This window comes from Solwaraspora sp. WMMD1047 (assembly GCF_029626155.1).
Taxonomy (GTDB): Bacteria; Actinomycetota; Actinomycetes; order Mycobacteriales; family Micromonosporaceae; genus WMMD1047.
This window is the reverse complement of the sequence record NZ_JARUBL010000001.1, coordinates 1,652,261-2,113,633: the sequence shown is the minus strand read 5'-3', so window position 1 is coordinate 2,113,633 and position 461,373 is coordinate 1,652,261. Positions and strand designations below refer to the sequence as shown.

Annotated in this window: 400 protein-coding genes, 5 tRNA genes, 11 pseudogenes and 2 CRISPR repeat arrays (2 of these 418 only partly in view); of the genes and pseudogenes, 178 read left to right on the top strand and 238 right to left on the bottom strand. The window is 71.7% G+C overall.

Going from position 1 to position 461,373, the window contains the following annotated elements; translation table 11 throughout:
- The 6 genes in view from O7627_RS09775 to O7627_RS09750 are tightly spaced (at most 46 nt apart) and all read left to right on the top strand, a layout consistent with a single transcriptional unit that may run on beyond the window.
- Nucleotides 1–607, top strand: partial view of a pyridoxal phosphate-dependent aminotransferase gene (locus tag O7627_RS09775; protein WP_278093172.1) — the 3' portion only. Its footprint begins 1,043 nt before the window's first position; only the last 607 of its 1,650 coding nucleotides appear in the window; its start codon lies beyond the left edge, outside the window; its stop codon occupies nucleotides 605–607.
- Nucleotides 585–1,331: a hypothetical protein gene (locus O7627_RS09770; RefSeq protein ID WP_278093171.1), complete on the top strand. Its 747-nt coding sequence runs from the start codon at nucleotides 585–587 to the stop codon at nucleotides 1,329–1,331. The genes O7627_RS09775 and O7627_RS09770 overlap by 23 nt, the downstream gene beginning before the upstream one ends.
- Before the next feature lie 46 nt (nucleotides 1,332–1,377).
- Nucleotides 1,378–2,631 (top strand): ATP-grasp domain-containing protein, encoded by a 1,254-nt coding sequence (locus O7627_RS09765; protein WP_278093170.1) that lies wholly within the window; start codon nucleotides 1,378–1,380, stop codon nucleotides 2,629–2,631.
- Nucleotides 2,628–3,902 carry an MFS transporter gene (locus O7627_RS09760; RefSeq protein WP_278093169.1) on the top strand — a complete coding sequence of 425 codons (1,275 nt, stop codon included), beginning with the start codon at nucleotides 2,628–2,630 and terminating at the stop codon, nucleotides 3,900–3,902. Before O7627_RS09765 ends, O7627_RS09760 begins: the two co-directional genes overlap by 4 nt.
- Nucleotides 3,895–5,175: an ATP-grasp domain-containing protein gene (locus O7627_RS09755; RefSeq protein ID WP_278093168.1), complete on the top strand. Its 1,281-nt coding sequence runs from the start codon at nucleotides 3,895–3,897 to the stop codon at nucleotides 5,173–5,175. The genes O7627_RS09760 and O7627_RS09755 overlap by 8 nt, the downstream gene beginning before the upstream one ends.
- A gap of 16 nt (nucleotides 5,176–5,191) precedes the next feature.
- On the top strand, nucleotides 5,192–6,079 hold the full coding sequence (locus tag O7627_RS09750) for an NAD(P)-dependent oxidoreductase (protein WP_278093167.1): 888 nt from the start codon (nucleotides 5,192–5,194) through the stop codon (nucleotides 6,077–6,079).
- A gap of 27 nt (nucleotides 6,080–6,106) precedes the next feature.
- Here O7627_RS09750 and O7627_RS09745 read toward each other — a convergent pair whose 3' ends face one another.
- Nucleotides 6,107–6,646, bottom strand: a complete 540-nt coding sequence (locus tag O7627_RS09745) for a GNAT family N-acetyltransferase (protein ID WP_278093166.1) — start codon at nucleotides 6,644–6,646, stop codon at nucleotides 6,107–6,109.
- Nucleotides 6,647–6,682: 36 nt separating this feature from the next.
- Nucleotides 6,683–7,330 carry a Uma2 family endonuclease gene (locus O7627_RS09740; protein ID WP_278093165.1) on the bottom strand — a complete coding sequence of 216 codons (648 nt, stop codon included), beginning with the start codon at nucleotides 7,328–7,330 and terminating at the stop codon, nucleotides 6,683–6,685.
- A 171-nt stretch (nucleotides 7,331–7,501) separates the two neighbouring features.
- On the opposite strand from O7627_RS09740, the gene O7627_RS09735 reads away from it, so the two are divergent.
- Nucleotides 7,502–8,380 (top strand): YhjD/YihY/BrkB family envelope integrity protein, encoded by an 879-nt coding sequence (locus O7627_RS09735; protein WP_278098230.1) that lies wholly within the window; start codon nucleotides 7,502–7,504, stop codon nucleotides 8,378–8,380.
- Here O7627_RS09735 and O7627_RS09730 read toward each other — a convergent pair.
- Both O7627_RS09730 and O7627_RS09725 read right to left on the bottom strand, forming a co-directional pair.
- A complete protein-coding gene (locus O7627_RS09730; protein ID WP_278093164.1) occupies nucleotides 8,346–9,518 on the bottom strand; it encodes an alkaline phosphatase PhoX in 1,173 nt (390 codons plus the stop codon). The genes O7627_RS09735 and O7627_RS09730 overlap by 35 nt on opposite strands.
- Before the next feature lie 108 nt (nucleotides 9,519–9,626).
- A complete protein-coding gene (locus tag O7627_RS09725) occupies nucleotides 9,627–11,885 on the bottom strand; it encodes an MMPL family transporter (RefSeq protein ID WP_278093163.1) in 2,259 nt (752 codons plus the stop codon).
- Between the two features lie 180 nt (nucleotides 11,886–12,065).
- Between O7627_RS09725 and O7627_RS09720 the strand changes: the two genes are divergently transcribed.
- Entirely contained in the window at nucleotides 12,066–13,709 is a 1,644-nt protein-coding gene (locus O7627_RS09720; RefSeq protein WP_278093162.1) for an NAD(P)/FAD-dependent oxidoreductase, read from the top strand.
- A 6-nt stretch (nucleotides 13,710–13,715) separates the two neighbouring features.
- Here the strand turns inward: O7627_RS09720 and O7627_RS09715 are convergent, their stop codons facing one another.
- On the bottom strand, nucleotides 13,716–15,287 hold the full coding sequence (locus O7627_RS09715; protein WP_278093161.1) for a Rieske 2Fe-2S domain-containing protein: 1,572 nt from the start codon (nucleotides 15,285–15,287) through the stop codon (nucleotides 13,716–13,718).
- A gap of 197 nt (nucleotides 15,288–15,484) precedes the next feature.
- Between O7627_RS09715 and O7627_RS09710 the strand changes: the two genes are divergently transcribed.
- On the top strand, nucleotides 15,485–15,706 hold the full coding sequence (locus O7627_RS09710; protein WP_278093160.1) for a DUF2631 domain-containing protein: 222 nt from the start codon (nucleotides 15,485–15,487) through the stop codon (nucleotides 15,704–15,706).
- 22 nt (nucleotides 15,707–15,728) lie between these two features.
- Here the strand turns inward: O7627_RS09710 and O7627_RS09705 are convergent, their stop codons facing one another.
- The 8 genes from O7627_RS09705 to O7627_RS09670 all read right to left on the bottom strand — a co-directional run bounded on the left by O7627_RS09705 (nucleotide 15,729) and on the right by O7627_RS09670 (nucleotide 24,690).
- Nucleotides 15,729–16,847, bottom strand: a complete 1,119-nt coding sequence (locus tag O7627_RS09705; protein ID WP_278093159.1) for a DivIVA domain-containing protein — start codon at nucleotides 16,845–16,847, stop codon at nucleotides 15,729–15,731.
- Between the two features lie 97 nt (nucleotides 16,848–16,944).
- On the bottom strand, nucleotides 16,945–18,111 hold the full coding sequence (gene rlmN, locus O7627_RS09700) for a 23S rRNA (adenine(2503)-C(2))-methyltransferase RlmN (protein ID WP_278093158.1): 1,167 nt from the start codon (nucleotides 18,109–18,111) through the stop codon (nucleotides 16,945–16,947).
- A 106-nt stretch (nucleotides 18,112–18,217) separates the two neighbouring features.
- Nucleotides 18,218–19,684 (bottom strand): phosphatidate cytidylyltransferase, encoded by a 1,467-nt coding sequence (locus O7627_RS09695; RefSeq protein WP_278093157.1) that lies wholly within the window; start codon nucleotides 19,682–19,684, stop codon nucleotides 18,218–18,220.
- Nucleotides 19,685–19,971: 287 nt separating this feature from the next.
- Nucleotides 19,972–20,529, bottom strand: coding sequence for a ribosome recycling factor (frr, locus tag O7627_RS09690; protein ID WP_278093156.1), 558 nt, complete (start codon nucleotides 20,527–20,529; stop codon nucleotides 19,972–19,974).
- Nucleotides 20,530–20,623: 94 nt separating this feature from the next.
- Nucleotides 20,624–21,391: a UMP kinase gene (pyrH, locus tag O7627_RS09685; RefSeq protein ID WP_278093155.1), complete on the bottom strand. Its 768-nt coding sequence runs from the start codon at nucleotides 21,389–21,391 to the stop codon at nucleotides 20,624–20,626.
- 190 nt (nucleotides 21,392–21,581) lie between these two features.
- Nucleotides 21,582–22,412, bottom strand: a complete 831-nt coding sequence (tsf, locus tag O7627_RS09680; RefSeq protein WP_278093154.1) for a translation elongation factor Ts — start codon at nucleotides 22,410–22,412, stop codon at nucleotides 21,582–21,584.
- 82 nt (nucleotides 22,413–22,494) lie between these two features.
- Entirely contained in the window at nucleotides 22,495–23,346 is an 852-nt protein-coding gene (gene rpsB / locus O7627_RS09675) for a 30S ribosomal protein S2 (RefSeq protein WP_278093153.1), read from the bottom strand.
- A 285-nt stretch (nucleotides 23,347–23,631) separates the two neighbouring features.
- Nucleotides 23,632–24,690 carry a hypothetical protein gene (locus tag O7627_RS09670; protein WP_278093152.1) on the bottom strand — a complete coding sequence of 353 codons (1,059 nt, stop codon included), beginning with the start codon at nucleotides 24,688–24,690 and terminating at the stop codon, nucleotides 23,632–23,634.
- A gap of 201 nt (nucleotides 24,691–24,891) precedes the next feature.
- On the opposite strand from O7627_RS09670, the gene O7627_RS09665 reads away from it, so the two are divergent.
- From O7627_RS09665 to O7627_RS09655, 3 genes are read left to right on the top strand one after another with little or no spacing between them, the layout of a single operon-like run.
- On the top strand, nucleotides 24,892–25,251 hold the full coding sequence (locus tag O7627_RS09665; RefSeq protein WP_278093151.1) for a YraN family protein: 360 nt from the start codon (nucleotides 24,892–24,894) through the stop codon (nucleotides 25,249–25,251).
- A 46-nt stretch (nucleotides 25,252–25,297) separates the two neighbouring features.
- The gene (locus tag O7627_RS09660) at nucleotides 25,298–25,873 is read left to right on the top strand and encodes an RNA polymerase sigma factor (protein ID WP_278093150.1); all 576 of its coding nucleotides are present in this window, start codon (nucleotides 25,298–25,300) and stop codon (nucleotides 25,871–25,873) included.
- A 55-nt stretch (nucleotides 25,874–25,928) separates the two neighbouring features.
- Entirely contained in the window at nucleotides 25,929–26,549 is a 621-nt protein-coding gene (locus O7627_RS09655) for a hypothetical protein (protein WP_278093149.1), read from the top strand.
- Between the two features lie 155 nt (nucleotides 26,550–26,704).
- On the opposite strand, the gene O7627_RS09650 is transcribed toward O7627_RS09655, so the two are convergent.
- From O7627_RS09650 to O7627_RS09640, 3 genes are all read right to left on the bottom strand, one after another.
- Nucleotides 26,705–28,090 (bottom strand): serine/threonine-protein kinase, encoded by a 1,386-nt coding sequence (locus tag O7627_RS09650; protein WP_278093148.1) that lies wholly within the window; start codon nucleotides 28,088–28,090, stop codon nucleotides 26,705–26,707.
- A gap of 146 nt (nucleotides 28,091–28,236) precedes the next feature.
- On the bottom strand, nucleotides 28,237–28,500 hold the full coding sequence (locus tag O7627_RS09645; RefSeq protein WP_278093147.1) for a hypothetical protein: 264 nt from the start codon (nucleotides 28,498–28,500) through the stop codon (nucleotides 28,237–28,239).
- Nucleotides 28,501–28,639: 139 nt separating this feature from the next.
- The gene (locus O7627_RS09640; RefSeq protein ID WP_278093146.1) at nucleotides 28,640–28,909 is read right to left on the bottom strand and encodes a hypothetical protein; all 270 of its coding nucleotides are present in this window, start codon (nucleotides 28,907–28,909) and stop codon (nucleotides 28,640–28,642) included.
- 218 nt (nucleotides 28,910–29,127) lie between these two features.
- Here O7627_RS09640 and O7627_RS09635 point away from each other — a divergent pair, with 218 nt between their 5' ends.
- From O7627_RS09635 to O7627_RS09615, 5 genes are all read left to right on the top strand, one after another.
- Nucleotides 29,128–30,648, top strand: a complete 1,521-nt coding sequence (locus O7627_RS09635) for a YifB family Mg chelatase-like AAA ATPase (RefSeq protein ID WP_278093145.1) — start codon at nucleotides 29,128–29,130, stop codon at nucleotides 30,646–30,648.
- Nucleotides 30,645–31,832, top strand: coding sequence for a DNA-processing protein DprA (locus O7627_RS09630; protein WP_278093144.1), 1,188 nt, complete (start codon nucleotides 30,645–30,647; stop codon nucleotides 31,830–31,832). Before O7627_RS09635 ends, O7627_RS09630 begins: the two co-directional genes overlap by 4 nt.
- Before the next feature lie 240 nt (nucleotides 31,833–32,072).
- The gene (locus O7627_RS09625) at nucleotides 32,073–33,047 is read left to right on the top strand and encodes a glutamate cyclase domain-containing protein (protein ID WP_278093143.1); all 975 of its coding nucleotides are present in this window, start codon (nucleotides 32,073–32,075) and stop codon (nucleotides 33,045–33,047) included.
- Nucleotides 33,048–33,108: 61 nt separating this feature from the next.
- The gene (locus O7627_RS09620) at nucleotides 33,109–34,050 is read left to right on the top strand and encodes a tyrosine recombinase XerC (protein WP_278093142.1); all 942 of its coding nucleotides are present in this window, start codon (nucleotides 33,109–33,111) and stop codon (nucleotides 34,048–34,050) included.
- A 37-nt stretch (nucleotides 34,051–34,087) separates the two neighbouring features.
- Nucleotides 34,088–35,293, top strand: a complete 1,206-nt coding sequence (locus O7627_RS09615) for an aminotransferase class V-fold PLP-dependent enzyme (RefSeq protein ID WP_278093141.1) — start codon at nucleotides 34,088–34,090, stop codon at nucleotides 35,291–35,293.
- A gap of 101 nt (nucleotides 35,294–35,394) precedes the next feature.
- Here O7627_RS09615 and O7627_RS09610 read toward each other — a convergent pair.
- Nucleotides 35,395–36,027: pseudogene (locus O7627_RS09610) on the bottom strand (M23 family metallopeptidase); the annotation flags it as partial.
- A 150-nt stretch (nucleotides 36,028–36,177) separates the two neighbouring features.
- Between O7627_RS09610 and O7627_RS09605 the strand changes: the two are divergent.
- Together O7627_RS09605 and O7627_RS09600 are read left to right on the top strand one after the other, a co-directional pair.
- The gene (locus tag O7627_RS09605; protein WP_278093140.1) at nucleotides 36,178–36,891 is read left to right on the top strand and encodes a TIGR03089 family protein; all 714 of its coding nucleotides are present in this window, start codon (nucleotides 36,178–36,180) and stop codon (nucleotides 36,889–36,891) included.
- A gap of 47 nt (nucleotides 36,892–36,938) precedes the next feature.
- Nucleotides 36,939–38,054, top strand: coding sequence for a sulfite oxidase (locus O7627_RS09600; protein WP_278093139.1), 1,116 nt, complete (start codon nucleotides 36,939–36,941; stop codon nucleotides 38,052–38,054).
- A gap of 35 nt (nucleotides 38,055–38,089) precedes the next feature.
- On the opposite strand, the gene O7627_RS09595 is transcribed toward O7627_RS09600, so the two are convergent.
- The 23 genes from O7627_RS09595 to ftsY form a co-directional block, all read right to left on the bottom strand.
- Nucleotides 38,090–38,416: a DUF2469 domain-containing protein gene (locus tag O7627_RS09595; RefSeq protein WP_278093138.1), complete on the bottom strand. Its 327-nt coding sequence runs from the start codon at nucleotides 38,414–38,416 to the stop codon at nucleotides 38,090–38,092.
- On the bottom strand, nucleotides 38,413–39,225 hold the full coding sequence (locus O7627_RS09590; protein ID WP_278093137.1) for a ribonuclease HII: 813 nt from the start codon (nucleotides 39,223–39,225) through the stop codon (nucleotides 38,413–38,415). The genes O7627_RS09595 and O7627_RS09590 overlap by 4 nt, the downstream gene beginning before the upstream one ends.
- Nucleotides 39,219–39,683: an NUDIX domain-containing protein gene (locus O7627_RS09585; protein ID WP_278093136.1), complete on the bottom strand. Its 465-nt coding sequence runs from the start codon at nucleotides 39,681–39,683 to the stop codon at nucleotides 39,219–39,221. Before O7627_RS09585 ends, O7627_RS09590 begins: the two co-directional genes overlap by 7 nt.
- A gap of 137 nt (nucleotides 39,684–39,820) precedes the next feature.
- A complete protein-coding gene (gene lepB / locus O7627_RS09580; protein WP_278093135.1) occupies nucleotides 39,821–40,459 on the bottom strand; it encodes a signal peptidase I in 639 nt (212 codons plus the stop codon).
- The gene (lepB, locus tag O7627_RS09575; RefSeq protein WP_278093134.1) at nucleotides 40,456–41,349 is read right to left on the bottom strand and encodes a signal peptidase I; all 894 of its coding nucleotides are present in this window, start codon (nucleotides 41,347–41,349) and stop codon (nucleotides 40,456–40,458) included. Before lepB (O7627_RS09575) ends, lepB (O7627_RS09580) begins: the two co-directional genes overlap by 4 nt.
- A 206-nt stretch (nucleotides 41,350–41,555) precedes the next feature.
- Nucleotides 41,556–41,912: a 50S ribosomal protein L19 gene (gene rplS, locus O7627_RS09570; protein ID WP_278093133.1), complete on the bottom strand. Its 357-nt coding sequence runs from the start codon at nucleotides 41,910–41,912 to the stop codon at nucleotides 41,556–41,558.
- A gap of 142 nt (nucleotides 41,913–42,054) precedes the next feature.
- Nucleotides 42,055–42,843, bottom strand: a complete 789-nt coding sequence (trmD, locus tag O7627_RS09565) for a tRNA (guanosine(37)-N1)-methyltransferase TrmD (RefSeq protein WP_278093132.1) — start codon at nucleotides 42,841–42,843, stop codon at nucleotides 42,055–42,057.
- On the bottom strand, nucleotides 42,840–43,415 hold the full coding sequence (gene rimM, locus O7627_RS09560) for a ribosome maturation factor RimM (protein WP_278098229.1): 576 nt from the start codon (nucleotides 43,413–43,415) through the stop codon (nucleotides 42,840–42,842). The genes trmD and rimM overlap by 4 nt, the downstream gene beginning before the upstream one ends.
- Before the next feature lie 2 nt (nucleotides 43,416–43,417).
- Nucleotides 43,418–43,651, bottom strand: coding sequence for an RNA-binding protein (locus O7627_RS09555; RefSeq protein WP_117226727.1), 234 nt, complete (start codon nucleotides 43,649–43,651; stop codon nucleotides 43,418–43,420).
- A 1-nt stretch (nucleotide 43,652) separates the two neighbouring features.
- A complete protein-coding gene (gene rpsP, locus O7627_RS09550) occupies nucleotides 43,653–44,168 on the bottom strand; it encodes a 30S ribosomal protein S16 (protein ID WP_278093130.1) in 516 nt (171 codons plus the stop codon).
- 230 nt (nucleotides 44,169–44,398) lie between these two features.
- Entirely contained in the window at nucleotides 44,399–45,049 is a 651-nt protein-coding gene (locus O7627_RS09545; protein ID WP_278093129.1) for a DUF402 domain-containing protein, read from the bottom strand.
- Nucleotides 45,050–45,055: 6 nt separating this feature from the next.
- Entirely contained in the window at nucleotides 45,056–46,462 is a 1,407-nt protein-coding gene (proS, locus tag O7627_RS09540) for a proline--tRNA ligase (RefSeq protein WP_278093128.1), read from the bottom strand.
- Between the two features lie 36 nt (nucleotides 46,463–46,498).
- Complete coding sequence (locus tag O7627_RS09535) at nucleotides 46,499–47,578, bottom strand: amidohydrolase family protein (RefSeq protein WP_278093127.1); 1,080 nt, start codon at nucleotides 47,576–47,578, stop codon at nucleotides 46,499–46,501.
- Nucleotides 47,579–47,637: 59 nt separating this feature from the next.
- Entirely contained in the window at nucleotides 47,638–48,216 is a 579-nt protein-coding gene (locus O7627_RS09530; protein WP_278093126.1) for a Uma2 family endonuclease, read from the bottom strand.
- 68 nt (nucleotides 48,217–48,284) lie between these two features.
- Nucleotides 48,285–49,841 carry a signal recognition particle protein gene (ffh, locus tag O7627_RS09525; protein WP_278093125.1) on the bottom strand — a complete coding sequence of 519 codons (1,557 nt, stop codon included), beginning with the start codon at nucleotides 49,839–49,841 and terminating at the stop codon, nucleotides 48,285–48,287.
- A 142-nt stretch (nucleotides 49,842–49,983) separates the two neighbouring features.
- Nucleotides 49,984–51,609, bottom strand: a complete 1,626-nt coding sequence (locus O7627_RS09520) for a glycosyltransferase family 39 protein (protein ID WP_278093124.1) — start codon at nucleotides 51,607–51,609, stop codon at nucleotides 49,984–49,986.
- Complete coding sequence (locus O7627_RS09515; RefSeq protein WP_278093123.1) at nucleotides 51,606–52,454, bottom strand: glycosyl hydrolase; 849 nt, start codon at nucleotides 52,452–52,454, stop codon at nucleotides 51,606–51,608. Before O7627_RS09515 ends, O7627_RS09520 begins: the two co-directional genes overlap by 4 nt.
- A 149-nt stretch (nucleotides 52,455–52,603) precedes the next feature.
- Entirely contained in the window at nucleotides 52,604–54,421 is a 1,818-nt protein-coding gene (locus O7627_RS09510) for a glycosyltransferase family 2 protein (RefSeq protein ID WP_278093122.1), read from the bottom strand.
- 296 nt (nucleotides 54,422–54,717) lie between these two features.
- The gene (locus tag O7627_RS09505; protein ID WP_278093121.1) at nucleotides 54,718–56,988 is read right to left on the bottom strand and encodes a [protein-PII] uridylyltransferase; all 2,271 of its coding nucleotides are present in this window, start codon (nucleotides 56,986–56,988) and stop codon (nucleotides 54,718–54,720) included.
- A gap of 10 nt (nucleotides 56,989–56,998) precedes the next feature.
- Nucleotides 56,999–57,337: a P-II family nitrogen regulator gene (locus O7627_RS09500; RefSeq protein ID WP_347404705.1), complete on the bottom strand. Its 339-nt coding sequence runs from the start codon at nucleotides 57,335–57,337 to the stop codon at nucleotides 56,999–57,001.
- Between the two features lie 24 nt (nucleotides 57,338–57,361).
- Nucleotides 57,362–58,690 (bottom strand): ammonium transporter, encoded by a 1,329-nt coding sequence (locus O7627_RS09495; RefSeq protein ID WP_278093119.1) that lies wholly within the window; start codon nucleotides 58,688–58,690, stop codon nucleotides 57,362–57,364.
- Between the two features lie 226 nt (nucleotides 58,691–58,916).
- Entirely contained in the window at nucleotides 58,917–59,780 is an 864-nt protein-coding gene (locus O7627_RS09490) for an aminoglycoside phosphotransferase family protein (RefSeq protein ID WP_278093118.1), read from the bottom strand.
- 5 nt (nucleotides 59,781–59,785) lie between these two features.
- Entirely contained in the window at nucleotides 59,786–60,991 is a 1,206-nt protein-coding gene (ftsY, locus tag O7627_RS09485) for a signal recognition particle-docking protein FtsY (protein ID WP_278093117.1), read from the bottom strand.
- A 123-nt stretch (nucleotides 60,992–61,114) separates the two neighbouring features.
- Between ftsY and O7627_RS09480 the strand changes: the two genes are divergently transcribed.
- Both O7627_RS09480 and O7627_RS09475 read left to right on the top strand, forming a co-directional pair.
- Nucleotides 61,115–62,863 (top strand): alkaline phosphatase D family protein, encoded by a 1,749-nt coding sequence (locus tag O7627_RS09480; RefSeq protein WP_278093116.1) that lies wholly within the window; start codon nucleotides 61,115–61,117, stop codon nucleotides 62,861–62,863.
- 53 nt (nucleotides 62,864–62,916) lie between these two features.
- Entirely contained in the window at nucleotides 62,917–63,435 is a 519-nt protein-coding gene (locus O7627_RS09475) for a DinB family protein (RefSeq protein WP_278093115.1), read from the top strand.
- 15 nt (nucleotides 63,436–63,450) lie between these two features.
- Here the strand turns inward: O7627_RS09475 and O7627_RS09470 are convergent, their stop codons facing one another.
- The 3 genes from O7627_RS09470 to O7627_RS09460 all read right to left on the bottom strand — a co-directional run bounded on the left by O7627_RS09470 (nucleotide 63,451) and on the right by O7627_RS09460 (nucleotide 68,181).
- On the bottom strand, nucleotides 63,451–64,089 hold the full coding sequence (locus O7627_RS09470) for an HAD-IA family hydrolase (RefSeq protein ID WP_278093114.1): 639 nt from the start codon (nucleotides 64,087–64,089) through the stop codon (nucleotides 63,451–63,453).
- Nucleotides 64,086–67,667 (bottom strand): chromosome segregation protein SMC, encoded by a 3,582-nt coding sequence (gene smc / locus O7627_RS09465; RefSeq protein ID WP_278093113.1) that lies wholly within the window; start codon nucleotides 67,665–67,667, stop codon nucleotides 64,086–64,088. The genes O7627_RS09470 and smc overlap by 4 nt, the downstream gene beginning before the upstream one ends.
- A 319-nt stretch (nucleotides 67,668–67,986) precedes the next feature.
- Nucleotides 67,987–68,181: a hypothetical protein gene (locus O7627_RS09460; RefSeq protein ID WP_036374707.1), complete on the bottom strand. Its 195-nt coding sequence runs from the start codon at nucleotides 68,179–68,181 to the stop codon at nucleotides 67,987–67,989.
- 375 nt (nucleotides 68,182–68,556) lie between these two features.
- Between O7627_RS09460 and O7627_RS09455 the strand changes: the two genes are divergently transcribed.
- Nucleotides 68,557–69,864, top strand: a complete 1,308-nt coding sequence (locus O7627_RS09455) for a CAP domain-containing protein (protein WP_278093112.1) — start codon at nucleotides 68,557–68,559, stop codon at nucleotides 69,862–69,864.
- Nucleotides 69,865–69,947: 83 nt separating this feature from the next.
- Nucleotides 69,948–70,838: an endo alpha-1,4 polygalactosaminidase gene (locus O7627_RS09450; RefSeq protein WP_278093111.1), complete on the top strand. Its 891-nt coding sequence runs from the start codon at nucleotides 69,948–69,950 to the stop codon at nucleotides 70,836–70,838.
- 7 nt (nucleotides 70,839–70,845) lie between these two features.
- Here O7627_RS09450 and mutM read toward each other — a convergent pair whose 3' ends face one another.
- The 8 genes and pseudogenes from mutM to rsmD all read right to left on the bottom strand — a co-directional run bounded on the left by mutM (nucleotide 70,846) and on the right by rsmD (nucleotide 76,390).
- Nucleotides 70,846–71,697, bottom strand: a complete 852-nt coding sequence (mutM, locus tag O7627_RS09445) for a bifunctional DNA-formamidopyrimidine glycosylase/DNA-(apurinic or apyrimidinic site) lyase (RefSeq protein ID WP_278093110.1) — start codon at nucleotides 71,695–71,697, stop codon at nucleotides 70,846–70,848.
- The gene (gene rnc, locus O7627_RS09440; protein WP_278093109.1) at nucleotides 71,690–72,631 is read right to left on the bottom strand and encodes a ribonuclease III; all 942 of its coding nucleotides are present in this window, start codon (nucleotides 72,629–72,631) and stop codon (nucleotides 71,690–71,692) included. Before rnc ends, mutM begins: the two co-directional genes overlap by 8 nt.
- A gap of 131 nt (nucleotides 72,632–72,762) precedes the next feature.
- Nucleotides 72,763–73,695, bottom strand: a pseudogene (locus O7627_RS09435) (phosphate acyltransferase PlsX); the annotation flags it as partial.
- 130 nt (nucleotides 73,696–73,825) lie between these two features.
- Entirely contained in the window at nucleotides 73,826–73,999 is a 174-nt protein-coding gene (gene rpmF, locus O7627_RS09430; RefSeq protein WP_278093108.1) for a 50S ribosomal protein L32, read from the bottom strand.
- Between the two features lie 5 nt (nucleotides 74,000–74,004).
- Entirely contained in the window at nucleotides 74,005–74,568 is a 564-nt protein-coding gene (locus O7627_RS09425) for a YceD family protein (RefSeq protein WP_278093107.1), read from the bottom strand.
- A 124-nt stretch (nucleotides 74,569–74,692) separates the two neighbouring features.
- Nucleotides 74,693–75,190 (bottom strand): hypothetical protein, encoded by a 498-nt coding sequence (locus tag O7627_RS09420; protein ID WP_278093106.1) that lies wholly within the window; start codon nucleotides 75,188–75,190, stop codon nucleotides 74,693–74,695.
- Between the two features lie 148 nt (nucleotides 75,191–75,338).
- Complete coding sequence (gene coaD, locus O7627_RS09415) at nucleotides 75,339–75,827, bottom strand: pantetheine-phosphate adenylyltransferase (protein WP_278093105.1); 489 nt, start codon at nucleotides 75,825–75,827, stop codon at nucleotides 75,339–75,341.
- The gene (rsmD, locus tag O7627_RS09410) at nucleotides 75,824–76,390 is read right to left on the bottom strand and encodes a 16S rRNA (guanine(966)-N(2))-methyltransferase RsmD (protein ID WP_278093104.1); all 567 of its coding nucleotides are present in this window, start codon (nucleotides 76,388–76,390) and stop codon (nucleotides 75,824–75,826) included. Before rsmD ends, coaD begins: the two co-directional genes overlap by 4 nt.
- 406 nt (nucleotides 76,391–76,796) lie before the next feature.
- Here rsmD and O7627_RS09405 point away from each other — a divergent pair, with 406 nt between their 5' ends.
- On the top strand, nucleotides 76,797–77,882 hold the full coding sequence (locus O7627_RS09405) for a cell wall anchor protein (RefSeq protein ID WP_278098228.1): 1,086 nt from the start codon (nucleotides 76,797–76,799) through the stop codon (nucleotides 77,880–77,882).
- A 265-nt stretch (nucleotides 77,883–78,147) separates the two neighbouring features.
- Nucleotides 78,148–79,398 carry an HNH endonuclease signature motif containing protein gene (locus O7627_RS09400; RefSeq protein ID WP_278093103.1) on the top strand — a complete coding sequence of 417 codons (1,251 nt, stop codon included), beginning with the start codon at nucleotides 78,148–78,150 and terminating at the stop codon, nucleotides 79,396–79,398.
- 338 nt (nucleotides 79,399–79,736) lie between these two features.
- Here O7627_RS09400 and recG read toward each other — a convergent pair whose 3' ends face one another.
- Together recG and O7627_RS09390 are read right to left on the bottom strand one after the other, a co-directional pair.
- Nucleotides 79,737–81,932: an ATP-dependent DNA helicase RecG gene (gene recG / locus O7627_RS09395; RefSeq protein WP_278098227.1), complete on the bottom strand. Its 2,196-nt coding sequence runs from the start codon at nucleotides 81,930–81,932 to the stop codon at nucleotides 79,737–79,739.
- A gap of 14 nt (nucleotides 81,933–81,946) precedes the next feature.
- Nucleotides 81,947–83,854, bottom strand: a complete 1,908-nt coding sequence (locus tag O7627_RS09390; RefSeq protein WP_278093102.1) for a DAK2 domain-containing protein — start codon at nucleotides 83,852–83,854, stop codon at nucleotides 81,947–81,949.
- A gap of 241 nt (nucleotides 83,855–84,095) precedes the next feature.
- Between O7627_RS09390 and rpmB the strand changes: the two genes are divergently transcribed.
- Complete coding sequence (rpmB, locus tag O7627_RS09385; protein WP_203899300.1) at nucleotides 84,096–84,287, top strand: 50S ribosomal protein L28; 192 nt, start codon at nucleotides 84,096–84,098, stop codon at nucleotides 84,285–84,287.
- A 19-nt stretch (nucleotides 84,288–84,306) separates the two neighbouring features.
- Here rpmB and O7627_RS09380 read toward each other — a convergent pair whose 3' ends face one another.
- The 12 genes from O7627_RS09380 to O7627_RS09325 all read right to left on the bottom strand — a co-directional run bounded on the left by O7627_RS09380 (nucleotide 84,307) and on the right by O7627_RS09325 (nucleotide 94,231).
- Nucleotides 84,307–84,774 carry a GNAT family N-acetyltransferase gene (locus O7627_RS09380; RefSeq protein ID WP_278093101.1) on the bottom strand — a complete coding sequence of 156 codons (468 nt, stop codon included), beginning with the start codon at nucleotides 84,772–84,774 and terminating at the stop codon, nucleotides 84,307–84,309.
- Between the two features lie 9 nt (nucleotides 84,775–84,783).
- Nucleotides 84,784–85,302 carry a Rieske (2Fe-2S) protein gene (locus O7627_RS09375; RefSeq protein ID WP_278093100.1) on the bottom strand — a complete coding sequence of 173 codons (519 nt, stop codon included), beginning with the start codon at nucleotides 85,300–85,302 and terminating at the stop codon, nucleotides 84,784–84,786.
- A gap of 28 nt (nucleotides 85,303–85,330) precedes the next feature.
- Complete coding sequence (locus O7627_RS09370) at nucleotides 85,331–85,846, bottom strand: DUF6529 family protein (protein WP_278098226.1); 516 nt, start codon at nucleotides 85,844–85,846, stop codon at nucleotides 85,331–85,333.
- A gap of 127 nt (nucleotides 85,847–85,973) precedes the next feature.
- Nucleotides 85,974–86,651: a hypothetical protein gene (locus O7627_RS09365; protein ID WP_278093099.1), complete on the bottom strand. Its 678-nt coding sequence runs from the start codon at nucleotides 86,649–86,651 to the stop codon at nucleotides 85,974–85,976.
- 163 nt (nucleotides 86,652–86,814) lie between these two features.
- Nucleotides 86,815–87,906, bottom strand: coding sequence for an anti-sigma factor (locus tag O7627_RS09360; protein ID WP_278093098.1), 1,092 nt, complete (start codon nucleotides 87,904–87,906; stop codon nucleotides 86,815–86,817).
- Nucleotides 87,903–88,538: a sigma-70 family RNA polymerase sigma factor gene (locus tag O7627_RS09355; protein ID WP_278093097.1), complete on the bottom strand. Its 636-nt coding sequence runs from the start codon at nucleotides 88,536–88,538 to the stop codon at nucleotides 87,903–87,905. Before O7627_RS09355 ends, O7627_RS09360 begins: the two co-directional genes overlap by 4 nt.
- A 79-nt stretch (nucleotides 88,539–88,617) precedes the next feature.
- Nucleotides 88,618–89,262: a response regulator transcription factor gene (locus tag O7627_RS09350; RefSeq protein ID WP_278093096.1), complete on the bottom strand. Its 645-nt coding sequence runs from the start codon at nucleotides 89,260–89,262 to the stop codon at nucleotides 88,618–88,620.
- A gap of 137 nt (nucleotides 89,263–89,399) precedes the next feature.
- The gene (gene eccB / locus O7627_RS09345; protein WP_278093095.1) at nucleotides 89,400–90,860 is read right to left on the bottom strand and encodes a type VII secretion protein EccB; all 1,461 of its coding nucleotides are present in this window, start codon (nucleotides 90,858–90,860) and stop codon (nucleotides 89,400–89,402) included.
- Nucleotides 90,861–90,949: 89 nt separating this feature from the next.
- The gene (gene eccD / locus O7627_RS09340) at nucleotides 90,950–92,593 is read right to left on the bottom strand and encodes a type VII secretion integral membrane protein EccD (protein WP_278093094.1); all 1,644 of its coding nucleotides are present in this window, start codon (nucleotides 92,591–92,593) and stop codon (nucleotides 90,950–90,952) included.
- An 11-nt stretch (nucleotides 92,594–92,604) separates the two neighbouring features.
- Nucleotides 92,605–92,940 carry a YbaB/EbfC family nucleoid-associated protein gene (locus O7627_RS09335; protein ID WP_278093093.1) on the bottom strand — a complete coding sequence of 112 codons (336 nt, stop codon included), beginning with the start codon at nucleotides 92,938–92,940 and terminating at the stop codon, nucleotides 92,605–92,607.
- A 35-nt stretch (nucleotides 92,941–92,975) separates the two neighbouring features.
- Nucleotides 92,976–93,875, bottom strand: coding sequence for a hypothetical protein (locus O7627_RS09330; protein WP_278093092.1), 900 nt, complete (start codon nucleotides 93,873–93,875; stop codon nucleotides 92,976–92,978).
- Nucleotides 93,876–93,889: 14 nt separating this feature from the next.
- Entirely contained in the window at nucleotides 93,890–94,231 is a 342-nt protein-coding gene (locus O7627_RS09325) for a type VII secretion target (protein ID WP_278093091.1), read from the bottom strand.
- A gap of 174 nt (nucleotides 94,232–94,405) precedes the next feature.
- Here O7627_RS09325 and eccCa point away from each other — a divergent pair, with 174 nt between their 5' ends.
- The 4 genes from eccCa (at nucleotide 94,406) to O7627_RS09305 (ending at nucleotide 101,942) form a co-directional block, all read left to right on the top strand.
- Nucleotides 94,406–98,662 (top strand): type VII secretion protein EccCa, encoded by a 4,257-nt coding sequence (eccCa, locus tag O7627_RS09320; protein ID WP_278093090.1) that lies wholly within the window; start codon nucleotides 94,406–94,408, stop codon nucleotides 98,660–98,662.
- A 209-nt stretch (nucleotides 98,663–98,871) separates the two neighbouring features.
- Nucleotides 98,872–99,570, top strand: a complete 699-nt coding sequence (locus tag O7627_RS09315) for an ATP-binding protein (protein ID WP_278093089.1) — start codon at nucleotides 98,872–98,874, stop codon at nucleotides 99,568–99,570.
- Nucleotides 99,567–100,856, top strand: a complete 1,290-nt coding sequence (locus tag O7627_RS09310; protein ID WP_278093088.1) for a S8 family serine peptidase — start codon at nucleotides 99,567–99,569, stop codon at nucleotides 100,854–100,856. Before O7627_RS09315 ends, O7627_RS09310 begins: the two co-directional genes overlap by 4 nt.
- A gap of 72 nt (nucleotides 100,857–100,928) precedes the next feature.
- A complete protein-coding gene (locus O7627_RS09305) occupies nucleotides 100,929–101,942 on the top strand; it encodes an alcohol dehydrogenase catalytic domain-containing protein (RefSeq protein WP_278093087.1) in 1,014 nt (337 codons plus the stop codon).
- Nucleotides 101,943–102,059: 117 nt separating this feature from the next.
- Here the strand turns inward: O7627_RS09305 and O7627_RS09300 are convergent, their stop codons facing one another.
- The 4 genes from O7627_RS09300 to O7627_RS09285 all read right to left on the bottom strand — a co-directional run bounded on the left by O7627_RS09300 (nucleotide 102,060) and on the right by O7627_RS09285 (nucleotide 104,378).
- Nucleotides 102,060–103,184: a WXG100 family type VII secretion target gene (locus O7627_RS09300; protein WP_278093086.1), complete on the bottom strand. Its 1,125-nt coding sequence runs from the start codon at nucleotides 103,182–103,184 to the stop codon at nucleotides 102,060–102,062.
- 5 nt (nucleotides 103,185–103,189) lie between these two features.
- On the bottom strand, nucleotides 103,190–103,579 hold the full coding sequence (locus tag O7627_RS09295; RefSeq protein ID WP_278093085.1) for a hypothetical protein: 390 nt from the start codon (nucleotides 103,577–103,579) through the stop codon (nucleotides 103,190–103,192).
- 123 nt (nucleotides 103,580–103,702) lie between these two features.
- Nucleotides 103,703–104,008 carry a hypothetical protein gene (locus tag O7627_RS09290; RefSeq protein WP_278093084.1) on the bottom strand — a complete coding sequence of 102 codons (306 nt, stop codon included), beginning with the start codon at nucleotides 104,006–104,008 and terminating at the stop codon, nucleotides 103,703–103,705.
- Nucleotides 104,009–104,027: 19 nt separating this feature from the next.
- A complete protein-coding gene (locus O7627_RS09285; RefSeq protein WP_278093083.1) occupies nucleotides 104,028–104,378 on the bottom strand; it encodes a WXG100 family type VII secretion target in 351 nt (116 codons plus the stop codon).
- 275 nt (nucleotides 104,379–104,653) lie between these two features.
- Between O7627_RS09285 and O7627_RS09280 the strand changes: the two genes are divergently transcribed.
- Nucleotides 104,654–105,574 (top strand): MOSC N-terminal beta barrel domain-containing protein, encoded by a 921-nt coding sequence (locus O7627_RS09280; RefSeq protein WP_278093082.1) that lies wholly within the window; start codon nucleotides 104,654–104,656, stop codon nucleotides 105,572–105,574.
- A gap of 51 nt (nucleotides 105,575–105,625) precedes the next feature.
- Here the strand turns inward: O7627_RS09280 and O7627_RS09275 are convergent, their stop codons facing one another.
- A complete protein-coding gene (locus O7627_RS09275; protein ID WP_278093081.1) occupies nucleotides 105,626–106,582 on the bottom strand; it encodes a thiamine-phosphate kinase in 957 nt (318 codons plus the stop codon).
- Nucleotides 106,583–106,654: 72 nt separating this feature from the next.
- Between O7627_RS09275 and O7627_RS09270 the strand changes: the two genes are divergently transcribed.
- The gene (locus O7627_RS09270) at nucleotides 106,655–106,888 is read left to right on the top strand and encodes an Lrp/AsnC ligand binding domain-containing protein (protein ID WP_278093080.1); all 234 of its coding nucleotides are present in this window, start codon (nucleotides 106,655–106,657) and stop codon (nucleotides 106,886–106,888) included.
- Complete coding sequence (locus O7627_RS09265) at nucleotides 106,889–107,503, top strand: DUF3515 family protein (RefSeq protein WP_278093079.1); 615 nt, start codon at nucleotides 106,889–106,891, stop codon at nucleotides 107,501–107,503.
- A 33-nt stretch (nucleotides 107,504–107,536) separates the two neighbouring features.
- On the opposite strand, the gene O7627_RS09260 is transcribed toward O7627_RS09265, so the two are convergent.
- The 4 genes from O7627_RS09260 to O7627_RS09245 all read right to left on the bottom strand — a co-directional run bounded on the left by O7627_RS09260 (nucleotide 107,537) and on the right by O7627_RS09245 (nucleotide 109,992).
- Nucleotides 107,537–107,854, bottom strand: a complete 318-nt coding sequence (locus tag O7627_RS09260; RefSeq protein WP_278093078.1) for a transcriptional regulator — start codon at nucleotides 107,852–107,854, stop codon at nucleotides 107,537–107,539.
- Complete coding sequence (locus O7627_RS09255; RefSeq protein ID WP_278093077.1) at nucleotides 107,851–108,291, bottom strand: hypothetical protein; 441 nt, start codon at nucleotides 108,289–108,291, stop codon at nucleotides 107,851–107,853. The genes O7627_RS09260 and O7627_RS09255 overlap by 4 nt, the downstream gene beginning before the upstream one ends.
- A 63-nt stretch (nucleotides 108,292–108,354) precedes the next feature.
- A complete protein-coding gene (locus tag O7627_RS09250; RefSeq protein ID WP_278093076.1) occupies nucleotides 108,355–109,527 on the bottom strand; it encodes a D-alanine--D-alanine ligase family protein in 1,173 nt (390 codons plus the stop codon).
- Nucleotides 109,528–109,764: 237 nt separating this feature from the next.
- Entirely contained in the window at nucleotides 109,765–109,992 is a 228-nt protein-coding gene (locus tag O7627_RS09245) for a hypothetical protein (RefSeq protein ID WP_278093075.1), read from the bottom strand.
- 555 nt (nucleotides 109,993–110,547) lie between these two features.
- On the opposite strand from O7627_RS09245, the gene O7627_RS09240 reads away from it, so the two are divergent.
- Nucleotides 110,548–111,393: a helix-turn-helix transcriptional regulator gene (locus O7627_RS09240; RefSeq protein WP_278093074.1), complete on the top strand. Its 846-nt coding sequence runs from the start codon at nucleotides 110,548–110,550 to the stop codon at nucleotides 111,391–111,393.
- A 4-nt stretch (nucleotides 111,394–111,397) separates the two neighbouring features.
- Entirely contained in the window at nucleotides 111,398–111,625 is a 228-nt protein-coding gene (locus O7627_RS09235) for a DUF397 domain-containing protein (protein WP_278093073.1), read from the top strand.
- Nucleotides 111,626–111,702: 77 nt separating this feature from the next.
- Here O7627_RS09235 and O7627_RS09230 read toward each other — a convergent pair whose 3' ends face one another.
- Together O7627_RS09230 and O7627_RS09225 are read right to left on the bottom strand one after the other, a co-directional pair.
- Nucleotides 111,703–111,978 (bottom strand): cell division protein DivIVA, encoded by a 276-nt coding sequence (locus tag O7627_RS09230; protein ID WP_278093072.1) that lies wholly within the window; start codon nucleotides 111,976–111,978, stop codon nucleotides 111,703–111,705.
- Nucleotides 111,971–113,215, bottom strand: a complete 1,245-nt coding sequence (locus O7627_RS09225) for a hypothetical protein (RefSeq protein ID WP_278093071.1) — start codon at nucleotides 113,213–113,215, stop codon at nucleotides 111,971–111,973. The genes O7627_RS09230 and O7627_RS09225 overlap by 8 nt, the downstream gene beginning before the upstream one ends.
- A gap of 286 nt (nucleotides 113,216–113,501) precedes the next feature.
- Here O7627_RS09225 and O7627_RS09220 point away from each other — a divergent pair, with 286 nt between their 5' ends.
- Nucleotides 113,502–113,750: a winged helix-turn-helix domain-containing protein gene (locus O7627_RS09220; protein ID WP_278093070.1), complete on the top strand. Its 249-nt coding sequence runs from the start codon at nucleotides 113,502–113,504 to the stop codon at nucleotides 113,748–113,750.
- Nucleotides 113,751–113,842: 92 nt separating this feature from the next.
- Nucleotides 113,843–114,066: pseudogene (locus O7627_RS09215) on the top strand (GntR family transcriptional regulator).
- 213 nt (nucleotides 114,067–114,279) lie between these two features.
- Nucleotides 114,280–115,304: direct repeats of the CRISPR family, unit length 37 nt; unit sequence GTTGCGATCCTCGCCCGGTCCGGGGACCGGGCGCAGC.
- A gap of 124 nt (nucleotides 115,305–115,428) precedes the next feature.
- Here the strand turns inward: O7627_RS09215 and cas2 are convergent.
- From cas2 to cas4, 3 genes are read right to left on the bottom strand one after another with little or no spacing between them, the layout of a single operon-like run.
- Nucleotides 115,429–115,737 (bottom strand): CRISPR-associated endonuclease Cas2, encoded by a 309-nt coding sequence (gene cas2, locus O7627_RS09210; protein WP_278093068.1) that lies wholly within the window; start codon nucleotides 115,735–115,737, stop codon nucleotides 115,429–115,431.
- Nucleotides 115,722–116,750: a type I-C CRISPR-associated endonuclease Cas1c gene (cas1c, locus tag O7627_RS09205; protein WP_278093067.1), complete on the bottom strand. Its 1,029-nt coding sequence runs from the start codon at nucleotides 116,748–116,750 to the stop codon at nucleotides 115,722–115,724. The genes cas2 and cas1c overlap by 16 nt, the downstream gene beginning before the upstream one ends.
- Nucleotides 116,747–117,385, bottom strand: a complete 639-nt coding sequence (gene cas4 / locus O7627_RS09200) for a CRISPR-associated protein Cas4 (RefSeq protein WP_278093066.1) — start codon at nucleotides 117,383–117,385, stop codon at nucleotides 116,747–116,749. The genes cas1c and cas4 overlap by 4 nt, the downstream gene beginning before the upstream one ends.
- Before the next feature lie 105 nt (nucleotides 117,386–117,490).
- Here cas4 and O7627_RS09195 point away from each other — a divergent pair, with 105 nt between their 5' ends.
- Both O7627_RS09195 and O7627_RS09190 read left to right on the top strand, forming a co-directional pair.
- A complete protein-coding gene (locus tag O7627_RS09195) occupies nucleotides 117,491–117,850 on the top strand; it encodes a type II toxin-antitoxin system RelE/ParE family toxin (protein ID WP_278093065.1) in 360 nt (119 codons plus the stop codon).
- Complete coding sequence (locus O7627_RS09190) at nucleotides 117,847–118,179, top strand: helix-turn-helix transcriptional regulator (RefSeq protein ID WP_278093064.1); 333 nt, start codon at nucleotides 117,847–117,849, stop codon at nucleotides 118,177–118,179. The genes O7627_RS09195 and O7627_RS09190 overlap by 4 nt, the downstream gene beginning before the upstream one ends.
- A 56-nt stretch (nucleotides 118,180–118,235) precedes the next feature.
- Here O7627_RS09190 and cas7c read toward each other — a convergent pair whose 3' ends face one another.
- From cas7c to O7627_RS09160, 6 genes are all read right to left on the bottom strand, one after another.
- Complete coding sequence (gene cas7c / locus O7627_RS09185; RefSeq protein WP_278093063.1) at nucleotides 118,236–119,096, bottom strand: type I-C CRISPR-associated protein Cas7/Csd2; 861 nt, start codon at nucleotides 119,094–119,096, stop codon at nucleotides 118,236–118,238.
- A complete protein-coding gene (cas8c, locus tag O7627_RS09180; RefSeq protein WP_278093062.1) occupies nucleotides 119,093–120,937 on the bottom strand; it encodes a type I-C CRISPR-associated protein Cas8c/Csd1 in 1,845 nt (614 codons plus the stop codon). The genes cas7c and cas8c overlap by 4 nt, the downstream gene beginning before the upstream one ends.
- Nucleotides 120,937–121,626 carry a type I-C CRISPR-associated protein Cas5c gene (gene cas5c / locus O7627_RS09175; RefSeq protein WP_278098225.1) on the bottom strand — a complete coding sequence of 230 codons (690 nt, stop codon included), beginning with the start codon at nucleotides 121,624–121,626 and terminating at the stop codon, nucleotides 120,937–120,939. Before cas5c ends, cas8c begins: the two co-directional genes overlap by 1 nt.
- 8 nt (nucleotides 121,627–121,634) lie before the next feature.
- Complete coding sequence (gene cas3, locus O7627_RS09170) at nucleotides 121,635–123,887, bottom strand: CRISPR-associated helicase Cas3' (protein WP_278093061.1); 2,253 nt, start codon at nucleotides 123,885–123,887, stop codon at nucleotides 121,635–121,637.
- A gap of 840 nt (nucleotides 123,888–124,727) precedes the next feature.
- Entirely contained in the window at nucleotides 124,728–125,054 is a 327-nt protein-coding gene (locus O7627_RS09165) for a ribbon-helix-helix protein, CopG family (protein WP_278093060.1), read from the bottom strand.
- Nucleotides 125,042–125,314 (bottom strand): hypothetical protein, encoded by a 273-nt coding sequence (locus tag O7627_RS09160; RefSeq protein WP_278093059.1) that lies wholly within the window; start codon nucleotides 125,312–125,314, stop codon nucleotides 125,042–125,044. The genes O7627_RS09165 and O7627_RS09160 overlap by 13 nt, the downstream gene beginning before the upstream one ends.
- A gap of 81 nt (nucleotides 125,315–125,395) precedes the next feature.
- Here O7627_RS09160 and O7627_RS09155 point away from each other — a divergent pair, with 81 nt between their 5' ends.
- From O7627_RS09155 to O7627_RS09135, 5 genes are all read left to right on the top strand, one after another.
- A complete protein-coding gene (locus tag O7627_RS09155; RefSeq protein WP_278093058.1) occupies nucleotides 125,396–125,788 on the top strand; it encodes a hypothetical protein in 393 nt (130 codons plus the stop codon).
- 94 nt (nucleotides 125,789–125,882) lie between these two features.
- Nucleotides 125,883–126,806: a CRISPR direct-repeat array (repeat unit 37 nt; unit sequence GTTGCGATCCTCGCCCGGTCCGGAGACCGGGCGCAGC).
- Between the two features lie 439 nt (nucleotides 126,807–127,245).
- Nucleotides 127,246–127,884 (top strand): hypothetical protein, encoded by a 639-nt coding sequence (locus O7627_RS09150; RefSeq protein WP_278093057.1) that lies wholly within the window; start codon nucleotides 127,246–127,248, stop codon nucleotides 127,882–127,884.
- A gap of 367 nt (nucleotides 127,885–128,251) precedes the next feature.
- Entirely contained in the window at nucleotides 128,252–129,928 is a 1,677-nt protein-coding gene (locus O7627_RS09145) for a hypothetical protein (protein ID WP_278093056.1), read from the top strand.
- Entirely contained in the window at nucleotides 129,925–130,563 is a 639-nt protein-coding gene (locus O7627_RS09140) for a hypothetical protein (RefSeq protein ID WP_278093055.1), read from the top strand. Before O7627_RS09145 ends, O7627_RS09140 begins: the two co-directional genes overlap by 4 nt.
- A gap of 35 nt (nucleotides 130,564–130,598) precedes the next feature.
- On the top strand, nucleotides 130,599–131,222 hold the full coding sequence (locus tag O7627_RS09135) for a hypothetical protein (protein WP_278093054.1): 624 nt from the start codon (nucleotides 130,599–130,601) through the stop codon (nucleotides 131,220–131,222).
- Nucleotides 131,223–131,249: 27 nt separating this feature from the next.
- Here O7627_RS09135 and O7627_RS09130 read toward each other — a convergent pair whose 3' ends face one another.
- The 3 genes from O7627_RS09130 to O7627_RS09120 are packed head-to-tail and all read right to left on the bottom strand — an operon-like array spanning nucleotide 131,250 to nucleotide 133,680.
- On the bottom strand, nucleotides 131,250–132,041 hold the full coding sequence (locus O7627_RS09130; protein WP_278093053.1) for an MBL fold metallo-hydrolase: 792 nt from the start codon (nucleotides 132,039–132,041) through the stop codon (nucleotides 131,250–131,252).
- The gene (locus O7627_RS09125; RefSeq protein WP_278093052.1) at nucleotides 132,038–132,838 is read right to left on the bottom strand and encodes an alpha/beta hydrolase; all 801 of its coding nucleotides are present in this window, start codon (nucleotides 132,836–132,838) and stop codon (nucleotides 132,038–132,040) included. The genes O7627_RS09130 and O7627_RS09125 overlap by 4 nt, the downstream gene beginning before the upstream one ends.
- Nucleotides 132,839–132,852: 14 nt before the next feature.
- Nucleotides 132,853–133,680, bottom strand: coding sequence for an alpha/beta hydrolase (locus O7627_RS09120; RefSeq protein ID WP_278093051.1), 828 nt, complete (start codon nucleotides 133,678–133,680; stop codon nucleotides 132,853–132,855).
- Between the two features lie 133 nt (nucleotides 133,681–133,813).
- Here O7627_RS09120 and O7627_RS09115 point away from each other — a divergent pair, with 133 nt between their 5' ends.
- Nucleotides 133,814–134,788: a helix-turn-helix domain-containing protein gene (locus O7627_RS09115; protein ID WP_278093050.1), complete on the top strand. Its 975-nt coding sequence runs from the start codon at nucleotides 133,814–133,816 to the stop codon at nucleotides 134,786–134,788.
- A 76-nt stretch (nucleotides 134,789–134,864) separates the two neighbouring features.
- Here O7627_RS09115 and O7627_RS09110 read toward each other — a convergent pair whose 3' ends face one another.
- The 8 genes and pseudogenes from O7627_RS09110 to O7627_RS09075 form a co-directional block, all read right to left on the bottom strand.
- Complete coding sequence (locus tag O7627_RS09110; RefSeq protein ID WP_278093049.1) at nucleotides 134,865–136,166, bottom strand: hypothetical protein; 1,302 nt, start codon at nucleotides 136,164–136,166, stop codon at nucleotides 134,865–134,867.
- 211 nt (nucleotides 136,167–136,377) lie between these two features.
- Complete coding sequence (locus O7627_RS09105; protein ID WP_278093048.1) at nucleotides 136,378–136,749, bottom strand: hypothetical protein; 372 nt, start codon at nucleotides 136,747–136,749, stop codon at nucleotides 136,378–136,380.
- A gap of 117 nt (nucleotides 136,750–136,866) precedes the next feature.
- Entirely contained in the window at nucleotides 136,867–137,568 is a 702-nt protein-coding gene (locus tag O7627_RS09100; protein ID WP_278093047.1) for a DUF998 domain-containing protein, read from the bottom strand.
- 94 nt (nucleotides 137,569–137,662) lie between these two features.
- Nucleotides 137,663–138,688, bottom strand: coding sequence for an ROK family protein (locus O7627_RS09095; protein ID WP_278093046.1), 1,026 nt, complete (start codon nucleotides 138,686–138,688; stop codon nucleotides 137,663–137,665).
- A gap of 127 nt (nucleotides 138,689–138,815) precedes the next feature.
- Nucleotides 138,816–138,998 carry a hypothetical protein gene (locus tag O7627_RS09090; protein WP_278093045.1) on the bottom strand — a complete coding sequence of 61 codons (183 nt, stop codon included), beginning with the start codon at nucleotides 138,996–138,998 and terminating at the stop codon, nucleotides 138,816–138,818.
- Nucleotides 138,999–139,042: 44 nt separating this feature from the next.
- Nucleotides 139,043–140,200, bottom strand: a complete 1,158-nt coding sequence (locus O7627_RS09085) for a cystathionine gamma-lyase (protein WP_278093044.1) — start codon at nucleotides 140,198–140,200, stop codon at nucleotides 139,043–139,045.
- Nucleotides 140,197–141,192, bottom strand: coding sequence for an NAD(P)H-dependent glycerol-3-phosphate dehydrogenase (locus O7627_RS09080; RefSeq protein WP_278093043.1), 996 nt, complete (start codon nucleotides 141,190–141,192; stop codon nucleotides 140,197–140,199). The genes O7627_RS09085 and O7627_RS09080 overlap by 4 nt, the downstream gene beginning before the upstream one ends.
- 134 nt (nucleotides 141,193–141,326) lie before the next feature.
- Nucleotides 141,327–142,010: pseudogene (locus O7627_RS09075) on the bottom strand (lysophospholipid acyltransferase family protein); the annotation flags it as partial.
- Nucleotides 142,011–142,150: 140 nt separating this feature from the next.
- Between O7627_RS09075 and O7627_RS37150 the strand changes: the two are divergent.
- The 5 genes and pseudogenes from O7627_RS37150 to O7627_RS09050 form a co-directional block, all read left to right on the top strand.
- Nucleotides 142,151–142,876, top strand: a pseudogene (locus tag O7627_RS37150) (NTP transferase domain-containing protein); the annotation flags it as partial.
- A 48-nt stretch (nucleotides 142,877–142,924) separates the two neighbouring features.
- Nucleotides 142,925–143,122: a cold-shock protein gene (locus O7627_RS09065; RefSeq protein ID WP_278098224.1), complete on the top strand. Its 198-nt coding sequence runs from the start codon at nucleotides 142,925–142,927 to the stop codon at nucleotides 143,120–143,122.
- 302 nt (nucleotides 143,123–143,424) lie between these two features.
- On the top strand, nucleotides 143,425–145,623 hold the full coding sequence (locus O7627_RS09060) for an RNA degradosome polyphosphate kinase (RefSeq protein WP_278098223.1): 2,199 nt from the start codon (nucleotides 143,425–143,427) through the stop codon (nucleotides 145,621–145,623).
- 26 nt (nucleotides 145,624–145,649) lie between these two features.
- Nucleotides 145,650–147,182, top strand: a complete 1,533-nt coding sequence (locus O7627_RS09055) for a CYTH and CHAD domain-containing protein (RefSeq protein WP_278093042.1) — start codon at nucleotides 145,650–145,652, stop codon at nucleotides 147,180–147,182.
- Nucleotides 147,179–148,075, top strand: a complete 897-nt coding sequence (locus O7627_RS09050; protein WP_278093041.1) for an NUDIX hydrolase — start codon at nucleotides 147,179–147,181, stop codon at nucleotides 148,073–148,075. The genes O7627_RS09055 and O7627_RS09050 overlap by 4 nt, the downstream gene beginning before the upstream one ends.
- Here O7627_RS09050 and O7627_RS09045 read toward each other — a convergent pair whose 3' ends face one another.
- Complete coding sequence (locus O7627_RS09045; RefSeq protein ID WP_278093040.1) at nucleotides 148,076–149,110, bottom strand: DUF418 domain-containing protein; 1,035 nt, start codon at nucleotides 149,108–149,110, stop codon at nucleotides 148,076–148,078. It lies immediately after the preceding gene.
- 147 nt (nucleotides 149,111–149,257) lie between these two features.
- On the opposite strand from O7627_RS09045, the gene O7627_RS09040 reads away from it, so the two are divergent.
- Together O7627_RS09040 and O7627_RS09035 are read left to right on the top strand one after the other, a co-directional pair.
- Nucleotides 149,258–150,409 carry a histidine kinase gene (locus O7627_RS09040; RefSeq protein ID WP_278093039.1) on the top strand — a complete coding sequence of 384 codons (1,152 nt, stop codon included), beginning with the start codon at nucleotides 149,258–149,260 and terminating at the stop codon, nucleotides 150,407–150,409.
- Nucleotides 150,406–151,086, top strand: a complete 681-nt coding sequence (locus O7627_RS09035) for a response regulator transcription factor (RefSeq protein ID WP_278093038.1) — start codon at nucleotides 150,406–150,408, stop codon at nucleotides 151,084–151,086. The genes O7627_RS09040 and O7627_RS09035 overlap by 4 nt, the downstream gene beginning before the upstream one ends.
- A 24-nt stretch (nucleotides 151,087–151,110) precedes the next feature.
- Here the strand turns inward: O7627_RS09035 and O7627_RS09030 are convergent, their stop codons facing one another.
- The 4 genes from O7627_RS09030 to leuC all read right to left on the bottom strand — a co-directional run bounded on the left by O7627_RS09030 (nucleotide 151,111) and on the right by leuC (nucleotide 156,136).
- The gene (locus O7627_RS09030) at nucleotides 151,111–153,132 is read right to left on the bottom strand and encodes an endonuclease/exonuclease/phosphatase family protein (RefSeq protein WP_278093037.1); all 2,022 of its coding nucleotides are present in this window, start codon (nucleotides 153,130–153,132) and stop codon (nucleotides 151,111–151,113) included.
- Between the two features lie 133 nt (nucleotides 153,133–153,265).
- Nucleotides 153,266–153,862 (bottom strand): HU family DNA-binding protein, encoded by a 597-nt coding sequence (locus O7627_RS09025; protein WP_347404704.1) that lies wholly within the window; start codon nucleotides 153,860–153,862, stop codon nucleotides 153,266–153,268.
- A gap of 217 nt (nucleotides 153,863–154,079) precedes the next feature.
- Nucleotides 154,080–154,667: a 3-isopropylmalate dehydratase small subunit gene (gene leuD / locus O7627_RS09020; RefSeq protein WP_278093035.1), complete on the bottom strand. Its 588-nt coding sequence runs from the start codon at nucleotides 154,665–154,667 to the stop codon at nucleotides 154,080–154,082.
- Nucleotides 154,668–154,681: 14 nt separating this feature from the next.
- Nucleotides 154,682–156,136 (bottom strand): 3-isopropylmalate dehydratase large subunit, encoded by a 1,455-nt coding sequence (gene leuC / locus O7627_RS09015; protein ID WP_278093034.1) that lies wholly within the window; start codon nucleotides 156,134–156,136, stop codon nucleotides 154,682–154,684.
- A 49-nt stretch (nucleotides 156,137–156,185) separates the two neighbouring features.
- Here leuC and O7627_RS09010 point away from each other — a divergent pair, with 49 nt between their 5' ends.
- Nucleotides 156,186–156,872, top strand: coding sequence for an IclR family transcriptional regulator (locus O7627_RS09010; protein ID WP_278093033.1), 687 nt, complete (start codon nucleotides 156,186–156,188; stop codon nucleotides 156,870–156,872).
- A 201-nt stretch (nucleotides 156,873–157,073) separates the two neighbouring features.
- Here the strand turns inward: O7627_RS09010 and O7627_RS09005 are convergent.
- From O7627_RS09005 to O7627_RS08995, 3 genes are all read right to left on the bottom strand, one after another.
- A tRNA-Glu gene (locus O7627_RS09005) sits at nucleotides 157,074–157,146 on the bottom strand.
- A gap of 82 nt (nucleotides 157,147–157,228) precedes the next feature.
- Nucleotides 157,229–157,300, bottom strand: a tRNA-Gln gene (locus O7627_RS09000).
- A 60-nt stretch (nucleotides 157,301–157,360) separates the two neighbouring features.
- On the bottom strand, nucleotides 157,361–158,167 hold the full coding sequence (locus O7627_RS08995; RefSeq protein ID WP_278093032.1) for a fumarylacetoacetate hydrolase family protein: 807 nt from the start codon (nucleotides 158,165–158,167) through the stop codon (nucleotides 157,361–157,363).
- 249 nt (nucleotides 158,168–158,416) lie between these two features.
- On the opposite strand from O7627_RS08995, the gene O7627_RS08990 reads away from it, so the two are divergent.
- Both O7627_RS08990 and O7627_RS08985 read left to right on the top strand, forming a co-directional pair.
- Nucleotides 158,417–159,973, top strand: coding sequence for a hypothetical protein (locus tag O7627_RS08990; RefSeq protein ID WP_278093031.1), 1,557 nt, complete (start codon nucleotides 158,417–158,419; stop codon nucleotides 159,971–159,973).
- 312 nt (nucleotides 159,974–160,285) lie between these two features.
- Nucleotides 160,286–161,146, top strand: coding sequence for a 3-methyladenine DNA glycosylase (locus tag O7627_RS08985; protein ID WP_278098222.1), 861 nt, complete (start codon nucleotides 160,286–160,288; stop codon nucleotides 161,144–161,146).
- 141 nt (nucleotides 161,147–161,287) lie between these two features.
- Here O7627_RS08985 and arfB read toward each other — a convergent pair whose 3' ends face one another.
- The 5 genes from arfB to O7627_RS08960 form a co-directional block, all read right to left on the bottom strand.
- On the bottom strand, nucleotides 161,288–161,713 hold the full coding sequence (gene arfB / locus O7627_RS08980) for an alternative ribosome rescue aminoacyl-tRNA hydrolase ArfB (protein WP_278093030.1): 426 nt from the start codon (nucleotides 161,711–161,713) through the stop codon (nucleotides 161,288–161,290).
- A 62-nt stretch (nucleotides 161,714–161,775) separates the two neighbouring features.
- Nucleotides 161,776–162,645, bottom strand: coding sequence for a trypsin-like peptidase domain-containing protein (locus O7627_RS08975; RefSeq protein WP_278093029.1), 870 nt, complete (start codon nucleotides 162,643–162,645; stop codon nucleotides 161,776–161,778).
- Between the two features lie 78 nt (nucleotides 162,646–162,723).
- Nucleotides 162,724–163,683 (bottom strand): VWA domain-containing protein, encoded by a 960-nt coding sequence (locus O7627_RS08970; protein WP_278093028.1) that lies wholly within the window; start codon nucleotides 163,681–163,683, stop codon nucleotides 162,724–162,726.
- Nucleotides 163,680–164,783, bottom strand: a complete 1,104-nt coding sequence (locus O7627_RS08965) for a DUF58 domain-containing protein (RefSeq protein WP_278093027.1) — start codon at nucleotides 164,781–164,783, stop codon at nucleotides 163,680–163,682. The genes O7627_RS08970 and O7627_RS08965 overlap by 4 nt, the downstream gene beginning before the upstream one ends.
- Nucleotides 164,780–165,829, bottom strand: a complete 1,050-nt coding sequence (locus O7627_RS08960) for a MoxR family ATPase (protein ID WP_278093026.1) — start codon at nucleotides 165,827–165,829, stop codon at nucleotides 164,780–164,782. Before O7627_RS08960 ends, O7627_RS08965 begins: the two co-directional genes overlap by 4 nt.
- Nucleotides 165,830–165,953: 124 nt before the next feature.
- Between O7627_RS08960 and O7627_RS08955 the strand changes: the two genes are divergently transcribed.
- The gene (locus O7627_RS08955) at nucleotides 165,954–166,913 is read left to right on the top strand and encodes an endonuclease/exonuclease/phosphatase family protein (protein WP_278093025.1); all 960 of its coding nucleotides are present in this window, start codon (nucleotides 165,954–165,956) and stop codon (nucleotides 166,911–166,913) included.
- Here the strand turns inward: O7627_RS08955 and cimA are convergent.
- Nucleotides 166,857–168,494 carry a citramalate synthase gene (gene cimA / locus O7627_RS08950; RefSeq protein ID WP_278093024.1) on the bottom strand — a complete coding sequence of 546 codons (1,638 nt, stop codon included), beginning with the start codon at nucleotides 168,492–168,494 and terminating at the stop codon, nucleotides 166,857–166,859. The genes O7627_RS08955 and cimA overlap by 57 nt on opposite strands.
- A 345-nt stretch (nucleotides 168,495–168,839) precedes the next feature.
- Here cimA and O7627_RS08945 point away from each other — a divergent pair, with 345 nt between their 5' ends.
- A complete protein-coding gene (locus tag O7627_RS08945; RefSeq protein ID WP_278093023.1) occupies nucleotides 168,840–169,316 on the top strand; it encodes a PRC-barrel domain containing protein in 477 nt (158 codons plus the stop codon).
- A gap of 338 nt (nucleotides 169,317–169,654) precedes the next feature.
- On the top strand, nucleotides 169,655–170,353 hold the full coding sequence (locus O7627_RS08940; RefSeq protein WP_278098221.1) for a tyrosine-protein phosphatase: 699 nt from the start codon (nucleotides 169,655–169,657) through the stop codon (nucleotides 170,351–170,353).
- Nucleotides 170,354–170,374: 21 nt separating this feature from the next.
- On the opposite strand, the gene O7627_RS08935 is transcribed toward O7627_RS08940, so the two are convergent.
- Together O7627_RS08935 and O7627_RS08930 are read right to left on the bottom strand one after the other, a co-directional pair.
- Nucleotides 170,375–171,472 carry a branched-chain amino acid aminotransferase gene (locus tag O7627_RS08935; protein WP_278093022.1) on the bottom strand — a complete coding sequence of 366 codons (1,098 nt, stop codon included), beginning with the start codon at nucleotides 171,470–171,472 and terminating at the stop codon, nucleotides 170,375–170,377.
- A 175-nt stretch (nucleotides 171,473–171,647) separates the two neighbouring features.
- Nucleotides 171,648–172,679 (bottom strand): 3-isopropylmalate dehydrogenase, encoded by a 1,032-nt coding sequence (locus O7627_RS08930; RefSeq protein WP_278098220.1) that lies wholly within the window; start codon nucleotides 172,677–172,679, stop codon nucleotides 171,648–171,650.
- A 403-nt stretch (nucleotides 172,680–173,082) separates the two neighbouring features.
- Between O7627_RS08930 and O7627_RS08925 the strand changes: the two genes are divergently transcribed.
- Nucleotides 173,083–173,862 (top strand): FAD:protein FMN transferase, encoded by a 780-nt coding sequence (locus O7627_RS08925; RefSeq protein WP_278098219.1) that lies wholly within the window; start codon nucleotides 173,083–173,085, stop codon nucleotides 173,860–173,862.
- 288 nt (nucleotides 173,863–174,150) lie between these two features.
- Nucleotides 174,151–174,507 carry a hypothetical protein gene (locus O7627_RS08920; RefSeq protein WP_278093021.1) on the top strand — a complete coding sequence of 119 codons (357 nt, stop codon included), beginning with the start codon at nucleotides 174,151–174,153 and terminating at the stop codon, nucleotides 174,505–174,507.
- A 95-nt stretch (nucleotides 174,508–174,602) separates the two neighbouring features.
- Here the strand turns inward: O7627_RS08920 and serA are convergent, their stop codons facing one another.
- The 6 genes from serA to O7627_RS08890 form a co-directional block, all read right to left on the bottom strand.
- Nucleotides 174,603–176,204: a phosphoglycerate dehydrogenase gene (gene serA / locus O7627_RS08915; RefSeq protein WP_278093020.1), complete on the bottom strand. Its 1,602-nt coding sequence runs from the start codon at nucleotides 176,202–176,204 to the stop codon at nucleotides 174,603–174,605.
- A 300-nt stretch (nucleotides 176,205–176,504) separates the two neighbouring features.
- Nucleotides 176,505–177,734 carry a mannosyl-3-phosphoglycerate synthase gene (gene mpgS, locus O7627_RS08910; protein ID WP_278093019.1) on the bottom strand — a complete coding sequence of 410 codons (1,230 nt, stop codon included), beginning with the start codon at nucleotides 177,732–177,734 and terminating at the stop codon, nucleotides 176,505–176,507.
- 235 nt (nucleotides 177,735–177,969) lie between these two features.
- Complete coding sequence (ilvC, locus tag O7627_RS08905; RefSeq protein WP_278093018.1) at nucleotides 177,970–178,983, bottom strand: ketol-acid reductoisomerase; 1,014 nt, start codon at nucleotides 178,981–178,983, stop codon at nucleotides 177,970–177,972.
- 94 nt (nucleotides 178,984–179,077) lie between these two features.
- Nucleotides 179,078–179,593 (bottom strand): acetolactate synthase small subunit, encoded by a 516-nt coding sequence (ilvN, locus tag O7627_RS08900; RefSeq protein ID WP_278093017.1) that lies wholly within the window; start codon nucleotides 179,591–179,593, stop codon nucleotides 179,078–179,080.
- Between the two features lie 31 nt (nucleotides 179,594–179,624).
- The gene (locus tag O7627_RS08895) at nucleotides 179,625–181,553 is read right to left on the bottom strand and encodes an acetolactate synthase large subunit (RefSeq protein WP_278093016.1); all 1,929 of its coding nucleotides are present in this window, start codon (nucleotides 181,551–181,553) and stop codon (nucleotides 179,625–179,627) included.
- Between the two features lie 214 nt (nucleotides 181,554–181,767).
- Complete coding sequence (locus O7627_RS08890; protein WP_278098218.1) at nucleotides 181,768–184,071, bottom strand: bifunctional diguanylate cyclase/phosphodiesterase; 2,304 nt, start codon at nucleotides 184,069–184,071, stop codon at nucleotides 181,768–181,770.
- 293 nt (nucleotides 184,072–184,364) lie between these two features.
- On the opposite strand from O7627_RS08890, the gene ilvD reads away from it, so the two are divergent.
- Nucleotides 184,365–186,212, top strand: coding sequence for a dihydroxy-acid dehydratase (gene ilvD / locus O7627_RS08885; protein WP_278093015.1), 1,848 nt, complete (start codon nucleotides 184,365–184,367; stop codon nucleotides 186,210–186,212).
- Between the two features lie 18 nt (nucleotides 186,213–186,230).
- On the opposite strand, the gene O7627_RS08880 is transcribed toward ilvD, so the two are convergent.
- The gene (locus O7627_RS08880) at nucleotides 186,231–186,968 is read right to left on the bottom strand and encodes a hypothetical protein (RefSeq protein ID WP_278093014.1); all 738 of its coding nucleotides are present in this window, start codon (nucleotides 186,966–186,968) and stop codon (nucleotides 186,231–186,233) included.
- 273 nt (nucleotides 186,969–187,241) lie between these two features.
- Here O7627_RS08880 and O7627_RS08875 point away from each other — a divergent pair, with 273 nt between their 5' ends.
- Complete coding sequence (locus O7627_RS08875; protein WP_278093013.1) at nucleotides 187,242–188,147, top strand: arginase family protein; 906 nt, start codon at nucleotides 187,242–187,244, stop codon at nucleotides 188,145–188,147.
- 3 nt (nucleotides 188,148–188,150) lie between these two features.
- Here O7627_RS08875 and O7627_RS08870 read toward each other — a convergent pair whose 3' ends face one another.
- Genes O7627_RS08870 through O7627_RS08850 form a run of 5 tightly spaced genes read right to left on the bottom strand, consistent with a single transcriptional unit; the run spans nucleotide 188,151 to nucleotide 195,933 of the window.
- A complete protein-coding gene (locus O7627_RS08870; protein ID WP_278093012.1) occupies nucleotides 188,151–190,127 on the bottom strand; it encodes a cellulase family glycosylhydrolase in 1,977 nt (658 codons plus the stop codon).
- Nucleotides 190,128–190,174: 47 nt separating this feature from the next.
- A complete protein-coding gene (locus O7627_RS08865) occupies nucleotides 190,175–192,655 on the bottom strand; it encodes a glycoside hydrolase family 2 TIM barrel-domain containing protein (RefSeq protein WP_278093011.1) in 2,481 nt (826 codons plus the stop codon).
- Nucleotides 192,656–192,680: 25 nt separating this feature from the next.
- Nucleotides 192,681–193,619 carry a carbohydrate ABC transporter permease gene (locus O7627_RS08860; RefSeq protein ID WP_278093010.1) on the bottom strand — a complete coding sequence of 313 codons (939 nt, stop codon included), beginning with the start codon at nucleotides 193,617–193,619 and terminating at the stop codon, nucleotides 192,681–192,683.
- Nucleotides 193,616–194,626 carry a sugar ABC transporter permease gene (locus tag O7627_RS08855; protein ID WP_278093009.1) on the bottom strand — a complete coding sequence of 337 codons (1,011 nt, stop codon included), beginning with the start codon at nucleotides 194,624–194,626 and terminating at the stop codon, nucleotides 193,616–193,618. The genes O7627_RS08860 and O7627_RS08855 overlap by 4 nt, the downstream gene beginning before the upstream one ends.
- Nucleotides 194,623–195,933 carry an extracellular solute-binding protein gene (locus O7627_RS08850; protein WP_278093008.1) on the bottom strand — a complete coding sequence of 437 codons (1,311 nt, stop codon included), beginning with the start codon at nucleotides 195,931–195,933 and terminating at the stop codon, nucleotides 194,623–194,625. Before O7627_RS08850 ends, O7627_RS08855 begins: the two co-directional genes overlap by 4 nt.
- 181 nt (nucleotides 195,934–196,114) lie before the next feature.
- On the opposite strand from O7627_RS08850, the gene O7627_RS08845 reads away from it, so the two are divergent.
- Entirely contained in the window at nucleotides 196,115–197,134 is a 1,020-nt protein-coding gene (locus tag O7627_RS08845) for a LacI family DNA-binding transcriptional regulator (protein ID WP_278093007.1), read from the top strand.
- A 37-nt stretch (nucleotides 197,135–197,171) separates the two neighbouring features.
- Here O7627_RS08845 and O7627_RS08840 read toward each other — a convergent pair whose 3' ends face one another.
- Nucleotides 197,172–199,814 (bottom strand): EAL domain-containing protein, encoded by a 2,643-nt coding sequence (locus O7627_RS08840; protein WP_278093006.1) that lies wholly within the window; start codon nucleotides 199,812–199,814, stop codon nucleotides 197,172–197,174.
- Between the two features lie 279 nt (nucleotides 199,815–200,093).
- On the opposite strand from O7627_RS08840, the pseudogene O7627_RS08835 reads away from it, so the two are divergent.
- Nucleotides 200,094–200,480 (top strand): annotated as a pseudogene (locus tag O7627_RS08835) (PH domain-containing protein); the annotation flags it as partial.
- A 155-nt stretch (nucleotides 200,481–200,635) separates the two neighbouring features.
- Here O7627_RS08835 and O7627_RS08830 read toward each other — a convergent pair.
- Nucleotides 200,636–201,562 carry a 2-hydroxyacid dehydrogenase gene (locus O7627_RS08830; RefSeq protein ID WP_278093005.1) on the bottom strand — a complete coding sequence of 309 codons (927 nt, stop codon included), beginning with the start codon at nucleotides 201,560–201,562 and terminating at the stop codon, nucleotides 200,636–200,638.
- A 93-nt stretch (nucleotides 201,563–201,655) separates the two neighbouring features.
- Between O7627_RS08830 and O7627_RS08825 the strand changes: the two genes are divergently transcribed.
- Both O7627_RS08825 and O7627_RS08820 read left to right on the top strand, forming a co-directional pair.
- Complete coding sequence (locus O7627_RS08825; protein ID WP_278093004.1) at nucleotides 201,656–202,840, top strand: PQQ-dependent sugar dehydrogenase; 1,185 nt, start codon at nucleotides 201,656–201,658, stop codon at nucleotides 202,838–202,840.
- A gap of 110 nt (nucleotides 202,841–202,950) precedes the next feature.
- On the top strand, nucleotides 202,951–204,624 hold the full coding sequence (locus tag O7627_RS08820) for a metallophosphoesterase (protein ID WP_347404649.1): 1,674 nt from the start codon (nucleotides 202,951–202,953) through the stop codon (nucleotides 204,622–204,624).
- Between the two features lie 106 nt (nucleotides 204,625–204,730).
- On the opposite strand, the gene gatB is transcribed toward O7627_RS08820, so the two are convergent.
- Nucleotides 204,731–206,251: an Asp-tRNA(Asn)/Glu-tRNA(Gln) amidotransferase subunit GatB gene (gatB, locus tag O7627_RS08815; RefSeq protein WP_278093003.1), complete on the bottom strand. Its 1,521-nt coding sequence runs from the start codon at nucleotides 206,249–206,251 to the stop codon at nucleotides 204,731–204,733.
- Nucleotides 206,252–206,340: 89 nt separating this feature from the next.
- Between gatB and O7627_RS08810 the strand changes: the two genes are divergently transcribed.
- Nucleotides 206,341–206,670, top strand: a complete 330-nt coding sequence (locus tag O7627_RS08810; protein WP_278093002.1) for a hypothetical protein — start codon at nucleotides 206,341–206,343, stop codon at nucleotides 206,668–206,670.
- 60 nt (nucleotides 206,671–206,730) lie between these two features.
- Here the strand turns inward: O7627_RS08810 and O7627_RS08805 are convergent, their stop codons facing one another.
- Entirely contained in the window at nucleotides 206,731–206,952 is a 222-nt protein-coding gene (locus O7627_RS08805; RefSeq protein WP_278093001.1) for a hypothetical protein, read from the bottom strand.
- Nucleotides 206,953–207,016: 64 nt separating this feature from the next.
- Here O7627_RS08805 and O7627_RS08800 point away from each other — a divergent pair, with 64 nt between their 5' ends.
- Nucleotides 207,017–207,220 (top strand): DUF397 domain-containing protein, encoded by a 204-nt coding sequence (locus O7627_RS08800; RefSeq protein WP_278098216.1) that lies wholly within the window; start codon nucleotides 207,017–207,019, stop codon nucleotides 207,218–207,220.
- Between the two features lie 267 nt (nucleotides 207,221–207,487).
- Here O7627_RS08800 and O7627_RS08795 read toward each other — a convergent pair whose 3' ends face one another.
- From O7627_RS08795 to O7627_RS08720, 16 genes are all read right to left on the bottom strand, one after another.
- On the bottom strand, nucleotides 207,488–207,745 hold the full coding sequence (locus O7627_RS08795) for a hypothetical protein (protein ID WP_278093000.1): 258 nt from the start codon (nucleotides 207,743–207,745) through the stop codon (nucleotides 207,488–207,490).
- Between the two features lie 131 nt (nucleotides 207,746–207,876).
- The gene (locus tag O7627_RS08790; protein WP_278092999.1) at nucleotides 207,877–208,572 is read right to left on the bottom strand and encodes a proteasome protein; all 696 of its coding nucleotides are present in this window, start codon (nucleotides 208,570–208,572) and stop codon (nucleotides 207,877–207,879) included.
- Nucleotides 208,573–208,720: 148 nt separating this feature from the next.
- Nucleotides 208,721–209,026 carry a hypothetical protein gene (locus O7627_RS08785; RefSeq protein ID WP_347404648.1) on the bottom strand — a complete coding sequence of 102 codons (306 nt, stop codon included), beginning with the start codon at nucleotides 209,024–209,026 and terminating at the stop codon, nucleotides 208,721–208,723.
- A gap of 36 nt (nucleotides 209,027–209,062) precedes the next feature.
- Nucleotides 209,063–209,350: a hypothetical protein gene (locus O7627_RS08780; protein WP_278092998.1), complete on the bottom strand. Its 288-nt coding sequence runs from the start codon at nucleotides 209,348–209,350 to the stop codon at nucleotides 209,063–209,065.
- Nucleotides 209,350–210,747: an AAA family ATPase gene (locus O7627_RS08775; RefSeq protein ID WP_278092997.1), complete on the bottom strand. Its 1,398-nt coding sequence runs from the start codon at nucleotides 210,745–210,747 to the stop codon at nucleotides 209,350–209,352. The genes O7627_RS08780 and O7627_RS08775 overlap by 1 nt, the downstream gene beginning before the upstream one ends.
- A 7-nt stretch (nucleotides 210,748–210,754) precedes the next feature.
- A complete protein-coding gene (gene gatA / locus O7627_RS08770) occupies nucleotides 210,755–212,236 on the bottom strand; it encodes an Asp-tRNA(Asn)/Glu-tRNA(Gln) amidotransferase subunit GatA (protein WP_278092996.1) in 1,482 nt (493 codons plus the stop codon).
- 4 nt (nucleotides 212,237–212,240) lie between these two features.
- Entirely contained in the window at nucleotides 212,241–212,540 is a 300-nt protein-coding gene (gatC, locus tag O7627_RS08765) for an Asp-tRNA(Asn)/Glu-tRNA(Gln) amidotransferase subunit GatC (RefSeq protein WP_278092995.1), read from the bottom strand.
- A gap of 102 nt (nucleotides 212,541–212,642) precedes the next feature.
- Nucleotides 212,643–215,039: an EAL domain-containing protein gene (locus tag O7627_RS08760; protein ID WP_278092994.1), complete on the bottom strand. Its 2,397-nt coding sequence runs from the start codon at nucleotides 215,037–215,039 to the stop codon at nucleotides 212,643–212,645.
- A gap of 180 nt (nucleotides 215,040–215,219) precedes the next feature.
- Nucleotides 215,220–217,358 carry an NAD-dependent DNA ligase LigA gene (ligA, locus tag O7627_RS08755; protein WP_278092993.1) on the bottom strand — a complete coding sequence of 713 codons (2,139 nt, stop codon included), beginning with the start codon at nucleotides 217,356–217,358 and terminating at the stop codon, nucleotides 215,220–215,222.
- Nucleotides 217,359–217,413: 55 nt separating this feature from the next.
- Nucleotides 217,414–218,382 carry an ADP-ribosylglycohydrolase family protein gene (locus O7627_RS08750; protein WP_278098215.1) on the bottom strand — a complete coding sequence of 323 codons (969 nt, stop codon included), beginning with the start codon at nucleotides 218,380–218,382 and terminating at the stop codon, nucleotides 217,414–217,416.
- A gap of 125 nt (nucleotides 218,383–218,507) precedes the next feature.
- Entirely contained in the window at nucleotides 218,508–218,867 is a 360-nt protein-coding gene (locus O7627_RS08745) for a VOC family protein (protein ID WP_278092992.1), read from the bottom strand.
- Between the two features lie 36 nt (nucleotides 218,868–218,903).
- Entirely contained in the window at nucleotides 218,904–219,917 is a 1,014-nt protein-coding gene (locus O7627_RS08740) for a methionine synthase (protein ID WP_278092991.1), read from the bottom strand.
- A 124-nt stretch (nucleotides 219,918–220,041) separates the two neighbouring features.
- The gene (gene mnmA / locus O7627_RS08735; protein WP_278092990.1) at nucleotides 220,042–221,112 is read right to left on the bottom strand and encodes a tRNA 2-thiouridine(34) synthase MnmA; all 1,071 of its coding nucleotides are present in this window, start codon (nucleotides 221,110–221,112) and stop codon (nucleotides 220,042–220,044) included.
- Nucleotides 221,113–221,176: 64 nt separating this feature from the next.
- Complete coding sequence (locus O7627_RS08730) at nucleotides 221,177–222,355, bottom strand: cysteine desulfurase family protein (RefSeq protein WP_278092989.1); 1,179 nt, start codon at nucleotides 222,353–222,355, stop codon at nucleotides 221,177–221,179.
- A gap of 92 nt (nucleotides 222,356–222,447) precedes the next feature.
- Entirely contained in the window at nucleotides 222,448–223,104 is a 657-nt protein-coding gene (locus tag O7627_RS08725; protein ID WP_278092988.1) for a class F sortase, read from the bottom strand.
- Nucleotides 223,101–223,937 (bottom strand): DUF4397 domain-containing protein, encoded by an 837-nt coding sequence (locus tag O7627_RS08720; RefSeq protein ID WP_278092987.1) that lies wholly within the window; start codon nucleotides 223,935–223,937, stop codon nucleotides 223,101–223,103. The genes O7627_RS08725 and O7627_RS08720 overlap by 4 nt, the downstream gene beginning before the upstream one ends.
- A 303-nt stretch (nucleotides 223,938–224,240) precedes the next feature.
- Here O7627_RS08720 and O7627_RS08715 point away from each other — a divergent pair, with 303 nt between their 5' ends.
- Complete coding sequence (locus O7627_RS08715; RefSeq protein ID WP_278092986.1) at nucleotides 224,241–224,843, top strand: sigma-70 family RNA polymerase sigma factor; 603 nt, start codon at nucleotides 224,241–224,243, stop codon at nucleotides 224,841–224,843.
- Entirely contained in the window at nucleotides 224,797–225,558 is a 762-nt protein-coding gene (locus O7627_RS08710; RefSeq protein WP_278092985.1) for an anti-sigma factor, read from the top strand. Before O7627_RS08715 ends, O7627_RS08710 begins: the two co-directional genes overlap by 47 nt.
- 103 nt (nucleotides 225,559–225,661) lie before the next feature.
- Here the strand turns inward: O7627_RS08710 and O7627_RS08705 are convergent, their stop codons facing one another.
- The 3 genes from O7627_RS08705 to O7627_RS08695 all read right to left on the bottom strand — a co-directional run bounded on the left by O7627_RS08705 (nucleotide 225,662) and on the right by O7627_RS08695 (nucleotide 228,197).
- The gene (locus O7627_RS08705; protein WP_278092984.1) at nucleotides 225,662–226,621 is read right to left on the bottom strand and encodes an electron transfer flavoprotein subunit alpha/FixB family protein; all 960 of its coding nucleotides are present in this window, start codon (nucleotides 226,619–226,621) and stop codon (nucleotides 225,662–225,664) included.
- 22 nt (nucleotides 226,622–226,643) lie between these two features.
- Nucleotides 226,644–227,423 (bottom strand): electron transfer flavoprotein subunit beta/FixA family protein, encoded by a 780-nt coding sequence (locus O7627_RS08700; RefSeq protein WP_278092983.1) that lies wholly within the window; start codon nucleotides 227,421–227,423, stop codon nucleotides 226,644–226,646.
- Between the two features lie 405 nt (nucleotides 227,424–227,828).
- Nucleotides 227,829–228,197 carry a hypothetical protein gene (locus O7627_RS08695; RefSeq protein WP_278098214.1) on the bottom strand — a complete coding sequence of 123 codons (369 nt, stop codon included), beginning with the start codon at nucleotides 228,195–228,197 and terminating at the stop codon, nucleotides 227,829–227,831.
- Nucleotides 228,198–228,257: 60 nt separating this feature from the next.
- Here O7627_RS08695 and O7627_RS08690 point away from each other — a divergent pair, with 60 nt between their 5' ends.
- From O7627_RS08690 to O7627_RS08680, 3 genes and pseudogenes are all read left to right on the top strand, one after another.
- A complete protein-coding gene (locus O7627_RS08690; RefSeq protein WP_278092982.1) occupies nucleotides 228,258–228,650 on the top strand; it encodes a DUF202 domain-containing protein in 393 nt (130 codons plus the stop codon).
- Entirely contained in the window at nucleotides 228,647–228,949 is a 303-nt protein-coding gene (locus O7627_RS08685; RefSeq protein WP_278092981.1) for a DUF202 domain-containing protein, read from the top strand. Before O7627_RS08690 ends, O7627_RS08685 begins: the two co-directional genes overlap by 4 nt.
- Nucleotides 228,950–228,976: 27 nt before the next feature.
- Nucleotides 228,977–229,372: pseudogene (locus O7627_RS08680) on the top strand (PLD nuclease N-terminal domain-containing protein); the annotation flags it as partial.
- A gap of 202 nt (nucleotides 229,373–229,574) precedes the next feature.
- On the opposite strand, the gene O7627_RS08675 reads toward O7627_RS08680, so the two are convergent.
- Together O7627_RS08675 and O7627_RS08670 are read right to left on the bottom strand one after the other, a co-directional pair.
- Entirely contained in the window at nucleotides 229,575–231,197 is a 1,623-nt protein-coding gene (locus O7627_RS08675; protein ID WP_278092980.1) for an acetolactate synthase, read from the bottom strand.
- Between the two features lie 100 nt (nucleotides 231,198–231,297).
- On the bottom strand, nucleotides 231,298–232,071 hold the full coding sequence (locus tag O7627_RS08670) for an enoyl-CoA hydratase-related protein (protein ID WP_278092979.1): 774 nt from the start codon (nucleotides 232,069–232,071) through the stop codon (nucleotides 231,298–231,300).
- A 60-nt stretch (nucleotides 232,072–232,131) separates the two neighbouring features.
- Here O7627_RS08670 and O7627_RS08665 point away from each other — a divergent pair, with 60 nt between their 5' ends.
- The 3 genes from O7627_RS08665 to O7627_RS08655 all read left to right on the top strand — a co-directional run bounded on the left by O7627_RS08665 (nucleotide 232,132) and on the right by O7627_RS08655 (nucleotide 233,947).
- Nucleotides 232,132–232,644: a DUF6232 family protein gene (locus O7627_RS08665; protein ID WP_278092978.1), complete on the top strand. Its 513-nt coding sequence runs from the start codon at nucleotides 232,132–232,134 to the stop codon at nucleotides 232,642–232,644.
- A gap of 63 nt (nucleotides 232,645–232,707) precedes the next feature.
- Entirely contained in the window at nucleotides 232,708–233,187 is a 480-nt protein-coding gene (locus O7627_RS08660; RefSeq protein WP_278092977.1) for a DUF6232 family protein, read from the top strand.
- Between the two features lie 67 nt (nucleotides 233,188–233,254).
- Nucleotides 233,255–233,947: a hypothetical protein gene (locus tag O7627_RS08655; RefSeq protein WP_278092976.1), complete on the top strand. Its 693-nt coding sequence runs from the start codon at nucleotides 233,255–233,257 to the stop codon at nucleotides 233,945–233,947.
- 43 nt (nucleotides 233,948–233,990) lie between these two features.
- Here O7627_RS08655 and O7627_RS08650 read toward each other — a convergent pair whose 3' ends face one another.
- Together O7627_RS08650 and O7627_RS08645 are read right to left on the bottom strand one after the other, a co-directional pair.
- Nucleotides 233,991–234,404, bottom strand: a complete 414-nt coding sequence (locus tag O7627_RS08650) for a YccF domain-containing protein (RefSeq protein WP_278092975.1) — start codon at nucleotides 234,402–234,404, stop codon at nucleotides 233,991–233,993.
- A complete protein-coding gene (locus O7627_RS08645; RefSeq protein WP_278092974.1) occupies nucleotides 234,401–235,384 on the bottom strand; it encodes a ribokinase in 984 nt (327 codons plus the stop codon). Before O7627_RS08645 ends, O7627_RS08650 begins: the two co-directional genes overlap by 4 nt.
- A 77-nt stretch (nucleotides 235,385–235,461) precedes the next feature.
- Here O7627_RS08645 and O7627_RS08640 point away from each other — a divergent pair, with 77 nt between their 5' ends.
- On the top strand, nucleotides 235,462–236,445 hold the full coding sequence (locus O7627_RS08640; RefSeq protein ID WP_278092973.1) for an LLM class flavin-dependent oxidoreductase: 984 nt from the start codon (nucleotides 235,462–235,464) through the stop codon (nucleotides 236,443–236,445).
- A 12-nt stretch (nucleotides 236,446–236,457) separates the two neighbouring features.
- Here O7627_RS08640 and O7627_RS08635 read toward each other — a convergent pair whose 3' ends face one another.
- Nucleotides 236,458–237,309: an ABC transporter ATP-binding protein gene (locus O7627_RS08635; RefSeq protein ID WP_278092972.1), complete on the bottom strand. Its 852-nt coding sequence runs from the start codon at nucleotides 237,307–237,309 to the stop codon at nucleotides 236,458–236,460.
- 131 nt (nucleotides 237,310–237,440) lie between these two features.
- Between O7627_RS08635 and O7627_RS08630 the strand changes: the two genes are divergently transcribed.
- Together O7627_RS08630 and O7627_RS08625 are read left to right on the top strand one after the other, a co-directional pair.
- Nucleotides 237,441–238,415: an ATP-binding cassette domain-containing protein gene (locus tag O7627_RS08630; RefSeq protein WP_278092971.1), complete on the top strand. Its 975-nt coding sequence runs from the start codon at nucleotides 237,441–237,443 to the stop codon at nucleotides 238,413–238,415.
- Nucleotides 238,412–239,410: an ABC transporter permease subunit gene (locus tag O7627_RS08625; protein WP_278092970.1), complete on the top strand. Its 999-nt coding sequence runs from the start codon at nucleotides 238,412–238,414 to the stop codon at nucleotides 239,408–239,410. Before O7627_RS08630 ends, O7627_RS08625 begins: the two co-directional genes overlap by 4 nt.
- A 49-nt stretch (nucleotides 239,411–239,459) precedes the next feature.
- On the opposite strand, the gene O7627_RS08620 is transcribed toward O7627_RS08625, so the two are convergent.
- Nucleotides 239,460–240,635 carry an ROK family transcriptional regulator gene (locus O7627_RS08620; protein WP_278092969.1) on the bottom strand — a complete coding sequence of 392 codons (1,176 nt, stop codon included), beginning with the start codon at nucleotides 240,633–240,635 and terminating at the stop codon, nucleotides 239,460–239,462.
- A 191-nt stretch (nucleotides 240,636–240,826) separates the two neighbouring features.
- On the opposite strand from O7627_RS08620, the gene O7627_RS08615 reads away from it, so the two are divergent.
- On the top strand, nucleotides 240,827–242,329 hold the full coding sequence (locus O7627_RS08615; RefSeq protein ID WP_278092968.1) for a glycoside hydrolase family 3 N-terminal domain-containing protein: 1,503 nt from the start codon (nucleotides 240,827–240,829) through the stop codon (nucleotides 242,327–242,329).
- 15 nt (nucleotides 242,330–242,344) lie between these two features.
- Here O7627_RS08615 and O7627_RS08610 read toward each other — a convergent pair whose 3' ends face one another.
- From O7627_RS08610 to O7627_RS08585, 6 genes are all read right to left on the bottom strand, one after another.
- The gene (locus O7627_RS08610) at nucleotides 242,345–243,016 is read right to left on the bottom strand and encodes a GNAT family N-acetyltransferase (protein WP_278092967.1); all 672 of its coding nucleotides are present in this window, start codon (nucleotides 243,014–243,016) and stop codon (nucleotides 242,345–242,347) included.
- 21 nt (nucleotides 243,017–243,037) lie between these two features.
- Nucleotides 243,038–245,374, bottom strand: coding sequence for a heavy metal translocating P-type ATPase (locus tag O7627_RS08605; protein ID WP_278098213.1), 2,337 nt, complete (start codon nucleotides 245,372–245,374; stop codon nucleotides 243,038–243,040).
- Between the two features lie 111 nt (nucleotides 245,375–245,485).
- Complete coding sequence (locus O7627_RS08600; protein WP_278092966.1) at nucleotides 245,486–246,307, bottom strand: helix-turn-helix domain-containing protein; 822 nt, start codon at nucleotides 246,305–246,307, stop codon at nucleotides 245,486–245,488.
- Nucleotides 246,308–246,658: 351 nt separating this feature from the next.
- The gene (locus O7627_RS08595) at nucleotides 246,659–247,405 is read right to left on the bottom strand and encodes a GntR family transcriptional regulator (RefSeq protein WP_278092965.1); all 747 of its coding nucleotides are present in this window, start codon (nucleotides 247,403–247,405) and stop codon (nucleotides 246,659–246,661) included.
- Nucleotides 247,402–248,403 (bottom strand): proline racemase family protein, encoded by a 1,002-nt coding sequence (locus tag O7627_RS08590; protein WP_278092964.1) that lies wholly within the window; start codon nucleotides 248,401–248,403, stop codon nucleotides 247,402–247,404. Before O7627_RS08590 ends, O7627_RS08595 begins: the two co-directional genes overlap by 4 nt.
- A 1-nt stretch (nucleotide 248,404) precedes the next feature.
- Complete coding sequence (locus O7627_RS08585) at nucleotides 248,405–249,340, bottom strand: dihydrodipicolinate synthase family protein (protein ID WP_278092963.1); 936 nt, start codon at nucleotides 249,338–249,340, stop codon at nucleotides 248,405–248,407.
- Nucleotides 249,341–249,408: 68 nt separating this feature from the next.
- On the opposite strand from O7627_RS08585, the gene O7627_RS08580 reads away from it, so the two are divergent.
- The 6 genes from O7627_RS08580 to O7627_RS08555 all read left to right on the top strand — a co-directional run bounded on the left by O7627_RS08580 (nucleotide 249,409) and on the right by O7627_RS08555 (nucleotide 259,250).
- Nucleotides 249,409–250,641, top strand: a complete 1,233-nt coding sequence (locus O7627_RS08580; protein WP_278092962.1) for an FAD-binding oxidoreductase — start codon at nucleotides 249,409–249,411, stop codon at nucleotides 250,639–250,641.
- Nucleotides 250,638–252,932: an FAD-dependent oxidoreductase gene (locus O7627_RS08575; protein ID WP_278092961.1), complete on the top strand. Its 2,295-nt coding sequence runs from the start codon at nucleotides 250,638–250,640 to the stop codon at nucleotides 252,930–252,932. Before O7627_RS08580 ends, O7627_RS08575 begins: the two co-directional genes overlap by 4 nt.
- Before the next feature lie 2 nt (nucleotides 252,933–252,934).
- Complete coding sequence (locus O7627_RS08570) at nucleotides 252,935–254,464, top strand: aldehyde dehydrogenase (NADP(+)) (RefSeq protein WP_278098212.1); 1,530 nt, start codon at nucleotides 252,935–252,937, stop codon at nucleotides 254,462–254,464.
- Nucleotides 254,465–254,981: 517 nt separating this feature from the next.
- On the top strand, nucleotides 254,982–256,367 hold the full coding sequence (locus O7627_RS08565) for an endo-1,4-beta-xylanase (protein WP_278098211.1): 1,386 nt from the start codon (nucleotides 254,982–254,984) through the stop codon (nucleotides 256,365–256,367).
- Nucleotides 256,368–256,459: 92 nt separating this feature from the next.
- Nucleotides 256,460–257,674, top strand: a complete 1,215-nt coding sequence (locus O7627_RS08560; RefSeq protein ID WP_278092960.1) for an SGNH/GDSL hydrolase family protein — start codon at nucleotides 256,460–256,462, stop codon at nucleotides 257,672–257,674.
- 148 nt (nucleotides 257,675–257,822) lie between these two features.
- Complete coding sequence (locus O7627_RS08555; RefSeq protein WP_278092959.1) at nucleotides 257,823–259,250, top strand: glycoside hydrolase; 1,428 nt, start codon at nucleotides 257,823–257,825, stop codon at nucleotides 259,248–259,250.
- Nucleotides 259,251–259,380: 130 nt separating this feature from the next.
- Here O7627_RS08555 and O7627_RS37145 read toward each other — a convergent pair.
- Nucleotides 259,381–259,557, bottom strand: a pseudogene (locus O7627_RS37145) (GntR family transcriptional regulator); the annotation flags it as partial.
- A gap of 14 nt (nucleotides 259,558–259,571) precedes the next feature.
- Here O7627_RS37145 and O7627_RS08545 point away from each other — a divergent pair.
- Nucleotides 259,572–259,826: a hypothetical protein gene (locus O7627_RS08545; RefSeq protein WP_278098566.1), complete on the top strand. Its 255-nt coding sequence runs from the start codon at nucleotides 259,572–259,574 to the stop codon at nucleotides 259,824–259,826.
- 376 nt (nucleotides 259,827–260,202) lie between these two features.
- On the opposite strand, the gene O7627_RS08540 is transcribed toward O7627_RS08545, so the two are convergent.
- The 4 genes from O7627_RS08540 to O7627_RS08525 form a co-directional block, all read right to left on the bottom strand.
- Nucleotides 260,203–260,577 (bottom strand): DUF5615 family PIN-like protein, encoded by a 375-nt coding sequence (locus O7627_RS08540; RefSeq protein WP_278098209.1) that lies wholly within the window; start codon nucleotides 260,575–260,577, stop codon nucleotides 260,203–260,205.
- Nucleotides 260,578–260,597: 20 nt separating this feature from the next.
- Nucleotides 260,598–261,020 (bottom strand): hypothetical protein, encoded by a 423-nt coding sequence (locus tag O7627_RS08535; RefSeq protein WP_278092958.1) that lies wholly within the window; start codon nucleotides 261,018–261,020, stop codon nucleotides 260,598–260,600.
- A gap of 93 nt (nucleotides 261,021–261,113) precedes the next feature.
- On the bottom strand, nucleotides 261,114–261,722 hold the full coding sequence (locus O7627_RS08530) for a hypothetical protein (protein ID WP_278092957.1): 609 nt from the start codon (nucleotides 261,720–261,722) through the stop codon (nucleotides 261,114–261,116).
- An 87-nt stretch (nucleotides 261,723–261,809) separates the two neighbouring features.
- The gene (locus tag O7627_RS08525) at nucleotides 261,810–264,830 is read right to left on the bottom strand and encodes a BTAD domain-containing putative transcriptional regulator (RefSeq protein ID WP_278092956.1); all 3,021 of its coding nucleotides are present in this window, start codon (nucleotides 264,828–264,830) and stop codon (nucleotides 261,810–261,812) included.
- A gap of 224 nt (nucleotides 264,831–265,054) precedes the next feature.
- On the opposite strand from O7627_RS08525, the gene O7627_RS08520 reads away from it, so the two are divergent.
- Nucleotides 265,055–265,849 carry a serine protease gene (locus tag O7627_RS08520; protein ID WP_278092955.1) on the top strand — a complete coding sequence of 265 codons (795 nt, stop codon included), beginning with the start codon at nucleotides 265,055–265,057 and terminating at the stop codon, nucleotides 265,847–265,849.
- A 142-nt stretch (nucleotides 265,850–265,991) separates the two neighbouring features.
- Entirely contained in the window at nucleotides 265,992–268,166 is a 2,175-nt protein-coding gene (locus O7627_RS08515; RefSeq protein ID WP_278092954.1) for a UvrD-helicase domain-containing protein, read from the top strand.
- Between the two features lie 15 nt (nucleotides 268,167–268,181).
- On the opposite strand, the gene O7627_RS08510 is transcribed toward O7627_RS08515, so the two are convergent.
- Together O7627_RS08510 and O7627_RS08505 are read right to left on the bottom strand one after the other, a co-directional pair.
- The gene (locus tag O7627_RS08510; protein WP_278092953.1) at nucleotides 268,182–270,347 is read right to left on the bottom strand and encodes a hypothetical protein; all 2,166 of its coding nucleotides are present in this window, start codon (nucleotides 270,345–270,347) and stop codon (nucleotides 268,182–268,184) included.
- A gap of 120 nt (nucleotides 270,348–270,467) precedes the next feature.
- Complete coding sequence (locus tag O7627_RS08505) at nucleotides 270,468–270,986, bottom strand: LURP-one-related family protein (protein WP_278092952.1); 519 nt, start codon at nucleotides 270,984–270,986, stop codon at nucleotides 270,468–270,470.
- Between the two features lie 86 nt (nucleotides 270,987–271,072).
- On the opposite strand from O7627_RS08505, the gene O7627_RS08500 reads away from it, so the two are divergent.
- Nucleotides 271,073–273,274: an alpha-galactosidase gene (locus tag O7627_RS08500; RefSeq protein ID WP_278092951.1), complete on the top strand. Its 2,202-nt coding sequence runs from the start codon at nucleotides 271,073–271,075 to the stop codon at nucleotides 273,272–273,274.
- 188 nt (nucleotides 273,275–273,462) lie between these two features.
- On the opposite strand, the gene O7627_RS08495 is transcribed toward O7627_RS08500, so the two are convergent.
- Complete coding sequence (locus O7627_RS08495; protein WP_278092950.1) at nucleotides 273,463–275,364, bottom strand: adenylyl cyclase; 1,902 nt, start codon at nucleotides 275,362–275,364, stop codon at nucleotides 273,463–273,465.
- A gap of 360 nt (nucleotides 275,365–275,724) precedes the next feature.
- Between O7627_RS08495 and O7627_RS08490 the strand changes: the two genes are divergently transcribed.
- The 6 genes and pseudogenes from O7627_RS08490 to O7627_RS08465 all read left to right on the top strand — a co-directional run bounded on the left by O7627_RS08490 (nucleotide 275,725) and on the right by O7627_RS08465 (nucleotide 287,041).
- Entirely contained in the window at nucleotides 275,725–279,111 is a 3,387-nt protein-coding gene (locus O7627_RS08490; protein ID WP_278092949.1) for an endo-1,4-beta-xylanase, read from the top strand.
- A gap of 121 nt (nucleotides 279,112–279,232) precedes the next feature.
- Nucleotides 279,233–281,593, top strand: coding sequence for a tetratricopeptide repeat protein (locus O7627_RS08485; protein WP_278092948.1), 2,361 nt, complete (start codon nucleotides 279,233–279,235; stop codon nucleotides 281,591–281,593).
- A gap of 139 nt (nucleotides 281,594–281,732) precedes the next feature.
- Complete coding sequence (locus O7627_RS08480) at nucleotides 281,733–283,184, top strand: right-handed parallel beta-helix repeat-containing protein (protein ID WP_278092947.1); 1,452 nt, start codon at nucleotides 281,733–281,735, stop codon at nucleotides 283,182–283,184.
- A gap of 441 nt (nucleotides 283,185–283,625) precedes the next feature.
- Nucleotides 283,626–285,695, top strand: coding sequence for an MMPL family transporter (locus tag O7627_RS08475; RefSeq protein WP_278098208.1), 2,070 nt, complete (start codon nucleotides 283,626–283,628; stop codon nucleotides 285,693–285,695).
- A gap of 153 nt (nucleotides 285,696–285,848) precedes the next feature.
- Nucleotides 285,849–286,034: pseudogene (locus tag O7627_RS08470) on the top strand (helix-turn-helix transcriptional regulator); the annotation flags it as partial.
- A 176-nt stretch (nucleotides 286,035–286,210) separates the two neighbouring features.
- A complete protein-coding gene (locus O7627_RS08465; RefSeq protein WP_278092946.1) occupies nucleotides 286,211–287,041 on the top strand; it encodes a tetratricopeptide repeat protein in 831 nt (276 codons plus the stop codon).
- A 38-nt stretch (nucleotides 287,042–287,079) separates the two neighbouring features.
- On the opposite strand, the gene O7627_RS08460 is transcribed toward O7627_RS08465, so the two are convergent.
- The 5 genes from O7627_RS08460 to O7627_RS08440 all read right to left on the bottom strand — a co-directional run bounded on the left by O7627_RS08460 (nucleotide 287,080) and on the right by O7627_RS08440 (nucleotide 295,436).
- A complete protein-coding gene (locus O7627_RS08460; protein WP_278092945.1) occupies nucleotides 287,080–288,312 on the bottom strand; it encodes a hypothetical protein in 1,233 nt (410 codons plus the stop codon).
- A gap of 90 nt (nucleotides 288,313–288,402) precedes the next feature.
- Entirely contained in the window at nucleotides 288,403–290,913 is a 2,511-nt protein-coding gene (locus tag O7627_RS08455) for an AAA domain-containing protein (RefSeq protein ID WP_278092944.1), read from the bottom strand.
- A 435-nt stretch (nucleotides 290,914–291,348) separates the two neighbouring features.
- On the bottom strand, nucleotides 291,349–291,729 hold the full coding sequence (locus O7627_RS08450; RefSeq protein ID WP_278092943.1) for a hypothetical protein: 381 nt from the start codon (nucleotides 291,727–291,729) through the stop codon (nucleotides 291,349–291,351).
- Nucleotides 291,726–294,182, bottom strand: a complete 2,457-nt coding sequence (locus O7627_RS08445; RefSeq protein WP_278092942.1) for an AAA family ATPase — start codon at nucleotides 294,180–294,182, stop codon at nucleotides 291,726–291,728. The genes O7627_RS08450 and O7627_RS08445 overlap by 4 nt, the downstream gene beginning before the upstream one ends.
- 21 nt (nucleotides 294,183–294,203) lie before the next feature.
- Nucleotides 294,204–295,436 (bottom strand): DNA sulfur modification protein DndB, encoded by a 1,233-nt coding sequence (locus O7627_RS08440; RefSeq protein ID WP_278092941.1) that lies wholly within the window; start codon nucleotides 295,434–295,436, stop codon nucleotides 294,204–294,206.
- Between the two features lie 159 nt (nucleotides 295,437–295,595).
- Between O7627_RS08440 and O7627_RS08435 the strand changes: the two genes are divergently transcribed.
- From O7627_RS08435 to O7627_RS08425, 3 genes are all read left to right on the top strand, one after another.
- Complete coding sequence (locus O7627_RS08435) at nucleotides 295,596–297,662, top strand: N-6 DNA methylase (RefSeq protein ID WP_278092940.1); 2,067 nt, start codon at nucleotides 295,596–295,598, stop codon at nucleotides 297,660–297,662.
- Nucleotides 297,659–299,650 (top strand): class I SAM-dependent DNA methyltransferase, encoded by a 1,992-nt coding sequence (locus O7627_RS08430; RefSeq protein ID WP_278092939.1) that lies wholly within the window; start codon nucleotides 297,659–297,661, stop codon nucleotides 299,648–299,650. The genes O7627_RS08435 and O7627_RS08430 overlap by 4 nt, the downstream gene beginning before the upstream one ends.
- A 1,404-nt stretch (nucleotides 299,651–301,054) precedes the next feature.
- The gene (locus O7627_RS08425; protein ID WP_278092938.1) at nucleotides 301,055–303,172 is read left to right on the top strand and encodes an AIPR family protein; all 2,118 of its coding nucleotides are present in this window, start codon (nucleotides 301,055–301,057) and stop codon (nucleotides 303,170–303,172) included.
- A 292-nt stretch (nucleotides 303,173–303,464) separates the two neighbouring features.
- On the opposite strand, the gene O7627_RS08420 is transcribed toward O7627_RS08425, so the two are convergent.
- Nucleotides 303,465–303,650, bottom strand: a complete 186-nt coding sequence (locus tag O7627_RS08420) for a DUF397 domain-containing protein (RefSeq protein WP_278098207.1) — start codon at nucleotides 303,648–303,650, stop codon at nucleotides 303,465–303,467.
- Nucleotides 303,647–304,405 (bottom strand): helix-turn-helix transcriptional regulator, encoded by a 759-nt coding sequence (locus O7627_RS08415; RefSeq protein ID WP_278092937.1) that lies wholly within the window; start codon nucleotides 304,403–304,405, stop codon nucleotides 303,647–303,649. Before O7627_RS08415 ends, O7627_RS08420 begins: the two co-directional genes overlap by 4 nt.
- Before the next feature lie 307 nt (nucleotides 304,406–304,712).
- Here O7627_RS08415 and O7627_RS08410 point away from each other — a divergent pair, with 307 nt between their 5' ends.
- From O7627_RS08410 to O7627_RS08395, 4 genes are all read left to right on the top strand, one after another.
- Nucleotides 304,713–304,847 (top strand): hypothetical protein, encoded by a 135-nt coding sequence (locus O7627_RS08410; protein WP_278092936.1) that lies wholly within the window; start codon nucleotides 304,713–304,715, stop codon nucleotides 304,845–304,847.
- On the top strand, nucleotides 304,844–306,025 hold the full coding sequence (locus O7627_RS08405) for a helix-turn-helix domain-containing protein (protein ID WP_278092935.1): 1,182 nt from the start codon (nucleotides 304,844–304,846) through the stop codon (nucleotides 306,023–306,025). The genes O7627_RS08410 and O7627_RS08405 overlap by 4 nt, the downstream gene beginning before the upstream one ends.
- Nucleotides 306,026–306,087: 62 nt before the next feature.
- A complete protein-coding gene (locus tag O7627_RS08400; RefSeq protein WP_278092934.1) occupies nucleotides 306,088–306,927 on the top strand; it encodes an aminoglycoside phosphotransferase family protein in 840 nt (279 codons plus the stop codon).
- Between the two features lie 421 nt (nucleotides 306,928–307,348).
- Nucleotides 307,349–308,659, top strand: coding sequence for a helix-turn-helix transcriptional regulator (locus tag O7627_RS08395; RefSeq protein WP_278098206.1), 1,311 nt, complete (start codon nucleotides 307,349–307,351; stop codon nucleotides 308,657–308,659).
- Between the two features lie 67 nt (nucleotides 308,660–308,726).
- Here O7627_RS08395 and O7627_RS08390 read toward each other — a convergent pair whose 3' ends face one another.
- From O7627_RS08390 to O7627_RS08370, 5 genes are all read right to left on the bottom strand, one after another.
- Complete coding sequence (locus O7627_RS08390; RefSeq protein WP_278092933.1) at nucleotides 308,727–309,224, bottom strand: hypothetical protein; 498 nt, start codon at nucleotides 309,222–309,224, stop codon at nucleotides 308,727–308,729.
- Nucleotides 309,225–309,303: 79 nt separating this feature from the next.
- Nucleotides 309,304–309,927, bottom strand: a complete 624-nt coding sequence (locus tag O7627_RS08385; protein ID WP_278092932.1) for a class I SAM-dependent methyltransferase — start codon at nucleotides 309,925–309,927, stop codon at nucleotides 309,304–309,306.
- The gene (thiL, locus tag O7627_RS08380) at nucleotides 309,924–311,048 is read right to left on the bottom strand and encodes a thiamine-phosphate kinase (protein ID WP_278092931.1); all 1,125 of its coding nucleotides are present in this window, start codon (nucleotides 311,046–311,048) and stop codon (nucleotides 309,924–309,926) included. The genes O7627_RS08385 and thiL overlap by 4 nt, the downstream gene beginning before the upstream one ends.
- Nucleotides 311,045–311,689 (bottom strand): (d)CMP kinase, encoded by a 645-nt coding sequence (locus O7627_RS08375; protein WP_278092930.1) that lies wholly within the window; start codon nucleotides 311,687–311,689, stop codon nucleotides 311,045–311,047. Before O7627_RS08375 ends, thiL begins: the two co-directional genes overlap by 4 nt.
- Nucleotides 311,682–312,404, bottom strand: a complete 723-nt coding sequence (locus tag O7627_RS08370; protein WP_278092929.1) for a hypothetical protein — start codon at nucleotides 312,402–312,404, stop codon at nucleotides 311,682–311,684. The genes O7627_RS08375 and O7627_RS08370 overlap by 8 nt, the downstream gene beginning before the upstream one ends.
- A gap of 89 nt (nucleotides 312,405–312,493) precedes the next feature.
- Here O7627_RS08370 and O7627_RS08365 point away from each other — a divergent pair, with 89 nt between their 5' ends.
- Entirely contained in the window at nucleotides 312,494–313,291 is a 798-nt protein-coding gene (locus O7627_RS08365; protein WP_278092928.1) for a hypothetical protein, read from the top strand.
- 6 nt (nucleotides 313,292–313,297) lie between these two features.
- Here the strand turns inward: O7627_RS08365 and O7627_RS08360 are convergent, their stop codons facing one another.
- Nucleotides 313,298–313,774, bottom strand: coding sequence for an HIT family protein (locus O7627_RS08360; protein WP_278092927.1), 477 nt, complete (start codon nucleotides 313,772–313,774; stop codon nucleotides 313,298–313,300).
- A gap of 95 nt (nucleotides 313,775–313,869) precedes the next feature.
- On the bottom strand, nucleotides 313,870–316,533 hold the full coding sequence (locus tag O7627_RS08355; protein WP_278092926.1) for a DEAD/DEAH box helicase: 2,664 nt from the start codon (nucleotides 316,531–316,533) through the stop codon (nucleotides 313,870–313,872).
- 222 nt (nucleotides 316,534–316,755) lie between these two features.
- On the opposite strand from O7627_RS08355, the gene O7627_RS08350 reads away from it, so the two are divergent.
- The 8 genes from O7627_RS08350 (at nucleotide 316,756) to O7627_RS08315 (ending at nucleotide 329,541) form a co-directional block, all read left to right on the top strand.
- A complete protein-coding gene (locus tag O7627_RS08350; RefSeq protein WP_278092925.1) occupies nucleotides 316,756–320,166 on the top strand; it encodes a helicase-related protein in 3,411 nt (1,136 codons plus the stop codon).
- Nucleotides 320,167–320,213: 47 nt separating this feature from the next.
- Nucleotides 320,214–323,393, top strand: coding sequence for a type I restriction endonuclease (locus tag O7627_RS08345; protein WP_278092924.1), 3,180 nt, complete (start codon nucleotides 320,214–320,216; stop codon nucleotides 323,391–323,393).
- 8 nt (nucleotides 323,394–323,401) lie between these two features.
- Nucleotides 323,402–324,979, top strand: coding sequence for a serine/threonine-protein kinase (locus O7627_RS08340; protein ID WP_278092923.1), 1,578 nt, complete (start codon nucleotides 323,402–323,404; stop codon nucleotides 324,977–324,979).
- A gap of 76 nt (nucleotides 324,980–325,055) precedes the next feature.
- Complete coding sequence (locus tag O7627_RS08335; protein WP_278098205.1) at nucleotides 325,056–326,594, top strand: phenylacetate--CoA ligase family protein; 1,539 nt, start codon at nucleotides 325,056–325,058, stop codon at nucleotides 326,592–326,594.
- Complete coding sequence (locus tag O7627_RS08330; RefSeq protein ID WP_278092922.1) at nucleotides 326,591–327,037, top strand: DUF4188 domain-containing protein; 447 nt, start codon at nucleotides 326,591–326,593, stop codon at nucleotides 327,035–327,037. Before O7627_RS08335 ends, O7627_RS08330 begins: the two co-directional genes overlap by 4 nt.
- Entirely contained in the window at nucleotides 327,034–328,113 is a 1,080-nt protein-coding gene (locus tag O7627_RS08325; protein ID WP_278092921.1) for a hypothetical protein, read from the top strand. The genes O7627_RS08330 and O7627_RS08325 overlap by 4 nt, the downstream gene beginning before the upstream one ends.
- Nucleotides 328,110–329,057, top strand: coding sequence for a hypothetical protein (locus O7627_RS08320; protein WP_278092920.1), 948 nt, complete (start codon nucleotides 328,110–328,112; stop codon nucleotides 329,055–329,057). The genes O7627_RS08325 and O7627_RS08320 overlap by 4 nt, the downstream gene beginning before the upstream one ends.
- 64 nt (nucleotides 329,058–329,121) lie before the next feature.
- Entirely contained in the window at nucleotides 329,122–329,541 is a 420-nt protein-coding gene (locus tag O7627_RS08315) for a PRC-barrel domain-containing protein (RefSeq protein ID WP_278092919.1), read from the top strand.
- A 77-nt stretch (nucleotides 329,542–329,618) separates the two neighbouring features.
- On the opposite strand, the gene O7627_RS08310 is transcribed toward O7627_RS08315, so the two are convergent.
- Entirely contained in the window at nucleotides 329,619–331,427 is a 1,809-nt protein-coding gene (locus tag O7627_RS08310) for an Hsp70 family protein (protein ID WP_278098204.1), read from the bottom strand.
- Nucleotides 331,428–331,569: 142 nt separating this feature from the next.
- Between O7627_RS08310 and O7627_RS08305 the strand changes: the two genes are divergently transcribed.
- Nucleotides 331,570–332,394 carry a hypothetical protein gene (locus tag O7627_RS08305; protein ID WP_278092918.1) on the top strand — a complete coding sequence of 275 codons (825 nt, stop codon included), beginning with the start codon at nucleotides 331,570–331,572 and terminating at the stop codon, nucleotides 332,392–332,394.
- Between the two features lie 76 nt (nucleotides 332,395–332,470).
- On the opposite strand, the gene katG is transcribed toward O7627_RS08305, so the two are convergent.
- On the bottom strand, nucleotides 332,471–334,723 hold the full coding sequence (katG, locus tag O7627_RS08300; protein ID WP_278092917.1) for a catalase/peroxidase HPI: 2,253 nt from the start codon (nucleotides 334,721–334,723) through the stop codon (nucleotides 332,471–332,473).
- Between the two features lie 16 nt (nucleotides 334,724–334,739).
- Entirely contained in the window at nucleotides 334,740–335,171 is a 432-nt protein-coding gene (locus O7627_RS08295) for a Fur family transcriptional regulator (protein WP_278092916.1), read from the bottom strand.
- 406 nt (nucleotides 335,172–335,577) lie between these two features.
- On the opposite strand from O7627_RS08295, the gene O7627_RS08290 reads away from it, so the two are divergent.
- Nucleotides 335,578–338,271: an RICIN domain-containing protein gene (locus O7627_RS08290; RefSeq protein WP_278092915.1), complete on the top strand. Its 2,694-nt coding sequence runs from the start codon at nucleotides 335,578–335,580 to the stop codon at nucleotides 338,269–338,271.
- 40 nt (nucleotides 338,272–338,311) lie between these two features.
- On the opposite strand, the gene O7627_RS08285 is transcribed toward O7627_RS08290, so the two are convergent.
- Complete coding sequence (locus O7627_RS08285) at nucleotides 338,312–339,967, bottom strand: glycoside hydrolase family 44 protein (protein ID WP_278092914.1); 1,656 nt, start codon at nucleotides 339,965–339,967, stop codon at nucleotides 338,312–338,314.
- 137 nt (nucleotides 339,968–340,104) lie between these two features.
- Between O7627_RS08285 and O7627_RS08280 the strand changes: the two genes are divergently transcribed.
- The 4 genes from O7627_RS08280 (at nucleotide 340,105) to O7627_RS08265 (ending at nucleotide 342,963) form a co-directional block, all read left to right on the top strand.
- Entirely contained in the window at nucleotides 340,105–340,425 is a 321-nt protein-coding gene (locus O7627_RS08280) for a helix-turn-helix transcriptional regulator (protein ID WP_278092913.1), read from the top strand.
- The gene (locus O7627_RS08275; RefSeq protein WP_278092912.1) at nucleotides 340,422–341,177 is read left to right on the top strand and encodes a hypothetical protein; all 756 of its coding nucleotides are present in this window, start codon (nucleotides 340,422–340,424) and stop codon (nucleotides 341,175–341,177) included. The genes O7627_RS08280 and O7627_RS08275 overlap by 4 nt, the downstream gene beginning before the upstream one ends.
- Before the next feature lie 47 nt (nucleotides 341,178–341,224).
- On the top strand, nucleotides 341,225–341,923 hold the full coding sequence (locus O7627_RS08270; protein WP_278092911.1) for a hypothetical protein: 699 nt from the start codon (nucleotides 341,225–341,227) through the stop codon (nucleotides 341,921–341,923).
- A gap of 149 nt (nucleotides 341,924–342,072) precedes the next feature.
- A complete protein-coding gene (locus O7627_RS08265) occupies nucleotides 342,073–342,963 on the top strand; it encodes a hypothetical protein (protein ID WP_347404647.1) in 891 nt (296 codons plus the stop codon).
- Here O7627_RS08265 and O7627_RS08260 read toward each other — a convergent pair.
- Entirely contained in the window at nucleotides 342,953–343,198 is a 246-nt protein-coding gene (locus O7627_RS08260; protein ID WP_278092909.1) for a DUF4326 domain-containing protein, read from the bottom strand. The two genes, O7627_RS08265 and O7627_RS08260, sit on opposite strands and share 11 nt — an antisense overlap.
- 653 nt (nucleotides 343,199–343,851) lie before the next feature.
- Between O7627_RS08260 and O7627_RS08255 the strand changes: the two genes are divergently transcribed.
- Nucleotides 343,852–345,912, top strand: coding sequence for a PhoX family phosphatase (locus O7627_RS08255; RefSeq protein WP_278092908.1), 2,061 nt, complete (start codon nucleotides 343,852–343,854; stop codon nucleotides 345,910–345,912).
- Between the two features lie 54 nt (nucleotides 345,913–345,966).
- On the opposite strand, the gene O7627_RS08250 is transcribed toward O7627_RS08255, so the two are convergent.
- Both O7627_RS08250 and O7627_RS08245 read right to left on the bottom strand, forming a co-directional pair.
- Nucleotides 345,967–346,875 carry a class I SAM-dependent methyltransferase gene (locus O7627_RS08250; RefSeq protein WP_278092907.1) on the bottom strand — a complete coding sequence of 303 codons (909 nt, stop codon included), beginning with the start codon at nucleotides 346,873–346,875 and terminating at the stop codon, nucleotides 345,967–345,969.
- A gap of 181 nt (nucleotides 346,876–347,056) precedes the next feature.
- Nucleotides 347,057–348,067: an aminoglycoside phosphotransferase family protein gene (locus tag O7627_RS08245; protein ID WP_347404646.1), complete on the bottom strand. Its 1,011-nt coding sequence runs from the start codon at nucleotides 348,065–348,067 to the stop codon at nucleotides 347,057–347,059.
- Between the two features lie 65 nt (nucleotides 348,068–348,132).
- Here O7627_RS08245 and O7627_RS08240 point away from each other — a divergent pair, with 65 nt between their 5' ends.
- On the top strand, nucleotides 348,133–348,918 hold the full coding sequence (locus O7627_RS08240) for an inositol monophosphatase family protein (protein WP_278092906.1): 786 nt from the start codon (nucleotides 348,133–348,135) through the stop codon (nucleotides 348,916–348,918).
- Nucleotides 348,919–348,926: 8 nt separating this feature from the next.
- Here the strand turns inward: O7627_RS08240 and O7627_RS08235 are convergent, their stop codons facing one another.
- The 5 genes from O7627_RS08235 to O7627_RS08215 all read right to left on the bottom strand — a co-directional run bounded on the left by O7627_RS08235 (nucleotide 348,927) and on the right by O7627_RS08215 (nucleotide 354,436).
- The gene (locus O7627_RS08235; protein WP_278092905.1) at nucleotides 348,927–349,826 is read right to left on the bottom strand and encodes an aminoglycoside phosphotransferase family protein; all 900 of its coding nucleotides are present in this window, start codon (nucleotides 349,824–349,826) and stop codon (nucleotides 348,927–348,929) included.
- A 39-nt stretch (nucleotides 349,827–349,865) separates the two neighbouring features.
- Nucleotides 349,866–350,753, bottom strand: coding sequence for a TauD/TfdA family dioxygenase (locus O7627_RS08230; protein WP_278092904.1), 888 nt, complete (start codon nucleotides 350,751–350,753; stop codon nucleotides 349,866–349,868).
- A gap of 94 nt (nucleotides 350,754–350,847) precedes the next feature.
- Nucleotides 350,848–352,218, bottom strand: a complete 1,371-nt coding sequence (locus O7627_RS08225; protein ID WP_278092903.1) for a thymidine phosphorylase — start codon at nucleotides 352,216–352,218, stop codon at nucleotides 350,848–350,850.
- The gene (locus O7627_RS08220; RefSeq protein ID WP_278092902.1) at nucleotides 352,211–353,530 is read right to left on the bottom strand and encodes an aminotransferase class III-fold pyridoxal phosphate-dependent enzyme; all 1,320 of its coding nucleotides are present in this window, start codon (nucleotides 353,528–353,530) and stop codon (nucleotides 352,211–352,213) included. Before O7627_RS08220 ends, O7627_RS08225 begins: the two co-directional genes overlap by 8 nt.
- A gap of 159 nt (nucleotides 353,531–353,689) precedes the next feature.
- The gene (locus O7627_RS08215; protein WP_278092901.1) at nucleotides 353,690–354,436 is read right to left on the bottom strand and encodes a class I SAM-dependent methyltransferase; all 747 of its coding nucleotides are present in this window, start codon (nucleotides 354,434–354,436) and stop codon (nucleotides 353,690–353,692) included.
- A 373-nt stretch (nucleotides 354,437–354,809) separates the two neighbouring features.
- Between O7627_RS08215 and O7627_RS08210 the strand changes: the two genes are divergently transcribed.
- From O7627_RS08210 to O7627_RS08200, 3 genes are read left to right on the top strand one after another with little or no spacing between them, the layout of a single operon-like run.
- Nucleotides 354,810–356,015, top strand: a complete 1,206-nt coding sequence (locus O7627_RS08210; protein WP_278092900.1) for an ATP-grasp domain-containing protein — start codon at nucleotides 354,810–354,812, stop codon at nucleotides 356,013–356,015.
- Nucleotides 356,012–357,262, top strand: coding sequence for an ATP-grasp domain-containing protein (locus O7627_RS08205; RefSeq protein WP_278092899.1), 1,251 nt, complete (start codon nucleotides 356,012–356,014; stop codon nucleotides 357,260–357,262). Before O7627_RS08210 ends, O7627_RS08205 begins: the two co-directional genes overlap by 4 nt.
- Complete coding sequence (locus tag O7627_RS08200; RefSeq protein WP_278092898.1) at nucleotides 357,259–358,587, top strand: condensation domain-containing protein; 1,329 nt, start codon at nucleotides 357,259–357,261, stop codon at nucleotides 358,585–358,587. The genes O7627_RS08205 and O7627_RS08200 overlap by 4 nt, the downstream gene beginning before the upstream one ends.
- Nucleotides 358,588–358,632: 45 nt before the next feature.
- On the opposite strand, the gene O7627_RS08195 is transcribed toward O7627_RS08200, so the two are convergent.
- The 3 genes from O7627_RS08195 to O7627_RS08185 form a co-directional block, all read right to left on the bottom strand.
- Nucleotides 358,633–360,327 (bottom strand): ABC transporter ATP-binding protein, encoded by a 1,695-nt coding sequence (locus O7627_RS08195; protein WP_347404645.1) that lies wholly within the window; start codon nucleotides 360,325–360,327, stop codon nucleotides 358,633–358,635.
- A gap of 71 nt (nucleotides 360,328–360,398) precedes the next feature.
- Nucleotides 360,399–362,132 (bottom strand): ABC transporter ATP-binding protein, encoded by a 1,734-nt coding sequence (locus O7627_RS08190; protein ID WP_278092896.1) that lies wholly within the window; start codon nucleotides 362,130–362,132, stop codon nucleotides 360,399–360,401.
- A gap of 265 nt (nucleotides 362,133–362,397) precedes the next feature.
- Complete coding sequence (locus O7627_RS08185) at nucleotides 362,398–363,618, bottom strand: cytochrome P450 (RefSeq protein ID WP_278092895.1); 1,221 nt, start codon at nucleotides 363,616–363,618, stop codon at nucleotides 362,398–362,400.
- Nucleotides 363,619–363,975: 357 nt separating this feature from the next.
- On the opposite strand from O7627_RS08185, the gene O7627_RS08180 reads away from it, so the two are divergent.
- Genes O7627_RS08180 through O7627_RS08150 form a run of 7 tightly spaced genes read left to right on the top strand, consistent with a single transcriptional unit; the run spans nucleotide 363,976 to nucleotide 376,132 of the window.
- On the top strand, nucleotides 363,976–365,730 hold the full coding sequence (locus O7627_RS08180; protein WP_278092894.1) for a prolyl oligopeptidase family serine peptidase: 1,755 nt from the start codon (nucleotides 363,976–363,978) through the stop codon (nucleotides 365,728–365,730).
- Nucleotides 365,731–365,763: 33 nt separating this feature from the next.
- Nucleotides 365,764–368,946: an amino acid adenylation domain-containing protein gene (locus O7627_RS08175; RefSeq protein ID WP_347404644.1), complete on the top strand. Its 3,183-nt coding sequence runs from the start codon at nucleotides 365,764–365,766 to the stop codon at nucleotides 368,944–368,946.
- Entirely contained in the window at nucleotides 368,943–371,864 is a 2,922-nt protein-coding gene (locus O7627_RS08170) for a beta-ketoacyl synthase N-terminal-like domain-containing protein (RefSeq protein WP_278092892.1), read from the top strand. Before O7627_RS08175 ends, O7627_RS08170 begins: the two co-directional genes overlap by 4 nt.
- A complete protein-coding gene (locus tag O7627_RS08165; protein WP_278092891.1) occupies nucleotides 371,864–373,636 on the top strand; it encodes a non-ribosomal peptide synthetase in 1,773 nt (590 codons plus the stop codon). Before O7627_RS08170 ends, O7627_RS08165 begins: the two co-directional genes overlap by 1 nt.
- Nucleotides 373,629–374,477, top strand: a complete 849-nt coding sequence (locus O7627_RS08160; protein WP_278092890.1) for an alpha/beta fold hydrolase — start codon at nucleotides 373,629–373,631, stop codon at nucleotides 374,475–374,477. Before O7627_RS08165 ends, O7627_RS08160 begins: the two co-directional genes overlap by 8 nt.
- Nucleotides 374,478–374,480: 3 nt before the next feature.
- Entirely contained in the window at nucleotides 374,481–375,890 is a 1,410-nt protein-coding gene (locus O7627_RS08155; RefSeq protein ID WP_278092889.1) for an AMP-binding protein, read from the top strand.
- Nucleotides 375,887–376,132, top strand: coding sequence for an acyl carrier protein (locus O7627_RS08150; protein ID WP_278092888.1), 246 nt, complete (start codon nucleotides 375,887–375,889; stop codon nucleotides 376,130–376,132). Before O7627_RS08155 ends, O7627_RS08150 begins: the two co-directional genes overlap by 4 nt.
- A 675-nt stretch (nucleotides 376,133–376,807) precedes the next feature.
- On the opposite strand, the gene O7627_RS08145 is transcribed toward O7627_RS08150, so the two are convergent.
- The 8 genes and pseudogenes from O7627_RS08145 to O7627_RS08110 all read right to left on the bottom strand — a co-directional run bounded on the left by O7627_RS08145 (nucleotide 376,808) and on the right by O7627_RS08110 (nucleotide 386,823).
- The gene (locus O7627_RS08145) at nucleotides 376,808–378,304 is read right to left on the bottom strand and encodes a class I SAM-dependent DNA methyltransferase (RefSeq protein WP_278092887.1); all 1,497 of its coding nucleotides are present in this window, start codon (nucleotides 378,302–378,304) and stop codon (nucleotides 376,808–376,810) included.
- A gap of 16 nt (nucleotides 378,305–378,320) precedes the next feature.
- Nucleotides 378,321–379,145 (bottom strand): hypothetical protein, encoded by an 825-nt coding sequence (locus O7627_RS08140; RefSeq protein WP_278092886.1) that lies wholly within the window; start codon nucleotides 379,143–379,145, stop codon nucleotides 378,321–378,323.
- Nucleotides 379,142–380,683, bottom strand: a complete 1,542-nt coding sequence (locus O7627_RS08135) for an ATP-binding protein (protein ID WP_278092885.1) — start codon at nucleotides 380,681–380,683, stop codon at nucleotides 379,142–379,144. The genes O7627_RS08140 and O7627_RS08135 overlap by 4 nt, the downstream gene beginning before the upstream one ends.
- Nucleotides 380,680–382,425, bottom strand: coding sequence for a restriction endonuclease subunit S (locus tag O7627_RS08130; protein ID WP_278092884.1), 1,746 nt, complete (start codon nucleotides 382,423–382,425; stop codon nucleotides 380,680–380,682). The genes O7627_RS08135 and O7627_RS08130 overlap by 4 nt, the downstream gene beginning before the upstream one ends.
- A 376-nt stretch (nucleotides 382,426–382,801) precedes the next feature.
- Nucleotides 382,802–384,275, bottom strand: a pseudogene (locus tag O7627_RS08125) (tyrosine-type recombinase/integrase).
- Nucleotides 384,272–384,670, bottom strand: a complete 399-nt coding sequence (locus O7627_RS08120) for a hypothetical protein (RefSeq protein WP_278092883.1) — start codon at nucleotides 384,668–384,670, stop codon at nucleotides 384,272–384,274. The pseudogene O7627_RS08125 and the gene O7627_RS08120 overlap by 4 nt, the downstream one beginning before the upstream one ends.
- A complete protein-coding gene (locus O7627_RS08115; RefSeq protein WP_278092882.1) occupies nucleotides 384,667–385,551 on the bottom strand; it encodes a DUF2637 domain-containing protein in 885 nt (294 codons plus the stop codon). Before O7627_RS08115 ends, O7627_RS08120 begins: the two co-directional genes overlap by 4 nt.
- A gap of 381 nt (nucleotides 385,552–385,932) precedes the next feature.
- Complete coding sequence (locus O7627_RS08110; protein ID WP_278092881.1) at nucleotides 385,933–386,823, bottom strand: replication-relaxation family protein; 891 nt, start codon at nucleotides 386,821–386,823, stop codon at nucleotides 385,933–385,935.
- A gap of 1,240 nt (nucleotides 386,824–388,063) precedes the next feature.
- Between O7627_RS08110 and O7627_RS08105 the strand changes: the two genes are divergently transcribed.
- Nucleotides 388,064–389,440 carry a helix-turn-helix transcriptional regulator gene (locus O7627_RS08105; protein WP_278092880.1) on the top strand — a complete coding sequence of 459 codons (1,377 nt, stop codon included), beginning with the start codon at nucleotides 388,064–388,066 and terminating at the stop codon, nucleotides 389,438–389,440.
- Here O7627_RS08105 and O7627_RS08100 read toward each other — a convergent pair whose 3' ends face one another.
- Entirely contained in the window at nucleotides 389,441–390,004 is a 564-nt protein-coding gene (locus O7627_RS08100) for an NUDIX hydrolase (protein ID WP_278092879.1), read from the bottom strand.
- A 457-nt stretch (nucleotides 390,005–390,461) separates the two neighbouring features.
- On the opposite strand from O7627_RS08100, the gene O7627_RS08095 reads away from it, so the two are divergent.
- The 11 genes from O7627_RS08095 (at nucleotide 390,462) to O7627_RS08045 (ending at nucleotide 400,615) form a co-directional block, all read left to right on the top strand.
- Complete coding sequence (locus O7627_RS08095; RefSeq protein ID WP_278092878.1) at nucleotides 390,462–391,433, top strand: NAD-dependent epimerase/dehydratase family protein; 972 nt, start codon at nucleotides 390,462–390,464, stop codon at nucleotides 391,431–391,433.
- A 21-nt stretch (nucleotides 391,434–391,454) separates the two neighbouring features.
- Nucleotides 391,455–392,402, top strand: coding sequence for a thymidylate synthase (locus O7627_RS08090; protein ID WP_278092877.1), 948 nt, complete (start codon nucleotides 391,455–391,457; stop codon nucleotides 392,400–392,402).
- Nucleotides 392,399–394,135 carry a carbamoyltransferase C-terminal domain-containing protein gene (locus tag O7627_RS08085; protein WP_278092876.1) on the top strand — a complete coding sequence of 579 codons (1,737 nt, stop codon included), beginning with the start codon at nucleotides 392,399–392,401 and terminating at the stop codon, nucleotides 394,133–394,135. Before O7627_RS08090 ends, O7627_RS08085 begins: the two co-directional genes overlap by 4 nt.
- Nucleotides 394,129–395,163 (top strand): hypothetical protein, encoded by a 1,035-nt coding sequence (locus O7627_RS08080; protein ID WP_278092875.1) that lies wholly within the window; start codon nucleotides 394,129–394,131, stop codon nucleotides 395,161–395,163. Before O7627_RS08085 ends, O7627_RS08080 begins: the two co-directional genes overlap by 7 nt.
- Nucleotides 395,164–395,214: 51 nt before the next feature.
- On the top strand, nucleotides 395,215–395,736 hold the full coding sequence (locus O7627_RS08075; RefSeq protein ID WP_278092874.1) for a topology modulation protein: 522 nt from the start codon (nucleotides 395,215–395,217) through the stop codon (nucleotides 395,734–395,736).
- A gap of 24 nt (nucleotides 395,737–395,760) precedes the next feature.
- Nucleotides 395,761–396,576, top strand: coding sequence for a class I SAM-dependent methyltransferase (locus tag O7627_RS08070; protein WP_278092873.1), 816 nt, complete (start codon nucleotides 395,761–395,763; stop codon nucleotides 396,574–396,576).
- On the top strand, nucleotides 396,573–397,310 hold the full coding sequence (locus tag O7627_RS08065) for a phosphotransferase (RefSeq protein WP_278092872.1): 738 nt from the start codon (nucleotides 396,573–396,575) through the stop codon (nucleotides 397,308–397,310). The genes O7627_RS08070 and O7627_RS08065 overlap by 4 nt, the downstream gene beginning before the upstream one ends.
- Nucleotides 397,311–397,332: 22 nt before the next feature.
- A complete protein-coding gene (locus O7627_RS08060; protein WP_278092871.1) occupies nucleotides 397,333–397,983 on the top strand; it encodes a histidine phosphatase family protein in 651 nt (216 codons plus the stop codon).
- Nucleotides 397,980–398,795 (top strand): aminoglycoside phosphotransferase family protein, encoded by an 816-nt coding sequence (locus O7627_RS08055; protein WP_278092870.1) that lies wholly within the window; start codon nucleotides 397,980–397,982, stop codon nucleotides 398,793–398,795. Before O7627_RS08060 ends, O7627_RS08055 begins: the two co-directional genes overlap by 4 nt.
- A 45-nt stretch (nucleotides 398,796–398,840) precedes the next feature.
- Nucleotides 398,841–399,281: a hypothetical protein gene (locus O7627_RS08050; protein WP_278092869.1), complete on the top strand. Its 441-nt coding sequence runs from the start codon at nucleotides 398,841–398,843 to the stop codon at nucleotides 399,279–399,281.
- A 443-nt stretch (nucleotides 399,282–399,724) separates the two neighbouring features.
- Nucleotides 399,725–400,615: a hypothetical protein gene (locus O7627_RS08045; RefSeq protein ID WP_278092868.1), complete on the top strand. Its 891-nt coding sequence runs from the start codon at nucleotides 399,725–399,727 to the stop codon at nucleotides 400,613–400,615.
- Nucleotides 400,616–400,850: 235 nt separating this feature from the next.
- On the opposite strand, the gene O7627_RS08040 is transcribed toward O7627_RS08045, so the two are convergent.
- A tRNA-Lys gene (locus O7627_RS08040) sits at nucleotides 400,851–400,926 on the bottom strand.
- Nucleotides 400,927–401,110: 184 nt separating this feature from the next.
- On the opposite strand from O7627_RS08040, the gene O7627_RS08035 reads away from it, so the two are divergent.
- Complete coding sequence (locus O7627_RS08035; protein WP_278092867.1) at nucleotides 401,111–402,331, top strand: Ig-like domain-containing protein; 1,221 nt, start codon at nucleotides 401,111–401,113, stop codon at nucleotides 402,329–402,331.
- Between the two features lie 181 nt (nucleotides 402,332–402,512).
- Nucleotides 402,513–403,781, top strand: coding sequence for an Ig-like domain-containing protein (locus tag O7627_RS08030; RefSeq protein WP_278092866.1), 1,269 nt, complete (start codon nucleotides 402,513–402,515; stop codon nucleotides 403,779–403,781).
- Between the two features lie 69 nt (nucleotides 403,782–403,850).
- On the opposite strand, the gene O7627_RS08025 is transcribed toward O7627_RS08030, so the two are convergent.
- Both O7627_RS08025 and orn read right to left on the bottom strand, forming a co-directional pair.
- Nucleotides 403,851–403,926, bottom strand: a tRNA-His gene (locus O7627_RS08025).
- An 81-nt stretch (nucleotides 403,927–404,007) separates the two neighbouring features.
- Entirely contained in the window at nucleotides 404,008–404,604 is a 597-nt protein-coding gene (gene orn, locus O7627_RS08020; protein ID WP_278092865.1) for an oligoribonuclease, read from the bottom strand.
- Between the two features lie 67 nt (nucleotides 404,605–404,671).
- On the opposite strand from orn, the gene O7627_RS08015 reads away from it, so the two are divergent.
- Nucleotides 404,672–405,955, top strand: coding sequence for a glycosyltransferase family 87 protein (locus O7627_RS08015; RefSeq protein WP_278092864.1), 1,284 nt, complete (start codon nucleotides 404,672–404,674; stop codon nucleotides 405,953–405,955).
- A gap of 153 nt (nucleotides 405,956–406,108) precedes the next feature.
- Here the strand turns inward: O7627_RS08015 and O7627_RS08010 are convergent, their stop codons facing one another.
- From O7627_RS08010 to O7627_RS08000, 3 genes are all read right to left on the bottom strand, one after another.
- Nucleotides 406,109–407,602 (bottom strand): hypothetical protein, encoded by a 1,494-nt coding sequence (locus tag O7627_RS08010; protein WP_278092863.1) that lies wholly within the window; start codon nucleotides 407,600–407,602, stop codon nucleotides 406,109–406,111.
- Nucleotides 407,603–407,739: 137 nt separating this feature from the next.
- Nucleotides 407,740–408,501, bottom strand: a complete 762-nt coding sequence (locus tag O7627_RS08005) for a YcnI family protein (RefSeq protein ID WP_278092862.1) — start codon at nucleotides 408,499–408,501, stop codon at nucleotides 407,740–407,742.
- Between the two features lie 47 nt (nucleotides 408,502–408,548).
- Nucleotides 408,549–410,234, bottom strand: coding sequence for a copper resistance protein CopC (locus O7627_RS08000; RefSeq protein ID WP_278092861.1), 1,686 nt, complete (start codon nucleotides 410,232–410,234; stop codon nucleotides 408,549–408,551).
- A gap of 194 nt (nucleotides 410,235–410,428) precedes the next feature.
- Here O7627_RS08000 and O7627_RS07995 point away from each other — a divergent pair, with 194 nt between their 5' ends.
- From O7627_RS07995 to O7627_RS07985, 3 genes are all read left to right on the top strand, one after another.
- Nucleotides 410,429–410,968, top strand: a complete 540-nt coding sequence (locus O7627_RS07995) for a MauE/DoxX family redox-associated membrane protein (RefSeq protein WP_278098202.1) — start codon at nucleotides 410,429–410,431, stop codon at nucleotides 410,966–410,968.
- Between the two features lie 88 nt (nucleotides 410,969–411,056).
- Nucleotides 411,057–411,731 (top strand): thioredoxin domain-containing protein, encoded by a 675-nt coding sequence (locus tag O7627_RS07990; RefSeq protein ID WP_278098201.1) that lies wholly within the window; start codon nucleotides 411,057–411,059, stop codon nucleotides 411,729–411,731.
- The gene (locus O7627_RS07985) at nucleotides 411,731–413,116 is read left to right on the top strand and encodes a hypothetical protein (protein ID WP_278092860.1); all 1,386 of its coding nucleotides are present in this window, start codon (nucleotides 411,731–411,733) and stop codon (nucleotides 413,114–413,116) included. Before O7627_RS07990 ends, O7627_RS07985 begins: the two co-directional genes overlap by 1 nt.
- Here O7627_RS07985 and O7627_RS07980 read toward each other — a convergent pair.
- From O7627_RS07980 to O7627_RS07965, 4 genes are read right to left on the bottom strand one after another with little or no spacing between them, the layout of a single operon-like run.
- Nucleotides 413,063–413,863, bottom strand: a complete 801-nt coding sequence (locus tag O7627_RS07980; protein ID WP_278092859.1) for an ATP-binding cassette domain-containing protein — start codon at nucleotides 413,861–413,863, stop codon at nucleotides 413,063–413,065. The two genes, O7627_RS07985 and O7627_RS07980, sit on opposite strands and share 54 nt — an antisense overlap.
- Before the next feature lie 7 nt (nucleotides 413,864–413,870).
- Nucleotides 413,871–414,644 (bottom strand): cobalt ECF transporter T component CbiQ, encoded by a 774-nt coding sequence (gene cbiQ / locus O7627_RS07975; RefSeq protein ID WP_278092858.1) that lies wholly within the window; start codon nucleotides 414,642–414,644, stop codon nucleotides 413,871–413,873.
- Nucleotides 414,645–414,649: 5 nt separating this feature from the next.
- Nucleotides 414,650–414,997, bottom strand: coding sequence for a PDGLE domain-containing protein (locus O7627_RS07970; protein WP_278092857.1), 348 nt, complete (start codon nucleotides 414,995–414,997; stop codon nucleotides 414,650–414,652).
- Nucleotides 414,994–415,749 carry an energy-coupling factor ABC transporter permease gene (locus O7627_RS07965; protein ID WP_278092856.1) on the bottom strand — a complete coding sequence of 252 codons (756 nt, stop codon included), beginning with the start codon at nucleotides 415,747–415,749 and terminating at the stop codon, nucleotides 414,994–414,996. Before O7627_RS07965 ends, O7627_RS07970 begins: the two co-directional genes overlap by 4 nt.
- A 153-nt stretch (nucleotides 415,750–415,902) precedes the next feature.
- Here O7627_RS07965 and bcp point away from each other — a divergent pair, with 153 nt between their 5' ends.
- Entirely contained in the window at nucleotides 415,903–416,394 is a 492-nt protein-coding gene (bcp, locus tag O7627_RS07960) for a thioredoxin-dependent thiol peroxidase (protein ID WP_278092855.1), read from the top strand.
- A 71-nt stretch (nucleotides 416,395–416,465) separates the two neighbouring features.
- Nucleotides 416,466–416,543: transfer RNA gene (locus O7627_RS07955), tRNA-Leu, on the top strand.
- Between the two features lie 164 nt (nucleotides 416,544–416,707).
- Here the strand turns inward: O7627_RS07955 and O7627_RS07950 are convergent.
- Nucleotides 416,708–416,962 (bottom strand): Txe/YoeB family addiction module toxin, encoded by a 255-nt coding sequence (locus tag O7627_RS07950; RefSeq protein WP_278092854.1) that lies wholly within the window; start codon nucleotides 416,960–416,962, stop codon nucleotides 416,708–416,710.
- On the bottom strand, nucleotides 416,959–417,243 hold the full coding sequence (locus O7627_RS07945) for a type II toxin-antitoxin system prevent-host-death family antitoxin (RefSeq protein ID WP_278092853.1): 285 nt from the start codon (nucleotides 417,241–417,243) through the stop codon (nucleotides 416,959–416,961). The genes O7627_RS07950 and O7627_RS07945 overlap by 4 nt, the downstream gene beginning before the upstream one ends.
- A gap of 165 nt (nucleotides 417,244–417,408) precedes the next feature.
- Here O7627_RS07945 and O7627_RS07940 point away from each other — a divergent pair, with 165 nt between their 5' ends.
- From O7627_RS07940 to O7627_RS07930, 3 genes are read left to right on the top strand one after another with little or no spacing between them, the layout of a single operon-like run.
- A complete protein-coding gene (locus O7627_RS07940) occupies nucleotides 417,409–419,073 on the top strand; it encodes an SPFH domain-containing protein (RefSeq protein WP_278092852.1) in 1,665 nt (554 codons plus the stop codon).
- Nucleotides 419,070–420,380, top strand: coding sequence for an SPFH domain-containing protein (locus O7627_RS07935; RefSeq protein WP_278092851.1), 1,311 nt, complete (start codon nucleotides 419,070–419,072; stop codon nucleotides 420,378–420,380). The genes O7627_RS07940 and O7627_RS07935 overlap by 4 nt, the downstream gene beginning before the upstream one ends.
- Nucleotides 420,381–420,419: 39 nt before the next feature.
- Nucleotides 420,420–421,334: an aldo/keto reductase gene (locus O7627_RS07930; RefSeq protein ID WP_278092850.1), complete on the top strand. Its 915-nt coding sequence runs from the start codon at nucleotides 420,420–420,422 to the stop codon at nucleotides 421,332–421,334.
- A gap of 7 nt (nucleotides 421,335–421,341) precedes the next feature.
- Here the strand turns inward: O7627_RS07930 and O7627_RS07925 are convergent, their stop codons facing one another.
- Nucleotides 421,342–422,187: a DeoR/GlpR family DNA-binding transcription regulator gene (locus tag O7627_RS07925; protein ID WP_278092849.1), complete on the bottom strand. Its 846-nt coding sequence runs from the start codon at nucleotides 422,185–422,187 to the stop codon at nucleotides 421,342–421,344.
- Between the two features lie 192 nt (nucleotides 422,188–422,379).
- On the opposite strand from O7627_RS07925, the gene O7627_RS07920 reads away from it, so the two are divergent.
- The 7 genes from O7627_RS07920 to O7627_RS07890 all read left to right on the top strand — a co-directional run bounded on the left by O7627_RS07920 (nucleotide 422,380) and on the right by O7627_RS07890 (nucleotide 429,377).
- On the top strand, nucleotides 422,380–423,660 hold the full coding sequence (locus O7627_RS07920; protein WP_278092848.1) for a sugar ABC transporter substrate-binding protein: 1,281 nt from the start codon (nucleotides 422,380–422,382) through the stop codon (nucleotides 423,658–423,660).
- Between the two features lie 53 nt (nucleotides 423,661–423,713).
- Complete coding sequence (locus O7627_RS07915) at nucleotides 423,714–424,658, top strand: sugar ABC transporter permease (protein ID WP_278092847.1); 945 nt, start codon at nucleotides 423,714–423,716, stop codon at nucleotides 424,656–424,658.
- A 5-nt stretch (nucleotides 424,659–424,663) separates the two neighbouring features.
- Complete coding sequence (locus tag O7627_RS07910; protein WP_278092846.1) at nucleotides 424,664–425,506, top strand: carbohydrate ABC transporter permease; 843 nt, start codon at nucleotides 424,664–424,666, stop codon at nucleotides 425,504–425,506.
- A 29-nt stretch (nucleotides 425,507–425,535) separates the two neighbouring features.
- The gene (locus tag O7627_RS07905) at nucleotides 425,536–426,399 is read left to right on the top strand and encodes a ketose-bisphosphate aldolase (protein WP_278092845.1); all 864 of its coding nucleotides are present in this window, start codon (nucleotides 425,536–425,538) and stop codon (nucleotides 426,397–426,399) included.
- A gap of 1 nt (nucleotide 426,400) precedes the next feature.
- Entirely contained in the window at nucleotides 426,401–427,627 is a 1,227-nt protein-coding gene (locus O7627_RS07900; RefSeq protein ID WP_278092844.1) for an ADP-dependent glucokinase/phosphofructokinase, read from the top strand.
- Nucleotides 427,624–428,580, top strand: coding sequence for a class I mannose-6-phosphate isomerase (locus O7627_RS07895; protein WP_278092843.1), 957 nt, complete (start codon nucleotides 427,624–427,626; stop codon nucleotides 428,578–428,580). Before O7627_RS07900 ends, O7627_RS07895 begins: the two co-directional genes overlap by 4 nt.
- A 116-nt stretch (nucleotides 428,581–428,696) precedes the next feature.
- The gene (locus O7627_RS07890; protein WP_278092842.1) at nucleotides 428,697–429,377 is read left to right on the top strand and encodes a hypothetical protein; all 681 of its coding nucleotides are present in this window, start codon (nucleotides 428,697–428,699) and stop codon (nucleotides 429,375–429,377) included.
- A 9-nt stretch (nucleotides 429,378–429,386) separates the two neighbouring features.
- Here O7627_RS07890 and O7627_RS07885 read toward each other — a convergent pair whose 3' ends face one another.
- The 3 genes from O7627_RS07885 to O7627_RS07875 form a co-directional block, all read right to left on the bottom strand.
- Nucleotides 429,387–429,905, bottom strand: coding sequence for a redoxin domain-containing protein (locus O7627_RS07885; protein WP_278092841.1), 519 nt, complete (start codon nucleotides 429,903–429,905; stop codon nucleotides 429,387–429,389).
- A gap of 20 nt (nucleotides 429,906–429,925) precedes the next feature.
- Nucleotides 429,926–430,744, bottom strand: a complete 819-nt coding sequence (locus O7627_RS07880; RefSeq protein ID WP_278092840.1) for a maleylpyruvate isomerase family mycothiol-dependent enzyme — start codon at nucleotides 430,742–430,744, stop codon at nucleotides 429,926–429,928.
- A 172-nt stretch (nucleotides 430,745–430,916) separates the two neighbouring features.
- A complete protein-coding gene (locus O7627_RS07875; protein ID WP_278092839.1) occupies nucleotides 430,917–431,945 on the bottom strand; it encodes an alpha/beta hydrolase in 1,029 nt (342 codons plus the stop codon).
- A 129-nt stretch (nucleotides 431,946–432,074) separates the two neighbouring features.
- Here O7627_RS07875 and O7627_RS07870 point away from each other — a divergent pair, with 129 nt between their 5' ends.
- Complete coding sequence (locus O7627_RS07870; protein ID WP_278092838.1) at nucleotides 432,075–432,683, top strand: TetR/AcrR family transcriptional regulator; 609 nt, start codon at nucleotides 432,075–432,077, stop codon at nucleotides 432,681–432,683.
- A gap of 3 nt (nucleotides 432,684–432,686) precedes the next feature.
- On the opposite strand, the gene O7627_RS07865 is transcribed toward O7627_RS07870, so the two are convergent.
- The 3 genes from O7627_RS07865 to O7627_RS07855 all read right to left on the bottom strand — a co-directional run bounded on the left by O7627_RS07865 (nucleotide 432,687) and on the right by O7627_RS07855 (nucleotide 434,201).
- Entirely contained in the window at nucleotides 432,687–432,977 is a 291-nt protein-coding gene (locus O7627_RS07865) for a DUF427 domain-containing protein (RefSeq protein ID WP_278092837.1), read from the bottom strand.
- 41 nt (nucleotides 432,978–433,018) lie between these two features.
- Complete coding sequence (locus O7627_RS07860; protein WP_278092836.1) at nucleotides 433,019–433,516, bottom strand: metallophosphoesterase; 498 nt, start codon at nucleotides 433,514–433,516, stop codon at nucleotides 433,019–433,021.
- 73 nt (nucleotides 433,517–433,589) lie between these two features.
- Nucleotides 433,590–434,201 (bottom strand): hypothetical protein, encoded by a 612-nt coding sequence (locus O7627_RS07855; protein ID WP_278092835.1) that lies wholly within the window; start codon nucleotides 434,199–434,201, stop codon nucleotides 433,590–433,592.
- A 253-nt stretch (nucleotides 434,202–434,454) separates the two neighbouring features.
- Between O7627_RS07855 and O7627_RS07850 the strand changes: the two genes are divergently transcribed.
- The 6 genes from O7627_RS07850 (at nucleotide 434,455) to O7627_RS07825 (ending at nucleotide 438,746) form a co-directional block, all read left to right on the top strand.
- Nucleotides 434,455–435,108, top strand: a complete 654-nt coding sequence (locus tag O7627_RS07850) for a TetR/AcrR family transcriptional regulator C-terminal domain-containing protein (protein WP_278092834.1) — start codon at nucleotides 434,455–434,457, stop codon at nucleotides 435,106–435,108.
- Complete coding sequence (locus O7627_RS07845) at nucleotides 435,105–436,370, top strand: D-arabinono-1,4-lactone oxidase (RefSeq protein WP_278092833.1); 1,266 nt, start codon at nucleotides 435,105–435,107, stop codon at nucleotides 436,368–436,370. Before O7627_RS07850 ends, O7627_RS07845 begins: the two co-directional genes overlap by 4 nt.
- Nucleotides 436,371–436,479: 109 nt before the next feature.
- Entirely contained in the window at nucleotides 436,480–437,127 is a 648-nt protein-coding gene (locus O7627_RS07840; protein WP_278092832.1) for a LysE family translocator, read from the top strand.
- A 120-nt stretch (nucleotides 437,128–437,247) separates the two neighbouring features.
- The gene (locus O7627_RS07835; protein ID WP_278092831.1) at nucleotides 437,248–437,694 is read left to right on the top strand and encodes a YbaB/EbfC family nucleoid-associated protein; all 447 of its coding nucleotides are present in this window, start codon (nucleotides 437,248–437,250) and stop codon (nucleotides 437,692–437,694) included.
- A gap of 56 nt (nucleotides 437,695–437,750) precedes the next feature.
- Complete coding sequence (locus O7627_RS07830) at nucleotides 437,751–438,008, top strand: hypothetical protein (RefSeq protein WP_278092830.1); 258 nt, start codon at nucleotides 437,751–437,753, stop codon at nucleotides 438,006–438,008.
- Between the two features lie 54 nt (nucleotides 438,009–438,062).
- Nucleotides 438,063–438,746, top strand: coding sequence for a hypothetical protein (locus O7627_RS07825; RefSeq protein WP_278092829.1), 684 nt, complete (start codon nucleotides 438,063–438,065; stop codon nucleotides 438,744–438,746).
- Nucleotides 438,747–438,768: 22 nt separating this feature from the next.
- On the opposite strand, the gene O7627_RS07820 is transcribed toward O7627_RS07825, so the two are convergent.
- From O7627_RS07820 to O7627_RS07810, 3 genes are read right to left on the bottom strand one after another with little or no spacing between them, the layout of a single operon-like run.
- The gene (locus O7627_RS07820) at nucleotides 438,769–439,722 is read right to left on the bottom strand and encodes an expansin EXLX1 family cellulose-binding protein (protein ID WP_278092828.1); all 954 of its coding nucleotides are present in this window, start codon (nucleotides 439,720–439,722) and stop codon (nucleotides 438,769–438,771) included.
- Nucleotides 439,723–439,765: 43 nt separating this feature from the next.
- Nucleotides 439,766–440,602 carry an MOSC N-terminal beta barrel domain-containing protein gene (locus tag O7627_RS07815; protein WP_278092827.1) on the bottom strand — a complete coding sequence of 279 codons (837 nt, stop codon included), beginning with the start codon at nucleotides 440,600–440,602 and terminating at the stop codon, nucleotides 439,766–439,768.
- An 18-nt stretch (nucleotides 440,603–440,620) separates the two neighbouring features.
- Nucleotides 440,621–441,454, bottom strand: a complete 834-nt coding sequence (locus tag O7627_RS07810) for a class I SAM-dependent methyltransferase (RefSeq protein ID WP_278092826.1) — start codon at nucleotides 441,452–441,454, stop codon at nucleotides 440,621–440,623.
- 95 nt (nucleotides 441,455–441,549) lie between these two features.
- Between O7627_RS07810 and O7627_RS07805 the strand changes: the two genes are divergently transcribed.
- The 8 genes and pseudogenes from O7627_RS07805 (at nucleotide 441,550) to O7627_RS07770 (ending at nucleotide 451,356) form a co-directional block, all read left to right on the top strand.
- Nucleotides 441,550–442,431, top strand: coding sequence for a MurR/RpiR family transcriptional regulator (locus O7627_RS07805; RefSeq protein ID WP_278092825.1), 882 nt, complete (start codon nucleotides 441,550–441,552; stop codon nucleotides 442,429–442,431).
- Nucleotides 442,432–442,449: 18 nt separating this feature from the next.
- Nucleotides 442,450–444,231 carry a urocanate hydratase gene (hutU, locus tag O7627_RS07800; protein ID WP_278092824.1) on the top strand — a complete coding sequence of 594 codons (1,782 nt, stop codon included), beginning with the start codon at nucleotides 442,450–442,452 and terminating at the stop codon, nucleotides 444,229–444,231.
- Complete coding sequence (locus tag O7627_RS07795) at nucleotides 444,228–445,496, top strand: allantoate amidohydrolase (RefSeq protein WP_278092823.1); 1,269 nt, start codon at nucleotides 444,228–444,230, stop codon at nucleotides 445,494–445,496. Before hutU ends, O7627_RS07795 begins: the two co-directional genes overlap by 4 nt.
- On the top strand, nucleotides 445,493–446,899 hold the full coding sequence (gene hutF / locus O7627_RS07790) for a formimidoylglutamate deiminase (protein ID WP_278098200.1): 1,407 nt from the start codon (nucleotides 445,493–445,495) through the stop codon (nucleotides 446,897–446,899). The genes O7627_RS07795 and hutF overlap by 4 nt, the downstream gene beginning before the upstream one ends.
- Before the next feature lie 78 nt (nucleotides 446,900–446,977).
- A pseudogene (hutI, locus tag O7627_RS07785) lies at nucleotides 446,978–448,117 on the top strand (imidazolonepropionase); the annotation flags it as partial.
- A gap of 63 nt (nucleotides 448,118–448,180) precedes the next feature.
- Nucleotides 448,181–449,734 (top strand): histidine ammonia-lyase, encoded by a 1,554-nt coding sequence (gene hutH / locus O7627_RS07780; protein ID WP_278098199.1) that lies wholly within the window; start codon nucleotides 448,181–448,183, stop codon nucleotides 449,732–449,734.
- Nucleotides 449,735–449,819: 85 nt separating this feature from the next.
- Nucleotides 449,820–450,302: a hypothetical protein gene (locus O7627_RS07775; RefSeq protein ID WP_278092822.1), complete on the top strand. Its 483-nt coding sequence runs from the start codon at nucleotides 449,820–449,822 to the stop codon at nucleotides 450,300–450,302.
- A gap of 193 nt (nucleotides 450,303–450,495) precedes the next feature.
- Nucleotides 450,496–451,356, top strand: a complete 861-nt coding sequence (locus O7627_RS07770) for a class I SAM-dependent methyltransferase (RefSeq protein ID WP_278092821.1) — start codon at nucleotides 450,496–450,498, stop codon at nucleotides 451,354–451,356.
- Between the two features lie 114 nt (nucleotides 451,357–451,470).
- Here the strand turns inward: O7627_RS07770 and O7627_RS07765 are convergent, their stop codons facing one another.
- Complete coding sequence (locus tag O7627_RS07765; protein WP_278092820.1) at nucleotides 451,471–452,265, bottom strand: isocitrate lyase/phosphoenolpyruvate mutase family protein; 795 nt, start codon at nucleotides 452,263–452,265, stop codon at nucleotides 451,471–451,473.
- A gap of 58 nt (nucleotides 452,266–452,323) precedes the next feature.
- Nucleotides 452,324–452,452 (bottom strand): hypothetical protein, encoded by a 129-nt coding sequence (locus O7627_RS07760; protein ID WP_278092819.1) that lies wholly within the window; start codon nucleotides 452,450–452,452, stop codon nucleotides 452,324–452,326.
- 53 nt (nucleotides 452,453–452,505) lie between these two features.
- On the opposite strand from O7627_RS07760, the gene O7627_RS07755 reads away from it, so the two are divergent.
- Together O7627_RS07755 and O7627_RS07750 are read left to right on the top strand one after the other, a co-directional pair.
- Nucleotides 452,506–453,072, top strand: a complete 567-nt coding sequence (locus O7627_RS07755) for a hypothetical protein (protein ID WP_347404643.1) — start codon at nucleotides 452,506–452,508, stop codon at nucleotides 453,070–453,072.
- 2 nt (nucleotides 453,073–453,074) lie between these two features.
- Nucleotides 453,075–453,722, top strand: a complete 648-nt coding sequence (locus O7627_RS07750) for a nucleotidyl transferase AbiEii/AbiGii toxin family protein (RefSeq protein ID WP_278092817.1) — start codon at nucleotides 453,075–453,077, stop codon at nucleotides 453,720–453,722.
- Nucleotides 453,723–453,800: 78 nt separating this feature from the next.
- Here O7627_RS07750 and O7627_RS07745 read toward each other — a convergent pair whose 3' ends face one another.
- The 5 genes from O7627_RS07745 to O7627_RS07725 form a co-directional block, all read right to left on the bottom strand.
- On the bottom strand, nucleotides 453,801–454,103 hold the full coding sequence (locus O7627_RS07745; protein ID WP_278092816.1) for a hypothetical protein: 303 nt from the start codon (nucleotides 454,101–454,103) through the stop codon (nucleotides 453,801–453,803).
- Nucleotides 454,094–454,546: a hypothetical protein gene (locus O7627_RS07740; RefSeq protein ID WP_278092815.1), complete on the bottom strand. Its 453-nt coding sequence runs from the start codon at nucleotides 454,544–454,546 to the stop codon at nucleotides 454,094–454,096. Before O7627_RS07740 ends, O7627_RS07745 begins: the two co-directional genes overlap by 10 nt.
- A gap of 118 nt (nucleotides 454,547–454,664) precedes the next feature.
- Entirely contained in the window at nucleotides 454,665–454,850 is a 186-nt protein-coding gene (locus tag O7627_RS07735; RefSeq protein WP_278092814.1) for a DUF397 domain-containing protein, read from the bottom strand.
- A 52-nt stretch (nucleotides 454,851–454,902) separates the two neighbouring features.
- Nucleotides 454,903–455,787: a helix-turn-helix transcriptional regulator gene (locus O7627_RS07730; RefSeq protein WP_278092813.1), complete on the bottom strand. Its 885-nt coding sequence runs from the start codon at nucleotides 455,785–455,787 to the stop codon at nucleotides 454,903–454,905.
- A gap of 110 nt (nucleotides 455,788–455,897) precedes the next feature.
- Entirely contained in the window at nucleotides 455,898–457,724 is a 1,827-nt protein-coding gene (locus tag O7627_RS07725) for an ABC transporter ATP-binding protein (protein ID WP_278092812.1), read from the bottom strand.
- Nucleotides 457,725–457,805: 81 nt separating this feature from the next.
- Between O7627_RS07725 and O7627_RS07720 the strand changes: the two genes are divergently transcribed.
- Nucleotides 457,806–458,390, top strand: a complete 585-nt coding sequence (locus O7627_RS07720) for a TetR/AcrR family transcriptional regulator (protein WP_278092811.1) — start codon at nucleotides 457,806–457,808, stop codon at nucleotides 458,388–458,390.
- A gap of 3 nt (nucleotides 458,391–458,393) precedes the next feature.
- Here O7627_RS07720 and rdgB read toward each other — a convergent pair whose 3' ends face one another.
- The 4 genes from rdgB to O7627_RS07700 all read right to left on the bottom strand — a co-directional run.
- Nucleotides 458,394–459,011, bottom strand: a complete 618-nt coding sequence (rdgB, locus tag O7627_RS07715; RefSeq protein ID WP_278092810.1) for an RdgB/HAM1 family non-canonical purine NTP pyrophosphatase — start codon at nucleotides 459,009–459,011, stop codon at nucleotides 458,394–458,396.
- Entirely contained in the window at nucleotides 459,008–459,736 is a 729-nt protein-coding gene (gene rph / locus O7627_RS07710; RefSeq protein ID WP_278092809.1) for a ribonuclease PH, read from the bottom strand. The genes rdgB and rph overlap by 4 nt, the downstream gene beginning before the upstream one ends.
- 184 nt (nucleotides 459,737–459,920) lie before the next feature.
- Nucleotides 459,921–461,072 carry a glycosyltransferase family 1 protein gene (locus tag O7627_RS07705; RefSeq protein ID WP_278092808.1) on the bottom strand — a complete coding sequence of 384 codons (1,152 nt, stop codon included), beginning with the start codon at nucleotides 461,070–461,072 and terminating at the stop codon, nucleotides 459,921–459,923.
- 114 nt (nucleotides 461,073–461,186) lie between these two features.
- A protein-coding gene (locus O7627_RS07700; RefSeq protein WP_278092807.1) for an MBL fold metallo-hydrolase crosses the window boundary here: on the bottom strand, nucleotides 461,187–461,373 show its end. It continues 560 nt past the right edge of the window; 187 of the gene's 747 nt are visible here — the last part of the coding sequence; the start codon falls outside the window, past its right edge; it ends in the stop codon at nucleotides 461,187–461,189.

Sequence of the window (461,373 nt, the reverse complement as noted above, 5' to 3'; positions counted from 1 at the left end):
GGGTCTCAAGGTCGGCTGGCTGGTGGCCAGCCGGGACTTCGTCGACAACTTCTACGAGTACAGCTCGACCACGTTCGGCGGCCCCTCCTCCTTCTTCTACACGATGATCGAGGTCCTGGCCCGGATGGAGAACTGGATGGGCGCCGGGATCGAGCAGGTCGGTCCGGGCCAGCTGGCCGAGTTCGAGACCTCCTACGGCCTGTCGGTGGGCTCCCTCCAGCGCGCCTTCCGCCGCTACGTCGACCAGCGCCGGTCCCGGGCGGCCCACCTGCGGGACCTGCGCTGCGCGAGCGTGGGCATGCTCTGGGAGCGGGGGGTCGACGCCCTCGATCCGGTCTACTCGATAAACCTGGCGGTCAACCTGGGGTCGCCTTCGGACTACACCACGTTCCGGCGGCTCCTCCACGGCCAGGAGATCTCGGTCTTCCCCGGCATCCTGACGATGGTGCTCTCCTCGGACGTCGTACGCGTCACCACCGCTCGTTCGTGGCATGACATCAGGCACGGGGTCACCGCCCTGGCCGATGGCCTCACCAACGGCGCGATCCGCTCACCCCGGGCAAGAAGGGACGGTCTGGTTAGCCATGTCCGACACGACTCGACTTAAGGTCCACGGCGAGGCTGAGAACGAAGTCCACGACCCGTCCAGCTTCACCGATCTCGGTCGCTGCGTGGTCACCCCGATCGCGATCTTTCCCGAGGAGACCGCCCTCGGCGTCGTCTCGACCCTCAGTTCGGTGGTCAGCCAGGGACACGCCCGGCAGGAGAACCATCGCCGGGACTCCGACGGCATCGTCCGCGCCCAGGTGTTCGAGGAGGGCGACGTGTTCATGACGGCCGCACCCTTCGACGGCTTCAGCGCCGACCGCTACCTGATGGACTTCTACGACGTGCAGGAGCGCGACATCTGCTCCCGGATGCACTTCCACACCGGCATGCGGTTCGTCCGGATGATGACCGGCCCCGACACCCAGATCCGGGTCTCCGCCCTGTCGCCGCTGCGCGTCGCCAAGGCTCCCGGCGGGTCGATGGCGCTGCACCAGTTCGAGGACGAACACCCCCGGTCGGACCCGGCCCAGCCGGCCACCACCCGCTACAACCTGGTCGTGCCACCGTGCGCCTGGGTCGACATGCAGATTCCGCGCGGGACCGCGCACCAGTTCAACGCCATGGGCCCCAACGCCGTGATCGACACCATCCACCCCGAGGAGTCCATCGAGATCTTCCGGGAACGGATCGGGAAGATCAACATGATGGCACAGACCGTATTCCTCGAGCAGGAGCAGCCGCCCTCGGAATCGTGTGTCATTCCGGGCCTGGCACGGGCCTAGCCCACCCGCCTCCTGGCCACCGGGCGACCGCGCGGAAAGGATCTCCATGACCACCCTGATGCTGCGCCACTCCGCGTACTGGGGCCGGGAACTGCTGGACAGCGACACCGACGTGGTGCTCATCGATCTGATCGAGGCGGACGTGCCCGCGGCCCTGGCCGGCAGGTACTCCCGGATCTACCGCGTCGAATCCTGGTCGGACATGGCGGGACTGAGCCTGATCGCCGGCGACCTGATCGCCAGCGGGGTGGACGTCCGCATGGTCTACTCGCCGACGGAACTCACCCAGTTCGCCGCCGGTTACCTGCGTACCGCCCTGTCAGCCACGCCGAACCCGCTCTCCGTCGTGCTGGCCACCCGCGACAAGCGGGTGATGAAGAACCTCGCGGCCAAGGCCGGCCTCCGCGTCACCAACTGGGAGACCGTGCACGCCGATCGGGTCGCCGACGACCTCGCCCGGGTCGCCGAGCAGGTGGGTTTTCCACTGGTGGCCAAGCCCGTCAACGGTTTCGGCACCCAGCACACCGACGTCATCGAGTCGCCGGAGCAGCTCGCCGACTACGCCCGACGGGCGTTCGACGGCAAGGTGCCGTCCGCGACGGACATGTTCGTCTGCGAGCGGTTCGTGCCCGGGGCCGAGTACCACGCCGACGCGCTCCTCGACGGCGGCCGGATCGTCTCCATCCTGGTGTCGCGCTACCTGGTCAACCCGCGGGACCTGCGGGCCGGGGCGGGGCCGGACCTCTCCATCGGACTCGACGAGCAGACCCACCCACGGCCGTACGAAGCCGTCCGCGAGGGACTGACCCGCTTCATCCGGGAGGCCGGCCTGACCGACGGGCCGGTTCACTTCGAGTTCTTCGCCGACCCGGCCGAGAGCACCTGGACCCCGGACGGGCTGGTCTTCTCCGAGATCGCCAGCCGCATCGGCGGGGGCAACATCGCCGATCTGGTCGGGGCGTACTGCGGGGTCAACCTGCGGATGCAGACGCTCGCCCAGGGGCTCGGTGACGATCTCGGCAAGCTGCCATGGCGCCGGGTCCCGAGCCCGGTCGTCGGCCTGCTCAACCTGATCCCGACCCGGTCCGGCACCATCACCGGGTTGCCGGTCCCGGACCGGCTCTCGGCCGAGCCCGACGTGCTCTTCGCGTCCGTACCGGCGAAGGTCGGCGCCCACTACGAGGTCGGCGTCTCGACGGCCACCTGGACCGCGGTCGTGGTCTTCGCGGCCCAGTCCGAACAGGCCCTGGTGGAACGCGCGCGGACGCTTGTCGCGCGATACCCGATCCACGTGGAATGAGCGGGACACAACTGCGGCGGCTCACCCTGGTCGAGCGGTACCTCGGTCGCCGTGGCCCGGGCCGGACCATCGCGATGGCCGGATTCGTCGACATGCTCGGCGCCGGCCTGCACCTCAGCGTCCTCCCCCTCTACCTGGTCCGGTTCGCCGGCGTCAGCCCCGGCCAGGTGGGTCTGGTGGTGGGGGCGTCGGGGGTCGCCGCGCTGCTGGCCCCGTACCTGGCCGGGTACCTCGCCGACCGGGCCAGTCCGCTGCCGGTATGGCGGACCACGGTGGCCCTCCGGATGGTCGGCTACGGCGCGTTCGTGCTGGTGGACTCGCTCTGGTCGTACGCCCTCCTGGCGCTCTTCCTCACCCCCCTGGACCGGGCCACCAGCAACGCGCAGCTCTCCTACCTCGTCGCCGGCTTCGAGGCCGACGAACGGAACCGAACGACAGCGGCGGTCCGTACCTGTCGCAACGCCGGCCTCTCCGTCGGTCTGCTGGTCGCGTCCCTGTTCCTCGCCGTCGACACGAAGCCGGCCTACCAGGCCGCCTTCCTGGTCAACGCCGTGAGTTTCCTGCTGCTCCTCGGCGCCCTCGCCCGGCTGCCCGCGATCCGGCGGCCGTTGCCGGCCCCGGCGCCGCAGCCGGCACCGCCGGCCCCGGCACCGCCGGCCCGGCGGGCTGAGCGGCCGGCACCGGCCACGAATCCCTGGACCGACCTGCGCTACCTCAGCCTCACCGCCGGCGACGCGTTGATGTCGGCCCACACCACCGTGCTGTTCGTCGTCTTCCCGCTCTGGGTCGCCACCCATCAGCGGTTCCCCGCCGAGCTGCTCGGCATCCTGCTCGCCCTGAACTCGGTGGCCACGATGGCGCTGCAGCCGCCGCTGTCCGAACTCGGCACCGGCCTGCGCAACGCAGGACGCCTGATCCGCTGGGCGGGGGCGGCGCTGCTCGGCTGCGGCGCCCTGTTCTGGGCGGCGAGCGTCGTCGACACCACGGCCGCCGCCATCGCGCTGGCGGTGGCGGCCATCCTGGCGCTGACCCTCGGGGAGAACCTGCAGGAGGTGGCGGTCTTCGAGGCGTCCCACCGGCTGGCCCCGGCGGCCGCCATCGGCCGCTACCTCGGCGTGTTCAGCCTCGGCGACTCGACCCAGCGGATCGTCGGCCCGTCCGCGCTCACCGCGGTGCTGGTGGCGACGCCCGCGGGATGGGCCATCTTCATGGCCGTGACCGGGCTGGGTGCGCTCGGCGTGCTACGAGCGCTTGGAGACGACAATGACTGAGAAGCGCCACCACGTCCTGCTCGTCGGCGGCGGCAACGGCGCCTTCAGGGCGAACCGACCGGAGACGCGGACGACCTTCCTCACGCTCCGGGCACTGCTGGCCAGATTCCGGGGCCTGGACCATCACGCCCGGGTCATCGCGATCCAGGGTGACGAGCCCGACGAGATGCTGATCGGCCTGGCACGGATGATCCACGCGACCGACCCGTTCGATGCCGTCGCCTGCCTGGGAGAGCCGCTGGCCCTGCTGGCGTCGCGGATCGCCGGGGCGCTCGACCTGCCGGGCGTCCCGACGCCGGAGGTGGCCATCCGCATCGTCGACAAGGAGCGGATGCGCGCCCACCTCGTCCGGGCCGGGCTGGAGGAGGTGCGGGCATATCCGGTCGCCGACGTGGACGAACTCGCCCGCATCGTCACCGGCGGCCCCGAACCGGCGGCCTGGATCGTCAAGCCGGCCGCCGGCTCCGGCAGCCTCGGTGTGTCGAGGGTGACCGCGGCCAGCGACCTGGCCGAGGCGTTCCACCGGGCCGCCCGGCCGGAGTCGCCGTACGATCCCGACCCCGGCGGCCGCGGGGTCATCGTGGAGCCCTTCCTGACCGGGCCGCAGTTCAGCGTCGAGTCGGTCAGTCAGGGCGGGGTCACCTCGGTGCTCGCCATCACCCAGAAGTTCTCCGATCCGGCGACCTTCGTCGAACTCGGTCACGTCGTACCCGCGCCGATCTCCGCGGCCGAGAGCGACACCATCCGCGACTACGTCGTCGCGCTTCTCGACGTGCTCGGGGTCACCGACAGCGTCACCCACACCGAACTGGTCCTCACCCCGCGGGGGCCGCGGATCCTGGAGACACATGCCCGGATGGGCGGGGACGACATCGGCGAGATGGCCTCGATCGTCAGCGGGGTGAACATCTCGGCGGCGGCGGTCGAACTCGTCCTCGGCGAGTCCGTCCAGGACCGGCTGGCGAACAGCCAGCCGAGCGGCACCGCGGAGGCCGTCTGGTTCGTGGCCTCGCCGGAGCCGGGAACGTTCGCGGGACTGGACGGGGTCCGCGACGCCGAGGCCGTGGGCTCCTCGGTCGTCGTCACCGAGTTGCTGAGCCTCGGCGACCCGGTGGAGCCGCTGGCGAGCTCGGACTCCCGGGTGGCACAGGTGCGGGTCAGCGCGGCCAGCGCGAAGGAGGCGGTCGCCCTGGCCCAGGAGGCCGCGAAGCGGCTCAGCCTGCGGATCGCGAAGCGCGTGCCGGCCGACGTCGGCGCTCACGGCACCGTCTGAAAGGTCAGGATCGCAGATGCGCATTCTCTGGATCGGTCTCGGGAAGTTCGGGCGTCCGATGGCCGAGGCACTGCTGAGCCGGGGGCACGACCTGGTCCTGCCGGTGGGCAACCACGCGCGCCAGGCCACCGAGGACCTGCTGGCCCGGGGGGCGACGCCGCTCGGCGACGGCGACGCCGCCCTGGAGGTGTGCGGGGTCTGTCTGCCGACGCCGGCGGACGTCGACGAAGCCGTGGGTGGCCTGACCGCCGGCCGGGTCGCCGACGTCGTCGACTTCACCACCGGCAACCCGGCCGCCGCCCGCGCCACCGCCGAGACGCTGGCCGCCCGAGGCATCCGGTACGTCGACGCGCCGGTCTCCGGATCCATCGACGACGCGGGGCGGGGCGCGCTGACGATCTGGGCCGGCGCCCGGCCCGAACAGGTCAGCCCGCCGGCCCGCGGGTTGCTCGAGGCGCTGGCGGCCGACCTCTACTACCTGGGCGAGGTCGGCCAGGGCGCGGCGATGAAGCTGTGCAACCAGATCGTGCACATCCTGACCATGGCCGCGATCGGCGAGGGTGTCGCGTTCGCGCGGGCGGCCGGGGTGGACCCGATGGTCGCCGTGCGCAGCATGATGACCTCGAGCGCCGACTCGGCCATGCTGCGCCGGTTCGGCGCGTCGCTGGTGGCCGACGACCACGCCCCGAAGTTCGCGCTGGCCCTGGCCGCCAAGGACATCAGATTCGCGGTGGCGCAGGCCGAGGAGCTGGGCCTGAACCTGTCGCACCTGTCGATCCTCCGCGACGATCTGCAGGCCCGCCTCGACCAGGGTTACGGCGCCTGGAACTTCAGCGTCGTCGCCGCGCCACTGGAGCGTCTCGACGGGTCGCGGGCGTCCGCCGGCGACGATCGCCCCGACTGAACGCCGCCCGCTCGCCCCCGACCCGCCTCACCGCCGGTGGGCGGCGAGCCGGAAGGCGGCCACCTCGACGCCGCCGTACCAGTCGGTACGCGGGCCGAGCGGGGTCATGCCGAGTCGTCGGGTCACCGCGATCGACGCCACATTGTCCGGCTTCACCACCGCGTAGACCTCCGCGAGACCGGTCGCGAACGCCCGGTCGACCACCCCCCGGGCCGCCTCGGTGGCGTAGCCGCGCCCCCACGAGTCGGGATGCAGGTGCCAGCCCACCTCGATCTCGTCGGTGGGCTGGTCGTCGCGGCCCGGCAGCGGCTTGAGCAGCACGGTGCCGGCCACCGGGCCACCGTCGCGCGGCCGCACCGCCCAGATGCCGTACCGGTCGTCCGGGTAGAGCCCGTTCCACCGCCGGATCGCCGGCAACGCCTGCGCGGGGTCGGTCAACACGCGGGGCTGCGCCCCGAGCCAGCGGGCCACCTCCCAGCGGGAGTAGATGTCGAAGAACCTGGCCAACTCGGCCGGCTCCTCCGTCCACGGCCCGATCACCAACCGGTCGGTCTCGATCACCACCATGAGATCGATGATCCACCCCCGGTCAACCGGCAACCCTCACCCGCCGCCGGACGACCCGTCCGGATCCTCGCCGTCGAGCAGGTCCGCCGGATCGATGGCGAAGTCGAACGGTTGGGTCATCACGAACCGCCCACCGGCTGCGGCAGCCGCGACCGGGGTGTACTCCCGGTCCACCAGCTCATAGAGAGCCATCGCGGGAACCCGGTTACGCAGGTCGACCCGGAGGAAGAACGGCACGCCGGCGGCGGCGTACTCGCGCGGCCGGTCGATCACGTCCTTGCGGCGGCTGCCCGGCGAGACGATCTCGCCGAGCAGCACCGCCTCGCCGATGTCCATCGACGCCCGGCCGCCGCCGGACGATCGCAGCACCGCGATATCGGGAATGAACAGGTCATCCCCGGAGATGATGTTGACCTCGTGGTAGAGCCAGAGCTTGGCCCGCCGAGCCGACTGCTTGAGCAGGTAGGCGAGATCCAATTCAGCGCTCTGATGGTCGAACCCCGCGTGTGGTGTCACAATCACGCTTCCGCTCAGGACCTCGACCTTGGGGCCGTTGGTCTCCGGCAACAGATCGAGAGCTAGCTGGGCGGTCCAGGGCTCATCGCGCCAGCGGAGTACGTCGAATGACGGCTCGCGCCCCACTGAGGGCTCGGGCATCATCGCCGGCTGGGCCACACGTCTCACCACCTCAACGGACGTCGTGCGGGTTCAGGCTACCCCCTTGCCCGGACCAGTCTGCCTGCTCCACACGCCGCCCGGAGACGTTCCCACCCGTCGATCAACGGCCCCAGGGCGCCGGCCTGCCGAAATGATCTTCATGGAGTAGGCCGGCCGGTGACGGGGAAAGACAGCGGCATGGGTCTGGGCTGGCAGCGGGTGCGGCGGATCTCCCGGGCGGCCTTCCGGCCCGTGCGGGGCCGCGACCTGTCGCTGCACGCGGCGGCGATCACCTTCTACTCCGCGATCGCGGTGGTGCCGGTGGCGCTGCTGGCCATCTGGCTGACCGGGCTGGCCGCCGGCGCCGACCGGGTCCGGCAGCTGACCGCGTACGCCATCGAGACCCTGCCGGACGCGATCGGCGCGGATCGCGCGACGGCCGCCCTGATCGACGCCGGCCTGCACCTGACCCCCGCCTTCGCGCTCGCGGCCCTGCTGCCCGCCTCGCTGTACGGCGAAGGGCTGCGTCGGGCGTTCGTCTCGGTCGCCGACCCGCCCGGCCCGGACGAGTCGCTGGTCGGCTGGCGCGGCCGGCTGCTGCTGCTCCCGCTGCTCGCCCCGGCCCCGGCGCTGCTGCTGTCGATCCTGCTGGCCCTGCCGCTGACCACCCGGCTGTTCCGGCAGGGCGGCTGGCAGGCCGCCCTCGGTGTGGTGCTGTCGTTCCTGGCGGTCTGGCTGGTGCTGACGCCGGTGCTGATCTGGGTGTTCCGGGTGGTCGGGCCGGGGCGGCCGGACTGGCTGAGCACCGTCGGGCTCGGCTCGTTCACCGCGGCGAACCTCTCCGGTTTCCTGCACGGCTTCGTGCTGTTCTGCTCGCTGCCACTGGACCTCGGCCTGCCGTTCGGCGGGTTCGAGGAGGTGGGGGCGGGGGTGGCCGTCCTGCTCTGGCTCTACCTCTTCCACGTGATCGTGCTGGCCGGCTACTCGGCCACCCTCGCCCTGAGCCGGTGGCGGCGGCGCCGCCGACCGGCCGCCCCGATGCTCAACTCCGGAACGGACCCCGCACCTCGTACGTGATGCCGCCGCTGGACTGTCCGGAGGTGCCGCGCTGCGAGGAGAAGTACAGCCGGGAGCCGTCCGGCGAGAACGCCGGCCCGGTGATCTCCGACTCGGACTGGCCGGTGAGCCGCAGGAAGGGCGCCACCACCCCGGCCGGCGTGATCACGTTGATCTCCATGTTGCCGCCGTCCTCGGCCACGAACAGGTCACCGGCCGCCGACCCGGTGATGTTGTCCACCCCGGTCAGCGGGGCCGTGCCCGGCGGCAGCAGCGAATCGTCGTACGCCAGGTCGATCCGCTGGCCGACCGCGTCGTACGCCCAGACCCGGTTGTCGCCCTTGGTGGTGAAATAGCAGATCCCGTCGGTGTAGTAGCAGCCCTCGCCACCGTCGAAGTGTTTCGCCGCGCCGACCTGCCACCGGGTCGGCACCGGGAAGCCGTCCCGGTCCGGGACCGGCCGCCAGCTGACCGGGCCGGCGGTCACGTCGGCGCCCGCGCAGAGCACCTCCAGCCGACCGGCCGACAGGTCGCCCCACCGGTCGGGGACGAAGCGGTAGAAGCAGCCGTCGCCCTCGTCCTCGGTCAGGTAGACCACCTGGCGGTCCGGGTCGCAGGCCGCCGCCTCGTGCTTGAAGCGGCCCATCCGGGTCCGGGCGACCGCGTCCTGCCCGCCCCGGGGGAAGGTCTCGAAGACCCGGCCGAGCGGCACCTCCTCGCAGGAGAGCCAGGTGCCCCACGGGGTCGCGCCACCGGCGCAGTTGACGTTCGTGCCGAACAACACCCGGTACGCGTCGACGATCGCGCCGTCCGCGCCGAACCGGACCGCGCCCACGCCGCCGAGGAAGGGGATCTCCGAGTTGGAGACGTAGATCCAGCCGTCTCCGTCGGGGAAGCAGGCCCCGCCGTCCGGCGCGTCGTGCCAGACGTAGGACGTGCCGGCCACCCGCTGCCGGGACCGGCCGATGACCCGGCTGGTGAACCCGGCCGGCAACGCGACACCGTTGGCGTCGGCGGCCCGCAGGTCCCCGTACGGGCTCGGGCCGGTCTGGGCGGGGCCGGCGAACGCCTGCTGCCACAGTGCCCCGGAGAAGGCCGCGCTACCGGCCCCCACGGTGGCCCCGACGGCGGCCGCCCGCAGTACGGTGCGACGCTCCACGTCTACCTCCAAGCTGGATCGATGTCCCGGCGATCCGTCACCGCCGGGACATCGACTATCTCCAGTTGGTAGTTAACGGCGGGTAACCTGCGGCTGAGCTGGCCGTGATCAGCGGACGGCGACCTCGGTCCGGCCGGCGTCGGGCCCGGCGGCGGCCGGCTCGTGGATGCCGTACCGGCGGTAGAAGCGGGCCAGCGGGCCGGGTGCCCACCAGTTCCAGCGGCCGAGCAGCCGCATGGTGGCCGGCACCAGCAGCGCCCGGACCAGCGTGGCGTCCACCACGATCGCCACGATCATGCCGATCCCGATCAGCTTGATGAAGGTGATCCCGCCGGTCGCGAAGCCGGCCACCACCACGACCAGCAGCAACGCGGCGGCGGTGATGATCCGGCCGGTGTGCTGCAGGCCGGCGGCGACGGCGTATCGGTTGTCGCCGGTGCGGTCCCACTCCTCCCGGACCCGGGAGAGCAGGAACACCTCGTAGTCGGTGGCGAGCCCGAACAGCACGGCCAGCATCAGGATCGGGTTGCTCGGCTCGATGAAGCCGGTGGGGGTGAACCCGAGCCAGTCGGCCAGGTGCCCGTCCTGGAAGATCCAGACCACCACCCCGAACGAGGCACCGATCGACACCAGGTTCATCAGCACCGCCTTCACCGGCAGCACCACCGACCCGAAGGCCAGGAAGAGCAGCACCAGGGTGGCCAACGCCATGATCGCCGCCATCCACGGCAGCCGGTCGCCGAGGCTGGCCAGCAGGTCCAGGTCGGCCGCGGTCCGGCCGCCCACTAGCACCTCGGCCGCGCCGGGTGGCGGCAGGTCGCGGATCAGCCGGACCGCCTCCTGGGCCGTCTCGCCGGTCGACTCGCCCCGGTAGTTCACCGACAGCAGGGTCGAGGTTCCCCGGTTCGCCGCGACCTCGACCCCGGTGACGCCGGGCAGCGCGCCGATCCGCTCGGCGAACTGCTGGGCCTGGCCGGCGTCCACCCCGGAGACCAGGACCTGGATCGGCCCGACGGTCGCGGCCGGGAAGTCGGCGGGGATCCGCTCCGCGACCTCGCGGGCCTCCGTCCCGGCGGGCAGCACCCGCTCGTCGAAGCCGCCGAACTCGACCCGCAGGAACGGCGCGGCGAGCAGGGCCAGCACGGCGACGACGGCGAGCGCGTAGACCACCGGCCGGCGCATCACGCTGCGCGCCAGCCGCGCCCACCCGCCGTCGATCCGACCGACGGCAGCGGTCGGTGCGGCGCCGGCCGGCACCGCCCCGGCCGGGGCGGCGCCGCTCGGGGTGGCGGCCATCGGGGCGGCGGCGCCGGCCGGCTCCTTCCGGCGGCGGCCGGGTACCCGGAGCGCGTTGATCCGGGGGCCGAGCATCGCCAGCAGAGCCGGCAGCACGGTCAGCGCGGCGAGCATGGCGACCAGCACGGCGGCCATCCCGCCGAGCCCCATCGAGCGCAGGAACGCCTGCGGAAAGATCAACAGGCTGGCCAGGGCGGTGGCGATGGTCAGGCCGGAGACCAGCACGGTCCGGCCGGCGGTCGCCATGGTGCGGGCCACCGCCCGCTCCGTCGGATGGCCGGCGGCGAGCTCCTCGCGGAACCGGCTCACCACGAACAGCGCGTAGTCGATGGCCATCCCGAGGCCGATCAGGGTGATGATGTTGATCGCGAAGATCGACACGTCGGTCACCAGGTCGAGCAGCCGGACCGCGACGAACGCTCCGAGGATCGCCAGGCCGCCGACCAGCAGCGGGGTCAGCGCGGCCACCAGCCCGCCGAAGATCACCAGGAGCAGCACCAGCAGGACCGGCAGCGAGAGCAGCTCGGCGCGGTAGATGTCCTTCGTGGTCTGCTCGTTGGCCGCCTGCAGGAACGGCACGGTGCCGCCGACCTCGGTGCGCAGACCGGCCGCGCCGGCCGGGGCGTCGAGCGCCGGGCGCAACGCCTCGAACGCCTCGGCCAGGGCGTCCTCGTCGGTCGCCCGCAGCCGGACGACCGCGTACGTGGCCTGCCGGTCGGCCGACACCAGGGCCGGGGCCGGGGCGTCGTACCAGCTGGTCACGCTCGCCACCTCGGGCCGCTGCCGGACCCGGTCCAGGGTGCCGACCACCGGCTCCCGGAAGGCCGGATCGTCCACGGTGTGGGTCGAGCTGGAGTAGAGCACCAGCAGGTCGGCACCCTGGTCCCCCAGCTGGGCCGCGATCCGCGCGTGCGCCCGGCTCGACTCGCTGGCCGGGTCGTCGAAGCCGCCGCCGGTCAGTGACCCGAACACCCCGGTCCCCCAGCCGACGCCGGCCACCACCACCAGGAGTCCGGCGGCCAGTACCCACCGCCGGAGCCGGACCACCGCCCCGCCCCACCACGCGAACACGAGTCCTCCCCATCGACCCGCCGGGCCGCCAAGCTGTTACCGACCAGTCAACCACCCGCCGGGAACGGCCGCGCACCGCCACCGTCGCCGAAACCGGGGACGGGGTACGGCGGGCCGACCTCGCGGCGTTCATCGGGCAGTTGTCGCCGACCGGCCAGGACCGAACACTAGGCTCCGATCATGGAAGCTGAGCTGCCCGACCGGGCCGACGTCGTGATCATCGGGTCCGGCCACAACGGCCTGGTCGCCGCCATCGGACTGGCCCGCGCCGGCCTCGACGTGCTGGTGCTGGAGGCGGCCGACGTGATCGGCGGCGCAGCCCGGACCGAGAACCCGTTCCCCCGGGTGCCGGGGCTGCGCCACTCCACCGGGTCGTACCTGCTCGGCCTGATGCCGCCCGAGCTGCTGGAACGGCTCGACATCCGGCTCACCGTCGGCACCGCCGGACAGCCCGGCGACGCGACCGCCGACGGGCTGACCGTCTACCGGCGCGACCCGCACTACTTCCTGCCCACGCCGGGCGGGGTCGGCTCGCCGTACCTGCTCTTCGGCACCGACGCGGCCGCCACCCGAGCCCAGCTCGCCGCCCACTTCTCCGCCGCCGACCTGGTCGCCGAGGACGCCCTGCAGTCCGAGCTCGCCGCGCTCCGCGACGACCTGGCCCCGTCCTGGCTCGACGAACCGCTGCCGGTCGAGGAGACCGCCGAACGCTACGTCCGCCCCGCGCTGCGACAGATCTTCGTCGACCTGGTCCGGGGCTCGGTCGCCGACTACCTGGCCCGCTTCGAGTTCGACTCCGAACTGCTGGTCGCCATGTACGCGGTCACCGACGGCATCTCCGGCCTGAACGCCGGCCCGGACGACCCCGGCACCGGGCACAACTTCCTGGTGCACAACATGTGCCGGCTGCCCGGCTCCGACGGCACCTGGATGATCACCCAGGGCGGGATGGGCAGCGTCGCCCGGACCTTCGCCGCCGCCGCCCGCGCCGCCGGCGCCCGGATCGCCACCACCACGCCCGTCGCGGGCGTCACCGTCGACGGGGGTACGACCACCGGAGTCGTCCTGGACAGCGGCCGGCAGATCCGGGCCACCGCGGTGCTCGGCGCCTGTGACCCGTACCGGCTGATGGAGCTGGTGCCCGACGGCGCCCTGCCGGCGTCGCTCACCGCGCGGATGGCGGCGGTCCGCCGCCCCGGCACCACCATGAAGGTCAACCTGGCGCTGGCCGGGCTGCCCCGCTTCTCCTGCCTGCCGCCGGACGCGCCGAGCCCGTTCGGCGCCACCATCCACCTGCTGCCCGGCTCGGAGTCCGCCCTGCACGGCGGGGGCGAGTCCCCGATGGCGGCGCTGCGGGCCATGTGGGCCGACGTGGCCGCCGGCCGGCTACCGGCCGAACCCACGATCGAGTGGTACCTGCACACCACCGTCGACCCGTCCCTGCGCGACGCGGACGGCCACCACTCGTCGGCGCTGTTCGTCCAGTCGGTGCCCCACTCCCCCGCCGGCACCGACTGGGAAACCGCACTACCCGGCTACGTCGACCGGCTGCTGGCGATCTGCGAACGCTACGCCCCGGGTACGACGGGTCTGGTCGCCGACGCGGTGCCGCTCACCCCGCCCGGCATCGAGGCGCACTTCGGCATCACCGGCGGGCACATCCACCACGTCGACAACACGGTCTCGTTCACCGACCGGATGCCCTACGCGACCGGCCTGGCCGGGCTCTACGCCGGCAGCGCCGGCTGCTACCCGGGCGGCAGCGTGATCGGCGCCGCCGGCCACAACGCGGCCCGGCGCATCCTGGCCGACCTCGGCCGCTGACCCGCCTCAGCCGGCCGGCTGCTCGGCCGGGGCGTCGGCGCGGCGGGCCCGCACCTTGTGCCCCACGCTGGTCAGGCAGCGGCCGCTGGCCAGGTCGAACTTCCAGCCGTGCAGCTGGCAGGTGAGCTGGTCGCCCTCGACGATGCCGAACCGGGACAGGTCCGCCTTCAGGTGCGGGCAGCGGCGCTGCACCACCCAGTCGCCGATGGTGATGTCCTCGGCGTCGGTGCTGCGCTCGTGCTCGTCGTACCAGCCCTCGGCGTACTGCAGCCGCTCCTGCGAGAGGCACTTGAAGAAGGCGTAGACGAACTCGTTGTACTGGCCGATCCGGGCCGCCGAGAACCGGCAGGAGAGGAAGAGCGAGTTGACCCAGTCCACCTCGTCGATGTGCAGCAGGTGTTCGACGAGCGCCCGCTCAGTGCGGAACCGGTAGCGCACCTTCTCGTCGGCGTACGGCCGCACCTGCTTGCCGGGGAAGTCCACCACGATCGACTCGACCGACTCGCCGTCGTAGCCGACCAGGTCGAACCGGACCGGCCCGCCGACCCCCTTGGCCAGGTAGATCGACTCCTCCAGCAGCGGCTCGATCCGGCGCTTCATCTCCCGCAGCACGTCGATCTCCGGGTGCCGCCAGGACGCCTTCTCGGCCTCGATGATGGGGCGCTTGCGCTCCCGCATCCGCTCCAGGTACTCCTTCTTGCCGGCGAAGAACTCCGCCACGTCCGGCACCGGGTGGCTGGTCCGGCAGTCGTCGGTGGTGATCTCGGCGACCGAGCCGGGCAGCAGGACCACGCCGTTCTCGCCGCCGACCTTGGCGTACTCGGTCATGAAGACCTGCTGGTCGGGGAAGATGTTGCCCTCGTCGCCGTGGATGTCGTTGAACTGCCACAGCTCGTCGTCGAGGAAGCAGGGCGGCCCGGCGATCGGGAAGACGTGACTGGCCTTCAGGTCTGCGATGTAGCGCCAGGTGCGGTCGAACTGGCGGTCCCGCTTCTGCTTGCCGAACGCGGTCTTGGCGTGCTGCGGCAGCTCGTAGACCATCGGGTACCAGATCGCGCCGGAGAACTGCAGCAGGTGGGCGTGCACGTGCCCCAGCTCGGCGAAGGTGCTCAGGTCGGTCGGGCGGGCGTCGTTCTGGTTGAGCAGCCGGACCCCGTCGTGCTCCACCCAGAGCGACGAGTCCCCGATCGGCCCGTCGGTCGGGCTGGTCAGCGCCTGGATCATCACCTTCAGGCCGCCGTCGAGCTCCACCACCTCGTTGCTGCGGGTCCGCAGGAAGCTGCGGAAGCCGAGCTCACGCAGCTCGTCCTCCAACTCCGACGTCGGGTACTCGGGCAGCAGGACGGTCGCCTGCTTCGAGATGAAACGCTTCAGGTGCGCCGCGTCGAAGTGGTCCCGGTGCAGGTGTGACACGTACAGGTAGTCGACCTGGCCGAGGCTCTCCCAGTCCAGCTCGGAGTTGTCCGGGAAGGGGAACCAGGAGGCGAAGTAGGCGGGGTTCACCCACGGGTCGCAGAGAATGCTGCCCGCGGCCGTGTCGATCCGCATGCTGGCGTGCCCCGTACCCGTCAGTCGCACCGCACCGTCCTCCTCATCCGATACATCCCTTACCTGGCGTACGGCCCAGACGCTACCCGAGCCGACCGGGCCGGCTGCCCGCGACGCCCGGTTTGGATCATCGGAACCGACCTTGCGGCGGCTGCCGCCGCCGGGCGTGCCAAACTAACCGGGGAGACCGAACTCCCCAGGACAGACCGCGCAGGAGAGGACCGATCGTGGCAGGAAGCGAACCGGTAACGTCGCCAGACCAGCGCAAGCCGGGACACCGCAGGGCCGGCCAGATCGGCGCGGTGCTCTCCGCGCTCGCCCTGCTGGCGATGACCCAGGGCAACCACGAGGGCAACACGGAGAACATCTGGCTGATCGCCGGGGCGGTCACGCTGCTGGCCATCGTCGTCGGCGACGTGGTGCTGCGCCGCAACGGGCTGCGGTCCTGACCGTCCGGAACCCGGCCGGCGGTCAGCGACCGCCGCGCAGGATGTCCTGGACCTCCTTGAGCGCGGCGTCGACCTCGGCCTCGAAGTAACCGCCCGGCACCAGACCGAAGGTCATCGTGTCGAGGTCGGCCGGGTTCACCGGCATCGGCCCGCGCCCGGACATGCTGGCGAGAATGTCCTCGAAGAGCCGGTCCACCTGCTGCGGGTCGTACCCGCTGCCGAACCGCCGCACCTGGAACGTGCGGCGGATCTGATCGATCCGGTGCAGGTCGTTGCCGGGGCCGCCGGGACCGCCGCCCATCGGCGGGCCGAAGCTCGGCGGTCCGCCCATCGGTGGGCCGCCCAGGGGAGGACCCCCCAGCGCGGGGCCGCCCATGCCGGGTCCACCCGGACCACGGCCGGGTCCGCGCGGATCCCGATCGGGCATCCGGATCTCGGCCGTCATGTCGGCCCGGGCCCGCCGCCCCGGCTCGAACCCGTCGAACCGGTCGTCCGGGCCGTAGCCGCCGCCGGGTCCGCCCGGGGTCCGGGGGCCGCCCGGACCGGCCGGCCCCCGGGCCGGCTCATAGCCACCCCGGGTCGGCGCATCGTAACCGCCGCCGGGGAACGATCCGGTCGGCTCGTCGTAGCGGCCGTACGGGTCCGGCGGTGGCCCACCGGCGGGCGCCCCCATCGGTCGGGACGGCAGCGGTGGGCCGGGCGGCATCCCACGGTCGTCCCGCATCGGCGGGCCCATCCGGTCCGGCGGACCCATCCGATCAGGGGGACCCATCCGATCGAGGGGACCCATCCGGTCCGGCGGACCCATCCGGTCCGGCGGACCCATCCGGTCGGGGGGACCCATCCGGTCCGGCGGGCCTGGGCGGCGGGCCTGGCCACCCCGGCCGGCCGGCACGCCGCGCTCCTCCAGCTCGGCGACCTGCCGCTCCACCCGGTCGAGGTGGAGATCGACCTGCCATTCGTCGTAGCCGCCGAACCGGACCCGGAAGACGACGTCGTGCACCTCCTGGGAGGCGACCGGGGAACCACCCGCCTCACCGGCGAGTGTGGCCTCGACCCGGTCCAGGAACGCGTCCACCTCTTCGACCTTGTATCCCCGGCGGAGCGCCTTGCGCCGGAAACGCTGTCCCTGACTCGCCACTATGTCTCCTGGTTCGCTCGCTCGTCACGGAACCCGCCCACGCCCGTGGACCGACCCGCGGCCCTCGACCCGACCGCGGTTCCGGCCGCCCGCCCGCTCACTCTGCCACCTCGGCGGCCGCGAGCTGTCCGCAGGCGCCGTCGATCTCCCGACCCCGGGTGTCCCGGACCGTCGTGGAGACACCGGCCGCGCGCAGCCGCCGGACGAACTCCCGCTCCACCGGCTTGGGGCTGGCATCCCACCGGCTGCCCGGCGTCGGGTTGAGCGGGATGAGGTTCACATGGGCCCGCCGGCCGGTCAACAGCCTGCCCAGCAGGTCGGCGCGCCATGGCTGGTCGTTCACGTCCCTAATCATCGCGTACTCGATGGAAACCCGACGGCCCGTGTGTGCGGAGTAGTCCCACGCCGCGTCCAGCACCTCGGCGACCTTCCAGCGCTGGTTCACGGGCACGAGTTCGTCGCGCAGCTCATCATCGGGCGCGTGTAACGACAGCGCAAGGGTCACCGCCAGCTCTTCGCCGGCCAACCGGCGCATCGCCGGGACCAGACCGACCGTGGAGACCGTGATGTGCCGCTGGGACAGGCCGAGCCCCTCGGGAGCCGGGGCGCAGAGCCGGCGGACCGCCTCGATCACCCGCGGGTAGTTCGCCAGCGGTTCGCCCATCCCCATGAAGACCACGTGCGAGAGCCGGGCCGGAGACCCGACCACCGCCCCGGAGGCGGCCACCCCGGCCAGGTAGACCGCCTGATCGACGATCTCGGCGGTGGAGAGGTTGCGGGTCAGGCCGGCCTGGCCGGTGGCGCAGAACGGGCAGGCCATTCCGCAACCCGCCTGGCTGGAGATGCAGACGGTCACCCGGTCCGGGTAGCCCATCAGCACGCTCTCCACCAGCGATCCGTCGTGCAGCCGCCAGAGCGCCTTTCGGGTGGCGCCGTCGTCGCAGGCCATCTCGCGAACCGGGGTGAGCAGCGTCGGCAGCAGCGCACCGGCCAGTCGGTCCCGCGACGCGGCCGGCAGATCGGTCATCGCCGCCGGGTCGCGGACCAACCGGCCGAAGTAGTGCGTGGAGATCTGCCGAGCCCGGAAACTCCGCTCGCCCAGCTCGGTGGCGAGCGCCGCCCGACCGGCCAGGTCGAGGTCGGCCAGGTGCCGGGGCGGCGGTACCACCCGGCCCCGCGGGACCGGGCGCAGCGGAATGCCCGCGCCCGGCTCGGCCGTCGCGGCGGACTCCGGGCGGGACGGGATCATCGGCAGGCTCGTCATGACCCCTCCAGTCTCCCACGACGCCACGCCGGACCGCGCGGCACGCTCGCCACCCCCAGCTCAAGGCGGGGACCGGCTCGGCCGGCCGCGGCGGCCAGGCTCCAGCTCAGCCGGCCGGCGCGAAGAGCGCCAGCAGCAGGTACGCGGTCGGCACCGCGAACAGTACCGAGTCGAGGCGGTCCATCATCCCGCCGTGCCCCGGCAGCAGATTGCTCATGTCCTTGATGCCGATGTCCCGCTTGACCATGGACTCGCCGAGGTCTCCCAGGACCGCGGCCACCGAGACCGCCAGTCCGAACAGCGCCCCCCACCAGGGTGCGACGTCGAGCAGCAGGTAGAGCAGGACGGCGCTGCCGACGGCGGCGGCCAGCACCGAGCCGGCGAATCCCTCCCAGGACTTCTTCGGGCTCACCGACGGGGCCATCGGGTGCCGGCCGAGGGTCACCCCGGCCGCGTAGCCGCCGACGTCGGAGAGAACGACGGCGACCAGGGTCACCAGTACCCGCAGGTGTCCGTCGTCCGGGGTGGCGGCGAGCAGCGCCGCGAATCCGCCCAGGAACGGGACGTACACCACGATCAGCGCGGTGGCGGTCACGTCCCGCTGGAATCCGGCCGGTCCGTCGCCGAGCCGCCACACCATCGCCGCCAGCAGGGTCACCAGCAGTCCGAGGCTGAGCGCGTCCGGTCCGGCCCACCAGGCCAGACCGATCATCAACAGGCCACCGGCGAGCAGCGGGACCAGCGGCGGACGAGCTCCGACCCGCTCGACCGCCCGGACCATCTCCCAGATCCCCACCCCCGCGGCGGCGGCGACCACCAGCAGGAAGGCGGGTCGGTAGACGAAGAGCGGGACCAGGATGAGCGCGCCGAGACCGAGGCCGACCGCGATCGCCATCGGCAGGTTCCGACCGGCCCGGCTGGTCGGTGCCGGGCCGGCACCGGTCGTGGTCTCCGGGCCGACCGTCGTCAGCCCCGGGTCGGATCCGGCTGGCGACGACTCACCGGCCGGGCTCCCCGCGGTGGGCGGCCGCCCGCCTCGGCCCGCCCGGCGGCGACCGGGGCCCCGCCGCCGGGGCGGCTCGGGTTCGGGGTCGGGTTCGGGGTCGCCGGGCAGGGGCTCCCAGCCGGCCGGTCCGGGACCACCGGGCAGCCGCTGCCCGGCGTCGACCGCCGGGTCGGCGGCGACCGGCGGCCAGCCGATCGGATTCGTCTCGGCGTCCGGGTGGCTCGGCCGGTACGCCGGCTCCGGCGCCTCCGGCGGCAGGCCCCACGGGCCGGTCGCGTCATCGCCGTACGGCGACGGGTGGGGGCGGTACGGCGGGACGCCGTTGCCGGGGTGCGGGGAGACGCCGTTCCGCGCCGGCGGGGGTCCGTCCGACCAGTACGGGGCCACCGGCTCGATGCCCGGCTGGCCCGCGTAGGTGTCGGCCTCGGCGCTCTCGCGCCAGCTGCGGACCCGGGGTGCGTCGCCGTCGTCGGGCCAGGTCCGGGCGGGCGGCGGCCCGTACCGGTCGACGCCCGGTGGGTCGGGTTCGCGCGGGTCCACGCCACGGTAGGGGTCGAGGTTCGACATCAGACCTCGAGCACCGCAGTCGCCGGCGTCCGAAGATGACGCAAGATCAAGATCAACCCCTGACCGCGATCGAAGAATCCCGTTCGTTTCCGCACCGTTGACGGACCCACCCCCTCCGCTTCACCACACGTCAAGGGGAATCCTGCCGAGCGTACTGCAAGCGACCGGACCGGTCGGCGGCCGGCGGCCGGCGCTCGCACATGGCGAAGGCCCCGCCCGGGTACGCCCCGGCGCGGGGCCCGTCGTGCCGGCCGCCGGTCGCCGCGCCGCCGGTCGCCGGTCGCCGGTCACACTTCCAGCAGTTCCGTTTCCTTGTGCTTGACCAGCTCGTCGACGTGCGCGACGTACCGGTGGGTCAGGTCGTCGAGTTCCTTCTCGGCCCGACGACCGTCGTCCTCGCCCGCCTCGCCGTCCTTGACGATGCGGTCGAGTTCCTCCTTCGCCCGGCGCCGGACGTTGCGGATGGCCACCTTGGCCTCCTCGCCCTTGTGCCGAGCCACCTTGATCATCTCCCGGCGCCGCTCCTCGGTCATCTGCGGCAGCAGGATGCGCAGCTGGGTGCCCTCGTTGTTCGGGTTGACGCCCAGGTCGGAGTCGCGGATCGCCTTCTCCATGGCGGCCAGCTGCGAGGCGTCGTACGGCTTGATGATGGCCATCCGCGGCTCGGGCACTCCGACGGAGGCCATCTGGGTCAACGGGGTGGGAGAGCCGTAGTAGTCGATGATGACCTTGGAAAACATGGCCGGCGTGGCGCGGCCGGTGCGGATCGCGCCGAACTCTTCCTTGGCGTGCTCGACCGCACGCTCCATCTTCTCCTCGGCTTCGAGGAGGGTGTCGTCGATCACCTGCTCCTTCGCCTCCTTCTGGTGCCTCGTAGTCGGATACCGCTCCGGCTCACGCCGCTTACCTCACCCGGTCCCGGTCTCTTCCGGTCCCGGCTTACGCCGTGATTAAAGTCCCGATCGGCTCGCCGGCCACCGCACGGATGATGGTGTCGTCGCCCTCGGCGCCGAAGACCAGCATCGGCAGCCCGTTCTCCATGCAGAGACTGAAGGCCGCCGCGTCGGCCACCCGCAGGCCGCGCCGCAGCGCCTCCGCGAAGCTGACCGTGTCGAGTTTGCGGGCGTCCGGGTTGGTGCGCGGGTCCGCGGTGTAGACCCCGTCCACGCCGTTCTTGCTCATCAGCACGACGTCGGCCCGGATCTCCAGTGCGCGCTGCGCGGCGACGGTGTCGGTGGAGAAGTAGGGCATACCGGCGCCCGCCCCGAAGATCACCACACGCCCCTTCTCCAGGTGCCGGATCGCCCGCAGCGGGATGTACGGCTCGGCGACCTGGGCCATCGTGATCGCGCTCTGCACGCGGGTCTCGATGCCCTCCTTCTCCAGGAAGTCCTGCAGGGCCAGGCAGTTCATCACGGTGCCGAGCATGCCCATGTAGTCGGCCCGGGCCCGGTCCATCCCGCGCTTCTGCAACTCGGCACCGCGGAAGAAGTTGCCCCCGCCGACCACCACCGAGACCTGTACGCCGCGCCGGGTCACCGTCGCGATCTGGCGCGCGATGGCCTGGACGACATCGGGGTGTACGCCGACGGCACCGCCGCCGAACACCTCGCCGGACAGCTTCAGCACCACCCGGCGGGCCCGTCCCGGCGGTGGCGCGGTCGGGTCGTCCGCCGTTGCTGTCCGCTCGTCCACAACCTGCGTCATCCGCCCGCCCTCTCGTCCACGCGCAGCCGCCGCGCCCTCGTCCAACCTGCCGTGCTGACCCTATGTGACGAGGAGGCCCCGGTGCCTGTCGCGTACACCGTGGCCTCCTCCTCGATCTGCTTTCCCCGCCGGCTGGGACTGCCCGCCGACCGGCCGGTCGGCCGGTGGGACCCCGCCCGCGGGGCCGTGCTCAGGCCTGGCCGACCTCGAAGCGGACGAACCGCTTGACCTCCATGCCGGCCTCGGCGAGGACCTGCTTGACCGACTTCTTGTTGTCGGTCACCGAGGCCTGCTCCAGCAGGACGTAGTCCTTGAAGAAGGCGTTCACCCGACCGTCGACGATCTTGGAGATCGCGGCCTCGGGCTTGCCCTCCTCGCGGGCGGTCTCCTCGGCGATGCGCCGCTCGGACTCGACGGTCTCGGCCGGCACCTCGTCGCGGGTGAGGAACTTCGGCCGCATCGCGGCGATCTGCATGGCGACGCCCCGGGCGTCGGCGTCGCCGGCCTCGTCGGACTTGCCGTCGTACTCCACCAGCACGCCGACCGCGGGCGGCAGGTCCTGGCTCTTGCGGTGCAGGTAGACCGCGACGGTGCCGGTCAGGACCGCGAACCGGTTGAGCACGAGCTTTTCGCCGATCTTGGCCGACTGCTCCTGGACGGTCTCGGCGACGGTCTTGCCCTCGGCGAACGTCGAGGCCAGCAGCCCTTCGGCGTCGGTCGCCCCGATCCGCTCACCGTGCTCGACCAGCTGCTGGGCGAACGCGATGAAGTCGGAGTTCTTGGCGACGAAGTCGGTCTCGCAGTTGAATTCGAGCAGCGCCTTGCCGGAGTGGGCGACCAGGCCGTTGGCGGCGGTGCGGCCGGCCCGCTTGCCGACGTCCTTGGCGCCCTTGACGCGCAGGATCTCGACGGCCCGGTCGAAGTCTCCCTCGGCCTCGGTGAGCGCCTTCTTGCAGTCCATCATGCCGGCGCCGGTGAGGTCCCGGAGCTTCTTGACGTCCGCGGCGGTGAAGTTGGACATGACTCTCTCTTCGATGTGTGACGCGGCTGGTTGGGTGGTCTTGGTGATATGTCCCAGGTCGCGAGCTATCCCGACCGCGAGGTCACTCGGCGGCGGCGGTCGCCGGCTCGGCGGCCTTGGGCTGCTCCGGCTCGGCGGCGGCCTTCTTCTCGGTGTCCTCGATCAGCTCCCGCTCCCACTCGGCCAGCGGCTCGTCGGCGCCGACCACACCCGGCTCGGGCTTCTCGTCGGTGCCCCGACGCTTGCCGGAGCGGGCGATCAGCCCGTCGCCGACCGCCGCCGCGATGACCTTGGTCAGCAGCTCGGCCGAGCGGATCGCGTCGTCGTTGCCGGGGATCGGGAAGTCGACCTCGTCGGGGTCGCAGTTGGTGTCGAGCACGGCGATCACCGGGATGCCCAGCTTGCGGGCCTCGTCGACGGCGATGTGCTCCTTCTTGGTGTCGACGACCCAGATCGCCGCCGGCACCTTCTGCATGTCCCGCAGACCACCCAGCGTGCGGCTGAGCTTGTCCTTCTCCCGCGACAGCTGCAGCGTCTCCTTCTTGGTGTAGCCCGCGGCGGTGCCGGTCAGGTCGAGCGACTCCAGCTCCTTCATCCGCTGCAGCCGCTTGTAGACCGTCTGGAAGTTGGTGAGCATGCCACCCAGCCAGCGGTGGTTCACGTACGGCTGGCCGACCCGGGTCGCCTGCTCGGCGATCGCCTCCTGGGCCTGCTTCTTGGTGCCCACGAAGAGGATGCTGCCGCCCTCGGCGACGGTTCCCCGGACGAACTCGTAGGCCTTCTCGATGTAGTCGAGGGTCTGGCGCAGGTCGATGATGTAGATACCATTGCGCTCGGTGAAGATGAAGCGCTTCATCTTCGGGTTCCAGCGCCGGGTCTGGTGTCCGAAGTGGACGCCACTCTCCAGCAGCTGACGCATGGTCACGACGGCCATGGTTGGGGTGCTCCTTCAGTTGTCCCTGGTTGCCACGGTGGGCCGGCCGGCCCACCGTCCTGGCGCCTGGTCGCCGGCCATGGTGGGCCCGATCAGGATCGGGACCAGGGGACCGTCGCTCCACGGATGCCGTGGAGAGGGCGCGCGAGGTCGACCGCACGAGGCGGTCGCCAGTCGACAAGTGTACGCCCCCGCTCTGATCAGCGGCGCGCAAACCCCACTACCGCCCGCAGCCCGCAATCCCCGACCAACCGGACGCGGCGGGACGCGGCCCCGGCGGTTCCGTCAGGCGGCCAGAGCAGAAGCGACAAACAACACCAAACCCACCATCACGTACGCCATCGGCGGGCGCGACCAGCCGCGGGCCGGCTCGGTCACCGGTGCGGCACCGCTGGCCAACCCGTACAGGCCGACAGCGAAAATCGGCAGACCGAGTACCAGGAGGGTGCCGGCGACCACTCCGGCGGTCACCACCGGCCCGCCCACCGCGGCGTCCAGCAGCACCCGCAGCGCGGGTATCTCGAAGAGCACCACAAGCGCCGCGAGCAGCACCGCGACCGACGGCCGCCGGGACCGGTACACCCCTTCGCCGGCTGCCGAACCCGGTAGCTGCCACGGACGGCGCTCGCCGGCCGGCTCGCCGCCGTCCCGCCCGGACCCGCCCACCGGGGCCAGCGGCCCGGTCGGCGCATCCATCGGCCCCGACCGGGACGGCTGCACGATCGGGTACGCCCCGAGCGGCGGCTGGCCGGGATCAGTGGCCGCCGCGCCGACGCCCCCGACCCGCGGTGTCCCCTGGGCCGGTCCCGCCGGTGGTTCCCCGGAACCAGACAGCCCGGAACCGGCCAGGCCGGAGCCGGACAGCCCGGAGCCGGACAGCCCGGAGCCGGACAGCCCGGAGCCGGACAGGCCGGAGCCCGGCAGGGCGGACGACGAAGCGCCCGGACCAGGCGAGCCAGAACCGGACGGGACGGAATCCGGCGGGTCGAAGCGGTCACTCGGACCAGGCGGGCCGAAGCGGTCGGCCGATCCGGGCGGACCGAAACGGTCGCCGGGTCCGGGCGGGCCGAAGCGGTCACCCGGACCGGGCGGACCGAAACGGTCAGCCGATCCGGGCGGGCCGAAGCGGTCGGTCGGCTCGGGCGCGCTGAACCGCTCACCGGCCAGGTGCCGCTCGCCGAGCGAATAGCCGTTAACGCCGCTGCTCGGCTCCGGCATCCGGTGCCCGCCCTCCGGGGCGTACTGGCCGGTGCCGGCGTCCCGCCATCCGGTGTCGCCGTAACCGCGCTCGCCCGGGTACCAACCGGGGTCCTGGCCTTCGGGGTGGTTGTCTCGTCCGTCCATCACCTCGCACCGTATGCGACCTGGTCATGCCGCCGGAAGCCCTCCCCTCCCCCTCGACCACCCGGTGACCCCATACCACCCGGCGGGCCGATCCGGCGGACATCCACAGGTAGCCGGGTTATCCACAACCGGTGACAACCTGCTGGCGGCACCCACCGATGCGCGGGACCGTGGGAGCTCCCCCGAGGAGTGGAGCTGCCCATGACCAAGGCCCGGCAGGCGGTCGGCGCCTACGGCGAGCGGTGCGCCGCCCGGCATCTGGTCGACAGCGGTCTTCGACTGGTCGCCCGGAACTGGCGCGGCGAACGCGGCGAGATCGACATCATCGCCTGGGACGGCGACGTCCTCGTCTTCTGCGAGGTGAAGACCCGGCGCGGCGACGCGTTCGGCGTACCGGCGGAGGCGGTGACCCGGGTCAAGGTCCGCCGCCTGCGCCGGCTGGCGGCGCAGTGGCTGCGCGGCGCCGGCGAACAGCCGGTGGAGATCCGGTTCGACGTCATCTCGGTGCGGGCCGCCGGCAGCGGCCCGGCCCACGTCGAGCACCTGCGCAACGCGTTCTGATCCGCGCTGGTGGTGGAGTGGGGGCCGACGTCCATAAACTCGAATCGTGCCCATCGAAGGCTCCCATCTGGACGGACCCGCCGAAGGCGCCGACCTGGAAGGACTGGCCCGAGCCGCCGCCGGCGGCGACCGGGCCGCCCTGGACCGGCTGCTGGTCGCGGTCCGGCCGGAGACGATGCGGCTGTGCGCCCGGTTCCTGCCCAACCGGGAGGACGCCGAGGAGGCCTGCCAGGACACTCTGCTGGCGGTGGCGCGGGGCATCACCCGATTCGACGGCCGGTCGGCGTTCCGAACCTGGCTGTACCGGGTGGCGGCGAACCGGTCCCGGTCGACGTACCAGGCGTTGCGTCGCCGGTTCCTGGCGGAGGCGAGCCGGGTGCCGCTGCCGGACCGGCCCGATCCCCGCCGAACCAGCGTGGTGGCCGGGACCCGGCTGGACCTGCTGGATGCCCTGGGGGCGATCGGACCCGAACTCGCCGAGGCGGTGACGTTGCGCGACGTGCTCGGCCTGAGCTACCGGGAGATCGGCGAACTGCTGGAGATCCCGGACGGCACGGTCAAGTCCCGGATCCACGAGGGACGGCACCGGCTGCGCGCCCACCTGACCGACAGCGCGGCCTGACGTGGCCAGAAATGCCGGAACCGACGGCGCCGGACCCCGGCCGCCGGTACGGCGGATGCCCGGCCCGACCCGGCCACCGCCCGCCCAACCCACAGTGCCCGCCAGGTCTCCGCTGCCCACCAGGTCTCCGCTGGGCGCCAGGTCTCCACTGGCCGTGGTCGCGGCGCTGTTCGGCGCCGTCGCGGCGGCCCTGCTCGCCGCCTGCGCACCGGCCCCGGTCGCGCCGCTGCCGGGGCAGTGGCCGACCCGTATGCCGGCTGGCGCGGCGAGTCCGTCGGCGGTCCCCTCCGGTTCGCCCGGCCGGACCTCGGCGGCACCGCCGGCCGCCGCCGACCGGCCACCGGTCTGGCGACCACCCACCCCGACACCCGGCTCGGCCGAGCCCACCCCTGTGCTCTCCCCGGCCTGCCTGCCGCCCGTCATCTACCCGGTGGACGGCTCCGACCCGGCGTTGCTGCCCCGGGCGCTCTGCTTCGAGGTCGCGGGAATCCTGCGGGTGCAGAACGTCGGCCCCGGTCTGCTGACCGCGGAGCCCGACGAGCGGGTCGCCCGAAACTACGCGGCGGGCGTACACGATGTGCGCTTCCTGACCGCCGGCACCGCCACCGTCACCATCATCCGGCAGGACGGCAGCCAGCAGATCACCGTCCTGGTGGTCGAGCCGACCGCCGACTGACCGCGCCACCGACCGCCGCCGCACCGGCCAAGCACCCTTGACCGTGGCGCCTACAGACGTGATTTCCGGCCGATCTGAACGGCCCAGTGCCCCATGGTCATGGAAGAAGGCGGAGCCCGACGGCGGGGGCGAACTGCGTACCTGGGCGTACCCGGCTAACGGCGTACCCGGATGCCGGCCAGGAACCCGTCGACGAACCCGGCGCCGCCGTCGCTCGGCGGGGTGATCTGGGCGTAGACCAGCCCGGCCCGGTCCGGGCCGACGCCGACCGCCTCGACGATCACCGGCTTGCCACCCCGGCAGCCCGTGTAGGCGGCCACCAGCCAGTCCACGCCGGCCAGCCGGACGTTGCGCACCGGCTCGGCGGCGCACTCGGCGTGCGGATGCTCGGCGAGATACTCGGCCGGGGTGTGCGACCCGGCCAGGCTCAGGGAGAGGCCGACGAAGGCGCCGGGCACCGCCGGATCGTCGGCCCACCTGTCCGGATCGGGCGACAGCAGCAGGGCCGGCTCCAGATCGCCGTCCGGCCCGCGCTGGCCGGCCCACCCGGCGCCGGCACTGCGCCACCCCGGTGGACGGGCCACCGTGATCCGGCCGGTCGAGTCCGCGACGGTGCCGGAGTCCTGGTCCGGCCAGCGGTGCACCGCCACCCCCGCCGACACCGCCAATCCGGCGGCCAGCAGCACCCCGAACAGGAACCCGCGGCGGCGTACCAGGAAGGAGCTCGCCCGGGTCGGTGCGCGGGTGGCCCGGGCCAACGCGGCAGCGAACGCCGCCGCGTCCGGGTAGCGGTCGGCCGGCGACCGGGCCGTGGCGGTCCGCAACACCCGGGCCACCAGCGCCGGTACGCCGTCGCGCAGCGCGAAACCGCCCGCCGGTTCGACGCCCGGCTCCGTCGGGTCACCGGCCGACCGGCCCAGCAGGGTCTCGCCGAGCCGGCCGAGGCCGAACACGTCGGCCCGCGCGTCGACGGTGGACAACGGGCCCTCCTGTTCGGGAGCCATGTAGCCCGGGGTGCCCGCGCGGGCGGTCAGGCCGGACGCGACGGCGAGGGCCTTCGCCAAGCCGAGGTCGGCGATCAGCACCTGATCCGGCATCTCCGGCCGCGAATCCGGGCGGAACAGGATGTTCCCCGGCGTCAGGTCGCGGTGCACGATGCCGTCGGCATGCAGGACCGCCACCCCGGCGGCGATCTCCGCCAGCAACCGCAGCGCCTCGGCGACGGGGATCGGGCCGGTCGCCAGCCGGTCCCGCAGGCTGCCCCCCTCGGCACACGCCATCACCAGGTACGGCCGTTCGTCGGGCAACTCGCCGACCGCGTGGACCCGGACCAGGCGCTCGTGGTCGAGCCGCCAGAGCAGCCGCCCCTCGTCCAGGAACCGCTCCCGGACCCGCAGGTCCTGGCACCAGTTCTCGGCCAGCACCTTGATCGCCACCCGGGCACCGAGGGTGGGATCGTGTCCCAGCCAGACGGTCGCGAACGAGCCGTACCCGAGCAGCCGTTCGATCCGGTACGGGCCGATCCGCTCGGGCGCGATCACGGCGGCGGCCGGCCGGGGCGGCTGACAGCCGCCGGTCCGTGCCGCGGTCCGCGCCGGCCCCGGGAGAGCGGCTCGCCGGTCACCGACCCAGGATAGCCGCCGGTCGGCCGACCGGCGGCCAGCAAATCCCGTCGCTGGTCAGCGGTTCAGCACTGGTCGTCCCCGCCGGTGAAGGTGGCCAGCACCCGGTCCCGCTCGCCGACCGCGACCCGGTAGACGGTCGGCCCGTACGGGTCCTCGAAGAACGCGACGACCCGTCCGCCGACCGGCACCAGGTAGGCCCGCAGCCACCACTTGCCGTTCACGATCTCACCGCGCGGGCCGTACCGGCGCTCCAGTTCGTCGAGGGTGAGTCCGACCCGGCCGCCCACCGTCGTTTGGATGGTCGGGTCCTCGGTGGAGACCACCACCAGCCGCGCGTCCTGGAACAGCAGCAGGAGCCGGTCGGCGTAGCGGCGGTGGCCCGGGCGGAATGGAACCCGTTGCAGGTCTGAATCGGCTGGACGTCCGTGACCAGCCCGCGGCCGCCCCTTCGGCAGGAGAACTCTGTCACCTGCTTGGTCCCGGCGCCGGGCTGGTTTGTTCGGGGTTGCGGGCTGCTGTCGGCGACCGGACTGCCGCGCCTACCGGAGGAACTGTGGCCGGTGCCGGCCCGGCTCCGCCGTCCGGGTCGACCACCAGCGAGCAGAGGTCGTAGCCGAGCCGTTCGCACCATTCGACCCCGGCCATCACCCACCGCTGCCCGTCGTCGGCAGGTGGCGCGTAGAGCGCGGCCCGGGGCCGGCGGGCGGGCTGACTCGGATCCGACAGGGTCGGCATTCGACTCCTCAGGGCAGATGGCGGCTTTGACCGGCTCCGACGCTATGAGACCTCGGCGTTCCCGGCCGGACACCGGGTACGTCCCATACCAGAACCGACGGTGATCGTTTGACTGTCCACAGGGCATCCGGTTGTCCACAGTCGATCCTTTGCAGGCCGCGGCTCGGCGCTGTTCCCGGGCAGGCTCGGCGCATGCCCACACCGAGTTCGACAAGCCGATGAGCTACGCCAAGGTGCTCTGCGTCGGTCTGGTCGGGGTGACCGGCCACCTCGTCGAGGTCGAGGCCGACCTCTCCCCCGGGCTGCCCGCGCTCGCCCTGTCCGGGCTGCCCGACACCGCCCTGCACGAGGCCCGCGACCGGGTCCGCGCCGCCATCGTCAATTCTGGCCAGCACTGGCCGAACCGCCGGATCACCATCAACCTGCTCCCGGCCACCCTGCCGAAGTTCGGCTCGGCCTTCGATTTGGCCATCGCCGCCGCGTTGCTGGGCGGCGCCGGGGAGCTGCCGCTCGCGCCGCTGGGCCACACGGCCATCCTCGGCGAGCTGGGCCTCGACGGGACGGTACGCCCGGTGCGCGGCATCCTGCCGATGGTGGCCGCGGCGGCCCGGGCGGGGGTGGGCCGGGTGGTCGTACCGGTGGCGAACGCCGCCGAGGCGGCCGTCATCCCCGGCGTCCGGGTCCGGGCCGTCGACAGCCTGCACCGGCTGGTCGCCTACGTCCGCGACGGCGCGGCGCTGCTGGAACCGCCGGCACCGGAGTCTGCGGAGCCGACCGGCGGACCCGACCTGGCCGACGTGTCCGGCCAGTCGCTCGGCCGACGGGCGCTGGAGGTCGCCGCGGCCGGCGGGCACCATCTCGCCCTGCTCGGTCCGCCGGGGGCGGGCAAGACCATGTTGGCCGAACGGCTGCCCTCCATCCTGCCGCCGCTCGACGACGAGGCCGCGCTGGAGGTGACCGCGTTGCACTCCATCGCCGGCCTGCTGCCGCCGGGTGGGCAACTGATACGGCGACCGCCGTTCCAGGCTCCGCACCACACCGCCACCGTCGCCTCGCTGGTCGGCGGGGGGACCGGGCTGGCCCGACCGGGTGCGGTCTCCCTCGCCCACCGGGGGGTGCTCTTCCTGGACGAGGCGGCCGAACTGAGCCGCGGCGCGTTGGAAGCACTGCGCCAGCCGCTGGAGAGCGGCCGGATCATGCTGGTCCGCGCCCGGGGCGGCACCGAGTACCCGGCCCGCTTCCAGCTCGTGCTGGCCGCGAACCCGTGCGCCTGTGCGAAACCCGCCGGCGACACGCACTGCGAGTGCAGTCCGCTGGCCCGGCGGCGCTACCTCGGCCGGCTCTCCGGTCCACTGCTCGACCGGGTCGACATCCAGGTCGGCCTCCGGCCGCTCGGCGCCGCGGAGCTGATGGAGAACAGCCCGGTCAACGAGTCCTCCGCCCCGGTGGCCGAGCGGGTCGCGGCGGCCCGGGCAGCCGCCGGGCAACGCTGGCGGGCCGCCGGCTGGCGGGCCAACGCCGAGGTGCCCGGGCCGGTGCTGCGACGCCCCCCGTGGGCGCTACCGGCCGCCGCCACCGCCGGCCTGCGCCGCCGACTGGACAGCGGATCGCTGTCGGCCCGCGGCTTCGACCGGATCCTGCGGGTGGCCTGGAGCGTGGCCGATCTCGACGGGCGGGACCGTCCGCACGCCGACGACGTCGCGGAGGCGACGCAGCTGCGTACCGGAGGTGTCGGATGACCGCCGCCGAAGCTGGCGGTCGGCCGGTCCGGCTGGCCCGGGCCGCGCTGACCTGGCTCGCCGAACCCGGCACCCGATCGGTGCACCGGATGGTCGAGCGGGACGGACCGGTGACCGCGTTGCACCGGTTGCTGACCGGCGACATTCCCGACGACCGGCTCCGTGCCGCCGTCACGGCCCGGCTGGCCGCCGGGGACCCCCGTCGCGCCGCCGAGGAGGCGCTGGCTCGGGCCGACCGGCTGGGCGCCCGGCTCGTGACGCCGGAGGACGAGGAGTGGCCCGCCCGGGTCGGCGACCTGCGCCGGTTGGCGTTGGCCGGGGCCGAGCGACGGGTCGACCAGGAGACCGCGCCGCCGCTGTGCCTCTGGGTACGGGGCGTCTGGCCGCTCGCCGAAACGCTCGACAGGTCGGTGGCGGTGGTCGGTTCCCGGGCCGCCACCGACTACGGCGGTCACCTCGGCATCGAGTTCGGGTACGGCCTGGCCAACCGGGACTGGACGGTGGTCTCCGGCGGGGCGTTCGGGGTGGACGCGGCGGCGCACCGGGGGGCGTTGAGCGCCGGTGGCCGGACGGTGGCGGTGCTGGCCTGCGGGGTGGACCGGCCCTACCCGATGGGCAACGCCGCGCTCTTCGAGCGGATCGTCGACACCGGGCTGCTGGTCAGCGAGTGGGCGCCGGGGGCCGAGCCGCTGCGCCCGCGGTTCCTGATCCGTAACCGGCTGATCGCGGCCGCGACCGCCGGCACCGTCCTGGTGGAGGCGGCCGCGCGCAGCGGCGCCATCCAGACCCTGCGCCGGGCGCTGGCGCTGCGCCGACCGGCGATGGTGGTGCCGGGCCCGGTCACCTCCGCGATGTCGGTGGGCGCCCACGCCCTGCTGCGCGAGCATCCCGAGGCCCGGTTGGTCACCGGCGTGCCGCACATCCTGGAGGAGGTGGGGCGGATCGGGGTCGACCTGGCACCGCTGGAGCGCGGCCCCCGGCATCCCCGCGACCTGCTCGACGACGAGGCGCGGCTGATCCTGGAGGCGCTGCCCCGGCGCGGCGCCCTCGGTCCGGACACCCTCGCTGCCCGGACCGGGGTGGCGCTGCGCGCCGCGCTGCGGAAACTGTCCATGCTGGAGGAGCTCGACCTGGTCGTACGCCACGACGACGGATACGCGCTGGCACCCGTGCGCAACCGCTGAGCGGGGACGCGGCAACGCTGAGCGGGAATCGCGACGGACCTGCCCGGCCGGCAGACTGGGCCGCCGGCTGCCTGCGGCGGGCCAATCCGCGGCAGCCGCGGCGGGGCCGATCCAGCGGCAGCCGCGGCGGGGCCGATCCGCGCGGTCCGGCGCCGGGGTCGGCCGATCGCGGGGCACCGGCGGCGGGCCGGTCGCCGTACCCTGAACCGCAGCCTGCCGCACCCCTCCAGGAGGTCCGCGATGACCCCCGCCGACGCCGTCGCGGCGCTGGAACGGGTCGCGGCCCGCGACGTGGGCCGCGGCAGCGCGGCGCTGTCGCGGCGGACCGCGGGTGCGCTGCGCCGGGCCGCGGACTCGCTGCTCGCCGAGCCGACGCCCGAGGTGGCGATCCTGACCGGCTGCTACATCCCGACGGCCCACCCCCCGGCGGCGGAGACCGACGGACCGCTGGGCGCGATCCAGCTCGCGGCCGCGATCGGCCGGCTCGGCGGGGCGGCCCGGCTGGTCACCGACGAACCCTGCGCGCCGGTGGTCGCGGCGGCGATCGACACCGCCGGGCTGACCACCGCCGGGTCGGCCACCGCCGGTCTGGAGGCGGCCGGGCTGATCGCCGCCGGGCCGGAAGCGGCCGGGCTGAAGGTGCCGCTGGACGTGGCGCCGCTGGCCGGGTACGACGGCTGGCAGGCGGCCACCCTGGCCGGCTACCCGGAGCTGACCCACGTGATCTCCTGTGAGCGGGTCGGCCCCGCCGCCGACGGGGTGCCGCACGACATGCGCGGGGTGGACCTCGGTGCGCACAGCGCCCCGCTGGACCGGCTGTACGGCGCCGGCCCGTGGTATCGGATCGGCATCGGCGACGGCGGCAACGAACTCGGCATGGGGGTCCTGGCCACCGGGCTGGTCGCCGCGGCCGTCGACCGCGGCGCCGAGATCCACTGCGTCACCGGTTGCGAGGCGTTGATCGTCGCCGGTACCTCGAACTGGGGAGCGGCCGCGCTGGTCGGTGCGCTGGCGGTGCTGGCCGACGATCGGGAGCCGCTGATCGAGCTGCTGTCGCCCGACTGGTCCCGGGCCGTCCTCGACGGGATCGTCGGCCGGGCCGGCGCGGTCGACGGCGTCCGCCGCACCGCCTCGCCCAGCGTCGACGGCCTGGACTGGCCGGCGTACGCCGAACCGCTGGCGGAGATCGAACGGATCGTCCGACTGACCGGGTGAGGCGCTGAGCACCCGGCCGGGCGACTTGACGCGCGGCGGCGGACGGCAGACAGTCGCGGTGATGAGCCGCGACAGCCGCGACACCCGGGCGACCCACGAGGCGCTGCCGCCCGCCATGCGCGACGCCGCCGACGAGTTCGGCCGCCACCTGGCCACCGTCCGCAACCGGTCGGCGCACACCGTCCGCGCCTACCTGGCCGACGTCGTCTCGCTACTCGACCATGCCGTCCGGATGGGCGGCGACGAACCGGGCGACCTCGACCTCGCGGTACTGCGCAGCTGGCTGGCGCGGCTGCGGACGCTCGGGGCCGCGCGCAGTTCGCTGGCCCGCCGGGCCGCGTCGGCCCGCACCTTCAGTGCCTGGGCACACCGGGCCGGCCTGCTCGACGCCGACATCGGTGCGGCACTGGCCAGCCCGAAGGCCCGCCGTGACCTGCCGACCGTCCTCCGCGCCGACCAGGCCACCGAGCTGGTCACGGCGCCCGGCGAGCAGACCGAACCGGTCCTGCTGCGGGACCGGGTCGTCCTCGAACTGCTCTACGCCACCGGAGTCCGGGTCAGCGAACTCTGTGGCCTGGACGTCGGCGACGTCGACCACGGCCGGCGGGTGATCCGGGTGACCGGCAAGGGAGACAAGGAACGGGCGGTGCCGTACGGGACCCCGGCGCAGCGGGCGGTCGACGACTGGCTGCGAACCGGCCGGCCGGCGCTGACCACGCCGGCCAGCGGATCCGCGCTGCTGCTCGGGGCACGCGGCGGTCGGCTGCAGCCGACAATCGTCCGGCGCCTGGTCAGCGGGTACGCCCGCACCGCCGGCCTACCCCGGACCAGCCCACACGGGCTGCGCCACTCGGCCGCCACCCACCTGTTGGAGGGCGGCGCCGACCTGCGCGCGGTGCAGGAGCTGCTCGGGCACGCGTCGCTCGCCAGCACCCAGATCTACACGCACGTGTCGATGGATCGGCTCCGGGCCGCGTACCGGCAGGCCCATCCCCGGGCGTGACGGGAACCGGCGCCGGTCCGGCCGGTAGGCTCATCAGGTGACCGCCGGAGCGCCACGGCCCCCCGAGCCGATCCCCGGCGCCCGGCTGCTGTTCTCGCTGGACCCTGCCGTGGCCCACCTCAACCACGGGTCGTTCGGCTCGGTCCCGATCGGCGTCCAACGCGCCCAGCAGCGCCTGCGGGACGAGACCGAGGCCAACCCGATGCGCTTCTTCACCCAGGGGTTGTCCGACCGGATCGAGCACACCCGCCGGCACCTGGCCGCGTTCCTCGGCGCCGACGCCGACGGTGCCGCCCTGGTCGACAACGCCACCACCGGTGCGACGCTGGTGCTGCGGTCCCTCGGGCTCCGGCCCGGTGACGAGGTGCTGACGACCGACCACGGGTACGGCTCGGTGCGGCTGGCCACCGACCACGAGTGCCGCCGCGCCGGCGCCACCGGCCGCGCCGTCGACGTCCCGCTGGGCGCCACCGACGCGGAGCTCGTCGAGATCCTCCGCGACGCACTGCGGCCGGGCCGTACCAGGCTGCTGATCGTCGACCAGATCACCTCGCCGACCGCCCGGCTGCTGCCCACCGCGGCGATCGTCGCCGCCGCCCGGGAAGCGGGCGTCCCGGTGCTTGTCGACGCCGCGCACGCGCCGGGCATGCTGGCCACCCCGGTGGCCGACGTCGGTGCCGACTTCTGGGTCGGCAACCTGCACAAGTGGGGCTACGCGCCGCGGGGCACCGCACTGCTGGTGGTGGCGCCCGGCTGGCGCGACCGGATCGAGCCGCCGATCGTCTCCTGGGAGCAGGAGTCCGGCTTCCCGCAGCGGATCGAGTCGCAGGCGACCCGCGACTACACCGCCTGGCTGGCCGCGCCGGTGGGGACCTTCACCCTTCGGACCCTCGGGCTCGACCGGGTCCGGGAGCACAACGCCGCGCTGGCCGCGTACGGGCAGTGGGTGGTCGGCACCGCGCTGGGGGTGGATCCGGCCGCGCTGCCGGACCCGGGCGGACCGGTCGCGATGCGGATCATTCCCCTGCCCGCCGGCCTGGCCGGCAGCCTCTCCGAGGCGAACGAGCTGCGGTTGCGGATCGCCGGCGAGCTGGCCTGCGAGGTGGCGGTGAACGCCTGGGCGGGTCGGGGCTGGCTGCGGCTCTGCGGACAGGTCTACAACCGCCCTGACGAGTACGAGCGGCTCGCCGACCGGTTGCCGGCCCTGCTCGCCGCCCACACCAGCCGGACCGCCGCACCCTGACGGCGACGGCCGCCGCCGGGAGGCAGCCGCGCCGCAGCACCCAGCCGGCGACGGGCAGTCGGGGACAGCCGCACCGCGGCACCCGGACGAGGGTGGGCGGTCGGCAGGAGCCGGACCCGGCCGTGGCCGAGCAGGGCCAGTGGATCGAGGTACTCGTCGCCCCGGCGCAGCCCCCAGTGCAGGCAGGCCGACGCCCCGACGGCGGGCCCGGTGGGGCAGCCGCGGTGGCCGGCCAGCAGGACGCCGATCGGATCACCGGCCGCCACCGGGTCGCCGGTACGCACCGACGGCCGCACCGGTTCGTAGGTCGTCCGCAGCCCGCCGGCGTGTGCCACGCTGATGACCGGCCGGCCGGCGACCCAACCCGCGAAGTGGACCACCCCGCCGCCCGCGGACCGCACGACCGCACCCGGCTCGCCGAGCAGATCGACCCCGCGATGACCGGCCAACCACGGTTCGGGCGGCGGTTCGAACCGCCGCCCCGGCCGGAGCGGCCCGTTCATCGGCCACCGGAACCCCGACCCGGCCGCCACCGGAGCACCAGCCGCAGCCGCACCAGCCCCCGCCGACCGAGCCAACCCGGGCCGGGCCAACGCCGGCCGAGTCGCCCCCGGCGCAACCAACGCCGGCTGCGCCACCGCCTGCGGGGTCACCGCCGGCGCCAGGACCGCGGTCGGGGTCAGGACCAGCAGGGTGACAAGCGACCGCAGGGGCCGCGCTCCGAGGTTGTCCATGGCAGGCAGCGTCACCCAGTCCGCTGCGGGCGGCAACGCCCCGCATCCGATCTGTGGATAACCGGCCCCCCCGTGGGGAAAGGACAGCGGCCGATCGGCTGGTCCGTCGGCAGCGGTGCCGGCCGGGCGCCGTCGCTAGAGTTGTCGGCTATGACGCAGAGCCTCGCGCATCCCGCCGTGGACAGCTTGTTCACCTACTACGACGACGCCACCGGCGAGCGGACCGCGCTGACCGCGGGCGAGCTCGGAAAGTGGGCGGCGGCGACGGCGGCACTGCTCACCGATGGGTGCGGGCTCGGTCCGGGTCGGCAGGCCGGCGTGCTGCTCCCGCCGCACTGGCAGACCGCGGCCGTGCTGCTGGGCGCCTGGGCCGCCGGCTTGCAGGTCTCGTTCCGTGGCTGGTCGACCGCGGGTCTGGCCCCGGCCGGTGATCCGCTCGACGTGACGTTCGTCGACCGGCGGCGGGTCGACAGTTGGCTGGACGAGGTGCCGTCCGGGCGCCATCGGTACGTCCTGGGCCTCGCACCCGGTGCCGCGCCGACGCCCCAGGGCTACCAGGACTACGTCCACGCGGTCCGCCCCTACCTGGGCGCCGCGTCCCCGGACACGCCGCTCGATCTTCGGGGGCGGGCGACGGTTGACGGAACCACCTTCGGCCAGTACGGCGGGCTCGCGGTCGACATCGCGCGGAGCCGCGGTGTCGGTCCCGGCGACCGGGTGCTGGTCGACGCGGCGGCCAGCGAGGAACCGCTGATCTGGCTCGCGCCGCTGTTCGCCGGCGCCTCCGTCGTCCTGTGCGCGAACCTGGACCGCGCGGGGCTCGACGAACGGATCGCCGCCGAACGCGTCACCCGGACACTGTGACATCGTGGCGGGCAGCCCCGCCCTGATCCCGACCCTGGAGGATGCGGATGCCCACGATGGACGAGGTCAGCGGTCCGTCTCGGCTCGCCGAGCCCGGTGAGCGGATCAGCGCCGAGGAGCTGCAGCTCGCCGCCCGCAACCACGGGATCCCGCTGGAGGCGTTGCGCTACGACGTCACGCCGGCCGGTCTGCACTATCTGCTCATTCACTACGATATTCCGGATCTGGATGCCGCCGAGCACCGGCTGACCGTCGATGGCCGGGTCGATCGGCCACTGAGTCTCGACCTCACCGACCTGCGGACGCGGCCCCGGGTCACCCGGCGGGTCACCCTGGAATGCGCCGGCAACGGCCGGGCCCTGCTGGAGCCCCGACCGGTCAGCCAGCCGTGGCTGGTCGAGGCGGTGGGCACCGCGGAGTGGACCGGGACTCCGCTGGCCCCGCTGCTGCGCGAGGCCGGGATCGACCCCGAGGCCGTGGACGTGGTCTTCACCGGCGCCGACCACGGTGTCGAACGCGGCGTCGAACAGGACTACCAGCGCGCCCTACCCGCAGCCGAGGCGCTGCGCGAGGAGCCGCTGCTGGCGTACGAGATGAATGGTTCGCCTCTGCTGCCACAGCACGGCGCGCCGCTGCGGCTGATCGTGCCCGGCTGGTACGGCATGGCCCACGTGAAGTGGCTGAGCCGGATCACCGTGCTCGACCGGCAGTTCGACGGCTTCCAGAACGCGGTGGCCTACCGGCTGCGGCAGCGGGCCGAGGAGGCCGGCGTGCCGGTGACCCGGATCGAACCCCGGGCGCTGGTCCGGCCGCCCGGGTTTCCCGACTTCATGTCCCGGACCCGGGTGTTGCGCCCCGGTCCGTGCCGGCTGGATGGCCGGGCCTGGTCGGGGTACGCACAGCTCACCGGGGTCGAGGTGAGCACTGATGGTGGGGCCACCTGGGCGGCGGCCAGGCTGGCGCCGCCGGAAGCCGGGGGTGGGCCGGACCTGGCCTGGCGGCGCTGGTGGTACGAGTGGTCGGCCACGCCGGGCCGGTACACGCTCAGCGCCCGCGCCACCGACGCGTCCGGTCGCTGCCAGCCCGTCGAGCAGCCGTGGAACCGGGGCGGCTTCGCCAACAATCTGGTGCAGCGGGTGCCGGTGACGGTGCTGGACGAGTGACGAACCGGCCGGTTCGGGATCGGCCCGCGCGGCGGTCAGGAGCCGCCGAAGCCGGAATCCGCGGGTAACGAGATCTCCGGCTTTTCCAACTCTTCCACATTGACGTCCTTAAACGTCATTACTCGGACATTCTTCACGAAGCGCGCTGGGCGGTACATATCCCACACCCAGGCGTCGTGCATCTCGACCTCGAAGTAGACCTCGCCGTCCGAGTTGCGCACGTGCAGGTCCACCTGATTCGCCAGGTAGAAACGGCGCTCGGTCTCGACGACGTAGGAGAACTGGCGGACGATGTCGCGGTACTCCCGGTAGAGCTGCAGCTCCATCTCGGTCTCGTACTTCTCGAGATCTTCCGCACTCATCGCTCTCCGCCTTCCATGGCCACATCTTCCCCCACCGGCACTGGCGGTCGAGGCTGCTCGCCCAACGCCACGCCGACCGTACCCTCTAGCTGCGCCCCGCGCGGCATCGACTCGGTCCGGCCCAGATCCGCCGGACGCCGGGTCCGTGGCGGCCGGCCGGCCCGGCCTGAGGCGGCCGCCACATTGACGTACGAGAAGCGATGTTCAGCGCACGGACCGTGACGTTCCAGAGCGGCGTTGTGATCGGCCGTCACGTACCCCTTGTGATCGGCGAACCCGTAGCCGGGGAACTTCCCGTCCAGTTCGACCATGATCCGGTCCCGGGTCACCTTCGCCAGCACGCTCGCCGCCGCCACACAGGCAGCCACCTGGTCACCCTTCCACACCGCCAGGCCCGGCACCCCGAGCCCGTCGACGCCGAACCCGTCGGTCAGCACGTAGTCCGGCCGGGTCGCCAGCAGCGCCAGCGCGCGACGCATCGCGGCCAGGTTGCAGACGTGCAGCCCGCGGGCGTCCACCTCGGCCGCCGGGATCACCACCACGGCGTGCGCCAGCGCCCGCTCCAGCACCACGTCGTGGATCCGGTCCCGGGTGGCCGGGGTGAGCAGTTTGGAATCGGCGAGTCCGTCGATCTCGCCCCGTCGCCCGGCCGGCAGCACCACCGCCGCGGCGACCAGCGGGCCGGCGCAGGCCCCGCGGCCGGCCTCGTCCGCCCCGGCGACGTGCGGGAAGCCGCGCCGCTGCAACGCCCGTTCCAGGGCGTAGAGGCCACCGTCGCGGCGCACCACCGCCCTCGGTGGGGTCAGCACGGCGCCGCCAGCACCCGGCGGAGCAGTTCGGGCAGCTCGCCCGGGTAGAACCGCTCACCGGTCCCGGCCAGCTCCGGCACCGTCCACCACCGGTGACCGTCGATGCTGCCCCGCTCCACCTCGGTGAACCCCGCCGTGTCCACCTCCCAGGCTGACACCCGCGCCACGAAGTACTCCTGTTCCTGGCGGTACCACCGGCCGTCGAAGGGAAACTCGCTGACCTCCCGCCAGACCGGTTCGCCGAGTTCGGCCGGGGTGACCAGCAGCCCGGTCTCCTCGGCCAGCTCACGGGCGGCGCCGGCGGCCGGGGTCTCACCGGCGTCGAGTCCGCCGCCCGGCGTCAGCCAGTACCGGTGGTCGGGCCGGGCCGGATCGAAGGCGTGGAAGAGCAGCACCCGCTCGGCCTCGTCGAGTACCAGGACGCGGGCGGCCCGGCGCGCGGTGAACTCGTCAGCCACCGGTCCAGCCTAGACAGCCACCCACCGCCGGTCGCGGACAGGTCGTACGCCGTCGAGACCGCTCCCGCGGAGCCCGCGGCCACGGCTCACGGCGCGGCTCGCGCCGGCCCGGTGTCCAGGTCCGGAGACCCGGCCAGTCAGCCCTGCGGTGCGGGAATCCGGTCGAAGCCGTCCGGGACCGTCAGCCACTTCGCCCGGTCGACCGGCCAGAAGACGGTGAAGGCGCGGCCCACCACGGCGTCCTCGGGGATGGTGGCGATGTCCAGGTCCTGGCTGCGCTGCCAGTGCTCCAGCGAGTCGCCCGACGCCGACCGGTGGTCGCCCATCACCCAGAGCCGGTCGGCGGGGATGGTGACGTCGAAGTCCTCGTCGGCCGCGGGGTCGCGGATGCCGTCCTGGGAGTAGATGTACGGCTCGTCCAGCGGCTGCCCGTTGATCACCAGCCGCTCCTGCTCGTCACAGCAGACCACCCGGTCGCCGCCGACTCCGATCACCCGCTTGATGAAGTCCTCGCCGTCCGGGTTGCCGCTCCACTCGGCCGGGGCCCGGAAGACCACGATCTCGCCGCGTTCCGGCGAGCGGAAGTGATAGACGAGCTTGTTGACGAGCACCCGGTCGTCGATGTCCAGGGTGTGTTCCATCGAGGGCGACGGGATGAAGAACGTCTGCAGCACGAAGGCCCGCACCAGGACCGCGACCAGGATGGCCACGCCCAGCAGGATGGGCAGTTCGCGCCAGAAGGAGTTGCGAGGTTTCTCGGTCTGCTCGTCGATCACGGGTGGAGCCTACGGTGCCGAGCTGAGCGCGAGTGACGAGAACGCGCGGTAATGGCCAGAATACCTAGCATCGGCCCGATAATGGCTATACCTCCCGACGTATCCGGGTTTGCTGGAGGGGAACTTTCGGGTGTCGCCGCCGTCGGCGGCGGCAGGTTCTCGAAGGTCGGCGGCACCGGCAGCGAGGTCCACCGGGCCGACGGCCAGACGATGATGAAGGCCCGGCCGATGACGTTGTCGATCGGCACCGGGCCCTGGCAGCGGGCGTCCTGCGAGACGAGCCGGTGGTCCCCCATCACGAAGAGCTGCCCGGACGGGACCACCACCTCCGCGAACCGCCGGGACCGGCACTCCTGCGGATTCGGCGGCACGTCCAGCGGTGAGTCCTCGACGATGTAGCTCTCGTCGAGTGGGGTGCCGTTGACCGTCACCCGACCCTGTTCGTCGCAGCAGGCCACCCGGTCCCCGGGCAACCCGACGACCCGCTTGATGAAGTCCTTCTCACCGGGCCGGGCGACACCGACCAGGTCGCCGACGGTCCGACCCACCTTGTCGGCGAAGCTGAGGTTCGGCTCGTCGGTGAACTCCGGCGCCCAGGCCTCGGTCCCCCGGAACACCACGATCTCGCCCCGGACCGGGTCGCGCATGTCGTAGACGACCTTGTTGACCAGCACCCGGTCGCCGACGAGGAGAGTGTCCTCCATGGAGCCGGACGGGATGTAGAACGCCTGGAGCAGGAAGGTGCGGATCAGGACGGCCAGGCAGAACGCGACGATCAGCAGGAGCGGCAGCTCCTGCCAGAGCGGCATCTGCCGGCGCTGAACCTTGCGGCCGCGCCGGGACGGGGGTCGCCAGGGATCGAGGTCATCCGCTTCGTCCACTCTACGCACTGCGCATCTCCCCGGTCCCGAGATACAGCGCTACCGCCCGGGCTCCGGCGACTGCGCGGGAGCCACGAGCGGTGGCGCGGAAGTCTCCCGCAGTCCCCGGCGGCTGCCGGGGACACAGCGATCGCTCGCACCTGCCCGTGCGGCCAGCGTAGTCGGCGTTGGCCGATCCGACACCTCGCGATCGACCAAACGGTCAACCTTGAGAGTCAGCTGACCTGCTTCTCGCGCTTCTCCTTGATCTTGGCCTTCTTGCCCCGCAGCTCGCGCAGGTAGTACAGCTTGGCCCGGCGCACGGCACCGCGGGTGACCACCTCGACCCGGTCGATCGCCGGGCTGTTGACGGGGTACGTCCGCTCGACACCGACCCCGAAGCTGATCTTGCGGACGGAGAACGTCTCCCGCAGGCCGGATCCCTGGCGACGGATGACCACGCCCTGGAAGATCTGGACCCGGGAGCGGCTGCCCTCGACCACCCGGGCGTGCACCTTCACGGTGTCACCGGCCCGGAAGTCGGGAACGTCGGTCCGCTGCGACTGGGCGTCGAGGGCGTCCAGGGTGTTCATCGCTGCATCCTCTGGAAGTTCACGGCGCGCCGATCGCCGACGCGCGGATGGGTGATTCTGATCTCCGGCGGGCGCGTCCGTGGACGTCCCGGTCCGGTGATCCTCGCAGCCGGTCGCGGCGCGACCGACCACGGCAACCTCTCTACTTTGCCATACCCGCTGCCGGCACCTGAAATCCGGCCCCGTCCAGGGTCGCCAGGTCCCGCTTGTCGAGGGCGCCGGGCGGCAGCGCGGCGATCAGGTCGGGCCGCCGCGCCGCGGTCCGCAGCAGCGCCTGGTCCCGTCGCCACCGGGCGATCCGACCGTGGTCGCCGGAGCGGAGGATCTCCGGTACGTCGTGTCCGCGCCAGGACGGCGGCTTGGTGTAGACCGGCGCCTCCAGCAGGCCGTGCGCGTGCGACTCCTCGGCCAGCGAGTCGGCGTTGCCCAGCACCCCGGGCAGCAGTCGGGTCACCGCCTCCATGATCACGATCACCGCGACCTCGCCGCCGAAGAGCACGTAGTCGCCGAGCGACACCTCGGTCACCGGCATCCTCAGCGCCGCGTCGGCCAGCACCCGTTCGTCGATGCCCTCGTACCGCCCGCAGGCGAAGACCAGTCGCGGCTCGGCCGCCAGCTCGTACGCCAGCGCCTGGCTGAACCGCGTCCCGGCCGGGCTGGGCACCACCAGCCGGGGCGGCGGCGCGTCGGCCGGCGCGAGTGCCGCCAGCGCCGCGCCCCACGGTTCCGGCCGCATCACCATGCCCGGCCCGCCGCCGTAGGGGGTGTCGTCGACGGTGCGGTGCACGTCGTGCGTCCAGGTCCGCAGGTCGTGCACGACCAGATCGAGTACGCCCGCGGCGCGGGCCCGGCCGATCAGCGACAGCTCCAGCGGGGCGAAGTACTCCGGGAAGATCGAGACCACGTCCACCCGGAGCGCGGTGCCGGTCACAGGTCGAGCAGCCCGGCCGGCGGGTCGACCACCACCCGGCCGGCGGCCAGGTCGACCTCGGGCACGATCGCCTTCACGAACGGGATCAGCGCGGTCCGTCCCTCCGGGCGGCGCAGCACCAGCAGGTCGGAGGCGGGTGCGTGGTCGACGCGGGTGACCTCGCCGAGCGGTTCCCCGGCGGGCGTGACGGCGGCCAACCCGACCAGTTGGTGATCGTTGAACTCGTCCGGGTCGGCCGGCGGCCGCACCTCGGTGCTGTCCACGCAGAGCAGCACCCCGCGCAGCACCTCGGCCACGTCGCGGTCCGACACGCCCTCGAAGAAGACCAGCAGCCGGCCCTGGTGCCAGCGGGTGGCCTCGACGGTCAGCCGGTCCGGGACCCGGACCGGGACGCCGAGGTCGGCCGGCGCGGCGCCGGCCCGGCCGGCCACCGGCGGCGCGGGTACCGCCGTCGGGTCGGTGATCAACACCGACCCGACGGCGAACCGGTCCTCCGGTTCGTCCGTGCGAACCTCGACCGAGACCTCGCCACGGATACCGTGCGGCCGACCGATCCGGCCGACGATCAACAGCATCAGTACGAGTCGACGATGTCGACGCGTACGCCGCGCCCGCCGATCGAGCCGATCACCTGGCGCAGCGCCTTCGCGGTACGCCCGGAGCGGCCGATGACCGTGCCCAGGTCCTCGGGGTGCACCCGGACCTCAAGGCGCTTGCCGCGGCGGGAGTCGACCATCCGGACCCGGACGTCCTCCGGGTGGTCGACGATCCCCTTGACCAGGTGCTCCAGGGCGGGCCGGAGCGCCATGTCAGGCCCGCTCGCCGGAGTCGGCACCGGCCTGCTCCTCGGTCTTCACCGGCGCCTCGGCCGCGGGCTCCTTCTTGGCCTCGGCCTTCGGCGCGTCGGCCTTGCCGGCGTCGGCCTTCCCGCCCTCGGTGGCCTTGGCGGCCTTCTTCGCCGGCCGGGTGGTCGGCTCGGCCAGCCCGGCCGCGGCCTTCGCCTCGGCCTCGTAGGCGGCCTTGCGGTCGGCCCGCTCGGCGGGCACCTTCAGCGGCTCGGGGGCGGGCAGGCCCTTGAACTTCTGCCAGTCGCCGGTCTTCTCCAGAATCCGCTGCACGGCCTCGCTCGGCTGGGCGCCGACCGAGAGCCAGTACTGCACCCGGTCCGAGCTGACCTCGATCAGCGACGGGTCGTGCTTGGGCTGGTAGATGCCGACGAACTCGATCGCCCGACCGTCGCGCTTGGTGCGCGAGTCGGCGACGACGATGCGGTATTGCGGGTTGCGGATCTTACCCATCCGCAGGAGCCGGATCTTTACGGCCACAGTCTGTTCGCTCCTGTTGCGATTCTCACCGGCCCGATCGGGCGGTGCGCGGGTGAGAGTCGACCGGCACAGTGGGGTTGGGCCGGAGACTGCTCGATGGACTGGCGACGCGCCCGGGTTAGAGGGCGCCTGACGCGTGCCGGGTACCAGCGACCCATTGTGCCAGACCCGGTACGGATTCCTCCCACCGGACCGGCCGATCGCCCCGACCGCGCCGTCCGGCCGACGGGTCAGCGGGCCGGCGGACGGTCCCAGCCGGGCGGCAGCGCGGCCGGCGGCTGCCAGTCGGGGTCCGGGACGAAGTCGCGCCAGGTTCCGTCGAAGGGGAACTCCCCCGCCTCGGCGAGCTTGATCACCCGCTCGCCCTCGGCCCGCACCGCCGCCTCGTCCGGCACCCAGTAGTGCTCGGGGTGGGCCAGCCGTTCGGCGAACTCGTCCTCGTCCTTCCACCGCCAGCGGCGGTCCGGACCGACCACCACATCCAGATCCTGGTCGACGATGTCGACCCCGGCCACCGGGCCGTCGTCCCAGCGGACGGCGGGTTCCTCCAGGTTCACGTACCAGTGGGCGAATCGGTCGGTCTCCGGGTCGCGGAACCACCAGACCGAGTGCGCCGCCCCGGCCGGCAGGAACTTCAGCAGCGGCGGCCCGAACCAGGTGGCCACCCGCAGCCGGTAGGACAGGGTGATCCACTCCGCGAACGGCATCGACCGGATGCCGCGCCCGTCCGCGGCGACCTCGCTGGCGACCGGGGTGCCGCGGTCGATCCAGACCGCCAGCCCGCGCTCGTCGTCGCTGACCACCCGGGCCGGCCGGACCCAGCCGACCCGGCCCCGGCGCACGTTGCGGTGCATGATCAGCCGACCGCGCTCGAACCTCATGACGGATCAGTACGAGCGGGCCAGGATGGCGACCAGGTCCGGTTCGTCCTCGGAGTCCGGCACCGACCCGTCGGCCCGCACCAGGCAGCGTACGGTGACCGCCTTGCCGTTCGCCTCGGCCTCGCCGGCGGCGCCGACCGCGTCCCACGGCACCCGCGCCCACCCGGTCGCCGCCGCCTCGATCGCCTCGGCCAGCGTCTCCACTCCGACGGTCCGCGACTCCCGCAGCGCCAGCGCCTCGTCGTAGAGGGCCTGCTGGTCGGCCTCCAACGCAGCGAGCACCGCCGCGACCACGTCCGGCACCGGCACCGGCGTCTTCGAACCACCGGTACGCCGGACCAGCACGGCGTTGCCGGCCGCCAGGTCCCGGGGGCCGACCTCGACCCGTACCGGATAGCCCTTGAGCTCGGCGTCGACGGCCCGGCGGCCGAACGGAGTGTCGACCCGGTCGTCGAAGCCGACCCGAACCCCGGCGTCGCGCAGCGCGTCGCGCAGCTTCGCCGCCGCCTCGCCGACCCCGTCGCCCGCCTTGACCACCATCACGTACGCCTGGATGGGCGCCAGCCGGGGCGGGACCCGCAGCCCGTTGTCGTCGCCGTGCGACATGATCAGGCCGCCGAGCATCCGGGTGGAGGTGCCCCACGAGGTGGTCCAGGCGTGCTCGACCCCGCCGCCGGCCGACGAGTAGCTGATGTCGAAGGCGCGGGCGAAGTTCTGCCCCAGCTCGTGGCTGGTGCCCAGTTGCAGGGCCTTGCCGTCGCCCATCATGCCTTCGCAGGTGTAGGTGCGGGTGGCGCCGGCGAACCGCTCCCGGGCGGTCTTGAGGCCGACGACGACCGGGATGGCCAGCGGGCCGACCATGAAGTCCTCGTAGACGTCGTGCAGGATCCGGCGGGCGTAGGCGCGGGCGTCCGCTTCGTCGACGTGCGCGGTGTGTCCCTCCTGCCAGAGGAACTCGCTGGTCCGCAGGAAGACCCGGGGGCGCAGCTCCCAGCGGACCACGTTGGCCCACTGGTTGAGCAGCAGCGGCAGGTCCCGGTAGGAGTCCACCCACTTGGCCATGAACTCGCCGATCACGGTCTCGCTGGTCGGCCGGACCACGACCGGCTCCGCGAGCTGCTTGCCGCCACCGTGGGTGACCACCGCCAGCTCCGGCGAGAAGCCCTCGACGTGCTGGGCCTCCCGGCGCAGGTAGCTCTCCGGGATGAAGAGCGGGAAGTACGCGTTCTCCGCGCCGGCCGCCTTGATCCGGGCGTCCATCTCGGCCTGCATCCGCTCCCAGATGGCGTAGCCGGCCGGCCGGATCACCATCGTGCCGCGCACCGGCCCGTTGTCGGCGAGCTGCGCCTTGGCGATCAGGTCCTGGTACCAGCGGGGAAAGTCCTCCGCACGGGGAGTGAGCACGCGTGCCATGACCGCACATCCTATGCGCCGGGCACGCCGGTTCCGTCAGCGGACCACCCGGCCACGCAGAACGATCCGGCTGGGCTCGCGTACCACCCGCAGGTCGGCCCGGGGGTCGGCGTCGTAGACGACCAGGTCGGCCAGGCCGCCCTCGACCAGGCCGGGAAAGCCGAGCCACTCCCGGGCCCGCCAGGAGGCGGCGGCCAGCACATCCATCGTGGACATTCCGGCCCGCTCGTGCAGCAACAGCATCTCCTCGGCGACCAGCCCGTGGCTGATCCCGCCGCCGGCGTCGGTGCCGAGGTAGATCGGCACCCCTGCCTGGTAGGCCGAGCGGACCACCTCGGGGAAGCCGTCGCGCAGGGCGATCATGTGGTCGGCGTACCGGGGGAACTTCTCCCGGGCCCGGTCGGCGATCGCGCCGAAGGTCTGAATGTTGATCATGGTGGGCACCAGGGCGGTGCCGCGCCGGGCCATCTCGTCGATCAGGTCCAGGCTCAGCCCGGTGCCATGCTCGACCGAGTCCACCCCGGCCCGGACCATGATCTCGACGGCCGCCTCGGAGAAGGTGTGCACGGCCGCGCGTACCCCGGCGGCGTGCGCGGCCTCGACGGCGGCGGTCATCGTCGCGGCGTCCCAGGCCGGCGCCAGGTCCCCGGCGTCGCGCTCGATCCAGTCGCCGACCAGCTTGACCCAGCCGTTGCCGGCCCGCGCCTGCGCGGTCACGGCGGCGCTCACCTCGGCGGCCTCCACCTCGACGCCGATGTCGCGCAGGTACCGCTTCGGCGGGGCGACGTGCCGACCGGCGCGAGCCAGCCGCGGCAGCTCCGGTTCGTCGTCGAATTCCGGGTACGGGAACGGCGAGCCGGCGTCGCGGATCGCCAGCACCCCGGCGTCCCGGTCGGTCAGGGCCAGCTCGCGGGCCTGGTCGTGCGACCGGATCGGCCGCCCGCCGGGGGCGATCCCGAGGTGGCAGTGCGCGTCGACCAGGCCGGGCAGGACGAACCCCCGGTCGGCCACGGTCACCGCCCCGGGCACCGGATCGAAGGTCACCCGGTCCCCGACCAGCCACAGGTCGCGTACCTCGTCTGCGGGCAGCACCACCCCACGCACATGCAACGCCATGCGCACAGTTCTACCTGATCACGCGGCCGGCCGATCGGTACGGCCGCGTCGTTGGGTGGTCAGTCGGTGCCGGGGGTGGCCAGGCCGGCCCGGCGGGTGGTGAGGGCCGGCAGGTCCACCGACACCTTCCACGGCCGCTCGGTGACGAAGACGTCGTCGGTGTGGGCGATGGTCTCGTACTCCCCGTTCGGGCCGAGGTGGTACTCGGTGATCGTCATCTTCCCGTGCAGCGGGTCGACGACCCAGTAGGTCGGCACCCCCGCGTGCGCGTAGACCTTCGCCTTGTCGTACAGGTCGCGGAAGGTGGAGGTGGGTGAGAGCACCTCGACCGCCAGCACGGCGTCGCGCACCGGCACCGGGCTGCGGTCGGCGTGCTCGCGACGGATCGCCACCACGTCCGGCCGGGGTTCGTTGCGCCGGTCGACCCGCATCGACAGGTCGATACTGACGAGGTACTCGGGTGGGCAGTTGACCTCCAGCGCAAGCAGGAGACGCACGCAGAGGTCCTGATGAAGGGCGGTAGGGGAGGGCAAGATCAACCTTCCGTTGACCAGTTCGTACGGAAGGTCCGGCGGGAGGTCGCCGAGATCGTCGACCGTCCACTCCTGCCGCTCGGGCAGGATCGGTGCCGCGGTCATGACATCTCCTTCCTGAGGTTCCCTCACCCTAAGAGATCAATCTATTGCTCGCTGTCATCGACACGCCGTCACTTGTCGCGCTCGTCGCGCTTGCGGAGCTTGTTGAAGTCGATGTTCGGCAGCTTGAAGCCGGGCGGCAGGCCCTGCCCGCCCGCGAGCTGGCTCGGGTCCATCCCCGGCGGCAGCTGCGGCATCCCACCGCCGAACGGAGCCCCACCGGCCGGCGAACCGCTACGCGGCCGCCCCCCGCCACCCTTCGAACCCTTCCTCTTGTTCTTCGGCGACTTGGTCGCCTTGCGGCGGCCGGCGCCGGGCAGGCCCATCATGCCGCCCATCTGCTTCATCATCTTCTGCGCCTCGGTGAAGCGGTTGAGCAGCTGGTTGACGTCCATCACGGTCACCCCGGAGCCGTTGGCGATCCGGGCCCGCCGGGAACCGTTGATGATCTTCGGGTTGGTCCGCTCCCCCGGGGTCATCGACCGGATGATCGCGGTGACCCGGTCGAAGTGCTTGTCGTCGACCTCGGCGAGCTGGTCCTTCATCTGCCCCATGCCCGGCATCATGGCCAGCACGTTGGCGATCGGCCCCATCCGCCGGACGGCGATCAGCTGGTCGAGGAAGTCCTCCAGGGTGAACTGCTCGCCGCCCATCAGCTTGGCGGTCATCTTGTCCTTCTGATCGGCGTCGAAGGCCTGCTCGGCCTGCTCGATCAGAGTGAGCACGTCGCCCATGCCGAGGATCCGGCTGGCCATCCGGTCCGGGTGGAAGACGTCGAAGTCCGCCAGCTTCTCGCCGGTGGAGGCGAACAGGATCGGCTGCCCGGTGACCTGCCGGACCGACAGCGCGGCACCACCACGGGCGTCGCCGTCGAGCTTGGACAGCACCACCCCGCTGATCCCGACCCCGTCGCGGAACGCCTCGGCGGTACGCACCGCGTCCTGGCCGACCATCGCGTCGATGACGAAGATGACCTCGTCCGGGTTCACCGCGTCCCGGATCGCCGCCGCCTGGGCCATCATCTCGGTGTCGATGCCCAGCCGGCCGGCGGTGTCGACGATGACGATGTCCCGGGCGGAGCGCCGGGCGTGTTCGATCGAGGCCCGCGCCACCGCGACCGGGTCACCGACCCCGTTGCCGGGCTCCGGGGCGTACACCTCGACGCCGGCCCGACCACCGAGGACCTGGAGTTGCCCGACGGCGTTGGGGCGCTGCAGGTCGGCGGCGACCAGCATCGGCTGGTGGCCCTGCCCCTTCAGCCAGCGGGCCAGCTTGCCGGCGAGCGTCGTCTTACCCGAGCCCTGCAGGCCGGCGAGCATGATCACCGTCGGTGGCTGCTTGGCGAACTGGAGCCGGCGGCCCTCGCCGCCGAGGACGGCCACCAGCTCCTCGTGCACGATCTTGATGACCTGCTGGGCCGGGTTGAGCGCCTGCGACACCTCGGCGCCCCGGGCCCGCTCCTTGATGTTGGCGATGAAGCCCTTCACCACCGGCAGGGCGACGTCGGCCTCCAACAGCGCCAGCCGGATCTCCCGGGCGGTCGCGTCGATGTCGGCGTCGGTGAGCCGCCCCTTACCCCGGAGCTTGGTGAAGATCCCGGACAGGCGGTCACTCAAGGTGTCAAACACGACGCAACATCCCGTATTCGTAGGTCCGGCCGGCATCTCGAAGCCCGGCGGTCGGAGGTCGGGCCAGGCATGGTGCCCGACCACCGACAGGGTATCCCGCCCGAGACACCGACGCCTCGGCGTGTGTGCCAGGCACCGCCGATCAGCGCCTGGGAACGAGGAGATGGACGTTCACGCGCGGGAAAATCTCCTCCTGCTCGACCTGATAGATCCGGGTCAGCGTGGCCGCCCGCTCCTCGGACATCTCCGAGAACGGCTCCCGGCTGTAGCTCGTGCTCACCAGCCAGATCCGTTCCCGCCCGGCCAGGCAGGGCAGGGTGACCGGGCATTCCTGCACGCCGAAGTCACCGATCTCGGCCGACGACCGGACCAGCAGGACGTCGTCCGGCCGGGGGCCGTCGCGCATCTGGTAGGCCATGCCGAGCCGGGGCGGCCGCGCTCGACCCGCAAAGATGATGCCGTCCCCGGGGCGCACGCCCGCCATGATCACCTCGGCCGCGGCCCGGTAGTCGGGCTCGCCCTCGACCCGCGTACCACGGAGATCCTGATGCGCGGGCACCGCCAGCAGGGCCAGCGCGGGCAGCGCACCGGCCGCGATCACCAACTGCGGCCAGACACGCCGGAACACCACCCGGCTGATCCCGTGCAACGCGCCAGCCGCCAGCAACGCCCAAGCGGGCAGCGTGAACAGCAGGTAGCGGAAGAGGAACAGGTTCAGCAGGGGCGCGGTGGCGAGCGTGAACAGTGGCGGAAACAGTGCCCAGGCGACCAGGGCGGCCGTCACTCCACGGTTGCGTAGGGCGGCGAGCAGCGGCACCCCGAACAGGGCCACCGCGCAGACGGCGGCGGCGACCGGATAGGAGCCGAAGAGCTGCATCGGCAGTTCGACGACGGCTTTCCGGTCTGCCTCGATCCAGTCGATCGCCTGCGACTGTCCGGACCCCGCGTACACCAGCGGCATCACACCGGCGGCGATCACCGCCAACGCCCCCAGGTACTTCCAGAGGCGCACGTCCCGCTCGGACCGCTGGTAACGGAGCCAGGCGAGAAGCGCGTGCGGCACCAGCAGGAGCACGGCGACCACGTGGAAGTAGGCGGCGAGGACCACCACGGCCGCGTAGAGCAGCCAGCGGGGCCAGCGCGGCCGGTCGAGAGCCTGCAGGAGCAGCAGGGTCGCCAGGACCGCGGCGGCCACGGCGAATGCGTAGGGCCGGGCCTCCTGGGCGTAGCGGCTCACGCCGGGGATGACGGTGAAGACCAGGCCCGCCACCAGGCCGGCCGGCGTGCCCAGCAACCGCTGGCCCAGCAGGGCGGTGAGGCCGGCCGCGCAGGCCATCGCGACCAGGGATGGAAGCCGCAGCATGGTCGGCGTGTCCCCCGCGAGCGACACCCAACCGCGCATCAACAGGTAGTAGAGGGCCACCACCCGGTCGAGCCGGTCAAGCAGCCGGGACAGCTCCGCCCAATCCAGGGTCGTGGTGTGCCAGGTCGCGTGCTCGTCGTTCCACAGTTGCCGGTCGCCCAGCCCTTGCCAGCCGATCGCGAACATCGTCGCGGCTGGCAGCAGGAACGCCAGAACCTGCTGCCACCACGGATAGCGACGAACCGTCGACGCCTCGGGTTCGCTCGGCGAATCGTCGTCCGGCTGGGGCTGACGCGACACCCGGGGCATGATCACCGTGCCCGCCAAGGTCCGGGGCAGCAGGGATGTCGGCGCGTCCGGGCTGACCCGGGTCTGCGGCGCGAACGGGGCCTGCTTGTCGTTCAACACTTCAACTCGACCGACGACAGGCCGGACTTGAACGCGGCCAGATTCGCGGGCGTGTCGTCGTAGCGCCAGTCACCCTGCCGAATCACCTGGTACCAGACAAAACCCGCCACCCGTGGGTTGTCCTCCAACCACGGGCCGAAGCCCTTCAACCAACTCTTCTTGTCGGCGCCGGGCTGCACGCCGACCTCCGTCAACAGGATCGGTTTGTCGGTGAGCGCGTAGACGAGCCGGAGCGTCGGCCGGTAGGTCACCTCGGGGCTCTTCTCCCGCACCCCGTATCCCGTCACTCCGACGATGTCCACGTACTGCTCACCCGGCCAGAATTCCTTGATGGTCCGGCTGTCGGCACCACGAATGATGTTGGGTGACCAGACCCAGAGCGCGTTGGTCGCGCCGGCCTGCCGGAAGCGGTCGACCACGTGCCGCCAGGCTCTGACGTACTCGCCCTTGCTGTTTCCGTTGCGGGTGCCCCACGGGTACCAGTGACCGTTCATCTCGTGGCCGAAGCGGATCAGAATCGGCTGGCGGTACCCCACAACCGTCCGGGCCAACGCGTCGTACTCCCGGTCCCATCTGCCGTCGATGGTCGCCGAGAGGGACCAGTCAGGTTGGGCACTGCCGCCACCACTGCGCCATGGTTCGATCGACAGCATCGGGGTAGCGGGCACGGTGCTCAGCGTCTCGACCGAGATCCCGCGCTCGACCGAGGCGAAGACCTGCATCACCGAGGGCCGGCAGGAGATCTGTTCCGCCACGGCCGTCACCGCCGCCTCCGAACGGTCGTGCAGGGTGACCCCGAAGACCCGACCGCCGCCGCCGAGGACGTCATCGACGGTGGCCACCACCGGGCCTGGAGGTGAGACACCGGGCGCCACCCCCGGGCCGCCCGAGGAAGTCGGGTCGGGCGGGTCGGATTCGCCACGACCGCAGCCGGACACGGCGAGAAGGGCCGCCAGGCACATCAAGGCAAGGCGCGGTAGTCGGATGGGGTTCACTGCCACAACTCCGCTGTGTGTCGCGGCTCCTGCCGCATCGGATATGACGTCGACCGGCCCGGTGACCGGCCGGCCTCGCGTTCTGCCCAGGGCATGGCCCGGTTGCTGTCGGCCGGCTGATACCGGTGCGGACCGGCTGGCAGCGTCGACGCGGGGAACGGGTCGGGAACCGGGACCCGTTTCTCGGCCGGCGGAACGCCGGTCCTGATGCCGTAGGTCGGGGTGAGCAGTGGCGCGACGAAGTACAGCTGCACCGCGGCCAACAGGGCGGTGGTCCAGAGCGGGCCGATGCCGTACTCGGGGAAGCGCAGCGCGAGACCGCCCCAGATCAGCACCTGCACGCCCACGATCCAGGTTCGCAGGACCCTTGACACCCGCTCCGGCGCGCCCTTCTTCGCCTTGGGTGCCTTCTTGGTCACCGCCCCGGTCGGTACCCACTCCTGCACCTTCGCCTGCAGGGCATCCCAGATCGCGATGACGTGACAGCCCGAGTTGATCAGGCACAGCCGGAAGATTGAGGGCTTCCAGCCGCGCGCCATCATGGGAAAGATCAGCAGCGTGGCGAGCAGCGCGGGCACCATCGGCAGGTAGTTGTGCGGGAAGACCTGCTCGGGGAAGAACCAGAGCATGGTGATCGTCGGGAACGGCGCCGTGATGAGCAGGCCGGCCGATGCCATGTAGTACAGGAACGCCGCCCAGAATGCCGTCCGTTGTTTCCAGTCGAACCTGGCATCGCGGAAGTGCTTCTCCGTCATCAACAGCATCGAGGATCGGCACCACCGCTGTTGCTGGTTGGTGATCGCCGCCCAAGTGTCCGGGGCGACGCCCTTGGCAAGCGCCAGCGGCAGGTAACGGGTCTCCCACCCACCGGTCCAGAGCTTCACCCCGGAGTTCACGTCCTCGCCGAGCGGCACCCGGGCGAACCCGCCGACCGAGGCGACGGCGTCCTGCCGGTAGACGACGTTGGTGCCGGCGCAGATCGCCGCGCGGAACACGTCGCGGGCCGGCTGAATCCACCGGAAGAAGACCTCCTGGAGGCTGCCGGCACCGCGCTGGACGTAGTTCATCCAGGGGTCGATGTCGAAGTACTGTGCGGTCTGGACGATGCCGACCCTGGGGTGGGCCTGCATGTACGGCACGGTCTCATAGAGGAAGTCGTGGCGTGGCGCGAAGTCCGCGTCGAAAACGACACCGAACCGCCCCATCGAGAACTCGAAGGCGTTGATCATGTTGCCGGCCTTCTTGAGCCAGCCGCGCTCCCCCTCCCGCGGCGGCCGACCCGGCACGGGATCACGCCGGCGCATATAGACGAAGCCGTACCTGATGGCGAGTTGCTCGACCTCGGCGCGGTACTCACCGTCGTCGAGGAGGTACCGCATCACGGGAGCGTGCCACTGGACACCCGCGACCGCCCGGCAGGTGTTGTCCAACACCGCCACCGGCTCACCGCAGATCGGCACCCAGATGTCCACGGTGTCGGCCGGGTCCGGACGGTACCCGGCGATGGTGGCCTTGTGCTCGTCCAGGGTCAGCCGGGGTCGATGGCTGCGGAGCCAGAAGTTGACCAGGACCGGCATCAGCATGATCGGCAGGAACAGCAGCGCCGGCGTCGTCCACGGCGCTTTGATCGCCACCATCACGTAGCCGTAGAGGATGCCGACCGCGCTGATGAAGATCCAGGCGAAGATCCACGGCCGAGGCTTCTGGAAGTAGCTGTACTTCTCCTCATCCGTGGGGGGATGCGGCAGGTAGACGATCTCGCCATCCGTTGCCAGCTCACCACCGGGCGCGATCGAGCCTCGCGATTGAAGCATGAAGGACAGTCCTCTCAGCAGTACCCGTCTCCGCTGAATACGCACGGATCTGCGTACCGGTTCCCGGGTTTTCGCCAGTTCCTCGGCGGTCGATTCGTGCCGGCACCACGAGCGGTTGCGAAGGAGATTCTGATCGTGGCGGAACACCACCGTCAACTGCGAACCTCGGCATTACTCCTGTTTGTCCGGTTGCAAAGTCGTTGTCAGGTGCCAAAAACCCCGAAACTGAGCAACACCCGCCCGTTGGCGTGGGACAGTGGACTGTTCTGGTCGGACAGAGGAGAACGGTGGTGCGTTTACACCGCCGCCAGAACGGCGGCCTCGATCTGCTCCCGAGCGGCGTCATCCGGCCAGCCACCGACGAGGTAGAACGTGTCCACCACGTCACCGCCGAGGGTCGAGATCCGAGCCGCCCGCACCAGCGCCCCGACCCCGTCGAGGGCGCTGGCGATTCGGTACAACAGCCCGGCCGCGTTGGCTGCCCGCAACTCCAGCACCGTCGCGTCGGTGGCGGCCTCCCGATGCCAGACCACCCGTGGCGCGGCACCGGTCGATCGGCCGGCAAGCGCCCGCCCGCGCAGCCGCTGGGTCACCGACACGTCGCCGGTGACGACCCGCCGCAGGTCACCGGCGAGCGCGATCGGATCCGGCGGGGTGCCGTAGCGGGGTTGCACCCGGAACTCGACCAGGGCGCGGCCCTCGATGATCGACGCGTCGGCGGCGAGCACCTCCAGCCGGTGCAGGGCGAGGATCCCGGCCACCGCGGCGAGCAGGCCGCGTCGGTCGGCGGCGGCCACCGCCACCCGGTCCGGCTCCAGGTGTACGGCCGGCAGCGGCCCGGCCACCAGCGCCGGGTCCGGGGTCGGCGGGTCGGGCAGCCGGCCGGTGTCGAGCGCGAAGTGCACCCGCCGGACCAGCTCGGCGATCAGCCGGCCCTTCCAGTCCGACCAGGCGGCCGGGCCGGTGGCCAGGGCGTCCGCGCGGGCCAGCCCGTGCAGCAGGTTGAGGGTGGTGATGTCGCCGACCGCGTCCGCGACGGCCGAGATGGTGACCGGGTCGCCGAGATCCCGGCGGGTCGCCACGTCGGGCAGCAGCAGGTGCAGCCGGACCAGCTTCTCGATCAGCGCGACCTCGGCCGGCGGCAGGCCGATCCGGGCGGCGATCCGGCCCGCGATCGGCGCGCCGACGGTGCTGTGGTCGCCGGGCAGCCCTTTGCCGACATCGTGCAGGAAGGCACCGAGCAGCAGCAGGTCGGGGCGGTCCACCTCGCGCGTGTAGCTGGTCGCCTCGGCGGCGGCCTGCACCAGGTGCCGGTCGAGGGTGAACCGGTGCACCGGGTTGTGCTGCGGCAGGCTGCGCATCCGGGTCCACTCCGGCAGCCAGCCGTCGATCAGCCCGTACCGGTCGCAGGTCTCCCAGATCGGCACCAGGCCCGGGCCGGCCCCGAGCAGGGTGATCAGCGCCTCCCGGGCCGCCGTCGGCCAGGGTGCCGGCAGCGGCGGGCAGTAGGCGGCGAGCCATTCGCAGGTGGCCCGCGCGATCGGCAGCCCGGAGCCGGCCGCGGCGGCGGCCACCCGCAGCGACAGGCTGGGGTCCGGGCGGGCGCCGATCGCGGTCCGGGCCAGCACCAGCTCCCCGTCGTGCTCGACCACGTCCCGGGCCACCGGGCGGCGCACCAGCCGCCCGTCCGGGCCGCGCCGCCGGCCGGAGCGCAGCCGGTCGGCGGCCCGCCACCCGTCGTCCAGCGCGTGGCTGACGGTCCGGGCGTCGCCGGCCACCCGGCGCAGCAGCGCGTCGCCGTCGTCCAGGTCGAGCAGTCCCGCCACCGCCGCCCGCTCCTGGGCCACCAGCCGGTCCACCCGCCGGCCGACCGCCAGATGCAGGGCGTCGCGGGTGTCGAGCAGCCGCAGGTGCGCGGCGCGGACGGCGGGCCGCAGCGCGTCGGTCAGACCGGCGTACGCGATCGCGCGCAGGATGCCGACGTCGCGCAGCCCGCCGGCCGCCTCCTTGAGGTCACCTTCGAGCAGGAAGGCGAGCTCGCCGTGCACCTTCCAGCGGGCCGAGGTGCTCTCCCGCAGGGCCGGCAGTTGCCGGACGGCGGTCCGCCGCCACTGGTCGGCGGCGGCGTTGATCAGCTGGCCGGAGAGTGCCCGGTCGCCGGCGATGTGCCGGGCGTCGAGCAGGCCGAGGGCCACCTTGATGTCGTCGTGGGCGACCGAGAGCGCCTCGGGGATCGTCCGGGTGGAGTGGTCCAGACCGAGCCGGGCGTCCCAGATCGGGTACCAGATGGCGGCCGCCAGCTCGTCCATGCCGGGCACCCCGGAGTGCAGCAGCACCAGGTCCAGGTCGCTGAAGGGGGAACAGTCGCGGCGGCCGAGGCCGCCGACGGCGACCAGCGCCACCCCGGTGGCCGGCGTGCCGGCCGGGATCAGCGTGGTCAGCCAGGCGTCCAGCGCCGCGGCGCGGGCGTGCCGCGCCGCGGCGCCGATCGCGTTCTCGGTCCCGGAGACGGTCAAGGGTTCGACGGCCACGACGCCATCGCGCCGGGCCGCCGAACCCTTGATCATCTGTGTCCTCTCAGAGCGCGTCGAGGCCGCGCTCACCGGTCCGGACGCGGACGACGTCCTCGACGGCCGTCACCCACACCTTCCCGTCCCCGATCTTGCCGGTCCGAGCCCCGGTGACGACGGCGTCGACGACCTTCTCGACGTCGATCTCGTCGGTCAGGATCTCGACCCGGATCTTCGGGAGGAACTCGACCGTGTACTCGGCACCCCGGTAGACCTCGGTGTGCCCCTTCTGCCGCCCGTACCCCTGAACCTCGCTCACGGTCAGCCCCGCCACGCCGAGAGCGTGCAGCGCCTCCTTCACCGCGTCGAGCTGGTAGGGCTTGATGACCGCGGTCACCAGCTTCATGTCCAAACCCTCCATCAGGAAAAGTTAACCGGCGACCTTCTCGGACACGGACGGGGAATCGGTGTTCGGGGCCGCCTTGGTGGCGATCCCGGCCTGGGCGAACGCGCCCCCGCCACCACCGGTGGTGGTGAACTCGTACGCGCTCTCGGCGTGCTCGGCGGTGTCGATGCCCTCGACCTCGACCTCGGGCTTGACCCGGAAGCCGATGGTCTTGTCGAGCGCGAAGCCGAGGATCCAGGCGACCACGAACGAGTAGGCCGCGACGGCCACCACCGCGATGATCTGGTCGAGCAGCAGCGCGGCGCTGCCGCCGTAGAACAGACCCTCGGCACCCTCCTCACCGGTGGCGAGCTGGGTGGCGAGCAGACCGATCAGGACCGAACCGACCGCGCCACCGACCAGGTGCACGCCGACCACGTCGAGCGAGTCGTCGTAGCCGAGCTTGTACTTCAGGCCGACGGCCAGGGCGCAGATCGCACCGCAGATGATGCCGAGCGCGATCGCTCCCATCGGCTCCAGGAAGGCGCAGGCCGGGGTGATACCGACCAGGCCGGCAACGGCGCCGGACGCGGCACCCAGGGTGGTCGGCTTGCCGTCGCGGATCCACTCGACGACCAGCCAGCCCATCACGGCCGCGGCGGTCGCGACCTGGGTGTTGATGAAGGCGATCGCGGCGGTGCCGTTCGCGGCCAGGGCGGAGCCGGCGTTGAAGCCGAACCAGCCGAACCACAGCAGGCCCGCGCCGAGCAGCACCATCGGCAGGTTGTGCGGCTTGAACTTGTCCTTCGGCCAGCCGACCCGCTTGCCCAGCACGAGTGCCAGGGCCAGGGCCGCGGCGCCGGCGTTGACGTGGACGGCGGTGCCGCCGGCGAAGTCCAGGGCGCCGACCTGCTCCATGATCCAGCCGCCACCCCAGACCCAGTGGGCGACCGGGAAGTAGACCAGGGTGGCCCAGAGCACGGCGAAGATCAGCCAGGTGCCGAACCGGGCGCGGTCGGCGATGGCGCCGCTGATCAGGGCGACGGTGATCACGGCGAACATCAGCTGGAACGCGGAGAACGCCAGGTCGGGGATGCCGCCCTCGGTGCCCGAGTCCATCAGGCCGCGGAGACCGGCGACCGAGAAGTCACCGACCACTCCGCCCACGTCCCCGCCGAAGGCGAGGCTGTGTCCGTAGAACACCCACAACAGGCTGATGATCCCGATCGAGCCGAAGCTCATCATCATCATGTTCAGGACGCTCTTGGACCGCGTCATCCCGCCGTAGAACAGGGCCAGGCCAGGCGTCATCAGCAACACCAGGGCGGCGGAAGCAAATACCCAGGCGGTGGCACCAGAATCGAGCTCCGGCACGCTGCCTCCTCTCGGTTGGATTCATTCCTCCCGGCAGGCAGAGCGGCATTGCCCGGTGCCGGTTGGCGGGAAGCTTCCAGCCCGGCTGTTTCACACACGGTCCCCGTGCGGTTTCCAGCGCGTCACAGGTTGTTTCGTACGTGTGAAGAAAGCCTCACGGTCGAGAGAACGGTTAGGGGCATACCAGCCGAATAGCCCACCCAAGGTAAACGGAAAGCGACGGCCGTCACCGCAACGCGTGCTCCAGAATGTGACGTTCGTAGTCCAGCAGCCGAAGGTCGCGCATCGGGCGCCGAAGGTGCCCCTTGTGCACGATCCGGACGAAAGCCGGCTCGCCGGCGGCGGCCATCCGGCGGATGCCCTCGACGTGGTCGACGATCCGCTTGCGGATGGTCCGCACCAGCCGCCGCCGGTCGCGCGGAATCAGACCGTACGCGTCGGCGAAGAGCCGCAGCCGCCGGGGCCGGTCCGGGCGCTTCCACCCCAGCGTGTACGAGTCCCGGTCGGCGAAGAGCGGCACCCAGGTCCAGGCCGCGTACGCCACGTCGTAGATCCGGGCACCCGGCGAGGCCAGGTCGAAGTCGATCAAGGCGAGGGTGCCGTCCGGCCGCCAGATCACGTTGTGCGGCGCGGCGTCGTGGTGACAGATCACCTCGGTGTCCGGCGGCGGCGGCCCGAACGACCGCCAGACCGCGCCCGGCGGCGGGGCGAAGCCGTACTGCGCGTCGTGGAACATCCGCAGCATGGTGGCCACCGTGACCAGCGCCTCGTCGGTGACCCAGTGCGGGGCGAGCGGATACTCACCGCACTCCCCCTCCAGATAGGAGAGCACCTCCCGGTTGCGCTCGTCCATGCCGAGCGCCCGGGGCGAACCGGTGAAGCCGACGTACTCCAGGTGCCGCAGCAGGGCGTGCACGGAGGGGGTCCAGGGGCCGGCGTTGCGCCGCACCGTGTCGCCGACCCGCACGACCGTGCTGACGTTACCGCCGTGCAGCGGGATCTCCTGCGAAGTCACGTACGGTCTCCCGAGGCGCGGGTCCAGCTCGTGGGGATCGCGCCGGACGGCGTCGGCGCGGTCGTCAACAGTCACTGAGGTTACGCGTCCCCGCCAAGCGGCTCGGTACCGAGGAGCGCGTCGACGAACTGGGCGGGGTCGAACGGTGCCAGATCGTCCGGCCCTTCACCCAGGCCGACCAGCTTGACCGGGATGCCGAGCTTGCGCTGCACCGCCAGCACGATGCCGCCCTTGGCGGTGCCGTCCAGCTTGGTCAGCACCACACCCGTGACGTCGACCACCTCGGTGAAGACCCGGGCCTGCTCCAGCCCGTTCTGCCCGGTGGTCGCGTCGAGCACCAGCAGCGTCTCGTCGACCGGACCCTGCTTCTCCACCACCCGCTTGACCTTGCCGAGCTCGTCCATCAGCCCGACCTTGTTCTGCAGCCGGCCGGCGGTGTCGATAAGCACCGCGTCGACCCCGGCCTCGGCGCCGCGGCGGACCGCGTCGAAGGCCACACTCGCCGGGTCGGCCCGCTCCGGACCCCGGACCACCTCGGCACCGACCCGGCTGGCCCAGGTCGCGAGCTGGTCGGCGGCGGCGGCCCGGAAGGTGTCGGCGGCGCCGAGCGTGACGCTGCGCCCGTCGGCCACCAGCACCCGGGCGATCTTGCCGCAGGTGGTGGTCTTCCCGGCGCCGTTCACGCCGACCACCAGCAGCACCGCGGGGCGGTCGCCCTGCCGGGTGGCCCGCAGCGACCGGTCCAGCTGGGGATCGAGGGCGTTGACCAGCTCGGCGGCGAGCAGCGCGCGCAGTTCGGTGGCGGTCCGGGTGCCGAGCACCGTGGTGCGCTCCCGCAGCCGGTCCACGATCTCGCGGGTCGCCTCGATCCCGACGTCGGCGCCGATCAGGGCGTCCTCGATCTCCTCCCAGACGTCCTCGTCGAGGTGGTCGCGGCTGAGCAGCCCGAGCAGCCCCTTGCCGAAGACGGTCTGCGACCGCGACAGCCGCGACCGCAGCCGGACCAGCCGGCCGGCGGTCGGCTCCGGCCGCTCCACCACCGGCGGCTGCGCGACCGGCGGCTGGGCCACCGGCGGCTGGGCCACCGGCGGCACGGCCTCGGGCTCCGCCGGCCGCGGCGGCGCGGTGGTGGTGCCGGCCGGCGGTCGCTCCAACACCTCGGTCCCGGTCGCCGCACCCCCGCCCGCCGGTGGCTCCGGGCGGCGGCGCAGCCGGGGCACCACCAGACCCAGGCCGCCGAGAACCAGCACACCCAGCAGGATCAACGCGACGACGAGGTAGTCCATGGCGAAATCCTGTCAGACGCTCTCCGCCGCCGCCCGGGTAGGCTCGCCGCCACACCATGGGTGGCGCCGCGACCGGCTGGGTAAGCGGGCAGGGTCGCCCACCGTCGCGGAGGTCCACGCCCCATGCCCACTGCTCGGTTGCTGATCGGCCCCGTGCTGCGCCGGGTGGTCGGCCGGCGGGCCACCATCTGGGTGGAGACCAGCGGACCCGCCCTGGTCCGGGTGAGCACCCCGGACGGCGCCGCCGGCGAGGCGGTGACCTTCACCGCGTTCGACCACCACTACGCGCTGGTCGTGGTGAACGGGCTGACCCCCGGCCAGGCCAGCCCGTACCAGGTCTTCATCGACGATGACCTGGCCTGGCCGGAGCCGGGCGCCGCGTACCCACCGAGCATGATCCGGACCCGGGCCGACGACGACGGCGACCAGCCGGTCCGGCTCGTCTTCGGCTCCTGCCGGGAGACCACCCAGCACTCCACCGCGCGCCGGCTACCGCCGGACGCCCTGGACGCGTACGCCCGGCGCCTGATCGCCGCCGGCGGCGCCGACCAGGTGCCGGCCGACTGGCCCGACCTGCTGGTCCTCCTCGGCGACCAGGTGTACGCCGACCAGACGTCGCCGACGGTGCGCAAGCTGCTCAGCCGGCGGCGCCGGCGGACCCCGCACGCGCCGGCCGACCAGGTGGTCAGCTTCGACGAGTACACCAAGCTCTACCTGGAGTCGTGGCGCGATCCGGAGATCCGCTGGCTCCTCTCCACCGTGCCGAGTGTGATGATCTTCGACGACCACGAGATCATCGACGACTGGAACACCTCGACGCCGTGGCGGGCCGACGCCCGCAGCCAGCCGTGGTGGCGGGAGCGGATCGCCAGCGGGCTCGCCTCGTACTGGGTCTACCAGCACCTGGGCAACCTGTCGCCGGACGAGATCGCGGCCGACCCGGTCTACGCCAAGGTGGTCGCCGCCGAGGACGCCACCGAGGTGCTGCGCGAGTTCGGGCAGCGGGTCGACGCCGAGGCGGCCGAGTACGACGCCGCCCTCGGCGCCGGCACCGCCCCGCCGAGCGGCCCCCGCTACCAGTTCAGCTACGCCCTGGATCTGGGGCGCACCCGGCTGGTCGTGCTGGACAACCGGTGCAGCCGGGTACTGGACGCCGCACACCGGGCGATGCTGCCGCCCACGGAGTGGTCCTGGTTCATCGACCGGGCGCACGGCAGCTACGACCACCTGGTGGTCGGCTCGTCGCTGCCCTGGCTGCTGCCGCCGGGCATCCACCACCTGGAGGCGTGGAACGAGCGGCTGGCCGACTCGCCCCGGCCGTGGGTGGCGTCGTTCGCCGAACGGCTGCGCCGCGCCCTCGACCTGGAGCACTGGGCGGCCTTCCAACGCTCCTTCGTGGCCCTGGCCGCCCTCTTCGAACGGCTCGGCACCGGCCGGGCCGCGGCGGAGGGCGACCGGGTGGGGGCCGGTCCGGCGTACCCGGCGCCGGCCTCGATCAGCGTGCTCTCCGGAGACGTGCACCACTCGTACGTGGCCCGGGCCCGGTTTTCGGCCGGGATGACCACGCCGGTGCACCAGCTCACCTGCTCGCCGATCCACAACCAGGTGCCGGCCGCGATGCGCCCGCTGATGCGGCTGGGCTGGTGGCGCGGCCCGGCCACCGCGACCCGGGCGCTGTCCCGGACGGCCGGCCTGCCCCGCGCGCCGATCCGCTGGCGCAAGGTCAGCGGCCCGTACTTCGGTAACGCGGTGAGCGTGCTGACCCACGACGGCCGGTCGGCCGAGGTGACCATCGAGGGCACCGACCGGCAGGGTGCGCTGCGCCTGATCAGCCACCGTTCGCTCACCGACCCGGCGCCGGCCGGGCGCTGACCGAGGCGGTATATCGGCGGCGGCCGGCACCGGGCCGGCGGCATCATGTTCCGATGACCTGGACAGCCCCTGCGGTGACCCGCATCCCCATGCCGACCCTCGGCGACGAGCGCCCGCACCTGCAGGGGTGGCTCGACCACCACCGGCAGACCCTGCTACTCAAGTGCGCCGGCCTCACCGCGGAACAGCTCAAGACCGCCGCCGTCGCACCCTCCAACCTGACCCTGCTCGGCCTGGTCCGGCACATGGCCGAGGTCGAGCGGTGGTGGTTCCGCCGATCCTTCGCCGGGCAGCAGGTGGGCGACCTCTACTGCAGCGAGGCGAGCCCGGACGGCGACTTCGACGACCTGGCCACCGCCGACCCCGAGACCGACCTGGCCACCTTCCACCGCGAGGTCGCGCTGGCCGACCAGGCGGTCGCCGGACGCGACCTGGCCGAGGAGTTCACCAGCTCACGCGGCCGGCAGCTGCACCTGCGCTGGATCTACCTGCACATGATCGAGGAGTACGCCCGGCACAACGGCCACGCCGACCTGATCCGCGAGCGGATCGACGGCACGACAGGGGTCTGACGTCGGCCGTGGCGGTCAGCGGTGCACCGGCAGCAGGGCGGCCCGCAGGTAGCGCAGGTCGGTCGGGCCGGTCCAGCGCAGCGCCGGCAGGCCGGCGGCCCGCGCGCCGCGTACCGCGCGGTCGTCGTCGTCGACGAAGAGCGTGCTGGCCGGCGGGCTGCCGACCGCCTGGCAGGCCCGCTGGAAGTACTCGGCGGCCGGCTTGGCCACCCCGAGCACCGCGGAGCTGACCACGACGTCGGTCTCGCCGGTCAGCTTCAGCAGGTCCAGGTCGGCGTCGAGCAGATCGGTGGCGTTGGTGGCCAGGCCGACCGGCACCCCGGCGGCGCGCAGCTCACGGAGCAGCGCCAGCACCTCCTGGTCGACCTCGCCGCGGTACGCCTGCCACCGGGCCACCGCCTCCCGGGCCGGCCGCTGGCCGCCGGCCGGGCCGGCCAGCTCGGCCGCCACGTCGGCCATCCACTCGGCGTGCCTACGCTGGCCGAGCAGCACGGTCCGCACCAGGTCCGGCCGCATCGCGGTGGCCAGCAGTGCCCCGTCGGGCAGCCCGTAGTCGCGTTCGACCTCGGCGTTGCGGGCCGGGTCGAAGCGCCGCAGCACCCCGTCCAGGTCGATCAGCAGCGCGGTGGGCCGGTCGGTCCGTCGGCCGGTCACTCGTCACCGTCGCCGGTCAGCCGCTGGCTGATCACCTCGGTCACGCCGTTGCGCATGGTCACGCCGTACAAGGCGTCCGCCACCTCCATCGTCCGCTTCTGGTGGGTGATGATGATCAGCTGGCTCTTCTCCCGGAGCTGGGCCATCAGTGTGATCAGCCGGCCGAGGTTGACGTCGTCGAGCGCCGCCTCCACCTCGTCCATGATGTAGAACGGGCTGGGCCGGGCCCGGAAGATCGCCACCAGCATCGCCACCGCGGTCAACGACCGTTCCCCGCCGGACAGCAGCGACAGCCGCTTGATCTTCTTGCCGGGCGGCCGGGCCTCGACCTCGACGCCGGTGGTGAGCAGGTCCTCCGGGTCGGTGAGCACCAGTCGTCCCTCGCCGCCGGGGAAGAGCACGGTGAAGACCTGCTCGAACTCGCGCGCGGTGTCGGCGAACGCGCTGGCGAACACCTCCAGGATCCGGTCGTCGACGTCCTTGACCACGGTGAGCAGGTCCCGCCGGGTGGCCTTGAGGTCCTCCAGCTGCTCGGAGAGGAACTTGAACCGCTCCTCCAGCGCCGCGAACTCCTCCAGGGCGAGCGGGTTGACCTTGCCGAGCAGGGCCAGCTCGCGTTCCGCCTTGGCGGCCCGCTTCTCCTGCACGGGCCGCTCGAACGGGGCCGGTTCGGGGGCCGGTTTGTCGTCCCGCTCGGCCGCCGCCAGCTCGGCCTGGCTGGGCGGGACGAGCTGCTGCGGGCCGTACTCGGCAACCAGCGTTTCGACGTCCAGCGCGAAGTCCTCGGCCGCCTTCGCCTCCAGCTGCTCGATCCGCAGCCGCTGCTCGGCGCGGGCCACCTCGTCCCGGTGCACCTGGCTGGTGAGCCGTTCCAGCTCGGCGCCGAGCCGCTTGCTGGCGCCGCGTACCTGGAGCAGCTCGGCCTCCCGCGCGGACCGGGCGCTGGCGACCTCGTCGCGGGCCCGCTCGGCGGCGGCCAGCGAGACGGCGACCCGGGTCAGTGCCGTGCGGGCCCCGGTCTCGACCGCCCGGGCGATGGCGGCGCCCCGGGTCCGGGCGGCCCGGCGGGCCGCCGCCCGCTCCCGGGCCGCCCGCTCGGAGGCGGCCTGCCGGGCCAGCGAATCGGCCCGACCGGCGATCGACGAGACCCGCTCCTCGGCGGTACGCACCGCGAGCCGGACCTCCATCTCGTTCTGCCGGGCGGTCGGCAGGTAGGCGGCCAGCTCGTCGCGCTCCTCGGTGGACGGTTCGGCGTCCAGCGGGGTCGCCTCGGCCAGCCGCAGCCGCTCCTCCAGCTCGGCCAGGCCGGCCAGGTCGCGGTCGCGGGCCTGCTCGGCGCGGGCCCGGGACTCGGCCAGCCGGGCGGTCTCGGCCTGGGCGGAGCGGGCGGCGGCGCCGAGTTCGGCCAGCCGGCGGGCGGCGGCGTTGCGCTGCCCTTCGGCCTCCTTGCGGACCGCCGCCGCGGCGGCCACCTCGGCCTTGCGCTCGGCCACCTCGGCCTGCGCCTCGGCGAGCTGTCCGCGCAGCTCGAGGCCGGTGGCCTCGGCGGCGGCGCGGTTGGCGCGGGCCTCCTCGACGGCCGCCTGCACCTCGATGTAGCTGGGCGCCTTGGCCGAGCCGCCGGCCGCCGCGTAGGCGCCGACCACGTCCCCGTCCGGGGTGACCGCGCGCAGCTCCGGGTTCGCGGCCGCCAGCCGGGTCGCCGCCTCAAGATCATTCACGAGTACGACGTCACGCAGCGCCCGGTGCACCGCCGGGCGGATGTCGTCCGGGCAGCCGACCAGGTCCGGTGCCCAGCGGGCGCCGTCGGGCAGCTGTGGGCGCAGCGCGTCGGCCGACCCGATCATGCCCGGCCCGGCCACCCCACCGACCAGGATGCTGGCCCGGCCGGCGTCGGCGATCTTGAGCAGCCGCATCGCCTCGGCCGCCTCGTCGACCCCGCTGACCGCGACCGCGTCGGCGAGGGCGCCGAGCGCGGCGGCCAGCGCCGCCTCGTGTCCGGGCGCCACCGTCAGCAGGCCGGCCAGGCCGCCGAGCAGGCCCGGCACCTCGCCGGCGCGGGCCAGCAGCGCACCGGCCCCGTCCTTGCGGCGCAGCCCCATCTCCAGCGCGTCCTGGCGGGCCTTCCAGGTGGCCGCCTCCTTCTCCGCGGCCCGCTCGGCGTCCGACAGCGAGCGGACGGTCGCGGTGGCCGCCTCCTGAGCGGCCAGCGCCTCGGCGTGCCGGGCGTCCAGGTCGGCGTTGTCCCGGTCGGCCTCGGAGGACTGGGCGGCGACCGCGTCGAGGTCGGCCTGGGCCTGCTGCGCCCGGGCCTGGGCGTCGGCGTGCGCGGCGGCCAGCCGGGAGATCTCCTCGGCCGCCGAGCCGGTCCGGGCGCGGGCCGAGTTGACCTGCCCGGTCAGCTTGGCCAGTCCCTCCCGCCGGTCGGCGATCGCCTTGGCCGCGGCGACCAGCGCGCGTTCGGCCTCGGCGAGCTGCCGTTCCAGCTGCTGGCGTCCCTCGACCGCCTCGGCCAGTCGGACCTGGTCCTCGGTCAGGGCGGCCCGCAGCTCCGCCTCCTGGGCCCGGACCCGCTCGGCCTCGGCGGCGAGCTGGTCCGGGTCGCGGCCGGGACGTTCGTCGTCACCGGCGCTGCTCAGATGCCGCAGTCGTTCCCGGGCCAGCTGCTCGGTGGAGCGGAACCGCTCCTGCAGGGCGGAGAGGCGGTACCAGGTGTCCTGGGCCGACGCCAGCAGCGGGGCGTCCTCGGCGAGCGCGGCCTCCAGTTCGGCGAGCCGGTGCTGCAGCTCGGTGTGCTCGGCCTCGACCTGCTCGCGCCGCTGACGCAGCGCGGTCTCGTCGGCGATCTCCTTGTCCAGTGTGGAGCGCAGGGTGGCCAGGTCGTCGGCGAGCAGCCGCAGTCGGGCGTCGCGCAGGTCGGACTGGATGGTGGCGGCCCGCCGGGCCACCTCGGCCTGCCGGCCCAGCGGTTTGAGCTGGCGGCGCAGCTCGGCGGTCAGGTCGGTGAGGCGGTTGAGGTTGGTCTGCATCGCGTCGAGCTTGCGCAGCGCCTTTTCCTTGCGCTTGCGGTGCTTGAGGACACCGGCCGCCTCCTCGATGAACGCCCGCCGGTCCTCCGGCTTGGCGTGCAGGACGGCGTCGAGCTGGCCCTGACCGACGATGACGTGCATCTCCCTGCCGATGCCCGAGTCGGAGAGCAGCTCCTGGATGTCGAGCAGCCGGCAGGAGTCGCCGTTGATCTCGTACGCGCTCTCCCCGGAGCGGAACATCCGCCGGGTGATGGAGACCTCGGTGTAGTCGATCGGCAGCGCGCCGTCGGTGTTGTCGATGGTGAGGGTGACCTCGGCCCGGCCCAGCGGCGCCCGGCCGGCCGTGCCGGCGAAGATGACGTCCTCCATCTTGCCGCCCCGCAGCGCCTTGGCGCTGTGTTCGCCGAGCACCCAGGCGATGGCGTCGACGACGTTGGACTTGCCGGAGCCGTTGGGACCCACCACGCAGGTGATCCCCGGCTCCAGTTTCAACGCCGTGGTGGAGGCGAAGGACTTGAAGCCCTTCACCGTCAGGCTCTTGAGATACACGCTTTCCGATCCTCGTCCGAGGTGACCGCCGGGTGGCTGGACCCCGTCCACCGCCGTCCCGCCGGACCGGTCACCCCGGAGGGTAACCCCGTACCGTGCCGGTCACCTGTCGGCACGCTCTGAGCAGCGTATCCAATGCCCACGGGCGGCCCGCCGGGCGATCCAACTACCACAAAAATGGAAAATCGCCCGGCACTGCCGCAAAAGATGGCCGTCCAGGCACAAAAAATGCGCGCCGCCACGGGTGTGTCGGCGCGCGATCTTGTTGCTGCGATCCAGGTGTCAGGCGGTGGGCGCCGGTCACCCGGCGCCCCGGCGATCAGGTCAGCGCGGGCTCGGCGAGCCGCAGCAGATCGTCTGCCTCGGCCGCCGCAGCAGCGAGCCGATCGTTCTCGGCGCGCAACCGCGTGATCTCGAACTCCAGTGCCTGTACCCGGGAACGCAACCGGGTGACCTCGTCGAGCAGACGCCGATCGGGCGCTGCACCAACGTGGCCGTAGAGGGCCTTCGCCATATCGTCTCCTTGTAATGCGCTGCCGGAAAGGCCGGCCAACGCGCGCCCAACTGTTCGCGACTGCCCACCCACGGAGAACACGCGGGCATGGTCGGGCGCGACTGGCGACACCTATATAATCTGCCGGCGCCCCCGCCACGTCAAGTTTCCTGGGACGTGAATCACCAGCGTGTCGACCACCGTCTTGCCCAAGGGGTCGCCGTGAGGCACGAACAAGATCACTGTTCGGACACCACACAGTGTAGCGCCTGACGCGTTTCCGCAGGTCAACGCCTACCTGTAGACAGCCTTATATCTTCCTTAGCCACGTTGCCCACCCCATCAGGCGCCCGTACCGTCGCAGCAGTCAGACCAGACGACAGCGGAGGCCGGCGCGTGCACGGGTGGACCGATCCGATCGATCAAGACGGTACGCCCTGGCGTACCGAGCCGTCGGCGGATCGCCAGCCGTATCCACCGTCCGGCCAATGGGGCGGCCGGTCCGGCCCCGCCGACGATGCCCGGCCGCACAACGGCCACCTGCCGAACGGCTTCCCCGAGTACAACCCTCCCGGCGAGGGGTATCCGGAATTTCACCGGGAGCCCGCCGGCCGATCAACCGAGCCGGCCTGGGACCGGTCGGCCGCCACCTCGCACGCCCCCGACCCGTACCAGACCGACCCGCCACACCCCGCCGACCGGTACGGGGCCGACGGGTACGGGGCCAACCGGTACGACGCTGACCGGTACCGCGTCGACGACGCTGACCGGTACCGCGTCGACGGCGCTGACCGGTACGGCGACGACCCGTACCGCGCTGACGGGGAACACCCGCTGGATCCGTACGACGACGACGCGGCCACCGGAGACGGGTCCGGCCGGGGACCCGATTCGCGACCGGCTCCGCGGCCGGCCGGCTCCCGCCGGGTCGAGCCGGACCAGACCCGGTCCGGCCGGCACCGCAGCCCGGGCCGTTGGCCGCTGCCGATCGGGCTCGCCGTGCTGGTCGGTGTACTGCTGCTCGGGCTCGGGATCGGCGCGGCGCTGCTGCCGCCGAGCTTCGCCGGTGACGGCGACGACGCCCGACCTGCGAACGCCGCCGGGGATCTGCCGGAACCCGGCGCCGGCGAAGCCGAGTACGGGCTGCTCGGCGAGGAGTCGCCGCCGGCCGCGCCGAGCCCCGACGCCACCCCCACCCCGTCGCCGTCCGCCGCCGCCGCGCCGACCCCCTCGGCCACCCCGTCGAAGGCCCGCCGCAGCAGTCCCACCCCGACCCGTACCCGGTCCCGGGCCGCCGCCCCCGCCGCGGCGCCGACCGCCGACACCCGGGAGGGCCAGGTCATCGAGCTGGTCAACCGGGAGCGGACCGCCAACGGCTGCGGGACGGTGCAGTCCAACAACCAGCTGGCCACCGCCTCCCGGCTGCACAGCGAGGACCAGGCCGAGACCGAGAACATGTCGCACACCGGCAGTGACGGCAGCTCCCCCTGGGACCGCGCGGAACGGGCCGGCTACCGGCGGGCGATCGGCGAGAACGTCGCCGCCGGCTACCGCACCCCCGCGGCGGTGATGGAGGGCTGGATGAACAGCCCTGGCCACCGGGCCAACATCCTCAACTGCGACGCGAAGGCGATCGGGGTGGGGATCGCGGCGGCCGCCGACGGCACCCTCTACTGGACCCAGATGTTCGGCTCGGTCGCCTGAGCCCGCCGTGACCGGGCCGACGGTCCGGTCGTTGTCGGGTCGAGGGGGTGTGCTGCTCTTGACGACCGCGGCCAACTGAGGCGATGCCCGTACGCCGGTTCCGGCCGGTCGGCCGGCTCCCGGCGACGCTGCTCGGCGCCGCGCTGGTCGTCACCGCCCTGACCGCGGCCACGCTGCCCGGCTGCTCCGGCGACCCCGCCCCGCCGGTGGCGCCCCGCCCCTGGCTGACCGCCCCGCAGACCTGGCAGATGCAGCTCACCGGCGAACTCGACCCCGACGTCGACGCCGAGGTGTTCCTGCTCGACGGCTTCGACACCACCGCCGAAGCGGCCCAACTGCTGCGCCAGCGCGGCCGGCGGCTGATCTGCCACGTCCGGGCCGGCCGGTACGAGGCGGGCCGCCCGGACGCCGGCCGGTTCCCGGCGACCGTCCTCGGCCACGCCGCCGGCCAGGCCGACCCCGGCAACTCCACCGGCCAGGCCGACCCCGCCAGCGCCACCGGCCGGGCCGGTGCGGAGCGCTGGCTGGACATCCGGCAGTGGACGGTGCTCGAACCGATCCTGGCCGACCGGTTCCGGCTCTGCCGGGGCAAGGGCTTCGACTCGGTCGCCCCCGACGACGTGCAGGGCTACCAGGTCGACTCCGGCTTTCCGCTCACCTTCGACGACCAACTCACCTTCAACCGGCGATTGGCCCAGCTGGCCCGGTCCCTGGGACTCTCCCCCGGGCTGCGCAACGACGTCGACCAGGCGGTGGCGTTGGAGCCGGAGTTCGACTTCGCCGTCAACGAGGAGTGTGTGCGGGCCGGCAGGTGCGACCGGCTGCTGGCCTTCGTCGACGCCGGCAAGCCGGTCTTCCACGTCGAGTACGAGGGATCCACCGCCGACTTCTGCGTGACCGCCCTCGGCTACGGCTTCGTCTCCATGCGCAAGGCCCGCGAGCTGGGGGCCTGGCGCTCGCCCTGTCTGCGCTGACCGGCGGTCAGAGCGGCACCCGGGGCCGCGGCTGGCAGCGCGGGCAGCTGTACGACGACCGGTTCATGAACGACTCCCGGCGGATCGGCGCCCCGCACCGGTGGCACGGCAACCCCTCCCGCCCGTAGACGTTCAGCGACCGGTCGAAGTAGCCGCTCTCCCCGTTGACGTTGACGTAGAGCGCGTCGAAGCTGGTGCCGCCCTGCTTGATCGCCTCGCCGAGCACGTCCCGGACGTGCCCGAGCAGCCGGTTGACCGCTGCTGCGGTGAGCACGGCGGTGGCCCGTCCACCGTGCAGCCGGGCTCGCCAGAGCGCCTCGTCGGCGTAGATGTTGCCGACCCCGGAGATCAACGTCTGGTCGAGCAGCGCCCGCTTGATCCCGGTACGCCGCCGCTGGACCGCCGCCACGAACCCGGCGTCGGAGAATTCCGGGTCGAGCGGGTCCCGGGCGATGTGGGCGATCTCCGCCGGCAGCTCCGCGCCGCCCGGCGAGAGCGACAGCCCACCGAAGGTGCGCTGGTCCACGAAGCGCAGCTGCGGGCCGCCGTCGTCGAAGTCGAACCGGACCCGCAGGTGTGGGCCGGCCGGGGCGTCCGCCGGCAGCAGCAGCAACTGGCCGGACATGCCGAGGTGGCCGACGATCGCGTCGCCGCTGTCCAACGGCAGCCAGAGATACTTGCCGCGCCGGCGAACGTCCAGGATCGACCGACCGGCCAGCGCGGCGGCGAACTGCGCGCCGCCGGGCGGATAGCGGCGTACGGCACGCGGGTGGTGGACCTCGACGGCGGCGATCCGGCGACCGGTGACCCAGCGGGCCAGGCCCTGCCGGACGGTCTCCACCTCGGGCAGCTCAGGCACGACCGGGTTCCGTCGGCTCGGTGCCGACCTCGGCCCGGGCCGATCCCACGGCCTCGGCCAACGCCGGCGCCTCGGCCGCACCCCGCGCCGACCCGCCCACCCCGGCCAACGCCGGTGGGTCGGTCGACGCGGCCGGTTGCGTCTCGGCCAGCGCCGACGGCTCGGCCGGCACGGCCGGTTCGGCCGGAGCGGTGGCCGCCGCCGGGTCGGCCACCGGGTCGGGGCCCTGCTCGGACAGGGTTCGCCAGGCGGCCTCGGCGGCCCGCTGCTCGGCTTCCTTCTTGCTCCGGCCGTCGGCGCCGCCGTACCGGCGCCCGGCCACCACCACCCAGGCGGTGAAGGTCTTGGCGTGGTCCGGACCAGCCTCGTCGATCTGGTACTCCGGCACCCCGATGCCGAGCGCCGCGGTCAGCTCCTGGAGGCTGGTCTTCCAGTCCAGCGCCGCGCCCCGACCGGCCGACTCGGCCATCAGCGGGTCGAAGAGCCGGTGGATGACGATGGCGGTGGTGTCCAGCCCGTACTGCAGGTAGATCGCCCCGAGCAGCGCCTCCAGCGTGTCGGCCAGGATGCTCGCCTTGTCCCGCCCGCCGGTGGCCTCCTCGCCCTTGCCGAGCAGCAGGTAGGGCCCGAGTCCGGACGGTCCGAGCCGGCGGGCCACGTCAGCCAGCGCCCGCATGTTGACCACGCTGGCCCGCAGCTTGGCGAGTTGCCCCTCGGGCAGGTCCGGGTGGTTGTGGAAGAGCGCCGCGGTGATCACCACGCCGAGCACCGAGTCACCCAGGAACTCCAGGCGTTCGTTGGTCGGCAGCCCACCGTTCTCGTACGCGTACGAGCGATGGGTCAGCGCCCGCTCCAGCAGTTCCGGGTCCAGGGCGACGCCGAACGCCGCCTCCAGATGCCCCACCGGCGCGCGGCGCCGCTTGTCGTTGGTCATGCCCTTACCTCGGTATCGGTGTCGCGGTCGTCCCCGACCGGGATGGCGTTGCGGGCCGGAGCGTCGTTGCGGGCCGAAGCGTCCTCCCGCGTCGGGGAGTCACCCCGAACCGGGGAGTCGCCCAGCGTCGGGGAGTCGGTGCCGGTCGGAGCGAGGAGCCGGGCCATCGACTCGACCGCGCCCTGACGGTGCAGGTGGGCGGCGAGGGCGATCCCGGAGGCGACGTCCTGGTCGCCGGCGGCGCCGTGGCAGACCACCACCGTGCCGGCGACGCCGAGCAGGACGGCGGCCCGGGGCACGTCACCGCCGGCCGGTGGCCCACCGGCCATCGCGTACGCGCCTTCGATGCCTTTGAGCAGGACGTTTCCGGTGAAACCGTCGGTGACGACGACATCGACCCGGCCGCCCACCGCAGCGTCGTGGCCCTCCACCAGGCCGATGTAGCGCGCGCCCCCGGGCAGCGGTTGACCGGCGAGGAGGGGGTCGGCGGCCCGCCGGACCCGGTCGCCCTTGCCGGCCTCGGCTCCGATGGAGAGCAGCCCGACCCGGGGGGCCGGTAGGCCGTGCACGACGTTGGCGTAGCCGGCGCCCAGGACCGCGTGCTGGGCCAGCGTGCCGGCCCGCGCTTCCAGCGAGCCGCCCACGTCGAGCAGCACCACCGGGCCGGCGACGGCGGGTAGGACGGCGGCCAGCGCGGGCCGTCGAACCTCCGGCCACCGGCCGAAGCCGAGCACGGCCGCGGTGACCGTCGCCCCGGTGGCGCCGGCCGAGACCAGCGCGTCGGCGGCGCCCTCGGCCACGGCGGCCACCGCCGCCCGCACGGTGGTGTCGGCCCGGCTGGCTCGGCTGGGCAGATCGGTCATAGCCACGGCGTCGCGGACCGACCGTACGCCGATCCGGCGGTGGTCGGCCGGTTCCACGGCAGCGATCAGCTCGCCGGCGGCCTCGGGAGGGCCGACGAGCAGCAGATGCAGGTCGGGATCGGCACCGAACGCCCGCAGAGCGCCGTCAACCACGACGGCGGGAGCTCCGTCCCCGCCGAGGAGGTCGACGGCGATCCGCACGGTGCCCGACCCCGGTCCGGCGGCGGCCGCGTGATCGCGGCCGGCGCCGGTGGAGTCCGCGGCACCGGGCAGTCGCCAGGGCGCGCGCGCCGCCTGACCGGAGGCCGGCAGCGTCACTCGCGGTCCGTAATCAAACCTCGATGACCTGGCGGCCGTTGTAGGTGCCGCAGACGCCGCAGGCGGCGTGCGGCAGCTTCGGCGACCGGCACTGCGGGCACGCCACGGTGGCGACCACGGTGGCCTTCCACTGCGCCCGGCGCGACCGGGTGTTGCTGCGCGACATCTTGCGCTTGGGGACAGCCACGGTTCCTACTCCTCTTGACGGGTCAGTTTCGACAGACCCGCCCAGCGCGGGTCGATCTGCTGGTGGCTGTGGTCAGCCGGCAGGTCGTCCCAGTGCACCCCACAGTCGGGGCACAACCCTGGGCAGTCGTCCCGGCACACCGGGTTGGTCGGCAGCGCGAGCACCACCGCGTCCCGCAGGGCCGGTTCCAGGTCGAGCAGGTCACCCTGCATCCGCCCCACCTCGTCCTCGTCGGTCGTCTCGTCCGTGGCGCTGTTCGCGTACGCGTACAGCTCCTGGATGTCGACGACCACCGAATCGGTGATCGGGCGCAGACAGCGACCGCACTCGCCCTGGATGGGACCGGTGACGGTCCCCGATACGAGCACCCCCTCGGACACCGACTCCAACCTCAGGTCGAGGTCGAGGTCCGCGCCCTCCGGAACGCCGATCATCTCCAGGCCGAGGTCCGCCGGTGCCGGCACGACCCGCTTCACCGTACGCATCACTCCAGGCCGGCGCGGCAGCTCCCTCGTGTCGAGGACCAGCGGCGACCTGGGGTCAAGGTGGTTAGTCGAGTGCTTGGGCATAGTCAGACTCCGGCCTGTGAGAGGCCGACGAAACAGGTTACCTGGCCGGCGGCCCCGCCGTCGAACCGGCCCTGCTCGTCGGTGCTGCGCCGGCCGCGCCGACGCGGCCGGGAGGTCACGGGGGTCAGAACGGCAGCGGGCGTTCGTTCTCCTCGCCGACGAAGCTGCCGATCTCCCGCAGCGCGTGCATCTTGTCCCGGCCCCGCTCGATGGAGGCCAGTGCCCGGGTCAGGAACTGCTCGAAGTTGGCCAGCGCGGTGTCGACGTAGTCGTCGACCTCCTCCCGCAGCCGCTGCGCCTCGGCGCGGGCCTCGGCGATGATCCTGGCTCCCTCGTGCTCGGCCGAGACGGTGATCTCGTTCACCGACACCAGCCGGGCGTGTTCCGCCTCACCCTCGCTGATGATCCGGTCGGCCTCCCGCTTGCCGGCATCCATGATCTTGTCCCGCTCGTCGAGCAGCGCGGCCGCCCGGCGCAGCTCCACCGGCAGCTCGGCGCGCAGTTCGTCGAGCGCACCGATCATCTCGCCCCGGTCGACCATGACGTTGTTACGCGACATCGGGACGGAGCGGGCCGTCTCCACCATGTTGATGATCTCGTCAATGCGGTCGAGCGGGTCCACCGGTACCTCACTCCTGTCGTTCGTGGCTGACATACATGATGCGGCGTCCGGCCGGATTGCGGTTCAACCAATGATGCGGTCCGCGCGTCGGAACCGGTCATCAGGATGCGTACGCGGTGGCTGATTCTCGGCTGCGGAGCGTGCCGGGTCAATCCCGCGTTGCCGCGTTCAGCCGCTCGTGCAGCAACCGACCGACCACGTCGGGTACGTGCGCCGAGACGTCCCCGCCCCACTTGGCGACGTCCTTGACCAGGCTGGAGGAGAGGAAGGAGTAGAGCGGGTTGGTGGGCATGAACAGCGTCTCGACCCCGGCCAGCCCGATGTTCATCTGCGCCATCTGCAGCTCGTAGTCGAAGTCGCTGACCGCCCGCAGGCCCTTGATCAGGACCGCCGCCTGCTGAGCCCGGCAGAAGTCGACAAGCAGGCCACGGAACGACTCGACCCGGACGTTGTCGTACGAGCCGGTCACCTCGCGCAGCATCGACAGGCGCTCGTCGACGCTGAACAGGCCCCGCTTGGACTGGTTGATCAGCACCCCGACGATGACCTCGTCGAAGAGCCGGCTGGCCCGCCCGATGATGTCGAGATGGCCGTTGGTTACCGGATCGAACGAGCCTGGACAGACCGCGCGCCTCATGATCGCCGACCGTACCAAAGGGTGGTCTCCCCATAACGCCTGCTCCGCCCGGCAGTGACGCCTTCCACCCAGGTCGGGGGCGTGTCGCGGGTGGCCCGCTCCAGCACCAGCACGGCACCGGCGGCGAGCCAGTCCCGGTCGACGAGGGCGGCCAGCATCGCGGTGATCTCCGCACCCGGCACCGCGTACGGCGGGTCCGCGAAGACGACGTCGTAGGGCCGGCCGTCGGGCGGTCCGGCCGCCAGCACCTTGGCGACCCGGCCGGTCACCAGCCGGGCGGCCGGGCTGGCGCCCAGGGCGGCGAGATTCTGCCGGATGGTCCGGGCGGCACGCGGATCGGACTCGACCAGCAGCACGTGTTCGGCCCCGCGCGACAGCGCCTCCAGGCCCACCGCGCCGGAGCCGGCGTACAGGTCGACGAAGCGCGCCCCGACGAGGTCCACGTCCGCTTCGATGGCACTGAACAGCGCCTCGCGTACCCGGTCGGAGGTCGGTCTGGTCCGGCCGCCGGCCGGCGCGGCGATCCGCCGCCCGCCCAGCGTGCCGGCGACGATCCGGCTCACCTGGGCCCGATCCGGGGCGTGCCGTCGGTTGCCATGTCGGAGACGCTACGCGACGCCGCGCGGGTGAACGACCGCCGTCAAGCGGGCGGCGGCCGGGTGTCACCCCAGGAGCCCCAATAGCCACACGCGTTCATACAATCACCCGGCGTACATCAAACATCACGAATGGAGAACATCATCGTTAGTGAACCCTGAAGGCTGTCCCGAAACCACAGGAATCGCTAAGGTCGGGCGCTGTGCCGGCTCCCCTTCCGCCGGCCAACGACGTTGGAGAGAAGTCTTCGCAGGTCGCGCCGCTGATGGCAGCGATCTCGACGTCCCTCCCACGGCGTGCCCTGACGCTCCCACCCTTCAGGAGTACCGCGTGATCCGTCCCAAGCTGTCGCTGCGGCGACCACTCGCCGTCATGGGGGCCGCCTTCCTCGGCCTCACCGCGGCGGTCGCCGTCGCCTCCCCCGCCAGCGCCCACCACAGCGAGGTCAAGGTCGAGGCCGAGTGTGACACGACCACCGGCGAATGGGTCCTGACCTGGACCGTCGACAGCATTGCCCCCCGTAATGTCAAGAACTACAAGCTCGTCGCGGTGGAGGCCAAGAGCTTCGCCGGTCGCGACCGGGTCGACATCACCATCCCGGGCATCGCGGTGACCGAGGGCCAGGTCTACCCGCACTCGGTCGACACGCCGCTGGTCGCCACCCACCGGCTCCCGGGCGAGGCCACCGGGGCCAACCTCAAGGTGAAGGCGAAGTGGGAGAACGGGCACCGCGAGAAGGATTTCGCCGGCGCTGAGATCAAGTTCAGCGACAGCTGCGTCGAGGAAGAGGAGCCGCCGCCGCCGGCCACCCCGAAGCCGTCGGCCACCGTCACCTCCGACTGTGACGGCACCGTAGTGGTCAAGCTGCAGAACGCCGAGGACGCCACCGGGCCGGCCAAGTTCACCGTCACCGGCGAGGGCGACTTCGTCAAGGAGGAGACCGTCGCGCCGGGCGCGGAAGCGTCCGTGACCGTGCCGGCCGAGAACGCCGGCAACATCGTGGTCACCGAGGAGGGCCAGCAGGAGCCGCTCTTCGACGACACCCCGCCGCCGGCCGAGGACTGCGTCGAGCCGGGCGAGCCGACCCTGAGCTACGCCGAGACCTGCGACGAGCTGATCTTCGAGTTCATCAACCCGGAGGACGGCGAGGAGTTCACCATCACGCTGACCCCGAACACGGGTGAGCCGCAGACCGTGACCGTGGCGCCGGGCAGCACCGAGACCGTCAGCTTCCCGGCCGAGGAGGGCCTGGAGGTCGTGCCGAGCGCCGACGGCGAAGAGGGCGACCCGATCGCCTGGCAGCAGCCCGAGGACTGCGACACCGGTGGCGACGGTGGCGGCCTGCCGGTCACCGGCGCCGCCGCGGGCGGCATCGCTGGCGGAGCGGCCCTGCTGCTCGCCGTGGGTGGCGGCCTGTTCTTCCTGGCCCGCCGTCGCCGGGTGACCTTCACCGCCTGATCGACGGTCCCGACGGGACCTGCACCATCCGCCTGAGGGCGCGTCGACCGGAAACGGTCGGCGCGCCCTCAGCCGTTTCCCGCTTCCCGTTCCCGGACCTCGGATCTCTGTTCTCGGGTACTCGGCTCGTTCCTTCGGATCCCGGCCGGCCAGTGAGCCCGCCGACACGATGAAGGTCCGCGGGACCCATGTTGCGGCCGTTTCGTCGGGTGTCTCTGGTCAGCGGTGGCTCATTCTTGTCGTACACCTGTTCTATTCTGTGGTGGTGTTGGAGGCGTTGCGGAGCATCGGTGGCCTGGTGGACGAGGCCGCCCTCCGCGAGGCGTGGGCTCTGCCCGAGGGTGAGTTGATCGCCGCGTTGGAGACGGTGCATGGTGTTGAGCAGCGGTTGGCGGCGTTGCGGTTGGTGTTGGTGCGGGAGGTCGACGGGCGTGGTGTCGCCGCCGCTCACGGTGCCTCGTCCACGGCGGTGTGGCTGCGGGAGCGGCTACGCGTCTCCGGCCGCGTCTCCCGGCGGATGGTGGAGTTGGCCGCCGCGTTGGACACCGCTCCCGCCGTGGTGGGCCAAGCCCTGTCCGTCGGGGCGATCAACGTCGAACAGGCCCGGGTGATCGTCGACATGGTGGCCCACCTACCCGCCACCGTCGGCTCCGAGGTGGTCGACAAAGCGGCGCAGGCGTTGGTGGATCACAGCGGCCGCTTCGAACCGGCGATCCTGCGCGGGTTGGGCCGGCGGATCCTGCACCACGTCGCCCCGCAGGTCGCCGAGCAGGCCGAGGCCGCCGCCCTGCAACGCGAGGAGGAACATGCCCACCCGCGCCGGCACGTCACTCTGTCCTCACCCACGGACGGGCGGGTCCGGCTGACCGGGATCCTGGACGTCGAAACCGCCGGCCTGCTCCACGCCGCTCTCGACCCGCTGTGCACCCCCAGCGGCGACGGCGACGACCGCAGCCCCGGACAACGCCGCCACGACGCGCTGGCCGAGATCTGCCGACTGGCGCTGCGCACCGAGCAACTGCCCGCCTCGGGCGGCGACCGCCCACAACTCGTGGTCACCATCGGCTACGACGCCCTGACCTCCCAGGTCGGCGCCGGGATGCTCGACACCGGCGCCGCTCTCACCCCCGCCGCTGTACGGAGGTTGGCCTGCGACGCGCAGGTCCTGCCCGCCGTCCTCGGCGGCAACGGCCAGGTCCTCGACGTCGGCCGGCAACGACGACTGTTCACCGGACCACTGCGCCGCGCCCTCGTGCTGCGCGATGGCGGATGCGCCTTCCCCGGCTGCGACCGACCACCACGATGGTGCGACGGACACCACATCACCGCCTGGCACGACGGCGGCACCACCACCCTCGACAACGCCGTCCTGATCTGCGGCTACCACCACCGCCTCATCCACACCGGCCAATGGCAAGTCCGCCTCGCGTCAGACGGACGTCCCGAACTCATCCCACCCGCCTGGCTCGACCCCACCCAACTACCCCGCCGCAACCACTACCACCGACGAAACTGAAGAGCACCGCAACAGACCGCCACCCAGCCATGCGTCGCCATTCCCGCCCAGCGCCCTGCGCCCGCGTCGGCCCGGCCCACACTCGCAGGCTCGGCCCACACCCGCCGGCCCCATCGACGCCCCGCATGCTCGGCCCACACCCGCCGGCCCCATCGACGCCCCGCATGCTCGGCCCACACCCGCCGGCCCGATCGACGCCCTGCAGGCTCGGCCCACGCCCTGCCAGCCCGATCGACGCCCCGCATGCTCGGCCCACGCCCTGCCAGCCCGATCAACTCCCTGCCAGCCGATCTACGCCCCGCCGGCCCGATCGTCCGGGAATCTGGGAAGAGGGTGGGTCAGCCCTTCTCCAGGTACTCCGCGCGTTCCTCGTCTACGAGCGCGGCCACCGACGCGGCCAGGGCCGGATGGCGGTCCAGCTCCGGGTCCTCGTCGACCAGGGCGATCGCCTCGGCCCGGGCGTCGCGGATCAGCTCGGTGTCGCGCAGCAGGGAGAGCAGCCGCAGGTGGGAGCGGCGGCCGGACTGGCTGGCGCCGAGCACGTCACCCTCGCGGCGCTGCTCCAGATCAAGCTCGGCCAGGCGGAAACCGTCGGTGGTCGAGGCCACCGCGGCCAGTCGCTCACGGGCCGGCGTACCCTCGGCGGCCTCGGTGACCAGCAGGCAGAGCCCGGCGGCCGCGCCCCGACCGACCCGGCCACGGAGCTGGTGCAGTTGGGATACGCCGAACCGGTCGGCGTCCAGCACGATCATCACGGTGGCGTTCGGCACGTCGACCCCGACCTCGACCACCGTCGTGGCCACCAGCACATCGATGGCGCCGGCCGCGAACGACCGCATCACCCGGTCCTTCTCGTCGGCCGGCAACCGGCCGTGCAGCACCTCGATCCGCAGCCCGTGCAGCGGGCCGTCGACCAGCAGCGGCGCCACCTCGGTCACCGCCAGCGGTGGCCGGCGGCCGTCCTCGCCGGGGCCGCCCGCCTCCTCCCCACCGGCGGTCGAAGCGCCGTCGCCGATCCGCGGGCAGACCACGTACGCCTGATGTCCGGCCTGGACCTCCTCGCGCAGCCGGCGCCAGGCCCGCTCCAGGAATGCCGGCTTCTCCGCCGCCGGCACCACGTGCGAGGCGATCGGGGAGCGCCCGCGCGGCAGCTCGGTCAGGGTGGAGATCTCCAGGTCGCCGTAGACGGTCATCGCCACCGTCCGGGGAATCGGGGTGGCGGTCATCACCAGCACGTGCGGCGGCTGTTCCGCCTTGGCCCGCAGCGCGTCCCGCTGCTCCACCCCGAACCGGTGCTGCTCGTCGACAACCACCAGCCCCAGGTCGGCGAAGTCGACCCCCTCGTACAGCAGGGCGTGCGTGCCCACCACGATGCCGGCGCGCCCGGCCGCCACCTCCGCCAGCGCCGCCCGCCGCGCGGCCGCGCCGAGCGAGCCGGTGACCAGCGCGGTCCGGGTGCCGCCGGCGTCGCCGTCCAGCTCGCCGGCCCGGCCCAGTGGTCCGAGCAGGTCCAGGATGCCGCGGTGGTGCTGGGCGGCGAGCACCTCGGTCGGCGCCAACAACGCCGCCTGCCCGCCCGCATCCACCACCTGCAGCATCGCCCGCAGCGCACAGACCGTCTTGCCGGAACCGACCTCGCCCTGCAGCAGCCGGTGCATCGGGTGCGCGGTGGCCAGGTCGGTGGCCACCTCCTCGCCGACCCTCCGCTGGCCGGCGGTCAGCTCGTACGGCAGCCGGCCGTCGAAGGTCGCCAGCAGCCCGTCGGCACGGCGCGGCCGGGGCCGGGCCGGCCACGACGCCGCCCGCACCTTCCGCTGCACCAGGGTCAGCTGGACGGCGAACGCCTCGTCCCACTTCAGCCGGTGCCGGGCCCGGTACAGGTCCTCCCGGCTGGACGGCCGGTGGATCTCCCGCAGCGCGGTGTCCAGGCCGATGAGCTTCCGCTGGGCCCGCACGGTCGCCGGCAGCGGGTCCTCGGGCGGGGTCAACGTGTCCAGCGCCACCCGTACGCACCGGGCGATCACCCAGGTCGGCACGGCGGCCGCCGCCGGGTAGACCGGGATCAACGCCCCGGCGAACTCCTCGATCTCGCCGTTGGCGGCGGCCTCGCCCGGCGCGTCGTCCGGCCCGCCGCCGAGCAGCACGTACTCCGGGCCGTTGAGCTGGCGCTGGTTGCGGAACTCGGTGACCTTGCCGGCGAACAGCCCCCACCGGCCGGGCCGCAGCTCCTTCTCCCGCCACGCCTGCCGGCCGAAGAAGGTGAGCGTCAACACCCCGCCCGAGCCGTCCTCGACCAGCACCTCCAGTAGGTTGCCCCGGCGCTGCCGCATCGGCCGCAGGTTGGTACGCCGCACCTGACCCAGGACCGTGACCTGCTCCCCCACCGTCAGCGACCGGATGTCGGTGTGCTCGCCGCGTTCGTCGTAGCGTCGTGGGAAGTGGTAGATCAGATCGCCGACCGTGTGCAGGTCGAGATGCCCGGCGAGTGCCTTGGCGGTCTTCTCCCCGACCACCTTCGCCAACGGCGTCTCCATCGTGGACGGTTCGGTCACTCCACACCCACCAGCAACGGATAGTGCGGCTGCCCGCCGGGGTAGTGGTGGGCCTCCACGAACGGCCAGCGGCGGGCCAGGTGGTCCCGGATGGCGTCGCCGAGGCCGGCCGGGGCGTCCGCGCCGACCAGCAGGGTGACCAGCTCACCGCCGCCGCCGAGCATGCCGTCCAGCAGCGACCGGCAGGTCTCGACCAGGTCCGTGCCGATCAGATGAACCTCACCCTCGACCAGGGCCAGCACATCACCCGGCTGGCAGGGTCCGGCCACCGTCAACGCCTCCCGGGAGGCGTAGCAGACCTCGGCGGAGCGGCACGCCCCCGCCGCCTCGGCCATCGCGATCACGTCGTCCTCGAACCCCCGGGCCGGGTCCCGGACCGCGAGCGCGGCGAGCGCCTGCACCGGCGACCTGGTCGGCACGACGCTCACCTGTACGCCGTGGCGCTGCGCCTCGCGGCCCGCCGCCCGCGCCACCGCCTGGGTGTTCACGTCGTTGGGCAGCACCACGACCTGGCCGGCACCGGTCGACCGGATCGCGTCGAGCAGCTCGCCGGTGGACGGGTTGCCGGCCAGCACCGCGGCGCCCTCGGCCGCGAACAACGCGGCCAGCCCGGCACCGGCGGCGACCACGACCGCAGACCGGGACGGAGCTCCGGCCGCGCCGACCCCGACCCCGGCGGGCAGCGCCGAGCCCGTCTCCGGCGCGGCACCGGCCCAGGTCGCGCCCGCGCCCGCGACACCGGCCGAGGCGATGCGTGCCTCCGCCGCACCGGCCGCGCCACCCAACCCGGCCGCGCCACCCAACCCGGCCGCGCCACCCAACCCGGCCGCGCCACCCAACCCGGCCGCGTCACCCAACCCGGCCGCGCCAGCCAGCCCGACCGCGCCACCCTCCCCGGCGGCGCCACCCAGCCCAGCCCCGCCAGCGACGGCGGGCGGCCGATCGTCCTGGTCGGCGAAGCGGGTCACCGAGATCTGGTACGGCTGCCCGGCCTCGACCCCGGCCTCGACGGCCGCGCCGACGTCGTTGACGTGCACATGCACGTTCCAGGTGGCCGGCTCGCCGGGTCTGGCGCCACCACCACCGACCACCACCAGCGAGTCACCCAGCCCACCCAGGGTCTCCCGCAGCCGGTCCACCGCCGCCGGGTCGGCGTCGAGCAGGAACTGCACCTCGTACGCGTACTCGCTGGAGCCGGTCTCCCGGACGGTCGTGACGGGCGGGCGGGCCGACGGTGGCGCGGCGGCCGGCCGGCGGACCACCTCGCCGGTGACCACCTCGGCCAGCGCGTCGATCAGCACGCAGAAGCCGCGCCCCCCGGCGTCGACCACCCCGGCCCGGGCCAGCAGCGGCAACTGCTCGGGGGTACGCGCCAACGCCTCGGTCGCGGCCCGGGCGGCGACCCGGATCACCCTCGCCAGGTCGTCGGTGCCGGCCCGTTCGGCGGCCGCCGCGGCGGCCGAGATCACGGTCAGCACGGTCCCCTCGACCGGCCTGGCGACCGCCGCGTACGCCGCGTCGGTGGCCACCCGCAGCGCGCCGGCCAGCGCCCGTCCGCGCACGGCGGTGGTGCCGGCCAGGCCGTCGGCGAGGCCGCGCAGCACCTGAGAGACGATCACGCCGGAGTTGCCGCGCGCCCCGAGCAGCGCGCCGCGGGCCATCAGCCGCAGCACCCGCCCGTGCGGCGTGACTGTCTCGGTCGGCGAGTCCTCGGGCGAGTTGTCCAGGTCGAGCGCGAGCGCCTGTTGGGCCGAGGTCAGGGTGAGTACCAGATTCGTCCCGGTGTCGCCGTCCGGGACCGGGTACACGTTCAACGCGTCGATCTCGCCCTGGTGCCGCTTCAGCGCCGCGAGCCCGCTCGCGCACCAACGCCGTACGGCGGCGGCGTCGAGGGTCTCCAGCACGGCCAGAAGCCTACTGGCGCCGCCCGACACCCGCTCCCAACGCCACACCACCCGAAGATCACCAGCCGCCGAGCCGGTGCCCCGAACACCCGACGACCGCCGACGCAAGCCCCCGGCGCCGCCCACGCGGGCGGTCGGTGGGAGGCGATTGGCCGGGCGCGGTGCGGATCGGGTAACCTGGCCAGGTTGTCCGGGCGACACCCGCCGGCGACCTCACGATCGATCAATCCAGGAGTATCCCGTGGCTAGCGTGTGCGACGTCTGTGGCAAGGGGCCGGGCTTCGGTCACAACGTGTCCCACTCGCACCGGCGGACCAACCGCCGCTGGAACCCGAACATCCAGTCGGTGCGCACCCCGGCCGGCGGCGGCACGACCCGCAAGCTGAAGGTCTGCACCTCCTGCATCAAGGCTGGCAAGGTCACCCGCGCCTGAGCGGTCCCGCCCGGCCGGCTCAGAGGAGCCGGCCGAAGGAGAGCACTCCGGGCTCGTCCCGGTAGTAGCCGAAGTTCTCGATCAGCTCATAGCCGCAGCTCCGGTAGAGCGCGATGGCCTCGGGCTGCCGGTCGCCGCACTCCAGGATCAGCCGCTTGCGGCCGTGTTCCCGGGCGGACCGCTCGACAGCGCCGAGCAGTCGGCGGGCCACGCCCCGACCGCGAACCGTCGGCGCGGTGTACATCCGCTTGAGTTCGGCCGTCTCGTCGCCATCGCCGTGGCTGCGCCAGCCGGCGCAGCCGACCGCCGCCCCGTCCAGGTACGCCACCAGGAACGCGCCGCTGGGTGGTTGGAACTGGCCGGGGTCCACCGGAGTGTCGTCGCCGCTGCCGCCGTACCGGCGGCCCAGGTCGGCGAGCGCGTCGACCACCAGTTTCCGGGCCACCGGCGAGTCGTAGCCCACCACCCTGATTTCCAGATCCGTCACGGTCCGAGCCTACGGCCCGGCCAGCCGGATCTCCTCGCCGTCGACCGTGATCTGGACCGCTGGCAGCGGCTGGCCGGCCGGTCCACCGGTCACCGAACCGTCACCGACGCTGAAGCTGCTGCCGTGGCAGGTGCAGTTGATGGTGCCGTCGGCGATCTCACTCACCGCGCAGCCCTGGTGGGTGCAGACACTGGAGAAGGCGCGCACGGTGCCGGGCTCCGGCTGGGTGAGCACCACCTTCTGGTCCGCAAAGATCTTGCCGCCACCGACCGGCAGGTCGGCGAGCCGGGCCAGGACCGGCCCGGCCGCGGCGCCGGCCGAGGGAGCGCCGGCCGAGGGAGCGCCCGGTTCGAGCTGTGGGACCGACTCGGGTGGCGGTGCCGCCGGCTGCGGGGTGCCGTACACCTGGCAACCGGCAAGCGCGGCGGTCACCCCGACCGCGCCGGCCGCCGCCAGCACCGTACGCCGGTCAGCGCAGGTCCGCGGGTGGCACTGCGCCGGTACGGCTCGCGTCTGATCGTCGTCCATCGGCCCAACCTTTCGCTCGTCGGAACCATCAGAACTGGAAGCCCGCGGTGCTGAAGAACCACACCGACGAGGTCAGCCAGACGCCCACCAGGGTGGTGAAGACCAGTCCGCCGACCACCGGCAGCACCCAGCCGGCCAGGCCGCGCTTCGGCAGCAGCAGCATCTTCATGGTGAACACCCCGAAGAAGAGGCAGCCGGCCAGCGAGTGCAGCAGGGTGCGGGTGTCGTAGGACTGGAAGCCCAGCGCGTACAGGCAGTGCACGGCGACCGGTACGGCCAGCAGGAAGGCGACCCGGCCCGACCAGCGGTGCAGGGCGGCCGTTCCCTTCCCGGCGGAGAATCCGGGCAGCCGGCCCCACATCGCCAGCGCGGAGAGCAACTGGATCATGGCCAGCACCGCCGACCCGGTGCCCAGCCACACCTTCACGGTCAGCGGGCTGGAGAAGCCGGCGACGTTCACCGCGATGTTCGTCGGCTCGTGCAGCCGGCCGTAGACGCCCAGCCCGACGGCGACCGCCGAGCCGAGCAGGGTCGGCACCAGCAGCGCCCACGTCCCGGCGGTCGCCGCCGGCCGCCGGCCGGCGGGATCGGCACCAGCCGGTTGGTCGGTGCGCTCCTCGACCGGCACGGTGTCGGCCGGATCACCGCCGAGGTTCACCTGGGTTACCACCTCAGAACCGGCCGTCGACCGGCACCCCGGTCACCGGCGTACCGCCGACCTCGGCGCCGCCGGAGGTCGTGTCCAACGTGGACACCGCAGTCACCTTGCCGGCCACGGTGGCGAGTCCGACCTGGGTGCCGTCGGGGAGCACGATCCAGCCGCCCACGATCCGGGCGCCACGGACGTCGGCGGTGGCGCGGTAGAGGCCGGACGGCTTCTTGGTCGCCGCCACGTCGAAGGTGAAGCTCCGGTCGCCGACGCTGACCTCGCCCTCGGCCCGGTCGCCGTCGTAGCTGCCGGTCAGCTCGGCCCCGTCCTTGCCGGTCAGTTCCAGCCGCCCGTCGACCGCGGTGCCCTTGAGCCAGGCCTCGACCTTCTTGCCGTCACAGATGTACGCCACAGCCTGGTCCCCCTTGGCGGAGATGGCGATGGTGGCGCCGCCGCCGTCGACCCGGCCGGCCCAGGTGACGTTCAGCGGCGCGGCCGTGGTGGGGGCGGGGGTCGGTTCGGCGCTGGGCGGGGCGGCCAGGTCGGCGGGCGGCGCGGCCACCTCCGGGGGCGGCGCGGGCGCGGTGGCGCTGGCCTGCGCCGCCGGCTGGTTTGCCGCGGCGTTCGCCACCGGTTCGGTACCCGGTCCGATCCGCATGTTCAACACGATCAGCACCGCCGCGACCGCGAATCCGGTCAAGAGTGTGCCGATGGGTCCCCAGCGTTTCATCGCTTCCTCCCGGTTGGCTCACCGACGGTGGCCCTACCAAGGAATTCGGCTGATCCGGGGATTCGGTTCACGCTCGCGGCGAAATACCGATAACTGGGACCGATCATGGCGGACTTTTGCTGTGATCGATGGACTATTGGGGTGGTATGTCCCCGGCCAGCACCGGTTCGCCCGGCCCGAGTTCGCCGCCGACCTGCTGCACGGTGACGACCACCTGGTCGAAGCCGCGCAGCGGCAGGCCGGACCAGAGCCCGACCGAACCCGGATTGTCCATGTGGAAGGTGCCCAGCGGCACCACCAGGTCCGGCCCGGCCAGCCAACCCTCGTAGTACGTCCCCTCGGCGGCCGGCGGCAGCTGGGAGATGTCCAGGGCCAGCTTCCAACCGGCGCCCTCCTCGGTGGCGACCACGTTCGCGCTCGCCCCGGGCGCCGTACCGGTGCCGGTGAGGGCCAACCGGACCGTGTTCGGTGTCGGGGCCGGCGCCGGGGTCGTCCCGGGCACCAGCCAGATCACCAGCAGGACCGCCGCGGCCATCGCGGTAGCCGCACCCAACGCCCACAGCGGCCGCCGACGCCGCCGTCCGCGCGGCCGGGCCACCGAGACCGGGTGCGGCGCCCGCGCCCCCACCACCCGACCGGGTACGCCCACAGCCGCCCCGCCGGCGTCGCCAACGCCGGCCGCCCCGCCAACGCCGGCCGCTTCGTCCGCGCCGGCTACCCCGTCCGCAGCGGTTACCCCGTCCGCGTCGGCCACCCCATCGACGTCGGCCACTTCGTCCGCGCCGGTCCTCGACTCGGTCCCGCCACCGGTCGCCAGGTCGGCCGAGGCAGGATCGCCCGGCTCGGACACTGCCGCTGTCGGGGTGCCCGACGACGCGTGGCCAGCGAGTTCGTCGCCAGTCGGCTCGGCCGCCGGACCGCCGGTTGCCGGCTCGGATGCCACCGGGTCGGGGATGGCGGGCGTCGCCGGGTCGGGGATGGCTGGCATGGCCAGGTCGGGGATCGCGGGCATCGCCAGGTCGGGCGGGACGGTCCAGGTGGCCGGGTGGGCGAGCATCCGGCGCACCCGCAGCACGGTCTCCCGCTCGGCGGCGGCCAGGTCGGCCTCCGGGTCGCCAGCGGTCGGGTCGCCAGCGGTCGGTTCACCGGCCCGGGGCGCCGGCGCGGCAGGCGTCGGGAACGCGAGCGCGGCCGCTCGCCGTCCCACCACGTCTTCGCTGCTCATCTGCGCCCTCCGGCCGGCTCGGCCGACATCTCGTCAGGATCCTGGGTCTCGCTCCGGCCGGCGGCGGGGTCGCCTCCGCCGGCGTCGGCCGGCGCTGTCGCGCCGGGGTTGTCGAGGAGGTGGCCGAGCGCCTCCGCGAGTCGCCGGTGAGCCCGGTGCGACCGCGACTTGATGGTGCCCACCGGCACCCCGAGGTGGGTGGCCGCCTCGCTGTGCGTCATCTGATAGTAGTGGACCAACCGCATCACATCCGCCTCGTCGGCGGGCAGTGACTCGATCGCCCGGCGGACCTCCCACGCCTCCCAGAGCCGTTCCACCGAGAACGCCTCGACCGCCTGTTCGACGGGTGCGTCCACGGTGGCCGGGGCCCGCCGCTCGCGCCGGAAGATGTCGATCGCGGCCTTGCGGGTGATGCCGAAGATCCAGGCGCTGAGGCTGCGTTCCGGGTCGAACCGCGCCCGGCTGCGCCACACCCCGAGGAACGCCATCTGGACGGCCTCCTCGGCCAGCCCCGGGTCGGCCAGCACGTGCAGCGCGATGCCGAACACCGGTCCCTTGAAGGTCGCGAAGACCGACCGGAAGGCGTCGTCGCCACCGGCGGCGAACCGCGACGCCAGGTCCGAATCATCCATGATATTCGGCATGGTAGATGGCGTCTGCAATGGACACCACCACCTACCGCGGGTCGGCCGGCCGGCGTGGCGTGAATGATCATCGGATGCCGGCCATGACGATCCCCTCCTCGATGGCGAGCCGGGTCAGCTCCGGGCGGCGCCGGCGCCCGGTCTTCTCCCGGATCCGGTCCAGGTGGGAACGGATGGTGCGGACGCTCACCGACAGCGCGCGGGCGATGTCGACATCCCGCTCCCCCGCCGCCAGCAGCGACAACACCTGCCGTTCCCGGGCGGTGAGCGCGAGCCGGGGCCCGGCCTGCCGGCGGCTCGCGGAATCCAGCAGGATCGAGGCCAGGGTCGGCGACACGTACGTGCCACCGGTGCTGACCGTCCGGATCGCCCGGATCACCTCGTCGCCGTCGGCCGCCTTGGTCAGGTAGCCCTTCGCCCCCGCCGCGATGGCCGAGAGCACGTCGTCGCGGCCGGACTGGGCGGAGACCACCAGCACCCGGTGGCCGCGTTCCACGACGGTGAGCACCGCCGCCGCACCGCGTACGCCGGGTAGCGAGAGGTCGAGCAGCACCACCGTGCCGGCCGGCCGGCGGTAGGCCAGGAACTCCTCCACCGACCGGGCGGCGGCGCCGACCCGGACACCGGGCGTCTCCGTGAGTGAGCCGACCAGCGCGGCCCGGTAGAGCGGGTGGTCCTCGACCACCGACACCTCGACCGCGGGGCCGGACATCGGCTGGCCGGACACCGGCCGGGCGGGCATCGGCTGGGCAGACACGGGCTGGGCAGACACCGGCTGGGCGGGCGTCGCGGGCGTGGAAGTCGTCATCTCGGTGGCCTCCGGTGAGGTCGCAGCGGATCGGGTCAGGGTCATGGCGCCACCGCCTGGCGGGCCGAGGCGGCGTCCAGCAGGGTGCCGGTGGGCAGCAGCGCCAGCAGCGCCGCGGCCACCGGTACCGGCTGTTCGCCGTCGTAGCCGAGCGCGGCCACGTCGTCGGGGCCGCCGAGCGGGAACCGCATCCCCTGGTCGGTGACGAGATAGGTGGTGCCGGTCTCGGCGGTGGCCGACTGCCGCTCGGCCACCAGCACCCCGGCGCCGGGCGGCACCTGCACGAAGTCGGCGGTGCGGGCGTCGCGCGTACCGCGGGCGACCGGGACCGGCCGGCCGCCGCCGGCCACCGGCGGCCCGGCGGAGACGCGGACCGAGGTGGTCGCCTCCCGGCGCACCGCGCAGAGCGCCGGCTGACCGGCGGGCAGGGCCACCAGCGCCGGTACGGCCACCGGCAGGCCGTCGCCGGCCCGCGTCGCCCCGGTTGTCCCCACCCCGGCTGCCCCGGTGGCGGCCGGGGGCCCGGCCACGTCCACTCCGGCCACGTCCGCCGCGGCGACCGGGATGGCGGCCGGCGGCCCGTCCGGGTACGCCGCCCGGTTGGCCTTGTTGTTCAGGATCAGCTCGGCCTCGGTGCCGGTGATCGGGGCGAGCCCGTCGGGGCGTACCAGATAGAAACGCTGCTCGTCGCGGACGGTGCTGGCCACCACCAGGACCTGCCCGACGGTGGTCCGCCGGTCGCCGAGCCGGGGTCCCCGCCCGCCGCTGTCGGCGACCTCGATCAGCGCCAGGTCGGGACCGGGCGGGATGGCGTTCACCCAGGATTCGGTCACCGGCACCGGCGCGGCACCGTCGTAGCCGAGTGCAACCGCGACGGCCGCGCCGCGCAGCCGCAACCGCCGGCCGTCGGTGATCGCGTACGAGACGTCGCCGGCCTGGACGAGCACCGCCTGGCCGGGGACGAGGTCGGTGCCGGCGACGGCGGCGCCGACCGTCACGGTGGTGCTGGGTGGGGTCGCCTCGGCGCTGCCGGCCGGCCGGGACGAGCAGACCGACCAGGCGTCGGTGAGCAGCGCGTCGCGGGCCGGCAGCGAGGTGGGCGCGCCCGGGATGCCCAGCGGCAGGCCGCGCGGCGCGCCGGCCAGCGACCGGGCGGAGACCGACACGGTGCGCGCCCCGGCACCGGCGAGCAGCCGCGCCGACGCGTAGTTCAGCACCGGGTGCAGCCGCCCGTCCTCGCCCAGCACGTAGCTGGCGCCGGACTCCTTCTCGATCACCACCCGGCCCGCCTCCCGCCAGCTGTCGTTGTTGCCGGGGCGGAACAGGCCGTAGATCCCGAAGCCGGCGGTGACGAGCAACGCGCAGCCGAGTCCGACGGCCGTGCCGACCAGGACCCGCCGGGCCGGCGCGGCCGGGTGGTTGGCGTCGCCGAACTGCAGCGCCGACACGATCCGCCGCCGGAGGAACTGGTACGCCTGAAGCTGGTCCCGCTGGGTCCACATGGCTCGCTCCACGATGCCGGTGCTGTCTCGTCAGGTACTTCGCGTCCGGCCCCGCGATCGGTTCGCGCCGGCCGGAAAACTTTTGTTGATCAGCCGCCGAGCCCGCGGACCGCCGGGTAGACGCCGAGCACGGCGAGCGCCACCGGGACCAGGGCGGCCAGGCAGCAGAATTCGAGGACGTCGAGCAGCCGCTGCCCGTACGGCGAGCGGGCCGGGCCGACGACCCGGATGGCGTGCACGACCGCCACCACCGCGACCGCGAGCACCGCTGCCAACACCCAGAGCCGGAACGTGCCGCCCTCCGCGGCGAGCAGCCGCAGCCCGGTGCCGGCCAGGGCCAGGGCCGCGCCGGCCAGCACCGCGCAGCGCTGGCCGATGCTCAGGTACGCCCGGGACCGCAGCCACATGCCCAGCCCGCAGCAGCCGACCAGCAGCCAGGCCCAGCGGTTACCGGTGGGCAGCAGCGCCGCGGCGCAGCCGACCACGATCGCGGACATCCCGGCCAGCATCGCGGTCAGCGCGGTCTCGGCGACCCGGGCACGGTCGGCGACCCGGTCCCCCGGGGTCGGCTCCTCGTCGGCCCGGAACGCCGCGACGTCCGCCGGGATCCGCGGCAGCGGCAACCGGGCCAGCCGCAGTGCGAGCTGCGGGAACGCCGGGCTGACGACCAGCACGACGACCACCGCGACGGCGGCGGCGGCCACCGGCGACACCCCGGCAAGCAGCACCGTCACGGCGATCGCGCTGCCGCCGGCGGCGGCACCCGCGGTGGCGGCGAACCAGGCGACCTGATCGGCGACGAGCACGGCGGCCAGCACGGCGTAGCCGGCTGCGACGGCGAGCCCGACCGCGACCGACCCGGCGCTCGGCGCGAGTCCGGGCGCGACAGTCCCGGCGCTGGGCGCGAGGCCCGCGGACCAGCCGCCGAACGCCGCGCCGGCCGAGAACGCCGCCACCAGACCGCCGGACGCGACGGCGGCACCGATCCGCGACTGGCCCCCGGCCCGGGCCAGCGCACCCCCGGCCAGCAGCAGCACCAGGGCCAGCGCGGCGGCGGCGACCGGCGCCACGCCGGTGACCAGCACCCCGGCCGCCGCGAACCCGACCGCCGCGAGGGCGGCGGCGATCCGCCGGGAGACGGCTGCGCTCCACCGCCCGGGCCGGTCCTGTACGGCGCTGGCGAGCGCGTCGACCAGATCGTCGAAGATCGGTCCGCCGCCGGAACCGCCGTCGCTGACGAGCTGCAGCAGCTCGCCGTCGCGGATCTCGGCACCGGCGACCGTGCTCTCCGGTGGTAAGGCCGGCCCGCCGAGCCGGCGCAGCCGCCAGCCCTGACCGGGTGCGGCCGGATCGGCGGCGGCACCGGTCACGCCGACAAGCATCGGCACCAGCTCGGCCACGGTGCACTGGGCCGGCAACGCGACGTCGATCCGGGAGGTCGGGGCGACCACCGTTACCCGCCGGGGCGCGCCGAGCATCGGCATCGGTGCGTTCCCGCCCGCCCGGCCACCCGCCCGGGCCACCGGCACGGCGGTGACAACTGGCCCGGCCGGCACCGGCCCAGGGATGGCCGGCCCGGCGGACACCGCACCAGTGGGCGACGGCGGGGCCGGCAGCTGAGCCACGGGCAGCGGCCCGGCGGGTAGCTGCACGGTGGGGATCTGGCCGATGCGGATCGGCACTGTCGTCGAGTCGTCGGGCACGCCGGCGGGCACGGCCGGTGCGGCAGCCATCCGGGGCACGGTCATCCCTCCCCGGACTCGGCCATCAGCGGCGCGTACGCCGCCTGGTTGGCCTCCTGCATCCGGCGCAGGCCGTCGTTCACCGCTTCCAGCACCAACGCGCCGACGTCCTCGGCGCCGAACCGACGCAGCGCGTCGGGATCGATGACGACCTCGGTGAACCGGCCGTTGCCGAGCAGCCGGACGGTCACCTCACCGTTGCCGGCGTACCCGGTGATCTCGCGGGTGGCCAGCGAGCGGTTCAGCTCGTCGACCCGCTCGGTGCTGGCGCGTACCTGCTCCAGCAGGTCGTTCATGGCGGCTTCGAGCTGCCGGGGGTCGGTGTTCTGCGGTTGCATCACTGATCTCCTCTTCCTGATGCTCGGGGTTCTGGTCACGGGTTGGCCGAGTTGCCGCAGACCCGCAGTCCGGTCCTCGGGTCCACCGCGATCCAGACGTTGGCCCCGGGACCCCGCCCGGGCGCCGTACCGGTCGGCGCCGTACCGGTCGGCGCGGTCCCACCCGGCGCCGGCACAGCAGGCGCGGTGACACCCGGCGCCGCCACCCCAGGCGCCGCCACCCCAGGCGCCGCCACCCCAGGCGCCGTCACGGCAGGCGCCGTCACGGCAGGCGCCGTCACGGCAGGCGCCGTCACCCCAGGCGTCGTCACGGCAGGCGTGGTCGTGCCGGGCGGTGGGGCGGCCGGGGCGGCGGTCGCGGCAGGGGTGCCGGAGAGCAGGCCGTGGATCTCGCGGGCCACGGTCACCAGGGCGGCGATCGCCGCCACCAGCTTGACCAGGCCGATGGTGTCCAGGGCGGTCCGCACGGAGGTCACGAACCCCTTGAGCGCGGCCGTGGTGGACGAGGCCAGGGCACGCGCGGCGCCCTGCGTGTACGGGTTGGACAGCAGCGCCGCGACCACCGGATTCACCATCCGGACCACCGCCTGGTACGCGGCCTGCACGATCTTGATGAGCTCCGCGGAGGAGGTCAGCTCGGTGATCACCTTCTCGACCGCGTCGGAGATCTTCTTGAACGCCTCGGCGCTCTTGACCAGTTTCTCCACCGCGTTGTCGGAGGCGGAGCCGGCCGACCAGACCTTGCGCAGCTCCTGCCGGGCCCGGTCGACGTCCTGGAAGAGCGCGGCCAGCTTCGCCACCTGCTGGGCCAGGTTCGTGGCGTACGTGACGATCGACTGCGGTTGCCCGGTGACGATCGACGGGAGCACCACCGTGCCCGGTCCGCCGCCGGTCGCGGCGGCGTCGATGGCGCTGGAGTTGGGGACCTGGAACACGGTTGCCTCGCTTCCTAGCGCATCCGCTGGGTCAGCCGGTCCGCTGCGGCGAGCACCCCGAGCGTGTCGGCGATGGTCCGGTCGGCCCGGTCGTAGCCGTCGACGGTGGTGGTCAGCCGGCGGTTGAGTTCCTGCAGCGCGGCCACGAGCGCGGCCATGGTGGTCGCGCTGCGGGCCTGCACCGTGGCGTTCGCGGTCGCGACGGAGGTACCCACCCCGCCGAAGCAACCACCCGGAATGGTCAGCGCGCCCAGCTGGCCGACCGTTGTCTCGATCTGGGCCGTGACCTCCATCAGGCCACGGATCACCCCGCGCATCTCCTCGATGCCAACCTGGTAGCCACTACCCGCTGACATGGCAGCCGTCCTCACCCTGTCGGAAACCTTGTGCCGGCAGCGTAGGCAGCGCGGTGCGCCGGGTTGAACGGCAGAAATACCCACGGCCGGCCCGTGCAAGTACCGATGGCGCCGACCCGGCCGACCGGCCACGGTGGGGAGGTCCGTCCACCATGGCCAGCCCGGGGAGGGTCCATGTCCGTCGAAAGTCAGCCCAGATCCCGGACCGGGTACGCCGACCAGCAACCCGCCGAGATCGCCCTGCAGGCACCGCCCGCGCTGCCCCGCGGCTCCGGCAGCGGAACCAGTCAGCTGCTCTTCATGTTGCCGATGATGCTCGGCATGGGCGCCATGTCCTTCGTCTATATAGGACGGTCAGGCGGCGTGATGACGTTCGTCTTCGGCGCCCTCTTCGTCGTCGTGATGGTCGGCATGGTGGTGATGACACTGTCGAGGGGCGGCGCCGCCAAGAAGGCCCAGATCAACGACGAGCGCCGCGACTACCTCCGTTACCTGGCCGGGTTGCGCGGCACCATCCGGCAGGTGGCCGCCCGGCAGCGGGCCGGGCTGCTGCGGGCGCTGCCGGACCCCGCCGACCTGTGGCAGTTCGCCGGCACGGCCCGGATGTTCCAACGCCGCGCCGGTGACGGCGACTTCGGCCGGGTACGGGTGGCACTGGGTCCGCAACGGCTCGGTACCGCCCTGCGTCCACCGCAGACCGCCCCGCTGGAGGACCTGGACCCGGTCGCCTCGACCTCGCTGCGGCACTTCATCCGCGCCCACGCCACGGTGGCCGACCTGCCGGTCGCGGTGTCGCTGCGCGCCTTCGCCCGGGTCACCATCTCCGGTGACCCGGCCACCGGCCGGGACCTGACCCGGGCGATGCTCGCCCAGCTCGCCACCTTCAGCGCCCCGGACGACCTGCGGATCGCCGTCTGCGCCGCCGGCCAGCGGCGCGGCCACTGGGAGTGGGTGAAGTGGCTGCCGCACGCCGGCCACCCGACCGACCGCGACGCCTCGGGACCGCTGCGGCTCTACGCCGCCGACCTGGAATCCCTCGGTGACCTGCTGGCCGACGACCTCGCCGGCCGGCCGCCGTTCCGCCCCGGCGGCCCCTCGACCGGCGGCGGGCTGGCACTCACCGGCGGCGGTGCGGGCGGCTCGGCGTTCAACGCCGGCGGCACGGCGCTCGGCGGCGCGGGTGGTGCAGCGCTCGGCGGCGCAGGCGGCACGGCGTTCGGCGGCTCTGCGCTCGGGGCAGGCTCAGCCCTCGGCGGCGGGGCCACCGGCAAGGGCACGGGAGCCGGCCCGGGCGGCGGCCGACCTCATCTCGTGGTGGTCATCGACGGTCCGGCCGCCGATCCGGTCGGCACCGCCGGCCGGTCCGCCGGCAGCGCCCACGGCAGTTCGGAAAACAGCACCGACGGCCGGGCCGGCAGCCGGGTCGACGAGCGGGTCCGGGCGGCGTTGGCGGGCGGGACGGGGCTGGCCGGTGTGACCGTCATCGAGATCGGCGACCGGCCCGGCCCGGCCGGCCCGACCGAGCTGCGACTCGTCGCCGAACAGGGCCGGCTCGGCATCCGCAAGGCCGGCGGCACCACCCTGGTCGGTGCCGTCGACCGGCTCGACCCGGCCTCGGCGGAGGCGATGGCCCGGCGGCTGACCGCGTACCACGTGCCGGCGCCGCACCGGGACGCGCCCGCGCTCGGCGCGCTCGGCCTCGTCGACCTGCTCGGGGTCGGTGACCCCCGCGCGCTCGACCCGGCGGTCAGTTGGCGGCCCCGGCCGGCCCGCGACCGGCTCCGGATCCCGATCGGCCTGGACCCGCAGGGCCAGCCACTGGAGCTGGACCTCAAGGAGTCGGCCGAGGGCGGGATGGGGCCGCACGGGCTGGTGATCGGGGCGACCGGCTCCGGCAAGAGTGAGCTGCTGCGCACCCTGGTCACCGGGCTGGCCGTCACACATTCCTCGGAGACGCTCAACTTCGCGCTCATCGATTTCAAGGGCGGCGCCACCTTCGCCGGCATGACCGCGCTGCCGCACACCTGCGCGGTGATCACGAACCTGGCCGCCGAGCTGAGCCTGGTGGACCGGATGGGCGACGCGTTGCGCGGCGAGCTGGTCCGCCGCCAGGAGCTGCTCCGGTCGGCCGGCAACTACGCCTCGGTCCGCGACTACGAGCGGGCCCGGCAGGCGGGCGCGAACCTCGACCCGATCCCCTCCCTGCTGGTGATCATCGACGAGTTCAGCGAGCTCCTGTCGAGCCGGCCCGAGTTCGTCGACCTGTTCGTCATGATCGGCCGGCTCGGCCGCAGCCTCGCCGTCCACCTGCTGCTCGCCTCGCAGCGGCTGGAGGAGGGCCGGCTGCGCGGGCTGGACAGCCACCTGAGCTACCGGGTCGGGCTGCGTACCTTCTCCGCCTCGGAGAGCCGGGCGGTGCTCGGCGTGCCCGACGCGTACGAGCTGCCGGCCGAGCCGGGCGGCGGCTACCTGCGCACCGACACCAGCACGCTGCTGCGGTTCAAGGCCGCCTACGTGTCGGGGGCGATGCCGGCGGAGCGGGGCGGGAACCCGGCCACCCCGGGGACGCTGCGGTCGTACCCGGTGATCTTCGGTCTGGGGCCGGCGGCCGGCGGGCCGGCGGCGGACCTCGTCGCCCGGCCGGCCGCCATCCCGCCGCCGGACGCCGCCCCGCGGCCGGACGCGGACGCGGAGGCCGCGTCGGTGATGGAGACGCTGCTCGGTCGGCTCGACGGGCACGGGCCGCCGGCGTACCAGATCTGGCTGCCGCCGCTGGCCGAACCGCCCGCGCTGGACCAGATCCTGCCGCCGCTGACGGTGTCGGCGCGCGGGCTGGGGCCGGACGGCTGGGCCGGCAACGGGCAGCTCACCGTGCCGGTGGCCATTGTGGACAAGCCGTTCGAGCAGCGGCGCGACCTGCTCTGGGCCGACCTGTCCGGGGCGGCCGGCAACGCGGTGGTGGTCGGCGCCCCGCAGAGCGGCAAGACCACCCTGCTGCGTACGCTGGCCGCCGCGCTGGCCGTCACCCACACCCCGCGCGAGGTGCAGTTCTTCGTGCTGGACCTGGCCGGCGGCGGGTGCGCCGCACTGGCCGGGCTGCCACACACCAGCGGGTACGCCACCCGGCTGGACGCCGAACGGTGCCGGCGGATCGTCGCCGAACTGACCGGGCTGCTGGCCGACCGGGAGGAGCTGTTCCAGCGGCTCGGCCTCGACTCCGCGGCGGCGTTCCGGCGCGACCGGCCGGCCGGGCCGGACGGCCGCCCGTTCGGCGACGTCTTCCTGATCATCGACGGCTGGCTGACGCTGCGCCAGGAGTTCGAGGCGCTGGAGGAGGCCGTCAACACCCTCGCGGCGCGCGGCCTCGGGTTCGGCATCCACGTGATCCTGTCGGTGAACCGCTGGATGGAGGTCCGCCCGGCGCTGCGCGACACCCTCGGCACCCAGTTCGAGCTGCGGCTGGGCGACCCGGCCGACTCGGCGATCGACCGGCGGGCCGCGTCCGGGGTGCCGGCCGGCGAACCCGGCCGCGGGATCACCGAGGAGAAGCTGCACTTCCTGACCGCGCTGCCCCGACTCGACGGGGTGGGACGCGCCGACGACCTGGCCGGCGGGGTTACCGACCTGGTGTCCCGGGTGGCGGCGGCCTGGCCGGGCGAGCCGGCCCCACCGGTACGCCTGCTGCCGCGCCTGGTGCCGGCGGCGGACCTGCCGGCGGCCGAACCGGGCGGCACCGCGATCCCGATCGGGATCGCCGAACACGACCTCAAGCCGGTCCGGGTCGACTTCGCCGCCGACCCGCACCTGATCGCGTTCGGCGACACCGAGTCCGGCAAGACCAACCTGCTGCGGCTGCTGGCCCGGGGCATCCAGGACCGCTACTCGCCGGCCGGTGCGGCGATCCTGGTGGTCGACTACCGGCGCGGGCTGCTCGACGTGGTGGGCGGCGACCACCTGCTCGGCTACGCCGGCTCCGAGCCGTCGCTGACCGCCGTCATGCCGGAGATCGCCCAGGGCATGCGGGCCCGGCTGCCCGGACCGGACGTCACCGCCGAACAGCTACGCCGCCGGAGCTGGTGGAGCGGCCCGGAGATGTTCGTCCTGGTCGACGACTACGACCTGGTCGCCACCCAGGGCGGCAACCCGCTGCTGCCGCTGGTGGAGCTGCTGCCGCAGGCCCGCGACATCGGCCTGCACCTGATCGTCGCGCGCCGCAGCGGCGGCGCCGGCCGGGCACTGTACGAGCCGGTGGTCCAGCGGCTGCGGGAACTCGGCTCGCCCGGGCTGGTGCTGTCCGGGTCGCGCGACGAGGGCGCCCTGGTCGCCGACGTGAAGCCGAGCGTCCGCCCACCCGGGCAGGGCCAGTTCGTGAGCCGGCGGACCGGCGCGGCGGTGGTCCAGGTGGCCTGGACACCGCCGCCGCAGGAGTGACCACCGGCTGCTCGGGCGGCCCGGCTCGCTCGGGCCGCTCGGCCAGCTCGGCTCGCTCGGGCGGCTCGCGCGGCTGGGGCCGCCCGAGCGGTGCGCGGGAAATTTGTTCGGCCCGGGCGCGAACCGATCCGACCCGACCGTGCGGAAAGCCTGGCATGAGGGTGCCGCCGGGATCGCAGCGGCACCGGACGCCGATGGGGAGGCGCACGATGCCGTCGTGGAGCACAGCCGAAGTAGCCGTCCAACAACCGACATGGGGCCGGCCCGGATCGCTTGTCACCGGCCTGCTGGCCGGGGGCCGCCGGACCGGACCGGAACCGCAGGCGGACTGGTTGACCGCCGAGCGGGCCCGGATCCTGCGTACCCTGCACGACACCGTGCTGCAGGACCTCGAGGTGATGGCGCGCGACTCCGAACTGGACCGGATCTCGCCCGCCGAGGCCGTGGCGCAACTGCGCGGCACCGCCCGCAGTCAGGCGGTACGGCTGCGGCAGGTGATGGCCGAGCTGCTCGACGGCGACCGGCCCGGCACCCTGGCGGCCGGGTTGACCGATGTGATCGCCGAGTACGCCGCCGCCGGCCTGCGGGTGGAGCCGGTGCTGGCGCAGGACCTGCCGGAGCTCACCGACGCCCGGCGCGAGGCGGTCTGCGCCGCCGTCCGGGCGGCGCTGGGCAACGTGGTCAAGCACGCCGGGGTGGCGCGCGCGGTGGTCCGGGTCGCCGGCGCCGGGCGGGGCGTCGAGGTGGTGGTCCGGGACAACGGCGTCGGCTTCGACTCCGCGCTGCGCCGGCCCGGTTTCGGGGTACGCCAGTCGATCGTCGCCCGGCTGCGCCAGGTCGGCGGCACCGCCACCGTCGAGTCCTCCCCCGGCCTGGGCACCCGGGTCCGACTCTGGGTCCCCCGGTGACCCGGACAGGGCCGCGACCGCCGGCTCCGGCACACCGGCTGCCGTCGGCGGGCGCGACATGGTGCCAGCCGGCCACCGGGCCGGTGTGGCGGGCGCTGGCGGCCGGCGCATTCGCGGTGGCGGCGGTCGTCGCCGTCGGCCCGGCACCGGCCGCGTCGGCGCTGCCGAGGGTGGTACCCGCAGTTGCTGCCCTTCCGGGACAGGGCGGTTCGACCGGGTGCGCCGCTGGCGTTCGCGGCTACGACGAGCAGCCGCCCTGGCCGCAGCGGTTGCTGGCGCCGGACCAGGTCTGGCCGCTGACCACCGGCAACGGGGTACGGGTGGCGGTGGTCGGTACTGGGGTGGACGCCCGGCACCCCCAGTTCGGCGCCGACCAGGTCAGCGCCGGGGTCGATGTGCTGTCGTCCGCCCAGTCACCGCGCCGGGACTGCGACGGCCGGGGCACCTTCGCGGCCGGCGTCATCGCCGCCCGACCGGCCGCCGACACCACCTTCGCGGGGATCGCTCCCGGGGCGCGGATCGTGCCGGTGCGGGTCACCGGAGCACCCGAGCCGGCCGCCGAGCCTGGCGCGCTGGCCGACGCGATCGACGCCGCGGTGGCCGCCGACGCCGAGGTGATCTGCGTGGTGACCCCGGCCGCCGAGGGCAGCGCGGGGCTCACCGCCGCCATCGACCGGGCGGTGGCCGCCGACGCGGTCGTCGTCGCGCCGGTCGCCGCCCCCGATCCGAACCGCGGACCGGCGTCGTTCCCGGCCGCCGACGAGCGGGTGCTGGCGGTCGCGGCGATCGACGCCACCGGCGCACCGACCACCCCCGAAGTGGACCGGGTGGATGTCGCGGCACCCGGTAGGGCGCTTGTCGGCCCGGCTCCCGGGCCGGCGGGCCGGGCCGGGCACCTCTGGCCGGTCGACGACGACGCGATGGCCGCCGCGTACGCGGCCGGAGTGGTCGCGCTGGTGCGGGCGTACCGGCCGGGGCTGTCGGCCCGGCAGGTGCTGGACCGGGTGACCCGGACCGCCGACCGGGCCGCCGGAACGCAGCGGGACCGGCGGCTCGGCTGGGGCGTGGTGGACCTGGCCGCCGCCGTCGCCGCCGAGGGAGTGGACGCCGCCCCGGCGACGTCGGCCGCGAGCCCTCAGGCGGTGCGCCTGGCGACGGCCGACGACGGCGCCGCTGGCCGTGGCACCGCCCTGCTGGCCGTGGCCGCGCTGACGCTCGCCGCGCTGGTGGTGATCGGCACCGACGTGATCCGCCGGGGCCGGGCACGCGGCTGGCGCGGCAACTGACCGCGCCCCGCCCTGCCGGCTCGACGGCCGACGGTGGCGGATACTCGACCCTCCGCGAGTAGGGAGGTTCCGGTGCGCGCGTTCGTCATCCGTGGCCCGAGGGATGCGGCGGTGGTCGAGGTCGACTCGCCGGTGCCCGGGCAGGGCCAGGTCGTGGTGGACGTCGCCCGGGTGGGGCTGTGCGGCACCGACGTGGAGCTGTTCACCGGCTCGATGGCGTACCTGCTCGCCGGGACACAGGTGGTGCCGTTCGTGCCCGGCCACGAGTGGGCGGGCACGGTCTCGGCGGTCGGGGCGGGGGTCGATACGGGTTGGGTGGGCCAGCGGGTCACCGGAGACACGATGCTGGGCTGTGGCCGCTGCCAGATGTGCCGTAGTGGCCGGCACCATGTCTGCCCGGACCGGCACGAGATCGGTATCCGGGGCAACTGGCCGGGGGCGCTGGCCGAGCGGCTGTTGGTGCCGGAGTCCGCGCTGCGGCGGCTGCCGGACGCGCTCGACGACGCGGCCGGTGCGCTGGTCGAGCCCGCCGGCTGCGCGCTGCGGGCCGTCGAGGCGGCCCAACTCACCCCGGGGCAGCGGCTGTGTGTCTTCGGGCCGGGCACCCTGGGGCTGCTCTCGGTGCAGTTCGCGCTCGCCCGCGGCGCCACGGTTGACGTGATCGGGATCGATCCGGCCGGGCTGGCGTTGGCCCGCCAGGTCGGCGCGGCAGCGGTCTGGTCGGCCGACGAGTTGCCGGACCGCCGCTACGACGCGGTCATCAACGCGTCGACCGCGCCCGAGGTCCCACAGTTGGCGCTGCGGCGGGTGCTGCCGACCGGCCGGGTCGTGCTGGTCGGTCTGGCGGACCGGCCGAGCCTGGTCGACACCCGGGAGGCCGTGCTGGCCGACGTCACAATCGTCGGTGTCCTCGCGGCATCGGCCGGGCTGGCCGGGGCGATCGAGGCGATGGCGGCCGGCCAGGTGGCCGTCGACCGGCTGGTGGGCGCGACGGTGGGCCTGGCCGAGGTGGCCGACGTCCTCGCCGGCCACCGCCCGCAAGGAGCCGACAACGGCCCAAAGATCCAGGTCGACCCCCGCCGGTGACCCAGGCCGCATCCCCGCCGACAGCACCGGTTGGGGGCCATGATCGTGGCGCAGCCAGCCGCGAAATTCGGCCGATTCCAACGGCTCGGAGCGCCACGATCATGGCTCCTCGATCGGTTACCGCCACTGGGGTGGGCCGGGGTCGGGGTCTTCGCCGATTACCGGGGCGGTGACGATGGCGGCCTCGCCCCAGATGTCCTCGGTCTCGACCAGCCAGGGCGGGATGCGGCGGCCCGATCCGGCCCCGGCGTCCCCGGCGCCCATCATGCCCATCGGCATCGGCGGGACCATGCCCATTCCGCCGGGTCGCCCGGCTCCACCCGCGCCGGCCGCGGCACCCGCGAACCCGGACGCCGCTTCGGCGCCACCGCCGCTGGCGCCCGCCAACGCGGAGTACGCCGCCGGCGCCGCACCCCCCGCACCCCCGCCGAACGCCATCGACCCACCGCCACCGCCGAGCCCACCGCCACCGAACCCACCACCGCCGATCCCGCCGCCACCAAGCGCGTCGAGATCGGAGCCGGGCACCGGGTCGACCGGTGCCGGGATGGCCGCCGGCGGCTCGTCGGGCGGCGGTCGACCGGTGCCCGGCGCAGGCGGCGGAACGATCGGCCGGGCGGGTACGAACTGCCGGCCCAGCGCGGCCGAGGCGGCGGCGATCCCGGCGGTGAAGACGTGGTTGAACAACTGCGGCGGCCGGCCCGGTTGGCCGACCACATGGCCGAGCCCCGGCTGGCCCAGCCCCGGCGCCGGTCCGCCAGGACCGCTGCCGGGTGGGTAGACCGAGTTCAGCGCCGCCGGCAGCGCCTCGTGGACCTCCTGGTAGCGCCGGGCCAGCTCGGTCATCACCAGCACCGCCTGCTGGCGGGCCGCCTCGCCGCCCTCGGCGGGCATGGTCAGCCAGGCCGCCCGCAGCGCCTCGCCGGCGGTGTAGACCAGATCCCGGATCCGCAGGGCGGCGGCCGCCACCCGTCGGATGCCGCCGGCCAGGTCCACGATCATCGTCCGGTACTGCTCGGCGGCGCCGCCGGACCACATGTCGCTGAACGAGGCGAGCTGGCGGTCCAGGTCGTCGGCGCGGTCGTGCAGCGAACGCCCGACGGCCGCCCAGAGGTCACCGGCGGCGGTGACCCCGTTCGGGTCGCTGTTCGCCAGCATCCGGATCAGGTCCGCGTGCGGGTAGCGGGCGAAGTCCGTCCACGGGACCGGCCGGCCCCGGTCCGCCGTCGTGGTCGCGTCCATGGCCGTCAACCGTTCCGCACGGTCTGCGACACGTAGACCGTGCCACCGGCCGGTGTGGGAACCACGGCCTCGGTGCCGAGGGAACGGAACGAGGCGGCGATCTGCTCGTCGTGGCGGGCGTACTCGGTGGCGATGGTGCGGGTGACCTCCTCCGCGAAGGCGACCGCGTGTCGTACGCCGACCAGCAGGTCCTGCATCTGGTCGGCGGTCGCGACGTGCCGCTGTGCCATCGGGAGCGCCGGCACGAACTGCCCGAGCGCCAGCGGTCGGCCGCCGAGCACCGTCAACCGGTCGGCCGGTCGCCGCAGCGCGTCGAGCTGGTTCTCCAGCTCCCGCGCGAAGTCCACAAGGGATTGGAGATGTACCCGGAACGATCCGGTGTCGGCGGTTGCCATGTCTGCCTCCGGGTCAGCTGACGTCAGATGGCGACGGCTCGTGAGGAGCCAGGGAGTGGGAGGTCGGAGGATGGCGGCGGTGCGTCCGGTACCAGGGACCGGGCGCACCGCCGCCACGACGGTTCACGCGAAGAAGCTGGTGTTCCGGTTCTCCAGGGCCAGCTGCAGGTCGCGCGCCTCGCCGACCTTGACAGAGAACTGGCCGATGATCCCGGTGACGTCGGCGATGGCGGCCCGCAGCCGGGTCTCCGACTGCTCGGCGGCCTGCCCGGCGGAGCTGCCGGAGGCGTACCAGGTCTCCTTGATCGGGGCGAGCTGCTGGCGCAGCTGCTCCAGGTTGCTCTCCAGGGTCTTCGCCTTGGCCAGCAGCGAATCCGCCGCCGCGCCCAGCGCCCCGAACTCGACGTTGATGACATCGGGAGATGACATGCTCGATCAGCCTTTCCTGTCAGGAGCCGGCGAGGCGGGAGAGGATGGAGCCGCTGCCCTCGGCCGAGGAGCTGAGGGTGGTCAGCGACGAGGCGACCTCGGAGTCACCGGTGTTGTAGTTGTCACGGCTCTGGCTGACCAGGCTGGACATGGTGTTCAGCTCCTGGCTGGCGGCCCGCATGCTCTCCTGCAGCCGGGTGTGCAGCTGCCAGAAGGCCTGGGCCTGCGACCCGGAGTACCGGGCCAGGACGCCCATCAGCTCGTTCTCCAGCGTCCGCATCGTCTGCGCCACGTTGGCCGCCGACTCGTCGAACCCGCTGATAGCCCGTGCCATCGCGGCGGCATCGCTCTGGAAGCCCGTACCTGCCACGAGGACACCTCCTTCCGTGTTCGAGTGGAGTGGGTGCCGCCGTTGCGACGCCCTGTGCATTCGAGGCTAGGCAGCGGGAAAGCCCTGCCACACGGCACAATTACCCCTCTTGGCCGCGGAGCGCCGAGCACGCTCGAACGGTGTTGACAGCGGCTGGGCGGACCGGCGAGACTGCCGGAACCGGGGTCGAGAGGCGCTGCGACGGACCTGTCCGCCACGCTCGGCCCGACATCCCACTGGGACAAGGGCGCCTCCGACCACGGAGGTGTCTTCCGATGCCGGATCCGGCCGTTTCCCGACCCACCGGCAGCAGGGTCGCCGCGCTCATCTCGTACCCGGTAAAGGGTTGTGCGGGGGTTTCCACGACGACCGCGACGCTGACCCGGGCCGGCCTCGCCCACGACCGCGGCTTCATGGTCGTCGACCAGGACGGGGTGTTCCGCAGCCAGCGCCGCGATCCGCGGCTGGCGGTGATCCGGCCGGCGATCATCCCCGACGGCACCTGCCTGACGCTCACCGCACCGGGTGCCGGCACCGTCTCGGTGCCGGTGGACAGCTCGGGCCCCCGGCGGGAGGTGCAGCTCTTCGGCGACCGCTACCGGGGCATCGACCAGGGCGACGAGGTCGCCGGCTGGCTGTCCGACGTGCTCGGCGGGCCGAGCCGGCTGGTCCGGGTGCCGCCGGAGCACGACCGCGTCACCAACGGCGAAACCCAAGGCACCACCGGGTACGCGGACGGCTGCGCAGTCCACCTGCTGGCGGTGTCCTCAGTGGACATGCTCAACGAACGGCTCCGGGAACACGGCGCCGAACCGCTGCCGGCGACCCGGTTCCGGCCCAACATCGTGGTCACCGGCTGGTCCGAACCGCACACAGAGGACCGGCTCCGGCGGCTGCGCATCGGCACGGCGGAGCTGGCCTTCGCCAAGGTCGCCATCCGGTGCGTGGTCACCACCGTCGACCAGCGCACCGGCCGGCGCACGGGTCCGGAGCCGCTGCGGACGCTCGCCACCTACCGCCGCGCCCCCGGCGGGGTCTCGTTCGGCGCGAACCTCGCCGTCACCCGACCCGGCGAACTCGCCGTCGGCGACCCGCTCATTGTCGACCAATGGGCTGCCCCGGACCGTCACACCGGCCCGGACCCGGCCGCGCACCCGCCACCCCTGCCGAGCTTCGCGATGCCCCCGCCCGGGTAGCCCCCGGCACCGCGGCCCGCCCGGCCCGCCGACCGGCGAGCCGGGCGCTGTTCAGCGGAAGTGGTCCCAGCCCACCGGTCCCTTGTGCGGGCGGCCGTCGACGGTCAAACCCTCCCCGGGTACGACGTGACCGATCGGCCGCCAGCCGGGCGGCAACTCCGCGTCGGCCGGGAAGGTGGCCGCCAGGGCGTGGTCGTCGCCGCCGGCCAGCACCCAGTTGAATGGGTCGACGCCGAGGGCCTGCGCCGCGTCGCGCATCTGCCGGGGTACGTCGAAGGCGTCGCTGATCAGGTCGATGCCGACCCGGCTGGCGGTGGCGACGTGCCCGAGGTCGGCGAGCAGCCCGTCCGACACGTCGATCATGGCGGTGGCGCCGGCCAGCGCGGCGGCCGGCCCGGCCAGATACGGCACCTCCGGCCGCCGGTACGCCTCGACCAGCAGTTTCGGGGTGCGGAAACCGCGCGACAGCACGGTGTAGCCGGCGGCGGCGTAGCCGAGCCGGCCGGCCAACGCGACCTGGTCGCCGACCCGGGCCCCGCCGCGCAGCACGGGCGCCCGGCCGGCCAGGTCGCCGAGCGCGGTGACGGCGACGGTCAGGGTGGGGCTGGCGGACATGTCCCCGCCGACCACGCTGGCTCCGACGCTCGCCGCCTCGGCGCCGAGCCCGTCGGCCAGCCCCTCGGCCCAGGCGACCTCCAGGTCGGGTGGGGTGCAGAGGGCGACCAGCAGGGCGGTCGGGGTGGCGCCCATGGCGGCGATGTCGGCCAGGTTGGCGGCGGCGGCCCGGTGGCCGACATCGGTGGCGGTGGACCAGTCCCGCCGGAAGTGCCGGCCGTCGACGAGCACGTCGGTCGACGCCACCACCCGCCGGTCGGGGGCGACCACCACTGCCGCGTCGTCGCCGGGTCCGACCAGACAGGTCTCGCCGACCGCCAGGCGCGCGGTGACTCTGGCGATCAGCCCGAACTCTCCGGCCCCGGCGACGCTCATCGTGCCTCCCTCGACCACCGATCGGGGTCCGACCTGCTGCGTACGGTACTTTCACCCTCTAGCCGCTGGGCGGCGGAGCGGAGGTCGGTGGTGGTCCAGGCGTACATCCTCATCCAGACCGAGGTCGGCAGGGCGCGTGACGTGGCCGCCCAGATCGGCGGAATCCCCGGCGTGGTCCGGGTCGATGCCGTCACCGGCCCGTACGACGTGGTGGTGCTCACCGAGGCGCACACCGTCGACGAGTTGGGCAACATGATCGTCAGCAAGGTGCAGCTGGTGCCGGGCATCACCCGCACGCTCACCTGCTCGGTGGTGCGGCTGTAGATGACCACGCTCGCCGACCCGCCGACCGATGACCGCCCGGACCGGGGCACCCGCCAGGCCGCGCTCTGGGCGACGCTCGTCGCCGTACCGCTGACCCTGCTGGTCGGGGCGCTGCTGTTCGCCCAGCTCTCCCCCGGTGCGCCGGAGGACGACGAGCCGGACGCCCCGGTCGCGGCGTCGACCGGGCCGGGCTCGACCGCCGCCGTGGAGCTGCCGGCGCCGACGCTCGCGGAGCGGCCGGCCGTGGTGTGCCGGGCGTTGCTGTCGAAGCTGCCGCCCACGGTCCGCGAGCTGGCCCAGCGGCCGGTGACGGCGGGCGCCGAGCAGAACGCCGCATACGGCGATCCGGCGCTCACGGTGACCTGCGGCGGCCCGCCGGCGACGGCGGCACCGACCGACGACGTCTGGACCGTGAACGCGGTCTGCTGGCACGCCGCGCCGGCCGCCGGTGCGATGGTGCTGACCACGGTCGACCGGGAGGTGCCGGTCCAGGTGACCGTGCCGACCGTGTACGAGCAGCCGTTGCAGTGGTTGGCTCCGGTATCGGACGCGGTGCTGTCGGCCGTCCCATCCGCCTCCCCCTCCGCCATCCCGTCCGGCTGTTCGCCCGGCTAGTTTGTCGCGCCGGAGATCCGGCTACAAGGTCGTTCAGCCGCCGCCCGGACCGACGATCCGGAGCAGTGCGCGCTCGTAGGCGGCGTACGCGGCTTTACCTTCGGCGCTCAGGCTGATCCAGGTGCGGGTTCGTCGACCGACCGCGGTCTTCACCAGGACGATGTACCCGGCGTCGTCAAGAACAGTCAGGTGTTTGGAGAGCAGCGAGTCGCTTATCCCCAGGGCGTCGCCGAGGTAACGGAAGTCGACTTTCACCGTCCTGGCCAGCGCAGCCATGATCGACAGCCGGACCGGGGTGTGGATCAGTGGGTCCAGGTCGTGTCGCGGGTGGCGAGGTCCGTCGTCTGTCACTTGACAAGAATCCGGACGACGGCCGCGAGAACGGGTACGGCCGGGGTCGTCGCGATCCCCAGGGCGAGGGCCGTTCCCGGATCCGACAGCCGGTCCAGCAGCATGCTTGCCGACACGGACAGCGCTATCCCCACCACCATGGCGTACTGCCCGAGGCGGACCTCGGCGCGACCGATGACACGGCGCAGCCATTCGGTGGAGAGGGCGAGCGCGAGCGCCACGGGGACCGCGATCCAGAAGAAGACGGCGACCTGCTCCGGGTAGAAGTGCCGCACGATCGGTGCGGCGACCAGGATCGCCGCGGCGCACGTCAGGTCGGCGGCGTGCCAGCGCAGACCGTGTCGGATGCCGGCCTGGGCCCGCTCGATCTCGGCCAGTGCCGCCTCAGGGTCGAGGGGCCGGTCCGAGGCCGGATGCTCGCCATCGAGGGACGTCATGATGAAAGACTACCGTTCACTTGAACGGCGTTCAAGCGCTTGCAGTGGCGGCAACTGTCGGGGCTAGTGCAGGCCGGTGCCGCGGCGTTGGGCGGTGCGGATCAGGCGGTTTACCAGTTTGGGGTATTCCAGGCCGGTCGCCGCCCACATCTGGGGGAACATCGAGGTGGCGGTGAAGCCCGGCATGGTGTTGATCTCGTTCAGGTAGACGTCCAGCTCCGGGGTGACGAAGAAGTCGACCCGGGCCAGTCCGGCGCAGTCCAGTGCGGTGAAGGTGCGGCAGGCGTAGTCCTGGACCTGGCGGACGACGTGGTCCGGCAGGTCGGCCGGGATGTCGTACTCGCAGCCGTCGAGGTATTTGGCCTCGAAGTCGTAGAACTCGTGGTCGACGACCCGGATCTCGGCCAGCAGGGACGCCTCGGGGCCGCCGCCGGCCTCGCCCTCCAGCACCCCGCACTCGATCTCCCGGCCGACGATGGCGGCCTCGACCAGCACCTTCGGGTCGACCTGCCGAGCGGCGGCGACCGCGGCGTCCAGGTCGGCCCAGTCGGTGACCTTGCTGATCCCGTACGACGAACCGGCGCGGGACGGCTTGACGAAGACCGGCAGGCCGAGGCGTTCCTTGTCGGCGGCCGACAGCGACACCCCGCTGCGCAGCACCGCGTACGGGCCGGTGGGGATGCCCTCGGCGACGGCGAGCTTCTTGGTGAACTCCTTGTCCATGCCGGCGGCGGAGGCGAAAACGTTGGCACCCACGTAGGGGATGCCGGCCATCTCCAGCAGGCCCTGGATGGTGCCGTCCTCGCCGTAGGCGCCGTGCAGGACGGGGAAGACCACGTCGATGCCGGCCAACGCGCGGGGCGCCTCGGCCGGGTCGAGCACGGTCAGGCCGCCGTCGGCGGCGAGGGCCGGATCGCGCAGCGTCAGGCCGCGGTCGGCGGCGTCGGCCGGGTCGAGCACCATCAGGCTGCGGCCGGTCGGGTCGGCCGGCAACACGACGGCCGCGCCGGCCGCCGCGGTGATCTCCGGCAGCTTCCGGTCGGTGATGGCGAGCTGGGCGGGATCACCGTTCGTGAGCACCCACTGGCCGGCACGGGTGATGCCGATCGGGACGACGTCGAACTCGTCGGGGTCGAGGGCGGAGATGATGCTGCCGGCGCTGACGCAGGAGATCGCGTGCTCGGTGCTGCGTCCGCCGAAGACGATGGCCACACGGGTCTTGCCAGGGGTGGTCACGGGGTCACCTTTCGCTCGCGACTGACGACGTCACAGCGACGCGGGCGGATGCCGGCCGCCACGTGAGCTTCTCGCGCATTCACTCGGGGACCCTACTCTGCGCTGACCAGGTCCCAGACCGATGCCCCTTCTACCGGGCTGGAAACCTCCACCCGCCGGGTCGGAAAGTGGCGGGGCGACTGGGCACGAAGTGACGCCCGGCAGCGGGTGTGGCTGCCGGGCTGTGGGCGTACCGGATCAGTTGGCGTTTGTGAGGCGGCGGCCTACGGCCAGGACCTTTACGCGTTGGCGGCCGGCGCGGACCATGCCGAGCGCGGCGAAGGCGCCGGCGATGCGCTCGGCGGCCTCCCGGCTGGAGGCGCCGACGACCTGGCGGCGGCGCTCGGGTTCGCGGCGTTCGTCGCGTTCACCGTTGGTGAGGGGGCGCACGTCGGTGAGGACCACCAGGTAGCGGGTGGCGGTCATGGCGGCCCTCCGCGCGGTGCGCGGTAGCGGCACACCCACCGGTAGCGCGGGATCGCGCAGTAGCTGAGCAGGGACCGGTGACGGCGTCGTCGGCTCGGAGGCAGGGACCGACGACGCCGCACCACCGGCGGGGATTGGTGTTCGCTTCCGCGGTCAGCTGGCACGACTGACCGCCTCGGGCTCGGCGGTGGTGGCGGTAAGGGCGCCCCACCTGTCACGGCAGACGTACGCGAGGTTGGCGTGGATCCAGGCGCCGTCGTTGTCCCGTAGTACCGGCCGCGAACACCATCTGCACCGCGACACCCGAGGCCAAGAGCTGCTTGCAGTCATCCGGGCTCCCCAGGGTCGCGGCGGCGGGAGGCACACGGCGATCGGGTACGGGGGAGATCCGATCGCCGTGCGCCTCATTCCCCTTCGGTCACTCACTGCCACCGTCGACACGACCACTGGCGGTGAGGACGCCACCACAGGCTGGCACCGTGAGCGCGTGAATGCAACTCTCACCGGCATTCTCTCATGCACGGATTCCCAATTGGATGTGTCAGGATCTATGGCATGGCCCCGAAGACCGCACGGTCCCGACGACTCGGGATCGCCCTGCGCCAGTACCGCGAAGCCGCCGGGATGACCCTCGAACGCGCCGCGGACGAGATCAGCAGCACCCGCAGCACGCTGTCGCGCTGGGAGAACGCCAAGAGCCCGGTCAGCCCGGCGATGGTCCGGAGCCTGCTCATGCTCTACGAAGTGGACCCCAAGGAGGTGACGGAACTGGTCCAGCTCGCCAAGGACGCGCGCAAGCCACAGTGGTGGGTGTCGTACTCGTTCCTGCTGGACGAGCGCACCATCAACTTCATCGCGCTGGAGGCCGAGGCGAGCGCGATCGCCAACTTCGAGCCGTCGGTGGTGCCAGGGCTCGTCCAGACCGCCGACTACATCCGGGCCATCATGCTCGGCGGCCCGCACACCCTCACCGACGAGGAGGTCGAGCAGCGGGTACAGCTGCGGCTCGACCGGCAGAAGCGGCTCACCGAGCCGCACCCGCCGATCTTCGACGCGATCATCGACGAGGGCGCGCTGCTGCGCCCGGTCGGCGGCACCGCGATCAACGACGCGCAGCTCAAGCACCTGCTGAAGGTCTCCGAGCTGCCGAACATCACGGTGCAGGTGATCCCGCTGTCCGCCGGCTACCACCGGGGCACCCGGGGCTCGCTGCACCTGCTCGAATTCCCCGACCCCGAAGACCCGCAGATCGCCTCGGTCGAGACCGTCGCCGGGCAGATGATCATCGACCGCCCCGACGAGCTGCGTACCTGCACCAAGATCATGGACAACCTGCGGACCGTCGCCCTGCATCCGGCGGCGAGCCGCGACAAGATCCGCGAACTCCTGAAAGGACGGTAACTCCGTGAACCCCACGACACCCTCGACACAGGCCCTCGACTTCACCGAACCCCTCCCTTGGCGCAAGAGCAGCTACAGCGGCGACCAGGGCGCCTGCGTCGAGTTCGCCCCCCTCACCGACGGCGTCGCGATCCGCGACTCCAAGGACCCCGACGGCCCCCGACTGCGCTTCTCCCCCGCCGCCTGGACGGCGTTCGCCGCCGCCGCACCGCCCCGCCCCGCCGCACACTGAAGGACACCACCGCACCATGCCGCGCCCCCCGGTGCGGCCGGCACCGGACGATCGCGGCCCGGCGCGGGCCGGCAACCTCACCAGCGGACACCTCCCCAGGCCCCCTGGTTCGCCGGCCCGCGCCGGTGGCAGTGCCGATGGTCGCGCTGCCACCGCAGCAGCGCGGCCCGGATCCGATCGTTCTCGTCCCGGGCCGCCGTCAGGTCCCGGCCGAGCCGGTCGACCTCGGCCGCGAGCGCGGCCACGTAGGCGTAGACCTCGTCGGGGTCCAGGCCGCCCCGCCAGCGCGGCGCCCGCGAAAACCCGACGACTCTGAGCTGGTACGCCCCGGCGCGCTTCCCGCCGTCAGCCATCGCAGTCCCGCTCCACCGGCCCGGCCGCCCCCGGCCCCAGGTCGAGGTCCGGCTCAACCGACAGCGCCAGCCCGACCGCCTCGTCCCGGAACCCGCGCCACTGCGCGGCGCTGAGCCGCTCGTCGACAAGCAGGTCAACCAGGATCAGGGTCATGGTGACGGTCAGCCGCACCGCATCGGCCGCCGGCGCCGGCCGCTGCCCCAACGCCGCCTGGATCACTTGCTCGGCGAGCACCCGATCCACCTCCCCCGAGCCGCCGTCGTAGCGCAGGTGCAGCCGTTGCACGACGGTGGCGACGGTCGACCGCTCCGGCGGCGCCGGGGCGAACCGCCGCTCCACCGCGAGCACTGTCGCGGCGGCCAGCGCGTCCGCGTACCCGCAGAGCGCCTCGCCGTGTCGCAGCAGGCCGATGCGGTCGGCGTACCGGAAGGTGTTGCCCTTGCTCAGGTTCTGCAGGGCGTCGAGGCAGTGCGCGTAGAAGGTGCGGTCGCGCCGGCCGCCGCCGAGCAGCCGCCAGCCGACCGCCGGCCCGTACCCCCGCCGGAGCAGCCACCCGACCCGCCGCCGCCACGGCACCCGCAGGTGCGGCGCCCGGTCGCCGGCAACCCGCTCGGCGGCCCGCCGCACCAGCGCCCCGGCCAGCTCCGCGCCGTCCCCGACGCTCGCGCCCGGATGCCGGCTGCGCGCCAACACTGCAAGCACCCGCCGCCCGCGCGCCGGCTGCGGGTCAACCCCCACAATCCCATCCGCGTACGCGGACAGCGCCACCACCCCGAGCTGGACGCGCCCGATCACCTCGTCGAGTACGCCGATCGCGAGCCGCCACCGGCCGAGCGCGGCGCGGACCGCCGGACCGGGTTCGCCGGTCAGGGTGGCGGTGGCCGCCTCGACCCGCTCGCGTACCCGGACCACGCCGGTGGTGGTGCGCCGGACCTGGTCGGCGACGGTGGTGAGCGCGGCGACCAGGTCACCCATGCTGGTCAGCGGCGCGATCCCGGGGAGTGCGCGCAGCTCGTCGATGCCGCCGGCCAGGTGGTTGCCGGCCGGGCCGGTGAGTGCCAGCGCGTCGCCCCAGGTCGCCAGGGCGCGGGCCGGCAGCGGGTGCGTCGAGCCGGCGGCGATCGCCCGCACCCGCTCGACGGCGAGCCCGAGCTGCGCGTACGCCTCCCGCAGTTCGTCGATGCTGTGCTCGACGACCCAGGCGGCGTCGTACGCCTGCGTGGTGGTGCCGGTCATCTGTGCTCCTCTCCCCTGCGCGTGGTCAGCGCCGCCGTGGCCCGATCGGGGGAGATCACGGGCCACGGCGGCCTACTGGGAGCACCGGGACGGCACCACTTCGGGAGAGCAGGATTGGCGGACAGCCACCCTGAGCAGCACCGCCCCGGCTGATCCGGGCACGAACCCGGGGTGAGACACCTTCGTTGCCGACGAGGAGTGCCTCGCGACCAACTTATGATACGTAGCATCATGAGTTCAACCCCTGATTCCAAGAACTTGAAGTCATGAGTGGTTTGGTGATCAGATGGTGGTGCCGACGAGGAGCACCGCTATGCCGATCACTCCGTACTATGAGCGGATCGCCAACGAGATCCGAGCCAAGATCGACTCCGGCGAGTGGCCGCCAGGAACGAAGCTGCCTTCAACTTCCCAGCTCTGCGCCCAGTACGACGTCTCGACCCAGGTGATCCGCTCCGTGATGCTCATCCTGCGCAGCGAGGGCCTCGTCGAGGGCCATCAGGGCAAAGGCGTCTACGTTCGTGAGCGCCCGTAGAACAACGGCTCGTCCGACCAGGCGCTTACCGTCTGGTCGTTCTCCTGTGAGCCCAGCCCACTCGGATGGGCCACCAGCCCGAGGGGACAGCCATGCCCGCGATCCCGCTCACCTACGCCGAGATCGCGCCGCCCGAATCCGGTCCGGCGAGCACCAGCCGGGCGAACGTCTGCCGTCTTACAAGGGAATCAGCGAGTTGTACTCCGTCTCGTTCTCAACCGCCGCCCGATCCGTGGCCCTGCTTCGCGACCGCGGCCTGGTCGTCGGCGCGCCCGGCCGAGGCGTCTTCGTCGCCGATCCCAAGTCAAGCCGGTAGATCTGCCGGTTTGGTTGCGGGCTGCGCCCGGCCCGAGGACCGGGCACAGCGCCGACGCATCCGCCGACGACCGGCCCACCACCTTGATGTTGCGATCCTCGCCCGGTCCGGGGACCGGGCGCAGCTCCGGCCGCGCCCGGTGTACTCGAATAGCGCGGAACAGTCGGTTGCGATCCTCGCCCGGTCCGGGGACCGGGCGCAGCCGGCGAACCCGGCACCACGGCCCGGTCCGGGGACCGGGCGCAGCCCAGGGGGCCGGTATACACCGGGGAATGCTCATCTCTCGTTGCGATCCTCGCCCGGTCCGGGGACCGGGCGCAGCGGCACGTACCACACGATCATGACCGGGGCACCCCCGGGTTGCGATCCTCGCCCGGTCCGGGGACCGGGCGCAGCACCCCGTAGCCGCCGATCCGGCCGATGTGCTGGGTACGGTTGCGATCCTCGCCCGGTCCGGGGACCGGGCGCAGCTCGTGGACGCCGATCGCCGGCAGCCCGGGCGACGTCAACGTTGCGATCCTCGCCCGGTCCGGGGACCGGGCGCAGCCCGCAACCGCGGCATGCCCCGAGGCTTCCGGCACGCCCCGTTGCGATCCTCGCCCGGTCCGGGGACCGGGCGCAGCTCCACATCGCCGACTTCTCGGTGTGGCAGGACGGCGGGTTGCGATCCTCGCCCGGTCCGGGGACCGGGCGCAGCAGGCCGCGCAGCGGCTCGCCGACGCCCAAGACGCGGTGTTGCGATCCTCGCCCGGTCCGGGGACCGGGCGCAGCCGGTACGGTCCTGATCACTAATCACGGTCATACCCCGTTGCGATCCTCGCCCGGTCCGGGGACCGGGCGCAGCCGCCCGGTCCGGGGACCGGGCGCAGCCGGTGACCGGGTCGCCGCCTATCTGCCCAACTGCGTCCCGGGCGCAGCCGCCCGGTCCGGGGACCGGGCGCAGCCATCACGGCGGGCATCATTGCGGCGCTCAAGGGCAACCGGGCGCAGCCGCCCGGTCCGGGGACCGGGCGCAGCAAGCCGCCGCGTCCCGGTGACCGGGCCGCTCACCAGCCCGGGCGCAGCCGCCCGGTCCGGGGACCGGGCGCAGCCCGCGCCCTGCACGCCTGGTCCGTGGCGTCGCCCGGGCCGGGCGCAGCCGCCCGGTCCGGGGACCGGGCGCAGCGTGTTCGGCCAGACCATCCCGCACCGGGTCGGGATGCCGGGCGCAGCCGCCCGGTCCGGGGACCGGGCGCAGCGGTTCGCGAGCAGTGAGAATAGTCGGATCTCGATCTACCCTGGCTGCTCGCAAGTCCGAATGGTTCATTTTATGCCGTTTTTCTGGTTCGGAACCTGCGGCGTTTTCGTGGTCGCCGGAGGTTCCTAGATCACGAACGGGCCGCGTGGGTCGACCTGACGTCCGCGGCCGAGGTGTTCGACGTTGTCGAGTGCGCCGGCCGGCAGGCGGTAGATCCGGATGGAGTCGCGGACCGGGTCGATGACCGCCTGGAGAGCCGCGACGAGGCGTACCTTGTCGGCTTCCCGGCAGACCACCTCGAACACGGACTTCTGCACTCGGTGGCCGTGTGCCTCGCAGATCTTCGCGACCTTCCGGAGCCGCTGCTGGCCCTGCGGGGTCACGGTCTCCACGTCGTAGGTGACGAGCAGGTCCACGATCAGTTCACCGTCCACGGCTGGTAGGTCGCCAGGTCGCCCCGCAGGTGCCGGGCCAGCAGTCTGGCCTGCACCAACGGCAGCAGCGCCCCGGGCACCTCGCGCTTGAGGGCGGCGTGCTGCCAGGTTCGCTGCCGGCTCTGCTGCCAGCCGGCCAGCACGACCTTGCGACCCTTCTCCGTGAGGCGGCAGGCGCCGTTAGGCAGCTCCTCAAAATCGCTGAGCGCCAACTCCTTGCGGTTGAGCAGGGTGAAGGCCAGCCGATCGGCAAGTAGCGGTCGGAACTCCTCCATCAGGTCGAGCGCCAGCGCCGGCTTCGCCGGGCGCACGCCATGCAGGAATCCGATGTACGGATCCAGCCCGACCTGCTCCAACGCACCCTGCACGGACACCCGCAGCATGCCGTACAGGAAGGAGAGCAGGCAGTTGACCGGGTCGGTCGGTGGCCTCTTGTTGCGGCCGGCGGCCCGCCAGTCCTTGCTGTTCGTCACCAGGTAGGGGACGGCTGCGAAGTAGTCGCGGGCGGCGATGCCCTCGATGCCGAGCACCTCGTTCGCGTCCTTCGCCGCGGCGAGCATCGACAGCCGCTCAGCCTGCAGCTCGGCGGTCGCCCGCAGCGCCGTCTGGCGGTGACCCGAGGTGTCCCGAGCCGTCCGCAGCAGCATCTGGCGGGCGTTGTGAATCTTCCCGGCCACCATCGCGACACCGATGGCGAGCCGCCGGTCGGACGACTCCGCGGCCTGATGCTGTGCCCGCCGGAGCAGCGGGTTGCCGGTCGTCGGCCCGCCCAGCCGGGCCCGGAAGCGGCCCATCCCGGTGACCCAACTGATCGAGCGGCCGTCGTCGGCGCAGCGCAGCAGCAGGTCGTCGGTGACCGTGACACCGCCGAAGACGACCAGATGGTCGATCCGAACCAGAGGAAGGAGCATACGGGCGGGCTGCTCGGGGTGGTAGATCCGGACCGTGTCGCCCTCCAGGTGCAGGCTGGTGCCGGGGGTCTGTACGTACAGGGTGTTGAGTAGTTCGGTCACGCCAGCTTTCCCAGCGGTCGAGGGGTGAACAGGTCGCGCGACGCCCAGCCTCGGCCGTCGGTGACCTCGGGCAGGCAGTCGTCGCGCAGCGAACACTTGCGGCAGCGGGAGTCGTTCCGGGCCAGCGGCAGGGTCTGCGTCGTCAGCAGTGCGCGGACCGCCTCAGTCGCCGCCACCACCCGGGCCAGCAGGCCGGGCTCGATCGGGACCGGGTGGCGACGGCGTTCGGCCACCGAGTAGATGTAGCCGGCCGGCACCTCGTACCCGGCTTCGAGCAGGCAGAGCGCCTGACCGCCGAGCTGCAGCTCGGCCGGCCCGCCCGGCTGGTAGCGGCCGACCTTGTACTCGACGGGGGTCGCCGTCCTACCCTCAAACTCGACCACGTCGCAGATGCCCCGGAGTCCATGCTCGTGGCTCCAGACCGGCAGCGACCGGATGACGGTCAGCCCTGCCCGCCGCTGGATGCCCGGCAGATCCACGGCCGCATGACTCAGATCTCCGCGTACGGTCTCCGCGCTCTCCGCCCAGACCCCCTCAACGTGGATCAGCGCCGTCTGCCGGTGGCAGTAGTCGTAGTGCTCCAACGCGGAGAGCGGCACCTCCCAGGCACCGCTCTCCGCCCCGCCATCTGTCACGGCCCTGGCTCGGTCGGCGGGTCGAGGCGGCATGCGAGCTCTGGCATTTGGTCTCCTGACTCCCACATGGATATAAGTTCTGCTTATACTGGCGAGGTGTGGGACGTGAATCTGCACCCAGCCGTCGACGCATGGTTTCTGGATCTCTGCCACAACGATCCGACCAGCGCCGACCTCGTCGGCGACGCCATCGACCTGCTCGCCGAACACGGGCCCGCCCTGGGCAGGCCACTGGTGGACCGACTGAAGGGCAGCAGGTTCCACCACATGAAGGAACTGAGGCCAGGCTCGACAGGCACGAGCGAGATACGCATGATCTTCGCGTTCGATCCTGCACGTGAAGCGGTCTTCCTGGTCGCCGGGGACAAATCTGGCCAATGGCGAGAGTGGTATCGCACTGCGGTACCACTGGCCGACGAACGCTTCGAGGAACACCTGATGAGGCTGAAGGAAACGCAGGCATGAGCGAAATGTCGAACTGGCGAGATGTGAAGGCCAAGGCTCGGGCCATCGACCCAGAGTGGGATAGCGAGGAACGGGTCGCCCGTCGCGCCCGGATGCGGGAACAGATGCTCGCCTCCGTCAGCGGCGCTCAGCTCGCCGATATTCGCAAGAGCCTGGGTATGACCCAGTCCCAGCTCGCTGAGGCCGCCGGACTTACTCAGGCCAGGATCAGCCAGATCGAGAACGGCGAGGTCACCAGCTTGGAGACCCTTCGCTCCTACGTCACCGGGCTCGGCGGTCACTTGGACGTTGTCGCTCGCATCGGCAACATCCACCTCAACGTCGCCTGAGCCTTGGAGAAGGGCGGAACCGTCCCAGATTCCGCCCTCCGCCCACGTCAACTCAGTCACGGCCAGAGGTCGACGACTTTGGTGAGTTCGATGCCGTCCGGTAGCGGTGAGTTGTCGACGGTGCGGGTGTAGTCGGTGTGGCTGCGGGCGGCCTTCTCCGTGTTCGTGCGTACGACCTTGATCCGGCCGGTCAGGGCGGCGGCGGGCTGGACGCCGAGGGCGTCCGGATGGCTGAAGACGTACAGGCCGCAGAGCTTCATCTCGCCCCGGGTGGCGGACCGGTCGTGGTCGAACATCAGGGTGATGGCCTGCCACAGGGCGGCCAGGTCGTCGGACGTCACCCCGGTCTTGGCGGCCCGGGGGGCGGAGAAGTAGGCGTGCGCCCGGTACAGGCCGTAGGGCACTGTCCACTTCGAGCCCATCTCGGTCCGCTCGCCCTTGTCGATGTCCTCCTGGCGGGTCTGGGTGACCCGGGTGATCGCGTGGTCGGTGGGCAGGATCGGGTCGATGCTGCGGCCGAAGGTGAGCTGGAGCGGGCCGCGGACCTGGCCGGCGCCGCCGCCCTTGCCGGTGCTCAGCACGGCGCCGAACATCCGTACATCGAAGTAGTGCTCGCAGAGCCACTGCTGCGCGGCGTCGGCCTTGCCCGGGTTGGCCTTCAGACCCGCCTCGATGCGTGTGTTCAGGGCGTGCCCGGCCTCGACGAAGATGCCGTAGCGGGGGTCGTCTCCCCGCAGCAGCGACACGGTGTCGCGGATCTTGCGCTTGAGGGCGACGTCGGTGACCAGGCCCTGGCTGGTCTCGTCGTCGGTGCGCGGCTGGTTGCCGGCGTCCGGGTCGCCGTTGGGGTTGCCGTCTGAGACGTCGAACAGCAGCACCGCGTCGTGGCGGCGGGTGGGGTCCAGGTGGGCGGTCATTCGGCGTCTCCTTCAGATGCCTCGGCTGCGGGCTGCTGCTCGTCAAGTGGTGGGGGAAGGTCGGTCTTGGCCTTGTTGTTCGCGGCGGCGATCCGCTCGGCGCGCATCGACGCCCGCTGCTGGTGGTAGCCGAGGATGAACTCGGCCTTCTGCGGCAGAACCGCGCCACTGGGAATGTTGGCCTTCGAGTCCAGCCGTGAGTAGAGGTCGTCCAGCCGGTTCTGGTAGGCGGTGGCCCAGCTCGGTCGGCGCAGCGGTCCACGCAACCGGCGCAGCCAGGCGGTCGCCGTCCGCTCCCCGGAGACCAGGACGGCCTGCGGGTTGGTGATCGCCCGGCCGAAGTAGCGCTCCGCGAAGGTGGTGTTCAGCGGCTGCTTGGCGACCTGGAAGACCGTTCGTTGCAGGTCGTCGAGGACCGCGAAGATCCGCCCCGACACATACGCCGGCGCGTTGTTGTCATCGTTCAAGGTCGGCGTCAGCCTCTCTCGTGCGTTGTAGCTTGGGTGTCGGCGCAGGGCCAGCCGGACGAGGGCGACCCTGGCGGTGTCGACCCGGCCATCGGTCCGGATCCGGTTGACCACATGGTTGAGCAGTTTCGGCGGTAGCGGACGGCCGAGCAGGGCAGCGCCGAGCAGGCCCTTGAAGGTGTCCGGCGGCCGGTCCTCGCCGGATGCGCCGAACCTCGCCCAGGTGCCGGCCTCGGCGCCCCGGCCGGACTGCCAGCGGCCCGCCACCCGGACCAGTTGCAGCAGGCGGACCAGGGTCACCTCGCCGGTCCAGCCGTCGACGATCTCGTGGTCGTCGAACCACCGCCCGATGTTCTCCTTGACTCGCGCCAGCGGCATCACCACCCAGTCGCGGACCACCACCCGGGCCACGTTGCCGCCGACCGTCACCGAGCAGTAGGTCGAGAGGTCGTCGACCGCGGGTCTGGCACCGTCGACCGGCGTGCCGAGCATGACCTGGATCCGCTTCTCGTTCGGATCGTCAAGCACCGCCATCGGGTTGAACTGCGAGCCGCCCACCACCCACCAGGCCAGCCGGGCGTTCTGCCCGCTGAACGTGGTGCTGTGCTCAGGGTCGGACAGCAGCGTGACCAGGGCGGACATAAACTTCAGTCCGCAGTCGGAGCAGATCGGCGTGTGGGTGAGGAACTTCTGCAGCTCGTACCCGTGCACCGATTCGTTGATGCTGACCAGCGACGCGCCCTGGGTGGCGCCGGGCAGCCAGCGTTGCGGCACCTGCTGCGGGATCGTCTTCAACAACGGCTGCACCCGCCCGCACACCAGGCAGCGCCCCGACTGGCCGGAGCCCTTGCGCCCCTCGGCGACCGAGGCCCAGTAGCTGGCGGCGGATGGTGTGTCGAAGGCGAACCGGTTGTCGACCCGGAACGCCACCAGGTCACCGCGTGCCCAACCGTCCGGCTCGGCGACCCGCTTGTCGTACTTGCCTTCGTAGAAGGCGACGATCGCCGCTCCGGGCCCGTCCGGATCACGGGTCGCCCAGTCGTGGTGCAGATCCCGGAACGCCTGGTGCTGCTTGGCGACCCGATCCGGTTTGCCACCCTCGTCGAGCCAACCGAAGACGTACTCGATGTTGTCGACGGCGACGGTGGGTGCGATGCCCGCGGTGCGGGTGATGGCCGGCACCGTGCGCCGCACCCCGAACCGGCGCTGCGGGTCGGTCTTGTCGGCCGTGTCCCGCAGCCGCCCGGTGGGCGCCCCGTCGGAACCGATGTCGAGGATCCACCGGACCGGCTTCTCCGCGTAGAACGGCGGCGCCTCGTCACCGTCCTCGGCGCCGCCGCTGTCCGCGAACTCGACCAGGCGTTGCAGGAGCATCAGGCGGCTCCGCTCGCCGGCAGATCAAGTTCAAGACCCCTTTCGGGTACGGCGAGCACGCCGTCGACCACCCGGGCGGCGAACCACTCCATCCTCGGCTTACCCTTGTCGTCCCAGTGGACCGAGTGGAGCATGATGCCGATCTCCTCGTTGAGCCCCTTCTGCCGCTCGACGGACTCGTCCGGCCAGCCGAACTCCGCGCTGAACTCCCGGGTGCCCAGGTACGGCCGCTGGTAGCAGGCACCCCGGCGGACCCGGCGCCGGAACTGGTCCCGGTACGCGGCCACCGGCTTGTCGGCATGCCGTTTCGTCTCGATGTGCGCGTGGATCCGGTACGCCACATCCCGCAGGCAGACCGCGTTGCGCTGGTCGCGGTGGGCGACGGTGTCGACCCGACGGCTCCCCTTGACCGCCTCCGCGAGCGGCGCCACGTCGGAGGTCTCGTTGCGCCGGATCGTGAACTGACGAATCGGCTTCAACACCTCGATCGCCACGATCTGGTACCGGATCTCCGGCTTCCAAAAAATCGCTTCGAGTACGCCGACCGCCGCAGACGGCGTCGGCACCGGATAGCTGACCCGCTCCACCTTCAACTCCGGCCGGGAGAACAGCGCCGCTTCCCCCCACACCTGCACGGCCACCGGCAGGTCACCCGATCGGTTCCGGCGCAGCGTGACCCCGTTGACCACATCCGTAGTCACAGAACAAAATCCTCCAGCTTCGGGTCGATCTCGATTCCGGTGTGCGGGTCGTATCCGCCGACCCATTCGACGAGGCCGCCGACCTTGACCTCCCCGAGGATCGGCCGCATCAGTGCCCGGACCCCGGCGTCACGGAAAGCGCTGACGTGCAGGTTCGTCGTGTACGGCTGGAGCCGGCGCAGATCGGTCAGCTGCGGCACCGGCGCGGTCCGGATCCGCTCGATCAGGTGCTCCAGCTCGCCGCGTTCCTCGGCGGTCTCCGCGCCCTGTGGTGTGACGACCGCGATCCCCTGGTCGTCGATCAGCCGGAACGCCTCCTTGCGGTCGCGGGCCTTCTCCCCCGCGTTGACGATCGGACCGTCGGTCACGGTCTGGAACTGCCAGCGTTGCCGCGCCCGCTGGATCTTCCGCCCCAGGTGTCCCCGGTGCTCCAGGTTCAGCGTGTCGTACAGGTCCCGGTAGTAGCCCGCGAGCGTGGTCAGGTCGTCGAGGTCGGGCTTGCCCGGCCCGAAGGCGCGTTCGGTGCACCCGATCAGCAGCTTGTAGCTGGGTGGATGCCCGCCGTCCTGCGGCGCGAACACGACCAACCGGCCGCCGTCCGGCAGGCTGCCTTCGCGGTTCGCCCGCCCGGCGGCCTGCAGCAGCGAATCGGCCGGCGCCATAGCCCGGAACACGACTGGGAAGTCGATGTCGACCCCAGCCTCGATGAGCTGGGTGGCCGTGAGCAGGACCGGCTCCTCCAGTTTCAACCGGCGGTCTACCTCCGCGAGGACCCGGCGCCGGTGTGCCGGACACATCCTGGTGGACAGGTGGAACGCCGGCCTCTCCCGCCACTCCTGGAAGACCTGCTGCGCGTTGGCCGTGGTGTTCACCACGACCAGGGCGGCCCGTTCCTCGGCGGCCTGACCGGCGATGTCTGCGAGGGTCGGTGCCGGATCGACCTGCCACTCGTACCGCACCCGACGCAGGTCGGTGACGAGTCGGGCCGGATCCCGCACGACGTCGACCGCTTCGACCTCCTTGAACTCCTTGAGCGCCCAGAAGTCAGGCTGCGTCGCGGAGGAGAGCAACACGGTCGAGCCGAAGTGCTCGACCAGGATCTTCAGCCCGTTCAGGATCGGAACCAGCAGGCGGTGCGGCAACGCCTGCACCTCGTCGAGCACGATGACGGCGTTGGCCAGGCGGTGGACCCGCCGCATCGCGGACGGCTTCCGCCCGAATAGCGACTCGAAGAGTCGGACGAAGGTGGTCACGACGAACGGCGCGTCCCAGTTCTCGGCCGCGAGTCGCGCCCACTTCCCGGCCGCCGGATCGTCGAAGTCGACCTGGCTGTGGTGCTCCAGGACGGTCGGCTCCCCGCCCTCCTCGTCAAGCAGGTCGCGGTAGACGGCGGCGTTCTGCTCGGTGATCGTCAGGAACGGCACCGCGACGATCACCCGCCGCATCCCGTGCCGCTCGGCATGCCGCAACGCGAACCCACCGGCCGCTAGTGTCTTGCCCCCACCCGTCGGCACGGGCATCCGGAAGATTCCCGGCGGTAGCTCGGCGGCGGCGAGGCAGTCGGTGTAGATCCGCTCGCGGAGGCTGTTTATCGGCGAGCTGGGCCGCCGTGCCAGGGTTTCGGCACGGCGTTGCTCGAAGCGCTTGTAGAGCCGGCCGAAGTCCGCGTCGTCGCGTACCCGAGGTTGGGTGAGCTGGCCGAAGTGAGCGGCGGTGTCGAGCGAGTCGGCGTCGACCAACGCGCTGTAGCAAAGCCGTAGCGCCATCTCACCGACCAGCGCATCCCGCTGCCACGCCGTCGGAACCGCCCGGCTGAGATCCGCCGGCAGGCCGGGCAGCAGGTCCGGCAGTGCGGCCTCGGCCGACGCGACATCGCCGGCCCGATCCAGGCTGGCCGACAGTTGCTGGGTCAGCGCGTCTGCGTCGATCAGACCGCCGTGATGCCCGTAGATCCCGAGCGCGAAGGACCCGAGCCCGCGCTCCCGCGCGATCCTGGTCCCGAGCCCCTTGTGGTCGATACCGACCGGCCGACCGCTGCCGGCGGCCTTTGCCAGCCCTGACTGCCAGGTACACGAAGCCTTTCCGACATCATGCAGAACGCCCAACGTGTACGCCAGCTCACCACCGCCGAACGCAGCCGCGAACCGCTGGGCGAGCAAACCGGTGCTGAGCAGGTGTTCTCTGAGTCCATGCCAGTTCTCGGTGCCGGGCGCAGGGCTGTGCGCCCACAACACCTTTTCACTAGACACGAATGGCCCTCACATGATCACTTGCCGGGGAGGCGTCCGACCATAGAGGACGCGAACTTAATCCAGTCAACCCCGCAACAGGCAACTGTCAGAAACCCGCCAGAACCGGAGCTGAGGTCATGGCCTCAGCTCCGGTCATTGCTCGCCGTTATGGCCCATCGCGACGCCGCGACTTTGCGATCCTCGGCGCAGAACACGCCGCAGACACCTGAACCGTCAGGTGCAAGGCCGACCGAGGTCGGGTGCCGAACGAGAATATGAATTTCCCTCAACGGGACTTCACTCAAGCGAGAAGAGGCTATCGGAGGGTTTGTAGTTTCGTCGCCGCGCCTCGACTGAGCCATGACATGTCGTTCGTCGCAGCGTCCGATGATCCATCAAAGCAGACACTTGCGTGATCATCGGCCGTATGCCAGCATTGCGATTCGCCGCGGCACGCAAATCAGATCGGACTATCACTCGAATTTAATTCATATCAAGGACCAGAACTTCACCTCAAGGAAGGCGGTCCGCTGCTGTCACAGCGGACCGCCGGTAGCCCCCCACGACGGAAAATGAGGATGCTTGATGAGCCTACAGGCTTCAAAACCAGAGCCGACAGATGCACCGAAGCTCGACAGGGAACCTCCAGACCCCCAGCTGCCAATTCGATGGGCAGTCATCATCTGCATCGGCGGAGCCGTAGGGACAGCCGTCGGCGCCAGGGAGGGCTGGCCCGCAGGAATCCTGTCCTGTCTCGGGACCGTCGGAATTCTTCACAGCATCTTGAGAAGGTAACGCCAGTCCTCCGGAAACGGCCTCCCAGCCGGCCAGCTTGGCGCAAGCCGTCCAGGCACCAGATCAAGCAGCCGGCCGGGCAGCTCGCTGGACAAAATCGAGCAACTCCGTGACAGGCACAACGTCACGAGGGCCAGTAGGAGCGAGCTGCGACGCCACCCATTCCTCAATGACCTTGCGCATGAGAACGCTGGTCCCCATGCCTCGGGACTCTGCGAGATCCTGCAGGTCTTCATACACCGCCGCTGGCAGCCGCACGGTCCGAACCGCCATGATCTCGCGCTCGGTAGCGCGAGGCGCCTCGACAGGCTCCCCCTCACGAATGAGAGCAGAAAGATCATTCTCCTTCACCCAGTTGATCATTTCTTGCTCACTCATTACTTCATCCATCGATTCCACTCCTCGACCTCGGACGGCGTCATTGGCCTCGCGAACGAGATGTTCCAGAGTCCGCTGATCTCTCGGTTGCGAACCAGCAGCACCGCAACATGCAGACCCGAGCCCGCCCTGCCCATGACGATGCGCCCCCCACCCGGAAGCTGACGCGTCGATGTCTCGTCGGGCGGCGCATACAGCACATCGGCGACATCAACCAGCGTGACGCCGTCAAGGTTCCTGCGCGCAGCATCGGTCCAGTTGAACTGCTCCACAGTCCAGGAGCGTAACACGGCGTGTTACGCTCCATGGACGAGCCGCGCCCCCACCCAGCCCTCATGCATTACCGTACAAGCGTGACGGACCATGCTAGGGCGTACGAGCCCTTGACTGTCGAACGCCTGGGTACGTTGCTCGCGGGAGCCGACGAAGCGCGCAGATGGCGTCTCGTCGCGGAATTCCTTGAGGAGTACCGGTGGGAGCAGGCCGCCACACGCGGTAGCCTTCTGGCCATCGAGCCTCAGCCCGTCGGCGACGTGCGCTGGGACGTCTTCCTCGCTGCCTTGGCGGAACACGTCTCGGCCAGGGACGGACGTGGCGCACCGGCCTGGGTCGAGACGAGATCGCTGCGACGATTCTGGTTCCCCTTCAACAGCCGGGCCGCTCGCGTCGACGCTATAGTGCACGCTCCAGCGGCGTTTCGACGTCGCGGCGTGTTCGTCGCCGTCCAGGAGCTGAATGTCGCGTGAGCGCGCCCGAGCTACTTTGAGGCCGCGTACCGATCGAGGATGCCTTCGACGACTGGATGACAGATTGGCCAAGCATCTCCGTAACCTCGCACGAGTTGTGGTCCTCGCCCGGTCGGGAGACCGGGGCGTAGCACCTCTCTCGCGTGCTGCTGCACCAGCTCAGCCGGTGCGTTGCGATCCTCGGCCGGCCCGGAAGCTGGACGCAGCGAGCCGCGACGATCGCCGTCACCGTGGCCGCGTCGATGTTGCGAACCTCGCCCGATCCGGAGACCGGGCGCAGCGCCTCGACGGTGACGCGGCTCATCCGGGCCAGCCAGGCGTTGCGATCCTCGCCCGGTCCGGAGACCGGGCGCAGCGGTGCGCTTGCGGCGGCGCGGCTCCGGCCCGCGCACCGGTTGCGATCCTCGCCCGGTCCGGAGACCGGGCGCAGCCAGAGCGTCATCGGCGAGCACGAGCGCGTACGCCCGGCGTTGCGATCCTCGCCCGGTCCGGAGACCGGGCGCAGCTCAACCTCACCCCCGGCGACAAAACCGTAAAGCTGGAGTTGCGATCCTCGCCCGGTCCGGAGACCGGGCGCAGCAGTCTGGCGGAAACGCGACTGCCACCAATCGCAACACGTTGCGATCCTCGCCCGGTCCGGAGACCGGGCGCAGCCGCGTCGGCGCCCAGGTGCCATGTGCCGTCACCCGTTGCGATCCTCGCCCGGTCCGGAGACCGGGCGCAGCCGGAAATGGGCCGCGTGATGCCGCCCGGCGCCGGGTTGCGATCCTCGCCCGGTCCGGAGACCGGGCGCAGCCGCCCAACCGCAGGATTTTCGAGCCGGCGACCGGGCTGGTTGCGATCCTCGCCCGGTCCGGAGACCGGGCGCAGCAACCGATCGTAGGTGTCATCGTAGAGTTTCGTCCCGAAGTTGCGATCCTCGCCCGGTCCGGAGACCGGGCGCAGCAAGCGGTCCGGCGGCGGCCTGATGTTCGTGAAGACGTTGCGATCCTCGCCCGGTCCGGAGACCGGGCGCAGCGCTTACTGAGCAGCGGACATGCATGGACAGCAATACAGAAACGATGATCTTGCGTCTGTTCTGCAGGCATTTGTTCTGGCTTAGTGGTTCGGTACCCTCAGCGTACGGCGTACTCGCCTGGGGTTCCTAGATCAACTGTCGGGCGTCGGCGGGCCGACGGTCGGCACGCGCACGCAAGCGGGCGAAGTGATTGCCCGCTGTCTCGCGTACTTCTTCATCCTCACGTAGCTGCTGAAGTGCGCAAGTCTGGACCGACCCGTGCGTCGTCCGGCCGACGGGGTCCTACCTCGCAAGAAAGCTACAGAGGTGGGCACGCCGTCATTGCACGAATCCGCAGTGCGTTCCGGCACCGATGACCGCGCCCACCACCGCTCGCTACCGTCAGCATCCGCTTATTGGCTCTGTTCTTGGGACAGCCAGCCGACAGAGGGAGGATCCCATGCCAGATCGAGCGGACAGCGGACCAGGGGTACGGCGGCGCGGGTGGCGGGCGCGGGTGACCGGCCTGGTCATGACCGTCGCGATGATGTCGGGTGCCGCGGTGCTGGCCGTGCCGGGCAGCGCGCAGGCCGGCGTGTTCGGGCCGGACATCGCCTGCCCGACCGACCCCAGCATCGTGTGGACGACAACCGTCGCCGCCCGCAACACCGTCGTGTACCAGGGTCACCTCTTCACGGTGACATCGGCGAACCGTACCTTCATCGCCAGTGACGGGCGGACCGTCGACAACGGACTCAGCTCCCCGATCACCGCGACCTTCACGTCGCAGCAGTCCCGGACCTACACGGTCATTACCAAGGTCGGCACCTCCGCCGAGCTCACCAGCAAGCTCCAGGCCACCGTGAGCGTCGACATCCAGTACTCGCGCACCACGGCCATCGGGGTCAACGCCCAGGTGACCGTGCCCGCGTACAGCCGGGTTCTGGGGCTCTACGGGGTCGAGGTGTACGACGTGGCATACACCGCTCAGAGGGTCTGGATGAACCTGGCCCGCTCGAAGTGCTGGGACCGGGGCACCCAGTCCGACACCACCTCCGCGCCCACCTTGGTCGAGGGTTGGCGGTTCACCGCTGGCTGATCGGCTGTCGATCTCCGATCACATTGCGGACCTAGTGACCTCGACCATCCACAGGACGGACGAACGATGGTCACAGAAAGCTGAGCCACGCCGGGATCCCGTCCCCGAACTGGCATCCCGACCTGGGCTGGAACGGCAACCCGCCTTGAAGTGGCAAGAGGCGCTGGCTTCGGGATGGTATGTCCATCTCGGAGCCGCGCACCGCGGGCTGCCTGGTAGCGGATACGGCATAGACACGCTTGCGGGGGTGGACTACTCTGCGCGGTGAGAAAGTGTCGCGTACGCCTCCCGGATGCTCCTTAATGATCTCAGCCCGCGGGCGGCGCGATCTGACTCGGAGCGGCTCAGAATCCACGGGGGGATCTTGATGTCCGGCGGCATCATCTATGACACGAACTTCTACTCCACCCTCGTCAACGAGGTGAACGCGTTCCGGGACGCCCTGACGAAGCGTTGGCGTGAAGAGGTCGCGGTCGCTGTGCGAGGGCTCGGCACCTTCCGCACCGCCTTCCACCGGGTCCGGGTCCCGGTCGGGGAGGACCTCTGGGACTACTGGGATCCGATCAACCAGGTGCACATCATCTACGGCTCGTGCGAGGTCATCGCCTGGGCGCAGGGCGACCAGCAGGGCGGGATTCCCTCCTGCCCGGGGCGCACTTTCGGCCCGGAGATGGGTTACCCGCCGACGACCACCTTCGACCGCAACGGCAACGAGGTGATCGTGCCGAACGAGATCGTCTGCGGCATGAATTCGATCATGCAGCGGGTCGAGGACTGGGCCTACGGCGAAGGCAGCGCCATCCTCGCCAAGCTGCCGACGTTCGACGCGCATGACCAGCGCGCGATCGAGAGCGCGCAGCAGGCGATCCTCGCGATCGGCAGTGCCGTGGGCATGGAGTCCTCCGGCGGGTCTGGTGCCACCTTTAACCCGTCGAGCAACGCCGACCTGATCAATAAGATCGACAAGCTCATCGGCGCGGACGGTGAGGGTGGGGCTTGGTATACCGTGTGGACCGGGCTGGCCGCCGACAGACTCAAAGACGGCTTCTTCGCCTCGATCGCACCGACCCTCGGTAACCAGGCCCAGATCGCCGCGGGCGTCCACAACCTCTACAGCGCCAGGGGCACGATCATTCAGGAGATCCGCTCCGGCTCACTGAAAATCCTTCGGGATGCCGGCAAGGCACTCGACGAGACCCATACGGTCACCACCGACCTCAACCCGGTGTGGCAAACCTTCCAAGGTATGGGCACGGCGCTCACGATCGGCGGTGGCTGGAACCCGGCCCTCGCGGCCGTCGGCGCGAGTTGCATTCTCACTGGCATCATCGGGCAGAACTTCGCGCCGGAGACCAAGAGCACCGAATACTCCCACGACGTCGAGGCGGTGATAACCGCCCTCTGGGCCCACCTGGATGAGCAGGCCCGCGACCTCTTCTCCCGGGAGAACGACTACAACAACGGCGTCCACAGCCTGCGCGACACCATCTTCGGGATCGACAGCTTCAACCTGGAGCTGTACGACATGACGGAGAACACCGCCACCGGCAACGGCGACCGGACGGGCATCCACATCGACATCCCAACCGCCCTGGAGCTCGCCGACACCTGCTTCGAGTGTGCCAAGATCTATGAGGACCGGCTCATTCCGAGGATCACCGACGTCCAGGCGGCCGACGCGTCGCTGGCCACCGAGGACGGATCCGAGGGCATGGCCGACCCGAAGGTCAAGGCGCTGGTCCTGGAGTACCGAGAGTATTTGAGGACCACATGCGGGCGCCTCTATACTGCGGGCGAGCAGATCAAGGCGGCGGCCGAGGCGTACGCGGCGACAGACGCCGAGCACGCCGCAGCTTTCCGGTCCACCATGGCGGACTGGGACGAGGGTTCCGCTCCGGGCCACGCCTCGGACTGGGCGCGCGCCACCGACCGCAGCGGCTGGCAGGTGCACATCCCGGGTGCTCCCTCCTATGTCTTCGACACGACACCCGGTGGTGAACACGAGGCCGGGCCGGAATATGAGACGGAGGCGACCCCGCGATGAGACGAGTTGTGGTAGTAGCTGCCGCGGGACTACTGCTGGCGGGTTGCAGCACGCCGGCAGACCCCGGTGCTGGCGAGTCAACGCCGCCATCCCCGGTCGAGTCGACCACCCGGGGCGGGGAGGCCGACCTCGGCGCGGTCTGCGAGGCATTGGAAGCCGTGGTGAAGCTGCCGGCCGACGGGACCGTCCAGTACAAGGCCAAGTTCAACAAGCCGACCGGCTGGGCGACCAACGTGCCGCTGTGCGATATCGAGCCGGAGGGCGAGTACTACGACGTCGCCACCAAGGTCCCGACCTTCGGCCGGGCCGAGTTCAACTATGGCGTCCTCACCAAGGAAGAACTCCAGCGATTGGGATACCCGCAGTACTCCCCCGAGCGAGCGCAGGACCTTCTCACCCTCGATCAGGCGGATCCCCTAGGCGACGAGGTACCGTGCGCGAACAAGCCCTGTAAGAACAGCATCAACGGCTACCAGTACAACTTCCGCTTCGAAGCCACGATGGATGACATCGGGGTGTTCGCGAAGTTTGACTACATCACCACCGACGTGAGCGGCGATCAGCTGGCGCAGTACCGGAATCAGGCCATCGCGGCGTACACCGCCTCCATGGACACCATCGCCGCCGGGCTCTGATGCGGGACGGAGGTGACGCCACGATGAGACGGGTTGTGGCTGCCGCCGCCGGACTACTGCTGGCTGGCTGCGACGCTTCGGCGGGTCCCGGAGACCGGCAGTCAATGCGGCCATCCACGGTCGAGTCGACCCGGGATGGCGGGGAGACCGACCTCGGCGCGGTCTGCGAGGAACTGAAGGCCGTGGTGAAGCTGCCAGCCGACGGGACCGTCCAGTACAACGCCAAGTTCAGGAAGCCGACCGGCTGGGCGACAAACGCACCGATCTGCGACATCGAGCCGGACGGCGAGTACCACGACGTCGCCACCCAGACCCCGACCTTCGGTCGGGCCGAATTCAACTACAGCGTCCTCACCGACGCAGAACTCCAGCGACTGGGATATCCGGAGTACTCTCCCGAGCGGGCTCAGGAGCTGCTCACTCTCGATCATCTGGATCCGCTGTCCGACCAGCTACCGTGCGCCGACGCGCCTTGCAAGGATGGCATAACCGGCTACGTGTACAACTTCCGCTTCGAGGCCACGACCGACGACATCGGGGTGTACGCGCAGTTCGACTACATCACCACCGACGTGAGCGGCGAGCAGCAAGCGCAGTACCGGAACCAGGCGATCGCCGCGTACACCGCCTCGATGGACACCATCGCCGCTGGGCTCTAGAACTGCCGCGAGGGACCCGGCGGCCGGTCAGGTTTCCAGGTCGGTGGGGGTGCCGATCGGGAGCCAGCGGATCCGCTGCCGCACGTCGGCCGGCGCGGAGGCGAACTCGCGTTCCATCGCAACACGGGGTTCCTGGAAGTGTTTCCAGCCCTCGTAGTGCACCGGCACGACCGTGTGTGGGCGTACGTCGTCCAGCAGCTTCACAGCGTCGCGGGCGGTCATCGAGTACCGCAGCGGGCCGGTGATCGGGAACCGGACGCCGCCGAGGTGCAGCAGCGCCAGCCCGACCGGCAGCCGGCTCCCGACCTGTCGTACGCCGCCGAACAGCACCGTGTCGCCCGAGATCCACAGGGCACCGTGCGCCTGGCCCGGCCAGCGCAGGGCGAAGCCGACCACGTCGCCGACGATCGGCCGGCTCAGCGGCGGCCCGTGCCGGCAGGGGGTGGCGGTCACCTCGATGGTGGGCCGGCCCTCCCCCGCCAGCGTGGTCGTCGCCCACGGTGCCAGGCCCCGGGCGCCGCCGCCGAGCCGCCGAGCGCCCGGCACGGTGGTGACGACGACACCGGCCGAGGAGAGCAGCTCCCGGCCGGCGCCGTCGAGGTTGTCGCCGTGGTGGTCGTGGGTCAGCAGCACCGCGTCGATGGGGCCGAGCGCGTCGGCGGCGACGGCCGGGTCGGCGAGCTTGCGGGACGAGGTGCCCCAGCCGAACGCGTACCGCCGGCCGGCCGGGTCGAACGTCGGGTCGGTCAGCAGCCGCCAGCCCGCGAACTCGACAAGCGCCGTCGGCCCGCCGATGTGGGTGACCCGGACCGTGGTCATGACCGGGCGTGCCGCAGGGCCCAGTCGAGGGCGTAGTCGGCGATCTCCTCCCAGCCCTGCTGGGCGGGGAGCAGGTGGGCGTACCCGTCGTAGATCTTGTGTTCGGTGACGGTGTTGGACTTGTAGTGCTTGGCGTTGGACTCCTGCACCGACGGCGGCATGATGTGGTCCTCGCTGCCGGAGATGAACAGCAGCGGCGCCCGCTCGTCGTTGTGGTAGTCGACCCAGGTGTCCTGGTGGCCGGGCTGGAAGTTGGCCAGCACGCCGCCCCACACGATGCCGCCGCTGGCGGGGATGTGGTAGCGCTCGTAGAGCGCCTCGGACTCCTCCTCGGTGAAGGTGTTGGTGAAGGCGTAGCGCCACTGCTCCAGCGTCAGGCCGACCGCCTTGTGCCGGTTGGCGGGGCTTTTCAGCACCGGCAGGGTGGACTTCACCTGGGACAGCGGGACCACCCGCACCCCCTCGGTGGGGGCCGAGTTCATCGCCACCCCGGCGGCGCCGAAGCCGTGGTCGAGCAGGATCTGGGTGAACGCGCCGCCGGCCGAGTGGCCGATGATGATGGGCGGGGTGTCCAGCTCGCGGATGATCCCCTCGATCTTCTCGATGATCGCGGGCACGGTGACGTCGGCGATGATCTGCGGGTTGGCCCGCAGGGCCTCGACCTCGACCTCGAAGCCCGGGTACGCCGGGGCGATCACCCGGTAGCCCTTGGCCTCGTAGTGGGTGATCCAGTTCTCCCAGCTTCGCGGTGTGACCCAGAAGCCGTGGACCAGGACGATCGTGTCTGGCGTGGTCATGGGGGTCCCCCTTCTCAGAAGGTACGCAGGAAGGCGAGCAGGTCGTCGGAGAGCTGCTGCTTGTGGGTGTCGGTGATGCCGTGCGGCGCGCCCGCGTACACGGTCAGGGTTGCGTTCTTGATCCGCGCGGCGGACGCCTTGCCGCCCACCTCGAACGGGACGACCTGGTCGTCGTCGCCGTGGATAACGAGCGTGGGTACGTCGAAGGCGTCCAGGTCGGCACGGAAGTCGGTGGCCGAGAAGGCGGCGATGGACTCGTACGCGTTGCGGTGGCCGGCCTGCAGGCCCTGCCGCCAGAAGGCGTCCCGGATGCCCTGCGACACCTGGGCGCCGGGGCGGTTGAGGCCGAAGAACGGGCCGTCGGCGAGATCGCGGTAGAGCTGGGAGCGGTCGGCGAGCGAGCCGGCGCGGATGCCGTCGAAGACCTCGATCGGCAGGCCGTCGGCGTTGTCGTCGGTGCGGAGCATGAGCGGCGGTACGGCCGAGACCAGCACCGCCTGGGCGACGCGGGCGGTGCCGTGCCGGCCGAGGTAGCGGGCCACCTCCCCGCCGCCGGTGGAGAAGCCGACGAGGGTGACGTCACGCAGGTCGAGCGTCTCGATCAGGGTGGCCAGGTCGTCGGCGTAGGTGTCCATCTCGTTGCCGGCCCAGGTCTGGGTGGAGCGGCCGTGTCCGCGCCGGTCGTGGGCGATCGCGCGGTAGCCGTGTTCGGCGAGGTGGAGCTGCTGCGCCTCCCAGCTGTCGGAGTTGAGTGGCCAGCCGTGGCTGAGCACGACGGGTCGCCCCTCGCCCCAGTCCTTGTAGTAGATCTGGGTGCCATCGGCGCTGGTGACGAACGGCATCGGGTGCCCCTTCCTGGCGAGCCGCTGAACACGGTCGCGTAACACTTCGGTGCGAACCTTAGGAGCGGGGCACGTCCCGGGTCCGGCTGTGCGTGCACCGTCGTTGGCTCTGACTGCACATTGGGCGGGGTAGATGGGTTTTGTGCTGGACACGGCGGAGATTGCGCCGGGTGACCGGGTCGAGGCGGTCTACGCGGCCGTCATGCAGGCGTCCGTACCGTCGTACGTGATCCACGAGGACCCGGACGGCGACGTCCGCACCCGGCTGGAGGTGTGGGACCTGGGCAGCGCGAACGTCTTCATCGCCAGGTCCACCGGGTTGCAGCTGCTGCGTACCGCCAAGCAGGCCCGGCAGGACGCGGCGCCGGTGGTCGCGCTCTCGGTGCAGCTGCTCGCCGACGGGCGCCACGAGCAGCTCGGTCACCGGCAGATCGTGCGGCCCGGCTCGCTGATGATGATGGATCTCTCCTCGCCGTACGACTTCTCGTGGTCCGGTGAGGGGGCGGCCGGCTGCCTCCAGATCCCGATCGACCAGGTCGGGCTCCCGGTCGACGTGATCCGCCGGGCGGCGGCGAACCTGCCGGCCAGTCCGCTGTACGAGCTGGTCACCGACCACGTCTCTCATCTGGTGCGGGACGCCGCGCGGCTCGGCACCGACCCGGCCGCGCCGGCGCTCGGCCGGGCCAGCACCGAACTTGCCCGCGCCCTGCTGGTCTCGGCCGCCGCGCACGCCGGGCCGCACACCCGGGAGGTGCTCGCCGAGACCCTGCTGACCCGGATCCGGGCCTATGTCCGGCAGCACCTGACCGACCCCGACCTGCGCCCCGCCGGCATCGCCGCCGCGCACAACATCTCGCTGCGCTACCTCTACAAGATCTGCACCCAGGCCGACCTCAGCCTCGAACAGTGGATCATCGGGGAGCGGTTGCAGGGCGCCCGGGAGGAGCTGATGCGGCCGGAGAGCGGCCGCCTGACGATCGCGGTGGTCGCCCGCCGGTGGGGGTTCGTCGACCCGACGCACTTCACCCGCCGGTTCCGTGGGGCGTACGGCCTCAGTCCGAGCGAGTGGCGCCGGGTGGCCGCGCAGTCGCGGCCCGGTCCGGGCTGAGGTTCGCGGCTGACGCGGCCGCCTGACCGACCCCCGACTCAGCCGGCGCGGCTGAGCCAGGGGTCGGGAGCCCTGGTCAGCCGACGCTGACGCGGGTGGTGGTGTCGGTGATGAGGTTGCGGACGAACACGTCGGGCCGGCTGTTGGTGTCGCCGGCGACGAGGTTCGTGGCGGCGGAGCTGAAGATGACGAACTCGGCGCTGGCGCTGATCCGGGCCTCCCACACGTCGGCGTTGGCCTGGCTGCCGTCGGCGGCGAGGCTGACCCGGGTGGTGGTGCCCGCCGACCGGTCCCGGATGAAGACGTCCATCGCCCCGTTGGTGTCACCCGGAACCAGGTTGGTGGCGGGCGACCGGAACGCCACGTACCGGCCGTTGGCGCTGATCCCCAGCGGCGTCGAGCCCTGGTTGGCCTCGGCTCCGTCGTGGGCCACGCTGACCCGGGTCGTGGTGCCCTGGACGGTGTTGCGGACGAACACGTCGGTGGCGCCGTTGGTGTCGTCGTCGACGAGGTTGGTGGCGCCTGAACTCATCAGCAGCACCCGGCCGTTGCGGCTGACCGCGGCGGTGTAGGTGGGCGCGTTGGCGGGTTGCTCGTCGGAGGAGACACTCGCCGATTCGGTGGTCCCGGTCTGCAGGTCGTGCCGGATGCTTGTCCATTGTGGTCCACCGGCGGGCGCCGGCAGGTTGAAGTCGTACGCGGCGAAACCGCCGTCCGGGCTGAGGAACGGGAACCAGGCGGGCGCGATCGACTGCTGCGGGATCTCGACGACCAGCCCGGTGGTCTGCTGGTGACGGTCGCGCAGGTAGATGTTGCGGACGCCGGGGACGGTGCCGCCCGGGATCAGGTTGGTGGCGGCGGACTGGAACAGCACGTACCGGCCGTCGGCGCTCAACCCCGCCAGACCGCTCCAGTTGTTGGCCTGGGTGCCGTCGGTGGCGACGTTCACCAACTCGGTGGTCTGCGCTTCGATGTCGCGCAGGAAGACGTCGTTGATGCCGTTGGTGTCGTTGGCCACCAGGTTCGTGGCTGTGCTGGTGAACGCCGAGTAGCGGCCGTTGCTCGACAGGTGGACCGGCCCGAGGATCGACCCGTTGGGCGCTCCGGCAACGCCGACGGCGTCGACCAGTTCGGTGACCCCCTGCCCGAGGTCCCGCCGGTAGATGTGGCCGCCGCTGAGGGTGGTGCCGGGCAGCAGGTTCGTCGCGTACGAGGTGAAGAGTGCGTACCGGCCGTTGGCGCTGATGTCCGCGGCCGACGAGGCGTCGTTGGCCTGGATGATCGGGTCGTTCGCGGCGCGGGCCGGCGCGGTGATTCCGAGCGGAACGAACAACGCCGCCGCGAGCAGGGCGGCGGCGGGGCCTCGGCGGCTTGTCATGAGCGGCATGCATCCTCCACAAGGGATGTCATTTCGGAAGGCAGACTGGGAGACCTACCGATATTACTCAAGGTCATCGAGCGATCGCCGTCCGCTCAGCAAGTCCAACCGGAAGTCTATGGGATGGGACCGAGTGAGGCGGCCCGACTCGGCCGGCTGCCGGATGGCAGCGACCGGGCGGGCCGCCCCTTCGATGTGGACGCCGGACGGGTCAGCCGGCCTCGGCGGCGGCGCGCTGCGCGGCCTCCTGCTGGGAGCGGAGCGCGACGGCGCGGGGTGGGGCCTTCATCCCGACGACCACGTCGACGATCTCGATGTAGCGGGCCTTGGCGCCCATCCGGAACTCGGTCGCGGCGTTGTGGATCTCCTCAAGGGAGTCGGCCTCGACCATTGTGACCTGGTCGTACTTGCCGGTGACCCCGGCGCACACGACGTGGGTGAGCTGCTTGGAGAACTTCGCCATGTCCCGGGCGTGCGCCTCGGAGACCTCGTGGATGCCGTCGCGACCCAGCGCGAAATACTCCGGGCTGATCTTCATGAACAGGAAGCCGACGTACTTGTTCTTCTCGGCGAGTGCGTGCATGGTGCCCCTTCCGGCGGAGCGGGACAGCTCCGTGACCTCGAAGATTCACGCTGAGTGTAAGAGTGTGAACAGATGGTCACAAGAACCCGGTCACCGCCTGTCGCTGACAGCTAGCTGTCAGCTTTCCGGCATCCCCGACACCCGGTACAGCCGGGCGGCAAACAGCGCCAACAGGACCACCTCCACAGTGACCAGTAGCCGCTGGACCAGGCCCATCATCATCCGCTCCGCCGGGAACGCCACCCACCACAGCGCCACCAACCCGCCGACGGCGACCCAGGCCAGCGCCCGCAGCCGGTTCAGGCCGGACCGCCAGCGCGGGTCCGCCGCCAGCCGCCGCACCGCCACCAGTACGGCCACCGGCAGACTGACGAACGCGGCCACCGACACGTACCGGTGCACGTACCCCTGGGTGCTCAACTCGGTGACCAACGGGTCCGGATCGGTCGGCACGATGGCCGCCGCCATCAGCCCGAAGCACCAGACCAGCAGCAACAGGATCGGCAGCCGGCCGACCGGCGCCCGGACCGCCCGCAACCCCAGCGGCAGCGCCAGCGAGGTCGCGCCGAGGACGAACATCGCCCGCTCCATCGGTCCACCCCGGTTGGAGACGGCGAAGTCGCTGATGGTCATCGACAGGACGTCCAGATCCGGCGCGGAGCCGACGTGCGCCCAGACGGTCAGGACCGCCGCGAGCACCGCCCCGGCCAGCACCGTGGCCGCGAGCGGCCGGGCCCCCCGCCCGACCACCCGCCCCACGGCCCCCGTACCCACCGTCGAGTCCGCACGCGCTGCCCCGGTCACCGTCGCCTGACTCATACCGTTGAGCGTGCGCCAGCAGGCAGGGTCGGCGGATCCGGTCACAGCCCGGAACGGTCCCTGACTTACGGTTCAGGGAATCCCCGGGTAGGGGTCAGCTGGCGAGGGTCTTCCACGCGGCGATGGCCACGCCCCGGGCGCCGGCCATGTCCAGGTCCGGCACCAGGGCGAAGGTGGCGACCGCCGCCTGCTCGGCGCGGAGCGTGGTGTGCTGGCGGACCCGGTCCAGGAACCACCGCCGGAACTCCGCCGACGCCTCCACCACACCCCCACCCACGAAGTACGCGTGCGGGTCGGTGAAGTTGGCCGCCACCGTGAAGAGCCGCCCCAGCGCCATCGCCTGCTGTTCGAAGATCTGCAGCGCCATCGGGTCGCCGTCGACGCCGTACTGGCGGACCAGCTTGGCGGCCCGGCTGACCGAGCCCACCGTGCCCAGCGGGTGGTTGGCGTACCGGGTCAGCCAGTAGGGCAGCAGGTTGCGTTCGATCCCGACCAGCGACGCGACGCTCTCCGCGTCGGCGACGAACCCGCAACCGCAGTACGGCAGCGGCTGCCCCTCACCGAGCAGGCCGTGCATCGGGATGTGCACGTGGCCCAGTTCGCCGGCCATCCCGGCGGCGCCGGAGACCACCTGGCCGCGCTCCACCACGCCGCCGCCGAGACCGGTGCCGACGATCGCGGCCACCGACGAGCGGGCCATCGCCTCGGCCCCGAAGTGGGCGTGGTGGGCGTAGAGGGCGGCCGCGTTCCCGTCGTTGTGGTAGATCACCGGCAGGCCGATCCGGTCGGCCAGGGCGCCCCGGAAGTCGAAGCCCCACCAGGCGGGCTGGGAGAAGTTGGTGGCCCCCCGGGACGAGATCACCCCGGTCGCGCTGGCCGGGCCGGGGGTGTCCAGCCCGACGGCGCCGACCCGGTCCCGGGGCACCCCGGTGAGGGCGAGCACGTTCTCCATCGCCTCGGCGAGCGCGGCGACCGCCGCCTCCGGCCCCTCCTGCACCCGGCTGGGGGTCTCCACCAGCCGGTCCACCAGGAACTTCCCGTTCGCGTCGAGGACGGTCGCGTTGTTGCTGTTGCCGCCGTTGTCGAGCCCCACGACGACCGGTGCCGCTGTGCCTTCCATCGTTCCCTTCCTCGCGGACCCCGCATGGTCGCACCACTCTGCCCCATGATCGTGGCCCCCCACTACCCCCGGCCGGGCAGGAACAGTCCACGAATCATCGGATGCCGGGCCGGGACCAGCCGCCGGGTCAGCCGCCGGCCCCGGGCACGGCGACGACGAGTGCGCTGCCGGGTTCCGCGGACAGGGTCGCCGTGGCGAGTGGCCGGTCGGCCGGGCCGCCGAACTCGCCGGCGTACTCCCGGTCGACCTTCCTCGGTGGCGACCACCCTGGCCTGCTCCTCGAACGCGGCGGCCACGATCGTAAGGACATCTGGCACGCGATTCAGGCTCCAGGCGTGCTCGATGTCCTGACGATCACGGGCTGTCTGCTCCGGCGCCGGGTGGCGGGGCCGCGGTCAGGGCGGTGGTGAGGTCGGTGAGGAGATCCTGGGGGTCCTCGATGCCGCAGGAGAGGCGGACGAAGCCGTCGGGGGTGTCGTCGCCCCACTGGGCGCGCCGGTCGGCGGTGGTGTGCAGGCCGCCGAAGGAGGTGGCCGCGAAGATCAGCCGGGAGGCCCGCAGGAACCGGGCCACCCGGTCGGCGTCGCCCAGATCGAAGCCGACGATGCCGGGGATGCGGCGCATCTGCGCCGACGCGACCGGGTACGCCGGATCGTCGGGCAGCCCCGGCCAGCGGACCGCGTCCACATCGGAGCGTTCGGCCAGGGCGCGGGCGATCGCCTCGGCGTTGGCGCTCTGCCGGGCCAGCCGCAGATCCAGGGTGGCCAGCGAGCGGTGCGCCAGCCAGGCGTCGAATGCCCCGGGGATGCCGCCGGTGGTGTTGCGCCAGGCCCGCAGCCGGTCCAGCAGCGCCGGGTCGCGGGTCGCGACATAGCCGAGCAGCAGGTCGGAGTGGCCGGTCAGGGCCTTGGTGCCGGAGGCCACCACCAGGTCCGCCCCGAGATCCAACGGGCGCTGGCCGAGCGGGGTGGCGGTGGTGTTGTCGACCGCCACCAGCGCCCCGGCGGCGTGCGCGCGGACCGCCAGGTCGGCCAGGTCGACCACGTCCAGGCCCGGGTTGGCCGGGCTCTCGACCAGGATCAGCCGTACGCCGTCCAGCGGCGGGTACGGGCCGGCGGTCGGCGCGAAGTCGACGGACACCCCCATCGAAGCAAGCGTCGAGGTGGCGAAGCCGCGCACCGGGTAGTAGCCGTCGGCCGGCAGCAGCACCCGGTCGCCGGGGCGCAGCATCGCCAGCAGCGCGCCGGTGATGGCGGCCTGACCGCTGGCGAAGGCGAGACAGTCGCCGCCCTCCAGCTCGCCAATGGCCGCCTCCAGCAGCCGCCGGGTCGGGTTGTCCGGCCGGCCGTAGCCGTTCGGGTGCGCTGCCGGGCCACGCTCCGGGTCCAGGTGGTAGGGGGCGGCGAGGACCGGGCCGGGCAGGAACGGCTCGCCGGGCGCCGGCTCCGGCAACCCGGCGTGTACGCAGCGCGTGCCGTCGCCGTACCCCTGGTTGTGATCTTCGGTGGTCATTCGGGGCGCGGCTTCCGGTTCATCAGCAGGGCCATCGCCGTGCGCGGGTCGACGCCCTCGTGGCAGACCCGCTCGACCTGTTCGGTGATCGGCATCTCCACGCCGTGCGCGCGGGCCAGGTCCCGGATCGCCAGGCAGCTCTTCACTCCCTCGGCGGTCTGCCGGGTCGCGGACTGGGCCTGCTCCAGGGTCTCCCCCCGGCCCAGGTGCTCGCCGAAGGTGCGGTTGCGGGCCAGCGGCGACGAGCAGCTCGCCACCAGGTCGCCGAGTCCGGCCAGGCCGGCGAAGGTGAGCGGGTCGGCGCCGAGCGCCACCCCGAGCCGGGCCGTCTCGGCCAGCCCCCGGGTGATCAGGGTGGCCCGGGTGTTGTCGCCCAGCCCCATCGCGCTGGCCATCCCGTACGCCAGGGCGATCACGTTCTTGACCGCCCCGCCGAGCTCGCAGCCGATCACGTCGTCGTTGGTGTACGGCCGCAGGTAGCTGGTGAAGATGGAGTGCTGCACCTGGGTGGCCCGGTCCATGTCGGTGCAGGCGACCACGGTCGCGGTCGGCTGCTCGGCGGCGATCTCCGGCGCCAGGTTCGGGCCGGAGACCACCGCCACCCGGTCCAGCGGCACCCCGGCGATCTGGACGATCACCTGGCTCATCCGCATCGTGGTGCCCAGCTCGATGCCCTTCATCAGGGAGACCAGGGTGGCGTCGCCGTCGATGAACGGCGCCCACTCGGCGAGGTTGCCGCGCAGCGTCTGGGACGGGACGGCGAGCACCACCAGGTCGGCCCCGGAGATCGCCGCGCGGGCGTCCGGGGTGGCGGTGACCCCGTCCGGCAGCACCAGGCCGGGCAGGTACTCCTCGTTGCTGCGGGTGGTCCGGATCTGCTCGGCGATCCGCTCCCGGCGGGCCCAGATCACCACCTCCCGGCCGGCGTCGGCGAGCACCTTGGCGAACGCCGTGCCCCACGAACCGGCACCGAGTACGGCCACCTGGCTCATGCGGTCGCCCCATTGGTGCCGGGCCGGCCGTTGGCGCGCTGCCCCGGGCCGCGCTGCCCGGTGCCGGGCTGCCCCGGACTGGGCCGCTCTGCGCTGGCCTCACCGTCGGGGCGTTGACGGGCGACCGGGGGTGCCCACAGCGGGGGTGGGGTGCCGCCGCGGATGCCGGCCAGCAGGTCGCGCAGTCGCAGCATGATGGTGTCGGTCATCTCGTCGAGGATGGCCTTGGTGGGGGTCTGGCCGGACCACCGGCTCAGGTCGACAGGTGGACCGGCGGCCACGGTGACCGGCAGCCCTGGCCGCAGGTTGATCCGCTTGGTGCGCGGGTCGAAGTACTGCTCCGGTCCCCACATCGCGACCGGCACCACCGGGGCGCCGGTGGCCAGGGCGAGCCGGGCCGCACCGGTCTTGCCGCGCATCGGCCACAGGTCGGGCTCCCGGGTGGTGGTCCCCTCCGGGTAGATCACCACCGCACCGCCGGCGGCCAGGGCCGCGATCAGCGTCTCCAGCGACTTCGCGGCGTCGATGGAACCCCGCTCGACCGGGATCTGCCACGCCTTGCGGAGCAGCCAGCCGACCACCGGAACCTTGAACACGCTCGCCTTGCCGAGATACTGCGGCCAGCGGCCGGCGTCGTAGATGAAGTGCGCGGAGGCGAGCGGGTCGGCGTGCGAGATGTGGTTGCAGACGATGATGACCGGACCCTCCTGCGGCAGGTGTTCCATGCCGCGCCAGGTACGCCGCATCCAGACCACCAGCGGCGGCTTCACCAGCACCACGGCCAGCCGTCGCCAGAATCCCAGCCTGCGCCGTGCCACTGTGCCTCCTCGTTCCCCAGCTCGGCGCCGGCCCCCGGGCGCCGAGCGGCGCCGCCGCCCGGCGCCCGCAGCGAAATCATGCCTGCTCCGGCCGGGCAGGGCCAGCGAGGGGCAGCCCGCCGGGCTGGCAGGATTGCTCCGTGCCGTCCTCGTCACGCCCCGCCGCCGCCTCCCGCGCCGGGTCCGGCTGGACCGTGGTCGTACCGGTGAAGCGGCTGGACGTGGCGAAGAGCCGCCTCCGCGGCGCCCTGGCCGGGGTGCCGCACGAGCGGCTGGCGCTGGCCCTGGCGCTGGACACCGTCGCCGCCGCCCTGGCCGCGCCGGGCGTCGGGGAGGTGCTGGTGGTCACCGGCGACAGTACCGCCGCCCGCGCGCTGGCCGGCCTCGGCGCGCGGACCGTACCCGATCCGCCCGGCGCCGGGCTCAACCCGGCGCTGCGGCTCGGCGCCGCGCACGGCGGTGGCCGTCGCCCGGTGGCCGCGCTCACCGCGGACCTGCCGGCGCTGCGCCCGGCCGAACTGGCCGCCGCACTGGCCGCCGCGTGGGACGAACGCTCGGCCGCAGGCTCTGGCACGTGGTCGGACGCGGGTCCGGAGCCGGGGTTGGACGCGGGATCGGTCGCGCGGTCGGGTGGGCGGGGCCCTGCCGGGCGGGGTGACCGGTGGTTCGTGCCGGACGCGCCGGGTACCGGGACGGTGCTGTTGACGGCCGGGCCGGGGGTGCCGCTGGACCCCCGGTTCGGGCGCGACTCGGCCGCCGCGCACGCCGGCTCGGGGGCGCTGGCGCTGGCTGGTGAGTGGCCGAGCCTGCGCCGGGACGTGGACACCCCGGCCGACCTGCTCGCCGCCGCCCGGCTGGGGCTGGGCCGGCACACCGGCCCCCTGCTCGCCGCGGCGGCGGGTACGGTGCTGGGCATGCAGGGCACGGTGGCGACCTACGACGAGCGGACCCGGTCCGGCACGCTGCTGCTCGACGACGGCGCCGAGCTGGCCTTCCCCCGGGCCGCGTTCGACGCCTCCGGGTTGCGGCTGCTCCGCCTCGGCCAGCGGGTACGCATCGAGCGCGACGATTCCGGCGAGGTGTCGCGGATCACCCTGCCCACCTTCCCGTGAGGCGGGACTCGGCGGCCGGTGCCAGCAAGTTCATTTTGCGTTAACCGTGTTCGGGTGATGATTGGCGGGTGACCACCCCTCCCGCTCGCCGCCCGTCCCGCGCCCAATCCGACACCCGGGCCGACACCGCCCAAGCCCCCGCCGACCCGCCCCCGCCGGACCGGGCCGATCCGGCCGTGGAGCCCGTCGAGGCCGTGCCCCGGGCCCGGGGCAGCGCCGCCGGCCGGTCGGCCGAGCCGGACCGCCGGCGGGGGGCCGATGGCCGGTTCGTCCCGAACAACGGCGACCGTCCCGATGCCACCCTGAACGGGGCTGATGCGTCCGGAGCCAGCCCGGACGGGGCCAGCCCGGACGGGGCCAGCCCGGACGCGGCCAGCGCGGCCTCCAGCGGGTCCGCCGGGAGCGACGAGCCGCCGGCGCCACCGGAGCCGCTGCCCGCTGACCGGTTCCTCAACCGGGAGCTGTCGTGGCTCGACTTCAACGCCCGGGTGCTGGCGCTGGCCGAGGACCGCGACACCCCGCTGCTGGAGCGGGCGAAGTTCCTGGCGATCTTCGCCAGCAACCTGGACGAGTTCTACATGGTCCGGGTGGCCGGGCTCAAGCGCCGGATGCAGGCCGGCCTACCGGTCCGCGGCGGCGACATGATGCCGACCCGGACCCAGCTGGCACGGATCTCGGAGAAGGCCGCCGACCTGGTCGCCCGGCACGCCGCCTGCTTCGTCGAGGACATCTCGCCCCGGCTGGCCGCCGAGGACATCTCGATCATCCGCTGGGCCGACCTGGCCGCGCCGGAACGGGAGCGGCTGCGCGGCTACTTCCGGGCGCACATCTTCCCGGTGCTCACCCCGCTGGCGGTCGACCCGGCGCACCCCTTCCCGTACATCTCCAGCCGGTCGCTGAACCTGGCGGTGGCGGTCCGCGACCCCGACGGCGGGCCGGAGCTGTTCGCCCGGGTGAAGGTGCCCAACAACGTGCCCCGGTTCGTCCGGGTCGAGCAGGACGCACCCGGCGAGCGGTTCCTGCCGGTGGAGGACCTGATCGCCGCCCACCTCGGACAGCTCTTCTCCGGCATGCAGGTGGTCGAGTGCCACCTGTTCCGGGTCACCCGCAACGCCGAGGTGGAGGTCGACGAGGACCGCGACGAGGACCTGCTGCAGGCCCTGGAACGGGAACTGGCCCGGCGCCGGTTCGGGCCGCCGGTCCGGCTGGAGGTGGCCGCCACCATCTCCGACCACGTGCTGGACCTGCTGGTCCGCGAGCTGGACATGAACACCCAGGACGTGTTGCGGGTGCCCGGCCTGCTCGACCTGTCCAGCCTGTGGCAGGTGTACGAGGAGTGCGACCGGCCCGACCTCAAGGAGCGGCCGTTCGTGCCGGCCACCCACCCGCGCTTCGTCGAGGGCGAGGTGCCGCGCAGCGTCTTCGCCACCCTGCGCGACGGCGACATCCTGGTGCACCACCCGTACCACTCGTTCGCCACCAGCGTGCAACGCTTCATCGAGCAGGCCGCCGCCGACCCGAACGTGCTGGCCATCAAGCAGACCCTCTACCGCACCAGCGGCGACTCGCCGATCGTGGACGCGCTCATCGACGCGGCGGCGGCCGGCAAGCAGGTGGTGGTGCTGGTCGAGATCAAGGCCCGGTTCGACGAGATCGCCAACATCGGCTGGGCCCGGGTGCTGGAGCGGGCCGGCTGCCACGTCGTATACGGGCTGGTCGGGCTCAAGACGCACTGCAAGACCGCGCTGGTGGTCCGCCAGGAGGGCAACCAGATCCGCCGCTACTGCCACATCGGCACCGGCAACTACCACCCGAAGACCGCCCGGCTCTACGAGGACTTCGGCATGCTCACCGCCGACCCGGAGGTCGGGGCCGACCTGACCGACCTGTTCAACGTGCTCACCGGCTACAGCCGGCAGACCGCGTACCGGCGGCTGCTGGTCGCCCCGCAGGGGGTACGCAGCGGGCTGATCGAGCGCATCGAACGGGAGGTCGAACACGTCCGGCTCGGCGTACCGGGGCTGGTCCAGATGAAGGTCAACTCGCTCGTCGACGAGGCGATCGTGGACTCGCTCTACCGGGCCTCGCAGGCCGGCGTCCACGTCGACCTGGTGATCCGGGGCATGTGCACGTTGCGGCCCGGGGTGCCGGGGCTGTCGGAGAACATCCGGGTCCGGTCCATCCTCGGCCGGTTCCTGGAACACTCCCGGATCTTCCGGTTCGGCAACGGCGCCGCAGACGACGCCGCCGAGTTCTGGATCGGCTCGGCCGACCTGATGCACCGCAACCTGGACCGCCGGGTGGAGGCCCTGGTCCGGGTCACCGACCCGATCGCCCGGGCCGAGCTGGACCAGGTGCTCACGATGGCGATGAGCGACGAGGTGGACGCCTTCGACCTGGCCGCCGACGGCACCTGGAGCCGGCGGGCCGCCGAACCCGACACCGAGCTGGTCAACCTGCAGGAAGGGCTGCTGCGCCGGGTCGCCGGCACGGTGAAGTGACCGACATGCGCGGATAGGCTGGCCGGATGCTGGAGGAGGAACGCAAGTACGAGGTGACCGAGTCGTTCGAGCTGCCGGAGCTGACCGGCGCGCTCCCCGAGGGCGGACGGGTGGTGACGCTGCCTCCGGTGACCCTCACCGCGACCTACTACGACACCCCGGACCTGCGGCTGGCCCGGGCCGGGGTGTCGCTGCGGCACCGCAGGGGTGACAAGGCGCCCTGGACGGTGAAGCTGCCGGCCGACTCACCCGGCGTCCGGCACGAGATCTCCCGGACCGGCAAGGCGAAGACGATGCCGGCGGAGCTGGCGGCGCTGGTCACCGCGTACTCGCGGGGGGTGGCGCTGGCCCCGGCCGCGGTGGTCCGCAGCGTGCGGCGCGGGTACGAGCTGCGCGACGCCGACGACCGGCTGCTCGCCGAGATCGCCGACGACGCGGTGTCGGTGCTCGACGAGGGCAAGAAGGTCCGATCCGGGTTCCGGGAGCTGGAGGTGGAGCGCAAGGCCGGCGACCGCGACCTGCTGGACACGGTGCAGGCGCTGCTGACCGACGCCGGGGCGGTCGCCGGCGGGTTCGTCCCCAAGCACGTCCGGGCGCTCGGCGAGGCCGCATCGGCGCCGCCGGACCTGGTCGCCCCCGGCGAGCTGCCGGCCGACCCGACCGCCGGGGACGTGGTCACCGCCGCGATCCGGTTCGGCGCCGGCCGGCTGCTGTCCCACGACCCGCTGGTCCGGCTGCGCGCCCCGGTCGGCGACGACGACACCGCCGTACACCAGATGCGGGTCGGCTGCCGGCGGCTCCGCAGCGACCTGCGTACCTTCCGGTCGCTCGTCGATTCGGACTGGGCCGACCCGCTGCGCGCCGAGTTGAAGTGGCTGGCGGACGTGCTCGGCGGCGCCCGCGACGCCGAGGTGCTGCGGGCCCGACTGCGCCGCACCGCCGCCGCCGACCCACTGGCGCCGCTGGACGACGCGGCCGTCGACCGGATCGACGCGGTGCTGGCCGCCCGGCAGGACGCCGCGCTGGCCGCGGTCGACGAGGCGCTCGCCACCGACCGCTACGCGGCCCTGGTCGAGTCGCTGGTCGCCGCCACCCGGGCCCCGAAGCTGACCGGCCGGGCCGACCGGCCGGCCGGCGAGGTGTTGCCGAAGGTGGTCGCCAAGCCGTGGCACCGCCTCACCGACGGTCGCGACGGGATGGACGGGGCCGGCGACCTGGACCCGGCCGCGCCCGACGAGCGGTGGCACCAGGTCCGGATCAACGGCAAGAAGGCCCGGTACGCGGTGGACGCGGTCGCCCCGGTGCTGGGCGGCGGCGCGGCGAAGCTGGCGAAGGCACTCGGCCGGGTTCAGAATCTGCTCGGGGAGCACCAGGACGCCGCGGTCGCCGCGGAGACCTGGCTGTCGGTCGCGGCCACCGACCCGGCCGACCACGCGATGGCGGTCACCGCCGGGCGGCTGGTCGAGCGGGAACGCGCCGCGATCCACCGCGTCCGGGCCGATTTCCCCGCGGCCTGGCGCCGCGCCGCGAAGGGATCCAGTACCAAGTGGCTGCCATGACCGCACCGGTCCGGGCGGCGGGCGGGGTGGTGTGGCGGCCCGCCGCCGATGGCGACGTGCTGGTCTGCCTGGTGCACCGGCCGCGCTACGACGACTGGTCGCTGCCGAAGGGGAAGCTGGAGCCCGGTGAGCATCCGCTGCTCGCCGCCGTCCGGGAGGTCGCCGAGGAGGCCGGCGTGTACGGCGTACCGCAGGTGCGGCTGCCGGGTACCAGCTACCGGACCCGCGACGGGCAGCCCAAGGTGGTCGACTACTGGTCGATGCGGGTGGCCGGCAACGGCGGGTTCCAGCCCGGCACCGAGGTCGACGGGGTGCGCTGGCTGACCGTGCACGACGCGGTCGAGCTGGTGAACTACCCGCACGACGCGCGGGTACTGCGCGACTTCGCCGCCCTGCCGCCGGTCACCGCCGTGCTCGGACTGGTCCGGCACGCGCACGCCGGCAAGCGGGCCACCTGGTCCGGGCCGGACACCGCCCGCCCGCTGGACGCCGTCGGCTGGGCGCAGGCCCGCTCGCTCGCCCCGGTGCTGGCGGTGCTGCGGCCGGGGCGGCTGCTGTCGGCCTCGGCCCGCCGCTGCGTGCAGACCCTCGATCCGGTCGCCGAGTTGCTGGACCTGCCGATCGAGGTGGACTCCCGGTTGGACGAGCCGGAGCCCGGCCAGCACCCGGACGAGAACGCGCTGGTGGCGGCGGCCCGGCTGGTGGAGCTGGCCGCCGAGCAGGCCACCGCGGTGCTGTGCAGCCAGGGCAAGGTGATCCCGGACGCGTTGGCCCGACTGGTCGGTGACGGCCGGCGCGACCACGCCACCGACAAGGGCACCGGCTGGCTGCTCGCGTTCGCCGGCGACCGCCTGATCGGCGCCGACCGACTGGCCGGCGCCGCCGAAGCCTGACTACCGTCCCACCCCTTCGGCTTGGCGGATCGGCACCCACCGCCACCAGGTCAGGCAACGCCACAGCCACTCCAACGGCCCGTACTGGTACCACCGCAGCCAGATCGGGCTCCAGGCCGCCTGGATCACGGCGATGCCGACGCCGACCGCCACGACCAAGGCGTAGTCGGTCCGTTCGCCGATTCCCAACGCGGCGTCCGCCGCGAGGATCAGCGCGCTGGCCAGGATGTAGTTGGTAAGCGCCAGCTTGCCCATCGGCGCGAACACCGCGTCCAGCGGCCGGCGCAGCGGCGTACGCAGTAGCAGCGTACGCAGTAGCAGGAGGAACCCGGTGACGTAGAGGAACGCCACGGCCAGGCCGGCCTGCAGCGTCACGACCCGCGCCTCGGGTCCGACGCCGTACCGGTACTGCAGTACGGCGGCGACCGTGGCGAGGGGCGCGGCGACCGCGAATGCAACCGCGAGCTGCCGGCCGCGCCGGCCCAGGGTGTCCGGTATCCCGTATCCGGTGAGCGCCATACCGACCAGGAACAACCCGGGGATGGTCGCCACCCCGCCGATCAGCGCACTGCCGGCCAGGGTGAGCACGGCCCCGCCCCAGAGCAGCCAGCGCCGGGACAGGTAGGTCGCCGGCAGGACCAGCAGGCCGGCCACCGCGTAGAACTTGAGCACCTCGCCCGGCTGCAGCAGGCTGTGCAGCGCGCCGAAGACGGCGAGCCAGAGCAGCCGGCGCACCAGCACCAGGCGGGGCCGGTCGGCCCGGCGGGCGGCGGTGCGCAGGAAGATGGCGAAGCTGACGCCGAACAGCAACGAGAAGATCAGGAACGGGCGCTGGAAGAAGAGCAGCTCGAACAGGTAGGCGTCCGGGTGTTCGCGGGCCGGCCCGGCGGCCCAGGGCATGCCGGTCATCTGCACGATATTGACCATGACGATGCCGGCGAGGGCGAAGCCGCGGAGGGCGTCCAGTTCAGCGATCCGCCGGCTGCGGTCCGGCGGCGCGGTGGTGGCGGCATCACGGGCCGGGGTCGACTGCATGCCTCGATGGCATCAGGGCGACCGTGGCCGCCGGTAGCGCGATACGTCGCGTCGGCACCCTACTTTCGTCGCCCGCCCGCCATCGGTAGGTCGCGATCCGGGCCGTCGGCCGGGACGGGAACCGGGACCGGTGACTACCGTGACGGCATGGTGAGCGCACGGCAACGCCGGTTGCGGGCGTACGCGGTCGACGTCGCGGTGGTCGTGGCCGTCGCGGGGGCCGGCGCCACGCGCGAGATCATCGACCCCAACCTGGCCACCAAGCACCTCGCCGCACCGACCTGGGTGTACGCCGCCGCGCAGGTGCTGGCCGCGCTGCTGCTGTTGCGCCGCCGTACCAACCCCGAGGCGGTCGCCCTCGGTGTCGCCGGGCTCAGCCTGTTCGCGCCGGCGGCGGCGGTCTTCTTCGCACCGTACGCGGTCGCCGCGTACGGCCGGCACCGGTGGCGGGCAGGACTGACGATCGCCGTCCTGCTGGGCTGCTGGGCCGTTGGCGCGCACGCCTGGAGCATTGACGATCCGGTCTCCGCGCCGGCTCTGATCCTCGGGTCGGCGGTGCTGGGCCTTTACCTGCGGGCCCGGCGCAACCTGCTGGTCGAGTTGGCTGAGCAGGCCCGCACCGACGAGCGTCTGCGGCTGGCCCGGGAGATGCACGACGTGGTGGCGCACCGGGTCAACCTGATGGTGCTGCAGGCCGGGGCGCTGCGGGTGTCCACCACCGACCCCCGGGTCCGGTCCGCCGCCGAGGAGCTGCGGGCCACCGGCTGCCGGGCGCTGACCGAACTGCGCGAGGTGATCGGCGTGCTGCCCGGCGGCACCGGCGGACCAGACAGCGCCGGTTCGGCCGACAGCGCCGGTTCGGCCGACAGTGCCGGTTCGGCCGGCGTGGACGCGGGCGGTCGGCTCGACGCGTTGGTCGCCGAGTCGCGGTCGGTCGGCCTGCCGGTGCGGCTCGACGTTACCGGTGACCCGTCGCTGGCGGCGGGGACGGTGCGCCGCACTCTGCACCGCCTCGTGCAGGAGTCGCTCACGAACGTACGCAAGCACGCGCCGGGCTCCGACACCACCGTCGCCGTCTCGTACGCCGCCGATGGGGTCCGGGCGTCGGTCCGCAACGCCGCTCCGCCCGACCCGCCCGACGCCGACCTGGTTGGCAGCGGCACCGGCCTGGGGCTGCTCGGGTTGCGGCACCGGATCGAGATGATCGGTGGGACCCTGGCGGCGGAACCGACGTCGGAAGGCGGCTTCGCGGTCCAGGCGACCCTGCCGGTGCTCGGGCCGACGGGTCGGGACCGGTGACGCCCCCGCCGGTGACGTCCGGTCGGGTGATCCGGGTGCTGCTGGTCGACGACGAACGCATCGTCTGCGCGCACCTGCGGACGATCCTCGGTGCGGCGCCGGACCTGGCGGTGGTCGGCGAGGCGTACGACGGCGCCGACGCGGTCGACGCCGTCATCCGGCTGCGGCCCGATGTGGTGCTGATCGACCTGCGGATGCCGGAGGTCGACGGGCTGACCGCGATCGAACGGATCGCCGGGTTCGACTCGCCACCCCGGATGATCGCGCTGACCACGTTCGACGTCGACGCGTACGTGGTGCGGGCGCTGGCCGCCGGGGCCGCCGGATTCCTGCTCAAGTCGACCCCGCCGGAGGACCTGCTCGATCTGGTGCGGGTCGCCGCGGCCGGACATACCGTCCTCTCCCCGGCCGCCGCCGGCCGGCTGGTCGAGGCGGCCGGCGGTCCGGCCGAGTCCCGCCGCCGGGCCCGGGATCTGGTCGCCACGCTGACCGGGCGGGAGACCGAGGTGCTGGCGTTGCTCGGTGCCGGCCGGTCAAACCAGCAGATCGCCCGCCGCCTGCGGCTGTCCGAGGCGACCGTCAAGGGCTACGTCTCCCGGCTGCTGGTCAAACTGGGCTGCGACAACCGCACCCAGGCGGGGCTGCTCGCCCATCAGGCAGGTCTGGCCGAGGGCTGACCGCACCGGGTGGTCGGTGGTCGGTCAGGCCGGCGGCAGGGTGAGGGTGACCGCTACCGCGAGGTGGTCGGAGGCGGTGCCGGCCGGTGCGACCGGGTCGGCTGCCGCGATCCCCGGCGAGGTCAGCACGTGGTCGATCTCCTGCTCCGGTACGTCGGAAGGGCTGGTCGGCAACGGCCGGCCGGCGGCCAGCGCGTCGACCAGGCCGGCACCGCGCAACGCCTCGAAGGCCGGCTCGCCGGGCTCGGTGTTCAGGTCGCCGGCCACCACCAGCGGCCGGCCGGCGGCGAACCCGGTGGCGAACCCGGCCAGTTCGCGGGCCTGCGCCACCGGGCCGTTGCCCGGCGGCGGTTGCAGGTGGGTGGCGACCACCACCAGGTCCCGACCGCCGAGGTCGACCACCACGGCGAGCGCCTGTGCTCCGGTGGGGGCGCCCACCGGATCGAGTCGCCGGGTCCGGGACTCCCGCACCGGCAACCGGGTCAGCACGGCGTCGCCCCAGACCGGGTCGGCCGCGGGCGCGAACCGGTAGGTCATGCCGAGCCGGCGGGCCAGCAGGGTGAGCGTGTCGTGGCCGCCGTTGAGCAGCCAGGCCCGGTCCACCTCGCTGAGCGCCACGATGTCCGGCCGCTGCCCGGCGATGGTCCCGGCCAGCCCGGCCAGATCGAAGCGGCCGTCCAGCCCGAACCCCATCCGGATGTTGTACGCGACCAGCCGCACCGAACCGGCTGCCGGGTCACCGGCCGCCGCCACGGGTTCGCCGGCCCGGCCGGGCGTGACAAGGGCACCGGCGATCGTGAGCACCGCCGCGACGCCCGTCAGGACCATCCTCCGGCCGTCAACGGCCCCGGTGGTGGGGGCGGTGGGCGTGGCGGGCGATCGCAGCGCGAGCGTGGCGATCAGCGCCGCGACGGCGGGCGGCACCCACTGGTTGGGGTAGCCGAGGTCGTAGGCGGCGTAGTGAAGCACCGCCCCGACGGCGAAGACCAGCATCCCGCCCAGCACCGCGTAGCCGCGCCCGGCGGACCGTGCGGATCGTTGCCGCCTGGCACCGACCTGGTCCGCACCGGAGCGACCGGCACGGGTTCCGGCCCCGCCGCCGGCACCGGACATGGCCAGGCAGCCGCCGAGGCCGGCGGCGGTGGTCAGGATCGCCGGGGCGAGCGCGGTCGGCCAGCCGGTGACGAACAGCGCGCTGCCCGCCACCAGCAGCACCGGCGGCAGCCAGCGCCACGGTCCGGGCCGGTTGCGGGCCAGCCCGAGGTGGATCAGCAGGGCGACCGCCGTCGCGCCGAGCAGCCCCGGCAGCAGATCGCCGTGCGGCGGGGGTTGGGCCACCGCCGTGCCGCCGGCCGCCGCACCGCCCGTACCGGCGAGGTAGGACAGCGCCACGTTCGCCAGGCCGGGTGACCCGGCCACCATGCCGACCAGCAACAGGCTCGGGCCGAGCAGAAACCACGACACCCGACCATCCACCTCGGCAACCGGTCCAGCCGCGGCCGGATCGCCGTCGTCGGCCGGATCGGTGAATGCGCGGCCGCCGCTGGTGGCCTGCAGGGCCACCAGGGCAGGTGCGGCGGCGCCGGCCACCAGCCAGGACCACAGCCCGCCGCGCCAGGCCAGGTCGTAGGTGTCCGCGGTGGTGTGCAGGATCACCGGCGCCGCCAGGCCGAGCAGCAGCCCCGGCACCGGGCGCGGCGTGGTGGCGGCGGTGGCCGCCAGCCAACAGAGCCCGGCGAGCAGGCCCACGCTGGCCAGATAGAGCTGGAGTTGGCCGCCGGGCGGACCGGCCAGGGCCAGCCGGCAGCCGGCCAGCAGCACCGCGGCCAGCAGCCCCACGGCTCGGACGCCGGCGACCCGGATCAGCGCGGGCGCCCCGAACGCCACCACGAACCAGGAGAGCGCGAACGCGCCCATCAGCTCGGCGGGGGTGCTGGCGGCCTGCCCGAAGATGGTGATGATGGCGGGTAGCCAGACCCGCAGCACGTCGGTCAGGAGCGTCACGCCGAGGGCGAGCAGGGCAATCGAGAGGTACGAGCGGCGCACCGGCACTCCCCGGGACGAGGGACGTGAGGTGGGTCATTCTCGTGTTCGCCCCGGGGTCCGGACAAGGTCCGGGACGCGGAAAGGGTGCCCCCGAGCCGGGGACACCCTTTCTCGCCTACCGCCAACCGGCGCCTCAGCGTCGGGTGGTGGCCTTCTTCGTCGCGGTCTTCTTGGCGGGCGCCTTCTTGGCCGCCGCCGACCGGGTGGTGGTGGCCTTCGCCGCGGTCTTCTTGGCGGCGGCCGTCTTCTTGGCGGTCGCGGCCGTCTTCTTGGCCGCGGCCTTGGTGGCGGTCGTCTTCTTGGCCGCCGTGGCCTTGCCGGCGGTCTTCGTCGGGGCGGCCTTCTTGGCCGTGGTGGCCTTCTTGGTCGCCGCCGCCTTGGTCGCCGTCGACCTGCTGGCGGTCGACTTCGCCGCCGCCGCCGTCTTCTTCGCCGCCGAGGTGGCCTTCGGCACCTTGCCGCTGGCCACCATCTCCTTGAAGCCAGCGCCCGGCCGGAACGCCGGGACGGATGTCTTCTTCACCTTGACGGCTTCACCGGTACGCGGGTTGCGCGCTGTTCGCGCCCCACGGACACGCTTTTCGAACACTCCGAAGCCAGTGATGGCCACGCGGTCGCCCTTGGTCACCGCCGCCTGAACCTCGGTGAGGACCGCGTCGAGCGCTGACGTCGCCGTCTTCCGGTCCCCCAGGCGAGTGGTGAGCGCCTCGATGAGCTCGGCCTTGTTCACGAGTTCCCTCCCATATGTGCAACTAGACTCATCGCGAGCCATTCTGCGCGCACGGTATGCCCTGTGCCGCCAAGACACAAACATCTGCTCGAAAAAAACCATTGTGTCGTAACGGATTCGCCCCCGCCGGGCGCTCGGAGTAGCCGGGAAGGTGTTGACCGGCAGGCAATCCGGGCGCTGGCGGGGGCGAAACGGGCCCCTGGGGAGGTCCCCCGGGCTATCCGACGACGGGCAGGAAGGGCAGCCGCCGGCCCTCGTAGGAGGTGATGTCGGGCTCGTGGCGGAGGGTCAGTCCTATGTCATCCAAGCCCTCCAGCAGCCGCCAGCGGCTGAAGTCGTCGATCGGGAAGGACCAGGTCGACTCCCCCACCCGGACCTCGCGGGCGGTCAGGTCGATGGTGACCGGGGTGGCCGGCTCGGCCTCCACCCGCTCCCAGATCTCCTCGACGGCCTTCAATTCCAGCTCGACCGGGAGGAGCCCCTCCTTGAGCGAGTTGCCGCGGAAGATGTCCCCGAACCCGGGGGCGATGACGGACCGGAAGCCCCAGTCCCGCAACGCCCACACGGCGTGCTCACGGGATGACCCGGTGCCGAACTCCGGCCCGGCCACCAGAATCGACGCCCCTGAATAGGAGGCATCGTTGAGGACGAATGCGGGATCCTCCCGCCAGGCGCTGAACAGGCCGTCGGCGAAGCCGGATCGCGTTACCCGCTTGAGATACACGGCCGGAATGATCTGGTCGGTATCCACATCGGAGCGTCGGAGTGGCACCGCGGTGCCGGTGTGAACGGTGAACTTTTCCATGTCCGGTCAGCCCTTCACAGATCGGCCGGAGCGGCCAGCCGGCCGATCACGGCGGTGGCCGCGGCGACCGGCGGCGACACCAGATGGGTACGCCCGCCCCGGCCCTGCCGGCCCTCGAAGTTGCGGTTGGAGGTGGAGGCGGCCCGCTCCCCGGGGGAGAGCGTGTCGGGGTTCATCCCCAGGCACATGGAGCAGCCGGCGAACCGCCACTCGGCGCCCGCGTCGGTGAAGATCTTGTCCAGCCCCTCGACCTCGGCCGCCTCGCGTACCTTGGCCGAGCCGGGGACCACGAGCATTCGTACCCCGTCGGCGACCCGGCGGCCGCGCAGCACCTCGGCGGCGGCGCGCAGGTCCTCCAGCCGCCCGTTGGTGCAGGAGCCGACGAAGACCACGTCCACCGGCACCTCGCGCAGCGGCGTGCCGGGGCGCAGGTCCATGTACTCCAGCGCCCGGCGGGCGGCGGCCTGCTCGCCCTCGGTCACGAACTCCTCCGGGTCCGGCACGACCGCGCTGAGCGGGGCGCCCTGGCCGGGGTTGGTGCCCCAGGTGACGAACGGCGAGATCCGGCTGGCGTCCAGGAACACCTCGGTGTCGAAGGTGGCGCCCTCGTCGGTGGGGAGCGTGCGCCAGTACTCCAGCGCGGCGTCCCAGTCGGCACCCTGCGGCGCGTTGGGCCGCCCCTTCAGGTAGGCGAAGGTGGTCTCGTCCGGCGCGATCATGCCGGCCTTGGCGCCCCACTCGATGGACATGTTGGCGATCGTCATCCGGCCCTCCATGGAGAGCGAGCGGATCGCCTCGCCGCGGTACTCCACGATGTGGCCGCGCCCGCCGCCGGTGCCGACCTGGGTGATGAGCGCCAGCACCAGGTCCTTGGCGGTGACGCCGGGAGCCAGTTCGCCGGTGACCGTGACGGCCATCGTCTTCGGGCGACTCTGCGGCAGCGTCTGGGTGGCCAGCACGTGTTCGACCTCACTGGTGCCGATGCCGAACGCCAGCGCGCCGAACGCGCCGTGGGTGGCGGTGTGCGAGTCGCCACAGACGATGGTCAGGCCCGGTTGGGTGAGCCCGAGCTGCGGCCCGATCACGTGCACGATGCCCTGGTTGTCGTCGCCGAGCGGGTGCAACCGGATGCCGAACTCGGCGCAGTTGCGGCGCAGCGTCTCGATCTGGGTCCGCGAGGTCGGGTCGGCGATGGTCAGCAGGTCGCCGCGGCGGGACGAGAACGCCGGGTCCGCGTACCCGGTCGGGGTGTTGTGGTCCTCGGTCGCGATCGTCAGGTCGGTGCGCCGCACGCCGCGGCCGGCCATCCGCAGCCCGTCGAAGGCCTGCGGGCTGGTCACCTCGTGCAGCAGATGCAGGTCGATATAGAGCAGATCCGGCTCGCCCTCGGCGGATCGCACCACGTGAGCGTCCCAGACCTTCTCGGCCAGGGTCCTGGGCGACGTCGGGTCGGGAGTGACTCCCACCATCTGGACATCCTAAATTCTGGGAGGTATGTTTCGGCTTGTGGGACACAGTATGAGCGGTGTCGGCGTTCTCGACAAGGCGGTGGTCATCCTGGCCGCCTGCGTCGACGGCGCCAGCCTCGCCGAACTCGTCGACCGGACCAAGCTGCCCCGGGCCACCGCACACCGGCTCGCCCAGGCCCTGGAGATCCACCGCCTGCTCGTCCGTGACACCCACGGCCGCTGGCGCCCCGGACCGCGACTGGGCGAGTTGGCCAACGCCGCCCCCGACGTGCTGCTGACCGCCGCCGAACCGCTGCTGGCCGCACTGCGCGACGCCACCGGCGAGAGCGCGCAACTCTACCTGCGCCGCGCCGACGAACGGATCTGTGTGGCCGCCGCCGAGCGGGCCAGCGGACTGCGTGACACCGTGCCGGTCGGCTCGGTGCTGCCGATGACGGCGGGCTCGGCGGCCCAGGTGCTGCTCGCCTGGGAGCCGCCGGAGGCGGTGATGCCGCTGCTGCCCCGCTGCAAGTTCACCGGCCGCACCTTGGCCGAGGTACGCCGGCGCGGCTGGGCGCAGAGCGTCGCCGAACGGGAGTCGGGGGTGGCAAGCGTCTCCGCCCCGATCCGCGATCGCACCGGCCGGGTGATCGCCTCGGTGAGCGTCTCCGGCCCGATCGAACGACTCGGTCGCCGCCCCGGCGACCGGCACGCGATGGCCGTCGTCCGCGCCGGCCAACGCCTCAGCGGCCTCTGACCCCGCACCACCGCGGCCGGCGCCTGTTGCCCGCCGGTCGCTTTCCGTGCCCGCGTGGAAGCGGGAATCCGTGAAGTGCCGTGCGGGGGCCGCGGGCGTGGGCATAATCGAGGTGCCGCCCGGTGTGCCCGGGAACAGAACCGGCGGGCCCGGAAAAACAGAAACGGCCCGCGTCACCTGGGTGACACGGGCCGCGACCTGTAGCCCCGACCGGATTCGAACCGGCGCTACCGCCTTGAGAGGGCGGCGTCCTAGGCCGCTAGACGACGGGGCCAGGACTATTGTTGACCTTCCGGACAACGCTGCTGAACTCTACCAGAGATCCAGCAACCGAATCCCTCGCGGGTTTCGGCTTGCTGGGGTACCAGGACTCGAACCTAGACTAACTGAACCAGAATCAGTCGGGCTGCCAATTACCCCATACCCCATCGGTGCTTGTCGCACCGGGCACGAACTTTACCGGACCTCGTGGTGTAGGCCAAATCGGATCAGGATTCCAGCGCCACCACGGGATTCGACAGCTCACCCAGCCCCTCGACACGCACCGACACGGTATCCCCGTCCAGCAGCGGGCTAACCCCGGCCGGCGTGCCGGTTAGCACCACGTCCCCGGGCAGCAGCGTCATCACGTGTGAGATGTAGGACACCAGGGTCGGCACGTCGAAGACCATGTCCTTGGTCCGGCCGAGCTGGCGGACCTCCATCTCGTCCGGCTTCCGGCCGACCTCGCAGCGGACCTCCAGGTCACCGACGTCGATCCCGGTGGTGATCCACGGGCCGATCGGGCAGAACGAGTCGAAACCCTTGGCGCGGGTCCACTGCCCGTCGGAGCGCTGCAGGTCCCGCGCGGTCACGTCGTTCGCGCAGGCGTACCCGAAGATCGCCTGCTGGGCGGCGGCCCGGTCGACCCGCCGCGCCCCCGGCGGTCCGATCACCACCGCCAGCTCCGCCTCGTGCTCCACCTGACGCGACTGGGCCGGCAGCCGGATCGCGTCGCGCGGACCGATCACCGAGGTGGACGGCTTGAGGAAGAGCAACGGCTCGGTCGGCACCTCGGCGGCGTGCTCGGCCGCGTGCTCGGCGTAGTTGCGGCCGACACAGACCACCTTGCTGGGCAGGATCGGAGAGAGCAGCCGGACGTCGGCCAGCGCCCACCGGGTGCCGGTGAGTCTGACCTCACCGAACGGCAGGCCCTCGATCTCGGCCACCGTGAGGCCCTGCGGGCCGGCCGCCAGCTCCCCCTCGACCACGCCGAACGACATTCCCTTGCCATGGGCAAACCGAGCGATACGCACCCGGCCAATCTAGCCCGCACCGCGCCCGCTGGCCCGCAGTGGGGCTCGCGGCGATACACACCCGCCCGGGACCGAGGCGGTCCGACCGCACCGGGACTGACGCGGTCCGACCGCGCGGGTCCCGAAGCGCGATGGCACCCCGCGGACCGGGATGGCGAGTTCATTCCCCCGGCTGCCGGGAACCCGGGTCGCGACCCAGGCGTCGAGTTCGGGAGGTTAACGGTGATGCCAGCATCGGTCCGACCCCGCGTGGTCAGGACAGTTCTGGGGGCTTTTCTCCTGATCGTCGCGACCCCGGCTGCGGCCATCGTCACCACCGTCACCGCCGCTCCCGCCGCCGCGACCGCAGTCACCACACCCGCAGTCGCGACCGCCGTCGGGCCGAACCGTCCGTTGTTCGCACCCAACCCGAACGTCACACCGGCACCGAGCGAAACGGTGCTCCCGAACCCGGCCACCGCGCCGTCGCCGGTCCAGGTCGACGTCGAAAGCTCCGGCACCGTCGCCCCGGCCTACCGGATCGAGGTACGCAACGGCAGCGGCGCCGCGGTGGACGCCACGGTCCGCCAGGAACTGCCGCAGGGTACCGCCCCGACCGAGGTCAGCCCTGGTGGGCAGGTCAGCAGCCCCGGCGGCCAGGCCGGCGGGCTCGAGGTGAGCTGGCGCCTGCAACTGGCGGCCGGCACGGCGGCGACCCTGGCAACCACCCTGAGCCCGCCGGTGCCGGCCACCGACGTGACCGCCCCCACCTGCGTCTTCCCCGGCGACGGCACCGCCGGCACCGTCGCCTACGACTGTGCGACGGCCAATTGGGCGGCACCGGAAACCGAGGTCGAGGCAGCACCGCCGTGGTGGCGGCGGCCGGCGACCATCATCGGAGCGCTGGCAGGGCTGGCACTGATCGTGTTGGCCGTCACCGGCCGCCGGTGGCAGACCGGCCGGCGGTCCGACCACGGCACCGGCCGGCGGTCCGACCACGGCACCGGTCGACCGGGCGGCCCGCCCCCGGCTACCCCGTCACCCCACGGACGCACCGCGACAGCGGGATTCCGGCCCGCCGACCGCGTTCCGGCCACCAGCCCGGCCCAGCTGGCCGGACCCGACTTCGGCGGGGTGAGGCGGCCGAGCCAGGGTGGGGGTGGGGTCTACCGGGGCGGTCGGCGGGGTCGGCCCGCCCTCGTCGGGGATGAGCCGCCGGCCAGCCAGCCGGGCGCCGGCGCGGCCGGCGGTCCGATCCGGACACCCCAGCCGGCCGACGGGCCGGCGCCGCGCCCCGCGCGGGTGCACCGGCGGATCGGCCCACCGGTCTGGGTGATCGTGGGGGCCGCCACGGCGGCGCTGCTGGCCGCGATGGCGGCGGTGGCCGGGACCGCCTCGGCCCGGGTGACCGCCATCAGCGCCGACCGGAGACCGTCCAGCGGCGCCTGGGTGGGCGAGGCCACGAGCGGCCCGGTCGGCGCGACCATGCGCGACTCGGCATTCGAGTTCACCGTCTACCGGATCAGCTGCCCGCCCGACACCGGCCGGTGCGAGGCGACGGTCGGACTGCACAACGTCAGTGGCCACGACCAGCCCTGGCACGGCGCGTTGCAGCGGGCGTATCTGCCGGACGGCAACTGGGTGACCCTCGACGAGACCGCCACGATGGCCGCCAACGCCGGCCGCGACCTGTTCGCCGAACCGGTACCGGCCGACCAGAAGCGGCTCTTCCCGCTCGTCTTCGCGATCCCCGGCGCCGAGCCGCCGACCCGGATCGAGCTGCGCGGCGACGTCTTCTCCGCCGGAGTGAGCGTCGACGTGCCCTGACCCCGACCGGCAGCACCGCGCCCTGACCCGGACCAGCAGCACCGCGCCCTGACCCGGACCGGCATCACCGCGCCGACCCCGCCCGCCCGTCGAACGGGCCCAACGCGGCGTTCGTCAAACTGCTCAGCCCCGGCCGCCGTCAACGTGCCCGAACCCGACCGCGCCGTCAACGTGCCCGAACCCGACCGCGCCGTCAACGTGCCGAACCTGGCCGCGCCGTCACGTGCCCGAACCTGGCCGGTGCGATGGTCGTAGGCTGGATCGGTGACCGCACCGCCGACGGACGCCGCGCGGCGGACGCCGCCGGGAGTACTGGCGGCGCCCGTCTGGCGGGCGCGCAGCCGGGCACACGCCGAGCGGGCCGACGCCCTCACCGCCGGGCACCGTGCCCGCCGGGCGAGCGGCCGGCCGCACGCGATCGAAGACTTCCTCTACACCTACTACGGCACCCGGCCGGCGGTGCTGCGTCGGTGGCACCCGGGCGTCGGGGCCGCGCTGGCGCCGGACGCCGACGGTCCCGCCCCGCACGGGCGCTGGCGCTGGTACGCCACGGACGCCGACGGCGGCGTACGACTCGACGTCGGGCGCTACCTCGCCGACCGGGCGGAGTCGGTCCGCTTCATCCGCGACCTGCTCGCCGCCACCGCGTCCCGGCCGGCGTTCACCGGGTGCTTCGGCCTGCACGAGTGGGCGATGGTCTACCGGCAGGCCGAGCACCGCCATCCGCTACCGCTGCGACTCGGCCAGGCGGGCACCGACGCGGTGGTCGAGGCGCACCCGATCCGCTGCACCCACTTCGACGCGTACCGCTTCTTCACCGCCGAGGCGGTCGGCCTGAACCGGGTCCGGCCGACCCGCGACACCCAGCAGGCGATGGAGCAGCCCGGCTGCCTGCACGCGGCGATGGACTGTCACAAATGGGCCAGCAAGCTCGGACCGGCGGTCCCCGGTGAACTCGCCCTGGACTGCTTCGAGCTGGCCGGCGAGATCCGGCGGCTGGACATGCAGGCGTCACCGTACGACGTCTCCTCCTACGGCGAACCGGCGGTGGCGATCGAGACCCCGGCGGGCCGGGCAACCTACGTGGCCCGCCAGCGCGCCTTCGCCGAACGCGCCGCCGCCCTGCGCACCCACCTGCTCAAGGTGTGCGATCAACTCCTCGACCGGGGATAGCGACGCACCTGCGGCACACGGTTCTCCCCCCGACCCAGGCCACTCGTCGGGCACCCTGTGCGACCCTGCACCATGATCGGATGATGAAAAAGGTCGTGATCGGGGCACTTGAGCGACCTTTTTCGTCAATTGATCATGGGCTCAGTCGGTGTCCGGGCGGCGCAGCCGCTTGATCTGGCCGCGCCGCTTCTTGTCCTGGATCCGGCGCTCCTTGGCGCCTCGGGACGGGCGGGTGGGGCGCCGGCTCGGCGGCGGCGCGGCGACAGCCGCGGCCACCAGCTCGGCGAGCCGGTCCTCGGCGGCCTGCCGGTTGCGCAGCTGGGATCGGTGCTCGGAGGCGGTGACGGTGAGCACCCCGTCGACCAGCCGGCCCGCCAACCGTTGCCGGGCGCGCTCCTTCAGCTCCGGCGGCAGGGCCGCCGACTCCACCAGATTCCAGGACAGCTCGACCCGGGAGTCGGTGGTGTTGACGCCCTGGCCGCCCGGTCCGGACGAGCGGGAGAACCGCTCCCGCAGCTCGCTGCCGGGGATGACCAGGCGGTCGGTGACGCGCAGATCATCGGCCATGGGTCGAGGTTATCGGTCCGGACACCGGCCGGAGCGGCCCGGCGGCCCTTCCCTGGGGTGGGTCAGCCGCCCTTGCCGATGATGGTGTCGGCGACCTGCTGCACCTGTTCGATCGGGATGGCGAAGCCGATTCCGATCGAGCCGTTGCCGTCGATGGTGGCGATCGCGGTGTTCACCCCTACCACCTCGCCCCGGGCGTTCACCAGCGGTCCGCCGGAGTTGCCGGGGTTGATCGAGGCGTCGGTCTGCACCGCGGTGTGCCGGTTGTTGCCGAGCCGGACCTCCCGGTCCACCGCGCTGACGATCCCGGCGGTCACCGTGCCGGGCAGCCCCAGCGGCGAACCGACCGCCAACACCGGCTCGCCGACCCGGGTGGCGCCCGGCTTGGCCAGCGGTAGCGCGGTCAGGCCGGCGTCCGGCGGCACCCGCAGGACGGCGATGTCGCTGGCCGGCTCGCGACCCACCACCTGGGCGTCGAACTGCCGGCCGTCGGCGGTCTCCACCAGCACCAGCAGGTCGCCGCGGTCGGCGCCGGCCGCCTTGGCGACGATGTGGTCGTTGGTGACGACGTGGTGCTGGTCGTCGAGGGCGAACCCGGAGCCGTTCGCCGTGGCGCTGCCGGCGTCCACCGTCACCGACACCACACCGGGCAGCACCTGCGCCGCGGCGGCGACCAGGTCCGCCGGCAGGCTGGCCGAGGCGGCGGTCGACAGCTCGTCGCGGCCGGCGACCCAGCCGCCCGCCAGGCCGCCGGAACCGACCGACAGGGCGACCACGGCCAGCCCGGCCAGCAGCACCCGGTGCCGCCGGCCCGGTGGTCGCGGGTCACCGCCGCCATCGGGTACGACCACCGGCCCGAACCGCTCCGGTCGGAGGTCAGGTGAGATGAACCAGGGGCCCCGGGGCTCGCCCAGGCCGGTCTGCGTCGCCATCGTCCGTTCCTCCTCGGTCACTCACATCCGGCACCGGTCGGCTCGCCCGCGAGCCTGATCAGTTACTTGCGAGCCCGGTCAGGGCAGGCGGGAGAACCACAGCAGCGACCCGCCGGCGGCGGCCATCGCGAACAGCAGGCCCAGCCCGATGAAGCGGGCCGAGATGTCCTGCCGCTCGGTCCGCCAGCCGACGGACGTGCCGATGTCGTCGTAGACGCCGCGCAGTTCGTCGCTGGTGTCGGCCTCGTGGTAGCCGCCGCCGGTCTGCTCGGCCACCGCGCGCAGGGTCTCCCCGTCGACCGGCACCTTGATCGGCCGGCCGCCCCGGTCGACGTACCCGGCCGGGGTGCCGAACGAGATGGTGTGCACCGGCACCCCGGCCTGCACCGCCTCGCCGGCCGACTCGCCCGGGTCCCGGCCCGAGGTGTTGGCGCCGTCGGAGAGCAGCACGATCCGGGCCGGCGGCGGGTCCTTGGCCGCCTCGGTGTCCAGCGACCGAACCGCCTCCAGAGAGGTGCTGATCGCCTCGCCGATCGCGGTGCCCTGCACCCCGGTGCTCCCCTCCGCCAGCCGCTTGATGCCGGTGTGCAGGGCGGACCGGTCGGTGCCCGGCGGGACGAAGACGGCGGCGCTGCCGGCGAAGGCGACCAGGCCGACGTTGAACTCCTTGGGCAGCGAGTCGGCGAACTTGTGCGCCGCCGACTTGGCCGCCGCCAGCCGGTCCGGCTCGACATCGGTGGCGAGCATCGAGGTGGAGACGTCGACCGCCACCATCACGGTAGCCCGTTCCTTGGGCACCCGGACGTCGGCGGCCGGACGGGCGAAGCCGCCCACCAGCAGCGCCAGCATGCTGAGGAACAGCGCGGCGGGCAGGTGCCGCCGCCAGGCCGGCCGGCGGGGCGCGACCCGGTCCAGCAGCCGCAGGTTGGTGAAGCGGACCGCGTACCGGCTGCTGCGCCGCTGCCGTACCAGGTAGCCGACGGCCAGCGCCAGCACCCCGATCAGCAGCCAGAGGCGGTGCGGAGATTCCCAGCTCATCGGATCCCTCCCCCGGCCGGTACCGCGGTCATCGGCAGCCGGGGCGCCCGGGCCTGCCGGCGTTGCCGCTGGACGTGCCGGGCCAGGTCGGCGACCCAGTCCCGGTCGGTACGCAGCACCAGGTGGTCGGCGCCGGCCCGGCGCAGCGCGTCCCGGATCGACTGGCGCTGGGCGGCCGCCGCGGCGGCGAACCGCTCCCGGACCCGCCGGTCGGCGGTGCACACCTCGCGGCGCCACCCGGTCTCCGGGTCGACGAAGGTGACGATCCCGACGTCCGGCAGTTCCAGCTCCCGCGGGTCGGTGATCTCGACGGCGAGCACCTGGTGCCGGGCCCCGAGCCGCCGAAGCGGCCGCTCCCAGTCGGGCGTGGAGTAGCACCCGCCGGCAAGCGCCGCACCCCGTCGCCGAGCCGGACCGTCGGCAGCCAGTCCGGCCAAGGACAGGCCGTCAGCAGGCAGGCCGTCAGCGGGCAGGCCGTCAGCGGGCAGGCCGTCAGCGGGCAGGCCGTCGAGGAAGTCCGAGATGACCACGACCAGGCCGCGCCGGGTCAGTGACCGGTCCAGCAGGCCGATCGCCTCGGCCAGCGCGGGTGGCCGGTCCGCCGGGTCCGGGCGCGGCGCCGTGAGCAGCCCGCGCACCAGGCCGAGCAGGTGGGTACGGCCGGGTCGGGCCGGCACCCGCCGCGCGCCACCGGCCCCCAGCAGGTACCCGCCGAGCCGGTTGCCGGTGCCCGCGGTGAGCAGGCCCACCGCCGCGACGGCGGCCACCGCGAGTTCCCACTTGTCCAGCGTGGCGGTGCCGAAGTCCATGCTCGGCGACCCGTCGACAAGCAGCCAGGTGGAGAGCTCCCGGTCGGCGTCGACCTCCTTGACGTGAGGTACGCCGGTGCGGGCGGTGACCGACCAGTCCATCCGGCGTACCTCGTCCTCGCCGGGGCGGTATTCGCGGCTGCCGCTGAATTCGCTGCCGGGGCCGGGCAGCAGGCCCTGGTACTGGCCGTGCAGCAGTCCGTCCAGCCGGCGGGTCACGGTCAGCTCCAACCGCCGCAGCCGGCGTTCGGGCACCAGCTCTGCGAGGGTGGGATCGGGCGGGCGACTCATGCGACCACCGGGGCGCGCCGGCCGGCGTCCTGGGCGGTGGCGATCCGGGGCGGCGGCACCGCCTCCACCAGCCGGCGCACCACGACATCGGCGGGTACGCCGTCGGCGACCGCGTCGAAGGAGAGCACCATGCGGTGGGCCAGCACGTCGCCGGCCAGTTCCCGGATGTCGTCGGGCAGCACGTAGTCGCGGCCGCGCAGCAGGGCCTGCGCCCGGGCGGCGGCCACCAGGCCGAGGGTGGCTCGCGGGCTGGCCCCGTAGGTGAGCAGCGGGGCGATCTCGGGCATGCCGAACCGGGCCGGGTCCCGGGTCGCCAGCACCAGCCGGACCACGTACTCGGCGATGGCGTGGTGCACGAAGACCCGGCAGGCCCGTTCCTGCAGGGCCCGCAGCCGGACCGGGTCCAGCACCGGCTGGGCGGTCGGCCGGTCGGCGCTCATCCGGTAGAGGATCGCGAGTTCGTCGGTGTCGCTGGGATAGCCGACGGTCACCTTCAGCAGGAACCGGTCGCGTTGCGCCTCGGGCAGCGGGTAGACGCCCTCGGACTCGATCGGGTTCTGGGTGGCCAGCACCAGGAACGGCGACGGCACCGGATAGCTGCGCCCGCCGATCGAGACCTGCCGCTCGGCCATCGCCTCCAACAGCGCCGACTGCACCTTCGCCGGCGCCCGGTTGATCTCGTCGGCCAGCACCAGGTTCGCCATCACCGGCCCGGGTTCGACGTCGAAGGTCTCCTTCGACGTCCGGTAGACCCGGGTGCCGACGATGTCGGAGGGCACCAGGTCGGGGGTGAACTGGATTCGGGAGAAGCTGCCGCCGACGGCGGTGGCCAGGGTCTGCGCGGCGAGGGTCTTCGCCACCCCGGGTACGCCTTCCAGGAGGCAGTGCCCGTCGGCGAGCAGGGCGGTGAGCAGCCGTTCGATGAGCCGGTCCTGCCCGACGATCACGCGTTTGACCTCGGCGAGGGTCTGGTCCAGTTCGGCGCCGGTCAAGGTGCTCTCGACCGGTGTGGACAGGGTGGCCAGGGTGTCCGACATGTCCGTCACGGTGCGTGGTTCCCCGGCCAGCGGGCGGCAAACCTCGGAACTGGCCGGTTGGCTGACCGGTTCTGCACCGAACGGTCACGAGTTCCGCGAAACTCCCCCACCGGGCCTGGATAGCGTTCCGGGCATGACCGACCCCCGACGGTGGATGACCCCGCTCTGCTGGTTGCTTGTCGCGCCCGGCCTCGGCTGGGCGGCCGTCCGGCTGGCCGGGCTGGAGCCCGGCCCGGTGGTGCCGCTGCTGGCCTTCACGCCGTACGTCGCGGCCTGGACGCCGGTGCCGCTGCTGGCCGCGCTCGGGCTGCGGCGCTGGTGGCCGGCGGGCGTCGCGGCCCTGGCCATGCTGGTGCTGGCGGCCGTGGTGCTGCCCCGGGCCGTGCCGGCCGACCCGCCGGCCGACGGGGGTCCGACGCTGCGGGTGCTGACGGCGAACCTGCTGGCCGGCGCGGCCGACCCGGCGGCCCTGCTGGCGTTGGTGCGCGCCGAGCGGATCGACGTGCTGGCGGTGCAGGAGTTCACGCCTGATGCCGAGGTGGCGCTGGACCGGCTCGGGCTCGCCGACCTGCTGCCGTACCGGCAGGTCAACCCCGAGCCGGGCACCACCGGCTCGGGGTTGTTCGCCCGGTTCCCGCTCACCGACGGCGGCACCCGCCGCAACGCCGGCGGCTTCAGCCAGTCGTACGCGGTGCTGACCGCGCCGGGGGTCCGGCCGCTGGCGGTGGAGTCGGTGCACCCGCTGGCGCCGTACGCGCCCGAGGCGCTGGCGGACTGGCGGGCCGGCCTGCGGGCGCAGCCACCGGCCGAGCCGGGCGGGCCGCCCCGGATCCTGGCCGGTGACTTCAACGCCACCCTCGACCACGCGTTGCTGCGCCGGTTGCTGGCCACCGGTTACGTGGACGCCGCCGCCAACACCGGCGCCGGCCTGGTCGGCACCTGGGGTCCCTACGACGGGGACCCGATCCCGCCGGTCACCATCGACCATGTGCTGGTGGACCGGCGGATCGGCGTCCGGGACGCGGCGGTGCGCCCGCTACCCGGCAGTGACCACCGAGCCGTGGTCGCCACCCTCGCGCCCCCCGCGGGCTGACTCCGGGGAGTGGGCCAGGCCGTAGGTCAGGGCGTCGACCAGGGCGTGCCAGCTCGCCTCGACGACGTTGGGGTGTACGCCGACGGTGGTCCAGTCCCGGCCGGCGCCGTTGGCGGTCTCCACCAGCACCCGGGTGACCGCGCCGGTGCCGTGGCTGCCCTCCAGGATGCGGACCTTGTAGTCGGCCAGCTCGAAGCCGCGCAGCTGCGGGTAGTGCCGCAGCAGCCCCACCCGCAGCGCTTCGTCGAGGGCGTTGACCGGGCCGTTGCCCTCGGCGGTGGCGATCACCCGCTCGCCGCGTACCCGGATCTTCACGGTGGCCTCGGAGACGACCGCGCCGTCCTCGCGGTGCTCGACCTGGACCCGGTAGGACTCCAGGGCGAACGGGCGCGGCACGGCCGCCTCCGGCAGCTCGTTCCGGATCAGCAGCTCGAAGGAGGCGTCGGCCGCCTCGAACGACCAGCCGCCGGCCTCCAGGTCCTTGACCCGCTTGGTGACCCGGGACAGCGCCTCCGGGTGGCCGGCCAGGTCGAGGCCGAGCTCGCGGCTCTTGAGCTCGATGCTGGCCCGGCCGGCCATCTCCGTCACCAGGATCCGCATGTCGTTGCCGACGACCGCCGGGTCGATGTGGTTGTAGAGCACCGGATCCACTTTGATCGCGCTCGCGTGCAGCCCCGCCTTGTGGGCGAAGGCGGCGGCCCCGACGTAGGCCTGGTGGGTGTCGGGGGCGATGTTGGCGATCTCGGCGATGGCGTGCGAGACGCGCACCATCTGTTCCAGGCAGCCGTCCGGTAGGACCGGCAGCCCGAGCTTGAGTTGCAGGTTGGCGACCACGGCGAACAGGTCGGCGTTGCCGGGGCGCTCGCCGTAGCCGTTGGCGGTGCACTGGAAGTGCTCGACGCCGGCCTCGACGGCGGCGACGGTGTTGGCGACCGCGCAGGAGGTGTCGTTCTGGCAGTGGATGCCGAGCCGGGTCGGGGCGACGCCGAGCCGGTCGGTCAGCTCGCCGATCGCGGCGGTCACCCGGGACGGCAGCATCCCGCCGTTGGTGTCGCACATGACCACCACCTCCGCGCCGGCGCCGAGTGCCGCGTCGACCACCGAGGCGGTGTACGCCGGGTCGTGGCGGCAGCCGTCGAAGAAGTGTTCGCAGTCGAGGAAGACCCGCCGGCCCTGGCCGACCAGGTGGGCGACGCTCTCGGCGACCATCTTCAGGTTCTCCGCGCCGGTGGTGCGCAGGGCCCGCTCGACGTGCCGGATGTCGGACTTGGCGACCAGGCAGACCGCCGGGGTCTCGGCGTCCAGCAGGGCGCGCAGTTGCGGGTCGGCGTCGACCGCGACGCCGGCCTTGCGGGTGGCGCCGAACGCGACGAGTACCGCGTGTTTCAGGTCGAGCTCGGTGCGGGCGCGCCGGAAGAACTCGGTGTCCTTCGGCATCGCGCCGGGCCAGCCGCCCTCGATGAAGCCGACCCCGAACTCGTCGAGCAGCCGGGCCACCGCCAGCTTGTCGACGACCGAGTAGCTGATCCCCTCGCGCTGCGCCCCGTCGCGCAGCGTCGTGTCGTACACCTGGTAGGTCATCGGAGGTTCCTTTCGAGTGCGACGCGGGGGCCCGGCCGGTTGCCGGCGGGGGGCCGCGTCCCGCACCGGCCGGCAAACAAAATGACCCCCCGCGGATGCGGGAGGTCTGCGCGCTCGGCGTGTGAGGGGATGCCGGCGCGCTAGCTGCCAATAATCAGTACGGTGCGGTTCACGGTGAGTACTCTGCCACCGCCGGTCGACTTTCGGGACCAGCATTCCATGTGCTGGGACAGCCGAATCCGGTACGGATCGACGGGTGTAACGATCTGGCAGCCCGGGTAAGTCTGGTGATGTCAATGAAGACGACGTCGACCAGACGACGTCGACCAGAGGAGTGATGGCCAGATGGACAGGCTCGATCCTCAGACGGCCCCGGACCAGAGTCCGGCACCGCTGCTGCACGGCGGGCAGGGCGCGGTGGCGGGCGTACCGACCACCGACGCCTCCTTCGACCCGTGGAGCTACCGGGACGACGCCGACGTGACCGGCGCCAACCTGGTCGGCTATCACGTCGAGGCGACCGACGGCGGCATCGGCAAGATCGACAGCACCAGCCACGAGGTCAACTCCAGCTGCCTGGTGGTGGACACCGGGCCGTGGATCTTCGGCAAGAAGGTGCTGCTGCCGGCCGGTGTGGTCAACCACGTCGACCACGACGAGCAGAAGGTGTACGTCGATCGGAGCAAGGACCAGATCAAGGACGCCCCCGAGTACGAGGAGGGCGGCCACAGCGATCCGGCGTACCGGGACAAGCTGGGCGGCTACTACGGCGAGACGTACGGCCTGCCGGGGCTGGGCGTACCGCCGGGGCGGCTGATGTAAGTCTCCCTCCCCGCCGGTGCGCTCCGGGCCATGGTCACGGCCCGGAGCGCACCGGCGTTTGCGCTGCTGGCGGGGCTTCGGGCCACGATCTGGCGTTCTCGCGCCGATCACTCAGCACTCACTCACGCGGTTAAATATGGGCATTCATAGAACTTTGCCCTGATTTGCGGCCCTGCTCTGCGTCACCGTGACCTGGCTCACGGCGACTTGGCCCACACCATCTCCGACCAGGTACGGATACCGTGGTAGCCGTGGATGCCTCCCAGGTCAGCGACGCCGCCCCGGTCAGTGCCGCCGCCCCGGCCCGCCCGGTCAGTCGGGCCGCGTCCTTCTCCGCCATGTTCAACTTCCGCGACGTCGGTGGCTACCCGACCGAGGACGGCCGCACCGTCCGCTGGCGCCGGCTCTACCGGTCGGACTCGCTGCACCGCATCGACGAGACCGACCGGGCGGCGTTCGCCGCGCTCGGCGTCCGGACCGTCATCGACCTGCGTCGCCCGCACGAGGTCGCCCGCGACGGCCGGGTACCCGACTACGACGGCCTCGCCTACCGGCACATCCATCCCGAGCACCGGGACTGGGACGAGATCCCGTACGACGAACGACTCGCCCTGGCCGACTGGCTCGCCGACCGCTACCTCGACCTGGCCGAGACCGGCGGCGCGGGGCTGGCCGCCGCGCTGGCCGTCATCGCCGACGCGGACGCCGCCCCCGTGGTGGTGCACTGCGTGGCCGGCAAGGACCGCACCGGTGTGGTCTGCGCGCTGACGCTGTCCCTGCTCGGCGTCGCCGACCAGGACATCGCCGAGGACTACGCGCTGAGCACCGCCGCGTCCCGGCGGTTCAGCGAATGGGTCCGCAGCCAACTGCCGCCCGACGCGCCGATCCCGCAGCCGTACTTCGCCTCCCCGGCCGAGGCGATGCTGCGGTTCCTCACCGACCTGCGCAACCGGCACGGCTCGGTCCGCGGCTACCTGCTCGACGCCGGCCTCACCGACGCGCAGATCACGGCGCTGCGGGGCCACCTGCTGGAGTGAGTGACCCCGCCGCGCCCCGGGTCACCGCAGCCGGTGCACCCAACCGTTGGTGTCCTCGCCCCGGCCGTGCTGGATGTCGACAAGGGTCTGCCGCAGCGACATGGTGATCTCGCCGGGCTCACCACCGGCGATGCTGAACTCGCCGTCGGGGAACCGGACCGTGCCGATCGGGGTGATCACCGCGGCCGTGCCGCAGGCGAAGACCTCCCGCAACCGGCCGCTGGCCGCGTCCTCGCGCCAGTCGTCGAAGCTGACCGGGCGCTCGATGACCTCCCGGCCGGCCTGGCGGGCCAGCGTCATCACCGAGTCCCGGGTGATCCCCGGCAGGATCGCCCCGGTCAGCGGCGGGGTGACGATGGTGCCGTCGTCGTAGCAGAAGAAGACGTTCATCCCGCCCAGCTCGTCGACGTACCGGCGCTGGACCGCGTCGAGGAAGACCACCTGGTCGCAGTCGTGCTCCATCGCCTCGGCCTGGGCCACCAGCGACGCGGCGTAGTTGCCGCCGCACTTGGCCTCGCCGGTGCCGCCGGGCGCGGCCCGGGTGTAGTGCGGCGAGACCCAGACCGACACCGGCTTGACGCCACCGGCGAAGTACGAGCCGACCGGCGACGCGATCAGGACGTAGAGGTACTCCCGGGCCGGCCGGACGCCGAGGAAGACCTCGCTGGCGAACATGAACGGGCGCAGGTAGAGGCTGCCGCCGTCGCTGGTCGGCACCCACTCCCGGTCGATCTCGATCAGGTGCCGCAGCGAGTCGAGGAAGACCGGCTCGGGCAGCTGCGCCATCGCCATCCGCCGGGCCGACTGGGCGAACCGGGCCGCGTTGGCGTCCGGCCGGAACAGCGTCACGCCACCGTCGGCGGCGTGGTACGCCTTCATCCCCTCGAAGATCTCCTGGGCGTAGTGCAGGACCGCCGTGGCCGGGTCCATCGGGATCGGCTCCCGGGCTCCGACCCGGGCGTCGTACCAGCCTTTGCCGTCGGCGTACCGGATGGTCACCATGTGGTCGGTGAAGACCCGGCCGAAACCCGGGTTCGCCAACAGTGCGGCCCGCTCGACGGCGGCTACCGGGCTGGGATTCGGACGGATCTCGAAATCGAGCTTGTCACCACCGCTCATCGCGCTGAACCTCCGCAGAAACGGCATGCGGGCGGGCATGCCGGAAGAATGTGGTGCTGGAAACCTACCCCGAACGGTCGTTAACCGCCGACCCTGCGTCGGGCCTGTCGACGGATGCCGACAAAGACCCGCTCCACCGGCCGCCGGGTCGGCGGGCCGGGGACCGGTGCGGGGCTCAGGACGTCGCGTGCGCCGCGAGCCGGTCACCGATGTCGGCGGTACGCCGCGACGACCCAGAGGTGCGGGACGCGAGTTCGGCGGCGACCGCCCCGGCTACTCGCTGCGCCGCCTCGGGGTGACCGAGGTGGTCGAGGAGCAGGGATGCGGAGAGAACCGCGGCGGCCGGGTCGGCCACCCCCCGGCCGGCGATGTCCGGCGCGGAGCCGTGCACCGGCTCGAACATCGACGGGTAGGCCCGTTCCGGGTTGATGCAGGCGCTGGCGGCCAGGCCGATGCCGCCGGTGACCGCGGCGGCGATGTCGGTGAGGATGTCGCCGAAGAGGTTGTCGGTGACCACGACGTCGTACCGCTGCGGCTGGGTGACCAGGTACATCGCCGCGGCGTCGATGTGCTGGTACTCGGTCTCGATCTCCGGGTGGTCGGCGGCGACCTCGGCGAAGGCGCGCGACCAGAGCGAGCCGGCGTGGGTGAGCACGTTCGTCTTGTGCACCAGGGTCACCTTGCGGCGTTCGCGGCGGGCGGCCCGGGTGAAGGCGTCGCGGATCACCCGCTCGACCCCGTGCCGGGTGTTCAGGCTCTCCTCGGTGGCCACCTCGGCGGGGGTGCCCCGGTGCAGCGAGCCGCCGGCGCCGGCGTACAGGCCCTCGGTGCCCTCGCGGACCACGACCAGGTCGATCTCGCCGGGCTTCACCCCGGCCAGCGGGCCGGTGGTGCCGGGCCAGAGCCGCGACGGGCGCAGGTTGACGTACTGGTCGAAGGCGAACCGCAGCTTGAGCAGCAGTCCCCGCTCCAGCACGCCCGGCGGCACCGTCGGGTCGCCGACCGCGCCGAGCAGGATCGCGTCGTGACCGGCCAGCTCGTCGAGGACGGAGTCGGGCAGCACCTCGCCGGTGCGGTGGTAGCGGGCCGCGCCGAGGTCGTACTCGGTGGCCTCGATCCCGGGCAGCACGGCGTCGATGACCTTGCGGGCCTGGGCGATCACCTCGGGTCCGATCCCGTCCCCGGCCACCACCGCGATCCGCGCCACCGACACGTCCACTCCCCTGCTTCCACGCCTCGAACCGTCTAGGGAACGTTAAGGGAGCGTCCCGTTTTCCGGTACGCCGCTCCCACCATTTGGGAGACTGCCGGCCGACGCCGGCGCGCCCGCGCGAGTGGGCGCGGACACAGCAGGTTCCCAGTCGGTATTCATCAGGCGGTCATTTTCGTCGCTTAGGGTCATCACCATGCGGATCGACCGAGCCGGGCACAGCGGGCAAGCCGACCCGGACCCAGCGTCCGACCGGCGGCGCAACGGCTTCTCCATGCGTACCCGCAGCGGCACCCGGCCGTTGCGTTCGCTCACCCGACTCGGCCGGTTCCGGCCCGACCTGCGGCTCGGCGGCGGACCGTCGCTGTACGATGGGTCGGCCGCCGACGGACCGCCCCGGATGGTCGGCACGCTGGCCGGCGTCGTCGACGAGCCAGCCCCGGGCACCGGCCGACCGGCCGCCGACCGACTGGTGGTCCGGCACACCGTGCGGACCTCCACCAGCGACTACCTGCTGCTGCTCAACGGACCGGGCTGGCTCGGCCACCGCCGACTCGGCGCGGCCCTGCGGGACGCCGTCGCGGAGCTGCGGGCCATCGACCTCACCTACAGTCCGGCCCGGCCGGAGAGCCTGGTCTCCCGGCTGCGCCGGGGCGAGCTCACCGCCGACGCGTACCCGCCGCTGGCCGACATCGTGGCCCGCTGCGACGCGATGCGGGCGGCCACCGACGGCTGGTTCGACGCCTGGGCGGTACCGGGCGGCTTCGACCCCGGCGGCCTGCTCACCGGTTGGGCGATCGAGCGGGCGGCGGCCCGGTTGCGCGCCGCCGGCATCGAGAACTACGCCGTGGTCAGCGGCGCGGACCTGGTGGTACGCGGCCAGGCGCCGCACGGCGGCCCGTGGCGGATCGCGGTGCACCACCCCACCGACGGGCTACGGGCACCGGTGATGCTGGAGCTGACGGCCGGCGCGGTGGGCACCTCGGGCGTCGGCGGCCGGCGGGACCACGTGGTCGACCCGCGCACCGGTCAGCCGGCCCGGCGCCTGCTGGCCGCCACCGTGACCGGTCCCGACCTGGCGGTGGCGGACGGCTACGCGACCGCGCTCTTCGCGGCCGGCCCGACCGGGCTGGCCTGGTTTCCCACCGCCGACGGCTATCAGGCGCTCTTCGCCGACTGACCTTGTCCGGGCCGGTTCGTCGGCGGCAGCGCGACCGGCCCCCACGAGCGCGGCACCGACCGTGGGGGCCGATCAGCGGCGGGTACGCGCCGAGCACGCACCCGGTCGCGGTCACCGATCCCCCGGCGACCGGTCGTCACCCGAAGACGGTGGCGCCCAGGAAACTACGGATAACCGCGCCGATACGCTATCGAATCGACGCAACTCGACGCAAGACTTCGGGCCGCGTACCCGAATCGGGCGGGGTGTCCGCCATGGACCATCGCGGGGATGGCACCCTGTACCACCGTGAGTTTCGATCTGGTCGTGTTCGCCATGGGCCCAGGGGCATCGTCAGCCGACGTACGGGCGGCGCACGAACGGTGCCGGCAGGTTGACGGCGACGACACGGGCATCCCCGAACCGCAGATCGCCTCGTTCTACCTGGCACTCACCGCCGATTTCCCGGACCGGGCGACACCCACCTCGCCGTGGGCCGTCAGTCCGATCCACGTCGGCAGTGACCACGTCGAGATGAACCTCGTCGAGACCTGCCCGGACGCGGTGCTGCTGGCCATCGAACGGCTCGCCGGCGAACACGGTCTGCAACTGCTCGACCTGCAGGACGGCACGGTCTACCCGCCGCCGGCCAGGGTCACCAACTAGCACCGGCCGGGGACCGGCCTGAGCCGGACCCCGGCCGGTACGTCACCGCCGGTCGCCGCGAAGCCCGCCACGGGCCGCGGTCACCTGTCGTCGGGTCACTCCTCGTCGCGCAGGTCCGCCGCGCTCGCCGCGACCGCGCCGATCGAGCCGGCCGCGGAGGTGAGCAGCTCGGCGTCGACCGCCGAGTCCACCGTGAGCGTCATCAGCGCCTCGCCGCCGGCGGACCGCCGGGCCACCTGCATGGCGGCGATGTTCACCCCGGCCTCGCCGAGGATCGACCCGATCGAGCCGACCACGCCCGGCCGGTCGGCGTAGCGGAAGAAGAGCAGGATGCCGTCGGCGCCGAGCTCCAGGTCGAAGCCGTCCACCTCGGTGAGCTTGATGATGTCGCGGGAGCCGCTCACCACCACCGTGCCGGAGACCGAGACCACCCGGCCGTCCGGCAGCGCGCCGCGGAGGGTGACCAGGTTCGGCAGGTCCACCGTGTCCGCCGGGGTGCTCAGGGTGACCTCGACGCCCCGGTCGGCCGCCAGGTACGGCGCGTTGACGTAGGTCACCTGCTCCTCCACCACCGAGGTGAAGAGGCCCTTGGTGGCGGCGAGCTTGAGCACCGAGACGTCGTTGGCGAGGATCTCCCCGCGTACCTCGACGGTGACGCTGGCCGCGACGCCGCCGGCCACGGCCGTGAAGACCTTGCCGAGCTTCTCGGCCAGCGGCAGCAGCGGCCGGACGTCCTCGGCGACGACGCCGCCGGCCTGGACGTTCACCGCGTCCGGCACGAACTCGCCCTGCAGGGCGAGCTTGACGCTGCGGGCCACCGCCAGGCCGGCCTTGTCCTGCGCCTCGGCGGTCGAGGCGCCCAGGTGCGGGGTGGCCACCACGTTGTCGAACGCGAACAGCGGCGAGGCCGTGCAGGGCTCCTTGCTGTAGACGTCCACGCCGGCACCGGCCACCCGGCCCTCGGCGATCGCGTCGGCCAGCGCCTGCTCGTCGATCAGTCCACCGCGGGCGGCGTTGACGATCCGCACCTCCGGCTTGACCAGCCGCAGCTCCTTCTCGCCGATCAGGCCGACGGTCTCCGGCGTCTTGGGCAGGTGGATGGAGATGAAGTCGCTCTCCCGCAGCAGCTCCTCGAGCCCCACCAGCCGGACCCCGAGCTGGGCGGCGCGGGCCGGCTGGATGTACGGGTCGTACGCGATCAGCCGGGTGCCGAACGCCGCGATCCGCTGGGCGAAGAGCACCCCGATGCGGCCCAGACCGACCACGCCGACGGTCTTGCCCTGGATCTCCACCCCGCTGTACTTCGACCGCTTCCACTCGCCGGCCTTGAGCGCGGCACTGGCGCTGGCCGTGTTGCGGGCCACCGCGAGCAGCAGGGCGAGCGCCTGCTCGGCGGCGGAGACGATGTTGGAGGTGGGCGCGTTGACGACCATCACCCCGCGGGCGGTGGCGGCGGGCACCTCGACGTTGTCCAGCCCGACCCCGGCCCGGGCGACGACCTTGAGCCGGCGGGCGGCGGCGATCGCCTCGGCGTCGATCTGGGTGGCGCTGCGGACGATCACCGCGTCCGCCTCGGCCAGGGCGGCGAGCAGGGCGGGACGGTCGGTGCCGTCGACGTGGCGGACGTCGAAGTCGTGCGCCAGCACGTCGATGGCGGCGGGAGCGAGTTCTTCGGCGATCAGTACGACAGGAGTCATTGGTCCTCGTAGCTAGCGTCCGGGCGGTGGGCTGCGGCGACGGGGGCGCCGCTCTGCGCCCTGCGCTCCCGCCGTGCGGGGATCCGTGCGGTCCGGTGCACACCTGGCCGCGATGCTGCCGGCTGGCGCTCACCTACCCGCGATGGTAGGCGCACAGCGGCGCCAGGGCGCTCACGGACCCCCGTGAGCGCCCTCACAAACCCGACCTAACGCACCTTCAGGAGCCGACCGGAGCCCGGCCCGACGCACGACCCAGGAGCCGACCGGAGTCCGGCCCGACGCACGACCCGGGAGCCCGGCTCAGCCGCCGAGCGGCGGGCCGCCGTTCAGGCAGGGGCGCTCGACCAGGGCGCTGGCGCCGAGCTGCCGGAAGGTGGTCGCCTCGGCCGCCAGGGCGTCCCGGAACAGGTCCATCGCCAGCGAGCCGACGGGCGGGTAGATCCGCTCCCGGGGCGGCTCCTCACCCGGCGCCAGCGCGCCCTGGGCGATCATGAATTCCAGGATGGCGGACCGGACCGCCGGCAGCGCCACCGGCGAGTGGTAGAGCACGTTCAGCGCCTGCATCCGCATGCCCTGCACGTGCTCCTCGCCCTTGTTGTCGTGGAAGTGCGGGTTGCGGGTCTCGATCTGCAGGACCGGCACGGAACTGGCCATCACCTCGGGATGTGCCGATTCCAGTACGCCGCCGAACTGCTCGAACAACTCGACGTACTCGAACGGCTCGACCGCGAAGCCGCCGGCCAGTCGCATCCGCAGGCCCAGTTCCAGGCTGAGCGCGTGCTCGCCGGCGTTGCCGGTGGCGATCACCTCGGTACCGAAGCCCGAGTACTCCGCGACCAGCCGGTTCAGGAAGGCGTTGGTGATCTCGGAACTGCGCCCGCGCCGGCTGAAGAAGAGCCGGCCGTCGCGCAGCTTCGGCTTGGAATGCCAGGAGATCCGCACCATCGCGTACGGGTTGGCGGCCAGGTGCAGACCGGCGGCGTAGACCTTGACGTACTCGTGCACGGCGCCCGGCACGTAGTTGTCGGCGTCGATGTAGCCGAGGTACCGGCGCCCGGTCAGGGCGGCCACCGCCATGCCGACCAGCATCGCCTCGCCCTTGCCGGCGCGGACCAGCCCGTCGTCGTCGATCAGCTCGGGCATCCCCGCGGCCTTGAACGCGGCGGCCAGTCCCGGATCGCGTTGATGCACCGTGATCGCCGAGCGCTCGGCCGATCGACAGAACTGCTCGACCGTCTGCGCCTCGATCTCGTAACGGTCGACCGGATGTCGCGCGCTGTTCGAGACGAGCACGACGAGACAGTCATGGGGAATTCCCGAGAGCACTCCCTCGATTACTCTCCGTGTCTCATTCATGCAGGGAATGACGATAACCATTTCGCGTTCGACCGCTCGGATGGCATCGTGTGAAACGACGCCATCACTCACCGTCCCCGTGGCATCCCCCGAGTCCAGCTGGATGACACGCTGAAGCTCATGGATACGTACGGCGCCGAAACGCTCGGTGCGGTGCGATTGCTCCAGTCGCATGCGGCGACATTACCTGAGGACCGTCGATCACCGCCTGTGATCACGGCTCAATTCACCGGCCGCACCGCCCAGCACACGCGACCGACTTCAAATGGCAATCAATCGGTAACGGCCGCGCCGAGCTAACGCCGCCGGTAGGCAACTCGTGGGTGCCCCTACAACGAGACACGGCGCCCCGGTATCAACGGTTCACCGCGATACCGGAAGCGCCGCGCGATCCCGGGCGTGTCGTGTTTCAGGCGGTCTCGGTGATCGGCCGGTCCACCCAGCTCATCATGTCCCGCAGCTTCCGGCCGGTCTCCTCGATCGGGTGCGCCGCCCCCTCCGCCTGCCACTTGGCGAAGTTCGGCCGGCCGGCGTCGTCCTCGGCGATCCACTCGCGGGCGAACTCGCCGGACTGGATCTCGGCCAGGATCTTGCGCATCTCGTCCTTCACCCGGGCGTCCACCACCCGCGGCCCGCGCGAGTAGTCGCCGTACTCGGCGGTGTCGGAGACGCTGTAGCGCATCCGGGCGATGCCGCCTTCGTACATCAGGTCGACGATCAGCTTCAGCTCGTGCAGGCACTCGAAGTAGGCCACCTCCGGGGTGTAGCCGGCCTCGGTGAGCACCTCGAAGCCGGTCTGCACCAGCGCCGAGGCGCCGCCGCAGAGGACCGCCTGCTCGCCGAAGAGATCGGTCTCGGTCTCCTCCTTGAAGGTGGTCTTGATCACACCCGCCCGGGTGCCGCCGATCCCCTTGGCGTAGGACAGGGCGAGCGCGAGGGCGGTGCCGCTGGGGTCCTGCTCCACGGCGACCAGGCAGGGCACGCCCTTGCCGTCGACGTACTGCCGGCGGACCAGGTGGCCCGGCCCCTTCGGGGCGACCATCGCCACGTCCACGTCGGCCGGCGGCTCGATGAAGCCGTACCGGATGTTAAGCCCGTGGCCGAAGAAGAGCGCCTTGCCGGCGGAGAGGTTCGGCGCGATCGCCTGGGCGTAGAGCGACCGCTGGGCGGTGTCCGGCGCCAACACCATGATCACGTCCGCCTCGGCCGCCGCCTCGGCGGGGGTCAGCACCCGCAGCCCCTGCTCCTGCGCCTTGGCGCGGCTCTTCGAGCCCTCCGGCAGGCCGATCACGACGTCGACGCCCGAGTCGCGCAGCGACAGCGCGTGGGCGTGGCCCTGGCTGCCGTAGCCGAGCACCGCGACCTTCTTGCTCTGGATGAGCGCCAGGTCGGCGTCGTCGTCGTAGTACACCTCAGCGGTCATGACTTTCCTTCCTCGCGGCGGCCATGCCGGTCCGCCATTCGTTGACTGTCGGGTCCAGCGTGTCAGGCGGCGCGCAGCGCCGTCGTCCAGCGGGTCAGGCGGCGCGCAGCGCCGGACCGGTGGTGATCGACCGCGATCCGCGGCCGATGGCCACCAGGCCGGACTGCACCATTTCCTTGATTCCGAACGGTTCGAGATCGCGCAGCAGCGCGTCCAGCTTGTCCGCGGTGCCGGTCGCCTCGATGGTCAGCGTGTCCGGTGCCACGTCGATCACCCGGGCCCGGAACAGGTCCACCGTCTCGAGTACCTGGGCCCGCATCGAGCGGTCCGCCCGGACCTTGACCAGCAGCAGTTCCCGGGCCACCGAGACGGCCGGGTCCAGCTCCACGATCTTGAGCACGTTCACCAGCTTGTTGAGCTGCTTGGTGACCTGCTCCAGAGGGGAGGAGTCGGCGTTGACGACGATCGTGATCCGGGAGACGTCCGGGTTCTCGGTCTCCCCGACCGCGAGCGAGTCGATGTTGAAGCCGCGCCGGGAGAACAGCCCGCTGACCCGGGCCAGCACCCCGGGCTTGTTCTCCACCAGCACGGACAGCGTGTGCTTGGTCATCTGTCGTTCTCTCTCAATCCGTCCCGGACGATCACAGGTCGTCGTCGTCGAAGGCCGGGCGGACACCCCGGGCGAACATGATCTCGTCGTTGCTGGTGCCGGCGGCGACCATCGGCCACACCATGGCGTCCTTGCCGACCACGAAGTCGATCACGACGGGCGCGTCGTTTATCGCCATCGCCGCCTCGATCGTGGCGTCCACGTCGGCCGCCGTCTCGCAGCGCAGGCCGATGCAGCCGAGCGCCTCGGCCAGCTTGACGAAGTCGGGAATCCGGTGCTTGTGGGTGCCCAGCTCGGTGTTGGAGTAGCGCTCCCCGTAGAAGAGGGTCTGCCACTGCCGCACCATGCCCAGGTTGCCGTTGTTGATGATGGCGATCTTGACCGGGATGCCCTCCAGCGCGCAGGTGGCCAGCTCCTGGTTGGTCATCTGGAAGCAGCCGTCGCCGTCGATCGCCCAGACCACCGTGTCCGGCCGGCCGACCTTGGCGCCCATCGCCGCCGGCACCGCGTAGCCCATGGTGCCCAGGCCGCCCGAGTTGAGCCAGGTGGCCGGCTTCTCGTACGAGATGAACTGGGCCGCCCACATCTGGTGCTGGCCGACGCCGGCCACGTAGACCGCGTCCGGCCCGGCGATCTCACCCAGCCGCTTGATCACGTACTGCGGGGAGAGCGTGCCGTCGTCCGGCTCGTCGTAGCCCAGCGGGTAGCGCTGCCGCAGGTCGTCCAGCTGTGCCCACCACTCGGTGCGGTCCGCCGGGGCGGTCGCGTCCCGGCCGGCGGCCGGTTTGCCGGCGCCGCCCGGGCCGACCGCCTCGACCAGCTCGTCGATCACGTACCGGGCGTCGCCGACGATCGGCACGTCGGCGGCCCGGTTCTTGCCGATCTCGGCCGGGTCGATGTCGGCGTGCACGATCGCCGCGCCGGGCGCGAACGAGTCGAGCTTGCCGGTCACCCGGTCGTCGAACCGGGCGCCGAGCGCGACGATCAGATCCGCCTTCTGCAGGGCGTAGACCGCCGCCACCGTGCCGTGCATGCCCGGCATGCCGAGGTGCTGCGGGTGCGAGTCCGGGAACGCGCCGCGCGCCATCAGGGTGGTGACCACCGGGATGCCGGTCAGCTCGGCGAGCCGGCGCAGCCCTTCGGTGGCGCCGGCCTTGAGCACGCCGCCGCCGACGTAGAGCACCGGCCGCTTGGCGGTGGCCATCAGCCGGGCCGCCTCGCGGATCTGCTTGCCGTGCGGGTGCAGGGTCGGCCGGTAGCCGGGCAGGTCCAGGGTGGGCGGCCAGCTGAAGGTCGTCTGCGCCTGCAGGACGTCCTTCGGGATGTCGACGAGCACCGGCCCCGGCCGGCCGGTGGCGGCCAGGTGGAACGCCTCGGCCAGCACCCGGGGAATCTCCTCGGCGTCCTGGACCAGGAAGTTGTGTTTGGTGATCGGCAGCGTGATGCCCTGGATGTCGGCCTCCTGGAAGGCGTCCGTGCCGATCGCCGGCCGCGCCACCTGCCCGGTGATCGCCACGATCGGCACCGAATCCATGTACGCGTCGGCGATCGGGGTGACCAGGTTCGTCGCGCCCGGTCCGGAGGTGGCGATGCAGACGCCGACCCGGCCGGTGGCCTGGGCGTACCCGGTGGCGGCGTGGCCGGCGCCCTGTTCGTGGCGGACCAGGATGTGCCGCACCGACGAGTCGTAGAGCGGGTCGTACGCGGGCAGGATGGCGCCGCCCGGGATGCCGAACGCGACATCGACGCCGAGCGCCTCCAGCGACCGCACCAGCGAGGCGGCACCGGAGACCGCGACCGGTGCTACCGCCCGGCCCGGCTGCCCGACGGCGGTGGGGCCGGCGGGGTGGGCCGGGGCGGTGGCGGCGTGCGGACCGGCGGCGAGGGCGGTCCCGTCGACACCACCCGACCGGCTACGTCGCACACTGTGGGCGAGGGTCTCTGGTGTGGGTCTCGTCATGGCGATTCAGGCCTTCTCGGGTCAGTTGATGACTGAACTCTCTGGCGGTTGTCCGGCGGGCCGTCAACCGGCCCGATCCGGGACTTCCTGGCCGATTCCTGACAGGGCCGGCCAATAAAAACGGCCCTCGTGCAGATGCACGGGGCCAGCGCACTCTCGAACAGGAGAGTGCGCTCAGGTAAGTACTCGGAATGACCTGGTCGGCGACATGGGGCTAAGCCTGACGCATCTCACGCGATGAGTCAACTGATCTCACATCTTGGGCGGGGATGGCGCGCTCCGGCTTACCGGCGGCGCGCTCCGGCCGGGTCGGCGGCCGCTCCGCTCCCCGGCCGCCCGGCCGCGCCCGGGTACCGGGCAGCGGCCTGGCCCCGGGCGAGGTCGCCGCGTCCAGCAGCGCCTCCAGGTGCTCGGCCGGCACCCCCCAGCCGAAGAGCTGCCCCTGCCCGAACCGGCAGCCGGCCTCCACCACCGCCGCCAGCTCGGTCTGGTTCGTCACCCCCTCGGCGATCACCTCCAGGCCGAGCTGGTGGCCCAGCCGCATCACCACGTCGACCATCGGCGCGAACGCCCGGCCGCCGCGCTCCGGGGCGTGGATCGTGCCCTGCTCCGCCACCAGGCTGTGGTCGATCTTGAGGATGTCGATCGGCAGCCGGCGCAGCTGGCCGAGCGAGGAGTAGCCGGCGCCGAAGTCGTCGAGCGCGATCCGTACGCCGGTCAGACGCAGCGCGGCCAGCCGGCGGATCAGCTCGTCCAGGTCGGTGGCGACCGCGTGCTCGGTGATCTCCAGGACCAGCCGCTGCGGCGGCACGTGGTGGGCGCGCAGCGCGTCGGCGACCTGGACCACGTACTCCGGGGCGTGCAGTTCGCGGGGTGAGACGTTCACCGACAGCCAGACGTCGTGCCCCTCGGCCAGCCAGTGCGAGAGCTGGTGGCACGCCTCGTGCAGCACCCAGGCGCCGAGCTTGGCGATCATGCCGCACTCCTCGGCCAGCGGGATGAACTCGTCCGGCCGTACGCTGCCCAGCTCGGGGTGGTGCCAGCGCAGCAGCGCCTCCGCGCCGACCGGACGGACCGACGGCACCGCCACCACCGGCTGGAACGCCAACCGCAGTTCGCCGCGCTCCACCGCGCCGCGCATCTCGTGCTCCAGCATGGTCCGCCGGCGCAGCAGCCGGTCGTACGCGACGTCGTACCGTTCGATGCGGTTCTTCCCGCGCTGCTTGGCGTAGCGCAGGGCCAGGTCGGCGTTGCGGAGCATGGCGTCGGTGTCCCCGGCGGTGCACTGGTCGGCCACCCCGATGCTCACCGACAGGAAGACCCGCCCGTCGTCGTGCTCGTACGGGCGGCCCAGGACGCCGAGCAGCCGCTCGGCCACCCGCTGCGCCTCCGGCAGCCGCCCCCACATCAGGACGGCGAACTCGTCGCCGCCGAGCCGGGCCGCCACGTCCCCGGGCCGCAGGTTGGTCCGCAGCCGCTGCCCCACCTCGACCAGCACCGCGTCGCCCACGTCGTGGCCGCGCATGTCGTTGACGTTCTTGAAGCCGTCCAGGTCCAGCCCGAGCAGCACGCACGGGCCGGCGGTGGCGGTCTCCTCCGCCATGGCGCGCAGCAGGCCGCGACGGTTGGCCAGCCCGGTCAGCGGGTCGGTGTGGGCCAGCTCGCGGAAGTACTCCTCCCGTTCGGCCAGCCGGCCGGCGTAGGCCCGGACATCGGCCAGGGCGAGGTACTGCCGGGCCACCAGGGCGAAGCCCTCCACGCTGGCGGCGATGATGCCGAGCCCGTCGAACGTGCCGCCGCGCAGCAGGTGGTAGGTGGCCGAGGCGACCATCGCCAGCATCGGCAGGAAGGCGTAGCCGGTGCCGCGCCGGATCACGTCGGTGTCGGCGCCGCTGGCCCCGTCGGTGGATCGGCTGGCGATGGCGGTCAGGACCAGCCCGACCGGGAGCACGGCCGCGCTGGCCAGCGCCATCCGGGGGCCGGTCTGGCAGACCCCGGTGGCCAGCGCCAGCCCGCACGCGGCGACCAGGCTGACCCCGCCGCCGACCAGCGCCAGGCCGCGCCGGGGACGCGGTGAGCGGGCCCCGACGATGAAGGTGATCCCGATCGCCGCGGCCGTGGTGACGGTCGTCACCAGGACCGCCGGGCAGGCCATCGGGGTGCGGTCGCCGAAGAGCCTGGTCGGCTCGGAGAGCAGCACCCAGCTGACGAACCAGAGCGAGGCCGCGATCACCAGCCCGTCGAGGACGAGCCGCAGCGCGCCGGCCGCGCTGCCGGCGGCGCCCGGCAGCCGGAGCAGGCCGGCGCAGAGCAGCAACCCGCTCAGCGCCATCCCGAGCGCCACCACGGTGGCCAGGGTGATCCGTTCCGGCCGGTGGTGCGACCAGTGATCGGCGTACATCGACACCCCGACCAGCGCGACGACCACGCTCACCGCGGCGACGACCGCGCCGGCGGCCAGCAGCGCGTGCGCCTGGCGGCCCGGGCCGGACCGGCGGCGGGCCGAGAACGCCAGCATCGCCGGGCCGCAGAACACCGTCACTCCGCTCGCCACGGCAGCGGCCTCCACGCCCGACGGGAGTTGCACGCATCCACTGTGCCGGATGCGAGCTGACTCATGGGGAACGGGGGGCGGATTTTCCGTCATCGGGGCACGAACCGCCTGTTCGGTCATCCGGAGCGGAATGTTCCGCCGATGCCGTTCCCGGCGCGGGGCGGCCAGCCGGTCGATCGGAGGTGCCGGATGTCCCGCGTGGTGGACCCGGGTGGCGGCCGGCGGCGGACCGGCGCCGACGGTGCAAGACTGGTGGGATGCCTGAGCTGCGGTCCCGAACCTCCACCCACGGCCGGACGATGGCCGGCGCCCGGGCCCTCTGGCGGGCCACCGGGATGACCGACGACGACTTCGGCAAGCCCATCGTCGCCATCGCCAACAGCTTCACCCAGTTCGTCCCCGGCCACGTACACCTCAAGGACCTGGGCGGCCTGGTCGCCGACGCGGTGGCCGACGCCGGCGGCGTCGGCCGGGAGTTCAACACCATCGCCGTGGACGACGGGATCGCGATGGGCCACGGCGGCATGCTCTACTCGCTGCCCAGCCGGGAGCTGATCGCGGACGCGGTCGAGTACATGGTGAACGCGCACTGCGCCGACGCGCTGGTCTGCATCTCGAACTGCGACAAGATCACTCCGGGCATGCTGCTGGCCGCGCTGCGGCTCAACATCCCCACCGTCTTCGTCTCCGGCGGGCCGATGGAGGCCGGCAAGACGGTCGCCATCGAGGGCATCGTGCACGACAAGATCGACCTGATCGACGCGATGATCGCCTCCTCGAACGACGCCGTCACCGACGACCAGCTCGGCGAGATCGAGCGCTCCGCCTGCCCGACCTGCGGCTCCTGCTCCGGCATGTTCACCGCCAACTCGATGAACTGCCTGACCGAGGCGATCGGGCTGGCGCTGCCCGGCAACGGCTCGACGCTGGCCACCCACGCCGCCCGCAAGGCGCTGTTCGAGCGGGCCGGCCGGGTGGTCGTCGACATCGCCAAGCGCTGGTACGACTCCGACGACGCCTCGGTGCTGCCCCGGGCGGTCGCCTCCCGGCCCGCCTTCGAGAACGCCGTCGCGCTCGACGTCGCGATGGGTGGGTCGACCAACACCGTGCTGCACCTGCTCGCCGCCGCCCGCGAGGCCGAGCTGGACTTCGGGGTCGCCGACATCGACGAGATCTCCCGCCGGGTCCCCTGCCTGGCGAAGGTCGCCCCGAACTCGCCGAAGTACCACATGGAGGACGTGCACCGGGCCGGCGGCATCCCGGCCATCCTCGGCGAGCTGGACCGGGCCGGCCTGCTCCGCCGGGAGGTGCACGCCGTGCACGCCCCCGACCTGGACCGGTGGCTGGCCGACTGGGACATCCGCGGCGGCAGCGCCACCCCGGAGGCGGTCGAGCTCTTCCACGCCGCGCCGGGCGGGGTGCGCACCACCGAGCCGTTCTCCACCACCAACCGCTGGTCCCGGCTCGACACCGACCCGGCCGAGGGCTGCATCCGGGACCGGGCGCACGCGTACAGCGCCGACGGCGGGCTGGCCATCCTGCACGGCAACCTGGCGCCGGACGGGGCGGTGGTCAAGACCGCCGGGGTGCCGGCCGACCGGCTCAGCTTCCGCGGCCCGGCCAAGGTCTTCGAGTCCCAGGAGGCGGCCGTCGACGCCATCCTGAACAAGCGGATCGTCGCCGGCGACGTCGTGGTGATCCGCTACGAGGGCCCGAAGGGCGGGCCGGGCATGCAGGAGATGCTCTACCCGACCTCCTTCCTCAAGGGCCGAGGGCTCGGCCGGGACTGCGCCCTCATCACCGACGGGCGGTTCTCCGGCGGCACCTCCGGGCTCTCCATCGGGCACGTCTCGCCGGAGGCCGCCGGCGGTGGCCTGATCTCGCTGGTCGTCGACGGCGACGAGATCGTCATCGACATCCCGACCCGGCTGATCGAGCTGAACGTCGCCGCGGACGTGCTGGAGGCCCGGCGGATCGCCCAGGAGAAGCGCGACCGGCCGTACACCCCGGTGGACCGGGACCGGCCGGTCTCGGCGGCGCTACGGGCGTACGCGTCGATGGCGACCTCGGCCAGCGACGGCGCCTACCGGCTGGTCCCGGAGTAGGCCCGTCGGGCGCGCCGGTCAGTGGAAGAGGCCGACCAGGGTGCGCTTGAGCTGGCCGTCGTGTCGGGCGTCGGCCCAGACGGCGGTCTCCAGCGGCCGGCCGGCGCGCTGGGCGTCCCGGCAGTAGCGGAGCACCTCGGCCGCCGGCTCGCCGTTGGTCACCGACAGCGCGCCGCTGGCCCGCATCCGGTACGCGGCGTCCTCCGCGTCGCGCACCGCGACGCTGCCGTCGTCGCCGTACCGGGCGGCCACCACGATCCGCCAACCGAGGTTCTGCACCAGGACGATCCCGTCCGGGGTTCCGGGCGGGACGGATACCTCGGCGTTGGCCCGGACCAGCGCCTCGAACACGTCGCGCTGATAGCCGGTCGCCAACGCCGCCCGGGCCTGGCGCGGGTCCATCGCCGCGAGCAGCCCGTCGCGCCGCTCGGGCGGCAGGGTGGCCAGCAGGGCCGGAACCAGACCGTCGGGCACCGCGCCGGCCACCGCGGGCAACCGCCCGGCGGGCAGCTCGGTCAGCAGCGACACCGCCTGGTCGCCCGGCAGGATCCGCAGCATCGCGGCCAGCTGGTCGATCGAGAGCACCGCGAGCACGGCGGCCCGGGTGTCCGGGCGCAGCGCGGGCAGCAGCCGGAGCACGTCGGCGGGGGGCAGCGCACCGACCACCAACGGCAGCCGGTCCGCCGGCATCGCGGTCAGCAGACCGGCCGCACTGCTCGGCGGCGTACTCTTGATCATCGCGACCAGCTGGGTCACGGGCATCATCCCACCCGGCAGCATGAACTCTCCCCACCGTCGCCATGGCCGTCCCTGACCTGAGTAACACCTGGTCAGGGCGGGTGCCATCAGCTGTGGGGCGAATTCGACCGACATTCGGTCAAGATCACAAAATAAGCGGGCGTCGTCCCGGGAACGAGCCCAGACGCATGCGGCCGGGCCGAAACGGGTACGGCCCGGCAGAGAACGTACGTGGGGCGCCCGACCCGGGCCGGGGCCGGGAGCCGCGAGCACGATCGGGGGTTCCGGGTGGTGACGCTTCGCCTGATCGGCGTACCCACCAGCGCCGGTGCGCACGCGCCGGGTCTGGAGCGGGGGCCGGATCACCTTCGCCGGGCCGGCATCCGGGCCGCGTTGGCCGGGGCGGGCGTGGCCGCCGCGGACGGCCCGGACCTGCCGGTCACGCCCTTCGCCACCGGTGCCGCCCCGTCCGGGGCGCGCAATCTGCCGGTGGTGCTGGCCCAGGTGCGTCGGGTCGCCGACGAGGTCGCCGCGGCGCGGGCGGCCGGCGACCTGCCGGTGCTGCTCGGCGGGGACTGCACACTGGTGCTCGGTGCGGTCCTCGGTCTGCGGCTGGCCGGACACCGGCGCGACGAGGTGGGCGTCTTCTATCTCGACGGCGACGCCGATCTGGACACCCCCGGGGAGGGGTGGGGGGTGCTGGACAGCTGCGGCGTCGCCCACCTGCTCGGCGAGGGAGATCCCGAGCTGGCCAACCTGCTCCCGGACGGACCCCTGATCGACGCCGACGGTCTCGTGCTGTTCGGCTTCCACCCGGCGCAGTTGTCCGCCCCCCAGTGGCGTCGGTTCGCCGCCCGCCGGCTGACCGGGGTGCCGGTGACCGACATTCCGGCCGGCCGGGCCGGCCCGCTGGCAGCGGCCAGCCTGGCCGCCCTCACCGGCCGGAACGCGCTGCTGTTGCACCTGGACGTCGACGTGATCGACTATCCGGGTTTCCCGCTGGCCGACTGCCCCCGCTATCACGGCGGTCTGGCGTTTCCCGAGGCGATGGCGGCCGTGGCGGCAGCCGCCGCCCACCCGGGTCTGGCGTGCCTGACCATCACGGAGGCCAATCCCGACCATGATCCGACCGGGGAACTGACCCGGCGGCTGGTCGCCGGCTGGGTCGGGGCGGTCGCCGCCGGGATCGGCTCCTGACAGCTACTCCACCCGGACGTTGTCGATGTGCACCACCCCCGGGTTGACGTAGACGTACAGCTCGCGCACGTCGGCCAGGGCGGTCGCGTCGCAGGACATCGCCGAGGTCAGGTCGATCTCGGCGGTGCCGGTCCAGTTCTGGTTGCGCCAGGTGAAGGTCGACTGGCACCAGGTGTACGACGGGCCGGTCTGCACCGCGATCGCCGTGTTGGTGCCCACCGACGGATCGGTGCGCAGGTCGTACTTGAGCGTGATCCGGGCCGACAGGTCCAGCGGCTCGCTGAACCGGACCCCGAACCAGCCGCCCTCGACCGAGGTGATCCGCAGCCCGGCCGCGCCGTCGGTGGCGAAGTCGCCGGACCGGGCGACCGTGCTTCCGTCGGTCTGCCAGGACGCCGGCGCCCAACCGTACTCGTCGGTCTCGAACGAGGCGAGCACCAGCACGCCGGCCGGGTCCGGCTTCACGGTCACCACCAGGTCGGCGACGTTCGAGCGCCGGCCGGCCTGGTCGACGATGGTGTAGTGGGCCACCGCCCGGCCGGCGAAGCCGGCGGTCGGGGTGAAGGTCACCGTGCCGTCGGCGGCGAGGGCGAACTCGCCACCGGAGACCGCGGCGACCCGCTGCTGCCCGCCGGCGGCCGGGTCGAGGTCGATGCTGGCCGGCCGGACCCGGGTGCGGTAGCCGATGTCGTTGGCGGCCGGGGTGAGGGTCGCCGCCGTGTCGAACTCGACCACTGCGGTGTCGTGGTCGGCGACCGGCGGGCGGGACCGCTGTCCCCGGGCGATCTCCTCGGCCGCGTTGGCCAGGTTGGTGCAGACCGGGCTCGGGCAGTAGACGGTGTAGCCGTCGTAGTCCGGGTACGGGCTGCCGTCATCCTGCACGCCGGAGAGGATCCAGTACAGGAAGCCGGTCGTCCCGCCCCGGATGGCGGCGTCGGTCCAGCGCTGGTACACCGGATTGCGGGTGGCCTTGTCGTGCAGCCCGAACTCGCCGAGCATGACCGGCTTGCCGATCCGCCTGGCCTCCCGGCCGTGCCGCAGAATCCAGTCGGTGCCCCAGGCCGCGTCCTTGCCCCAGTGGTCCGGGTAGAGGTGGTACGAGAGCACGTCCACCGCCGGCAGCCGCCCGAAGGCCAGCGTGTCGACGCCCTCCCCGCAGTTGACCGTCCAGTCGCCGCTGGCCGGGTCGTCGCAGAAGAACCCCTCGTCGCCGACGCTCACCAGGTGCCGGCGGTCGATCGACTTGACGTGCCGGCTCATCTCGTCGGCCCAGGCCACCAGCGTCTCGGTGGTGCAGTCCGGCGACTGCGGGTAGACCCCCGAGCCCTTGCAGCGCGGCTCGTTGCCCAGTTCCCAGGTCAGCACCGTCGGATCGTCGGCGTACCTGACCCCGGTGATGGTGTTGGTCCGGTTCAGCAGGTGCGAGATCCAGTCCCGGTACCAGCCGCGGATGACCGGATCGGTGTAGAAGTCGTCGTGGTGGGAGCCGCCGCGCCAGCGCACGTACTGGTCCATGCCGCCGAAGTCCCGCCAGTTGTTGGTGAGCGGGATGACCAGCCTGATCCCGGCCGCCCGGGCCGCCGCCAGGACGTGGTCGAGGCGCTGAAGGCCGTCCGGGCCGTCGTTGTACGCCGGCTTCGCGCCGTCCCAGTACTGGAAGTAGACACCGTCGGCGGGACCGGCCACCGAGTTCGACCCGTCGGCGTTGCCGATGTCCAGGAAGCCCCAGGTGCGCAGGACCGTGAAGCCGGCCGCCCGGGCGTCGGCGAAGACGTCGTCGACCATCCGCGGCGACTTGTACATCAGGTAGTAGTTGTTGGTGCCGCCGAACCGGAACCGCTTGCCGTCCAGCTTCAGCTCGGCGCCGTGCCGGGTGACGAAGCCGGCGGTGGGACCGGGGGCGGCGGCGGCCGGCACCGCGATCGGGCCGGCCAGCAGTCCGGTGAGTGTCACCAGGACCGCCGCGAGGCGTACGCGCATCTGGGTTCTCCCTGTCACGGGCCGCCGGGACGGGCGGCGGGAATGGGTCAGTCGGTTCCCACGTCGTTGACACAGCGCAGCACCGGCCGCCGGGTCAGCGGCTCGGACGGCAGCGGACCGGCGGCCCGGACGGTGAAGGTCGCCGTCTGGCCCGGCAGCAGGGTCACCATCGCCTCGTCGACCACCGCGGTCGGGTCCAGCCGGTCGGGATACAGGACCAGGTCGCGCAGCACGGACCGGGCGGTGACCCGGACCAACGCGCCGCCCGCGGTCGGCTCCACGGTGGCGTCGAAGTCCGCCGGCGGGTACGCGACGTCGCGGTCCTCGGCGAAGAACCAGCAGCACCGGGTGCCGGTCTCCGCCGGCTCCGCCACGATCAGCTCCCGGCGCGGATCGTCCGGGACGGTGAGGTCGGCGGGCAGCCCGACGGTCCGCACCGAGCCGGGCGGCACGGTCACCGTCAGCACCGTGCTGGCCCGCGGCTCGCCGGCCAGGGTCAGTCGGGCGACCTCCACCCGGGGCGTCCACTCGGCGTCGGTGTCGTTCACCGCGACCAGGGCGAGCCCGTCGTCGGCGGGCGCAATGGTGATCAGCCGGTCGGCGTAGCTGCGGCGCAGCGCGTACCAGAGGGGTTTGCGACGGCCGTCGAAGTCGACCGCGGACCAGGAGGTGACCGGCCAGCAGTCGTTGAGCTGCCAGACGATGGTGCCCATGCAGACCGGGCGCTGCGACCGGAAGTGCTCGACGCCGACGCTTATCGCCCGGGCCTGGTTGAGCTGGGTCAGGTAGTGCCAGTCGTCGAAGTCGCGCGGCGTCGGCAGGTGTGGCGCCAGGCCGCGCAGCAGTTTGCCGCCGCCGTCGGCGGCCTTCTGGTGGTGGGTGATGCCGGGCGAGTCCGGGGTGAGCGGGTCGTCGGTGAGCGCCCGGCGCAGCGTCGGGTACGCCGCCGGCCCCTGGAAGCCGAACTCGGCGACGAACCGGGGTCGGTAGTCGCGGTAACGCAGGTAGTCGTCGGTGTTCCAGACGTCCCAGATGTGCGTGTTGCCGTGCGCCGGGTCGTTCGGGTCCAGGTCGTGCCGGCCGGACCACGGGCTGCCCGGCCAGTAGGGCCGGGTCGGGTCGAGCCGGGCGACGATCGCCGGAAGCAGGTCGAAGTAGTAGCCGGCGCCCCAGGTCCGGTCGCCCAGCTGCTCCCGCCAGCCCCAGCCCTCGAAGCCCCAGATGTTCTCGTTGTTGCCGTTCCAGAGCACCAGGCTCGGGTGTCGGGCGAGCCGGACCACCTGCTCGGCGGCCTCCGCCTCCACCTCGGAACGGAACGGCTCCTCCTCCGGGTACGCCGCGCAGGCGAACAGGAAGTCCTGCTGGACCAGCAGCCCCAGCTCGTCGGCGAGCTCGTAGAAGTCGGCCGACTCGTACCGGCCGCCGCCCCAGATCCGCAGCAGGTTGACGTTGGCGTCGCAGGCCTGGGCGAACCGTTCGGCGAGCCGCCGCCGGGTGATCCGGGTGACGAAGGTGTCGTCGGGGATCCAGTTGACTCCGCGTACGAAGATCGGCTTCTCGTTGACGTGCAGGGTGTAGGCGGTGCCGTGCTCGTCGGGGGCGGTGTCCAGGCGGACCGACCGGAATCCGACGGGTCGCTCCCAGCCGTCGACGACCGTGCCGGCCGGGCCGGCGGGCCCGTCGGCCGTGGTGGCCAGGGTCACCGTCAGCGGATACCGGGCCTGGTCACCGTGGCCGCGCGGCCACCACAACCTCGGTTCGGGTACGACGACGGTCAGCACCGCCGTCCGCTGCCCGGCCTCGATCACCGCCTCGGCGCGGACCCCGGCCACCGTCGCGGTGACCCGCAGCGGCTCGTCGACGGCCCGCTCGACGTCGAGGTGCACCTCGGCCCGGCCGACCCCGTCGACGACGGTGACCAGCGGGCGCACCTCGGCCAGCCGCGCCACCGACCAGGCGTGCAGGCCGATCTCCTGCCAGATGCCGGCGGTGACCAGGGTGGGACCCCAGTCCCAGCCGAAGTGGCAGGCCATCTTCCGGATGAAGTTGAACGGCTGTGGGTAGGTGCTCGGCCGGTCGCCGAGCTGGTCGCGGAGGCGTTCGGCGTACCGGTAGGCGGACTCGAAGCGGACCCGCAGCACGTTGTCGCCGACCCGCAGCAGGTCGCGGACGTCGTACCGGTAGCCCCGGTGCATGTTGGCGGTCCGGCCGACCAGCCGGCCGTTGAGGGTGACGGTGGCGACGGTGTCCAGGCCGGCGCAGACCAGGTCGACCCGGGACGCGTCGGTGCCGTCCCAGCCGAAGCTGGTGGTGTAGACCCAGTCGGTGCGGCCGATCCAGGCCATCGCCAGCTCGTTGTCGTCGAGGTGCGGGTCCGGGATCAGCCCGGCGGCGAGCAGGTCGGTGTGCACGCAACCGGGAACGGTGGCCGGGATCCGGACGCCGGCGACGGCCGGCGGGACCTGCGGACCGGGTACGGCCCACAGCGACCAGCCGTCGTGCAGCGGCCGGTGGTGGGTCGCGGTCACGCGGGCCGTCCCGGGTCGGGACCGTTCATGACTTCACCGCGCCTTCCATGATTCCTCGGACGATCTGCCGGCCACCGATGACGAGCATGACGATCAGTGGGATGGTGGCCACGAAAGCTCCCGCCAGCACCCGGCGGTAGAGCACGTAGTTTCCGCTGGCGAGGTCGGAGAGGGCAACCATCGAGGTGGGATAGTCGGAGCCGCCGAGGGTGATCAGTGGCCACTGGAAGTCGTTCCAGATGGCGACGAAGGTGAGCAGTCCGAGCACGGCCAGCGCCGGCCGGATGGCCGGCAGCACCACGCTCCAGTAGATCCGCATCGTGGTGGCGCCGTCGACCCGGCCGGCCTCGACCAGCTCGTCGGGGACCGCGTCGAGGATGAACTGTCGCATGTAGAAGACGCCGAAGGCGGTGACCAGACCGGGTGCGATCACCGCGAGCAGGGTGCCGTTCCAGCCGCCCTCGCGGCCGGGCAGGTATCCCATCACGATGTAGAGGGCCACCACGCCGAGCTGGTTCGGCACGGTGATGGTGAGGATCACGATGATCATCAGGGCGTTCCGGGCCCGGAACCGCAGCTTGGCGAAGGCGAACCCGGCCAGCGAGCAGAAGAAGAGCACGGACGCGGTGACGATCGTCGAGACGATGGCGCTGTTGGCCAGCGACTGGAGGAAGTACACGTCCTGCAGCCCGAAGACCTCGCGCAGGTTGGTGGCGAGCTGGTCACCGGGGACGATCACCGGCGGGATGTGCGCCAGCGCCGCGTCGGTGCTGGTGGCGATGACGAACATCCAGTAGATCGGGAACGCCGAGAAGAGGATGACGATCGAGAGGAAGAGGTAGTTCCAGACACTGCCCGGGGTGTTCTGCGGGGCGCGGCCGAGCAGCGCCGGCCGGGTCCGGCGGACGGGCGGTCGGGTCGGGGGCGGGTCGCCCGCGGGCGGCTGGGACAGCACGGCGGTCATCTGCGCCCTCCTCCGAGCCGGTTGGTGATCAGGGCGTTGACCGCCGCCACGATCACGATGATCAGGAACAGCGCCCAGGAGAGCGCGGCCGCGTAGCCGAGGTTGAGCTCCTTCCAGCCGACCCGGTAGATGTACTGGGCGATGGTCTGCCACTCGCCGTTGGCGCCGCCGAGGGCCTGTTGGGCGTTGGGTTCGAAGAGCATCGGCTCGGTGAACAGCTGCAGCCCGCCGATGGTGGAGAGCACCACCGTGAAGATCACCACCGGCCGGATCATCGGCACGGTGATCCGCCAGAGCTGTCGCCAGGCGCCGGCGCCGTCGACGGCCGCCGCCTCGTAGATGTCGCGCGGGATCGCCTGCATGGCGGCGAGGTAGAGCAGCGCGTTGTAGCCGATCCACTTCCAGTTGACCATCACCGCGATGGCCAGCCAGGACGACCACTTGGCGCTGCGCCAGTTGAGCGGGTCCTGCTCGTTGATGCCGACCAGGCCGAGCAGCCAGTTGGCGGTGCCGTTCTCGCCGCTGGCGAAGAAGACCGAGAAGAGCAGCGTGGAGGCGGTGATCGGGGTGATGTAGGGCAGCAGCACGCCGACCCGGAACCAGGTCTGTGCCCGCAGCTGCCGGTTGAGCAGGGAGGCGATCACGATCGCCAGGAACAGCTGCGGCACGGTCGAGAGCACGAAGATCCCGAACGTGTTCAGCAACGCGTTCCAGAACCGGTCGTCGGTGAGCAGGCGGTCGAAGTTCTCCAGGCCGGCCCAGCCGTTGGCGTCCTGGTTGTCCAGCCGCCAGGTCCGCAGCGCCACCACGGCGTTGAAGATGATCGGGATCAGCCCGAAGACGGCGAAGAGCAGGAAGAACGGCGCGACCAGCAGGTACGGGGTGTAGCGCAGGTCGAAGCGGTGCAGCCGGTCGCGCCAGCGGTGCGGATTCCGGCCGCCCGGCCGCGGCGAACCACCGGTGGACCCGGCGCCGCGGCTGGGCCGGAGCGCTGTCCCGCCGGTCACGTCTTCGACGCCCGGTCCGCCTCTGCCAGGGCCTCGGCCCAGGCCCGGTTGGGATCGCCTTCGAGATCTCCGTCGGAGAGCCGGTTCAGCACGTTCTCGACCGCCACCCGGGTCGGACCGTTCTTCGGCCCGAGGTACTGCGGGGTCAGGCTGGCCGCGGTCGCGGTGAAGATCTGGCCGACCGGGGCGTTGTTGAAGAACGGGTTGACGAAGTCGCGGATCGCGGGGTCCTCATAGAGGGCCGGCTGGGAGGGCAGGTTGCCGACCTGCTTGAAGATCTCGATCTGCTGTTCGGGCTGGATCAACCACTCCAGCAGCTGGTACGCCTCGTCGACGTGCTTGCCCTGCTTCGGCACGGTCAGGAACGACCCGCCCCAGTTGCCGCCGCCACCGGGGATCGCGGCGACGTCCCACTTGCCCTCGGTGTCGGGCGCGGTGTTCTTGATGTGCCCGAGCATCCACGCCGGGCAGGCGAGCACCGCGAAGTCGCCGCGGACGAAGCCGGCGTTCCAGTCGGTCTGGAAGGCGGTCAGGTTCGCCGACAGGCCGGCCGCGATCGCCTTGGCGGCCACGTCGAAGGCGACCTTCGGTCCGCCGTACATCTGCAGGGTGTTGTTCTCGTCGTAGAAGCCGACCTGCTGCTGGCCGAGGACCGGGTTGAAGATGTTCGTCGCCGCGTCGATGAACCTCTTGTCGGTGGCCGCCACATACCGCTGGCCGGTCTCGATGAACGTGTCCCAGGTCGGCCAGAGGGCCGAGACGGCGTCCCGCTCGGTCGGCAGGCCGGCCGCTTCGAACAGGTCGGTGCGGTAGCACATGGCCAGGCCGCCGACGTCGGTGCCGAGGCCGATCTGAACCCCGTCGGTGGTCAGGCTCTGCTGCCACTTCCAGGGCAGGTAGTTGCCCTGGTAGCTGCCGGCGCCCTTGTCCAGCAGGTTGACGAACTTGTCGCCCTGGCCGCGGAACTGGATGATGAAGCCCTCGTCGATCGCCGCGATGTCCGGCGCCCCGTTTCCGGCGATGAGCTTCTTCTGCAGGTCCTCGTGCTGGGCGTTGTACTCACCGGCGTTCAGGGTGATCTTGACGCCCGGGTTGGCCGCCTCGTACCTGCCCTTCAGCTCGTCCAGGCCGAAGTCGCCCCAGAACCCGATGGTGAGGTTGACCGTGCCGTCGCCGCCACTTCCGCCGCTGCCGCTGCAGCCACCGATCAGAAGCACGCCGGCCGCGCCAGCGGCGGCGAGTCGGACCCACCGGGTCCTCGACCATCCCATGTCGTCCTCCGCGCAGGTGGGAACGCTCCCGAACATCGAGAGACGTTGACTGAACCGGATAAGTGCAACCACCGTACGAAAGGCTTCGACGTGTGTCAATGACGGGTTGGCGCACCGAGGGCCGGACCGGTCCCCGGAACCGGCGCCGACGGAGGTAACCTCGGAATCCCCCGTGAACCGGCGCCCCGAGGCGGGGGTGAACCAGTGAGGATCGCTGTTGAAAAGGCCCACCATCGCGGACGTCGCCCAGCGCGCCGGCGTCTCCAAGGGCGCGGTCTCGTACGCCCTGAACGGCCAGCCCGGCGTCTCGGAGGCGACCCGGCAGCGCATCATCGCGATCGCCCGGGAGATGGGCTTCAACCCCAGCAGCGCCGCCCGGGCGCTCTCCGGCGCCAGCGCCAACGCGGTCGGCCTGGCGCTGTGCCGGCCGGCCCGCACCCTCGGCATCGAGCCGTTCTTCATGGAGCTGATCAGCGGCCTGGAGGGGGAACTCTCCGCCCGGTCGTACGGGCTGATGCTGCAGGTGGTCAGCGACCAGGAGACCGAGATCGCGGTCTACCGGCGGTGGTGGGGCGAGCGGCGGGTGGACGGGGTGTTCGTCTGCGACCTGCGCATCGACGACCGGCGGGTGTCGGCGCTCAAGGAGCTGGCCCTGCCCGCCGTGGTGATCGGCGGTCCCGGGCACACCGGCGGGCTGGCCAGCGTCTGGTCGGACGACGCGGGCGCGATCGTCGAGGTGGTGGAGTACCTCGCCGCGCTGGGCCACCGGCGGATCGCCCGGGTCGGCGGCCTCAACGGCCTGCTGCACACCGAGACCAGGTCCGAGGCGTTCGAGGCGGCCTGCCGGCGGCTGGGGCTCGACCAGTGCGTCACCGTGCCGTCGGACTTCACCGGCGAGGACGGCGCCCGGGCCACCCGGCGCCTGCTCAGCTCCGGCCGGCGGCCGACCGCGGCGATCTACGACAACGACGTGATGGCGATCGCGGGGCTGGCCGTGGCCCAGGAGATGGGCCTCGCCGTGCCGGGCGATCTGTCCATCGTGGCCTGGGACGACTCCCCGCTGTGCAAGCTGGTGCACCCGCCGCTCACCGCCCTCAGCCGCGACATCCCGGCCTACGGCGCGCACGCCGCCCGGCTGCTGCTGGCCGCGATCGAGGGCCAGCCGATCGGGGCGGCCCAGGACCAGACCGCACACCTGACCCCGCGGGGCAGCACCGCGCCGCCCCGCCGGGCCTGACCGCCTGAATCGGTTAAGTGATGCGGACCGGAGCGACTCACCGCGAGGGGGCCGGGAACTCCTCCAGATACGCCTCCACCCGCTCCGCCGGGGCCGGCCGGGACAGCGCGTTGCCCTGGCCGAACCGGCAGCCGGCGGTACGGGCCTGGTCGACCTGCTCGACCGATTCCAGCCCCTCGGCGATGATCTCCACGCCGAGCCGGCGGCCGAGGCTGACCACCACGTCGATGAGCGGTCGGCTCTGTCCCCGCCAGGCGCTCCGATCGACCACCAGTCCACGATCGACCTTCAGGAAGTCCACCGGCATCCGGCGCAGCTGCGCCAGCGACGCCTGACCGGTGCCGAAGTCGTCGAGCGCGGTCCGGACGCCCAACGCGCGCAGCTCGGCGAGCTGGCTGACCACCGGCGGCAGCTCGGCGGCCACCCGCGGCTCGGCGACCTCCACCACCAACCGGTCCGGAGCGAGCTGGTACGCGGTCAGGGCGGCCGAGACGGCCGACAGGAAGTCGTCGGCGCAGAGCTCTCCCGGCGAGACGTTCACCGCCATCCAGAGCCGCCGCCCGCCGTGCGACCAGATCGCGAGCTGCCGGCAGGCCGTCTGGATCACCCAACGACCCAGCTCGTCGAGGAGCCCTAGGTCGTCGGCGACCGGCAGCAGCTCGGCCGGCAGGACCGTGCCGAGCGCCGGGCTGCGCCAGCGCAGGAACGCCTCGGTCCCCACCGGCTGCTGGTCGTGCAGCCCGAGCACCGGCTGGTAGACCAGATCCAGCTCGCCGCGCTTGACCGCGCCGGGCAGCTCGCGTTCCAGATCCATCCGGCGGTCGAGCTGCTCCGCCAGGTAGGCGTCATACCACTCCACCCGATTGCGGCCGAGCTGGCGGGCCCGGCGCCGGGCGAGGTCGGCCCGGCGCAGCACGTCGTCGACGCCGTCGCCACCGGAGAGGTCGGCCAGCCCGATGCTCACCCCCAGCGTCACCACGGCCCCGGGCAGCTGGTACGGCTCGGTGAGCACCGTCAGCAGCCGGGTGCCCAGCCCGTACGCCAGCACCGGACCGTCCACGGTGACCAGTGCGAACTCGTCGCCACCGAGCCGGGCCACCACGTCGTCGCAGCCCGCCACGTCCTGCAACCGCCGGCCGACCTCGATCAGGACGGTGTCGCCGACCTCGCGGCCGTGCACGTCGTTGACCCCGGCCATCCCGTGCAGGTCGACCACGAGCACCGCGCCGGTGTGCCCCGGCACCCCGCGCTGGGTGACGATCGCCCGCATCAGCTCACGCCGGTTGGCCAGCCCGGTGAGCTGGTCGGTGAAGGAGAGGTGGTGCAGGGTGCGTTCCAGCCGGCGGCGTTCGCCGACGTCGCGGACGTGCACCACGAGCGCCCCCACCTCCGGCACCGAACGCTGGTCGCTGACCGTGGACTCGGTCTCCCGCCAGGCGCCGTGGCCGTCCGCGAGCCGCGCGGTGACCAGCGGCGGACGCCCGGTGGACAGCTGCCGGCCGGTGAGCACGTCGGTGAGCACGGCGGTCACGTCGGGTCCGTCGTCGGGGTGCATCAGGTCCGCGAACGGGCGCCCGAGGACCTCGGCGTCGGAGAGTCCGAACAGCCGGGCCGCGGCCGGCGACTGCCAGCGGACCAGCAGGTCGTCGCCGACCACCAGGGTCAGGTCGTTGGCGCCCGAGACCAGCGACCGGAAGTGCGCCTCCTGGCTGACCAACCGGCGGGCGTACCGCCGGATGTCGAAGACGGCGAGCACCTCCCGGACCACCAGGGTCGGGATGACCGCCAGCCCCAGCACGATCGACGTCCGGTCGAACTCCCCGACGGTGACCAGCCGGTAGACCGCGGCCAGCGTCGCCACCACGGCCGGCACGGTGAGCAACGGGTACGCCGACACATGCGTCTCGGGTAGCTCACGGTCCGTCGGCCGGTGCACCGGATCGGCCCGCCGGGCCCCGAACCCGGCCAGCACCGGACCGAGCACCAACGCCCCGGCCGGCAGCAGCACCGCCGCCGGCGGTGCCTGGTAGGCCAGCATCATGGTCAGCACGGCGAGCCCGACCACCCCGGTACCCGCGCCGGCCCCGCAGAACAGCGCCGCCCGGCGGTGCGCGGCCGCCCGCAGGGCGGTGATCGTGATGATCGACAGCGCGCCGGCGGCGAGCAGCCCGGCCACCAGGGCCACCGGTGGCATCCGGCCGGCGGGCGGGATGACCCAGGCGGAGAAGGCCAGGCTGATGCCGAGACTCAGCCCGTCGAAGCCGCGCCGCAGCCGGATCGACACCGTGCTTGCCGTGCCGGGCAGCAACAGCATGCCGAGCAGGAACAGGGCGATGGCGACGACCAGGCCGGTGACCGCCACCTGGGTCCGGGCGGCCGGCGGGGCGAGCGTCACGGCGGTCAGCGTGCCGCCGCTGGCGAGCACCCCCATGGCCAGGAAACCGGCCCCACGACAGGGGCCGAAGCCGTGTCCGGCGTGCAGCCGCAGGGCGAGCCGGACCAGCCGGGTGGTGACCACCGCGGTGGTCAGCCCGACCGCGACGGCCGCCGCGGGGTACGGCGGAAGTCCGCCGCCCGCCGCGCCGAGCAGGATGAGCAGCGCCGTCGAGGCGGCGACGAGTTCCGGTCCGCGGACCTGATGTCGGCGGGTTCCAGCGCGCAGGTGTTGCGCCACGGGCATGTTCTGGTTCGCCTTCGTGAAGGGGGCACGGCGCGTGAGACAGACCTGGGCCGGATGAGGGCCGGACCACGCCTATCAACCCCTAACGAACGGTGGGGGGCATGGGTTACGCGGCAACCCGACTCATTCTGCCCGACCGATACTCAGTTTCGCTGACATCCCTACTACTCAGTTCGGCGGACACGCCCCCGGGCCGGACCGGGCACCGCGCCCGGTTTGGTGCGAAAATCGCCGGGTGACGTGCGAGCATCGCCGGGTGACCGGCACGAGGAGCGCGGGGTGACCGGCCCCGACCCCGACCGGCGGAGCGCCCCGGGCCACCGGGTCCGCTTCCGACACAGCCAGGCGATCTGGGTCGCCGCGCTGATCGCCTTCATCGGCGCCCTCCCGCTGGCGACCGCCCGGTGGTATTTCCTACCGGTGCTGCTGGTCCCGCTCGGCGTCGGGATCTGGGCCTTCCGGGCCGGCACCGACGCCGACCCCGCCGGGGTACGCGTCCGGGCGCTGCTCAGTCAGCGCCTGATCCCGTGGCCCGAGATCAGCGAACTCGCCGCCGGCGCGGACGGCCGGGCGGTCGCCCGGCTGGCCGACGGGCGGGCCACCCCGCTACCCGCGGTCCGCGCCACCGACCTGCCCAGACTCGTCGCCGCCAGCGGGCAACCGCTGATCGGCCACGCCGCTGCCGGCGACCCCGCACCCGGCGGCCCGGAGGACGAGCCCGGCGCCGACCCGGCGGACGGCGGGCAACCCGTCGAAGAGCGCCCGGCCGGCGCCGACGGAGACCGGCGACCGGGCGACAGGTCCGGAGCCGGCGGGTCCGGTCAGTAGCCGTCCACCACCTCGTTGATCAGCGGCTGGCCCGCCGCGTACCGGCGCAGCTGCTCGCCGGCCAGCCGGTAGGCGCGCGGCAGCAGGCCGCGTACCGAGCCGCCGACGTGCGGAGTGAGCAGAAAGTTCGGCAGCTCCCAGAGCGGGTGGCCGGCCGGCAGTGGCTCCGGGTCGGTGACGTCCGCCGCCGCCGAGATCCGGCCGGTGGCCAGCTCGGCGAGCAGGTCGTCGGTGCGCACCACCGGCCCCCGGGCGGCGTTCACCAGCAACGCGCCGTCCGGCATCGCGGCCAGGAACTCGGCGTCGACCATGCCCCGGGTCTGCTCGGTCAGCGGCACCAGCAACACCACGATGTCCGCCGCCGGCAGCAACTCCGGCAACTCCGACACCCCATGTACGCCCTCGGCCGGCCGGGCGGTCCGGGCGGCCATCGTCAACTCGACCTCGAACGGCGCCAGCCGGGACCGCAACGCCGCCCCGATCGAGCCGGCGCCGATGATCAGGATCCGCTTGCCGGCCAGCTCGTCGGTGGGCGCGACCCGGGAGTAGGTCCACTCGTGCCGGGGCTGGGCACGGGCGAAGGTGGGGAACGACCGCAGGTGGGACAGGATCGCCGCGACCACCCACTCCGCGGTCGGCGAATCGTGTACGCCGCGCGCGTCGCAGAGGGTGACCGAGTCGGGCAGCTTCCCCACCCAGGCGTCGGCGCCCGCCGAGAGCAGCTGCACCACCCGCAGATCGGACAGGCGCGCCGCCGCCCGGACCGCGTCCGCCTGGGCCAGGAAGGGCGGCACCCAGAACCGCACCCCGGCCGGGTCGGACGGCAGCTCGTCGGGACCGGGTGCGACCTCGACGACGACCCCGTCCGGGACCGTGCCGATCAGCTCGCGGCCCTGCTCGTGGGGGATCCAGACCTTCACGGGGGCTGACGATAGCGGCCGATCCGACCACCCGCCCGGGCAGGTCGACCGGCACCTCCGCCGAGTCCGCGGCGCCGGACTACGCTGGGCCCGATGAGAGCCCGCCAGCCGTACCCCCGCTCCCGCCGTCGCCGGGCGGCGCTCGCGCTCTGCGGCGCGGCGCTCCTGGTGACCACCGGCTGCAGCTTCGGCGAACCGGAGCCCGACCCCGCCGGCGAGCCACCCACCTTCCCCACCCCCTCCGTCTCCCCCACCCAGGGCGGCGTCGATCAGCAGGTGGCGGTCTCCGTGCTGGCCAAGGGGTTGCGGGTGCCGTGGGGGATCGCGTTCCTGCCGGACGGGGCGGCGCTGGTGACCGAGCGGGACACCGCCCGAATCCTGCGGGTGGGTCCGGAATCCGGGCCCGACGGGCTCACCGTCACCCCGGTGCAGACCCTCGACGAGGTCGACGCGAGCGGCGAGGGTGGCCTGCTGGGCATCGCGGTCTCGCCGGACTACGAGCGGGACGAGACCGTCTTCGTCTACTACTCCACCCGCACCGACAACCGGATCGCCAGGCTCACCCTCGGCGGGGAGCCGACCCCGATCGTCACCGGCATCCCCCGCGCGGGCATCCACAACGGCGGTGGCCTCGCCTTCGGCCCGGACGGGCACCTCTACGCGAGCACCGGCGACGCCTCGCGGGAGGCCAACTCGCAGGACGTCAAGAGTCTGGGCGGCAAGATCCTGCGGATGACCCCCAGCGGCGCACCGACACCGGACAACCCGTTTCCGAAGTCGCTGGTCTGGTCGCTGGGACACCGCAACGTGCAGGGCATCGCCTGGGACGCCAACCAGCGGATGTTCGCCACCGAGTTCGGCCAGAACACCTGGGACGAGGTGAACCTCATCGAGCCCGGCGCCAACTACGGCTGGCCGGAGGTGGAGGGCCGGGCCGAGACCGGCGCCCAGCGGGAGCGGTTCGCCGAGCCCCTGGTGGTCTGGCCGACGAGCGAATCGTCCTGTTCCGGCGCCGCCGTGGTGGACCGGCTGCTGGCCGTGGCCTGCCTACGCGGCGAACGCCTCTGGCTGGTGGAGCCGACCGCGGCCGGCGGAGTGCTCGGCCAACCGCGGGCACTGCTCACCGGCGAGTACGGTCGGTTGCGGGGCGCCACGCTGGCGCCGGACGGCTCACTCTGGGTCTCCACCTCCAACCATGACCAGAGCGGCGACCCCGGTCCGGACGACGACCGGATCATCCGGCTGGTGTTCTCCGGCGGTGGCGCCGGCCGGAGCTGACCCGGACCCGGAACCCGCCGCAACGGTCAGCGTGAATCCCCAGGTCAAAGTCGCGGCGGCGGTCTGCGACGAGGTCGAAGAATCCCTCCCGAACAGGTCATGATTTGAGCATGGACAGGCAGCACGACGGGCGGCCGGACCGCACCACGACCCGGCGGTGGGTGCTCGACCGGCTGCGCCGGCTCGGCGCCCCCGACGGCCCGCTGCGGCGCGACGGTGGCGGCGCGCCGCGGCTCGGCGGCGCGTTGCGGCGCGGTGGTGCCCGGGTGGTGGGTTCGCCCGCCGTCCGACGGCTGGGGCTCGCCCTGGCCGTACTCGTGGTCTCCGTGTCGGGTGTGGTGATCGGTGTCCTGATCGGTGGCCACACCCAGTCCGACATCGGCCCGTTCCGGGCGGAGATGGCGATCACCCCGTCGGTCGCCGGCGGCACGACGGTGAGCATCCCGCCGCTGGGCGCACTCCAACTCGACAGCCACCACGGCCCGGCCCACCTCTCCGTCAAACTGGGCGCGCTCGACCAGCGGCGGACCGAGGCGCTGATCGGCGACCCGGCGAGCATCGCGCGGGCCAGCCAGACGGCGGTCCAGGACGTCACGAACGGGGTGATCCGGCTCGGCATGCGTACGGTGGCCGCCTCGGTGCTGGCCACCCTGCTGCTGGCCGCCCTGACCTTCCGGGACGTCCGCCGGGTGGCCTGGTCGGGCGGGCTGGCGGTGGCGATCACCGCGGGCAGCATCGGGGCGGCCGCGGCGACCATCCGACCGCAGTCGATCCAGGAACCGCGCTACGAGGGGCTGCTGGTCAACGCCCCGGCGATCGTCGGCGACGCCCGGCGCATCGCCAACGACTACAACAAGTACGCCGAGCAGCTCCGGCGGATGGTCGGCAACGTCAGCCAGCTCTACACCACGGTCTCCACGCTACCGGTGTTCGAGCCGGCCGAGGGGACCACCCGGGCGTTGCACGTCTCCGACCTGCACCTGAATCCGACCGCCTGGCAGGTGATGCGGACCGTGGTCGAGCAGTTCGACATCGACGTGGTGATCGACACCGGGGACATGACCGACTGGGGCAGCGAGCCGGAGGCGTCCTTCGTCGGCTCGATCGGGCTGCTGCAGGTGCCCTACGTCTTCATCCGGGGCAACCACGACTCGGCCGCCACCACCGAGGCGGTGGCCGCCCAGCCGAACGCGATCGTGCTGGACAACTCGATCACCACGGCCGGCGGGCTGACCATCGCCGGCATCGCCGACCCGCGGTTCACCCCGGACAAGGCGACCTCCCCGGCCGGCCCTGACGCCACCCAGGAGACCGCAAACCAGTTGCTGCTCACCGGCGCGACCCTGGCCAGCACGATCCGCAACGCGGACCGACCGGTGGACATCGCGCTGGTGCACGATCCCGCCTCCGCGGAACCGCTCACCGGCGCCTGCCCGCTCGTGCTGGCCGGGCACACCCACAACCGGCAGGTCCGCACGCTGCCGGAGCTGCCCGGCGCGATCCCGACCGAACTGATGGTGCAGGGCTCCACCGGCGGCGCCGGGCTGCGCGGCCTGGAGGGCGAGGAACCGCTGCCGCTGGCGCTGTCGGTGCTCTACTTCGACGAGGAGCGCCAACTGCAGGCGTACGACGACATCCAGGTCGGCGGCACCGGGGAGGCCCAGGTCAGCCTGGAGCGGCACCTGGTGCGGCAGCCCGAGCCGGAACCCACCGGCTCGGCCACCCCGTCCGGCAGCCCGGCCGCCACGCCGAACGGCAGTCCAGCCCCGTCGCCGACCGGCTGACCGCAGGTCGCGTACCTGATCGGGCCGGCGCGGCGCAGGCCCCGGCGCGGCGCGGCGCAGGCCCCGGCGCGGCGCGGCGCAGGCCCCGGCGCGGCGCGGCGTTTGGTCAGCCGGTGACGCCGAGGCGGGCCAGGATGAGTTCCCGGACGGCCTTGGCGTCGGCCTGGCCCCGGGTGCTCTTCATGACCGCGCCGACCAGGGCGCCCGCCGCGGCCACCTTGCCGTCGCGGATCTTGTCGGCGATCGCCGGGTTGGCGGCGATCGCCTCGTCCACGGCGGCGGTCAGCGCGCCGGTGTCCGAGACCACCTCCAGGCCCCGGGCGGCCATCACCTCGGCCGGGTCGCCCTCCCCGGCGACCACCCCTTCGAGCACCACCCGGGCGAGCTTGTCGTTGAGCTTGCCCTCGTCGACGAGCCGCTGCAGGGCGGCGACCTGCTCCGGGGTGGCGCCGACGGCGGCCAGCTCGACCCCGGTCTCGTTGGCCCGCCGGGAGAGTTCACCCAGCCACCACTTCCGGGCGGCGGCCGGGGTGGCGCCGGCGGCCACGGTCCGCTCGATCAGCTCGACCGCGCCGGCGTTGAGCACCGACTGCATGTCCAGGTCCGACAGCCCCCACTGCTCCTGCAGCCGGCGGCGGTGGTCCCGGGGCAGCTCCGGCAGGCCGGCCTTCAGCTCGGCCACCCAGGCCGGGTCCGGCGCCAGCGGCACCAGGTCCGGCTCGGGGAAGTAGCGGTAGTCGGTGGCGGTCTCCTTGGACCGGCCCGGCCTGGTGTCGCCGGTGTCCTCCTGGAAGTGCCGGGTCTCCTGGATGATGTGGCCCCCGCCGTAGAGGACGGCGGCCTGCCGCAGCATTTCGGAGCGGACCGCCCGCTCGACCGAGCGCAGCGAGTTGACGTTCTTGGTCTCGGTCCGGGTGCCCCACTCGGTGGCGCCCACCGGCGACAGCGACGTGTTGACGTCGCAGCGCAGCGAGCCCTCCTCCATCCGGACGTCGGAGACGCCGAGCGAGCGGAGCACGTCGCGCAGCTCGGTGACGTAGGCGCGGGCCACCGCCGGGGCGAGCGCGCCGGTGCCGGGCACCGGCTTGGTGACGATCTCCACCAGCGGGATGCCGGCCCGGTTGTAGTCGACGAGTGATTCGGTGGCGCCGTGGATCCGGCCGGTCGCGCCGCCGACGTGCAGCGTCTTGCCGGTGTCCTCCTCCAGGTGCACCCGCTCGATGCCGATCCGCACCAGCTCGGTCTCGCCCGACTCGCCGACCACCTCCACGTCCAGGAAGCCGTCGACGCAGAGCGGCTCGTCGTACTGGCTGATCTGGAAGTTCTTCGGCATGTCGGGGTAGAAGTAGTTCTTCCGCGCGAACCGGCACCATCCGGCGATGGAGCAGTTCAGCGCGAGGCCGATCCGGATGGTCGCCTCGATCGCGGCCCGGTTCGCCACCGGCAGCGTGCCGGGCAGCCCGAGGCAGACCGGGCAGACCCGGGTGTTCGGCTCGCCGCCGAAGTCGGTCGGGCAGCCGCAGAACATCTTCGTGTTCGTGCCCAGTTCGACGTGGGTCTCCAGGCCGATCACCGGCTCGTAGCGCTCGACGACCTCGTCGTACGAGGGAAGGACGATCGTGCTCATCAGAACCTCATCTCCGGTCGGACCGGTCAAGTCTAGGGCGGTGGCGAGTCGCCCCTACACTGCGGTGCCGACGGGAAGGGTGTGGCGCGATGGGCTTCGGCGGCCAGGTGTGGCGGTTGGTTGGCGTAAACGGCGGACACCTCGCCGATCTGGCGGTGACGGACGGGGACTTCCCCTGGCTGAACGCCGAGTTGCGGCCCACCCCGGCGTTCGAGGCGGTGCGGCCGCTCTTCGTCGAGGAGCTGCGCCTGACGACGGCCGAGGACATCCCCGGCTCGGAGGCGGCCTACGACCGGATCCGGGCCGCCGTCCACCTCATCGACCCCGACGGCGTACGGGTGCCAGAGTTCCTCCTGCACATCGACGGCGACGACGCCTGGTGGCGCTGGAGCGACGAACCCTTCGACGATGAGGACTGACCCGCCTACCGAATGATCTTGAAGGATCCGGTGCGCGTCAGCACACCGGATCCTTCGTGATCACGGGCATTCGCCGAGGAGCCGGGTGAGGGCTTTCTGGGCCTGCCGGGCGTAGTGGCACCGGCCGGTCTCCTCGCCGAGCGGCCGGCCGCAGGTGCACCGCCCGTCGGCGGCGGGGACGTGCCGGGCGAGCAGCATCCGGAAGGCGTCGACCTGCACCTCGGCCGGCACGGCGGCCGGGTCGTGGCCACCTGACAGAGTGCCGGTGGGGGTTGGCGGCATCGTGAATCGGTGCGCCTCCTCGGGCGGCACCTCGATTCATGAGAGCAGCGCAGTCATGGACGACATGAGCACCGCCCCGAACTGGCACAAGTCAACCCGGAGCAACGGAACCGGCGGGGGATGTGTGGAGGTGGCCGACAACCTCCTCGACCGCGTGCTGGTCCGTGACACCAAGGACCGCGACGGTGGCACCCTGAGCTTCACCCCGACTGCATGGCAGACCTTCGTGTCCGCCTGCCGCGCCGACGACGACAACGCGACGGCGTAGCTCTCGGCGTTACCCCGGTTGTTCAGGCGGGCGTTGTCGCGGGTTGGAAGGTTGTTGATCTGAGCGCCAGTGCTGTTACCGGTGACGTTTAACAGCAGTGGCGCTCAGATCAACAAGGGAATCGCGGCGCGGGCAGGCGGGTTGGTCGTCGGTCTGCGGCTTCTGAGGTGCTGGGCATCGGCAACCTGGCCGCCTGCGCTGCCCGGCTCCCGGTCGACCAGGCCACCTGGTGGCGGTGGGTGGTGGCGTGGCTGTCGGCGTACCCGGTTATTCGGGGTGGGCGGTGGTCCGGCGGGTGCGTAGGCCGCGGATGCCCAGCCAGGCGACCGCCGTGCCGGTCACCAGCGAGACGGCGATCAACGCGGCGTGCACCCAGAGGAAGCCGGTCGGCGTCCCGTCCCCGACCACCCCGCTCGACCAGGCGCGGGTGTCGTTCCAGATCGCGACCGCGAACCGGGGCCAGATCACCCAGTTCCACACCCCGACCGCGACCAGGAACACCGACCACGCACGCGACAGAACCATGAACAGCGATCATTCCAGGACCTCGCCGCTGTCGCCGCGCGCAAAACGCCGTCGTTGGGACGCCCCGTTGTCGCTGGGCAGCCAGCCGTGCATCGCTCACCGTGCCGGTCGTCGCCGGCCACCCGTCGGGGTCAGTCGAACAGCCGGTCGAGCGCTTTCTGTTCGAGGTCGCGCCAGCGCTGGGCGTCCTTGCGCGCCTTGGTGATCTCCTTCTCGTCGAGGTGGTGGGCGCCCTCCTCGCGGATGCACGCGACGCTGAACGGCCCGCCGACCGACGGCGAGGTCCGATCCAGCGCCTCCAGCACCCGCACCACGCCGACCACGCCGTACTCGACGGTCCGGGTGGTCATCCGGAAGTGGGACAGCAGCGCGCCGGCCTGCTGGGCCATTGGCGCGCCGGAGCCGATGGCGTGGAAGCCCACGTCCTCGTAACGGCCGATGAGCCCGTTGGGGTTGATCTCCACGATCCACGGCGCACCCTGGCTGTAGCCGGCCGCGAGCAGGTACGCCGACACCCCGCCGCCGTCGCCCTCGCCGGGCACCTCCGGGATGTAGTTCTCGTAGTGCTTCTTGAAGATGGGCAGGACGCGTTCCTGCAACTCGTCGCCGATGTCGGGTGCTTCGAGGATGGCCGCGGCCGAGTCGTCAAGGAGGGGGCGCAGGTCGTTGAGTACCCCCCGCGCGCCGCTGCCGCCCCAGGCGGCGCAGGGGCCCAGCGGGTACAGCTTCTGGGCGGGGAAGCTCAGACCGCGGTCGCTCTCGGTGATCTGGGAGTCCGCGCCGATCACCACCCCGTCGCTGCAGACAACGGCGAGCACGACGGTCATGAGGGGGTCCTCCTGGGCAGGACTGCGGGGGTCGGGCGCGAGGTACCCAGCATCCCGCCTGCCTACACCCCGACATCGTGAGTCGACCTGCTCGAACGCGGCGGTGAAGTCGCGGGTGACCAGCGAGCATTCCAGAGCGCCCGAATTGTCAACCCGGCCGGTAGCCGAGAGATTCGAGCGCGTCACGGGTATCGTCCCACCACCGTCGATACGCGGGTACGGAGTCGAGCCGCTGCAGGGAGACCAACTCGCCGAGCTGCCCGAAGTGATCGGTCACCGTGCGACTGACGCGGCCGGTCACGTCGTTGAGCAGCTTCTTGGGGTCGACGATGCGCTCCACCTCGCGCGGGCTGGCGGGTAGGCCCATGTCGACGTCGGACCAGCGCACCCCGAGCGCGTCGCGCAATGCCTGGCCATCGGCCAACAACCAGGCTTCGGTCTCGCGAACCGGCACGACGGCGACGAGTTGTTCGGTGCGTCCGACCCAGCGCTACCGCAGCGGCTCCAGCCACTCCTCGCGTACCCGATGGGGGTTGGCCCCTTGATCGCGATGGAAGAAGACCAGGTTGAAGGCGCCCTTGTTGCGTTCGACGATGTCGAGCAGTTGGCCGATGGAGCTGGGACCGCGGTGGTCCCGCAGCGGCTGCACCTCCGCCACCTCGACGGAGTCGTCGAACTCGGTCAGGCAGAGCTCCGTCAGGGCGCGGCTGAGCAACCGGGGTAGGAACTGGTCGTCGGTGACGCCCTCCGAGACCAGCGCGGTTGAGAGGTAACGCATCAGCGATCCAGCATCTCCAGAACCTCGAACTCCGCGATCTCCGACCTGCTGACCAACCCACCCTGATGCAGGGCGTCCAGGGTGAGCTGATCGCCACCGATGAATCGACGGCGGGTGGCACGGCTACGCGGCTCGCCCTTCCGGACCCGGGTCACCACGTCGAGATAGATCGCGTCCGGACGGCCGGCCTCGCCCTTCGGCGCGAGCGCGCGCAGGATCGCCGGCGAATGGCTGCTCAGGATGAGCTGTGTCAGGCGCCGTTCCCGGCCATTGTCGCCGTTCGTCAGCGCCTGTTCGACGAGTGTTCGCAGATAACGCACGAACTGGGCAAGCCGTTGCGGGAAGATGCCATTCTCGGGCTCCTCGAAACAGATCAGCCCGGCACCGCGCGGGTCATACAGCGCGGTGAGCAGCGCAATCGCCCGCAGGGTGCCGTCGGAGGCCACCCGCGCGGAGAAGGGCGCCTCGTCGCGGGTCACCACCTCGACCTGCCGCTGGCGGCGAGCGTCGTCCTCGGCCAGGCGCACCTTGACAACGCCGGGGATGACGGCAGCCACGTCGGCGGAGAGATCGTTGAGCACGCCATCGGGCCGGTCCTCGGTGGCTGTCTCGTTGGCGAGAAAACGCAACGCGTTGGCCAGGTGGGCGCCGTTGGGGGCCAGCCTGTCCGGATCGTCGTACGCGTCGGGCGTCCGTAGCGCGCTCGGGTCCAGATGCAGCAACCGCCAGGACTGCAACTCCCGCTTCAACGCGTAGAGCAGCGGAAACTCGGTGGCCGTCGTCAGGCTGGACAACACCGTCGCGGTCGCGGCGGTAGCCGGCAGCTTCCGTTTCCGCCCTTGGTTGCCCTGCTGCCGGATGCTGAAGACCGCTCGGCCCTGCTCGTCTTCCTCGGTCTCCAGCAACTCCGCGGCGGCGCTGCTGTAGACAACAACCGATGCCCGCCGGCCCTGCGGGACGTACGTCTTCAACCACTCGTCATCCGCTCGGCGGATTCGCCGCGCCGACTCTCGCACGACGTATGGCCGCAGACCGCCCCCGCCGCCTGAGGGCCGCATCTCGATCGTGAGGTCGTACCGCAGGCGGGAGTGGCTCACCTCGGCGGTGTCGCCGAACGCGTCGGTCACCGAACGGTTCAGCAGCACCTCCACGGCGAAGGTCATCCGCTCGACGCGACTGCCGTCGGTGTGTTGGTGGAACAGGTCGACGGTCTCGCCCCGCATCTGATGTGCGGCCTCCAGCACCGGGTCACCCGCGAGCCCGGCCAGGAACTGGATCGCGTCGAACAGGTTCGACTTCCCCGCCGCGTTCCGCCCGATGATCACGAGAAACGGCGGCACGTCCAACTCGAAGTTCCGGAAGGACTTGAAGCCGTCGATCTCGATGCGGGTGAGCATCCGCGTCTCAGAGCTCCGGTGGGGTGAGGGTGCCAACCGCCGATTCCAGGGCGGCCGCGACGCGGTACATCCGGTCGTCGGCCATCGTCGGGGCCATCACCTGCAAGCCGACCGGCAGCCCCTCGGACAGCCCGCACGGCACCGAGATGCCCGGGCCGCCGTACAGGTTCGACGGGATGGTGTAGAGGTCGGCCAGATACATCTGGTACGGGTCGGCGGTGCGCGCCCCGAACGGGAACGCCACGAACGGCGTGGTCGGCGAGATCAGCACGTCGACCTGCTCGAACGCGGCGGTGAAGTCGCGGGTGATCAGGGTACGCACCTTCTGCGCCTGGCCGTAGTAGGCGTCGTAGTAGCCGGACGAGAGCGCGTAGGTGCCGAGGATGATGCGCCGCTTCACCTCCGGGCCGAAGCCCTGGTCGCGGGTCAGCGACATCACCTCCTCCAGCGACCTGGAGCCGTCGTCGCCAGCCCGCAGCCCGAACCGGACGCCGTCGAAGCGGGCCAGGTTGGACGAGCACTCGCTCGGCGCGATCAGGTAGTACGCCGGCAGCGCGTACTGGAAGTGCGGGCAGGAGACCTCGACCACCTCGGCGCCGAGCTTGGTCAGCGCGTCCACGGCGTCCCGGAAGGCGGCCATCACGCCCGGCTCGGCGCCCTCGCCGGAGAACTCCCGGACCAGGCCCAGCCTGACGCCGGTCAGGTCCCCCTCGGCGCCGGCCCGGGCGGCGGCCACCACGTCCGGCACCGGCTGCGGGATGGAGGTCGAGTCGCGCGGGTCGTGCCCGCCGATCACCGCGTGCAGCAGCGCCGCGTCCAGCACCGTGCGGGCGCACGGGCCGGGGGTGTCCAGTGAGGACGAGAAGGCGACCAGGCCGTACCGGGAGGTGCCGCCGTAAGTGGGCTTGGCGCCGACGGTGCCGGTGACCGCGCCGGGCTGCCGGATCGAGCCGCCGGTGTCGGTGCCGATCGCCAGCGGCGCCTCGTACGCGGCCAGCGACGCCGCGCTGCCGCCGCCGGAGCCGCCCGGGATCCGGCCGGTGTCCCACGGGTTGCGGGTCGGCCCGTAGGCGGAGTATTCGGTGGAGGAGCCCATCGCGAACTCGTCCATGTTGGTCTTGCCGAGCATCACGGTGCCGGCGTCGGCCAGCCGCCGCACGATCGTCGCGTCGTACGGCGGGCGCCACCCTTCGAGGATCTTCGATCCGCAGGTGGTCGGCACCCCGACGGTGGTCAGCACGTCCTTCACCGCGACCGGCACCCCGGCCAGCGGCCCGAGCTGCTCGCCGGCCGCCCGCCGGGCGTCCACTGCGCGGGCCGCCGCAAGGGCGCCGTCGGTGTCGACGTGCAGGAAGGCGTGCACCCGGTCGTCCACGGCCGCGATCCGGTCGAGGTGCGCCTGGGCGACCTCGACGGCCGACGTCTCGCCGGCCGCCACGGCGGCCGCGATCTCGGCGGCGGTCATCCTGGTCAGGTCACTCGCGCTCATCGGCTCAGGCCTCCTCGTCCAGGATCCGCGGTACGCGGAACCGCTGGTCCTCGACGTCCGGGGCGCCGGCGAGCGCCTCCGCCGGGGTCAGCCCGGGCACCACCACGTCGTCGCGCAGCACATTTGTCAGCGGCACCGAGTGTGAGGTGGGCGGGATGTCGGCGGCGGTGACCTCGCCGACCCGCGCGACCGCCTGCAGGATGACGTCGAGCTGACCGGCGAAGGTGGCCAGCTCCTCCTCGGTGACGGCGAGCCGCGACAGTCGCGCCAGGTGCGCGACCTCATCGCGGGAGATGGCGGCCATCGGTGCCCCCTTCGTGCCTAGCGTGCGTTGATCCGGCGAGCCGGTCCGACCCTGGGCGAGTCTATTTGTGAGCCGATTCCCGGCGTCCCCCGCCTCCCCCGGTCACGGCGTACCGACGGTGCCGGTCGACCCGATGGTTCCGGGCGGCCCGGCCGGGCCGGACGCCCCACTGGTCCCGACCGGGCCAGGCGGCCCGGCCGCGCCAGGCGGGTCGGTGGGCAGGTCCGGCGGGTCGGCGGGCTGGTCCGGAGGGCTCGCCGGAACCGGCAGGTCGGCGGGGTGGACGGGTTCGCCCGGTGGCCGGCCGCGGCGGTGCCGGCCGGACGGCTCCCGGGCGGCGCCGGGCCGCAACGGCCGGTACCGGGCCAGCCAGGCGGTCAGGTCCTCGGCCGGCATCGGTCGGGCGTAGAACCAGCCCTGCGCGAACTGGCAGCCGGCGGTGTGCAGCAGCCGCCAGGTGCGCTCGTCCTCCACCCCCTCGGCGACCACCCGCAGCCCGAGCGCGCCGCCCAGCTCGATCACCGACCGGACGATCGCCTCGTCGTCGGGGTCGTCGGCCATTCCGAGCACAAAGGAGCGGTCGACCTTCACCTCGGCCAACGGCAGTCGGCGCAGGTGCTGCATGGACGAGTAGCCGGTGCCGAAGTCGTCGAGGGAGATCCGGACCCCGAGCCGGTCCAGCCGGGACAGGGTGGCCAGCACCCGCCGCGGGTCGGCCATCAGCGCCCCCTCGGTGATCTCCAGCTGCAGCCGGTCCGCGGGCAGCCCGTAGCCGGTGAGCCGCTGCTCGATCTGGTCGACGAGCTCGCCGTGTTGCAGGTCGCGGACGCTGACGTTCACCGAGGCCCGCAGCCGCAGCCCGGCGGCGGACCACTTGGCGAGCTGTTCGAGCACGTCGTCGAGGACCCAGCGGGTGAGCAGCCGCATCACCGAGGACTGCTCGGCGACCCGGATGAACTCCTCCGGGTCGACCATCCCGCGCCGAGGGTGCCGCCACCGCAGGAGCGCCTCGACCCCGACCACCGTGCCGGTGTCGATGGCGATCTGCGGCTGGTAGTACACGCTGATCTCGCCCGCGTCGGCATCGGCGCGCGGGCCGGCGGGATCAGCCGGGTCGGCGGGATCGGCGTATCGGCGCAGCAGGACCCGGCGCAGGTCGGCCAGGAGGCTCAGCCGCTCCGGCGAGTTGCGGTCGGAGTCGGGCGCGTAGAGGGCGACCGTGTCGCCCCGGCTCTTCGCGTCGTACATGGCCACGTCGGCGTGCCGCATCAACATGGAGAAGTCCATCCCGTGCTCGGGGTAGAGCGCGATGCCGATCGAGCCGCCGACGTCCAGCGCCAGTCCGTCGATGGGCACCGGTTCGGCCAGCGCGGCGGCGACCCGGTCGGCCACCGCCCGGGCGTCCCGCACGTCGCGCAGCCGGGTGGCCAGGATCGCGAACTCGTCGCCGCCGAGCCGGGCGACCAGGTCGGCCGGGCGCACCGCCGCGCCGATCCGGTTGCCCACCTCGATCAGCAGCCGGTCCCCGACCTGGTGGCCGAGCGCGTCGTTGACGTGCTTGAACCGGTCGAGGTCGATCAGCAGCAGCGCCAGGAACCGACCGTGCACCCCCTTGGCGGCCTGCTCGGCGTGGAACGGCAGTTCGCGGACCACCGCCGCGACCAGGGCCTTGCGGTTGGCCAGCCCGGTGAGCGGGTCGACCCGGGCCAGCCGTTCCCGCTCCACCGACAGCCAGGCCATCCGGTACACCGCGAAGACCGGCACCACCACCAGCGGCAGGACCGCGGCGCTGACCCGGGAGGCGATCACCAGCAGCGGCGCGAGCAGCAGCAGGGCGGCGGCGAAGAGCAGTTCGGACGACGGGATCCGCCGGACGGCCGACCACCACCGGCCACCGCAGCGGGCCCGGTCGGCCGCGGTGTGCAGGCCGTACCGGACGGTGATCCAGGTCGCGGCGGCGACCGCCGGCACGGCCGCGCCGGCCCAGCCGGCGGGGCTCTCCCGGGGCAGCTCCGCGCCGCCGAACAGGTCCGCCACCCCGAACCCGCCGAGGACGCCGGCGGCGCCGGGCAGGTCACCGGTGGCCAGGGCGGTGACCGCACCGGCGGCGGCCAGCGCGCAGGCGTGCTGGGCGAGGTCGTAGCCGATCCGCCACCAGCGGTGTCGCCGCCAACCGCCGGCGACCAGCACCGCCACCGCCTGCGCGGCCAGCGCCGGGGCGAGGCCCCAGGCCAGCAGGATCGCGAAGGTGGCGCAGATCGAGGGGTGCACGGCCGGGCCGGGCCGGCCGGCGGGCGCCGGGAACGGCCGGGCGTCGGTGGCGACGGCGAGCGCCGCCAACACCCAGAACGCGGCCGGCAACCGGGGCAGCTCGCCGGGGAGGGTGAGCAGCGGCTCCACACAGAGCGCGGCGGCCGCGAGCACGACCGTCCAGAGCAGGCCGAAGTACGCGGGCGCCCGAGAGGGAGGTACGGAGTTGCGCAGCGCCGCGACCTCCATGCGGCCTCCCGGTGCGTCGGGTCGGGGCGGGACCGAGCGTCACGCCGAAGTAACCCATCAAACGCCCTGTGCCGGACGGTGGGTGCGATGACAGCCGCGAATCGGATGAGTCGTGATTAAGTTGAAATACGCGGCATCTGACGCCAACCTCGCCGCCACTCACTGTCCGCTAAGGAGTAATCACTCTTCGCTATCGGCTACGGTGGCCCGGGCTGCCTCTGGACCATCCGCCAGCAGCACCTCGAAGCCCGCCTCGTCGAGCACCGGCACCTTCAGGGTGGCGGCCTTCTCCGCCTTCGAGCCGGGGTTCTCGCCGACCACCACGAAATGCGTCTTCTTCGACACCGAACCGCTGACCTTGCCGCCCAGTTCCTGAATGGCCTCGGCCGCCCGGTCCCGGGAGAAGTTCGCCAGGGTGCCGGTCACCACCACCGTGATCCCCGCCAGCGGTCGCGGGCCGGTGTCGGTGCGCTGCTCGGCCATCCGCACCCCGGCCTCGGTCCACTTGCGCACCACCTCCCGGTGCCAGTCGACCGCGAACCACTCCCGCAGACTGGCCGCGATCGTCGGCCCCACCCCGTCGACGGACGCCAACTCCTCCTCGGTCGCCGCCTCGATCGCGGTGACCGAGCCGAACTCCCGGGCCAACGCCTGGGCGGCGGTCGGCCCGACATGCCGGATGGAGAGTGCGACAAGCACCCGCCACAGCGGCCGCTCGCGGGCCTCGACGAGGTTGTCCAGCAGCTTCACCGCGTTGCTGCCGAGCGTGCCGTCCTTGTTGACGAAGAACGGCACCTCGGCGAGGCGCTCGGCGTCGAGAAAGAACAGGTCACCCTCGTCGCCGATGGCCTGCGAGTCCAGCAGCGCGCCGGCGGCCTTGAAGCCCAGCACCTCGATGTCGAACGCACCCCGGCCGGCCAGGTGGAACACCCGCTCCCGGAGCTGGGCCGGGCAGGTCCGCGCGTTCGGGCAGCGGATGTCGACATCGCCCTCCTTGGCCGGCGCCAGCGCGGTCCCGCAGGCCGGACAGTGGGTCGGCATCTGGAACTCGGACGCGTCCGCCGGCCGCAGGTCGATCACCGGGCCGAGCACCTCGGGGATGACGTCGCCGGCCTTGCGCACCACCACCGTGTCCCCGATCAGCACCCCCTTGCGGGCCACCTCGCGGGCGTTGTGCAGGGTGGCCAGGGCGACCGTCGAGCCGGCCACCCGCACCGGCTCCAGCACCGCGAACGGCGTGACCCGGCCGGTGCGCCCGACGTTGACCTCGATGCCGAGCAGCTTGGTGGTCACCTCCTCGGGCGGGTACTTGACGGCGATCGCCCACCGGGGCGCCCGGCTGGTCGAGCCGAGCCGCCCCTGCAGCGCCACCGGGTCGACCTTCACCACCACCCCGTCGATCTCGTGCTCGACGTCGTGCCGGTGCGCCGCGTAGTAGTCGATGTACTCCTGGATCCCGGCCAGGTCCGACACCACCCGCCAGCGGTCGCTGACCGGCAACCCCCAGGCCCGCAGCGCCGCGTACGCCTCGGACTGGGTCGCGGGCTGGAAACCCTGCCGCGCGCCGATGCCGTGCACCACCAGCCGCAACGGGCGGGAGGCGGTGATCCGCGGGTCCTTCTGGCGCAGGCTGCCGGCGGCGGCGTTGCGCGGGTTGGCGAACGGCGCCTTGCCCTGCTCGACCAGGCTGGCGTTGAGGTCGGCGAAGCCGGCCACCGGGAAGTAGATCTCGCCCCGGACCTCCAGCAGCTCCGGCGGCTCGGGGGCGTCGGCCGCCCCGGCCAGCCGGTCCGGCACGTCCCGGATGCTGCGGACGTTAGGCGTCACGTCCTCCCCGGTGCGCCCGTCGCCCCGGGTCGCGGCGCGGACCAGTCGGCCGCCCCGGTAGGTCAGGTTGATCGCCAGGCCGTCCACCTTCGGCTCGCAGAGGTAGGTCACCGCCGTGCCGGCGTCCCGCTCCACCCGCTCCGCCCAGGCCACCAGCTCGTCGGTGTCGAAGGCGTTGTCCAGCGACATCATCCGCTCGGCGTGCTCCACCGGCGTGAACAGCGTGGAGAAGGTGCCGCCGACCCGCTGGGTCGGCGAGTCCGGGGTACGCAGGGCGGGGAACTGCTCCTCCAGCCCGGTCAACTCACGGAGCATGCCGTCGAACTCGGCGTCGGAGACGATCGGCGAGTCGAGCACGTAGTAGCGGTACTGGTGATCGGTGATCTCCGTGCTCAGGGTGGCGTGCCGGTCCCGCGCCTGCGGCGTCGGCTCCGCCCCGGCAGCGGCCTCCTGCGCCGCGCTGACCTGCTGCGGGATGGCTTCTTCGGACACCTCGACCTCCGTGATCACGTGACTTACGCACCGTACCGGCCGGGCCGGCTGCCGGTCAGTCCCAACCCGCGCCGAGGGTGGCGAGCTGGTCGGCGTACTCGATCCGGTCGGCCCAGGCCGGCGGCCAGGCCGTCATGCCGTCCGCCGCGCCGAGGATCGCCCCGGTCAGGCAGGCGATCGAGTCCGAGTCGCCGCAGGTGGTGGCCGCCCGGCGCAGCGCCGAGACCGGGTCGTCGCGGTGCCGCAGCGCGCAGAGCAGCGCGGTGGCCAGCGACTCCTCCGCGATCCAGCCCTCACCGGTGGCCAGGCACGGGTCGGTGCCGTCGTCCGGCCGGGCCAGCGCGGCGTCGAGCCGGTCCAGCACGGCCAGGCACTCGTCCCAGCCCCGGGCGATGAACCCGGCGGCGTCGTCGACGCCCGGCCGCTGCCACAGGTCACCGAGCCATTCCTCGCGGTAGACCGTGCGCTGCTGCCGGGCGCGGTCGCGCAGCAACCCGGGGAGCGCCGGCAACCCGGCTCCGTCGCGCGCGCACCGCACCGCGTACGCGGTCAGCTCGCTCGCCGCGAGCGCGGTCGGATGGCCGTGGGTCATCCCGGCCTGCAGCTGCGCCACCCCGGCCAGGGTGTCCAGGTCGTAGCCGGGCACCAGGCCGACCGGGGTGACCCGCATGTTGGCCCCGCAGCCCTTCGAGCCGGCCATCGTCGCCTCCTGCCAGCGCACCCCGTTGGCCAACCCTTCGCAGGCCCGCAGGCAGGTCATCCCCGGCGCGCGGTTGTTCTCCGGGCTGGCCGCCCAGGCCACGAACCGGGCCCGCAGCAGCGGCTCCAGCACCTGCGGGGTGGCCGCCGCGGCCTCGCGCAGCGCCCAACCCACCGCCAGACCCATCTGGGTGTCGTCGGTGACCAGCGCCGGATCACCGGTCAGCTCCGCCGGCCCGCCCGGCCCGAACCGCCGCTCGATCTCCGGCACCGACAGGAACTCGGTCTCCTTGCCGAGGGCGTCGCCATAGGCCAGGCCGAACAGCGACCCGGACGCGGCACCGCCACGAGCCGGGTCGGCACCACCCGCGGCCCGGTCAGCACCACGCCGGGCCGGGCCGGCACGGTCGGCACGCCTCGGTGCCTCGGCCGGCCGGGCTTCCGCCACCGTCAGCTCTCCCAGACCAGGCAGAACGGGTGGCCGGTCGGGTCGGCGTAGACCCGGAAGTCGTCCCCCTCGCCGGGCAGCCGGGTCGCCCCGAGCGCCAGCACCTTCGTCTCGGCGGCGTCCACGTCGTCGACCAGCACGTCGAGATGGAACTGCTGCGGGCGCTGCGGGTCCGGCCACTGCGGCTCGCGCAGGTTTGTCGCCTTCTGGAACGCGAACCGGTTCCGCCCGCCGTCGCCCTCGATGGTCGCCCAGCCCTCGTCGTCGCGGACCACCGGCAGGCCGAGCAGCTCGCTGTAGAACCGGGCCAGCGCCCGCGGCTCGGGACAGTCGATGACCACGCTGTGCAATTTTCCGATCATGCCGCCATTCTGCCCGGCGGGTCCGACAGAACCGGCTCAACCGTCCTCGTGCAGCCGACGGGCGGCGTCCCGGCAGGCGGTCAGGACGGCCCGGGCGTAGTCGGGGGTGGCGCCGGCCAGACCGCACGCGGGGGTGAGCACCACCTGCTCGGCCAGCCGGGCGCGCGGGAAGCCGAGCCGGTCCCACAGAACGCGTACCCGATCGGCGACCGCGACCGACCACGGCCCGGCGCCGCCGGGCGGAGCCTGGCCGGTCGACGGGGCCGCGCCGGCCAGCAGCCCCAGCCCCGCGTCGATCGCCTCGCCGAGCGGGTCGAGCCGCTCCACCAGGTCCAGATCGAGCGCCACCGCGACCGCGCCGGCCGAGCGGATCAGCTCCAGCGGCACGTCCGGTGCGCAGCAGTGCACCACCACCGGCACCCCGACCGCCTCCACGACCGCCCGCAACAGGCTCCGCGCGTCCGGCGCCGGCACCGGCCGGTACGCGCCCAACCCGCTGTCGGTGGGAATCCGCCCGGCCAGCACCGCCGGCAACGACGGCTCGTCGAGCTGCAGCAGCACCGTCGCCGCCGGCAGCCGGCGGCGGACCTCGGCGACGTGCCCGCGCAGCCCTTCGGCGAGCGAACCGGTCAGATCCCGCAGCGCGCCCTGATCGCGCAGCAGCCGGCCACCGCCGGGCAGGTCCAGGCCGGCGGCGAGGGTGAACGGGCCGGCCGCCTGGATCTTGAAGGTGCCGGCGTAGCCGTCGGCCTGCTCGGTCATCTGGTCCAGGTCACGGTCCAGCAGGTCGCGGGTGCGGCGCAGGTCCCGACCGGGGCGCGCCACCACCCGCCAGCGGGCCGCGTACAACTCGACCGGCAGCTCCACCAGCAGCCCGGCGCCCCGGCCCAGCAGGTCCGCACCCGGTCCCCGGGCGGGCAGCTCCGGCAGGTGCGGCAGCGCCGGCAGCTCGCCCAGCACGATCCGCTGGGCCTCCGCCACGTCGACGCCGGGCAGCGACCCGATTCCGGTCGCCGCTCCGGCCGGCCAGGGAAACGCCCGCTCGGTCACCCGCAGAGGTTAACCGTTGCCCAGCCGGCGCAGCCGGCCACCGGGACGACTCAGCCGCAGCCGGTACGACTCAGCGGGCGCAGCCGGCCGCCATGGTGACTCAACCGGACGGGGCAGGCTCGGGTCAGGTGATGGTGGCGGAGCCGAGGACGACGTCGCCGGCCGGATCGGTGCGGTAGGCCACGATCGCCTGTCCGGCGGCCACTCCCCGCATCGGCCGGTGCAGGTCGGCCCGGAGCCCGTCGCCGGTCACCCGCACGGTGGCCGGCACCACCTCGCCGTGCGCCCGCAGCTGCACCTGGCAGTCCAGCGGCCCGGCCGGCAGCGGTCCGGAACTCCAGACCGGCCGGCGGGCCGAGACCGTGTCGACCGCCAGCGCCTCGGCCGGGCCGACGGTCACCGTGTTGGTCTTCGGGGTGATCGACAACACGTACCGCGGCCGGCCGTCCGGGGCCGGCACCCCCAGCGCGAGCCCCTTGCGCTGACCGACCGTGTACGCGTACGCGCCGTCGTGCCGGCCGACCACCGCCCCGGTGCGGGCGTCGACCACGTCGCCGGGGGTCTCCCCCAGCCGGTCGGCAAGGAACCTGCGGGTGTCGCCGTCGGCGATGAAGCAGATGTCGTGCGAGTCGGGCTTCTCCGCCACCGCCAGCCCACGGCGGGCCGCCTCCGCCCGCACCTGCGCCTTGGTCGAGTCGCCCAGCGGGAAGACCGACCGGTCGAGCTGCTCGCGGGTCAGCACCGCCAGCACGTACGACTGGTCCTTGGCCACGTCCACGCTGCGCCGCAGCAGGCCGTCCGCGCCGAGCCGGGCGTGGTGACCGGTCACCACCGCGTCGAAGCCGAGCGCCACCGCGCGGTCCAGCACCGCCGCGAACTTGATCTTCTCGTTGCAGCGCAGGCACGGATTGGGGGTACGGCCGGCCGCGTACTCGGCCACGAAGTCGTCGACCACGTCCTCGTGGAACCGGTCGGCCAGGTCCCAGACGTAGAACGGGATACCGATCACATCGGCGGCCCGACGGGCGTCCCGGGAATCCTCCAGGGTGCAGCAGCCGCGCGCCCCGGAGCGGTAGGTCTGCGGATTGCGGGCCAACGCCAGGTGTACGCCGGTCACGTCGTACCCGGCCTCGACGGCGCGCGCGGCGGCGACCGCCGAGTCGACCCCGCCGGACATGGCCGCCAACACCCTCACCGGGACATCCCCTTCACACGTCGAGGGTAGCCGCGCCGGGCGGCAGCGGACCGGGTGCGTCCGGTCAGCCCCGGGCGGATCGGATCGCGCCGGCCCGGCGGGCCCGTTCGACGGCCCCCGGCAGCGCCGCGACCAGCGCGTCCACGTCGGCCGCGGTGGAGCTGTGGCCGAGGGAGAAACGCAGCGACGAGCGGGCCCGGTCGTCGTCGGCGCCCATCGCCAACAGCACATGCGACGGCTGGGCGACCCCGGCCGAGCAGGCCGACCCGGTGGAGCAGGCGATCCCCTGCGCGTCCAGCAGCAGCAGCAGGGCGTCGCCCTCGCAGCCGGGGAAGGAGAAGTGGGCGTTGCCGGGCAGCCGGTCGTCCGGGTCGCCGTTGTAGACCACCTCGGGCACCGCCCGACGGACCCGGTCCACCAGGTCGTCGCGGAGCGCCGCGATCCGGGTCGCGTACTCCTGCTGGGCCTTGACGGCGGTCTCCACGGCGACCGCGAAGGCGACGATGCCGGCGGTGTCCAACGTGCCGGACCGCACGTCGCGCTCCTGGCCGCCGCCGTGCAGCAGCGGCGCGCAGGCCACCTCCCGGGCCAGCAGCAGGGCACCGACGCCGGCCGGTCCGCCGAGTTTGTGGCCGGTCACGGTCAACGCCGCGGCCCCGCTGGCGGCGAAGTCGACCGGCACCTGGCCGACCGCCTGGATGGCGTCGGTGTGCAGCGGTACGCCGTACCCGGCGGCCACCGCGGCCAGCTCCGCGACCGGCTGGATCGTGCCGACCTCGTTGTTGGCCCACATCGCGGTCACCACGGCCACCTCGTCGCCGTGGTCGGCCAGCTCGGAGCGGAGCGCGTCGGCGACCAGCCGGCCGGAGCCGTCGACCGGCAACCAGCTCACCTCGACGCCCTCCTGCCGGGCCAGCCACTCCACCGAGTCGAGCACCGCGTGGTGTTCCACCGCGCTGGCCACCACCCGGCGCCGGACCGGCTCGGCGGCCCGGCGCGCCCACAGGATGCCCTTGACCGCCAGGTTGTCGCTCTCGGTCCCGCCGCCGGTGAAGACCACCTCGGACGGCCGGGCACCGAGCGCGGCGGCGATCCGTTCCCGGGACTCCTCGACCCGCCGGCGGGCCTGCCGGCCGGCGGCGTGCAACGAGGAGGCGTTGCCGACCTCGCGGGCGGTGGCGACGTACGCCTCCAGCGCCTCGTCGAGCATCGGCGTGGTCGCCGCGTGATCCAGGTATGCCATCGCCGTCAAGCCTATCCGCCGGCAAACCGGGCCAGCGGCGGACGCCGCCGCGCTGGCCCGGTCACCGAACCGGCCCAGGCCGGGGGCCGTCGTCACACCGGTACGGCGGTGACGACGATGTTGTCGCGGTAGCGGCGGGTCTCGGCGTCGAACGGACCGCCGCAGGTGATCAAGGTCAGCCGCACCTCGCCGTCGCGGGCGAAGTACCGCTCCAGCGGGATCTTCGTCTTGGCGTACTCCTCCCGGGCCACCACCCGGAACTCGCGCGGGGTGCCGTCGGCGCCGGTGACCGTGAGGCGGTCCCCGTCGGCCAGGTCCCGGAGCCGGAAGAAGGCCCCCCGGCCCTGGCCGGCGCCGTCGACGTGGCCGGCGATCACCACCGAACCGGCGGTGGTCTCCAGGCCCGGCCCGTAGCGGTACCAGCCCACCTGGTCCACGCTGGGCGGCACGTCGAACTCGCCGGTCGCCTCGGTCACCCCGACCGGGTTCACCGACGCGGTCACGTCAAGGTCCGGTATCCGCAGCTCGACCGGGGGCACCCGGTCGTCGCCGGTCGGCAGCTCGCCCCGGGTGACCGGCACCGGGGAGACTCCGGTGCCGGCGCTCGGGCTGGGCTCGGCGAGCCGGCGGGCCTCGTCGGCGCCGACGTCGTCCGGGTTGTCACTGCCGCAGGCCACCAGTCCGGCGACCAGCAGCGCGGCGACGCCGGCGGCCACGGCCGCCAGCGCGCCACGATTGCGTACGGTCACCGGCGGGCCGCCACGGAACGGCTGCCCCGCAACCGGGCCGCGCCGCCGACGACCAGGATCAGGCCCGCGCCGACCAGCAGGTACCACCAGGTCGACAGGCCCTCGTCGGCCAGCCCACCGGTGCCGCTGGGCACCCCGTCCGGCGCCGAGTGCAGGCCGGTGATGGTCTGCGCCACCAGGTCCAGGGTGTCGCCCTCGGCGGAGCCGATGGCGTACACGATGGTCGCGGTGCCCTCCTGCAGGTTGAGGTCGGTCGGGCCGAGTACGACGGTGTCGGTGCCGGCCAGCACCACGTCCGCGGCGACGGTGCCGGCGTCGAGGTCGGCCTTCTCCTCGTTCGGGTTGGTGAGCCCGGAGAAGACCGGGCTGCCGCCGGCCCGCACGTCGACGGCCGGGGCGGCCGCGGTGTGCCGGACGATCAGCCGGGCCTGGCCCGCGGCGGTGTTCGACACGTCGTTGACGAACGGGGTGATCGCCGGTTCCCCGCTGGCGTTGAGGTGGGCCGCGATGCTGATGTTCGCCCCGCCCGGCACCTGGGCGTCCTCGGCGGTCAGGATGGCGCTCTCGATCGGCTCACCGGGGCGGGTGAGCGCCAGGTCGTAGGCGCCCTCCTCCAGGTCGAGCGGCCCGGCGACGTCGCCGGGCTGGAAGTTCTCCAGCGTCCGCTCCCCGTTGACGTAGACGTCCACCGGCTGGCCGGGGATGCCGTGCACGACGGAGACCTTGGACGAGGCCGCGAAGGCGGGGGTCACGGTCATGGCGCTGAGGCCGGCGAAGGCGACCGCCGCCGCCGCGCCTCCCGCGGCGACCCGCTGCAGGTACCTGACTCGCATCTCTTCCTCCCAGTGGAATGGCTGACTGCAACCGCACGGCCCGTGGTGAGAGCCGGCTTGCAAGAGGGGTACGACCTCGACCCGCCGGCCGGATGCAGGTCGGCCACGTCGAGTTGGGTTGCCCACCTCGCGCATCCGGATCGGCGCCCGGCGGCGTAGATCAGGGCAGAAGGGCGGATCGGTGCCGGCGGTGCAGCCGCGGGCCGCGGCGGATTCGGGCGGGGCAGCGGGCGTGACCAGAAGTAGGTGGCGATGGCGGTGGGGGTTACAGTCGGGCATGTCACATGGACGGCGGCGCGCCCGGTGACCGAGGCACGGCATCCACCCGGCCAACTCTCCGACGAGGAACTGGCCAAGCGGTTCGGCGTGGGCGACGAGTCGGCGCTGCGGGATGCCTATGACCGGTACGGCCGGGCCGTCTTCCACCTGGCCGGCAGCACGCTGGCCAACCGGGCGGACGCCGAGGACGTGACCCAGGCCACCTTCGTGGCGGCCTGGCTGGGCCGGGAGACCTTCGACCCGGCGCGGGGCTCGCTGCTCGGCTGGTTGCTCGGCATCGCCCGGCGCAAGGTGGTCGACCGGCTGCGGGTGGTCGCCCGCCAGGACCGGGTGCTCGATTCGGTACGCCAGGAGCCGGAGCCGGCACCGGCGGCGGATCCGGACGCGGTGATCGACCGGCTGGTGATCGCCGACGAGCTGGCCCAGCTCCCCGACGACCAGCGGCGGATGCTGGAACTGGCGTTCTTCGACGATCTGACCCATCAACAGATCGCGGCCGTGACCGGGGTGCCGTTGGGCACGGTGAAGAGTCACATCCGGCGCGGGATGGCGAACCTGAAACGCAGATGGGAGGTGGACGGTGCCGCACCTGGACGACGATCGGCTGGTCTTCCTGGCACTCGGTGAGGCCGCGGCGGAGCCGGCGGAGACCCACCACCTCGACTCCTGTGCGCACTGCCGGGCCGAGTTGGCGAGCCTGCGCCGGGTCACCGAACTCGGCGCCGGCACCCAGCCGCTGCGGGACCTGCCGCCCCCACCCGAGCACGTCTGGCAGGGCATCCTGGCCGAGCTGGCGACCCAGCCCACGGCGGCGGCCCCCACCGCGACGCAGCTCCCCGCGCCGCCGCCGGTGGCCGACCCGTCGGTGTCGCCGCCGGTGGATCTCGCCGAGCGGCGTCGTCGGCGCTGGCCCGGTTGGGCCCGTACGGCGGCCACCGCGGTCGCCGCCGCCGCGATCGGGGTGCTCGGCACGTTGGCCGTGGCCCGTCCGGCCGTCGAGGAGCCGTCGGCTCCGGAGGTGGTGGCCAGCGCACCGTTGGCGGCGTACGGCGACACCCCGCCCGCCGCGAACGGTGCCGCCCGGGTGTTCCGTGACGGCCGGTTGCATCTGCACGTCTCCGGGCTGCCGCAGGTGCCCGGTTACTACGAGGTGTGGTTGATCAACCCGGCCACCATGGAGATGTTCTCGGTGGGGGTGCTCGGCGCCGACCCGGACGCGTTGCTGCCACTGCCGCCGAACGTCGACCTGGCGGCGTACTCGGTGGTCGACGTCTCGGCCGAGGGCTACGACAACGACACCGCCCACTCCGGCGACAGCCTCCTCCGCGGCACCCTCACCTAGTCGGCGCGGCCCCGGGGAACACGAAAGATCCACAGGACATCCCGCACGACTGGGACGCGATTCGCGTGCCGGACGTCCTGTGGATCTTGATGTTTGTGCGGTGTTACTTGCGCTTGCGGATCTCGTCGGCGGCCTGGGGGACGATCTTGAACAGGTCGCCGACCACGCCGAAGTCGGCCAGTTCGAAGATCGGCGCCTCGCCGTCCTTGTTGACCGCGACGATGGTCTTCGAGGTCTGCATGCCGGCCCGGTGCTGGATCGCGCCGGAGATGCCGAGTGCCACGTAGAGCTGCGGCGACACCGTCTTGCCGGTCTGGCCGACCTGGAACTGGTGCGGGTAGAAGCCGGAGTCGACCGCCGCGCGGGACGCGCCGACCGCACCGCCGAGCAGGTCGGCCAGCTCCTCGACCAGCTTGAAGTTGTCGGCGTTGCCGACCCCGCGACCGCCGGAGACGACGACCGACGCCTCGGTCAGCTCCGGGCGGGAGCCCTTCTGCTCGGCAACCCGCTCGACCACCCGGGCGAGCCTGTCGGTGTCGGTGAGCGTCACGTCGAGCTGCTCGACCGTCGGCGTGGCGGCGGCCGGCTCCGGGGTGACCGAGTTGGGCCGCAGCGTCGCCAGCGGCAGACCCCGGCTGACCTTCGACCTGACGATCGTCGAGCCGGCGAAGGCGACCTGGGTGGCGGTGCCGTCGGCGTCCAGGCCGACCACGTCGGTGAGGAGGCCGTTGTCCAGCTTGACCGCGAGTCGGCCGGCGATCTCCTTGCCCTCCTGGGTGGAGGCGAGCAGCACGGCGGCCGGCTGGACCCGCCGGACCAGCTCGGCCAGGACGGTCGCCTTCGGCGCCACCAGGTGGGCATCGATCTCGGCGCTCTCGGCGGCGTAGATCTTCTCGGCGCCGTACTCGGCGAGCTTCGGGCTCAGCGCCTCGGCCGCGCCGGGGCCGCCCAGAACGACCGCGGACGGGCTGCCCAGTTGCCGGGCGAGGGTGAGCAGTTCGAGGGTGACCTTCTTGACGCCGAACTCGGTGGTGGCTTCGACGACGACGAGTACCTCAGTCATGATTGCCTCTCCTGTCCCCGGCTCAGACGAACTTCTCGGCGGCGAGGAACTCGACCAGCTGCACGCCGCCCTCGCCGTCATCGGTGACCGTCTGGCCACCGGAGCGCGGCGGACGCTTGCTGTGCTCCACGACGGTGCTTGTCGCGCCGTCGAAGCCGACCTCGGAGGCGGGCACCCCCAGGTCGGCCAGCGACAGGGTCTGCACCGGCTTCTTCTTGGCCGCCATGATCCCCTTGAAGGACGGGTAGCGCGGCTCGTTGATGGTGTCCCAGACGGAGACGACGGCCGGGGTGGCGGCGGTGAGGACCTCGTACCCCTCCTCGGTCTGCCGCTCGGCGGTGAGCGTCGTGCCGTCCACGGTGAGCTTGCGGGCGCCGGTGAGGGCGGCGACGCCGAGCCGCTCGGCGAGCATGTGCGGCAGCACCTGGACCCGGCCGTCGGTGGACTCCGCGCCGCAGATCACCAGGTCGGCGCCGAGCGTGCCGAGCGCCGCGGCGAGTACCCGGGAGGTGGCCACCGCGCAGGAACCGGCCAGCGCGTCGTCGACGACGTGGACGGCCTTGTCCGGCCCCATCGACAGCGCCTTGCGGATCGCCTCGGTGGCGCGGTCGGGACCCATCGTCAGAATGGTCACCTCGCCGCCGTGCGCCTCCTTGATGCGCAACGCCTCCTCGATGGCGTACTCGTCCATCTCGTTTATGACGTTGTTCGCCGACCCGCGATCGATGGTGTTGTCGTCACTGCGCAGGTTGCGGTCCGCGCCCGAATCGGGCACCTGCTTGACGAGTACGACGATATTCATCGTGCTTCGAAGACCCTCCTGTAGGTGTTGCCCTGCCCGCCGGCACCCCGGGATCTACCCGTTCCCTGGGCCGCAGCCTCTCCCGCGCCGCAATGGCGGGTCAACCTCGCTGTTCTGTGCGGTTGACCACCGGACGACTCTCCATCCGGCAATGTTACCTGTCGGTAGCAAAAGGAAACGCCGCGACTCAGCGTGACACGGCTCACCACAGCGGCCCGCCGGGTACAGTCAGAAAAAAGAGGAGGTGTCACGATATGTCATTACTATCCGCGCCTCCCCCGGCGCCCGCCACCGCACCACCGCTCCGGCACCGCAGCAGCCCGGAGGGCCACCGCTGCAGCTGCGGCCGGCTGCGGCACCACTGCGTCCGGGAGATCATCCGCGACCTCTGGCCGGCCGACCGGTTCAGGCCAGCGAGTTCCTGACCCGGTCGATCATCTCGGCCTCCCGCGGGTGCACCCCCCGGGACGCCTTCGCCACCTCGTCGACCGCGGCCAGCACCACCGACCGGTAGTTCTCCACCTCGTCCGGCGCCCGCTCGCGCAGGATCGCCACCGCCTCCCGCAGCCCGGCCAGCACGGTCCGGGTCACCTCGGCCGACGAGTCCCGGGGCAGGGTGGGCAGCGGCCCGTCGGTGAGCGCGTCGCGGACCAGACCCGTCGAGCCGGCGATCGCGTTCGAGGCGGCGAAGCTCTCCCGGAACAGCGAGACCACCCCCGGGTCGGCGTTCGACACCAGGTAGACCGCCCCGAACGCGGCGGTCTTGAGGGCCATAGTCTGGTCTTCGGTCAGCGGCTCCGGCACGGCTACGGAGTCTAGACGTAGGGAGCTGTCGTGTTCGGCGCGATCAGGCAGTGGTTCGACCCGGCCGAGCTGCGCAACGTGGGGACCACCCCGGACTACCGGTTCTCGCTGGCCAACGAGCGCACCTTCCTGGCCTGGCTGCGGACCGGCCTGGCGCTGATCGCCGGCGGCCTGGCCGTGGTGCAGTTCCTGCCGCCGATGCCGGTCCGCCACCTGCGGGAGGCGATCGCGGTGGCGCTGCTGCTGCTCGGTGGGGCGGTGGCGGTCCGGGCCGTCGACCACTGGGCCCGGACCGAGCGGGCCATCCGGCTCGGCCGGGAACTGCCGGCCTCCCGGTTCCCCGCCGTCCTCGCCCTCACCGTCGGCCTCGGCGCGCTCCTGCTCACCGGGGCCGTGCTGCTCGGCGCGATCGGCGACCGGTGACCGGCCCGGACCCGGCCGGCCGTGACCCCGGGTTGCAGCCCGAGCGGACCCGGTTGGCCTGGCGGCGGACCGCCCTGGCGATAAGCGTGGTCGCCGTACTGGCCGCCCGGCTGGCCCTGCGGCAGGGCGTACCCGGGGTGCTGGCCGCGCTGGTGGGGCTGGCCGGCTGGGCCGCGGCGATGGCGCTGCTGCGGCCCTGGTCCCCGACCCGGCCGGCGACCGCGATACCGGTGTCGGCGCTGGTGGCGGCCGGCTACGCCGGGCTCGGCATCGTGATCGTCTACGCCTCGTTGGGCTGAGTCGACCCGGTAGGCCATTATTGCGGGATGGTCCGCCTGTACGCGCTCCTCTTCGTCGTCCAGATCATCCTCGCCGTGGTCGCCCTGATCAGCTGCCTCTCGGCCGAGCAGGACGAGATCCGCGCGCTGCCCAAGATCGCCTGGGTGATGATCATTCTGTTCTTCCCGCTGGTCGGCTCGATCGCCTGGTTCCTGGCCGGCCGGCCGGCACCCACCGCCACCGCCACCGGCGGTAGTGGTGGCCCCGCGCCGGCCAACCCGTTCCGGCCCCGGGAACGGCCGCGGCAGGTCGCGCCCGACGACGACCCCGAGTTCCTCAAGTCGCTCTCGGCCGAGCAGTCGAAGAAGGACCGGGAGATGTTCGACCGCTGGGAGGAGGACCTGCGCCGCCGCGAGGAGGACCTGCGCCGCCGGGAGACCGACGATCCCGGCCCCACCGACGGCCCCGACCGCCCCGCCGACCAGGACCGCAACCGCACCGGCGGGCAGGACCGCACAAGCGGGCAGGACCGCGAGGAGCGGCACCCGGAGACCTGATCCGGCCTCCCGACCACCGCCCCGACCAGGACCGCAGACCGGTGCCGTCAACCCGGGACCGGAAGGTCCCGGGGTCGGGACCGACGCGTCAGGCCAGGTTCGACGAGCGCGGATAGGCGTCCGCCGGGTCGGTGAGCACGTTGACCAGGTACGGCACCCCCGCGTCGAAGGCCCGGTCCAGCGCCGGCCGCAGGTCCGCCGCCTTCGAGACCGTCTCGCCGGCCCCGCCGAGCGCGGTCACCACGTCGTCGTAGCGCAGCCCCGGCTGCAGGTCGGCGGCCACGTCATAGCCGTACATCGCCTGCATCGGGTGCTTCTCCAGGCCCCAGATGCCGTTGTTGCCGACCACGATCACCACCGGCAGCTGCTGCCGCACCAGCGACTCGACGTCCATCAGCGAGAAGCCCGCCGCGCCATCGCCCATCAGCACGCAGATCTGCCGGTCCGGGTAGCTGACCCGGGCGCCCATCGCGTACCCCATCCCGGTGCCGAGGCAGCCGTACGGACCGGGGTCCAGCCAGGTGCCGGGCATCGCCGGCTCCAGGTAGCGACCGGCGTACGAGACGAAGTCGCCGCCGTCGCCGATGGTCACCGCGTCGGCCGCCAGCACCCGGCGCAGCTCGCCGTAGACCCGGGCCGGGCGGATCGGGTCGGTGTCGGCCGCCATCTCCTCCGCGTCGCGGGCCCGCGCGGCGTCCTCGGCCGTACGCAGGTCGGCGATCCACGACTCGTGGTCCTCCCGGTCACCGGAGTGGTCGGCCAGGGCCGACAGGATCAGCCGCAGGTCACCGGCGGGCGCCACGGCCGGCTCGACGTGCCGGGCCCGCTGGCTCGGCGCGTCCACGATGTGCACCACCTGGGCGTCGCCGAAGTCGCCGAAGCTCAACCGGAAGTCCAGCGGCGTACCGACCACCACGATCACGTCGGCGCCCTTGACCGCCGTCCGGCGGGACTTGGCGAACGCCAGCGGGTGCTCCGGCGGCAGGGCACCCCGACCCATCCCGTTGGTGAAGACCGGCACCCGCAGCGCCTCGGCCGCCTCCCGCAGGGCGCCGACCGCGTCCCCGGCGTAGACGTCGGAGCCGGCAATGATGACCGGCCGGTGCGCGCCGGCGATCAACTGGGCCGCCTTGCGCACCTCCTCGTGATCCGGTTCCAGCGCGGCCACGACCGGCGCGTCCGGCACGGTGGCCGAGGCCACCGAGAAGATGACCTCCAGCGGCAGGTCCAGGAAGACCGGCCCCCGGTGCGGGGTGAGCGCGGCGGTGAGCGCCTCCGACACCGCGCGCGGCACCTCCTCGGTGCCCAGCACGGTCGCCGCCCGCTTGGTCACCGGCGCCACCAGCGGCACGTGGTCGATCTCCTGCAGGCTGCCCGCCCCCCACCGGAAGGCCGGCGCCCGGCCGCCCATCACCAGCACCGGCGACGCGTTGAAGAAGGCGCTGGTCAGCCCGGAGATGCCGTTGGTGACGCCGGGTCCGGCGGTCAACACGGCCAGGCCGGGCCGGCGCTGCAGCTTCGCCACCGCCTCGGCGGCGAAGACGGCCGACTGCTCGTGCCGCACGTCGTAGATCGGGAAGCCGCCGCGGTGCGCGGCGTCGTAGAGCGGGAAGACGTGGCCGCCGGAGAGGGTGAACATCTCCCGTACGCCGTACGCCCGCAGCGCGGCCAGCGCCAGCTCGCCGCCGTGCCCCTCGACCTGCTCCGCCATCGCCGCTCCCGTCCTCGTTACGGCCCGCCATCCCGGCCCGGCGGCGCCGCTCTGGACAGCAGGTTACCGCCCGGTCATATCCGGGCCGGACCCCGACCCGCTAACGCCCGGTGAAGTCCGGCGGGCGCTTGTCGACGAACGCGGCCATCCCCTCCCGGCGGTCGTCGGTGGCGAACAACCCGGCGAAGAGCTGACTCTCCCAGGCCAGCCCGGAGGCCAGATCCATCTCCAGGCCGCCGTCGATCGCCAGCTTCGCCGCCCGCAGCGCCTGGGCCGGCCCGGTCAGGTACGGCCGCACCAGCTCGACCGCCGCCTGGTAGACCTCGCCGGCCGGCACCACCCGGTCGACCAGGCCGATCCGCAGCGCCTCCTGCGCGTCGACCATCCGGCCGGAGAGGACGATGTCCTTCGCCCGCGCCGGGCCGACCAGCCGGGCCAGCCGCTGGGTGCCACCGGCGCCCGGGATGATGCCGAGCTTGATCTCCGGCTGGCCGAGCCGGGCATCCTCGGCGGCCACCCGCCAGTCACAGGCCAGCGCCAGCTCGCAGCCGCCGCCGAGCGCGTACCCGGTGATGGCGGCGACCACCGGCTTGGGGATCCGGGCGATCGCGCCCAGTGCGCTGGACAGCTCGGCGGCCCGGGTCGCCATGTCGACGTACGACATGTCGGCCATCTCCTTGATGTCCGCGCCGGCCGCGAAGACCTTCTCCCCGCCGTACACGATCACCGCGCGGACCCCGGGGTCGTCGGTGGCCGCCTTCGCGGCGGCGCGCAACTCCTCCTGCACCTGGGTGTTGAGCGCGTTCATCGGCGGGCGTTCCAGCCGGATCGTGCCGATGCCGTCGGTGATCTCCACCCGGACGAAGTCGTCCACGCCACACCTCCTGAATCGAAGTCGGGTGCCCAACCCTACGACGGCCTAATCTTCGGTAAGTTGACTGGCATCGACTCACCCGAGCCGGGAGTGGCCACCATGACCATCTTCTACGACGACGGAGCGGTGCGGGTCACCTCCGAGAGCCTCCGGATCGGCCCGCGCACCTACCCGCTCGCGGAGTTCGGCCAGGTGTGGCACCAACGCGGCCGACGCTCCTGGGGAGTGCTCGCCAACCGGAGCGTCCTGCTGATGGCGATCATCGGCCCGCTCGTCGCCGCCGTGCTGGGGATCGTCGTGGCGGTGCGGCTGCACACCTCGCCGACCGTCACGATCGCCATCGTCGGCGTCTCGATCCTGCTCGGCCTGGCCGTCGGGCCGGTCGCCGACCTGCTGCTGGACCACGTCGACTCGACCTACACCAAGGGCTCGCACTCGCTGGAGGTCTGGGCCCAGTGGCGCGGGGCGCCGGTGCGGCTGCTGCACACCCGCGACGCGATGCGGTTCGGCAAGATCTACCGCGCCCTGCAGCGGGCCATGGAGACCTCGCAGGTCCCGACCCGGCGGCACTGATCCGCCCGGCCGCACCGTAGCCGGTGCGGCGCCGGCTGTTGACAGCCGCGCTTTGCTGGAGTGGTGACCCTCTATTACCGGGACGACGCGGTGCAGGTGACCTCCGAGTCGATCCGGGCGGGTGGGCACGCCATCCCGGTCGCGGAGCTGACCTACGTCTGGCACGCCCGGGGCCGCCCGTCGGCCCGGGACCGCTCCCGCCTGCTCGGGCGCGGCGTGCTCATCTTCCTGCTCTCCATCCCGCCGCTGGTCGCCGTGATCTGCGTGGTGTCGCTGGCGTACGCCGCCGAGGACCGCGGCGAGTGGGTGCTGGCGGCCACCATCCTGGCCGTCTTCGTGGTGGGCGCGCTGGCCCTCACCCCGTTCCTGGAGCTGCCGCTGGGCTGGCTGGATCGCTCCTACGACCGGGGCGCGGGGGTACACGAGCTCTGGGTACAACGGCGCGGTCAGGAGATCATGCTGGTCCGCACCTCGGACCAGCTCCGGTTCGGCCAGATCTACCGGGCGGTGCAGCGGGCGGTCGAGCAGCAGAGCGGCAGGTGAGCCGGGCCGGCCGGTGCTCACCCGGCCGGCGGGTGCGGTGGTGGTCACCGGGCCGCACAATGTGGTGATGCCGCTACCCCTGCCCCGCCCGTCCGCCGTGTTCGACCTGACCAGGACCGCCGTCGACCAGGCGGTCGGCTCCGCCGCCTCGTTCGCGGCGATCCCGGCCCGCGCCTTCGGCGTACTCGACGGGGTGGAGGCCCTGCTGGCCCGGATCAACGCCGTGGTGGATCGGGTCGAGGTGGTGCTCGACCGGGCCGAGCAGGCCACCGTCGACGCCGACCGGGCGATCCGCGAGGTCGAGGCGGTCACCGCCGCGGCCGTCGCCCCGATCCGGGAGGCGGAGCGGGTGGCCGGCGCCGCGGCGGTGGTGGTCGGCGAGGCGGAGCTGGTGGCCGGGCAGGCCGCGACGGCGATGGCCCGCGCGGAGCTGACCGCGCGGACCGCCGACGAGCTGCTCGCCGCCTACGAGACGACGTTGCGAAAGGGGGCGCCGATGGCCAGCCGGTTCGTCGAGCAGCTCACCCCCGAGGAGGTGGACGCCGCGATCCGCCTGGTCGACGAGCTGCCCCGGCTGACCGAACACGTCAGCGCGGACATCCTGCCCATCCTGGCCACCCTGGACCGGGTGGGTCCCGACATCCACGACCTGCTTGAGGTGACCCGCGACCTGAAGCTCGCGGTGGCCGGCATTCCGGGGCTGAAGATGCTGCGCCGTCGGGGCGAGGACCGCCTCGCCGACGAGGCCAACGCCGGCTGACGCCGGCTCGACCCAGGCGGTCGGCTCAGGCCGGGAGGTCGGCTCAGGCCGGGACGACCGTGCCCGGGCGGCGCAGGTCGTCGACCTCCATCACCTCGCGGCCGAGCGGCCAGAACGCGGCCGGCACCAGCTTGAAGTTGGCGATCCCGAACGGGATCCCGATGATCGTCAGGCAGAGCGCGACGCCGGCCAGGATGTGGCTGAGCGCCAACCACCAGCCGGCAAGCACCACCCAGAGCACGTTCGCCAGCCCGGACCCGACGCCGGCCCCCGGCTTGGCGACCAGGGTCCGCCCGAACGGCCACAGCGAGTAGTAGGCCAGCCGCAGCGAGGCGACCCCGAACGGGATCGTGATGACCAGCACGAAGCAGATCAGCGCGGCGATCCCGTACCCGACCGCGAGCACGATGCCGCCGCCGAAGAAGAGCCAGAGCAGGTTGAGAATCAGCCGGATCATGTCTCCATCGTGCCCGGGCTTAGCAAGTCCGATGGGCTACCGGGGGGTTGGGGCCAGCCGGCCGCGTAGAGCTGCTCGATCTCGGTCCGCTCCGGCAACGCCACCGAGGCGCCCATCCGCCGGGAGCAGCCGGCCGCCGCCGCGCTCGCCCAGCGGACCGCGTCGACCAGGTCGCGGCCCTCGCCCCAGGCCACGGCCAGCGCCGCCGTGAACGCGTCACCGGCCGCCGTCGAGTCGACCACCTCCACCCGGACCGGCGCGACGTGCACCGGCTCGGGCAGCTCGCGGTCCGCGTACCAGGCACCCTGCGGACCGAGGGTCAACACCACCCGGGGTACGACGCCGAGCAGCCCGGCGAGCAGCTCCGCCGGGAGCCCGTCGGGGGCCGGCCGCCCCGCCCCGTCGAGCACCGCGCGCGCCTCGGGCACGCTGCAGACCAGCAGGTCCACGGCGGCCAGCAGCTCCGCCGGCAGCCGCCGGGCCGGGGTCGCGTTCAGCACCACCCGGGTGCCCGCGTCCCGGGCGGCCAGCGCCGCCTCGGTCACCGTCTGCACCGGGATCTCCAGCTGGGCGACGAGCACCTCGGCGTCGCGGACGGCGGTCAGCTCGTCGGCGGTCAGGCCGGTGAGCGCGGCGTTCGCCCCCGGGGTGACGACGATGGTGTTCTCCCCCGCCGCGTCGACAGTGACCAACGCCACACCCGAGGCTCCGTACACCACCCGCAGCCGACTGACGTCCACTCCGGACGCGGCGATCCGGGCCTTGAGGGTGACGCCCAACGAGTCGGAGCCGATGGCACCGAGCAGCACCGCCTCGGCCCCCGCCCGACTCGCGGCTATCGCCTGGTTGGCGCCCTTTCCGCCGGCGACCTGATGGAACTCCGAGCCGAAGACCGTCTCGCCGGGAGCCGGCAGCACCGGCGTCATCACGACGAGATCCATGTTGGCGCTGCCCACCACGACTACCCGGGGCCGTTGCACGGGCACCTCCAGCTTCAGCGCGGACGAGGCGAGTGTAGAGCCGGCCGGCGCCGGCAAACTCTGGCAGGCTGCCAGACATGACAGACCTGCCGATCGGAGTGATGTACCGCTGCGACAACCAGCCGGAGAACCTGACCGCGTACGCCCGCCTGGTGGAACGGCTCGGGTACGACGAGCTGTGGGTCGTCGAGGACTGCTTCTTCGCCGGCGGGGTCTCCGCCGCGGCGGTCGCCGCGGCCGTCACCGAGCGGCTGTCGGTCGGGATCGGCATCCTGCCGGCCGGGTTCCGCAACCCGGCCCTGGCGGCGATGGAGGTGGCCGGGCTGGCCCGGATGTTCCCCGGCCGGATTCGGGCCGGTTTCGGGCACGGCGTCGCCGAGTGGGTACGCCAGGTCGGCGCCGAGCATCCGTCGCCGCTCGCCGTCCTCGGCGAGACGGTCGGCGCCGTCCGGGCCCTGCTGGCCGGCGAAACGGTGACCGTCGCCGGCCGGCACGCCCGGCTCACCGAGGTCGCGCTGGAGTTCCCGCCCGACCCGCCGCCGCCGGTCTACACCGGGGTCCGGGCCGAGCGGTCGCTGCGGTTGTCCGGCCGGCTCGCCGACGGCACGATCCTCGCCGAGTGCGCCAGCCCCGAGTACGTGCGCTGGGCCCGGCACCTGATCGACCAGGGCCGTGCCGACGCGGGCCGCACCGACGAGCACCGGCTCACCGTCTACGCCCACTTCGACTTCGACGAGACCCTGACCGGGGTCCGCCGGGAGATCGCCACCCGGCTCGCCGACGGCCGCCCGCTCTCGCCGGCCGACGACGATCTGGCCGCCGAGGTGGCCGAGTTGCTCGCCCGGGCCGGTGGCGTGGACGCGCTGGCCGAGGCGCTGCCGGAGCACTACCTGGACCGGTTCGCGGTGGCCGGCGACGCCGACCGGTGCGCGGCCTCGATCGACCGGCTGCGGGCCGCCGGCGCGGACGCGGTGGTGCTGGTGCCGCCCCGCGACGCGCAGCAGGCCGTCGCGCAGCTCACCCTCGCCGCCGACGCCCTGCTCCACCGCCTGCGCGGCTGACCGGACGGCGGCTCAGAGCGCCCGGGCGGCGTAGCGGTCGGCGGAGCGGTCCACCGTCAGCGGCACGCCGAAGGTCTTCGACAGGGTCACCCCGTTCACCGTCGCGGCGAGCGGTCCGCGCGCGACCACGCCGCCGTCGCGCAGCAACAGGGCGTGGGTGAAGCCGGGTGGGATCTCCTCCACATGGTGGGTGACCAGCACCAGCGCCGGGGCGTCCGGATCCTGGGCCAGCCGGGCCAGCCGGGCGACCAGGTCCTCCCGGCCGCCCAGGTCCAGCCCGGCAGCCGGCTCGTCGAGCAGCAGCAACTCGGGGTCGGTCATCAACGCCCGGGCGATCTGCACCCGCTTGCGTTCGCCCTCCGACAGCGTGCCGTACCGCCGGTCGGCCAGCTCCGCCACCCCGAACTGGGCCAGCAGCGCGCGGGCCCGGGACTCGTCGGTCGCGTCGTAGCTCTCCCGCCACCGGCCCACCACCGACCAGGCCGCGGTCAGCACCACGTCACGGACCGGCTCGTCCGCCGGGATCCGCTCGGCGAGCGCGGCCGTGGAGAGCCCGATCCGGGTACGCAGTTCCGCCAGGTCGGTGCGGCCGATCCGCTCGCCGAGCACGTGCACCGTGCCGGTGGTCGGGTGCAGCCGCCCGGCGGCCAGGTTCAGCAGGGTCGTCTTGCCAGCGCCGTTCGGGCCGAGGATCACCCACCGCTCGCCGGGCTGGACCCGCCAGCTCAGGTCGCGCAGCAGGTGGCTGCCGGAGCGGGTGACGGTGACCTGCGCGAGGTCCACCACCGCATCGGCGGCCACCGGATCGACGGCGGGGCGGGCGTCGGCGGCGCCGGCGACGCCAGGGACCAGCTCAGTAGGCACCGGACCATCCAACCACGCAGCCGATGTCAGGTCCCCACGGGCGCCGGGTAGGCCGTAAGGTGGGGCGCCGTGCTGTTGCTCACTACCGCCGATCGGGTGCCGATGAACGCATGCACTGCCGCGAGGCCGGGATGAGCGCGGTCATCGAAATCGACGGGCTTCGCAAGACGTTCCGTAGCCTGCGGCGGGGCGAGCGGGTGGCGCTGGACGGCTTCGACATGGTGGTGGAGGCCGGGCAGGTGCACGGTTTCCTCGGTCCGAACGGGTCGGGCAAGACCACCACCCTGCGTACCCTGCTCGGCCTGGTCCGCCCGGACGGCGGCCGGATGAGCGTGCTCGGGCGGCCGGCGCCGCACCGGCTGGCGGAGGTGGTCGACCGGTTCGGGGCCATCGTGGAGAGTCCACAGTTCTTCGGCAACTTCACCGGCCGCCGGACGCTGCGGCTGCTCGCGGTGGCCGGCGGGCTGCCCCCGGACCGGGTGGAGGAGGTGCTGGTCCGGGTCGGTCTGCGCGACCGCGGTGACGACCGGGTGAAGGGCTACTCGCTCGGTATGAAGCAGCGGTTGGCGGTCGCCTCCGCGTTGCTGAAGCGGCCTGAGCTGCTGATCCTGGACGAGCCGGCGAACGGGCTGGATCCGGCCGGCATCCGCGAGATGCGGGACCTGATGCGCCAGCTCTCCGCCGCCGGGGTGACCGTGCTGGTCTCCAGCCACATCCTCGCCGAGATCCAGCAGATCTGCGACCACGTCACGATCATCTCGCGGGGCCGGCGGGTGGCCGCCGGTCCGGTGGGCGAGGTGCTGGCCGGGTTCGACCGGGGCGAGCACCGGGTCCGGGTGGCCGACCAGGACCGGGCCGCCGAGATCATCCGGGCCGCCGGCCTGCCGGTCGAAAGCCACCCCGACCACCTGGTCGTGGCCGATCTGGCCGACCCGGCCTGGCTCAGTCAGGCGCTCGGCGAGCGGGGCCTGTGGGTCCGCGAGCTGACCCCGCTCACGCCCGATCTGGAGAGCGTCTTTCTGCAGCTCACCGGCTCCGAAACCCCGCGACAGGTGGACGACGCGGGTGGGTCCGCCGAGCCGGCTGCCGAGGGGGACGCCGCATGAACCTGATCCGGGCCGAGGTCGGCCGACTGACCGCGCGCCGGTTCGTCCAGGTGATGGTGCTGCTGCTGATCGGGGCCTTCGGCATCACGATCGCCACCACCATCGCCGGCTCGCACGCGCCGACCGGTCCCGAGTTGGCCCGGGCCGAGGCGCAGGCGGCCGAGACCCGGCTGGACGCCGAACGCTGGTACGCCGACTGCCTGGCCGCCCAGCGCTCCGCCGAGCCGTCCGACCTCCGGGAGAAGTACCCGCGCGACTGCGACGACCTCCGGCCGGCCCGGATCGACGCCGCCGACTTCCTCTACGGGGTCTTCGTCTTCGACCGGCAGATCAGGCCGCTGGTCTACTTCCTGGTGACGTTCCTGGCCCTGTTCGGCTTCCTGGTCGGCGCCTCCTACATCGGCGCCGACCTCAACTCCGGCGGGATGACGAACCTGCTGCTGTGGCGGCCCAGCCGGTTGACGGTGCTCGGCGGCAAGCTCGGCACGCTGCTGGCCGGTGTACTGCTGGTCTCGCTGGTCGCCGCGGTGCTCTACCTCGGTGCCTTCTGGACGATCGCCCAGGTCGGGGGCCTGCCGGGCAACACCGACGGCGAGTTCTGGGGGTGGCTGGCGCTCACCGTCGGGCGGGGCTTCGCGCTGATCCTGATGACCACGGCGGCCGGCTTCGCCATCGCCACCCTGGGCGGGCACACCGCCGCCGCCCTCGGCACCGTCGCCGGGTACGCGGTGCTCTGGGAGGCCGGCGCCCGGATCGTGATGGAGATCGTCGAGGCGGCCCGGCCGGACCAGTGGATGCTCTCCACCTACGTGATCACCTGGATGACCGGCGAGACCTCGCTCTGGGATCAGCGCGCCTGCCGGGGCGCGGTCGACGTCGACTGCACCGGGGCGTACACGATCACCTGGGTGCCGGCGGCGCTGGTGCTGCTGGCGGTGACCGCGGGCGCCGTGGGCACGGCCTTCGCCGTCTTCCGCCGCCGCGACCTGGCCTGACCCCGGCCGCACTGGCCTGACCCCGGCGGCCTGGCCTGACCTCGGCGGCTCAGCCCAGGGTGGAGCCGAAGACCTCGTCGCGGACCGCGTCCAGGGCGGTCCGCAGCGCGCCGCTCAGCACCGGCTCGTCGGTCACCTCGGTGGCCACCACGCGCGGCGTCACCAGCGTGATCGCGGCCACCTCGTGCTGCACCCGGTCGGCCAGCGCGCTGCCGCCGGCCTGGCCGATCTCGCCGGCCAGCACCACCAGCGGCGGGTCCAGCACCACGCAGGTGCTGGCCACGCCGAGCGCCAGCCGGCGGGCCAGTTCGTCGAGCACCGGTCCGCCGGAGGTACCCGCGGCGATGGCGGCGCGGACGGCGTCCGCCGCGTTGGCCGCCCGGAAGCCGTGCTCGCGGGCGACCGCCTTGACCGCGTCGGCGGCGGCCAACTGCTGGAACGCCGGCTTGGCCCGGCGGGAGACGTCGCGCGGGATGGGCGCGCCGGGCACCGGCAGGTAGCCGATCTCGCCGGCGGCGCCGGAGCTGCCGTGGTGCAGCCGGCCGCCGAGCACGATGGCCAGGCCCAGGCCGGCGCCGGCCCAGACCAGCACGAAGTCGTCGACGCCGCGGGCGGCGCCGGACTGCGCCTCGGCGACGGCGGCCAGGTTCACGTCGTTCTCGAAGACGACCGGCGTGTGCAGGTCCTCCCGCAGGGCGGCCAGCAGGCCGCGGTGCCAGCGCGGCAGGTTGAAGGCGAAGGTGATGTCGCCGGTCGCCGGGTCGACCAGGCCCGGCGTGCCGAGCACCACCCGTCGTACGCTGGCGAGCTGGGCGTGCGCGCTGCCGGCGGCCTCGACGACGGCGTCGTGGACCACCCGGACCGGGTCGTCGGTGTCCCGGGTGGACTGTTCGACCCGGCCGGTCACCGCGCCGGTGATGTCGGCGCAGGCGGCCACCACCCGGTCCGGGCCGACGTCGACGCCCACCACGTGCGCGCTGCCCGGCCGGACGGCGTAGAGCTGCGCGTTCGGGCCCCGGCCGCCGGCCTGCTCACCGACCCGGCTGACCAGGCCGCGCTCCTCCAGCCGTTCCACCAGCTGCGACGCGGTCACCTTGGACAGGCCGGTCAGCTCGCCGAGCTGGGCCCGGGTGAGCGGACCGCGGGTCAGCAGCAGCTCCAGCGCGGCCCGGTCGTTGAGCGCGCGGAGCAGGCGGGGGGTGCCGGGTAGCCGGGTGGATGGCATGCGACGTCCTCCGGGGGGTCAGTGTCGACGCTGATCTGTTAGTAAACTTTCCTATTAGCTAAGCTAGCCTTAATGGCGGTAGCCGTAGCGTAATGGGCCGGTGCCGGTTTGGTGGTAGGCCGACCCGGCACCGCTGGCGCCCGGGACGGCCCTCTCCGGTGCGACACTCGGAGGGGGCGGAGGGAGACATCGTGGCAAGCGATCCAGGACTTCGCCGGCTGGCACTGCGTACGCTGCTGGCCGCGTACCCGGGCGACAACCCGCCGGACTGGGCACTGGAGCTGGTCGGCGAAGGGCTGGCCGGACACACCCTGTTCGGCCGCAACATCGACCACCCGGCCCAGGTCGCGGCCAGCACCGCCGCGCTGCGCGCCGCCCGCCCCGACGTGCTGATCGCCATCGACGAGGAGGGCGGCGACGTCACCCGGCTGGCGCACGCCACCGGCAGCCCGTACCCGGGCAACGCCGCCCTCGGCGCGGTCGACGACCCGGCCCTGACCCGCCGGGTCTACCAGGCCATCGGCGGCGAGCTGGCCGGGCTGGGCATCAACGTCAACCTGGCCCCGACGGTCGACGTCAACACCGCCGACGACAACCCGATCATCGGCACCCGCTCGTTCGGCGCCGACCCGCTGCGGGTGGCCGCACACTCCGCGGCGGCCGTCGCCGGCCTGCAGGCCACCGGGGTGGCCGCCTGCGCGAAACACTTCCCCGGCCACGGCGCCACCGTCGCCGACTCGCACTACGAACTGCCCACCGTCGACGTGCCGCTGGACCTGCTGCGCCGCCGCGACCTGCCGCCGTTCGCGGCGGTGGTCGCCGCCGACGTGCGGTCCGTCATGACCGCGCACATCCGGGTCCCGGTCCTGACCGGGACCGGGCCGGCCACCTTCAGCCGTGCCGTCCTGATCGACCTGTTGCGCCACGAGTACGGCTTCACCGGCGCCGTCATCACCGACGCGCTGGAGATGAAGGGCGCCTCGCTCGCCGCCGGCGGTATCGCCCCGGCCGCGGTCCGGGCGCTGGCCGCCGGGGCCGACCTGCTCTGCATCGGTGCCCGGGTCGACGCCGCCCTGGTGGAGCGGGTGGCCGCCGAGATCGTCGCCGCTATCGGCGACGGGCGACTGACCCGGGAGCGGGTCGAGCAGGCCGCCGGGCGGGCCGGCGACCTCGCCGCCTGGACCCGGGCCGCCGCGGTGGCCGAGGCCGTCACGACCAACCTCGGGTACGCCGCCGCCCGCCGCGCCGTCCGGGTCGAGGGCGTCCTCGACGGCCTGGCCGACCCGCTCGTGGTGCAGCTGCTCGCCGCCTCGACCGTCGCCGAGGGCCGGGTCCCCTGGGGCCTGAGCCCGCACCTGGCACCCGAGCCCGACCCGGCCGGGCCGGACGGCGCCACGCCGCCCGATCCGGCCGGCCCCCGGCAGCTTCGGCTGGTGGCCGCCGAGACCGACGCGCAGGCGGTGCGGGAGCTGGCCGGCCGGCGCCCGATCGTGCTGGTGGGGCGGCATGTGCACCGCCTGCCGGGGGCACCCGAGCTGGTCGAGGCGCTGGCCGCCACGCACCGCGTGACGGTGGTCGAGATGGGCTGGCCGTCGCGGTGGCGCCCGGCGGGCGTCCGGGCGTTCGTCACCACCTACGGCGCCAGCCACGCCAACGGCCGCGCCGCCGCCGAGGCACTGGGCCTGGCCCGCTGACCCGGTGCTAGCTGGTCACGGGGTCGACGGGTCGAACATGAGGTACGCCGACCAGCCCCCGTCGACGAAGCCGGCCGCGGCGGCCACCCGGGCCGAGGCGACGTTCTCCCGGGCGTGCAGGTAGGTCGGGACGGCGCCCTCGTCGAGCACCCGCCGGGCGGCCTGGGCGACGAGCCGGCGGGCCAGTCCCCGGCCGGCGGCGGCCGGCTCGGTGACCACCGCCAACTCGTGGCCGTGCCCGTCGTGCCGCTTGACACCGACCGCGGCCAGCGGTCGCCCGTCCGGGTCACGGGCGACCAGCACGTCCCCGCTGAACGGCCGTAGCCAGGTCGGCAGGTCCGGGCCGCCGGCCGCGACCCACTCCCCCGCGTCCGGCAGCGGCGCCGGGTCCAGGGTGTACCGGAAGACCAGCCGCTCGGCCCGCCAACCGTCCTGGCCGAGGGCACCGGGCAGCTTGGTGAGCAGCTCGTCCATCGGCAGGTGGGTCAGCTCCCGGACGGCGGCGGTGCGCGTCGGCGGCACCGAGAGCAGGGCCTTCTTCCCGGTCCCGACCCCGACGACCGGGTACAGCCGGCCGTCCCAGGCGGGTCGGATCCGCCGCTCGGAACCCACCACGTGCAGCGGAAGCCCGGCCGGCCACTGGCCGAGCCAGGTCACCAGGTGGTGGTAGAGGCGCTTGTCGAGCATCTATCTATCCTTGCCGATGAGTCAACCGAGCGGGGTCGCATCACCCAGTGTCCCCGCCGGGCCGACCGGCCGGAAGCTCCGCAGCCGCTGGCTGTTTGAGACGACGAACACCGAGGAGAGTGCCATGGCCGCCCCGGCGATCATCGGATTGAGTAGTCCGGCGGCGGCCAGCGGGAGGGCGGCCACGTTGTAGGCGAACGCCCAGAACAGGTTGCTCTGGATGACCCGCAGCGTACGCCGGGCGAGCCGGATCCCGTCGACGGCGGCCATCAGGTCGCCCCGGACCAGGGTCAGGTCGGCCGCTTCGATGGCGGCGTCGGTGCCGGTCCCCATCGCCAGGCCCAGGTCCGCCCGGGCCAGCGCGGCGGCGTCGTTGACCCCGTCGCCGACCATCGCCACCACGGCGCCGCCCTCCTGTAGCCGGCGCACCACCTCGACCTTGTCGGCCGGCAGCACCTCGGCGTGCACCTGGTCGACGCCGGCCTCGGCGGCCACCTGCCGGGCCACCGCCGCGCTGTCGCCGGTGAGCAGCACCGGGGTCAGGCCGAGGTCGCGCAGCCGCGCCACCGCCGCCCGGCTGGTCGGCCGGACCTGGTCGGCGACGACGAGCACCCCGCGTACCCGGTCGTCCCAGCCGACCGCGACGACGGTGCGGCCGGCGGCGGCCGCGGCGGCGACCGCCTCGGCCAGTTCGTCGGCGGGCGGGGCCGGGGCGACGAAGCTCGGCTTGCCGACGGCGACCCGCCGCCCCTCGACCACCCCCCGAACGCCGGCGCCGGGCTGGTTGGCGAACTCGGTCACCGGCGGCAGGGTGCCCGCGAGCTCGGCCGCGGCGACCACCGCGCGGGCGATCGGATGCTCGGAGCCGGCCTCCAGCGCACCGGCGAGCCGCAGCACCTCGGCGCGGTCCTCGCCGTCGGCGACGGTCAGGTCGACGAGCGCCATCCGGCCGGTGGTGACCGTCCCGGTCTTGTCGAGCACGACGGTGTCGATCCGGCGGGCCCGTTCCAGCGCCTCCGGTCCCCGGATCAGGATGCCGAGCTGGGCGCCCCGGCCCGTACCGACCAGCAGCGCCATCGGGGTGGCCAGGCCGAGGGCGCACGGGCAGGCGATGATCAGTACGGCCACCGCCGCCGTGAACGCGGCGCCCGGTCCCGCCCCGGTGCCCAGCCAGTAGCCGAGCGTCCCGACCGCCAGCGCGATGACGACCGGTACGAAGACCCCGGCGATCCGGTCGGCGAGCCGCTGCGCCCGCGCCTTGCCGCTCTGCGCCTCCTCGACCAGCCGGGCCATCTGGGCGAGCTGGGTCTCGGCCCCGACCCGGGTCGCGGTGACCACCAGCCGGCCGCCGGCGTTCACCGTGCCGCCGGTCACGCTGTCGCCGACGGTGACCTCGACGGGGACCGACTCGCCGGTGAGCAGGCTGGCGTCCACCGCCGAGGCGCCCTCGGAGACCGTGCCGTCGGTGGCGATCTTCTCGCCCGGCCGGACCACGAACCGGTCCCCGACCGCGAGCCGCTCGACCGGGACCCGGACCTCGCGCCCGTCCCGGAGCACTGTGGCGTCCCGGGCGCCGAGCCGCAGCAGCGCCCGCAGCGCGCTGCCGGCCCGCCGCTTGGCGGTGACCTCGAAGTACCGCCCGGCCAGCACGAACGCGGTCACCCCGGCGGCGGCCTCCAGGTAGATGGCGTCGGCGCCCTGGCTCCGGTCGATGCGCAGCGTGAACGGGTGGGTCATGCCGGGCATCCCGGCGTCGCCGAAGAAGAGCGCCCAGAGCGACCAGCCGAGGGCGGCCAGGGTGCCGACCGAGATCAGGGTGTCCATGGTCGCGGCGCCGTGCCGCAGGTTGATCAGGGCGGCCCGGTGGAAGGGCAGGCCGCCCCAGAGCACGACCGGGGCGGCCAGCGTCAGCGACAGCCACTGCCAGTTGGTGAACTGGGCCGGCGGCACCATGGCGAGGAAGACGACCGGCACGGCCAACGCCACCGAAACCCACAACCGGGTACGCAGCTCGCGCTGCCCCGCCGGCGCCGGCTCCGCGGGCTCGGTGCCCGGCGCGGTATCGGCCGGTCCGGCGCCGACCGGTCCGGCGCCACCCTGCTCGGCGACGGCCGACCCGACGGCGGCCGACCCGGGGTCAGCCGGTGCGGACCGGGCCGGCCGGGCGGGCTCCGGCGGTCGGGCGGTGTAGCCGGTGGACCGGACCGTGGCGATCAGGTCCTGCACGGTCACCCCGTCCTGGACCAGCGCGGTCGCCTTCTCGGTCGCGTAGTTGACCGTCGCGCTGACCCCGGGCATCCGGTTCAGCTTCTTCTCCACCCGAGAGGCGCAGGAGGCGCAGGTCATGCCCCCGATCATCAACTCGACCCGATTGGCCTCGGTCACCCGCGTCACCACCCTTCGCCGCCACTGTACCCCTACCCCCCAGAGGTATCGGACGGTGATGACCAACCGCGGCCGGCAGAGCCGTTACGGTTGGCCGCGCTCGGCGGTCCGGGCCGGGTCGGGCAGCTGGTGCGCCCACTCGGGTGGGCCGGGCAGCCACGCCGGGCCGCCCGCCGAGGAGGTCCCACCGGCCACCCCGATCACGCCGTCGAGCCGGAGCGCCCCGTCGAAGAGTCCGGCCGCGGTCAGCGCGGTCACCGCCACCAGCCGACCGCGCCGGGCCCAGGCCGAGGCCCGGGCCATCCGACCCGGCAGGGACGAACGCCGCACCGTCAACCGACGCAGGTGGGCCTGCCAGTGCTCGACGTCCGCCGCGGTGCCGCCGCTGGCGAAGACGATGTTGCCCAGCAGCGACGCGGTGAGCGGCGCGGCCCGGGTGGTCAGCACCTGGGCGATGTCCCGCGGGGAAACGATCTCGATGTCGAGTTTTCCCACCCTGGCGCCGGCACTGGCGAGGAGCCGGCGGCTCAGGGTGGCCGGCTCCAGACCCTGGCCATCGACGAGTTCGACAAGCGCGTCGGTCAGGTCCGCCACGGTAAGCAGGTCGGTCAGCTCGGGCGCGAACACCGCCGCGGCCCGCGCCGCCGCGGCCAGCCGCTCGTCCCAGGCGGCCAGCTCTTGCTCGGACTCGACGCCACAGCCGATGAGATAGCGGCGCAACGCCCGCGGCTTCGGCAGCGCCCGGCCGTTGGCCGCCTGGGACAGGGCCGCCGCGCTGCACCCGACCTTCGCACCCATCGTCGGGTAGGTCTGCCGGGCGCCGTAGCGGACCGCCCGCAACTCGGCCGCGAACCGGGCCACCGGTCCGAAGCCGACGATCGGTTGTTCCGGGCGTCCACGACTCATCGGACCGGCCATCCTGGAGCGAACGCCGGCCGGCCGGACGGGTCCGGACGGCGCGGCTCGCGGTACGCACCGGAGCGACCGGCAACGGTTCGAGGCACGACGGCGGGCCTTTCGATAGGCGGGAGGGGTCGCGCGATCCCGTCCGCCCCGCTTGCGCCGCGGGGGTTCCGGCACCGGCCGCCGGTACCCGACCGGTCCGGCGAGCCGGGGGTCCGGACGGGAAGATCTTCTCATCAGAGGTCCGACCGAATCCAGCCCGAAATGGCAAAGCGACGAACCCGGCGACAATATCGACCGATAGCAATTCATCTGCCATTTACCCGTACCAGCCGATGGCGGCCTGAGCCGTCGCTATTCCGCCGGTCGGCCGGCCCAGATGCCTCTGGTGTGGCCGATGTGGCGTCGCATCAGCGCCTCTGCGGCGACGGCGTCCCGGGCCTCGATCAGGTCAAGCAGCTCCAGATGCTCGGCCGCCGAGGCGGTCAGCCGGCCGGTCTCGGCCAACCGGGTCAGCCCGTAGAGGCGGGTCCGCGCCCGCAGGTCCCGGACGATCTCGACCAGCCGGCGGTTGTCCAGGACGGCCAGCAGTCCCAGGTGGAAGTCGAGGTCGGCCTGCAGGTACCCGGCCAGGTCGCCGGCGGTCGCGGCGGCGACGATGGTCTCGGCCACCGACCGCAGCCGGCGTACCCGGTCCAGGTCGCCGTGCCGGGCGACCTCGCCGATCGTCGGCGCCTCCAGCAGGCAGCGGACCCGGGCGATGTCGTCCATCTCCCGGTCGGAGACGAAGGCGATCCGAAAGCCCTTGTTCGGCAGGGTCTCCAACAGGCCGTCCTTGACCAGCTCCAGCATCGCCTCCCGGACCGGAGTCGCCGACACCCCGAACCGCTCGGCCAGCTTCGGCGCACTGTAGACCTGGCCCGGACGCAACCGGCCGGTGATGATCGCGGTCCGCAGCGCCCGGGTCACGTCCGCCCGCAGGCTCGGCCGGCGCGGCAGCTCCAGCGCCGCCCCGTCGAGATCCCGCGCCGAGATTTCGCGGTCCGGACCCAGCGGGTCGGCAACCGGCGCCAGCGGGTCGAGGTCAGGTGGCGTGGTCACAGCAGGAACCCGGCCGGGAACGGATCGGTCGGATCCAACAGGTACTGGGCGGTGCCGGTGATCCAGGCCCGACCGGTGACGGTGGGCAGCACCGCCGGCCGGCCGCCGACCGTGGTCAACCCGGTCAACCGGCCGATGAACCGGGTGCCGATGAACGACTCGTTGACAAAGTCGGCGCCCGGATCCAGCTCGCCGCGGGCGTGCAGTTGCGCCATCCGGGCGCTGGTCCCGGTCCCGCACGGAGACCGGTCGAACCAGCCGGGCCAGATCGCCATCGCGTGCCGGGAGTGCCGGGCGTCCGAACCGGCGGCGAGGAACTGCACGTGGTGACAGCCGGCGATGTCCGGCCGCTCGGGATGCTCCGGCCGGTCCTGTTCGTTGACGGCCGTCAGCACCGCCAGCCCGGCGGCCAGGATCTGCGGCCCGGCGGCCCGGTCGAACGGCAGCCCGACCCGCTCGATCGGCAGGATCGCGTAGAAGTTCCCCCCGTACGCCAGGTCGTAGCGGACCGGGCCGAAGCCGGGCACCTGGACCTCGGCGTCCAGCCGCTCGCAGTACGACGCGACGTTGCTGATCGTGACCGCGGTGGCGGCTCCGTCGTGGACGGCGACCTCGGCCTCGACCAGCCCGGCCGGGGTGTCCAGCCGGACCGTGGTGACCGGCTCGGTCACCGCCACCATCCCGGTCTCGACCAACACCGTGGCCACCCCGATCGCGCCGTGCCCGCACATCGGCAGGCAGCCGGAGACCTCGATGAAGAGCACCCCGTAGTCGGCGTCCGGCCGGGTGGGCGGCTGCAGGATGGCGCCGCTCATCGCGGCGTGCCCGCGCGGCTCGTACATCAGCAGGGTGCGCAGCTGGTCCCGGTGGGCCATGAAGTGCAACCGTCGCTGCGCCATCGTCTCGCCGGGCAGCACCCCCACTCCGCCGGTGATCACCCGGGTCGGCATTCCCTCGGTGTGCGAGTCGACGGCGTGCAGGACGTGCCGGCTACGCACCTCAGACCACCGGCCGAGAATCCGCTGCCGGTCGGGGCGTCGGCAGGTCGGCCGGCAACCGGTACGCCAGCGCGGTGGCCAGGTCGGCGCGGACCGCGTCGGCCTCGGCGTCGGGAAGTGGCAGCCGGGGCAGCCGGACCGGGCCGCCGTACCGGCCGACGGCGTCCATGGCGAGCTTGATGGCCTGGATGAAGGTGTGCCGGGAGTCCCACCGGAAGATCGGGTGCAGCGCCCGGTAGAGCGGCAGGGCGACGTCGAGCCGACCGGCCCGGCCCAGCTCGTAGAGGGCGACCGACAGCTCCGGCAGGGCGTTCGGGAAGCCGGCGATCCAGCCGACCGCGCCGCCGACCAGCAGCTCCAGCAGCACGTCGTCGGCGCCGGCGAGCACGTCCAGCCGGGGGGCGCGCTCGCGGAGCTGGAAGATCCGGCGTACGTCGCCACTGAACTCCTTGACCGCCACCACCGCCGGCACCTCGTCGGCGATCCGGCCGAGCAGTTCGGGGGTCAGGTCGACCCGGGTGTCGTACGGGTTGTTGTAGGCCACGATCGGCAGCCCGACCCGGCCGACCTCGGCGTAGTGGGCGAGCACCTCGTCGGGGCCGGCCCGGTAGGCGTTCGGGGGCAGCAGCAGCACCGCGGCGGCGCCCGCCTCGGCGGCCTGCTCGGTCCAGCGGCGGGCCTGCGTGGCGCCGTACCCGCTGACGCCCGGCACCACGGCGCAGCCGGGTGGCGCGGCAGCCACCGCGACCCGGACGACGTCCGCGCGCTCGGCGTCGGTCAGCACCTGGTATTCGCCGAGCGAGCCGTTCGGGGTGACCCCGTGACAGCCGGCGGCGGCGAGCCAGGAAACGTGGGCGGCGTACCGGTCGAGGTCGACGGAGAGATCCGCCCGGTACGGCAGCGCGGTCGCCACCACCACCCCGTGCCAGGGCTGCATGCGCACCTCCGGAGCCGCAGGTCAGCGCCCTTGTCGGGGACGCGCCGATCAGTAATATGTCACATGGTATGGCTCTCCTCAAGCGCCCCGCGGCGCTGCGCGCCCCCGCCCCGACCGCCCCGGTCGACGTGGTGGTGGTCGGCGCCGGCATCATCGGGGCGGCCTGCGCGGACCAGCTCGCGGCGGCCGGGCTCGCCGTCACCGTCGTCGAGCGGACGGCCGTCGGCGCCGGCACCACCGGCGCCGGGGAGGGCAACATCCTCGTCTCCGACAAGGAACCGGGGCCGGAACTCGACCTGGCCCTGCTGGCCAACGAGCTCTGGCGGCGGCTCGGCGACGAACTCGGACCGGAGCTGGCGTTGGAGACCAAGAGCGGCCTCGTGGTCGCCACCGGCGACGCCGAGCTGGCCGGGCTGCACCGGCTCGCCGCCGACCAGGCCACGGCCGGGGTACGGGTCGAGCGGCTCGGCGTCGGCCAGGCCCGCTCGCTGGAGCCGTACCTGACCCCGGAGCTGGCCGGCGCCGTGCGGTATCCGCAGGACATGCAGGTGCAGCCGGTGCTCGCCGCCGCCCTGCTGCTGCGCCGGGCCCGCCGGCACGGCGCCACCCTGCGCACCGCGACCACGGTCACCGGGATCGACCTGGACCGGGCCGGCCGGGTCGCCGGCGTCCGCACCGACGCCGGCCCGATCGCCGCCGGCTGGGTGGTGAACGCCGCCGGGCTGGCCGCCGGTGCGGTCGCCGCGCTGGCCGGCGCGCGGCTGCCGATCCAGCCGCGCCGGGGCTACCTCCTGGTCACCGAACCGCTGCCGCCGACGATCCGGGCCAAGGTCTACGACGCCGGGTACGTGTCGAACGTGTCGAGCGACGACGCGCAGCTGCAGACCTCGACGGTGGTGGAGGCGACCGACGGCGGCACCATCCTGATCGGGGCGTCCCGCGAGCGGGTCGGGCTGGACCCCGGTCTGCGGATCGACGTGCTGGCCCGGCTGGCCCGCCAGGCGGTGCGCCTGTTCCCGGTGCTGGCCGGGGTGCAGGCGATCCGCGCCTACCGCGGCTTCCGCCCGTACAGCCCGGACCACCTGCCGGTCATCGGGGTGGACCCGGCGGTGCCCGGTCTGCTGCACGCCGCCGGGCACGAGGGCGCCGGCATCGGCCTGGCCCCGGCGACCGGCCTGCTGGTCCGGCAACTGATCACCGGCGAGGTGCCGGCGCTCGACCCGGCGCCGTTCCGACCGGGCCGCCCCACCCTCACCCCCGAGCCCTCGGATAACGGCGACCCGTCGCGGGCCGCGGCGTGACCGGGTCCGAGCGCGACCTGCCGGGCCGGCTGCGGTCGACCGAGGCCCACCAAAAGGCCGAAACCCACCCGGGTACGCCCTTCGAGTTCACCTTCGGAACCGAGGTGGTGCCGGCGCTGCCCGGCGAGACAATCGGCGCGGCCCTGTTGGCGGCCGGTGTCCGATCCTGGCGGCAGTCCCGGCACGGCCGCCGGCCCCGGACGCTGTTCTGCGGTATCGGCGCCTGTTTCGACTGCCTGGTGACCGTCGACGGTGGACCAGCGGTCCGGGCCTGTCTGACCCCGGCCGAGCCTGCCGCCGTGGTCGCCGCACCCGGCCCGCTGGCCCCGCCGGGCACCCTAGCTGATCCGTCCGAAGTGGGCATCGGGCCGGCCTGCCCGGTCGCCAACCGGGCTGGTCCGGTCGATCTGGGCAGCGGTTCGGTCGGCACGATTGCCGACCGGGCCGGCCCGTCCGAGGTGGCTCGGGTGGCGGCCGGCGGAGTGGCCGGCAGGGTCGGTCCGTCCGGTATGCGCCGTCGGACGGCCGGCACGATGGCCGACGAGCCCGCCGGGTCCGATGTGGATTTCGCGCCGGTCGACGTGGTGGTTGTCGGGGCCGGGCCGGCCGGGTCGGCCGCGGCACTCGCCGCCGCCGACGCCGGCTGCCGGGTGACCGTCATCGACTCCGGTGCCGCCCCGGGCGGGCAGTACCACCGCCAGCCGCCGCGACAGTTCGCCGCCGGCCGACCGGCTGTGCCGCACCCCGGCGACCCGGCCGCCCCGCAACCCAGCGACCCGGCCGCGCCGCACCCCGGCGACGGTGGCCGGGCACGGCTGCGCCGGCAACCCGCCGCCGCGCCGCCCGGGGAGCTGGCCGGGCATCCGCTGATCAGCCTGCGGCCGGGTCGCACCGTCTGGGCCGCGGAGCCAGGCTCCCCGTACCTGCGGTTGCGGCTCACCGGCGGCGGCGTGCTGCGGGCCCGGGCCGTGGTGATCGCCACCGGTGGCCACGACCTGGCGCTGCCGTTCCCGGGCTGGGACCTGCCCGGCGTGCTGACCGCCGGTGGCCTGCAGGCGCTGGTGAAGGGCCAGCTCGTGCTGCCGGGCCGGCGGGTGGTGGTCGCCGGCACCGGCCCGTTCCTGCTGCCGGTGGCGGTCACCCTGGTCGAGGCCGGTGCCCGGGTGCTCGGCGTCTTCGAGGCGAACCATCCGGGAGGCTGGCTCGGCCGGCTGCCGGCCCTCGCCGGCCGGCCCGGCGCGCTGCTTGAGGCGACGCGCTACCTGCGGACGCTGCGCCGGCACCGGGTGCCGGTGCGGCACCGGCACGCGGTGGTCGCGGCGCACGGGCACACCGAGGTGGAGGCGGTCACCGTGGCCCGGCTCGGCCCGGACTGGACCCCGCTGCCCGGCCGGCGGCACCGGCTCGCGGTCGACGCCGTCGGCGTCGGGTTCGGCTTCGTCGCCTCGGTGGAGCTGCCGCTGGCGCTGGGCTGCGCCACCCGGCCCGGACCGGGCGGCCTCCCGGTGGTGCGGACCGACCCGTACCTGCGGACCAGCGTGCCCGGCGTCTACGCGGCCGGCGAGGTGACCGGCGTCGGCGGCGCCCAGCTGGCGGCCGTCGAGGGCCGGCTGGCCGGCCGTACCGCCGCCGCTGACCTGGGCCGCTCCCGGGCCAGCGCCGCCGAGGCGGGAGTGACCGCCGCAACGCGGCCCGCCGGCGACACCGCGGGGGTGTCCGGCGGCGATCCGACGATGCGTGCCGGCCGCGTGGAGGTGGCGGCGCTGCTGCGGAAGCGGGACCGGCTGCAGCGGTTCGCCGACGCGCTGCACGGCGTGTACGCCGTCCGGCCGGGCTGGCGGAGCTGGCTGCGCGACGACACGCTGGTCTGCCGCTGCGAGGAGGTACCGGCGTCCCGGCTCCGACACGCGGCCACCGAACTGGCGGTAACCGAGGCGCGGGCGGCGAAGCTGACCACCCGGGTCGCGATGGGGATGTGCCAGGGCCGGATCTGCGGGCCGGCGGTGGCCGCTCTGCTGGCCGGCCACACCGGCCGGCCGGTGGACCCGACGCCGATGGCGAACCGGCCGATCGGGGTACCCGTCCCTCTCGGTCTCCTCGCCGCCGCCACCGAACCCGCCGACCCCGATACCAGCCCCCCGCCCACCAGCCCCGAACCCACCGCAACCGGCACCGCAGACTCCGGACCGGCCGAGCCCCGACCCGCTGCCGTCGGGTCCGCCGAATTCGAACCCGCCGGGACCGACGGTCCGGACCCGGACCACCCGACCGAGAAGAGGACCACTCCGTGAGCATGGTGCCCAGCATCGACGTCCGGACCGGTGAGACCGTCGCGGAGGTGGCGGCCGAGAGCACGCCGGAGCTGGTCGGCCGGGCCGCCGAGGCGGCCGGGGCGGCGGCCGGGCCGCTCGACGAGCTGGGCCGGTCGGGTCGGGCCGGGCTGTTGCGGGCACTGGCGGCCGCGCTCGCCGACGACGGGGACGCCGTGGTCGCGCTGGCCGACCGGGAGACCGGGCTCGGCGATACCCGGCTGACCGGGGAGCTCACCCGGACCTGCCACCAGTTGCGGCTCTTCGCCGAGGTGCTGGACGAGGGCTCCTACCTGGAGGCGACCATCGACCGCGCCGGGCAGACCCCGATGGGCCCCCGACCGGACCTGCGCCGGATGCTGGTGCCGGTCGGCCCGGTGGCGGTCTTCGGGGCCGGCAACTTCCCGCTGGCGTTCGGGGTGCCGGGCGGGGACACCGCCTCGGCGCTGGCCGCCGGCTGCCCGGTGGTGGCCAAGGCGCATCCGGGCCACCCGGCCACCGCGCTGCGCTGCCACGCCACGATGGCCGAGGTCATCGCCGGGTACGGGCTGCCGGCCGGCACGATCGGCCTGGTACACGGGCGGGCCGCCGGTGCCGACCTGGTCGCCCAGCCGGCCGTCGCCGCGGTCGGCTTCACCGGATCACTCGCTGGTGGCCGGGCGCTGCACGACATCGCCGCGAGCCGACCGGTGCCGATCCCGTTCCATGGCGAGTTGGGCAGCGTCAACCCGGTGATCGTCACCCCCGGTGCGGCGCGGTCGGATGCGGCCGGGATCGCCAGCGGGTTCGTCGCCTCGTTCACCCTCGGCACCGGCCAGTTCTGCACCAAGCCGGGAATCCTCTTCGTCCCCGCCTCGGCCGACGGCGACCGGCTCCGCGATGCGGCCGCGGCCGAGGTCGCCGCCGGTACGCCCGGCACGCTGCTCGGTGCGGCGATCCGGGACGGCTTCCGGGAGCGGATCGACCGGTGGCGGACCGACCCACGGGTCACGGTGCTGGCCGAGGCGGGCAGTGGGCGTACCGGTGCGGGGTTTTCGGCGGCGCCGGTGTTGCTCTCGGTCGCGGCGGTCGACCTGGCCGGTGACCTGCTGGCGGAGTGCTTCGGGCCGGCGGCGCTGGTGGTCGGCTACCAGGAGCTGGACGAGGTGTCGGCCGCGCTGCGCCGGTTGGGTGGCCAGCTCACCGCCACGGTACGGGCCGCCGGGGACGAGCCGGAGGTGACCGGGCGGCTGGCCCGCGAGCTGCGCGGGTTGGCGGGCCGGCTGCTGTTCGACGGCTTCCCCACCGGGGTCGCGGTCAGCTGGGCACAGCAGCACGGCGGGCCGTACCCGGCGACCACCGGTGGGTTGTTCACCTCGGTCGGCGCGTCCGCGATCCGCCGTTGGCTGCGGCCGGTGACCTACCAGCAGGCGCCGGAGGTGGTGCTGCCGGTCGAGCTGCGTGACGGCAACCCGACCGGCATCCCCCGCCGGGTCGACGGCCGGCTCGAACTCGGTGGTGACCGGCCGGCCTGACCGTCGGCCCGGCCCGGCCACGTCGCCGGGCGAACTCCCGGCGCCCCCGAGACCACATGACCGGCGCCCGATCGGCGGAGACGAACTTCCGGAACTTTTCGGCCCCGACGCCACCGCCTTCCGGAGCAGCCTGCCACGCGACCAGCCCACTGGCTAGTGCGCTGAGCATCGCAGCCGATCCATGCACAGCATCCATTGAGCTACCGGAACATTTCAGTTAGCCTGTCGATGATCTGGATTGAGTCGCGTCAATGGGCAGGACGCGTTGGAGACCGCTCCGGATCTGGTCGATCGCGCGCGGCGAGTGGTATCCCGACCGGCATGGTGCCGAGGCACCCCCGGCGGCGGACCGTCACGCGTTGGCCCAGGCATCGCTGGTCCCTCCCGTCGATCCTTCGGCGGGCGGCGGATCGATGACCCACCATCCACATCAGCACCAGAGAGGTAACATCTGATGCGCAGCAACTCCCCCCGGGACGGTAGACGCCCGGTGTCCAGGCAGGTGACCCGCGCGGTGATGGCCATGGCCGCCGCCAGCGCCCTGGCCGTCGGCGCCGCGGTGGTCGTCGCCAACTCCGCCAGTGCCGCCGAGTCGACGCTCGGTGCCGCAGCGGCCCAGTCCGGCCGGTACTTCGGTGCCGCCATCACCGTGGGCAAGCTGAACGACAACACCTACACCACGATCCTCAACCGTGAGTTCAACTCGGTCACGGCCGAGAACGAGATGAAGATCAACGCGACCGAGCCGAACCAGAACCAGTTCAACTTCACCAACGGCGACCGGATCGTCAACTGGGGTCTGAGCCGGGGTTGGAAGGTACGCGGTCACACACTGGCCTGGCACTCCCAGCAGCCGGCCTGGATGGAGCGGATGGAGGGCAGCGCTCTTCGCTCGGCGATGCTCAACCACGTCACCCGGGTCGCCTCCTACTACCGGGGCAAGATCCACTCCTGGGACGTGGTGAACGAGGCGTTCGCCGACGGCAACTCGGGCGGCCGCCGCGACTCGAACCTGCAGCGTACGGGTAACGACTGGATCGAGGCCGCGTTCCGCGCCGCCCGCGCCGCCGACCCGGAGGCCAAGCTCTGCTACAACGACTACAACACCGACAACTGGACCTGGGCCAAGACCCAGGCGGTGTACCGGATGGTGCAGGACTTCAAGCAGCGTGGCGTGCCGATCGACTGCGTCGGGTTCCAGTCGCACTTCAACTCCGGCTCGCCCTACAACAGCAACTACCGCACCACGCTGTCCAGCTTCGCCGCCCTCGGGGTGGACGTGCAGATCACCGAGCTGGACATCGAGGGCTCCGGCGCCACCCAGGCCAACACCTACCGCAACGTCGTCAACGACTGCCTCGCCGTCGCCCGCTGCAACGGCATCACCGTCTGGGGCGTGCGGGACTGCGACTCGTGGCGTAGCGGCGGGACCCCCCTGCTGTTCGAGTGCAACGGCAACAAGAAGCAGGCCTACAACTCGACGCTGGAAGCGCTGAACAGCGCCACCCCGCAGCCGACCACCCCGGGCCCGACCACCCCTGGTCCGACCACCCCGGGGCCGACCACTCCGCCGCCCACCACTCCCCCGCCGACCACTCCTCCGCCGGGCGGGTCGGGCTGCTCGGCCACGGTCTCGCTCAACCAGTGGAACGGCGGCTTCGTGGCCAGCGTCCGGGTGACGGCCGGATCGTCGGCCATCAACTCGTGGGCGGTCACGATGAACATCCCCTCGGGGGCGTCCGTCACCAACACCTGGAACGCGCAGGCCAGCGGCAGTACCGGTTCGGTCCGGTTCGCCAACGTGTCGTACAACGGCCGGGTGAACGCCGGCCAGACGACCGAGTTCGGCTTCCAGGGCACCGGCAGCGGCTCGGGCATGAGCCCGACCTGCACCGCCGGCTGATCAGCCCGCACCACCCGCGGACCGGTTGAGGCGGCCGGCGCGGATCGACCACGGTCGGTTCGCGCCGGCCGCCGCCGGTTAGGATCTCGCAGATGATCGGACGGTGGGTTGGCAGTTGGGCGGCGATGCCGATGCTCACCACGCCGGACAACCTGCCACCCCCGCCGTTCGCCGGGGCCGACCACACCTTCGCCGACACCACGCTGCGGCAGACCCTCCGGGTGACGATCGGCGGCGCACGGGTCCGGCTGCGGTTCTCCAACGCCTTCGGTGACGCCGCCCTGCCGATCACCGGCGCGGCCGTCGCCCTGCCCGCCGGCGGGCGGGCCGGTGGGTCCGGCATCCAACCCGGCACCTCGGTGCCGCTGACCTTCTCGGGTCGGCCGGCCACGGTCGTGCCGCCGGGCGCCCAGGTGGTCACCGATCCGCTCGACCTGGGGCTGGTGCCCCGCGCCAACCTCACCGTCACCGTGTACCTCGCCGACGGCCAGGCCGGCGGGGTCACCTCGCACCCGGGTTCGCGTACCACCTCGTACCTAATCGGGGGTGACCGGCTCGCGGACGACGAGTTGCCGGGGGCGACCGCCGTCGACCACTGGTATCTGCTCAGCGGGGTCGAGGTGTGGGCGCCGGCCGGGTCGGGCGCCGCGGTGCTGGTCGGCGACTCGCTCACCGACGGCCGGGGCAGCACCACGAACGGCAACGACCGCTGGCCGGACCGGCTGGCCGAGCGGCTGCACGACTCCCCCGCCACCGCCGGGGTGGCGCTGCTCAACCAGGCGGCGGGCGGCAACCGGGTGCTCGCCGACGGGCTCGGCCCGAGCGTGCTGGCCCGGCTCGATCGGGACGTGCTGGCGCAGAGCGGGGTCGAGTGGCTGGTCCTCTTCGAGGGCGTCAACGACATCGGCACCGCCGACGCCACCGACGCCGCGCAGCGCGCGGTCGTCGACGATCTGATCGCCGCGTACCGGCAGGTCATCGTCCGCGCGCGGGCGCACGGCCTGCTCGTGTACGGCGGCACGATCGCGCCGTTCGGCGGGCACGACGGTTACGACGACCCGGACGGCCTGCGGGAACGCAGCCGCGCGGCGGTCAACCTGTGGATCGTCAACAGTGGCCGGTTCGACGGGGTCATCGACTTCGACGGGGCCGTCCGTGACCCGGCCGAGCCGCGCCGGCTGCATGCCGTCTACGACGAAGGCGACCACCTGCACCTCAATCCGGCCGGCTACCAGGCCCTCGCCGACGCGGTGCCGGCGGAGCTGTTCGTACGCCGACCGCTGCCGCCGGACCCCGGCTTCGGATAGTCGGCCGCCCCGGCCGTTCTGGTTCCCGGGCGGCTCGCCGGACCTCGCACGGATTTCATCGACGTGCGAGAATGTCTTGCGGCTCGTCCAACCGACACCGGCGTTGCCCGTCACGCGTCAGGGAACGCGCCGGCCGATGCTGCCGCGAATGGAGTACCCCCTCGTGCTTCGGTTCCGCACCGCCCTGGTCACCGCCGTCATCACCGGCACTGTGCTGGCCACCGCACCGGCCCACGCCCACCCCCCGTCCGGCATCGACATCGACCGCCGCGACCGGCACCAGTCGATCGACGGCTTCGGCTACTCGATCGCCTTCCAGCGCGCCTCGCTCGTACACAAGCTCTCCGAGGCCAAGCGGGCGGAGGCCCTGGACCTGCTGCTGGACCGCCGGACCGGCGCGGCGCCGAGCATCCTGCGGCTCGGCATCGGCTCGTCGGCCACCGAACCGTACGACCTGATGCTCTCCATCCAGCCCACCGACCCCGGCGGCCCGACCGCCCCGCCGAACTACGTCTGGAACGGCTGGGACGGCGGGCAGGTGTGGTTCAGCAAGGAGGCGCAGAAGCGCGGCATCGGACGGTTCTACGCCGACGCGTGGAGCGCGCCCGGGTACATGAAGGACAACGGCTCCGACAGCAACGGCGGATCGCTCTGCGGGCTGCAGGGCGTCACCTGCGAAAGCGGCGACTGGCGGGAGGCGTACGCGCGCTACCTGGTGCAGTACACCAAGTTCTACCGGCAGGAGGGCATCAAGATCGACGAACTCGGGTTCACCAACGAACCCGACTGGACCGCCCCGTACGCCTCGATGCGCTTCACCCCCGCGCAGGCCGCCGAGTTCATGAAGGTGATCGGCCCGATCGCCAAGCGGGCCAGGGTCGGCGTGGCCTGCTGCGACTCGTTCGGCTGGACCCAGTCCGACGCGTACGCCCAGGCCATCGAGGCCGACCCCGAGGCCCGCCGGCACCTCGCGGTCTTCACCGGACACGGGTACGCGAGCCCGTCGAACCGGCCGCTGCCGACCACCGCCAAGACGTGGATGGCGGAGTGGGCGCCGTCGAGCGTGGCGGACGGCTGGAACGAGGCGTGGGACAGCGGCAAGGGCACCGACGGGATCGCGGTCGCCGAACGCATCCACGACACCCTGGCCCTCGCCAACAGCAGCGCGTTCATCTTCTGGTTGGGGTCGTCGCGGGGCGGCACGGCGGCGCTGATGCAGGTCGACGACGCGAACGACGCGTACCGGGTGTCGTCGCGGCTCTGGGCGTTCGCGGCGTACAGCCGGTTCATCCGGCCGGGGGCGGTGCGGGTCGGTGTCGGCAGTGAGATCGAGGGTGTGAAGGTGTCGGCCTACCGCAACGCCGACGGCAGCGAGGTGGTCGAGATCCTCAACACCGGCACAACGGAGGTGGCCACGAGCGTCGACATGAAGCGCGCCACGGCCTACCTCACCGACGCCACCCACAACCTGACCAAGGCGCCGGAGCTGGTGTCGAAGCGCGGCCCGCACACCCGCCTCACCCTGCCCCCACGCTCCCTGACCACCCTGGTCACCAACCACCCCGGCCGAGGCTGACCCGTCCGCCTCCCAGGATGCTCAAGATCAGATGTTCAACAGTCACGCCTAACAGGGTTACAACGGGACTATTGAGCATCTGATCTTGAGCGTCCGAGGGGTCGGCGTGCAGGGAGTTCAGCGGCTAGGGTCAGGAATCCCGGCCAGGTTTCTCTGCTACGAACACTCCGATCCCCTGCCTGCCCTCCAGGACTCCGGCTTCGATCAGGAGCTCGACAGCTTTCCGCACCGTCACACCTGAGGTCTCATACTGATCGGCGAGTTCCCTGGTCGTCGGCAGCTTCTCGCCAGGCTTGGTGAGGGAGGACGTGTGGCCAGGCGGTGGAAGTGGTTCCTGCGGGCCGGGAGGTCGCGATCGACCTGACCGGGCAGTCCGAGCCGGACGGGACGGTGCCGGGGCGGTACCGGCGGCGGGCGATGGAGAGCGTCGTACCAGAGCTGCGGGTGACCGCGCGGTGCGACGGCGCGCTGGTCTACGAGCGGTCTGAGGAGCGCCCGGCACCCATCACGACGAACCAACGGGCCGGCCGGTACACCCCACCAGTCCCCCGTCAGCGGATCGAGGAACGGTCGTGAGTGCGTTCGACCTGTCCCCCGCCCAGATCCGCAACCGCCGAATCCTGCTGGCCCGCCGCACCCTACGACGACACTGGCAACGCACCAGCACCTGCTCGATCTGCGGCAGCCGACCGATACCGCTCAGCCAGGCGCTCCGCTACCTACGCCGCCATGATCCAACCGGCGAGCCGATGAACAGCCGAGCACCGGAGGAAGCGCCTGCCGACCCAGGCGGAAGCCGCCGAGCCGTCCCCCGCCAGGAGTGGCAGGTCAACCCACGGTACGAACACCCCGAGGACCGGCACGTTCCTCGGCCAGGTGAAAGTCGTTGACCCACGGCGGCGGACCGGATCGTGATCTCCATCCGAGTTCCGCTTTCCAGTGGGTCGGGCAGTCACCGGGCGGGGCTTCCAGGATCGGGATTGCTGAGCCAGTCCTCGGTGATCGGCGGGGATGGCGGGCCGGTCACCAGCCAGGCGTCGAGCGCATCGATCAGGGTGCCGATCTGTTTTCGGGACCGTGGGACGGTTCGGCTGCTGGTGAAGAGCAGACATGGGGTCGCGGCACCGGCCTGTAGCGCCTGGAGCAGGATCGGTCGGAAGTCCTGGACGTTCTCGGTCAGCAGCCAGGCGCGCTCGGCGGCGGCCAGGGCGAAGACCTCATGGTCGGTCATGGTGCGGAGGTCAAGACGCTCGGCCACTGATATGACGGTATGCCCGCGGTCGCGCAAGGCCACGGCTATCGCGGGAGAGAACATCTCGTCGAGCACCAGGATCGGCGCGGTCGGTGTCACGCGATGAGCCTCTGCTGGACACGCCACGCCCGCTCGGCCCGTTCGGAAGCGTCATCCGCCGCCTCGATCTCGGCGTCGATCTCCTCCCGATAGTCGCCGTAGTAACTGACGGCCGCCGCGACACGGTTGACGTCGATGGCGAGTACCTCGGCCGCGGCGCTGAGTGCTGCGGGGCCCCGCTCATCGATCTCGCGGAGGAACTTGATGATCTCCCAGACGTCCGGCCCGTAGGCGAGTGCCGCGCGCCGTCCGGTAGGCCCGTCCTTGAACAGGATGCCCGGGTGGTCGGCCATTCTGAGCCCTTCATCAACGAGACGTTGAGCCAGGGCGGACATGTTGGCACCGGTGGTCGACTGCGCCCTGCGTCGGAGGCGAGCCAGTAGGACCTCGTCGAACCGGATTGACGTCGGCTTCGTCATGCACTACATCGTGATACACGTAGTGCAGCCAGGAACCGTCAATCGAGCTCTCCGTGATGCCCTGGCCGTCCTTAGGACGGCCAGGGCATCGGGTCAGCTCAGGCGCTGGAAGACGGAGAAGGGGTAGACCCAGGCGGGGTTGAAGATGAGGCCCAGTCGGTGCAGATACCGCTGGCAGCCGCTCGGCTGCGCCGGGTCTGGGCAGAAGGTCACCCACAGCTCGGAGTACCCGTCCTTCTCCGTCGGGGAGTAGTTCACGATCTGGTCGCGCACCACGAACCGCAGCGAGGTGAGCCGGGGGTCCTGCACGCCGTTGGGGAAGGAGAGGAAGGTCTCCAGGTTGTAGAGCACGATCTCGTTGGGGAACAGGCAGACGCTGGCCATGAAGCCCAACTCGTAGATGGTCGTGTAGGTGGCGGTCTCGTAGACCTCCTCGAATACCTCCTCCTGGTAGCAGGGGGTGCCCGGCGGGAACCCCGGCGGCGGGGCCACCGGCACCACATTGATGCCGACGTCACCCAGGGGTCGTCCCGCGTGACCCGCCGAGGCGGCGCGCAGACCGCCGTCGGCGCAGTCGGTCGCCGTCTTGCAGATGCGGCCCTCGGGCGCAGCCGGGGCGGCCGACGCCACACCCGGCGGAGCCAGCCCGGCCGCCACCACCACCAGTACGGCGATCAACTTCCGACCCACGTTCACGTTCATCGGTGCCTCCGGCAGACAGGGAGTGAGCAGGTGGCGACAGCCTAGGAACGCCGACTGGACGAAAAATGGACCGCGGCTGGACCGGGCCTACCGGGTGGCGCGTACCGCGTCCTGCTGGGCGCGGGCGATGCCCTCGTGCGCGCGTTCCTGCTCGTCGCGGTCGCCGGTCGCGGTGGCGATCGACAGCGCGGCGGCGTGCCGGGCCACCGCGTCGGCCGTACGCCCCGCCGCCGTCAGCACGTCGCCGAGGTTGTTCAGCGCGCTCGCCTCCCCGTACGGATGCCCGAGCGAACGCAGGATGCGCAGCGCCTCGGTCAGATCGTCGATCGCCCGGTCGTGGTCGCCACAGAGGCCGCGTACCCGGCCCAGGTTGGCAAGGGTGACGGCCTCGCCGTAGGGGTGCCCGGCCACCGAGAAGATGTCCCGGGCCGCCGCCAGCTGCCGCACCGCCTCGTCGTGCCGCCCGAGACTGGTGCACACGTCGCCGAGGTTCGTCAGCGCCATCGCCTCGCCGAGGGCGGTACCGGCCTCCCGGAACAGCACCGCCGAGCGGCGCAACTGGTCGTACGCCTCGACGAGGTGACCCGGGCGGGTGTTGGCGTTGCCGAGATTCACCAGCGTGGACGCCTCGCCGTACCGGTCGCCGGCCCGGCGGTAGGCGGCGAGCGCGGCCAGCTGGTGCGCGGTGGCGTCGTCGTCGCGGCCGAGCCGTTCGTAGACGATGCCGAGATTGGACAGCGCGCGGGCGGCGCCGAGCTGGTCACCGCAGCGGGCCAGGACCGCGACCGCCTCGGCCAGGTGCGTCTCGGCCAGCTCGTAGCGACCGAGCAGCCGGTGCACGGCACCGACATTCGTCAGCGCCCTGCCGTGCCGGGCCGGGTCGCCGAGATGCCGCGCCGCTTCGAGCGCGCAGCCATGCAGCACCTCGGCGTGGGTGTAGCCGCCGCCTTCGAGATGCCGGTAGAGCGTGGCCGCGACGTCGGTGGCGAACCGGGGCCGATCGTGCTCCAGCCAGGTGGCGGCGGTGGCGACCAGGCCGGGCAGCTCGGCGTCCAGCCAGGCACGCGCCGCGGCCGGGTCCGGGAAGCCCGGCGCGCGGTCCACCGCCGGGCGGTGCGCCCGGTCGGCCGGGTGCAGCCGGTCCATCGCCGCCGCGGCCGTCGCGAGCAGGTGGGCGTGCAGCCGGTCGAGCGCGCCGCCGGCATCGTCGTCCGCGGCCAGCTCGGCGGCGTACGCGCGCAGCAGATCGTGCATGACGTACCGGCCGGCCGGTTCGGCGCGTACCAGGTGCTTGCGGGCCAACAGTTCCAGGTGCGTCGCGGCCTCGGCACGGTCCACGGCGGCCAGGGCCGCGGCGGCGCCGGTGTCGAACGACGGGCCGGGGTGCAGGCCGAGGTGCCGGAACAGCCGGGCTGCCGCCGCCGGAAGCTGCCGGTAGGACCAGGAGAACACCACCCGTACGGCCGCCCGCACGTCCCCGCCCGGGTCCAGTAGCCGCAGTCGCCGCTGCCGGTCGGCGAGCTCGCCCACCAGGCCGGCGAGCGGCTCCGCCGGCCGGAACGCGGCCAGTTCCGCCGCGACCCGCAGGGCCAGCGGCAGCCGGGCGCACTGCCGGGCCAGCGCGGCCGCGGCCTCCGGTTCCCGGTTGACGCGTACCCCGACCAGCGAGCGCAGCAGCGCCAGCGCCTCCGGCTCGGGGAGCAGGTCCAGCATCAGGCGGTGGGCGCCGTGCAGGGCCACCAGACCGGCGAGGCTGTCCCGGCTGGTGATGAGGACGGCACCCGTACCCGGGATCAGTGGCCGGACCTGGTCGACGGAGGCCGCGTTGTCGAGCAGGATGAGCAGCCTCCGGCCCGCGGTCTCGGCCCGGTACCGGGCCGCCCGCCGGTCGAGGTCGTCCGGGATGCCGGTGGCCGGCACGCCGAGCGACTCCAGAAGATGTCCGAGCGCGGCCCAGGCGGAGACCGGGCGGCGCGGGTCGTAGCCGCGCAGGTCCAGATGGAGCTGTCCGTCGGGAAACCGGTCCCGCGCACGGTGTGCCCAGCGCACCGCCAGCGCCGTCTTGCCGACCCCGGCGGTCCCGCAGACCACACCGATCCGCACCGCCACACCGCTGCCGCTGTCGCCGTCGCCGTTGCCGTTGCCGTCGCCGTCGCCGTCGCCGTTGCCGTTGCCGTTGCCGTTGCCGTTGCCGTTGCCGTTGCCGTTGCCGTTGCCGTTGCCGTTGCCGATCAGCTTGTCCAGGGTCGCCAGCTCGGCGGTGCGCCCGGTGAAGCCGGCGACCTGAGCCGGGAGCTGGTTGACCGGCGGCGTGGTGGGGGTCCTGCCGACCCGCGGCTGCACCGGCGGCGCGGGTGTCTCGTCGTCGAGCACGCGCAGGTAGGCCGCGACGAGGTCCGGCCCGGGGCCGACACCCAGCTCCTCGGCGAGGTGCCGCCGGGCGACGTCGTAGGCGGTCAGCGCCTCCGCCCGCCGCCCGCCGGCGTGGTACGCCAGGATCAGCCGCGCGTGCGCCGCCTCGTCCAGCGGGTGCGTGGCCGCTTCCTCACGCAGCAACGGCAGGGTCCGGTCGGCGGCTCCCAGGGCCAGCATCACGTCTGCGTAGCGGGCCACCGCCGCGCGGCGTTCGTCGAGCAGCGAACGGACCATCGGGTGCCCGGCGAGCACCGGTATATCGGCGAACGGCGGCCCGTGCCACATGTCCAGTGCCTCGGCGAGGTGGGTCGCGACGCCGCGCGGATCGCCCTGGCGGTCGGCCGCCGCCGCGGCGGTCAGCAGCTCGCGGAACCGGCCGAGGTCGACCGCGCCGGCCGGCAGCCGCAGCGCGTACCCGCCCCCGGTGGAGGGCAGCACCGCGCTTGGCGTGTGGGTGCGGCGGCCGGGTTCGAGGAGCCGGCGCAGATGCTTCACATGGGTCTGGACGACGTTTGTGGCGCTGGCGGGCGCCTGCTCGCCCCACATCGCCTCGACGATGCGCGACCGCGGCAGCGGGCGGCCGCCGGCGAGCACGAGCAGGCCGAGCACGGCGCGTCGGCCGGCCGGACCGAGGCCGATCTCCGTCCCATCCCGCCAGCACCGGGTGGGACCGAGGACCTGGATGGCGAGCAATCCGCACCCCCTCGCAGCAATGCCCGAGGTTCCCATTCTGGTGCGGCGGCCAGCCCGATTCCAGATCGATCGGACCCGGCTCGGAAAGGATCGGACGGTCCTCAGGGGACAGCCCGGCGTCGTATGACCGGATCGGGATGTTGATTGAGAAACGCGAATCTTTCTACGCTCCCGCCATCGATCGGCGTACCCACAAGGTGCGCCGCATAGCGTGGGAGGCGTCCGTGATCCGTTGGCGCAAACTGGTCGGCCGGCTGGCCGCCGCGATGGTGGCGGTCGCCACCAGCACTCTCGTCCTCGTCGCACCGGCCGCCGCCGATGACGACGTCACCCCGTACGTCGTCGGCGGAACCCGCGCCGCGCAGGGCGAGTTCCCGTTCATGGTGCGGCTCTCGATGGGCTGCGGCGGGGCACTCTACAGCCCGCGACTGGTCCTCACCGCCGCCCACTGCGTCGGGCGGACCGGCAGCAACACCAGCATCACCGCGACCATGGGGGTCGTCGACCTGCAGTCGACGAGCGGCCGGATCCAGGTCCGCTCCAACTACGTCTACCGCGCCCCCGGCTACAACGGTGTGGGCAAGGACTGGGCGCTGATCCGGCTGGCCACCCCGGTCACCACACTGTCCACTCTGCCCATCGCGACGACCACCGCGTACGACAGCGGCACCTTCACCGTCGCCGGTTGGGGCGCCAACCGGGAGGGCGGCTCCCAACAGCGCTACCTGCTCAAGGCCACCGTGCCGTTCGTCAGCGACGCCAGCTGCGACGCATCGTACGGCGGGGATGTCATCGTCGCCGAGGAGATCTGCGCCGGCTACTCGGGCGGCGGCGTCGACACCTGCCAGGGCGACTCCGGCGGGCCGATGTTCCGCCGCAACGCCTCGAACGCCTGGGTCCAGGTCGGCATCGTGAGCTGGGGCAACGGCTGCGCCCGCCCGAACTACCCGGGCGTCTACACCCAGGTCAGCTACTTCGCCTCGGCGATCGCCTCGGCCGCCGCCAGCCTCGGCGGCTGACCTCTGTGCGGTCCGTCCGCGGTCGACTCGTCGACCGCGGACGGACCCTCCGGGACCGGATGTCGTCGCAGGCCAGCAACTGTCGTAACGCCAGGGTCGACTAGGCTTCCACCTCCTGCTGGTTGCCCCGGAAGGTCCGCCTGTGCCGCAGCTCGCGTTCGCCAACAGCTTCTGGCAGAGCTACGAGACTCTGGAGAAGCCGGTGCGGGCGGGTGTGCGCAAGGCGATGGAGAAGTTCCAGCAGCTCAGCATCGCCGAGCTGCACGCCGACAAGGGCCTGCACCTGGAGGCGGTGCACTACGCCCGGGATTCCCGGATGCGGACCATCCGGATCAACATGTCCTGGCGCGGGGTGGTGCTGGCCCCCGACGACGGCGGCGACACGTTCCTGCTGCTCGCCGTCGTCCCGCACGACGAGGCGTACGGCTGGGCGGCGAAGCGGCTCTACACGGTGAACACCGCGACCCGGGCGTTGGAGGTACGCGACGTCGACGCGATCGAGCAGCTCACCCCGGCGCTGGAGCGGGCCGCGGCCGGCGCGTCGGGGCTGCTCTTCGCCGGCCACTCCGACCAGACGCTGCGGCGGCTCGGCATCGACGACCAGGTGCTGCGGGCGGCCCGCACCATCGTCGACAAGCCGCAGCTGGAGGCGTTCGGCGGGCTGCTGCCGGAGGACCAGTTCGAGGTGCTGCAGTACCTGGCCGAGGGGTTCACCCCGGAGGAGGTCTACCGGGACGTGGTCGCCGACCGCCGACCGGCCGACGCCGACGCCCGCCCCACCGAGAGCCTGCACCGGGCGATCACCAACACCCGCAACCGGATCACCCTGGTCACCGGCCTGGACGAGGTGGCCGAGATCCTGGCCAAGCCGTTCGACGCCTGGCGGGTCTTCCTGCACCCGGCACAGCACCGGGTCGCCTACCATCCGGCGTACCCGGGGCCGACGCAGGTCTCCGGCGGACCCGGCACCGGCAAGACGGTGGTCGCGTTGCACCGGGTCAAGCACCTGCTCGACCGCCACCCGGGCGCCCGGGTCCTGCTCACCACGTACACCACCGAGCTGGCCGGGACGCTGCGTGAGCACCTGGAGCTGCTGCTCGACGGCGACCGGGAGCGGCTGGCCCGGGTCGAGGTGACCACCGTGAACGCCCTCGCGGTCCGCGTCGTGCGGGCGGCCACCGGGCGGATGCCGTACCTGCTCGGCGACGCCGCCGAGCGGCAGCTGTGGCGGCAGGTGGCCGATCGGCTGGCGCTGCCGCAGGACGAGCGGTTCCTCGCCCAGGAGTACCGGCAGGTGATCCTCGCCCAGCGGATCGGGGACCGGACCGGCTACCTGCGGGTCGCCCGGCTGGGCCGGGGCACGGCGCTCGGACCGCGCCAGCGCGAGCAGGTCTGGCAGGCGGTCGAGGCGTTCCTGGCCGAGGTGGCCGGCACCGGCGCCCGTACCCACCTGCAGCTCTGCGACGACGCGGCCGGGCTGCTCGCCGACGCCGACCCGGCCGCCGGGTCCGGCTTCGACCACGTGGTGGTGGACGAGGCGCAGGACCTGCACCCGGCACAGTGGCGGCTGCTGCGGGCGGCGGTGCCCCCCGGCCCGGACGACTTCTTCATCACCGGCGACCCGCACCAGCGCATCTACGACTCCCACGTGTCGCTGGACGCGCTCGGCCTGCCCACCACCGGCCGCCGGATCCGGCTGCGGATCAACTACCGGAGTACGGAGGAGATCCTGGCCTGGGCGACCCGGCTGCTGCCCGACACCGGGGTCGCCGACCTGAGCGGCGACGGCACCGACACGCTGACCGGCTACCGGTCGCTGCTGCGGGGCCGGCAGCCGCACGCCGCCGGCCACCCGACCGAGGAGGCCGAGTTCGCCGCCCTGGTCCAGCGGATCAACCACTGGCGGGACCGGGGCGTCCCGACCAGCGAGATCGGGGTCTGCACCCGGTTCCGGACCACCCTGGACCGGGTGTACGCCGCGCTGGTCGCCGCCGGCATCCCGGCCGTCCGGGTCCGCGACCACCCGGCCACCGGCAATTCCGGGGTACGGCTGGCCACCATGCACGCGATGAAGGGTCTGGAGTTCCGGTGCGTCGCGGTGGTCGGGGTGACCGCGGAGGCGGTGCCGTACGCCCGCGAGATCACCCCGGTCGCCGTCGACCGGATCCAGCACGACGGCGACCTGCTCCGGGAGCGCTGCGCCCTCTTCGTCGCCTGCACCCGGGCCCGGGAGGAGCTGCACGTCTCCTGGACCGGAACGCCCAGCCCGTTCCTCCCGCCGACCCCCGCGCCGGCCGCCGGGCCGGCGCAGGGATGAGCCGCGTCCGCTGAGCTACAGCCGGGCGTTGTCGCCGCTCGGCGTCCACGGCTGCGGGTACTGGCGCTGCTCCTGCGGTGGGGTCGGCGGCGGCGGGTACGCGTACGGCGCCGGGCGCGGCGGCGATTCGCGGAACGCGTGGAACTCGCTGGCGGCCGGCTCCGTGCGCCCGCTGTCGGGGACGATCACGGGTACGGTCGCGTCGCCGTCCCCGCGGTTCGCGAAGTCTCCGGCTTCGGCCCGATTCTCCCCGTCACCCCGATGTTCCGGGTCGCCCCGGTGCTCCGCGTCAGCCTGGTGCCCGGCGTCGGCCGGGTCCTGGAACCGGGACTGGTCGTCGGATCGGGACTCGTCGTCGGATCGAGACTGGTCCTCGGCGCCGCTGTGGTTTGCGCTCTCGCCGGGTTCCACGCCGTCGCGCCGGTCCGGGCCGTCGACCGGCGGGACACCGTTGCCGTGCGCGTCACCGTTGCCGTGCGCGTCACCACCAACTTCCGCACTCTCGGCGTGCACCGCACCGTCGACATGGGTCGCACCCTCGACCCGGTCCGCGGCTTCGGCCTGCGTCGCGCCGTTGAGCTGGGCGGCGCTTTCGGGCTGGTGCGGCACGCCGCCGCGGTCCTCGGGCTCGGGCCGCTCCTCGGCATCGCGCTGGTAGGGCGACTCCGCGTGGGCGGCGGCCGGCTCCGACCGGTGGAAGCCCCACTCCGGCTGGCGGGAGCCCCATTCCGGCTGCTGGGAGCCCCACTCCGGCTGCTGGGAGCCGTCGGTCCGGCGCACCGGCTCCGGCTGGTACGCCTCCCGCTCGGACCGGACGGGGAACGACTGGGTCGCCTGCTCGAACCCGTGCCCGGTCGGCGCCGACTGCCCGGCGGCGGGCTCGGCGGGCTGGGCCGGCTGCGGGGTGAACGCGTGCCGGGCGGTCACCTCGGGCTGTTCCATCGTCGGCTGCGCGTGAGCGGACTGCTCCGGCCCGTTGCGCTGCTCGTACCCGCCGGCCGACGGCCCACCGTCGGCAAGGTGCTGGGTGGGCTGCTCGGCCGGCTGCTCGCCGGGCTTCACCGCGACGATCCGGTACTCACCGGTCTCGCCGCTGAGCGCCGCGGCGGCCAGCACGGCGGCGGCGGCCCGGTCGGCGACCCGCTGCGCCTCGCGCTGGACGCGGGCCCGCACCTCGACGGCCTGCCGTTCGGCGGCCTCGGCCGACTGGCGGGCCTCCTCCAGCCGGTTCAGCTCGGCGGTCAGATCCTGGCGCGTCTCGCCGAGCCGCTGCTGCAGCTGGGCCAGCTCGTGCTCGGTGCTGGCCCGCTCCTGGCGGCTCTGGGTCAGCCGCTGCTGCGCCTCCTCCTGGGCGGCCCGGACGTGGGCAAGCGCCTGCTGCCGCGCCTCGATGTCCTTACGCAGCTCGGCCAACTGCTGCTGGTGCGCGGCCGACTGCTCCTCGGCCTGCCGGCGCAGCTCGTCCGCGTGCTGCTCGGCCGCCGCCTCCAGCGCGGCGGTGCGCTGCTCGGCCATCTCCCGGCGACGGACCAGCTCGGCCTCGGCCGCCTCCTGCCGCTCGGCCATCTCCCGCTCGGCCTCGGCCCGCCATCCGGTCAGCTCCTCCTCGGTGCGCGCCCGGGCCGCCTCGGCCTCCTGCTGGAGCTGGGTCCGGGCGGTCTCGATCAGCTCCCGGGCCTCGGCCCGCGCCCGGTCGAGCTGCAGGGCGTTCTCCTGCCGGACCCGGCGCGACTCCTCCTCGATCCGCTCGGCGGCGGCCACGCCTTCGGCGCGCATCTTCTCGGCGCGTTCCCGGGCCGCGCCGAGGACCCGCTCCGCCTCGGCCCGCTGCTCGTTCGCCCGTTGGGTGGCGGCCTCGACGATTGCCGCGGCCTGCTGCTCGCTCATCGCGATGATCTGGTCGGCCATCGGGCCGAGGTCGCGGAACGACGCCCGGTCCAGCTGCGGCGGATTCTCCCGCAGCTCGGCCAGCTCCACCTGCGTCTGCTGCAGGTGCACGGTCAGGTTCTGGATGTGGCTGACCGCCTGACCGCGCTCGGCGGCCAGCTTCGACAGCCGACCCGCCAGCTCCGCGACGTACTGGTCGACCTGCCGTTTGTCGTAGCCACGCAACGCGGATTCGAAGGTCGGCCTGCTGGTCATGCCCTCGCGCTGATCGGTCAGCTCCTGGCCCTGGGACACGCGCTATCCTCCATGCGATCGGGCTCGGCGCCGGCGCCTGAGCCGGCAAGGGTAGGCCCCGATCGGCGGACTATACCGCCACCGGCGGCGCCCGGGAATGGACGCGGTCCCGCGTTCTGGTCAGCCCTCCTTCTCCTTGCGTTCCTTCTCCTCGCGCTCCTGCTCGGCCCGGGACTGGGCCAGGTCCAGGGCCAGCACGCTGGCCAGGATCAGCAGGTGGTCCGCGCCGTCCGCGACCTTGACGGCGTAGGTGTCCCGGATCCGGAACCACTTCTTCGACACCGACGCCACCTCGACGCCGCCCTGCTCGACGGTGTACTCGTGGTCGAGCAGGTCACCGCGCATCTCCAGGTCGTCCGGGCCGGGAATGTCGATGGTGTACCTGTCCCGGAACGGGGTGAACAGGTTCTTGCGCATGGTGGCGGCCTTCTCGCCGCCGATCTCGATGGCGTAGCTGCGCCGCAACGCGATCAGCTTGCGGTGCACCGACGCCACCTCGTTGCCGTCGGGGTCCTCGATGACGAGCCGGTCGCGCAGGGTCAACACCTTGCCGTCGACGTGGTAGACCTTGCGGCCGGACTCGTCAGTGATGTCGAAGTCGTCGCCGATGTCGAAAAGCTTCTCGCGGATGACGTACATCCGGCGATTGTCCGCCCCCGCGCGCCCGGCCGCACCCCGGCAGCCGCCGCGACATCCCCACCCCCGGCCACAGGAGGACGACACCGATGCGCAATCCGCCCCGAACCGGACCGGACGCGACGATCGCCCTGACGGCGGCGGGCGTCACCGTGCTCATCGACGCCACCGCCGGCCGGCTGCCGGCCATCACGCACTGGGGTCCGGAGCTGCCCGACCTCGACGCCGAGCAGGCCGACGCGCTGGTGCGGGCGAGCGTGCCGGTGATCGGTACCAACAACGTCGACGTGCCGCCGCGGCTGGCCGTGCTGCCCGAGCCGCACCGGGGCTGGACCGGCCGGCCCGGCCTGCGCGGCTCGTCGGAAGGCCGGGGCTGGTCCGCCGCGTTCGGCAGCACCTCGGTCACGGTCGCCGGCGAGGCCGTCAGCGGGTTCGTCGCCGCCGACGCGGCGTCGGTGGAGGTGCTGGCCGACGACGACACCGGCCGGTTGCGGCTACGGCTCACCCTGGAACTGCTCCCCAGCGGCCTGCTGCGCGGCCGGGCCGCGGTGACGAACCTGGCCGCCGAGCCGTACACGGTCGACGAGCTGGCGGTGGCGTTCCCGGTGCCGGCTGCCGCGGCCGAGCTGCTCGACTTCACCGGCCGGCACGGCCTGGAGCGGGTGCCGCAGCGGGGGCCGTTCCGGTTCGGCGCGCACGTGCGGGAGAACCGCAAGGGCCGCACCGGCGCCGACAGCGCCTACCTGCTGCACGCCGGCACCCCCGGCTTCGACTTCGGCACCGGGTCGGTGTGGGCGGTGCACACCGCGTGGAGCGGCAACCACCTGCACTACGCCGAGCGGGCCTTCACCGGTGAGCGGCTGCTCGGCGGCGGCGAACTGCTGCTGCCGGGCGAGGTCTCGCTCGGCACCGGCGACACCTACGCCGGCCCGTGGCTCTACGGGTCGTACGGCGTGGGCCTGGACGAGGTGGCACGCCGGTTCCACCGGCACCTGCGGGCCCGCCGGCCGGCGGTCTCCACCGACCGTCCGGTCACCCTGAACGTCTGGGAGGCGGTCTACTTCGACCACGACCTGCCGAAGCTGGTCGCGCTGGCGGAGCGGGCGGCGGCGGTCGGGGTGCGGCGGTACGTGCTCGACGACGGCTGGTTCGGCGCCCGCCGCCACGACCGGGCCGGGCTCGGCGACTGGGTGGTCTCGGCCGACGTCTGGCCGGACGGGCTGCACCCGCTCGTCGACCGGGTCCGGGCGCTGGGCATGCAGTTCGGCCTCTGGGTCGAGCCGGAGATGGTCAACCCGGACTCCGACCTGGCCCGCGCCCACCCCGACTGGGTCATGTCGGCCCGGCCGGAGTGGCCGGTGCCCGCACGCCATCAGCAGGTGCTCAACCTGGGCATCCCCGAGGCGTACGCGCACATCCGGGCCCGGCTGCTCGCGCTGATCGAGGAGTACTCGATCGACTACCTGAAGTGGGACCACAACCGGGACCTGGTCGAGGCGGGCAACCAGCACGACGACGGCCGGCCCGGCGTGCACGCGCAGACCCGGGCGCTGTACCGGCTGCTGGACGAGATCCGGGCGGCGCACCCCGGGCTGGAGATCGAGTCGTGCTCGTCCGGCGGCGGCCGGATCGACCTGGAGCTGCTGGAGCGCACCGACCGGGTCTGGGTATCCGACAACATCGACCCGCACGACCGGCAGCCGATGCTGCGCTGGACCAGCCAGTTGATCCCGCCGGAGTTCATGGGCTCGCACATCGCCTCGGGCCACTCGCACTTCACCGGTCGCCGGCACGACCTCGGCTTCCGGGCCGCCACCGCGGTCTTCGGCCACCTCGGGATCGAGTGGGACCTGACCGCGGCCTCCGCCGACGAGCTGGCCGAGTTGGCCGTCTGGATCGCGTTCCACCGCGACGAACGGGAGCTGCTGCTCGGCGGCGATCTGGTGCGGATGGACCAGGCCGACGGGCACACCGTCTGCCACGGGGTGCTGGCCCCCGACCGGTCCCGGGCGATCTTCGCCGCCGGCTCGACCGGCAGCCTCTACCCGGATCCGCCGGCCCGGCTGACGTTCCGGGGTCTGGACCCGCACCGCCGGTACCTGCTCCGCCCGGTCCTGGTCGGAGCGACCCCGGCCGGGCTGGTGCCGCCCGCCTGGTGGGGCACACCGGCACCGGACGGCACCGGCTACCCGGGCCTCCGGCTGACCGGTGCCGCGCTCGAACACGTGGGGGTGGCCGCGCCGCGCACCTGCCCGGACCAGATGGTGATCTACCGCGTCGACCCGGCCTGATCCGGCGGGCGCGCGACGGCGTACCCGGCCTGATCTGGTGCGCGCGACGGCGTACCCGGCCTGATCGGCGACGCCGCGCAGGCGGGTGCCCAGCCGGATCCGACGGGCGTGTGGCCGCGTACCCCGGGGTTGGTTGGGCGTACCCGATGGTGGGCCGGCGCCGGCGCGCGGCGCCGGCCCACCAGGGGTTACGGGGTCGGGTAGAGCGGGAGGTAGACCGGGGCGCCGACCCGGTCCATGCCGGCCGCCTCGCCGACGCCGTTCACCACGTGGTCGATGGTGCCGGCGCTGAGGTTGACGGTCATGATGTGGTGCAGTCGCACGCCCGGCCGCTGCGGCACCTCGAAGCCGTTCTCGGTGCGGATCGACGGGTTGTTCTGGTTGAACACGTAGACGCCGCCGCCGTGCAGGGTGTGGTTGCGGACCCGGTCGCCGACCTTGTAGCCGGCCCAGCCGGCCACGTTCCCGTTCATCCAGTGGGCCTGCGTCGGCGGGTCGTAGGGCAGCTCGTTCTGGTAGAGGATCGTGGTGCCGTGCTCGCCGTTCCAGACCGTGTTGTAGCGCTGGAAGTGCTCGACGAAGAGCCCGGTGGCGGTGACGTGGTCGCCGTTGATGACGGCGCCGTAGCGGCCGGTGTTGGTACGCCAGCGGTCGGTGTCGCCGTTGACCCCCTCGGTGAAGCCCTCGACGCCGTGGTCGCCGCGCCACACCCAGGTGTGGTCGATCAGGACGTGGTCGGCGTTGACCTCGAGCGCGATGTCGGTCTTGCCGATGTGCGGCCCGCCGACCCGGAAGTACACGTCGGACAGGGTGATCGGGCTGCGCCGGGTGCTGCTGTTGTTGCCGTACCGGCTGCCGACCCGCAGCAGGACCGGTGACTCCTTGCCGCCGGCGTCGATGGTGACGCCGGCCACCACCACCCCGGGTACGCCGGCCACGTCCAGCGGCACCGAGCCGCCCACGGCGGTCAGGGTGGCGTGCCCGATGCCGAGGACCACGGTGTCCGGTCGCTTCACCTCGATGCTGCGGGCGACGTCGTACACGCCGGGAGTGAGCAGCAGGTGCTTGCCACGGGCCAGCGCCCGGTTGATGACGTGCACCGGGTCGCCCGGCCGGGCGACGAAGAAGTCGTCGATCCCGATGGTCCGGCCGGGGGTGAGACCGTCACCCCAGGTGATGCCCCGGGTGTCGCGCCGCACCGCCGGCACCCGGACCTTGTACCGGCCCTTCGCATCGGTGAAGAGGTACGGCTTCTCCCGGCTCAGCGGGGTGGTCGCCAGGGTGGTGTAGGGCGGGTCGGGGAAGGCGGCGTCGTCCGGGGCGCCCTCGACGCCGGCGAAGACCTGGTTCCACACCGCGTTGGACCAGCTCTCCACCTCGCTGTTGCGGGTCAGCCACTGCTGCTGGGAGCCGTTGGTGGTGGCCGGCAGCCGGGAGTCGGCGATGAAGCCGCCGCTGGCGTACTGCGGGCCGGCGGTGCAGTAGTCCATCAGTGACAGGCCACCGCCGGTGATGTTCATCCGGCGCATCGAGACCGCCTGGGAGACGGCCCAGAAGTTGGCCGACGAGCGGCACTCGTCCTGGCCGGCGGCGTTGATGTTGACGGTGAGGTTGGAGAGGGTGCGCCAGAAGTTGACCAGGGCGATGCAGTTGGCGGTCCCGCCCTCGGTCAGGCAGCGGTTGTACGCCTCCACCTTGCCGTTGATCACCACGTCGGTGGGGGACGCGCCGAGGCCGGAGATCTCGGTGTAGTAGCCGACCTTGATCTGCAGCGGCTGTTCGGCCGTGCCGTAGCTGCCGGGCTTGAACAGGTACGCGAACCGCCGGGTGCCCATCTCGTCGCTTACCTGCTGGGCGTGGGTGGCGTCCAGGGTGGCCTGGATCTCGCTGACCGGCATGCTCGGGTCGAAGACGGTGACGTTGGGGCCGAGGTCCGGCGAGCCGGGGGTGGGCGGCTGCGCGCCGGCCGCGCCGCTGGCGAGCGTGGTGGCCGAGGTGAGCGCGAGGCCGAGCACGAGGGCCTGGGCGATGCGCCGCCGGGCCGCCGGCGGTCCGGACCGACGCGGTACGCCGGGGTGGTGCGTCGTCATCAAGTTCTTCCTCTCCGGCGGCGCGTGAGAGAGCGCTCCCTCGGCCGACCGACAGCTTGTATCACGTCATGAAAGAAGGGGTGAGATGTTTCTACCCTGTAAATCGACGGCGCGCCAGGGACCGGTCCCACCGACCCGCGACCCCCGTCGGTCCGGTTACGACCGATCGCGCCGAAAAACCCGGCCCGCCAACCTCCGAAACTTCCGGAGGATGCCGAGGTTGCGTCGATTCCGGCGACAACCTCCCCCGACATGTCTCGACTAGCTCGCTTCACGCGGATAGCATTCGCGCGTCTGGATTTGCTGGCAACGATTCCCAGGCACCGTCCACGCACCGTCCCGCCCGGTTAGGGAGCCTTGATGCGCCTCGGAAATAGATCGACCCGAACATCGCGGCAACTGTCCACAATTCTTACGTTCTGCCTGGTCACCCTGGTTGGCTCGGCCGCCGTCGCCACCCCGGCCCAGGCCCAGGACGCCGTCCTGCTCAGCAACGACTTCGAATCCGACTCGTACGCCCCATGGGGGCCCCGCGGCTCGGTCACCCTCGCGATTGCAACGGAGGGTCATGAGAGCGCTAACAGTCTCTCGGTAACCGGCCGGACCGCCGACTGGCAGGGCGCCGCGACGAGCGCGACCGCCCTCTTCGAGCCCGGAACCACCTACGCTATCAGCGCCTGGGCGAAACTTCCGGCGGGCACGGAGGGCTCCGCCGGGGTCCACTTCACCGTGGAGGCCACCCCGGCCGCCGGCGGCGACAACACCTACACCTGGGTCGGCAGCAACGTCGCCACCACGGCCGACGAGTGGGTACGCATCGGCGGCGAGTACACGATGCCCGCCGACCTGAGCGCCGCCACCCTCTACGTGGAGGCCGAGGGGACCACGCCGTACCTGCTCGACGACGTCAGCATCACCGGCCCGGAGACCGGGCCGGGCGGGCCGGAGCCGGGCACGGTCGTCATCGACACCGACTTCGAGGACGGGCTGGACGGCTGGGGGCCGCGCGACAGCGGCTCGGGCGCCCCGACGGTCGAACTCTCCGACGTGGCCCACGACGGCGCCGCCGCGGCGCTGGTGACCGACCGGTTCGACCAGGGCTCCGGCCTCGGCCGGGACGTCTCCACCCTGTTCGAGGCGGGCGTGACCTACGACGTCAGCGCCTGGCTGCGGTTCGCCGAGGGACAGCCGGCCGACCAGATCTGGTTGAGCCTGGCCAGCACCTCCGGCGACAGCCAGTCGTTCAGCACCCTGGGCCAGTTCGATGGCATCACCAACAGCGGCTGGACCCAGGTGACGGCGAGCTTCACCATGCCGGCCGCCGACAGCGCGCTGCTCTACTTCGAGACCGCCTGGCAGAACGGCGAGACCGGCAACACCAGCGACTTCCTCGTCGACGACATCACCGTCCAGGTGCCGGAGCCGCCGGTCATCGAGGACCTGACCCCGATCCACGAGACCACCGACTTCCCGGTCGGCGTCGCGATCGACAGCCGGGAGACACTCGGCGCCCCCGCCCAGCTGCTGACCCGGCACTTCAACCACATCACGCCGGAGAACCACATGAAGCCGGAGGCGTGGTACGACGCGGACGGCAACTTCCGCCGGCACGAGCAGGCCACCGCGCTGATGGACTTCGCCCAGGCCAACGGGATCGGCCTCTACGGCCACGTGCTGGTCTGGCACAGCCAGACCCCGGCCTGGTTCTTCCAGAACGAGGCCGGCGAGCCGCTCGGCACCTCCGAGGCGGACCAGCAGATCATGCGGGACCGGCTGCGGACCCACATCTTCGCCGTCGCCGAGTCACTCGCCGACGACTACGGCCTGTTCGGCTCCGACACCAACCCGCTCAACTCGTGGGACGTGGTGAACGAGGTGGTCAGCGACAGCGGCGAGTACGCCGACGGGCTGCGCCGCAGCGAGTGGTACCGCATCCTCGGCGAGAACTTCATCGACCTGGCGTTCCAGTACGCCGACGAGGCGTTCAACGACACCTACGCGGTCGCCGGCGCCGACCCGGTCACCCTCTTCATCAACGACTACAACACCGAGCAGAGCGGCAAGCAGGCCCGGTACAAGGCCCTTGTCGACCGGCTGCTCGACCGGGGCGTGCCGATCGACGGCGTGGGCCACCAGTTCCATGTCTCGCTGGCCACCCCGGTCAGCACCCTGGAGCAGGCGCTGGCCACCTTCGCGGACCTGCCGCTGACCCAGGCGGTCACCGAGCTGGACGTCACCACCGGCACGCCGGTGACCCAGGCCAAGCTCATCGAGCAGGGCTACTTCCTGCGGGACGCGTTCCGGATCTTCCGGGCGTACTCGGAGAAGCTGTATGTCGTCACGGTCTGGGGCCTGACCGACGGTCGGTCCTGGCGGTCCGGCAACGGGGCGCCGCTGATCTTCAACGACAGCCTCCGCGCCAAGCCCGCCTACTACGGCGTGGTGGACGGCGAGCTGCCGGCCCGGCTGCGCACCGCGAACGTCTTCGCCGGTGACGTCGCCCTGACCCGCAAGAACATCAGCGCCCTGGAGTGGCGCAAGCTGCCGCTGAACCAGATCGAGGACGTGGCGCAGTTCCAGCTCCGCTGGGCGCCGGACCATCTGACCGTGTACGTGACGGTCGCCGACGACACCCGCGCCCGCAAGGACAGCGTCACCTTCGAGCTGGGCGACCAGACGTACACGGTGGCCCGCAACGGCACCGGCGACGTGCGGGCGGTGGCGGCCAACCACGACGGCGGCTACGCGCTGATCGCGCACCTGCCGCTCACCGACGCCGCCCTGGGCGACACGCTCGCCCTGGACGTGCGGGTCTCCGACCACAACGGTGACACCGTCGGCTGGAACACCCCGGGGGTGCAGGGCACCCTCACCCTGATCGAGCCGCTGTCCTACCTGGAGGTCGTCCAGGCTCGGACGGCTCCCGAGATCGACGGCGCGGTCGACCCGGCCTGGGCCGGCGCGAACGAGGTCCGCACCGAGAAGCAGGTCTCCGGGACCGGCGGCGCGGTGGCCACGGTCCGCACCCTGTGGCGGGGCCAGACGCTGTACGTGCTGGCCGAGGTCGCCGACCCGGTGGTCGACGTCTCCGGCTCGGACCCGTGGATCCAGGACTCGGTGGAGATCTACGTCGACGCCGGCAACTTCAAGAACGGCTCCTACCGGTACGACGACACCCAGATCCGGATCAACGCCGACAACGTCGTGTCGTTCGGCACCGGGGACGAGGGATTCCAGGCGAACCGGCTGGAGAGCGCGGCGGTCCGCACCGACACCGGCTACACCGTCGAGGCGGCGATCAGCCTGCTCGAATACGGCGGCCTGGACACCTTCCACGGCCTAGACTTCCAGGTCAACGACGCGTCCGAGGGTGCCCGCACCTCGATCCGCAACTGGGCCGACCCGACCGGCACCGGCTACCAGACCACCGCCCGCTGGGGAGTGGGCCGGCTGGTCGGCCCGGACCAGGGCAACATCGCGGTGACCGTGCGGCCCACCAAGTGGTGGGAGTCGGACGCCGGGGGCGGCTACTGCGCCACCCTGTTCGCCAAGAACAAGACCGACCAACCCCTCGACTGGTACGCCTACGTCGAGCTGGATGGTGAGATCACCAACGCCTGGGGCTTCGAACGGCAGGCCCAGGACGACGGTACGTACCGGGTGAGCGGGGCCGACTGGAACCGGACCCTGCAGCCCGGCGCCAACACGGTCGCCGTCGGCTACTGCGCCGACACGCCAAACCAGTGAGCCGAAGGGGCCGGCGCACCTGCGCCGGCCCCTTCCCCCGGCCCTCGCCCCGGCCCCGCCGTTAATCCCGTCACGATTGTCGATGCGGTGGATAACATGAGGGTTTGTCCGGGGAGGTGTGATGGTCGTTGCGGCCGCCGGGCCGCCCGATCCGGGGCAGGCCCGCAACCTTGATGAACTTGTCGAGACACTGCGCGCGCTCAAGCTCTGGGCCGGTGACCCCTCGTTCCAGATGATCATGCGGCGGGTCAACGCCCGCTGGACCGCCGCCGGCCGCCCGGCCGATGAGCTGGCCCGGCGCAGCACGATCGTGGACTGCTTCAAGACCGGGCGCCGCCGGATCAACGGCGAACTGCTGGTCGCGGTGGTTCAGGCGCTGCACGACGAGACCGGCTACGTCGCGCACTGGCGGCAGGCGCTGCGGGTCAGTCTCGCCGAGACCACGCCGACCGCCCAGGTGCGGGTCCTCGACCGGCTACCGGCGGACGTCGCCACGTTCAGCGGCCGGCAGCGGGAGCTGGACCGACTGCGACTGACGGCCGGGGCTGACGCCGGCGCCGTAGTGGCGGCGCTCTCCGGGATGGCCGGCGTCGGCAAGACCCAGTTGGCGGTGCACCTCGGCCACCTGCTGGCCGCCGAGGACCGGTTCGACACGACGCTCTTCGTCAACCTGCGCGGCTTCCACCCCGACCCGGGACAGCCGCCGGCCGAACCGGCGGCGGTGCTGGACGGCTTCCTGCGCCTGCTCGGGCTCTCCGGCCACGAGATCCCACCCGGGCTGCCGGCCCGGACGGCGGCGTTGCGGGAGCTGGTCGCCGACCGGCGGATCCTGATCATCCTGGACAATGCGGCCACTGTGGAGCAGGTCTCGCCGCTGCTGCCGCACTCCCCCGGCAGCCTGACCCTGGTGACCTCCCGCCGGCGGCTCGAAGACCTGGCCGCGACGGTCCGCCTCGACGTCGAGGTGTTCAGCCCGGACGAGGCGGAACAGATGCTGGCCGGGGCGGTCGCCGAGGTCCCGATCGGTCCGGACCCGTTCGCGTACCAGCGGGTCGCGCGCCGCTGCGGCCACCTGCCGCTGGCGCTCGGCGTGGTCGCCGGCCAGATGGCGGCCCGGCCGGGCTGGACGGTCACCGACCACGCCGACCGGCTCGACGAACGCCACCAGCACCGCCGGCTGGAAACCGGGGTGGAGCTGGCGCTGCACCTGTCGTACCAGAATCTGCCGGTGCGGCGGCGGACGCTGCTGCGGAGGATGGCCGCCCAGCCCGGCGCGGACCTGGACGACCTCGCCGCCGCCGCACTGCTCGACACGGACGTGGCGACCGCCGCCAGCCACCTGCGGGATCTCGTCGGCGAGTCACTTGTCCAGCAGCCGACCGCCGGCCGTTACGTGCTGCACGACCTGATCCGCGCGTACGCCGAGGAGCGGGCGCACGAGGAGGACCGGCCGGCGGACCGCCGGGCGGCACTGACCCGGCTCTTCGACCACTATCTGTACGGCGCCGGCGCGGCCATGGACGTGCTCTACCCGGCCGAGGGGCACCGCCGGCCGACCCTGCCACCGAGGCTCGCGCCCGGACCGGCGCTGCCCGACCCGAAGGCCGCCCTGGCCTGGCTCGACGCGGAACGCCCGACCCTGGTGGCCAGCTGCCTGTACGCGGCCCGCAACGGCTGGCCCGAACACGCGGTCCGGCTCGCCGGCATCCTCTACTCTTACCTCGACAACGGCGGACACCCGGCCGACGCCGTCGCGGTGCACACCGAGGCGCAGTACGCGGCCCGGCTGCTCGGCGACCGGACCGCCGAGGCCACCGCGCTGACCAACCTCGGCGTGGTCTGCTGGCAACTGGGCCGCCACCCGGAGGCGGTCGACCACCTCGAACACGCGCGGTCGCTGTTCGGGCAGCTCGGAGACCGCCGGGGCGAGGCCCGCACGTTGGGCAACCTGGGTGTCGTGCACAGCACGCTCGGCCAGTGCGAGGTCTCCGCCGGGTACCACGAGCGGGCGCTCGACCGTTTCGTGCAGGTCGGCGACCAGCTCGGCGAGGCCAACACGTTGACGAACCTCGGCTGCGTCTCGGCCCGCCTGAACCGTCCCGCCTCGGCGGTCGAACACCACCACCGGGCGCTGGAGATCTTCCGAGACCTGAACCATCGCGGCGGCGAGGCGACGGCGTTCAACAACCTGGGTGACGCGCATGTCAAGCTGGGCGACTTCGGCAGCGCCACCGGCTACTACGAGCAGGCCCTGGCGATGTTCCGCGAGCTGGGCGAGCGGTACGGCGAGACGTGCGTCCTCAACGGACTGGGTCAGGCACTGGCCGGGCAGGGCCGGCGGGACGAGGCGATCGCCCGGCACACGGAGGCGCTGACCCTGGCGACGGAGATCGGCAAACCCGAGGAGCAGGCCCGCGCCAGCGCCGCCCTCACCGAACTGCGCGAACCGGCCGGCCAGGCGTCCGACGCGGTCCGGACGTGAGGGCGACCATCTCCCGGAGCCGCGCGGACCTGAGCCGACTTCGCCCGATCCTGCGGTGAGGTCCGGCTGCGGCCGGACTGGTTCATGGGCCGCGCCGCCCGCCCCCACGCGCGGCCCGAGTTTCGCTAGCCTGTGCCGCGTGACCGACACCTTCAGCAGACGCGTCGCATTTCGGGCCGCGGTGGTCGGTGGTGCGGCAGCCGCCGGCGCCACGATCGTGGCACAGCCGGCGGCCCATGCGGCGCCGAGCGGCGATGGCTGGATATCGGTCCTCGACCATGGCGCGATCGGCGACGGGGTCACCGACGACACGGCGAAGATCCAGGCGGCGCTGAACGCCGCGACGCTGACGGTGCCGCACAAGAGCGTGCACTTCCCGCCGGGGCGGGTGTTCCGGGTCAGCGAGGAGATCAGCCTCACCGGGTACGCCAATGCGACGATCGCCGGCAACGGGTCGTCGCTCGCGCTCACCGGCGCCAGGCCGACCGCCTCCCACATCAGCACGGTGCTGCGCCTGACCGACGTGCGCGAGGTAACCGTCGAAGACCTGACGATCCGCGACACCGACCGTACCCAGATCTACAATGGCCTGCTGCTGGCCAGGGCGACCCGGTGCGCGATCCGGGGCGTCCGGGTGATCGACGTGCGGTACACCGGAATCTCGGTCTTCGACGACCCGCCGGGCGCCTCCGACGACGTGCTGATCACCGGTTGCGTCACCGAGGGCACGCGGCAGGGCATCTCGGTCAACGGCCGCGACATCCGCATCATCGGCAATCACGTGGCGATGGACTGGTGGTCCACCGACGAGGCCCGGCGCGGACCGTGGCAGCCGAGCTCCGACTACTACGACGGCATCAACGTGCTGGCCGGCTCCGACCGCACCGTGGTCTCCGGCAACACCATCACCGAGTGCGGACAGTCCGGCATCTACACCCAGTCGCTGAAGAACCTCGTCGTCGCCGACAACACCGTCACCGGGTGTGTGCTGCGTGGCATCGAGATCGACGGGCAGCGCAAGCATCTGGAGAAGCCGTCCGACAACGTGCCGGAGGCCCAGAAGCTGCGCGCGTACGGCGTGACGATCACCGGCAACACGCTGCTGGACAACTTCGGCAACATCAACATCCTGTACGCCCTGGACGTGACGATCACGGGCAACCGGGTGCACAACAAGCGCGCGTCGACGTGCATCGCACTCAACCGGGGCACCCACCACGCGGTCGTCGTCGGCAACCACTGTCGCCAGGACGACCCGGACCGGGCGGCGATCTGGGTGAAGCCGGTGGAGACGGTGAACGGCACGGTCATCCCCGGCGCGACAGAGGTCACCGTCGCCTGGAACAACGTCGAGGCCGCGGTCGACTGGTCCGCGCCACCCGACGCGGTCGTCATGCAGCGGACCGGGAACGCGGAGATCTCCGCGACCGGCACGATCAAGACCACCGGCAAGCTGCTCGCCGCCGGCGGCATCGGCGTGGGCAACAGCGTCTCGGCATCCCGCCCGGGCAACGTGGTCCGCAAGATCGAGGTGTTCACCTCCACCGGGGCGAGCCTCGGCTTCATCCCGGTCTACAACTCGATCACCTGACCCGTCGCGGCGTACCTCGACACATCGGCCGTTGGGCCGGAACTGCTTGACGTAAGCCGCCGACCGTCGCGTCAGGACGTCCGCGCAGAAACGACCGGACGGTACGGAAGACGCCGGTGATGGCCTGAGCCCCGCGACTCGTTCAAGATCCTCAGTGCGCTGACCCGCCTTGTCATTGACAGCGCGGTTCGCGAAGTTCTGCTGCAGGGCCAGTAGCAGAACTCTGCCAGCGTGCAGCGCCAACGACCGGGACGGGCCAACACCTGGTTCGGCCAACCGGCCTGAGCGGCATCTTAACGGTCGTCTCAGGTTCGCTCGGTACGAAGTCGGCCTCAGATGAGCGATGTAACCCGCATGTAGGAGGCTTGGATGGCAGTCAACGCAGCGCCGACCGGGGAAGCGCCGCCCGGTCGCTTGGCAGGCCGGTGGGTGCCGTGGTTGGTGATTGGCCTGTGGGTGGCGCTGGCGGCGGTCATGGTGCCGCTGAGCGGGAAGTTGAGCTCGGTCACCACCGACAGAGCCGTGGACCTCCTGCCGGCCGGTGCCGAGTCCACCAAGGTGGCGGCGCTGGAGGACAGTCTCCCCGGCGGTGAGGACAACACGTTCGTCTTCGTGTACCACCGTGCCGGCGGCTTGACCGACGCCGACCGCGCGACGGTCGAGCGCCACTACGACACGCTTGCCAAGCGGTACCCGCCGAAGGCGGCCGACGAGGAGGACGAGGGCTCGCTGACGACGCCGTCCACCGACGGCGAGGCGATGATGTTCACCCTCGACGTGAGCACGACCTACGGCGCACCGGAGGAGCTCGTCGGCCCGTTGCGTGACGCCGCGAAGGACCGCCCCGCCGGCCTGGAACTCGAGGTGACCGGCCCGGCCGCGATCGACGGCGACATGGACGCCGTCTTCGACGGGATCGATCTGCAGGTCTTCCTCACCACCGTCGTCGTCGTCACGCTCCTGCTCATCCTCACCTACCGCAGCCCGGTGTTGTGGTTCATCCCGCTCATGGTCGTTGGCGCGGCCGCACTGACCGCGATGGCCTCGGTCTACCTGCTCGTCAAGGGCTTCGGCATCGTGTTCAACAACCAGAACTCGGCGCTGCTGACGATCCTGGTGTTCGGCGTCGGCACGGACTACGCGCTGCTGCTCATCTCCCGATATCGGGAGGCACTGCACCACCACGAGAACGTCCGGGTCGCGATGGTCCACGCGCTGCGCGGCGCGGCACCGGCGATCGTCGCGTCCGCGGCCACCGTGGTCGCCGGCCTGCTCTGCCTGCTCGCCGCGGACCTGAACAGCACCAACGGGTTGGGCCCGATCGGCGCGGCCGGCATCGTGTGCGCGCTGGTGGCCATGCTGACGCTGTTCCCGGCGGTGCTCGTGGTGCTCGGCAGGCGGATCTTCTGGCCGGCCGTTCCGCGGTTCAGCACGTCCGTGGAGGAGAAGGTGGGGCTGTGGGGACGGCTCGGCGCCGCCATCAGCCGCCGCCGGTGGGTGGCGACGCTCGCCTCGCTCGGAGTCCTCGGCGTGCTCGCCGTCGGGCTGACGGGCAACACCGGTCCGCTGCGGGAGCAGGACCAGTTCCTGTCCCCGCCGGAGTCGGTCACCGGCTTCACCGTTCTCCGTCAGCACTTCCCGGAGCTCGGCGGCATGCCGATGACGGTCTACACGCGGGCGGATTACCAGGTGCGGGTGCTCAACGTCGTCAAGGGCACCCCCGGTGTGGCGCAGGCGTTCCCGGGTGAGGCCAGGGGTGGCTGGGTCGACATCTCCGTGTTCCCCAGGGACGCGCCGGACACCGTCGCAGAGTACGACACGATCAAGCGGGTGCGCGCCGCCGTGCACGCGGTGAGCGGGGCGGAGGCGATCGTCGGCGGGCCGAGTGCGGAGAACCTCGACACCGAGGTGACCACCAGGCGCGACGAGAGGCTGGTGATCCCGCTGGTGCTGGCCGTCGTCCTGATCGTGCTCGGGCTGCTGCTGCGCGCGATCGTGGCCCCGCTGATCCTGATGGCGACAGTGGTTGTCTCGTTCGCCGCGGCCTTCGGCGGCAGCGTGTTCGTCTTCGACACGATCCTCGGATTCAAGGGGATCGACTATTCGGTGCCGCTGCTGGCGTTCCTGTTCCTGGTGGCGCTCGGCGTGGACTACAACATCTTCCTGGTCAGCCGCGCCCGGGAGGAGGCCGTGCGTCTCGGCACCAGAGCGGGCATGCTCAAAGCCCTGTCGGCCACCGGTGGCGTCATCACCTCGGCAGGCGTGGTTCTGGCCGCCACCTTCGCGGTCCTCGTCTCACTTCCGCTGGTGATGCTTGTCGAGGTCGGGTTCCTGGTCGCCTTCGGCGTGCTGCTCGACGCCCTGCTGGTGCGGTCGGTCCTGGTGCCCGCCCTCACCCTGCTGATCGGCCGGCGGATGTGGTGGCCGAGCCGGCTCGACCGCCCCACGGCGGAACCGCCGAACGGGCGACACTCGCTCCCCGACGAGGAGGAGCTCGCGCTGCAACGGTGAGCGCGGCGGCACGGACGAGATCCGGGACGGGAACCCAGGCCCCGTCCCGGATCTTTTCATCGGCACGACGGTCGCCGCCCGTTGGTCCTGCGCCAGCCGCGGTCCGGCCGGTCCACCAGGCCGTCACTCGTACGCGATCGCCAGCAGGACCGCCGGGAGCGCGAGGTCCTCGGCCTGGTCGCGGAGGGCCGGTCGAACGCCGCGATCGCACGGACCCTGTTCATCACGGAGACGGCGGTGGCCAAGCACATCGGCAGCGTGCTGCTCAAACTGGACCTGTACCCGGACGAGGACGACCACCGCCGGGTCCGGGCGGTGCTGGCCTACCTGCGCGGCTGACGGCCGGCGCCCTCGTCGGCCAGCGGAGTCGCCCCCACGAACACCCGGGCCGGGCGCTGGCAACGGGTCGGACCCCGACCAGGTCATGGCAACACTGGCAGGAGCGTGCCACCCTGAGGCGTATGCCGTCGCGGGGGCACCTGGAGTGGGACGACAAGCAGTGGATTCGGTATCGCGTGTCGGAGGAGAGCCGACGACTGGCCGAGGAGGGCAGGATCGACGAGGCGCTCGCGGTGCTGCGGCCCCACGCCGACGCCGGTGACGGCCCCCTGGCGACGGAACTAGCCGACCTGCTGGCCCGACACGACCGCCTGGACGAACTGCGCCAACGGGCCATGGCCGGTAACCACGATGCCGGAATGGCACTGGTGCGGGCGCTGGTCCGGCGGCACGGCGACCCGGAGGCCGCCGCCGTGCTGCAACGTATGGTCGATGCCGGGCACTGGCCCGCGGTGAGCATGATGGTCGACTCGCTGCGGGCGGCCGGCCGCCCCGACGATGCGGTCGCGCTGCTGCGCCGGTTCGCCGAGGCAGGCGAGACGTACGCCTCGGTCAGACTCGCCCGGTGGCTGCGGGACGAGGGGCGGCGCGACGAGGCGCTGGATGTCCTGCGACCGGCCGCGGCGACCGGCAATCGGGACGCCTTGGCTGACCTGGCCTCGTCACTCCAGTCCCATGGCGGCCCGGACGAGGCGATCGCGGCCCTGCGTGAGTATGTCGACCGTGGCGTGGTGCCCGCGGCCATCCAACTGGCGGAGTTGCTCCTCAGGCTGGACCGGATCGATGAAGGGATCGAACTGATGCGCAGCGTCGCGCAGGAGGACGAGGTCGCGGCGTGGCGCTCGGGTGCCCTGTTGGGCGAGCGCGGTCGGTTCGAGGAGGCGGCGGCGGCGATCCGCAGCAGCCCCAAGCCGTTGTCCACGTTGGACGTCGTCTACTGGACTCTCAATAATGACGGGCACGTGTTCGCAGCGGAGGCGATCCGCCTCGCCATCGGGCCGGACTAGGCTCGACGCTGAGGCTCGGGCTGGGTCTCGGCCTGGGGTCAGGGCGCCGACCAGGCAACGGTCAGGTTGTTGTGCCTGCCGGCCCAGTAGAAGACATAGGTGATCTGCGCGACACTGAGCGGGTCGTCGACGACGACCGTGTCGCCGGTGTCCCGGCCGCCGGCGGACTGGACGCTGGTGCCGCGGATCGGGGTCCAGGTCTGATCGGTGCCGCCCTGCCAGATCGGGCCGGCCGCGTCGAGCTGGGCGACGAACACCCGGGGTACGGCCGGTACGATCCGGTTCTCCCGGGCGGCGACCACCCCGACCGGGTCCACCCAACTGGTTCCGGTCACCGTGCCCCGGGGCGTCCACCGGCCGGCGTCGCCGCTCAGCTCGAAGGCGTACACCTGGGCGCCGTAGGCGGTGTAGGCGACGACCTGGTTCGTCAGGTTGGCGGGATCCGGGAGGGCGACCGCGCCGAGTCCGTGCGGCCGGTCCACGAACGGGACCGGCCGGCCGTGGTTGGTCCACCGCCAGGCGCTGCCGTCCCAGCCGTGCCGCCACAGGTCGCCCCGGACGTCCAGCAGAAACGCCTGCGGGTGCTCCGGCCCGCCCGCCGACGGCTGACCGGCCGCCACGCCGACCCGCGCGTAGTACGGGTTGACCACCGACGTCGGCGGTGTGCCCCGGTCGTCCCAGCGCCAACCCCGGCCGGTCCACCAGTTCAGCCACAGGTTGCCGTTCGAATCGGTGACGAAGACGTACGGCCGACCGGCCAGCCCCGGGCCGTCGTGCACGGCGACCACCCCGACGGCGGCGGCGATGTCGCCGCCCGGTGGGGTGCCGAGGTCGGTCCAGAACCAGTCGACTCCGACCAGCGTGCACACCCAGAGGTGACCGTCGGTGCCGCGGACGAAGACGTACGCCCGCTCCGGCTCCCCCGACACCGGCTGGCCGACAACGACACCCACCGGCAGCTCGGCGGCGACCGTCTGCGACGGCGGCCCGGTCTTGGCCCACTGCCACCGCCCGTCGTAGCGGTAGGCCATGAAGACCTGGCCGGCGAGCACGCTGAACAGGTACGGCACCTGGGAGCCGATCCGGTCGGTGGTGACAGCGACGGCGCCGATGGCGGCTGCCGGCGGCGAGCCGTCCACCGGGTTGCCAAGCTCCACCACCTGCCAGTCGGCCTGGTCCGCCGCCCGTACCGGCGCCCCCGGCGCTCCCGTCAGCAGCGCCCCGACCAGCAGACCGGCCGTCCACCGCGATCCCCGTCGTCGTATCGCCACGCCGACCGCCACCCCTCCACCGAATCCACTTCGGCCAACGAATCGACGGTCTCATATGTCCCGGCTCGAAGCCAGCGCGGTGTCTGCTGCCTATGACCGAACCATTCGCCTGGTCGATCGGTCACACGAAGGGCATTCGTAGCGAAGATCGGGGGATCCGCGGTGCAGCAGCTCGAAGCGAACCAACATCCGCTGGCATCGCCCGCAATCGTCCCCCAGTTGACCTGAGCCAGGCACCGCAGCGGACCTTTTCCGACGCTGGGTTCTCCGCACCAGGTCGGCGAACGGGGCGCTCTCGGTACGGAGCACGACCCCGGGGTCGGGGCCGAGAAGTGACGCCCCGGCGGACCAGACCACGTCTCCGACCACTGCGCTGGACTCGAGGATCGGAAGACAGGGGCGGATGTTGACGCCTTCGCGTCGTGCGTGGAGCGCCTCGGCAGGCAGGTACCCGTCTCGATCTGGTTCGATCCAGACCGTCGACGAGTGCACCTCGCCGTTGACCGCCGGCAGAGATCGCAGGGCTGGCAACACCTTCGGCAGGCCGACGAGCGGATCGGCGGGAAGCCACATTTCGACGTTGGCGGCGCGAGCGATGTCCTCGTTGAGCCGAGACCACACCTCGCTGGACGCGATCTGCTCGGTCGATCCGTCGGAGAGGTCAAGCATCTCCTGCCACGGTAGGTGTATCGCCTCGTCGAGCAGATGGGCGAAGAATCGCCAGAGGGGGTCGGCGGACGAACCAGCGCGGTGCAGCTGATCGAAGGCGCCCACCACGACCAGGTGGTCCTTCGCCCGGCTGGCCGCCACGTTCAGCAGGCGGGTGCCGGTGCTCTCCGGATCCTGGTCGGTGAACCAGGGATGGAGCCTGGGCAACCCACGACCGGTGTCCACGGTGTCGTAGATGACGATGTCCCGCTCCCCGCCCTGGAAGCGATGCACCGTTGCTGACGACCACCGGTCCATGCCGAAGTCAACAAGTAGCGACTCCAGGAGCCGCGCCTGCGCCGTGAACGGGCTGATCATCGCCAGGTCACGAGTCTGAGTGGTGGCGGCGCCCAACAAAGCGGTGATCAACTGCGCGTGCATCAGGTTGTACCGCGAGGCAGTTCCCTGCCGGCGCGCGGTCCGGGCAGCGAGTCGTGACGTGTCCAACACCACCAGTTCCCCGCTCGCCCAACGGATTCGGCTACGTCGCTCCCGATCGAGGACAGCGGCGGCGGTGACCAGCGGGCTCTCCCGGTAGAAGGCCGTGCTGACCACCCGACCGATGGTGGGGCGCATCCGGTACTGCGTGGTCAGCGCGGCGAGCCGGTGTACTGCGTTTCCTTCCTTGACCGCGCGTACCAGGCCGGCCTTCTCGAATGGGCTCTTGTGCAGCCACTCTCTGGCCGCGGGAGTGCCGGCAACGGCCACCGGTGGAAGCTGCCGGAAATCTCCGGCTATGACAGTGTGACCACCTCCAGCGCCAGCCACCAGCAGCGCCAGTACGCTGGTGGTCATGCTCGCCTCGTCGAGCACGACCACGTCGAAGGTCAACCCTTTGAGAACGTCGAGGACCGTCTGATGTGCGGTGGCGGCCACGACTCTCGCGTCCCGGCAGATCGCCCGGCGGAACTGCAGCAGAAGGCGATCCAGCCCTTCCGCCACCGCCGCCAGTTCAGCCGCCTCCCACTCCAGCTCGGAACGTCGCTGCTGCTGCTCGTTCGAGAACGGCCCCTTGACCCGCCGCAGTTCGACCAGGGCGTTGCGGACCTCTTGTCGTCGCCGTCCGACCGCCACCCGTTCGGCCGCGAGTGCAGTGCCCCGCTGCGCGGCGACGACGTCAACGAGAACCGCATCACCGGCTGGATGGTTCAGGAGTGTTTCCGTAGGTTGACCCAGTCGGACGAGGGTGCCATCCTGCGCAAGCTGCGGCGCCCGATCAAACAGGGAGGTGACGACGACGTCTAGGGCAGCGTTCGTGGGTGCTGCTACCAGCACCCGCTTTCCCCGTTTCGCCAGCGCCGCGACAAGGGCCGAGATCGTCGTCGTCTTGCCGGTGCCGGGTGGTCCCCAGAGCCACGTCACGCCGGGTGTCAGCCCAAGTTCGACAGCTCGACGCTGGCCATCGTTGAGCCGGTCCGTCTCGCCGGGTTCCAGCCGCTCACCGGTCTCCGGCGCGCTGGACACCATGCCGCTGTCGGGAGGCGTCACCGCCTTCAACGCCGCCTCGGCGTTGAAGCCGGGGCCTCCTTCCTGCAGTTCCCACAGCCGCCTGCTCTGCGCGCTCAACAGCCACGACAGATCGATCCGCAGCGTCGCCTCGCGCATCGACGGCGCGTCCGACGGTACGGACAGGGTGACCACCGCCCCGAAGACGGAGATCACCTCAACCTCCATCTGCAGTTCCTGCACGACCAGCAGGCCCCGTGTCCCCTCAGCACTTCCGATCTCGTTCTGCGCCTCGAAGCGCACCAGACGCCGAGTCGCGGTATGTCCCGCTTCCTGGCCGTCCAAGAGCGGAACATCCGTCTCGGTCCGCCGGCTGGTGACCTTCGCCAGCTCGTCCGCGAGGGCCCGACAGGCACCACGGGCCACCTCGCTCCAGCCGGAAGGCACCGGTCCCACCGGCGGCACGGGTTCCGGTGCGCCAAGCCCCAGCGAGTCCGCGAGCTGCCGGACCTTGGTGTCCGCGTTCCGCGAGGCCCGATCTCGGGCCGACGGTTCCCCTCGCTGCCCCGGTGGGCCGTTCGCTCGCGCGGATGCGAACGTCTCGGTGCCAGAATCAATGCCAGGTTCTGCCCACCCCCTCGGTATCCACAGATCACCTCGGAGATCGGCCAGGCCGTGGGTACGGCAGGTCTCCCACAGCACACCCACGTCGACCCGAACCCCAGCCTGATTGAGGCTCGCGATCAGTGCATCCTGGGAGACCGGTCCCGCAGCGAGCGCCCGCTGGACGGTGGTTACCAGTCTTGTTGGGGATCGTCCGGCCATCGGTGGGTACCTTCCTGAACGAGGGCTCGACAGCTGCTGAGGCGCGTTGCGCTGGTTTCAGGTCCGAATGGATGGACTACCGCCGATCCGGTCCAGTCGGTCGAGCAGGGTGACAACGTCGTCGTGCCAGGAGTGCAGCTCGGCATGGGTCGGCGCCAATTCGTAGGTGTGATGGTGCACCGCCCGGGACAGACCGTGCCATGCTGTCCGCGCGATCCGGGCCGTTTGTGGGTCGGCAAAGGACGGTAGGGCCAGGAGTTGGTGACGTATCGGGCAATGCGCCACCGTCGGGGAGACTCGACTCCAGTAGCGGCGTAGTCCATGTTCGAGGGCGAGTCGGGTGAGGCAGGCGCAACCACGCTGCCAGCAGCGGCGCATGCTGGGGCGAGGGCCTTCGAGCAGGTTCGCCGCCTCGGCGAGGAACTGCTGGGGCGTCATGCCGCGCTCAACTCCTTTACCAACCTGCGGGCGTCGCGGATGAGGGTCGGAAGATCGGTGGCCGCATCGCCGTGCGAGCCGGCATTGACAGTGCGGACCAGCCGCGGGGCCGCACGATCCAGTTTCTCCAGCCTGGCGTTCACCTCGCCCTCCCGGGTGCGGTCCCCGAGCAGCGCCAGAGCGAGGATCTGCCGCAGTCGCACCGCCTCACCGATCGCGTTCTCGGTGTTCACCACAGCGGCGCCCGCCTGGTAGCCACGGATCCTGATCTTCTCCTGACAGGTGTACTCGATGGCGTAGCGGAGCAGGTTGCAGGTGATCGTCCGGCGGACGTCGTCGGCCATTCCGTCGTCCTTGGCGATGGCGCTGGCGTCGGTGAGATAGCGCTCGGCGGGGTCTCCGTCGCCTTTGACGGTGACCTGTGAACGGGCGTGGCGGTCGACGGCCAGAATCCGGGCGTCCAACTCCAGGTGCCGGACGGCGGCGGGGAGCCGGTCGTCGTGGGTAAAGACGATGACCTGCCGGTCCTTGGCGACGTCGGCGAGGACCTGGGCCAGGCCGTAGACCTTGGCCGGGTCCATCGACTGGACAGGATCGTCGATGACGAGGAACCGGAACGGGCTCGCCGGCATCGTGGCCCGCGGGAGGAACAGCGCCAGCGCGAGGGAGTGCAGCTCCCCCTGGCTCATCACGCCGAGGGCGGCACCAGGCACCCCGTCGACCTGCACGTCGAGGTCGACCCGGCGGCTGGTGCCGGTGCCGGCGAGCTTGATCCCGCCGAGGGTCACGTTGCTGTCCTGCCGCAGCGTGTTCCAGATCCCGGTGGCCTCCGCGGCGATCGGCGCCAACTTGTCGTTGCGGATCGTCGCCCCGATCTTCTGCAGCTCGCTGATCGCCGCCTTCAGAGCGGTGAGATTGGTGGCGGCCCGCCGGCTGTCGCGTTCGGTGTCGATCCAGGTCCGCAGGTGGTCGGCGATCGGCTGCCACACCTGCCGGCGGCGGTTCAGGGCGTCCCGGGACGCCGCCTGCACCACCGTCACCTTCCCGAGCAGCGTCTCGAAGCCGCCGACCGCCGACTCCACGACTCGCGCGGAGGCGGGTACGGCAAGCAGTTCGTCCCAGCGCTGCCAGGCCGTCCGGGCCTCGCCGGTGTGAACGTGCTCTGCCGAGAGGTCGGCGGCCAGCGCCTTCGGCTCGGCCGGAACCAGCGCACGCAGGGCGTGGCGGGCTTCGCGTTCCGCGCGGTGGGCGGCGTCGAGGTCCTCCGCGAGCCGGGTCAGGCCGTCCATCCGATCCTGGGCTTCGGCGGCCCATTCCTGGTCCAGGGTGCGACCCCCGCACACCGGACAAGGCTGGTCGGGGTGGTCGGCGCGGTGACGCAACGCGTCGCGCAACAGTGCCGCCAGCGCCCGGGCCTCGCCGGCCGGGGTGCCGGCGAGTTCGTCGATCCGGGCCAGGGCGGCGCGCAGCCGGTCGACCACCTCGGCGACCTCCTCGCGGCCCGGCAGATGCAGGACGTCGAGCTGACGCAGCGGCACGACGGCCGAGTCGTCGTCCGCGTCCTCACTGGTAACAAGGGCGCCCAGCCGCTCCAGGTCGGCGGCCCGGCCGGCGAGGGCCTGCTCGGCGAGGCGGGCTCGGGGGTCGGGGTGCTCGGCGAGCGCGGCCAGCAGGGCCGGACGGCTTTCGGCGGATCGTTTCCGCCGCTGGTCCATCTCCCGGCGGGCCGTCTTGAGCATGGTCTCGACCTCGACGAGCCGCCCGAGGCCGAGGATGAGCTGCAGGGAGTCGTGCATTTCGCTGGGTTTGCCGCCGATCAGCCCGCCCAGTTCCGAGTAGGACAGGAAGGGCCGGTACAGCTCCAGCGGCTGCTTCCAACCGAGGTCCGCCACGGACTGCCGTTGCCCACCGACTGCCTGTAGGTGGGTGATGCCCTCCGACAGGCCCGCTCCGCCGGCCCAGTGGCATTCGACGGTAGCGCCGCCGCGCTGGCCCTCGACGCCGAGCCGGACCTTGATCCGGGAGTCGCCGGTGGTGTGCAGGTTCCGCCAACCGTCCCTCCATACGCTGGTGCGGCCGGTCCAGCGCTTGTTGTCGCCGGTCAGGGCGAACTCGGCGGCCTCGGCGAAGCTGGACTTGCCGGAGCCGTTCCGGCCGGTGACGATCGTCAGTCCCGGCCCCGGGATGAGGCCGAGGGTCGCGGTGGGTCCGATGCCGCGGAACCCGGTCACCTCGATGCCGGCGAGGTAGGTGCCGATCGGCCGGGTCTGCTCCAGCGCGTCGATGGTGGGTTCGGGGCGGCGAGGTGCCGTGCCGCCGAGCATCGCCGCGAAGTCATCGTCGCCGAGCAGGGCGGCGATGATGAGGTTCTCGGCCGTCTCGGGAAGATCGGCGTGGTCCAGGTGTTCCTGGATGAGCTGGTCGACGGTGCTGTTCTGGGGGTCGTCTCTCATGTCACACCTCCTGGAGGGGTGTCACCGGCCGCGGATCTTGCGTCCGCTTTCGGTGTCGGGGTAGAGGATGGCGTCGGCGACCCGGCCGCCGGAGTCCTTGGCGCCGCCGCCGAAGTTGAGGACGCCGCGGGCGTTGGCGCTGGCGGCGACGCCGTCCCAGTAGCGGGCCTCCTTCTCCCACCGGATCTCGTGCAGCAGATCCAGCAGGTCGGTGTCGGTGAGCTCGGCCCCGCCGACGGCCCAGCCGGTGGCCTGGTGGGCGGCGATGCCGATGCCGGCCAGCACCGCCGGCGCGGCGGCCGCGGTGCGGGCCGCGAGCTGCGGGTAGAGCTGGGTCAGCAGGCTGGAGAGCAGCGGTACGACCCGGCGTTCGATCCGCTCGGCGCCGACCGTCTCGGGCAGGTCGCCGCTGCGCACGGTGGTCGATGAGAGGCCGAGCCCGCGGCGGCCGAAGATGGTGGCGATGACCAGGACCCGCAGCGCGGAGAGGGTGATCAGCTCCGGGTCGGTCCTGGTGAGCTGGCGCTTGCGGGCCTGGACGAGCTTGGCGAGCGGGATGATCCGGCCGTCGTGCTCGACCTTCACCGCCTCGGCGATCCGGTGCGCGAGCTGGGTGCCGAGGTCGCGCTGGTCCATGGACATGGCGAGGTTCTTGTCGACTGCGACGCCTTCGACGTTGCGGTCGTAGAAGATCTGCCGGGCGTCCTCGACGCTGAGCCCCCAGTAGAGCTCGAACGGGAGCCGGACGACGTTGAGCTTCTGGTAGGTGGTGCCGTACTGCTCGGGGTCGTCGTAGAGCTCGTGCAGCGCGGTCACCTGCGTCTCGCCGTCGATGGCGACCACCGGCGAGCCGGCCAGCAGGGTGATCCGGCAGATGCCGCTGCCGGGGACGAGTTCGTCGCTGACGGCGCCGGGGTCGTCGGCGAGCCAGAGGGTGATCGGCGGGGTGGACCAGCCGGAGCCGAAGTCGCCGTTGATGCCGGCGGCGATGTAGTGGGCGTAGCCGGCGACGTTGCGCCCCTTCTGGCTGGACTTGAGGGTGCGCTGGACCAGGGAGCGGATCTCGGCGTGCCGGCGTACCGCGCCGGAGGAGACCTTCATCGCCCGCTTGTCCTCCTCCCGCTTGGGTGAGGGGACGAGCTGCAGCAGCGCCGGCAGCGCGATCGTGCCGATCACCGCGTCGGGGCGGAACGGGGTGACGGTGAGCTGGATGCCCTCGACTGCGGCGGTGGGCAGGGGCATGAGCATCGACATGAGAGCTCCTTCGGGGAGGGGACGGAACGGCACAGACGCGCCGCCCGGGTGAAAACAACCCTAGCACACATCAACGTGAAAGCACTGTCAAAAGCGTTTACACGGTCGGGGCTGGTGTAGAGTACGGAACGAAGAGCAGCACAACCGACGGGACAACCCATGGCACAACCCGCCCAGGTGACGGCAGCCGAGATCTCCCGGCTGGCCGGCGTCACGCGCGCCACCGTCAGCAACTGGCGCCGGCGACACCCGGACTTTCCCGCTCCGTCGGGCGGGACGGAGGCGAGCCCGGCGTACGACCTGGTCGAGGTTCGGGCCTGGCTCGACGCGCGCGGACAGCTGCCGGTCGGCTCCCCCGCCGACGACCTGCGCACCGCCCTACGGGCAGCCGCCGTGTCCGACCCCGCCCACCGAAGCAGACTGCTTCCCGCCGTTGTCGCGGCGAGTCACATTGCCGACACCGACCTCGAAAAGGCCACCGAACTTCCCGATGATCGACTGTCCACATGGGTGAGGCGGCAGGCCCGGTCGTACGCCACGGGCATCCCCGGCACCGGCGACCCGGTCTACCATCCGGGTGAGGCGGATCTACTCCGGACACTGCTGCGCTGCGTCGCCGCGGAGGGAGCGGTCCGGACGCTGGAGGTGCTCGCCGAGGGCGACCTCAACGACACAAAGGCCACCAGCGTCTACCAGACCCCGGAGCCGGTGGCCGAGCTGATGGCAGACCTGCTCGCCGGCCGCGACGAGGCGTACCCGAATCGGGTTTTCGATCCGGCGTGCGGCGACGGCAACCTGCTGCTGGCCGCCGCCGCTCGGGGTGCCCGCGAGCTGTCCGGCCAGGACATCGCGCCGCCGCTGGCCGCCCAGGCCGCCGCCCGCCTCGCCATCGCCGCCGAGAACCGCGCTCCCGGAACCCACGCCGCCGAGCAGACCCGGACCGAGATCCGGGTCGGCGACAGCATGCACGCCGACGCCTTCCCGTCGCTTGTCGCCGACGCGGTGCTCTGCGCGCCGCCGTACGGGCAGCGCAACTGGGGACACGACGAGCTGGCGTACGACCCGCGCTGGATCTTCGGTCTGCCACCGAGGAACGAGCCGGAGCTGGCCTGGCTGCAACACTGCCTCGCCCACCTGGACCCGGCCGGTCGGGCCGCCCTGCTGATGCCCCCGGCCGCCGCCGAACGCCCGTCCGGCCGGCGGATCCGGGCCGAGCTGATCCGCTCTGGGGCGCTGCGCGCCGTCGTCGCCCTGCCGGCCGGGGTCGCGCAGCCCTTGCACATCGCCCTGCAGATCTGGCTGCTGCAACGGCCGAATCCGCAGGCGCAACTGCCGCAGAGCGTGCTCTTCGTGGACGCCGCCGACGGCCACCGGGCGGCCGACACCCCGGCCGGCCGGACCGACTGGCCGCAGCTCCGGGAGACGGTGCTCACGGCCTGGCGCGACTTCGACCGGCGCCCCGACAGCTTCGACCCGGTGCCCGGCGCGTCGCGGGCCGTGCCGGTCATCGACCTGCTCGACGAGGCGGTCGACCTCACCCCCGCCCGGCACGTCCGAGCCGTCCCGGTCCCCGCTAAACCCGACGAGCTTGCCGACCTGGCCACCGAGCTGGGCGGCCGGTTGCGAACGGCCGCCGACGAGCTGATCGGCCTGACCGGTGGCCAGAGCTGGCCGCCGGCCGGCGCCACCCCGATCTCCTGGCGTACCGCGACCGTCGCGGACCTGCTGCGCGGCGAGGCCCTGACGCTGCTGCGGGCCCCCCGGCGGCCGGCGGCCGGGGCGGTGGACGGGGAACCGACCGGCGAGGAGATCACCCTCCAGGCCGGTGATGTCATCCTCCCCGAGCTGTTGCAGGGTGCCGCCGGCTCTGCCCGGGTCGCCGAGGCCGGCGACGCCGGCCAGCCGCTCGGCCGGCAGCTCGTGCTGCTGCGGCCCGACCCGACTCGCCTGGACCCGTGGTTCCTCGCCGGTTTCCTGGCCGCCGAGGACAATCTGAGTGCCGCCTCGTTCGGCAGCACCGTGGTCCGGGTCGATCCCCGACGGCTGCGGATCCCGCTGCTCCCCCTCACCGAACAGCGGCACTACGGCCGCGCGTTCCGCCACCTGAATGCGGTCCGCGCGGCGGCCGACAGCACCGCCCGCCTCGCCGAGGAGACTGCCCGTACGCTGTCCGCTGGCCTCACCGGCGGCGCCCTGCTCCCGCCCACCGTGGAAGGAAACCATTGAGCACCAGCAAGCACACCGAGTTGGCGAATCACGCCTGGTCGGTCGCCGACCTGCTCCGCGGCGACTACAAGCAGTCCGACTACGGCAAGGTGATCCTGCCGTTCACGGTGCTTCGCCGCCTGGAGTGCGTGCTGGCGCCGACCCGGGAGGCGGTGCGGGAGACCCGCCAGCGGTTCGAGGGCCAGGACATGGACGTGGCGCGCTTCCTGCGCCGCGCCGCTGGGCACAGCTTCTTCAACACCAGCAGCTACACCCTGAAGTCGATCGCCGCCGACCCGAGCCAGACCGCGAAGCACCTGCTGGCCTACATCGGGGCGTTCTCCGAGAACGCGCAGCAGGTGCTGCACCGCTACGAGTTCCCCCAGCAGGTCCGCCGGCTGGACAGCGCGAACCTGCTCTACAAGGTGGTGGGCCGCTTCGCGGACCTGGACCTTGACCCGGCCACCGTCTCCAACCACCAGATGGGGTACGTCTTCGAGGAGCTGATCCGGCGTTTCGCGGAGCAGTCGAACGAGACCGCCGGTGAGCACTTCACCCCGCGCGAGGTCATCGAGCTGATGGTGAACCTCCTGGTCGCCCCGGACGACGACGCGTTGAGCGTGCCGGGTGTGGTCCGTACCGTGATGGACCCGGCCTGCGGCACCGGCGGCATGTTGAGCGCCGCCGAGGAGCACATCACGAAGCTGAACTCGTCGGCGACGGTCGAGGTCTTCGGGCAGGAGCTGAATCCGGAGTCGTGGGCGATCTGCCGCTCCGACATGATGATCAAGGGCCAGGACCCGGAGAACATCAAGTTCGGCAACTCGTTCAGCGACGACGGCCACCGCAACGCCCGCTTCGACTACCTGCTGGCGAACCCGCCGTTCGGGGTGGAGTGGAAGAAGGTCAAGGACGAGATCGAGGACGAGTACGAGCGGCTCGGCGAGAGCGGCCGGTTCGGCGCCGGCCTGCCCCGGATCAACGACGGCTCGCTGCTCTTCCTCCAGCACATGATCTCGAAGATGAAGCCGGTGACCGCCGAGGGCAAGGGCGGCAGCCGGCTGGCGATCGTCTTCAACGGCTCGCCGCTGTTCACCGGCGCGGCCGACTCGGGCGAGTCGCGGATCCGCCGGTGGATCCTGGAGAACGACTGGCTGGAGGCGATCGTCGCCCTGCCCGACCAGCTCTTCTACAACACCGGCATCTCGACGTACTTCTGGATCCTGACCAACCGCAAGCTGCCCGACCACCGCGGGAAGGTGATCCTGCTGGACGCCCGGGAGTACTTCGCGAAGATGCGCAAGTCGCTCGGCGACAAGCGCAAGTACCTGACCGGGGAGCAGATCGCCGAGATCACCCGCCTCTACGGGGAGGCGCTGCAGGTCGCCGACGACCCGGAGCATCCGCAGCACGCCAAGGTGAAGGTCTTCGCCAACGAGGACTTCGGCTACCGCCGCATCACCGTGGAGCGGCCACTCAAGCTCCGCTTCGAGGTCACCGACGAAACCCTGACCCGGGTACGCGAGTCGAAGCCGATCGCCCGCGCCCTGGATGTCGATGCGTTCGCGACCACCCTGAAGCCGCTGGTCGGGCGCTCGTGGGGCACGAAGCGGGCGGCCTGGGACGCGCTCCGCCAGGCGATGGCCGAGGCCGGGGTGCTCTGGCCGAGCGCCGCCCCGTTCGCCAAGGCGCTGCGCGAGGCCATCGGGGTGCGCGACCCCGAGGGCGAGGTGCAACAGGTCAAGGGCGCCCCGGAGCCGGACCCGGAGCTACGCGACTACGAGAACGTGCCCCTGCACGAGGACGTCGACGAGTACCTACGCCGCGAGGTCCTCCCCCACGTCCCCGACGCCTGGATCGACCACACCAAAACCAAGATCGGGTACGAGATCCCCTTCACCCGCCACTTCTACGTCTACAAGCCCCCACGCCCCCTCGCCGAGATCGACGCCGAACTGAAGGCCCTCGAAGCCGAGATCCAGGTACTTCTCGGCGAGGTGACGAAGTGAACCCGGTACGTCTGCGTCACATCGCACAAATCAATCCACCGTCACCTGCCTTCGACCGACTACCAACGGACAGCGAGCTCACATTCCTACCGATGGAGTCAGTCTGGCCAGGTAGCAGGCTAGACATCTCTCAACGTCGCAGCAAGGCCGTTGTGAGTAGCGGCTACACCAGATTCGAGAACGGCGACGTACTAGTCCCCAAAATTACGCCAACCTTCGAGGCAAGCCGCTCGGTCTTAATTGATGGTCTTCACAACGGCGTGGGGGCAGGCTCGACGGAGCTTCATGTCCTCCGTGCCGGGGCACGACTCGATCCACGATTCCTGCTATACCTGGTCCACACCCACCCCTTCCTGAAGCTTGGCAAGGCTGAGATGTACGGTGTCGCCGGACAGCAGCGTGTGCCCGATGAATTTCTCCGGAATCTCCCAGTTCTACTGCCCGCACTAGAGGAGCAGCGACGCATCGCCGAGTTCCTCGACGCCGAAACCATCCGCATCGACCGCCTCATCAAGGCTCGAGTACGACAACGCACTTTATTGGAGGAGCGGTGGACCTCCCACGTATCCGAAACCCTAGTTCCAGGAATTACATTGAAGCATTGCGGAAGCCAACCTTGGCCGTGGCTACCGCCAGGAGACAATGACCAACCAAGGGTGAGGCTTGGCTATCTATGCAGACTGCAAAGCGGGATCACCGTCGACGGGGGTCGAAAGGCTGGCGATGAGCCGGTAACACGTCCCTACCTGCGTGTCGCCAATGTCCAAGCCGACCACATAGATCTATCGTCGGTAGCAGAGGTCACCATTCCTAGATCAATGGCGGCACGAAGCACCCTTCGGCCCGGAGATGTCCTCATGACCGAAGGTGGAGATCTTGACAAATTGGGCAGAGGAACTGTATGGGGCGGGCAAATCCCAGACTGCTTACATCAGAATCATGTATTTGCGCTCCGACCCAACCCCGATCGACTCGACGCCCACTATCTGGCCTTAATGACTCAGACATCGCATGGCCGCTCCTATTTCGAAAGTACCGGGTCGAAAACAACAAATCTAGCCTCCACAAGCAGCAGCAAGATCTTGAACTTTCCCGTGCCCCTTCCTTCCGTGACTCGCCAACACGAACTGGTTCGAGACCTTCGCCGATACCAGGACACTATCTCACGGGCAGGGAAGGAAATTGACCGACAACTAAAACTGCTCACCGAACGCCGACAGGCGCAAATCACGGCAGTAACGGTGGGACAACTCGGCTTTCCAGAGCCAAGATAATTCATAGTCGGCAGCACTACCCAGAAAGTCGTCCATCTACGCGCCATTAAATAACATATATCAGACGATCAACAGTTAGGCGGTCGGGGTGAATGTAGGACAGGGAGCATCAAGGCAAGGTGCTTTCAAAGTGCAGATCCGACACGTGCGGGACGCGCTCAAGAGGGAATTCGAGAACATAATCGATCTCGACGACCTCCCCAAGAGGTCTGAAGTAGGTCGTGAACAAGCATTCCTGTCCAGGGCACTGGCTGCCCTAGTCGTTCGAGACCTGACAGGATGCGACAATGCCGCAGCGGCTGGCGCAGTCATCGACGGTCGAGACGACATTGGTATCGACGCAGTAGCGACAGACGACAGCGCATCACATTTGTGGTTAATCCAATCCAAGTGGAGCGACCAGGGACGAGCCAGCTTCGGCGTTGCCGAAGCGTTGAAGTTCATCGACGGATTGGTCCAAATTGATACCCGGCGGTTCGATCGCTTCAACGTCAAGTTCCAGAATCTGTCAGACCAGGTGGCTGCCGTTCTGGCCAATCCGCACTCGCGGATCACGATGGTTCCCGCGCTCATGCGGACCGATGTACTGTCCGACGACGTTGTCCGGCGGCTGACCGACGCGCAGGACGAGTTCAACCAGCTTGGCACGATGCTTGACCACCGAATCTATCTCGCATCGGATGTCTGGCAGGTTGTGCGCAACGACTTTTCGGAGCCGCCCATCAAGCTGACAGCGAAGATGGAGGACTGGATCCGAATCACCGAGCCGTACGAGGCTTTTCAGGGCACCATCTCGGTCGCCGAGGTTGCACAGTGGTATGCGACACATGGGGACCGCCTGTTCGATCGTAATATCCGTAAGCCCCTCGGCCTGACTCAGGTGAACCAAGGGCTAACCGACACGCTGACTAGCGAGCCATACAACTTCTGGTACTTCAACAATGGAATCACTGTCCTGTGTGACAAGCTGGATCCAAACTATTTCAGCAGATCCGCAAGGAGCCCCGTCGAACTAAACCTTGATGGCGCCAGTGTGGTGAACGGCGCACAGACCGTGCATGCGATCTACGCAGCTTCACGGAAGGATACTGAGGGGACCGCTGAAGGCTACGTCAGTGTACGAGTCATCTCCCTGCAAAACTGTCAGCCAGGGTTTGCAGATGCGGTGACCACTGCGACAAACACTCAGAACCGGGTTGAACGCCGAGACTTCGTCGCTCTCGATCCAACACAAGCCGCAATCAAGGAGGACTTCGCACTCTCTCTTCAAAAAACCTACATGGTGAAGCGCGGCGAGCCAGAGCCAACACCCGAAAGCGGGTGTTCGGTGCTCAGCGCAGCAATAGCGCTTGCCTGTGCGCATAGAAACCCGGAGCTTGCCATCCGCGCTAAACGCGGCACTGATTTGCTATGGGAGGAGGGCCCGCAGGGGGCGTACCAACTCCTGTTCAATGAGCAGGATCCGCCGGGCGCATATCAAATTTGGCGCACCGTCCTTGTTCTTCGCGAGATTGACGAAACACTTCACCGTACCGCCAAGGGCCACCAAGCACGCTCTGAGGCGATTGCCGAGCGCGGTAACCGTCTCATCGCACACATTGTCTTTCGATATTTGGACCTCGACGGAATTGATGATCCGGATAGCGACTGGAGCCCGATACTTGCCCAGGTACCGGATGCGACTCGCCGTGCCGCAGGGTGGCTCGTCCATCACATCGATGCCAAATTTGGGCCAAACTCAATAGTGGCAAGCACGCTTGCCAATGTGGAACGCTGCCGAGCGTTAATTTCTCTCGTTCTTTCGGACTTGCAACGAAATATTCCGGTACCCGACTTGCCGCCGGACTACCGACCAGAAAAGAAGATTCCTAAGCAACGCAGGCCCAATGCCGTCCCTACCCTGATCGACGCACGGCGGCTTGCTGATGGCACACCTCTAACCTATCGAGCGCCCACTCAACCTGAGCGGGAGGCGATGTCTGGCTGGCTCGCGGACGATCCAAGACGTGGTACAGCAACGTGGGTTAATCAACGCGTACGTCCGCTCTTGTGGGCGGTAGATGGCAAACGATACTCGCCATCGGGACTCGTTCAGCAGATGTGGCAGTTAGCAGGGTGGAGCAAGGCTCCTGTGGCCGCTCAGGGGCCCTCCCGGTGGTACGTCGCCGGTGAAGGATCGCTGTGGAGGCTTGCCCTGGAAACGATGGCGTCCCTTAACGACGCAGATGAGGAGGAGCGCGAAGTATAGAAGCTGCAATGGATGACGGGCAGAGGTGGCCATCTTTGGCTGTCGCAATACCGGCAGCCTATCGGCAATCTTCGTCGCTGTCGCTGTCGCCGGCAACGGCGCAACGATCCTCGGCTCGAGGAGCCTAGCCGTCAGTTGTATCGACGCCTGGAGACGGCAGGTTGAGCTACAACCGCCCTTCGGGCTTCGTTGGATCAGACCGCCAAGGACGGCGGTGCCGGACTCGGGCCACGCGGCGACATCGTGACTGGGAGGACGCTCAGCGCGGCGCTCTGCTGTGGTACCTGGGAGATCAACTGCCGTGCCGGGCCAACACGAGGAATGCCGACCACTGGGACGGGACAAAGGCTAGGACCGGGCCGTCCCGGTCCTTGCTGTCGCGGACCAGGATGCGGCCCGGAAGATTGCTCGCAACCTCCACACAACTGCCGGTTGTGTTTGACCGACTGCTCTTGCGCCAAGTCGGAGGGGGGGTCATGTCCACTGGTCAGCCGCCTTCTTGATCAGCTCGAGACTCGCTTCCTGCGACGGAGTGTAGCGCCGGATCATCTCCCACCGTCGTTCAAGGTCATCGACTCGGTCAACGTCCTCGATCGCGTCGTCTCGCAACGGCCCGTCCGCGAAGCCAACTACCCGGCCGTGTACGGTCGCAAGCGAAATCGAGCCGTCGAGACCGATGTACGCCCCGGCCGTCACTGGCACGACGTACATGCTGACGTTATCGCGCTCGGCGGACTTCATCAGATGCAGCAGCTGTCCACGCATGACGTCAGGTCCACCGATATGGCGGTAGAGGACGCCCTCGTCGAGGATTGCCGTGAGCTGAGCGGGCTTCAGGTCACGAGTCACGATGAGTTCACGGGCCAACCGGGTCGCGATGGCCTCCTCTGCTGCCCTGCCCGACGACGAGGATTCGATCAACGCGCTTGCGTACGCTTCGGTCTGCAGAGGTCCGGGAACCACAGCCAACTCGAAGTACCGCAGCAAGCTCGCCTCGCGCTCACGGTCGAGCCAGGACTTGAGCCAGATGGGCGTCGGCTCGCCGCGTACAAGTTCCTCGTAGAACTTGACGAATGCCGTGCCGAACGTCCGGTCGACCGCCTTCAGGTAGTCGAGCAGGGCGGGACGGTCGCCGCGTTCGATCCCACCGACGTGCTGTGTCGAGTAGTGGATCCGCTCTGCGAACTGCTCCTGGGTCAGCCCCAGAAGTTCTCGCGTGATGCGGAGGTTCATTACCAGAAGATCACTCGCGGGCATAGTCCTTCACATCCTCAGAATCGGCTCGGAAGACTCGGTGTCCCGTGACGCTTCGGGCGGGATACTCACCATCTTCCGCCCCTCGGTGATCCGGGTCCAGTGTGGATGTCAGCGAGGCAACCTTCATTGGTCGCGCCACACCAATCGGCTCGGCAGATTTCGCCATTCGCTCACGAAAGAACCTCCGGACCTCCCTCGACAGGGTGGAGCGGTCGGGGATCGAGAGTGCGGCAACGCTCTCGATCCCCGACCACACCAGAAGGCGAGAAGAATCGTGATCTTCGTGGCTACGTTGATCGTGTTCGGCGGGCTGGTGCCCGGGTTCCTCGTAGGACTCTTCACGTTCCGGGTCAAGTCCCGGTGGTGCCCGCGCTGCGGGGAGTTCACCCACCCGATGCCGCGCGCGGAGTCCCGATGATCGCCCCGGCCCGCCGCACCGCCGGGGACCTGCCGGTCGGGCGGCGGGTGGCGCAGTTGCGGATCCGGCTCGGGATGACCCAGGAGGTCTTCGCCGGCCGGATCGGCAGGTCGAAGAGCTGGGTCGACAAGGTCGAACGTGGACTACGCCGGCTCGACCGCCTCTCGGTGATCGAGACGGTCACCCAGGTCCTCGGCGTCACCCCGGAAGTCCTGCTCGCCAACCCGACCCGACCCGAACCACCCGCCGGACTCGCCGCCGCCGTCGAACGGGTACGCGCCGCACTCGCCTGCTACGACTCCCCCGACCTCCGGCTGGCGCCACCACCGGACGAACTGCACCGCCGCGTCGAACACGCCTGGGTCGCCTACCGGCACGCCCACCACCCGCAACTGCTCAAAATCCTGCCCGACCTGCTCCGCGACGCCCGCCACGCCGCCCCGGGTTCCGTCGTCGACCCCCTGCTACGGACCTACCGCCTCACCGCCCAGGTGCTGATCAAACTCGGCGAACCGCACCTCGCCTGGCTCGCCGCCGACCGCGCCATGGCCACCGCCGCCGGCGACCCCCGCCGTACCGCCATCGCTGCCATCCCCCTCACCCAGGCCCTCCGCGCCCTGCACCGGGGACACCTGGCGATGGCAGCCGCCCTCACCGCCGTACACCATCTGAAGCCGGCGGATTCCCCCCTCGCCGGGATCCTCCTGGTCGAAGCCGCCCTCGCCGCCGCGGCCTGCGGCGACGCGGCCACCGCCCGCGACCTCACCGCCCGCGCCGCAACCCACACCATCGGGTACGCAGACCAGCCCCATCGCGGCGGCACGACAACCTTCGGCCCCACCGTCGTCGACCTGGTCCGCGCACTGGTCGCCGCCGACCTCGGCGACAGCCAGTTGGCCGTCGCCACCCACCTACGCGCCACCGGCACCGACGGCTGGCGCCGGCTGCCCGCCGAACACCGGGCCGCCCACCTGATCGACATCACCCGCGCCCACCTCGACGCCGGCGACCCCGCCGCCGCCGGTCGCGCCCTGGTCACCGCCGACCACATCGCCATCGCCGAGACCCGCGCCCGCCCGGCCGCCCGCACCGCCCTCATCGCCGTCCTCCGCGCCGGCCCCACCGCCGCCGACGTCACCCAGCTCGCCACCGCCATCGGCCTGACCACCCCGCCGTAGCGCAGCTTGCTACGGTGGCCCCGGGTCGAAGGCGGGCGCGCAGGGGTAGGAGCCGGCTGACAATGCAGGCGTCAGAGATTCCGCGTGCGGTGGCGGCTGCCAAGTCGACCGCCTCATCGGTCGGCCTGACCGCTGAGGACGCGATCATTCTTCAGGACTCGAACCGGCTCACGTTGCGGCTGCTGCCCTGTGACGTCCTGGTCCGGGTGGCACCGGTAGCGCACCAGGCCGCACAGTTCGAAATCGACCTCGCGCAGCGGCTCGCCGACTGCGGGAGCCCGGCGGCTGTTGTCGAGCCTCGGGTCGAGCCACGCGTCCACCAGCGGGACGGGTTCGCGGTCACGCTCTGGACCTACTACGAACCCGCGGCACCCCGGGAGATCCCGCCAGCCGACTACGCCAGTGCGCTCGGGCGGCTGCACGCCGGCATGCGCGAGATTGATGTCCCCACCCCACACTTCACGGATCGGGTCGAGCAGGCCCAGCAGATCGTGGCCAGCCGCGACCGCTCTCCGGCACTCACCGACGCAGACCGGGAACTCCTCGCCAACACGCTACGGAACCTGCGCCGGGCGGTCCTCGAACGCGGTGCCGCCGAGCAGCTCCTGCACGGCGAGCCGCACCCCGGCAACGTGCTCGCCACGACCAACGGGCCACTCTTCATCGACCTCGAAACGTGCTGCCGCGGGCCGGTCGAATTCGACCTCGCCCACGCCCCCGAGGAAGTCGGCGACCACTATCCCGGTGCCGACCAAGGATTGCTACGCGACTGCCGAATCCTCGCGTTGGCGATCGCCACAGCGTGGCGCTGGGATCGAGCCGACCTACTCCCGAACGGGCACCAACTCGGCCCGCAGTGGCTCAGCCAGATGAAAACGGCGCTCAACCGCACGACGCCGTAGCCCCATCAGCGGTCGTCACGCGCACGACGGCGGACGTGCCTCGGGTGGCCCGGGCGCCCCGCTCGATGGGGACGGGACGGAGCCGGCCCAGACCGTCGACCGACCCGGGCACGGCGGTCGGATGAGCGCGGCAGCCTGCGCCGATCTCCAGCAGCAGCCAGTCCGGCACGGACCAGGTTCATCGCGGCGGCTAGGCCATTCATGGTGGTGCTGACACGCATCATGTTCACTCCCCTGCGTCACTGAGCGTCGTCGCCCGGCAGTCGGGCTCGGTCCAGTACAGCCGGGGCGACCGGACGGTCAGGAGGTGTCTGCGCATACTGTGCAAGCGGCTTGCAGGATTCGCAATTGATCAGTCACGCTCGAATCGCCCATCGCTTTGGGGAGGTGGGCGTTGATAACCGACCCGGCCTGGACGGCGATGCCCGCCGCCGCAGCGGCAGCCGCTGCTGGCGATGTCGGCACCCTGCTACGCGTCGCTCGGACCGCCGCCGGCCTGACCCTTGAAGAGGCGGGACAACTCGCCGGCTACTCCACTGCGACCATGTCCCGGTGGGAGAGCGGGCGCCGACGGAGGTGGACAGTCGTCGAGCTTCGGCGGCTGGCCGAGGTATATGGAATCCCACCGCATCTGCTTGGCCTCGCCACGTCGTCCCCACCCTCGGCCCCCCGCGCCGCTAGGGTGACCGGATGGACACCGGACGGTGGTGACGATTGGATGCGTAGACGCGACCTGATCGCCGGTACTCTCGGTCTGACCACCGGCGCTGCTCTACTGCCCACCGAGGCCGGGGCGGGCATCACCTCCACGGTCGGAGATGTGGTCTTCGGTCGGGTCACCGCCGTCCCGCTGCCCGCCCAGCAGCTCGCCGCCGCGCTGTCGGCGGCGAGAGCAGACTTTCGCGCATGCCGCTACAACCAGCTCGCCCGCCGCCTGCCCCGGCTGCTCGCCCAGGCCAGCGCCGGCCGGGATCACGCACCGGTCGGCCAGACCGAGCTCGCCTCCGCACGGCTGGCGCAGAGCTACTGCATCGCCACCCAACTGCTGACCAAGCTGCACGACGACGGAATGGCGGCCTGCACCGCGGACCGGGCCCTACAAGCCGCCAACGCCAGCGGGGAGCCGGTGATCGTCGCTGAGGCCACCCGGCTTGCCGCTACCGTGCTGCGTCGGACCCGCCACCGTGACGGCGCCCAGCGGCTCGTGTTACGCGCCGCCCAGCAGCTCGACACCGACACCGGCCTGACCGACCCACGGCACACGGCCATGTATGGACAACTGCTCGCCGTCGCCGCGTACACGGCGGCGATGCGCGACGACCGCGACACGGCGTGGACCCTGCTCCGAGAGGCCGAGGACGCCGCGCGGCGGGCCGGCGCCGCCGACCTGAGCCGGCTCAACCCGGTCGACCTCGCGGTCTACAAGATCAGCATTGCCCGGGTTCTCGGCGACTACGGCAGCGCCGTCGACTACGCGCGCCAGGTCGACCCGGCGCGCATCGATACGCTTGAACGTCGCGCCCGGTACTGGGAGGACACCGCCCTGGCCCTGCACGGACGCGGGCGCCCGGCCGCCGCCTTCCGGGTGCTACTCGCCGCCGAACGCGACACCCCGCAGGAGGTCAGCTACCGACCCTGGGCGCAGACCCTCACCCGCGAACTCCTGTCCGCCGACACCCGCAACAGCCTGCCGGGCATCCGCGCCTTCGCCCAACGCATCGGCGCCGGGTAGCAGCCGGCCTTGCGTCTGTGCTGGCTGCCGCACCGCGTCCTCCCGCATCGCTCGCGGTAGCGCCGTCCTACGCCCGTGGCTGCCGGAAGGTCGGTTGGGCTGAGGTGGGAGTCAACACGAGTTCGTACGCGCCATCATCGGTCCCGTCGGCTTGATCGTGCTCCCGAACCTCGACCTCGTACCAGCCAGGCGGCACTGTCACACGGCGGTGTCCCGGGTGACCCGGCGTCCAACGAATGAGGTGGCCGGCACCGCAGAGCAACAACGAACCAGTCTCCGAACCCAGGACCCAGCCCGGTGAGGAGCGCACGGCAGTGGACCACGGCGAGCGATCCGAGACATGTCGCACCAACACGGTGTAGTACGCGGCATTCACGCCCATCAGCGGCAGCGCGATGCCTTCCCTGGCGACAGCGTCCCCGGCCTCGGTGGTACTGAACAGCTCCAGCAGATTGCGACCCGCGCTGTCCGCACCGAGGTGTTCATCAAGGCGTGCCGGATCGAGCAGCACAAACCCATGAGCCTCGGGAAAGCAACCGGTGAGTCGGACGGCCGGAAAAACCATGTCCGGGACGATAGCCGTCCCCGTCAAGGAGTTTCTGACTCACCGTCGACAGGTTGACGTGCGAGTGTCAGCGGGGGTCCTAGCCTTCGGTCGTGGCGGTGAACCAGTCTTTGCGGGTGCTTCTGTCCAGGCGCGCGACGCGGAGTCCGGCGGCCCGGCAGGCGCTGGCGAACTCCTCCGGCTCGTAGTAGGTGAACCATCGCGGAGCGGGAAAGTCGTCGGTGCTGCGCCAGCCGTCCTTGCCGCCGTGTTTCATACTGATCAACGCCCTGCCGCCGGGTACGAGGACGCGCCGAATGCCTTCCAGCGCCCCTGCTGTGTACGGCTTGGGCAGGTGCAGCAGAACGCCGCTGGCGATGATGCCGGCGAACGCACCGGCCCGGAACGGCAGGGCGAGGGCGTCGCAGCACACGGCGCTGCGGGAGGCGAGACGGGTTGCGGTGGCGGTCAGCAGGGCTGGTGTGACGTCGGCGAGGACGACGGTACGGCCCGTCGCGGCGGCCAGCTGCGCATCCCGGCCGGCGCCGCAGCCGAGGTCCAGGACGGGACCCTCCGGCAGCCCGGCGAGGAATTCCTCCACCTCCTGCCGCAGGGCGGGGAACCGGCTGTAGCTCGCCGTCATCGCGGTGTAGTGCGCAACCAGCGAGGCGTAGGAGCGGCTCACCTGGGCGGTGCCGGGCCAGGTGGCGGTTGCGGTGATCACGGCGCGGCGGTGGTGGGGGTGACGGTGACGCCAGCGACCAGTCCGCTGACGTCGGTCGCCTGGTGTTTCCAGGCGACGCCGGGCAGGGCATGCCGGGTGCCGTCGCGGCCGACGAAGGCGACCCCGGCCTCGGGCGGGGTGGCCCGGCCGATGACGTCGAAGGTCAGGCCGTCGCGGGCGAACGCGTCCCGGCAGCTGTCGAGTCGGTCGGCGGGGACGGTGAAGGCGAGTTGGAAGTCCGACGAGGCGCTCATGGCGAGGGTGATGTCGTCGGAGCCGATGAGCTTCGCGACGGCGCTGACGGCGGGGTGGATGGCGATGTCGTCCTCGGTGACGTCGAAGCCGACCCCGCTGGCGGCGGCGAGCTGCTCGATGGTCGCTCTGAGTCCGTCGGACGTGTCCTGGCAGGCGGTGGCGTAGCCGCCGGTGGACAGCAGCCGTCCCTCGGCCACCCGGGCGTGGGCGCGACGCCAGCCGGCGAGGAGGTCCTGCTCCAGGTTGTCCGGCAGGGTCCATCCGTTGACGCGCCGTTTGGGGAAGTAGGCGACCGCGGCGCCGAGCACCCCGCATGGGCCGGTGACGCAGAGATAGTCGCCTGATCTGGCGCCGCGTCGGGTCAGCGCGGTGCCGGTGCGGCAGATGCCGATGGCTGACGCGGATAGGACGATGCGTTCGGCGTTGCCGATGTCGCCGCCGACGTTGAGGGTGCCGAAGTCGGCGCAGGCCTGGTGGATGCCGGCCATGATGTCGAGGAACGCACCGTCGTCGAGGTCGTTCGGGTAGCGCACGACGGTGAGGACGCCGACGGGCGAGGCGCCCATCGCGGCGATGTCGCTGACATTGGCGGCCACGAGGTAGTAGCCGATGTCGAAGTTCGTCAACAGGCCATGCTCGTAGAGGGCGAACTTGGGACCGCGGACGTAGTCGGATCCCACGACCAGGGTGACCGGGCCGTCGAGGTCGTAGATCGCGCAGTCGTCCCGGGCGTCGGCGCCGGCCGTCAGGGTGGCGTGCGGGCCGTGGCCGCCGCCGAGCACGGACCCGGACTGGCCGGTGAGGAAGGCGCCGACGAGCTTCGCGACCCGGGTCGGTTCGTCGGAGTAGGTGGCTGCGGCGGTCATCGTCGTTCTCCTAGATGGTGAAGGACGGCCCGCGCCGTGGCGTGGGCCGGTAGGAATGTGGTGTCCAGAACCAGGCCGTGCGGGTGGCGACTGATGTGTTCGCGGGTGGTGTCATCCAGACTTGTGGCTGGACCGACGCGTACCGCCCGACCCGGCACGGTTCGATACTGTGCGCGCCGGCGTTCCCGCCGAACCGCGTCGGCGGCGGTGAGGAACACGTGGCAGTCGGCGTACGTCAGGATTGTCGTGGCACAGTCACGCCCGACCGCGATCATCCGCTCTCCACTGCGGACGATCATGCGGTGATACTCGGTGATCTCATGACGCCATTTCCGATCAGCCGACACGGTACGCAGTTGCTGTTCCACTTCGGGTGACCAGATGGCGTCAGTGATGTTCTCCCCCTGATAAACGACTGCGGCGGAAGGCGGTCGCGTCCCCGGTGCCGCGAGGTCATGCCGCAGCACCTCGAACAGGTGACCGCCGGGCGACACCGGGGCGAGTAAGGTCGCATAGGCGACGGCACGATAGGTCAGCCCGGTGTCCAGCACCCGCATTCCCAGCCGCGCCGCGAGCGCGTAGGCAAGAGTGGTCTTGCCGCTCGCGGTCGGACCGTCCACGGAAATTGCGAGTTCAGCCATGAGCACCAGCGCGGACCGCGATGTGGGGTCGGCCCACGCAGCCATCGTCTGCGATCAGCTCTCGCCAGCCCTGCGTGGCGATCATCGTCGCCCGCAGCAGATTCTTGCGGACCACCAGCGACCAGTCCCACTCCGGGTCGGCGATGCCGAGCAGGGCGCCCACCACCGACCGGAGGTACTGCGAGCGGACACGGCGCTGGGCATCGAACGCGACATGGTTGTCGCCGTCGAAGCAGTAGTAGTAGGGCTGGTCAGCCGCCGCGAACCGCCGCAACGCGGTGAAGTCGGGCAGCCGAACGGCCGCCAGCCCGTCGCGGACGATCAATTCGGTCAGGTGCGCTCCGTTGACGGGGAGAAGGTGCCAGTGGGCGTGGGTGATGCACGCCGACGGGATCCGCGAGGAAGACCCGTGTTCCAGGATGGCGAGCTGGCCGAAGGTCCTGACATAGAGCGGCCGGAGCAGGGACAAGATGGCACGTACGCCATCGGCGCGGGCGGCGTCGAGGTGACCGAAGCTGAGGTAATGCTCCTCCGGTAACAGCAACAGATGCCCCACGGTCAGCGGCGACAGGTCAGCGATGAGCCGGAGACCCGGAGTCGAGGCGATCTCCCGGCCGGGCGGATCCCCTCCGTACAAGGTGGTGAAGGTATTGCTGTCGTCGGAGCGGAGTTCGTCGCACAGTTCGGCACCGTCACAGGGTGATATCGCGGTCACGCCCGGCCTCCACACTAGACGGAGAAGCGAACCCGTTCACCGTAGCATTGAAGCGCCAAAAGCCATTTTGCTACTTGCAACTTCCATCAATGCACTTGCTGATGCACCCTAACGTTTGTCGTATGCGGCCTTTCACGGCGAAGATCCTCGATCGTACGATCATGCTCGCCGCGACGTCCGCTCTGGTCGCCGAGCAGTATTCCGTGCCATCGGTCCAGTTCTGGGACGATATCGCTGGTGGCCGCGGCTATCCCGTCGCCATTCTGGTCATCGTCATCGCCACGTTCGGCGCGCTCACCCCCGCCCAGCTCTGGTCGGAACGCTCCCAGGTCGCTCGACGCACCGCCGTCCGCCACCAGATCCTCACCCACTTCGGCCGACTGCTGACGATCGCCTCGCGGGTCGACCCGTTGCCACCCGCGTCCGACCTCGGCCTGCACGTGTGGCGGATCGCCTGGTCGCTGCAGCGCCCTCGCCGCCGGTTGATCCGCATCGCCACCTACCGCCTGGGCAGCACGCCGACGACCCGGGCCTTCGCACCTGGCCGCGGTGTCGGCGTCGTCGGGCTCTGCTGGAAACGCAACGAGGAGGTCGCCATCGACGTCGAGACGCTCGCGCGAAAACTGACCACTCAGGACGCCTACGACGCCTACTCCGCCTCAAACGGCGCGGACGCGGTCATGAACCTCACCTGGCCGGAGTTCCTGCGGGTGCGCCACCGTGGCGCCGTCTTCGCCAGCCCCATCCGCGATGGGCGGGGCGAGTTCGTCGGGTGCATCAGTGTGGACGCGAGCCGCGGATTCGGCACCCTCGCCAGCGACGACCTCTGGCACGAGATCAACTCACTCTGCATGCTGCTCGGCGACGACGGCCTCGCACACGTCTGACCGTTGTCAGCGCAGCAGGTGGTCGCGCTGACCGAGCGCCTGCCTGGTCGCGGCCTCCCAGGCGTCCGGGTCACAGTTGGGAAGGATCTGCCGGATGCCGCCCGCCGGGTCCTCGACATCACCGAACCAGCGCGGAATCACATGGATGTGCAGGTGGTCGACGCTGCGGCCGGCCGCGCGGCCCTCGTTGATCCCGATCGTGTACCCCTGCGGTTGGAACCGTCGGGACAGATCGACCCGCACCGTCAGAATCAACGCGTACGCGTCCCTGAGTTCCTCGGGGGTGAGGTCGAAGAACGACTCGACGTGCCGTTTCGGGACGATCTCGGTATGCCCCTCGGACGCGGGGAAGTTGTCCAGGCGGGCAAAGCAGGTCGCGTTCTGATGGGAGATACGGTTCAGCCGCGCATCGTCCTGCCGGCAGAACAGACAGTCCGCCGAAAGATCCTCAGAAACGTCCATCTCGTGGCCTTCCGGTCCCACGCAGCCCTCCCCCGCAGACTGCCATACGCCACAACGCGTGCGACGCGATCGACGGCGCCATCGTACAAGTGATGGTCCGTGACGGGGCGGCACGATCACGAGTCGGTGGGGCTCCCCGACAAGCGTTGCCGTTCAGCGGCAATGACCTGGCGCACAAGGTCGGCCTCGGAGAGGTCGACCGCGTCGGGCGTGGCGGCGGCCATGTCGCTGACCCGGGCGAAGTCGTCGAAGATCCGCTTCTTGCCGGCCAGCAGCTCGGTGATCCGCTGGTCGACACTGTCCTCGGAGAGCAGCCGGTGGACCTGCACCGACTGCACCTGCCCCATCCGGTGGGCGCGGGCGACGGCCTGCGCCTCGGTGGTCGGCTTGAGCTGCGGCTCGCAGATCACCACGACCGACGCGGATTGGATGTTCAACCCGACACCGCCGGCCACGATCTGGGCGACCAGCACGGCGCCCTTCCTCGCCGCCGAGAATCGGTCGACCATCTCCTGACGCTGCGCCGGGGAGACCGAACCGTTCAGCGGCCCGAAGACCGGCCCCGGCAGGGACCGGGCGACAAGGTCCAGCACCTCCCGGAAGTTGGAGAAGACGATGACCCGCCGTTCGTTCTCCTCCGCCTCGCTGACTATCTCGATCAACCTCTGCAGCTTCGTCGACTGAGCACCCGCCAGCATCGCGGCCTGGCGCATCTGCATGATGTTCCCGTTCTGGACCGCGACCCGGTAGCGGTCCGCATCGGGATCCGAGAGCGGCAGCCACTCCTCGACCTCGATCAGCTCCGGGAGTTCGGTGAGCACGTCCTCCTGATTGCGGCGCAGGTAGGCCGGCGCGATCTGCCACCGGAAGGTCCGCGGCGACAGGTCGCTGGCGCTGACGACCAGGTCCGGGCGTACGTAGGAGGCGAGGTTGCGGAACTCGTCGACCCGGTTCTCCAGCGGGGTGCCGGTGAGCAGGATCGCCCGGTCCGCGCGGGTGATCAGCTCCCTGGTCCGGATCGTCCGCTTGGCCTGCGGATTCTTGATGTAGTGGGCCTCGTCCACCACGACGCACGCCAGCTCCGGAGGGGTCAGCATGGCCGTCTGCCACCAGCCCAGGCTCTCGTACGTGGTGACCGCGACGCCGCCGTCGCGTGCCCACACCCGGGCCGCGTGGGCGCGGTCCGGGCCGTGCAGCCGGTACGGCCGCAGCTTCGACTTGCCGGTCACCTCCCGCATCCAGTTCGTCACCACGGCGGCCGGGCACACCACGAGGAAGTGGTTCGCGCCGCGGCTGCGTAGGTGGGCCAGGACGGCGAGCGCCTCGACGGTCTTCCCGAGCCCCATCTCGTCGCCGATGACGACCTTGTGCTGGACCAGCGCGAAGCGGGCCGCGAAGCTCTGGTAGCCGCGCAGCGACGCGGTCAGATGCTCACCGCTGAGCGCCTGGTCGCGTACCGCCTCGATGATCTCCTCGGGGAGATCTCCGTGCGCCGCCTTCTCGTCCTCGGTGACGAAGCCCAGCTCGGAGAGCATCGCGAAGTAGTCGGCGGGTCGGGCGAGGAAGTCCTCCCAGGGGTCCAGCTTCGCGTCCGACCGGCGGCGGCCCGGCGCCGAGGACATGCCGAGCAGTTCGGCCCGCCGCTTGACGATCTGGATGCTCTCGCGCAGCCCGGCGGCAGGGATCTGCCGGGCCGGGATGACAAGCAGATGGCTGGCGCCCCGGCCGAGGGCCGCCCGCAGCGGCCCGAGTTCGGCGGCGCGCTCCAGGTCGGCGGCCGCGCCCCGGGTCTGCCGGCAGGCGTCCCACTCGGCGAGGCAGCGCAACAGCTCGGTGGTCTCCGGACTGCGGTTCTTGATGTCGATGCGGACGGGCATCTCGTCGTACGTCGTCCTGCGCAGGGTTTCGGCTGCGCCGCGCATGCGCCGGGCGGAGGTCTCCCCGACACCCGGCAGTCCCTGCAGGTAACGCCCGTTGTCCAGTACCGCCTGGACGGTGTCGATCCCCGCCTCGGCCAGCGCTCCCAGTCGGAGACGGTCGCGGGTGGCCTCCCGGAGCCGGTCGACGGGCATCTCCCGCAGGACCCGTCCGACCTCGGCGTGCCTGATCTTCTCGCCCGCGGCCTGTGCCGCCGAACGGTACCCGGCCTCACTGGAAACCACCTTGGCGATGGTGTCCAGCGCCTCGGGCAGGCCGGCGAGGACGGACCGGTCCAGCAGCTCCGGCGCCGGCGCATGCCGGGCGGCGAGGAGGCCGAACCCCAACGTCGGATCGAGCAGGGCCTCCATCCCGAGCCGATGCTTGTCGATCGCGGCGGTGGGTCGGCTGAGCCGGTCCAGCCGCTGGGGTCCGTTGTTGGCCAGGACCGAGGCGTGCTGACGCCGCAGGAACTCGCCCGCCCGGATCGCCAGTTCCCGCTTCTCCGATCCGGTGAAGAAGCGCCGCAGACCGAGCATCGGCTCGGCGCTCTCGATGGCGCGTGGGGCGTCCTCGGTCGTCAGCTTCAACAGGATGCGGTCGTCGGCGTCCGGCGTGGGAAGCGTGGCCCGCTCCCACAGGTGTCCGACCACAGCGGTGTCGGCAGGCCCGAGCGGGAGCGTCCACCAGGCGGGCTGACCGGCCCGGCTGATCACGACGCCGCGTGCGCGCAGCGCCTGTTCGTCAGCCTTGGCCGTTTCCCGGACGCTGCGGTGCCAGTCCCGAACCTCGGCGGCGAGTTGACCCCACTCGTTGAAGTCCGTCACGATGCGACGGATCTGATCCCGCTCTGTCCTGTTCATGATCACCACTGAGGTCGAGGGCCCGCGGAGCGGATGGTAATGCACCGAGGTCGGCAGCAGAGGCCCTTGAGGAGGGTCCTTCTGACATTGGCACCAGGCAACCCGTGACCGCGCCTGGAGCGACCTGTCCGGCGGTCGCCGGCGTCAGTAGTGTCGGTCCCCGTTCGCGCGCTCCGCGGACTGTCGATCTCTTGGGGGTGCCTCGTGCGGCTGGAGGATCTCGTGGCCGGCATCAGGGTGACCGGGGTGCTGCCGGGCGAGACCATCCAGGTCATCGCCGCGCAGCCGCACGGCCCTGACGCGGTGGAGCTCACCTACAAGACCCTCACCGGAGCGTTCGACCAACGCATGCTCTTCCGGACGGACGAGGCCAAGCTGAGCCGCTCCGACGCGGGCAGCCGGCCGTTCGACGCCGACGCCAACGAGTTCCGGCTCGTCGCCGAGACCCAGCGGATCGCCCTGGCCGGGCTCTTCGACCCGATGCTCGCGGTGGCCACCAGCGACGTACGCCCGCTGCCCCACCAGATCCGGGCCGTCTACGGGGAAATGCTCGACCGCACCCCGCTGCGATTCCTGCTGGCCGACGACCCCGGCGCCGGCAAGACCATCATGGCCGGTCTGTACATCAAGGAGCTTCTGCTCCGCGAGGACGTGAAACGCTGCCTGATCGTGGTCCCCGGCGGGCTGGTGGAGCAGTGGCAGGACGAGCTGTTCTTCAAGTTCGGGCTGCGCTTCGACATCCTCACCACCGGCATGGCGGAGGCCGCGTTCGGGTCGACGGCGTTCGAGCAGTACCCGCTGCTCATCGCCAGGATGGACCAACTGTCCCGCAACGCGATGTTGACCATCCAGCTCGCCGACGCCCACTTCGACCTGGTCGTCGTCGACGAGGCCCACCGGATGGGCGTGCACTACTCCGGCGGCAAGGTCGACAAGACCAAGCGCTTCCAACTCGGCGAGCGGCTGCGGGACCGTACCCGCCACCTGCTGCTCATGACGGCCACCCCGCACGCGGGCAAGGAGGAGGATTTCCAGCTCTTCCTCACCCTGCTCGAACGCGATGGCTTCGAGGGCAAGTTCAAGGCCGGCGTGCACGATCCGAACACCAGCGGGTTGATGCGACGCATGGTCAAGGAGGATCTGCTCACCTTCGAGGGAAAGCCGCTCTTCCCGGAACGCATCGCGCAGACCGTGCCGTACCGGTTGACCACGCACGAGCAGGATCTCTACGAGCGCGTCACCACGTACGTACGCGAGGGAATGAACCGGGCCGCCAGGCTGGACGACAACCGCCGCAACACCGTCGGCTTCGCGCTCACCGTGCTCCAGCGCCGGCTGGCCTCCAGCCCGGAGGCGATCCACCAGTCCCTGGTCCGCCGCACCCGACGGCTCCAGCGGCACCGGGACGACCTGATCAACGGCCACGGGGTCGGCGACCAGCCGGCCCCGATCGATCCGAGCGACTGGGACGGCGACGAACGCAGCGCGGCGGAGGTCGAGCAGATCGAGACCGAACTGCTCGACGCGGCCACCGCCGCCCGCACCATCAAGGAACTCGACGCCGAACTGGCCGACCTGGCCGAACTCGTCCAGGTGGCGCACGAGGTCCGCGAACTCGACACCGACCGCAAGTGGGTGGAACTGCGCATGATCCTCAGCAGGGAGGACCTCATCCATCCCGCCGCAGTCAAGCCTCGCAAGCTGATCATCTTCACCGAGCACCGGGACACCCTGGACTACCTCAACCGCAAAATCTGTGCGCTCTACGGCAGGTCCGACGTGGTGCGGGCCATTCACGGCGGTGTCGGGCGGGCCGACCGCCGCGCCATCACCGAGGAATTCACCAAGAGCCCGGCCTGCCAGATCCTGCTGGCCACCGACGCGGCCGGCGAGGGCCTGAACCTCCAGGCCGCCCATCTGGTGGTCAACTACGACCTTCCGTGGAACCCCAACCGCATCGAGCAGCGGTTCGGCCGCGTCCACCGGATCGGGCAGACCGAGGTGTGCCGCCTGTGGAACCTGGTGGCCACCAACACCCGCGAGGGCGAGGTCTTCACCCGGCTGCTGCAGAAGGTCGAAGAGCAGCGCAAGGCGTACGGCGGGAAGGTCTTCGACGTGCTGGGGTCGGCCTTCGACGAGGCGCCGCTGCGCGACCTGCTGATCGAGGCCATCCGCTACGGCGACCGGCCCGAGACGCGGGCGAAGATGCATCGGGTCATCGACGAGAAGGTTGCCCACGGCCTCAAGGAACTCCTGGAGGACCGGGCGCTGACCCACGACGCGATGTCGGACGCCGACCTGGCCGGAATCCGAGGGCAGATGGAGGAGGCCCGGGCCCGCAGGCTGCAACCGCACTACATCGAGTGGGCCTTCCGCAACGCGTTCCAACGGCTCGGCGGCCGGCTCACCAGGCGCGAACGGGGACGCTACGAGATCAGCCACGTCCCCGCCGCCATCCGCGCCGTCACCAGACATGGTCCCGTCGCCACCCGCTATGAGCGGGTCACTTTCGAGCTCGAACGGATCGACGTCGACGGCGGGCCGCGTGCGGATCTCATCGCCCCCGGGCATCCGCTCCACAACTCCGTCGCCGAGATCACCGATGCCCAGCTCCGGCACGCCCTCGAACGCGGCACCGTCCTGGTCTCCCCGGAGATCGACGAGCCCAGCCTGCTGGTCGGCGTCCGGGAGGAGATCGTCGACGGCACCGGAGAGTCGCTCTCCCGCCGGTTCGGCTACGCCTACGTCGATGCCACCGGTCGGGCGAGGCCCGCCGGACCCGCGCCGTACCTCGACTGCGTGGCCGCGCCGCGCACCCCGGCCGTGGCGCAGGCCCTGAAACTGCCCTGGCTCGCCCACGCCGAGGGCAGGGCCCGGACGTGGATCATCGAGCACCAGGTCCAGAGCTACCTCGCCGAGGTCTCACCCCGCCGGCTCGCCGAGATCGCACGGACCCGCGCGCGGGTCGACCAGCGCCTGACCTACGAGTCGAACCGGCTCGCCTACGAGGCTGACCTGGCCCGGGGGAAGGAGCGGCTCGGGATCAAGCCCAAAGAGAGCTCTGACAGCCTGTCACGCAAGGCCCAGGATCTTCAGGTACGCCGGACGAACCGACTGACGCTGCTGGATCAGCAAGCTCAGTTGGCGACCAAGCCGCCGAGCATCACGGCCGCCGCGCTCGTGCTACCCCTGTCGATGGTCGACTCCGAGATCCCGCCCGACGCTCCCATCCGCGCCCGGGAGACAAAAGCCGTCGAGCGGCGCGGCATCGACAAGGTGCTCGCCGCCGAGCGCGCACTCGGCCGGCAACCGCAGGAGCAGGCGTTCAACAACCCCGGCTACGACATTCTCTCCCTGCCCGGCGACGGCGGCCCCTCGATCCGGATCGAGGTCAAGGCCCACGTCGAGGGAGCGGACGACTTCTTCGTCACCCACAACGAGGTCGTCACCGGCCGCAACGCCGTACCGGACTACCGCCTCGCCCTGGTCACCGTCAGCCGGTCCGGCCCCGAGTACGACCAGGTCCGGTACGTCGCCGACCCGTTCGTCGGCATCGACTTCGGGGACCTGGCCGCGACCGGCATCCGCGCCAACTGGCCGAAGACCTGGGCTGCGGGTAGGGCGCCGTTCTGATCGGGAGAGATACGCTCAGCGGTCAGGCCCGCCACCCGGGAGGCGACATGGCGATCCACCACGAACGGGTATTCGGCGACGCGATCGTCGCCGCCCTGCTCGCCGCCGGCTGGGCCGAGGGCGAGCGGACCGACTACCGGCCCGAACTCGGGCTCGACACCCGCCAGCTCTTCACCTTCATCGGCGCCACCCAGCCGGAGGAGTGGGAGGACCTGGTCACCTACTACGGCGGGGACCGGGACGAGGCGCAGCGGGGCTTCGCCAAGCGGCTCGACCAGGCGATCGCCGCCGACGGGCTGCTCGACGTGCTCCGCAAGGGGGTCAAGGACCACGGGGTACGGATCCGGTTGGCCTACTTCCGGCCGTCCTTCGTGGAGTCCGAGTCGATCCTGGCCGACTACCGCCGCAACCGGCTCACCGTGGTCCGGGAGCTGGCGTACGCGACCAAGCAGGCCGACCACGGCAACCGGCTCGACCTGACCCTCTTCCTCAACGGCATCCCGGTCGCCACCGCCGAGCTGAAGAACCCGCTCACCGGCTCCGGCGTCGAACACGCCAAGGAGCAGTACCGCACCGAACGCGACCCGACCGAGCTGATCTTCTCCCGGCGTACCGTGGCGCATTTCGCCGTTGACCCGGACCTGGTCTTCGTCACCACCCAGCTCCGCGGTGCGAAGACCCGGTTCCTGCCCTTCAACACCGGTAGCGAGGGTCCGGGGAGGCCCGGCGGCCGGGGCAACCCGGCCCCCACCGGGTACGGCAGGTACGCGACCTCCTACCTGTGGGAGCAGATCTGGGCCCGGGACACCTGGCTCGACCTGCTGGAACGCTTCGTCCACCTGCACCAGGAGAAGGGCGCTGACGGGCGTACCCGAAAGGTCTTGATTTTTCCCCGGTACCACCAGTGGCACGCGGTGCGGGAGCTGACCGCGCACGCCGCCAGGCACGGCGCCGGGCAGAACTACCTGGTGATGGCCTCGGCCGGCTCCGGCAAGTCGAACACCATCGCCTGGCTGGCGCACCGGCTCTCGTCGCTGCACACCCCGACCGACCCGGCCGCCCTCGACCCGGACGCGCGGGCCGCCGGGCTGCGGGCCGGCAGCCCGGTCTTCGACAAGATTGTCATCATCACCGACCGGCGGAACCTGGACGCCCAGCTCCGCGACACCGTCGGCAGCTTCGAGCAGACCGCCGGACTCGTCGTCAAGATCGACGAGAAGCAGGGCGCCAAGTCCGAGCAGCTCGCCAAGGCGCTCTCCCAGGAGACCGGCAAGATCGTCACGGTCACCCTGCACACCTTCCCGGCCCTGGTCGACTACCTGCGGCGCAGCCCCACCGAGATCCGCGGCAGCCGGTTCGCGGTCATCGTCGATGAGGCGCACTCGTCGCAGTCCGGCGACGCCGCCGCCTCGGTCAAGGGCGTGCTGCGCGACCTCGGCCTGGACGCCGACTCCGACGACGCCGGCGCCACCAGCGCCGCCGGCCCCGACCGCGTCGACAGGAAGCTGGCCGCCAGCGCCCGGCGGCGGCAGCGCAGCGCCGACCTCTCCTACTTCGCCTTCACCGCCACCCCGAAGAGCAAGACCCTCGAACTGTTCGGCACCCTCGGCACCGACGGCAAGTGGCACCCGTTCCACACCTACTCGATGCGGCAGGCCATCGAGGAAGGCTTCATCCTCGATCCGCTGCGGAACTACGTCACCTACGACACCTACTGGAAGCTGGTCAACGCCAACCCGGACGAGCGCGAGGTCGACTCCTCGAAGGCCAACAAGGAACTCGCCCGCTATGCGCTCACCCACGACTCCACCGTGGCCCAGCACGCGCAGATCATCGTCGAACACTTCCGGGCGCACACCGCCGGGCGGCTCGGCGGCCGGGCCAAGGCGATGGTGGTCACCGCCTCCCGGCACAGCGCCGTGCAGATGTGCCGGGCGATCAAGCGGTACCTCGGCGACCGCGGCTACCCCGACCCCGGCGTGCTCGTGGCGTTCTCCGGAACCCTGACCTACGACGGCGAGGAGACTACCGAGCCGAAGGAGAACGGTGGGTTGTCCGAGGGCGCCCTGCCGAAGGCGTTCGGGTACACCCGGGCCGACGACCGGGACGCCCGCGCCGGCACCGCCGCCGGACAGCGCGAGTACCGGATCCTGGTGGTCGCCGAGAAATACCAGACCGGTTTCGACCAGCCGTTGCTCACCACCATGTACGTCAACAAGAAGCTTGCCGGCATCGCCGCCGTGCAGACCCTATCCCGGCTCAACCGCACCGCCGAGCGCAAGAGCCAGGGCGACCTGGCGGTGCTGGACTTCGTCAACGACGCCGAGGAGATCAAGGACGCGTTCCGGCCGTACTTCGAGGAGGCCGAGACGCTGCCCTCGGACCCGAACCTGCTCTACACCGCGCAGAGCCGGGTGATGTCCCCGGCCCTGCTCGTCGAGGCGGAGATGCAGGAGTTCGTCGCCGCCTACCTGGCGGCCGAGGAACAGGCCGCCGGCAACACCGCCACGTGGGCGAGGCTGCACGCCGAGCTGTACCGGCACCTCGCCCCCGCCGTGGTGCGCTTCGCGACGCTGCTGAACAGCGAGGACGCCGAGGACCAGGAGACCGCCGAGGGATTCCGGTCGGACCTGGTCGACTACGTCCGCAAGTACGGCTTCCTCGCCCAGATCGTCCCCTACACCGACATCGAACTCGAACGGCTCTACCTCTACGGCCGGCACCTGCTCAACAAGCTGCCCCGGCGCGGCGACGGCGGCGTCGACATCGGCGAGGTCGACCTCAGCCACCTGCGGGTGGCCAAGACCGGCGAGCACGACGTGAGCCTCAGTCCCGAGGGACCGGCCGAGATGAAGGGCTTCGGGGACGGCTCCGGCGGGCCGAAGGAACCAGAGAAGTCGCTGCTCTCCGAGCTGATCGCCCGGTTCAACGAACGCTTCGGGACCAGCTTCACCGACGAGGACGTGGTCACCCCCTTCAACGAGACGGTCGCCGACCCGAAGGTCCGACTCGCCGCCGTCGCCAACGACGACGAGGAGAACTTCGGCCACGTCTTCGAGCCGGTCTTCGAGGAGAAGATGATGGACCACATCGACACCATCGCCGACCTCGGCCGCAAATACTTCGGACCCGACCGCGACTTCCGCAGCACCCTCAACCGCAGCGCCCGCAGCGCCGCCTGGCGGATCATCCGGGAACAGGAGAACGTGGCCGACGACGCGGCCTGACGAGAGGGGTGACGGTGCGGCCGGAGCCGATCGCGGGTCGGTACGAGCTGGTGGAACAGATCGGACCCGGCGGCATGGGTCAGGTCTGGCGCGGCTACGACGCGGTGCTCGACCGGGAGGTGGCGGTCAAGCTGATCCGCACCGACGTCGTCACCACCGAAGAGGAGGCCGAGGAGTTCGCCAAACGGTTCCGCCGCGAGGCCCGGGTGACGGCGCGGATCGGGCACCACGGCGTGCCGCAGGTCTACGACGCCGTGCTCGACGAGTCCTACGACCGGGTCTACCTGGTCATGGAGTACGTCCGCGGCACCTCGCTGCGGGCCTACCTGCTCCCCGACGGGTCACTGCCGGTCTCCTGGGCCGCCGCGGTCGCCGCCCAGATCTGCACGGTGCTGTCGCACGCGCACGCCATCCCGGTGGTGCATCGCGATCTCAAGCCGGACAACGTGCTGGTAACCGACGCCGGCACGGTAAAGGTGCTCGACTTCGGCATCGCCGCGATCCTGCGTACCGACGTCACCCGCCTCACCGCGACCGGCCAGGCCCTCGGCACCCACCGGTACATGCCTCCCGAGCAGATCCGCGGCGCCCAGATCACCCCACAGAGCGACCTGTACGCCCTCGGCTGCCTGCTGCACGAACTGCTCGTCGGCCGACCGTTGTTCGACGGCGGCAACGAGTTCGAGCTGATGCAGCAGCACGTGTACTCGGCACCGGTGCCGCTGCGCAGGCTCCGCCCCGACGTGCCTGAGGCCGTCGAGCGGCTGGTGCTCGACCTCACCGCCAAAGCCTCGGAGCAGCGACCCACCGACGCCTTTGACGTCTACGAAAGGCTGCTGCCCTTCCTGCCGCCGCCGGGCGCCCCGCCGGCTGTCACTGGCCCGTCCGCCGGGGTGCCGGACCCGACGCTGCTCTACCGCCGGCCGAACTCCCCCCGGCCACGCCCGCAGCCGGGGCCGCTGGTCACCGAGGAAGCGCCTCCGGCCCCACCGCCGCAGACGGCCCCCGCCACGGCGCTACGCGGCGCAATCAACGCCGCCTGGGCGCACGCCAACGACCTGCTCGCCGAGGAGCGCTACGCGCAGGCCGCCGAGTCGCTGCGGGAGATGGTCGAGCCGGCCGCCGCCGCGCTCGGTCCCGAACACCCCCGGGTGCTGCAACTGCGTCAACGTCGGGCGGCGATCCTGGTCATCGGCGGCGACTTCCGCGCGGCGCTGCCCGAGTTCGACCTGCTCGCGGCGGCGTTCGCGCGGACCAGGGGACCGGACAGCGCCGAGGCGATGGCCTGCGTACAGCAGGCCGCACACTGCCGCGCCGGCCTCGGCCAGGCCACCGCCGCGCTCCGCCAGTTCCGCCAGGTCCTCGCGCGCGTCCGGGCGACCGAGGGCGACGCGTCCAGCGCCGCGCTGGAGTTGCGCCGCGACATCGCCATGCTGCTGCTGGCCGAGTGGGACATCGAGCAGTCGATGGCCGAACTCAAACCTCTCTACAACGACCTCTGCGTCCTCTACGGGCCGGACCACGACGAGACCCGCGAGATCGGTGACATCCTCGCGCGGGTCCGGCTGGTTCGCGGTGGGGAGTGAGTTGGATACCCAGGGCGATTGAGTACGGCTACGCAGGCGCGGGCTTGATCACCGGCCCTATGGTGACCGCGTGGTGATGTCCTTCGTACGCCAGTGGACGCTGCGGATCACGAGCTTCGCGCTGACCTGGCTCTACACGCTCTACCGCGCCCACCCGGCGGTGTGGCGGCTGATGGCCCGCAACTACCGTCCGTTCATGGGCCGGTTCGCCCGGCTGCACGCCTGGATGACCTGTCAGTTCGCCGCGATCGACGTGCCCGCGTACGCGGACTTCCTGCGCCGCCACCACTGGCGGTTCCGCTGGTTCGACCTGTCGTCGTACCCGCTCACCGACAAGCAGTCCTACGTCAAGGCGTACCCGGAGGAGCAGCGCTGCTGGGGCGGGGAGATCGAGGTGGCCGGCAGCGTGGTGGACGAGTCGTCGGGCTCGTCGGGGCAGCCGTTCAACTGGATCCGGGGCCGGCGGGAACTGCGCTCGGTGCACAAGAACCTGGCCGGCTACGCCACCCTGGTCTTCCCGTCGCGGCGGCGGTTCGTCATCAACGCGTACTCGATGGGGGCCTGGGCGACCGGGACGAACACCGGCATCGCCATGTCGAAGATCGCGATGGTGAAGAACACCGGGCCGGACCTGCGGAAGATCGCCGACACGCTGCGCTACTTCGGGCCGGGTTTCGAGTACATCGTCACCGCCTATCCCCCGTTCCTGAAGCACCTGCGGGACCTGCTCGACGCGGAGGACTTCCCGTGGGCCGACTACCGGATCAACGGGCTGGTCGGCGGCGAGGGGATGACCGAGGCGCTGCGCGACTACCTGGAGGAGCGGTTCGTCAAGGTGCGCTCCGGCTACGGCGCGAGCGACCTGACCATCGGGGTGGCGGGCGAGACCGACTTCAGTGTCTGGGTACGCCGGCGGCTGCGGACCGACGCCGCGCTGCGGGCCGCGCTGCTCGGCAAGGACGAACACCGGCTGCCGATGATCTTCCAGTACAACCCGCTGGAGACCTACCTGGAGACCACCGCCGACAACGAGGTGGTCTGCACGATCAACTCGACCGCCGTGCTCAACCCGAAGATCCGCTACAACATCGGCGACGAGGGCCGGATCCACTCGTTCCCGGACGTGCTGGCCGCCATCGAAGACCCGGCCGTCCGGGCGCAGGCGGAGGCCGCCTGGGCGGTGGACCGGATGCGGCTGCCGCTGCTGTTCCTGTTCGGCCGCAAGGACAGCACGATCTCCTACATGGGGGCGAACATCTACCCGCAGGACGTCGAGTACGGCCTCTACCAGGACAATCCGCTCGCCCACCTGCTGCAGGGCTTCTGCCTGGAGCTGCGGGAGCGGGCCGATCTGGAAAGCCGCCCGGTGGTGAACCTGCAGTTGCGCGACGGCGTCACCCTCGACCCCGCCGACCGCGCCGAGCTGGCCCGCCGCTGCCGCGAGGGCGTGCTCAGCCACCTGGCCGCCGTCAGCCGCGACTTCGCCGAGTCGCTGGCCGAGGATCCGTCCGCCGGTGAGCTGGCGGTCGAGGTGCACGACTTCGACACCGGCCCGTTCGCCGGCAGCCAATCCAAGATCAAAAACGTCTATCTCGTGACGGGAGCGACCCGGTGAGGACCACCGACTTCTCCGCCACCCCACCGCAGGGCCAGGCGACCGCGATGTTCGTGGGCGCCACCCGCTACCGGGGGCTGCGGTCGATCGTGACGCTGATGCCCCGCTGGTTCCGGATGGTCCGGCAGATGCGCCGGATGTCCGGCTACCGCTGGCACACCCTCTACTGGCAGTTCCCGCTCACGCTGGGCACCATCGCCTTCTTCAGCGACCGCGACGCGATGCTCAAGTTCGCCCGCAGCCGGGAGCACCGGGAGCTGATGTGCTGGCTGGTCGACGAGGGCACCAACCGGGCCACCGCCGGCTTCATCCGGCTCTACACCGCCGACGAGCAGGGCTACGCCAACGGGGTGTGGCGGGCCGAGGATTCCGTGCTGGCGCACGACGAGCGGTTCGCACCGCTCGCCACCGAGACGACCGGCCCACCGGTGCACCGCCGATGAGGGTGGAGCCGGTCACCGACCGCCGGGCGCTGCGGGACTTCCTGGACCTGCCGCTGCGGCTGCACCCGCGCGACCGCTACGTGCCGCTTGTCTCCTCGGTGGTGACCGGCTGGTGGCGCACCGGAAAAACCCAACTTCATCTGGTACGCGACCAGGCGGGCACCGCCGTGGGCCGGCTCTGCCTGCACCGGGACGCCGGCTTCGACGCCAAGCTGGGGCCGCACCAGCTCTTCGGGCTTGCCGAGTTCGTCGACGACGACGCGGTGGCCGGCGCGCTGTTCGATCTGGCCGGCGCCCGGGCCGGCGGGCTGCCGCTGTTCGGCCCGGTCGCCCTGCTGCCCAACCAGACCGGCGGGGTGATCACGTCCGGTTTCGCCGAACGGGGTTTCGTCGACTCGGCCTGGAACCCGGCCTACTACCCCGGCGCCTACGAGCGGCACGGCTTCGCCCGCCGGTTCGAGGCCGACACCTGGCTCTGCGACCTCACCACCGCCGATCCGGAACGGTTCGTCTTCGACGACACCCGGTTCGCCGCCGAGGACCTGGTGATCCGGTACGGCTCCCGCCGCCGCTTCGCCAAGCAGCTACCCATCCTGCGCGGCATGCTCAACGACAGCTTCCGCCAGCTCGGCTACTACACCGAGATCAGCGCGGCCGAACTCGCCGCCCAGACCGACGGCCTGGCGTACCTGCTGGACGAGAAGCTGCTGCTGTGGCTGGAGAAGGCCGGCCGCCCGGTCGCGTTCGTCGTGGTGGTGCCGGACATCTCGGCGTACCTGATGCGGGTCGGCGGGAACCTCGGGCCGGTCAACCAGCTGCGGCTGCTGGCCACCCGGCGCCGCTACCGGCGGGACGCGGTCCTGATCATCAAGGGCACCGTCCCGTCCGAGCAGGGCCGAGGCTATCTGACGCTGCTCGCCCGCGAGCTGCACCGCAACCTGCGCGCCGGTGGTTACCGGACCCTGCGCAGCACCTTCGTCGAGCGGGACAACCCGGCCTCGGCCGCCCAGTACCGCCGCATCGGTGGCCGTCCACTGCACGGTCACACCTTCTACCACCGGGACGGGCACCCGTGAGCTGGGTGCAGCGGCTGTGGGAGCGGGAGGAGCTGTTCCGGCGGGCGCCCAGCGCGCACAACACCCAGCCGTGGACGGTCAGCTACGCGGCCGACCAGGTCGAGATCGGCTGGGATCCGGCCCGTGCGCTGCCGGTGGCCGACCCGACCCGTCGCGACCTGTACCTGGGCATCGGCGCGTTCGTCGAGACGTGCCTGATCGTCGCCGCCGACACCGGCCTCGCCGTCGATGCCGAGATCACCGCCGACCGGGTACGCCTCGTCCCGGCGGCGGTCCCCTACCCCACCGCCTTCACCGCGTCCGACGTCGCCGAACGGCGGGTGGCCCGCGGCCGGTACGCGCCGGGGCAGGTCCCGGCGGCGGTGCTGGCGGAGCTGGAGCCGGGCCTGCGTCACCTGCCGACCCGCGACCTCGCCGCCGACCTCGCCGCCGCCGACCGGTGGATGTTCGGCGAGCCGGCCGTCACCGCCGAGTTACGGGACTGGCTGCGCCTGTCGCCACGCCACCCGCGATATCACCTGGACGGGCTCACCGACCGGGCACTGGCGCTGACCCGGACCGAGGCGGTGCTGCTGGACGGGGTGCTGCGGGCGTACCCGATGGGTCGTCGCCTGGGCCTGCCGGCGCTGCTGGCCGCCGGTGGTCGGGGGCTGCTGCGCCACGACGGCAGCGTGCTGGTGCAGGTGGGTGGGGACCGGGGGCCGGCGGCAACCATCGCCGCCGGCCGGCGGCTGCTGCGGACCTGGTTGAGACTGGCCCGGCACGGGCTGGCCGTACACCCGCTCAGCCAGCTCATCGACTGCCCGGCGACCGCGGCGCGACTCGCCGAGCGGGTCGGCGGCCCGCCGCTGGCGGTGTTCCGGGTCGGCCGACCGCTGATCGAACCGGTCCGCTCGGCCCGGCTCCCCCCGGGCGCGGGATCCGCTCCGGGCCGACGCGCGTGATGACGTTTGGTACCTCCCTGTGGGGTAAGGCAGACAGATAGGCAACCACAGAAAGGAGAAGCCCATGCGGACCCACGGCATCGCCAAACTCAGAAAGCTCAGCGACACCACCGAGGCCCTGGCCGACCCGGCCGAGGACATCCGGGGCAGGAAGGTCCACGACAAGCAGGACAACGACATCGGCAAGGTCGACGACCTGCTGATCGACGAGAATGAGCACAAGGTACGGCTGCTGCGGGTGGAGCACGGTGGCATCCTCGGCTTCGGCGCCACCGCCTCCTTCATTCCGGTCGACGCGGTCACCCGCATCACCGACGAGGTCGTATACGTCGACGTCACCCGCGAACGGGTCTCCGGTGCCCCGCGCTACGACCCGGACATCGTCGATCAGGCCGACGTCTACGAGGACCTCTACGGCTACTACGGCTTCGCCCCGTTCTGGGGTCCGGGGTACATGTACCCGGGGTACCCGTTGTACCGCTAGGTCCAGTTCACCCCAGCCCGTGTGGGCCAGGCGACGGTGGGAACGGGTCGGCCGTGGTTGTTCACCGCCGGCCGGTCTCATCGCGCGGCCCGCCGGGCGAGCCACGCCAGCAACACCACCACGGGGTACCCGAAGAGCGTGTCGATCGCCACCCGGCTGAGCGGCGGCTCGTACGTCCAGTCGAGGACGACGAGAAGCAGCAGGTTCGACAGCGCGCCGGCAGCGGCGGCGATGGCCAGCCGCACGGGGCCGAGCCTGGCGGTCGCCGCGAGCGCCGCCTCGACCGCGAGGCCGGCGACGACAAAGCCGCCGAGCAGCGCCACGAACCAGGCATCCGGATAGTGCTCCCAGTAGTAGATCTCGACCGGGGTGCCCCACGGCATGTCGAAGAAGGTCCGGCCGGCGCGCACCAGCGCGAGGCCGACCAGGCCGGCGGCGACACCCGCCACCACCTGCGCGACCAGGGCGGTCCCCCGCCGGCTGCTCCACAGCCCGGCCAGCAGACCGGCCACCGGCATGAGCTGCCAGGCGTACCGTTCCGTCCACCACGGGAGGGCGCCGTCCTCGGAGGTCACCAGGGGGTAGGCGGTGGTCGCCGCGCCGACCAGCACACCGAGCAGCACCGCTACGGCGAAGTCGACCCTCGACCGGCGCGCCGGCCCGGCCACCGACGGCGGCGCCGCCTCCGTCGGACCTGGTTGATCAGCGGCAGCCGGTGCCTGGTCACCGGCCGCCGGGCCGGGTGACCCGGCCGGCGGGACCGGTGCCGAATCGGCCCTGGCCGCACCGATGCCGATCGGCGACGACCCGCCCGGCGCGGATCCCCCTTCCCTGGGCGGGGCGGCGAGGCTGCCGTGGGCGACCACCAGCTCCGGCTGGTCGATGACCGTCGGCGCTACGCCGAGCGCCCGGTGCAACATGGTGGCGACCAACGGAATCCGGCTGGACCCACCGACCAGGAACACCCCGGCCAGCCGGTCGGCGGCGACGCCGCTGGCGAACAACGTCGACGTGGTGAGGGCCACGGTCCGGTCCAGCAGCGGCCGCGCCAGCCGGTCGAACTCGTCCCGGGTGAGGTAAAGGTCCCGAGCCAGCCAGGGCAGCACGATCGGCGCCGTGACCGCCCGGCTGAGCTGTTCCTTGGCGAGCCGCGCCTCCTGCTGCGCCTGCTGCCGTCGCCGCCGTCCGTCCAGCCCGGCGTCGAACCTCCAGCCGGCTCCGGCTGCGTCCGCCTGGGTGGCCGTCCAGGCCACGATCGCGTCGTCGATGTCGACCCCGCCGACGTCGTCGAGCCCGGCCGCGGCGAGCACCTCCCAGCCGCCGTCGGCCAGCCGGCGGACGGCGCTGATATCGAACGTACCGCCGCCGAGGTCGTACACCACGAGGGTGCCGCCCGGCCCCACCCGGTGCCCGAGCACCTCGGTGAAGTAGAGCGCCGCGGCCACCGGTTCGGCCATCAACCGGACGGCGCCCAGTCCGGCGCCGGCCGCGGCCTCCGCCAGAATCCGGCGGCGGTGCGCGCCCCAGCCGGCCGGGTGGGTCAACACCACCGGCCGGGGTGCGACGCCCAGCGCCCGCTGTCCGGTCTGCGCCACCCGGACGAGTACCGCCTGGAAGACCTCGGACACGGTCGTCTCGACATCACCCAGCAGCAACGTCCCATCGTCGATACGACGCTTGGGATTGGGCTCCAGCCGACCGGGGTCGACCCGGGAGCCGCGCAGGGCGTCGTGGCCCACGAGCAGTTGACCGTCCGGCTGGGCGAAGACCGCAGACGGCAGCAGCGGCGACACGTCGAACAACAGCGACTCGGTCCGGCCGCCCGGCATCCGTAGCGCGGCGACGGTGTGCGAGGTGCCGAAGTCGACGCCGAGGACGGCTGGCATGGCGAACACCCGACGGACGGTACCAACGGTCGTGCTCCTTCGGTCTCCCTGCCGACATCGGATTCGAACCGGCCGGCCGATTGGGATACTGTGTCGCGCGTCTATTCCAGGAGACCTCATCGTCTACGGGGGAGTTACTTACATGTCACTGTGGAAGAGAACCGGCGTGCTGGCGGTTTCCGCGCTCACCGCGCTCGCCGTCACGGCCTGTGGCACCGAATCCGGCTCGTCGGAGACGGCCAGGCAGCAGAGTGTGCTGGAACTGCTCGCCACCGATCTCAAGGCTTCGTTGCAGAAGACGGTCGAGAGCGCCGACAAGGCCGAGTCGGTGACCCTGACCATGCAGGGCACGATGGCGGGCGAGAAGCTCTCCATGCAGGGCACTGTGGATCTGCGTGACCCGGTCAAGGCGGAATTGAAGGCGTCGGACACCGACGGCTCGTCGACGACCATTCGCATGATCGGTACCGCGATCTACGTCGAGATCCCGGAGGAGGACCGCGCTGACACCGGCGGCAAGCGCTGGATGAAGATCGACGTGTCCGCCGCCGGCGGGCAGCAGGGGCAGGACTACAGCCGGCAGCTCGACGAGGTCGACCCGGTTCGGCAGGTCAAGACCCTGCTCGGCATGGAGGGCACCACCGTCGTCGGCGAGGAGACGGTGAACGGGGTCAAGACCGTCCGCTACACCAACACCAGCCCGGTGGCGACCTACCTCGGGCAGCTCGACGCCGAGCAGCGGGCGGACGCCGAGAAGGCCCTGGCCAAGGAGAACGTCACCGAGGTCAAGCTCGATCTCTGGGTCGACGAGCAGTACCAGCCGCGCCGGGCGCACATGGTGATGGGCGCCGCCGGCGACCTGACGGTCGACTACACCGACTACAACAAGCCGGTGACCGTCGAGGCGCCGCCAGCGGCGGAGACCACCGACCTCAACGAGATGCTGGCCGGTCTGACCGACCAGTAACAGCGAACAGCACGACCGAGCCCCGGCCGATCCAGTCGCTGGATCGACCGGGGCTCGTCGTATCGGTGGACCCGGGTCAGCTCAGGTCGAACCGGTCGAGCTCCATCACCTTGGTCCAGGCGGCGACGAAGTCGGCCACGAACTTCTCCCGGGCGTCCTGGCTGGCGTAGACCTCGGACAGGGCCCGCAGCTGGGAGTTCGAGCCGAAGATGAGGTCGACCGCGGTGGCGGTCCACTTCACCTCGTCGGTGGCCAGGTCGCGGATCTCGTACACGTGCTCGTCGGTCTCCGACGCCTTCCACCGGGTGCCCGGCGAGAGCAGGTTGGTGAAGAAGTCGTTGCTGAGCACCCCCGGCCGGTCGGTCAGCACGCCGTGGGAGGCGCCGCCGACGTTGGCCCCGAGCGACCGCAGGCCGCCGACGAGGACGGTCATCTCGGGTGCGGTCAGGTTGAGCATGTACGCGCGGTCGACGAGCAGCACCTCCGGCTGGGTCTTCTCGCCGGGGCGCAGGTAGTTGCGGAAGCCGTCGGCGCGTGGTTCGAGGACCCGGAAGGACTCGACGTCGGTCTGCTCGGCGGTGGCGTCGGTGCGGCCCGGCCGGAACGGCACGGTCACCTCGACTCCCGCGTCGCGGGCCGCCTTCTCGACGGCGGCCGAGCCGGCCAGCACGATCAGGTCGGCGAGCGAGATCTGCGCGCCGCCGGCCGCGTTGAACTCCTGCTGGATGCCTTCGAGGGTGGCCAGCACGGTGGCGAGCTGCTCCGGCTGGTTCACCTCCCAGCTGCGCTGCGGTTCGAGCCGGATCCGCGCGCCGTTGGCGCCGCCGCGCTTGTCGGTGTAGCGGAAGCTGGCCGCCGAGGCCCAGGCGGTGGAGACCAGCTGGGCGATGGTGAGGCCGGACGCCAGGATCTTCGCCTTGAGGGCGGCGATGTCGGCGGCGCCGACGACATCACCGGTGCTGGCCGGCACCGGGTCCTGCCAGAGCTGGGCCTCCGGGACCCACGGGCCGAGGAAGCGGCTGACCGGACCCATGTCACGGTGCAGCAGCTTGTACCAGGCCTTCGCGAACGCCAGCGCGAACTCGTCGGGGTTTTCCAGGAAGCGGCGCGAGATCTGCTCGTAGACCGGGTCGACGCGCAGCGCCAGGTCGGTGGTGAGCATCGTCGGCTTGTGCTTCTTCGCCGGGTCGTGCGCGTCCGGGATGATCGCCTCGGCGTCCTTGGCGACCCACTGCTTCGCGCCGCCCGGGCTGGTGGTCAGCTCCCACTCGTAGCCGAAGAGGATCTCGAAGAAGCGGTTGCTCCACTGGGTCGGCCGGTCGGTCCAGGTCACCTCGAGGCCGCTGGTGATGGTGTCGGCGCCCTTGCCGCTGCCGTGGGTGCTCAGCCAGCCCAGACCCTGCGCCTCCAGCGGGGCGCCCTCGGGCTCCGGACCGACGTGGTCGTCGGCGACGCCGGCGCCGTGGGTCTTGCCGAAGGTGTGGCCGCCGGCGATGAGGGCGACGGTCTCCTCGTCGTTCATCGCCATCCGGGCGAAGGTCTCCCGGATGAAGTACGCCGCCGCGGCGGGGTCCGCGTTGCCGCGCGGGCCCTCCGGATTGACGTATATCAGCCCCATCTCGGTCGCGCCGACGCCGCCGACCATCTCCTGCTCGGAGGCGTAGCGCTCGTCACCGAGCCAGGTGTCCTCCGGCCCCCAGAAGATCTCCTCCGGCTCCCAGACGTCCTCGCGGCCGAAGCCGAAGCCGAAGGTCTTGAAGCCCATCGACTCCAGGGCGACGTTGCCGGCGAGGACGAGCAGGTCGGCCCAGGAGATCTTCTGGCCGTACTTCTGCTTGACCGGCCAGAGCAGCCGGCGGGCCTTGTCGAGGTTGGCGTTGTCCGGCCAGCTGTTCAGCGGGGCGAACCGCTGACCGCCGTCGCCGGCCCCACCGCGGCCGTCCTCGATCCGGTAGGTGCCGGCCGCGTGCCAGCTGAGCCGGATCATCAGGCCGCCGTAGTGGCCGAAGTCGGCCGGCCACCAGTCCTGCGAGGTGGTGAGGACCTGGGTGATGTCCCGCTTGAGGGCCTCGACGTCGAGCTTGGTGAACTCCTCGGCGTAGCTGAAGTGCTCCCCGAGCGGGTTGCCCTTCGACGAGTGGGCGTGCAGCACCGAGAGGTCGAGCTGGTTGGGCCACCAGTCCCGGTTGGTACGCGGCCGGCCGCCGGTCTTCGGCGTCGGCGAGTCGATCGCCGGGTTCTCGCTCTCGCTGCCCTGCGCGGTCACGGAGTCGTGCGCGACCGGGCAGCCGGCCGCCTCCTTCTTGTCGACACCCTGGGGATCGCTCATCTGCTCTTTCCTTCCCTCACTGGCTGATACGTTCCGTCGCGCATTCGGGGCAGGTGCCCCAGTAGACGACCTCCGCCTCGTCGACCACGAAGCCGTGGTCGTCGGAGGCGGTGAGACAGGGGGCGGTGCCGACGGCGCACTCGACGTCGGCGATCGCCCCGCAGGAGCGGCACACGACATGGTGGTGGTTGTCCCCCACCCGCGACTCGTAGCGGGCGGTGGCACCGGCTGGTTGGATGCGCCGGACCAGGCCGGCGTCGGTGAACGCGCGGAGTACGTCGTACACCGCCTGGTGCGAGACCTTGGGGTGGTCGGCCCGGACCAGGGTGATCACGGTCTCGGTGTCGACGTGCGGGTGCTCGCGCAGGGCCGCGAGCACCGCCAACCGGGGCCGGGTCACCCGTAGCGAGACCGCGCGTAGCTGGGTCTCAAGGTCCGACGAGGTCATGCGGCCAACCTAGTGCACTCTTCTGGAATCAATCAAATCTGGCTCGCCGCTCGTGAGCAAAACCGCAGCTCACAGGCATTGTGGCAATCGGCACGCCCCCACCCGACGCGCCACAACCTCCGCGGCCGGGCCCTGGATTCGTCGGACGACGTCGAGACGGCATCGCACCATACTGGGCGTCGTGTGGCGTTCTATACGCTTTCGCGCATTGACGGCCTCCAATTGACGGTTGCATTCATCACATGTGTCACCTACGCTTCGGAGGCAAGACTTTCGTAGCGATTGACAAAAGAGTGCGGTCGCACAACAGAAGTCCCCTCGCCGGTCTTTCGTGGCGTCGCTGTTCCGTACTCGTCGCTCGATAGGCACCTCGGCCCAGGTCGACGACCAGTGAGAGGAACAGTGCGTGAAACCAATCGTGTCCAGCGCCCGCACGGCGTTGTTGGCGTTCGCGGTGCTCGCCGCCGCCACCCTGCCCGCGGTGCTGGCGGGCCCGCTACCCGCCTCCGCCGCGGTCCAGCAGACCTACTACGTCGCCCCCGACGGCAACGACGCCAATCCGGGAACACTCCAGTCCCCGTTCCGGACCCTGCAGCGGGCACGCGACGTGGTCCGGACCGTGAACGCGAACATGACCGGCGACATCAACGTCTTCCTTCGCGGCGGGACCTATCCGGTCAGCAGCACCATCGAGTTCGGCCCGGGCGACTCCGGCACCAACGGGCACCGCATCGTCTACGCCGCCTACTCCGGTGAGCGGCCGGTGCTCGACGGCGGCGTCCAGGTGACCGGGTGGAGCCAGCACAGCGGCAACATCTGGAAGGCGCCGCTCGACCGGGCCAACAAGCTGCGGGCGCTCTACGTCAACGACAAGCGCGCCTACATGGCCTCCAAGACCATCAACTCGGCGGGCTGCCACGGCAGCTACAACATCACCGCCGGGCAGGCCGCGTGGGCCTGGGAGTCGGGGTCGCAGTGCGACGGCATCCGCTACAACTCGGCCGACTTTCCGGCCATCGCGCGCAACGCCGACGACATCGAGATCGAGACGGCGACCACCTGGACCACGGCGATCGTGGGCGTCCGCCAGGTGACCACCGAGGGCGGCAGCCGGGTCGCGCTGCTCCAGCAGCCGGGCGCGGCCATCGCCCAGGGCGCCTTCAACGGCAACGCCCAGGTCAACGGCAGCCACAAGGTCATGAACGCGTACGAGTTCCTGGACGCGCCGGGCGAGTTCTTCTTCGACAAGGGCAGCCGGACGGTCTACTACTACAAGAGCAGCACCGAGAACATGGCCACCGCGACGGTCTACGCGCCGAACAACGTGACCACGCTGCTGCGGGTCGCCGGTACCGCGACGAACAGCCACGCCCGCAACATCACCTTCTCCGGCCTCACCGTGCAGCACTCCGACTGGAACCTGTTCAACGTGGCCGGCTCCTCCTTCAAACAGGCGCAGCAGGGCAACCTGGGCGCGCAGGCGTACGCGAAGGGGAACTTCCACGTCTACTACTACCGCAACGTCGACGTCGTGCCCGGCGCCATCCAGATCCAGAACGCCGACGGCATCCTGCTGGAGCGCAACCGGGTCCAGCACACCGGCGCCGACGGAGTCAGCATGGTCAACGACGTGCAGAACTCGCAGCTGATCGGCAACCACACCAACGACATCGCCGGGTCGGCCTTCTCGGTGGGCCATCCGCAGCACGTCTACATCGGAGACCACACGTCGAGCAACCGGGAGAAGTACTCCCCCCAGGTCGAGGGACTACCGAAGAACATCGACATCAGGAACAACTACCTGTACGACAGCGCGGTGCTCTTCAACGGGCACAGCCCGATCACCGCGTACTTCATCGACACCCTCACCATCCAGCGCAACCGGATCGAGAAGGCCCCGTGGTCGGGCATCACGCTCGGCTGGGGCTGGTGGAACTTCGACGGGTCGTCCGGCTCGATCGTGCCGAACCGCCCCACCACGACGGCGCGGAACAACACGATCAGCCACAACCACATCATCGACACGGTGCAGCGGCTCAGCGACACCGGCCCGATCTACACGCTGGGCAGCCAGCCGGGAACCACGGTCACCAACAACTATCTGCAGGGCGTGCCCGCAGGTCACAAGTACGGGCTGCACCCGGACGAGGGATCGGCGTTCATGACGTTCCGCGACAACGTCCTGAGCATCGACAAGAACGTCACCTGGATGATCAACTCGGACGACTTCGGCCGCAAGCACGACCTGAGCATCACCCAGATCTACGGGCCGATAAACAAGGTCTCCAACAAGAACCTGCCGAACAGCACCATCCACGACATCCTCGTCTCGTCCGACTACGTCTGGCCGGCGGCGGCGTACGCGATCGCCGCCAACTCCGGGCTGGAGGACGCGTACCGGGACATCATTCCGGCGGCCAACCTCTCGCTGCCGGACTACGCCCTGCCGGCCAGCACCTTCGTCACCAGCGCCACGGCGACGATCCCGATCCGCAGCACCGGCGACCCGGCCAGGTCGGTCTGGCTGGCGCCGGCCGGCACCACCAACTTCGCGGCCGGCCCGACGATGACCCGGGCGGCGGGCAACGCCACCTCCATCGCCGTGCCGTCCACCCAGGGTGAGTACCGGCTCTACGTGGTCGACACGCAGGGCAACCGGTCGGCCCAGTCGAACTCGATCGTCCGGCAGCAGGCCGGCGGCACCACCCCGCAGGGCAACCGGCTCGTCGGCGGCCAGTCGGGCCGCTGCGTCGACGTGCCGAACTCGTCCACCAGCAACGGCACCCAGGTGCAGCTCTGGGACTGCGGCGGCGGGACGAACCAGCAGTGGTCGTACACCGCTAACAAGCAGCTGACCGGGATCGGCAACAAGTGCCTGGACGCGAACGGTGCGGGCACCGCCAACGGCACCACGGTCATCATCTGGGACTGCCACGGCGGTCTGAACCAGCAGTGGAACCTCAATGCCAACGGCACCATCACCAACGGCCAGTCCGGGCTCTGCCTCGACGCGAACGGTGCCGCCACCGCCAACGGCACCAGGATCATCCTCTGGTCCTGCAACGGTGGCGCCAACCAGCAGTGGAGCCTGCGCAACTGATTGACGCCCCGGGGCCGGACGTGGCCGGCCCCGGGGTCCCTCAGCGTCGGTGCTTCGGCAGGACCAGCAGCGTGATGGAGTTCGCCGGGTAGGTCGCGCGGACGCCGCCGCGGCTCACTTTGAGATCGTCGCCCCGGGTGATGGAGGTCAGATCGGCCGCGCTGTAGGTGAACCGCTGCGCCTTGCCCCGGCCGTGGAAACCGTCGACCGAGACCCGCGCGGCGAGGTCGCCGCCCGTCTTGTTGATCACCATGACGGTCAGCGCCTTGTCGGACGAGCGTTGCGCGGCGTAGACCGCCAACTGCCCCTGGTCGCCGCTGACCGCCGAGACGCTCACGTCGCCGAACCGGCCGCCGGCTCCGTCGTAGTTGCGGAACATCCGGAACGCGTACGCGCCGGGGTCGGCCGGTTTGGGCTCGCCCCAGATGGTGGCCAGGTCCAGCCCCTCCCGGCCGAAGATGCCGAGCACGTCGGCCTGCGCCAGCGCCCCGTTGATGTGGTCCAGCGCACCCCAGTTGTACTCGGTGATGGCGGTCTTCGTACCGGGGTAGTACTGCGCGATCCACGCCTTCATGGTGCGAATGAACTGCAGCGGCGGCGCGTTCACCCCACCCGGGCCGATCCACGACTCCTCGACGTACGTCGGGTCCCAGAGCGAGCGGGTGGACCGCAACCGCAGCGCGTTGGCCTCCGGGTCCGTGCCCCCGCTGATCTGCGGGTAGTAGTGCTGGTCGAAGTAGTCGAGGAACCGCCGGCCGCCGTTGGCGTCGCTGAAGTCCTTCATGTTCTTCAGGTACCACTGGGACAGGTTCAGCCCGCCGTGCGCGGCCGCGTCCTCGCCGGGCGCGCAGCCGTCCAGCCCGGAGGCGATCCATTCGCAGTAGCCCCAGCCGGATGGGCCGAGCACCGCCGCGCTCGGGTCGGCGGTCTTGATCGCGGCGGCCGTCGCGGTGCCCTTGCCGCCCAGCTCGTCGTAGCTCACCGGTTCGGGGTGCACGTCGCGGTGGGTGTGGCTCCACAGCACCGGCTCGTTGTCGAGCTCGTAGATCGAGACGCCGCCGCGCGATGCCCGACCGAACTGGTCGACCAGGTGCGACACCATTTCGCCCGCGAACGACGCGTCCGCCGGGATCGAGGTGTCCGTGGGGTCGGCCCCGGTGAGTTCCGTGTCGTTGAGCCGGCCGTTGCCGCAGTTGGCGTCCCACGGGTCGAACTGGTCCTGCTCGGGGAAGCGGGTCGCCGGGAAGCCGCAGGCGAACGGGTGTTCCCGGGGCGAGTCCTTCGCCACCCATCCGATCAGCGGGACGGTGACCACCTGCTTGATGCCGAGGTCCCGGTTGCGCTGGACGAACGCCTCAAGGGTGTTCTCCGGCCCGGCCACGATGTTCTCGAAGTACCAGTCGCTGCCGGTGTTGTAGGTGTGGTTCTTGAAGTTGTAGCGGCTGCTCGTGTTGCCGCCCCAGCGCGCGACCGGCATGCCGAGCTCGGCGAGGAGCGCGGGATCGCCGCCGTTCATGCCGTAGATGTCCGGGCTGATCCGATGCCGGGCGGCGGACACGTCCACCGTCAGCGCGAACCCGGCATCGGCGACCGCCGGGCTGGCGACCGTCTGGGCGGCCAGCAGCCCCGCCACCAGAGACCCGGCCGCGCCGAGGGCCGTGGCCGCCCGCAGCCGCCGCCGTCGCTGAACACCCATCAGTGCCTCCTCATCGCCGATCAGCTCGGAACACTCACCGGAAGATATTAGCGACCGTCTATTTAAGGTCAATCAGGCGAACGCCGGGCACCAGCGGGGGCTATGCAGAACTATGACTAGCTATATAGAATACGGGTATGCCCAACCTGAGAATGACGACGCCGCGCCTGCTGGCGTTGCGGACGTTTCTGGCCGAGCCGGAACGCGAGAGGTACGGCCTCGATCTGGCCCTGGAAGCCGGACTCGAGCCGGGCACCGTCTACCCGATCCTCGTGGCGTTCGAGAACGCGGGATGGCTGGTCAGCCGCGAGGAGGACGTGGACCCACACACCGAAGGCCGCCCGCGGCGCCGCTACTACCGGCTGACACCTACCGGTGTCGCTGCGGCCAGGCAGGCTCAGGTGGCCGCGGAGCAACGTCGCCGTCGGGCCGGAGCCAGGGAAGGCTTCGCGTGGTGAGCGCGGAACGTGCGACGACGACGTCTTCTGCCGCAGCCGGGCTGCCCACCGCCCAACGGTGGATGATCGCGGCACTGGCCGCAGCCCTGCCGGCGCACTTCCGGGACCGGCAGCGGGATGAGTGGACAGCCGACCTGCTGGTGCTGTCCGCTTCACCGGGTGGGCCGGCCCGATGGCGGTACCTGCTCGGCGCCGCCTGGACACTGCCATCGTTGCGTCGTCTCGCCAAGGGCGGCCGGACGGCCGACGGCGGCCTGGCCACACCCGCGACTCCGGCCGCCCTCACTGCCGCCCGAGTGCTCATCCCGAGCGTGAGCTGGCCGTTGCTCGGTTGGCTGGGGGCGCTCGCCGTGCCGCACCAGGCGAGAACCGGTGGTCTGTTCACCGTGGTGATGGTGGGCGCGTGGGCGAACATGATAGGTCTACTGGCGGTCGTCGGCATGGCCTTGGTCACGCTGGTGGTCGCACTGCTGGAGTGGCGGCGTACGGCCCGGCACCGGCTGCGTACCGCCGGGATCGGCATGGCGATGTTGTTCGCGGTCGTGGTGTTCCAGTGCCTGGCGTTCCTGCCCGACCGGGGCATCATCGTGGCCATGATGGGGGGCGCGGGGGCGTGGCTCAGCTACACGGCGCCTGCCCTGCCGAGGCATTACCACATCGCGCTGCGCGTTATCGCGGTTGCCGGCCTGGCGGTAGCCGTCATCAACTGGACGCCGCTGGGCGCAGGCCTGGGCAGCGAGTACCTGGACTGACCGGAGCAGCGGGCCAGCCGGAACGATTCGCTACGGCACCATGGTGCATGCCTCGATGGGGTGCGGCTGTCGTCGTCGCCGGTCTGCTCGCGTGGGCTGCGCTGGCGACGCCGCTGAGCGTCACTGTCGGCGAGTACTTCGCCTACTACGACCCACAGTCAGATCCGGAACGGCTGGCGCACCACCGCGACCTGGCGGCGCACGTCTACACGACCGGGCACTGGTTCGGGCAGCTCATCGCGGCGCTTGTCGGCGTCTGGCTGGTCGCCCGTTCGGGGGCGTACCGCCCCGCGACGGTCATCCGGGCAGCTCTGATCGGTGTGCTGCTCGGTCTCGGCACCGGTACGGTGGCGATCGCCGCCGGCATCCCCCGGCTGCGTACCACCGGGTACCCGAGTGTGGCACCCGACCCGACCATGCTGTCCGATCCCGCAGTGCGCTGGTGCCTGTTCGCGAGTCTTACGTGCTTTCCGCTGTGGACGCTGATCGGGGCAGCGATCGCACGGCTGATGCGTAGGCGCGCGATGCTCGCCGCCGTCGTGACGGTTCTTTGCCAACCCGCCACGCTCGTCTTGACAGTGGGAGCGGTCGCGCCGCCGTCGAGCCATCCGGTGGCGGTGGCGGTGATCGCCGACGCCGGCCGGGGCGCGCTGATGATGCCGGCGATCCTGCTCGCTTGGGCCGCGCTGGCTACCGCTGCGGCGATTCTCGTGAGCCGACGGCGGACCGGCAGGTTTCACACCTGACGTTGATCAGCAGGGCCGTACCTGTGCACCCCGACGCGAAGGTCAAGGTGCGCCCAGCCGCGCGGATCGCCTCCGACGGCTAGCGCCTCATCGATTTAGATGCGAAGCTATCCATGTAACGAGAAGTACACCAGAAGCTACGTTAAGCGATGTTGGTGGTTCCGTTGGGACAACTTCCGTTGTGGGGACCAGGCGCGGACGAGAATCCGCCGTCGAAGCCAGTACTGACACGACCAACGACACTCCGACTCCTGATCACCGTGAAGGCGGCCCCCAATCCCTCCGCCCGCTACGGAGAGACAGTCTGCGTCGGCGCGCTCGGCCTGGACACGCCCTGGACCGGCTGGATTCGGCTCTACCCGATCCACTTTCGAGATCTGGCCGACGACAGCAAGTTCCGCAAGTACGACATCGTCCACCTCGATGCGCTGCCGGCCAGGCAGGACCAGCGCCGCGAGAGCTGGAAGCCGATCGTGGACACCATCACCACCGAGCAGCACCTGACCAACCAGCAGTCACGGCGGAATTTTCTCGATCCACTCGTCGAAGACTCCATGTGCCGGCTCAACGAGCAGACCCGCGACGACCCGAGCGCACGATCGATCGCATTGGTTCGCGCCGCCGACATCTCGGCCCTACAGGTCAAGCGCCATCCCGGCTGGTCGGTGGAGGATCGCAAGAAGATAGCTGGCTACCTCCACCAGCTAGACCTACTGGAGCCGTCCAAGCGCAGCCCTCTTCAGGCACCGCGATTCACCGGCGCCTTCCGCTACCGATGCGCAGACCGCCGCTGCCGCGGTCACCAGCAGACCCTCTGGGACTGGGAGTTCGTCGCCCTACAACGTCGTCTGAGCCAGCTCACCGACGCGGAGGCTGCCGAGCAGCTTAGACACAAGTTCCTCACCCAGCTCTGCGCCGCCGACCGCGACGTCGCCTTCTACGTGGGCAATCAAGCGGCAAGACCGCAATCCTTCAGCATCGGCGGCGTCTACGCACCCCGACGGCCCACCGCCCGTTACCGACTACGCGTCAACCGATGATCTCGGCCAGCACATCAGCGTGGCAGGCATCCTCAACGCGGCACCAACACGCCAACTGCTTTCCGGCGAGTTCCCGACGCGCCCGCTCGACAAGCGCTGGCTGCCCCACGAGCCACTGTCTGTACATGCGCAGTGCCTCAGCCCGATCATGACTGCGAAGACCGAACGGATTGGCCCAGGGAGAGCGCCGCAACCCGAACCCCTGCCGCCCGACGTAGACGGCTCCAGGCGGCACCACTGGGTGGTAAAGGTTCCCCTGCACTCGAACCCTCGACTGCGCCCCCACGCGGCCAGCGTAACTGTCCACGACGGGCCGGGAAGGAGGGCTCGCCAGTGCATCGCGTCCCGGCCAGCCAGCCCGTCCAACGGCTCCCGAGCACCCACCGAGCGACCACCCAACGCCCCAGGCACGAAAAGGCCCCAACCCGGCGTGGAACTACAGGTCAGGGCCTTGATCTTGTGGTACGCCGCGTAGGACTCGAACCTACAACCCGCGGATTAAGAGCCGGCGTCAAGCGCTGCTCTACGATCCCTCGAAGGTCCTACCAGTCCACATTCAGGACGATATCACCTGGTTGCCCCGCACGAACATGCCGATCCATCCACGGAGGCGAACCACATCCACCGACGGTCGAGCACCCGTCGAGCACCCCGATATGGCCAAACTTCCGCCTATCTGCCTGGGAACGAGCCGCTGATGCGGTAACGGTGATCGCCGAACGGTCTGAGCTATAGGACAACCTCGAACTCCATCGCCACCGACCGGAATCCGCATCCTCGTCGATCTCGGGCACCACAACATCGCTACCTCCCGTTAATCTGGCGTTTTGCCACAAAGGACCTTGGACAACGATCCACATCGGCACAGAACATGAGGTAGAGACGAAGATGCCAGTGCGACCCACCCTGCTCACCCTGCTACCGGTCCGCGGATCGGGCTCACGCAGCGCGGCGACCTGTCACTACCGTTGTGGCGACGCCTGCAGCAGCCGGGAGCCCAACACCTCCGACAACACGCACTTCTCCGACCTCGTGGAGCGGTCGCTGTCGCGGCGCGCACTGCTGCGCGGTGCCGTGCTCGGTGCCGGAACCCTGGTCCTGGGACACCATGTGGACATCCCCGCGGCGGCCGCAGCCGAGCCGACCGCCGGTCATCCCGCCGGCGGACCGCACGGGATCAGCGTTGCCCGAGGGGCGTGGACGCCGGTCGCCCCGAACATTCGGGACGAGGTCACCGTCGCGCAGGGGTTCCGGTCGCAGGTCGTGATGTCCTGGGGTGATGCCGTGCTTCCGGGCGCGCCCCCGTTCGACGTGCTGCGCCAGACCCCGGAGGCAGCCGCCTTGCAGTTCGGGTACAACTGCGACTACGTGGCCGTCCTGCCCCTGAAGCAGGATCGCTTGCTGTTGGTGTGCAATCACGAGTACACCAACGAGGAGCTGATGTATCCGGCGGGAGTGTACGACGCGGACACCACCAGCAGGATCGCGATCCAGTCGCACGGCATGTCGGTGGTCGAGCTGACACGCGGACGGGACGGATCGTTCGTGCCGGTCGCACCGAGCCGGTCCAAGTTCAACCGCCGGATCACTGGCTACACCGAGTTTCGCATCGACGGGCCGGCCGCCGGCGATCCGCGGCTGAGGACGGCGGCCGACCCGACCGGCACACGGGTGCTCGGAACGCTCCAGAACTGCTCGGGCGGCACGACGCCCTGGGGCACGGTCTTGTCGGGGGAGGAGAACTTCAACGCCTACTTCGACGCCCGTGACGGTGCGACGCTTGACCCGCGCTACACCGAGAGCTACGCCCGCTACGGCGTCGAGGTCGAGGAGTTCCGCGCCTGGCGAAACGTGGATCCGCGGTTCGACCTGGAGACCGAGCCGCACGAGCCGTTCCGGTTCGGGTGGATCGTGGAGATCGACCCCTACGATCCGCGATCGACGCCCCGCAAGCACACCATGCTCGGGCGCTTCAAGCACGAAGGCGCCAACATCGCCGTCTCCGACGCGGGGCACGCTGTCGCCTACATGGGCGACGACCAGCGCGGCGAATACCTGTACAAGTTCGTCTCACGCGACAGGATCGACACCCGCGCGACGCGCAGGGCTCGGCAGCACAACATGGGCCTGCTCACCACGGGCACGCTCTACGCCGCCCGGCTGACCGGCGACGGCCTGCCCGACGGCGAGTATGACGGCTGGGGCGAGTGGATCCCCCTTGCCAGCGACACGACGTCCTTCGTCGAAGGCATGACGGTCGCCGACGTCCTGATCGACACCCGCATCGCGGCCGACCGGGTCGGCGCGACCAAGATGGACCGACCCGAGGACGTCGAGCCGCACCCCACCAGCGGCCGCGTCTACGCCGCGTTGACCAACAACTCCTCCCGCGGCAGCACCGCCTATCCGGTGGACGAGGCCAACCCGCTGGGCCGGTGCCATGTGCGCTCCGAACTCGGCGCTCCGCTGACCGAGACGAGTGGAAACCGGAACGGCTACGTCGTGGAGCTGGAGGAGGCCGGCACCGACCACGGCAGCACGACGTTCTCTTGGCGCCTGCTCCTGGTGTGCGGCGACCCGGAGGCACCCGAGACACACTTCGCCGGATATCCCAAGGACCGCGTCAGCCCGATCAGCTGCCCGGACAACCTGACCTTCGACAGCGTCGGCAACCTGTGGGTGGCGACCGACGGCAACGCCCTCGGCTCGAACGACGGCCTCTTCCGGGTGCCGCTGGCAGGGCCCCGGCGGGGACAGGTGCAGCAGTTCGCGACCGTTCCGGTGGGCGCCGAGCCATGCGGACCGTTCCTCAGCCACGATGACCGGGCCGTGTGGCTGGCTGTGCAGCATCCCGGCGAGACTGACGACTCCACCTTCGAGGCGCCTTCCAGCACGTGGCCGCACACCCACGCGTTCCCGCGGCCCTCGGTCGTCGTGATCACCTCCTGAGTCGATCGGGCCGGGAGGGTCGATCTGGTGAGACCGACCCTCCCGGCCCCGGCCTCAGGCCATCGTCGCGCGGATGACGAGCATCGGCGCGCCGTACACGGTGAACATCGTGAAGCCCCAGTACGTCGACTCGATCGAGGTGGCGCCGAGGGCGGTGAGCAGGGACTCCCACTCGGCCGCCGACCGGTACGACATGGGATAGGCGACCGTCTCGGCCTTCATGAGGCAGGACGAGACGTCGATCAGCGCGAGGGCGGCGACCTTGTCCTCTTCGCTCAGGCTCCGGTACTGCTGGGTCAGGGCGTTGTCGGTCAGGCCGGGCCGGTCGGCCCACGAGTCCTCGACGATGAGGATCTGTCCCCCCGGGCGCACGATGCGACCCGCCTCGGCGAGCAGCGCTTCCTGCACGGGTTTGGTCCAGTGGTGCAGAGCCACGCGGAAGGCCACGGTGTCGGCGCTGTCGTCGTCCAGCGGGACCTTGGTCACGTCGTCCTGCAGGAGGAAGTCGAGGCGCTCGCCGGTGAGGACGTTCGGATCGTTACGGTGATCGACTCCTGCGACGCGCTTGACAGCAGGGTTCACGCGTAGCAGGTAGTCGCCGAACCCGTTGTTGTGGTTGCCCATGTCCACGACGTGGCCGTGCGCCCGGTCGAGGCCGGCGACCAGCAGGCTCCGATGCCAGGCGCCCTCCTTGTCGCTGGTCAGACGCGCACCGAACCCGGCTTCATCCCATTTCGCGCGGCAGTCCGCGAAGACGGCGTCGACTTCCTCGACACTGCCGCACGCCTCTAGCCGGGCCAGGCTGTCGCCGACCAGGCGGCCGGCGTCCGAGCCGGCATGCAGGGCATAGGTCACCGGCACCGCCTCCCGGATCAGGTCGAACGCGGCCGTACGCGCACGGAAGTCGTAGTAGATCCGCTGCGCTTCGACACCGAGGTAGGAATCGACGAGCGTGACAGACACTGCTTGTTCCCTTCTTGACGCGGAATCCGCGTCGCTGAGTGGCGGCCGGTGGCCTTCTGGGCACCAGCGCATGGGGTGATGACCACGCGGAGGCAGGGGTCCGAGCCTTTCAGACCGAAGGCCGCCGCGCCGGCGGCTCGCCTTCCTGTTCCACGGGGCAGAACTCAGGGTGGGCGGAGGGTCAGCGCGCACCGTACTCGGCGAAGATCTCGTCGAGCACCCGACGCGAGTTCACGGCATGGGCGTCCGACGCGCCCACACTGTTGGCGCAGGACACCAGCGTCTTCCACAACGCCCAGCCGCGGCCGCGCGACCACAGCGCGTCGTCGACGGCCAACCGCTCCCGGAAGACCTGGCGACCTTCGGCGGTCAGCAGCGTCCACGCGATCGCCAGGTCACACGCGGGGTCGCCGACGCCGCAGGTGCCGAAGTCGATGACGGCTGACAGCCTGCCCTCCTCGAGCAGCAGGTTGCCCTGCGCCAGGTCGCCGTGGAACCAGACGTCGACGCCGTCCCACTTCGCGTCCAACGCCTGCTGCCAGATCTCGAGTGCCAGCTCGCCGTCGATGTGGCCGCGCAGGTCCGCCAGCGCGTCGCGCGCCGTCTCGTCGTAGGTGAGAAGGGTCGCGCCGCGGAACCAGTTGTGAATTCCCGGCTGCGGTCCTGCGGTCGCGTCGACGCGCTGCAACGCACCGACGAAGTCGGCCAGGTCCTCCGCGAGACCGATCGGATCAGCCACCGTCTCGAAGCTCGCGGGCCGACCCTCGATCCACTCGTAGACCGACCAGGCGAACGGGTAGTCCGCTGCCGGCTCGCCCTTGGCGAGCGGAACGGGGATCGGGCGCGGCAGAGACCGGGCCAGCACCGGGAGCCACCGGTGCTCCTTGTCGACGGCCAGGGCGTACTGCTGCGCGCTGGGCAGCCGAAGCAGCATCGTGTCGCCGAGGTGGAAGGTGAAGTTGTCCCAACCACCGTTCTCCACCGGCACGACGGGGAGGGCGGCCCACTCGGGGAACTGATCGGCAACAAGGCGCTTGACCTGTTCGGCGTCGATCGAGACGCGCTCCGGCCTGGGACCGAGGTCGGGGATGTCGATGTCGTTCAAGAGGAACCCTTGTCTGAGTCGGGGACATGGCCGGGTATACGGACGATAGGCTGCCGCGAGTGAATCCAGATCGGTGCCATCAGGCACCGGCACACGTGGTCCCGCGCCGGCGGTGGAAGCGACATGGCACGCATCGATGAGGAATCCTCCGTATGACCTATCTCAGCTTGCCAGACTTCGACGAATTGCGTGCGCTCGCCGAGGCGGCTGCCGCGTCGGCCGGCAGGGTCATCGGCGAGCACCTCGGCGACCGGCGGACGCTGCATCTGAAGTCCTCTCCGTCCGATCCGGTGACCGAGCTGGACAAACGCAGTGAGGCAGAGATTCTGTGGTTGCTCGACCGCAGCCGGCCGGATGACGGCATCCTGTCTGAGGAGAGTCCGCGCAAGCCGTCGGTGAGCGGGGTCCGCTGGGTTGTCGACGCTCTGGACGGCACCGTGAACCACCTCTACGGGATCGCGCACTGCGCTGTGAGCATCGCGGCCGAGGTCGATGATGGACACGGCTGGACGGCGGTCGCCGGGGTGGTGCACGACCAGATCCGGGCGGAGACCTTCTCCGCGTCCCGTGGTGGCGGTGCCGCGCTCAACGGACGACCACTGCGGGTCAACGAACCGGTGCCGCTCTCGCAGGCTCTCGTCGCCACCGAGTTCTCCTATGCGGCGGCGTCGCGCAGTCGGCAGGTGGAGGTGCTGCGACGGGTGCTTCCAGGCGCACGTGACATCCGGTGCACCGGTAGTTCCGCCCTCGACCTGTGCTGGACGGCGGCCGGCCGCTTCGACGCGTTCTACGAGGACGAGTTGCAGCGGTGGGACTGGGCGGCCGGCCGGTTGATCCTGGAGGAGGCAGGCGGCCGCACGGCCCACCTCGGCACCGGCGTCCTGGGGGCAGGCCCGGCTCTGTACCACGAGCTGGCCCCGATTCTCGGCATCGCCTGACGGCGCTGTCACCCGTTGCGCAGGAAGTCGTCGACGGCGTCCTGCGCCGCACGGCGGCTGAATCCGGCGAGCACGGGATTGCTGTCGTGGTAGTAGGCGGCGGCGATCACGCCGATGCACAGTGCCCAGCCCCGTCCGCGTGCCCACGTGTCGTCATCGACCGTCAGGCAGTGCCGGAAGGTCGCCCGTCCGGCTGCCGTCAACAGCATCCACGCCCCGGACAGGTCCAGTGCGGGGTCGCCCACGCTGAGCATCTCCCAGTCGATAACCGCACTCAGCACGCCGTTGTCCACCAGCACGTTCCCTGGGTGCAGGTCGCCGTGTGACCACACCAACCGACCCGGCCAGTCCGGAGTCTTGACCGCGGCCTCCCATGCCGCGGTGGCGGCCGCGGTGTCGAACGACGTGATGTTCGCCAGCGCCTGCCGGACCACCGGGTCCCGCACCGCCAGCGGCAGGCCCCGCATTCCGCTGTGCTCCCCGGACAGCGGCCCACCGGTGATCGGGATCTGCTGCAGTTCCCCGACGAGCGTCGCCAGTTGGCGTGCCGTCACGTGCTCGTCGGTCGCCGGCGTGCGAACGGCCTCGTCACCATCCAACCAGGTGTAGACCGACCAGTGCCAGGGAAAGTCGTCTCCCGGCCGGCAGGCGTGCACCAGGGTCGGGATACGCAGGGTCAGGTGTTCGCCGAGCGCGGGCAGCCAACGCTGCTCCTTGCGGATGTGGTCGGCGCACCATGCGGTCTGCGGCAGCCGTACGGTGAGCTCGTCGCCGAGCCGGTAGATGGTGTTGTTGACACCCGCGGTCATGAGGCGCTTGAGCGGCAGCTCGGCGAGCTGTGGCGCCTGGGACCGCAGGAGCCGCCGTACCAGCTCGTCGTCCGCCTCGATCCGCAGTTCATCGGACATGCCGAGGTTCTCCCTCCCATGAGGTCCGAGCTGGGCTGGTCATGGGACCGACGGGTGCCGGAGGAACAGGCCCCGGTACATGCAGCGGCGCTGGTCGGGGGCGTCCCGGTAGGCGGTGCGGCCGTGGGAGATCCTGGTGTTGTCGAACATGATCGCCTGCCCGGTCGCCACCTTGAACTCCGTATAGTGGGCACTGCCCGGTGCGCTGGCCTCGGCGAGGAATTTGATTCCGCGCCACAGGTCGTCCTCGTTCACCTCGTCCGGCACGGCCCACGAGTCGGTGTCCGTCACGCTGTACCGGGAGACGAGGGCTCCGTCGACGACGGACACGATCGGGCCGCGGTTCTCATCGGTGCATCCGTTGATGTTGGCCGTGCGGACGAGCGTGCCTGGTGTGGTCATCGCGACGGCCGCAGCCGGGTCCCGCGCCAGGAGTTCCACGAAGGCCGCGGAGGTGTTGAACAGTGTCGTCAGACCACCCTCGGCGGCGGCGCACTCGCAGACGAGCATCCCGGCCTTGACGAATCCGATGTCCTGCAGCGTGCCGTCGGTATGCAGCCGCTGGCAGTCGGCTCGGCCGAAGGAAGGATGGTCGGCGTCGACGGTGCCGGAGTTCTGTGCCGCGGAGATGCGGGAGAACGGGGCGGGCTTGCTGGCGCCCATCGTGTACAGCGGCGGGATGAACGGATCGCCGAGACGCAGCGATGCCCCCAGGGCCACCAGCGTGGCCGGCACCGGTGGGTCGCAGACCAGTTCGACGACACAGAAGCCGTTCTGTTCATAGCGCTGGACGATCTCGCGTGCGGTCGTCGAGTCGAGGTCGGATGCCTGCGCGACGGTGACGGGTCGGTCCGGGATCGCGGCGAAAGACGTGATCACTCCGGCGGCGGCGGTTGACAGTTCTTGCAGGCTCAGGCCAGTCGACATGCTCGGTTCCCCCATTGGTGTGCCTCAGGATGTGGCTGTGGATGCTTCGTCGTGCGCCCTGGTCGTGACGCGCGAGGACGGTTCCGGTCAAGATCTAGTCGACCGGACCGTGTGACGGGTAGATCTGGTGGATCATTTGTGGTGCCTGCACAGGCTCGTCACTGATCGTGAAGGCCCGGGTCAGCAGATCCACGGCCAAATCGTGATCGCCACCGTTGTAGTGCAACTCGGCCAGTGTCTGGCCTGCCTCGACCCGGCTGCCGACGTGCGAGTTCACCCACACGCCAGACCCGTGGTCGAGCGGTGCCCGATGCGCGAGACGACCAGCCCCGACGTGGACGGAGGCCATACCAACGGCGCGCGGGGCGACATCGCTGACCCAGCCCGCGCGGTCGGCGATGATGGGCACCACGTGCTTGGCGCCCGGCAGCAGTTCCGGTCGCTCAAGAACCCGGCGATCGGCGCCCTGCGCCGATGCCCACTCCAGGAATCGCTCGTGAGCCGCGCCGCCGGCGACCGCCTTCGCGATGCGGGCATCCGCGTCCGCGTCGCAGAGCGCGGGATCCGCGCTCTGCAGCAGGAGCCGAGCCAGCACCGAGCAGGCTTCCCACAACCCGGGGACCTGCTCGCCCCGCAAGAAGGACAACGTTTCCTTGATCTCGAGCGCGTTGCCCACCGCCCGCCCCAGCGGCTGGCTCATGTCACTGAGCACCGCCCCGCAGGTCAGCCCGAACTGCCTCGCGAGCCGCAGCATCGTCTCCGCCAACAGCCCGGCTTCGGATCGGTCCGGGATGAGTGCTCCGGCGCCGGTCTTGACATCCAGCACGAGCCCGCTGGCCCCGACGGCCACCTTCTTGCTCACGATGCTCGCGGCGATCAGGGGAATGCTCTCCACGGTGCCGGTGACGTCGCGCAAGGCGTAGGTGGCACCGTCGCCGGGCGCCAGCGCCGGACTCTGGCTGACGATGGTCATCCCCACTCGCTCGACAAGCGCGTAGATGTCGTCCGGTCCCAGGTCCAAGCGGATGCCCGGGATCGCTTCGAGCTTGTCGATCGTGCCGCCGGCGTGACCCAGCCCGCGTCCGCTCATCTTCACCACGGCCACACCGCATGCGGCGACGATCGGCGCCACCACCAGGCTGACCTTGTCACCGACGCCACCGGTGCTGTGCTTGTCGAGGACCACACGGCCCAGCCGGCCGAGGTGCAACCGCTCCCCACCGCTGACATAGGCGTCGGTGAGTTCCGTGAGCTCGGCCAGGTCCAAGCCGCGGCACGCGATGGTGGCCAGCCAGGCCGCCATCTGATGGTCCGGGACCCGGCCGTTGACATAATCGTCCACCACGCCGCGGATGTCCGCGGCCGGCAGTTGTGCGCCCTGCCGCTTGGCGACGATGGAAGCCTGGATCCGGGACGAGGCCCGCGCCTGCTCGGTCCCCGTATGATCGCCGCTCATCTCAGCCATCGACGCCGTCCAGCGCCGAGCGCATACGGCTGACGATGTCGTCGATGACGTCGGCGTCGGCGGTCAGCGGCGGAACGACCATCACGATCGGCCCTTGCTGGCGCACCAACAGTCGCTGCTTTCGGGCGCCCTCCGCCAGCGCGGCCGCGCTGTCGTCGCCGTCCATCTCGAGGATGACAAGCATGCCCAGGCCGCGGACGTCTCGCACGACAGAGCGGTCGATCGACGAGGCAAGCCCGTCCAACAGGCGGGTCCCCATGCGGCGGGCGTTGTCGACCAGACCGTCCTTCTCGATGACGTCCAACACCGCGATACTCGCCGCACACGCCACGGGGTGACCACTCGTCGTGTGTCCGTACCGCACGCCGCCGAAGAAGGGGTCGTCGACGAAAGTCTGGTACACGTAGTCCTGGATCGCCACCGCCGCGATGGGAGCGTAGCCGCCGCTGAGTCCCTTGCTGCTGACCACGATGTCGGGCGTGATCTCCTCGTGCTGGAACCCGAACATGCGCCCGGTGCGGCCGATCCCGGTGAATACCTCGTCGATGATCAGCAGGACGCCGTGCTCGTCGCACAACTTCCGCAAGCCGCGCAGGAAGCCCGGCGGCAGCACCACCCCTCCCCCGACATTGATCAGTGGCTCGACGAGCACGGCCATCGGCGCGTCGGCTGGATCCTGGGTGATGGCCTCGGCGAACGCGGCGAGCAGCAGCGGGCTGGTCGCGGGGTCACGGGCGTCCCGGTCGGTTCCGGGGATGGTCACCGGGGTGACCCGGATCGGGTCGTTGAACCAGTGGGCGGTCGGCCCGAGCTGGGACAGACTGCGCGCCAAGGTGGTGGAGCCGTGGTAGCCACGGGCGAACGTCACCACCCGCGTCCGGGGCCGGCCGAGGTGGGCGTGGTAGGAGGCGGCGACGAAGCAGGCCGCCTCGATGCCCTCACTGCCGCTGTTGGTGAACAGGATGCGCGAGAGTTCGGCCGGCAGGTGTGCCGACAGCCGTCGCGCGAGCCGCGCGGCAACGTCGTGATCGTGCATGGACAGGTCGACGCCCTGCATACGGGCCATCTGGTCGCTGGCGGCTGCGACGATCTCCAACCGCCCGTACCCGCACGCGGCGTTCAGCGAGGACGCGTCGATGTACTCCGTGCCGTCGGCGTCCCACAGGCGCTCGCCGAGGGCCCGGTCGGCCATGACACGGCCCGGTGACTCCACAATGGGCGACCAGGGACGAATGACGGGATGGTCCATCGCGACGGCTCTTGACTGGTCAGCAGCCCTCGCACGATGATCCGACTTGCTCAAGATTCCCATGGCCAGCCTCCCCGCCCCAATGTATGGGTGCCGTCCTCCGTGCCTGTCCAGCTATCTTGGGCACAAGATACAAGCCGGACGACCCATCCGTCAGCCCCGATGCCCGGCCGCTGCCGGCCGCCCGTGGCGTGCCCGCGAGCCCCGGACGACGCTGCCGCGTCACGCCCGGACGGCTCGATAGACCCAGCGTCGGCTGTCGGGGCGCGGAGGTTCGGGGCGGTAGTCGGCGCTCACCTCGATGTCGCCGAAGCCCGCCTCCCGCAGCACCTCGGTGAACTCGTGCACGTTCCAGTGCTGCAGGAAGAACCGGCGCAGTTCCGTCGCGACCAGCGCACCGTCGACCCACTTCTCGTAACGGGTCAGCTTGGTGGAGAAGTTGGCGACCGGGTCGTAGTCGATGCGGACGTCCTGACGAGTCCACGCGATCGACCCCGCGCTCCAGTAGTCCAACGCACCGAGCTCGGTCGCCACGTTGGGCGGGCTGAGGTCGAGCAGGAGGGTGCCCTGCGGAGCCAGCGACCGGTGAAAGCAGCGCAGCGCGTCCAGCGTCGCCTCGCGGCCCTTGACCGCGCGGATCGACCCCCGCGGAACGATGATCGCCGCGTACGCCTCCTCGCGCACGAACTCGGTCATGCTCGCGGTGAACAGCTCCGCCCGCACACCGTGCTCGCGGCAGTTCCGTTCGCAGGCGGCGATCATCGCCGCGGAGTTGTCCACACCGGCCACCGTGTGGCCGGCCGCGGCGAGAGGGATGAGGACGCGGCCGGTGCCGCAGGCCGCCTCCAGGATCGGACCGTCCGCATCGGCCAGGCGAGCGCTGTAGTATTCGACGTCGCCGACGCTGTGACTGATCGGCTGAGAGATTTCATACATCTCGGTGACCAGGTCGGAGTAACTCACGTTCATCTCGGCTCGCTCCGCTGATGAGGGTCCGGGGTGGTCGCGGCCCGAACGCGGGTCCACCTCCAGGAGGGCTCGTGCCCACGCGTCGACCATAGAGCAGCGAGAGCAGGGGCGCGGGGCGGTCGCGGCCCGGCGTCGGCGCACCCGCGGGCTCGCGCCTTCTGGCCTGCCTGGACGCACCGTCGTCCGGGCCCGGAAATCCGCGCCCCCTGCGGAACGCGGGAGAACGGTAGAGTGCGCATGGGCGCCGCCGTGGCGGTGCGTGGCTTGGGTTGCGCGCGAACGAGATCGTGCCGCATCGACGAGGGGGGCCGCCGTTGCCGACGCTGTTGGAGTGCGCCGCGGACATTCGCGGAGCCGAGCAGCTGGAGCGCACGTGACGACATCCGCCGACCAGCCCGCCGCGACACCGCGGATCGCCGTGATCGCGGGCGCGCCCATGTTGGTGGGCGCGGCGCGTGCCCTCGGCATCGAGACGGTGTTCGTCCATGACACGTTCAAGCCGACGCCGTCGGTGGCCGCCGAGGCCGACCTGGCGATCGCGGTGGACCTGGCGGACTTCGACGCGCTGCACGCGGCGCTGGCCCCCCTGCACGCCGAGCGCCCCTTCGCCCGGGTGATGTCGCTGACCGAGCTCGGTCTGCTGCCCGCGGCCGCGGCCGGCGAGCGGCTCCAGGTGCCGGGCAATTCGGTGCACACGGTGGGCCTGTTGCGCGACAAGCGGCGTATGCGAGAGGTCCTGAACGCGCACGGCGTCAGCCCTGTCCGGGTCGCCGCGCCGGCTAACCATGCCGAGCTCGGCTCGTTCTGCCGGATGGTCGGCGGGCCGGTCATCGTGAAACCCGCGGAGGGCACCGGCAGCGATGCGGTGATCCGCGTGGCGACGGCCGACCATGCCGCGGACGCGTGGCGTGCGTTCGAGGCGGCAGGCGGTGTAAACCCGATCGCCGAGGAGTACCTCGACGGGCCTGAGGTAAGCGTCGAGACCTTCTCCCACGAGGGCAGGCACGCCCTGCTCGCCGTGACCGACAAGCTGGTGAGCGCGTCGTTCGTGGAGGTCGGCCACACGCAGCCCAGCGCCCTGCCCGCATCCGTTCTGGCGGAGGTCGACGCGCTCGTGCGCGCGGCCCTCGACGTGATCAAGTTGATCGAGGGACCTGCCCATACGGAGATCAGGATCACCGCTCAGGGTCCACGCATCATCGAGTCGCACAACCGCCTCGGCGGTGACAAGATCAGCGAACTGCTGCGGCGGGTCTACGGACTGGACATGCTGGCGCTCACCGCGGGCTGCCCACTCGGTCTGCTGCCGCCGCCCGACGACGCGCCGGTCGCCCGGGGTGGTGCCGCCATCCGCTTCCTCATGCCGCCGGCCGGAACGGTCCGTCGCATCGTCGTCCCGGACATCGCCGGCACGACGGCGGACATTCACCTCAAGGTCGCGGTCGGCGATGCCGTCAGTCCGGGTCAGACCACGGACGACCGAGCTGGTTACGTCATGGTCGACGGCGTGGACGCCGCCGATGCAGCGGCCGCCTGCGAGGATCTGGCCGCTCGGGTGCTGATCGAGACGGGCCGGTGACGGTGGTGGTGACCAAGAAGCAGGTGCTGCTGCTCAACTCGGATCGACCCGAGGTCCTGCGCGTGCTGCGCGCCCGCACCGATGTGGACCTGCGCGTCATGACACGACCCGCGAATGCCGACGTCTACGACGGCCATCGACTGGCGCTTGTCGACAACTTCGCGGACCTGACACAGGTCCAGGCGGCAGCCTATGAGCTGGCCGCATACGGACCCGTCGACCACGTGATCGCCGCCACGGAGAAGAGCGTGATCGCCGCGGGCCTGGTCCGTTCCCTGCTCGGCGTCCCGGGACCGGGATTCGACCAGTCCCTGTGGAGCGCGCACAAGCGGGCGATGAAGGACAGGCTGCGGGCCGCGGGTCTGCCCGTCACCGCGTACGCCCAGGTCGCCACCCTCGACGAAGTGCCCCGAGCGGCCCTGCGGACCGGATGGCCCGTCGTCGTCAAGCCCGTTCTCGGCACCGGCTCCAACTACACCTACCACATCCACACCCTCGACGAATTCGCCGAGCGGCACCGCGACGGCGCCTTCGCCGATCTCGCGGGACTGCGGCTGCCGATCCAGGTCGAGAAAGCGGTGCGGTTCACCCAGGAGTACCACTGCGACGGTGTCGTGCAGGACGGCGAGGTGACGCTGGCGGCAGTGTCCCGCTACTTCATCCCACCGCTGCAGACCTCGCCCTACGCGGACGCCGGATGCGTCGTGGACCAGACCGAGCCGTTCTCGCTGGAGGTCCTCGACCTGCACCGGCGCGTGGCCGCGGCGCTCGGCATCGAGGCGGGGGTGACGCACCTGGAGGTGTTCCGCACCCCGTCAGGGCCGGTGGTCGGCGAGGTGGCCATCAGGCCCGGCGGCATGGGCATCGCCCGGATGGTGTTGCACGCCCTGGGGGTGGACCTGTGGGAGGAGCTCGTCCGAGTCTCGCTCGGGGAGCCTGCGGCACCGCCGGTCCGACAGCCGCACCCGCAGACGATCGGACGCACCCGGCTACCCGCGCGGGACGGTCTGCTGGAGCGCGTGTCGGTCGTCCCCGGCGTCATCGAGGTCCTGGACCCCGAGGAGTGTGCCAGCCCCGGATGCCTCGAGGTGTACCTCACGGTCGCCGACGAGGCTGCGGCCGATGCGTTCATCGCCAGGTTGCACCGGATGGCGGAGTGGTCCGGCGAGGACGTCGACGCCTCGGCCGATCCAGCTCGCGCCGAGTGCGCGCAACCGCTCGTCTCGGACCGAAGGAGTTCCCGGTGACCGCCGGCTCGGACCTCTGGGGCTTCGCCGAAGCCGACCAGAACGAGGGTGAGACTCGCATTCCGGCGACGACCACCCAGACCAAACGGCTGGCCGTCCTGCGCGGGCCGGACCGCTGGTGGAAGCACCCGATGGTCTACGCATTCGCCTACCCCGGCCGCCTTGACGTGCCCCGGCTCGCCCTGGCGCTCCGCCTCGTCGCCCGCCGGCACAGCAGCCTCCGGACCTACTTCCTCGCCGACGACTCGATCGACACGGTCGGCTGCCTGCTGCCCGACGAGGCGGCCTGGCCGCTGCGTGAGATGGCCGCGGATGCCGACCCCGACGGCGCTGCCGCCGAGGCCTACGCGTGGCTACAGCGGCCGTTCTCACCGGACGAGCGGCCGCTCGTCCGGGCGGTCGTCCTGCACCGTGCCGACGCGGACACGTTCGGATTGTCGATCGAGCACAGCATCATCGATCCCGCCGGTGTCCGGGTCCTGTTCGCCGACCTGACCAGGGTGTACGAGGGATTGCTCGACCAGCCGCCCTCGGCATTCGACGAGCTGGTCAGCAACGCGGCCGGCTTCGCCCGCGCCGAGCGCGCCTGGATCGCCTCCGAGGTGGGCCGACGGGCGCTGTCATGGTGGGACGAGCAGAACGCCGGTCTCGGCGCCTATCCGGGCTTGGACCTGCCCGAGTTGGGGCAGTGCGATTCGCTGGCTCCCTACATCAGTCACCAGGTGGACCTGTCGGTCGACGACGTCGACCGGTTGAAGAAGAGCGCCGCGGCGCTGCGTCTGACGCCTTCCATGCTGGCCTCCGCGGCCACGGCCGTGACGCTGCGATCCCATGGGCACCCCGCCGACGTCCGCTTCCACTTCGCGACCTCGCGACGCCTGTGGCCGCAGACGCAGGAGCTGGTCGCGTACTGCTCGAATCGGATGATGCTGCGCGTCGCGGTGGATGCGCAGGACACCGTCTCGTCGCTCGCGCCGAAGGTCCGCGCCGGAATGCTGGAAGCGGTCCAGCACAGCATGTTCAGCCACGAGGAGTACGTCCGCGCCCGGTTCCCCGACGCCTACGTCAGGAAGCCCAGCACCTACGGCTACCTCAACGTCAACACCCAGGGCCCGGGGATCCAGCTTGACGGTGTGCCGCTCACCAGGGAGTCGCTGCCCATCGTCGCGGGGGACTACCACCAGCCCGGTCTGGCGATGCTGCTCTTCCTCTACAAGGACGGCACCGGCGTGCTCGACTGCTCGTGCGCGCAGGGAATGTACGAGAGTGCCTTCGTCGAGCAGTTCGCCAAAGATCTCGCCCGGTGCTGTGTCGCGGGCTCCTGACGGGCGGCCGCCTCGGTCGGGACGACCCCGCCTCGGGCTGCCGGCTCAGGTGGCCTTGCCGGCTCCCTGCCAGGACTTCCACAGCTCGGCGTACTCGCGCCCCGCCTCGATGAGTTCCTGATGTGAACCCAGCTCGACGATCAGGCCGTCGCGGACGACCGCGATGCGATCCGCGTCCCGGCTCACCTGCAGGCGGTGCGCGACCGACACCACCGTCCTGCCGTCGAGCAGGGCCCTGAGCGACCTCTCCAGGTTCCGCACCGAGCTCGGATCGAGCATCGACGTCGCCTCGTCGAGGACCAAGGTGTGCGGATCGGCGACGATCAGACGGGCGAGCGCGATCTGCTGCGCCTGCGCGCCGGTTATCCGGTGCCGACCCGAGCCGACCATGGTGTCCAGGCCGGCGGGTAACTGCTCGACCCACTTCCACGCGTCGACCGCGACCAGGGCGTCGCGCACCCGGGCGTCGGTGGCTGCCGGATCGGCGAGCACGACGTTCTCCCGCAGCGTGCCCATGAAGACGTGGTGTTCCTGGGTCAGCAGCGCCACGTGGCCCCGCAGGTCCCCGAGCGGCAGGTCGACGAGCGGCACGCCACCGACGGTCACCGACCCGCCGCTCGGCGGGTGGATTCCGGCGAGCAGGCGCGCGAGGGTCGACTTGCCCGCGCCGCTCGGCCCGACGATCGCCAGGGTCTGACCCGGTCGGAGTTCCAGGTCGATCCCGCGCAGCACCTCCGCGGCCGAGTCGTAGGAGTAGCGCAGGGAGCTGGCCACCACCCGCTCGTCCTGCACGGTGGCGGGGCGGATCTCGCGATCGGGTCGCACCTGCGCCACACCGAGCAGCCTGGCCAGGGAACCGGCCGCGACCTGCAACTCGTCGACGTAGCTCAGGATCTGGCCGAGCTGGTGGGACAGCATCTGCGCATAGACGGTCGCGGCCACCAGAGATCCGATGGTGGCCCAACCTCGCAGGACGAACCACCCGCCCAGACCCAGGGTGGCGCTGAGCAGGACCGCGAAGCTTCCGTCGACCTGGGGGAAGAAGAAGGTGCGCAGGCGCAACGTGGCCTTCTCGGCGCGCCACGCCCGACGCAGATCGCCGTCGGTCTGCTCCACCCGCTGTCGCGCCAGGTCGAACGCCTCGATCGTGCGAGCGCCGTCGGCACTCTGGGAGATGCCTTCGGTCAGTTCTCCCCAGGACGCGTTCTCGGCCAGATAGGCGTCACCCGCTCGGCGTAGGTACCAGCGCCCCGCAAAGAGCAGCGTCGGGACGACGATCAGGATCGGCAGGGCGAGCAGCGGCCCGTTCACCACCATGGCGACCACCAGCATCCCCGCGCTCACGATCGCGATGAGCACCTCGGGGACGGCCGACCTGATCGACTTCACCATGGCGTCGACGTCACGCGTGGTCCGCGTCGTGAGATCGCCACTGCCTGCCCGCTCGATGGTCGACAGTGGCAGTCGCAGCACGCTGTCCACGAAGTCCTCGCGGAGTTCGGCCAGCACCAGCTCACCGAGAACCGCCGAGGCTCGTGCCGCGAAGGCCAGGAGCAGCGCCTGCGCGACGGCGAGGCCGGCGATCGCGAGCGCGTACCATGCCACCTGCGCCTGGGTGGCGCGATGGCCTGCCAGATCCTGTGCGACGGAGCCGAGAAGCCGCGGTGGGATCAGCGCCGTGGCCACCGCGGACGCTTGCAGGCCCAGGATAGCGAGAAACCGCCACGGGAAACGCCTCACAAGCGTCCGCAGATATCGGCGAAGGTCGCTTTTTGTCGCGACGGGCAGGATCGGCCGGGTCGGTGCGACGTTCACTGGCCGTCCCTCGCCACGGTGCGCGCATACTCGGGATGTGTGCTCAGCAGCTCGGTGTGGGTGCCTTCGGCGGCCACGCGTCCCGCGCAGACCATGACCACCCGGTCGGCCCGGGCGAGCACGATCGGGCTCGACGTCACTACCATCGTGGTCTTGCCTGCCCGCGCGGGACCGAGGCGCGAGGCGATCTCAGCCTCCGTGTGCGCGTCCACCGCGGTCGTCGGCTCGACGAGCACCAGCACCGGCACCTCGGTGATCAGCGCCCGTGCCAGCAGCAGCCGCTGGAGCTGGCCCCCGGACAGTTCCTGGCCTGCCGCGTGAAGGTAGGAGTCGAGGCCTGCCGGAAGGTCGTCGACGATGTTGGCTGCCGCCGCCACGTCGATGGCGTCGGTGATCGCCGCGTCCCGGGACCTGCCCGCGGTCTGGCGCCTGCCGGCGTGCGGGTCGAGCTGCTCGCGGAGTGTGCCGGAGAACAACCGGTCCTCGGGGGTGGCGACGATGATCGTCTTGCGGAGGACGTCGAGTGGCAGGTCGGTGAGTTTCTGCTCGCCGTACAGCACCCGGCCGTCATCGCTGAGCCGACCGATCCGGTGGGCGATGGCGATGGCGTCCCCGGGATCTGTCGCCGTCACCGCCGTGAACGTTCCGGGCGCGAGGGTCAGACCCGACTCGACATCGACGACCTGCTGTGGTGACCGCCCTCGGAGCTGGACCTGGCCGGCGCCCGCCACGTCGGTTATCTCGGGCTCGATGTTCAGCAGCCGCACCAGTCGTTCGGCGGCGACGTGAGCCTTGGCCCACTTGCCGGCCATCGCGGTCAGCGTGCCGAACGGCGAGAGGAGGTACGCGGTGTAGCCGTAGGCGGCCACCAGCTCCCCCGGCGTGATCGCGCCGCTGATCGCCCGCCGGGCGCCGACCCAGACGACGAGTGCCACGAGGAGTCCCGGCAGCAGTGCCTTGTATCCGACGAGCAGGGCGTCGACCATGGCCACCCTGATCCCGGCTCTCATCGTCGCCTGTGACTGCGCACGGTAGCGGTCGAGGAAAACGTCCTCGCCCCCGATGCCGCGCAACGCTCGCAGGCCGGCGATGATGTCGGAGGCCCGGGTCGCGAGACCGGCCTGCTCCGTCCGCTGGTCCTGCTGTCTGCTGTGCAGCGGCCGGAGGAGCCGGCCGATCCCGAAGGCGGCGAACGGCACCGCTGCCACCGCGACCCACCCCGCCTCGGGAATGGTGGAGATCAGCAGGCTCCCCGCCACGACCAGGCCGGCCAGCGCGCCGACGCCCCTTCCGGTGATCACCATGGCGTCGCCGATGCGGTCTGCATCGGACACCCCTATGCTCAGGACCTCGCCTGATGCCAGCCGCTTGGGAAGGGTGTTTCCGAGCTGGACGATCTTCCGCACGGTCAGGGTCACGGTCGCGAAGGCTCCGGCGAGGTAGTTGCGGGCGACCGCCCGGTGACGCAGCATCGCCGTCGTGGTCTGCACGGCGCCGAGGGCGAGCACCACCCCGGTCCACGCCATCAGCGCGCCCGGGTCACGGGCGTCCAACCCGCTGTCGATCGCCCGGCCGATGGCCGCCGGCACCAGCGCGGTCGCCACCATCGTGGTGACGCCGAACACCGTGGCAGCCAGCAGTCCACGAGCTTGGCCGCGTGCCAGCCACAGCATGAAGCGGGTGGCCGATCTGGTATCGGGGTCACCGACCGGCTCCGGCAGCTCCCGCATCCACAGACACCCCCGAACGAATCCCATGCTCGAAACGGGCGGCACCTCGATCCACAAGCGCCGCCCGGCTCGATCGAATGCTATCGCGTCCGGAGGACTCTCGACGTGCCGTGACAAACCGTCCGTGTCGTCTTCAGACCCGACCGGCGCAGCCGCCACCCGTCCACACCCGCTTCGGGTGTCCGACAACGACAAGCAGCTACACCGGCATGCGACCGTCTGACGTGGACCGGTCGGCCGTGTGAGGCGGGAGGTTCGAGAGCTGTCACCGCCGGGCGGGTAGCGGGATCATCCGGACATCGAGCCGGTCGACCCCGTTCAGGAAGGTGGAGGCACTCCGGGCAGCCTCGCCGCACAGTTCGAGGCGCTCGATCCGGGCGAGCATCACCTGCAGCAGCACACGGATCTCGAGACGGCCCACGGCCGCGCCGATGCAGTAGTGGGCACCGGCACCGAGACTGAGATGCGGGTTCGGCCGTCGTTCGATCCTGAACGAGTCCGGATCGGCGAAAACCGCCTCGTCGCGGTTGCACGAGGGCAGCCAGACCACGACCCGTTCCCCCGCTGCGATCTTCTTGCCCGCCAGCTCGACATCCGTCGTCGCCGTGCGCATCACGTGCATCGGTGGACAGGCCCACCGCAGCACCTCTTCGACCGCGCCGCTCAGGAGGGAGGGGTCCTCGCGGAGCCTCGCCCACTGGTCCGGGTGGCGCGCGAACGCCTCGACGGTGCCCGACACGGCGTGCCGGGAGGTGCCGAGCCCGCCATTTACCAGTCCGTCGCAGTTGAGCAACAGCTCCTGGCTCGTCAGGTGCGTGCCGTCGGCCAGCGGTCTCATGAGCTGACTGACGACGTCATCGCCCGGACTCGTCCGTCGCGCGCGCACCAGCTTGTGGAAGTACCCGAACACCCTGGCGCCGGCGGCGGCGTGTTCGACCGGGTCCTCGGTGTCCGCAGGCCCTGACGACTCTTCGAAGCTGGTGCGCACCTGCCTGCTGAGTTCGCTCGTCTCGGCCAGGTCGGTGCCGAGCATCTCCGCCATCACGTAGGTGGGCACGGCGTCGGCCAACTCCGCGACGATGTCGACCGGCTCCCCCGTGGCCAGCGGTCGCAGCAGGGCGTCCAGTCGGCCGGACAGGGCGTCGCCGACGAGCTTGACGTTCTTGCTGGTGAACCAGGGCGCATGAGCGCCACGGATGCGCGCGTGAGCTTCTCCGTCGGCCACGACCAGCATGCGGTCCGCGGCGGCGGCCACGCCGGCGGGCCGGGCGCCCAACCTCATGCCGCGAGTAGACGTGAAGGTGTTCGGATCGTCCAGGACCCGCGTGGCCAGGGCATGCGTCGTGATGGACCAGAACGGCCCCTGGGTGTCCGACTCGACCCGTTGCAGCGGATGCTCGCGGCGGGCGCGTCGCCACAGTTCAAGATGAGCGCTCTGCGCGTAGAGCCGCGGATCTGCCAGATCAGGCGAGGTCAAGGGCTGCATGCTTGAGCGGCTTCCTCTCCTGGTCCCCTGCGCTGCCCGGCGCGGCGCGTACGCACTCTACTCGACGGCGCGTACAGATTTCGGCCCGTGATATCGGTGGGCATCCATAGCCCGAGATCGTCCATCGGGGTCCGGGCAGCCCGCACGCCGACCGGTTCTGTTAACGTCGGGCGTCTGATGAACTCTCATCCTCCGGCGGCTGAGGCGAGCCGCAAGCCTGTTCCCGCCGTGGACCTGGTCCGTGGCGTGCGTGAGCTGAGCTTCGTGAGCAGGGTCGGACATCGGTCCTACTGGGTGGAGACCGCTCGGGACTCCGGCTCCCCGGGGCGTCTCATGTGCTCCGACGGATCCGCCCAGGTGCGTCCCGCGTTGCCGGGCGACATCAGGGTGGGGTCCGGCGTCTACGGCTACGGGTCTCGTCCCTACGCCGTCTCCGGGCGCACTGTCTTCTTTGTCGACGCGAACGATCAGCTGCTGTACCGCTGTTCGCCGGCGGGTGAGGTCACCCTTCTCGCACCACCGGCCGACGAGCTGACGCGCTACGCCGCCCCGGCGCCCAGCCCTGACGGCAGCCTTGTCTACGCGGTCCGCGAACGGGACCTCGCGACGGGCGTAAGTCACGACATCGTCTCGGTCACGACGGACGGGGGCGGGCGGATCGAGGTGGTCGCATCGGGCCACGACTTCTACGGCGCTCCCGCGGTCAGCCCCGACGGCAGCAGGATCGCCTACGTGGCCTGGGACCACCCGCACATGCCCTGGGACCAGTCGGTGCTCCATGAGCTCGGACCGGCGGGCGACCTCGTCGTCGACGGGCGACCCGGCATCTCCTTCACCCAGCCGCGCTACAGCCCCTCCGGCGTCCTGCACGTGATCCACGACGAGAGCGGTTGGTGGAACCTGTACGCCGCCGACGGGGTCGACGGCAGTCTGCGCCCCCTGGCGCCGATGCCGGCCGAGTTCGGTCGACCCGACTGGTCCTGCGGATTGGCCACCTACGCGTTCGTGGACGGCGGCAGCATCGTCGCCGCCGCTCGCGACGCCGGCGGGGACGTCATCCACAGGATCACGCCCCGTGGACCACTCGAGACCCTGCCGGGCACGGCGTGGGTGGTCGAAGGCGTGGCAGGTTCGGGCGCCGACGTCACGATCCTCGGCGGATCCGCCGTGCAGCCGCTTGAAGTGTCCGAGCTGTCCCGCGGAAGCCTGCGGCTGCTGCGCGACGCCGCGGCACGCCGCCCTGATCGCATCAGCATGCCCGAACGCCTGAGGTTCCCGACCCACGACGGTTCGTTCGCTCACGCCATCCACTACGAGCCCGCGAACAGCGCAGGCCCGCCGCCGCTCATCGTGTCGTGCCACGGGGGGCCGACGGTGGGATTCACGGGTCTGCTCGACAATGGGGTGCAGTTCTGGACCAGCCGAGGGTACGCGGTGGTGGAGGTCAACTATCGAGGCAGTGCGGGGCACGGCCGCGCCTACCGGCAGGCCATCCAGCAGCAGTGGGGTCATCTCGACGTCGCCGACGCGATCAGCGCCGCCCGCCACCTCGTCGCGCAGGGCAGGGTCGATCCCCGTCGGATCGCGATCCGCGGCCTCAGTTCCGGTGGCTTCACGGCTCTGCGCGCGGCCCAGAGCGTGCCCGACTTCGCGGCCGTGACCAGCCTGTGCGGGGTGGTCGATCCCAGTTCGCTGCCGGCGAACACCCACAAGATGGAGTCCCGCTATCTGGATGGGCTGATCGCCCCCTGGCCTGCCGGTCGGGCGGAGTACGAGCGCCGCTCCGTGCTGACAAACGTCGGCAATCTGCGTACCCCCACGCTTCTCATTCACGGACGTGACGACGCGATCGTGCCGCACTCCCAATCGCGCAGGCTGGCCGAGGAGCTCCGGCACGTCGGCACACCCGTCGAACTCGTGACCTACGAGGGCGAAGGGCACGGCCTGCGCAATCCCGACCACGTCGTCGACGCCCTGCTCCGGGAACACCGGTTCGTCGAAAGACACCTCGGGTCGGGCGCGTCCCGCTCGACAGCGCCACCGGCACGAATCGACACTGGTCAACGTGGACTTCGTGAATACGATCTGTACCTTCGGCAGGGCAGCGGCTAGAGTTCGCTCCGCGACCTCACACCGGACGACATCGTGAGTACTCGCGCAAAACGGGGGGTTCGAAAGGTGATCCGGAAGTCTGTCCCTGCCCTGTCGTCAGCACAGAGCCGAATGTGGTTCGCCTACAAGGTCGATCCCGCCAGCGCCGAGTTCACCGTGGTCTGGGCGGCCCGGTTGATCGGCGCCGTCGACCCCGAGCGTCTTGCCGCTGCCTGGCGCGCTGTGTTGAGGACCCATGACGAGTTGCGACTGCGCCTGTCGGACGCGTCCGCCGAGCCGAGTCGCGACTACTGGCCGGTCGAGGACATGGCGATGTCCCTTCGCGCGGTCGCACCCGAGGCACTGCCAGCGGAACTGGAGTCGGCGGTCGGCCGTGTGTTCATGCTGGACAAGGAGCCGCTTGTCGACCTGACGCTCCTGCGGCTCGGTTCCGAGGAACACGTGATGGTGGTCAGCGCCCACCATGCCGTGCTGGACGGCAGGTCGCTGGACATCGTCATCGAGGGCCTGTTCACCGCATACAGCGGCCGCCCCGGCACGCCCGCGGGTGCGTCCTATCGCGACTACATCGAGCAGGAGGCGGCCGGAACTGTCGAGCCCTCCCTTGTCGACCGATGGGTGGCGGAGCTCCGCCTCCGACAGGAGAGCGACTCCACGCCGCTGGGGTTGCCGTTGCACAGCCTGTCACAGGACAAGAGTGCCGGGACCGTGACGCAGCGGCTGTCGCCCGAGACGTGGTCGGCGATCCGCGATCTCGCGCGCGGCAACCGCACCACACCGCACGTGGTCGGCCTGGCGGCATTCGCACTGACCCTGGCCCGTTACCGCGACACCGAAAGCCTTCTGGTGGGCGCGTCGATGGACACCCGCTCCGCTCGTTTCGCGGACACGATCGGCACCTTCGTCAACCCGGTGCCGGTGCGCCTGGGCGATCTCGCGGACGCCTCCGTCACCGACCTCGTGCGGGCAACCCACGCCAGCCTCCTCAGGTCGTACAAGAACCGGTCGATTCCCTTCGACCAGCTCGTACGTCGTGTCCATCGCGGGACCGACACCGGTACGACGCCGGTGTTCCAGGTGCTGTTCAACTTCGAGCCCACCCGGACAGTCCCGGACGTCGCGGGCCTGCGCGTGCAGCCCCTCGACACGCCGGTGCGGGTCTCGCAGTACGAACTCACGTTGACCCTGCGCGAAGACGGCGACGCGGCCGAGCTCGTCGCGGTCTACCGGCGGGAACGCCATGCCGAGCAGGACATCCGTGGTCTGCTGAGTAGCGTGCGATCGGTCCTGCAACGGATCGCCGCGTCGGATGACGCTTCGAACGACCTCGTCGTCTCGGACGAGGAACGCCGCCACCTCCTGGAACTGGGGCGGGGAGTCGAGGTGGTGGGCGACCTCCGACCCGTCCACGAGCAGGTGGTCGACATGGCCGGCCGATGGCCGGACAGGATGGCCGTGGTGGCCGGACCGGACTCGCTCACCTACGCCGAGCTGGAACGGCGTTCCCTGGCCATGGCGCACGTCCTGCACGGGCATGGCGTCGGCCGGCAGACCCGGGTCGGCGTGCACCTGTCGCCGTCGGCGGATGCGGTGGTGGCGGTGCTCGCCGTGCTGCGTGCGGGAGCCACCTACGTGCCACTACAGCCGAGCGATCCGCCGGCGCGCATCCACGCGGTCCTCGCCGACGCCGGGATCGACCTGCTGGTGACCGAGTCGGCGGACTTCCCCGGCGTGAAGACCGTCGGGCCGCACAGCGATGTCGACCACGAGGCGCCCCTCGTGCCGCTGCCCGAGGCCCGGCTCGGCGACTGCGCATATGTGATCTACACGTCGGGGACGACCGGGGAGCCCAAAGGGGTGGTGGTGGAGCACGCCGCACTGGCGAACTCGACGGCGGCACGCCACATGGTCTACCCCGGTACGCACACGTTCCTCCTGCTCTCACCGCTGTCGTTCGACTCCTCGATGGCCGGACTGTGGGGCACGCTGACGGCAGGCGGATGCCTCGTCGTCGCCGACACCGACGAGGTCAGGGATCCACGCCGCATCCTCGAGGCGATCCGGCGCCACTCGGTGACGATCATGCTCAGCGTCCCGGCGCTCTACGCTGCTGTGCTCGACACGGCCGACCGGGACGGCCTGTCCCCCCCGGCGTCGCTGTCGACCGTCATCACCGCCGGCGAGTCGCTGCCCGATGCGACAGCGGCCTGGCACTTCGCCTGGCATCCCGGAGGCGACCTGGTCAACGAGTACGGCCCGACGGAGACGGCCGTCTGGAGCACGTTCCGCCGCCTGCGACCGGGCGAGCGGGTCGACATCGGCGGGGCCGCACCCGGCTCGCACCTCTACGTCCTCGATCGACACGGCAACCTGATGCCGAAGGGCGCCGTGGGCGAGCTGTACATCGGCGGCGAGCGCGTCGCTCGGGGCTACCTGGGCAAGCCGGAACTCACCGATCGGGTGTTCGTCCGCGACCCCTTCAGGGAGCAGCCGTCCCGGATGTATCGGACCGGGGACTGGGTCCGCTGGAACGACGACGGCGGGCTGAGCATCCTCGGACGTCGCGACCAGATCGTCAAGCTGCGGGGACATCGTGTCGACCTCGGCGCGGTCGAGTCGTCGGCACGGTCGCTGGAAGGTGTGGTGGACACCGCGGTGCTCGTCGCGCCGAGCGGCTCCACGCTGGAGGCGTTCGTGGTCGTCGACGGCGATCGCGACGTCGAATCGATCCGTACGCGGCTCGGGGAGCTGCTGCCACCGCCGATGGTGCCGAGCCTCCTCCATCGTGTCGACCGGCTACCGCGAACGTCGCGCGGCAAGGTGGATCGCGACGCCCTCATGGCGCTGCGGAACGGCTCGGCAGACGGGGCCGACCGCATCTTCGCGGCGGCGGAGCTACCTGGCGGCGTACTGGCCGCGATCCATGCCGCGTGGTGCGAGGTGCTGGAGGTCCCGACCGTCGCCCACGACCTGAACTTCTTCGATGCGGGCGGGCACTCGCTGCTGGTGCCGCTGCTCCAGGCGGAGATCGAAGACCGGCTCGACATCACCATCGACATCGTCGATCTGTTCACGGCCACCACGGTCGCGGCGCAGAGTGCGGCGTTCGGGCGCCTCACCGGCGCGGTTGAGGCCGGCCCGGTGGCCGATCCGCGCCAGGCCCGACTCGCCGCCGCCGGACGTGCGCAACGAGGGCGTGGCGAGGGCTCCCGATGAGGGATCGGTCGCTCGACATCGCGGTGACGGGCGTCTGCGCGCGGCTTCCCGGGCCGGAGGACCTCGACGCCTGGTTCGCCGCCGTGTGCCGGGGGGAGGCGCTGACCACTCGGCTCGACCCTGCCCAGCTGCTCGCGGCCGGCGTCACACCGAGCGTCTCGCAGGCCCCTGACTACGTACCCGTGCGCGGGTTGATCGCCGACATCGACCGCTTCGACGCCGAGCGTTTCGGCATGAGCACTCGCGAGGCGCAACTGACCGATCCCCAGCACCGGCTCATGCTGGAGGCGACCTGGTCGGCGCTGGAGGACGCCGGACGCAGTCCGCTGGCGGACCACCTGCGTACCGCGGTCTTCGCCTCGTCGAGTCCGAGCCGCTACGCGGCACAGATGCTGCGCAGGCCGGATCTCGCCCCCGACGTCGTCGAGCGGATCGAGGTCGGCACCGGGCGCGACTTCATGGCCACCCGGATCGCGTACCGGCTCGGTCTCACCGGGCCCGCGTTGGCGGTCTCGACCGCCTGCTCCTCATCGCTGGTGGCAGTGCATCTGGCGATCCAGGCGCTTACCAACGGCGACTGCGATCAGGCGGTGGTGGTGGCCGCGTCCCTGGGGTGGCCGGCAGCGGGCCACCGGTACAGCAGCGGCGGAATCATGTCGAAGGACGGCCTGTGCCGCCCGTTCGACGCGGACGCGACCGGCGTCGTCGGCGGTTCGGGTGTCCTGGCTGTCGTGCTGCGCCGCCTCGCGGACGTCGGCGAAGAGATCGCGTTGCACGGTGTGCTGCTCGGCTCAGCCGTGAACAACGACGGAGCTGCCAAGGCGGGTTTCAGCGCGCCCGCCGCCCGGGGACAGGCGGACGCGATCCGGTCGGCGCTCGCTTCCGCGGATGTGCGGGCGACCAGCCTCGGATACCTGGAAACGCACGGCACAGGGACGCGGGTGGGCGACTCGATCGAGTGGTCGGCCGCGACGGACGTGCTCAGCGAGGCGGGTGTCCCGGACGGGCAGGTCGCGGTGGGCGCGAGCAAAGCCAACATCGGGCATCTCGACGCGGCCGCCGGCCTCGCCGGACTCGTCAAGGCCACGCTGGTGCTCCGCCATGGGCGCATCCCCCCCGTGGCGAACTTCCGCAGCCTCAACCCCCTGCTCGGCACGACGGCCTCACCACTGGACGTCCCCACGCAGGCCCGACCCTGGTCAGGTCCCGAGCCACGCCGCGCGGGTGTCAGCTCGTTCGGCATCGGGGGAACGAACGCGCACGTCGTCGTCGAGCAGCCCCCGCCCGTCCGGCCACGGGCGCGGCGCTCCGGCGATGATCGGCTCAGCGTGATCATCCAGTCGTCGGGGCGTCCGGAAGCGCTCGAGCACGATGCCGAGCGCCTGGCCCGGCATCTGGAGCACAGCGACGACGTGCTGGCCGACGTCGCCTTCACCCTGCGCGTCGGGCGGGCTCCGCAGACCGAGCGGCTCGCCCTGGTCGCGCGCAGCGCGGCGGAGGCCGCTCGGCAGCTTCGCTCCGGTCGCGGGGTCGCGCGAGGACGCTCACGAAGCGGAGCGACGCGTCCGCTGATCTTTCTCTTCCCCGGGCAGGGAAGTCAGCGTCCCGCAATGGCCACGACCTTCCAGCGGTCGCTGCCCGGCTTCGCCGACCACCTCGAACAGTGCCTGCACCACTTCGATGCGACGCTTGCCGACCAGGTCCGTGCGGCCCTGACCGATCAGCACTTCCCCGACGACCGGATCCGGGCGACCGCGCTGGCGCAGCCGTGCCTGTTCGCGATCGAGTACGCCGCGACAAGGGCGTTGGCAGGGTTCGGCCTGCGCCCCGACGCGCTGGCGGGCCACAGTGTGGGTGAGGTGACGGCGGCCTGCGTCGCCGGCATGCTGGATCTGAAGCAGGCGGCAGGCCTGATCGCCCGGCGTGGCCGGTCGATGCAGGACTGTCCACCGGGATCCATGCTGGCAGTCAGGTGTTCGACGGCCGAGGCCAGGGAGCTGATCGAGGCGTCGGGCGGCGGCGTGGAGCTGGCGGCGGCGAACGGCCCGCGCGAACAGGTGTTGAGCGGCACCGACCTGGCGGTGGACGAGGTCGAGCGGCGCCTGGGCCGGCTCACCGGCAGACGCCTGCGGACCTCCCACGCCTTCCACAGCCGGCTGATGGAGCCCGCGGTGAACGATCTCCTCGCGTACGCCGGTGACGAGTGGGGCGACGAGGTCGAGATCCCCTTCCTGAGCTGTGTCGACGGCGTGCTGGTCGAGCGGGGCTCTCGGCGCCGGCTGGACATGTTCGCCAGAAGCGCCAGGGGCACGGTGCGGTTCGGCGACGGCCTGGCCGCGATCGCGCGCACCTTCCCCGACGCGATCGCCGTCGAGATCGGGCCCGGACGCGCCCTGTCCGGGCTGGCCACGGCCGCCGGGATCGAATGTGTGCCCCTGACGGGCGCCGCGCACGAGGACGACGACGCCCCGGCACGGGCGGTGGCGGCACTCTGGGCCCAGGGAATGCCCGTCGACCTCGCCGCGCTCGCTCCACCCGGGCGGCGGGTGCACCTTCCCGGTTCCACCTTCGCGGGCAGCCCGAGACATGTCGCGCCCGAGGCAGAGCTGACCGTCGAGACAGCGGCACCGCAGACCGAACAGCACGAGGTCGTGGGGCACCCCGCCGCGCGTACCCCAGCCGAGGAGGTACGCGCGGCGTGGACCGAGTTCCTCGGCATCCCGTCGCCGCGACCGCGCGATGACTTCACGGCGCAGGGCGGTGACTCGCTGACGCTGATCCGTCTGGCCCGTCGGCTGGAGAAGGTGTTGCCGGTGACCATCGAGCTCGCGGACCTCGTCGAAGCCCAGACCCTCGAAGATCAGATCACGTTGGTCGAGCGGCTGCTCGACCGTCGCCGCAGGGGAGACGACTCGTAGTGGGAGAGCATTTCGAAGGTGTCGCGACGGCGTTCGAACGCCGGGTGCGCCTGCACCCTGACAAGATCGCGATCCGGGACCCGCGGGGCAGCGCGACATTCGACGAGGTCTGGTCCGAGAGCAACCGCGTGGCGGCAGCCCTGCGAGCCCGCGGTGTCGAGCGGGGATCCGCGGTCGGGATACTCGGCGTCGGTTCGCGGGACAGCATCGTCGCGATGCTCGGGTCGTGGATCGTGGGAGCTCACGTGGTGCCGCTGGCCCCCGAGCATCCCGTGGACCGGATCTCGGGGACGGTGTCGGCGGCGTCCGTACGGCTAGTCGTGGAGACCGACGCGTACACCCTCCCCTCCGGCGTCGCCCCGGCCCACGAGCGCCTTCGACAGCTGGTCGAGCAGGGGCAACCCGCGGACCAGGAGACCGTCCCGGCCGACCTGGCCGACGCGACGGCCTATGTGCTGTTCACCTCGGGATCGACCGGGGTCCCCAAGGGGGTGTGCGTCCCCCAGGGCGCGCTGTGCGCCCTGGCTCTGCGGGACAGCCCGACGCGCTTGAGCGCCGACGACACCTTCCTCGTCCACACCACCCTCACCTTCGACCCATCCATGCTGGAGATCTGGTCGGCCCTGCTCGTGGGCGCGGGTGTGCTGTGCGCCCCGGGGAGCGGTCTGTCGCTGCGCTCGACGGCCGACCTGCTCGGCGACGACCGGGTGACGGTGGCGGTGTTGACACCTGCCGTGTTCGCCCTCATGGTCGAGCGGTACCCGCAGGCCATCGCCGGCCTCCGGCGTTTGATCGTCGGGGGCGACATCATGCCCGTGGGGCAGGCACGCGCGGCGAAGTCCCTGTGCCCGGACGTCGACATCGTCAACTGCTACGGGCCGACGGAGAACACCGTCATCAGCACCGCCTTCCGGCTCCAGGAGTGGGACGGAACGGGTGACGCGGTCCCCATCGGGGTTGCCGTCGCCGGTGCCACGGCCCACGTCGTCGATGCCGATTTCCGGCCGACCGCGCCGGGAGTCGTGGGCGAGCTCGTCCTCGGCGGTGACCGGCTGGCCGACGGATATTTGCAGGACCCGGCGACCACCCACGCGCGGTTCATCCCGGACCCTTTCAGCTCCCTTCCGGGAGCGCGCCTCTACCGCACCGGAGACAGGGCGGCACGGCGTGCCGACGGCGTCCTCGAGTTCCACGGTCGTGCCGACCTCGAAGTCAAGGTCAGAGGCGTCCGCGTCAACCTCACCGAGGTGGAATCCGCCGTCGGATCGGACCCCGCGGTCGCCGAGGTGGTCGCGGTCCCCGTCGGCTCAGGACACGAGCGCCGGGTCGTCGCCTTCGTCCGTGCCGCCGACGATGTCGACGGTCCGGACGCCAAAGGCATCCGGACGAGGGTCGCCGAGCGTGTCCCGGCCTATCTGGTGCCCGACCACATCACGTTCGTCGAGGAGTTCCCCCTCACCGGTTCGTCCAAGGTCGACCGTGACGCGCTCGCTGACCGCGTCGGTGTCCTGGAGCACGGCGACGGCACCCCGCAGGAGCCGAGCACGGAGGACCTCGCCGCCTTCTGGCTCCGCCGTACCGGTTCGGACCCCCGCGCGGGCGAGAGCTTCTTCGACGCGGGAGGCAACTCGCTGGACCTGATCCGCTTCATCGACGACGTGGGCGCCACCTACGGCATCGAGCTGGGATTCGAAGACGTGTACGGCGTGGCGAGCTTCGACGAGCTGCGGCAACTGGTGATCGCGGCGGCCGGGGAGCGACGCGATGGGTGACGACCGGTGGCTGCGCACCCTCACGCCGGACCCGGCGGCTCACCGTCGGCTGGTGTGCTTTCCGCACGCCGGCGGATCGGCGAACTTCTTCCGCCCGTGGGTGCCCCTGCTCCCCGCGGACGTGGCGCTGGTCGCCGTGCAGTACCCGGGCCGCGCCGACCGGCTGCGCGAACCGTACGCCGACAGCGTGCTGGAGATGGCCGCCGACATCGGCGAGTCGCTGCGAGCGGCCCCGGCCCGACCCACGACGCTGTTCGGGCACAGCATGGGCGCGATCGTGGCTTACGAGGTCGCGCGCGAGCTGGAGTCGTTCGGACACTCCGTCGAGCGCGTGGTCGCCTCCGCCGCACGAGCGCCGCACGAACTCGACGGTGTCGCCGGCTTCGACGTGTGGGACGACGACGCGGCCCTACGCTCGCTGGTCTCCCTCGGCGGGACGGTGGCCGATTCTGAGCTGCTCGCAGACCCACGGGTACGCGCCCTCGTCCTTCCCTACCTGCGCGCCGACTACACGATGCTCCAGCGTTATCGACACCACCAGGGCACCCGCCTGGAATGCGAACTGCTGGTGGTCGGCGGGGAGTCGGACACCCACGTGACCCCCGAGCACCGCGCCCGGTGGGCGGACCTGACCCACGGCCGGTTCGCGCACGTCGCCCGTCCCGGCGGGCACTTCTACCTGTCGCCCGATCCACCCACCGATCTGTATCTGGGTCCCCTGCCCGGCGGACCGGCCAAGTCCTTGTCGGGGCGACATCCTCACGACGATGCGTCGGGGCGGGTCGCTCCTGCCACCGGCGGCGACGAGATCGACGTCGACGGTCCGCACAGGATTGGCTGAGACGTGCTCACGGAACAGCTGGTGGCACCGGTACGCGCCGTGGCCGAGCGCACTCCCTCAGCGCCGGCCGTCGTCGATCCTTATCGCACGATGTCCTACGGCGACCTCGTGGCGACGATCGACGCGACCGCCGACTCCCTGCGCCGGGCGGGCGTCCGGGCCGGGGACACGCTCTCGTTGCACGCGGAGCGTCATCGGGATCTGCCTGGCATGCTGCTCGCCGCCTGGACGGTCGGAGCGAGCGTGCAACTCGTCGACGCGACGTTGCCTCGCATCCGGATCGAGCAGAACGAGCGAGCCGTCAGGCCGAAGTGGCGGCTGCGGCGTGACGGCCTGTCTCGGCTCGACGACGAGCCTCCCGCCCACCCCGAGTGCAGCCACATCCTGATGACCTCGGGAACCTCCGGTGTCCCGGCAGCGGTCGCCGTGTCGGCCGCGGGTCTGGCCGGTCCGCTGCGGTGGTACCTGTCCGAGTTCACCCCGGGCCCCGGCGACCGGGTCGCACTCGTGTCCGGCCTCGGCCATGATCCGCTGTTGCGGGACATCCTCGTTCCGCTGCACAGCGGCGGAACGCTGGTGATCCCCGCAGCCGACGCGCTGCGCGACCCCAGGGCCGTCGCCGCATTCATGGACTCGACCGGCATCAGCATCCTCCACACCACGCCCGCTCTCCTGGAGGTGGCGCTGGCCGGCCGACCCGGGCGGCTGGACCACCTGCGTCTGGTGGTCTCCGGCGGCGCACCCCTTACCGTCGGACTGGTGCGGCGACTTCGGGCGGTCACGGACTCGGTCGTGGTCAACGCCTATGGTGCCACTGAGACACCGCAGATCGCGGCGTGCTCGATCCTCGGCCGCGCAGTCGCCCCCGATCCGGCGCTGTCCGACGCGACGACGCTCGGCGTAGGTCAGGGCGTCGCCGGCGCCGAACTGCTCCTCATGGCCGGCGAGGTGGTCGTACGCAGCCGGTACCTTGCTCTGGGTTACGTGGATCCGGGTGCCCGCGCGGATCGGTTCATCCACGATCCCCTCGCGGAGCCCGGATATCGCGCGTACCGGACGGGTGACCGCGCTGTCCCGAGCGACCGGGCCGACGGCCCGCGAATCACCGGCCGGCTCGACCGACAGATCTCCGTCAACGGCCTGCGGATAGCACCCGAGGAAGTCGAGGCCGCGGCGCTCGGTCATCCGGCTGTGCAGCAGGCGCACGTCGCCCCGTACGACGGCCCGGCGGGGACCCTGGTCGGCCTGTCGGTGGTGTTGAGCGAGCCGGTCGAGCCGGGGGTGCTGCGCGCGTACCTGAGGGAGCGACTCCCCGGTGGGGCTGTGCCAGTCATGATCTCGATCCTGGAGAGTCTCGCGCTCGACCACAATCACAAGGTTGCCGGAATGCCGAACGCAGGGGTGGCGAAATGAGTATCGAGGTCTCCGATGTCCTGCCGGTCGTCCTCGACGCGTGGGAACGCACCCTGGGCCTCGATGGGATTCGCCGAGACGACAACTTCTTCGAGTTGGGGGGAGACTCGATCACGGCGATCAGGATCGTTCCCCTCGTGAGCGACGCGACCGGCGTCGATCTTGATGCTATGGCCGTGTTCGACCATCCGACGCCGCAGGAGATGGCCGAAGGAGTCGTCAGCCTGCTGAAGTCCGCGTAGCACCCGCCGGTACATCACGGCCACTTGTCCAGCCCCGCCTGGCGCATCTCGTCCGCGCCGGGCGGGAAACGGTGCGCTGGACCGGCCGGCCACGGCCCGGACATGACGAAGGCCCCGATTCGGCGTCAACCGCCAGGTCAGGGCCTTGATCATTGGTACGCCGCGTAGGACTCGAACCTACAACCCGCGGATTAAGAGCCGGCGCTGACCGATGCTTCCTAGTCCCTGCGAGTCCAAAAGGTCCATATTATGCCCGGTCTCATCGCTCGACACTGCACACGTATACAGCAGAAGCCCCCCACGGCCATGTCCGTCCAAGGCGCCCGAGCACCCGCAGAGCACCCGAGCGCATCACGCTCCCTCGATGGCAAGCCCAAACTCAACCACGGCAGACGGGTCTCTCCGCCCGTCTGCTTCTGCGGCTCGGCCACCCGAACCGGATGTGCCGGATCTCGGCACATCCAGCTCTCTCCCGATGCGGTGACCGCTGCTGTCGACAGACGCCGACAGCCGTCGACCTCGAAGACGTCGAGGCACCGACGGCACCCGGTCGGCAAATCAAGTACCGATCGCCCCGATCAGCAGTTGTGAATCCATGGCTACAACAGCCGAGGGATCATCGACTCCCGCGGGCGCCGATCGGCGGTCATACTCAAGGCGAGAGCCGTCGCAGTATTACCGCTCTTCTTTGCGCCTCTCGTCTCCTGGCATGAGCTTCGCAGCCTCGGCCAATGCAAACTGCAAATCAGCCACAATATCGCCTACAATCTCGTCAAAGTTCTGGGACGCCATAGCGTTGCCTTGCGCCGGAAGCCAAAACAGATCCAGGCTACAATCTTCCCGCTTGAGTATGTCATCGACGCTAAAGCTTCGCCATCTACCGCCGACCAGATCCTCCGCCCAGGAGTCCTCCCGCTTCGAGCGATCCGCCGGCTCGTAAAGTTTCGTGAACTCCGTCAGGTCAGTGGCGCTCAGGCGATGACCCACTAGAGTGAACCGCTTGTCTGTGCGCAAATCGTATACCCACAAGCGCCCTCGCCTCGAGCCCTGACCAATCGACTTGTGATCAAAGAAAAGTACATTCGCGTTCACTCCTGCCGCATAGAAAATGCCAGCAGGAAGCCGCAGAAGCGTATGGACGTCGAATGTCTCGAGTAGCCGCCTTCTGATCGCGGAACCCGCTCCAAGGCCCGAGAGAACGCCATCAGGAACAACGATTGCGGCCCGGCCACCCTGCGACAGGCTCACCGCTACATGCTGAAGGAAATTCAGTTCCTTGTTCGAAGTCGAGACCCACAGGTCATCGCGCAGCACACGGCGGCGCTCATCGTCACCTTCTTTAGCCTTCGTGACAAGGGTTACGCTCGAGCGTTTTCCGAAAGGCGGGTTCGTGATGATAACGTCGTACAGTTCCTTCGGCGGGCCTGCAAGGCTATCTTGTGTTGCCACCGGCGGCTCGGCTGTTCCAGCGTTCGGACCGATGCCGTGAAGGAGAAGGTTCATGGCAGCAAGGCGCGTAACCTCACCTACCAGCTCCCCTCCCCGAATAGCGTGCAGACATAGGTGCTCTTCCTCCGCCGGCGTCAAATTCGGGTTGCGCATTCTGACATGACGAGCAGCCGAGATTAGGAAACCCCCGGTTCCGCATGCAGGGTCAAAGATTTTTTCGCCCGGCTTCGGGTCAATGCACTCAACAATAGCATCCACAACGGGTCGTGGCGTGAAGTACTGGCCGGCGCCACTCTTGGTATCTTGGGCGTTTTTTTCAAGCAAGCCCTCGTAAGCATCACCCTTTACATCTACATCAAGCGCACTCCAATGCCTAGCGTCGATAAGGTCCGCAACGAGCAGCCGTAGTTTATGCGGGTCCTTAATCTTATTCCGAGAGTCGCGGAAGATTAAGCCCAGCATCCCATCAGAGGCGCCTAGAGCCTTCAGGATTTCGCCGTAGTGTCGGTGGAGATCATCCCCTCGGCGTTCCACAAGGCTCGGCCAGTCCATACCGTTCGGTACAATATCAGCGCCGCCCGGAGCAGTGGCTGTTTCATGTGCCATCTTGAGAAAGAGCAAATATGTTAGCTGCTCGACGTAGTCAGGATAGGACAGGCCGTCGTCCCGTAGAATACTGCAATAGCTCCAAAGCTTCTGAACGATATCTCGGGCGTTACTCATCTACTCGTTCTTTCTATCAGAAAACTTGGTCGATCCAGGTATGCTCGGAATCTCGATAACCTTTCACCAAGTCCCTGACTGCTGCAGAATACTCGGCCTCTGGGGCACACAGTTTCCTGAGTTGGGCGATGACGGAGTCAAAAGCAGGCTCGTCTGATCCGTCGAGGAGCCAGCTATTATAGTAGCTTCTACCTAGAGAAATCAACTCCCGAACCCGATTCAGCGTTTCAAGACGCGCTTCTACGAGTTCCGTGTGATTAAGGTGGTAAATCTCAATAGACTTGCTCGCTCGCAATCTCTTTTCGCCCGTGAACCTCGGCTCCGGAACGCCATCCTCCCGGAAGTACAGAAGGGTCGGGTCCGTAGCTCGTATGGGGTCTAGCAACACAGGGCGTTCGACCGCAACATCGCCCTCCTCGAAGACACGATCCTCCGGGTTTAGAAGGGGGAAGTGCGTTTGCTTACCGCCTCTACTACCGCCCACACGGTCGACACGGGTTGAGTTACAAAAGGTACAGCAATAACGATAGTTGCGAAAATCGAAGGCAAGCCACCAGTAACCTTCATGTTCCGCGCTTTCCTCGACCTTGCTCTTCGGCCGAAAGTGATCAACTGCAGCATCAGACCGCACGTCGCGAGTTTCGCAATACCAACACTTGCCCGCGCTCGCGCCCGCCAACTGATGTTTTACTTCTGCCCAGAGACTCGCGTGCTTGGCCAGAACCTTCTTGCGATCGTCGCTTGTCGTCGCAGCACGCACGTCAAGAAGCGCCGCCGCAGCCTTTTTCTTCCATGACAGCTCCACCCGCTGCTCAAGCCTGACTAGATCAATGAAGATCACGGCTCTGCCTCCAACCTTTCAAGCAGCGATCGGACCACTTCGTTGGCTAAATCTTGCCGCCGGTCAATTTCCCCCGGCGTTAAAGTGGCCTTCCGCAAGGCAAAGTGATTTTCCAGTACGGTCATAGCCGAGACATAGGGCTTGTAGAGCGGGTCGCGGGTGGTCCTCGAAAAGTCAAGATTAGCCAGATAATCATTCAGTGACGACAACTCGACGCGTTGCTCCGGAGTCAACGTATCGAGCGATGCTAGATCCCGCTTGCGATCTAGCGCGTTGAGCGTCTCTCGATCGAGCTGCGACCTCAACCCGTAAAGCTGGCTAGTCAAGAGGCCAGCCACCCCCATGCCCCTAGGGTCTTCTTCAGGAACCGCGGCATGAATCCTGTCCGCTTCGCCTCGCCTCATTACGCGGACTTCATCGCGGGTAAGTGCCGACACAACCAGCGGGTCGTGCGTGGCCATCACGATATTGGCTGAATCGGGATCAGACACGTGGGTCTTCAGGAGGTAGGTATAGTCCAAGCTCCAAGACGGATTCAGATGCGTGTCAGGCTCATCAAGAAGAATGAGCCCCTCCTGACCCTCTACAAACCGAAGCAAACCCAGCACCGTCAAGAGCTGCTGTTCGCCCTCGCTCAACTCGCGGAACGTAAGAGCATCGTCGCTGCCACTTATCGTGACCCGGGTTCGGACATCCTCAATCAGATCAGAGATGTAAAGGCTTTCAAGTGCCTTGAAGAACTCCGCCTGGTTATCGTAGCCATCCGCAAGGGCAAGCAAGTCCTTTTTGTCTTTCAAATAGAGGTAGAGGCGCTCAGAGCCGCGGCGCCCCCGCATAGGCGCTAATGCAATACGGTACAGGCGAGAGGCAAAGTCACGAACCACGCCACGTGCGCCCCAGATCCGGGGGTCCCCCGGGTTCGCAGGGTCTGAGCCTCTGTTCGGATTAAACCACGACGGCTTTTTCAGGACGAACAAGACCGAGTCAAGGTCCACAATTCGCAGAAAGCGTGTGAGGACTTCACGATCGCCGGATTCGCGAGCGAAGAAGGACAGCAGGACGAACTGGCTGTGAACAAGGCGCGCGTAGAGCAATGGACGGAGAGGCCTGTCTACTCCCTCACGGAGATCGCTCGCGAAACGGACCTGATGGCTTTCGAAGTGCCGTTCCATTCGATTGCTCGGTCCCGAGTAGTAGCCAAAAACAAAACCAGGAAGGTATTCCCCGCCTCCCTTTCGGGAGAACCGATCAGAGCGCCACCGTTCACCGTCGACCTCAATATGCGCGGTGCGGCCACGACGTGCTGGATCGCAATCCACACGGATTGACTTGCCTTTACATCGATAAGCAAGCTTGAACGCAAAGAGCGGAGGCGCTCCAAGGTCGAGATCCCGGAAAATTATGATCAGGGCTTCCAGTACATTTGACTTCCCTGTTCCATTCTGCCCCACCAGAACAGTAGTCGGAACATCCGAGAAATGGATCTCAAAGTCTTGCAGATTCTTCCAAGACGTGATGTACAGACTCTCAAGCCTCATTGCCGCTCCGCGAGATTTAGGAATGGCTCGCCGTGAGCGTCGCGAACCTCCGTTACTCTGCCTGCATAAATTTGTCCGCGCAGGTCCGAATAGAACTCATCAATGAGTTCTTCGGAATATCCGGAGGCGTCCAATAGCTCCTCTGGCCTAAGCGCAGTTTCGGCGTCGGCTAACGCCTTCAGAAGGTCGACTCTTGTCGAATTTCGGCCACCCGCACGTGATCGTCGAGCCATGCGCCGTCCTACAGGAGAAGACTCACCTTGGTCAGTTTCCTCGCCTACGGCGGGAACGACACCATGAACAACTGCCCCAGGAAAAACGACCCTAAGGGAAGCTTGCCTGGCCAATAGCACTCGATCATCGATTGCCGAAAGCACCTGCGAAAGGTTCTCCACAGCATGGAGCCGCCGCGTCGCTTCTTCAACGATTCGCTCTTGTTCCTCTAGCGGAGGGAGAGGAAACGGCAGGGCCGCAAACCGTTGCGTACTAAGATGCGCGATGTTTGTACTCCATCGCGCCGCTTCTCTAAACCGACCAGTGCGCAAGTAGGCACGAAAAACCAAGAGAGCGAACGTCGCGCTCACCCCTGGGTACGCACGGAACCGAAGCAGCGTCATCTGGAAGCACCCGCCCGGCAGCTCCTCCCGATACATGGCGGGCCTTCCTACCAGCTCCGGACTTTGGCCCTCGTTCAAGAGTATGTCGCCATATTCCAGCCGGTACGTCTTGTAGTCCTGCGGGGTGAAGTTCATTTCAAGCACGTCGCTGACGTCGATGCGATCCTCGTACACGTTAGCCACGCGGAGGTAAGGTCTCATATATGGGCCCGAATGAGAGCTGGGTTCCCGCTTCTTGCCTAGTGTCACAAGGCCAACCTCATCCACCCGCGCCTGGGCCCATCCGTCGGGAAGGCCACTCGCATCTGATGTAGATACATCGATGATGCTTCGCTTGTATGAACGCCGCGGCTTTGCATTGAAGAGCGCACCCGCTTGGGCGGCTACTCTATCGTTTATCTTCTTGAGTAGCTCCCTGCCTGAGACATACGTGCCCGACCTCTCCGCTGCCAACTCAGCCTCTGTCGGCACAAGGCGACCAGCGACAGCATCGAGGATGGTCTGGTCTTCGTAACGACCGAGTCTGGATCGCGCACCGTCCACCGCCATGGCGATGGAGTCAAGTACTGACCGGTTCTTTTCTATACGGTCAATCAAATCCTGCTGCTCGGATAGCGGAGCCACCAGTAGCGGCACTCGGCTGGTCAGTGTACTTGTCGAGATGCTCGCTTGATTCACGTGCTGCTTCGCATGGAAGCGGAAGTATCCACACTCCCATAGATAGAGGAGCTGACAAGCTACAAACTGGGGTAGGAGCCCCTGCTGCAAGCGAAGGCGAGTTATGTGGTTGGAGAATCCCCACTCAGCGTCAACCAAGTCGAAGACGGCACTCTTGCCGACATGCTCGCGACTGTTTGTGTTGTTAAAGACGATGTCGCCGCGCTGGAGCCGGAGACTCGATGCATCTGCCGAGACGTACTTAATTTGATTGAGATTTACACTGCCACTGCGGTCAATATTCATCGGACGCAAGTGCGGGATGCCAACCCCATCGCTATTGTGTGAACCGGACGAGAAGCCGCTGCGCGCATCAGTTATCAGTTCACCCAATGGCCTGTACTCCCAGCCCGCTGGCAAGTTCGTCGGCGAGACAGGGTAAAGCTCAGTCAACAGAGCGCTGGCCATTTATGCTGCCACCCTCCCAGCGACGACTTGTTTCCCGCCCGCCTTGAGCCCACAGGGTCGTTGGCTCAAGATCCTGACGGGAAGGCGCATGACGGGTACCCTAGCGCACCTCGCTAGCGAGATTTTGGCCCGTTAAGGTGCGCCGCGAGTCCGAACGGTTGGTTGGCAGTCAGGTAGCTGGAAGACCGGCCTTACCTGGTTGCTTGCGCTGTGGCTGGTGGTTTCGGTTCAGGCTCGATCCAGTTGCCGCTGGGTAAGGCAGAGGTCCCGGAGAAGTTGCGGCCGACGCTGCTATCTGGAGAGGCCGTGCACGAACGTCCCAGGCAGCCCTTTCGGTTCGGAGCCGATGCTGCTGGCTCCCAGAGGCAGCCGCCAGCTACCCAGGCCATGTCACGCCACGTCGAAGCGGGACAGCCGACGCGGTTGCTTCGGCGGCGGCGTGTGAGAGCTCGGGGAGGACGTCGCCGTAGAACTTGGCGGTGAAGTGTGGGCTGGAGTGGCGAAGTCGGTTGGAGATGACCTTCATCTGCACACCGGCGGCGAGGCCCATGGTGGCGGCGCCGTGGCGGAGGTCGTGAAGCCGGATGGGTGGTAGCCCGGCCTGCAGGGCGAGGTGGTGGAAGTGGTCGGTGACGTCGGCGGGATGCAGCCGACCACCAGTCTGCGTGGTGAAGACCAGTCCGGTCTTGGTCCAGGCAGCACCGGCGGCGAGCCGTTCGCGGTGCTGCCGGGTGCGGTGAGCGCGCAGCACCGCGACGGTCTCGGTGTCGAGGGCGACGGCGGCTTCGCTGTCGGTGGTTTTTCGGAGTGTCGATGGCGGTGGCCCAGCCGTGTTGGACGAGTTGCCAGCGGACGGTGAGGGTCCGGGCGTCGAGCTCGAGGTCGTCCCAGTGCAGGCCGCAGGCTTCACCTCGGCGTAGGCCGGTGAAGGTGATGAGGTGGTAGAGGGCGTAGAGCCGGTCGCGGGCGTCGTGGGTGTGGTCGAGGAATCGTCCGGTGTGTTCGGGGGTCCAGATCATGACAGGGCTGGGGGTCTTGCCGGTGTCGCGCCAGGTCTTGACGCGCTGGTCGGTCCAGATGGTCGGCTTCGGTGGCCGGGCCGGGGGTAGTTCGACCATCAGGGCGGGGTTGGTGTCGATGAGCCGGTGGCGGCGCATCGCGTCGTTGAGAGCCTTGCGCAGCGTGGCGTGGATGCGGTGCTGTGTCGCCGGGCCGACGATGCGTTGGTTCTTGACCTGGTCGCGCTTGGTTTGGTCTCGGCTGGCGCGAAGGGTGTTGATGGTGGTGTTGCGTTCGTCGATGGCGTCGTGCATGGCGTCGATGTGGCCAGGGCGGAGCCGGTCGATGCGCAAGTGTCCGAGGTACGGGATCAGGTACAGCCGGACGTGCCCCTCGTACGAACGCAGCGTTCCCTTCTTGATGTTCTTGCGCCCGGCGAGCCAGTCGGTGAGGTAGACGGCCATCGTCGGCAGTTCGGTCGGAGTGATGTCCAGGTGCAGCGCCCGGCGGATCTGGTCCGGGGTGGGGATGGGCGCGCCGGTCTTGACGGCGGTTTCGATGAGGTCGCCGGTCTTGACGGTGACGTGGGGGTCGGTGGGGTCGGGGACGGCGAGCGCGGCCCGGATGCGGTCCAGGACCGCGTCGGCATCGGCCTGGGCGGCGTAGGGGCCGTGGCGGAGCGGGCGTCGGGTGCCGTCGGCACGGGCCGGGACTTCGATCTGCCAGTGCCATTGGCCGTGGTTGCGGGACCAACCGCCGCCGGGCCGGCGAAGCTGAGGACAGGATCGTCCCAGTCGCCGACCCGTGGTGGTGTCGCGGCATCCACAACGTTTGAAGGTGGATCCCTTCACTCATCGTCTCCTGGATGCTCGGCACGGTGCCGCCAGCGGTGACGGTTGTAGTCCGCTGGAGGCGGGGTCGTTGCATCCACGCTCGACTCCGGGACGGGATCAAGTCGCCGGCCGTCGTCGGAGGTCGGGATGGTGCTGTCGAGCAGGAGAAGTCGCAGGAGTCCGGCCACCGGGACGATGATGCGGGTGCCGGCCCGGATCACGGGTGCCGGGAAAGTATCGGCGGCGGCCAGGCGGTATGCCTGAGATCGGCTGATGCCGAGTACCGCCGCGGCGATGGGCAGGGTGGTGGCGGCGCCGAGCGCGCGGATCCGCTCGGCGGTCCACGGCGTACCGGCCGTGGGGTGTGGGCTGGTCGATCGGGTATCGCGGGTTGAAGTGGTGTTGGCGCTCATGGTGTTGGGTCTCCTGACTGCGGTTGAAGCTGTTGAGAAGCGAGTGCGGCAGCGGCGGGTGCCGGCGTTGTCGGTGGTGCGCTGTAACTGACCGGCCACCCGGCGGCCTCGTCACGAGACGAAGACGCCGAGAGCGGTTCAGCTTTGAGGATCTTCAGCAGCTGCGATGCTCTGGTGTTGGACACGGTGTGTCCGGTGGAGCGCAGCGCGGCGGCCAGGGCAGCCCGGGTCAGCGGCCGGCCTTCAGCGGCGAGGTGGTCTTGGAAGCGTCTGGCGATGGCGAGCAACTCCTCGGTGGGGTGGGTGGACGGTCCGCGCCGTCCCGACCGGTGTCGGTGGACCGGTCCACCAGTACGAGGACGGTCCGGGCCTTTGTGATCGTTGTCGTTGCTGGTGTCGTGGACGGTCGGTGCGCGCAGGGCCCGGTCCGCAGCCGGTCGTGGGGACCGGCTGTCGTAGTCCCGGCCAGACTGGGCCGGGTTGGCGGTGGTGGACTGGTCCGCCGGCTGGTCGGTCGGCGCGTCGGCATCTGGTTGCGCGGACGCGGTTGTGGTGTCGGCATAGCCGAGGGCGATCTTGACCATGACAAGGAAGCCGAGCGCGGGCACGGCCGCGGCGATCCAGCCGATCGGTGAGGGTTCGGCCTCCACCACCTGCGCCGCGAGAGACAGCGTCACCGCGCAGGCCAGCACCGTCGCCGGGAACACCGTCGAAACGCGAGCGCGTTTCCGGCGGCGGAGTTCCAATCCGGAGGCGATGGACATCAGCTCCAACACGATCGCGTCCGCCCAGGCCAACCAACCCGGCTGGCCGTGAGCGGCAGCAACGTCGCGGACGTGTGTGAAGCTGGCCGCACCAGCCGCCCCGCCGATAGCGAGCATGATCACGACCTGGACGAAGCCCTCGGTCCGGCTACGTCCCGAGCCGGCACCTGCGTCACCTGATGCTGCCGTGACGGACCACCTCCCCGGACCGGACCACAGACGTCCCCGGTCCGTCCGGCAGGGTGGACCGGGCGAGTGGACGGGTGGTCCCCGCGAGCCGGTCCGGGACCGTGAGCGGACCGGCCCAGACGTGGATCGCGGACCCGCAGGATGAGAGCCGAGACGATACCTCTGCCCTCGCACTGTCAGGGCGTTCCGGATCTGTCACCGGTCTGTCAGCCACCACCGGCGCGACGCTGACAGATCGGCGAGAGGACCACCCCGCTGCGGTCCCGTACGCGGACCGTGTCCAGAAGGCGTCCAGCGCTCTGACAAGGCTCACGCCGCGACCTCCCCGTCCAGGTCACGGTCGTCGACGACCCACACCGCCAGGTCGGCGAGCGTCCGTCGTTGTCCGTCGTCGCCGGCCACCGCCCACACCGCCTCAGCGGGGCACAGACTCGCTGTGGTGGCCTGGTCGCGGGCCCCGGTAGCGACCGGCACCAGCGGCGGCATCTCGGCCAACAGCCGGCGCAGGTTACGTTCCCGGGCGGCGGAGTGCAGCCAGAACAGCACCGGCCACGCCCGCCCCAGCCTGACGAACAACTCCCGGTAGCCGACCAATTTGCGGGTCAGCACCGACAGCTGCTCACCACCGGTGTCGAACTCCACGAGGAACGGCACCTCGACACCCCTGACGGTCCACAGGCCGTAGCCGTCGGGGCGTACCCGGGGCTGATACGCGCGCACCAGACCCGGATCCTCCGGCCGGGTGAACATCCCCGAGCGTTGACACGCCGACTCCGACCACCACTCCCCCAGTCGGGCCTCGGGGTGGGTGCGGGCGTAGCCGGCGAGGTCGGTGAAGAACCCGTTCACGCCGAGCCGGTGCTCCAGGGTGCGGCTCGACGTCCACCGGCGCCGCTCCACCCGGGCATGATCACGACGAGGTGGCCGCTCATCGCGGCCAGCGGCCACCACCTCCGCACCGAGCTGGTCGATCACGTAGTGATACGGGTACGAGCCACCGTCGGCGCGCTGCGGCCGGAACCGCCCCACCAACCGCAACCGGTACAACGTCCGCAACCGGCGCTGACAGAAATCGAGGGACGGGAACAGGGCATGCGCGATCTGGAACGAGGTCAGCACCCCGTGGTCGTAGAGCCAACCCAGCAACACCCGATCCCGGGCGGTCAACTGCGACTGCACCCGCAGAACAGGATCATCCATCTACCGTCACCTCCTCTCCGATACGCATACGGCCTCCCCAGGGGGAGAGACCAGAGACCAGGACGGGTCTGTCGCAGGACAACCAGCCACTACTGACAGACCGGGCGACCTGCGGTGTGAGAACGAACCAGGGGTCCGTCCGGGGGTCCGGCCGAAGACCGACCTCAACCCGGACGGCAAGCCTGACCCCGGAACGGGGGTCAAGCCGGAAACTGTCACCGCCACCGGCCATGGCAGCGGGCGAAAGCTTGGAGAACAACGGAACTCCTTGTCGAGTAAGTCGCCGACGTCAGCGGTCCGGCGTCGGATGAAAGCCACTGACCCCCCTCGGGAGCCAGGCGGCGCCCGAGGGGCAGTGGCAGCAGCGGGATGCCCTCCGGCGAGGGCGGGGGTGGGGGCAGTGCAGACGTCACTGTGGAGTTGTCAACGAACGAGCCGTCGCGAAGCCGGGACGACCATGCAGCCACGTCATCGTGCAGAGCCAACCGCCGAAGACGGTGACCAGCGCGGACGCGCAGAAGAACTACAACGACGAGGAGACCGATCCGGTACGCGACCGGCATTCGGGGCAATCCCCGGTCGAGCGCGACTGAGGGGACAGGGGGACGCCGACGGACTCAGCCGACGACGGCGCGGCATCACACCGGCGGCTCACCCAGCCGGGTAGGAATCCTTCATCACGTTCCCCCTGTCGCTCGTTACCATCGACGGCCTACCCGACTCCAGAGCCCGGAACGATCGGCGACGCTCCCGAAGAAGCGCCACCAGACTGACCGGGCAACCCGGAAGGCAGACCGCCGAGCGGTCGCATAGGTCCCAGTACGCCTCCAACAACAGCACCCTGTCAACCACCTGCATCGGCGCCCGTTCGTGGCGCTCTTGGACGCAGCAGGACGCGTCCGGACTGGCCGACTCGCATCGATACCAGCCCGGACGGACTTCCCACCTGAACAGGTCAAAAGAATCTTGGCGCGTATGGGCTTCTATCTCAGAAGGTGAGACGGCCAGAGGCGCACGGCTGTAGCTGGTTGGCGTACCGCAGCTCGCCGGCGCGGGTGAGCATGTCGCCGATGGCCGGCAACTCACATGCGAAGCGCTTTCATCGGACATCCTCGACCCGAGCGGCACCCGATACGTTTCGTGATCGCGCCGTCGCCCTACAGCGGGTACGGTCGAGCCACGTTGTCGCCACCAAACGGTCGGCAGCCGGACTATCACGACCTCCGATGAGGAGCGTGTCATGCCGCGACAGATCGTCGCCGTCGACCCAACCTTCGGGCAACGCCTGAAGGAGCTACGTGAGCAGCGAGGGCTTTCGCTTCGACGGCTCGGGCAGCGAGTCCATTGTTCACACGGGTATCTATGGGACCTGGAGGCCGGCGGCAAGCGGCCAAGCCTGTCCGTGGTGACGCTGCTCGACGCCGCGCTGGACGCTGGTGGTCAACTGTCGGCCCTTGTCCGGACGGTGTCAGCCGACAGCGGCGGACAGCTCGCACCGTCTGCGGAGCCGGTCGGTGTGCCGGGTGCGGGGCTAGAGTTCGCCTCGGACTGGCGACATGGCGTGGTGGCCGCGACGACGCTCTGGCGGGAAGACATGCAACGGCGAGATCTGCTGGTCGGCACGGGTTTCAACGCGACGCTGTTTCTCACTCCGGCGCTGCGCTGGTTGACCACCCGGCTCGACGAGCGACCGGCCATGGACGGCGATCGTCTCGTGGGCGCACCGGACGTCGAGACGGTACGACAGATCACGAATGTCTACCGGATACTGGACAACCAGTACGGCGGTGCGCACGTTCGTGACGGGCTGGTCCGTTTCCTCAACACCGACGTCGCCCCGATGCTGCAGGGCCGGTACGACGCCCGCACCGGTACTGCCCTCTTCTCCGCCGCAGCGGAGGCTACCCAGCTCGCCGGTTGGGCGTCGTACGACGTCGGCATGCATGGCCTGGCGCAGCGGTACCTGGTCCAGGCACTCCGGCTGGCCGCGGCAGCCGGCGACCAGCCGTTGGGTGCGGAGATCCTCGCGGCGATGAGCCATCAGGCGGCCTACCTGGGCGCCTCGGTGGAAGCAGTCGACCTGGCTCGTGCGGCGGGGCGCACCGCTGCCGAGGCCGGGGTGGGTGCCATCCAGGCCGAGTCCGCCGTCCTGGAGGCGCAGGGCCATGCCGTCGGGGGTGACGAGGCAGCCTGCGCGGACGCGCTTGACCGGGCCGAACGCGCTTTCGACCGCGCTGACCGCACCAGCGCGCCGCAATGGATCGGCTACTTCGACGAGTCGTATCTGGCGGCGAAGTTCGGGCACTGCTTCTCCGCGCTGGGCCGGGGTGAACTTGCCGTGCGGTTCGCGTCGCGGTCGCTTCAGATGGACGGCCGCAGATTCGCTCGGGGCCGGCAGTTCAACCTCGCCCTGTTGGCTGTCGCCCATGCCCAGTCCGGGGAGTTCGAGCAGGCCAGTTCGGTGGGAGTGCAGGCCGTCGAGGCGGCCGAGGGACTGGGATCGGTCCGGTCGCGTGACTATCTCGCGGCCCTCGCGGCTCGGCTTGCACCGCACGTCGGGCTACCTGCGGTGCGGGAGTTCTCTGAACGGGCGCGCCCGGTGCTTCAGGCTGCCTGATCAGAGACGCCCGTTCGCCTTGGCAAGCAGGACCGCGAGCAGGCCGGCGACGGACCCCGCGCCGACGATCTCCCCCGTCTGAATGTGCTGCTCCACCTCGGTCAACGGGATCCACCCGAGCCGCTCGGTCTCGTTGACGTCGGGAGCTGCGCCGGTGGAGTCCGCACCCCGGGACAGGAAGACCAGGTTCTGCTGGTCGATGGTGCCGACCATCGGCTGAAACCCGAGGATCGGCTCCATCGTTCGCGGTCGCCAGCCGGTCTCCTCCTCGACCTCTCGGGCCGCACACGCAGCCGGATCCTCGTCCGGGTCGAGGTAGCCGCCGGGGAGTTCCCAGACCCACCGGCCGATCACGAACCGGTGACGCCACATCATCAGGACGCGGTCATCGTCGTCGAGAACGACGACCATGGCGGCGGGCGGTACCCGGAGTACGTACTGCTCGAACCGGACGCTATTGGGCAGCTCGACGTTGGCGATGCTGAGGACCGCGCGTCTGGTGTCGTCGACCACCCGTTCGCCGTGGATGGTCCACTCACTTGCCCGTCGAGCCTCGGTACTCATGCCCGAACCCTATCGAGGTGTCAGCTGCCCGCATTCGCCCTGCGGTGACACGTCTGCCGACGCCGGCTGACACGCGAGGGCTTCAACCTGGCGTCCGGCGGCGACCAACCTGTCTATCGAGAGATGCGACGGTCCGCGCCGTGACGACCGGGCTGCCGGGTCTCGGGCGCGGCGGTGGACATCGATGTCGGCTGGAGCGAGCTCGCATGACGTGCTGGCCGCCGCTGCGCCCATCACTCGATGACCTTGGAGGACCTGTGGCAACGTACCTGCGGAACGAACGGTTCGAGGACCAGCGGTTCCTGGCCGCGCGCGTTCCCGGCGCTTCACGTCCGGCGACGTTGAGTCGGGTGCCGGCCGCGACCGGGCGGGCACGTGTCCTTCCAGTCGAGCCTCCCCTGCTCACCTTCGTGTGGCAGCGCTTGCTCCGGCAGCCGCCGCGAACTGACGAACGCCGATGATGGCCCAGGTGCTGGTGACGGGCGCGGCCGGATTCATTGGCTCGCATCTGGTGGACGCGCTCTTGGCCAGAGGGGTCAGGATCGTCGGCCTGGACCGTCGTCGGCTCGGCGAGCACGCCCTCGCGGACGAGAACCTCTCGAGGGCGATCGCCAGTCCGCTGTTCACGCCGTACTGCCTGGACCTCGCCGCCGACCAGTTCGACGAGGCGGTGGCTGGCTGCGACACCGTCTTCCACCTCGCCGCTCGGCCTGGCGTGCGGCGATCGTGGGGTCGCGAGTTCCTCGACTACACCCAGGCGAACGTGCTCGGCACCCACCGGCTGCTCGATGCCTGCACCCGTCAGGGCGTACGCCGGCTGGTCGTCGCCTCGTCGTCGAGCGTCTACGGGCCGGCTGACCGGCCCAGCCGTGAGGACGACCCGACCTGCCCGGTCTCCCCGTATGGGGTGAGCAAGCTCGCCGCTGAGCAACTGTGTCTCGCCTATGCGCGGCGAGCCGGCAGCCCGCTCAGCGTCGTCGCCTTGCGCTACTTCACCGTGTACGGGCCACGGCAGCGACCGGACATGGCGATCGGCAGGGTCCTGTTCGCCGCCTACACCGGCTTCCCGATCACCCTGTTCGGCGACGGGAGCCAGCGTCGCGAGTTTACCTACGTCACCGATGTCATCTCCGCCACCGTCGCCGCCGCCCACCTCGACACCCAGGCTGCGCTGGTCAACGTCGGCGGCGGCGCGAGCGTCTCAATGCTCGCGGTGATCGACGAGGCGGCCAAGGTCACCGGCCGCCAGGTGCCCGTGAAGGTCGTGGCCGCCCAACCGGGCGACGTACCCGCGACCGCGGCCGACCTCACCCGCGCCGGTCGGCTGCTCGGCTACTGGCCCACCGTCGGTCTCCGCGAGGGCCTCGCCCGCCAGGCCGCCTGGCTGGTCAACCTCCCCAGCGAACGACTCGCGGCCTTCACCTCCTGACCTCCGCAAAGGAACCAGCTCATGATCGTGTTAACCGCCGGTTCGGCGAGCGAGCTGTTCACCGCCGCCTGCCAGTCCGTACTGCTCAACGGCCGGACCGCCCGTCCCCGGGACCTCGCTACGACCGAGGTCGTGGGGGCGCACCTGTGCCTCACCAACCCACGGCAACGGTTCGTCGACGTGCCTCCCATCCGGATGATCAATCCCGCCTTCGCGGTGGCGGAGGCCCTCTGGATCCTCTCCGGATCCGACGCCCCATGGATCTTCGACTACAACGACAGGCTGCGCGTGTACGCCGACGACGGAGTGCTGCGCGGCGCCTACGGGCCACGGCTGCGCCGGTGGGACCGCCGGATCGACCAGCTCGACGCGGTACGGCGGCAGCTGTACGAGGACCGGGAGTCGCGGCGAGCGGTGATCCAGCTCTACGACCCGTCCCGGGACCATCGCGGCTACCGCGACGTGCCGTGCACCCTCGGCTACCGGTTCTTCATCCGGGACAACCGACTGGTCATGCACACCAGCATGCGCAGCCAGGACCTGTGGCTCGGCTTCCCCTATGACATCTTCACCACCACCCTGCTCCAGGAGCTGATGGCCGGTTGGCTCGGCGTCGAACTGGGCGAGTACCACCACCACGTCGACTCCCTGCACCTATACGCCGAGAACGCGAAGGCAGCAGCCGCCTCCCTGCACGGCATGCCGGGCGCTGCGGAGCTGGATCCGATCGCCGTGCCCTGGCCAGACCTTGACGCCCTCCTCCAACGGGTAATCAACGGCGACACCGGCCCTGGCGACGGTTCGACCTGGGATGCGTTCGGGCGGACCCTCGCCAGTTACCGCTCCTGGAAATCCGGTGAGCGCGATCAGGCACGCAAGCTCGCCGCCGACACCCCAGATCCGCTCGGTGCCGCCCTGTCGAGCTGGTACGGCCACCTCGACCCCACCACACCCGGTGGCCGTTCATGATCGCGAAGCGGGCCGGACGAGCCGCCGACGTGGTGCTCGGACTCTGCGCCTACACCCACGACTCGGCGGCGGCGCTCCTGGTCAACGGCCACCTGATCGGCTTCGCCGAAGAGGAACGCCTCGACGGCGTCAAACACAGCAAGGCCTACCCCGCGAACGCCGTCGCCTGGCTCCTCAACGAAGCCGGTCTGACCGCGAACGACGTCACGGCGGTGGCGTACAACTTCGACGGCCGCCGGTACCTGCCGGCGCTCGGCCAGCTTCCGCGGCATTTGGTACGAGCCGCGACCCGCAGCCGAGCGGTTCCTCGCTCACGCAGCTTCCTGACTGTGCGCCGCCGGTGCCAGGCACGCATGCAGGACCTTAATCGGCGGTTCCCGCTCGCCCGGCTCGTTCCCGTGCTGCACCACCGCGCCCACGCCCTCTACGCCTTCCTGTCGGCCGGCGTGGACGATGCGGCGGTCCTGGTAGTGGACAGTCTCGGCGAGCTGCAGACCACCACGACCTGGCACGCCGTGCACCGCGACGAGCAGGCTCTCGACCTGCGTCTGGTCGCCGCTATCGAGGACCCGGCGTCGCTCGGCTACGCGTACGGCGCCGTGACCGAACACCTCGGCTGGCGACGCGGTGACGAGGAGGGCACCGTCATGGCGCTGGCCGCCCTCGGTGAACCGGCCCGCTTCCGCAGGTTGATGTGTCGCGCGATCCGACTCACCACCGACGGCTTCGCCCTCGACCCGGGGCTGCTGCCGATTCGGGTCCTGTCCAGCCGCTACGGCCGGACCAGCCCGGCGTTCACCGCCGCTGCCTGCCCGCCCCGCCTACCGGACGCGCCGGTCGAACCGGTCCACGCCGACCTCGCCGCCGCCCTGCAGGAACGAACCGAGCAGGTGATGCTGCACCTGGCCCGACGAGCCACCCGCCTGACCGGCTCGGGGCTGCTCTGTCTCGGCGGCGGGGTCGCGATGAACTGCGTCGCCGCCGGGCGGATCACCCGAGCCGGCATCGTCGACGAGGTCCACATCCCGCCCGCGCCTGGCGACTCGGGCACTGCGATCGGTGCCGCCGCAGCCGCCTGGCTCGACGTCACCGGACGCCCGCCCACCGGCATCGGTGGGCGCTGCTATCTCGGCCCGGCGTACCCGGATCTCGCCATTTCCGCGGAACCACGACCCGACCTGGCCGCCGAACGACCCGCCGACCCGGTCCACCGCCTCGCCCGCCAGCTCGCCGACGGGGCCATCGTCGGGCTCTTCGCCGGCCCGCTGGAGTCTGGGCCACGCGCGCTGGGTAACCGGTCCATCCTGGCTTCGCCCTTCGCCAGCGAGGTCGTGGATCGGCTGAACGGGACGGTAAAGTTCCGGGAATCGTTCCGCCCCTTCGCTCCAGTGATCCTCGCTGACAAGGCCGCCGACTACGTCCAGCTCCGCCAGCCCTCGCCGTTCATGTCCATCGCCGCGCCGGTCACCGATCTGACCCGGACGCATCTCCCCGCGATCGTGCATGGCAACGGCACTGCACGGGTCCAGACTGTGACCCGCGCGCAGCATCCGTTCCTAGCGAACGTGCTGGCCGCGTTCGGCGAGATCACCGGACACCCGGTTCTGATCAACACCTCGTTGAACATCAAGGGCAGACCGATCTGCGGCACTCCGGACATGGCCCTGGACTGCCTCGTCGAGACCGGGCTGGATGCCCTGCTCATCGAGGGCTGGTGGGTGACGAAATGCTGATCGGGTACAGCTTCTGGGGATTCCTCGGTCCCGGCGTCATCGACACCCCCGACGGCGGCCGTAGCCACCGCCAGACCCTGGTCGACGGGCTACGCCGGGCCGGTCACGACATCGTGTTCCTCCAGCCCAACCGTGACCTCTGCGACGCCGGCCTCGACCTCACCGACCACTACCGGTGGGACGTCGGCCTACCCGACCTCGACGCGCTGTTCCTCGAATGGCGCTGGCCCATTCCCGGCCGCAACACCAGCCCTTGCGGACGGCCCGGACACACCTGCGACCTGCACCGCCAGGCCAAACTCCTCGACCACTACACCCACCGGCTCGGCACCCCGACAATCCTCTGGGACAAGGACCGGCGGCTCGACCCGGCCGACCCACTCCGCCGGACCAGCAACGTCACCGTCTGCGAACCAGCCCTACACCCCAACCCGGGCGCGACGACCCTGCTGTTCCCCGTCGCCGACACGGTCCTCGACACCGCAGACCCCGACAGGCTCGCTGCCCGGCGCCGCTCGACGCCACTGGTCTACGTCGGCAACCAGTACGACCGCGACGACGCATTCGACACCTTCTTCGCCCCCGCCGCCGCACACCTTCCGCACCTGATCGCCGGCAAGTGGCCCGACACCCGCCGCTGGCCCGGCCTCAGGTTCGTCGGCCGGGTCCCGTTTCCGCGGGTAGCCGAGATCCACGCCGACGCGCTCGCCACCGTGCTGCTCCTTCCCGAGCGCTATGCCCGTGCCGGCCAGCTCACCCAACGGATCTTCGAAGCCACCCTCGCCGGCTGTGTCCCGCTCCTGCCCACCAACGTTCGCGGTGCCGCCGAGTTCGTACCGGCACGCCTATACGTCGGGAACGCCACCGACGTACGGCACCGGGTCTCCTGGCTGGCCGAGATCACCGGCACCAGCGACCACGCCGGCCTGATCGCCGACTGTCTGCGCCGGCTCGACCCGTTCCGGCTCTCCACCCAGCTCGACGTTCTCGATCGTCTCCTACGCCACCCGGATCCGGTGCCGTCATGACCCGCCGTGTCCGCCCGGCCTCGCCCCGCTCCGCCCCTACCCTGGAGGACCATGGACAGGATCGCCATCATCGGCTGCGGCGGCAGCGGCAAGTCGACGATCGCCCGGCAACTCGCCCAGATCCTCGACGCGCCCCTGACCCACCTCGACGCGATCTTCTACGACGAGCAGTGGAACCCGCTCCCCCAGAACGAGTTCGCCGCCAAGCAGGAGAAACTCGTAGCCGGCGAACGCTGGATCATCGAAGGCAACTATGCCGGCACCCTGCCGATCCGGCTGGCCACCGCCGACACCGTGATCTTCCTCGACCTGCCCGCCGCCACCTGCCTCTGGGGCATCGCCCAGCGGCGCCGACGCTACCGGGGCGGCCAGCACCAGGCCGACGGCGTCTACGACCGGATCACCTGGAACTTCATCCGATACATCCTCGGCTACCGACGCGCCATGCGACCCCGGATCCAGAACCTCATCCAGGCCCACGGGCCGCACGTTCGGCTGATCTCGCTCACCAACCGCCGGCAAGCCAACCAACTGGTCAACCGACTACGACAAGGAGCCCAGCCGACGACCTGACCGGCACGGGACGGGAGGCGACCCGTGTCGGCTAACCCGTTCCTTGACCCCGCACTGGTATACGGCGACCTCTACCGAACCGGCAACCGGCTCGCGGAACGCACCCTCGCCCTGCACCAGGCAAAGGTCGCCGGGCAGAACGCCGCCCAAGTCATCGTCGACCTTCTCGCGCGCCGCGTGTCGCCTGGAGCGGTCGTGGTCGACATCGGCTGCGGACGGGGAACCACCACGCTGCGGATCTCCACACGGCTCCGACCTGAGCGTCTCGTCGCTGTTGACTCCTCGGTCGCGCTGCTGCAAACCGTCCATGCTCGGTTGGCCGGGGCCGGTGGCGCCGGCTCGACGATCTGCGCTGACTTCCACCACCTGCCCCTGGCCGACGAGGTGGCTGACGCGGCGGTCGCCGCGTTCTGCCTCTATCACTCCCCCCGACCAGCAGCCGCGGTCGCGGAGATCGCCCGCTGCCTACGGCCCAACGGTGTTGCCGTGCTGGTGACCAAGTCGCTGGACAGCTACACCGAACTCGACCAGCTTGTGCAGGCCGTAGGCCTCGACCCCGATGCCACCCGCCGGCCGAGCCTCTACGAGAGCTTCCACAGCGGCAACCTGCTCGACATCGCAGGCACCCACCTCACCGTGCTCGACGTCCTGCACGAGCAGCACGTCTTCGAGTTCGCCGACGTCACGCGCCTCGCCCGATACCTCGCCACCACCCCGAAGTACCAGATCAGCCTGGCCAACGAAACGGCCGAGCTCGCCGCAGTCCTACGTGAGCAACTGCCGGCACCGCCCTACGTGACCCGATCCACCGTCAGCTACGCCCTGGCGGCCCGGCCGTGACCCGCGAGCTTTTCATCAAGCGGTACGACGACCCGCGACGCTGCTCCGCAGCCGCGACACACCACGACTGGCTCACCGGGCTCGGCTCCGGTGTCCGCCTCCCGCACCTCGTCACGCACACGACTCGTCGCCTCGTCTTCGAACGACTGCCCGGCCGAACACCGGAGGTGCCCGACCTGCCCCGCGTGGCTTCCGCACTCGGCCTGCTGCACGCCGCCGCCTATCGGAGCGAACTGCACTCCGCGCGCCTCGACCAACCGCACACCACGTCGACCCTGCTGTTGATCCCCGACTTCGCCGGCCCACGACGGAATGCGCTGCACCGCGCCGCCCGCGACACGGGCATCAACCTGTCCGCTATCGACGGGCTTCTCGACCAGGCCGACCAGCCGGCGGCCTTCTACAAGGACCCGAACGTCCGCAACTACCTCGTTGGGGAAGAGGACGTCGCCGTCGTCGACTTCGACGAGCTCACCCTCGCCCCGTTCGGCTACGACCTGGCCGGACTCCTCGTCACCGCCTCCATGACGTACGGCCGCCTCCCCGATCGGACCCTCACGGACTGCGTCGACGCGTACGGCACTGCCATCTGGCCGAAGCTCTGCGACGCAGGTGAGGTGCGGCGGTACGCCGAACTGCACCACCTCTTGACCCTCCGATACGTCGGCACCAACGGATACCGATACCCGTGGCCCACCGTCCGGCCCTGGCCCGACCCGCTCACGTCAACCTGACAGCGCCTGAAGGAGCCCGCCGATGTCCCCGACCACCGAACTCGTCATCGCCCGCCACGGTGAGGCCGCCTGCAACGTCGCCGGAACCGTCGGCGGTGAGAACGGCTGCACCGGATTGACCGACCTGGGACGCCACCAGGTTGACCGCCTCGCCGCCCGGCTGGCCGCTGAGCACGCGGCTCGACCGTATGCGGTCTTCTACACCACGCCCCGGCTCCGGGTGGTCCAGACCGCCGAGATCATCACGCACGCTCTCCGCCTGGCTCCCACCGTTGAGCCGGAGCTCCGCGGACCTGACCACGGCGACGCCGACGGCCGCCCATGGGCCGACGTCAAGACCGCCTTTCAAGGCCCGCCTCAACACGCCCCCGACCGCCCATTCGCCAAGGGCTCCGAAAGCTGGAACCAGTACCTCGACCGCGCGACCAAAGCGCTACAGAGGATCCTCGACCAGCACAACGGCCAACGGATCCTCATCGCCGCCCACGGCGAGACCATCGAGGCCGCCAACAACCTGCTCCTCGGACTCCCCCGAACCGCCTGCCTACGGCTCGGCTTCGTCACCGATCACGCCTCGGTCACCCGGTGGCAGCGACCGACCAACCGCTTCGGCCGCACCATCTGGCAGCTCGTCGCGCACAACGACAGCCGACACCTCGAACCCAGGCAATGAGCAACATCGACCTCCTCCAGCTCTGCCGGCGCCTCCTCGACACCAACGCGGTACCCGTGACCTGGCACCCGGGCCACGCCGGCACCCAGGTACTCCGCGCCACAACCGCCGAGCACGGAGAAGTCATCGTCAAACCGCACCGCAGTCGACAACGCCACACGCAGGAGGTTCACGCCTATCAGACCTGGGTTCCGGCCCTCGGCGACCGGGCTCCCCGTATCCTCGCGACCACCGACGACCCGCCCGCGATGGTCATCACCGCCGTACCAGGTGTCCCACTCCAACAGCGAAGGCTCGCTCCCGAGGCCGAGCAGGACGCCTTCCGCCAAGCCGGGCGACTACTCAAGACGCTCCACGCCGCCGGACCACCGAGAATGGAGCCCGACTGGACAACCTGGCTCGCCGAACGCGCCGAGTACTGGGTCCACCAAGCCGGAGACCGCCTCACGCCCAGCCGCCAGGCCGAGGTACGCGCCCACATGCGAGCACTTCAAGATCTCGCACCGCTACCGGCCGTGCCATGCCACCTCGACTTCATGCCCCGCAACATGATCCACGGCGACGACGGCATTGTTCGCCTGATCGACTTCGAGCACAGCCGCTACGACCTACCCGCCCGCGACCTCGTACGCCTCGCCACCCGCATCTGGCCTCTCCGCCCAGACCTCCACGCGAGCTTCCTCGAGGAGTACGGCCAGTTCACCGAAGCCGATCACCAAGTGTTGGAACGCTGCACCCACCTCGACACCCTGACTGCGTTGCGCCCCTCCCTGTCCGGAACGAGGACCACGAGCCCCCACTCTTCCGGCTAGCACAGCTTCTTGCGATCATCGCAATTCTATGCGACGATCGCATACATGAGACGACCAGACATATTCGAAGACGTAGCCGCGATCCTGCATCCCATCCCGCAGCCGATCCATCCCGAGGACGAGCACGATGACGGCTTCCAAGCCGCCACCGCCGAGGCATCCGATGCTCAACAGCGAACCGCCGAAGACCTACGCCTGTCGTGGGAGCACGGCGACCAGGACCCTCTGATCGGGGCACTCAACACCGCGCGCCGCGCCAAGGAGCAGGCTGAAGAGCAGATCCGACAACTGGTTGCCTACGGTCGTGAGTTCGTGCAGCCCCGCCCGTACACACTCGGCGACCTCGCCGCCGCCGCCGGAATGTCGATCTCCGGAACCCGCACTGCGTATGGCCACCGGGACGTCGACGCCGTCGCGGCAACGACTGGCACCAAGCCCCGCGAGTGGCGCACCCCGGTTACTGGGAACGACAAGGCCTCGACATGAACCGACACCCGGCGGGATGCCTATGCCCACGACCCTGGCAGCGACTGTTCACCGTCATAGACGGCATCCGATACGAGGTAGTTCCAGCACTCCCCCTCACACCCACCAGCGCCCTGTTCCGCGCGTGGTGCTCCGACTGCAGCACCGAGTACCCACACCCGTTCCGAGTCGAACTGCCCGAGAACCGCGCGGCGCGAGCAAGGCATACGCAGATCTTGCAGCGATGCTGTCCGCGCAGGCCTTGCCGTCTATCAGCAATCTGACAGGACTGCACCTCGCCGTGAGATATGTGTACGTCTACCAGGCAGGCCAGCCGCGAAGCGCCCGGAATGCCGGAAGTTGAGCCAGCGACTCCGACCAAGCAGCCATTGGCAGTCATCAGAGTGGGACGTATGGTGATCAGACGATTACGTTAGGTGCAACCGACTGGGCGGCGGCTGCGGATGATGACTAACACGCACAGACCCAACTGCGCCAACGCCCAAAAGCCGGGCTGTAAATGCGCTGACTGTGGGGGCTCGCTACACGGCTGGCAAGGATGGACAACTCTCGCCGCCGACCGACAAGGGGAACGCGACGATCGGCGGCGCAAACTTGAGGGCAGCATAGAAACCCGGCGATCCGGGAGTCTAAGATTCAACGCCTGCAACCGGCAGGCCTATTTCGACCTCGCCCGCCTGGACATCGCCGACTACTTGTGGGCCACCGACGACCGACCGAGGCTGAACGGCCGATTGCCACCGGAAGATCTATCGCTCGAGCCATCATCGGCGTCATCCGACTACGGCCGAGTTACCGTCCTCGCCCAACGGGTAATGGAGGAGACGTGGCCCGAAATCTCAGTCGGCATAGACAACCTTGTAAAGAATAAGTCAGACGCCAGGGAAGTAAAGAAACTCCTGGCCGATCACATCTGGTGCAGCCTACTGGTGGCCCTGATCCAGTTGATCGAGAGGTTCAACAAGGCCATCGAATTACTCACCGACGCGGCCAAGCGCTTTATCAAAGAAGCGTTGTCCCACCGGTTCGAGTCGGGGATATCCCCGCTGGTGGCCAACGCCGTCATCAGCCTCGTCGTCGACAAAGCGTGGTCTGCCCTGGCGAGGCTGCTGGAAGCTCACTTTCCCCTCTTGGGAACAGACACCCTGCGCGCCCTCCGGATACTGACCGTCTTTACCTGTCCCTCGGTCGAACATCATCCGGAGGTTTACCAGCACGCCGCCAAGCCGCTCATGGGTGACACGAACGAGATCGTCACGGACGAGATCAAGGCGCAGGTAGTGATCCTCTTCAGCGCATGGTGGCGGCGGCGCGGGCCGGATGCTCTCGCTTGACGCCACGAGTACCGACCGCCCGTCCGGCTCACACTTACCAGCGGCGCCCCAACCGGTCCATCGACCACGTATCAGCCAGTGGCCTGAGCCGCGCGTCCGCGAGGATCGCACTGCGTCCCACCGACGCCAGCCCAGTCCAACGGCTCCCGAGCACCCACCGATCACCCGGGACCCGGTCGGGGGCACGAAAAGGGCCCTGGCAGGCACGGAAGTGCCAGGTCAGGGCCTTGATCGTTGGTACGCCGCGTAGGACTCGAACCTACAACCCGCGGATTAAGAGTCCGCTGCTCTGCCAGTTGAGCTAGCGGCGCTCGCTGACAACGGGAGAAACCCTAACACGCGGGCACGAGTGACCTCCAACGAGATGCCGGCCCTGTCGGCCACCCCACCCAAGGTATATATCACCCGAAACAGTCACTCGACCAGTGTCGGGCACAAAAGTGTGGCCCCCGTACGGCACGATGTCCGGCAGGACGTGAGTGGACCGAGGTGGGGATGGGGAAGTTCACGCGGGCCCGGGCGGTAACGGCTGCCCTGGGTCTGTCAGCAGTGTTGGCCCTGACGGGGTGCGGCGGCGACCAACCGGCGCGGTTCGTGCAGGGTACGGAGGTGCCGCCGGAGAGCTCGGCGAGCCCGACGCCGCCGGCGGTGCCGGTGACGCTCGCGGTCACGCCGGCCGAGGGCGCCAAGAAGCTCCCGGTCAGCACCGAGATCGGGATCGAGCTGGGCGGCGGCGAGATCACCGAGGTCACGCTCACCGCCGAGGGCGGCGGCGCGGTCAAGGGAGCGATGCGCGAGGACGGGTCGTCCTGGGTGCCGAAGGTTCCGTTGAAGTACGCCACCAAGTACACCGCCAGCGTCACCGCGACCGGTCCGACCGGCCAGGTGGAGACCCGGACGACGGCCTTCACCACGATGGGCAAGCCCGGCTCACTGATCGGCTCGGGGCTCTACCTCTTCGACGGCAACACCTACGGGGTGGCCATGCCGGTGGTGGTGGAGTTCTCGCCCGGGATCCCGAAGAAGGACCGGGCGAAGGTGCAGAAGCGGATGTTCGTGGAGACCGTGCCGCCGCAGCCGGGCGCCTGGCACTGGGTGAGCAACGGCACCCAGGCGTACTACCGCGCCCCGGAGTACTGGCAGCCGGGTACGACGCTCAGCGTCCGGATCGCGCTGGAGGGGATCCCGCTGAGCAACGGCCGGTACGGCAACGTGGACCGCACGGCCGAGTCGAAGATCGGCGACAAGCGGGAGCTGAAGGTCGACAACGCGACCAAGAAGATGACGGTCTACGAGAACGACCAGGTCGTGCGCACCATGCCGGTGAGCCTGGGCAAGAAGAGCACCCCGTCGTCCAGCGGCACCATGGTGATCATGGAGAAGAAGGAGGCGACGGTCTTCGACACCTTCGCCGAGTTGGGCCCGGTCGAGGGGTACCGCACCGACATCTCCTTCGCCCAGCGGCTGACCTGGGGTGGCGAGTACATCCACGCGGCGCCGTGGTCGGTGGACGACCAGGGCCGGCGCAACGTCTCACACGGCTGCGTCAACGTCTCGACGGCGAACGCCCGGTGGTTGTTCGAGCGGACCCGGGTCGGCGACCCGATCACGGTGACCGGCACCGAACGGAAGCTGGCGGCCGGCAACGGCTGGACGGCGTGGAACATGTCCTGGGAGGAGTTCGTCAAGGGCAGCGCCCTGCCGGTGACCGCCTGAGTCCACCGAGCAGGTGACCTGGCCCACGGGACAAAACATCACGATAAACCAATAACGCCCCACGAGAGCGGTGTTCCCGGTCATGAAACGCAACCGGGACCCGCTTTCGTGCGTCAGTGGGAGAGGATGGGAAGGACCGAAACCCGTGGGGTACGGGGAACCGGGGGGTAAAGAGGGAGCCATGCGAGCGATCCGAGAGCAGTCCAACCGACCCGGCCACCGGAGGCGAGGCGCCGCGCGGGCCCTGCTGTCCGGCGCGCTGGTCACGGTGGTGCTCCTGGCCGGCGGCTGCACCGGCGACGGGGACGGCCCGTCCTGGCAGGACGGCGACGCCGAGTCCGGCCCGAAGGCCACCGCGTCGATCACCGCGCCCGCGGCCGACGCCACCGACGTGCCGGCCTCCACCGAGATCGCCCTCACCACCACCGACGCGGTCTCCACGACGGTCGAGGTCAAGGACGCGGCCGGCGCCGCCGTCGAGGGCGAGCTGAGCGAGGACGGTACGAGCTGGCTCCCCGCCGGCCAGCTCGACTACGGCACCGCGTACACGGCGACCGTGACGGCGACCGGCGACGACGGTAAGCCGGCGACGGTGAGCAGCACCTTCACCACCATGCCCGAGCCCGCCAACCAGGTCCGGGTGACCAGCTTCCTCGGTGACGGACAGGTGGTCGGGGTCGGAATGCCGCTGATCATCAACTTCGGCCGGGACATCCCGGAGAAGTACCGGGCCGACGTGCAGCGCCGGATGACGGTGACCGCCACCCCGGCCCAGGAGGGCATCTGGCACTGGGTCAGCGGCACCGAGGTGCGCTACCGGCCGAAGGAGTTCTGGCAGCCGAACACCCAGCTCGCGTACAAGATCCAGACCGGTGGTCTGCCGATGGGGGACGGCTGGTACGGCCGCTCCGATCTCACCGTCGACGCCAAGGTCGGCGCGTCGGTGATCATGGAGGTCGACAACCGGACCAAGAAGATGACGGTCCGCAAGAACGGCAAGGTCGTCAGGACCATCCCGGTGAGCCTCGGCAAGCCGAAGACGCCGTCGTCGAGCGGCACGATGGTGGTCATCGAGAAGCTCAAGGAGACCGTCTTCGACACCCGGGACGCGCCCGACCCCGACAACCGCTACGTCATCGACATCGAGTACGCCCAGCGGATCACCTGGGGCGGCGAGTTCATCCACTCCGCCCCCTGGTCGGTGGCGAGCCAGGGCAAGTCCAACGTCTCGCACGGCTGCGTCAACATGTCCGAGGCGAACGCGAAGTGGCTCTTCGGGCAGACCACGATCGGCGACCCGATCACGGTGAAGGGCACCGAGCGCCGGCTGCAGAACGGCAACGGCTGGACCGAGTGGAACATGAGCTGGGACGAGTACGTCAAGGGCAGCGCCATCCCGTACGAGGCGCCGGCCGACGCGGACCTGGCCAGCCCGGCCCCGGGCGCCTGACCACCCCCGTCTGATGCGCAAAAGGCGAGACCCCCTCAACCTGGAGGGGGTCTCGCCTTTCACGTCCGGTGGGGTGACCGAGGGGACTTGAACCCCCGACATCCGGGACCACAACCCGGCGCTCTACCTGCTGAGCTACGGCCACCACGCTGGTCCACCCAGATCGGTGATCCGGGTGTCGCGCCGACCAATGATAGCCCTAGACCCGGCCGGGTCGTCGAGCGGGTTACAACTCCGCGGCGATGGCGCGGGCGGTCTCCACGTCCGGGCCGGGCAGCGGGACGAAGACGGTCCGGCGGTAGTACTCCAACTCCCGGATGCTCTCCCGGACGTCGGCCAGGGCGCGGTGCGCCAGGCCCTTGGCGGGCTGGCCGAAATAGACCCGGGGGTACCAGCGCCGGCACAGCTCCTTGATCGACGAGACGTCGATCATCCGGTAGTGCAGGTGGGCGTCGAGCCGCGGCATGTCCCGGGCCAGGAAGCCCCGGTCGGTCGCGATCGAGTTGCCGCACAGCGGCGCCGTCCGCGGCTCGGGCACCAGGCCGGCGACGTAGTCGAGCACCAGGTCCTCGGCCTCCCGCAGGGTGACCGCCGACCGGCGTACCTCCTCGGTCAGCCCGGACTTCTGGTGCATCGTCCGGACGATCTCCGGCATCCCCGCCAGCGCCTCTTCGTCGGCGTGGATCACCACGTCCACACCGTCACCCAACACATTCAGATCACGATCGGTGACGAGAGCCGCAACCTCGATCAACGCGTCCTTGCCAAGATCGAGTCCGGTCATCTCGCAATCGATCCAGACAAGAAGATCAGCCACCGGCACAGACTACGCGCAGCATGAGACCCCGCGCCTCAGCACAGCGGCCAGAACCGACCGCTAGGGTTTTCCCGTGCCAGCCGATCCCGCCGCACCGCCGATCGCCACCGACGACGATCCCGGCGGCCGACCCGCGCGGCGGTTCGTCTGGGTGGCCCTGCTCGCCGTCCTCACCCCGGTGCTCTACCTCCTCGCCACCCCGCACAACTTCTACGACCTGCGGATCTACATGCGGGCCATGCGGTGGTGGACGGACGGCAACCAGCTCTACGACTACGCCCAGCCCGACCGGGTGCAGGGTGAGCTGTACTTCACCTATCCCCCGTTCGCCGCGCTGCTGCTGCGCCCCTTCGCCGGCCTGCACATCAACGTCACCATCACGATCTTCACGGTGCTGACCGTGGCGGCGGTCGCGGTGACCACCTGGTGGCTGGTGACCCCGGTCGCCGACCGGCACCGCACCTCACGCTGGTTCGCCGTCGCGGTGGCCGTCCCGCTGGTCCTCGTCGCCGAGAGCACCCGGGAGACGATCACCTTCGGGCAGATCAACATGCTGCTGGTGGTGCTGATCCTGGCCGACCTGCTCTTCGCCGTACCCCGGGGGTCGCGCTGGGCCGGCGTGGGCATCGGGATCGCGACGGCGCTCAAGCTCTTCCCGGGCATCTTCATCGTCTACCTGCTCGCCGCCCGGCGGTGGCGGGCGGCGGCCGTGGCCAGCGCGGCGGCGGCCGGGGCGACGCTGCTGGCCGGCGCGGTGGCACCCCGCGACTCGTGGCGGTTCTGGACCCACGAGCTGTGGTCGACCGACCGGGTGGGGCGCACCGACTACAGCGGCAACCAGTCCTTCTTCGGGCTGCTCAGCCGGTTCACCGCGCCGGACAAGCCGAACCAGCTGCTCTGGCTGGCGCTGGTCGCCCTGATCGCCGGGTACGGGCTGTGGCGGGCGGCGCGGGCCATGCGGGCCGGCGACGCCGTCGCCGGGCTGACGTTGACCGGGCTGGTGGGCGCGTTGATCAGCCCGATCAGCTGGACGCATCACGTGTACTGGTTCATGCCGGCCGTGCTGGTGCTCGTCGACGAAGGGCTGCGCCGGCGGACCTGGGCCACGCCGGGAGCCCGTCGACCGGTCGGCCTGCTGGTGCTCGGGGCCGTCGTCTACGTCTGCGTGACCTACGGCGTGGTGTCGTACCACGACTGGGGGGTCGCGCCGGAGCGGACCGACTCGCCCGTCGAGTTCGTCCTGCGCAACGTGTACGTCCTGCTGGCCCTGCTGCTGCTGGCCGTCCTGCCGACCCGGGACCCGCACTGGCAGCCGGGTGGCGCGCCCGCTGTCCGGTTACGACAAAACTTGCACTAAATGGACAGATCTATCGAGTCGCTACCGATGGGTCTATTCTGGGTCTAACACCTGAACTTCCCTTCGGTTACACCGATCCCCCGGTGAAGAGTGGCCCTCCGTGTCGGCAGCGCGGAGGGCCACTCGTTCTCCACCCCGGCGGCGAAGCTGCGGTCACTCCGCGGGCGGCGCGCCGGGTCGTACCCGCCGGGCAGTGGACCGACACCCGTCCGGTGTGGCCGTCGACCCACCCGACGAGCCGGCCGGCACGGGCGGGACCTGACCCGCCGACGCCTCCTGCCGTGGACCGGCCGGCACGGCGGGACGCAGACTCGGCGCGACGACCGGAAACCTCGCCCCCGAGGGCGCAGAGCCGCCGGCCCGGGACCTTGGCGGTGTCGTCGCGGCCCGCCGGTCTCCGAGCGTCGGCCGCTCGAATTCGAGGGTCACCGGAGGTGCCGTCCCCAGCCGCCGATCGGGTACGCCCACCGGCAACCGGACCACCGGCCCGTCCCGGTCCTCGCGCCCGGCCCGGTCCACCCGGGCCTCGCGCTCCGCGTCCGCGAGCGTGGCCGGGCGGGTGGCTGCTGGCGGCGCGGCGGTAGCCGGGGTGGCCGCCGGGTCAGCGGGCGACACCAGCACCTTCGCCGCCCGGGGTCGCTCATACCGCGGGTTGGCCGGCAGCACCCCGGTCGACGGGTGTCCGGTCCATTCGACGGCGTGTTCCCGGGCAGTGGCTGGCCCGGGAACACGCCGGGCAGCGGCCGAGCCGGGACCCGCTCCCGGGTCAGCGCCCGTTCCCAGCCCCACTGCCGGTCCCGGCCCGGTAGTCGGGCGCTGGCCCGGGCGGGCGGAGCGCCGGCCTGCGGGGCGGACACCCCACCGACCGGCTCGCGAGGCCGGTCCGTGGCCGAGGTCGCTGAACGCCGGCACGCCGAGCCGGCCGGCGAGCACGGGCACCTGGCTCGGTTCGACCACGAACACGATCTCCCGGGGCCGGACCGGCCAGGCAAGCGCGGCCATCCCCAGGATCATCAGCAGCGCACCGGCCGCCAGCGCGGCGACCGCGCCCGGGTCGAGCCAGCCGGGGCGCAGTTCGGCACGCAGGTCCGCCGCCAGCCCCGGACCGCCGTCCGGCCGCATCACGACCAGGCTGAGCCCTCGGTCGCGCAGGTCGCTGACGGCAAGGTCGAGGACGCCGTCGCCGTGGCTCACCCAGAACGTGCGATCGCCGGGGGGTGCCAGGCCCACCGCCGGGCCGCCACTGGGCGGCGGGTCGGCCGGTACCTGCTCGATCCGGCTCGGTAGCGCCCCCCGGGTGACCCGGACCCGTTCGATCCGGGCGTGCGGGACCGGCGCCAGGTACCGGGCGACGGCGTCGGCCGGCGCGATCCCGAGGAACGCCAGGCTCTGACCGGTCCGGCCGGTGATCCGCAGCCGGTTCGGTCCGGTCCGGGTGAACGGCGCCTCGCGGCGCAACAGCGCGTCCAGATCGGATACGACGACGGCGTACCCGGGTGAGGAGATCCGCTCCAGGGACGCGCTGAACGAGCCGCCCGCATCCCGGTGCCGGCCAGCCAGCCAGAGCCCGCCGCCGGCCAGCAGCATCGGCAGCCCGATGGTCAGCAGGAGCAGTCCGGCGGTGGCGCGGACGAACCGGCTTCGCATGTGTTTCTTCCCCTCGCGCTGGTGGACGTACCGAAGGGACAATACCGGCCGAAATGCGACGAAAAACGTTTCTAGCCCAGAAACGCACAGGCCCGCCGTACCCCGAGGGGTGCGGCGGGCCTGCGCGGCGGCGTGGGTCAGGTGGTCGACGGCGGGCCGGCGGCCGGGCGCCGGGTCCGGATGAAGGCCAGCCCGCCCAGCAGCAGACCGGCGAGGCCGGCGATCAGGCCGGCGACGGCCAGCCCGAGCAGCACCGGATCGCCGTCGTCGTCATCCCCGACGGCGGCCTGGTCGGTCCCGGCGCCGGTGGCGGGTGACGCGGACGCCGCCGGGGACTCGTCGTCGGTCGCCGCGGTGAGGGTGAGCACCGGGGCCGGCGAGTCCGGCTCCTCCCCACCACCGACCGGCGGCTCCTCGATCCAGCGCACCACGTTGTCGTCGGAGTAGGTCTGCAGCGTCTTGAAGACCATCCGGTCCACCTCGGGCAGCGGACCCATCGAGACCGGGAACTCCTGGAACTCGCCGGGCTTGATCGCCGCGTCCCCGGTCGCCGTCCAGGTGATCTTGGCGACGGCCTCGGTGACCTGGCTGCCGTGCACCTCCAGCGGCGGGTCGACCGTCCGGCGCTCCACCTGCACGGTCCAGCCCGGCACCGGCATCGTCGAGACGGACGCCACCGCCGCGTCCTCCGGGAAGTTGACCTCCACCTTGGTGGTCGACGCGGTGTCGCTCTCGGTCGGCACCCGGAACGCCACCCGCCCGTACCCGCCCTGGGTCGCCTCCCTCGGATTGACCGTGACGTGCGCGGCGGCCGGGGCGGCGAAGCCGAACACCCCGACGAGGACCGCGCCGGTCGCGAGCGCCGCCGCGCTGGCGGCGGTCCGGCGGATTCTTATCATGAGCTGCCTTCCTGGGTTGGGGACACTTCTGGGCTGAGGGGACACCGCTAGCCGATCGGCACCGTGGTGGTCACCGTGGCCTGGTCGATCTCGGAGGTCCGCACGACGAACCGGAACTCCCACTCCCCCGGAGTGGGCAGATTGATCTCGCCCGTCGCGTGGTTGGCGGTCAGCGGCAGCAGCGGCACCTCGATCGGCTCGACGCCGGCCGCCGGCAGCGCCGCCGTGGCCCGCCACTCGACCACCTCCTTCGGCTGCTGGTTGTCCGGGGTGAAGACGTCCAGATGCACCGAGTTGTTGCCGGTCCGGGCCGGGTCCACCACCACCCGCAGGGCGTACACCGGGCTGGTCAGGGTGGCGTTGAAGTAGCCGACCCCGGCGGCGGTGTCGGCGGCGACGGTCCGGGCCGGCGTGGTCTGCACCAGGGTCGCCGAGACCGCCAGCACGACCACCGTGACGACCAGCTCCGCGATCACCGCCTGCCGCATCCGGCCAGGCCGGCCGGCCGCGGTCCGCCGCCGCACCAGCTGCCGGGAGTACGCGGCCACCGCGAGCACCACCGCGAAGAGCCCCACCTTGGTCAGCAACAGTTGGCCGTACGTGGTGGAGAAGAGCGCGTCGAGCGTACCGACCTCGATCAGCGCCTGGGTGGTGCCCGCCAGCAGCAGCGCGGCGACGGCGGTCGCCGCCCACCGGCTCCAGACCGGCAGGATCGCGCCGAGTTCCCGTTCGTCGGCCTGCCGCAGCAGGAAACCGGCGAGCATCAGCAAACCGCCCAGCCAGACCGCCATGCCGGCGAGGTGGACCCCGTCGACCACCACCGAGATCGCCGGCACCGGGGAGGCCGCCGGGTGACCGGCCAACGGCCAGGTCGCCAGGCCGGCGACGCCGAGCGCGGCCAGCAGGATGTGGTCGGTCCGGGTGGCGGGGGCGGCGGGCGTCTCGGCGTCGGGCTCCCGCAGCACCCCGGCCAGCAGGATGGCCGCCGCCGCCAGGATGCCGAGCCGGATCAGGTGCACCGCCCCGAAGGTGCTGCCCAGCACGTCGCCGAGCTGCCCGCCGTCGACCTCGAACGGGCCGCCGCCGGTGGTGTACGGCACCTGGAGCCAGAAGCCGGCCACGGTGGCGACCGCCACCAGACCGACGCCGATCCAGACCAGCCGGGCCGGTATCCGGCGGGACAGCCGCTGCGGCCAGAGCAGCCCGAGCACCAGCACCGGCCCCACGATCAGGACCAGGCCGACGTAGCCGAGGAACTTGGCGACCTTGACCGCGGTCGCGACCACCGGGTTGGAGTCGTCCGCGCCGCTGTCCGTGGGAGGCGCCGACGGCGCCCCGACCGAATAGGTGAACCCGCCGGCCACCGGGTGGCCGTCCGCCGAGATCACCCGGTAGCTGACCAGGTAGGTGCCCTGCGGCCCGGTCTGGTCCACCGGGATCGCGACCGTGTTGCCGTCGAAGGACGGGCCGCCCCGCTCCACCCGGGAGCCGTCCGGACCGAGCACCCTGATCTTGTCGGGCACCTCCCGTACGCTCTCGCTGAAGGTCAGCACCACCTCGGCCGGCGCGCTGGTCAGCACCACCTCGGCGGGCGGGCTGCTGCTCACCAGGACCGCGTGCGCGCTCGCCGGACCGGCCGGCACGAGCAGCACCGTCAGCGCCACCAGGAACAGCCCGACGGTCGCCGCGGTCCGGGAAAACCATCGATGATTCGCAGCAGTCATGTCGGACATGCTCGCCGATCGGCCCGGTCGGGCGCGAGCTGGGCTCACCCCGACACCTCCCGCCGGAACCGCCGGGCCTTCTCACACGTCACAGCCGGGGTAGTCGTCGGAGCCGGCGGGAAAGTTCCCGACGTGGCGCACGACATGTAAGAGGCCAACGCCCTGCCTTCTCACAGCCGGCCGGCGTAGCGTCAATTGCCGTGATCCCGCAGACCCAGGTGAGGGGACGAGACGACAGGTGGCCGGCGCTCCGGCCGTGGCTCGGCACCGCCGTCCGGCTCGGGCTGGCCGCGGTCTGGCTCTACGCGGGCGGCGCCAAGGTCGGCGACCTGGCCGCCTCCGGCCGGGCGGTGAACGCCTACCAGGTCCTGCCGTACGACCTGGCGGTGGTCGTCGGATACGCCCTGCCGTTCGTGGAGATCGCGCTCGGCGTACTGCTGCTGCTCGGCCTCGCCAGCCGACTGGCCGCCGGCATCTCCGCGGCGCTGCTGGTGGTCTTCATCGCCGGGATCGTCTCGGCCTGGGCCCGTGGGCTCGCCATCGACTGCGGATGCTTCGGCAGCGGCGGCGAACTGCCGGCCGGCGAGAAACCCAGCTACGGCCCGGAGCTGCTGCGGGATGCCGGCTTCCTGGCCCTGGCCGGATTCCTAATGGTGTGGCCGCGTACCGCGTTCTCCGTCGACGCCTGGTTGGCGGCGGACCCGGCGCCGGCCGACGACGAGCTGGAGCAACGCGATGAGTAGCCGTGGCGGATCGAAGCGCCCGCCGGCCCGCAAGGGCGGCAAGTCCACCGGTACCCGCACCGCCGGGTCGAAGGCGTCGGCCGCGAAGGTGGTACGCCAGCAGCTCGCCCGGGAACGGCGGCGCAACCGGACCATCTGGACCTCGATAGTCGCCGTCGCGGTGCTGTTGATCGCCGGCCTGATCGGCTGGGGGGTGTACGCCGGTCAGCGCTCCACCGACTACACCGCCCCGGCCGGCGCCAGCTCCGACGGGACCGGCATCGTGGTCGGCTCCGGCCCGGTCACCGTCGACCTGTACGAGGACTTCATCTGCCCGGCCTGCAACCAGTTCGAGCAGCAGGCCGGCGCCGACATCGACCAGCTGGTGGCCGACGGGCGGATCCGGCTCGTCTACCACCCGGTGGCCTACCTGGACCGCTACTCGTCGACCGAGTACTCGACCCGCGCCTCGGCGGCCTCCGGCTGCGCCGCCGACGGCGGAAAATTCCGGGAGTACGCGAAAGCGCTGTTCGAGCGGCAGCCACCGGAGGGCGGCGCCGGGCTCAGCGACGACGAGTTGATCAACATCGGGGCCGGGGTCGGGCTGACCGGCGAGGACTTCGCCTCCTGCGTCCGCGACGGGACGTACCGCCCGTGGACCCGGCACGTCACCGAGGCGGCCAGCCGGGACGGGGTGAGCGGCACCCCGACGGTCCGGGTCAACGGCGAACCGGTGCCGGCCAGCGCCGACGGGATCTCCAGCGCCGTGGCGGCGGCCGGCTGATGCGCCGTCGTAGGGGCGGCCGGCTGACGCGCCGTCCGGGCCGGCCCGGGCACCGGGCGCCGGCCCGGCTCACCGCCCTGCTCGCGGCCCTGACCGGCGCCCTGACGCTCGGCGCCGGGCCAGGACTGGGCGCCCCGGCCCGGGCGCAGGACGCCGCCCCGCCGACGGCCACGACGCGCGACGCCGCTCCGCCGACGGTCCGGGCGCACGGGGCCGACGCGCCGGACGGCACCAACTACCGGACGGTGGTGACGGCGGTGACGCCGGCCGTGCCCGGGTTGACCGTGCGGGCCGTGGAGGCCGGTGCCCGGCTGGAGCTGACCAACCGGACCGGCCGCACCATCGAGGTGCTCGGCTACCAGGGCGAGCCGTACCTGGAGGTCCGCCCGGACGGGGTGTACGAGAACGTCCACTCCCCCGCCACCTACCGCAACCGCACTCTCGCCGGTGACACCGAGCCGCCGGCCAGTGCCGACCCGACCGTTCCGCCGAGCTGGCGGCAGGTCGCCGCCGAGCCGGTGGCCCGCTGGCACGATCAGCGCACCTACTGGCTGGGGACCGATCCGCCGGCCGAGGTGCGGGCCGATCCGGACCGCCCGTACCGGGTCCGCGACTGGGTGGTGCCACTGCGCGACCAGCTCGACCCGATCGAGATCCGGGGCACCCTGGAGTGGCTACCGCCACCGGATCCGCTGCTCTGGTGGGCCGGCATCGTGCTGGCCGCACTCGCGCTTGCCGCGCTCGGTCTGATCCCGCCAAGGCCCCCCACCCGGTCGGCGACGACCTCCGGACCGGCGGCAACAACACCGGGGTCGGCGGCGGCCTCCGAGCCGGCGGGAACGGGCCGGGCTGGGCCGGCCGTGGCGGCGACGGTCGGGCTGGCGGCGTTCGCGGTGCTGGCCGGGGTGGCTGCCATCACCTTCGCGCTGCTGCGCGAGGTCGACGCCGGCGCCACCGGCCTCGGGGTGGTCCGCGGGCTGTTCAGCGGTCAGCTGCTGCCGGTGCTGGCCGGTGCCGGCTCGCTCGTCACCGGGGCGTACGTGCTGGTCCGGCGGCCGGCCGGCGGGGACTTCGGGCTGGCGCTGAGCGGCGCCTGCGTGGCGCTCTTCGCGGGGGTGGTGAACGCCACCGTGCTGGCCCGCTCGGTGGCGCCGATCGGCTGGCCGGCGGGCTGGGCGCGGCTGCTCGTCGCGCTGGTGATCGCCGTCGGGGCCGGGGTCTGCGCGGCCGGGGTGCTGCGGATGTGGGCGGCGGTCCGGGCCGGGCCGGCGTCCGCCGCCGACCCGCCCGGAGCCGACCCGCCCGGAGCCGACCCGTCAGGAGCCGACCCGTCAGGAGCCGGTCCGGCGGGCGGCGGCGACGGCGGGATCGAAGCCGTACGGTAGTTCGAGGCGGTGCCGGGCCAGCAGGGCGGAGTCGGCGAGCAGCTCCGCGGTAGGCCCGTCGGCCACGATCCGGCCCTGGTCGAGGATCACCGACCGGTCACACAGCTCCAACGCGTACGGCAGGTCGTGGGTCACCATCAGCAGGGTGACCGGCAGCCGGCGCAGGATCTCGGCGAGTTCGCGCCGGGCGGCCGGGTCGAGGTTGGAGGAGGGCTCGTCGAGCACCAGGATCTCCGGGTGCATCGCGAGCACGGTGGCCACCGCCACCCGCCGCCGCTGCCCGTACGAGAGGTGGTGCGGGGCGCGGTCGGCGTGCCCGGACATCCCGACGTCGGCCAGCGCCTGGTCGACCCGCGCGGTCAGCTCGGCGCCGCGCAGCCCGAGGTTGGCCGGCCCGAAGGCGACGTCCTCGGCCACGGTGGGCAGGAAGAGCTGGTCGTCGGGGTCCTGGAAGACGATCCCGACCCGGCGCCGGATCTCCGCCAGGGTGGGCCGGTCCCGCCGGACGGTCAACCCACCCACGGTCACCGTGCCGGCGCCGGCGGCCGAGCCGTCCCGGCCGTCGTCGCCGGCGAGGATGCCGTTGAGGTGCAGCACCAGGGTGGTCTTGCCGGCGCCGTTGGGTCCCAGCAGGGCGACCCGCTGACCGCGCGGGACCCTCAGATCCACCCCGCGCAGCGCGACGTGGCCGTCCGGGTAGGCGAAGTGCACGCCCCGGACGTCGAGCGAGGCGGGTACGGGATCCACGTTCCGATCATGGCATCAGCACGGCCGCGACGGCGATGCCGGCCGCGAAGACCGGCACCGTCGCGGCGAGCGTCCACTGCCGGGCACCGGCGGCGCCGGTCGCCTGCCAGGCGGCGGGCATCCGGCCGTCGTACCCCCGGGAGAGCATCGCCAGGTAGACCCGCTCGCCGCGCTCGAACGCCCGCAGGAAGAGCGCGCCCACCCCGGCCGCGAAGCCGCGCAGCTGCCAGAGGAAGCGCGGGTCGTCGCCCCGGGAGATCCGGGCCACCCGCATCCGCTGGGCCTCCCCGGTCAGCACCTCCAGGTAGCGCAGCATGAAGGTGGCGATCTGGGTGAGGATCGTCGGGCAACGCAGCCGGTCCAGCCCGACGATCAGGTCGCGCGCCGAGGTGGTGGCGGCGAGGATCAACGACGCGAGTACGCCGAGCGTCCCCTTGGCCAGGATGTTCCAGGCGCCGTAGAGGCCGTCGACGGAGAGCTGCAGGCCGAGCCAGGCGACCCGGTCGCCGCCGCCGAGGAACGGCAGCGCCAGCGCGAAGATCACGAACGGCACCTCGATCAGCGCCCGCCGGGCCAGCCAGCCGGCCGGGATCCGGGCCAGCGCGGCGACCACCACCACGATCGCGGCGAAGCCGGCGAACGCCCAGAGGGCCTCACGCGGGGTGGCGACCACGACGAGGGTGAAGGCCACCATCGCCGCGATCTTCACCTCCGGCGGGAGCCGGTGCACCGGGCCGGCCCGGTGCAGGTAGAGCAGGTGGGAGTGCCCGCCGCCGGCCACCGGGCCTACTCGCTGCCGACCGGGCGCCGGCTGCGGGCCGCCCAGAAGAGCCCACCGGCCACCGCGAAGGTCAGCAGCACCCCGGCCCCACCGGCCAGCGCGGTGCTGAGGAAGCTGTTGCCCACCCCGGTCAGGCCGTAGTCGGCGAACGGACTGTCGGCCAACTCGTGCTCCTGCGCCGCGGCGCCCATGCAGCTGCCGCCGGTGATCTCCCCGTCGGCGTTCGTGGTGCAGCCCTTGGTGGAGGCGGAGTCCAGGCCGTCGGGCGAGCCGGAGGCGAAGTTGCTGACCACCCCGGCCAGCAGCAGGGCCACCAGCAGGCCGCCGAGGATGAACCAGGTGGTCCGCTTCATGCCGCACCTCCGACGCGGTCGTTTCCGGCGGTCGCCGGGGTGGGCTGGGCCGGGACCTCGGCGCCGCCGGTGGCCGGACGGCGCAGGCCGCGCAGCGCGTACACCAGGTCCGGGCGGGTCTTCGCCACGGTGACCACGGTGGTGGCGGCGATCAGCCCTTCGCCGATGCCGATCAGCAGGTGGGTGCCGGTCATGGTGGCCAGCACCTCGCCCAGCCCGACGCTCTCCAGCCGGGTGGTGCCGCCGATGGCGTACTGCAGAACGAAGCTCAACGCGGCAGCGACCACGCTCACCACCGACGCCACGAAGGCCGTCACCGCCAGCCCGGCCGGGGTGCGGGGCAGCACCCGCAACAGGACGAAGATCAGTCCGTACGCGGCGGCGGTGCCGACCAGGGCCATGTTCGTGACGTTGGGGCCGATGGCGGTGACCCCGCCGTCGGCGAAGACGAGCGCCTGGACGACAAGCACCACGGCGACGCAGAGCGCGCCGACCCAGGGGCCCACCAGCAACGCGGCCAGCGCGCCGCCGAGCAGGTGCCCGCTCACCCCGGGCAGCACCGGGAAGTTCAGCATCTGGACGGCGAAGATGAAGGCGGCGACCAGGCCGGCCATCGGGGCCAGCCGGTCGTCGAGGTCCTGCCGGCCGCGCAGCACGCACCAGGCGAACGCGGCGGCGGCGAGGATGGCGTACGCGGTGGAGACGGGGCCGTTGAGCACCCCGTTCTGGATGTGCAGCGTCAGGACTTCCACTGTTCCTCCCTCGTCCGGCGTGGGTCCCACCCCGGCGAGGCCAGCCTATTTGCCACCCGTCGTTGTTGCATAGCCCTGGCAAGAGCCCTACTCCTCACACCTCGCCGGGCGCCCCGGCGCCGGACCCGGGCCGCCGCCGGTAGGGTCTGGCCCATGACCGAGCAGACCACCTCCGGCGGCGCCCGCCTCGCCCCGGGTGACGTCGCACCCGAGTTCACCCTGCCGACCGACGGCGGTGACACCCTCGCCCTGAAGGAGCTGCGCGGCCGCAAGGTCGTGCTCTACGCCTACCCCGCCGCGATGACCGCCGGCTGCACCAAGCAGGCGTGCGACTTCCGCGACTCGCTCGACTCGCTGCGGTCCGCCGGCTACGAGGTGGTCGGCATCTCCCCGGATGACCCGGCGAAGCTGGCGAAGTTCCGGGACCGGGACTCGATCACGTTCCCGCTGGTCTCCGACGCCGACAAGGCGGTGCTCACCGCGTACGGGGCGTACGGGGAGAAGCAGTCCTACGGCCGGACCGTGACCGGCGTGATCCGGTCGACCTTCGTCATCGACGAGGAGGGCCGGATCGAGCGGGCGCTCTACAACGTCAAGGCCACCGGGCACGTCGCGAAGCTGCGCCGGGACCTCGGTCTGGAATGAGCGAGCGGGTCACCCGGTCGGACCGTCGGTGGACTACGATCGCCAGACGCCACCGTCGAGACCGGTGCGCTGGGGCCGTAGCCCAATTGGCAGGAGGCAAACGGTTTAGGTCCGTTCCAGTGCGGGTTCGAGTCCCGCCGGCCCCACCAGCACTTCCCACCGGTTGATCCCGGGTCGGAGTACCGGGCCGACTGACCTTGATGTCTGGCACAGCGAGCCCGGAGATCGATGAGGGCGAGGTTCCGTGCCCCGTTCAACCGACACCACCACCGACAGCTGTGTCCCTCAGCGGAGACGAGCGGGTTGGGTTACCTCATTCGTAGTGGTAGCGGCACTGCGCGATCTGCACTGTGTCGTCCATGATCCGGTGTACGAGGCGGTGTTCCTGGTCGATGCGCCTGGACCAGAATCCTGCCCAGTTGCCGCGGAGTTGCTCTGGTTTGCCGATACCTTGGTGGCCGTTGCGTCGGATGTCCTCGATCAAGGTGTTCACTCGTTTGAGCATCTGTCGATCGCGTTGCCAGGTCAGGTAGTCCTCCCAGCCTCGGCCAGCGAACTGAACCTTCATGCTGCCGGCGCCTCGCCTGGGCTGGCGTCGGGGTCGATCAGGTCGTGCATCTCCCCACCCCCGTTGCGTAGCTCTTCGACAGCTTCATTCAGCCGGCGCGCGTTCGCGGGGCTGGCCATCAGGTAGGCCGTCTCCTTCAACGACTCGTACTCGCGCAGCGAGATGATGACCGCAGCCTCCCGGCCGGAGCGGGTCACCACCACTTCCTCGGCATCGTCCACGACGTGGTCGAGCATCTTCGCCAGGTTCTGTCGGACTTCTGAGTAGGGAACGGTCCGCATGCTGCCTCCCAACGCTACGTACAAGAATTTGTACAAGCTGGCGGGACTGCTCGTCAGGACGAGGGCGTAACAGCGGCGGTCGATGCCCCGGCCCGCGGGCCGGTGCCCTCGGGCTTGACCCGAGTGGATAGCATCGCGGGTCCTGAGCAGCGCGGAAGGGGAACTGTGGCACGGGTCCAGCAGAATCTACGCAGAGTCGCCGGCGCGATCGCTGAGGGTGTCGACGTGCAGGCGCTGGCGAGGGACGAGCTGCGTCGGCGCGGCGGCACACCGGGCGCGGAGGCCGGTGCCGGCGGCGAGCAGCGGTCGCAGTCGCAGGACGGCGGGATGGATCCCGTCGACTTCCCCGCCGCCCGCGACCTCGGCGGCAGCATCGACACGCTGATGGAGCAGCGGACGGTGCCGCTGGACGACGCGGGTGAGGTGCTCAACCGCAGCGAGCAGCGCCGGGAGGAGCGCGAGCAGGTGCACGTCATCTGCCCGATGGTGATTCCCCGCGGGCGGTCCCTGGTGACCATGCTGCCGGTGTCGCTGCTGCTCGTGCTGGGCGCGGTCGCCGCGGTGGTGATCGGGGTCGCCGGCGGGAACGTGCTGACCAACCCCTTCTTCGGCGTGCACTACTGGGTGCTGTCCGTGCTGGCCGTCGGCTTCGTCTGGTGGCGACAGGGGATGGTCATGGTGCCGGACGGCTGCGCCGCGCTGATCACCCGGTTCGGCAAGCTCGAGCAGGTCGTCGGCCCGGGCCGGGTGATTCTGCTGAACCCGTGGAAGCGGGTGTCGTACATCGTCAACACCACCCGCGAGTACCCGTTCAACGCCCCGGTGCGGGAGGCGCCCACCAAGGGCGGGGTGAAGGCGTCGATCGACCTGTTCATCCAGTTCCGGATCAGCGACCCGGTGGAGTTCGTCTACACCCTCGGCGCGGTGCGCGGGTTCGAGGAGAAGCTCAGCAACGCCGTCAGCGAGACCATCCGCAGCCTGATCTACGAGCAGGAGGCGGCGGAGATCTACAACATGGTCGGCGAGGACACCGGCCGGCTGCTGGAACAGCTCAACCAGCAGTTCCGCCCGGCGGTGGAGCTGACCAACGCCAACATCACCCACGCCGAGCCGTCCGACCGCCGGTACCGGATGGACCTGGCGGCACCGGAGATGGTCCGGGTCGCCAAGGAGGCCTACACCCACGAGTACGCGTTGCAGCTGCGCAAGGAGCAGGACGAGGGCGACCTGACCAAGGAGCTGGCCACCCTGCACGAGATCCTCTCCGGAATCCACGCCGAGATCGCCCAGTACCAGGCGCAGATGGACACCGCCCTCGAGCGGGAAACCAACCGGGCCGAGGCGCTGGCCCGGCAGCGGTACGTGCTGGCCGAGTCCGAGGCGCGGGCCAACGCCGCGCTGCTGGACGCCCAGGCGCTGGACATCCGGGCGGTGACCGCCGCCGAGGCACCCGAGATCCTCGAATACCGCTACCAGCGGGAGGTGCTCGACACCCTCGAGGCGGTCGCCGACCACCTGCCCCGACTGGTGCGCATCGGCGGGTCCACCGACCCGGACGGTGCCGCCGGCGTCGACCTGCTCCGGCTGGCCCGGGAGATGGTCGGCGAGCGCAACGCCGAGCTGTTCACCGAGGCCGACATGGCGGCCATGCGGACCCGGCTGGCCGAGGTCGCGGCCCGGATCGCGGAGCGGGAACCGGAGATCGCGGCGCTCCGCGAGGCCAACCAGCCCACGGTGCTGCCGGCCGTCGCCAACGCCGCCGGCCCGGACGGCCCTGACGACCCAGACCCGGTCTCCGGACCGGCGGATCACCCGGAGGTGCAGCGGTGAGTGCCGCGCGGACCGGCCGTAGCTCGGTCATCTCGGAGGTCGTCGCCCCGTGGAGCGCGATCGCCCAACTGCTGCGCGGCGGCGAGGCGGGCACCCTCGTCCCGGTCGTCATCCCCCGGCACCGCCGCCGGCTCGGCTGGATGGTGCCGCTCTGGCTGGGCCTGCTCGCCCTGCCGACCGGCGTGCTGCTCGCGGTGCGGGGCGACGACGGGCTGCTCGGGTCCGCGTACGAGGCGCTGGCCGGCCTGGCATACGCGGCCGGCGCTCTGCTGCTGCTGATCGGCGCGCTCTGGTGGTGGCGTTCGTCGATCGTGGAGATCGAGCAGGGCACCAACGGCGTGCTGACCCGCTACGGCGCCGTCACCCGCACCCTGGAGCCGGGGCGGCACTACCTGTGGCACCCCTGGTCCCGGGTCGCCTTCGTGGTCGACGTGGCCACCGAGATCCCCTACTCGGCGCCGGTGATGGCCTGCCCGACCCGGGAGAACGTGCCGCTGCGCTCGATCGAGTTCTTCATGAAGTTGCGGATCACCGACGCCGTGTTGTTCGTGCGGACCATCGGTGCCGGCAACTTCGACCTGGTGCTGTCCAGCGCCGTCCAGGACGCGATCCGGCAGCGGGCCCGCCTGGTGCAGACCGAGCGGGCGTACGACCTGCGCGGCTCCGACGTCGCCGACATGCAGGAGCTGCTCAACCGCCAGCTGACCCGCTACGGCGTACGGATCACCGGCTGCAACATCCCCGACGTGCAGCTGCCGGCCCAGTACCAGCAGCACCTGGCCACCCGGGAGCGGGTCGCCAAGGAACACGCCGCCTACGAGCAGGAGTGGGGTCTGATCCGCAAGCGGCGGATCGACAGCCTGCAGATGGACATCGAGCGGGCCAAGAAGATGCGCGACGCCCGGTTCGTCGAGGTGAAGGCGGCGCTGAACAAGGCCCGCGAGCAGGTCGCGCAGTTGCTGGAGGAGCAGGAGACCAACGCCCAGCGGGTTCGCTTCGAGATCGAGACCCGGGGGCGCAGCGGGCTGATCGCGGCCGAGAACGAGGCCAAGGCGCAGCGCCGGCTGGCGCAGGCGTACCGGGACAACCGGGCGGTGTTGCAGTACGAGCTGGCGCTGCGCCGCCTGGAGGTCGGCGCGGAGTTGGCCGGCAAGGCCCCGCAGCTGGTGGTGGTGCGTACCGACGGCGCCGGCGGCACCGACTCGTCCGCGCTGTCCACACTGCTCACCGCCCAGTTGTTGCCGCGCGACGTCGCCCTGCCGAGCCCCGGCCACGCGAACGGGGACGGTGGCGGCTCACCGCGCTGACAAACGCCCGGCCTCGCCCGCGCGGTGGTTGGATGGGTCATGACAATCACCGACCGCCTGGCGGGAGCCGCCAGGATCGGGTTGGGGCTGGCGGCCGTCGGCCGGCCGGGCTACCTCAACCTGGGGCGCGACACGGACCTGCCGGTCGAACGGACGGTCGAGGCACTGCGGGCCCGCGCCCACGAGCTGCTCGACCAGGCGTACGCGGCGGGCGTCAGGTACGTCGACGTGGCCCGCTCGTACGGCCGGGCCGAGGAGTTCCTGGCCCAGTGGTTGCGGGCCCGGCCGGAGATCGACGACGTGGTCGTCGGGAGCAAGTGGGGCTACACCTACACGGCGGGCTGGCGGGTCGAGGCCGACACGCACGAGGTCAAGGACCACAGCCTCGCCACCTTCGACCGCCAGTACGCCGAGACCCGGGCGCTGCTCGGCGACCGCCTCGACCTCTACCAGATCCACTCGGTCACCCCGGACAGTCCCGCCCTGCGTGACGCGGACCTGCACCGTCGACTCGCCGAGCTCGCCGAGCGGGGCGTCGTGGTGGGACTGTCCACCAGCGGGCCGGCGCAGGCCGAGACGATCCGGGACGCGCTGGGCATCCGGGTCGACGGCCGGCCGTTGTTCCGCAGCGTGCAGGCCACCTGGAATCTCCTGGAGCCCAGCGTCGGCCCGGCGCTGGCGCAGGCGTACGACGCGGGGTGTCTGGTCATCGTGAAGGAGGCGCTCGCCAACGGCCGGCTCGCGGTGCGTCCGGGGGTGGGCGACGCGGTCGCGCTCGCGGCGGCGCTGCGTCAGCCGTGGGCGGCGATCGTGCTGTCCGGGGCCGCGACCGGCGACCAGTTGGCCTCGAACCTGCGGGCGGAGCGGCTCGCCGTCGACCCCGCCCGGTGGGCGGACCTGGCCGAGCCGCCCGCCCGGTACTGGCAGCAGCGGTCGCAACTGCCGTGGACGTGAGAACCCGCTAGCTGGTTGCCCGCGCTCCCCGCTGCCGGGGTGAGGCCGCCGGGGTGATGACCCTGACATCGTTGGCGGCGAGGGCGTCGCGCAGTTCGGCCGGCGGCGCGGTGTCGGTGATCAGGTAGTCGGCGCTGCCCAGCTCGGAGACCTGGGCGAAGAGCCGGCGGCCGAACTTGGAGGAGTCGGCGAGGATCGCCACCCGGTCGGCGCGCGAGATCATCTCCTGCATCATCGCGGCCTCGGCGAGGTTGCTCGTCGTGTAGCCGGCGTCGGAGTCCACCGCGCCGACGCCGATCAGCGCCAGGTCGCAGCTGATGTCCAGGTCGGCGCCGCCGGTCGCCCGGAAGCTCACCGGGCCGATCGTGGCGAGCGTGAGGGTGCGTACCGCGCCGCCGAAGACGTAGATGTCGCGGATCGCCGAGGGCGGCAGCGCGCCGGGCACCAGCAGGTTGTTCGTCGCCACCGTGAGGTCCCGGTGCTGGCCGAGGTTGCGGGCGACCGCCAGGGTGGTGGTCCCGCCGTTGATCATGATGGTCGAGCCGTCCTGGACCAGCGCCGCGGCCAGCGCCGCGATCCGCTCCTTCTCCTGCTCCTGCAGGCTGAGCCGCTGGTCGACGGCGCGGTCGGTGCGGAAGACGGTGGAGAGGCTGACGGCACCGCCGTAGGTGCGCACCAGCACCCCGTCGGCGCTGAGCTGGTCGAGATCGCGCCGGATGGTGTCGATGGAGACGCCGAAGCGTTCCGCCAGGTCGCCGACCGTGACCTGGCCGGCGTCGGCGACGTACGCGGCCAGCTGGGCCTTACGTCCGGCGGGCAGGTGCCGCTGTCGTTCGTCCTTGTCGACGCTCATGCTTCCCCCTCGTCAAAGCGGGAGTATGCCACAACCATGCATCGACTGCGCGCATCGGCGCCGTCGGACGCCACCCTATGCCGTAGTCCGCGTTTTTTTGCGGTTCTCCTCTTGTCTTTGCTGGTAACACGTTGCTAACGTGTCGTCAACCTCGCAGAGAATAGAAAGATCTGTATGTAGAAGGAGTTCGTCATGATGTTTCGCGCTACCCGGCTGAGGCGACTGTTTGCAGCGGCGACGGCGGCGACGCTTGTCGCGTTCGTGGCGGCGTGCGGCTCCGACGATGCCGCGTCGGACGGCACCGTGACGCTGGAGTTCGCCCAGTGGTGGGGCGCCGAACTACCGGCCGGGGAGTTCGACAAGATCATCAGTGACTTTACGGCGCAGAACCCGAACATCGAGATCGAGCTGCTGAGCGCGCCGTACGCCTCGACCAAGCAGCAACTGCTCACCGGCGCGGCCTCGAAGACCCTGCCCGACGTGGTGGGGCTCGACGGCGCCTGGGTCAACGACTTCGCCAAGCAGGGCGCGATCACCGACCTGTCCGCCCTGATGGCCGAGGCCAACTACGACGACAGCGAGCTGGCCAGCCAGATCCAGATCGACGGCAGGACGTACATGATCCCGGTGGTCAACTTCGTCTACCCGCTCTTCGTCAACAAGGACCTGCTCACCGAGGCCGGCGTCGAGAACGTGCCCACCACCCGCACCGAGTTCCTCGACGCGGCCACCAAGGTCAGCGCGAGCGGCGGCGACGTCAAGGGCTGGGCACTCCCGCTCGACACCGCCGTGCCCAACGGCATCCAGAACGACGTCATGTCCTGGCTCTGGGCCTCCGGCGGCAGCATGCTGGCCGACGGCAAGCCCAACCTGACCAGCCCGCAGGTCAAGAGCACGGTCGAGTACGTCAAGGGCCTCAACGACGCCGGCGTCATCGCCCCCGGCTCGCTCACCATGAAGGAGCAGGACAAGGTCGAGAAGTTCACCAACGGCCAGGTCGGGATGATGATCGACTCGCTCGCCCACATCAACCTGATCAAGGAGAACGCGCCGGACCTGGAGTTCGAGGTGGCGGCGCTGCCCGCCGAGGACGGCTACTCCGGCGAGCGCGGCATCCCCTACGCCTCCTGGGGCATCGGCATCTCCGAGTCCACCGAGCACAAGGCCGAGGCGTTCAAGTTCGTGTCGTACCTGATGAGCCAGGAGACGAACGCGAACCTGAGCACGATCGCCAACGGCTTCCCCGGCAACAAGACCGCGGAGCCCGACTTCGGCAGCAGCGACCCGATGTTCAAGACCGCCTTCGAGATCTACCAGCAGGGCTACCCGGCCAACGAGTTCGTCGGTCTGCCCAAGTCCGAGGACCTGATGCGCAGCTTCGCCGAGCAGTTGCAGCTGGTGCTGGCCGGCGAGAGCAGCGTCGACGACGCCCTGGCCAAGGCACAGGAGAACTGGTCGTCGGTAATCGGCTAGCCCACTCGGGCGCCGCGCCGCCCTGCGGCGCGGCGCCCGACCTAGGAGACAGCATGACTGTGACAGCACCGCCGACCACGGCGCCGGCCGCGCCGCCCGCGCCGACCGCCGCCGGACGGTCCCGCTCCGCGCTGGCCCGACGCCTGATCCCGTACGGCTATCTCTCCCCGACGGTGTTACTGATCGTGGTCCTGATGGTGGTGCCCATCGTCATGGTGATCGGCTACTCGTTCCGGGACAACGTGATCGTCCAGGAGAACTCGGTGTTCGCCGGGTTCGCCAACTACACGAAGGTGCTCACCGACGCGGACTTCCTGGCCGCGCTGCGCAACACCGCCGTCTTCATCTCGGTCAGCACCGCGGCCCACCTGGTCCTCGGCCTCGCCTTCGCGATGATGCTCAACACCCCGCTGCTGGGCGGGGTCACCAGGGCCATCTTCCGGATCGTCTACATCCTGCCCTGGCTGTTCACGATCGCGGTGATCGCCGTCATCTGGCGGCTGCTGCTCGACCCTGCCGGGGTGGTCAACTACGTCCTGCAGACCGTCGGCCTCATCCAGGAGGGCGTGAACTGGTTCGGCGACCCGGGCAAGGCGCTCTGGGCGGTCACCTTCGTCAACGTCTGGTCCGGCTACCCGTTCTTCATGATCAGCCTGCTCGCCGCTCTGCAGGGCATCCCCGGCGACCTGTACGAGGCCGCCGCCGTGGACGGCACGAACTGGTTCCAGCGGTTCCGCCACGTGACGCTGCCGCAGCTCCGGCCGGTGATCATCAGCATGGCGGTGCTCGACCTGATCTGGACCTCGCACCAGTTCGCGCTGATCTGGATGACCACCGGCGGCGGGCCGCTGAACACCACCGAGATGCTCAGCACCTTCACCTACAAGCAGGCCTTCAGCGAGTACGAGTTCGCGACCGCGTCCGCCGCCGCCGTGATCGTCCTGCTGCTGACGATGGTGCTGGCCTTCTTCTACGTACGCTCGCAAAGGGAGCGGTGAGGCCGATGGCCACTGTCAAGACCAGACGCACCCTCGCGAAGGCCGGCGTCATCACCGGCCTGGTCCTCGGCGGGCTCTTCGCCGGCCTGCCGGTGCTGTGGATGCTCGCCACCTCGTTCAAGGCCAACGGCGAGGTCTTCCAGAGCCCGCCGCGGCTGATCACCGAGGGCTTCTCGTTCGACGCCTACCGCGAGATCCTGGGCAGCGGCGCCCAGTTGCGGTTCTTCCTCAACAGCTACCTGGTGGCCTTCGCGGTGACCGCCCTGACGCTGCTGGTGGCCATCCTCGCCGGGTACGCCTTCAGCCGCTTCACGTTCCCGCTCCAGAAGACCATCAACGCCATGATCGTCAGCGTCCAGGCGGTGCCGCCGATCACCCTCGTCATTCCGTACTTCGGGCTCATCGTCGCGCTCGGCCTCTACGACACCTACGCCGGCCTGATCCTCACGCACATGGTGTTCACCCTCCCGTACGCGATCATCATGATCACCGCGTACCTGAACACGCTGCCCCGCGAACTGGACGAATCCGTCAAGGTCGACGGGGGCAGCGGCTGGACCGCGCTCTGGCGGATCCTGGTGCCGGTCTCGGTGCCCGGTCTGATCGCGGTCGGCGTCTACACGTTCATGATCTCGTGGAACGAGTACCTGTTCGCGCTGACGCTGACCCGCACCAACGAGATGCGCACCGTGCCCATCGGCATCCAGCTGCTCATGGGCCAGCACTCCTACGAGTGGAACCAGATGATGGCGATGAGCATCCTCGGCTCGATTCCCGTCCTGTTCCTCTTCCTCTTCTTCCAGAAGCGGTTCATCGGCGGGCTCACCGCCGGCGCCGTCAAAGCCTGACAGACCAGCAACCAAGGAGAAACTCGAACATGCTGACGACCGGCAAGGCGATCCTCGACGTCGCCAACGCGAACAGCTTCGCCGTGCCCGCCTTCAACATCAGCGACTGGGCGATGTTCCGGGGCATCGTGGAGATCAGCGAGGAGACGGACGCCCCGCTGATCGTCGCCATCCACCCGGACGAGGTCCGGCACATCGGGCGCGAGATGGTCACCGGCATCGTCGAGCGGTCGCACCGCTCGAGCGTGCCGATCGCGATCCACTGGGATCACGGGGCCACCTACGAGCAGACCCTGCAGGCGGTCCAGTTCGGCTTCACCTCCGTGATGATCGACGGCTCGTTGCTGCCGTTCGACGAGAACGTGGCGATCACCCGGAAGGTCACCGACTCCGCGCACGCACTCGGCGTCTCGGTGGAGGGCGAGCTCGGCACGATCGGTGGGAACGACAGCTACGCCGAGGCGGGCGCCGCCACGATCATCTACACCGATCCCGACGACGCGGTCACGTTCGTCGAGCAGACCGGCGTGGACAGCCTCGCCATCGCGATCGGCACCTTCCACGGCATGTACCCGGCCCACCTCAAGCCGGAGCTGAAGCTGGACCTGCTCAAGGAGATCAAGAGTCGGGTCCAGATCCCGCTGGTGCTGCACGGCGGGTCCGGCAACCCGGACGACGAGATCCGCGAGGCCGCCCGGATCGGCATCAACAAGATCAACATCTCGACCGACATCAAGCTCGCCTACCACGCCAAGATGCGCGAGATCCTCGGCAACGACCCGAAGGTCCGCGAGCCGAACGCCATCCAACCCGCCTGCGTCGAGGCCATGAAGGTGGTCGCCGCCCAGAAGATCGAGCTCTTCGGTGCCGCCGGCAAGGCCGCGCGCTACTGACATGGCCGACGCCTCCCGGGTCCTGCTCGGCCTCGGCGGCTGCGTCGACTACGAGCTGAAGCTGACCGCCGACGTGCTGGAACGGCTCATCGCCGAGCACGGCATCACGGCCGGGGAGCTGACGCCGCCGACGACGGTGGCCAGCGAACGGGACCTGGTGGTGTCGATCCTCGGCTACGTCGCCCGGGGCGGGGGCGGCGAGCACTTCGTCGTCTCGGCCCCGGCGCTGGAGACCTTCGCCGGCCGGTTCCCGCACCGGACCGCGCTGGGCGGCACGTCGGTGCGGGCCGGCATCGTGATGAGCCGGCTCGGCGTGCCATCGACGCTGCACCTGGTGAGCGTCGACGACACCGTACGCCGGCTGCTGCCGCCCGACGTCGACCACGTCTCCAGCGGTGTCGAGGACGCCCTCCATCCGCACCTGATCGTCCAATACGACCAGGGCCTGCGGATCCGCTCCCGCGACCTCGACATCACCGCGCCGGCCCCGAACCGGCTGATCTACGTCAACGATCCGGCCAACGGCGCCATGCTGCTCAGCGACGACCTCGGTGACCGGCTGAGCCGGGCGGAGGTGTTCCTGATCTCCGGGTTCAACGCCATGCGCTCGGCGGCGCAACTCGATCACCGGCTGGCCGAGCTGCGCGGGCACATGCGACGGTTGCCGCCCGGGGCGGTCACCTACTTCGAGGACGCGGCGTACCACGAGCCCGCGTTCAGCCGCCGGGTCCGGGACACCCTGCTCGACGTGATCGACGTGTACGGGCTGAACGAGGACGAGCTGCAGTCCTACCTCGGGCACCCGGTCGACCTGCTCTCGGCGGCGGAGGTCGCGGACGCGCTCACGGCCGTGCACGCCCTCATCCCCGTACCCACGCTGGTTCTGCACACCAGGTACTGGGCGCTCGCGCTCGGCGACCGCGCCGCCGACCACGCCGACGCCCTCGACACCGGCACGGTGCTGGCCGCCGCCCGCTACTGCCACGGCGACGACGTCACCGACGCCGAGGTCGACCGCCTGCGGCGGCGACCGCGACGGCCCGAGTCGGTGGCCTTCGCCGCGGCGCTGCGCCAGCGGATGGGCGAGGCGGTCCACTGCGTCCCCGGGTACGCGCTGGACGTCACGAACCCCACCACGGTCGGGCTGGGCGACACGTTCGTCGGCGGTTTTCTCGCCGCGCTCGCGCGGCGCGGGACGTCCGGCCCCGGGGGATCGGACCGCCGATGACCATCGAGGTGCTCGCCGCCAACCAGCCGGCGACCTTCTACCGGGGCGCCGGCCGGATAGCCGGGTTCCGCGGCGTCCCCGCGCTGCCGGACCGCCCCGAGGACTGGGTGGGCTCGGTGACCACCCGGTTCGGGGCCGACTCGGCCGGGCTCTCCACGCTGCCGGACGGGCGGGTGCTGGCGGAGGCGATCGCCGCCGACCCGCGCTGGTGGCTCGGCCCGGAGCGCACCGATCCCGGCGTGCTCGTGAAGCTGCTCGACGCCGGCCAGCGGCTGCCGTTGCACGTCCACCCGGACCGCCGCTTCGCGACCACCCACCTGGCGTCGCCGTACGGAAAGGCCGAGGCCTGGGTGATCGTCTCGGCCCGCCCCGGCGCGTACGTCCATCTCGGCTTCGCCCGGGACGTGCCGGCCGACGAGCTGGCCAGCTGGGTGACCGGGCAGCGGATCGGGCCGATGCTCGACGCCACCAACCGGGTTCCGGTGTCGGCCGGCGACGCGATCTTCTGCCCCGCCGGGCTGCCCCACGCGATCGGCGACGGCATCCTGCTGGTGGAGGTCCAGGAGCCGACCGACTTCTCCGTGCTGCTCGAATACCAGAGCTTCGGCCTGTCCGACGGCCATCTGGGGCTCGGCTACGACCTGGCCCTGCGCTGCGTCGACCGCGGCGGGTGGACCCCGGAGCGGCTCGACCGCCTGCGGGGCGGGCAGCGGCTGCTTCCCGAGGCCGCGGACGAGTTCTTCGACGCCCGCCGACTGCGCGGCGGCGACCGCCTGGAGCGGGGCTTCAGCGTCCTGGTGGTGGTGGCGGGTGCGGGCAGACTGACCGGTGAGTCCGACGACCTGCCGCTGCGGCGGGGGGACACGCTGCTGGTGCCGTACGCGGCCGGTCCGCTCCTCGTGGACGGTCGGATCGAGCTGATCCGCCTCGCGGCGGCCGCCGGAAAGCTCTGAGGAGACCGCCGGTCGCGGCCCGGTAGGTCGGCTACCTGACATCTCCCCTCGCGAACTGGTGGCGAGAACGGCGCATCTCAATCCGGGACAGCTACCCTTAGCGAAGGAAGGTTGGTATGCGTACCAGATTTCTGCTGGGCGTCGTTCTTGCCCTTGCCGTGACTGCCGGGTGCACCTCGACCGAACGACGGCCGGGAGACGCGGGACCCGCCGGTGCGCCCGCGCCGATCGCCAGCGCCACCGCTTCCGCCGTACCGTCGGCGACGCCGGCTGGACCGACCACCCCGGCCACGTCGAGTCCGCCGGCCGGACCGACCCGGGGCGAACGGTTGAGCGAGATCCGCCGGACCGACTGGCCCAATGTCGCCGTGCGAGCGTTGCGGTTCTGCGGGGAGAGCGACGATGTCGTGCAGTTCCGCAACGGTTCCAACGGCTTCGACATCCCCTGCCGGATGCTCCCGGGTGGGGCGCGGCCGGTCTACGGGGAGTTCCTCGTCGAGGAACCCGCGAACGCGCCGCCCCGGGAGGACGCGCTCGTGCTCGTCGAACTCGGCAATCCCGGTGCCGCCCGGCAGCAGGCGCTCGTCCCGGTCCACGTGTCATGGGACGGGAGGACCCGGGAGGCGTGGCCCGTCATCGAGGGCGACCCGCCCACCCCGGCCGGGAACAGGATGACGTTCACCTCGTACCGGATCGAGGGGCAGATCGTCGTGGCCACCGTCAAACGGTTGGACGGGAAGACGGAGACCCGGCGGTACCGGCAGGCCGGCATGTACGGACCGTGGGAACGATTCTGACCGGGCCGGTCAGCCCAGCAGCTCCGCGACCCGGGCGGGAACCTCGTCGGCGTCGAGACGGCCCTGGAAGGTGATCGTCCCCGCGGGGTCGATCAGGACGAAGGTGCTCTGTGAGGTGATGCCGAAGCGCTTCCACACCTCGCCCGTCTCGTCGGACAGGTTGGTTATCGCCTCCACCTTGGCCAGCCGGATGAACTCCGGCATCGCGGCGGCCTCGTCCAGCCCGGCGACCCCGACGATGGCGACCTGATCGCCGTACTGTTCGAACGCCTCGCGGACGCCGGGCGCCTGCTGCAGGCACACCGGGCACCACGGTGCCCAGAACCACAGTACGGCGGGTTTGCCCGCGAGCGAACGCCCGTCGAACGGCTCGCCGTCCACGGTGGTCGCGGTGAACTCCAGTGGCGGACCGGCCGGCGTGCCCGCCGGCCAGTCCGCATCGGTGGACGGGGTCCCGCCGCTGCCGCCGCAGCCGGCCACCGCCAGCACCGCCACGAGGAACAGCCAGCTCAACCGGCGTACGACCATCAGGGGCTCCTTCCGGGCTCTCAGCGTGGCGAGAACGCCCTGCGCAGCATGCCGAGTTGCTCGGCGGCCGGTGACGCCGTGCCGAACACCACCGCCGGGCTCGGCCCCCGCCCGGCCAGGCTGTCCAACAGGGTGGTGACCTCGGCGCGCAGCGGTGTGGCCGCCCCGGGTTCGGCGGTGATCACGATCTCGTCGTCCACACTGGAGATCGTGTAGCCGCCCGACGGGCTACCGTCCAGGACCAGCGACGTGCACAGGTAGCCGCCGGTCCAGCTGGCCGAGGTGGCGGCGGCGAGCAGGCTGTAGAGAACCGCCAGTTGCAGGTCGACGTCGGTCGGCCGGATCTCGCCGCCGAGCGGGAGCACCACGTCCCGCTCGTGCATCCAGGCGTCCCAGAAGACGTGCAGCGACCGAATCGACCAGTGCGCCGGCCGGCCGAACGGGCCGCGCGCCGGGCCGCTGTCGGCGGCCGCCACGCGGGCAGTGAGCAGCGTCGTCTCCTGGTCGGCGAGTTCGGTCAGGTCGCGCAGGGTGTGGGCCGGCGGTTCGCCTGCGGTGCGGGCCAGCCACTGCGACGGGGTCCGCGCCGGGTCGAACCGGCCGCCACCGAACGGGCTGGGGCGGCCGGCGAGCCCGGCGGTGTGTGCCAGTGCCCCGTCGCGGACGTGCCGGGCGACGTCGTGGACCGACCAGTCCGAGCAGCGCGACGGTTGGCGCCAGGCCGGTTCCGGCAGGTCGCGCAGGAACTCGATGAACCGGCGCCGCTGGGCGCCGAACGCCTCGATCACCGGGCCGGGGCCGTCGCCACAACCCGCCCTCTCCGCCAGTCGCTGCGGCACGGAAGACACCCATCTCGCTCGCCAACGCCGCCGACTATACCGGCGGCCCTCCCGATCGGGCCGACGGTCGCACCGCTGGGCCGGACCGCCGAGCCGATCCGGTACGTGACCGATCGGCGGGCTCGGGGGCAGGTGCTGGTAACGATGCCGGGACCGGCGTCCTGACCGGCCGTCATTCGAGCCCGGCCAGGAACGCGGCCACGTCGGCGGCGATCTGGTCGGGGTACTCGCCGTTGATCGCGTGGGACGCGTCGGGATAGACCTTGACCGTCCCGTTGGGGAGGGTGCGGCGGGCCACCTCGGCGGCGGCGGCCGAGTCGTGCATCCGGGACTCCCCGGCGAGCAGCACCAGGGTGGGCGACCGCAGGCCGGCCAGGTCCTGCTCGGAGGGCCTGGTCGGCGGAGAGAGTTTCATCGCGTACGTCTGCATGCCCGCCTCGATCATCCGGGCCACCGGGACGTCCTCGACCGGGGCGCCGTTCGCGGTCCAGCTCGCGAAGTCGTCCCGCCAGGACTTGGGAAGCCAGCGGATGCTGGCCGGGATGGACCGGATGATCACCTCCAACGGCAGGTCCGCGAAGACCAGCACCGGGTCGAGCAGGAGGACGCTGGCGACCTTCTCGGGACGGTGCAGGGCGAGATTCATCGCGGTCCAGCCACCGAACGAGAGTCCGAACAGGTGGATGCGGGGTTCGGGCAGCTCTTCCAGCACCTCGTGCAGCCACTGCGCGTGGTCGGCCGGGGTGTTGATCGGCCGCTGCTGGATGCTCTGTCCGGGCTCGCCGAGCAGATCGACGGTGTAGACGCTGCGCACCCGCAGCAGCGCGGGCAGGTTGTCGGCCCAGACCGGCGACGCGGCGGCCCGGCCCGGCAGCAGCAACAGTGGCGCGGCGGCGGGTGACGCGCCGGTGAAGTGGTAGAGCCGGACCACCCCGTAGCTGGTCCGCACGTCGAGGGTCCGGTCCGGCTCGGGCAGCTCGGCCATCGCCTCGTCGTAGGCGGCGAGGAAGCGGTCGTGCGCCTGGGCCGAGGTGAAGTAGCCCACCGGGGACGGGTCGCGCAGGGCGTACGCGACCAGCATCACCACGGCGAGCAGCCCGGCGGCCACGCCGACCAGCCACCGCCGCCGGCGGCGCAACCACCTGGTGAATCGCCCCCACCTGTCGGAGGGCGACTGGTCCGGGCCGGTTTCCCGCGTCATGCCAGACACCTCGTTTTCTACCATGCGTTCAGATTACTAACCGCGTGGTAGAAAATCTAACCGAGAGGTCACCAAGAGCTGGCCGGGCGGGAGAACCGCCCGGCCGAAACCACCCGGTACGGTGGCGCCATGGCGGTCGACCAGGGACGCGCCGGCCGGCCACTGACCCTCACCGAGCAGGCCCGCCGCGCCCAGCTCATTCGGGTGACAATCGATCTGGTCGCCGCGCACGGCTACGCGGGCACCTCGCTGGCCCGGATCGCCGAGGCGGCGGAGATCTCGAAGGCGGCCGTCCTCTACCACTTCCCGTCCAAGGACGCGGTGGTACGGGCGGCGTACGGGACGGTGATCGAACAACTCACCGCGCGGGTGGGAGGCGCCGTCGAGCCACACACCGGGGCGGCCGCGCTGCGGGCCTACATCCACTCGCTCATCGCGTACCTGCGCGGCAGCCCGGCGCACGCACGGATGATCATCGAGGCGATCAGTGCCGAATCGGGCGTCACCGACAGCCCGAACGCCCCCAGCCGATGGCAGAGCGTCGCCGCGCTCATCGACGGGGCCAAGGCCGCCGGCGACTACCGGGCCGAGCCGGCCTCCCGGATCACCGCGGTCATCATCAACGGCGCGATCGACGCTGTGGTGGCCGAACAGCTCGCCGACCCGGGGTTCGACTCGGCGCGGGCGGCGGCGGCGATCGTCGACCTGGTGGACCGGGCGCTGGCGGTCGGCCGGTGAGGGTCAGTCCTCGGCGACGACCCTGACGTCCTTCCAGAAGGCCACCCGGTCACGGACCATCTCGGCCTCGGGCAACGGCTCCGGGTAGTACCAGACCGCGTCGGCGCTGCTGCGCCCCTGGTGTTCCAGGCTGTAGTAGGAGGCCGTGCCCTTCCACGGGCAGTGGGTATGGGTGTCCGACTCGCGCACCACATCGTCGCGCAGCGCCGACCGGGGGAAGTAGTGGTTGCCCTCGACCAGGACGGTGTCCGGGCTCTCGGCGATGACCAGGTCGTTCCAGATCGCTTTCGGCATACCCACAGCCTATGCCGGCCGCCGCCGCCGACCCGGCGGACTCAACGGGCGACGGTGTGCAGGGTCACGGCCGACAACCGGCCGTCGTCCGCGTCGGCGGTCAGATAGCTGGCGTACGGCTGCCGGCGGCGGTCGGTCGGCGAGCCGGGGTTGAGCAGCCGCAGGCCACCCGGGGCGGTGCTGTCCCAGGGGATGTGGGAGTGCCCGAAGACCAGCAGGTCGCGGTCGGGGAACCGGGCCGCGCAGCGACGGTCCCGCCCGCCCGCCGGCCCGGTCTCGTGCACCACCGCGATCCGCAGGCCGGCCGCCTCGAACCGGGCGATCTCCGGCAGCCGGGCCCGCAGTTCCGGCCCGTCGTTGTTGCCGTACACCCCGACCAGCCGGCGGCTGCGCCGCTCCAGCTCGTCGAGGAGCGCCACACTCACCCAGTCCCCGGCGTGGATGACCAGGTCGGCGCCGTCGACCGCGTCCCACAGCGGAGCCGGCAGGTCGCGGGCCCGCTTCGGCAGGTGGGTGTCCGCCATGATGACCAGCCGCACGCCGGCCAGCCTAGCCCCGCCGACCGGGCGGCCACCCCCGATCGCAGGTGGCCGCCCGGGGTCCGGACTCCGGTCAGGACCACTGCTCCGAGCTGGTCCGGTTGTCCATCGCCGCGCCGATGTGGTTGCGGCTGCCCTGGAAACCGACCGACGCACCACCGAAGTTGGTGTTCTCGTAGTGCTTCGTCCAGCAGTTGCCGAACGTCTGGAACGAGGTGATGCGGTTCACCCAGGCGGGTGCGGAGACGTTGTAGTTCGCGATCGAGTAGTCGACGTCGGTGGTGCGGTTGCTGCACTCCTTGTCGCCGTACCAGATCAGGGTGCCGTCGGTCTCGTCGTGGTTGGCCAGGTCGTACTCGATGCTGATGACGATCCGGGCGGCCAGTGCCGCCCGGCCGTCGGCGTTCGCGGCGGCCACGCCCGCGGCGAACGCCGGGTCCTTGACCGCCTCCGCGCCGGTGCGGGGCGCGTCGGCGAACCGGCCGGCGGTCGCCGTACGCACCGCCTCGGTGAGGGTGTCGAAGCAGACCAGCCCCGCCCGTCCGGTCAGGTCGCCGACGCAGTTGACTCCGGCGGGTGCGGCCTGAGCCGGCGCGGCGCCGAACGCGAGCTGACCGACCAGCAGCGCGGCGCCGGCCAGCGCCGCGCCGACCCGCGCGACCCGTCCTCGATTGATCCTGTCCATGCCAACTCCTCCAGTGTCCGACGGTCACCCGTCGCGCCCCGGACCGAACTGTCCAGCGGCGTCGACACCAGACTCGGCAGCACGATCACAGCCGGCTCAGCGCCGGCTCACGGCGGCTACCGGTCGGCTTACCCCGGCTACCGGGCTGTCGCATCGTCGGCATGTCGCCCACCCCAGTTGGCGCATGGCGCACTCCTGCCCGGTGACGGTACGCGTACGCCGTACGCTGTCAACCCCGTACGCTGTCAGGGCCATGCCACGTCCCCGCTCCCTGACCTCAGGCGCCATCGCGGCGGCCGCCCTGGCGGTCCTCGACCGGCACGGGTCGACCGCGCTGTCGATGCGCGCGGTCGCCGGTGAGCTGGGCGTGGGCACCATGTCGCTCTACCGCTACCTCGACGACCGCGCCGAACTGGAACGGCTCGTCGTCGACCACGTCCTCACCCCGGTCAATCTGGCGACACCACCCACCGACCGGTGGGACCGGCGGCTCGCCGCGCTCTGCCGGCGGATCCGGGACGCGCTGAGCGACCACCCGGCGGTGATTCCGCTGATGCTCGCCCACCGAAACGTCTGCGTCAGCACGGTCCGCTGGGGCGAGGCGATGATGTCCCTGCTGGCCGGCGCCGGCCTCGCCGGGGAGCGCCGGGCGATCGCCTTCCGCACCCTGCTGGCGTACGTCGTCGGCGCCCTGCAGTCCGACCAGCTCGGCTCGCTCTCCGGAGCCGGCACCGCCGCGCTCGCCCGGCTGCCCCGGCACGAGTTCCCGATGCTGGCCGAAACCGCCCGGGCGGCCGCCCGGATCGACCCCGCCGACGAGTTTCGACAGGGCCTGGACCTGGTACTGGCCGGACTGGCCACCGACCTGCACCCCGCCGCCACCGATGCCCCGGAAGGACACCCATGACCGAGACGCGCACCAACTGGGCCGGCAACGTGACCTTCCGCGCCGGCCGGCTGCACCGCCCGGACACCCTCGACGAGCTGCGAAAACTGGTGGCGGGCCGGTCCCGGCTGCGCACGCTCGGCACCGGGCACTCCTTCAACCGGCTGGCCGACACCACCGGCGACCAGGTCTCGGTCGCCGGGCTGCCGGCGGACCTCCGGTTCGACCCGGCCGGCCCGCGGGTGCGGGTCCCGGCCGGGCTCCGCTACGGCGACCTGGTGGCCCGGCTGCACGCCGCCGGCTGGGCGCTGCCCAACCTCGCCTCGCTGCCGCACATCTCGGTCGCCGGTGCCTGCGCCACCGGCACCCACGGCTCCGGCGACCGCAACGGCGGCCTGGCCACCTCGGTCTCGGCGCTCCGGCTGGTCACCGCGGACGGCGACCTGGTCACCCTCGACCGGCGGGCCGACCCCGACCGATTCCCCGGGTCGGTCGTCGCGCTGGGGGCGCTCGGCGTGGTCGTCGACCTCACCCTCGATCTGGTGCCGGCCTTCGACCTGCGGCAGTACGTCTACCAGGACCTGCCGCGCGCCGAGCTCGACGCGCACCAGGCCGAGGTGTTCGGCGCCGGGCACAGCGTCAGCCTCTTCACCGACTGGACCGGGCCGCGGTTCAACCAGGTGTGGATCAAGCGGCGGGTGGACGACCCCGGGCCGTGGCAACCGACGCCGCGCTGGTTCGGCGCGACGCTCGCCGACCGCCCGCTGCACCCGGTGCCCGGGATGTCCGCCGAGAACTGCACCGGGCAGCTCGGCGAACCCGGCCCCTGGTACGCCCGGCTGCCCCATTTCCGGCTCGAGTTCACCCCGAGCAGCGGAGAGGAGCTGCAGTCCGAGTATCTGCTCCCCCGGACCCGGATGACCGAGGCGCTGGACGCAGTGGACCGGGTCCGGCACCTGGTCGCCCCGGTCCTGCAGATCTCCGAGATCCGGACCGTCGCCGCCGACGACCTGTGGCTGAGCCCGAGCTACGGCCGGGACAGCGTGGCGATCCACTTCACCTGGGTGAAGGACCCCGAGGCGGTGGCGCCGGTGCTGGCCGCCGTCGAGCGGGAGCTGGCCGGGCTGGGCGCCCGCCCGCACTGGGGCAAGGTGTTCGCGGTGCCCGCCGCCGAACTGCGTGACCGGTACGACCGGCACGGCGACTTCCTCGACCTGATGCGGCACTTCGATCCGGCCGGCAAGTTCCGCAACGAGCTGCTCGACACCTACTTCCCGCGGTGACCCGGGGGGCCGCGACCGGCGGATTGGATCTGGCCGGTGCGGACCGGGCCGGCCAGGCTCGATCCGGACCGGTGCGGTCGGGCCGGTCGTCAACCACGGGGAGGTCGTCATGGTCGATGCCACGGCTGCACTGGGAATCGCGCTTGTCGCGCTCGGCCTGGTGCTCACCCCCGGCCCGAACATGATCTACCTGATCTCCCGCACCCTGGCCCAGGGCCGGACCGCCGGCCTGGTCTCCCTGCTCGGGGTGGCGGCCGGGTTCCTGGTCTACCTGGTCGGCTCGGCGGCCGGGCTGACCACACTGTTCGCCCTGGTGCCGCCGCTCTACGACCTGATCCGGCTGGCCGGCGCCGGCTATCTGCTCTGGCTGGCCTGGCAGGCGGTGCGGTCCCGCAACGGCGCGCTCTTCGTGGCCCGGCAGCTGCCCCCGGACCCGCCCCGCCGGTTGTTCCTGATGGGCCTGCTCACCAACCTGCTCAACCCGAAGATCGCGGTGCTCTACATCTCCCTGCTGCCCCAGTTCATCGACCCGGCCCGCGGCTCGGTGGCCGGTCAGGGCCTGCTGCTCGGCCTGACCCAGATCGTCGTGGCCGTCACGGTGAACTGCCTGATCGTCGTCGCCGCCGGCCGGATCGCCGGCTGGCTCGCCGGCCGGCCCGGCTGGTTGCGGATCCAGCAGTGGTTCATGGCATCGGTGCTCGGCGCGCTCGCCGTCCGGCTCCTCACCGATCGGGCCCGGCCGGTCCCGGCCGGCTGACGCCGTCGGAGCACCCGGTACGGGAGCTGGTCCGCCCGGAACGCGGACCACCGCACCCGTCGGGCTCTGCGACAATTGCGAGCTCTACCGGCCGCGGCCTGAAGCGGACTGAGGAGGACCATGTCAGACCCCACCAACCCGGGCGCCGGCACCAGCCTGAGTTCGCTGTTGCGGCAGATGCAGGACCAGTTCGACCGCTCCGAGCGGCTCAACTCCCAGCTCTCCGAACTCGTCGGCCGGGCGGTGAGTCCGGACGGCATGGTGCGGGTCGCCTGCACGGCCGACGACCCGACCCACGAGGTCGAGATCGACCCTCGGGCGCTGCGGCGGGGCGCCACCGATCTCGCCGGCAGCCTCCAGGAGGCGGCCCGCGGCGCCCGGGCCGACCTGGCCCGGCAGACCGACGACCTGATCCGGGAGCAGACCGGCGGCGGCGGTCCGCTGGCCCTGCCGCACGACCCGGCCGCCGCCCAGCAGAAGCTGCGGCACCTGAACGACCTCATCAACTCCGGGGCGCGGGACACGAACCTGATGTTCGAGCGGATGCGGCGCCAGTTCGGTCTCTGACCGCAGGCCCGGCCCGGCGCCGCAGGCCCGGCCGGCAGTTCCATGGGAAGGACGGCATGACCGAGTCGAACAGTGCTGGGCGGCCCGCCGACGAGGTGACCGCGCCGAGCCCGCTCGACGCGGCGGATGCGGCGCTGGCCGCGGCGGGTGCGATCGAGGAGAGCAACTACGCCGCGGTCTCCCCGCACCTGGCGGTCGCGTACCGCGCCGCGGCGCAGTTCATGGCCGGCGAACTGGCGGCCCGGCGGGACCAATCCGGTGTCGCCACGCCGCGGCTGGCGGGTGCCGCCGAGGACCCGGACGCCGCCACGTAACGAATCCGGGTGCCGGGGCGCTGGATCAACCGAGGACAACCATCGAGGAGTGGGATGACTCGGAGCAGCGCCGCCGCCGACGCGGCGAGAACGGCGATGGTGGAGATCTCGGTCGCCGCGGCGGTGATCCCGTCCGCGTGGCCGGTCGCCCAGATCGTCTACTTCCACCAGTGTGACCCGCTGGCGATCATCCAGGCCGGCGTCAACTGGCTCGACCTGCACGACCGGCTCGACGACGCCCGGCGCAGCGCCGGACCCGACCGGCCAGGCGTCAGATCGCAGGTGGTCGCGGTGGTGGTGGGGGTGACCCTGCTCTGCGTCGGAACCATGCTGTTCCTGCTGGTCGTCGCCTACGCGGTGGTGTCGACGATCCTGGCCGCCTTCGCGCACCAGATCGCCACCGCGGCGGCCAGCGCCGCGGCCGGTTCGGCCGCCGCCTGCCTGTCGGCCGCGAACTCGTTCGCCGCCTCGGCCCTGACCACGCTGCGCCACCTGGAGTCGATGGCGTCCGCGATCGGCAAGCGCGGCGCCACCGCGATCGCCCGGGCAATGGTGCTGGACCCGGAGCAGGCGCAGGCCACGGTCGAGCGGCCGACCGCGGCCGGGATGGACGCGCTGCGGGAGCTGGCCCGGGCCACCATCGACGATTCCGACCGGGTCGTCACCAACCTGCTCGCCGGCTGGGCCCGCGACCCCGACGAGGCGCCCGGCTGGGGAGCACTGTTCGCCAGCACCTGACCCCGACGGCCGACCACCCGGGTCAGCCGTCGCAACTGGCGGGCACCGACGCGGCCGCCGGCGCCGCGGTGGTCCCGGGAGCAACGGGTACGCCAGCCGCGGCGGTCGGCGTACCGGATGGGCTGCCGGCGGGGGTCGGGGTCGGCGGGCCGGGCGACCGGCGGGTGGGCGACGCGGCGGCCCGACCGGGCGCGGACCCGCCGCCGTACATCCGCACGGTGCTGCGCTGGGTCTGCTCGGGCAGCAGCTTGATGCCCTGGGCGACGGCCCGCTGCCCGCGCACGTCGGTGACGCGGATGCTGTACGGCCCGGCGCCGAGCCCACCGTCGATGACCCAGTAGTTGTAGTCCTGCCGGTCGGCGGGCCGCCAGGCCGAACCGCCCGACCGCGCCTCCACCGAACGCAGGGCGTTGCCGTGCTCGCCGACCAGGACGGCGAACCAGAACTGCGACGTGCCGTCCTTCATCCGGAAGGTCAGCGGCCCGACCCCGGACGGGTTCGCCACCGCCCGGTAGCTGACCGGGACGATCCCCTGTACCGGATCGGCGATCTTCGCGAACGCCTCCTTCGACAGGTCGATGTGCCCGGCGGGACACTCCGGGCAGCGGTCCATCACCAGTACCCGGACCTTGCCCTTGGGACCGGTCACGTCGAGGTACCCGCCGCAGGCGGCCGCGTCGGCGTACTCGGAGGGGCCGAGCGCGACGTACATCCGGTCGGCCGGGGCGCTCGGGTAGGAGCAGTTGCCGCCCGCGCCGCCGGAGTCGTAGAAGGTGGCCTTGCCCTGCCGGGTGCTGCCGTCCGGCGGTGCCGCCAGCCCGGCGGCGCAGGCCGGTGCGCCGGACTGCACGGCGAGGGCGACCCCGACGACGGCGGCCAGCACGGCGACCCCGGTCGCGGCCAACCAGCGCGGCGACAGCCGGGGCGCCCGGCGGTGCCGGCGGGCGGTCGGGCCGTCAGGGCTGGTGTCGGTCACGTGGACCCATGCTGCCCGCCCCCGTCACCAGGCGCAACAGTCCTTAATCTCCGGCTAAGGCAACCTCGTCCCCGATGGTGATCTCCGCGCCGGCGGTGACGCCGTCGGGAATGATGTTCTGGCCGAAGAGCAGCTTCTGGTCGACGGCGTGGATCGCGGCCAGCACCCGCAGCGGCTCCCGCCCCTTCTCCGCGGTCTCCTGATCCACAGTGGTCACCACGCAGCGCGGGCTGGGTCGGGCCACCCGGAACACCGCCGCGCCGATCCGCAGCCGGCGGCCGGTCCACTCCTCCTCCTGCCACGGCCGGCGGCAGCCGCTGACCACCAGGTTCGGGCGGAACCGGGCCATCGGCAGCGGCGCCTCGTGGCTGCCCGACGCCAGCAGCGCGTCGTTCACCGCGTCCAGCGAGGCGGTGGTGGCGAGCAGCAGCGGAAACCCGTCGGCGAAGCTGACCCGGTCGGCCGGCGCGCTGAACGTCGTGTCCGGCACCGACCGGGCGGTCGGGTCGCCCAGCCAGACCAGCCGGACCTTGCGGTCCAGCGCCACGGTCAGCCACTCGGCGGCCCCGGCGTCGGCGACCCGCGCGGCGGCCGGCGCGTGGTGGCGGAACACCCGCACCGGCAGCGCGTCGCCATCGGCCGGCTCCGGCACCGTCAGGTCGGGTCGGCCGGCCGCCCGCAGCAGCACTCCGTCGGGCCGCGGCTCGGGGCGGATCAGCGCCAGCGCCGGCACCTCCCGCTGGGTGACGCCGACCCCGTCTTCGTCGACGACCATCCACCGCCGGTCGCCGCGCAGGCCCCAGGGCTCGACCCGCGCGCCGTCGTGGTCGAGCCGGTGACAACCCTTGACCGGGTACGTGTGGATGGCCGCCAGCCGCATCGGCTCAGGATGTCACAGCTACCAGGCGACGCCGATCCCGTCGCCGGGGAACCAGTGCCGGGCCGGGGTCTCCCGGAAGGCGAGGAACCGCCGGTCGGTCCGTTCGGCGTGCTCGGCGAGCACGTTCGTCACCGTGACGTTGTCGGTGAGCAGCACCGCCCCGGGCGCCAGCTTCGCCTCCACCGCCTCGAACTCGCGCTGCTCGTGGCCGACGCTGTGGTCGCTGTCGTGCAGGAACATGTCGACCGGCCGGTCCAGGTCGTTGATCGACGAGATCGAGTCGCCGATCACCAGGTCGACCACGTCCGACCAGGGCTGCGCCTTGGCCAGGTAGCCGGCCTCCGGGTTGATGTCCAGCGAGGTGACCCGGCCCGGGTCTCCCTCGGCGGCGTTGCGCAGCAGGGCGGCGGCCAGCACGCAGGTGCCCAGCCCTTTGTCCACGCCGGTCTCCACGATGTGCGCCGGGCGCAGCGCGCGGACCATGGCGTACCAGCCGATCCGGCGGGCGTAGCGGACCTGCCGGTCGGCCAGGCCGCGCCGGGCGGAGGCCGCGGTCGCCTGCTCGATGTGACGGCGCAGTTCGTCGTCGCCCTCGATCTCGGCCAGGTACTGCCGGACCTGCTTGACCGGCACCGCGCAGACCACGCTGACGAACCAGGCCAGGTGCTCGCGGCTGAGCCGGGTCAGGTGGTACGTGTAGTTGTGGTGTTCGCGGGAGGTGACCAGCCAGCGGGCCGACACCTTCAGCACCCGCGCGTCGTAGCGGGCGACCTTGAACAGTCGTTGGGGAAATGCCGCCACCGGAGCCAGGCGGGTACGGGCGATCGCGCGCCGAATCTTCGTGCCATCCACGCGGATGGTTCTACCACGCGCCCCGCCGGGCCGGTTCCCGGACGAGCTGTCCGGCGGCATTGCCAGCTGAATGAAGCCATGCATAGAGTCACTACGTGAATGACACCGGCGTCATCGCGGCCCCGCCGACGGACCGCGTGCTCGAACTGTTCCACGGCGTGCGGCTCACGCCAACCCAGCGCCGGATCGCGCACAGCCTGGTGCAGCATGCCGCCTCGGCCGCGTACCTCTCCGCCGCCGAGGTCGCCGAGCTGGCTCAGGTCAGCCAGCCGTCGGTGACCCGGTTCGCGATGGCCCTCGGCTACGACGGCTATCCGGCCCTGCGCCGCCGGCTCCGCGACATCGCCGCCGGCGGACCGGGGCCCGACTCCCCCGGCCACCTGACCGGCCCGCCGCAGAACGAGACCCAACGCGCGGTACGCGCCGAGGTGGAGAACCTGCACCGGCTCGCCGACCAGCTCGCCGACCGGGACCGGGTCACCGCCGCCGGGGCGCTGCTGGCCGCCAGCCGTCCGCTGCCGGTGCTCGGGCTGCGCGCGGCGGCGCCGCTGGCCGCGTACTTCGCCTACTTCGCGGCCAAGATCCACCCGGACGTGCGGGTGCTCGACACCGGCGGCAGCCTGCTCGCCGACCGGTTGGAGCAGGCCCGGGCCGGCGGGGCGACCGCGCTGCTGGCGATCGTGCTGCCCCGCTATCCGCGCGAGTCGCTGGAGGCGCTGCGGGAGGTACGCGAGTCCGGCACCGGGCTCACCGTGGTCACCATCACCGACTCGGCGGTCAGCCCGGCCGCCGAATACTCCGACATCGTGCTGCCCGCCGCCGTCGGCGCCCAGCTCGTCTTCGACCTGCACACCGCCCCGATGGCGCTGTCGATGGTGCTGCTGCAGGCGATCTGCGACGCCGCTCCGGCCGACGCCCAGCGCCGGCTGGAGGAGTTCGAACGCTCCGCCACCCGCCGGCAGGTGTTCCTCAGCTAGCAACGGAAGGTGTCCCGGATGAACGAGCAGGTCCGCGCCGCGCGCGGCGGCAGCCGCACCGCGAAGGGCTGGCCGCAGGAGGCCGCCCTGCGGATGCTGATGAACAACCTGGACCCGGAGGTGGCCGAGCGCCCCGGCGACCTGGTGGTCTACGGCGGCACCGGCCGGGCGGCCCGGGACTGGCCGTCCTACCACGCCCTGGTGCGTACGCTGCGGGAGCTGGCCGACGACGAGACGCTGCTGGTGCAGTCCGGCCGGCCGGTCGGGGTGCTGCGCACCCACGAATGGGCGCCCCGGGTGCTGATCGCCAACTCGAACCTGGTCGGCGACTGGGCCACCTGGCCGGAGTTCCGCCGGCTGGAGAACCTCGGCCTGACCATGTACGGGCAGATGACCGCCGGCTCCTGGATCTACATCGGCACCCAGGGCATCCTGCAGGGCACCTACGAGACGTTCGCGGCGGTCGCCGCGAAGCTGGCCACGGCGGGCACGGCCTCGGCGGGCACGGCCTCGGCGGACCTCGCCGCGGCCGCGGCCGGCGGCGCGAGCCTGGCCGGCACCCTCACGCTCACCGCCGGCTGCGGCGGGATGGGCGGCGCCCAGCCGCTCGCGGTCACCATGAACGGCGGCGCCTGCCTGATCGTGGACGTGGACCCCGGCCGGCTGGCCCGCCGGGTCCGGGACCGTTACCTCGACCAGGTGGCCGACTCGCTGGACGCCGCCGTCGAGCTGGCCACCGCCGCCCGCCGCGACCGCCGGGCGCTCTCGGTCGGGGTGGTCGGCAACGCCGCCACCGTCCTGCCGGAGCTGCTGCGCCGGGGCGTCGAGATCGACATCGTCACTGACCAGACCAGCGCCCACGACCCGCTGTCGTACCTGCCCGAGGGGGTGGAGCTGGCCGAGGCGGCCGGGCTGGCGGCGGCCGACCCGGCCGGGTTCACCGAGCGGGCGCGGGCCTCGATGGCCCGCCACGTCGAGGCGATGGTCGGCTTCCTCGACGCGGGCGCCGAGGTCTTCGACTACGGCAACTCGATCCGGGGCGAGGCGCAACTCGGCGGCTACCGGCGGGCATTCGACTTCCCCGGTTTCGTGCCCGCGTACATCCGGCCGTTGTTCTGCGCCGGCAAGGGTCCGTTCCGGTGGGCGGCGCTGTCGGGCGACCCGGCCGACATCGCCGCCACCGACCGGGCCATCCTGGAGCTGTTCCCCGAGAACGAGTCGCTGGCCCGGTGGATCAGGCTGGCCGGCGAGCGGCTGACCTTCCAGGGCCTGCCGGCGCGGATCTGCTGGCTCGGCTACGGCGAACGCGACCGGGCCGGGGTCCGGTTCAACGAGATGGTCGCCTCGGGTGAGCTCTCCGCCCCGGTGGTGATCGGCCGCGACCACCTGGACGCCGGGTCGGTCGCCTCGCCGTACCGGGAGACCGAGGCGATGGCCGACGGCTCCGACGCGATCGCCGACTGGCCGCTGCTCAACGCGCTCGTCAACACCGCCAGCGGCGCCTCCTGGGTGTCGATCCACCACGGCGGCGGGGTCGGCATCGGGCGGTCGCTGCACGCCGGGCAGGTCTGCGTCGCCGACGGCAGCGCGCTGGCCGGCCAGAAGATCGAACGGGTGCTCACCAACGACCCGGCGACCGGGGTGCTGCGACACGTCGACGCCGGCTATCCGGCGGCGGCCGAGGTGGCCACCGCCACCGGCCTGCCGATCCCGATGCGGGCGCCGGGCGTGTCGCCGACAGCGGTCGCGGCGCAGGCGCCCAGCCCGACCGAGACGCCCAGCCCGACGGAGGCAGCGTGAGTGGCGCGCCGGGCGGCGGCGACACGGGCGGCACGGCCGCCGGGTTCCGGGCCGCGTGGGACGAGATCGCGCCGGTCGGCCGCGACCCGGGCAGCGGCGGCTACCTGCGGTACGGCTTCAGCGAGCCGGTCCGGCGGCTGGAGGAGTGGTTCCGGGACCGGGTCCAGCGCATGGGCGGGCGGCTGGAAACCGACGGCAACGGCAACCTCTTCGCCTGGTGGGGCCCGGACGCTGGCGGCAACGGCCAGCGCGCCGGCCGGAGCGGCGACGCGGCGGGCGGGCTCCTGCTCGGCAGCCACTTCGACTCCGTCCCGCACGGCGGTGGCTACGACGGGCCGCTCGGCATCGTCAGCGCCCTGCTCGCCGTCACCGACCTGCTCGACCGGGGCGGTCCGCCGCGCCGGCCGGTCGGGGTGGCCGCGTTCGCCGAGGAGGAGGGCGCCCGGTTCGGCGTACCGTGCCTCGGGTCGCGGCTGCTGACCGGTGACATCGCGCCGGAGCGGGCGGCGGCTCTCACCGACCCGGACGGCGTCACCTTCGAAGCCGCGCTCGGCGGTCCGCCGGCCGGCGCCCGCCCCGAGCTGCTGGCCGGGCTGGCCGCCTTCGTCGAGTTGCACGTCGAGCAGGGCCGGGCGCTGGCCGAGCTGGCCGCCCCGATCGGGATCGGCAGCGGCATCTGGCCGCACGGCCGGTGGCGGCTGGAGCTGACCGGCGAGGCCAACCACGCCGGCACCACCCGGATGGCCGACCGGCGGGATCCGATGCTGACCTTCGCGTTCGCGGTGCTGGCCGTCAACAAGGAGGCCCGGCTGCGCGGCGCGCACGCCACCGTCGGCCGGGTCCGGGTCGAACCGAACGCCACGAACGCGGTGCCGTCCCGGGTCGCCGGCTGGCTCGACGCCCGGGCCGCCGACCGCCACGTCCTCGACGCACTGGTCGAGACCGTGCACCGTAAGGTCGCCGAGCGGGCCGACCGGGACGGCACCACGGTCACCCTGACCCCCGAGTCGGCCAGCCCGGCCGTCGATTTCGACGCCGACCTGGTCGGCCGGCTACGCCGGGCGCTCGGCGACGACGTTCCGGTGCTGCCGACCGCCGCCGGCCACGACGCCGGGATCCTCGCGGCGCACCTGCCCACCGCGATGCTCTTCGTCCGCAACCCGACCGGGGTCTCCCACTCGCCGGCCGAGTCCGCCGCCGACGCCGACTGCGCGGCCGGCGTGCAGGCGCTCACCGACCTGCTGACGGCGCTGGCATGCGACTGACTCGCTGGCACGCCGAGTTCGGCTGGCCGGCGGGTGCCGCCGAGCCGGTCGCCGACCTGTTGATCGAGGTCGTGGACGGCCGGTTCGGCGCGGTCACCGTCGGGGTCAGCCCGCCGCCGCCGGACGCCGTCCGGCTGCCCGGCCTCACCCTGCCCGGCCTGGCCAACACCCACTCGCACGCCTTCCACCGGGCGCTGCGCGGGCGTACCCAGGGCGGGCCGGGCGACTTCTGGAGCTGGCGGGACCGGATGTACGCGGTCGCCGACCGGCTCGACCCGGACAGCTACCTGGCGCTGGCCCGCGCCACCTACGCCGAGATGGCGTTGGCCGGGATCACCTGCGTGGGCGAGTTCCACTACCTGCACCACGCGCCGGGCGGCACCCGCTACGCCGACCCGAACGCGATGGGCGTCGCGCTGATCGAGGCCGCCGCCCAGGCCGGCATCCGGCTCACCCTGCTCGACACCGCCTACCTGACCGCCACCGTGGACGGCCGGCCGCTGACCGGGCCGCAGCTCCGATTCGGCGACGGCGACGCCGCCGGCTGGGCCAACCGGGCCACGGCACTCGACCGGGCCACCACGCTCCACCCGGCGATGGCGCTCGACCCGGCTGCGGCGCCCGGCCGGGGTACCGCGCCCGGATGGGCCGCCGGGCGGGTCCGGCGCGGTGCGGCCATCCACTCCGTGCGGGCGGTCCCCGCCGACCAGCTCGCCGAGGTGGCCGGCTGGGCCGCCGAGCGGTCCGCACCCCTGCACCTGCACCTATCGGAGCAGCCCGCCGAGAACGACGCCTGTCTGGCGTACCACGGAAAAACGCCGACCGCGTTGCTGGCCGGCGCGGGCGTGCTCGGCCCGGCCACGACGGCGGTCCACGGCACCCACCTGACCGGCGCCGACCTGGCCGCGCTGGGCCGGACCGGCACCGGCGTCTGCCTCTGCCCCACCACCGAACGGGAACTGGCCGACGGGATCGGGCCGGCACGGGCGCTGGCCGACGCCGGCAGCCCGCTGAGCCTCGGCACCGACAGCCACGCGATCATCGACATGTTCGAGGAGGCCCGCGCAGTGGAGTCGCACGAACGGTTGCGCACGACCCGGCGCGGCCACTTCCGCCCGGACGAGCTGCTGCGGACCGCCACCGCCGCCGGGCACGCGGCGCTGGGCTGGCCGGACGCCGGCGCGATCCGCCCCGGCGACCGGGCCGACCTGGTCACCATCGCGTTGGACAGCGCCCGCACCGCCGGCGTCCCGCCGGCGGGCGCGCTCTTCGCAGCCACCGCAGCCGACGTCACCCACGTGCTTGTCGACGGTCGGCCGGTGGTCACCGCCGGGCGGCACCTGTCGATCGACGTGCCGGCCGAGCTGCGGGCGGCGATCGCGGCGGTGACCGATGAGCGGTGATCCGATGAGCGGTTGCCCGGCGAACGGTTGCCCGACAAGCGATGACCCGGCGAGCGGCGGCCGGTGGGCGGTACGCCGATGAGCCTCGGCAGCCTGTTGCTGGACAACATCGGTGAGTTGGTCACCAACGTGGCCGGGACCGGCGACGGTAGTCCGCTCGGCATCCGCCGCAAGGCGGCGCTGCTGGTGGAGGCCGGTGAGGTCGCCTGGATCGGGCCGGCCCGCTACGCGCCCGCCGCCGACCGGCGGATCGACGTGGCCGGCCGGGCGGTGCTGCCCGGCTTCGTCGACAGCCACTCCCACCTGGTCTTCGCCGGGGACCGCGCCGCCGAGTTCGCCGCCCGGATGGCCGGGACGCCGTACACCGGCGGCGGCATCCGCACCACGGTCGCCGCCACCCGCGCCGCCGGGGACGCCGAACTGCGCGACGCGGTGGCCCGGCTGCACGGCGAGGCGCTGCGGCAGGGCACCACCACGATCGAGATCAAGAGCGGGTACGGCCTGACGGTCGCCGACGAGGCCCGGTCGCTGCGGATCGCCCGCGAGTTCACCGACGAGACCACCTTCCTCGGCGCGCACGTCGTCCCGGCCGAGTACGCCGACCGCCCCGACGACTACGTCGGCCTGGTCTGCGGGCCGATGCTGCGCGCCGCGCTGCCGTACGCCCGGTGGATCGACGTTTTCTGCGAGCGGGGCGCCTTCGACGCCGACCACGCCCGCGCCATCCTCACCGTCGGGCAGGCCGCCGGCCTCGGCGTGCGGGTGCACGCCAACCAGCTCGGCCCCGGCCCGGGGGTGCGGCTGGCGGTCGAACTCGGCGCGGCCAGCGCGGACCACTGCACCCACCTGTCCGACGCGGACGTGGCAGCGCTGGCTGACTCGGCGACCAACGCTTCCGGCGACGGCGTCGCCGGCACGGTGGCGACGCTGCTGCCCGGTGCCGAGTTCTCGACCCGGTCGCCGTACCCGGACGCCCGCCGGCTGCTCGACGCGGGGGTGACGGTGGCGCTGGCCACCGACTGCAATCCCGGCTCGTCGTACACGTCGTCGATGCCGTTCTGCGTCGCGCTGGCCGTACGCGAGATGGGGATGACCCCGGCGGAGGCGGTCTGGGCCGCGACGGCCGGCGGGGCGCGGGCGCTGCGCCGCGACGACATCGGGGTGTTGCGGGTCGGCGGCCGCGCCGACCTGGCCGTGTTGGCCGCCCCGTCGCATCTGCACCTGGCCTACCGGCCGGGGGTGCCGCTGATCGAGCAGGTCCTGCACAACGGGAGTACCGCGATGCCTACCCTGACCGGGTCGACCGTCACCGTCCACCCCGACGGCATCTCCCCCGCCGACGTCCTCGCCGTGGCCCGCGGCCCGGCCCGGGTGGTGCTCAGCCCGGCCACGCTTGACGCGATGGCCACCAGCCGGGCGATCGTGGACCGGATCGAGGCCGCCGGCCGCCCGGTCTACGGGGTCTCGACGGGCTTCGGGGCGCTGGCCAACACGTTCGTCGCCCCGGAGCGGCGGGCCGAGCTGCAGCACGCGCTGATCCGCTCGCACGCGGCCGGGATCGGGGCGCCGATGCCGCGCGAGGTGGTCCGGGCGATGCTGCTGCTGCGGGTGCGATCGCTGGCGCTGGGCCATTCGGGCGTCCGCCCGCTTGTCGCGCAGGCCTTGGTGGACCTGCTCAACCACGACCTGACCCCGTGGGTGCCCGAACACGGCTCGCTCGGCGCGTCCGGTGATCTGGCGCCGCTGGCGCACTGCGCGCTGGCGCTGCTCGGCGAGGGTTGGGTGCTCGCCCCGGACGGCGGTCGGCTCGACGCCGCCGAGGCGCTGGCCGCCGCCGGGCTGCGCCCGATCGAGCTGGCCGCCAAGGAGGGGCTGGCGCTGATCAACGGCACCGACGGGATGCTCGGCATGCTGCTGCTGGCGATCGCCGACGCCGGCCACCTGTTCACCATGGCCGACGTGACGGCCGCGCTGGCGATCGAGGCGATGCTCGGCTCGGAGCGGCCGTTCCTGCCGGAGCTGCACGCCATCCGGCCGCACCCGGGGCAGGCGGTGTCGGCGGCGAACATCCACCGGCTGCTGCAGGGCTCGCAGATCATGGACTCGCACCGCGACGACCTGGCGCACGCCGTGCAGGACGCGTACTCGATGCGGTGCGCACCGCAGGTCGCCGGGGCGGCCCGGGACACCCTCGGTTTCGTGGTCGACGTCGCCGGCCGGGAGCTGCGGTCCGTTGTGGACAATCCGGTGGTGCTGCCGGACGGCCGGGTCGAGTCGACCGGGAACTTCCACGGCGCCCCGCTCGGCTTCGCCGCCGACTTCCTGGCCATCGCCGCCGCCGAGGTCGGCGCCATCGCCGAGCGGCGGGTGGACCGGCTGCTGGACGTCACCCGGTCGCGGGAACTGCCGGCGTTCCTCTCCCCCGACCCGGGGGTGAACTCGGGGCTGATGATCGCCCAGTACACGGCGGCCGGGATCGTCGCCGAGAACCGGCGGCTGGCCGCGCCGGCCTCGGTGGACTCGCTGCCCACCAGCGGCATGCAGGAGGACCACGTATCGATGGGCTGGTCGGCCTGCCGCAAGCTGCGTACCGTGCTGGACAACCTGACCAGCCTGCTCGCGGTCGAGTTGCTGGCCGGCGTACGCGGTCTGCAGTTGCGGGCGCCGCTGCGGCCGTCCCCGGCCGGGGCGGCGGCGATGGCGGCGGTCGCCGCGTTCGCCGGTGAGCCCGGACCGGACGTCTTCCTCGCTCCGGTGCTGGAGCGGGCCCGGTCCGCGATCGCCGGCCTCGACCTGCGCGCCGGTGTCGAACGGGCGGTCGGCCCGCTCGGTTGACATGTCCTGAATGGATGATAGACCGCCGCGCGGCGGCCACGATGAGAGGGCCATCAGTTCGATGCCCCCTCGGGAGGTCCGCGTCATGGCCGTCCTTCGATCTCGCCTGTTCCTCTGGCCGGTGCTGAACCTGCTCATCGCGGTCGCGGTGATCGGGCTGCCGCACGGCAGCACCGCCGCGGCCCAGACCACCACGGTGTGCCTGCGCAGTCAGGTCCCGTACGGCTATGTGATCATCGGTGAGACGTACCAGTCGTCCTGCCTGGACGACTCGGCTTACGTCATCACCCTGCCGCCGCGCGACGGCACCACCACCGCGATGTGCAAAGGAAACCTCGCCGGGGTGCCGCGCGGTTTCGTGGTCGTCGGTGAGACCAGTTCCGGGCCCTGCGACGGGTACCTCGCCGGAACCTGGGTCATCCGCACGCCGGCCCCGAGCGGCATCACCGTCATCTGCCGGGTCAACCTGGGCCAGATCCCGGCCGGCTTCCAGGCCGTCGGCGGCAGCACATCCGGCGGCCCCTGCAGCAGCCTCAGAGGCACCTGGCAGATCGCGCCGATCCCCTGACCCCCAGGCGTCGCCCGCCTCAGCCCTCCGGTCTCCGGTGTTCGTGGCGCGCTCAGCCGTCAAAATGAGGTGCTCTATAACGGCTCCGTGCGCCACGATCAGGGGGCGCTCCGCTGATGCGGAGCACCAGCGTGGACGCGGAGCCGGCGCGGACCGGCGGTCGGCCAGGCCACTGCACCTACCGGAGCTGCCGATGACCGACTCGACCGGCGAGATCGTCGACTACTACACCGCCCGGTTCCGGGAGGACACCCGTCTGCAGGCGCGCCCCCAGGGCCGGCTGGAACAGCTGCGGACAATCGAACTGCTGACCGAGCTGCTGCCCGAACCGCCTGCGCGGGTCCTGGACGTCGGCGGTGGACCGGGGGTCTACGCCCGGGTGCTCGCCTCGGCCGGCTACCAGGTCCGCCTGGTCGATCTGGTGCCCAGCCACGTCGCCCAGGCGCTTGCCGGCGACCCCGCCGTCGACGCGGTGGTGGCCGACGCCCGCGCGCTGCCCGAGCCCGACGGCGGGTACGACGCGACCCTGGTCCTTGGCCCCCTCTACCACCTGCTCGAACGCGGGGACCGGGTCCAGGCGATCCGCGAGGCCATCCGGGTCACCCGCCCGGGCGGCCGGGTCGTGGTGGCGGCCATCTCGCGGTTCGCCGGACCGCTCGACTTCGCCGCCACCGGACGGCTGCGCGGCGAGCTGATCGACGAGGCGCGGGCCCTGCTCACCGACGGTGTGAACGACGCGCGTATCGGCTTCACCCGCGCCTACTTCCACCGGTTGCCGGAGCTGGTCGACGAGTGCCGGACGGCCGGCCTGGCCGAGCTGGTCGTACATGGGGTGGAGGGGCCGGCCTGGACGGCGGCCGAGGCCGCGGCGGGTGGGCCGCTGGCGGATGCGGTGTTCTCCGGGGCGCTGGAGCTCGCCCGCCTGTTCAGTAGCGAACCGACGCTTGTCGCCGCCAGCAGCCACCTGCTCGCCACCGGCCTCGTCCGCCGGAGGGCTGCGAACGACCTGGGCGAGCAACAGCCATGGAAACAAAGAAGCGGAGAGCGAATATGACACCGGGTCATGATTATGACTCGGTGGTATATCGCTCTAACGGCATATTGGGTCGAGCGGGGTGTTGCTGACTCATGCGACGGCGCGCGCGGGCGCCAGAGACACTCCCGAGGCTCAGTCGAAAGCCGCGTCGCGTACTGACTGGGGCAGCGCTCGGTCGAGGTAGGTGCTGGTGCCGGCGTCGCGCAGTTCGGTGGCGGCGTGCACCAGCGCGCCGTACGCGGCCCAGGCGAGGCTGCCTCCGGTGGAGACCCGGCGCACCCCCGCCTCGGCCAGTTGCGGCACGGTCGGGCCGTCGGGCAGCGCGAGCACGTTGACCGGGGCGCCGACCTCGCCGACCAGGCGGGCGATGTCGTCGAGGTCGCGGAGCCCGGGTGCGTACAGACAGCCGGCGCCGGCGTCCCGGTAGGCGATGAGACGGGCGATCGTGTCGGCCAGGTCCGCGACGCCGTAGAGGTGGTTCTCCGCCCGGCCGGTCAGCACCATGCCGTGGTCGGCGCAGACGCTCGCGGCAGCGGCGATCCGCTCGGCGGCGACCTCGACCGGGTCGACGCGGCCGGCGACCGGGTCGTAGTCCTCGATCGACACGCCGCTGGCGCCGGCCTCGGCGAGCATCCGCACCGTCTCGGCGACGCCGGCCGGGTCGTCGGCGTAGCCACGCTCGGCGTCGACCGACAACGGCACCCGGACGGCGGCGGTCAGGGTGGCGACGTGGGTGACCAGTTCGTCGCGGGTGACGCGCTGGTCGGCGCGGCCGAGGGTGGCGGCGAATCCGGAACTCGTGGTGGCCAACGCCGGGAAGCCGAGGTGTGCCAGCAGCCGCGCCGAGGGCACGTCCCACGGGTTCGGCAGCACGAACGTGCCGCCGGTGTGCAGCCGCCGGAATGCCTCGCGTACGTCCTCGGTCACGGCGCCCGATCCTACCGGTGCCGGCAGCGGCAACCCCGATGCTGACCGGGTCGCCGGATCAGATCCGCCAGTGCAGCCGGACGTCGTCGACGCCGGGTCCGACCACCACCGTGACCAGCAGTTGCCGCAACGCGGACGCCCGGCAGCCGGGCGCGATGGCGTCGATCGCCGTACGCCGGGCCGCCACGAGCGGACAGGAAACCGCCTAGCAGGCTTGGCCTATCCTGGTAGGCTCACCATGTGAGTCAGCACTCCGAAGACGAGCTGCGCGCGGTCGTCGCCAGGTATGAGGCGACCAAGGCAGCCGCGTTGACCGAACGGGATGAGCAACTGCGGGCGTTCCACGCGAGCGGCTGGCGACCGGTGGACTTGCAGCGCATCACCGGGTACAGCCGCGAAACGATCCGGCAGGCCCTGAACCCAGAGATTCGGTTAGCGACAAACGTCAGTCGGCGCAGGACTCAGCCGCAGCCGCCGGCTGACTACCGCCCCTACGGTGACCGCAAACCCTATGTGGTAGCTGACACCCTCACCGCGCTGACCGGCCCGACCTCGGGCGTGATCACCCTTCCGCGTCACCTGGACTGGTCCGGCCACGCCGAGTACGACCTGAGTCGGCCCGCACGTCTGGTCAGCATGTACAAGGTGGTCCTCACCGAAGCCGGCTCGGTTGACGACCTCGGCACCTGGCTCAACGCGGACCTGCTCCGGCGAATCTGGCCCACCCTCTGGCTCCCGCCCCAACTACGCCGGCAATGGGAGGAAGCCTTCCCTGAGCTCGTCACCACCGGCACGAACGCCGCGTAAGGGTGGACGCCTTCCACGAGCGGCTCGCCCGCATCGGCCTTGCCGCCGCCCGCCGATACGGGTTCGCCCTCGCCGGCGGCTATGCCGTCCAAGCCGCTGGGCTGCTGGAGCGTCCCAGCGAAGATGTCGACCTGTTCACCGCCTGGGACTGCCGTGACGAATTCAGCACCGCGGTCGCGGTCATCGTGGATGCCTACCGAGGCGATGGACTGACCGTCGAGATCGAGCGGCAGTACGACACGTTCGCCCGACTGAATCTCACCGACGGCGCCCGCGCAGCCAAGGTGGAACTCGGGGTGGACTGGCGCGCTAACGAACCCATCCTCATGGCCATCGGACCGGTCCTGCACCCCGATGACGCGGTCGCGAACAAGATGAGCGCGCTCTACGGCCGGGCGTTTGCCCGTGACTTCATAGACATCGACGCCACACTCCGATCCGGCCGCTACACCCAGGATGTCCTACTCAACCTCGCGCAACGCGCCGATCGCGGCTTCGACCGACGCATCTTCGCGGACGCCCTCAGACAAGTCGACCTGCTCGATTCGGACGACTTCGCTCAGTACGGCGTCACCGGCGAGGCACTGAACGATCTTCGGAACAGATTCGCCACCTGGCGCAGCGAGTTACTCGGCGGACAGGGCCCTTAAGCTGAGACCCCGTCGTGGAGGCCCGACGCACCCCCGCCTCGGCCAGTTTGCGGAACGCTCGGACCGTCCGGCACCGGCTCAGATCCGCCAGTGCAGCCGGACGTCGTCGACGCCGGGGCCGACCACCACCGTGACCAGCAGTTGCCGTAACGCGGACGCCCGGCAGCCGGGCGCGACGGCGTCGATCGCCGTACGCCGGGCCGCCTCGACCAGGACGCGGGACTCCAGAGCCCGCGCCGACGCCACCGGCCCGGCTGGGCACGTCGGGCAGCCGTAGCTGCGCCGACCGTCCATCGTGCCGCAGTCCATGGGCCGGTCGCATCGAACGCACCGGGCCAGGCCGCGCAGGAGGTACGGATCGTCGGTGAAGCTCAGCCCCACCGGGCGCTCACATTGGGGTGCCGTCGGGGGGCCGGTCGGCCGAGGTCGCCGGTCCCCCGATGCCGTGGCGCGGCGGGCGGTGGCCCGTCGGGGCGTACCGGTCGTTCGTGCCAGGGGCGCGGCTGGGTGTCGTCGGTGGTGATGGTGGCCGGGTCGACGCCGGCCGCCTCGATCACCGCGATCGCGTGGTGCCGGCGACGGCATCCGAACCGCCCGCAGGCGCAGGCCCCGTCGCCGACCGGCTCGTGCCGCAGGTAGACCTCCGCGCAGTGGGCGAAGAGCAAACTGCCTTGCAGGTACGGGATAGTCACCGCGACCACCACCGTCGGGGCCGGCGGGTTGCGGCGGCCCACCGGATCGCCGCGCACGGCCAGGTCTCCTCGCACCACCGGCAGGACCGCCGCACGGGTCTCCCCACCAGCCGGCGTAGCCGAAACCGCCACCCGATCCACTCCCGACGGTGCAACGCCACAACGGCCTGCGCCGTGCCGTACCTTCCCACCAGATCCTCATGCGATTCAGCCACGGGTCCTCCCGATCGCGATCATGCTGGGAGGCGGGCTACCCGGCAGCCGACTCCCGGACGATGACGCCGAGCTGGACCGCCCGGGTGAACCGCCGCCACTGCGGAGCCTCGAAGGCCAGGACGGCCCCGTCGTGACCGGCCTTGCTGTCGCAGACGCCTACGACGTCTCCGGCCATCTGAACGGCGACACAGGCGTTGTTGCCGTCAGTCCTGGTCGACATCCGCCAGTCACCAGGGGTGAAACGAGGATCACGTCCGTTGGTGAATCCACTGCTAGCTGCCATTGGGGGTGCTCCCGAGTCCGGTCTCGACGGTAAGCCTGGCGGCCGCCTCCCGGATGAAACGGATGCTGTCCTCTACGGACATCGCCGCACGGCTCAGCCGGTCGAACATCGTCGAGTAGGCCGTGGCGGTTTCAGCGGAGGCGTCGATCAGGTCCTCGTACACGGTATCGACGACGACCACCGTCGGAGCATCGCCGTGTTCGTAGATGGCGAACGGCGACCGGGGTGAGAACCCTTCGCCGAGTCGGGCATCCACCGGAAGCACCTGCAGTGCGATAACGCCTTCGGCGAGTTTGAGCAGGTGCTGGAGCTGCCCCAGCATCACCGATGGCGGCACGGCCAGCCGCCGCACCACCTGCTCCTCTATAACCAGTGAGTACGCGGGCGCGTCCGGTGCGGCGAGCAGTTGTTGACGCCGGAGCCGTGCCGCCACGATCGCCTCGCTGTGCTGCCCACCGGCGGCCTCCGCCCGGCACCGCATGTACTCCTCGGTCTGGGCAAGGCCCGCGACAAGAAATGGTTGGTACTCACGGATCGCGTCGGATCCGTGCTCGATGTTCGCCACCACCCGTTGCCGATCACCCATCGCGGCATGATCACGGTGGTCCCACCATCCCGCCTCGGCGGCCTCCATCGCCAGGTCGATGATCTCCTGATGCCGGGAGTCGCCCTGCGGCACACCAAGTGCCCGAAGCAACTTGATGACTGCGGCGAGATTCGGCTTCCGATCTGCGTTTTCGAGCCGAGAGAGCGTCTGACGAGGCAGGCCGGTGGTCTGGGCCAACTGCTCGTGGGTGAGGCCGGCCTCGTGCCGCAGTGCGAGCAGGACCTGCGCGAGGTGCATCCGGCACACGAGCGGGCTCGTGGTCGGCACCGGCGTCGCACCTCCAGCCTCGGCATCTTCTCAACCTGGGACGCGACGCGAGCGTACCTCCACCGCCCGGCCACCCCGTCGACAGCGGTCGGGCGAGCCGACCCGCCGGCTCAGCCGGTGGTGGCGGGGATCGGCAGGTCCTCGGCGGGTTGGGCGATGCGCAGGGCCTCGATCAGGTCGCGGTAGAGCGCGTCGGTCGCCAGCAGGGTCTCGTGGTCGCCCCGGGCGCGGATCCGGCCCGCCTCCATCACGATGATGGTGTCCGCGTCGATCACCGTCGAGAGGCGGTGCGCGATTGTCACCACGGCGCCCACCTCGGCCCGGCTCCGGATGCAGTCGTGGATGGCCGCCTCGGTGATGGCGTCCACCTGGGCGGTCGCCTCGTCCAGCAGCAGCACGTCGGGGGCGCGCAGGATGGCCCGGGCCAGCGCCACCCGCTGCCGCTGGCCACCGGACATCGACGACGGCGTCAGCTCGGTGTCCAGACCGCCACCGAGCGAGTCGATCTTGTCGTCCAGCCGGACCTCGCGCAGCACCCGGCGCAGCTCCGCCTCGTCGGCGTCGGGGTGGGAGAAGACCAGGTTCTCCCGGATGGTGCCGGGCACCACCGGGGCGTCCTGCTCGACGTACGCCAGCCGGGCGCGCACCTGTGCGTGGCCGAGCCCGGCGTACGGCTGGCCGTCCAGGAACAGCTCGCCGTCCTGCGCGGTGATGAAGCGCAGGATCAGCGAGAAGAGGGTGGTCTTGCCGGCGCCGGAGGGGCCCACGATCGCGACGTGTCCCCGGCGCGGGATGGCCAGGTCGATCCCGCGCACGGCCGGCGGCAGGCCGGGACCGTAGCTGGCCGTCACGCCCCGCAGCTCCAACACGGCAGGCTCGGGCGCTTCCGGCGTACCCGATGGGGCCTGGCCGGACCGCGACCGCGCGTCGCCGTCCGGAGGCGCCCCCGTCGGGGGGTCGGTCTCGACCGGGAGGGCGTCGATCTCGCGGATCCGGCCGGCGGCGGCGATGCCGGCCTGCAGCGCGGTCACGTGCTGACTCAACGAGGTGATCGGTCCCATCAGCGCGAACGCGTAGAGCAGGAAGGCGATCAGGCTGGAGACCGGGAGCAGTCCCTCGCTGACCCGCCAGGCGCCGATGCCGAGGATCAGGATGATGGCGAGCTGCACGCCGGTCCAGGAGATGCTCATCGCGGTCGCCTGGCGGCGTACCGCCCGGATGCTGTACCTGGCCGACTCGCGGGCCTCCGCGACGATCAGCTCGGCCTGCCGCTCCTCGGCCCGGCTCACCTTCACCGTCCGGATCGCCCGCAGGCTACCCTCCAGCACCGCGCCGAGCCGGCCGACGTGTTCCTGGGCCCGCTCCTGCGCCTTGGCGATGGCCGGCATCAGCACCAGGAACAGGGCCGTCACCACGGCCACGGCCGCCATCGTGGTGCCGAGCAGAACCAGGTCGAGTACGCCCATCAGCACCAGCGTGCCGACCAGCATGACGGCGCCGTTGAGCAGTTCGATCAGGCTGCTGGCGGCGGCCTCCCGCAGCAGCACGGTGTCGGAGGTGACCCGGGTGGTGAACTCGCCGGTCGGGCGGCCGTTGATGGCCGGGACGGTGGCCCGGAACAGCCGGTGCACCATCGACCGGCGCACGTCGAAGACCACCCGTTCGCCGAGCGACCCGAGCAGGATCCACTGCCAGACCCAGATGACCACCCCGACCACCGTCAGGATCAGCAGGCCGACCACGGGGGCGGTCAGCGACCCCTCGGCGGCCAGCGAGTCGAGGACCCACTTGGTCACCATCGGGGTGGCGAGGCCGGCGGCCGACCCGAGCAGGGCGAGCAGCAGCCCGAAGGCGAGGGTGCGGGTGTGGGGGCGGGCGAAGGACCAGATCAGCCGGAGCCGGGGAAGACGCTGCTGCCGAGAAGATGGGTCAGCCATACCTCTGATTGGAACACCTCTGTTCCAGTACGGTCAAACGAATTACCGAAGTGGCAGTTCATCGCTTATATTGAGGGTCTTATGAGCCAGCCACGGTCGGTCGTCGACGAGTCCGGATCGCGGGCCCGGACCCGGCGCGCCATCCTGGACGCGGCCATCGCGGTGCTCTCCCGCGACCAGAGCGCCTCGCTCGCCGAGATCGCCGTCGAGGCGTCGGTCGGGCGCACCACCCTGCACCGCTACTTCCCCGAACGCTCCGACCTGATGGCCGCGCTCGGCAGCCACATCCTCGACCGGGTGGCGGGCGCCACCGACCAGGCCCGACTGACCAGCGGGACGGCGATCGAGGCGATGGAACGGGTCTGCCGCGAATACTTCGAACTCGGCGAGACCCTGCTGCTGGCCTTCAACGACCCGCAGGTCACGGCCGGCCAGCAGTGGCAGCAGGACACCGAGTGCGACCTGGCCCTGCTCGACCTGGTCAAGCGGGGCCACGCCGACGGCACCATCGACCCCGCGATGGACCCCCGCTGGGCCCGCGAGACGCTCTGGTGCCTGCTCTACGCTGCCTGGCAGCACACCACCGAGAACGGCGTGGCCCGCTACGACGCGTTGGACCTCTGCGTGCGTACCCTGCGCAAGGCCCTGGCCCCCGGCGGACGGTGACCGTCAGGCGCCGGCCGGCAGCACCTTCGTGAGCAGCTTGGCCAGCAGCCGCAACGCCTTACCCCGGTGGCTGATCGCGTCCTTCTCGGCCCCGGTCAGCTCGGCGTTCGTCCGGTCCTGCCCCTCGCCCAGGAAGATCGGGTCGTAGCCGAAGCCGCCGTCGCCGCGCCCGGCCCGCAGCAGCCGGCCGGGCTGCCTCCCCTCGACCAGGTGCTCCTTGCCACCCGGCAGCACCAACGCCACCGCGCAGACGAACGCCGCCCCCCGGTGCTCGTCCGGCACGTCGCCGATCTGGGCCAGCACCAGGTCCAGGTTTGCCTGGTCGTCGCCGTGCCGGCCGGACCAGCGGGCGCTGAACACCCCCGGCATGCCGCCGAGCGCGTCGACCGCCAGCCCGGAGTCGTCGGCGACCGTGGGCAGACCGGTCTGCCGGCAGCCCTCCCGGGCCTTGATCAACGCGTTCTCACCGAAGGTCAGCCCGGTCTCCGGCAGCTCCTGGTACTCCGGCACGTCGGCCAGCCCGATCAGCTCGACCCGCTCCCGCCCCAGCGAGCCGTCCAGGATCCGCTGCAGCTCGGCCAGCTTCTTGGCGTTGCGGGTCGCCAACAGCAGGCGGGTCACAGGTCGAGCGCCTTCCGCTGCAGGCCGGCGAGCTCCGCGCAGCCGGCCACCCCCAGATCCAGCAACGCGTCGAGCTGGTCGCGGGCGAAGACTCCGGCCTCCCCGGTGCCCTGCACCTCGACGAAATCCCCGGCGCCCGTGCAGACCACGTTCATGTCCACCTCGGCGGTGACATCCTCGGCGTAGTCCAGATCCAGCCGGGGCTCGCCGTCGATGATCCCGACACTCACCGCCGCCACCGAGCGGTGCATCACCGCGGCCGGCTGACCCACCAGGGCCTTCCGCCCGGCCAGCCAGAGCACCGCGTCGTAGAGGGCGACGTAGGCACCGGTGATCGCCGCCGTCCGGGTGCCGCCGTCGGCCTGCAACACGTCGCAGTCGAGGGTCACCGAGTTCTCGCCGAGCGCCTTCAGGTCGAGGCAGGCCCGCAGGCTGCGCCCGATCAGCCGGGAGATCTCGTGGGTACGCCCACCGATGCGGCCCTTCACGCTCTCCCGGTCGGACCGGGTGGTGGTGGCCCGCGGCAGCATCGAGTACTCGGCGGTCACCCAGCCCAGCCCGGAGCCGCGCCGCCAGCGCGGCACACCCTCGATCACGCTCGCCGTGCAGAGCACCCGGGTGTCCCCGAACTCGACAAGCACCGAGCCCTCCGGGTGCCGGCTCCACTGGCGGGTCAGAGTCACCGGACGAAGTTGGTCGGGCTGCCGCCCGTCGGGTCGCGCCATGCCGGCAGCCTATGCGTACGCCGAACCGGCCCCCGTGGTGCCCCCGGCCCGCCGGTCCCGGCCAGCCGGTCGGCGGCGCGGCGCGACGGGACCGCCGGGCGGCGCGGCGCTGGCCCGGCGCCAACCGACCGCCGCACCACCCGCCGGAGGGACGCAGCACCGCCGGAGGGCCGCGCCGCGGCCGTCAGGCCGCGAGGCGGTAGGTTCCGGGTACCAACCGGCGGGTGCGGGCGGCAGCGGCCCGGTAGTGATCGATCAGCTCGTCGCCGACGGCCGCCCAGCTCCGCCCGGCCACGGTGGCGCGGGCCGTCGCGCCGTACGCCCGCCGCCGCGCCGGATCGGCAGCCAGCTCGGCCACCGCGGCGGCCAGCGACGCACCGTCACCGGGCGGCACCACCAGCCCGGTCCGGCCGGGCTCCACCAGATCCTGTACGCCGCCCGCGGCCGGCGCCACCACCGGCAGGCCGGACGCCATCGCCTCCTGCACGGTCTGGCCGAACGTCTCGTACGGGCCGGTGTGGGCGAAGACGTCGAGGGTGGCGTAGAGGTGGGCCAGGTGCTCCCCGTGGCAGGCGCCCAGGAAGGTCGCCTGCGGCAACTGCCGCTCCAGGTCGGCGCGGGCCGGCCCGTCCCCGACCACCACCACCCGCACCCCGGGCAGCGCGCAGGTGGCGGCCAGCAGATCGACCCGCTTCTCGACGGCGAGCCGGCCGACGAAGCCGACGAGCGTCTCGCCGGCGGGCGCTAGCCGGCGGTGCAGGTCTATGTCCCGGCGGTCCGGGTGGAACCGGACCGCGTCCACCCCGCGCCGCCACAGGCTCACCCGCTGGACCCCGTTGGCGGCCAACGCGTCGGCGGCGGCGGTGGAGGGCGCCAGCGTCCGGTCGGCGGCGTTGTGGATGGTCCGCAGCCACCGCCACGCCGCCGCCTCACCCCAGCCGAGGTGGTACGCGCGGGCGTACGCGGCCACGTCGGTCTGGTAGACGGCGACCGTCGGCAGCCCGTGCTGCCCGGCCACGGTCATCGCCCGCGCGCCGAGCACGAACGGGCTGGCCAGGTGGACGACGTCCGGGTCGGCGCCGAGCAGCGCCTCGGCCAGCCGGGGGGTGGGCAGGCCGAGCCGGAAGCTGCGGTACCGGGGCACCCCGACGCTGGGCACCCGGATGACGGGGTAGGGATGGGCTTCGCCGACCATCCGCTGCCCGGCGGCCGGCGCCGGCGCGATGACGACCGGCTGATGGCCGCGGGCGAGCAGGTGCTCGGCGGTTCGGAGCACGGAGTGCGCCACGCCGTTGAGGTCCGGGGCGAAGGACTCGGTGACGACAGCGATACGCATGCGCTCACCGTGCGGGCCGGGCCGGTGCGGCCGGCTACGGCAAGCTGACCGGCCGGCGAACATCGGCGCACAAGATGCCGATACCCGTTTCGCCGGCCCCGCCGGGCTGCGGGCTCAGACGTCGTAGCGGGCGCCGGGGCGGACGATCTCGACCGGCCCCGCGAACGCGCCCACGGCCGCCTCGAAGGTGTCCGCCTCGCTGCCCCAGGCGGGCACCAGGTGGGTGAGCAGGAGCCTGCCGACCTCCGCCTTGGTGGCGATCTCGCCGGCCTCCCGGCCGGTCAGGTGCAGGTCCGGCGGG

Coding starts and splice junctions, on each gene's coding strand:
- O7627_RS09280 (WP_278093082.1), top strand. CDS start 104,654: ATGCCGGATCCGGCCGTTTCCCGACCCACCGGCAGCAGGGTCGCCGCG.
- O7627_RS08000 (WP_278092861.1), bottom strand. CDS start 410,234: ATGTCCGACATGACTGCTGCGAATCATCGATGGTTTTCCCGGACCGCG.
- O7627_RS08810 (WP_278093002.1), top strand. CDS start 206,341: ATGGGCTTCGGCGGCCAGGTGTGGCGGTTGGTTGGCGTAAACGGCGGA.
- O7627_RS08860 (WP_278093010.1), bottom strand. CDS start 193,619: ATGACCGCCGTGCTGTCCCAGCCGCCCGCGGGCGACCCGCCCCCGACC.
- O7627_RS08415 (WP_278092937.1), bottom strand. CDS start 304,405: ATGAACCTCCGCATCACGCGAGAACTTCTGGGGCTGACCCAGGAGCAG.
- O7627_RS09140 (WP_278093055.1), top strand. CDS start 129,925: ATGAGACGAGTTGTGGTAGTAGCTGCCGCGGGACTACTGCTGGCGGGT.
- O7627_RS08870 (WP_278093012.1), bottom strand. CDS start 190,127: ATGCGCGTACGCCTCGCGGCGGTCCTGGTGACACTCACCGGACTGCTG.
- O7627_RS09625 (WP_278093143.1), top strand. CDS start 32,073: ATGACCCCCGCCGACGCCGTCGCGGCGCTGGAACGGGTCGCGGCCCGC.
- O7627_RS08440 (WP_278092941.1), bottom strand. CDS start 295,436: ATGTCGATGCTCATGCCCCTGCCCACCGCCGCAGTCGAGGGCATCCAG.
- leuD (WP_278093035.1), bottom strand. CDS start 154,667: ATGGAAAAGTTCACCGTTCACACCGGCACCGCGGTGCCACTCCGACGC.
- O7627_RS08935 (WP_278093022.1), bottom strand. CDS start 171,472: ATGAGCGGTGGTGACAAGCTCGATTTCGAGATCCGTCCGAATCCCAGC.
- O7627_RS09375 (WP_278093100.1), bottom strand. CDS start 85,302: ATGGACGACGATCAGACGCGAGCCGTACCGGCGCAGTGCCACCCGCGG.
- O7627_RS09240 (WP_278093074.1), top strand. CDS start 110,548: ATGGCCCCGAAGACCGCACGGTCCCGACGACTCGGGATCGCCCTGCGC.
- O7627_RS08080 (WP_278092875.1), top strand. CDS start 394,129: ATGCTGATCGGGTACAGCTTCTGGGGATTCCTCGGTCCCGGCGTCATC.
- O7627_RS08580 (WP_278092962.1), top strand. CDS start 249,409: ATGGCTCTCCTCAAGCGCCCCGCGGCGCTGCGCGCCCCCGCCCCGACC.
- O7627_RS08265 (WP_347404647.1), top strand. CDS start 342,073: ATGTTGGTGGTTCCGTTGGGACAACTTCCGTTGTGGGGACCAGGCGCG.
- O7627_RS07850 (WP_278092834.1), top strand. CDS start 434,455: ATGCCACGTCCCCGCTCCCTGACCTCAGGCGCCATCGCGGCGGCCGCC.
- coaD (WP_278093105.1), bottom strand. CDS start 75,827: ATGAGGCGCGCGGTCTGTCCAGGCTCGTTCGATCCGGTAACCAACGGC.
- O7627_RS08135 (WP_278092885.1), bottom strand. CDS start 380,683: ATGAGGCTTGAGAGTCTGTACATCACGTCTTGGAAGAATCTGCAAGAC.
- O7627_RS09760 (WP_278093169.1), top strand. CDS start 2,628: ATGAGCGGGACACAACTGCGGCGGCTCACCCTGGTCGAGCGGTACCTC.
- O7627_RS08450 (WP_278092943.1), bottom strand. CDS start 291,729: ATGACGCCCCAGCAGTTCCTCGCCGAGGCGGCGAACCTGCTCGAAGGC.
- O7627_RS09325 (WP_278093091.1), bottom strand. CDS start 94,231: ATGTCAGCGGGTAGTGGCTACCAGGTTGGCATCGAGGAGATGCGCGGG.
- O7627_RS09245 (WP_278093075.1), bottom strand. CDS start 109,992: ATGACCGCCACCCGCTACCTGGTGGTCCTCACCGACGTGCGCCCCCTC.
- gatC (WP_278092995.1), bottom strand. CDS start 212,540: ATGGCCGCCATCTCCCGCGATGAGGTCGCGCACCTGGCGCGACTGTCG.
- O7627_RS08285 (WP_278092914.1), bottom strand. CDS start 339,967: ATGGGTGTTCAGCGACGGCGGCGGCTGCGGGCGGCCACGGCCCTCGGC.
- O7627_RS08160 (WP_278092890.1), top strand. CDS start 373,629: ATGGGTGACGACCGGTGGCTGCGCACCCTCACGCCGGACCCGGCGGCT.
- thiL (WP_278092931.1), bottom strand. CDS start 311,048: ATGACCGCCGCAGCCACCTACTCCGACGAACCGACCCGGGTCGCGAAG.
- O7627_RS08560 (WP_278092960.1), top strand. CDS start 256,460: ATGATCGGACGGTGGGTTGGCAGTTGGGCGGCGATGCCGATGCTCACC.
- O7627_RS07720 (WP_278092811.1), top strand. CDS start 457,806: ATGAGCCAGCCACGGTCGGTCGTCGACGAGTCCGGATCGCGGGCCCGG.
- cas7c (WP_278093063.1), bottom strand. CDS start 119,096: ATGACCGCCCACCTGGACCCCACCCGCCGCCACGACGCGGTGCTGCTG.
- O7627_RS08185 (WP_278092895.1), bottom strand. CDS start 363,618: ATGCAGCCCTTGACCTCGCCTGATCTGGCAGATCCGCGGCTCTACGCG.
- O7627_RS09115 (WP_278093050.1), top strand. CDS start 133,814: ATGGGTTTTGTGCTGGACACGGCGGAGATTGCGCCGGGTGACCGGGTC.
- O7627_RS08405 (WP_278092935.1), top strand. CDS start 304,844: ATGATCGCCCCGGCCCGCCGCACCGCCGGGGACCTGCCGGTCGGGCGG.
- O7627_RS08965 (WP_278093027.1), bottom strand. CDS start 164,783: ATGAGTCGCCCGCCCGATCCCACCCTCGCAGAGCTGGTGCCCGAACGC.
- O7627_RS07925 (WP_278092849.1), bottom strand. CDS start 422,187: ATGAGCGTCGACAAGGACGAACGACAGCGGCACCTGCCCGCCGGACGT.
- O7627_RS08095 (WP_278092878.1), top strand. CDS start 390,462: ATGATGGCCCAGGTGCTGGTGACGGGCGCGGCCGGATTCATTGGCTCG.
- gatB (WP_278093003.1), bottom strand. CDS start 206,251: ATGAGCACGATCGTCCTTCCCTCGTACGACGAGGTCGTCGAGCGCTAC.
- O7627_RS09425 (WP_278093107.1), bottom strand. CDS start 74,568: ATGCCCAAGCACTCGACTAACCACCTTGACCCCAGGTCGCCGCTGGTC.
- O7627_RS08120 (WP_278092883.1), bottom strand. CDS start 384,670: ATGAGCGCCAACACCACTTCAACCCGCGATACCCGATCGACCAGCCCA.
- O7627_RS07825 (WP_278092829.1), top strand. CDS start 438,063: ATGACTCGGAGCAGCGCCGCCGCCGACGCGGCGAGAACGGCGATGGTG.
- O7627_RS09695 (WP_278093157.1), bottom strand. CDS start 19,684: ATGTCGAACCTCGACCCCTACCGTGGCGTGGACCCGCGCGAACCCGAC.
- O7627_RS07915 (WP_278092847.1), top strand. CDS start 423,714: ATGACTGTGACAGCACCGCCGACCACGGCGCCGGCCGCGCCGCCCGCG.
- O7627_RS08145 (WP_278092887.1), bottom strand. CDS start 378,304: ATGAGTAACGCCCGAGATATCGTTCAGAAGCTTTGGAGCTATTGCAGT.
- O7627_RS07895 (WP_278092843.1), top strand. CDS start 427,624: ATGACCATCGAGGTGCTCGCCGCCAACCAGCCGGCGACCTTCTACCGG.
- O7627_RS08395 (WP_278098206.1), top strand. CDS start 307,349: ATGCCCGCCGCCGCAGCGGCAGCCGCTGCTGGCGATGTCGGCACCCTG.
- O7627_RS08190 (WP_278092896.1), bottom strand. CDS start 362,132: ATGCGGGAGCTGCCGGAGCCGGTCGGTGACCCCGATACCAGATCGGCC.
- O7627_RS07870 (WP_278092838.1), top strand. CDS start 432,075: ATGGCGGTCGACCAGGGACGCGCCGGCCGGCCACTGACCCTCACCGAG.
- O7627_RS08435 (WP_278092940.1), top strand. CDS start 295,596: ATGGCACAACCCGCCCAGGTGACGGCAGCCGAGATCTCCCGGCTGGCC.
- O7627_RS07910 (WP_278092846.1), top strand. CDS start 424,664: ATGGCCACTGTCAAGACCAGACGCACCCTCGCGAAGGCCGGCGTCATC.
- O7627_RS07830 (WP_278092830.1), top strand. CDS start 437,751: ATGACCGAGTCGAACAGTGCTGGGCGGCCCGCCGACGAGGTGACCGCG.
- O7627_RS09535 (WP_278093127.1), bottom strand. CDS start 47,578: ATGGCGTTGCATGTGCGTGGGGTGGTGCTGCCCGCAGACGAGGTACGC.
- O7627_RS08050 (WP_278092869.1), top strand. CDS start 398,841: ATGAGACGACCAGACATATTCGAAGACGTAGCCGCGATCCTGCATCCC.
- eccD (WP_278093094.1), bottom strand. CDS start 92,593: ATGGCTGCCGCACCGGCCGTGCCCGCCGGCGTGCCCGACGACTCGACG.
- ftsY (WP_278093117.1), bottom strand. CDS start 60,991: ATGGACTACCTCGTCGTCGCGTTGATCCTGCTGGGTGTGCTGGTTCTC.
- recG (WP_278098227.1), bottom strand. CDS start 81,932: ATGGAGACGCCGTTGGCGAAGGTGGTCGGGGAGAAGACCGCCAAGGCA.
- O7627_RS09530 (WP_278093126.1), bottom strand. CDS start 48,216: ATGACCGCGGCACCGATCCTGCCCGAGCGGCAGGAGTGGACGGTCGAC.
- cas8c (WP_278093062.1), bottom strand. CDS start 120,937: ATGCTCCTGCAACGCCTGGTCGAGTTCGCGGACAGCGGCGGCGCCGAG.
- O7627_RS08100 (WP_278092879.1), bottom strand. CDS start 390,004: ATGAGTACCGAGGCTCGACGGGCAAGTGAGTGGACCATCCACGGCGAA.
- O7627_RS09090 (WP_278093045.1), bottom strand. CDS start 138,998: ATGTCCTTACGATCGTGGCCGCCGCGTTCGAGGAGCAGGCCAGGGTGG.
- leuC (WP_278093034.1), bottom strand. CDS start 156,136: ATGGTGGGAGTCACTCCCGACCCGACGTCGCCCAGGACCCTGGCCGAG.
- O7627_RS08795 (WP_278093000.1), bottom strand. CDS start 207,745: ATGGTTCTGTCGCGTGCGTGGTCGGTGTTCCTGGTCGCGGTCGGGGTG.
- O7627_RS08705 (WP_278092984.1), bottom strand. CDS start 226,621: ATGACTGAGGTACTCGTCGTCGTCGAAGCCACCACCGAGTTCGGCGTC.
- O7627_RS08970 (WP_278093028.1), bottom strand. CDS start 163,683: ATGAGCTGGGAATCTCCGCACCGCCTCTGGCTGCTGATCGGGGTGCTG.
- O7627_RS08630 (WP_278092971.1), top strand. CDS start 237,441: ATGAGCGCGGTCATCGAAATCGACGGGCTTCGCAAGACGTTCCGTAGC.
- O7627_RS08110 (WP_278092881.1), bottom strand. CDS start 386,823: ATGGATGATCCTGTTCTGCGGGTGCAGTCGCAGTTGACCGCCCGGGAT.
- O7627_RS09670 (WP_278093152.1), bottom strand. CDS start 24,690: ATGGACGGACGAGACAACCACCCCGAAGGCCAGGACCCCGGTTGGTAC.
- O7627_RS09605 (WP_278093140.1), top strand. CDS start 36,178: ATGACGCAGAGCCTCGCGCATCCCGCCGTGGACAGCTTGTTCACCTAC.
- O7627_RS09720 (WP_278093162.1), top strand. CDS start 12,066: ATGGAAGCTGAGCTGCCCGACCGGGCCGACGTCGTGATCATCGGGTCC.
- mpgS (WP_278093019.1), bottom strand. CDS start 177,734: ATGCGACTGGAGCAATCGCACCGCACCGAGCGTTTCGGCGCCGTACGT.
- katG (WP_278092917.1), bottom strand. CDS start 334,723: ATGAGCGATCCCCAGGGTGTCGACAAGAAGGAGGCGGCCGGCTGCCCG.
- O7627_RS08375 (WP_278092930.1), bottom strand. CDS start 311,689: ATGGCTGAACTCGCAATTTCCGTGGACGGTCCGACCGCGAGCGGCAAG.
- O7627_RS09085 (WP_278093044.1), bottom strand. CDS start 140,200: ATGACCACCGAAGATCACAACCAGGGGTACGGCGACGGCACGCGCTGC.
- O7627_RS09450 (WP_278093111.1), top strand. CDS start 69,948: ATGCCCGTACGCCGGTTCCGGCCGGTCGGCCGGCTCCCGGCGACGCTG.
- O7627_RS08325 (WP_278092921.1), top strand. CDS start 327,034: ATGAGGGTGGAGCCGGTCACCGACCGCCGGGCGCTGCGGGACTTCCTG.
- O7627_RS08625 (WP_278092970.1), top strand. CDS start 238,412: ATGAACCTGATCCGGGCCGAGGTCGGCCGACTGACCGCGCGCCGGTTC.
- O7627_RS08565 (WP_278098211.1), top strand. CDS start 254,982: ATGGCCATGGCCGCCGCCAGCGCCCTGGCCGTCGGCGCCGCGGTGGTC.
- O7627_RS09460 (WP_036374707.1), bottom strand. CDS start 68,181: ATGGCGAAGGCCCTCTACGGCCACGTTGGTGCAGCGCCCGATCGGCGT.
- O7627_RS08400 (WP_278092934.1), top strand. CDS start 306,088: ATGCAGGCGTCAGAGATTCCGCGTGCGGTGGCGGCTGCCAAGTCGACC.
- O7627_RS08305 (WP_278092918.1), top strand. CDS start 331,570: ATGTCACTGTGGAAGAGAACCGGCGTGCTGGCGGTTTCCGCGCTCACC.
- O7627_RS09750 (WP_278093167.1), top strand. CDS start 5,192: ATGCGCATTCTCTGGATCGGTCTCGGGAAGTTCGGGCGTCCGATGGCC.
- O7627_RS08490 (WP_278092949.1), top strand. CDS start 275,725: ATGCGCCTCGGAAATAGATCGACCCGAACATCGCGGCAACTGTCCACA.
- eccB (WP_278093095.1), bottom strand. CDS start 90,860: ATGTGGACCCAGCGGGACCAGCTTCAGGCGTACCAGTTCCTCCGGCGG.
- O7627_RS07945 (WP_278092853.1), bottom strand. CDS start 417,243: ATGCGGACCGTTCCCTACTCAGAAGTCCGACAGAACCTGGCGAAGATG.
- O7627_RS08780 (WP_278092998.1), bottom strand. CDS start 209,350: ATGCGTTACCTCTCAACCGCGCTGGTCTCGGAGGGCGTCACCGACGAC.
- rnc (WP_278093109.1), bottom strand. CDS start 72,631: ATGACCAACGACAAGCGGCGCCGCGCGCCGGTGGGGCATCTGGAGGCG.
- O7627_RS08530 (WP_278092957.1), bottom strand. CDS start 261,722: ATGAACGTGAACGTGGGTCGGAAGTTGATCGCCGTACTGGTGGTGGTG.
- O7627_RS09150 (WP_278093057.1), top strand. CDS start 127,246: ATGCCAGATCGAGCGGACAGCGGACCAGGGGTACGGCGGCGCGGGTGG.
- rplS (WP_278093133.1), bottom strand. CDS start 41,912: ATGAACACCCTGGACGCCCTCGACGCCCAGTCGCAGCGGACCGACGTT.
- O7627_RS09620 (WP_278093142.1), top strand. CDS start 33,109: ATGAGCCGCGACAGCCGCGACACCCGGGCGACCCACGAGGCGCTGCCG.
- O7627_RS07890 (WP_278092842.1), top strand. CDS start 428,697: ATGCGTACCAGATTTCTGCTGGGCGTCGTTCTTGCCCTTGCCGTGACT.
- O7627_RS08270 (WP_278092911.1), top strand. CDS start 341,225: ATGCCTCGATGGGGTGCGGCTGTCGTCGTCGCCGGTCTGCTCGCGTGG.
- O7627_RS09745 (WP_278093166.1), bottom strand. CDS start 6,646: ATGGTGGTGATCGAGACCGACCGGTTGGTGATCGGGCCGTGGACGGAG.
- O7627_RS09500 (WP_347404705.1), bottom strand. CDS start 57,337: ATGAAGCTGGTGACCGCGGTCATCAAGCCCTACCAGCTCGACGCGGTG.
- O7627_RS08800 (WP_278098216.1), top strand. CDS start 207,017: ATGAGCACCGCCCCGAACTGGCACAAGTCAACCCGGAGCAACGGAACC.
- O7627_RS09765 (WP_278093170.1), top strand. CDS start 1,378: ATGACCACCCTGATGCTGCGCCACTCCGCGTACTGGGGCCGGGAACTG.
- O7627_RS08170 (WP_278092892.1), top strand. CDS start 368,943: ATGAGGGATCGGTCGCTCGACATCGCGGTGACGGGCGTCTGCGCGCGG.
- O7627_RS08335 (WP_278098205.1), top strand. CDS start 325,056: ATGTCCTTCGTACGCCAGTGGACGCTGCGGATCACGAGCTTCGCGCTG.
- O7627_RS08045 (WP_278092868.1), top strand. CDS start 399,725: ATGATGACTAACACGCACAGACCCAACTGCGCCAACGCCCAAAAGCCG.
- O7627_RS09655 (WP_278093149.1), top strand. CDS start 25,929: ATGCCCGGCCCGACCCGGCCACCGCCCGCCCAACCCACAGTGCCCGCC.
- O7627_RS08295 (WP_278092916.1), bottom strand. CDS start 335,171: ATGACCTCGTCGGACCTTGAGACCCAGCTACGCGCGGTCTCGCTACGG.
- O7627_RS08555 (WP_278092959.1), top strand. CDS start 257,823: ATGGAGTACCCCCTCGTGCTTCGGTTCCGCACCGCCCTGGTCACCGCC.
- O7627_RS07815 (WP_278092827.1), bottom strand. CDS start 440,602: ATGCGGCTGGCGGCCATCCACACGTACCCGGTCAAGGGTTGTCACCGG.
- O7627_RS09480 (WP_278093116.1), top strand. CDS start 61,115: ATGCCCACTGCTCGGTTGCTGATCGGCCCCGTGCTGCGCCGGGTGGTC.
- O7627_RS08675 (WP_278092980.1), bottom strand. CDS start 231,197: ATGGCGGAGCAGGTCGAGGGGCACGGCGGCGAGCTGGCGCTGGCCGCG.
- O7627_RS08420 (WP_278098207.1), bottom strand. CDS start 303,650: ATGACCCCCCCTCCGACTTGGCGCAAGAGCAGTCGGTCAAACACAACC.
- bcp (WP_278092855.1), top strand. CDS start 415,903: ATGACCGAGCAGACCACCTCCGGCGGCGCCCGCCTCGCCCCGGGTGAC.
- hutH (WP_278098199.1), top strand. CDS start 448,181: ATGCCTACCCTGACCGGGTCGACCGTCACCGTCCACCCCGACGGCATC.
- rph (WP_278092809.1), bottom strand. CDS start 459,736: ATGGCGCGACCCGACGGGCGGCAGCCCGACCAACTTCGTCCGGTGACT.
- O7627_RS08060 (WP_278092871.1), top strand. CDS start 397,333: ATGTCCCCGACCACCGAACTCGTCATCGCCCGCCACGGTGAGGCCGCC.
- O7627_RS08315 (WP_278092919.1), top strand. CDS start 329,122: ATGCGGACCCACGGCATCGCCAAACTCAGAAAGCTCAGCGACACCACC.
- O7627_RS08150 (WP_278092888.1), top strand. CDS start 375,887: ATGAGTATCGAGGTCTCCGATGTCCTGCCGGTCGTCCTCGACGCGTGG.
- O7627_RS08700 (WP_278092983.1), bottom strand. CDS start 227,423: ATGAATATCGTCGTACTCGTCAAGCAGGTGCCCGATTCGGGCGCGGAC.
- O7627_RS08975 (WP_278093029.1), bottom strand. CDS start 162,645: ATGGCGACGCAGACCGGCCTGGGCGAGCCCCGGGGCCCCTGGTTCATC.
- rpsB (WP_278093153.1), bottom strand. CDS start 23,346: ATGGCCGTCGTGACCATGCGTCAGCTGCTGGAGAGTGGCGTCCACTTC.
- O7627_RS09145 (WP_278093056.1), top strand. CDS start 128,252: ATGTCCGGCGGCATCATCTATGACACGAACTTCTACTCCACCCTCGTC.
- O7627_RS09225 (WP_278093071.1), bottom strand. CDS start 113,215: ATGACCGGCACCACCACGCAGGCGTACGACGCCGCCTGGGTCGTCGAG.
- O7627_RS07735 (WP_278092814.1), bottom strand. CDS start 454,850: ATGTCGACCAGGACTGACGGCAACAACGCCTGTGTCGCCGTTCAGATG.
- O7627_RS08585 (WP_278092963.1), bottom strand. CDS start 249,340: ATGCAGCCCTGGCACGGGGTGGTGGTGGCGACCGCGCTGCCGTACCGG.
- O7627_RS08760 (WP_278092994.1), bottom strand. CDS start 215,039: ATGGAGGTCGCGGCGCTGCGCAACTCCGTACCTCCCTCTCGGGCGCCC.
- O7627_RS08610 (WP_278092967.1), bottom strand. CDS start 243,016: ATGCTCGACAAGCGCCTCTACCACCACCTGGTGACCTGGCTCGGCCAG.
- O7627_RS09545 (WP_278093129.1), bottom strand. CDS start 45,049: ATGAGGTTCGAGCGCGGTCGGCTGATCATGCACCGCAACGTGCGCCGG.
- O7627_RS08840 (WP_278093006.1), bottom strand. CDS start 199,814: ATGCCCGTGGCGCAACACCTGCGCGCTGGAACCCGCCGACATCAGGTC.
- O7627_RS08890 (WP_278098218.1), bottom strand. CDS start 184,071: ATGCTGGCGTTCTCGGCCCGCCGCCGGTCCGGCCCGGGCCGCCAGGCG.
- O7627_RS08650 (WP_278092975.1), bottom strand. CDS start 234,404: ATGATCCGGCTGATTCTCAACCTGCTCTGGCTCTTCTTCGGCGGCGGC.
- O7627_RS08730 (WP_278092989.1), bottom strand. CDS start 222,355: ATGGCATACCTGGATCACGCGGCGACCACGCCGATGCTCGACGAGGCG.
- hutU (WP_278092824.1), top strand. CDS start 442,450: ATGAACGAGCAGGTCCGCGCCGCGCGCGGCGGCAGCCGCACCGCGAAG.
- ilvN (WP_278093017.1), bottom strand. CDS start 179,593: ATGACCAAGCACACGCTGTCCGTGCTGGTGGAGAACAAGCCCGGGGTG.
- O7627_RS09265 (WP_278093079.1), top strand. CDS start 106,889: ATGACCACGCTCGCCGACCCGCCGACCGATGACCGCCCGGACCGGGGC.
- O7627_RS08390 (WP_278092933.1), bottom strand. CDS start 309,224: ATGGTTTTTCCGGCCGTCCGACTCACCGGTTGCTTTCCCGAGGCTCAT.
- O7627_RS08925 (WP_278098219.1), top strand. CDS start 173,083: ATGGTCGGCACGCTGGCCGGCGTCGTCGACGAGCCAGCCCCGGGCACC.
- O7627_RS08955 (WP_278093025.1), top strand. CDS start 165,954: ATGACCGACCCCCGACGGTGGATGACCCCGCTCTGCTGGTTGCTTGTC.
- O7627_RS07845 (WP_278092833.1), top strand. CDS start 435,105: ATGACCGAGACGCGCACCAACTGGGCCGGCAACGTGACCTTCCGCGCC.
- gatA (WP_278092996.1), bottom strand. CDS start 212,236: ATGAGCGCGAGTGACCTGACCAGGATGACCGCCGCCGAGATCGCGGCC.
- pyrH (WP_278093155.1), bottom strand. CDS start 21,391: ATGACGCAGGTTGTGGACGAGCGGACAGCAACGGCGGACGACCCGACC.
- O7627_RS09505 (WP_278093121.1), bottom strand. CDS start 56,988: ATGATCAAGGGTTCGGCGGCCCGGCGCGATGGCGTCGTGGCCGTCGAA.
- O7627_RS09405 (WP_278098228.1), top strand. CDS start 76,797: ATGGGGGCCGCCTTCCTCGGCCTCACCGCGGCGGTCGCCGTCGCCTCC.
- O7627_RS08895 (WP_278093016.1), bottom strand. CDS start 181,553: ATGACGAGACCCACACCAGAGACCCTCGCCCACAGTGTGCGACGTAGC.
- O7627_RS07775 (WP_278092822.1), top strand. CDS start 449,820: ATGGCCGTCCTTCGATCTCGCCTGTTCCTCTGGCCGGTGCTGAACCTG.
- O7627_RS08445 (WP_278092942.1), bottom strand. CDS start 294,182: ATGAGAGACGACCCCCAGAACAGCACCGTCGACCAGCTCATCCAGGAA.
- O7627_RS09125 (WP_278093052.1), bottom strand. CDS start 132,838: ATGACCACGCCAGACACGATCGTCCTGGTCCACGGCTTCTGGGTCACA.
- O7627_RS07875 (WP_278092839.1), bottom strand. CDS start 431,945: ATGACGCGGGAAACCGGCCCGGACCAGTCGCCCTCCGACAGGTGGGGG.
- O7627_RS08030 (WP_278092866.1), top strand. CDS start 402,513: ATGCGAGCGATCCGAGAGCAGTCCAACCGACCCGGCCACCGGAGGCGA.
- O7627_RS07840 (WP_278092832.1), top strand. CDS start 436,480: ATGGTCGATGCCACGGCTGCACTGGGAATCGCGCTTGTCGCGCTCGGC.
- O7627_RS09555 (WP_117226727.1), bottom strand. CDS start 43,651: ATGGCGCTCCGGCCCGCCCTGGAGCACCTGGTCAAGGGGATCGTCGAC.
- O7627_RS08220 (WP_278092902.1), bottom strand. CDS start 353,530: ATGGGAATCTTGAGCAAGTCGGATCATCGTGCGAGGGCTGCTGACCAG.
- O7627_RS09595 (WP_278093138.1), bottom strand. CDS start 38,416: ATGAGTGCGGAAGATCTCGAGAAGTACGAGACCGAGATGGAGCTGCAG.
- O7627_RS09510 (WP_278093122.1), bottom strand. CDS start 54,421: ATGCTTCAATCGCGAGGCTCGATCGCGCCCGGTGGTGAGCTGGCAACG.
- O7627_RS07855 (WP_278092835.1), bottom strand. CDS start 434,201: ATGGACAGGATCAATCGAGGACGGGTCGCGCGGGTCGGCGCGGCGCTG.
- O7627_RS09055 (WP_278093042.1), top strand. CDS start 145,650: ATGCTGGAGGAGGAACGCAAGTACGAGGTGACCGAGTCGTTCGAGCTG.
- O7627_RS09335 (WP_278093093.1), bottom strand. CDS start 92,940: ATGCAACCGCAGAACACCGACCCCCGGCAGCTCGAAGCCGCCATGAAC.
- O7627_RS07920 (WP_278092848.1), top strand. CDS start 422,380: ATGATGTTTCGCGCTACCCGGCTGAGGCGACTGTTTGCAGCGGCGACG.
- O7627_RS09190 (WP_278093064.1), top strand. CDS start 117,847: ATGAGCGAAATGTCGAACTGGCGAGATGTGAAGGCCAAGGCTCGGGCC.
- O7627_RS08820 (WP_347404649.1), top strand. CDS start 202,951: ATGGACAGGCAGCACGACGGGCGGCCGGACCGCACCACGACCCGGCGG.
- O7627_RS08230 (WP_278092904.1), bottom strand. CDS start 350,753: ATGTCGACTGGCCTGAGCCTGCAAGAACTGTCAACCGCCGCCGCCGGA.
- O7627_RS08085 (WP_278092876.1), top strand. CDS start 392,399: ATGATCGCGAAGCGGGCCGGACGAGCCGCCGACGTGGTGCTCGGACTC.
- O7627_RS08115 (WP_278092882.1), bottom strand. CDS start 385,551: ATGCTCGCTATCGGCGGGGCGGCTGGTGCGGCCAGCTTCACACACGTC.
- O7627_RS08620 (WP_278092969.1), bottom strand. CDS start 240,635: ATGCCATCCACCCGGCTACCCGGCACCCCCCGCCTGCTCCGCGCGCTC.
- O7627_RS09100 (WP_278093047.1), bottom strand. CDS start 137,568: ATGAGTCAGGCGACGGTGACCGGGGCAGCGCGTGCGGACTCGACGGTG.
- O7627_RS08215 (WP_278092901.1), bottom strand. CDS start 354,436: ATGAACGTGAGTTACTCCGACCTGGTCACCGAGATGTATGAAATCTCT.
- O7627_RS09255 (WP_278093077.1), bottom strand. CDS start 108,291: ATGACGTCCCTCGATGGCGAGCATCCGGCCTCGGACCGGCCCCTCGAC.
- O7627_RS08485 (WP_278092948.1), top strand. CDS start 279,233: ATGGTCGTTGCGGCCGCCGGGCCGCCCGATCCGGGGCAGGCCCGCAAC.
- rlmN (WP_278093158.1), bottom strand. CDS start 18,111: ATGACGAGCCTGCCGATGATCCCGTCCCGCCCGGAGTCCGCCGCGACG.
- O7627_RS08500 (WP_278092951.1), top strand. CDS start 271,073: ATGCGCAATCCGCCCCGAACCGGACCGGACGCGACGATCGCCCTGACG.
- O7627_RS08940 (WP_278098221.1), top strand. CDS start 169,655: ATGTTCAACTTCCGCGACGTCGGTGGCTACCCGACCGAGGACGGCCGC.
- O7627_RS07770 (WP_278092821.1), top strand. CDS start 450,496: ATGACCGACTCGACCGGCGAGATCGTCGACTACTACACCGCCCGGTTC.
- O7627_RS08010 (WP_278092863.1), bottom strand. CDS start 407,602: ATGCGAAGCCGGTTCGTCCGCGCCACCGCCGGACTGCTCCTGCTGACC.
- O7627_RS09095 (WP_278093046.1), bottom strand. CDS start 138,688: ATGGAAGGCACAGCGGCACCGGTCGTCGTGGGGCTCGACAACGGCGGC.
- eccCa (WP_278093090.1), top strand. CDS start 94,406: ATGTCCGTCGAAAGTCAGCCCAGATCCCGGACCGGGTACGCCGACCAG.
- O7627_RS08640 (WP_278092973.1), top strand. CDS start 235,462: ATGACAGACCTGCCGATCGGAGTGATGTACCGCTGCGACAACCAGCCG.
- O7627_RS09105 (WP_278093048.1), bottom strand. CDS start 136,749: ATGCACGCACTCGCCGAGAAGAACAAGTACGTCGGCTTCCTGTTCATG.
- O7627_RS08345 (WP_278092924.1), top strand. CDS start 320,214: ATGGCGATCCACCACGAACGGGTATTCGGCGACGCGATCGTCGCCGCC.
- O7627_RS07865 (WP_278092837.1), bottom strand. CDS start 432,977: ATGCCGAAAGCGATCTGGAACGACCTGGTCATCGCCGAGAGCCCGGAC.
- O7627_RS08535 (WP_278092958.1), bottom strand. CDS start 261,020: ATGACGAAGCCGACGTCAATCCGGTTCGACGAGGTCCTACTGGCTCGC.
- O7627_RS08775 (WP_278092997.1), bottom strand. CDS start 210,747: ATGCTCACCCGCATCGAGATCGACGGCTTCAAGTCCTTCCGGAACTTC.
- O7627_RS08790 (WP_278092999.1), bottom strand. CDS start 208,572: ATGACCGTCGTGCTCGCCGTTGTCTGCAGCGACGGGGTGGTGATCGGC.
- ilvC (WP_278093018.1), bottom strand. CDS start 178,983: ATGACCGCTGAGGTGTACTACGACGACGACGCCGACCTGGCGCTCATC.
- O7627_RS07930 (WP_278092850.1), top strand. CDS start 420,420: ATGACAATCACCGACCGCCTGGCGGGAGCCGCCAGGATCGGGTTGGGG.
- O7627_RS09220 (WP_278093070.1), top strand. CDS start 113,502: ATGGTGGTGCCGACGAGGAGCACCGCTATGCCGATCACTCCGTACTAT.
- O7627_RS09350 (WP_278093096.1), bottom strand. CDS start 89,262: ATGTCCGGCCCCGCGGTCGAGGTGTCGGTGGTCGAGGACCACCCGCTC.
- O7627_RS08255 (WP_278092908.1), top strand. CDS start 343,852: ATGCCAGTGCGACCCACCCTGCTCACCCTGCTACCGGTCCGCGGATCG.
- O7627_RS09080 (WP_278093043.1), bottom strand. CDS start 141,192: ATGAGCCAGGTGGCCGTACTCGGTGCCGGTTCGTGGGGCACGGCGTTC.
- O7627_RS07985 (WP_278092860.1), top strand. CDS start 411,731: ATGCGCCGTCGTAGGGGCGGCCGGCTGACGCGCCGTCCGGGCCGGCCC.
- O7627_RS09360 (WP_278093098.1), bottom strand. CDS start 87,906: ATGAGCAGCGAAGACGTGGTGGGACGGCGAGCGGCCGCGCTCGCGTTC.
- O7627_RS09640 (WP_278093146.1), bottom strand. CDS start 28,909: ATGCCGACCCTGTCGGATCCGAGTCAGCCCGCCCGCCGGCCCCGGGCC.
- O7627_RS09010 (WP_278093033.1), top strand. CDS start 156,186: ATGAGCGGTGTCGGCGTTCTCGACAAGGCGGTGGTCATCCTGGCCGCC.
- O7627_RS07885 (WP_278092841.1), bottom strand. CDS start 429,905: ATGGTCGTACGCCGGTTGAGCTGGCTGTTCCTCGTGGCGGTGCTGGCG.
- O7627_RS09130 (WP_278093053.1), bottom strand. CDS start 132,041: ATGACCACGGTCCGGGTCACCCACATCGGCGGGCCGACGGCGCTTGTC.
- O7627_RS09290 (WP_278093084.1), bottom strand. CDS start 104,008: ATGTCATCTCCCGATGTCATCAACGTCGAGTTCGGGGCGCTGGGCGCG.
- O7627_RS07705 (WP_278092808.1), bottom strand. CDS start 461,072: ATGCGTATCGCTGTCGTCACCGAGTCCTTCGCCCCGGACCTCAACGGC.
- O7627_RS09315 (WP_278093089.1), top strand. CDS start 98,872: ATGCCGTCGTGGAGCACAGCCGAAGTAGCCGTCCAACAACCGACATGG.
- O7627_RS08365 (WP_278092928.1), top strand. CDS start 312,494: ATGCACTTGCTGATGCACCCTAACGTTTGTCGTATGCGGCCTTTCACG.
- O7627_RS09630 (WP_278093144.1), top strand. CDS start 30,645: ATGACCGCCGCCGAAGCTGGCGGTCGGCCGGTCCGGCTGGCCCGGGCC.
- O7627_RS08505 (WP_278092952.1), bottom strand. CDS start 270,986: ATGTACGTCATCCGCGAGAAGCTTTTCGACATCGGCGACGACTTCGAC.
- O7627_RS08355 (WP_278092926.1), bottom strand. CDS start 316,533: ATGAACAGGACAGAGCGGGATCAGATCCGTCGCATCGTGACGGACTTC.
- O7627_RS07900 (WP_278092844.1), top strand. CDS start 426,401: ATGGCCGACGCCTCCCGGGTCCTGCTCGGCCTCGGCGGCTGCGTCGAC.
- O7627_RS07970 (WP_278092857.1), bottom strand. CDS start 414,997: ATGAAGCGGACCACCTGGTTCATCCTCGGCGGCCTGCTGGTGGCCCTG.
- O7627_RS08310 (WP_278098204.1), bottom strand. CDS start 331,427: ATGCCAGCCGTCCTCGGCGTCGACTTCGGCACCTCGCACACCGTCGCC.
- O7627_RS08090 (WP_278092877.1), top strand. CDS start 391,455: ATGATCGTGTTAACCGCCGGTTCGGCGAGCGAGCTGTTCACCGCCGCC.
- O7627_RS09755 (WP_278093168.1), top strand. CDS start 3,895: ATGACTGAGAAGCGCCACCACGTCCTGCTCGTCGGCGGCGGCAACGGC.
- O7627_RS08235 (WP_278092905.1), bottom strand. CDS start 349,826: ATGTCCGATGAACTGCGGATCGAGGCGGACGACGAGCTGGTACGGCGG.
- O7627_RS08005 (WP_278092862.1), bottom strand. CDS start 408,501: ATGATAAGAATCCGCCGGACCGCCGCCAGCGCGGCGGCGCTCGCGACC.
- O7627_RS08720 (WP_278092987.1), bottom strand. CDS start 223,937: ATGCGAGTCAGGTACCTGCAGCGGGTCGCCGCGGGAGGCGCGGCGGCG.
- O7627_RS09600 (WP_278093139.1), top strand. CDS start 36,939: ATGCCCACGATGGACGAGGTCAGCGGTCCGTCTCGGCTCGCCGAGCCC.
- O7627_RS08825 (WP_278093004.1), top strand. CDS start 201,656: ATGAGAGCCCGCCAGCCGTACCCCCGCTCCCGCCGTCGCCGGGCGGCG.
- O7627_RS09635 (WP_278093145.1), top strand. CDS start 29,128: ATGAGCTACGCCAAGGTGCTCTGCGTCGGTCTGGTCGGGGTGACCGGC.
- O7627_RS08805 (WP_278093001.1), bottom strand. CDS start 206,952: ATGCCGCCAACCCCCACCGGCACTCTGTCAGGTGGCCACGACCCGGCC.
- O7627_RS09355 (WP_278093097.1), bottom strand. CDS start 88,538: ATGGATGATTCGGACCTGGCGTCGCGGTTCGCCGCCGGTGGCGACGAC.
- O7627_RS09120 (WP_278093051.1), bottom strand. CDS start 133,680: ATGCCGTTCGTCACCAGCGCCGATGGCACCCAGATCTACTACAAGGAC.
- O7627_RS09040 (WP_278093039.1), top strand. CDS start 149,258: ATGGTGAGCGCACGGCAACGCCGGTTGCGGGCGTACGCGGTCGACGTC.
- O7627_RS07905 (WP_278092845.1), top strand. CDS start 425,536: ATGCTGACGACCGGCAAGGCGATCCTCGACGTCGCCAACGCGAACAGC.
- O7627_RS08105 (WP_278092880.1), top strand. CDS start 388,064: ATGCCGCGACAGATCGTCGCCGTCGACCCAACCTTCGGGCAACGCCTG.
- O7627_RS08280 (WP_278092913.1), top strand. CDS start 340,105: ATGCCCAACCTGAGAATGACGACGCCGCGCCTGCTGGCGTTGCGGACG.
- O7627_RS08225 (WP_278092903.1), bottom strand. CDS start 352,218: ATGGCTGAGATGAGCGGCGATCATACGGGGACCGAGCAGGCGCGGGCC.
- O7627_RS09165 (WP_278093060.1), bottom strand. CDS start 125,054: ATGGATGAAGTAATGAGTGAGCAAGAAATGATCAACTGGGTGAAGGAG.
- O7627_RS08055 (WP_278092870.1), top strand. CDS start 397,980: ATGAGCAACATCGACCTCCTCCAGCTCTGCCGGCGCCTCCTCGACACC.
- O7627_RS08655 (WP_278092976.1), top strand. CDS start 233,255: ATGCCGCTACCCCTGCCCCGCCCGTCCGCCGTGTTCGACCTGACCAGG.
- proS (WP_278093128.1), bottom strand. CDS start 46,462: ATGGCACGCGTGCTCACTCCCCGTGCGGAGGACTTTCCCCGCTGGTAC.
- O7627_RS08035 (WP_278092867.1), top strand. CDS start 401,111: ATGGGGAAGTTCACGCGGGCCCGGGCGGTAACGGCTGCCCTGGGTCTG.
- O7627_RS09295 (WP_278093085.1), bottom strand. CDS start 103,579: ATGGCAACCGCCGACACCGGATCGTTCCGGGTACATCTCCAATCCCTT.
- O7627_RS07835 (WP_278092831.1), top strand. CDS start 437,248: ATGTCAGACCCCACCAACCCGGGCGCCGGCACCAGCCTGAGTTCGCTG.
- cimA (WP_278093024.1), bottom strand. CDS start 168,494: ATGACCTACCAGGTGTACGACACGACGCTGCGCGACGGGGCGCAGCGC.
- O7627_RS07950 (WP_278092854.1), bottom strand. CDS start 416,962: ATGAAGGTTCAGTTCGCTGGCCGAGGCTGGGAGGACTACCTGACCTGG.
- O7627_RS09770 (WP_278093171.1), top strand. CDS start 585: ATGTCCGACACGACTCGACTTAAGGTCCACGGCGAGGCTGAGAACGAA.
- O7627_RS08075 (WP_278092874.1), top strand. CDS start 395,215: ATGGACAGGATCGCCATCATCGGCTGCGGCGGCAGCGGCAAGTCGACG.
- O7627_RS09300 (WP_278093086.1), bottom strand. CDS start 103,184: ATGGACGCGACCACGACGGCGGACCGGGGCCGGCCGGTCCCGTGGACG.
- O7627_RS09050 (WP_278093041.1), top strand. CDS start 147,179: ATGACCGCACCGGTCCGGGCGGCGGGCGGGGTGGTGTGGCGGCCCGCC.
- tsf (WP_278093154.1), bottom strand. CDS start 22,412: ATGTCCAACTTCACCGCCGCGGACGTCAAGAAGCTCCGGGACCTCACC.
- O7627_RS09735 (WP_278098230.1), top strand. CDS start 7,502: ATGGGTCTGGGCTGGCAGCGGGTGCGGCGGATCTCCCGGGCGGCCTTC.
- O7627_RS08850 (WP_278093008.1), bottom strand. CDS start 195,933: ATGTTCGGGAGCGTTCCCACCTGCGCGGAGGACGACATGGGATGGTCG.
- O7627_RS09045 (WP_278093040.1), bottom strand. CDS start 149,110: ATGCAGTCGACCCCGGCCCGTGATGCCGCCACCACCGCGCCGCCGGAC.
- O7627_RS08570 (WP_278098212.1), top strand. CDS start 252,935: ATGGTGCCCAGCATCGACGTCCGGACCGGTGAGACCGTCGCGGAGGTG.
- O7627_RS09065 (WP_278098224.1), top strand. CDS start 142,925: ATGCAGGGCACGGTGGCGACCTACGACGAGCGGACCCGGTCCGGCACG.
- O7627_RS08945 (WP_278093023.1), top strand. CDS start 168,840: ATGGACAGGCTCGATCCTCAGACGGCCCCGGACCAGAGTCCGGCACCG.
- O7627_RS08240 (WP_278092906.1), top strand. CDS start 348,133: ATGACCTATCTCAGCTTGCCAGACTTCGACGAATTGCGTGCGCTCGCC.
- O7627_RS09475 (WP_278093115.1), top strand. CDS start 62,917: ATGACCTGGACAGCCCCTGCGGTGACCCGCATCCCCATGCCGACCCTC.
- O7627_RS09230 (WP_278093072.1), bottom strand. CDS start 111,978: ATGGCTGACGGCGGGAAGCGCGCCGGGGCGTACCAGCTCAGAGTCGTC.
- O7627_RS08695 (WP_278098214.1), bottom strand. CDS start 228,197: ATGGCCCTCAAGACCGCCGCGTTCGGGGCGGTCTACCTGGTGTCGAAC.
- O7627_RS08130 (WP_278092884.1), bottom strand. CDS start 382,425: ATGGCCAGCGCTCTGTTGACTGAGCTTTACCCTGTCTCGCCGACGAAC.
- serA (WP_278093020.1), bottom strand. CDS start 176,204: ATGACTCCTGTCGTACTGATCGCCGAAGAACTCGCTCCCGCCGCCATC.
- arfB (WP_278093030.1), bottom strand. CDS start 161,713: ATGGCCGATGATCTGCGCGTCACCGACCGCCTGGTCATCCCCGGCAGC.
- O7627_RS09665 (WP_278093151.1), top strand. CDS start 24,892: ATGACCAAGGCCCGGCAGGCGGTCGGCGCCTACGGCGAGCGGTGCGCC.
- O7627_RS09110 (WP_278093049.1), bottom strand. CDS start 136,166: ATGACAAGCCGCCGAGGCCCCGCCGCCGCCCTGCTCGCGGCGGCGTTG.
- O7627_RS07725 (WP_278092812.1), bottom strand. CDS start 457,724: ATGGCTGACCCATCTTCTCGGCAGCAGCGTCTTCCCCGGCTCCGGCTG.
- O7627_RS08745 (WP_278092992.1), bottom strand. CDS start 218,867: ATGATCGGAAAATTGCACAGCGTGGTCATCGACTGTCCCGAGCCGCGG.
- O7627_RS08600 (WP_278092966.1), bottom strand. CDS start 246,307: ATGAGTCGTGGACGCCCGGAACAACCGATCGTCGGCTTCGGACCGGTG.
- ilvD (WP_278093015.1), top strand. CDS start 184,365: ATGCCTGAGCTGCGGTCCCGAACCTCCACCCACGGCCGGACGATGGCC.
- O7627_RS08495 (WP_278092950.1), bottom strand. CDS start 275,364: ATGACGACGCACCACCCCGGCGTACCGCGTCGGTCCGGACCGCCGGCG.
- O7627_RS08605 (WP_278098213.1), bottom strand. CDS start 245,374: ATGATCGGGGGCATGACCTGCGCCTCCTGCGCCTCTCGGGTGGAGAAG.